The sequence below is a fragment of the Streptomyces sp. S07_1.15 genome, from assembly GCF_020739505.1.
GTDB classification, from domain to species: domain Bacteria; phylum Actinomycetota; class Actinomycetes; order Streptomycetales; family Streptomycetaceae; genus Streptomyces; species Streptomyces xinghaiensis.
On the sequence record NZ_JAJBZK010000001.1, the window covers coordinates 4,707,066 to 5,168,438 of the forward strand.

At 73.0% G+C, this 461,373-nt stretch carries 356 protein-coding genes, 4 tRNA genes, 8 pseudogenes and 2 CRISPR repeat arrays (2 of these 370 running past the window's edge); of the genes and pseudogenes, 188 read left to right on the forward strand and 180 right to left on the reverse strand.

Translation table 11 applies throughout. From position 1 onward, the window contains the following. Together LIX60_RS20285 and LIX60_RS20290 are read left to right on the forward strand one after the other, a co-directional pair. A protein-coding gene (locus tag LIX60_RS20285) for a vanadium-dependent haloperoxidase (protein WP_227959743.1) crosses the window boundary here: on the forward strand, positions 1–374 show its end. The gene continues 1,150 nt to the left of window position 1, outside the view; 374 of the gene's 1,524 nt are visible here — the last part of the coding sequence; the start codon falls outside the window, past its left edge; its stop codon occupies positions 372–374. Positions 375–618: 244 nt separating this feature from the next. Next, a complete protein-coding gene (locus LIX60_RS20290) occupies positions 619–1,230 on the forward strand; it encodes a malonic semialdehyde reductase (RefSeq protein ID WP_227959744.1) in 612 nt (203 codons plus the stop codon). 104 nt (positions 1,231–1,334) lie between these two features. Here the strand turns inward: LIX60_RS20290 and LIX60_RS20295 are convergent, their stop codons facing one another. Next, positions 1,335–2,729, reverse strand: a complete 1,395-nt coding sequence (locus tag LIX60_RS20295) for a GMC family oxidoreductase (protein WP_227959745.1) — start codon at positions 2,727–2,729, stop codon at positions 1,335–1,337. 166 nt (positions 2,730–2,895) lie between these two features. On the opposite strand from LIX60_RS20295, the gene mpaD reads away from it, so the two are divergent. Genes mpaD through LIX60_RS20315 form a run of 4 tightly spaced genes read left to right on the forward strand, consistent with a single transcriptional unit; the run spans position 2,896 to position 8,118 of the window. After that, positions 2,896–4,194 carry a daptide-type RiPP biosynthesis aminotransferase gene (gene mpaD, locus LIX60_RS20300; RefSeq protein WP_227959746.1) on the forward strand — a complete coding sequence of 433 codons (1,299 nt, stop codon included), beginning with the start codon at positions 2,896–2,898 and terminating at the stop codon, positions 4,192–4,194. Next, positions 4,191–6,182, forward strand: a complete 1,992-nt coding sequence (locus tag LIX60_RS20305) for an amino acid adenylation domain-containing protein (protein ID WP_227959747.1) — start codon at positions 4,191–4,193, stop codon at positions 6,180–6,182. Before mpaD ends, LIX60_RS20305 begins: the two co-directional genes overlap by 4 nt. Positions 6,183–6,223: 41 nt before the next feature. Further along, a complete protein-coding gene (locus LIX60_RS20310; protein ID WP_227959748.1) occupies positions 6,224–7,273 on the forward strand; it encodes a ketoacyl-ACP synthase III family protein in 1,050 nt (349 codons plus the stop codon). After that, on the forward strand, positions 7,270–8,118 hold the full coding sequence (locus LIX60_RS20315; protein WP_227959749.1) for a bifunctional 2-polyprenyl-6-hydroxyphenol methylase/3-demethylubiquinol 3-O-methyltransferase UbiG: 849 nt from the start codon (positions 7,270–7,272) through the stop codon (positions 8,116–8,118). Before LIX60_RS20310 ends, LIX60_RS20315 begins: the two co-directional genes overlap by 4 nt. Positions 8,119–8,237: 119 nt before the next feature. Here the strand turns inward: LIX60_RS20315 and LIX60_RS20320 are convergent, their stop codons facing one another. Continuing rightward, a complete protein-coding gene (locus LIX60_RS20320) occupies positions 8,238–9,359 on the reverse strand; it encodes a winged helix DNA-binding domain-containing protein (protein WP_227959750.1) in 1,122 nt (373 codons plus the stop codon). A gap of 16 nt (positions 9,360–9,375) precedes the next feature. Further along, positions 9,376–9,834 carry a nuclear transport factor 2 family protein gene (locus LIX60_RS20325; protein ID WP_227959751.1) on the reverse strand — a complete coding sequence of 153 codons (459 nt, stop codon included), beginning with the start codon at positions 9,832–9,834 and terminating at the stop codon, positions 9,376–9,378. Between the two features lie 140 nt (positions 9,835–9,974). Here LIX60_RS20325 and LIX60_RS20330 point away from each other — a divergent pair, with 140 nt between their 5' ends. The 12 genes and pseudogenes from LIX60_RS20330 to LIX60_RS31775 all read left to right on the forward strand — a co-directional run. Continuing rightward, positions 9,975–11,096: an epoxide hydrolase family protein gene (locus LIX60_RS20330; protein WP_227959752.1), complete on the forward strand. Its 1,122-nt coding sequence runs from the start codon at positions 9,975–9,977 to the stop codon at positions 11,094–11,096. 132 nt (positions 11,097–11,228) lie between these two features. Next, positions 11,229–12,437: a cytochrome P450 gene (locus LIX60_RS20335; protein ID WP_227959753.1), complete on the forward strand. Its 1,209-nt coding sequence runs from the start codon at positions 11,229–11,231 to the stop codon at positions 12,435–12,437. Beyond that, a complete protein-coding gene (locus tag LIX60_RS20340) occupies positions 12,434–13,591 on the forward strand; it encodes a CaiB/BaiF CoA-transferase family protein (protein WP_227959754.1) in 1,158 nt (385 codons plus the stop codon). Before LIX60_RS20335 ends, LIX60_RS20340 begins: the two co-directional genes overlap by 4 nt. Positions 13,592–13,601: 10 nt before the next feature. Further along, positions 13,602–15,218 (forward strand): citramalate synthase, encoded by a 1,617-nt coding sequence (gene cimA / locus LIX60_RS20345; RefSeq protein WP_227959755.1) that lies wholly within the window; start codon positions 13,602–13,604, stop codon positions 15,216–15,218. A 27-nt stretch (positions 15,219–15,245) separates the two neighbouring features. Further along, positions 15,246–16,274 carry a ketoacyl-ACP synthase III family protein gene (locus LIX60_RS20350; protein ID WP_227959756.1) on the forward strand — a complete coding sequence of 343 codons (1,029 nt, stop codon included), beginning with the start codon at positions 15,246–15,248 and terminating at the stop codon, positions 16,272–16,274. A 90-nt stretch (positions 16,275–16,364) separates the two neighbouring features. Then, complete coding sequence (locus LIX60_RS20355; RefSeq protein ID WP_227959757.1) at positions 16,365–17,369, forward strand: aromatase/cyclase; 1,005 nt, start codon at positions 16,365–16,367, stop codon at positions 17,367–17,369. Further along, entirely contained in the window at positions 17,356–17,991 is a 636-nt protein-coding gene (locus LIX60_RS20360) for an antibiotic biosynthesis monooxygenase (RefSeq protein ID WP_227959758.1), read from the forward strand. The genes LIX60_RS20355 and LIX60_RS20360 overlap by 14 nt, the downstream gene beginning before the upstream one ends. A gap of 181 nt (positions 17,992–18,172) precedes the next feature. Next, on the forward strand, positions 18,173–18,367 hold the full coding sequence (locus LIX60_RS20365; RefSeq protein WP_227959759.1) for an acyl-CoA carboxylase subunit epsilon: 195 nt from the start codon (positions 18,173–18,175) through the stop codon (positions 18,365–18,367). Positions 18,368–18,423: 56 nt separating this feature from the next. After that, positions 18,424–20,265 (forward strand): fatty acyl-AMP ligase, encoded by a 1,842-nt coding sequence (locus LIX60_RS20370; protein ID WP_227959760.1) that lies wholly within the window; start codon positions 18,424–18,426, stop codon positions 20,263–20,265. Further along, positions 20,262–22,061, forward strand: coding sequence for an acyl-CoA dehydrogenase (locus LIX60_RS20375; RefSeq protein WP_227959761.1), 1,800 nt, complete (start codon positions 20,262–20,264; stop codon positions 22,059–22,061). The genes LIX60_RS20370 and LIX60_RS20375 overlap by 4 nt, the downstream gene beginning before the upstream one ends. Before the next feature lie 70 nt (positions 22,062–22,131). Then, positions 22,132–23,376: an acyltransferase domain-containing protein gene (locus LIX60_RS20380; protein WP_227959762.1), complete on the forward strand. Its 1,245-nt coding sequence runs from the start codon at positions 22,132–22,134 to the stop codon at positions 23,374–23,376. Positions 23,377–23,800: 424 nt separating this feature from the next. Then, positions 23,801–24,016 (forward strand): annotated as a pseudogene (locus LIX60_RS31775) (4'-phosphopantetheinyl transferase superfamily protein); the annotation flags it as partial. A gap of 249 nt (positions 24,017–24,265) precedes the next feature. On the opposite strand, the gene LIX60_RS20390 reads toward LIX60_RS31775, so the two are convergent. The 4 genes from LIX60_RS20390 to LIX60_RS20405 form a co-directional block, all read right to left on the reverse strand. Beyond that, positions 24,266–24,880, reverse strand: coding sequence for a DNA-binding response regulator (locus tag LIX60_RS20390; protein ID WP_125622816.1), 615 nt, complete (start codon positions 24,878–24,880; stop codon positions 24,266–24,268). A gap of 54 nt (positions 24,881–24,934) precedes the next feature. Continuing rightward, positions 24,935–26,185 (reverse strand): sensor histidine kinase, encoded by a 1,251-nt coding sequence (locus LIX60_RS20395; protein ID WP_227959763.1) that lies wholly within the window; start codon positions 26,183–26,185, stop codon positions 24,935–24,937. A gap of 92 nt (positions 26,186–26,277) precedes the next feature. Beyond that, positions 26,278–28,593, reverse strand: a complete 2,316-nt coding sequence (locus LIX60_RS20400) for a TOMM precursor leader peptide-binding protein (protein WP_227959764.1) — start codon at positions 28,591–28,593, stop codon at positions 26,278–26,280. Then, positions 28,590–28,907, reverse strand: coding sequence for a hypothetical protein (locus LIX60_RS20405; RefSeq protein ID WP_039824057.1), 318 nt, complete (start codon positions 28,905–28,907; stop codon positions 28,590–28,592). Before LIX60_RS20405 ends, LIX60_RS20400 begins: the two co-directional genes overlap by 4 nt. A gap of 237 nt (positions 28,908–29,144) precedes the next feature. Between LIX60_RS20405 and LIX60_RS20410 the strand changes: the two genes are divergently transcribed. The 7 genes from LIX60_RS20410 (at position 29,145) to LIX60_RS20440 (ending at position 37,315) form a co-directional block, all read left to right on the forward strand. Then, complete coding sequence (locus LIX60_RS20410; protein WP_125622818.1) at positions 29,145–29,939, forward strand: AfsR/SARP family transcriptional regulator; 795 nt, start codon at positions 29,145–29,147, stop codon at positions 29,937–29,939. A 130-nt stretch (positions 29,940–30,069) separates the two neighbouring features. Continuing rightward, positions 30,070–31,728 (forward strand): acyl-CoA carboxylase subunit beta, encoded by a 1,659-nt coding sequence (locus LIX60_RS20415; RefSeq protein ID WP_227959765.1) that lies wholly within the window; start codon positions 30,070–30,072, stop codon positions 31,726–31,728. 315 nt (positions 31,729–32,043) lie between these two features. Further along, entirely contained in the window at positions 32,044–33,309 is a 1,266-nt protein-coding gene (locus tag LIX60_RS20420; protein ID WP_227959766.1) for a beta-ketoacyl synthase, read from the forward strand. Further along, on the forward strand, positions 33,306–34,523 hold the full coding sequence (locus LIX60_RS20425; RefSeq protein ID WP_227959767.1) for a ketosynthase chain-length factor: 1,218 nt from the start codon (positions 33,306–33,308) through the stop codon (positions 34,521–34,523). Before LIX60_RS20420 ends, LIX60_RS20425 begins: the two co-directional genes overlap by 4 nt. Positions 34,524–34,656: 133 nt before the next feature. Continuing rightward, positions 34,657–34,944 carry an acyl carrier protein gene (locus LIX60_RS20430; RefSeq protein WP_125626634.1) on the forward strand — a complete coding sequence of 96 codons (288 nt, stop codon included), beginning with the start codon at positions 34,657–34,659 and terminating at the stop codon, positions 34,942–34,944. A 128-nt stretch (positions 34,945–35,072) separates the two neighbouring features. Further along, positions 35,073–37,016 carry an acyltransferase domain-containing protein gene (locus LIX60_RS20435; RefSeq protein WP_227959768.1) on the forward strand — a complete coding sequence of 648 codons (1,944 nt, stop codon included), beginning with the start codon at positions 35,073–35,075 and terminating at the stop codon, positions 37,014–37,016. Between the two features lie 62 nt (positions 37,017–37,078). Then, on the forward strand, positions 37,079–37,315 hold the full coding sequence (locus LIX60_RS20440; protein ID WP_227959769.1) for a DUF6059 family protein: 237 nt from the start codon (positions 37,079–37,081) through the stop codon (positions 37,313–37,315). Positions 37,316–37,730: 415 nt separating this feature from the next. Here LIX60_RS20440 and LIX60_RS20445 read toward each other — a convergent pair whose 3' ends face one another. Beyond that, a complete protein-coding gene (locus LIX60_RS20445) occupies positions 37,731–38,636 on the reverse strand; it encodes a phosphotransferase (protein WP_227959770.1) in 906 nt (301 codons plus the stop codon). A 32-nt stretch (positions 38,637–38,668) separates the two neighbouring features. Continuing rightward, entirely contained in the window at positions 38,669–39,859 is a 1,191-nt protein-coding gene (locus LIX60_RS20450) for an XRE family transcriptional regulator (RefSeq protein ID WP_227959771.1), read from the reverse strand. 475 nt (positions 39,860–40,334) lie between these two features. Here LIX60_RS20450 and LIX60_RS20455 point away from each other — a divergent pair, with 475 nt between their 5' ends. Beyond that, positions 40,335–41,144, forward strand: coding sequence for a hypothetical protein (locus tag LIX60_RS20455; protein ID WP_227959772.1), 810 nt, complete (start codon positions 40,335–40,337; stop codon positions 41,142–41,144). Here the strand turns inward: LIX60_RS20455 and LIX60_RS20460 are convergent. Further along, positions 41,125–41,628, reverse strand: coding sequence for a GNAT family N-acetyltransferase (locus LIX60_RS20460; protein WP_227959773.1), 504 nt, complete (start codon positions 41,626–41,628; stop codon positions 41,125–41,127). The two genes, LIX60_RS20455 and LIX60_RS20460, sit on opposite strands and share 20 nt — an antisense overlap. Before the next feature lie 172 nt (positions 41,629–41,800). Here LIX60_RS20460 and LIX60_RS20465 point away from each other — a divergent pair, with 172 nt between their 5' ends. The 3 genes and pseudogenes from LIX60_RS20465 to LIX60_RS31965 form a co-directional block, all read left to right on the forward strand. Then, positions 41,801–42,457 carry a nucleoside/nucleotide kinase family protein gene (locus tag LIX60_RS20465; RefSeq protein WP_227959774.1) on the forward strand — a complete coding sequence of 219 codons (657 nt, stop codon included), beginning with the start codon at positions 41,801–41,803 and terminating at the stop codon, positions 42,455–42,457. A gap of 376 nt (positions 42,458–42,833) precedes the next feature. Further along, positions 42,834–43,427: a lytic polysaccharide monooxygenase gene (locus LIX60_RS20470; protein ID WP_227959775.1), complete on the forward strand. Its 594-nt coding sequence runs from the start codon at positions 42,834–42,836 to the stop codon at positions 43,425–43,427. Between the two features lie 235 nt (positions 43,428–43,662). Beyond that, positions 43,663–43,731 (forward strand): annotated as a pseudogene (locus tag LIX60_RS31965) (DUF397 domain-containing protein); the annotation flags it as partial. A gap of 66 nt (positions 43,732–43,797) precedes the next feature. Here LIX60_RS31965 and LIX60_RS20480 read toward each other — a convergent pair. The 8 genes from LIX60_RS20480 to ehuB form a co-directional block, all read right to left on the reverse strand. Next, complete coding sequence (locus LIX60_RS20480; RefSeq protein WP_227959776.1) at positions 43,798–45,276, reverse strand: PHB depolymerase family esterase; 1,479 nt, start codon at positions 45,274–45,276, stop codon at positions 43,798–43,800. A gap of 295 nt (positions 45,277–45,571) precedes the next feature. Continuing rightward, positions 45,572–47,002, reverse strand: a complete 1,431-nt coding sequence (locus LIX60_RS20485; RefSeq protein WP_374117886.1) for a tannase/feruloyl esterase family alpha/beta hydrolase — start codon at positions 47,000–47,002, stop codon at positions 45,572–45,574. A 573-nt stretch (positions 47,003–47,575) separates the two neighbouring features. After that, positions 47,576–47,649, reverse strand: a tRNA-Lys gene (locus LIX60_RS20490). A gap of 116 nt (positions 47,650–47,765) precedes the next feature. Beyond that, the gene (locus tag LIX60_RS20495) at positions 47,766–48,521 is read right to left on the reverse strand and encodes an IclR family transcriptional regulator (protein ID WP_227959777.1); all 756 of its coding nucleotides are present in this window, start codon (positions 48,519–48,521) and stop codon (positions 47,766–47,768) included. A 335-nt stretch (positions 48,522–48,856) separates the two neighbouring features. Continuing rightward, entirely contained in the window at positions 48,857–49,669 is an 813-nt protein-coding gene (ehuA, locus tag LIX60_RS20500) for an ectoine/hydroxyectoine ABC transporter ATP-binding protein EhuA (protein WP_043461699.1), read from the reverse strand. Further along, on the reverse strand, positions 49,659–50,309 hold the full coding sequence (gene ehuD / locus LIX60_RS20505; RefSeq protein WP_227959778.1) for an ectoine/hydroxyectoine ABC transporter permease subunit EhuD: 651 nt from the start codon (positions 50,307–50,309) through the stop codon (positions 49,659–49,661). Before ehuD ends, ehuA begins: the two co-directional genes overlap by 11 nt. Then, positions 50,309–51,055, reverse strand: coding sequence for an ectoine/hydroxyectoine ABC transporter permease subunit EhuC (gene ehuC / locus LIX60_RS20510; RefSeq protein WP_227959779.1), 747 nt, complete (start codon positions 51,053–51,055; stop codon positions 50,309–50,311). Before ehuC ends, ehuD begins: the two co-directional genes overlap by 1 nt. Continuing rightward, positions 51,052–51,951: an ectoine/hydroxyectoine ABC transporter substrate-binding protein EhuB gene (ehuB, locus tag LIX60_RS20515; protein ID WP_227959780.1), complete on the reverse strand. Its 900-nt coding sequence runs from the start codon at positions 51,949–51,951 to the stop codon at positions 51,052–51,054. Before ehuB ends, ehuC begins: the two co-directional genes overlap by 4 nt. 166 nt (positions 51,952–52,117) lie before the next feature. Between ehuB and LIX60_RS20520 the strand changes: the two genes are divergently transcribed. Beyond that, entirely contained in the window at positions 52,118–52,642 is a 525-nt protein-coding gene (locus LIX60_RS20520) for a DUF3830 family protein (protein ID WP_227959781.1), read from the forward strand. A gap of 79 nt (positions 52,643–52,721) precedes the next feature. Here LIX60_RS20520 and LIX60_RS20525 read toward each other — a convergent pair whose 3' ends face one another. Beyond that, a complete protein-coding gene (locus LIX60_RS20525; RefSeq protein WP_227959782.1) occupies positions 52,722–54,146 on the reverse strand; it encodes an amidase in 1,425 nt (474 codons plus the stop codon). 183 nt (positions 54,147–54,329) lie between these two features. After that, positions 54,330–55,298, reverse strand: a complete 969-nt coding sequence (locus tag LIX60_RS20530; protein WP_227959783.1) for a D-2-hydroxyacid dehydrogenase — start codon at positions 55,296–55,298, stop codon at positions 54,330–54,332. A 244-nt stretch (positions 55,299–55,542) separates the two neighbouring features. On the opposite strand from LIX60_RS20530, the gene LIX60_RS20535 reads away from it, so the two are divergent. Beyond that, positions 55,543–56,565, forward strand: a complete 1,023-nt coding sequence (locus LIX60_RS20535; RefSeq protein ID WP_227959784.1) for an aspartate/glutamate racemase family protein — start codon at positions 55,543–55,545, stop codon at positions 56,563–56,565. Positions 56,566–56,891: 326 nt separating this feature from the next. Further along, positions 56,892–57,716 carry a decarboxylase gene (locus LIX60_RS20540; protein WP_227962842.1) on the forward strand — a complete coding sequence of 275 codons (825 nt, stop codon included), beginning with the start codon at positions 56,892–56,894 and terminating at the stop codon, positions 57,714–57,716. A 123-nt stretch (positions 57,717–57,839) separates the two neighbouring features. Here the strand turns inward: LIX60_RS20540 and LIX60_RS20545 are convergent, their stop codons facing one another. Continuing rightward, on the reverse strand, positions 57,840–58,451 hold the full coding sequence (locus tag LIX60_RS20545) for a hypothetical protein (protein ID WP_227959785.1): 612 nt from the start codon (positions 58,449–58,451) through the stop codon (positions 57,840–57,842). A gap of 2 nt (positions 58,452–58,453) precedes the next feature. Then, positions 58,454–59,203 carry a hypothetical protein gene (locus LIX60_RS20550; protein WP_227959786.1) on the reverse strand — a complete coding sequence of 250 codons (750 nt, stop codon included), beginning with the start codon at positions 59,201–59,203 and terminating at the stop codon, positions 58,454–58,456. A 308-nt stretch (positions 59,204–59,511) separates the two neighbouring features. Here LIX60_RS20550 and LIX60_RS20555 point away from each other — a divergent pair, with 308 nt between their 5' ends. The 6 genes from LIX60_RS20555 to LIX60_RS20580 all read left to right on the forward strand — a co-directional run bounded on the left by LIX60_RS20555 (position 59,512) and on the right by LIX60_RS20580 (position 67,671). Continuing rightward, complete coding sequence (locus LIX60_RS20555) at positions 59,512–60,618, forward strand: LLM class flavin-dependent oxidoreductase (RefSeq protein ID WP_227959787.1); 1,107 nt, start codon at positions 59,512–59,514, stop codon at positions 60,616–60,618. A gap of 174 nt (positions 60,619–60,792) precedes the next feature. Then, positions 60,793–61,275, forward strand: a complete 483-nt coding sequence (locus tag LIX60_RS20560; RefSeq protein ID WP_227959788.1) for a hypothetical protein — start codon at positions 60,793–60,795, stop codon at positions 61,273–61,275. After that, positions 61,272–61,940 carry a hypothetical protein gene (locus LIX60_RS20565; RefSeq protein ID WP_227959789.1) on the forward strand — a complete coding sequence of 223 codons (669 nt, stop codon included), beginning with the start codon at positions 61,272–61,274 and terminating at the stop codon, positions 61,938–61,940. The genes LIX60_RS20560 and LIX60_RS20565 overlap by 4 nt, the downstream gene beginning before the upstream one ends. Next, complete coding sequence (locus LIX60_RS20570; protein WP_227959790.1) at positions 61,940–66,760, forward strand: putative T7SS-secreted protein; 4,821 nt, start codon at positions 61,940–61,942, stop codon at positions 66,758–66,760. Before LIX60_RS20565 ends, LIX60_RS20570 begins: the two co-directional genes overlap by 1 nt. Next, the gene (locus tag LIX60_RS20575; protein ID WP_227959791.1) at positions 66,753–67,247 is read left to right on the forward strand and encodes an immunity 50 family protein; all 495 of its coding nucleotides are present in this window, start codon (positions 66,753–66,755) and stop codon (positions 67,245–67,247) included. Before LIX60_RS20570 ends, LIX60_RS20575 begins: the two co-directional genes overlap by 8 nt. A 43-nt stretch (positions 67,248–67,290) precedes the next feature. Then, positions 67,291–67,671 (forward strand): Imm50 family immunity protein, encoded by a 381-nt coding sequence (locus tag LIX60_RS20580; protein WP_308101674.1) that lies wholly within the window; start codon positions 67,291–67,293, stop codon positions 67,669–67,671. 159 nt (positions 67,672–67,830) lie between these two features. On the opposite strand, the gene LIX60_RS20585 is transcribed toward LIX60_RS20580, so the two are convergent. Beyond that, complete coding sequence (locus LIX60_RS20585; RefSeq protein WP_227959793.1) at positions 67,831–68,394, reverse strand: dihydrofolate reductase family protein; 564 nt, start codon at positions 68,392–68,394, stop codon at positions 67,831–67,833. A gap of 303 nt (positions 68,395–68,697) precedes the next feature. Here LIX60_RS20585 and LIX60_RS20590 point away from each other — a divergent pair, with 303 nt between their 5' ends. From LIX60_RS20590 to LIX60_RS20600, 3 genes are all read left to right on the forward strand, one after another. Beyond that, the gene (locus tag LIX60_RS20590) at positions 68,698–69,222 is read left to right on the forward strand and encodes an RNA polymerase sigma factor (RefSeq protein WP_227959794.1); all 525 of its coding nucleotides are present in this window, start codon (positions 68,698–68,700) and stop codon (positions 69,220–69,222) included. Then, the gene (locus LIX60_RS20595) at positions 69,215–69,808 is read left to right on the forward strand and encodes a hypothetical protein (protein WP_227959795.1); all 594 of its coding nucleotides are present in this window, start codon (positions 69,215–69,217) and stop codon (positions 69,806–69,808) included. Before LIX60_RS20590 ends, LIX60_RS20595 begins: the two co-directional genes overlap by 8 nt. A gap of 111 nt (positions 69,809–69,919) precedes the next feature. Continuing rightward, positions 69,920–70,507: a hypothetical protein gene (locus tag LIX60_RS20600; protein ID WP_227959796.1), complete on the forward strand. Its 588-nt coding sequence runs from the start codon at positions 69,920–69,922 to the stop codon at positions 70,505–70,507. Positions 70,508–70,612: 105 nt separating this feature from the next. On the opposite strand, the gene LIX60_RS20605 is transcribed toward LIX60_RS20600, so the two are convergent. Continuing rightward, positions 70,613–71,155: a DUF1707 domain-containing protein gene (locus LIX60_RS20605; protein WP_227959797.1), complete on the reverse strand. Its 543-nt coding sequence runs from the start codon at positions 71,153–71,155 to the stop codon at positions 70,613–70,615. Positions 71,156–71,269: 114 nt separating this feature from the next. Here LIX60_RS20605 and LIX60_RS20610 point away from each other — a divergent pair, with 114 nt between their 5' ends. Continuing rightward, complete coding sequence (locus LIX60_RS20610; RefSeq protein WP_227959798.1) at positions 71,270–71,623, forward strand: DUF5655 domain-containing protein; 354 nt, start codon at positions 71,270–71,272, stop codon at positions 71,621–71,623. Positions 71,624–71,679: 56 nt separating this feature from the next. On the opposite strand, the gene LIX60_RS20615 is transcribed toward LIX60_RS20610, so the two are convergent. Next, positions 71,680–72,213, reverse strand: a complete 534-nt coding sequence (locus LIX60_RS20615) for an ATP-binding protein (RefSeq protein ID WP_227959799.1) — start codon at positions 72,211–72,213, stop codon at positions 71,680–71,682. Positions 72,214–72,451: 238 nt separating this feature from the next. On the opposite strand from LIX60_RS20615, the gene LIX60_RS20620 reads away from it, so the two are divergent. Further along, the gene (locus tag LIX60_RS20620; protein ID WP_227959800.1) at positions 72,452–73,303 is read left to right on the forward strand and encodes a helix-turn-helix transcriptional regulator; all 852 of its coding nucleotides are present in this window, start codon (positions 72,452–72,454) and stop codon (positions 73,301–73,303) included. 12 nt (positions 73,304–73,315) lie between these two features. After that, positions 73,316–73,510, forward strand: coding sequence for a DUF397 domain-containing protein (locus LIX60_RS20625; protein WP_227959801.1), 195 nt, complete (start codon positions 73,316–73,318; stop codon positions 73,508–73,510). A gap of 53 nt (positions 73,511–73,563) precedes the next feature. Here the strand turns inward: LIX60_RS20625 and LIX60_RS20630 are convergent, their stop codons facing one another. The 4 genes from LIX60_RS20630 to LIX60_RS20645 form a co-directional block, all read right to left on the reverse strand. Then, positions 73,564–74,061 (reverse strand): GNAT family N-acetyltransferase, encoded by a 498-nt coding sequence (locus tag LIX60_RS20630; RefSeq protein WP_227959802.1) that lies wholly within the window; start codon positions 74,059–74,061, stop codon positions 73,564–73,566. 9 nt (positions 74,062–74,070) lie between these two features. After that, positions 74,071–74,766 (reverse strand): DUF6629 family protein, encoded by a 696-nt coding sequence (locus LIX60_RS20635; protein WP_227959803.1) that lies wholly within the window; start codon positions 74,764–74,766, stop codon positions 74,071–74,073. A gap of 335 nt (positions 74,767–75,101) precedes the next feature. Beyond that, complete coding sequence (locus tag LIX60_RS20640) at positions 75,102–75,767, reverse strand: lytic polysaccharide monooxygenase (protein ID WP_227959804.1); 666 nt, start codon at positions 75,765–75,767, stop codon at positions 75,102–75,104. A gap of 307 nt (positions 75,768–76,074) precedes the next feature. Continuing rightward, entirely contained in the window at positions 76,075–77,799 is a 1,725-nt protein-coding gene (locus tag LIX60_RS20645) for an EAL domain-containing protein (protein ID WP_227959805.1), read from the reverse strand. Positions 77,800–78,761: 962 nt separating this feature from the next. On the opposite strand from LIX60_RS20645, the gene LIX60_RS20650 reads away from it, so the two are divergent. Beyond that, a complete protein-coding gene (locus tag LIX60_RS20650; protein WP_374117887.1) occupies positions 78,762–80,072 on the forward strand; it encodes a M6 family metalloprotease domain-containing protein in 1,311 nt (436 codons plus the stop codon). A gap of 196 nt (positions 80,073–80,268) precedes the next feature. Here LIX60_RS20650 and LIX60_RS20655 read toward each other — a convergent pair. From LIX60_RS20655 to LIX60_RS20685, 7 genes are all read right to left on the reverse strand, one after another. Next, a tRNA-Lys gene (locus LIX60_RS20655) sits at positions 80,269–80,342 on the reverse strand. Positions 80,343–80,404: 62 nt separating this feature from the next. Next, entirely contained in the window at positions 80,405–81,148 is a 744-nt protein-coding gene (locus tag LIX60_RS20660; RefSeq protein ID WP_227959806.1) for a bifunctional DNA primase/polymerase, read from the reverse strand. A gap of 354 nt (positions 81,149–81,502) precedes the next feature. Then, the gene (locus LIX60_RS20665; RefSeq protein ID WP_227959807.1) at positions 81,503–81,877 is read right to left on the reverse strand and encodes a hypothetical protein; all 375 of its coding nucleotides are present in this window, start codon (positions 81,875–81,877) and stop codon (positions 81,503–81,505) included. A 103-nt stretch (positions 81,878–81,980) separates the two neighbouring features. After that, complete coding sequence (locus LIX60_RS20670) at positions 81,981–83,261, reverse strand: AAA domain-containing protein (RefSeq protein ID WP_227962844.1); 1,281 nt, start codon at positions 83,259–83,261, stop codon at positions 81,981–81,983. 316 nt (positions 83,262–83,577) lie between these two features. Further along, positions 83,578–85,272, reverse strand: coding sequence for a hypothetical protein (locus LIX60_RS20675; RefSeq protein WP_227959808.1), 1,695 nt, complete (start codon positions 85,270–85,272; stop codon positions 83,578–83,580). Continuing rightward, on the reverse strand, positions 85,263–86,702 hold the full coding sequence (locus LIX60_RS20680; protein ID WP_227959809.1) for a hypothetical protein: 1,440 nt from the start codon (positions 86,700–86,702) through the stop codon (positions 85,263–85,265). The genes LIX60_RS20675 and LIX60_RS20680 overlap by 10 nt, the downstream gene beginning before the upstream one ends. 608 nt (positions 86,703–87,310) lie before the next feature. Next, positions 87,311–88,756: a hypothetical protein gene (locus LIX60_RS20685; RefSeq protein ID WP_227959810.1), complete on the reverse strand. Its 1,446-nt coding sequence runs from the start codon at positions 88,754–88,756 to the stop codon at positions 87,311–87,313. 277 nt (positions 88,757–89,033) lie between these two features. On the opposite strand from LIX60_RS20685, the gene LIX60_RS20690 reads away from it, so the two are divergent. Together LIX60_RS20690 and LIX60_RS20695 are read left to right on the forward strand one after the other, a co-directional pair. Further along, a complete protein-coding gene (locus LIX60_RS20690; protein WP_227959811.1) occupies positions 89,034–89,546 on the forward strand; it encodes a hypothetical protein in 513 nt (170 codons plus the stop codon). Positions 89,547–89,759: 213 nt separating this feature from the next. Next, on the forward strand, positions 89,760–90,647 hold the full coding sequence (locus tag LIX60_RS20695; RefSeq protein ID WP_227959812.1) for a spermidine synthase: 888 nt from the start codon (positions 89,760–89,762) through the stop codon (positions 90,645–90,647). 88 nt (positions 90,648–90,735) lie between these two features. Here the strand turns inward: LIX60_RS20695 and LIX60_RS20700 are convergent, their stop codons facing one another. Continuing rightward, complete coding sequence (locus tag LIX60_RS20700; protein WP_227959813.1) at positions 90,736–91,311, reverse strand: hypothetical protein; 576 nt, start codon at positions 91,309–91,311, stop codon at positions 90,736–90,738. An 85-nt stretch (positions 91,312–91,396) separates the two neighbouring features. Between LIX60_RS20700 and LIX60_RS20705 the strand changes: the two genes are divergently transcribed. After that, entirely contained in the window at positions 91,397–92,089 is a 693-nt protein-coding gene (locus LIX60_RS20705; protein ID WP_227959814.1) for a response regulator transcription factor, read from the forward strand. A 106-nt stretch (positions 92,090–92,195) separates the two neighbouring features. Beyond that, a complete protein-coding gene (locus tag LIX60_RS20710; protein WP_227959815.1) occupies positions 92,196–93,758 on the forward strand; it encodes a HAMP domain-containing sensor histidine kinase in 1,563 nt (520 codons plus the stop codon). Positions 93,759–94,063: 305 nt separating this feature from the next. On the opposite strand, the gene LIX60_RS20715 is transcribed toward LIX60_RS20710, so the two are convergent. The 4 genes from LIX60_RS20715 to LIX60_RS20730 form a co-directional block, all read right to left on the reverse strand. Beyond that, the gene (locus LIX60_RS20715) at positions 94,064–95,650 is read right to left on the reverse strand and encodes a GH1 family beta-glucosidase (protein ID WP_227959816.1); all 1,587 of its coding nucleotides are present in this window, start codon (positions 95,648–95,650) and stop codon (positions 94,064–94,066) included. Positions 95,651–95,774: 124 nt separating this feature from the next. After that, positions 95,775–96,728 (reverse strand): carbohydrate ABC transporter permease, encoded by a 954-nt coding sequence (locus LIX60_RS20720; protein WP_227959817.1) that lies wholly within the window; start codon positions 96,726–96,728, stop codon positions 95,775–95,777. Further along, a complete protein-coding gene (locus tag LIX60_RS20725; protein ID WP_227959818.1) occupies positions 96,725–97,717 on the reverse strand; it encodes a carbohydrate ABC transporter permease in 993 nt (330 codons plus the stop codon). Before LIX60_RS20725 ends, LIX60_RS20720 begins: the two co-directional genes overlap by 4 nt. Before the next feature lie 83 nt (positions 97,718–97,800). After that, on the reverse strand, positions 97,801–99,129 hold the full coding sequence (locus LIX60_RS20730; RefSeq protein WP_227959819.1) for an extracellular solute-binding protein: 1,329 nt from the start codon (positions 99,127–99,129) through the stop codon (positions 97,801–97,803). A 251-nt stretch (positions 99,130–99,380) separates the two neighbouring features. On the opposite strand from LIX60_RS20730, the gene LIX60_RS20735 reads away from it, so the two are divergent. Continuing rightward, positions 99,381–100,409 carry a LacI family DNA-binding transcriptional regulator gene (locus LIX60_RS20735; protein WP_227959820.1) on the forward strand — a complete coding sequence of 343 codons (1,029 nt, stop codon included), beginning with the start codon at positions 99,381–99,383 and terminating at the stop codon, positions 100,407–100,409. Positions 100,410–100,553: 144 nt separating this feature from the next. Here LIX60_RS20735 and LIX60_RS20740 read toward each other — a convergent pair whose 3' ends face one another. From LIX60_RS20740 to LIX60_RS20755, 4 genes are all read right to left on the reverse strand, one after another. Beyond that, entirely contained in the window at positions 100,554–102,314 is a 1,761-nt protein-coding gene (locus LIX60_RS20740; protein WP_227959821.1) for a glycoside hydrolase family 6 protein, read from the reverse strand. Between the two features lie 725 nt (positions 102,315–103,039). Next, positions 103,040–103,112: transfer RNA gene (locus tag LIX60_RS20745), tRNA-His, on the reverse strand. Positions 103,113–103,219: 107 nt separating this feature from the next. Further along, a complete protein-coding gene (gene orn, locus LIX60_RS20750; RefSeq protein WP_019711436.1) occupies positions 103,220–103,822 on the reverse strand; it encodes an oligoribonuclease in 603 nt (200 codons plus the stop codon). Between the two features lie 5 nt (positions 103,823–103,827). Beyond that, a complete protein-coding gene (locus LIX60_RS20755; protein ID WP_227959822.1) occupies positions 103,828–105,171 on the reverse strand; it encodes a helix-turn-helix domain-containing protein in 1,344 nt (447 codons plus the stop codon). Positions 105,172–106,001: 830 nt separating this feature from the next. On the opposite strand from LIX60_RS20755, the gene LIX60_RS20760 reads away from it, so the two are divergent. Continuing rightward, positions 106,002–106,523: a universal stress protein gene (locus tag LIX60_RS20760; RefSeq protein ID WP_019706644.1), complete on the forward strand. Its 522-nt coding sequence runs from the start codon at positions 106,002–106,004 to the stop codon at positions 106,521–106,523. Between the two features lie 555 nt (positions 106,524–107,078). Here LIX60_RS20760 and LIX60_RS20765 read toward each other — a convergent pair. The 5 genes from LIX60_RS20765 to LIX60_RS20785 all read right to left on the reverse strand — a co-directional run bounded on the left by LIX60_RS20765 (position 107,079) and on the right by LIX60_RS20785 (position 114,254). After that, the gene (locus LIX60_RS20765) at positions 107,079–110,069 is read right to left on the reverse strand and encodes a M56 family metallopeptidase (protein ID WP_227959823.1); all 2,991 of its coding nucleotides are present in this window, start codon (positions 110,067–110,069) and stop codon (positions 107,079–107,081) included. 12 nt (positions 110,070–110,081) lie between these two features. Next, positions 110,082–110,615, reverse strand: a complete 534-nt coding sequence (locus LIX60_RS20770; protein WP_227959824.1) for a hypothetical protein — start codon at positions 110,613–110,615, stop codon at positions 110,082–110,084. 287 nt (positions 110,616–110,902) lie between these two features. Then, positions 110,903–112,753, reverse strand: a complete 1,851-nt coding sequence (gene glmS / locus LIX60_RS20775; protein ID WP_227959825.1) for a glutamine--fructose-6-phosphate transaminase (isomerizing) — start codon at positions 112,751–112,753, stop codon at positions 110,903–110,905. Positions 112,754–112,934: 181 nt separating this feature from the next. Continuing rightward, a complete protein-coding gene (locus tag LIX60_RS20780) occupies positions 112,935–113,210 on the reverse strand; it encodes a hypothetical protein (protein ID WP_043471389.1) in 276 nt (91 codons plus the stop codon). Positions 113,211–113,309: 99 nt separating this feature from the next. Next, positions 113,310–114,254 carry a DUF4429 domain-containing protein gene (locus tag LIX60_RS20785; protein WP_227959826.1) on the reverse strand — a complete coding sequence of 315 codons (945 nt, stop codon included), beginning with the start codon at positions 114,252–114,254 and terminating at the stop codon, positions 113,310–113,312. A gap of 272 nt (positions 114,255–114,526) precedes the next feature. Here LIX60_RS20785 and LIX60_RS20790 point away from each other — a divergent pair, with 272 nt between their 5' ends. Then, a complete protein-coding gene (locus tag LIX60_RS20790; RefSeq protein ID WP_227959827.1) occupies positions 114,527–116,182 on the forward strand; it encodes a beta-N-acetylhexosaminidase in 1,656 nt (551 codons plus the stop codon). A gap of 159 nt (positions 116,183–116,341) precedes the next feature. On the opposite strand, the gene LIX60_RS20795 is transcribed toward LIX60_RS20790, so the two are convergent. After that, positions 116,342–117,082 (reverse strand): SDR family NAD(P)-dependent oxidoreductase, encoded by a 741-nt coding sequence (locus tag LIX60_RS20795; RefSeq protein WP_227959828.1) that lies wholly within the window; start codon positions 117,080–117,082, stop codon positions 116,342–116,344. A gap of 651 nt (positions 117,083–117,733) precedes the next feature. On the opposite strand from LIX60_RS20795, the gene LIX60_RS20800 reads away from it, so the two are divergent. The 8 genes from LIX60_RS20800 (at position 117,734) to LIX60_RS20835 (ending at position 136,130) form a co-directional block, all read left to right on the forward strand. Next, on the forward strand, positions 117,734–118,594 hold the full coding sequence (locus tag LIX60_RS20800; RefSeq protein ID WP_227959829.1) for a hypothetical protein: 861 nt from the start codon (positions 117,734–117,736) through the stop codon (positions 118,592–118,594). Further along, positions 118,591–120,945, forward strand: coding sequence for a hypothetical protein (locus tag LIX60_RS20805; RefSeq protein ID WP_227959830.1), 2,355 nt, complete (start codon positions 118,591–118,593; stop codon positions 120,943–120,945). Before LIX60_RS20800 ends, LIX60_RS20805 begins: the two co-directional genes overlap by 4 nt. Beyond that, positions 120,942–122,327 (forward strand): hypothetical protein, encoded by a 1,386-nt coding sequence (locus LIX60_RS20810; protein WP_227959831.1) that lies wholly within the window; start codon positions 120,942–120,944, stop codon positions 122,325–122,327. The genes LIX60_RS20805 and LIX60_RS20810 overlap by 4 nt, the downstream gene beginning before the upstream one ends. Positions 122,328–122,448: 121 nt before the next feature. Next, complete coding sequence (locus LIX60_RS20815; RefSeq protein WP_227959832.1) at positions 122,449–124,947, forward strand: vWA domain-containing protein; 2,499 nt, start codon at positions 122,449–122,451, stop codon at positions 124,945–124,947. Between the two features lie 44 nt (positions 124,948–124,991). After that, positions 124,992–129,164: a tubulin-like doman-containing protein gene (locus tag LIX60_RS20820; protein WP_227959833.1), complete on the forward strand. Its 4,173-nt coding sequence runs from the start codon at positions 124,992–124,994 to the stop codon at positions 129,162–129,164. Beyond that, the gene (locus tag LIX60_RS20825; RefSeq protein ID WP_227959834.1) at positions 129,161–131,830 is read left to right on the forward strand and encodes a hypothetical protein; all 2,670 of its coding nucleotides are present in this window, start codon (positions 129,161–129,163) and stop codon (positions 131,828–131,830) included. The genes LIX60_RS20820 and LIX60_RS20825 overlap by 4 nt, the downstream gene beginning before the upstream one ends. After that, positions 131,827–133,980: a hypothetical protein gene (locus LIX60_RS20830; protein ID WP_227959835.1), complete on the forward strand. Its 2,154-nt coding sequence runs from the start codon at positions 131,827–131,829 to the stop codon at positions 133,978–133,980. Before LIX60_RS20825 ends, LIX60_RS20830 begins: the two co-directional genes overlap by 4 nt. Continuing rightward, the gene (locus LIX60_RS20835) at positions 133,980–136,130 is read left to right on the forward strand and encodes a hypothetical protein (RefSeq protein ID WP_227959836.1); all 2,151 of its coding nucleotides are present in this window, start codon (positions 133,980–133,982) and stop codon (positions 136,128–136,130) included. The genes LIX60_RS20830 and LIX60_RS20835 overlap by 1 nt, the downstream gene beginning before the upstream one ends. 303 nt (positions 136,131–136,433) lie before the next feature. Here the strand turns inward: LIX60_RS20835 and LIX60_RS20840 are convergent, their stop codons facing one another. The 4 genes from LIX60_RS20840 to LIX60_RS20855 are packed head-to-tail and all read right to left on the reverse strand — an operon-like array spanning position 136,434 to position 142,562. Continuing rightward, on the reverse strand, positions 136,434–137,594 hold the full coding sequence (locus tag LIX60_RS20840; RefSeq protein ID WP_227959837.1) for an acyl-CoA dehydrogenase family protein: 1,161 nt from the start codon (positions 137,592–137,594) through the stop codon (positions 136,434–136,436). 4 nt (positions 137,595–137,598) lie between these two features. Next, complete coding sequence (locus tag LIX60_RS20845; RefSeq protein WP_227959838.1) at positions 137,599–138,567, reverse strand: hydroxymethylglutaryl-CoA lyase; 969 nt, start codon at positions 138,565–138,567, stop codon at positions 137,599–137,601. Next, positions 138,554–140,893 carry a biotin carboxylase N-terminal domain-containing protein gene (locus tag LIX60_RS20850; RefSeq protein ID WP_227962846.1) on the reverse strand — a complete coding sequence of 780 codons (2,340 nt, stop codon included), beginning with the start codon at positions 140,891–140,893 and terminating at the stop codon, positions 138,554–138,556. Before LIX60_RS20850 ends, LIX60_RS20845 begins: the two co-directional genes overlap by 14 nt. Before the next feature lie 37 nt (positions 140,894–140,930). Next, a complete protein-coding gene (locus tag LIX60_RS20855) occupies positions 140,931–142,562 on the reverse strand; it encodes a carboxyl transferase domain-containing protein (RefSeq protein WP_227959839.1) in 1,632 nt (543 codons plus the stop codon). A gap of 247 nt (positions 142,563–142,809) precedes the next feature. Here LIX60_RS20855 and LIX60_RS20860 point away from each other — a divergent pair, with 247 nt between their 5' ends. The 3 genes from LIX60_RS20860 (at position 142,810) to LIX60_RS20870 (ending at position 145,765) form a co-directional block, all read left to right on the forward strand. Beyond that, on the forward strand, positions 142,810–143,418 hold the full coding sequence (locus tag LIX60_RS20860) for a TetR/AcrR family transcriptional regulator (protein ID WP_043467084.1): 609 nt from the start codon (positions 142,810–142,812) through the stop codon (positions 143,416–143,418). Between the two features lie 256 nt (positions 143,419–143,674). Next, entirely contained in the window at positions 143,675–144,832 is a 1,158-nt protein-coding gene (locus LIX60_RS20865; RefSeq protein ID WP_227959840.1) for an acyl-CoA dehydrogenase family protein, read from the forward strand. 45 nt (positions 144,833–144,877) lie between these two features. Further along, entirely contained in the window at positions 144,878–145,765 is an 888-nt protein-coding gene (locus LIX60_RS20870) for an acyl-CoA thioesterase II (protein ID WP_227959841.1), read from the forward strand. Between the two features lie 147 nt (positions 145,766–145,912). On the opposite strand, the gene LIX60_RS20875 is transcribed toward LIX60_RS20870, so the two are convergent. Further along, on the reverse strand, positions 145,913–146,719 hold the full coding sequence (locus LIX60_RS20875) for a phosphatase (RefSeq protein ID WP_227959842.1): 807 nt from the start codon (positions 146,717–146,719) through the stop codon (positions 145,913–145,915). A 153-nt stretch (positions 146,720–146,872) separates the two neighbouring features. Between LIX60_RS20875 and speB the strand changes: the two genes are divergently transcribed. After that, positions 146,873–147,976 (forward strand): agmatinase, encoded by a 1,104-nt coding sequence (speB, locus tag LIX60_RS20880; RefSeq protein WP_227959843.1) that lies wholly within the window; start codon positions 146,873–146,875, stop codon positions 147,974–147,976. 53 nt (positions 147,977–148,029) lie between these two features. On the opposite strand, the gene LIX60_RS20885 is transcribed toward speB, so the two are convergent. Continuing rightward, the gene (locus LIX60_RS20885; RefSeq protein WP_227959844.1) at positions 148,030–148,500 is read right to left on the reverse strand and encodes an ATP-binding protein; all 471 of its coding nucleotides are present in this window, start codon (positions 148,498–148,500) and stop codon (positions 148,030–148,032) included. 256 nt (positions 148,501–148,756) lie between these two features. Here LIX60_RS20885 and LIX60_RS20890 point away from each other — a divergent pair, with 256 nt between their 5' ends. The 3 genes from LIX60_RS20890 to LIX60_RS20900 are packed head-to-tail and all read left to right on the forward strand — an operon-like array spanning position 148,757 to position 150,078. After that, a complete protein-coding gene (locus LIX60_RS20890) occupies positions 148,757–149,611 on the forward strand; it encodes a helix-turn-helix transcriptional regulator (RefSeq protein WP_227959845.1) in 855 nt (284 codons plus the stop codon). A gap of 11 nt (positions 149,612–149,622) precedes the next feature. After that, entirely contained in the window at positions 149,623–149,838 is a 216-nt protein-coding gene (locus tag LIX60_RS20895) for a DUF397 domain-containing protein (RefSeq protein WP_227959846.1), read from the forward strand. A gap of 27 nt (positions 149,839–149,865) precedes the next feature. After that, a complete protein-coding gene (locus tag LIX60_RS20900; protein WP_227959847.1) occupies positions 149,866–150,078 on the forward strand; it encodes a DUF397 domain-containing protein in 213 nt (70 codons plus the stop codon). 85 nt (positions 150,079–150,163) lie between these two features. Here the strand turns inward: LIX60_RS20900 and LIX60_RS20905 are convergent, their stop codons facing one another. Next, a complete protein-coding gene (locus LIX60_RS20905) occupies positions 150,164–150,625 on the reverse strand; it encodes an Lrp/AsnC family transcriptional regulator (protein ID WP_227959848.1) in 462 nt (153 codons plus the stop codon). A gap of 93 nt (positions 150,626–150,718) precedes the next feature. Between LIX60_RS20905 and LIX60_RS20910 the strand changes: the two genes are divergently transcribed. Next, positions 150,719–151,216: a rhodanese-like domain-containing protein gene (locus LIX60_RS20910; RefSeq protein WP_227959849.1), complete on the forward strand. Its 498-nt coding sequence runs from the start codon at positions 150,719–150,721 to the stop codon at positions 151,214–151,216. A gap of 161 nt (positions 151,217–151,377) precedes the next feature. Continuing rightward, positions 151,378–151,770, forward strand: a complete 393-nt coding sequence (locus LIX60_RS20915; protein ID WP_227959850.1) for a helix-turn-helix domain-containing protein — start codon at positions 151,378–151,380, stop codon at positions 151,768–151,770. A gap of 156 nt (positions 151,771–151,926) precedes the next feature. Here the strand turns inward: LIX60_RS20915 and LIX60_RS31780 are convergent, their stop codons facing one another. The 4 genes from LIX60_RS31780 to LIX60_RS20935 are packed head-to-tail and all read right to left on the reverse strand — an operon-like array spanning position 151,927 to position 154,736. Then, positions 151,927–153,234 carry an FAD-dependent oxidoreductase gene (locus tag LIX60_RS31780; protein ID WP_227959851.1) on the reverse strand — a complete coding sequence of 436 codons (1,308 nt, stop codon included), beginning with the start codon at positions 153,232–153,234 and terminating at the stop codon, positions 151,927–151,929. Beyond that, on the reverse strand, positions 153,227–153,400 hold the full coding sequence (locus LIX60_RS20925; protein ID WP_227959852.1) for a rubredoxin: 174 nt from the start codon (positions 153,398–153,400) through the stop codon (positions 153,227–153,229). The genes LIX60_RS31780 and LIX60_RS20925 overlap by 8 nt, the downstream gene beginning before the upstream one ends. After that, a complete protein-coding gene (locus LIX60_RS20930; RefSeq protein ID WP_227959853.1) occupies positions 153,397–153,561 on the reverse strand; it encodes a rubredoxin in 165 nt (54 codons plus the stop codon). Before LIX60_RS20930 ends, LIX60_RS20925 begins: the two co-directional genes overlap by 4 nt. Further along, positions 153,561–154,736: an alkane 1-monooxygenase gene (locus tag LIX60_RS20935; RefSeq protein ID WP_227959854.1), complete on the reverse strand. Its 1,176-nt coding sequence runs from the start codon at positions 154,734–154,736 to the stop codon at positions 153,561–153,563. Before LIX60_RS20935 ends, LIX60_RS20930 begins: the two co-directional genes overlap by 1 nt. Positions 154,737–154,867: 131 nt before the next feature. On the opposite strand from LIX60_RS20935, the gene LIX60_RS20940 reads away from it, so the two are divergent. Continuing rightward, positions 154,868–155,452: a TetR family transcriptional regulator gene (locus LIX60_RS20940; RefSeq protein WP_227959855.1), complete on the forward strand. Its 585-nt coding sequence runs from the start codon at positions 154,868–154,870 to the stop codon at positions 155,450–155,452. Between the two features lie 110 nt (positions 155,453–155,562). Further along, positions 155,563–156,483 carry an aminoglycoside phosphotransferase family protein gene (locus LIX60_RS20945; protein WP_227962847.1) on the forward strand — a complete coding sequence of 307 codons (921 nt, stop codon included), beginning with the start codon at positions 155,563–155,565 and terminating at the stop codon, positions 156,481–156,483. 122 nt (positions 156,484–156,605) lie between these two features. On the opposite strand, the gene LIX60_RS20950 is transcribed toward LIX60_RS20945, so the two are convergent. Further along, positions 156,606–159,395, reverse strand: a complete 2,790-nt coding sequence (locus LIX60_RS20950; RefSeq protein ID WP_227959856.1) for an AAA family ATPase — start codon at positions 159,393–159,395, stop codon at positions 156,606–156,608. 185 nt (positions 159,396–159,580) lie between these two features. Here LIX60_RS20950 and LIX60_RS31785 point away from each other — a divergent pair, with 185 nt between their 5' ends. From LIX60_RS31785 to LIX60_RS21000, 10 genes are all read left to right on the forward strand, one after another. After that, positions 159,581–162,439, forward strand: coding sequence for a LuxR family transcriptional regulator (locus LIX60_RS31785; protein ID WP_227959857.1), 2,859 nt, complete (start codon positions 159,581–159,583; stop codon positions 162,437–162,439). A gap of 193 nt (positions 162,440–162,632) precedes the next feature. After that, positions 162,633–163,622 carry a polyprenyl synthetase family protein gene (locus tag LIX60_RS20960; protein WP_227959858.1) on the forward strand — a complete coding sequence of 330 codons (990 nt, stop codon included), beginning with the start codon at positions 162,633–162,635 and terminating at the stop codon, positions 163,620–163,622. Positions 163,623–163,668: 46 nt separating this feature from the next. Next, positions 163,669–165,717, forward strand: coding sequence for a tryptophan 2,3-dioxygenase family protein (locus LIX60_RS20965; protein WP_227959859.1), 2,049 nt, complete (start codon positions 163,669–163,671; stop codon positions 165,715–165,717). Positions 165,718–165,844: 127 nt separating this feature from the next. Next, positions 165,845–166,870, forward strand: coding sequence for a polyprenyl synthetase family protein (locus LIX60_RS20970; protein ID WP_227959860.1), 1,026 nt, complete (start codon positions 165,845–165,847; stop codon positions 166,868–166,870). Between the two features lie 94 nt (positions 166,871–166,964). Beyond that, a complete protein-coding gene (locus LIX60_RS20975; RefSeq protein WP_227959861.1) occupies positions 166,965–168,134 on the forward strand; it encodes a cytochrome P450 in 1,170 nt (389 codons plus the stop codon). After that, positions 168,131–168,391 (forward strand): ferredoxin, encoded by a 261-nt coding sequence (locus LIX60_RS20980; RefSeq protein WP_308101694.1) that lies wholly within the window; start codon positions 168,131–168,133, stop codon positions 168,389–168,391. Before LIX60_RS20975 ends, LIX60_RS20980 begins: the two co-directional genes overlap by 4 nt. Before the next feature lie 41 nt (positions 168,392–168,432). Continuing rightward, positions 168,433–170,223: an FAD-dependent monooxygenase gene (locus LIX60_RS20985; protein WP_227959862.1), complete on the forward strand. Its 1,791-nt coding sequence runs from the start codon at positions 168,433–168,435 to the stop codon at positions 170,221–170,223. A gap of 4 nt (positions 170,224–170,227) precedes the next feature. Beyond that, positions 170,228–170,617 carry a limonene-1,2-epoxide hydrolase family protein gene (locus LIX60_RS20990; protein ID WP_227959863.1) on the forward strand — a complete coding sequence of 130 codons (390 nt, stop codon included), beginning with the start codon at positions 170,228–170,230 and terminating at the stop codon, positions 170,615–170,617. Between the two features lie 2 nt (positions 170,618–170,619). Then, entirely contained in the window at positions 170,620–171,813 is a 1,194-nt protein-coding gene (locus tag LIX60_RS20995) for a hypothetical protein (RefSeq protein ID WP_227959864.1), read from the forward strand. Positions 171,814–171,899: 86 nt separating this feature from the next. After that, a complete protein-coding gene (locus tag LIX60_RS21000) occupies positions 171,900–172,709 on the forward strand; it encodes a hypothetical protein (RefSeq protein ID WP_227959865.1) in 810 nt (269 codons plus the stop codon). On the opposite strand, the gene LIX60_RS21005 is transcribed toward LIX60_RS21000, so the two are convergent. The 4 genes from LIX60_RS21005 to LIX60_RS21020 form a co-directional block, all read right to left on the reverse strand. Further along, on the reverse strand, positions 172,689–173,330 hold the full coding sequence (locus LIX60_RS21005) for a response regulator transcription factor (RefSeq protein WP_227959866.1): 642 nt from the start codon (positions 173,328–173,330) through the stop codon (positions 172,689–172,691). The genes LIX60_RS21000 and LIX60_RS21005 overlap by 21 nt on opposite strands. A 420-nt stretch (positions 173,331–173,750) precedes the next feature. Continuing rightward, entirely contained in the window at positions 173,751–174,905 is a 1,155-nt protein-coding gene (ispG, locus tag LIX60_RS21010; RefSeq protein WP_227959867.1) for a flavodoxin-dependent (E)-4-hydroxy-3-methylbut-2-enyl-diphosphate synthase, read from the reverse strand. Next, on the reverse strand, positions 174,902–176,722 hold the full coding sequence (locus tag LIX60_RS21015) for a 1-deoxy-D-xylulose-5-phosphate synthase (protein ID WP_227959868.1): 1,821 nt from the start codon (positions 176,720–176,722) through the stop codon (positions 174,902–174,904). Before LIX60_RS21015 ends, ispG begins: the two co-directional genes overlap by 4 nt. Positions 176,723–176,734: 12 nt before the next feature. Further along, positions 176,735–177,736: a 4-hydroxy-3-methylbut-2-enyl diphosphate reductase gene (locus LIX60_RS21020; protein ID WP_227959869.1), complete on the reverse strand. Its 1,002-nt coding sequence runs from the start codon at positions 177,734–177,736 to the stop codon at positions 176,735–176,737. A 353-nt stretch (positions 177,737–178,089) separates the two neighbouring features. On the opposite strand from LIX60_RS21020, the gene LIX60_RS21025 reads away from it, so the two are divergent. Continuing rightward, positions 178,090–178,830 (forward strand): IclR family transcriptional regulator, encoded by a 741-nt coding sequence (locus LIX60_RS21025; protein ID WP_227959870.1) that lies wholly within the window; start codon positions 178,090–178,092, stop codon positions 178,828–178,830. Positions 178,831–178,914: 84 nt separating this feature from the next. Here the strand turns inward: LIX60_RS21025 and LIX60_RS21030 are convergent, their stop codons facing one another. The 3 genes from LIX60_RS21030 to LIX60_RS21040 all read right to left on the reverse strand — a co-directional run bounded on the left by LIX60_RS21030 (position 178,915) and on the right by LIX60_RS21040 (position 181,610). After that, positions 178,915–179,766 carry a PIG-L deacetylase family protein gene (locus LIX60_RS21030; RefSeq protein WP_227959871.1) on the reverse strand — a complete coding sequence of 284 codons (852 nt, stop codon included), beginning with the start codon at positions 179,764–179,766 and terminating at the stop codon, positions 178,915–178,917. Positions 179,767–180,086: 320 nt separating this feature from the next. Next, positions 180,087–180,677, reverse strand: coding sequence for a TetR/AcrR family transcriptional regulator (locus tag LIX60_RS21035; RefSeq protein WP_227959872.1), 591 nt, complete (start codon positions 180,675–180,677; stop codon positions 180,087–180,089). Positions 180,678–180,740: 63 nt separating this feature from the next. After that, the gene (locus LIX60_RS21040; RefSeq protein WP_227959873.1) at positions 180,741–181,610 is read right to left on the reverse strand and encodes an SDR family oxidoreductase; all 870 of its coding nucleotides are present in this window, start codon (positions 181,608–181,610) and stop codon (positions 180,741–180,743) included. A gap of 554 nt (positions 181,611–182,164) precedes the next feature. Between LIX60_RS21040 and LIX60_RS21045 the strand changes: the two genes are divergently transcribed. From LIX60_RS21045 to LIX60_RS21055, 3 genes are all read left to right on the forward strand, one after another. Further along, complete coding sequence (locus LIX60_RS21045) at positions 182,165–186,073, forward strand: ABC transporter ATP-binding protein (protein WP_227962849.1); 3,909 nt, start codon at positions 182,165–182,167, stop codon at positions 186,071–186,073. A 145-nt stretch (positions 186,074–186,218) separates the two neighbouring features. Further along, positions 186,219–187,490: an extracellular solute-binding protein gene (locus LIX60_RS21050; RefSeq protein WP_227959874.1), complete on the forward strand. Its 1,272-nt coding sequence runs from the start codon at positions 186,219–186,221 to the stop codon at positions 187,488–187,490. A gap of 173 nt (positions 187,491–187,663) precedes the next feature. Next, complete coding sequence (locus tag LIX60_RS21055) at positions 187,664–189,184, forward strand: aminopeptidase (RefSeq protein ID WP_227959875.1); 1,521 nt, start codon at positions 187,664–187,666, stop codon at positions 189,182–189,184. A gap of 111 nt (positions 189,185–189,295) precedes the next feature. Here the strand turns inward: LIX60_RS21055 and LIX60_RS21060 are convergent, their stop codons facing one another. From LIX60_RS21060 to LIX60_RS21075, 4 genes are all read right to left on the reverse strand, one after another. Further along, the gene (locus LIX60_RS21060) at positions 189,296–189,964 is read right to left on the reverse strand and encodes a hypothetical protein (protein WP_227959876.1); all 669 of its coding nucleotides are present in this window, start codon (positions 189,962–189,964) and stop codon (positions 189,296–189,298) included. A gap of 113 nt (positions 189,965–190,077) precedes the next feature. Beyond that, the gene (locus LIX60_RS21065) at positions 190,078–191,937 is read right to left on the reverse strand and encodes a glycoside hydrolase family 3 protein (protein ID WP_227959877.1); all 1,860 of its coding nucleotides are present in this window, start codon (positions 191,935–191,937) and stop codon (positions 190,078–190,080) included. 501 nt (positions 191,938–192,438) lie between these two features. Then, on the reverse strand, positions 192,439–193,263 hold the full coding sequence (locus LIX60_RS21070) for a sugar phosphate isomerase/epimerase (RefSeq protein ID WP_227959878.1): 825 nt from the start codon (positions 193,261–193,263) through the stop codon (positions 192,439–192,441). A gap of 338 nt (positions 193,264–193,601) precedes the next feature. Beyond that, positions 193,602–194,657 carry a LacI family DNA-binding transcriptional regulator gene (locus LIX60_RS21075; protein WP_043467162.1) on the reverse strand — a complete coding sequence of 352 codons (1,056 nt, stop codon included), beginning with the start codon at positions 194,655–194,657 and terminating at the stop codon, positions 193,602–193,604. Between the two features lie 230 nt (positions 194,658–194,887). On the opposite strand from LIX60_RS21075, the gene LIX60_RS21080 reads away from it, so the two are divergent. The 5 genes from LIX60_RS21080 to LIX60_RS21100 all read left to right on the forward strand — a co-directional run bounded on the left by LIX60_RS21080 (position 194,888) and on the right by LIX60_RS21100 (position 199,886). Next, positions 194,888–195,823 (forward strand): PmoA family protein, encoded by a 936-nt coding sequence (locus LIX60_RS21080; protein WP_227959879.1) that lies wholly within the window; start codon positions 194,888–194,890, stop codon positions 195,821–195,823. 215 nt (positions 195,824–196,038) lie between these two features. Beyond that, on the forward strand, positions 196,039–197,190 hold the full coding sequence (locus tag LIX60_RS21085; protein ID WP_227959880.1) for a Gfo/Idh/MocA family protein: 1,152 nt from the start codon (positions 196,039–196,041) through the stop codon (positions 197,188–197,190). Next, positions 197,187–198,365: a dihydrodipicolinate synthase family protein gene (locus LIX60_RS21090; RefSeq protein WP_227959881.1), complete on the forward strand. Its 1,179-nt coding sequence runs from the start codon at positions 197,187–197,189 to the stop codon at positions 198,363–198,365. Before LIX60_RS21085 ends, LIX60_RS21090 begins: the two co-directional genes overlap by 4 nt. Further along, a complete protein-coding gene (locus LIX60_RS21095; protein ID WP_227959882.1) occupies positions 198,362–199,192 on the forward strand; it encodes a sugar phosphate isomerase/epimerase in 831 nt (276 codons plus the stop codon). The genes LIX60_RS21090 and LIX60_RS21095 overlap by 4 nt, the downstream gene beginning before the upstream one ends. Before the next feature lie 181 nt (positions 199,193–199,373). After that, entirely contained in the window at positions 199,374–199,886 is a 513-nt protein-coding gene (locus tag LIX60_RS21100; protein WP_227959883.1) for an ATP-binding protein, read from the forward strand. Between the two features lie 17 nt (positions 199,887–199,903). On the opposite strand, the gene LIX60_RS21105 is transcribed toward LIX60_RS21100, so the two are convergent. After that, complete coding sequence (locus LIX60_RS21105; RefSeq protein ID WP_227959884.1) at positions 199,904–200,053, reverse strand: hypothetical protein; 150 nt, start codon at positions 200,051–200,053, stop codon at positions 199,904–199,906. A 534-nt stretch (positions 200,054–200,587) separates the two neighbouring features. Then, complete coding sequence (locus LIX60_RS21110; protein WP_227959885.1) at positions 200,588–201,523, reverse strand: ribokinase; 936 nt, start codon at positions 201,521–201,523, stop codon at positions 200,588–200,590. A gap of 224 nt (positions 201,524–201,747) precedes the next feature. Between LIX60_RS21110 and LIX60_RS21115 the strand changes: the two genes are divergently transcribed. Together LIX60_RS21115 and LIX60_RS21120 are read left to right on the forward strand one after the other, a co-directional pair. Continuing rightward, positions 201,748–203,958: an ATP-dependent RecD-like DNA helicase gene (locus LIX60_RS21115; RefSeq protein ID WP_227959886.1), complete on the forward strand. Its 2,211-nt coding sequence runs from the start codon at positions 201,748–201,750 to the stop codon at positions 203,956–203,958. Positions 203,959–204,137: 179 nt separating this feature from the next. Continuing rightward, a complete protein-coding gene (locus LIX60_RS21120; protein ID WP_030542406.1) occupies positions 204,138–205,427 on the forward strand; it encodes a citrate synthase in 1,290 nt (429 codons plus the stop codon). A 618-nt stretch (positions 205,428–206,045) separates the two neighbouring features. Here the strand turns inward: LIX60_RS21120 and LIX60_RS21125 are convergent. The 7 genes from LIX60_RS21125 to LIX60_RS21155 all read right to left on the reverse strand — a co-directional run bounded on the left by LIX60_RS21125 (position 206,046) and on the right by LIX60_RS21155 (position 213,753). After that, on the reverse strand, positions 206,046–208,436 hold the full coding sequence (locus tag LIX60_RS21125; protein ID WP_227959887.1) for a cation-translocating P-type ATPase: 2,391 nt from the start codon (positions 208,434–208,436) through the stop codon (positions 206,046–206,048). 88 nt (positions 208,437–208,524) lie between these two features. Further along, the gene (locus LIX60_RS21130; protein ID WP_227959888.1) at positions 208,525–208,740 is read right to left on the reverse strand and encodes a heavy-metal-associated domain-containing protein; all 216 of its coding nucleotides are present in this window, start codon (positions 208,738–208,740) and stop codon (positions 208,525–208,527) included. A 198-nt stretch (positions 208,741–208,938) separates the two neighbouring features. After that, a complete protein-coding gene (locus tag LIX60_RS21135) occupies positions 208,939–210,105 on the reverse strand; it encodes a protein-L-isoaspartate(D-aspartate) O-methyltransferase (protein ID WP_227959889.1) in 1,167 nt (388 codons plus the stop codon). A gap of 11 nt (positions 210,106–210,116) precedes the next feature. Then, on the reverse strand, positions 210,117–210,950 hold the full coding sequence (locus LIX60_RS21140) for a radical SAM/SPASM domain-containing protein (protein WP_227959890.1): 834 nt from the start codon (positions 210,948–210,950) through the stop codon (positions 210,117–210,119). 57 nt (positions 210,951–211,007) lie between these two features. Further along, a complete protein-coding gene (locus LIX60_RS21145) occupies positions 211,008–211,496 on the reverse strand; it encodes a roadblock/LC7 domain-containing protein (RefSeq protein ID WP_227959891.1) in 489 nt (162 codons plus the stop codon). Between the two features lie 237 nt (positions 211,497–211,733). After that, complete coding sequence (locus LIX60_RS21150; RefSeq protein WP_227959892.1) at positions 211,734–212,246, reverse strand: ATP-binding protein; 513 nt, start codon at positions 212,244–212,246, stop codon at positions 211,734–211,736. Between the two features lie 313 nt (positions 212,247–212,559). Further along, the gene (locus LIX60_RS21155; protein ID WP_227959893.1) at positions 212,560–213,753 is read right to left on the reverse strand and encodes a helix-turn-helix domain-containing protein; all 1,194 of its coding nucleotides are present in this window, start codon (positions 213,751–213,753) and stop codon (positions 212,560–212,562) included. A gap of 425 nt (positions 213,754–214,178) precedes the next feature. Between LIX60_RS21155 and LIX60_RS21160 the strand changes: the two genes are divergently transcribed. Beyond that, a complete protein-coding gene (locus LIX60_RS21160; RefSeq protein WP_227959894.1) occupies positions 214,179–218,228 on the forward strand; it encodes a restriction endonuclease in 4,050 nt (1,349 codons plus the stop codon). 718 nt (positions 218,229–218,946) lie between these two features. Here the strand turns inward: LIX60_RS21160 and LIX60_RS21165 are convergent. The 3 genes from LIX60_RS21165 to LIX60_RS21175 form a co-directional block, all read right to left on the reverse strand. Then, on the reverse strand, positions 218,947–219,537 hold the full coding sequence (locus tag LIX60_RS21165) for a restriction endonuclease (RefSeq protein WP_227959895.1): 591 nt from the start codon (positions 219,535–219,537) through the stop codon (positions 218,947–218,949). A gap of 170 nt (positions 219,538–219,707) precedes the next feature. Continuing rightward, positions 219,708–219,914 carry a hypothetical protein gene (locus tag LIX60_RS21170; protein ID WP_227959896.1) on the reverse strand — a complete coding sequence of 69 codons (207 nt, stop codon included), beginning with the start codon at positions 219,912–219,914 and terminating at the stop codon, positions 219,708–219,710. Between the two features lie 381 nt (positions 219,915–220,295). After that, complete coding sequence (locus tag LIX60_RS21175) at positions 220,296–221,060, reverse strand: TetR/AcrR family transcriptional regulator (RefSeq protein WP_227959897.1); 765 nt, start codon at positions 221,058–221,060, stop codon at positions 220,296–220,298. A 136-nt stretch (positions 221,061–221,196) separates the two neighbouring features. Here LIX60_RS21175 and LIX60_RS21180 point away from each other — a divergent pair, with 136 nt between their 5' ends. Continuing rightward, on the forward strand, positions 221,197–223,494 hold the full coding sequence (locus tag LIX60_RS21180) for an MMPL family transporter (RefSeq protein WP_227959898.1): 2,298 nt from the start codon (positions 221,197–221,199) through the stop codon (positions 223,492–223,494). Here the strand turns inward: LIX60_RS21180 and LIX60_RS21185 are convergent. After that, on the reverse strand, positions 223,485–224,489 hold the full coding sequence (locus LIX60_RS21185) for a Gfo/Idh/MocA family protein (protein WP_227959899.1): 1,005 nt from the start codon (positions 224,487–224,489) through the stop codon (positions 223,485–223,487). The genes LIX60_RS21180 and LIX60_RS21185 overlap by 10 nt on opposite strands. Positions 224,490–224,595: 106 nt before the next feature. Then, entirely contained in the window at positions 224,596–225,543 is a 948-nt protein-coding gene (locus LIX60_RS21190) for a sugar phosphate isomerase/epimerase (protein ID WP_227959900.1), read from the reverse strand. Positions 225,544–225,804: 261 nt separating this feature from the next. On the opposite strand from LIX60_RS21190, the gene iolC reads away from it, so the two are divergent. The 4 genes from iolC (at position 225,805) to LIX60_RS21210 (ending at position 231,039) form a co-directional block, all read left to right on the forward strand. Further along, a complete protein-coding gene (gene iolC / locus LIX60_RS21195; RefSeq protein WP_227959901.1) occupies positions 225,805–227,001 on the forward strand; it encodes a 5-dehydro-2-deoxygluconokinase in 1,197 nt (398 codons plus the stop codon). Positions 227,002–227,317: 316 nt separating this feature from the next. Then, positions 227,318–228,406 (forward strand): 5-deoxy-glucuronate isomerase, encoded by a 1,089-nt coding sequence (iolB, locus tag LIX60_RS21200; protein WP_227959902.1) that lies wholly within the window; start codon positions 227,318–227,320, stop codon positions 228,404–228,406. Further along, positions 228,403–230,355, forward strand: a complete 1,953-nt coding sequence (gene iolD, locus LIX60_RS21205; RefSeq protein ID WP_227959903.1) for a 3D-(3,5/4)-trihydroxycyclohexane-1,2-dione acylhydrolase (decyclizing) — start codon at positions 228,403–228,405, stop codon at positions 230,353–230,355. The genes iolB and iolD overlap by 4 nt, the downstream gene beginning before the upstream one ends. A gap of 351 nt (positions 230,356–230,706) precedes the next feature. Continuing rightward, the gene (locus tag LIX60_RS21210) at positions 230,707–231,039 is read left to right on the forward strand and encodes a helix-turn-helix transcriptional regulator (protein WP_227959904.1); all 333 of its coding nucleotides are present in this window, start codon (positions 230,707–230,709) and stop codon (positions 231,037–231,039) included. Here the strand turns inward: LIX60_RS21210 and LIX60_RS21215 are convergent. Further along, a complete protein-coding gene (locus LIX60_RS21215) occupies positions 231,001–231,894 on the reverse strand; it encodes a hypothetical protein (RefSeq protein ID WP_227959905.1) in 894 nt (297 codons plus the stop codon). The genes LIX60_RS21210 and LIX60_RS21215 overlap by 39 nt on opposite strands. Before the next feature lie 430 nt (positions 231,895–232,324). Between LIX60_RS21215 and LIX60_RS21220 the strand changes: the two genes are divergently transcribed. Continuing rightward, on the forward strand, positions 232,325–235,228 hold the full coding sequence (locus LIX60_RS21220) for an alpha/beta fold hydrolase (protein ID WP_227959906.1): 2,904 nt from the start codon (positions 232,325–232,327) through the stop codon (positions 235,226–235,228). 293 nt (positions 235,229–235,521) lie between these two features. Beyond that, complete coding sequence (locus LIX60_RS21225) at positions 235,522–236,334, forward strand: ABC transporter permease (RefSeq protein ID WP_227962850.1); 813 nt, start codon at positions 235,522–235,524, stop codon at positions 236,332–236,334. 43 nt (positions 236,335–236,377) lie between these two features. Here the strand turns inward: LIX60_RS21225 and LIX60_RS21230 are convergent. The 3 genes and pseudogenes from LIX60_RS21230 to LIX60_RS21240 all read right to left on the reverse strand — a co-directional run. Continuing rightward, positions 236,378–236,563, reverse strand: a pseudogene (locus LIX60_RS21230) (flavoprotein); the annotation flags it as partial. Positions 236,564–236,616: 53 nt separating this feature from the next. After that, the gene (locus LIX60_RS21235; RefSeq protein ID WP_227959907.1) at positions 236,617–237,129 is read right to left on the reverse strand and encodes a DinB family protein; all 513 of its coding nucleotides are present in this window, start codon (positions 237,127–237,129) and stop codon (positions 236,617–236,619) included. Positions 237,130–237,297: 168 nt separating this feature from the next. After that, positions 237,298–238,410, reverse strand: a complete 1,113-nt coding sequence (locus LIX60_RS21240) for a CdaR family transcriptional regulator (protein WP_227959908.1) — start codon at positions 238,408–238,410, stop codon at positions 237,298–237,300. A 231-nt stretch (positions 238,411–238,641) separates the two neighbouring features. On the opposite strand from LIX60_RS21240, the gene LIX60_RS21245 reads away from it, so the two are divergent. The 3 genes and pseudogenes from LIX60_RS21245 to LIX60_RS21255 form a co-directional block, all read left to right on the forward strand. Beyond that, positions 238,642–239,259, forward strand: a complete 618-nt coding sequence (locus LIX60_RS21245; RefSeq protein ID WP_227959909.1) for a hypothetical protein — start codon at positions 238,642–238,644, stop codon at positions 239,257–239,259. Positions 239,260–239,458: 199 nt separating this feature from the next. Then, entirely contained in the window at positions 239,459–241,528 is a 2,070-nt protein-coding gene (locus tag LIX60_RS21250) for an SPFH domain-containing protein (RefSeq protein WP_095757358.1), read from the forward strand. 693 nt (positions 241,529–242,221) lie between these two features. Then, a pseudogene (locus LIX60_RS21255) lies at positions 242,222–247,372 on the forward strand (DNA repair ATPase); the annotation flags it as partial. 12 nt (positions 247,373–247,384) lie between these two features. Here LIX60_RS21255 and LIX60_RS21260 read toward each other — a convergent pair. After that, positions 247,385–247,657: a GlsB/YeaQ/YmgE family stress response membrane protein gene (locus LIX60_RS21260; protein ID WP_095758124.1), complete on the reverse strand. Its 273-nt coding sequence runs from the start codon at positions 247,655–247,657 to the stop codon at positions 247,385–247,387. Positions 247,658–248,015: 358 nt separating this feature from the next. Here LIX60_RS21260 and LIX60_RS21265 point away from each other — a divergent pair, with 358 nt between their 5' ends. Further along, positions 248,016–248,462 (forward strand): ATP-binding protein, encoded by a 447-nt coding sequence (locus tag LIX60_RS21265; RefSeq protein ID WP_227959910.1) that lies wholly within the window; start codon positions 248,016–248,018, stop codon positions 248,460–248,462. A gap of 164 nt (positions 248,463–248,626) precedes the next feature. Here LIX60_RS21265 and LIX60_RS21270 read toward each other — a convergent pair whose 3' ends face one another. From LIX60_RS21270 to LIX60_RS21330, 13 genes are all read right to left on the reverse strand, one after another. Then, complete coding sequence (locus LIX60_RS21270) at positions 248,627–249,202, reverse strand: TerD family protein (RefSeq protein WP_019706684.1); 576 nt, start codon at positions 249,200–249,202, stop codon at positions 248,627–248,629. 196 nt (positions 249,203–249,398) lie between these two features. Continuing rightward, the gene (locus LIX60_RS21275; protein WP_227959911.1) at positions 249,399–250,343 is read right to left on the reverse strand and encodes a zinc ribbon domain-containing protein; all 945 of its coding nucleotides are present in this window, start codon (positions 250,341–250,343) and stop codon (positions 249,399–249,401) included. 1,004 nt (positions 250,344–251,347) lie between these two features. Beyond that, positions 251,348–252,013 carry a phage tail protein gene (locus LIX60_RS21280; RefSeq protein WP_227959912.1) on the reverse strand — a complete coding sequence of 222 codons (666 nt, stop codon included), beginning with the start codon at positions 252,011–252,013 and terminating at the stop codon, positions 251,348–251,350. A gap of 5 nt (positions 252,014–252,018) precedes the next feature. Beyond that, positions 252,019–253,971 carry a putative baseplate assembly protein gene (locus LIX60_RS21285; protein ID WP_227959913.1) on the reverse strand — a complete coding sequence of 651 codons (1,953 nt, stop codon included), beginning with the start codon at positions 253,969–253,971 and terminating at the stop codon, positions 252,019–252,021. Further along, positions 253,971–254,417 carry a GPW/gp25 family protein gene (locus LIX60_RS21290; protein ID WP_019711342.1) on the reverse strand — a complete coding sequence of 149 codons (447 nt, stop codon included), beginning with the start codon at positions 254,415–254,417 and terminating at the stop codon, positions 253,971–253,973. The genes LIX60_RS21285 and LIX60_RS21290 overlap by 1 nt, the downstream gene beginning before the upstream one ends. A gap of 169 nt (positions 254,418–254,586) precedes the next feature. Continuing rightward, positions 254,587–256,527 (reverse strand): VgrG-related protein, encoded by a 1,941-nt coding sequence (locus LIX60_RS21295; protein WP_227959914.1) that lies wholly within the window; start codon positions 256,525–256,527, stop codon positions 254,587–254,589. A 226-nt stretch (positions 256,528–256,753) separates the two neighbouring features. Beyond that, on the reverse strand, positions 256,754–257,521 hold the full coding sequence (locus tag LIX60_RS21300; protein ID WP_374117888.1) for a LysM peptidoglycan-binding domain-containing protein: 768 nt from the start codon (positions 257,519–257,521) through the stop codon (positions 256,754–256,756). Beyond that, positions 257,521–257,955, reverse strand: a complete 435-nt coding sequence (locus LIX60_RS21305; RefSeq protein WP_227959915.1) for a phage tail protein — start codon at positions 257,953–257,955, stop codon at positions 257,521–257,523. Before LIX60_RS21305 ends, LIX60_RS21300 begins: the two co-directional genes overlap by 1 nt. A gap of 232 nt (positions 257,956–258,187) precedes the next feature. After that, the gene (locus tag LIX60_RS21310) at positions 258,188–258,817 is read right to left on the reverse strand and encodes a hypothetical protein (protein ID WP_227962990.1); all 630 of its coding nucleotides are present in this window, start codon (positions 258,815–258,817) and stop codon (positions 258,188–258,190) included. Between the two features lie 3,537 nt (positions 258,818–262,354). Continuing rightward, the gene (locus tag LIX60_RS21315) at positions 262,355–262,513 is read right to left on the reverse strand and encodes a DUF6760 family protein (RefSeq protein WP_019711337.1); all 159 of its coding nucleotides are present in this window, start codon (positions 262,511–262,513) and stop codon (positions 262,355–262,357) included. After that, the gene (locus LIX60_RS21320; protein WP_227959916.1) at positions 262,510–262,998 is read right to left on the reverse strand and encodes a hypothetical protein; all 489 of its coding nucleotides are present in this window, start codon (positions 262,996–262,998) and stop codon (positions 262,510–262,512) included. The genes LIX60_RS21315 and LIX60_RS21320 overlap by 4 nt, the downstream gene beginning before the upstream one ends. Continuing rightward, the gene (locus LIX60_RS21325) at positions 262,998–263,441 is read right to left on the reverse strand and encodes a phage tail protein (protein ID WP_043472998.1); all 444 of its coding nucleotides are present in this window, start codon (positions 263,439–263,441) and stop codon (positions 262,998–263,000) included. Before LIX60_RS21325 ends, LIX60_RS21320 begins: the two co-directional genes overlap by 1 nt. A 188-nt stretch (positions 263,442–263,629) precedes the next feature. Then, positions 263,630–265,261, reverse strand: a complete 1,632-nt coding sequence (locus LIX60_RS21330) for a phage tail sheath subtilisin-like domain-containing protein (RefSeq protein WP_227959917.1) — start codon at positions 265,259–265,261, stop codon at positions 263,630–263,632. Positions 265,262–265,819: 558 nt separating this feature from the next. Between LIX60_RS21330 and LIX60_RS21335 the strand changes: the two genes are divergently transcribed. Then, positions 265,820–267,184 carry a ricin-type beta-trefoil lectin domain protein gene (locus tag LIX60_RS21335; protein WP_265585630.1) on the forward strand — a complete coding sequence of 455 codons (1,365 nt, stop codon included), beginning with the start codon at positions 265,820–265,822 and terminating at the stop codon, positions 267,182–267,184. 164 nt (positions 267,185–267,348) lie between these two features. Here LIX60_RS21335 and LIX60_RS21340 read toward each other — a convergent pair whose 3' ends face one another. From LIX60_RS21340 to LIX60_RS21350, 3 genes are all read right to left on the reverse strand, one after another. Beyond that, on the reverse strand, positions 267,349–269,718 hold the full coding sequence (locus tag LIX60_RS21340; RefSeq protein ID WP_374117890.1) for an ATP-binding protein: 2,370 nt from the start codon (positions 269,716–269,718) through the stop codon (positions 267,349–267,351). Between the two features lie 26 nt (positions 269,719–269,744). Further along, on the reverse strand, positions 269,745–270,503 hold the full coding sequence (locus LIX60_RS21345; protein ID WP_227959919.1) for a DUF4255 domain-containing protein: 759 nt from the start codon (positions 270,501–270,503) through the stop codon (positions 269,745–269,747). Positions 270,504–270,776: 273 nt separating this feature from the next. After that, positions 270,777–271,490, reverse strand: a complete 714-nt coding sequence (locus tag LIX60_RS21350) for a response regulator transcription factor (protein WP_227959920.1) — start codon at positions 271,488–271,490, stop codon at positions 270,777–270,779. Between the two features lie 371 nt (positions 271,491–271,861). Here LIX60_RS21350 and LIX60_RS21355 point away from each other — a divergent pair, with 371 nt between their 5' ends. The 5 genes from LIX60_RS21355 (at position 271,862) to LIX60_RS21375 (ending at position 282,210) form a co-directional block, all read left to right on the forward strand. Further along, on the forward strand, positions 271,862–274,729 hold the full coding sequence (locus LIX60_RS21355) for an AAA family ATPase (RefSeq protein ID WP_227959921.1): 2,868 nt from the start codon (positions 271,862–271,864) through the stop codon (positions 274,727–274,729). Between the two features lie 303 nt (positions 274,730–275,032). Continuing rightward, on the forward strand, positions 275,033–278,266 hold the full coding sequence (locus LIX60_RS21360; protein WP_227959922.1) for a glycosyl hydrolase 115 family protein: 3,234 nt from the start codon (positions 275,033–275,035) through the stop codon (positions 278,264–278,266). A 622-nt stretch (positions 278,267–278,888) separates the two neighbouring features. Continuing rightward, the gene (locus LIX60_RS21365) at positions 278,889–279,614 is read left to right on the forward strand and encodes a bifunctional 2-polyprenyl-6-hydroxyphenol methylase/3-demethylubiquinol 3-O-methyltransferase UbiG (protein ID WP_227959923.1); all 726 of its coding nucleotides are present in this window, start codon (positions 278,889–278,891) and stop codon (positions 279,612–279,614) included. 128 nt (positions 279,615–279,742) lie between these two features. Further along, positions 279,743–280,492, forward strand: coding sequence for a hypothetical protein (locus tag LIX60_RS21370; protein WP_227959924.1), 750 nt, complete (start codon positions 279,743–279,745; stop codon positions 280,490–280,492). 296 nt (positions 280,493–280,788) lie between these two features. Further along, positions 280,789–282,210 (forward strand): DUF234 domain-containing protein, encoded by a 1,422-nt coding sequence (locus LIX60_RS21375; protein WP_227959925.1) that lies wholly within the window; start codon positions 280,789–280,791, stop codon positions 282,208–282,210. 108 nt (positions 282,211–282,318) lie between these two features. On the opposite strand, the gene LIX60_RS21380 is transcribed toward LIX60_RS21375, so the two are convergent. The 4 genes from LIX60_RS21380 to LIX60_RS21395 form a co-directional block, all read right to left on the reverse strand. Continuing rightward, positions 282,319–282,852, reverse strand: coding sequence for a hypothetical protein (locus LIX60_RS21380; protein WP_227959926.1), 534 nt, complete (start codon positions 282,850–282,852; stop codon positions 282,319–282,321). Further along, on the reverse strand, positions 282,849–284,573 hold the full coding sequence (locus tag LIX60_RS21385) for a PHP domain-containing protein (RefSeq protein ID WP_227959927.1): 1,725 nt from the start codon (positions 284,571–284,573) through the stop codon (positions 282,849–282,851). Before LIX60_RS21385 ends, LIX60_RS21380 begins: the two co-directional genes overlap by 4 nt. Positions 284,574–284,647: 74 nt before the next feature. Beyond that, on the reverse strand, positions 284,648–285,502 hold the full coding sequence (locus tag LIX60_RS21390; protein ID WP_227959928.1) for a helix-turn-helix transcriptional regulator: 855 nt from the start codon (positions 285,500–285,502) through the stop codon (positions 284,648–284,650). A 522-nt stretch (positions 285,503–286,024) separates the two neighbouring features. Beyond that, positions 286,025–286,231 carry a hypothetical protein gene (locus tag LIX60_RS21395; RefSeq protein WP_227959929.1) on the reverse strand — a complete coding sequence of 69 codons (207 nt, stop codon included), beginning with the start codon at positions 286,229–286,231 and terminating at the stop codon, positions 286,025–286,027. A 137-nt stretch (positions 286,232–286,368) separates the two neighbouring features. Here LIX60_RS21395 and LIX60_RS21400 point away from each other — a divergent pair, with 137 nt between their 5' ends. Both LIX60_RS21400 and LIX60_RS21405 read left to right on the forward strand, forming a co-directional pair. Continuing rightward, positions 286,369–287,544, forward strand: a complete 1,176-nt coding sequence (locus tag LIX60_RS21400; RefSeq protein ID WP_227959930.1) for a helix-turn-helix domain-containing protein — start codon at positions 286,369–286,371, stop codon at positions 287,542–287,544. A gap of 34 nt (positions 287,545–287,578) precedes the next feature. Further along, the gene (locus tag LIX60_RS21405) at positions 287,579–288,247 is read left to right on the forward strand and encodes a class I SAM-dependent methyltransferase (RefSeq protein ID WP_227959931.1); all 669 of its coding nucleotides are present in this window, start codon (positions 287,579–287,581) and stop codon (positions 288,245–288,247) included. 128 nt (positions 288,248–288,375) lie between these two features. Here LIX60_RS21405 and LIX60_RS21410 read toward each other — a convergent pair whose 3' ends face one another. Then, positions 288,376–288,696 (reverse strand): hypothetical protein, encoded by a 321-nt coding sequence (locus tag LIX60_RS21410; RefSeq protein ID WP_227962852.1) that lies wholly within the window; start codon positions 288,694–288,696, stop codon positions 288,376–288,378. A gap of 141 nt (positions 288,697–288,837) precedes the next feature. Further along, the gene (locus tag LIX60_RS21415) at positions 288,838–290,430 is read right to left on the reverse strand and encodes a hypothetical protein (protein ID WP_227959932.1); all 1,593 of its coding nucleotides are present in this window, start codon (positions 290,428–290,430) and stop codon (positions 288,838–288,840) included. Positions 290,431–290,570: 140 nt separating this feature from the next. Here LIX60_RS21415 and LIX60_RS21420 point away from each other — a divergent pair, with 140 nt between their 5' ends. Beyond that, a complete protein-coding gene (locus LIX60_RS21420; RefSeq protein WP_227959933.1) occupies positions 290,571–291,761 on the forward strand; it encodes a transposase in 1,191 nt (396 codons plus the stop codon). A gap of 289 nt (positions 291,762–292,050) precedes the next feature. Here the strand turns inward: LIX60_RS21420 and LIX60_RS21425 are convergent, their stop codons facing one another. The 7 genes from LIX60_RS21425 to LIX60_RS21455 form a co-directional block, all read right to left on the reverse strand. Next, the gene (locus tag LIX60_RS21425; RefSeq protein ID WP_227959934.1) at positions 292,051–292,710 is read right to left on the reverse strand and encodes a DUF5825 family protein; all 660 of its coding nucleotides are present in this window, start codon (positions 292,708–292,710) and stop codon (positions 292,051–292,053) included. Positions 292,711–292,734: 24 nt separating this feature from the next. Further along, positions 292,735–294,636, reverse strand: coding sequence for a RiPP maturation radical SAM C-methyltransferase (locus LIX60_RS21430; protein ID WP_227959935.1), 1,902 nt, complete (start codon positions 294,634–294,636; stop codon positions 292,735–292,737). Positions 294,637–294,939: 303 nt separating this feature from the next. Next, positions 294,940–296,775, reverse strand: a complete 1,836-nt coding sequence (locus tag LIX60_RS21435) for a prolyl oligopeptidase family serine peptidase (RefSeq protein WP_227959936.1) — start codon at positions 296,773–296,775, stop codon at positions 294,940–294,942. Next, positions 296,772–298,028: an MFS transporter gene (locus LIX60_RS21440; protein ID WP_227959937.1), complete on the reverse strand. Its 1,257-nt coding sequence runs from the start codon at positions 298,026–298,028 to the stop codon at positions 296,772–296,774. Before LIX60_RS21440 ends, LIX60_RS21435 begins: the two co-directional genes overlap by 4 nt. Before the next feature lie 289 nt (positions 298,029–298,317). Next, entirely contained in the window at positions 298,318–299,211 is an 894-nt protein-coding gene (locus tag LIX60_RS21445; protein ID WP_227959938.1) for a universal stress protein, read from the reverse strand. A 276-nt stretch (positions 299,212–299,487) separates the two neighbouring features. Beyond that, positions 299,488–300,501, reverse strand: a complete 1,014-nt coding sequence (gene gap, locus LIX60_RS21450) for a type I glyceraldehyde-3-phosphate dehydrogenase (RefSeq protein WP_227959939.1) — start codon at positions 300,499–300,501, stop codon at positions 299,488–299,490. A 175-nt stretch (positions 300,502–300,676) separates the two neighbouring features. Next, complete coding sequence (locus LIX60_RS21455; RefSeq protein WP_227959940.1) at positions 300,677–301,288, reverse strand: DoxX family membrane protein; 612 nt, start codon at positions 301,286–301,288, stop codon at positions 300,677–300,679. Positions 301,289–301,716: 428 nt separating this feature from the next. On the opposite strand from LIX60_RS21455, the gene LIX60_RS21460 reads away from it, so the two are divergent. The 4 genes from LIX60_RS21460 to LIX60_RS21475 all read left to right on the forward strand — a co-directional run bounded on the left by LIX60_RS21460 (position 301,717) and on the right by LIX60_RS21475 (position 305,304). Continuing rightward, positions 301,717–302,442 (forward strand): CBS domain-containing protein, encoded by a 726-nt coding sequence (locus LIX60_RS21460; protein WP_227959941.1) that lies wholly within the window; start codon positions 301,717–301,719, stop codon positions 302,440–302,442. 89 nt (positions 302,443–302,531) lie between these two features. Further along, complete coding sequence (locus LIX60_RS21465) at positions 302,532–303,239, forward strand: CBS domain-containing protein (RefSeq protein ID WP_374117891.1); 708 nt, start codon at positions 302,532–302,534, stop codon at positions 303,237–303,239. A gap of 310 nt (positions 303,240–303,549) precedes the next feature. Further along, a complete protein-coding gene (locus LIX60_RS21470) occupies positions 303,550–304,251 on the forward strand; it encodes a response regulator transcription factor (RefSeq protein ID WP_019706220.1) in 702 nt (233 codons plus the stop codon). An 81-nt stretch (positions 304,252–304,332) separates the two neighbouring features. Next, positions 304,333–305,304 (forward strand): hypothetical protein, encoded by a 972-nt coding sequence (locus LIX60_RS21475; protein WP_227959942.1) that lies wholly within the window; start codon positions 304,333–304,335, stop codon positions 305,302–305,304. Positions 305,305–305,572: 268 nt separating this feature from the next. Here LIX60_RS21475 and LIX60_RS21480 read toward each other — a convergent pair whose 3' ends face one another. Beyond that, a complete protein-coding gene (locus LIX60_RS21480; RefSeq protein ID WP_227962854.1) occupies positions 305,573–306,055 on the reverse strand; it encodes an enoyl-CoA hydratase/isomerase family protein in 483 nt (160 codons plus the stop codon). Positions 306,056–306,374: 319 nt separating this feature from the next. Here LIX60_RS21480 and LIX60_RS21485 point away from each other — a divergent pair, with 319 nt between their 5' ends. Continuing rightward, entirely contained in the window at positions 306,375–306,785 is a 411-nt protein-coding gene (locus tag LIX60_RS21485) for a hypothetical protein (RefSeq protein ID WP_227959943.1), read from the forward strand. Then, positions 306,769–306,909 (forward strand): hypothetical protein, encoded by a 141-nt coding sequence (locus LIX60_RS21490; RefSeq protein ID WP_227959944.1) that lies wholly within the window; start codon positions 306,769–306,771, stop codon positions 306,907–306,909. The genes LIX60_RS21485 and LIX60_RS21490 overlap by 17 nt, the downstream gene beginning before the upstream one ends. A gap of 221 nt (positions 306,910–307,130) precedes the next feature. Here LIX60_RS21490 and ppdK read toward each other — a convergent pair whose 3' ends face one another. Then, positions 307,131–309,863: a pyruvate, phosphate dikinase gene (gene ppdK, locus LIX60_RS21495; protein ID WP_227959945.1), complete on the reverse strand. Its 2,733-nt coding sequence runs from the start codon at positions 309,861–309,863 to the stop codon at positions 307,131–307,133. Between the two features lie 335 nt (positions 309,864–310,198). Between ppdK and adhE the strand changes: the two genes are divergently transcribed. Both adhE and LIX60_RS21505 read left to right on the forward strand, forming a co-directional pair. After that, positions 310,199–313,003, forward strand: a complete 2,805-nt coding sequence (gene adhE, locus LIX60_RS21500) for a bifunctional acetaldehyde-CoA/alcohol dehydrogenase (protein WP_227959946.1) — start codon at positions 310,199–310,201, stop codon at positions 313,001–313,003. A 104-nt stretch (positions 313,004–313,107) separates the two neighbouring features. After that, positions 313,108–314,007: a universal stress protein gene (locus LIX60_RS21505; RefSeq protein WP_227959947.1), complete on the forward strand. Its 900-nt coding sequence runs from the start codon at positions 313,108–313,110 to the stop codon at positions 314,005–314,007. A 188-nt stretch (positions 314,008–314,195) separates the two neighbouring features. Here the strand turns inward: LIX60_RS21505 and LIX60_RS21510 are convergent, their stop codons facing one another. Next, positions 314,196–314,522, reverse strand: coding sequence for a hypothetical protein (locus LIX60_RS21510; RefSeq protein ID WP_227959948.1), 327 nt, complete (start codon positions 314,520–314,522; stop codon positions 314,196–314,198). 437 nt (positions 314,523–314,959) lie between these two features. On the opposite strand from LIX60_RS21510, the gene LIX60_RS21515 reads away from it, so the two are divergent. Both LIX60_RS21515 and LIX60_RS21520 read left to right on the forward strand, forming a co-directional pair. Beyond that, a complete protein-coding gene (locus tag LIX60_RS21515; protein WP_227959949.1) occupies positions 314,960–315,397 on the forward strand; it encodes an SPW repeat protein in 438 nt (145 codons plus the stop codon). Positions 315,398–315,692: 295 nt separating this feature from the next. Further along, positions 315,693–316,850 (forward strand): PP2C family protein-serine/threonine phosphatase, encoded by a 1,158-nt coding sequence (locus tag LIX60_RS21520; protein ID WP_227959950.1) that lies wholly within the window; start codon positions 315,693–315,695, stop codon positions 316,848–316,850. 240 nt (positions 316,851–317,090) lie between these two features. Here the strand turns inward: LIX60_RS21520 and LIX60_RS21525 are convergent, their stop codons facing one another. After that, positions 317,091–319,841 (reverse strand): FG-GAP-like repeat-containing protein, encoded by a 2,751-nt coding sequence (locus LIX60_RS21525; RefSeq protein ID WP_227959951.1) that lies wholly within the window; start codon positions 319,839–319,841, stop codon positions 317,091–317,093. Positions 319,842–319,930: 89 nt separating this feature from the next. Then, positions 319,931–321,181, reverse strand: coding sequence for an MFS transporter (locus tag LIX60_RS21530; protein ID WP_227959952.1), 1,251 nt, complete (start codon positions 321,179–321,181; stop codon positions 319,931–319,933). 54 nt (positions 321,182–321,235) lie between these two features. Between LIX60_RS21530 and LIX60_RS21535 the strand changes: the two genes are divergently transcribed. Beyond that, a complete protein-coding gene (locus LIX60_RS21535; protein ID WP_227959953.1) occupies positions 321,236–322,003 on the forward strand; it encodes a helix-turn-helix transcriptional regulator in 768 nt (255 codons plus the stop codon). A 379-nt stretch (positions 322,004–322,382) separates the two neighbouring features. Continuing rightward, positions 322,383–323,499: a CRISPR direct-repeat array (repeat unit 28 nt; unit sequence GGAACATCCCCGCGGGTGCGGGGCCGAC). Positions 323,500–323,600: 101 nt separating this feature from the next. Here LIX60_RS21535 and cas2e read toward each other — a convergent pair. From cas2e to cas3, 8 genes are all read right to left on the reverse strand, one after another. Next, positions 323,601–323,879: a type I-E CRISPR-associated endoribonuclease Cas2e gene (gene cas2e / locus LIX60_RS21540; RefSeq protein ID WP_227959954.1), complete on the reverse strand. Its 279-nt coding sequence runs from the start codon at positions 323,877–323,879 to the stop codon at positions 323,601–323,603. Then, positions 323,876–324,940 (reverse strand): type I-E CRISPR-associated endonuclease Cas1e, encoded by a 1,065-nt coding sequence (gene cas1e / locus LIX60_RS21545; protein WP_227959955.1) that lies wholly within the window; start codon positions 324,938–324,940, stop codon positions 323,876–323,878. The genes cas2e and cas1e overlap by 4 nt, the downstream gene beginning before the upstream one ends. A gap of 3 nt (positions 324,941–324,943) precedes the next feature. Then, positions 324,944–325,747, reverse strand: coding sequence for a type I-E CRISPR-associated protein Cas6/Cse3/CasE (gene cas6e / locus LIX60_RS21550; protein ID WP_227959956.1), 804 nt, complete (start codon positions 325,745–325,747; stop codon positions 324,944–324,946). Positions 325,748–325,752: 5 nt separating this feature from the next. Continuing rightward, a complete protein-coding gene (gene cas5e / locus LIX60_RS21555; protein ID WP_227959957.1) occupies positions 325,753–326,610 on the reverse strand; it encodes a type I-E CRISPR-associated protein Cas5/CasD in 858 nt (285 codons plus the stop codon). Beyond that, positions 326,607–327,755 (reverse strand): type I-E CRISPR-associated protein Cas7/Cse4/CasC, encoded by a 1,149-nt coding sequence (gene cas7e, locus LIX60_RS21560; protein ID WP_227959958.1) that lies wholly within the window; start codon positions 327,753–327,755, stop codon positions 326,607–326,609. Before cas7e ends, cas5e begins: the two co-directional genes overlap by 4 nt. 226 nt (positions 327,756–327,981) lie before the next feature. Beyond that, on the reverse strand, positions 327,982–328,566 hold the full coding sequence (gene casB, locus LIX60_RS21565; RefSeq protein ID WP_227959959.1) for a type I-E CRISPR-associated protein Cse2/CasB: 585 nt from the start codon (positions 328,564–328,566) through the stop codon (positions 327,982–327,984). A 67-nt stretch (positions 328,567–328,633) separates the two neighbouring features. Further along, positions 328,634–330,415 (reverse strand): type I-E CRISPR-associated protein Cse1/CasA, encoded by a 1,782-nt coding sequence (gene casA / locus LIX60_RS21570; RefSeq protein WP_227959960.1) that lies wholly within the window; start codon positions 330,413–330,415, stop codon positions 328,634–328,636. A gap of 246 nt (positions 330,416–330,661) precedes the next feature. Continuing rightward, the gene (gene cas3 / locus LIX60_RS21575; RefSeq protein WP_308101712.1) at positions 330,662–333,595 is read right to left on the reverse strand and encodes a CRISPR-associated helicase Cas3'; all 2,934 of its coding nucleotides are present in this window, start codon (positions 333,593–333,595) and stop codon (positions 330,662–330,664) included. A gap of 177 nt (positions 333,596–333,772) precedes the next feature. Continuing rightward, a CRISPR array of direct repeats spans positions 333,773–334,349; the repeat unit is 28 nt; unit sequence GTCGGCCCCGCACCCGCGGGGATGGTCC. A gap of 491 nt (positions 334,350–334,840) precedes the next feature. Here cas3 and LIX60_RS21580 point away from each other — a divergent pair. The 17 genes from LIX60_RS21580 (at position 334,841) to LIX60_RS21660 (ending at position 351,364) form a co-directional block, all read left to right on the forward strand. After that, the gene (locus LIX60_RS21580; RefSeq protein WP_227962856.1) at positions 334,841–335,323 is read left to right on the forward strand and encodes an ATP-binding protein; all 483 of its coding nucleotides are present in this window, start codon (positions 334,841–334,843) and stop codon (positions 335,321–335,323) included. Positions 335,324–335,594: 271 nt separating this feature from the next. After that, the gene (locus tag LIX60_RS21585; protein WP_227959961.1) at positions 335,595–336,143 is read left to right on the forward strand and encodes a hypothetical protein; all 549 of its coding nucleotides are present in this window, start codon (positions 335,595–335,597) and stop codon (positions 336,141–336,143) included. Between the two features lie 167 nt (positions 336,144–336,310). Then, a complete protein-coding gene (locus LIX60_RS21590; RefSeq protein WP_227959962.1) occupies positions 336,311–336,979 on the forward strand; it encodes a hypothetical protein in 669 nt (222 codons plus the stop codon). A gap of 170 nt (positions 336,980–337,149) precedes the next feature. Next, complete coding sequence (locus tag LIX60_RS21595; RefSeq protein WP_227959963.1) at positions 337,150–337,761, forward strand: SAF domain-containing protein; 612 nt, start codon at positions 337,150–337,152, stop codon at positions 337,759–337,761. A gap of 41 nt (positions 337,762–337,802) precedes the next feature. Further along, on the forward strand, positions 337,803–338,615 hold the full coding sequence (locus LIX60_RS21600) for a hypothetical protein (protein WP_227959964.1): 813 nt from the start codon (positions 337,803–337,805) through the stop codon (positions 338,613–338,615). Continuing rightward, on the forward strand, positions 338,612–339,961 hold the full coding sequence (locus tag LIX60_RS21605; RefSeq protein ID WP_227959965.1) for a CpaF family protein: 1,350 nt from the start codon (positions 338,612–338,614) through the stop codon (positions 339,959–339,961). The genes LIX60_RS21600 and LIX60_RS21605 overlap by 4 nt, the downstream gene beginning before the upstream one ends. Next, complete coding sequence (locus LIX60_RS21610) at positions 339,958–340,872, forward strand: type II secretion system F family protein (protein ID WP_227959966.1); 915 nt, start codon at positions 339,958–339,960, stop codon at positions 340,870–340,872. Before LIX60_RS21605 ends, LIX60_RS21610 begins: the two co-directional genes overlap by 4 nt. After that, on the forward strand, positions 340,869–341,765 hold the full coding sequence (locus LIX60_RS21615; RefSeq protein ID WP_227959967.1) for a type II secretion system F family protein: 897 nt from the start codon (positions 340,869–340,871) through the stop codon (positions 341,763–341,765). The genes LIX60_RS21610 and LIX60_RS21615 overlap by 4 nt, the downstream gene beginning before the upstream one ends. 46 nt (positions 341,766–341,811) lie before the next feature. Further along, on the forward strand, positions 341,812–342,006 hold the full coding sequence (locus LIX60_RS21620) for a hypothetical protein (RefSeq protein ID WP_125623052.1): 195 nt from the start codon (positions 341,812–341,814) through the stop codon (positions 342,004–342,006). 3 nt (positions 342,007–342,009) lie between these two features. Further along, entirely contained in the window at positions 342,010–342,417 is a 408-nt protein-coding gene (locus LIX60_RS21625; RefSeq protein WP_227959968.1) for a TadE/TadG family type IV pilus assembly protein, read from the forward strand. After that, positions 342,414–342,848 carry a TadE/TadG family type IV pilus assembly protein gene (locus tag LIX60_RS21630; RefSeq protein WP_374117892.1) on the forward strand — a complete coding sequence of 145 codons (435 nt, stop codon included), beginning with the start codon at positions 342,414–342,416 and terminating at the stop codon, positions 342,846–342,848. Before LIX60_RS21625 ends, LIX60_RS21630 begins: the two co-directional genes overlap by 4 nt. Further along, complete coding sequence (locus LIX60_RS21635) at positions 342,845–343,294, forward strand: pilus assembly protein TadG-related protein (protein ID WP_227959969.1); 450 nt, start codon at positions 342,845–342,847, stop codon at positions 343,292–343,294. Before LIX60_RS21630 ends, LIX60_RS21635 begins: the two co-directional genes overlap by 4 nt. A gap of 47 nt (positions 343,295–343,341) precedes the next feature. Then, complete coding sequence (locus LIX60_RS21640; RefSeq protein WP_227959970.1) at positions 343,342–346,179, forward strand: BTAD domain-containing putative transcriptional regulator; 2,838 nt, start codon at positions 343,342–343,344, stop codon at positions 346,177–346,179. A gap of 1,227 nt (positions 346,180–347,406) precedes the next feature. Then, positions 347,407–348,426, forward strand: coding sequence for an AAA family ATPase (locus LIX60_RS21645; protein WP_227962858.1), 1,020 nt, complete (start codon positions 347,407–347,409; stop codon positions 348,424–348,426). Between the two features lie 56 nt (positions 348,427–348,482). Continuing rightward, positions 348,483–350,306: a vWA domain-containing protein gene (locus LIX60_RS21650; protein WP_227959971.1), complete on the forward strand. Its 1,824-nt coding sequence runs from the start codon at positions 348,483–348,485 to the stop codon at positions 350,304–350,306. A 73-nt stretch (positions 350,307–350,379) separates the two neighbouring features. Then, entirely contained in the window at positions 350,380–350,856 is a 477-nt protein-coding gene (locus LIX60_RS21655) for a hypothetical protein (RefSeq protein ID WP_227959972.1), read from the forward strand. A 40-nt stretch (positions 350,857–350,896) separates the two neighbouring features. After that, positions 350,897–351,364 carry a hypothetical protein gene (locus LIX60_RS21660; protein ID WP_227959973.1) on the forward strand — a complete coding sequence of 156 codons (468 nt, stop codon included), beginning with the start codon at positions 350,897–350,899 and terminating at the stop codon, positions 351,362–351,364. A gap of 761 nt (positions 351,365–352,125) precedes the next feature. Here LIX60_RS21660 and LIX60_RS21665 read toward each other — a convergent pair. Together LIX60_RS21665 and LIX60_RS21670 are read right to left on the reverse strand one after the other, a co-directional pair. Next, entirely contained in the window at positions 352,126–352,548 is a 423-nt protein-coding gene (locus LIX60_RS21665) for an ImmA/IrrE family metallo-endopeptidase (RefSeq protein WP_308101716.1), read from the reverse strand. A gap of 94 nt (positions 352,549–352,642) precedes the next feature. After that, a complete protein-coding gene (locus LIX60_RS21670; protein WP_227959975.1) occupies positions 352,643–352,951 on the reverse strand; it encodes a helix-turn-helix domain-containing protein in 309 nt (102 codons plus the stop codon). A 123-nt stretch (positions 352,952–353,074) separates the two neighbouring features. Between LIX60_RS21670 and LIX60_RS21675 the strand changes: the two genes are divergently transcribed. Continuing rightward, a complete protein-coding gene (locus tag LIX60_RS21675) occupies positions 353,075–354,100 on the forward strand; it encodes a hypothetical protein (RefSeq protein ID WP_227959976.1) in 1,026 nt (341 codons plus the stop codon). 106 nt (positions 354,101–354,206) lie between these two features. Here the strand turns inward: LIX60_RS21675 and LIX60_RS21680 are convergent, their stop codons facing one another. Then, positions 354,207–354,551, reverse strand: a complete 345-nt coding sequence (locus LIX60_RS21680) for a hypothetical protein (protein WP_227959977.1) — start codon at positions 354,549–354,551, stop codon at positions 354,207–354,209. Positions 354,552–354,571: 20 nt separating this feature from the next. Here LIX60_RS21680 and LIX60_RS21685 point away from each other — a divergent pair, with 20 nt between their 5' ends. Beyond that, positions 354,572–355,078: a hypothetical protein gene (locus LIX60_RS21685; RefSeq protein WP_227959978.1), complete on the forward strand. Its 507-nt coding sequence runs from the start codon at positions 354,572–354,574 to the stop codon at positions 355,076–355,078. Between the two features lie 147 nt (positions 355,079–355,225). Here LIX60_RS21685 and LIX60_RS21690 read toward each other — a convergent pair whose 3' ends face one another. Together LIX60_RS21690 and LIX60_RS21695 are read right to left on the reverse strand one after the other, a co-directional pair. After that, positions 355,226–355,639: an NUDIX hydrolase gene (locus LIX60_RS21690; protein WP_227959979.1), complete on the reverse strand. Its 414-nt coding sequence runs from the start codon at positions 355,637–355,639 to the stop codon at positions 355,226–355,228. After that, positions 355,636–356,295 carry an NUDIX hydrolase gene (locus tag LIX60_RS21695; protein WP_125624164.1) on the reverse strand — a complete coding sequence of 220 codons (660 nt, stop codon included), beginning with the start codon at positions 356,293–356,295 and terminating at the stop codon, positions 355,636–355,638. Before LIX60_RS21695 ends, LIX60_RS21690 begins: the two co-directional genes overlap by 4 nt. A 404-nt stretch (positions 356,296–356,699) precedes the next feature. On the opposite strand from LIX60_RS21695, the gene LIX60_RS21700 reads away from it, so the two are divergent. The 6 genes from LIX60_RS21700 (at position 356,700) to LIX60_RS21725 (ending at position 361,322) form a co-directional block, all read left to right on the forward strand. Continuing rightward, positions 356,700–357,209 carry a nucleoside-diphosphate kinase gene (locus tag LIX60_RS21700; protein WP_227959980.1) on the forward strand — a complete coding sequence of 170 codons (510 nt, stop codon included), beginning with the start codon at positions 356,700–356,702 and terminating at the stop codon, positions 357,207–357,209. 79 nt (positions 357,210–357,288) lie between these two features. Next, entirely contained in the window at positions 357,289–357,588 is a 300-nt protein-coding gene (locus LIX60_RS21705; protein ID WP_125624179.1) for a hypothetical protein, read from the forward strand. Positions 357,589–357,747: 159 nt separating this feature from the next. Continuing rightward, positions 357,748–358,332, forward strand: coding sequence for a hypothetical protein (locus tag LIX60_RS21710; RefSeq protein ID WP_227959981.1), 585 nt, complete (start codon positions 357,748–357,750; stop codon positions 358,330–358,332). Between the two features lie 36 nt (positions 358,333–358,368). Beyond that, positions 358,369–359,130, forward strand: a complete 762-nt coding sequence (locus tag LIX60_RS21715) for a hypothetical protein (RefSeq protein ID WP_227959982.1) — start codon at positions 358,369–358,371, stop codon at positions 359,128–359,130. 2 nt (positions 359,131–359,132) lie between these two features. Further along, on the forward strand, positions 359,133–360,527 hold the full coding sequence (locus tag LIX60_RS21720) for a hypothetical protein (protein WP_227959983.1): 1,395 nt from the start codon (positions 359,133–359,135) through the stop codon (positions 360,525–360,527). 57 nt (positions 360,528–360,584) lie between these two features. Then, positions 360,585–361,322 (forward strand): methyltransferase domain-containing protein, encoded by a 738-nt coding sequence (locus tag LIX60_RS21725; RefSeq protein WP_227959984.1) that lies wholly within the window; start codon positions 360,585–360,587, stop codon positions 361,320–361,322. Between the two features lie 458 nt (positions 361,323–361,780). Here LIX60_RS21725 and LIX60_RS21730 read toward each other — a convergent pair. Continuing rightward, positions 361,781–362,692: pseudogene (locus tag LIX60_RS21730) on the reverse strand (IS5 family transposase). A 36-nt stretch (positions 362,693–362,728) separates the two neighbouring features. On the opposite strand from LIX60_RS21730, the pseudogene LIX60_RS21735 reads away from it, so the two are divergent. Continuing rightward, positions 362,729–362,989 (forward strand): annotated as a pseudogene (locus LIX60_RS21735) (SAM-dependent methyltransferase); the annotation flags it as partial. Here LIX60_RS21735 and LIX60_RS21740 read toward each other — a convergent pair. Beyond that, positions 362,973–363,853 (reverse strand): IS5 family transposase gene (locus LIX60_RS21740; RefSeq protein WP_227959985.1). Its coding sequence is split into 2 segments (ribosomal slippage): positions 362,973–363,493 and positions 363,493–363,853, totalling 882 coding nucleotides; the frame shifts between segments, so codons are not numbered across the junction. The pseudogene LIX60_RS21735 and the gene LIX60_RS21740 overlap by 17 nt on opposite strands. A gap of 53 nt (positions 363,854–363,906) precedes the next feature. Between LIX60_RS21740 and LIX60_RS21745 the strand changes: the two are divergent. Next, positions 363,907–364,311 (forward strand): annotated as a pseudogene (locus LIX60_RS21745) (class I SAM-dependent methyltransferase); the annotation flags it as partial. Positions 364,312–364,416: 105 nt separating this feature from the next. Here LIX60_RS21745 and LIX60_RS21750 read toward each other — a convergent pair. From LIX60_RS21750 to LIX60_RS21795, 10 genes are all read right to left on the reverse strand, one after another. Continuing rightward, entirely contained in the window at positions 364,417–365,355 is a 939-nt protein-coding gene (locus tag LIX60_RS21750; RefSeq protein ID WP_125624170.1) for an STAS domain-containing protein, read from the reverse strand. A gap of 78 nt (positions 365,356–365,433) precedes the next feature. Next, the gene (locus tag LIX60_RS21755; RefSeq protein WP_227959986.1) at positions 365,434–366,699 is read right to left on the reverse strand and encodes a cytochrome P450; all 1,266 of its coding nucleotides are present in this window, start codon (positions 366,697–366,699) and stop codon (positions 365,434–365,436) included. Further along, positions 366,696–367,907 (reverse strand): cytochrome P450, encoded by a 1,212-nt coding sequence (locus tag LIX60_RS21760; RefSeq protein ID WP_227959987.1) that lies wholly within the window; start codon positions 367,905–367,907, stop codon positions 366,696–366,698. The genes LIX60_RS21755 and LIX60_RS21760 overlap by 4 nt, the downstream gene beginning before the upstream one ends. Before the next feature lie 62 nt (positions 367,908–367,969). Beyond that, the gene (locus tag LIX60_RS21765) at positions 367,970–368,566 is read right to left on the reverse strand and encodes an ATP/GTP-binding protein (RefSeq protein ID WP_227959988.1); all 597 of its coding nucleotides are present in this window, start codon (positions 368,564–368,566) and stop codon (positions 367,970–367,972) included. Then, positions 368,544–368,903, reverse strand: a complete 360-nt coding sequence (locus tag LIX60_RS21770; protein ID WP_227959989.1) for a DUF742 domain-containing protein — start codon at positions 368,901–368,903, stop codon at positions 368,544–368,546. Before LIX60_RS21770 ends, LIX60_RS21765 begins: the two co-directional genes overlap by 23 nt. Further along, a complete protein-coding gene (locus LIX60_RS21775) occupies positions 368,900–369,322 on the reverse strand; it encodes a roadblock/LC7 domain-containing protein (RefSeq protein WP_227959990.1) in 423 nt (140 codons plus the stop codon). Before LIX60_RS21775 ends, LIX60_RS21770 begins: the two co-directional genes overlap by 4 nt. Next, positions 369,319–370,662 carry a hypothetical protein gene (locus tag LIX60_RS21780; protein ID WP_227959991.1) on the reverse strand — a complete coding sequence of 448 codons (1,344 nt, stop codon included), beginning with the start codon at positions 370,660–370,662 and terminating at the stop codon, positions 369,319–369,321. Before LIX60_RS21780 ends, LIX60_RS21775 begins: the two co-directional genes overlap by 4 nt. Before the next feature lie 197 nt (positions 370,663–370,859). Further along, on the reverse strand, positions 370,860–371,690 hold the full coding sequence (locus tag LIX60_RS21785) for an SAM-dependent methyltransferase (RefSeq protein ID WP_227959992.1): 831 nt from the start codon (positions 371,688–371,690) through the stop codon (positions 370,860–370,862). Next, complete coding sequence (locus LIX60_RS21790) at positions 371,687–371,908, reverse strand: DUF5999 family protein (RefSeq protein WP_227959993.1); 222 nt, start codon at positions 371,906–371,908, stop codon at positions 371,687–371,689. The genes LIX60_RS21785 and LIX60_RS21790 overlap by 4 nt, the downstream gene beginning before the upstream one ends. 75 nt (positions 371,909–371,983) lie before the next feature. Beyond that, on the reverse strand, positions 371,984–372,310 hold the full coding sequence (locus LIX60_RS21795) for a hypothetical protein (RefSeq protein WP_227959994.1): 327 nt from the start codon (positions 372,308–372,310) through the stop codon (positions 371,984–371,986). Positions 372,311–372,980: 670 nt separating this feature from the next. On the opposite strand from LIX60_RS21795, the gene LIX60_RS21800 reads away from it, so the two are divergent. From LIX60_RS21800 to LIX60_RS21810, 3 genes are all read left to right on the forward strand, one after another. After that, on the forward strand, positions 372,981–374,324 hold the full coding sequence (locus LIX60_RS21800) for a hypothetical protein (RefSeq protein WP_227959995.1): 1,344 nt from the start codon (positions 372,981–372,983) through the stop codon (positions 374,322–374,324). Beyond that, positions 374,321–375,226: an NAD(P)-dependent oxidoreductase gene (locus LIX60_RS21805; protein WP_227959996.1), complete on the forward strand. Its 906-nt coding sequence runs from the start codon at positions 374,321–374,323 to the stop codon at positions 375,224–375,226. Before LIX60_RS21800 ends, LIX60_RS21805 begins: the two co-directional genes overlap by 4 nt. A 222-nt stretch (positions 375,227–375,448) precedes the next feature. After that, complete coding sequence (locus LIX60_RS21810) at positions 375,449–376,048, forward strand: 2'-5' RNA ligase family protein (RefSeq protein WP_227959997.1); 600 nt, start codon at positions 375,449–375,451, stop codon at positions 376,046–376,048. Between the two features lie 842 nt (positions 376,049–376,890). Here the strand turns inward: LIX60_RS21810 and LIX60_RS21815 are convergent. The 11 genes from LIX60_RS21815 to LIX60_RS21865 form a co-directional block, all read right to left on the reverse strand. Next, a complete protein-coding gene (locus tag LIX60_RS21815; protein ID WP_227959998.1) occupies positions 376,891–377,763 on the reverse strand; it encodes a hypothetical protein in 873 nt (290 codons plus the stop codon). 371 nt (positions 377,764–378,134) lie between these two features. Continuing rightward, on the reverse strand, positions 378,135–379,022 hold the full coding sequence (locus tag LIX60_RS21820; protein ID WP_227959999.1) for an extensin: 888 nt from the start codon (positions 379,020–379,022) through the stop codon (positions 378,135–378,137). After that, positions 379,019–379,936, reverse strand: a complete 918-nt coding sequence (locus LIX60_RS21825; protein ID WP_227960000.1) for a bifunctional lytic transglycosylase/C40 family peptidase — start codon at positions 379,934–379,936, stop codon at positions 379,019–379,021. Before LIX60_RS21825 ends, LIX60_RS21820 begins: the two co-directional genes overlap by 4 nt. Continuing rightward, entirely contained in the window at positions 379,933–380,919 is a 987-nt protein-coding gene (locus tag LIX60_RS21830; protein WP_227960001.1) for a replication-relaxation family protein, read from the reverse strand. The genes LIX60_RS21825 and LIX60_RS21830 overlap by 4 nt, the downstream gene beginning before the upstream one ends. 62 nt (positions 380,920–380,981) lie before the next feature. Next, a complete protein-coding gene (locus LIX60_RS21835; protein ID WP_227960002.1) occupies positions 380,982–383,387 on the reverse strand; it encodes a helicase HerA domain-containing protein in 2,406 nt (801 codons plus the stop codon). Then, entirely contained in the window at positions 383,384–385,255 is a 1,872-nt protein-coding gene (locus tag LIX60_RS21840; RefSeq protein ID WP_227960003.1) for a VirB4 family type IV secretion system protein, read from the reverse strand. Before LIX60_RS21840 ends, LIX60_RS21835 begins: the two co-directional genes overlap by 4 nt. After that, positions 385,252–386,202 (reverse strand): PrgI family protein, encoded by a 951-nt coding sequence (locus tag LIX60_RS21845; protein ID WP_227960004.1) that lies wholly within the window; start codon positions 386,200–386,202, stop codon positions 385,252–385,254. The genes LIX60_RS21840 and LIX60_RS21845 overlap by 4 nt, the downstream gene beginning before the upstream one ends. Before the next feature lie 6 nt (positions 386,203–386,208). Continuing rightward, positions 386,209–387,894 (reverse strand): hypothetical protein, encoded by a 1,686-nt coding sequence (locus LIX60_RS21850; protein WP_227960005.1) that lies wholly within the window; start codon positions 387,892–387,894, stop codon positions 386,209–386,211. 302 nt (positions 387,895–388,196) lie between these two features. After that, a complete protein-coding gene (locus LIX60_RS21855) occupies positions 388,197–388,577 on the reverse strand; it encodes a pilin (protein ID WP_227960006.1) in 381 nt (126 codons plus the stop codon). 366 nt (positions 388,578–388,943) lie between these two features. Continuing rightward, on the reverse strand, positions 388,944–389,774 hold the full coding sequence (locus LIX60_RS21860; RefSeq protein ID WP_227960007.1) for a hypothetical protein: 831 nt from the start codon (positions 389,772–389,774) through the stop codon (positions 388,944–388,946). A gap of 700 nt (positions 389,775–390,474) precedes the next feature. Beyond that, entirely contained in the window at positions 390,475–393,588 is a 3,114-nt protein-coding gene (locus tag LIX60_RS21865; protein WP_227960008.1) for a restriction endonuclease, read from the reverse strand. A gap of 504 nt (positions 393,589–394,092) precedes the next feature. Between LIX60_RS21865 and LIX60_RS21870 the strand changes: the two genes are divergently transcribed. From LIX60_RS21870 to LIX60_RS31515, 7 genes and pseudogenes are all read left to right on the forward strand, one after another. Continuing rightward, positions 394,093–395,190: an ABC-three component system protein gene (locus LIX60_RS21870; RefSeq protein WP_125622742.1), complete on the forward strand. Its 1,098-nt coding sequence runs from the start codon at positions 394,093–394,095 to the stop codon at positions 395,188–395,190. Beyond that, positions 395,187–395,648, forward strand: coding sequence for an ABC-three component system middle component 2 (locus LIX60_RS21875; RefSeq protein WP_125622741.1), 462 nt, complete (start codon positions 395,187–395,189; stop codon positions 395,646–395,648). The genes LIX60_RS21870 and LIX60_RS21875 overlap by 4 nt, the downstream gene beginning before the upstream one ends. After that, positions 395,641–397,527 (forward strand): ATP-binding protein, encoded by a 1,887-nt coding sequence (locus tag LIX60_RS21880; RefSeq protein ID WP_125622740.1) that lies wholly within the window; start codon positions 395,641–395,643, stop codon positions 397,525–397,527. Before LIX60_RS21875 ends, LIX60_RS21880 begins: the two co-directional genes overlap by 8 nt. Positions 397,528–397,869: 342 nt before the next feature. Next, positions 397,870–399,195 carry a HEPN/Toprim-associated domain-containing protein gene (locus tag LIX60_RS21885; RefSeq protein ID WP_227960009.1) on the forward strand — a complete coding sequence of 442 codons (1,326 nt, stop codon included), beginning with the start codon at positions 397,870–397,872 and terminating at the stop codon, positions 399,193–399,195. 781 nt (positions 399,196–399,976) lie between these two features. Then, positions 399,977–400,504, forward strand: a complete 528-nt coding sequence (locus tag LIX60_RS21890; RefSeq protein ID WP_227960010.1) for a hypothetical protein — start codon at positions 399,977–399,979, stop codon at positions 400,502–400,504. Between the two features lie 18 nt (positions 400,505–400,522). Further along, positions 400,523–401,404 (forward strand): TRM11 family methyltransferase, encoded by an 882-nt coding sequence (locus tag LIX60_RS21895; RefSeq protein WP_227960011.1) that lies wholly within the window; start codon positions 400,523–400,525, stop codon positions 401,402–401,404. A 1,559-nt stretch (positions 401,405–402,963) separates the two neighbouring features. Further along, positions 402,964–403,179: pseudogene (locus LIX60_RS31515) on the forward strand (recombinase family protein); the annotation flags it as partial. Between the two features lie 944 nt (positions 403,180–404,123). Here LIX60_RS31515 and LIX60_RS21905 read toward each other — a convergent pair. Beyond that, positions 404,124–404,196, reverse strand: a tRNA-Arg gene (locus LIX60_RS21905). Between the two features lie 361 nt (positions 404,197–404,557). Between LIX60_RS21905 and LIX60_RS21910 the strand changes: the two genes are divergently transcribed. Next, entirely contained in the window at positions 404,558–406,210 is a 1,653-nt protein-coding gene (locus LIX60_RS21910; RefSeq protein WP_227962859.1) for a dynamin family protein, read from the forward strand. On the opposite strand, the gene LIX60_RS21915 is transcribed toward LIX60_RS21910, so the two are convergent. After that, a complete protein-coding gene (locus tag LIX60_RS21915; protein ID WP_227960012.1) occupies positions 406,159–406,536 on the reverse strand; it encodes a hypothetical protein in 378 nt (125 codons plus the stop codon). The two genes, LIX60_RS21910 and LIX60_RS21915, sit on opposite strands and share 52 nt — an antisense overlap. Before the next feature lie 99 nt (positions 406,537–406,635). Between LIX60_RS21915 and LIX60_RS21920 the strand changes: the two genes are divergently transcribed. From LIX60_RS21920 to LIX60_RS21955, 8 genes are all read left to right on the forward strand, one after another. Further along, on the forward strand, positions 406,636–408,861 hold the full coding sequence (locus LIX60_RS21920; RefSeq protein WP_308101721.1) for a GTPase: 2,226 nt from the start codon (positions 406,636–406,638) through the stop codon (positions 408,859–408,861). Between the two features lie 211 nt (positions 408,862–409,072). Then, positions 409,073–409,600: a single-stranded DNA-binding protein gene (locus tag LIX60_RS21925; protein WP_227960013.1), complete on the forward strand. Its 528-nt coding sequence runs from the start codon at positions 409,073–409,075 to the stop codon at positions 409,598–409,600. A 286-nt stretch (positions 409,601–409,886) separates the two neighbouring features. Next, on the forward strand, positions 409,887–411,305 hold the full coding sequence (locus LIX60_RS21930) for a Cys-Gln thioester bond-forming surface protein (RefSeq protein WP_227960014.1): 1,419 nt from the start codon (positions 409,887–409,889) through the stop codon (positions 411,303–411,305). Positions 411,306–411,616: 311 nt separating this feature from the next. Then, on the forward strand, positions 411,617–413,281 hold the full coding sequence (ettA, locus tag LIX60_RS21935) for an energy-dependent translational throttle protein EttA (RefSeq protein WP_227960015.1): 1,665 nt from the start codon (positions 411,617–411,619) through the stop codon (positions 413,279–413,281). Between the two features lie 2 nt (positions 413,282–413,283). Further along, a complete protein-coding gene (locus LIX60_RS21940; RefSeq protein ID WP_374117893.1) occupies positions 413,284–413,754 on the forward strand; it encodes an acyl-CoA thioesterase in 471 nt (156 codons plus the stop codon). Then, complete coding sequence (locus LIX60_RS21945) at positions 413,751–414,563, forward strand: hypothetical protein (protein WP_227960016.1); 813 nt, start codon at positions 413,751–413,753, stop codon at positions 414,561–414,563. The genes LIX60_RS21940 and LIX60_RS21945 overlap by 4 nt, the downstream gene beginning before the upstream one ends. A 104-nt stretch (positions 414,564–414,667) precedes the next feature. Beyond that, positions 414,668–416,137, forward strand: a complete 1,470-nt coding sequence (locus LIX60_RS21950; protein WP_227960018.1) for a sensor histidine kinase — start codon at positions 414,668–414,670, stop codon at positions 416,135–416,137. Beyond that, positions 416,089–416,745, forward strand: a complete 657-nt coding sequence (locus tag LIX60_RS21955) for a response regulator transcription factor (protein WP_043459974.1) — start codon at positions 416,089–416,091, stop codon at positions 416,743–416,745. The genes LIX60_RS21950 and LIX60_RS21955 overlap by 49 nt, the downstream gene beginning before the upstream one ends. Positions 416,746–416,869: 124 nt before the next feature. Here LIX60_RS21955 and LIX60_RS21960 read toward each other — a convergent pair whose 3' ends face one another. The 7 genes from LIX60_RS21960 to LIX60_RS21990 all read right to left on the reverse strand — a co-directional run bounded on the left by LIX60_RS21960 (position 416,870) and on the right by LIX60_RS21990 (position 425,617). Further along, entirely contained in the window at positions 416,870–417,280 is a 411-nt protein-coding gene (locus LIX60_RS21960; protein ID WP_227960019.1) for a globin, read from the reverse strand. A 112-nt stretch (positions 417,281–417,392) separates the two neighbouring features. Next, positions 417,393–418,715 (reverse strand): FHA domain-containing protein, encoded by a 1,323-nt coding sequence (locus LIX60_RS21965; protein WP_227960020.1) that lies wholly within the window; start codon positions 418,713–418,715, stop codon positions 417,393–417,395. 377 nt (positions 418,716–419,092) lie between these two features. Beyond that, positions 419,093–420,427 (reverse strand): PP2C family serine/threonine-protein phosphatase, encoded by a 1,335-nt coding sequence (locus tag LIX60_RS21970; protein WP_227960021.1) that lies wholly within the window; start codon positions 420,425–420,427, stop codon positions 419,093–419,095. A 146-nt stretch (positions 420,428–420,573) separates the two neighbouring features. Beyond that, positions 420,574–421,884 carry a hypothetical protein gene (locus tag LIX60_RS21975; RefSeq protein ID WP_227960022.1) on the reverse strand — a complete coding sequence of 437 codons (1,311 nt, stop codon included), beginning with the start codon at positions 421,882–421,884 and terminating at the stop codon, positions 420,574–420,576. Positions 421,885–422,084: 200 nt separating this feature from the next. Beyond that, positions 422,085–423,161: an N-acetylglucosamine kinase gene (locus LIX60_RS21980; protein ID WP_227960023.1), complete on the reverse strand. Its 1,077-nt coding sequence runs from the start codon at positions 423,159–423,161 to the stop codon at positions 422,085–422,087. Further along, entirely contained in the window at positions 423,152–424,456 is a 1,305-nt protein-coding gene (locus tag LIX60_RS21985) for a 6-phospho-beta-glucosidase (RefSeq protein ID WP_227960024.1), read from the reverse strand. Before LIX60_RS21985 ends, LIX60_RS21980 begins: the two co-directional genes overlap by 10 nt. Positions 424,457–424,522: 66 nt before the next feature. Beyond that, positions 424,523–425,617 carry a mechanosensitive ion channel family protein gene (locus LIX60_RS21990; protein WP_227960025.1) on the reverse strand — a complete coding sequence of 365 codons (1,095 nt, stop codon included), beginning with the start codon at positions 425,615–425,617 and terminating at the stop codon, positions 424,523–424,525. Between the two features lie 265 nt (positions 425,618–425,882). Here LIX60_RS21990 and LIX60_RS21995 point away from each other — a divergent pair, with 265 nt between their 5' ends. Next, a complete protein-coding gene (locus LIX60_RS21995; protein WP_019709022.1) occupies positions 425,883–426,419 on the forward strand; it encodes an HNH endonuclease in 537 nt (178 codons plus the stop codon). 127 nt (positions 426,420–426,546) lie between these two features. Here the strand turns inward: LIX60_RS21995 and LIX60_RS22000 are convergent, their stop codons facing one another. Then, a complete protein-coding gene (locus LIX60_RS22000; protein WP_227962862.1) occupies positions 426,547–429,510 on the reverse strand; it encodes a beta-N-acetylglucosaminidase domain-containing protein in 2,964 nt (987 codons plus the stop codon). A gap of 398 nt (positions 429,511–429,908) precedes the next feature. On the opposite strand from LIX60_RS22000, the gene LIX60_RS22005 reads away from it, so the two are divergent. The 4 genes from LIX60_RS22005 to LIX60_RS22020 all read left to right on the forward strand — a co-directional run bounded on the left by LIX60_RS22005 (position 429,909) and on the right by LIX60_RS22020 (position 434,411). Further along, positions 429,909–431,396, forward strand: coding sequence for an amidase (locus LIX60_RS22005; protein WP_227960026.1), 1,488 nt, complete (start codon positions 429,909–429,911; stop codon positions 431,394–431,396). Between the two features lie 263 nt (positions 431,397–431,659). Continuing rightward, positions 431,660–431,935 carry a hypothetical protein gene (locus tag LIX60_RS22010; protein ID WP_185831070.1) on the forward strand — a complete coding sequence of 92 codons (276 nt, stop codon included), beginning with the start codon at positions 431,660–431,662 and terminating at the stop codon, positions 431,933–431,935. Then, on the forward strand, positions 431,936–434,119 hold the full coding sequence (gene malQ / locus LIX60_RS22015; RefSeq protein ID WP_227960027.1) for a 4-alpha-glucanotransferase: 2,184 nt from the start codon (positions 431,936–431,938) through the stop codon (positions 434,117–434,119). 49 nt (positions 434,120–434,168) lie between these two features. Continuing rightward, entirely contained in the window at positions 434,169–434,411 is a 243-nt protein-coding gene (locus tag LIX60_RS22020) for a hypothetical protein (RefSeq protein ID WP_227960028.1), read from the forward strand. A 231-nt stretch (positions 434,412–434,642) separates the two neighbouring features. Here LIX60_RS22020 and pepN (LIX60_RS22025) read toward each other — a convergent pair whose 3' ends face one another. The 3 genes from pepN (LIX60_RS22025) to LIX60_RS22035 form a co-directional block, all read right to left on the reverse strand. Beyond that, positions 434,643–437,255, reverse strand: a complete 2,613-nt coding sequence (gene pepN / locus LIX60_RS22025; protein WP_227962863.1) for an aminopeptidase N — start codon at positions 437,253–437,255, stop codon at positions 434,643–434,645. Between the two features lie 222 nt (positions 437,256–437,477). After that, positions 437,478–438,503, reverse strand: a complete 1,026-nt coding sequence (locus tag LIX60_RS22030) for an aspartate-semialdehyde dehydrogenase (protein ID WP_019709025.1) — start codon at positions 438,501–438,503, stop codon at positions 437,478–437,480. Positions 438,504–438,596: 93 nt separating this feature from the next. Beyond that, positions 438,597–441,905 (reverse strand): S8 family serine peptidase, encoded by a 3,309-nt coding sequence (locus LIX60_RS22035; protein WP_227960029.1) that lies wholly within the window; start codon positions 441,903–441,905, stop codon positions 438,597–438,599. A 556-nt stretch (positions 441,906–442,461) separates the two neighbouring features. On the opposite strand from LIX60_RS22035, the gene LIX60_RS22040 reads away from it, so the two are divergent. Continuing rightward, positions 442,462–444,210 (forward strand): TIGR03767 family metallophosphoesterase, encoded by a 1,749-nt coding sequence (locus LIX60_RS22040; RefSeq protein WP_227960030.1) that lies wholly within the window; start codon positions 442,462–442,464, stop codon positions 444,208–444,210. 187 nt (positions 444,211–444,397) lie between these two features. Then, positions 444,398–445,603: a serine hydrolase gene (locus LIX60_RS22045; RefSeq protein WP_227960031.1), complete on the forward strand. Its 1,206-nt coding sequence runs from the start codon at positions 444,398–444,400 to the stop codon at positions 445,601–445,603. An 85-nt stretch (positions 445,604–445,688) separates the two neighbouring features. On the opposite strand, the gene pepN (LIX60_RS22050) is transcribed toward LIX60_RS22045, so the two are convergent. Further along, a complete protein-coding gene (gene pepN, locus LIX60_RS22050; RefSeq protein WP_227960032.1) occupies positions 445,689–448,289 on the reverse strand; it encodes an aminopeptidase N in 2,601 nt (866 codons plus the stop codon). Between the two features lie 171 nt (positions 448,290–448,460). Between pepN (LIX60_RS22050) and LIX60_RS22055 the strand changes: the two genes are divergently transcribed. Continuing rightward, positions 448,461–449,114, forward strand: a complete 654-nt coding sequence (locus LIX60_RS22055) for a DsbA family protein (protein WP_227960033.1) — start codon at positions 448,461–448,463, stop codon at positions 449,112–449,114. Between the two features lie 83 nt (positions 449,115–449,197). Here LIX60_RS22055 and LIX60_RS22060 read toward each other — a convergent pair whose 3' ends face one another. After that, positions 449,198–450,673 carry an amino acid permease gene (locus tag LIX60_RS22060; RefSeq protein WP_227960034.1) on the reverse strand — a complete coding sequence of 492 codons (1,476 nt, stop codon included), beginning with the start codon at positions 450,671–450,673 and terminating at the stop codon, positions 449,198–449,200. Between the two features lie 457 nt (positions 450,674–451,130). On the opposite strand from LIX60_RS22060, the gene LIX60_RS22065 reads away from it, so the two are divergent. The 3 genes from LIX60_RS22065 (at position 451,131) to LIX60_RS22075 (ending at position 453,323) form a co-directional block, all read left to right on the forward strand. Further along, the gene (locus tag LIX60_RS22065) at positions 451,131–451,727 is read left to right on the forward strand and encodes a biotin transporter BioY (RefSeq protein WP_227960035.1); all 597 of its coding nucleotides are present in this window, start codon (positions 451,131–451,133) and stop codon (positions 451,725–451,727) included. 277 nt (positions 451,728–452,004) lie between these two features. Then, the gene (locus LIX60_RS22070; RefSeq protein WP_227960036.1) at positions 452,005–452,493 is read left to right on the forward strand and encodes a ribose-5-phosphate isomerase; all 489 of its coding nucleotides are present in this window, start codon (positions 452,005–452,007) and stop codon (positions 452,491–452,493) included. Positions 452,494–452,516: 23 nt separating this feature from the next. After that, positions 452,517–453,323 (forward strand): Fpg/Nei family DNA glycosylase, encoded by an 807-nt coding sequence (locus LIX60_RS22075; RefSeq protein ID WP_227960037.1) that lies wholly within the window; start codon positions 452,517–452,519, stop codon positions 453,321–453,323. Between the two features lie 98 nt (positions 453,324–453,421). Here the strand turns inward: LIX60_RS22075 and LIX60_RS22080 are convergent, their stop codons facing one another. After that, entirely contained in the window at positions 453,422–454,651 is a 1,230-nt protein-coding gene (locus tag LIX60_RS22080; protein WP_227960038.1) for a GNAT family N-acetyltransferase, read from the reverse strand. A gap of 150 nt (positions 454,652–454,801) precedes the next feature. On the opposite strand from LIX60_RS22080, the gene LIX60_RS22085 reads away from it, so the two are divergent. From LIX60_RS22085 to LIX60_RS22110, 6 genes are all read left to right on the forward strand, one after another. After that, on the forward strand, positions 454,802–455,941 hold the full coding sequence (locus LIX60_RS22085) for a PP2C family protein-serine/threonine phosphatase (protein WP_227960039.1): 1,140 nt from the start codon (positions 454,802–454,804) through the stop codon (positions 455,939–455,941). A gap of 143 nt (positions 455,942–456,084) precedes the next feature. Next, positions 456,085–456,417 (forward strand): hypothetical protein, encoded by a 333-nt coding sequence (locus LIX60_RS22090; protein ID WP_125621959.1) that lies wholly within the window; start codon positions 456,085–456,087, stop codon positions 456,415–456,417. Between the two features lie 20 nt (positions 456,418–456,437). After that, entirely contained in the window at positions 456,438–456,746 is a 309-nt protein-coding gene (locus LIX60_RS22095) for a pore-forming ESAT-6 family protein (RefSeq protein ID WP_227960040.1), read from the forward strand. A 101-nt stretch (positions 456,747–456,847) separates the two neighbouring features. Continuing rightward, on the forward strand, positions 456,848–457,267 hold the full coding sequence (locus tag LIX60_RS22100) for a DUF6507 family protein (protein WP_227960041.1): 420 nt from the start codon (positions 456,848–456,850) through the stop codon (positions 457,265–457,267). Further along, positions 457,264–459,753: a hypothetical protein gene (locus tag LIX60_RS22105; protein ID WP_227960042.1), complete on the forward strand. Its 2,490-nt coding sequence runs from the start codon at positions 457,264–457,266 to the stop codon at positions 459,751–459,753. The genes LIX60_RS22100 and LIX60_RS22105 overlap by 4 nt, the downstream gene beginning before the upstream one ends. 14 nt (positions 459,754–459,767) lie before the next feature. After that, a complete protein-coding gene (locus LIX60_RS22110) occupies positions 459,768–460,232 on the forward strand; it encodes a hypothetical protein (RefSeq protein WP_227960043.1) in 465 nt (154 codons plus the stop codon). A 44-nt stretch (positions 460,233–460,276) separates the two neighbouring features. On the opposite strand, the gene LIX60_RS22115 is transcribed toward LIX60_RS22110, so the two are convergent. Further along, complete coding sequence (locus tag LIX60_RS22115; protein ID WP_227960044.1) at positions 460,277–460,717, reverse strand: hypothetical protein; 441 nt, start codon at positions 460,715–460,717, stop codon at positions 460,277–460,279. Between the two features lie 597 nt (positions 460,718–461,314). Between LIX60_RS22115 and LIX60_RS22120 the strand changes: the two genes are divergently transcribed. After that, on the forward strand, positions 461,315–461,373 hold the start of the coding sequence (locus LIX60_RS22120) for a hypothetical protein (protein ID WP_227960045.1). The gene runs 343 nt beyond the window's last position; 59 of the gene's 402 nt are visible here — the first part of the coding sequence; its start codon is at positions 461,315–461,317; its stop codon lies off the right edge, out of view.

A 461,373-nucleotide genomic window follows, 5' to 3' on the forward strand; every position in this document is an offset into this window, starting at 1 on the left:
CGGCCGAGGACTGGCAGAGCTACCTCCAGGTGTCCGACCACCCGGAGTACCCCTCGGGCTCCACCGCCTTCTGCGCGGCCCAGGCCGAGGTCGGCAAGCTCGTCGGCGGCGGTGACAAGACGGACATCCGCTACGACGTCGAGAAGGGCGGCTCCTACATCGAGCCCGGGGTGACACCCGCGAAGGACACCTCGATCCGCTGGACCGACTGGAACGAGATGGTCGACGACTGCGCGAAGAGCCGGGTCTGGGGCGGTGTGCACTTCAGGGCCGCCACGGAGGCGAGCAAGGGACTCGGCGCCAAGGTCGGAGAGAGCTCCTACCGGTATGTGCAGAGCCACATCGAGGGCAAGCAGGTCGGCTCCATGCGCTGAGCGCCCGGAGCCGCGCGCCGCGCCGCGCGCACCGGGCGGGACCCGCACCGCCCGCACCGCCCGTACCGCCCGTACCCCGCGTCCCCCCGGCGCGGGGTACGGGCGCGCCCGCCGTCCCGCGCCCGCGGATCTGTGCTCACGGACCCGCGCCGGCGGGCGCCAGCGGCACCCCACCGCCGGTCGAGCGCCCGCTGCGAAGGTGACGCCGACGTGCCACCCCAGGCCCCGAGGAAAGGAAGCCGCCGTGACCACTGCTCTGTCCGCGCCGCTGAAACTCGATGACGAGACCCAGGACCTGCTGTTCCGTGCGGCCAGGACCGCGAGCGAGTTCGCGGACGAACCCGTCGCGGAGGAGACCGTCCGCGCGGTGTACGACCTGGTGAAGTACGGTCCGACCGAGTTCAACTCCACCCCGTTGCGCATCGTCCTGATCCGCTCGGAGGAGGCCCGCGCCCGGCTGCTGCCGTGCATGGTCGACGCCAACCGCGACAAGACGGGCCGGGCCCCGCTGGTGGCCGTGCTCGCCGCGGACATCGACTTCCACGAGGAACTCCCGCGGCTCTTCCCCTTCTTCCCGCAGGCGAAGGACGTCTTCTACGGGGACGTGGCCGTCCGCGACCACTCCGCGAAGCTCAACGCGGGCCTGCAGATCGCCTACTTCATCATCGGCCTGCGCGCCGCCGGCCTGGACGTCGGCCCCATGTCGGGCTTCGACGCCGAGGCGATGGACCGGGAGTTCTTCCCCGGCGGCGCCCACAAGTCCCTGGTGGTCCTCAACATCGGCAAGCCGTCCGGCGAGGCCGGGCACCCCCGGCTGCCGCGGCTGGAGTACGACGAGGTCGTCACGTCGGTGTGACGCCCCGCGCGCCCGGACCCGGCGCGGCGGCCCCCGGACGGGGAGCCGCCGCGCCGTGCCGTGTGCCGCCGTGCGGTGGGCTTCGTGCCGTGGGCCCGCTCCGGTCAGAGCCGGCGGGCGGCGTGCTCGGCGGCGGTCATCACCGGAAGGTTGGTGTTGACCGAAGGGACCTCGGGGAACACCGAGGCGTCCACCACCCGCAGCCCCTCCAGCCCGTGCACCGCGCACCGCTCGTCGACCACGGCGCCCGCCGCCGGGTCCGGGCCCATCGCACAGGTGCCGACGGGATGGTGATAGGTGCCGGTGTTCGCCCGGATCCACCGGTCGAGCACCGCGTCGTCCGCGTCCGGGTGCGGCGTGCCCTCCGGGACCCGCGTCACCAGCCCGGCCAGCGGCCCGGTGCGGATCATGCGGAGCTGCTCGCGCACACCCCGGCGCAGCGCGGGCAGGTCGGCCGGGTCCGAGAGCAGGCCGAGGCCGATCAGCGGCGGGTCGGCGGGGCCGGCCGAGCGCAGCCGCAGCCGGCCCCGCGAACGCGGCCTGAGAAGACCGGTGTTGACGACGAACGGCTCCCGGTCCGGGCCGGGCTCCCCGCGTCCCGGCGCGGGCGGCGGCGCCCCGGCGAGGAAGTGCAGCTCGGGTACGCCGTCCCCCGCGGTGACCAGGGCCTGGAACATCGGTGACGTGATGCCCGCCGGCCCCTCCAGCCACAGGGTCACCAGCGGATGGTCCTGGAGTCCCGCGCCCACCCCGGGCAGCTCCAGCACCGGCTCCACCCCGATCCGGCGCAGCTCCGCCGGGTCCCCCACGCCGCTGCGCAGCAGGACGGCCGGGCTGCCGTACGCGCCGGCCGCCAGCACCGTCACCCCGGCCGTGAACTCCCGCCCGTCGGCCAGCCGCACGCCGCGCGCCCGGCCGCCGGAGACGAGGACCCGGTCCACGGCGGCATCGGTGCGGACGGTGAGGTTGGCCCGGCCGCGGGCGGCCGCCAGATGCGTCACCACCGTGCTCTGCCGCACCCCGCCGGCCTCGTTGAGCGGCACCGGCCCGGCCCCGAGGGCGTCCGGCGCGTTGTGGTCCTCCACCGGCTTGTGCCCCAGGGTCACCGCCGTGTCCAGGAACGCCCGGCTCAGTCCGGACAGTTCGCGCGACTCCGGGCGGCGTACGGGAACGGTCTCCGCCACCGCGCGGCGGGCGGGCGCCAGGTCGGCGTGGGACCAGCCGCGGACCCCCCACCGCTCCGCCCAGGCGTCGTGGTCGGCGGGCCGGCCGTGCAGGGCGATGGCGGCGTTGACCGCGGAGCAGCCGCCGAGGATCCGGCCGCGGGGCAGCGGCCGCCCGTCCTCGCCGGTGTATCCCCACAGATGGGCGGGCCCCCGGAAGACGGGGTCGTCCGGTCCGGCCTCCAGCAGCAGCACCCGGCGGTCCGGGTCCTCGCTCAGCCGGGCCGCCAGCACTCCGCCGGCCGACCCGCCGCCCACGATGATCACGTCGTACATGCGTGTCCCCCTTCCGAACACAGGTGCGCGCAGTGTCCGCCGGGGCCCTGCAGTACCGGTCGAGCCGGACGCGCGGGGGCGGCGGCGCCGGTGCACCGGTCCTCCACCGGAGCTGGAGGCGCGGCCGTCAGCATGCGGCCGTGGCCACCCGACCGAGGAGGACGGCATGACGACCGAGACCCGCTATCCGCTGTGGGAGCAGTTCGGCCCGCCGAGTTCTTTCGCCGACCCCGCCCGCACCGCGATCCGGGCCGAGGGCACCAGGGTCCTCTACGCCGACGGGCGGTGGCGGCTCTGCGGCACCAGCGGCCTCTGGAACGTCAACTTCGGCTACAACAACCCGCGGGTCGCCGACGCCATCGGCGAGGCCCTGCGCACCGCCTCCTACCTGCCCGCCTTCCGGAACAGCCACCGGCGCGCGGTGGACGCCTCCCGCGCCCTGGTCGAGCTCTGCGGCCCGGAGCACTTCGGCCGGGTCATCCACTCGACCTCCGGCAGCGCCGCCAACGACGTCACCATGAAACTCGCCCGCCAGTACGCGGCCCTGCGCGGCGAGCCCGGCCGCCGCCTCGTCGTCGGGCTCAAGGGCAGCTACCACGGCATGACCTACGGCGCCCACGGGCTGACCGGGGAGGATCTCGGGCAGGCCGCCTACTCCGTGGACCGCAGCCTGGTCCGGCACGTCCGCCACGACGACCCGGCCGAACTGGCCGCGCTGCTGGGCGCCGAGGGCGAGCGGGTGGCCGCGGTCGTCGTCGAACCCGTCCTCGGCTCGGGCGCCTTCCCGCTGCCGGAGACGATGCTCACGGCCCTGGCCGCCCTGCGGGAGACCTACGGCTTCCTGCTGGTGGCCGACGAGGTCGCCACCGGATTCGGGCGCACCGGGCGGAACTTCGCCTCCGAGGCCTGGCCGATGCGCCCGGATGTGCTGATCACCTCCAAGGGGCTCACCAACGGCACCTGCGGCGCCGCCGCCGTCCTCGTGAGCCACCGGGTGTGCGAGGAGTTCGAGCGGGCCGACGCGGTGCTGGTGCACGGCGAGACCCAGGCCGCCGCGCCCACCACCTGCGCGGCGATCACCGCGTCCATCGGGGAGCTGGAGCGGCTCGACGGCACCCGGCCGGCCCGCGGGACCGGCGAGCGGCTCACCGGCGTCCTGGCCGGGCTCTCCGGCCACCCGCTGGTCACCGGGCACGGCGGCGCCGGCTGCTTCCAGGCGCTGCGGCTCGGCACCGACGGAGGCCAACTCCCCTTCCCCGGTGTGCTCCTGACGGTCGCCGCGCTGCGCCGCGCCGGGCTGACCGTGCAGCCGGGCCCCGGCTGCGTCCAGCTCATCCCCACCCTCGTCTACGGCGACGAGGACTTCGAGGAGCTGGCGGCCTGCCTGCGCACCGGCCTGGACGAGGCCGCGGAGGCGCTGCTGACGGGACCGCTCGCCGCGGGGCCGGTGGGGGCGGCCCGGTGAACCCGTTCGAGGACACCGGCGGCCGGTACCTGGTCCTGGCCGACGCCGAGGGCCGGCACTCGCTGTGGCCGGAGCCGCTGCCCGTGCCGCCCGGCTGGCGCACGGTGCACGGCCCGGGACCGTACGACTCCTGCGTGGCCCATGCCGAGGAGCACTGGACCGACCAGCGCCCGGCGTCCCTGGCGGCCGGACGGGCCGGACCGGCCGGGTCCACGGGCCCGATGCCGGCCGAGCTGCTGGAGGAGGGGGCCGCCCGTGACCCCGGGGCGGCCGCGGTGGTCTACGAGGACGAGACCCTCACCCACCGCGAACTGCACGCCCGCGCCGACCGCCTCGCCCGCCGGCTGGCCGCCCGCGGCGTCGGCCCGGAGAGCGTGGTGGCGGTCCTGCTGCCCCGCTCGGCCGAGCTGGTCGTCGCCATGGTGGCGGTGCTGAAGGCGGGCGGCGCCTATCTGCCCGTGGAGACCGGCTACCCCCGGGAGCGCATCGCGTTCCTGCTCCGCGACGCCCGCCCCGCCCTCGTCCTCACCCCGGACCACCCGGTGCTGCGCGACGAGCCGGGGGAGCGGGGGGAGTCGGGAGAGCGGGGGGAGCCGGCCGGCGGCGGCCCCGGAGACGGACCCGGCCCCGACCGGAGCGGACTCCTGCCGGACCACCCGGCCTACGTCGTCTACACCTCCGGCTCCACCGGCACCCCCAAGGGCATCGTCATGCCCTGCCGCGGCCTGGCCAACCTGCTCGACTGGCACCGCACCGCCATGCCCGTGCGGCCGGGGAAGCGCACCGCGCAGTTCACCGCGATCGGCTTCGACTTCTCCGTCCAGGAGATCCTGGCCGCCCTCGTCGCCGGGCAGACGGTGGTGATCCCGCCCGACGAGGTGCGCACCGACATGGACGCCATGGCCGAGTGGTGCGACCGGCAGCGGGTGAACGAGCTGTTCGCGCCGACCTCGGTCCTCGACGCGCTCCTCGCCGCCGCCCGCGCCCGGGGCTCCGACCTGCCCGCCCTCACCGACGTCTACCAGGGCGGCGAGGCGCTGACCGTCGACGGCCGCATCCGCGCCTTCGCGGCCGGCCGCCCCGCCGGCCCGCTGCGCGTGCACAACATCTACGGGCCCGCCGAGACCCACGCCGCCACCGCGTACACCCTCGACGGCGACCCCACCGACTGGCCCGCCGCCGCCCCGCTGGGCCCGGCCCTGACCGGAGCCCGCTGCTATGTCCTCGACGAGCGGCTCCGCCCCGCGGACACCGGAGAGCTGTACATCGCGGGCGCCCAGCTCGCCCGCGGCTATCTGGGCCGGCCCGGCCTCACCGCGCGGCGGTTCGTCGCCGATCCGCACGGCGCGCCCGGCGAGCGGATGTACCGCAGCGGGGACCTGGTGCGCCGGGACGCCGCCGGCGAGCTGGTCTTCGCCGGCCGCACCGACGACCAGGTGAAGATCCGCGGCTTCCGGGTGGAGCCCGGGGAGACCGAGGCCGCGCTGCTGCGCCACCCCGGCGTCGGCCGGGCCGCGGTCGTGGCCCGGCGGGACGCCGGCGGTCACCGGCTGGTCGGCTACGTGACCCGCTCCGGCCCGGACCCCGTGGACCCGGCGGCCCTCCGCGCGCACGCGGAGGCGCTGCTCCCCGCCCACCAGGTCCCCGCGGTCCTGGTGGAGCTGGACGACCTGCCGCTGACGGCCAACGGCAAGCTCGACCGCTCCGCCCTGCCCGACCCCGGGGCACCGGGCGAGGGGGAGCCCGCGGCACCGGCCGGCCGCACCCCGACCGAGCGGGCCCTGTGCGCCCTCTTCGGCGAGGTGCTGGGCATCCCGGCGCCCGGCCCCGCCGAGGACTTCTTCCGGCTGGGCGGGCACTCCCTGCTCGCCGCCGAGCTGACCGAGCGGGTGCGCGGCCGGCTGGGCCGGCGCATCTCCGTCCGGGCCGTGTACCGCACCCCCACGCCGACCGGCCTCGCCGGACTGCTGGACACCGCCGCGCGGTGACCCGGCGGCCGGACCGGCCCGCCCACTGGAAGGAGAGCACTGTGCGTTGGCAGGAGATCTACATCGCCGGACTCGGCAGCCGCTTCCCGGACCGCGTCGAAACGGCCGAGGAGGCGATCGCCGCCGGCCGCTACACCGCACGCGACCGGGACACCAGCGGCTTCCGCGCGGTCCGGGTGGCGGACGACGGCGAACCGGGGCCGGTGCTGGCCGCCCGCGCCGGGCGGCTCGCCCTGGAGCGCTCCGGGCTGCGCGGGGAGGAGATCTCCCTGGTGCTGCACGCCTACGCGGCCCACCAGGGACGCGACATCTGGTCCCCGGCCAGCTACGTGGAGATGGCCGTCCTGTCCTCCGGGGCACCCGCCTACGAGATCCGGCAGGGCTGCAACGGCGGCCTCTCCGCCCTGGAACTCGCCGCCTCCCACCTCACCGCCCGCCCGGACGCCCGGGCGGCGCTGATCACCACCGGTGACGCCTTCCACCTCCCCTACCTGGACCGGTGGAACACCGACGACCAGATGGTCTACGGCGACGCGGGCGCGGCGCTGGTGCTCTCCACCCGCCCCGGCCCGCTGCGCCTGCTGGCCACCGCCTCGGTCGGCGACTCCTCGCTGGAGATCCTCGACCGCGGCCCGGGGCCGTGGACCCGGGCCCCGCTGGAGGGCGGCGCCCCGGTCGATCTCGCGGCCCGCAAGCGGGACTACTTCGACGCCGAGGAGAACGAGTTCGCCTTCGAGGAGGTCCTGGCCCGGCTGCGGAAGGGCTCCGAGCAGGCGGTCGGCCGCGCCCTGGCGGACGCCGGGACGGAGCTGTCCGCGATCCGCTGGTGCGTGCACACCACCTTCCCCGGGCCGGTCGCGCAGTCGGCCGTCTACGGGCCGCTCGGCTTCTCCCGGGAGGCGACCACCTACGACTGGGCCCTGGAACACGGCCAGCTCGGGGCCGGGGACCAGATCGCCGGCCTCGACCACCTGGTGCGGTCCGGAAGCCCCCGCCCGGGGGACCTCGTCCTGCTCTACGGGGTGGGCGCCGGGCACGTCTGGACGGTCGCCGTCCTCGAATTCACAGCAGAAGGGCAGACCCAGCCATGACCACCGACATCACCGAAGCCACCGGGACCACCGGCATGACGGAGGCCACCGGGACCACCGGCGCCACCGGCCCGGTGCCCGCGGGAGCCGCCGGCGCCCCCGGCCACGAGCCGCTGCTCGGCGATCCCTTCGGCGCGGTACTCCGGCGCTGCCTGGACGGCGGCGGCACCCGCGACCTGGCCTTCGAAGTCGTCGAACGCGACGACGGGTTCATCATCGCGCAGGACGCGGGCATCTACTTCGCGCCGCCCGGGGAGTGGCCGCCCACCGAGCAGTGGGCCGTGGAGCGGGCCCGGGGCCGGGTGCTGGACGTCGGCTGCGGCGCCGGCCGGCACGGTCTGGCGCTGCGGGAGGCCGGCCTCGACGTCCTGGGGGTGGACTCCTCGCCGGGCGCGGCCGAGGTCGCCCGGGAACGCGGACTGGACGTGCTGGAGGCCCGGTTCACCGAACTGCCCGCCCGGCTCCCGGACGGAGCCGGGCCGTTCGACACCTTCCTGCTGCTCGGCAACGGCACCGGCCTGCTCGGCACCCCGGCGCAGGCCCGGGAGACCCTCGGCGCGCTGGCCGAGGTGGCCGCCCCGGGCGCGGTGATCCTCGGCGACGGGCTGGACGTGCCCGTGCCGCCGGACCGCGCCGCCTACGAGCGGTGGAACGCCGAACGCGGCCGGCCCGAGGGCTTCGTCCGGATCCGGCTCCGCGACCGGCTGCTGGCCGGGGAGTGGTTCGACTACGCCATGATCTCCCCGGACGACCTGGGCCGCGTCCTGGCCGGGACCCGCTGGGAACTGGCGTCCGTCGAGCGGGCCGGCGTCCGCTACCTCGCCACCCTGCGGCTCCGGGACTGAGACCGGCCCGTCGGCGGCCCGGCCCCGGTCCCCCCCGGGGCCGGGCCGCCGCGCGCTCCGGCCGGACGGCCCCGCCGCACGGCCGGGCGCGCGCCAGGGGACCGGCCGCTCCGCCGCCCTCAGGCGCCGGCGGCCACGCCCGTCACCCGGACCTCGTGCCGGGGCGCGTCGGGCGCGGCGAGGGCGAGCAGGGCCGTGGCCTCGTCGTGCACCGCGGCGAGCACGGTGTCGCCGAGCCGCCGGAAGGGCTCGACCTCCACGGCCGTGGACTCTCGGCCGGGGTCGAGCCGCCAGCGCCCGGCGACCCGGCCGTCGACCAGCACGGTGGCGGCCACCATCCCGTTCTTCGTGTTGGTGATCCGCCGGTGCTCGTCGCTTATCACCCGGGTCCGGTCGGCGTACGCGACGAGGAGGTTGTCGTACTCGGGCAGCAGCCGCACCGGCGCGGGCGTGTCCGGGCCGGGGCGCGGGGCGTCCGGCAGGTCGAAGAGCTCGGCGCCGCTGCCGGCGGCGCGGAACACCCGTAACCGCGGCCGGAGTTCCCGGATGGGCGCGGCCAGCCGGGTCAGCCCGGACCACGCCTGGACGTCCTTGACGGAGGCCGGGCCGAACGCGGCGAGGTAGCGCAGGATCATCCGCGAGGGGTCCGTCTCCGCGGGCAGCGGCCGGCCGAACCAGGACTCGACGGTGGTGAGCGGCACGGAGCCGCCGCGGCCCCAGGTGCCGCCCGGCGGCACGTACACGGCGGGCAGCAGGTACTGCACGGAGTACAGGAGCTGCCGCGCGTCCCGGTCCGGCCAGCGCTCCGCCAGCAGGGCCTTCAGCTCGGTCCCGTTGCGCGGCTTCTCGTCCAGCTTCTCCGCCGCGAACGCGGTGAGTTCGGCCAGGTCGAGCCCCTCGGTGGCGCGCCGGAAGAAGCCGCGCTGCGCGCGTTCGAAGACCGGCTGGAGCACCGGCCGCAGGGCGAGGAAGTCCTCGGCCGTGACGACGTGCAGGGTGCCGCGCATCATCCCGCCGCGCACCGCCTCCCGGCGCTCCAGCAGCTCCGTCAGGTCGTCCAGGGAGAACCGGGTGAGCCGGGTCCACAGGCCCAGATAGGGCGGGTTGGGCACCTGCGCCTGGAGTCCCACCAGATGGGTCAGCGCCTCCGGGACCGTCAGGTCGTGGCGGCGCAGCAGGAGCTGGCGCTCCAGCGTGGCGCGGTTGAGCGCGCGGTCGTCGAGTTCGGGCGTGTCGGTCATGGGGCAATCTTTCCCGTCAGGACCGCTCGGCGAGGCGTCCCTCCCAGATCCGGGTGGGATCGGCCGTGTCGTGGCGGATGAAGCGGTACCGGGTGAGCAGTTCGCCGTCCCGCCGGACCAGGACGTCCCGCACCGTGCAGGAGGGTTCGAACGAGACCCGGCCCTCCTCGTCGACCAGGCTCACCATCGCGAGATACCCGCAGTGCACCTCGCCGTCCTCCGCGGCCGTGACGGTGATGCGGTCGTACCAGTGCCGCATCGCCTTCCCCGCGTACCGGGCCACGCCGGTCCGCGTGCCCTCGACGAGCTGCTCCCGGCCCGCCAGGCGCCAGCCCATGGCGTGCTCGAAGACCCCGTCCTCGGTGAAGGTCGCGGCGTACTCCTCGATCCGGCCCTCCTCCATCAGCGGCATCTGCCGGGCGTAGTACTGCACCACCTCGCAGTAGAGGTCGGCGTCGGTCGTGGTGCCGGCCATGGTGGCCCCCTCGGTGATCGGTGATCCGTGCGTGCTCGGTGCTCCGCAGGCTGCCCCACCGGGGTCCAGAGCGGCTGGAGGGCCGCTCAAGCTGCGGATGCGCAGTCTGGGACCGCCGACGACCCGACCGTGGAGGACACATGAGCCGGCCCGTGGAGCCCTACCGCATCGCGATACCCGAGGACGAGCTCACCGAGCTGCGGGACCGGCTCGCGCGCACCCGCTGGCCCGACCCCGGGACGGTGGACGACTGGTCGCAGGGCGTGCCCCTGGACTACGTCCGGGAGCTGGCCGCGTACTGGGCGGACGGCTACGACTGGCGCGCCGCCGAGGCCCGGATGAACGCGTATCCGCAGTTCCGCACCGAGATCGGCGGGCTGGGCGTGCACTTCCTGCACGCGCGCTCCCCGCACCCGGAAGCGCTGCCGCTGCTGCTCCTGCACGGCTGGCCGGGCACCTTCGCCGAGTTCCTCGACGTCGTCGGGCCGCTGACCGATCCGGCCGACCCCGCCGACGCCTTCCACGTGGTCTGCCCCTCGCTGCCCGGCTACGGGTTCGGCGACCGCCCCACCGCCCCCGGCTGGGGCGTCGAGCGGATCGCGGAGACCTTCGCGGAGCTGATGAGCCGGCTCGGCTACGAGCGGTTCGCCGCGCACGGCGGGGACTGGGGCTCGTTCGTCACCGCCCAGCTCGCGCACCACGTCCCCGGCCGGCTCGCGGGCGTGCACGTCACGATGGCGTTCGCCGGACCCCCGCAGGACGCGCCGCCGCTCACCGAGGCGGACCGTGCCGGGCTGGCGCGGCTGGAGGAGTTCCGGCGGACCGGCTCCGCCTACGCGGCCGTCCAGTCCACCCGCCCGCAGACCCTCGGCTACGGGCTCACCGACTCGCCGGCCGGCCAGCTCGCCTGGATCGCCGAGAAGTACGCGGAGTGGACCGACCACGACGGCGACCCGGAGAAGGCCGTGCCGCGCGACCGGCTGCTGGACACCGCGAGCGTGTACTGGTTCACCGCGACGGCCGCCTCCGCCGCCCGGCTCTACTGGGAGAGTTACGCCGACGGCCCCGCGCACCCGGTGCCCGTCCCCTCGGGCGTCACGGTCTTCCCCCGGGACGCCCGGATGCCGCGGGCGTGGGTCGAGAGCCGCTTCACCGATCTGCGCCACTGGTGCGACGCCGGCAGCGGCGGCCACTTCCCGGCGATCGAGCGCCCCGACTTCCTCGTCGACGAACTGCGCGGGTTCTTCCATCCGCTCCGCTGACCGTTCGAGAGCACGTCCAGCCGCACTCCAGGGCCACCGCCAACCGTGGTCCGCACACCGATGGAGCACCGACCGAGCACGCACTGAGCACGCACCCAGCACGCACCGAGCACCGCACAGAGAGGGAACGCGATGACCCAGGCCGCCACCGAACTCCCGGACTTCCCCTGGCACCGCGGCTGCCCCATGGCCGCCCCCAAGGAGTACGCGGAGATCCGATCCAGCGAACCGATCAAGAAGGTCCGGCTCGCGACCGGGCGTGTCGCCTGGGTGGTCACCCGCCACGAGCACGTCAAGGCGCTGCTGACCGACCCCCGCGCCAGCTCCGACCGGGCGCACGAGGGATTCCCGTACTACATCGACGTGCCGCAGCAGTTCCGCACCGAGGGCTCCTTCATCGGCTGGGACCCGCCCAAGCACACCCTGCACCGCCGGATGGCGGCGCTCTCCGGCGACTTCACCAAGCAGCGCGTGCGCCACATGCGCCCGCGGATGCAGGAGATCGTCGACGAGTGCATCGACCGGATGCTGGAGACCGGCCCCCCGGTCGACCTGGTGCACATGCTGGCCCTGCGGGTCCCCATGACCATCGTCTGCGAGATCCTCGGCATCCCCGCCGAGGACCAGGACTATCTGCACTCCTGCACCGACATCCTGTTCGGCGGGCGCAGCACCGCCGAGGAGCGCTCCGCCGCCATCGTCCGGGTCGGGAAGTATCTGGAGGAGCTGGTCGCCCGCAAGGAGGAGCACCCGGAGGAGGACCTGGTCAGCCGGATGATCGCCCGCTACCGGACGCAGGGCAACTACGACCGGCGCGAGATGTGCAACGTGACCCGGCTGCTGCTGAACGGCGGGCACGAGACCAGCGCCGCGATGATCGCGCTCAGCGTCATGTCGCTGCTGGAGAACCCCGAGCAGCTCGCGGCCTACCGGTCCGACCCGGAGCTGGCGCCCAAGGCGATCGAGGAACTGCTGCGCTATCTGTCCCCCGGCGACCTCGCCACCTCCCGGGTCGCGCTCGCCGACATCGAGATCGGCGATGTGGTCATCCGCGAGGGCGAGGGCATGATCCTGCTCGGCATGTCCGCCAACCGGGACCCGGACGTCTTCGACCGCCCCGACGAACTCGACCTGAGCCGGGGCGACCGCACCCACCTCGCCTTCGGGCACGGCGTCCACCACTGCATCGGCGCGGAGATCGCCCGGGTGGAACTGGACGTCGTCCTCAGCACCCTCTTCCGCCGGATACCGGAGCTGCGGCTGGCCAAGCCCTGGCAGGAGCTGTCCTACAAGGACGGCAACGTCATGTACGGCGTCTACGAGATGCCGGTGACCTGGTGACCGAGGCCCTGCCGGGGGCCGTGTCCGGGGCCGGCCCGCTCGCCGGGCTCCGCGTGGTGGAGCTCGCCGGGATCGGGCCGGCCCCGTACGCCTGTCTGCTGCTGGCCGAGATGGGCGCCGCGGTCGTCCGCGTCGACCGCCCCGGCGGCGGCCGCTCCTTCGCGGAGTGGCACCGGCTGCTGGACCGCGGCCGGCACCGCACCCTGGAGCTGGACCTGAAGACCCCGGAGGGCGCGGCCCGGCTGCTGCGGGAGGCGGCGGAGGCCGATGTGCTCGTCGAGGGGTTCCGGCCCGGCACCGCCGAACGCCTCGGTGTCGGCCCCGGCCCCTGCCAGGCGCGCAACCCGGGCCTGGTGTACGCCCGGATGACCGGCTGGGGCCAGGACGGCCCGCTGGCCGGCACGGCCGGACACGACATCAACTACCTGGCGCTGAGCGGCGCGCTGCACGCGGTCGGGGAGGAGGGCGGGCCCCCGGTACCGCCGCTCAACCTCCTCGGCGACTTCGCCGGCGGCAGCATGTTCCTGGTCGCCGGGGTGCTGGCCGCCCTGTACGAACGCCGGCGCACCGGCCGGGGGCGGATCGTCGACGCGGCCGTGGTGGACGGCGCCGGGTCGATGCTGGGCATGCTGGTCGCCATGGCCGGTGCCGGCCAGTGGCGGTACGAGCGGGGCGTCAACCTCCTTGACGGCGGCGCGCCCTTCTACCGCTGCTACGCCTGCGCCGACGGCCGCCACCTCGCCGTCGGCGCGCTGGAGGAGCCGTTCTACCGCGCCCTGCTCGACGGGCTCGGCCTGGACGGGCGGCACCTCCCCGACCGCTGGGACCGGGACAACTGGCCCGCTTTGCGGCAGCGGTTCGCCGCCGCCTTCGCACGCCGGGACCGCGACGCCTGGGCCGCCCGGTTCGCCGGCACCGACGCCTGCGTCACCCCGGTGCTGACCGCCGCCGAGGCCGCGGACCACCCGCACCACCGGGCCCGGCGCAGCGGCCCGGCCACCCCGGCGCCGCGCTTCCGGGACCCGGCCGCCGGACCGGCCGCTCCACCGGCCGGGCCCGTACCGCCGTTCGAGGCCGGATCGAGGACGGCTCCAGCCGGCCGCCCGACCGTGACCGGACGGTCGCGGACGCCGGCGACGACACCACCGAAGTGAGGGAGGGGCGATGACCGCGCAGCGCTTCCAGCTGTACGACACGACCCTGCGGGACGGAACGCAGCAGGAAGGCATGGTGCTGACGGTCGACGACAAGCTCGCCGTCGCCCGCCACCTGGACGCCTTCGGCGTCGGCTTCATCGAGGGCGGCTGGCCGGGCGCCGTACCGAAGGACACCGAGTTCTTCCGGCGCGCCCGCACCGAACTGCGCCTGGGCACCGCGGAGCTGGCGGCCTTCGGCGCGACCCGCAAGCCCGGCGTCCCGGCCGCCGCCGACCCGCAGGTGCGCGCACTGCTGGACGCGGAGACCCCCGTGGTGACCCTGGTGGCCAAGAGCCACCCGCGCCATGTGGAGCTCGCGCTGCGCACCACCCTCGCCGAGAACCTCGCCATGATCGGCGACACCGTCCGGCTGCTGGTCCGGGAGGGCCGGCGGGTGTTCGTGGACGCCGAGCACTACATCGACGGCTACCGGCTCGACCGCGGCCACGCGCTGGACGTGGTCCGCGCCGCCGCCGACGCCGGGGCCGAGGCCGTCGTCCTGTGCGACACCAACGGCGGCTCGCTGCCGGACGCCGTCCGCGCCGTCGTCACCGCCACCGCCGGGGCGACCGGGGTGCCGCTCGGCATCCACTGCCACGACGACTCCGGCTGCGCCGTGGCCAACACCATCGCGGCCGTGGACGCCGGGGTCCGCCACGTCCAGGGCACGGCGCACGGCTACGGCGAACGCTGCGGCAACGCCGACCTGTTCACCGTCGCGGCCAACCTCGTCCTCAAGCGCGGCCTGCCGGTCGTCCCGGCCGCCCGGCTGCGGGGGATGGCGCTCTCGGCGCGGGCCGTCGCGGAGCTCACCGGCGTACCGGGCCGGGCGGCCGCCCCGTACGTCGGCCCCGCCGCCTTCACCCACAAGGCGGGCCTGCACGCCTCCGCGCTCCGCGTCGACCCCGGCCTGTACCAGCACATCGACCCGGCCCTGGTCGGCAACGGGATGCGCACCCTCGTCTCGGACATGGGCGGCCGCTCCTCGGTGGAGCTCAAGGCCCGCGAGCTGGGCTACGAGGTCGACGCCGGCTCGGAGACGGTGGCGCGGGCCGCCGCCCGGATCAAGGACCTGGAGAACCGCGGTCACAGCTTCGAGTCCGCCGACGCCTCCTTCGAGCTGCTGCTCCGCGAGGAACTGGACGGCGCCGGCCGCCCCGCCCGCCCGTTCGAGGTGGTCTCCTGGGACGTCCGGGTGGACGCCGGCCCGGCCGGCCGGGCCCCGACCCGGGCGCGGGTGCGGCTGCGGATCGACGGGGTGCCGCTCGTCGCGGAGGGCGAGGGCAACGGCCCCGTCAACGCGCTCGACCGGGCCCTGCACGCGGCGCTCGACCCGTTCTTCCCGCAGCTCGCCGGGCTGGAACTGACGGACTACCAGGTACGGGTGCTGGGCCGCGGCAGCGAGGCCGCCGCCCGGGTCCTGATCACCTTCGGCGACGGGCGGCGCACCTGGGGCACCGTCGGCGTCGACGAGAACACGGTGGCCGCCTCCTGGCGCGCCCTGCTGGACGCGGTGCACTACGCGCTGCTCGACACGGCGGCACCGGCCGCCGCGGAGCCGTCCCGCTGCGCGGCGGCCGGCTGACCGGGATCACCGACAGGGGGAGTGGCTGTGCGCGTGGAGAACGTCTTCATACGGGGCACCGGGATCCGGCTGCCCGGATCCCTGCGGGTGGCCGACGCCGTGGCCGCCGGGGACTGCCCGGCCCGGCTGGCGTCGGCGACCGGCGTGCTGTCGGTGTCCCACTCGGCGGAGGAGTCGGCGGCCGAGATGGCGGTCGCCGCGGCCCGTTCGGCGCTGCGGCGGGCCGGCTCGTCCCCCGGGGACATCGACCTCATCCTGCACGCCGACACCTACCACCAGGGCCAGGACCTGTGGCCCGTCGCCTCCTACATCCAGCGCGAGACGACCGGCAACTCCTGCCCCGCGATCGAGATCCGGCAGATGTCCAACGGCGGCATGGCCGCCCTCGACCTCGCCACCGCGTATCTCACCGCGGCCCCGCACCGCTGCGACGCTCTGCTCACCACCGCCGACCGGTTCTGCGAACCCGGCATCGACCGCTGGCGCACCGACCCCGGCACCCCGTACGCCGACGGCGGCACCGCGCTGGTCCTCTCCCGGCGCGGCGGCTACGCCCGGCTGGTGTCCCTCGCCGTGCTCGCCGACTCCGAGCTGGAGCCGATGCACCGCGGTGACGACCCGTTCGGGAAGGCGCCGTTCAGCCATCGCATTCCGGTCGACTTCGAGGAGGCCAAACGCGCCTTCACGGCCCGCGCCGGCATGTCGTACGCCATCACCCGGGCCAACGCGGGCCAGCGGAGCGTCGTCAAACAGGCCCTGGCCGACGCCGGCATGGAACTGGCCGACGCCGACTGGGTGGTGCTGCCGCACTTCGGCCGCCGCCGCCTCAGCACCATCTACTACGGGCCGTACGGCATCGATCCGGCCCGCACCACCTGGGAGTGGAGCCGCACCGTGGGGCATCTGGGCGCGGGCGACCAGTTCGCGGGCCTGGACTACCTGGTGGGCTCCGGCTCGGCCGTGCCCGGGGACCGCTGCGTCCTCATCGGGGTCGGCGCGGGCTACAGCTGGGGCTGCGCGGTGGTGGACATCCTCGACCGGCCGGATTGGGCCTGACGGGACGCGCGCTCCACCGGGGCTCCAGCGCCCGCTGGCAGTCTGACAACCTCCGCCGTGCGAACGGCGTGACCGAAGGGAAGGTTCGCCGTGGCGCCGAACGCTACGACCGCTACGACAACGAGGACCACGCCCGCCGCCGGCGGCGGCGCGGCCCACCGCACGGAGCACACCGTCACGGTGGACGCGGCCCCGGCCGCTGTCTTCGCCCTGATCGCGGACGTCTCGGGATGGCCGCAGGTCTTCGGCCCCACCGTGCACGCCGAGGCGGAGGAGGAACCGGACGGCCGTCAGACGCTGCGGATCTGGGCCCTCGCGGGCGACCGGGTCCGGCACTGGACCTCCCGCCGGATCCTCGACGCGAGCGCGCGGACCGTGTCCTTCCGCCAGGTGGTGAGCGCCCACCCGGTGGCCGCCATGGGCGGCGAGTGGCGGGTCGAGCCGGTCGACGGCGGCGGCAGCCGCGTCGTCCTGCTGCACGACTACCGCGCCGTGGACGACGACCCGGCGGCCGTCGGGCTGATCGGGGAGGCCGTGGACCGCAACAGCCGCGCCGAACTGGCGGCCCTGCGGAACGCCGCCGAACTGGGCGCGGCGCGCGACGAACTGGCGCTCACCTTCGAGGACTCGGTGGACATCGCCGGCCGCGCCGAGGACGTGTACGCCTTCCTCGACCGCGCCGACCGCTGGCCCGAACGGCTGCCGCACGTGGCCCGCCTGGAGCTCACCGAGGACGAACCGGGTATCCAGCGCATGGACATGGACACCCGCAGCCCGGACGGCTCGGTGCACAACACCACCTCCGCGCGGGTCTGCTTCCCCGGCCGCCACGTGATCGTCTACAAGCAGCTCCGGGTGCCGGTGGCGATGAGCGTCCACACCGGGCGGTGGGAGATCGTGCCGCACGGCGAGGGGGTGCGGGCGACCTCCCGGCACAGCGTCGTCCTCGATCCGGAGGGCGTGCGGCACGCCCTCGGGCAGCAGGCCACGTACGCCGAGGCCCGCGCCCTCGTCCGCCGGGCCCTGGGGACCAACAGCACCACCACCCTGCGGCACGCCAAGGAGTTCGCGGAGGCCGTACGTGCCCGGACGTGACCTCAGCAGGCCCCTGGCCGTGATCAACCGTTTCACGGTCCGGGGGGATGTGGAGCGTTTCGAACGGGAGTTCAGGGAGCATTCGCAGTATCTGCGCCGCCAGCCGGGCTTCGAGTTCCTGGTGACCGTGCGGCTCGTGGAGCGGCCGGACGTCTATGTGCACCTCGGCCACTGGAACCGGCTCGACAGCTTCCTCGCGGTGGTGCACGACGACGTCTTCCTGTCCCATGTGCGGCGGCTCGGCGCCATGGTGGAGACCGAGGCCGACCAGGCGGTGAGCGTCGCCCGCCGGACCCTGGAGAACGCGGTGGTCGGCGCGGCCAACGTGGTGCTCGTCCATGCCACGGTCGTGGGCGAACACCGCCGGTTCGAGGCGGGCTTCGCGGAGCTGACCGCCTCCTGCGAGCGGCTCGGCGGCTTCGGCGGCAGCGATCTGCTCCGCTCCACCATCGACCCGCGCCGGTACACCGGCCTGCTGTGGTGGCGGGACACCGGCTCCTGCGACCGGGCGCTGAGCGACCCGGGCTTCGCCGACTGGCGCGCGCGGCAGGCCGGGACGGCCGTCCGGCTCGTGGTCGAACGCACCCGGCACGTCGCGTACGAACGGATCGCGACCGACTGATCCCCGGGGGCCCCGGGCCCCTGGGGGCCCCGGGCCCACGGACTCCCCGCGCCCCGCGGGCCTCTTCTCCGCACCCGCACACCGCACCTCCGCTCCCGGGCGAGCCGGGGACCACGCGTCCCCGGCTCGCCCGCGTTCCGCACACAAGTGCGGTTCGAGCGGCCGGGCGCACCCTGCACCCATGGCGAACGAGACGCGACTCACCGTCGTACGGGGTCGGCCGGACGAGGCCGAACTGGCCGCCGTCACCGCCGTGCTGCTGGCACGGCTGCGCGGTGCCCGCGGCCCGGACGCCGAACCGCCACCGCCGCGCGCCGGCTGGGGACCGGGCACGGACCGCTTCCGGCCGCCCGTGACCTGGTCCGCCCGCGCGTGACGGTGTTCGAGCCGCCGCCGGCCGGCGACGGTGTCCGCGACATGTGAGGGGGAGCGTTGTCCGGCTACCGGAACTTCACAGAACTCGTCCAGGCGAGGGCAGCACAGGCACCCGACCGGGAGGCCCTCGTGGTGCTGCCCGACACCGAGGAGCGGGGCCGGGCCGAGACCGTCTCGTACCGGGCGCTCGACGCGGGCGCCCGGCGGCTGGCCGGCTGGCTCCAGGACCGCGGGGCGGCCGGTGAACGGGTGCTGGTGCTGCACGCGGACCGCCGCCTGTTCGCCGTCTCCTTCCTGGCCTGCCTCTACGCCGGTGCCGTCGCCGTCCCGGCACCGCCCCCGGCGGGAGGCCCCGGCCGAGGGAGCCACCACGAGACGCGGATCGCCGGCATCGTCAAGGACGCCGCGCCCTGCGTCGTCCTCACCGACGCCGCCGCGGCCCCGGAGGTCTCCCAGCTGCTCGCCCGCTCCGGCCACGGCGGCGTGCCCTGCCTGGCCGCCGACGTGGTGCCGGGCTCCGCATCCTGGCGCCCGCCGGAACTCGGCCCGGAATCGGTGGCGTTCCTGCAGTACACCTCCGGGTCCACCGCCGAGCCGCGCGGCGTGGTGGTCACCCACGGCAACCTTCTCGCCAACCAGCGGGCGATCTGCCGGGCGCTGGGCACCGTCCCCGCCACCCGGATCGGCGGCTGGCTGCCGTTCCACCACGACATGGGCCTGGCCGGCCAGCTGCTGCACCCGCTGTGGCTCGGCGGCACCTCCGTGGTGCTCTCGCCGGAGGCGTTCGTGCGGCGGCCGGTCCGCTGGCTGGAGGCGATCGCCCGGTACGGCGTCACCGTCAGCGCCGCCCCGGACTTCGCGTACGACCTGTGCGTGCGCAGGATCACCGAGGAGCAGGCCGCGGGTCTCGACCTGTCCGGCTGGGAGACCGCCGTCAGCGGCGGCGAGCCGGTACGGGAGGAGACACGGCGGGCCTTCACCGAGAAGTTCGCCCCGGCCGGGCTGCGGCCCGGCGCCTTCACCCCCTGCTACGGGCTGGCGGAGGCCACCCTGCTGGTGACCGGCGCGGCGGCGGACCGGAGAGACGGGGCCGCGGCCGCCCTCACGGTGGACGCGGCCGCCCTCGAACGGCACGAGATCGCCGAGCCGGTCCCCGGCCGCCCCGCACGGACCCTGCTCTCCTGCGGCCCCGCCGCCGCCGGCACCGAGGTGCGCATCACCGACCCCGACAGCGGGCGGGTCCTCCCGGAGGGCGAGATCGGCGAGATCCTGGTGCGCGGCGCCGGCGTGGCCCGCGGCTACTGGAGACGGCCCGCCGAGAGCGCCCGGACCTTCGGCGCCCGCACACCGGAGGAGCAGCGCGCCGGCGAACCGCCCGCCGCTGCCGGGACGCAGGGTCCGCGGGGGCCGGAGGGGCCGCGGGGGCCGGAGGACACCGCCGGCCACCTCCGCACCGGCGACCTCGGGACGCTCCACCGCGGCGAGCTGTACGTCACCGGCCGCCTCCGCGACATGATCGTGGTGGCCGGGCGCAATCTGTACCCGCAGGACCTGGAACGCACCGTGCAGCGCGTCAGCGCCCTCTTCGGCGCCGGCACCGTCTTCGCGGTCCCCGGCGAACGCGAACGGGTCGTCGTCGTCCAGGAGTTGCGCGCCCGCAGCCGCTACGACGTCGATCTGCCCGGTCTGGCCGCGGCCGTCGAACGCTGCCTGGCCGAGGAGTTCGAGATCAGCGCGGGCGGGGTGCTGCTGGTCCGCTCCGGCACGGTGCGGAGGACGACCAGCGGCAAGGTCGAGCGCGCGGCGATGCGCGGGCTCTTCCTGCGGGGCGAGCTGAAACCGCTGCACCAGCGGCTCGACCCCGAGGTCACCCCGCTGCTGCCGGCGGGTGGACGGTGACGGGGGCGGGAACGGGAACGGGGCCGGGGCCGGAGCGGCCCGAGGAGCGGATCGACCGGCTGGAACGGGCCTTCGGCCCGCTGGAGGAGCCCGGCAACCCGCTGGGCCAGGACGCGCTGCTCGCCGCCGACGCGCGCGGCGAGGTCCCGCCCGGGGCCGAACGCGTGCTGGACGAGCAGGACTTCAACGCCGAGTTCGTCCCCGCGCCGCTCGGCGGCCGGCTCGACCGGCTGGACGTCCTGGGCCGGGTGCTCCGCCCCGTCTTCCGCCGCGACGCGTCCCTCGGCTTCGGCTACGGCCTCAACTGCTTCTTCTCCGCCGTCCCGGTCTGGACGGCGGGCCGTGCCGAGCAGCGGCACCGCGCCGCGCGGCTGCTGCTCGGCGGTGACCGGATCGCGGTCGCCCGGCACGAGGTGGCGCACGGCAACGACTTCGTGCGCGACGAGTTCGCCGCCGTACCCGACGGCGCCGGCGGCTTCCTGCTCAGCGGCCGCAAGTCCGTGATCGCCAACGCCGCCCGCGCCGCCGGGCTCGTCGTCTTCGCCCGGACCTCGGACGCCCCCGGCGGGCTCAGCCACTCCGTCCTCCTCCTCGACCGCCGGGAACTCCCCGCCGGCCGGCTGCGCCACCTCGGCCGGCACACCACCACCGGGATGCGCAGCGCCGAGTTCGGCGGCCTGGAGGCCGTGGACTGCCCCGTACCGGGCGAGGCCCTGATCGGTGGGGCCGGGGACGGCTACGAACTCTCCCTGCGCTCCTCCCTGGTGATCCGCGGCCTCATCCCCTCCATCGTGCTCTCCGGCGCGGACACGGCCCTGCGCACCGTGGCGGGCTTCGCCGCCCGCGGCCGCGCGGACGGGCGGTCCCCGCTCGACGGGCGGCACGTCCGCTCCGTGCTGACCGGCGCCTTCCTCGACCAGCTGCTCAGCGACTGCCTGGCCCTGGTCGCCACCCGCGCCCTGCACGTGCTGCCGCGCAGCATGAGCGCCTACGCGGCCGCGGCCGCCTATGTCGCGCCGAAACTCGTCGCCGAGTCGATGGACGCCCTGTCGGCGGTGCTCGGCGAGGGCACCTTCGCCGAGGACGGCCGGTACGGGATGTTCCGCAAGCATCTGCGCGACCTGCCGGTGACCTCCCTCGGACACGCGGGCAGCGCGGGCCGCCAGGTCAGCATCCTGCCGCAGCTCCCCTTCTTCGCCCGGCACGCCTGGTTCTCCGACCCGGAGCCGCCCCCCGCGCTCTTCCGGCTCCACGGTCCGCTGCCGCCGCTGGACCTGAGCAGCCCCGCCCTGCTCGGCGGCTCGGACCCGCTCGCCGCGACCCTCGTGGAGGGCGCGGCCGGGGAGCCCGCGGACAGCCCGCTGCACGCCCCGCTCACCGCCCTCACCGGCGAACTCCGCGAACTGCGGAAGGAGTTCGCCGCCATCGAGCCGGGCGACCGGGCCGCTCTGGTCAGCTCGTACAGCTTCGGTCTCGCGGACCGCTACGCCCTGCTGCTGACGGCCGCCGCCTGCCTCGGCGTCTGGCGCGCCCAGCTCCACGGCGACGACGGCGACGGGGGCCGTGACGGCGGCGGGCGTGACGGCGGGGGCGACGGGGGCGGCGGCGGGGCCCGCGCGGACGCCTTCCTCGCCGACCCGGCCTGGGTGACCGCCGCGCTGCACCGCCTCTGCCACCGGCTCGGCCTGCAGCTGCCCCCGCCGCCCGAGGAGGCCGGACGCCGGGTCGTCGCCGAGGTGCTCGCCCGGCTGCACGGCCGGCGCAGCTACGACCTGTACGGCACCGCCCTGGCCTGACCGCGGCCGGCCGGCGGAGCCCCCGGCCGGCGGCGGCGGACCACCCGCAACCGATGAGAAGGAGGAGGCCATGTCCCTGCGGCCCCCCAGCGACGCGCGCGAACCGGACTTCCCGGCCTGGCTGGCGGGGCGTCTCGCCGGCTACCTCTGCCGCGACATCCCCGAGGACGCGGACTTCGCCGAGTACGGCCTCGACTCCGTGGCCGCCCTCGGCCTCTACGGCGACATCGAGGAGGAGTTCGGCCCGCTGATCGAGCCGACCGACATCTGGGCGTACCCCACGATCCGGCAGCTCGCCCGCCGCCTGGAGCTGCGCCTGCCGCGTCCGGGCGGCGGCGACTCCGTCCGCGCCGCCTTCGTCTTCACCGGCCAGGGCTCGCAGCACCCCGGCATGACCGCCGGGCTCTACCTCGACTCCGCGGGCTACCGCGGCCGGCTGGACGAGGCGGCCGAGGCGGTGCTCCCGTACACGGGCCGGTCGATGGTGGACCTGATCCTCAGCGGCGACGAACGCGTCCACCAGACGGCGTTCGCGCAGCCGGCGCTGTTCGCCGTCGGGTACGCGCTCGCCCGCACGCTTCAGGAGGCGGGGGTCGAGCCGGTGGCCGTCCTCGGCCACGGCATCGGCGAGTTCGCGGCGGCCGCCGTCGCCGGGGCGCTGACCCTGGCCGACGCGGCGAAGCTCGTCGCCGTGCGCGGCGCCTTCATGCAGTACCTGCCCTCCGGCGGCGGCATGCTGGCCACCTGCGCCACCCCCGGCGAACTGGCGGAACTGACCGCCGCCGAGCCGGACGTGGGCATCGGCGCGGTCAACGCCGCCCGGGCCACCGTCCTCTCCGGCGACCTCGGCGCGCTGGAGCGGCTCCGCGACCGGCTGGAGGCGGACGGCATCGCCTGCCGCCCGCTGCGGGTGACGCACGCCTTCCACTCCCCGCTGATGGAGCCGGTGCTGCCCCGGTTCGAGGCGGTCGCCCGGCGGCTGCCCGGCGGCCCGCCGCGGCTGCCGTACTACTCCACCGTCCACGGCCGGTTCACCGCCGAGCCGCTCTACGCCCCGTACTGGACGGAACAGATCACCGCGCCGGTCCGCTTCGCCGACGCGGCGCGGGCACTGCTGGCGCAGCAGGTGCCCACGCACATCGTCGAGATCGGCCCCCGGGTGGTGCTCACCCCCTTCCTGCGCCGCCTGGGCGGCACGGACGGGCCGGTGTGCCTCCCCGCCTGCCCGGGCCCGCGGAGCGACGCGGTCGACCTGGCCGGGGTCTGCTCGGCCCTGGACGCCTGGCCGCTCGCCGGCTCGTCGGCGGGCGTCTGAGGTGGCGGCGGGATCCGCGGGACGGATACCCGCGCCGGTGGCGGTCCCCGGCCCGGACGGCCCCTGGCCCCGGGTGCGCGGGACGCTCGCCGCGGCCGGCACCGTCCTGCTGTACGGGTACCAAGGGGACTGGCTGGGCTCCGCCGGGGACCCCGGCCGGCTGCGCCCGCTGCTGGGCCGGGACTGGAGCCGCTACGCCTCCCTCACCCACCCGGTGACGCGGCGGCGGTTCGCCGCCTCGCGCCTGGTGCTGCGGCACGCCGTCGCGGCGGTCATCGACACCGCGCCGGATCTGGTGGACCTGGCCTACCAGCCGGGCGGGCGCCCCTTCGTCCGCGGGTGCGACCAGATCGACGTCAGCCTCAGCCACACCGAGGAGGTGATCGTGGTGGGCATCACCCGCCGCGGCCGGCTCGGCGTGGACGTGGAGCGCGCCGACCGGCGGCTGGCCGGGACGGGTTCCGAGCCGCGGACCTGCACCCCGCACGAGTATGCGGCGCTGCGCGCCACGGCGGGCCGGGAGCGCAACGACGCCCTGGTCCGGCTGTGGACGCTCAAGGAGGCGTACAGCAAGGCGGTCGGCCAGGGACTGCGGTTCCGGTTCACGGAGTTCGGCTTCGACCCGGCCGCGCCGGGGGCGGAGCGGGGCGCCCGCCTGGTGCGGCCGGACGGGACGCCCGTGGACGGCGACGAGTGGGCCTTCGCCACCTTCCGGGTGGGCCGCTATGTGCTCAGCGCCGCGGTCTGCGACGCCGGGTTCGGCGGGGGCACGGACCTGTCCGTGCGGACCGCGCTCGACGAGGGGCTGCTGGACACCCTGCTGCTGGGCGGCCCGGGCGGCCCGGGCGGCCAAGGAGCTCCGGGCGGCCATGGCGGTCCGGGCGGCCGGTCAGGGGATCCAGCCCGCCTCCTCGGCGATCCGGATGGCGTGCACCCGGTTGCGGGCGTTCAGCTTGGTGACGATCGCCGTGAGGTAGTTGCGGACCGTTCCCGTGGTCAGGTACAGGCAGCCGGCGATCTCCGCGGCGTCGGCGCCCCGCGCGGCGAGGCGGAGTACCTCGGTCTCCCGCGGGGAGAGCGGGTTCTCCGGGGAGTCCCAGGCGGAGAGGGCGAGTTGGGGGTCGATGACCCGCTGTCCGGCGGCGACGGTCCGTACCGCCTGGGCGAGCCGGTCGGGCGGCGCCTCCTTGAGGAGGAAGCCGGAGACCTGGGCGGTCATCGCCCGGCGGAGGACGCCGGGGCGGCCGAGGCTGGTGAGGATCAGGGTGCGGCAGTCGGGGAGCCGCGTCTGCAGTTCGGCGGCGGCCGTGAGGCCGTCGGTCCCGGGTAGGTCGACGTCGATGACGGCGACGTCGGGCCGCGCCGTCAGGGCGGCCGCCACGATGAGGTCACCGCGGTCGACGGAGGCGACCACCTCGAAGTCCGGCTCCAGTTCCAGCAGGGCGATCAGAGCTCCTCTGATCATGTGCACGTCTTCGGCCAGCAGGATCCTCACGGACAGCATTGGTTCCCCCAAACCAAGGTGTCGCCCTGTGCCGCTGCACGGAGCGGGTGCGCGTCATGCCGCGGTGACCGCCGCGGCCGGGGGGCCGGCGGCGCCGTCCCCGGGGATACCGGTGCCGAGCGGCCGGGCGGGAGCCTCGGCCAGTAATCGGAAACGGCCGTCCTCCTGGACGCCGGCCTCCACCCGGCCGCCGATCGCGGAGAGCCGGGTGTGCAGATTGCCGAGACCGCTGCCGCTGTGGGGGGAACGGTGCCGGGTTCCGGTCACTCCGTCGTTGAGCAGGGTGAGCCGCACGAGGTCGCCGTCCGCCTCGGCGGTGATGGTGCAGTTCTCCACCTTGCTGTGCCGGAGCACGTTGGTCATGCCCTCCCGCAGGGTGGTGGCGAGCACGGTCTCGACCACCGGGTGCAGCCGGCCGGTGGAGATGGAGACCTCCGCGGCGACGTCCGCCGTGGCCAGGATCCTGGCGGCCGAGTCGGCCTCGTCGGCCAGGGACATGTCCCGGTAGCCGCTGGCCACCAGCCGCACGTCGGCCAGGGCCTGCCGGGACACCTCCAGCACCGAGGCGATCTCCTCCCGCGCCCGGTCCGGGCGGCTGGTGATCAGCCGATGTATCAGCTCGCTCTTGAGGGTGATCGCGGAGAGGCTGTAGCCGAGCAGGTCGTGCAGGTCGCGCGCGAAGCGCAGCCGTTCCTGGCTCACCGCCATCCTGGCCAGCTCGCCGCGCGAGGCGTGGACCTCGGTCACCAGGTCGGAGAGCCGGGCGGTGCCGTAGAGGATGACTCCGGCCATCATCGTCGAGGTGGTCAGATACACGACCATGACGATTCCGGAGCCCTCCAGCAGCGACAGCGCCAGCATCCCGGCGGCGATCAGGGCGAAGAGCGGCCAGGCCGCCCGCGGAGGCAGCAGCAGCAACAGGGAGCCGGCCAGGGGACCGGCCATGCTGCCCCACTCCAGCCCGAACACGGCGAGGGGCAGATAGGTCAGGGCGGCCTGCGCGCCGAGGGTGAGACCACGGCGGCGCAGGGGCCACCGCCGGGCGCGGGGCGAGACGTGGAACAGCTGCAGCGCGAAGACCGCGGCCACGCAGACCAGGCAGACGGCGAGCCGGCCTGCGGTGGCCCCGCTCCACAGGACGTTCAGTACGGCGATCCCGCAGTAGTACACCAGCACGCCGACCGTGATCGTCCTGGCCAGCCTCGGCGCGGGAAGAGCCGGGTCCGGGACCGGCCGGTCCCCGGGTGAATCGGGGGGCCGGCCGGAGGGCACGCCGTTCTCGGCACCAACCACGCGGTCGATCACCAGATTTCTCCTCGCCGGAAACCTCGGGTATGGACCGCATATTATGGCCAACGGTTTTCCCGGGCCCATGGTTGAGGAATGGTCATCCGGGTTCAGACGAAGAGCGGAATGGGATTCACGGCACCGTAGGGCGTGCGCCGGCCGAGACGGCCGAGGGCCACCGGTACGTCGAAGAGACGTCCGGGAGCCAGCCGGGCCCAGAAGTGCCGCATCCCCGGCGCCAGTACCTTGACGACCGGTAATCCCACGTCAGGCCGGGTTTGGTCGAGGACCAGCAATTCCATGCCGTGGGCACGCACCAGGGCGTCGGCCGCCTCGATGTCCTGCCGCAGATCCGGGCGCGGCGTGTGGTCCCAACTGCCCTTGCCCCGGGGGGACTCGGCTGGATCCGGGACGAGATATGGCTGATTCCGTATGGTGGCCGAGGACCACCAGGAGACCAGCTCCCGGCCGGCCGGCGGATACTCCCCGTCGTCCCCGGCACCGGCGACCGGGACCAGCAGCTGGCTCATCTCGGTGACCGCCCGGCGCAGCGCGAGCCGGGGGTCGAAGTGCGCCCCGAAGCCGAAACTGATGTCCTCGGCCGCCTTGTCGGTCCGCCGGGAGACCGCCGCCATGACCGGAATGCCGAAGTCCGCGGTCAGGTCCAGCACCCACAGCGCGCGGTTCATCCGCGCGTGAGCGGTCCGTGTGGTCGCCAGCCAGGGCTCGTCGAAGGCGTCGAGGTCCACCGGGGCGTGCCGGGTGCGGTTGTACCACCACAGGGCCACCGCGTCCCGCTCCACCAGTTCCAGGAAACCCTGGACGATGGCGTCCTCCAGGCTGCTGCCGGCCGCGTTGCCGTTGGAGTCCGCGCGCGGCACGCCCTCCTGGTCCGCCCCGTGGCCGAAATACAGCATCGACGTCGGCAGCATCCGGCGCGTCCCCGAGGAGAGCGACCAGACCGGCGTCCAGTCCACCGGGCGGTCCGCGTCGAACGGCGCGCACACCTGCTGGAACAGCGGGTGCGTGGCGTTCCAGCGCTCGCGGTCGCGGAACTGCTCCTCGGCGAAGAGCTGGCAGGCGTTGGGGTGCACGGCCTCCTCCCCGAGGCCGCGCAGGGTGTCCCGCACGGTGGCCTCGTCGCCCTGCCGGGTTGCGGAGAAACGTTCCACCGCCTCGCAGAGCGCGCCGAGTTCGGCCTCCGCCGCCGTCACCCCCTTGCCCCCGCTCAGACTGCGCAGCCCGCCCCGGACCTCGGCCAGCGACCGCGGGCCCAGGGCCAGATTGCGGCCGGACGTACAGCAGTTGAGACCCTCGGGCAGCCGGGGGTCGTGGCGGAGCCCGGTGACGATCCCGGTGACCGGGCTCACCAGATGCCCGTACCGCTCGCGCACCTGCTCCGGGGCGAGGGCACGGTCGTTGGCACCGCCGTACGCCGCCTTCGGCCGCGACGCGACGGTGACCGGCCGGTTCCCCAGCGCCGTGACCAGCCCGGCGTCCCCGCACGCGGGGCACTGCGGCCGGCGCCGCACCCCGTGGTGGGTGGTGCGCAGGCTCAGCGTGTCCAGCGTGCACACCGCCCGCTGCGCCTCGTGCCGGGCCCCGGCCAGCCACTTCGCCGCCTCCAGCACGGCCGTGTGCAGGCCCAGCGACCGACCGGCGGCGAGCGAGGCCGCCGGGCGCCGCACCGGCTCCTCCGTCCCCAGGGCCCGCTGCACCGGGATCTCCGACTGCCGGTGGGCGCGCAGCCGGTGGGCGAGACAGGACCAGCAGGGCCCGTCGCCCGGCCGGAACACCGGCCCCACCCAGGGCTCCGCGCCGCACGGCTTGGCCAGCAGCCAGGGCCGGCCCGCGGCCCGGTGCCGGGCGTCGACCGCCGCCAGCCCCGGCGCCAGGTAGTCGTCACAGAGCACCAGGGAGAACACGGCCTCGCCCGTGCCCGTACCGTCCGGCTCCGGACCGGTGGGCGGACCCGCCACGGCCAGCCCGGACGCCCGGCAGGCCGCGAGGGCCTCCCCGGCGTCCACGCGGCCCACCGTGACCAGCCGTACGGTGGCCCGGGCCAGGGCCGCGGCGGCCCGGCCGGCGTCGAGCCCGGCCAGATCCCAGTAGGCGGCGGCGGAGTCCGGCACCGCGGACGCCGGCTCCGCGGGGTGGTAGCCGACGACACCGGCCCGGGCCAGCTCACCGACCACCCGCCCCGCCTCCGCGACCGGGACCGCGGAACCGGCGTCCCGCAGCAGCCCGGCGAGCGTGCGGGTGCCGTCCAGCAGCGGTGCCAGCGCCTCCACATGCGCGCCGTGCAGGGCCGAGACACCGCGGACGGACAGCAGGTACACCGCCTCGCCCGGCACCACCTCGACCCGGAAGTGGCGCTTGAAACCAACGAAGGGTCGTCCCCCGGCGGCCTCTTCGGATGTCCTCACACGCCCACCGCCCCCGGGCCGGCGGCCGGCAGCGGGGTGGGCTCGGGCCCGGGCACCACGGTGCAGCCGAGCGTGGGTGCGACCAGGGCGAGTCCGTCCGCCCGGTCGAGTTCCTCGACGACGACCGACTGCCCGGTGTAGAGCGGCTCGGCGGCCGACAGGCCGAACTCCTCCAGCAGGGCCGCGGGGTCGTCGGCGCAGCGCCGGGCCAGCTCCGGCTCCAGCCCGGTGCGGGCGGCCAGTTCGGCGAAGCGGAGATCGTCCTGCAGGGTGTACACGGCGTCGGCCGCGGTCTGGGGTGCGATGGTGGCCATGACCATTCCTCCGTTGGATCGACGAGCCTGGGTTCGACGGATCGTGGAGAAATTGTGTGGTGGGAAGCCCTTTCACCGGCAGTGCCGAACTCATCCCCTCGCCATGAGATTTTCATGATTGCGCTCATGAGCCGCTCACTGTCGGCTCAAGGGGCGGAGTGCGAGTCTCGACCGCATGCTCCGAGAAGACCCGCCGGCGGACGGCCGGTGCGGACGGCTCGAAAGGGGAGGAGCACTGTGGACATCAAGGTATTGGGCCCGCTGACGGCGCAGGAGCGCGGAATCTCGGTGGTGCCGACCGCCGCCAAGCCCCGCCAGATCCTCGCACTGCTGGCACTCCAGGCCGACCACGTCGTCACCGTACCCACACTGATGCAGGAGATCTGGGGAGAGGACGTCCCGCGCAGCGCCGCGACCACACTGCAGACGTACATCCTCCAGCTCCGCCGCAAGATCGCGACCGCGCTCGGCGGCGACCCGGCGCGGGACGCCAAGGACGTCCTGGTCACCCAGCACGGCGGCTATCTGCTCCAGGTGCAGCCCGGGCAGGTCGATGTCCAGGAGTTCGAGCAGCTCGCCGCCTCCGGCCGCGCCGCCCACGAGGCCGGCGACCACCGCGCGGCCTCCCGGCTGCTGCGCGCCGCGCTCGACCTCTGGCAGGGCCCGGCCCTGGTGGACGTGCGTGTCGGCAGCGTCCTCGAACTGGAGGTGCTGCGGATGGACGAGGACCGCATGGCCGCCCTGGAGCGCCGCATCGACGCCGATCTGCGGCTGGGACGGCACACCGAACTCGTCCCGGAATTACGGGTGCTGGCCGCCCGGCACCCCATGCACGAGAACTTCTGCGCCCAGCTCATGCTGGCCATGCACCGGGCCGGCGGCGCCTGGCGGGCCCTGGAGGCCTACCAGCGGCTGCGCGGCACCCTCGTCGACGAGCTCGGCATGGAACCCTCGCCGAAGCTCCAGCAGCTCCACCACGCCGTGCTCTCCGGGGACCCGCGCCTCGACCTGACGGTGCCCGCCGCGGGCTGAACCGCCCCGCGCCGGCCCGCCCCGCGCCGGCCCGCCCCGCGCGCAACCGATGCGCGGCGCGCCGCCGCCCGCCCGCCGACCGCCGCGCCTCCTCCAGCCGGACTCCAGGTGTGCTTCCTACGTTCGGCCGATGACGACCCTTGACGACCACCTCACACCGCCCCCGCCACCCCCCGCACCCCGCGCCCCCGGCCGTCCCGTGCCGCCCGCGGCACCCCCGGCACCCGCGCCTCCCGCGCCCGACCTGCGCCGGGCCGCCGCCGAACTGCGGCGCCTCAAGGAGGAAGTGGGCCGCGGCCCCGACCCCGCCGCCACCCGGCGGCAGCACGCCAGGGGCAAACTGACCGCCCACGAGCGGCTGGACGTCCTCTTCGACGAGGGCACCTTCACCGAGATCGAACCCCTGCGCCGGCACCGTGCGAGCGGCTTCGGCCTGGAGGACCGCAGACCGCACGGCGACGGCGTCGTGGCCGGCTGGGGCCTGGTGCACGGGCGCACCGTCTTCGCCTACGCCCACGACTTCCGGGTCTTCGCCGGCGCGCTCGGCGAGGCCCACGCCGAGAAGGTCCACAAGGTGATGGACCTGGCGCTGTCCGCCGGCGCCCCGCTGGTCGGCCTCAACGACGGCGCGGGCGCCCGGATCCAGGAGGGCGTCACCGCCCTCGCGGGCTACGGCGGGATCTTCCGCCGCAACGCCGCCGCCTCCGGTGTGATCCCGCAGATCAGCGTGATCCTCGGGCCGTGCGCGGGAGGCGCGGCCTACTCGCCGGCGCTGACCGACTTCGTGTTCATGGTGCGGGAGACCGCCCAGATGTTCCTCACCGGACCCGACGTGGTCCACGCGGTGACCGGTGAACGCGTCACCCACGACGAGCTGGGCGGCGCGGACGTGCACGCCCGCGTCTCCGGCGTCGCCGGGTTCGCCTACGACGACGAGACCGAGTGCCTGGAGGACGTGCGCTTCCTGCTGTCCATGCTGCCGTCGAACAACCGCGAACTGCCGCCCGCCGCCCACGGCGACGACACCCCGGACCGGCACACCGGCGCCCTCGCCGAGCTGGTGCCCGCCGACCCCGCGCGGGGGTACGACGTCCGTGCGGTCATCGGGGAGATCGCCGACGACGGCGAGTTCCTGGAGGTGCACGAGGGCTGGGCGCCCAACGTGGTCTGCGGGCTGGCCCGCCTCGACGGGCAGGTGGTCGGCATCGTCGCCAGCCAGCCCGCCGCGCTGGCCGGCGTCCTGGACATCCACGCCTCCGAGAAGGCCGCCCGCCACGTCTCCGTGTGCGACGCCTTCAACATCCCGCTGCTCACCCTCGTCGACGTCCCCGGCTTCCTGCCCGGTGTGGACCAGGAGCACGACGGCGTCATCCGGCACGGCGCCAAACTGCTGTACGCCTACTGCAACGCGACCGTGCCCCGCATCTCGCTGGTGCTGCGGAAGGCCTACGGTGGCGCGTACATCGTCATGGACTCCCGCTCCATCGGCGCCGACCTGTCCTTCGCCTGGCCGGTCAACGAGATCGCCGTGATGGGCGCGGAGGGCGCGGCCGGCGTCGTCTTCCGGCGCGAGATCGCCGCCTCCGACGACCCGGAGGCCACCCGCGCCCGGCTGGTGAAGGAGTACCGGGCCGAGCTGATGCACCCCTACTACGCGGCCGAGCGGGGGCTCGTCGACGACGTCATCGAACCCGGCGAGACGCGGCGGGTGCTGATCCGCTCGCTGGCGATGCTGCGCGGCAAGCACGCCGAACTCCCGGCCCGCAAGCACGGGAACGTGCCGTTGTGAACGGGGTCCCGCACCGGTGTTCCATTCCGGCGCGAGCCGCCGTCGAGGACCCGCCCGAACCATGACGGCACCGGTAGCGGCGGCACGTCACAAGCGGGCGGCCGCCCGGACCGGCGCCGGGGCGGAACCGGCAGGACCCCGGACCGCCCCGGCCGCCGAAGCCGCCTCCACAGGGGCGCACCGCTTCCCCAGGCCCCGGACCGCCTCCGGGAGCGCCGATGCGTCACCGACGAAGGGATCGACAGTGGCCCGCACAGTTCAGTCCGCCGGACGTCCGCACGGACATCCGGCCCGGCCGGAGACGAGGTAACGGCGATGCGCAGAGTCGTCATCACCGGGCTGGGCGCCGTGGCCCCCGGCGGGGTGGGCGTCAAGGAGTACTGGGAGCTGCTCACCGCGGGCCGCTCCGCCACCCGCACCATCTCCTTCTACGACGCCTCCCCGTTCCGCTCCCGGGTCGCCGCCGAGTGCGACTTCGACCCGGCCGCCGCCGGGCTCACCCCGCAGGAGATCCGCCGCCTCGACCGCGCCGCCCAGTTCGCCGTGGTCTCCACCCGCGAGGCGGTCGCCGACAGCGGCCTCGACCCCGGCGCGCTGGACCCCGGCCGGACCGGCACCTCGCTCGGCAGCGCCGTCGGCTGCACCACCAGTCTGGAGCGGGAGTACGTCGTCGTCAGCGACGGCGGCCGGCACTGGAACGTCGACCACACCTACGCGGTGCCCGAGCTCTACCGGCACTTCGTGCCCAGCTCCATGGCCGCCGAGGTGGGCCGCGCCGCCGGGGCCGAGGGCCCCGCCGCCGTGGTCTCCACCGGCTGCACCTCGGGCCTGGACTCCATCGGCCACGCCGTGGAACTGATCCGGGAGGGCACCGCCGACGTCATGATCACCGGCGCGACGGAGGCCCCCATCTCGCCGATCACCTCGGCCTGCTTCGACGCCATCCACGCCACCACCCCGCGCAACGACACCCCCGAGAGCGCCTGCCGCCCGTTCGACCGCACCCGCAGCGGGCTCGTCCTCGGCGAGGGCGCCGCCGTGCTCGTCCTGGAGGAGCTGGAGAGCGCCCGGCGGCGCGGCGCCCACATCTACGCGGAGATCGCCGGCTTCGCCGCCCGCTGCAACGCGTACCACATGACCGGCCTCAAGCCCGACGGCCGGGAGATGTCCGAGGCCATCGACGCCGCCCTGACCGAGGCGCGGATCGACGGCGGCGAGATCGGCTACATCAACGCCCACGGCTCCGGCACCAAGATGAACGACCGCCACGAGACCGGCGCCTTCAAGCGCAGCCTCGGCCACCACGCCTACGAGACGCCGATCAGCTCCATCAAGTCCATGATCGGGCACTCCCTCGGCGCCATCGGCTCCCTGGAGATCGCCGCCTGCGCCCTGGCCATGGAGCACGGCGTGCTGCCGCCCACGGCCAACCTGCACGAACCCGACCCCGAACTCGACCTCGACTACATCCCGCTGACCGCCCGCGAGCAGCGCGCCGACGTGGTCCTCAGCGTCGGCAGCGGCTTCGGCGGCTTCCAGAGCGCCATGGTGCTCGCCCGCCCGGAGAGGAGCGTCGCATGACCGCCACCACGGTGGTGACCGGACTCGGGATCGCCGCCCCCAACGGGCTCGGCACCGACGCCTTCTGGAAGGCCACACTCGCCGGCGAGAGCGGCCTGGCGGAGCTCACCCGCTTCGACGCCTCGCAGTACCCGTCGGGCGTCGCGGGCGAGGTCCCCGGCTACACGGCCGAGGAGCACATCCCCAGCCGGCTGCTGCCGCAGACCGACCACATGACCCGGCTCGCGCTCACCGCCGCCGAGTGGGCCGTCGAGGACGCGGGCGTCCGGCCGGACGAGCTGCCGGAGTACGGCATGGGCGTGGTCACCGCGGCCTCCGGCGGCGCCGTCGAGTTCGGCCAGCGCGAACTGCAGAACCTGTGGAGCCAGGGCAAGGAATACGTCAGCGCGTACCAGTCCTTCGCCTGGTTCTACGCCGTCAACACCGGCCAGATCTCCATCCGGCACAAGATGCGCGGCCCCAGCGGCGTCCTCCTCACCGAGCAGGCGGGCGGGATCGACGCCCTCGGCCAGGCCCGCCGCCACATCCGCAAGGGCGTGCCGCTCGTCGTCTCCGGCGGTGTCGACGCCGCCCTGTGCCCCTGGGGCTGGGTCCCGCAGATCGCCTCCGGGCTGATGAGCACCGAGCTCGACCCCGCCCGCGCCTATCTGCCCTTCGCAGCCGCGGCCCGCGGCTACGTCCCCGGCGAGGGCGGCGCCATCCTCGTCACCGAGGACGCGGAGTCCGCCCGCGAACGCGGCGCCCCGCGGATCTACGGCGAGATCGCCGGCTACGCGGCCACCCTGGACCCGGGCGAGGACCCCGGCTCCTGCCGGCTGGCCCGCGCGGCGCGCAACGCCCTCGCCGACGCCCGTGTCGCGCCCGGCGAGGTGGACGCGGTCTTCGCCGACGCCTCCGGGGTCCCGGCCCTCGACCGGGCCGAGGCACGGGCCCTGGAGGACGTCTTCGGCCCGTACGGCGTGCCCGTCACCGCGCCCAAGAGCATGACCGGACGGCTGCTCGCCGGCGGCGCGGCCCTCGACGCCGCCACCGCGCTGCTGTCCCTGCGCGACGGCGTCATCCCGCCCACCGCCAACGTCACCGAGGCGGACCCGGAGCACCGCCTCGACCTCGTCGCCGGGGACCCGCGGGAGGCGGACCTCCGCACGGTACTGGTCCTCGCCCGCGGCCACGGCGGCTTCAACGCGGCCCTCGTCCTGCGCCGGCCCGCCTGACGGGCGGCCGGGCCAACGCGCCGGACCACCCGCCGGCTCACCCGCCGGACCACCCGCCGGACCGGGCGGATCGCCGCTCTCCGGCTCACGGATCACTCACAGATCACCCGCAGATTCGCAGAGAGGACCCACCATGGCGCCGACCACGGCCACGACCACCACCACGACCGAGGTGACCCTCGCCGACCTCACCCGGATGCTCCGCGAGAGCGCCGGTGAGGAGGAGGGCGTCGACCTCGACGGCGACGTCCTGGACACCACCTTCATCGACCTCGGCTACGACTCGCTCGCGCTGCTCCAGGTCATCGGCCAGATCCAGCGCGAGTACGGACGGGAGATACCGGACGACGCGGTCGTCGACGCGGAGACCCCGCGCGCACTGCTCGAACTGGTCAACGCGGGCCGGGACAACGCCTCCTGACCCCGTATCCCCCCAGCGCCGGCGCGGGAACCCCCGCCCGCGCCGGCCCCCGGCCGCCCCGCCGTCACCCGGCGGGGCGGCCACCCCCCGGCACCCGCCGGACAGCGCGCCGAGAAGGAGGGCATCCGATGCCGCCGCTCACCACCCACACCGCCGTGGTCCGCAGGCTCGTGGTCAGTCCCGGAGCCGCGCCCGCCGCGCCCGCCGGAGACCCCGCCCCCGGCCCGCCCCTCGCGGCGACGGCCGCCGCCGTCTCCGCGGTGCTGCGCGCCTTCGGCAGGCCGCCGGAGTCCTTCCCGGCCCGCACCGTCGTCCACATCGGCGCCGACGCCGCCGCCGTCCCCGTGTCCGCCGCCGACCGCCCGGGGCCCGAGCACGAGGGTTTCCCGGTGCGCGCCTCGGCCTCACCGGGCCGCGCCCTGCGCCGCGCCCGGGACGAACTCCGTTCCGGGGAGACCGACTTCGCGCTTGTCGCGGGCTTCGGGGAGCCCGGGCCCGGCGCCATCACCGTCTACGCGCTGCGGCGCGCCGCCGAGGCCGTGGCCGACGGCGACCCCGTCCTCGGCGTCCTCGACCCCGCCGCCCCCGGCGACGACCCCGACGAGCCGCCCGTGCTGCGGCCCCTCAAGCACGGCGGCCCGCTCGCCGACCCGGACGCACCCCGGCTGCTGCTCTGGTCGGGCCGCGACGAGGCAGACGAGGCCGCCGTACGGGCCGTGCTGCGCCCGCTGCTCGACGGACTCCCGCCCGAGGCGTTCCCCGCCCTGCCGGCCGCCGTGCCCTGCGAACGGGCCCCCGGCCCGGTGCGCGCCTCGGCCGTCACCACCGCCGGGGGAGCCCCCGCCGCCGTCGACGGAGCGAAGGCCGTCACCGCGCACCATCCCCGCCCGGTGGCTCTCCTCTTCCCCGGCCAGGGCTCCCAGCACCTCGGGATGGCGGCCGGGCTCTACGGGCGCGAACCCGTGTTCACCGCCGCCGTCGACGCGGTCCTCGCCCTTTTCGGCGAGGACGGCCCGGCGGTCCGCGCCGACTGGCTGGCCGGTGCCGCCGGAAGGGCACCGGCCGTGGACATCGACGACGTGCGCCGCGCGCAGCCGCTGCTCTTCGCCGTCGACTACGCCCTCGGCCGCATGGTCATCGGCTGGGGCGTGCGCCCCGCCGCCCTCCTCGGCCACAGCGCGGGCGAACTGGTGGCCGCCGTCCTCGCCGGAGTCGTCTCGCTGCCCGACGCGGTCACCATGATGCGCGAGCGGGTGCGGCACGCCGTGCGCATCCCCCCGGGCGGCATGCTCGCGGTCGCGGCCTCCGAGGACACCCTCCGCCCCTACCTGCGCGGTGACGTGGCCGTCGCCGCCGTCAACGCCCGGGCGCAGACGATGCTCGCGGGCCCGGACGAGCCGCTGGCCGAAGTCGCCGCCGCCCTGCGCGCCGACGGCCACACCGTGGTGGCCGTCCCCGCCACCAGCCCGTTCCACTGCCCGGCGATGGCCCCCGCCTCCGACGCCGTCGAGGAGGCGTACCGCGGGATCCGTCTCAACGAGCCCCGGCTTCCCCTGTACTCCGGCTACACGGGCGAGCTGATGACCCCGGAGGAGGCCCGCAGCCCGCGCTTCTGGGCCCGGCAGCTCACCGACACCGTCTGGTTCCGGCCCGCCCTGGACCAGTTGCTCGCCGTGGACGACATGCTGCTCGTCGAGGCCGGGCCCCGGCAGACGCTGACCGCCTTCGCCCGCCGCCACCGCGCCGTACGGCTCGGGGCCTCGGCGGCCCTCCCGCTGCTCCCGGCCCGGCCGGGACCGCCCGCGGCCGACCGCTCCTCCGTTCTGGCCGCCGCCGCGCGGATCTGGCAGGAGGGCCACGCCCTCGACCCGGAGGCCCTGTCCCGCCTGTGGACCTGGCAGGCGGCCCCGTACGCCTCGGACGCGCTGGACTCCCCGGAGGGGCCGGACACCTCGGACATCGCGGACGCCCGGGACGCCAACGGCACCCCGGACGCCCGGCCCGGAGCCCGGCCGCAGCCCGCCCCGGCGGCGGGGATCTCCGTGCCCACCGCTTCCGCACCCGGAACATGAGAACCGGGCGGAGGAGGGCCGCGCGGAGGATCGGCCACGCCCTGCGCCGGGCGGCGTCCGCGGTGACCGACGCGGTGATCGGCGCCGGCTGCCTGTGGATGCCGCCGCTGCCGCCACCGGAGGCGGACCGGCGCCATCCGGCAACGGAGACGAGGCAGCCGGCCGCGGGACCGCTGCGGGCAGGCCCGCCGGCCGCCCACCCGGAACGCCTCCGCCCGGACCTCCCACTGACGGCCACCGAACGCGCCCTGGCCCGCCAACTGGCGCCCGGCACCGGCCCGTCGGGCGGCACCCCGTAGCCCGTACCGGCCGCATCCCGGCCGGTGGCCTTCCGGGTCCCGGCCGGAGCGGGCGGCCGGAGCTGAGCCGGGAGGCGGGGCGACGACCGCGAGCACGCGACGGAGCCACCCGGGCGCGGCAGCGGAGAACGTACGACGCCAGGGCCGCGAAAGAACCGGGAAGCGGAGCCCGAGACCGGGGGACACGGCGGAAGAAGGCTCCGAAACACGGGTTCGCCCGGCCCGTCGCCCCCAGCGGCGCCGGACCGGGCACCTCACCCTGCTGAGCGGGTGCCCCCGTTCATCCGATGTAGACCTACCGGATTCGGTGCTTCCCTCCCCGGGCCACTGGAACAGGGATTGCCCGAAGCCGCCGGTGCCGGCGGCCCTCCACGGGCACCTCAGCGGCCCTCGACCGTCCGGACGACTGCACCTCTCACAGGATGTTCCACGGGAGGCTGGTGTCCCCCGCGATCAGGCCCTCGATGCGACGTATGACCTCGGGACGGCTTGCGGGCGCGTGCGCGATCTTCCGGGCGTTCGTAGTGATCATGCGGAGTTCGCGCAGGTCGCGGAGTGTCGAATACCCGTCCCACCCTGTGACGTCGTAGCCGTACGCATTGGCGAAGTCGCGGTAGTGCCCAGCCCCGTAGCCGAAGCGCCTGCAGTGGATCTCGATGGTGACGAGGTCCCATTCCCGGTGCCCCCAGGCGACCGTGTCCCAGTCGCACAGGACGGCGCCGTTGCCATGGTGCAGGGCGTTGCGGTGCTGCGGGTCCCCTTGGATGGCGGCCTTGGGGTACAGGAACTGCACTCCGGAGAGCTCTTCCGCGAGCTTGTCCACTCGTGCGGACAGAGCGTCGATGAGCGGGGCGGGCAGGCTCGTGATCCGGGCGATCGAAGACTTGATGGCGGTGACGTTGTCCCGTTCGAGAAGCTCGACCGGCGGGGTGCCGAGGTTGTGCAGCGCGTGCAGCGGAGCCGCGAGCTGTTCCGCCCGGACGGGGTGCGGCGGCTGGGGCAGGTAGGTCCAGAAGGTGACAGCGTGGCCGTCCACGACCACGGGTTGCTCGGACGCGATCGGGTGAAGCGGGGCCGTCGGGAAGTCCTGTTGCATCAGCCATCGCACGAAGCGCACTGTCCGGAGGGCGTCGGTCCGTGGGCTGCCACGTCGGGCGATCTTCACCACGACCGGTTCTCCGGCGAGGAGAACCACCGCGTTGGTGTGTCCGCGCAGCACACGGGCGTGGACGGCGTCGAGGCCGGCGACGGCGCACGCGCGCCGCAGCACCTCGTCCATGTGCGGTGGTTGGAAGCCGCCGATGGTGTTGACCGATGTCATGGAGTCAGGCTGAAGGACGACCAACGGTTCTGTCACAGGTGGCTGCCGGGGAGTTGGAGCAGTTCGCCCAGTTCCCGCGCCGCCGCGATCCGCCGGCTGGTACCCGGGAGCCGGTCGATCACGTGCCGTGCGCGTGCGCCGAGAATGGCGGTGCGGTGCTCCTCCGGTACCTGGAGGTACGCCGCTGTGGCGAGCTGGCACGCCTCGGTGGCGCTCCGGTCGTGCGCGAGGCAGATCGCGGCTTCCAGGCGCAGCAGTGCCGGGTCGATGCCGGTGCGGGCCGGGTAGAGGGACAGCGCCTCTTCCTGGACTTTTCGGGCTTCCGCCACCTGCCCCAACGCGGTGAACGTGCCGCTGAGGTAGAGCAGGAACCGGCGCAGCGGAAAGGCGAAGGCGTCGTCGTCGCTCCGTGGAGCGAGATGGTCGAAGACGCCACGGGCGTCCTTGACTCGGGCGGCGGCCTCGCTGCGGTTCCCCTGCAGTGCGAGCGCGCGCGCCTCCGCAGCGACCGCGAAGGCGGCGGTGGGAGAGGGCTTGCCGCGCGACATGATGCGAGCCTCCCGGGTCAGAGTGACAGCCGAATGCACAGGGCCGTAGTAGTAGCCGAGCATGGCCGCCTGGGCACGCACCCGGGCCCGCAGCTCCGCGTTGCCGCTCTCATCGGAAGCGTGCCGGGCGGTGGCGTACCAGGCGCGTGCGTCATCGATGGCGCCGAGCTTCATCAGGGCGTCCGCGACCAGTGTGGACGCCACGGCGGTGATCTCCGTGAGCCGCACCGTCACCGAGGTCGGCTGCCGGTCCTCCAGGAGCTCCCTGACCTCCCCCAGGATCCGGAGCAGCTTGTTCACCATCCGGGCGGGCGGCGTGAAGACGTACTCGTACCGGACCAGCAGAAGCTGCTCATCCAGCAGATCCATCTGGCCGGGGGCGACGGTACCCGCTGCCAAGGCGCGGTCGACGGAACGCCGGGTGGCGTCGATGTCGTGGAAGAAGGGCTCGCGCTCCACCGCGGTCCCGGAGAAGGACGAACGTGTCCGCGCCATTCGCCGCTGGGGGTGTGCGTCGTCATCAGCCACGCCGTCGGCGTGCCCGAGCCCGAGCTCGTAGGGCGTCGCCTCGTAGTAGCGGCACAGCAACGCGACGGCCCCGGCACGGGGTGTGCGGGCGCCGGTTTCCCAGAGCCGTAACTGGTCTTCGTCCGCCTTCGGGCCGACCGGACTCATCCGGAGGGCGAGCTCCCGGAGTTCTGTGCCTGCTTGACTCAGCGTGAGGCCCCGGGCGAGACGGTTCGCACGAAGCCCGGACAGACCGCAGTGGTCACGGATGCCTTGGGCAATCTCGTGAACCGTCCATCCCTCCTCGGCCGCTCGCTCCCGCATGGCTCGTGCGCATCCGACACCATGCCGGCCCGTCGTCCGACCCACATCCGTCTCCCTCCGCAGCGGTGTTCACTCCAGTAAGCACCTCCGTTCCCGGGTATCCGACGCTTTCCGTCGGCCTTTCAGCCGGACGAGGCAACACCCGTCGCATAACCGTCGGTTCCGGTATCCGCGTCGGTTGAGTCACGACCCCCTGCCGCGGAAGCTACCGGCCACGTTGAGTCGCGGATCCAGCACGCGACCCCCGACGAACGGACACTTCGATGGCACAGCTGATCGACCGAACCGCAACCCGCACCGTGCCGCCGATGCGCAGCCGGTGCAGGGTGACGACGACTGGAGCAGTCGCGTGATGCGGACCTTCAAGGGCCTGGTCCCGTACATCACCGCCCGAGAAGACGAGGAGCCCGCACCTCTCATCGCGCTGCGCGCCCGGTTCGGGCCCGGGGGGCGGTCGTTGCTCGGCTACTGGGATGAAGTGCCCGAGGACCGTGACACTCGCGGCGTCCTCTGGAGCCGCTGTTCACAGTCGATCGGGCACGACCGGATGCCGGTGGGCCGTCCCCGGTGGCGGATGGTGCACCCGGCCCGGCAGCGCGAGACCATGCTCAGACTCCGCTGCCAGGTGTGCGCCGGGCCGGCCCGGACGCCCGACGGCCGCTATCTGTTTCTGGAGAGCGGAAGGCTGGAGGCGTCGACGCGTCTCGTCTGGACCGCGCAACCACCGGTGTGTGCCGATCACGCTCGCGCGGCGGCTGAGGTGTGCCCCCACTTGAGCCGCAGCGGGCATGTGGCCCTGTTGGTCCGGGCGGCGCCGCTCTTCGGGGTCATCGGCACGCCGTATCAGTGGACTTCCACGGGCATGCGCGCGCTTCCCGCCGACGACGTGCCGGTGCCGTACGGGCACCCGAACCTGGGATGGTTCCTCGCCTCCCAGCTCGTACGCGAGCTGCGGGACGTGGAAACCGTCGGCCTTGACCACCCGATGCTGACCTCCCGCACCAAGCTCGACACCGAGCCGGCCACCACTGTCGCCAAGCCGCCCACACCCCCACCGCCCGAGCACACTCGACCACGCGAGGGCGGAGCCAAGGGGACGCGGCCCCGTGTTACGGCAACGAGCGGGTGAGCCAGACCACTTCACCGTTGTCCTCCGTGGAGACGTGGTCCCGCTCGAATCCGAGCTTCTCCAGGACGCGGAGCGACGGGGTGTTCCACGTGCCGACGGTCGACCAGAGCCGTTTCCGCCCGGTCGCGGCAGCGGCGTCGAGCACCGCGCGCGCCGCCTCTGTGGCGTAGCCCCGTCCGTGCGCGCGCTGGAACAACTCGTAGGCGATCTCGGGCTCCTCCAGGGTGGAGCGGCCGGTGATCAGCCCGCAGTAGCCGATGAAGTCGCCCTCGTCGCGGCGCTGGACGGGGAGCAGCGCGATGCCCGTTGCCGCCGTTTCGGTGAGCAGCTTCGCGATGGCCGTCCGGATGTGCTCGACCGTGGGCGTCCCGTCGCCGCGCTCGGACAGGAGGGCGCAGAACTCTGCGGCGTCCGACTCGGCCCACGGCCGCAGTATCAGCCGCTCGGTCTCAAGATGGAACGGCATCGTCTCGTAGGCAGGCATGGGGACCACGGTGCCCCACGGGTCAGTACGAGGCACAGCCGGAGTGCCGGGGGAGCCCAGCGGGACGACGGGGCGGCCGGCCCGGGCCGGCCGGGCGGTCCCGCGCCCCGGCGGTCGCCGGACTGCCACAAGCGCCTCCTCCGCCTCGGCACGCAGGACGTAGCCTGCCGGTATGGACATCGCGGAGCTGGCGGACGAGGCGTGGGCCCTGGCCGACGGTGGGCGCGCGCGGACCGTGCTCGGGATCGCGGGGCCGCCGGGAGCCGGCAAGTCCACCCTCGCCACGGCGCTGGTCGACCGGATCGAACGGCGGCACGGTGCGGCGGTGGCCGGCTATCTGCCGCTGGACGGCTTCCACCTCTCCAACCGCCAGCTCGAACGCCTCGGACTCACCGCCCGCAAGGGCTCCGCGCCCAGCTTCGACGTCTGGGGTTACGAGGCCCTGCTCCGCCGCGTCCACGAGGACACCGGCCGGGACATCTACGTACCGGACTACGACCGCACCCTCCACGAGCCCGTCGCGGCCCGCCATCTGCTGCGTCCGGACACGCGGTTGGTGGTCACCGAGGGGAACTACCTCGCCTGCGTGGCGCCGGGGTGGTCGGAGGCGCGCCGGCTGATGGCGGAGGTCTGGTACGTCGAGACGCCCGACGCCGTACGGGACGCGCGTCTGGTCGAGCGGCAGCTCGCGGGCGGCCGGGACGCGGCCGGGGCCCGCGCCTGGGTGGACGGCAACGACCACCCCAACGGCGAGTGGGTCAAGGAATCCCGGGCCCAGTGCGACCGGATCATCCCGGAACTCGACCTGACCGGCACCGGCCGGGACTGACAGCAGCCGCCGCGGCCGGGAGAGCGGAAGTCCCCGGCCACCACGGCATCCTCCGGCGACCGGCGACCGGCGACCGGCGACCGGCGACCGGCGACCGGCGACCGGCGACCGGCGACCGGCGACCGGCGCGTGCGCGCCGCCTGTGCCCCCATTCCATCCCGCCTCACAGCGGTCTGCAACAACCCCTGATATTGGTCTAGACATCATCAACGGCCGCCACTACTCTCCCAGTTGGTCTAGACCGCCACCCCGGGGCTGCTCCCCACCCACTCCCCACCCCACCCCCCGCAGCCCCCGCTCCTCACCCGAGCCGAAAGAGCCGGGCCCGTGCCGACCCTGCGGGCCCGGGCCACCCCCACGTCTTCTGGAGCGACTCATGCGCAGAAAGATCTCCACCACCCTGCTCGGCCTCGGCATCGCCGGCGTCTCCCTCTTCGCCACCACCGGCAGTGCCCAGAGCCACGGCTACACCGACTCCCCGATCAGCCGGCAGGCGCTCTGCGCCAACGGCACCGTGCAGAACTGCGGCGGCATCCAGTGGGAGCCGCAGAGCGTCGAGGGCCCCAAGGGCTTCCCGGCCGCCGGCCCCGCCGACGGCGCCATCTGCTCCGGCGGCAACAGCCGGTTCGCGGCACTGGACGACCCGCGCGGCGGCCAGTGGCCGGCCACCGACGTCCGGTCCGGGGAGAGCCGCACCTTCACCTGGCGGCTCACCGCCCGGCACTCCACCACGGACTTCCGGTACTTCATCACCCGGAACGGCTGGAACCCCTCCCAGCCGATCACCCGGTCCGCGCTGGAGTCCCAGCCGTTCCTGACCGTCCCCTACAACGGCCGTCAGCCGGACGCCACGGTGACCCACCAGGGCACCATGCCGGGCGGTAAGTCCGGCCGGCACGTGATCGTCGCCGTCTGGGACGTCGCGGACACCGGCAACGCCTTCTACGCCTGCTCCGACGTGCGGTTCTAGACCTTCCGGACCGCACCTCCGGACCGACCGTCAACGCCACCGCCCGCGAGTGGGAGCATCAGTTGCCGGTTCGTCCGGAGCCTCGGGCAGTACCTCGCCCGCCCCGGGGGCACCAGGCCCTCGGGGCGGGCGACGCCCGTCAACTCGGTCTCCTCGTCGGGAGACACGTAGCGGTGCCCGTCCCGTCCACCACCGAACCGAGCAGGATCTCTTCCGGGACGCCGGTGAACAGCCGGTGCGGGACGGCAGGGTTCCGTTCGGTCCGGTGCTCGTCTTCCCGTCGGGCGGCTGGACTTCGTTCGTAACGGCGGTCAAGGACGGACGCCGACCGCCTGAACCGGGACCCCGGCCCTCGTGCCCCGGCCCCGGGTCAGGGGGAGGGGCAGCCGGAGTCGGCGATCACGAAGTGGCCCGGGGAGGTCTCCTCAAGGGTGTGGGTGACGAAGACGTTGTACAGGCCCATGTTCTGGCCGGAGCCGTTGGCGTAGACGGTCCCGAGGGCCTGGTGCGCCCGTCCGGCGGCCACCTGCTGGTAGTTGTTGTCGGTGAAGCACCGGTGGGCCGAGCCGGCCGTCGTGGCCCGGACGGCGGCCGTGGCCGGGCCGGCGCGGCCCTGGTCGTCGACCGCTGCGACGGTGTAGGCGTAGGTGGTGCCGGGGGACAGCCCCGTGTCGGTGAAGGACGGCGCGGAGGGTGAGCCCTTCTGGGCGCCGTCGCGGTATACGCGGTAGGCAGCGGCGCCGTCCACCGCCTCCCACGACAGCGACACCGTCGTCTCGGTGGTGGCCGTGACGGCCGGCCCGGCGGGCGCGGGCAGCTCGCTGCCGCCCTGAGAGCTGTCCAGCCCCCAGAAGCGGCCGATCCGGTAGGAGGCACAGATCCCCATGTCGGGGAAGTACTGCCCCGCGATGCCGCACTGGGTGGCTCCGCCGCCGGGGTCCGCCGGCTGGCCGTGCTGCATGCCGGTGATGGAGTACGACTCGACGGCGGCGTCTCCCGAGGCGTTCTCGTACACCTGGTGCGGGTAGCCGTCGACGGTGTCGCTGATGTCGGCGACCGTGTCGGTGCCGTGGACGTTCGTCCACTGCTCGACGAGTTCGGTCAGGTTCACCGGCTTGACGGTGCTGTCGTTCGTCCCGTGCCACAGCGACATCACCGGCCGGGGGCCGTCGTAGGAGGGATGCGCGGCACGGACCTTGTCGCCCCACTGCCGCGGGCCGAGGTCGCTGCCCGGGTTCATGCAGGACAGGCCGGCGACGACGGTGCGTGCGCAGTCGTACGGGAGGCCCGCGACGACCGCGGCGCCCGCGAAGACATCCGGGTAGGCCGCGGCCATGACCGAGGTCATCGCCCCGCCCGCGGACAGTCCCGTGACGTACACGCGCGCGGTGTCGGAGCCGAGATCGGCCGCCGTCCGGTCGGCCATCTGCTTGACGGAGAGGGCCTCGCCGGAGCCGCGTGCCATGTCGGAGGGCTCGAACCAGTTGAAGCACGAGTTCATGTTGTTGGCGGACTTCTGTTCCGGCAGGACCAGGGCGAATCCCCATGCGTCGGCCCATCTGGTCCAGCCGGTCTCGTCGTCGAAGCCGGACGCGGACTGGGTGCACCCGTGCAGCGCGACGACGACGGGGCGGCCCGTCGGCAGGCCGTCGGGTACGTACCGGAACATGCGCAGGTTGCCGGGGTTGGAGCCGAAGCCGGTGACTTCCTGCAGGCCCGCCGCTTGGGCCGGGGCGGCGGTGAGACCGCCCAGGACGAGGGCGGCCAGGGACAGGACGAGCGTGAGGGTACGGGCGGTGCGCGTCCGGGCTCCGCGAGCCCGGTGCCGCTCGGGCGGGAAGGGGTGCATCGTGCCTCCTGGCCGGAGCCGGTGAACGAAACGGGGGGAGCCGGAGGTTCGGCAGGCTCTGCGAACGGCCCTGTCCCGCCTCCGGGTTACCCGACGTTACGGGCGCCCGCGCAGGGGCGGTATGGCGATGCGGTCCACCCTGTGCGGGGCAGGACCGTGGCCCGCACCCGTTGCCGGCGAACGGCGCCCCCTGGCACAGCGAGCCGCCCCACAGGCCGGCCGGTGGGGCGGCGTTGTGGGGCGGCGTTGTGGTGCGGCGGGTGCGGCGGTGCGTGCGGCGGGCGGACGGGCGCGGTCAGTGCAGCGAGCACGTGTTGACGAGATCCCCCGTGGCGGGGCGCGGAACCGTCCCGCTCGCCGGCGGCGCTTCGCGGCGCTCGACCCAGTCGGTCAGGACCTCGAACGCGGCGCGGTAACAGGGCAGTACGGGGCGGAGCCGGTCGGGGTGGCTGTCGTACAGGCCGTCGATGTGCGTGCCGCCCTGGACGCTGTACGAGCGGTGCAGCCGGCCGCGGTGACGGTCGGCGATCATCTTCGTGTACACCTCGGAGTCGGTGGCGACGGGCAGCAGCGCGTCCAGGTCTCCTTGCACGGTGATCATCGGTTTGCCGATCTTCCCGGTGAGGGAGACCCGCTGGACCGCCCGCCTGACCGAATCCGGGCGGGAGGCGTAGTCGTAGGCGGCGTCCGAGGCGCACGGTGCGAGGATCTCCGTCACCGTCGTGCCCGCCGTCGGACCGGGGCAGGAGGGGTCGTAGGCCGGGTCGAACTCGGCGCGGTACACCTTCTGCGTGAGGCCGTAGTAGACCTGCTCGTGGTACGGCCACAGGAACTCGGTGCCGGCGGTGAACCCGGCGTCCAGCATGTCCTGGTCGGATGCGCGGCCCAGGGAGTGGGCGACACCGGTGGGCAGATAGGTGAAGAGGTTGGGGCCGTCGGGCGTCCAGAGCGCGCCTTCCCAGTCCAGCCCGGCGTCGTACAGCCCGGGGTGGTTTTCGAGCTGCCAGCGGGTCAGGTAGCCGCCGTTGGAGATGCCCGTCATGTAGGTGCGCCGCGGGGCGCGGCCGTATGCCTGTTTCACCACCGTGCGTGCGGCGCGGGTCAGTTCGGTGGTGCGGTCGTTCCACTCGGCCACCGCGTCGCCGGGGCGGACACCGTCGGTGTAGAAGTCGGGGCCGCTGTTGCCCTTGTCGGTGGACGCGAAGGCGTATCCCCGGTCGATGACCCAGTCCGAGATCAGGGGGTCCAGGGAGTACTGCTTGCGGAGCCCGGGGGCACCGGTGACGACGAGTCCGCCGTTCCAGCGCTCGGGGAGGCGGATGACGAACTGGGCGTCGTGGTCCCAGCCGTGCGTGGTGTTCAGACGGGACGTGTCGGGGAAGTAGCCGTCGATCTGGAGGCCGGCCACGCCGGACGGGTTCCTTGTCCCCTGGGCTGTCAGTGACGACCAGTCGGCGGAATCGGTGTAGCGGGTCCCGGCGAGAGCGGCCGTGGTCATGTCGGGCAGGCAGGCGTGCGTCTGGAACTCCGCACCGGGCACGGCGATCCTGTCACCGTGCCGGCACGGGTCCGGTGCGCCGTTCGGCACCTCGGCGGCAGCGCCGTCCACGGTGCCGAGCGCCAGCAGGGCCGCGGCGAACAGGGCGGCGGCCGTCCGCACTCTTCGCGGACTCCGCCTTCGCGCGCCTGCCGGGCTTCCGGGGCGCGGGACATCTGTGCCCGGCATGGTGATCCTCCTCGTTGACGAGTGGGCGGGGGATGGGATGGGGGCGGTGCCCGGCGGTTCAGCCGGCGCGGCGGACGCGCGGTCCCTGCTCACCGGACGTGCCGGCGTCCGTCCGCGGGATCGCGTCCAGGTCCTCGGCCTGGCCCGGGAAGCCCGCGACGTTGGGTCACCATCGCCATGCCGCACATCGTCAGCGGCCGTCGGCGGTACGGGAAATGGGGCGGATCCACACCGCTCCGGCCCCGCACATGGAGGACCCGCCCACAGTGGGCCGGCAGGAGCGGTCTCCGTGCGCCGGGCGGAGGCTGCCGCCACCCGGCGCACGCGGCTTGTGGAGGTTCACTCCACGGCCGCCTCTTCCCGCTCCACCGTGACCGGCGGCAACGTGATCTCCGCCGTTGTCCCGCCCGGAGCCGGTTCGGTGCTGGTAACCGTGACCCCACCTGAGGGCACCGGCAACGGACACAAGTTCCGGACCGCCCCGGGCCACCGGCGCCCGGCCGCGCGGCGCGCAGGCGCCCAAGAGACGCGAGGGCCCCTCCGCCGGAACGGAGGGGCCTCTCGTATCGCGCGTGCGCCGCCAGGGACTCGAACCCCGGACCCGCTGATTAAGAGTCAGCTGCTCTAACCAACTGAGCTAGCGGCGCGTGCTGACGCCCGGCCATCCTACCGGGTCCGCCGGGGTGCTCCCGGCCGGGTCCCGCCCGGTCATCCGCCCGGGTTCCAGGCCCGGTCTCCGGCCCCCGGGGCCCCGCCGCCGTCCTCAGAAGGTGAGGGACAGCGCCAGCGGCGCCGCCCTGCGGTTGAGCGTCTCGGCCGCCTGGCGCAGCCGGTGGGCGCGCTCGATCGGCAGCGAGAGCGCCAGACAGCCGACGGTCTTGCCGGCGGCGATGGGCACCGCGGCGCAGACCGTGCCCACGGCGTACTCCTGGAGGTCGAGCACGGGAACGGTGGACGGCTGGTGGTCCAGTCTGCTGAAGAGGACCTTCTCGTCGGTGATGGTCCGCGAGGTGAAGCGGGCCGTCTTGTGCCGGGCGAGGTGGTCCTGGCGGCCGTTGTGGTCGAGCTGGGTCAGCAGGCACTTGCCGACCGCGCTGGCGTGCGCCGCCGAGCGGAAGTCCACCCACTCGTTGACCTTGGGGGTGTCCGGCCCGTGGGCGCACTGGGTGATCCGCACCTCGCCGTCGACGTAGCGGCTCAGATAGACCGCGGCGCCCAGGGTGTCGCGCAGCTCCTCCAGATGACGCTGGAGTTTGTCGGCGAGGGCCTTCTCCCGGGCGGCGGAGCCGAGCAGCAGCAGCGTCCGGCCGACGGCGAACACGCCGTCCGCGGCCTCGTCCACATAGCCCTCGCGGCGCAGCATCCGCAGCATGGGCGTGAGCCGCTCCATCGGCAGGTCGGTCTCCCGCGACAGCTCTTCCCCGGTGACGCCGCCGTGGTGGCGGGCGACGCTCTCCAGAACGCGCAGGGCGTGCTGGACCGCGTGGAAGGGAGCGGTCGGCTCGGGCTGCTGCGCCACGGTGTCCCCCTACAGGTGTGACCGTTTGCATCGTCGCCGCGCTCCTGGTTACGGGGAAGTCCGCCCCGGCGGGGCCGTCCTCCGCCGCGGCCACGGGCCGGGCTGCCCCCACGATAGCGGCCAAGAGGCCGCCCGGGTGGCCGAGTTGTGCACACCGGTGGCGCATTTCCCCGTTGCCGGGGAAGTGCGCCACCGTGGCATATGCCGTGGTCACGGACCGGGTGCGGAAGGCTCGGACGGCCGTCCGCAGGGGCTCGGACAGCCGTCCGCAGGAACGGTACGGCGGTGCCGTCCGGCGCCGGGAAACGCCCGCCGCCCGCACCCGCGCCGCGGGGTCAGAGCACGGCGCTCAGGAACTCCCGGGTCCGCTCGTGCTCGGGCTCGGAGAAGATCTTCTCCGGCGGCCCGGACTCGATGACCCGCCCCGCGTCGAACATCAGCACGTCGTCGGAGATGTCCCGCGCGAAGTTCATCTCGTGGGTGACGACGAGCATGGTGATGTCCGTGGTGTGTGCGATGTCCCGCAGCACGTCGAGCACACCGGCCACCAGCTCCGGGTCGAGCGCCGAGGTCACCTCGTCGAGCAGCAGCACCTTCGGCCGCATGGCCAGCGCCCGCGCGATGGCCACCCGCTGCTGCTGGCCGCCGGACAGATGGTTCGGGTAGGCGTCGGCCTTGTCCGACAGCCCCACCAGGTCCAGCAGTTCGCGGCCCCGCTCGGTGGCCTCGTCCTTGCTCATCCCCAGCACGTGGACCGGGGCCTCGGTGATGTTGCGGAGCACCTTCATATTCGGGAAGAGGTTGAACTGCTGGAAGACCATGCCGATCTTCTTGCGCACCTCACGGGTGTGCCGCTCGCCCGCCGGGACGAGCTTGCCGTTCTTCTCCTCGTGGGTGAGGTATTCGCCGTCGACGGAGATGGTGCCCTCGTCCGGCTTCAGCAAGGTCATCAGCAGCCGCAGAATCGTCGTCTTGCCGGAGCCCGAGGGGCCGATCAGCGTGACGTGCTTCCCGGCATCCACGGTGAAGTCCAGGTGGTTCAGCACCGTATTGCTGCCGAACCGCTTGGTCACCCCGTCGAAACGGATCAGCTCACTGCCGGCCGCCGGGGCCGGGGTCGCGTTCGGGGAACTGCTTTCAGCGGACAAGACGACGCTCCAGGGCTCGCATGAGGAGGGAAGCCGGGTAGGCGATGAGAATGAAGGCGATGCCGACGACCGTGATCGGCTCGGTCATGACGAAGGTCTCGGACCCGAACTGGCGGGCCTCGCCGAGCATCTCCAGCACACCGATCGTGGCGATCATCGGGGAGTCCTTCAGCATCGCGATGACGTAGTTGCCGAGTGCGGGCACGACCCGCCGGATCGCCTGCGGCAGGATCACCGCGGACCAGGTGCGCGTCCGCGGCAGGCTCAGCGCGGTGGCCGCCTCCCACTGGCCGGTGGGCACACCCTCGATACCGGCGCGGTACACCTCGGCGGTGTACGTCGAGTAGTGCAGACCGAGGCCGATGACACCGGTGGTCAGCGCGGAGAAGGTGAGACCCCACTCGGGCAGCACGTAGTAGAGGAAGAAGAGCTGCACCAGCAGCGGCGTGTTCCGGATGAACTCCGTGAACACCTGCACCGGCCAGCGCACCGCCCGCAGCGTCGAGCGCTGCGCCAGGGCCCAGAAGAGGCCGAGCGCGAAGGCGATGAGCGAGCCCAGCACCAGTGCCTGGAGGGTGACGAGGAGACCCCGCCAGAAATCCGGCATGAAGTCGGCGACCGCCGACCAGTCCCACTGCATCAGATACCCCCAGCGCCGGCCGCGTCGGCCGAGATGTCGGTGCGCTCACGGAGATTGAGCTTGCTCAGCAACCCGCCGCCCTTCGCGGGCCGCTGCCCGATCCGGGTCTTCGCCTGCCGCTCGACCACCCGCATGCCGCGGGTCAGGACGAAGGCGAGCACGAAGTACATCACCAGGATGATCGTGTAGACGGGGGCGCTCTCCCCGGTCGCGTTGCGGATCAGCGAGGCGCCGAAGGCCATGTCGCCGACACCCATGATCGACACCAGGGCGGTGCCCTTGAGCAGCTCGATCAGCAGGTTGTTGAAGGGCGGCAGCATCTCCGGCCAGGCCTGCGGCAGGATGATCCGCCGCATCCGCTGCATCGGCGTGAAGCTGAGCGCGATGCCCGCCTCCCGCTGCGCCGGCGACACCGCCTGCACGGCGCCGCGCACGACCTCCGAGCCGTACGCCCCGTAGGACAGGCCCAGCGCCAGCGTGGCCGCCCACAGCGGCAGCAGCTGCCAGCCGAAGGCGACCGGCAGGACGAAGAACAGCCAGAACATCAGTACCAGGGCCGAGGTGCCCCGGAAGACCTCCATGTAGAGGCCGGAGAGGAAGCGGACGATCCACAGCCGGTGCGTCCGGGCGATGCCGACCGTGAAGGCGACGAGAGCGCCGAGGGCCGCGCTGTAGACCGTCAGCTGGACGGTGACCCAGAGGCCTTCGAGGAGGAGTTGCCACAAACCCCAGGTGATCTCACTCATGGTGTGCACTTCTCCTCTGCGGTCAGATCCGTCATCTGCTCCTCCGAGAAGCCGAAGGGCCGCATGATCCGCAGAAGTTCACCGCTGTCCTTCATCTTGTGGAGCTCACGGTTGAAGGCGTCCCGAAGATTCGTTTCGGCTTTGCGGAAGGCGAAGGCCCCCGCGTCGACGACGGGCTCGCCGTCCACGACGGGCTGGATCTCCTCGGTCGCCTCCACACGCTTCGACTTGGTCTCCTTGATGACGTTCCGCACGGTCACGGCCGTGCCCGCGAAGACATCGGCCCGTCCCTGCTCCACCGCCAGGAGTCCGGCCAGCTGGTCCGGCAGGGTCATGATGTTCTTGACCCCGGCGTCCTCGGCGTAGCCGATCTCGGCATAGCCGACACCCGTGGCGAGGGTCGCGCCGGCCTCGGCGACGTCCTTGTAGTCGTTGAGGTTCTTGGGATTGCCCTTGCGGACGATGAAGGCGTCGAGCATCTGGTACTCGGGGTCCGCGAAGAGCACCTGCTGGCAGCGTTCGGGATTGATGTACATCCCGGCGGCGACCACATCGAACTGCTGCGAGTTCAGACCGGAGATCAGTGAACCGAACTCCGTCGGGAACGGCTGGACCCTCGGCACCCCGAGCCGTTCGAAGATGCGGGCGGCCACCTCCGGCGCGTAGCCGGTCATCTCGCCGTCCTTGCCGATGTAGCTGTACGGCTGCTCGCCGGCCAGCCCCAGTTTCACGACACCCTGCGCCCGCAGGCGCTCCAGAAGATCTCCCCCGTCCTTGACGTCTGCGGTGGAGACCCGGCTGCAACCGACCGCCCCCAACGCGCTCAAAGCCGCCGCCCCTGCGAGCAGGGAGCGGCGGCCGATCCGGTACGTATCGTTCCCGCGTGGTCGAGCCATGGGCGGCTCGCTACCCGAAGAGCAAGATTTCATGCCGCTCTTTTCCAGCCTTAACCGAGCTGAGACCGCCGCCGGTTCTGTTGTCATTGATCCACTTGCGCCACCATAAGAGCCCCGCGTCCGCACCGGCCGGGACCCGTCCGGGACGACTGACAGGAGCATCCGAATGACCGACTCCGCACCGCGTGACCGCTCCGCCCGGCACATCGAGGTGTCCCTGGCCAAACGCGGTGTGACCTGCACCGCACGGCTCCTCGACGACCGTGCTCCGATCACCTGCGAAGCCGTCTGGAACGCGCTGCCGCTCGGCGGCGACGTCTACCACGCCAAGTACGCGCGCAACGAGATCTACACCCTGCTCCCGCCGTTCGCCCCCGCCGAACCCCCGCTGGAGAACCCGACGATCACCCCGATCCCCGGCGACCTCTGCTACTTCACGTTCACCGACACCCAGCTCGGCACCAAGTCCTACGGCTACGAGGAGAACGCCGGGCACCGGGGCCGGCGGCAGGTCATCGACCTCGCGCTGTTCTACGAGCGGAACAACCTGCTGATCAACGGGGACGCCGGCTGGGTCCCCGGCATCGTCTGGGGCGCGGTCGTCGACGGCCTCGACCGCATGGCCGAGGCCTGCCAGGACCTGTGGCGGGCCGGGGCGCTGGGCGAGAGCCTCACCTTCCGGCGCGCCTGACCGCCGGGCACCCCCGGCCCGGGCCCGGCGCCCTCCCGTGAGGACGCCCCGGGCCCGGGCCGCACCGCGAACGCCCCGGTCAGCCCGCGGCGGGCGGCGGCACCTCGTCCGCGACGCCCGCCTCGTACAGCGCGTGCGCCGCGCGCAGCACCAGACCGTCCGCGTGCCGGGGCCCCACCAACTGCACCCCGATCGGCAGCCCGTCGCCATCCAGCCCGCAGGGCACGGTCGCGGCGGGCTGCTGCGTGAGGTTGAACGGATAGCTGAACGGCGTCCAGCCCGTCCACCGCGTGTACCCGGAGCCCTTGGGCACCTCGGCGCCCGCCTCGAACGCGGTGCCCGGCATCGTCGGCGTCACCAGCAGGTCGTACGTCTCGTGGAAGCGGCCCATCTCCCGGCCCAGCGCCATCCGGACGTCCACCGCCGTCAGATAGTCCAGCGCGCTGTACGCCCCGCCCTGCTCCGCCACCTCGCGCAGCGCCGGCTCCAGCAGCTCCAGCCGTTCCGGGCCGAGCGGCTGCACCACCCGCGCCACCCCGCTGAACCACAGGGTGTGGAACGCCTCCACCGGGTCCTCCGCGAGCGGCGGTTCGGCCTCCTCCACCTGCGCCCCCAGCGAGGACAGCAGATCCACCGCCCGGCGTACCGCGGCCGCCACCCGCGGCTCGACGGCCACCCGCCCGCCGAACGAGGCGCTGTACGCCACCCGCAGCCCCGCCACAGCCTCCGTTCCGCGGTACAGACCCGCCGCGAAGTCGGCCGGCACCCGGTCGGACTGCGACCAGTCCCGCCAGTCGGGGCCCGTGATCACGTCCATCATCAGCGCCGCGTCCCGGGCGTCCCGGGTCATCGGGCCCACATGGGCCAGCGTCCCGAACGGGCTCGCCGGGTAGAGCGGCACCCGGCCGTACGTCGGCTTCAGCGCGAAGATCCCGCAGAAGGAGCCGGGGATGCGGACCGAGCCGCCGCCGTCCGTGCCCAGGCTCAGCGGTCCCGCGCCCACCGCGACCGCCGCCGCGCTCCCGCCGCTCGACCCGCCCGCCGTGCGGCGCGGATCGTACGGATTGACGGTCACCCCGTGCCGCGGACTGTCGGTGACCCCCTTCCAGCCGAACTCGGGGGTCGTCGTCTTGCCGGTGAACACCGCGCCGTGCTCCCGCAGCCGGGCCACCGCCGGGGCGTCCTCCTGCCAGGCGGCCGGATCGCCGGCGTCCACGGTGTGCGAACCCCGCAGGGTGGGCCCGCCGCGCAGCAGCAGCAGATCCTTCACGGACACCGGCACGCCGTCGACCAGCCCGGCCGGCTCACCGCGCAGCCAGCGCCGCTCGGACTCGGCGGCCTGCGCGAGGGCGCTCTCGGCGTCCACCCGCACATGGGCGCCCACCACCGGCTCGGTCCGCTCGATCCGCTCCAGCACGGCGCGGGCCACCTCGACGGGGGAGAAGGCGCGGGTGGCGTAGCCCGCGAGCAGGCGGGTGGCCGTGAGGTCGCAGAGCTCGGTCATCGGGGCCTCCAGGGGATGCGGCGGGGGAGCTGCGGGGGCGGGTGGGTGCGGGGGTGGCTGCGCGGGTGCGGGGCGGACGCCGGAGGGTGCCGGTGGTGCCGCGTCCGGCGCGGGGCGGGGGCGGGCCGGACCGGAACCCGCCGGGAGCGCCGGCCGTGTCCGCGCCGCCCGGGGCACCGGCGCTCAGGGCACCGGTACGTAACCGAGCCGTTTGTCGACCACGTTGACCAGGGGTTCTCCCGCCACCCAGCGGTCGAAGTTGTCCATGAACTGCTCGGCCAGGGCGTCGCGCCAGCCCACCGTGTCCCCGCTCATGTGGGGGGACACCAGCAGCCCCGGGGCGTCCCACAGCGGGCTGTCCGGCGGGAGCGGCTCCTCCTCGAAGACGTCCAGCGCGGCGCCCGCGAGCGAGCCCTTGACCAGCGCCTCCGTCAGATCCCGCTCCACCACCAGCTGTCCCCGCCCGACATTGATGAACCGGGCCGTCGGACGCATGAGCGAAAAAGCTTCCGCGTCGAACATTCCGTGGGTGTCCTCCGTCAGCGGAGCCGCGGCAATCACCCAGTCGGCGGAAGGCAGAAGATCTTTCAGTGCCGCGTTGTCGTACACGCGATGGAATTCCGCGTCATTTTCCCGCGCGGTGCGCCCGACGAGTTCCACGACGACACCCAGTGCCGCGAGCGTACGGCCGATCGCCCGGCCGATCGGGCCGGAGCCGGCCACCACCGCGCGGCTGCCCGCCAGCCGCATCGTTTCCCGGTGCCGCCATTGCCGCCGTTGCTGGAGTTCCCAACTGCCCGGAAAATCCTTGGCCAAGGCGATCACGAGCCCGGCGACGTACTCCGCGATGGGCTGCTCGAAGATCCCCCGGGCGTTGGTCACCACCGCGTCCGAGTCCGTCAGCTCCGGGAAGAGCAGCCGGTCGACCCCCGCGCTGGCCGTGTGCACCCAGCGCGGCCGGCGCCCCTCGCCGGGCCAGGCGCCGCGGAGTACATCGGTGGTGAAGTCCCACACCAGCAGGGCGTCGGCGGAGGGCAGCAGCGCCGCCAGCGACTCCGCGTCGCGGGCGTGCACGACTCGGGCCCGGCCGGAGAGCCGGTCGAGCCGGGGGGCGGGCTCGCCGCCGAGGACGAGCAGGGTGCTGTCGGTCATGGGTGGGAAACCATTTCGAAACGTCTCTCCGCTTCGCTGGAGAGGAGCCGGGAAAAACGGCGGGAGAACTGGGATTGACCACGCTAGGGACCGGAAACTACCTTCGTCAATACGGGTAATGCCGACCCGGCTTACGACGTGTCGGCTTCTGTCCCGGCGCCCCGGCGTGCACGGCTTTCGCTTCTGTGGTACCGCCCTCTTTCCTCGGCTTCGGCCTGCCCTCCGTTCGTATTGGGGCTTCGGAATGGACATCTCTTTTCTGGGTGGCCCGCGCCCGCAACGTGGCGTGGGTGTCGTGGCACCGTTCGATTTCGCGCTGGACCGGGAGCTGTGGCGCTGGGCTCCCGACCAGGTCTCGCTGCATCTGACCCGTACGCCGTTCGTGCCGGTCGAGGTCAGCCTCGACCTGGCCCGGCTGGTCAGTGAGCACGAGACCCTCCGGGAGGCCACGCACACGCTGCGCGCGGTCAGCCCCGAGGTCGTGGCCTACGCCTGCACCTCCGGCAGCTTCGTCGGCGGCCTGGCCGGTGAGCGCGCCATGTGCGCGGCGATGGCCCAGGCGGGTGAGATTCCGGCAGTGACCACCTCCGGTGCCCTGCTGGAGGCGCTGGCGGAGATCGGGGCCCGGCGCATCGCCCTGGTCACGCCGTACACCGCCTCCGTCACCCAGTCCCTGGAGGAGTATCTGGCGGAGGGCGGGGTCACCGTCACCGACCGCGAGTTCCTCGGCCTGACCTGCCACATCTGGAAGGTCTCCTACCGGTCGGTGGTGGAGATGGCCCGGCGGGCGGTCACCCACGGAGCGGACGCGCTCTTCATCAGCTGTACGAACCTGCCGACGTACGACGCCATCCCGCAGCTGGAGGCGGAGCTGCGGATGCCGGTGCTGTCGGCCAATCAGGTGACGATGTGGTCGGCGCTGCGGCGGATCGGGGAGCGGGCGGTGGGGCCGTACCAGGCGCTGCTCGACCCGGTGGCCAGACGCGGTCCGGCGTCGATGACGGCCTCGCCCCCCGCGTCCCCGGCGCCGCCCCCGCAGGGGGTGCCCCCGGCACCGTCCGCCGTGCTGCCGGAGAGCCCAGGGGCGGCGGAGGTGCTCGGCGGCCCGGGCGGGCTCGGCCCCATGGTGCCGTTCGGGGACGGGCGCGGGGAGCCGGAGGCGGCGTTCGCCGGGGCGGCGGGCGGCGCGGGGGCCGAGACCGAGGCGGCGGACGCCCTGGACGCGCCGCTGTACCCGGACGATCCGGCCGGCCCGGCACCGCTCTGAACCCGTACGGCGTGTACGGCGCGTACGGGTTGGCGGGCCGGGCGGGAAGGGAGGGGCGGCGGAGACGGGGGGCGACGACAGGAACGGCGAGACCAACAGGCAGGAGAGCGAGACGCATGGCAGAGCTGACGACCCCGGGCACCCCTTCCGGCACGACGACCGGCACGACGGGTGCCGCGATCGGCACCACGACCGGTACGACGGGCGCGGCGACCGGCACGACCGCCGGCCCGGTGGCGGGAGCGGCGCCGGAGACGGCCGCGGCAAGGGCGGCGGAGACCGGGACGGAGCCGGCGGGCGGCCCCGCCGCGGCAGCCGTCGGCTTCCTGTACCCCGGGTACTCCGCCGAGGACGACTACCCGCGGCTGGAGGCCATGCTGGCCGGGGCGGACCCGGGGGGCGGCGGCGACATGGAGCCGGGGAGCGCGGTGACCGGCGGAGCCGGCGCGGGGGACGGGGGCGGGGTCCTCGGGCTGGCCGGTGCCGTCACCGGCGCCACCCCCGCCGTCCGGCTGCCGCTCGTCCACACCGACATCGGCGAGGACGCCCACCGCGTCGACGCCCTGCTGGAGATGGGGTCGGCCGCCCGCCTGGCGGCCCGGGTCGACGAGCTCCGGGCGCGGGGCGCGCAGGCCGTCGTCTGGGCCTGCACCAGCGCCAGCTTCGTCTTCGGCCGCGAAGGCGCACAGGAACAGGTGCGCGAACTGGCGCAGGTGGCCGGGCTTCCGGCCTCCAGCACCTCCTTCGCCTTCGCCCACGCCATCGGAGACCTGGGCGTCGACCAGGTGGCCGTCGCCGCCACCTATCCGGAGGACGTCGCCGAACTGTTCACCGCCTTTCTGAAGTCCTTCGGCACGGAGGTCGTGGCGATGCGCGGCAGCGGCATCATCACGGCGGCCGAGGTCGGCACCTGGGGCTGGGAGGAGGTACGGGCCCTCGCCCGCGCGGGCGACCACCCCGAGGCGCAGGCCGTGCTGCTGCCGGACACCGCGCTGCACACCGCCGCGTACATCGCCCGGCTGGAGGCGGAGCTCGGCAAGCCCGTGCTCACCGCGAACCAGGTGACCGTCCGCGAAGGGCTGCGGCTGCTCGCGCACCCGGTGCCGCACCGGCCGCGGCTCGGAGCGCTCTTCTCCGCGGCCGCGGCCTGACGGGGACGAGAAGAAGGGGAGGACGACGGACACGGCCCTCCGGAGCGTCGCTCCGGAGGGCCGTGTCCGCGCGCGGCCGGGCGCGGTGCGGAGTCGTGGAGGAGGGCCCCGCGCACCGGCCCGCTACGTCCCCGTGCCGCCCCCGGCCCGGGTCGCGGGCCGGCTTCCCGGCGCGGGGAGGACGGGACGCGTTCCGCCGCCCCGCGGGCACACCCAGGAGGCGGTGCCGTCGACGACCTCGGCCACCGGAGGGTGGCCGTGCCCGCGGACGGGGCACGGGGGAACCGGCGCGCCGCCGGCCGCCTCCAGGACGGCCTCCTGCAACTGCCCGGCGAGGAGAGCCACCGCCTCGGCCTCGCTCAGCCCTTCGCCGAGGAGCACCTCCACGGCGGAGCCGTCGCGGAAGGCCAGCGTGACGGCCACGGGGGAGGCGCCGTGCTCTCCGCCACCCGGCCCGGCGTTCTCCTCGGCGCCGGCTCCGGTGCCGGGGGCGCGCCCGCCGCCCGGGTCCCCGTCGTTCGCCGGTTCCCCGTCGTCCGAACCGCCCCCGTCATCCGTCCGGCTCTCGTCCGGGCGCAGCCGCAGCCGGGAGGTGAAGGCCGCCGGGCCGGGCTCCGGTGCCCCGGGCTCGTCCGGCGCTCCGCCGGTGACCTCCAGGGTGTGACCGGCGGGGTCCCCGAGCTGGCGGAGGATCGCCTCCGCCCAGCTCCGTACGGCGGTGGTGCCGGGGCCCATCGCTACTTCTTCGCCTTGACGGCGGCGGCCCAGGTGAGGGTGCCCACCCCGGGCCGCCCGCCGATCCGCACCGGGAAGGTCATGTAGTCCTGGAACTGCACGACGTCATCATGCCGGACCGGCTTGAGCGTGCCGTGGAACAGGTAGTTCTTCCCCACCACGTGACCGGCGTTCCTCGGCATCGCCTTGCCGTTCCTCCACCACGAGACGCCCCTCTCCCGGACCGGGCCGGTGATCACGGACCGTACCCGCGCGGAGATCCGGAACCCCCAGTTGATCGTGGAGTGGCGGCAGTTGAAGCGGGCGTGGAGTGTGCCGTTGGCGTCGCTCCAGCTCGGGTTCTTGTCGCAGCGCAGGATGGCCGGTCCCCGGCGCTTCACGTCCGGTGCCGCCGCGGGGGTGCGGGCTCCGGCCGGTGGAGCGGAGAGGGCGGCGGCCGAGGGCGTGCCCAGGACGGACCGCAGCTGTTTCCGCTCGGCGCCGGTCAGCGCGGGCGCGGAGCCGTCCGGTGCCGCGTCGAGCGTGATGCGCAGGGTGGACTTCCCGCCGTCCCGGACGGCGGTCGAGGTGAAGGTCCGCTTTCCGGCCGGGGCGTCCGCCGCGGTGCCCGGGTGTGCCGCGGCCGCGGCCGGCTGTCCGGCGTTCCCGGGCACCGGCTTCGCGGGTACCGCGTGCACCGTCCCGGTGGCGGGAGCGGCCAGCGCCAGCGCCACCGCGCTGATCACCGTGGTGTTCCTCACTGTCTTGAGCATGTGAACTCCCCCGTGCCGCCGCGAAGTCGCCGAGGGCACCCTGCCCCCGGGGCGGCGGCGCGCGGGAATCAATCTAGGAGAGACGGGCGGCTGATTGGAGAGGTTCCGGAGCAATTGGCGATATTCCAACCACTCTGTCTCATTCACCCATTTATGTGATGAGCGGTGCGGGGAGGGCGGCGGGAAGCGCCGGGAATAACCGGAGTAGCTCTCCGGTTGTCCGGCCGGCACGCGGAAACGCGCACGCGGACCTCGGCAGGCGCGCCGCGTGAGCGCCCGGACAGAGACCCATCAGGGAGGCAGGCCGCATGGCCACCGAGCACGACACCATCCGCGGCACGGCGCGGGGCACCGCCCCGGTCCCGCTGTCCGTCCTGGACCTCGCCACCGTCGGCAGCGGATCCACCGCCGGGGACGCACTGCGCACCGGCACCGAACTGGCCCGTACCGCCGAACGCCGCGGCTACCACCGTTTCTGGGTGGCCGAGCACCACTCGATGCCCGGTATCGCCAGCTCCTCCCCGGCCGTGATCCTCGCCCACCTCGCCGCGCACACCGAGCGCATCCGGCTCGGCTCCGGCGGCGTGATGCTCCCCAACCACGCCCCGCTGGTCATCGCGGAGCAGTTCGGCACCCTGGAAGCCCTCGCGCCCGGCCGGATCGACCTCGGCCTCGGCCGCGCCCCGGGCACCGACGGCGCCACCGCCGCCGCCCTCCGCCGTACCGACCGCCTGAACGAGGGCGCGGACGACTTCCCGCAGCAACTCCTCGAATTGACCCGCTTCCTGGACGACACCTTCCCCGACGGCCATCCGTACAGCCGCATCCACGCCGTCCCCGGCCCCGTCCAGGCCACCTCGCCCGGCGGGGTGCAGTCCGCCGGGCGGCCGGAGGTCTGGCTGCTCGGCTCCAGCGGATTCAGCGCGCAGCTGGCGGGCTCCCTCGGACTGCCGTTCTCCTTCGCCCACCACTTCTCGGCGGCGAACACCCTTCCGGCGCTGGAGCTGTACCGGGAGTCCTTCCGCCCGTCGGCGGTCCTCGACGAGCCGTACGCCGCGATCGGCGTCGCGGTGCTCGCGGCGGAGGACGAGAAGGAGGCCCGCCGCCAGATCATGACCGGTGCCCTGTCGATGCTCCGCCTGCGCACCGGCCGGCCCGGCCTCGTCCCGACCCCGGAGGAGGCCGAGGCGTACCCGTGGAGCCCGCGGGAGCGCGGCTTCGTCGACAGCTGGGTCGGCAACATCGTCCACGGCACGCCGGACGTGGTCCGCGAGGGCCTGGACGCCCTCGCCAAGCGCACCGGTGCCGACGAGATGATCCTCACCTCGAACGTGCACGGCGCGGATGCCCGCCTCCGCTCGTACGAGCTGATCGCCGACGCCTACGGCATGCCGGACGGCCCCACCGCGGCCTGAGCCCCGGGGTCCGAGGCGGCCCGAGCCACCCGCGCCCCGCGAACACCCCGACGACCCACGGGTGTTCGCGGGGCGCCCCGCTCCCGTGCCCGCCGGGCTGGACGCCCTCCTGTCCGTGCGGCCCGGTACGGTACGGAACGTCACGGGGAGCGACGGGGAGTGCGGGGGGCTGCGATGGACCTGCCGGAGCGCATCGCCGCGGTGCGCGCGGGAAACGGCGAACCGGCCGCGATGGTCGGTGAGTTCCGGCGCACGGCGGTGCTGCCGCTGACCGGCGGCCGCTTCATGACCGGCCACGGGGGAGGCGTCCGCTGGATCTACGCCTTCACCGGCGAGCGGCAGCTCGCCCGGTTCGCGCGGGCGCGCGGGGCGGCGTCGGGCGAGGCGTGGGAGTACGCGGCCGTGCTCGGGGCGCGGGTGCTGGACGTCCTCGTCCCGGAGCTGCCCGGTCCCGCCGGGGTCGCCGTCGACGTGGCGGACGCGAACGGCTCGATGCTGCTGCCGCCGGTGCGCGGCATCGTCCCGGACGAGGCCGCCGAACGCGCCGAGGACACGGCGGAGACGGCGGCGACGGTGGTCGCAGGGGACGCCGGTGTCCCCGCGGGCGCGGACACCGCCGTACCGCGGCAGCGGCCGAGGGGACGGGCGGCCCGGTGAGCGGTGAGGAGGACCTGAGCTTCGGCCGGGAGTCCGTGCACCTGATCACCAAGGGCCTCAACGCGGCGATCGGTGAGCTGAAGGAGATCGGCAGCGCCACCGACGCCGTCATGGGCAGCGGCTTCCAGAACCTGACGCTCTCCGGCATGGAGGCCGGCGGCCCCGAACTGGCCGACGCCTTCGAAGGGTTCTGCGGCCGCTGGGAGTGGGGCGTCCGGGCCCTCGTCCAGGACGCCAACGAACTCGCGGCCCGTCTCGGCCTCGCCGCCGGCCTGCTCCACGAGGAGGACCGCTACTGGGCCGGCACCCTCAAGGTCACCGTCAACTCCGTGGTGGCGACCGGCAATCCGCACGCCACGGAGGAGGAGATCGCCCAGCAGAGCTACCGCGAGATCGTCACACCGGACGCCCCCGACTACAGCGCGGAGTCCTTCCGGCAGGCCGGCGAGGACATGCGGCAGACCTGGCTCGACACCGGCCGCAGTGTCGTCACCGAGGGACAGGGCGGCCAGGCCGCCGCGGGCTTCCGCGAGCTGATCGGCCTGGACGACGACGCCTACGACCGGGGCGTCGACGAGGTCTTCGGCCCCTCCCCGGAGGAGCGCGCGGCCCAGCAGGAGCCCGGCGGGGAACCGGACCGGGAACCGCCCCGGGGTGGGCGCTGATGGCGGGCATCGGGGATTTCATCCCGGACCCGGTCGAGGAGTGGGCCGAGGACCGCGCCGGGGACGTGGGCGAGTTCGTCGAGGGCCTGGGCGACGGTACCGCGGACGCCCTGGAGGGCGTCGGCTGGCAGGGCGGCGCCAACTGGGTCCGCGAGAAGTCCGGTTCGGTGGCCAACGCCATGGGCGCCGATGTGGCCGAGCTGGACCTCGGGCAGAGCGAGGACCCGAAGAAGCTGATCCACGGCAGCCCCGGCAAGCTGCGCTCCACGGCCGGCCATCTCGCCGACTTCCGCAAGGCGTTCGAGAACGTCGGCAACGGCCTCAAGAAGGTGGACGCCGGCGCGCTCAAGGGCGAGGCGGCCCGGGCGTTCGAGGAGAAGGCCGCCGGGGAGCCGAAGCGCTGGTTCGCGGCCGCCGACGCCTGCGAGAAGGCCGCCCAGGCGCTGAACGACTTCGCCGACACCGTGGAATGGGCGCAGGGCCGGGCCCGGCAGGCGATCGACCTGTACCAGCGGGGCAAGCGGGCCTCCGCGCAGGCCCGGGCCGACCACATCGAGCAGCTCGCGGCGTACGGGGCGGCGGTCGAGACGTACGACGCCCTCCCGGCGGAGAAGCGGGAAGCGGCGGACCGCCCCCGCAAGCCCGGCGAGCCGGGCGACGCCGGCACGGCGGAGATGGCGGCCGCGCGGGAACTGCTGGAGGAGGCGCGCCGCCAGCGGGACACGGCGCTGCGCACCGCCGCCGCGTCGGTGGGGGCGGCCCGCGACAAGGCCCCGGCGGCACCGTCCTACGCCGAGCAGGTCGAGGACGGCCTGCTGGGGATGCATCTCGACGGCTCCCACCGGGTCGGCGGGCTCCTGCGGGGCAGCGCGGGCATCCTCAACTTCGCCCATGCCGTCAACCCGCTGCACCCGTACAACCTCACCCACCCCGCCGAGTACGTCACCCAGCTCAACGCCACCACGGCCGGTCTGGTCCAGACGGTCAACGACCCCGGCGCGGCGGCCAAGACCCTGTACGACCAGTACCAGAAGGACCCGGCGGAGGGGCAGGGCCGCCTGCTCCCGGAACTCCTCGGCACCCGCGGCGCGGGAGCGGCGAAGAAGATCGCCGGGGCGGGCCGTCACACCGCGGCAGGCAAGAGCCCCGCCCGCGGGGACCTCGGCAAGGACGGTCCCGAGACCCACAAGACCAGGGACTGCGACCGGACGTGCAAGGGCACGGACCCCGTCGACCTGGCCACCGGCCGGATGTACCTCCCGCAGACCGACGTGGTCGTGCCCGGCGCGCTGCCCCTGGTCTTCACCCGCCGCGTGGAGTCCGGCTACCGCAGCGGCCGCTGGTTCGGCCCGTCCTGGTCGTCCACCGCCGACCAGCGGCTGGAGATCGACGCGGAGGGCGTCGTCCTCGTCACCGAGGACGGCCTGCTGCCGGCCTACCCGCACCCGGCGCCCGGACAGCCGACGCTCCCCGCGATGGGCCCGCGCCACCCCCTGGAGCGCACGCCCGACGGGGACTACACCCTCACGGACCCGGACACCGGCCTGGTCCGCCACTTCACCGGCCCTGAGGGCGCGGAGCCCGGCGGCGACGGCGTGGCCCGGCTGGCGGAGATCAGCGACCGCAACGGCCACCACCTCACCTTCGAGTACGACATCGACGGCACCCCCCTCGGCATCGTCCACGACGCCGGCCACCACCTGAGGTTCACCACCGAGGACGGCCGGATCACCGCCCTCCGCCTCGCGGGAGCCGCCGCCGACGGCACGGACCTGGAGCTGGTCCGCTACGGCTACACCGGCGGCAACCTCACCGAGGTCACCGGCTCCTCCGGCCTCCCGCTCCGCTTCACCTACGACGACGAATGCCGCGTCACCGCCTGGACCGACACCAACGACCGCCGCTACGACTACGCCTACGACGACCGGGACCGCTGCATCGCCGAAGGCGGCACGGACGGCCACCTCGCCCTCACCCTCGACTACGGCACCGCGGACCCGGAGACCGGCCACCGCACCACGACCGTCACCACCGCACAGGGCCACACCAGCCGCTACCTGATCGACCGCCGCTGCAACGTCATCGCGGAGACCGACCCCACCGGCGCCGTCACCCGCACCGCGTACGACAGCCGCGACCGGGTCGTCTCCCGCACCGACCCGCTCGGCCACACCACCGCCTTCCGCCACGACGAGGCCGGCCGCCTCACCGCCGCCGTCCACCCGGACGGCAGCGAATCGACCGCCGTCTACAACGACTTGGGGCTGCCGACAGCCGTCACCCACCCCGGCGGGGCGGTGTGGCGGCAGACCTATGACGAGGCGGGCAACCGCCTGACCCTCACCGACCCGACCGGTGCCACGACCCGCTACACGTACGACGACCGGGGCCACCCGGCCACCGTCACCGACGCCCTCGGCCACACCACCACCGTCCGCTGCGACGAGGCCGGCCGCCTGCTGTCCGTCACCGACCCGCTCGGCGGGGAGACGGCGTACGAGCGCGACGCCCTCGGCCGGATCACCGCCGTCACCGACCCGGCAGGCGGCCGGACCCGTCTGGTTTGGTCGGTGGAGGGCAAGCTGCTGCGCCGCACGGGCCCGGACGGCGCGGAGGAGTCCTGGACCTACGACGGCGAGGGCAACTGCACGACGTACACGGACGCCATCGGCGCCGTCACGCGCTACGAGTACACCCACTTCGACCTGCTCGCGTCCCAGACCGGCCCGGACGGCGTCCGCTACGAGTTCGAGCACGGCCCGGACCTACTGCTCCGCACCGTCACCAACCCCCAGGGACTGACCTGGAGTTACTCCTACGACGCGGCGGGCCGCCTGGTCTCCGAAACGGACTTCGACGGCCGCACCCTCGGCTACGCCTACGACCCGGCGGGCCGCCTGGCCTCCCGCACCAACGCCCTCGGCGAGACCATCCGCTTCGAGCACGACGCGCTCGGCCGCATCACGTCCAAGGACGCGGCGGGCACGGTCACCCACTACACATATGACCGGGCCGGCCGCCTCACGGAGGCGTCGAACCCGGAAGCGACGATCCTCCTGCACCGTGACCGCCTGGGCCGCGTCAAGTCCGAGACCGTCAACGGCCGTACGACGTCGTACCGTTACGACGCCCTGGGCCGCCGCGTCAGCCGTGCGACCCCCATGGGCGCGCAGGCCACCCGCACCTACGACGCGACGGGCCGCACCGCGTCCCTGACGACCTCGGGCCACGCCTTCGCCTACGCCCACGACCCGGCGGGCCGCGAACTGGCCCGCCACTTCGGCGAGCGGGTCACCCTCAACCAGACCTGGGACCCGGCCGGCCGCCTCACCACCCAGTCCCTCCTGGCCCGGCCGGCCGGACCGCGGGGCGCGCGGCCGGAGGCGGCGGCAGCCTGGGGGCCGGGGGCGGCCGTTCCGGGCGCTGTACCGAACGCGGGGGCCGCGGATGCAGCCGTGCCGGGCGCCTGGACGACCGGCTCCGGGGCGGCGGGAGGGGCCGGGACGGCGGACGCCGCCGAGACGCGCCAGCACCGGGCGTACACGTACCGCCCGGACGGCCACCTCACCGCCGTACACGACCAACTGGCGGGCGGCGCACGCCGCTTCGACCTCGATCCCGCCGGCCGGGTGACGGCGGTCCACGCCGCGAACTGGACGGAGCGCTACGCCTACGACCCGGCGGGCAACCAGACCGAAGCCGCCTGGCCCTCCGACCACGCCTCACCCGAGGCGACCGGCCCCAGAACCTACACCGGCACCCGGATCACCCGCGCCGGGGCCGTCCGCTACGAACACGACGCCCAGGGCCGCATCACCCTCCGCCAGAAGAAGCGTCCCTCGCGCAAGCCGGACACCTGGCGCTACGCGTGGGACGCGGAGGACCGCCTGACGGCGGTGGTGACCCCGGACGGCACGCGCTGGCGCTACCTCTACGACCCCCTGGGCCGCCGCACCGCCAAACAACGCCTGGCCGCCGACGGCACGGTCGCCGAGGAAGTGACCTTCACCTGGGACGGCACGACCCTCGCCGAACAGACCACGACCTCCCCGGACCTGCCGAACCCGGTCACGCTCACCTGGGACCACGACGGCCTGCGCCCGATCGCGCAGACCGAACGCATCACGGCGGCCGGCGCCCCGCAGCACGTCATCGACGCCCGCTTCTTCGCCATCGTCACCGACCTGGTCGGCACCCCCACCGAACTGGTCGACGAGTCCGGCACCATCACCTGGCACAACCGCACCACCCTCTGGGGCACCACCACCTGGGCCGCCGGCAGCACGGCGTACACCCCCCTCCGCTTCCCGGGCCAGTACTTCGACCCCGAAACGGGCCTCCACTACAACCACTTCCGCTACTACGACCCCGAAACGGCCCGCTACACCAGCCAGGACCCGCTGGGCTTGGCGCCGTCTCCGAACCCCTCAGCTTATGTCCGCAATCCGCATAAGTGGACCGATCCGCTCGGTCTCGCTCCATGTCCCCGGAGTTTTGCTGACGCCAAGGCACAAGCGCTACGGGACGCAGGCATACCCAAAGACGCCGAGCCGCTCGACGTGAATGACTACGTGCCCGCCACCGGACCTGAGTGGCAGGGATCGAAGCAGCTCATGGACGATAACCATCAGCCCATCTATTATCGGGAAGAGTATTACGAGACGCCAGCCGGAGAGCTCATCACTTTCCAAGATCACTGGTTCGGCCATCAGAAGCCCGGAGAGCCCGGATACCAGCCCCCGCATGTCCATGTGCGACCGTTCGATGATCCGAGGAATGGGCAACTTCCCGGGTGCGAGGAGCATTACTACTATGACTGAATCGTGGAGGGGGCTGCTGCGTAATGGCGACCTGCTCGCTCCCTATTACGCCGAGGTCCCCGATATTTGTCGCGTTACCATTCGTTCCGCATACCTGGATCGTAGAGGCCCGACGCTGGTGTTGCGATTGGACCTTCCTGGGTTTGCGGACATGCCCTCGGGTGAGTGGATTGAGAATGGCTGCGATCGGATCCAATGCCACGTGAAATTTCTCGCGCTGGGTGACGTTCATATTCGGGACCTTCGGTTTCCGGCCGATGCAAGGGTCAGTATCGCTCGCCGGGAGGAAAACAGGATCGGCGTCTTTGTGGCTTCGGAGGTTGGTGAGATGACATTCACCAGCAGCGATTCCCTTACGGTCGGGCATGTCAGCGCGTTCCGGTCGAGTGATGGTTCGGAGGGGCGACACTTCTTCGCGAGCAAACTGGACAGACGGCGGTTCGGGGACTTTCTTCCCGCTGCACATGAGAAGGGCTTTTATGGATAATAGCGGGTGGCTGAGCAGAGTCGGCGGCGATCCAGAGGATCTCGTGGAGCTGTTCGACACGTCTCCAGAGTTGACCGGAGAAGCTCTTTTTTCGGTGCACATTGATGAGAGGGACAGTCGGATCGTTCTGGGCTTCGAGAGTGCTGGCTTGCCGTCGCGCCCTCGCCGGGAGTGGGTGGAGCAAGGGCTCAACGCGTTCGAAATCCACTTGACCTTCTTCGGCGTCCGAGACCTGGTTCTCGAAGGCTGGACCGGATCTCCGGAGCACACGGTTCACTTCGGGTGGTTGGGGGAAAGGAGTACTCTCGCCCAGAATTCCGCGGTGCGGATGGAAATCAGTGGTACTGGAGAGTTGATCTGCTTCACGGCGCAGTCCGTCAAGCTGACAAACGTGAGGGCTTACCGGGCTTCGCAGGCTGTGTGACTTGGCCTCACTGTTTTGACGCTCAGGAAAAGTTGGACTCGGGTGAGGGGGTGGGTGGAGTGCTTGATGTCTACCAAGAAATCGATGCCGTGGTCACGGCAATCCCGGCAGCGGGGCACGCTTCCCCGCGGCTGATGGGTAACGCGGCGGACGAGCCGGCTAACGCGCCACGCGATAGCGGAGGTAGACGACTTTCGAGCTGAAGGTGCGGGTCTCGACGAGTTCCAGATCCACCCGGCGCTCGTGCTGCGGAAAGAAGGGGATGCCGCCGCCCACCAGCACCGGGTAGACCACGGTCCGGTACTCATCGATGAGCCCCAGCGCGGCCGCTTCGGCAGCGAGCGTCGCGCCGCCGATCGCGATGTCGCCCTCGCCCGGCTCGGCCCGCAGCCGCTCGATCTCCTCCGCCAGGCCGCCGGACGCCAGGCGGGCCTGGCCCCGCACCGCCGGCAGCGTGGTGGAGAACACCACCTTCGGCAGCGGCTTCCACAGCGCGGTCCACTCGCGCATGGCGTCGTCGAGCGAGGGGTCCTGGTCGGCGGTCTCCCAGTACAGCATCGTCTCGTACAGCCGCCGTCCCAGCAGGTGGACGCCGACCTCTCGGATCTCGTCGATCCAGAAGCGGAAGACCTCCTCGTCGGGCGCCCCCCAGTCGAAGTCGCCGTCCGGCCCGACGATGTAGCCGTCCAGTGAGACGCTCATCGAGTAGGTCACGCTGCGCATCGGAAGACCTCCTTGGTGACGGGTTCGACAGTACGACCGCCGGACGGCGCAGAACTCATCGCGGCGCGCGGGAAGCCTGGGCCGAGTCACCTCACGAGATCAGTTCATTGGGTCAGCCTCACTGGATCCGAGAAGGCCGTACAGATGTGTCATGCCTCCTCTGGCGCAGTGCTCGTGCGGCCCCGAGGGAGGAGTGCGCCGAGTGCGGCGGTGTGACGGCGGCTCCTTGCACCGCAGGTCGGCTGGGTGACATCGTTCGCACGAACGAACAAAAGTACGACCACCAGGAACCGCAGGCGGGTGATGGACGAGCAAGCGTTCGACGCCTTCTATGCCGGGAGCGTGGGGCGGCTCATCGGTCAGCTGTACGCCATGATCGGTGACCGCACCGAGGCGCAGGACGTCGTCCAGGAAGCCTTCGTCCGGGCCTGGGAGCACCGGGCCCAGCTGGACAAGGACGGTGCCCCCGAGGCATGGGTGCGCACCGTGGCCTGGCGGCTCGCGGTCAGCCGGTGGCGGCGCGTGCGAACCGCGCTCTCCTTCGCACGGCGCCAGGGCCCGCCCCCGAACGTACCGCCGCCGGACACCCATCACGTGCTGCTGGTGCAGGCGCTGCGGCAGATCCCCGCGGCGCAGCGACGGGCCATCGTCCTCCACCATCTGTGCGATCTGGAGGTGAAGCAGGTGGCCGCCGAGACCAACTGCCCCGTCGGTACGGTGAAGGCACAGCTGAGCCGGGGCCGGGCCGCGCTGGCGAGGATTCTGGCCGACACCGAGCTGGACCCGCGGGCGGGCCGAGTTCCGGAGGTGGAGCATGGGCATGGTTGACGAGACCGGCTTGGCCGAGCACCTCGCGGATCTTGCCGCCGAGGGCCGGCGGTCCGCCGTGCCGATGGCCGCGGAGGAGATTCGCCTGCGCGGTGACCGGCGCCGGCGCCGTAAGCGGGCAGCGCAAGTGTCGGGCGGTGTGCTGCTGGCCGCCGCCGTCGCCGTGGGAGGTGCGTCGCTGGTCCTGCCCGGTCCCGGACCGGCGCCGAGCGTCACGGATCCGACACCGTCGCGGAGCGCTCCCGCGTTTGTGCCCCCGACGCCGGCCCCGGGTGAGGAGTACGCCGGCGAGATCGGCTATGTGTACAACGCGACGGTGCTGGCGGACGGGGTCCGGGTCACCGTGCGGCAGCTTCGTACCGAGCGGGGAACGGCCGTGCCCACCGGAGTGGTGCACGAGGTGACCCTGTCGCCGCAGACCCCGGTCGAGGTGGAGCAGGCCGCCGGTGGGAAGCCGGGGGACATGCGGTTGGGGGAGCTGGTGGACCGGCTGCGTGGCGGGCCGCGGTGGGTGTTCGTCCTCGACTACGACGGCGAGGGCCGGGTCCAGTCGCTGCGGGAGGCGTACTGGCTGACCGCCGAGTGAACTTCGGCGGAGACCCCGAAGAAAAGCCGGCCGGGATGCAACCCGGTGGAGGGGGCTCGGCGTAGAGACCGTGCAAGCCCAACCACACCGGTTTCCAGGAGAACGTTGATCATGTCTGCCTCACGCCGCCCAGCCACCATGCGCCTGCTCACCGTTGCCGTCCTCGGCGCCCTTCTCGTGACCGGATGCGGCGAGAACGGCGAGGAGCCCGCGGGCCCCACCGCCTCGGCATCGCCGGCGGACACCGCACAGGCCGGCAATGACCGGACGGCTGCCCCGTCGGACGAGGGCGAGGGCTCGCAGGACACGCAGACGCCGGCCGGCAAGGCCCCGTGGGCGGGGACCAAGCAGTTCGTGACGATCGACAAGGCCTGGACCGAGGAGGGACTGACCCGTCTGTCGGTGCGGCCCGCCCAGAAGAAGGTCAACACCCAGTTCGACACCTGGGAGATCACCCCCGGCACGGGGGCCTTCACCACGGTGACCATGGCCGAGGACGCCCGGGTTCTGCTGACGGCCCCGGTACGGGACGCCGACGCGTCCGGTGGCAGCCGGGCCGAGCCTCTGCCGTTCTCCCAGACCGAGTTCGTCACCCTGCTGAAGCGACTGGACTCCGCGGCCGCCGCGGGCGTCGGGTACGACCTGAGCTTCGACGGAGAGGGGCAGGTGACCAAGCTGCAGTCCGTCTTCAGGCCGTGAGTCCATCGGGGGGACGGGGACGGGGACGGGGATGGGGACGGGGCGGGCGCGGGGACGGGAACGGGGGAGCGCAGGGCAGGTGATCCCGGGAGTCCGGATCAGGCATCAGCGCCGCGCGTGGCGGATCTTCAGCCGTCCGAAGCCCATGGTGCCGGCGATACGGATCTTCGGTCCGCCGGGGCGGGTGCGCTGCCGGGGCTTGTAGAGCCGGTCCTTCCATACGGTCTGGAGATCCTCGGTGTCGACGACCGCGTCGCGGGGCACCGTGATCTTGGCTCTGCCCGTGCCGAGTTGCAGCTCGATGTCCACCACCGGGTGCTCGATGACCGCGCGGGAGAGGTCCAGGTGCACCTTTCCGGAGGCGGACTCGACCTTGAGACGCCGAGGCACCCGCCAGGCGCCGCGCCGCCGGATCCTTCCGCCGAGAGCGGCGACGGTGGACGTGGTGTCCGCTGTGCCCTGGGGGAGGGACGCCAGCGCGGGCACGAGGTCCCCTTGTGTGGTGGCGGTGAGCACCCGATGGAGGCGTTCGGCCATTTCCTCGTGGGAGATGTGCCCCTCGACGTATGCGTCTTGCAGGCGCCGCACGGCGGTATCGCGGTCCTCTTCGCTGAGCGCTAACGGCGGGTCTTCCGGCTGGAGGGTCACCGTTTCACTCTACTGCCGGGGCGAGCAGGGCACGCGTCCTGCGCGGAGCGCGACTTTTCCGGCGCCCGCTGATGACATCGCTGGAGCCGGTGCCCGGCCCCGCATCATGGCCGGGTGAGAGGTGTCGAGGAGTTCTTCGGGAGCGACGGTCTCGGTCTGGCGGTTTTCGAACGAGTGCGCTCCCTGCTGGAAGAGCCGGTCGAGGTCCGGGTGTCGAAGAGCCAGGTCGCATTCCGGCGCCGACGCGGTTTCGCCTATCTCTGGGTGCCCGGCCGGTACCTGCGCGCCGCCGCAGCCGAGGTGGTGCTGTCGATCGCCCTCGGCAGGCACGACCCCTCGCCACGCTTCAAGGAGGTCTCCCACCCCACATCCCGGCACTGGATGCACCATCTGGAGGTGCACTCGCTCGACGAGATTGACGACGAGGTGGCCGGATGGCTCGTCGAGGCCGCCGACCGGGCTACCTGAGCGGGCGTCAACGGCCCGTTGTGCGGGCACCGGCGGGCAGGCGCCGGAGCCGGTTGTCAGACCGCGGTCGTGAAGCGGTCCGGGTCGGGGCAGCCCGGTGGGGCGAGTTCGCACCAGAGGAGCTTGCCGCCGGTGGTGCGGATCGGGTAGCCGCCCCAGTCGTCCGCGCAGAGGCGGATGAGAAGGAGCCCGCGCCCGTCCTCGGCGCAGGCGATGGCCGCACTCTGCGTCGCGGTGATCGCGGCCGCGTGGTCGTGCGCGGTCGGCGGCTTGTCGAAGGGGACAGGGACGACCGGGCTGGTGTCCCGGACGCTGATCCGCAGACGTCCCGACATCCGTTCGGACAGCCGGAGTTCGCACGGGCCGTCGGTGTGGCGGTAGGCGTTGGCCACCATCTCGCCCGCGAGCAGCTCGGCCGTGTCGGCGTGGTGGGTGAGGCCGTGCCGGACCAGTACGGACCGCAGCGTCGTCCTCGCGATCCCGGCGGCGCGGGCGTCATGCGGCAGCCGCAGGCCGTAGGACCACGGTGCGGTGGGGTGATGTTCTCCGGACGGCTCCGGGCACGGGGTCTGCATCGATACGGTGGCCATGGAAGTCTCCCGATGGAGGGCGAAGTTGGGTCCGCAGTGGATTTCTGGCGGCCGGTGTCGGTGCCGCACAGACGCGTGGGGCGGCCGGGCGGTGAGCTTCCGGACCGTGACCCGGGGAAGCGGGTCGCGCTACACACTAGGGTTTGTGTTGATAGGCCTACCAACGCATTCGCGGTATAGCGCTTAGAACCACTCGTGTGAGGGAACGCCCGGCTCGCAGCCCGGCCGAAGGAGAACCATGCCGCCCGCCAACACCCCGACGCTTCGTCAGCGCCGCCTGGGGGCCGAACTGCGCAAGCTGCGCGAACACGCCGGTCTGTCCTCCACCGCTGCCGCCGCCGTGCACGGAATGAATCAGGCCCGCGTCAGCAGTATCGAGGCCGGCCGGTACGCCGTGAGCGCGGAACGCGTGCGCACGTTGGCCCGCAACTACACCTGCGGAGACGAGCGGTTGGTCGAGGCGCTCGCCGGAATGACCGGCGGGCGTACCAAGGGCTGGTGGGACGAGTACCGGGACGTTCTCCCGGCGGGGCTCCATGATCTTGCCGAGCTGGAACACCACGCCACGGCGCTGCGAGTCGCCTCGGTCGTGCACATCCCCGGGCTCCTGCAGACACCTGAGCACGCCCGCGCGGTCTTCCGTGAGGTTGTACCCCCGCTGATTGCCTACGAGGTGGAGCACTGGGTCTCCCACCGGATCAAACGACAGGCCGTGCTCTATGGCGACAAGCCGACGCCGATGACCGCGATCCTGCACGAAGCCGCTCTCCGTATGGGATTCGGGGGCCCCGAGACGACGAAGGCACAGCTACTGCACCTCGTCGACATGAGTGAGCGGCCAAAACTCACCCTTGTGGTCTTGCCGTTCGGCGGAGGAGCCTTTCCGGGCTCGGGACAGCCCATCGTGTACGCCTCGGGATCCGTCCCCCAACTCGACACGGTCCAACTGGACACGGAGCACGGTGTGGAATTTCTCGATGCAGAAGCGCAATTGACGAGATACCGCTCAGTGCTGGACCGGATGGAGTCCTGCGCTCTGTCGCCGGCTGAGTCGCGGGAACTCATTCACGATCTCGTGCGTGAACTCTGAGAAGGAGTCAAGGTGTCCGAGCTTGCATGGCAGAAGTCTTCTTACAGCGGCCAAGGGGCGAACTGCCTGTATCTCGCGATCGCTTCCGATGAGACGGTACGGCTTCGAGAGAGCACTCGGCCCGACGTCGTCCTCGCCGTCAGCCGGGACGCGCTCCGGGCCCTGATACGCGGGGTCAAGGCGGGGGAGTGGGACAACCTGGTCTGATTCCCGTGACCTGGACGGTCTCCGTTACGGTACGCCGGGCCGTGCTTGCTTGATTACGGCCGCAGGTCGCGCAGGTCGCGCACGAAGCGGAGTCCCGGGCGGCCGTCCAGTTCCGTTGCGCCGGTGGTGGTGAAGCCCGTGCGGGCCAGTACGGCCCGGGACCCGGCGTTGTCCAGCGTGGTCGCGGCGTGCAGCGTCGTCAGGCCGTACTCCGTGGCGGCGAGGGCGCACACCTCGCGGACGGCTGCCGTGGCCAGGCCCCGTCCGGTGGCCTTCTCGGCGATGCGGTAGCCGAGCTCCGCCGAACCGTCCGCCGCCGTGTCGACCAGGTTGACGCGGCCCAGTACTTCGCCGCCGTCGTCCACCAGTACGTGGAAGAAGCAGACGCCCGCGGCCTGCTCCTCCAGGAGTGCGCGGTGGCGGGTGTCGAAGTGTGCGAAGTAGTCGTCGCCGCGGTCGGGGACGGAGGCGGCGAAGAAGGCCCGGTTCTCCCGTTCGAACGCGAGGACCGCGGGGGCGTGATCGGGACGGAGAAGCTGGAGCCGCGGCATCCCGTCAGGCTAGGCGACGGGGTGGGGGTGCCGTGGGCGGCGCCCGGCCCCGGTTCCCGTCCGCCGCCACACCCAGAGCAGCATGAGTACGGACGCCACCGCCGCGAACGCGCACCAGGTGGAGATGAACTCCGTCCGCCACAGCGTCCCGCAGACCACCGCGCCGGCCGCCATGACGGCACCGAGCAGCCGCAGCAGGCGGTCGGCGGACAGCAGCAGGGCACCCAGCGTGGCCAGGAAGTACCCGGCGAGGACCAGCGGCAGCAGCGGTACATCGACGGCATAGCCGATGGTGCGGCCGCGCACCTCGGCCGTGACGGTCGCCGTGGCCAGGGAGTACGCGAGGACGGCCGTGGTGGCGCAGCCGGCCGCGACCGGTACGACCCGGAGGACCGGAACAGCGGTGATCCCTCCGGTTGTCCGCCCGGGCCGGAGGCCCGTAACCGCCCTATCGGCGAGCAGCACGCCGAGCGGGAGCCACAGCGGCAGCAGGGGCAGCGCGATCACCGCCCAGGCGAGGGTGAGAGGGCCGGAGCCGCCGCCGTGGCGCCAGAGGAAGGACTCGACGATCTGGTGGGCGCCGAGGAGCAGCGGCAGAGCGGCGAGAGGGAGATCGCCGCGGTGGCGCACTCCCGCCAGCGTGGCCACGCCGACCGCGCAGATGCCCGCGCCCGCCACGAGATTGGCCGTCGCACTCCAGCACATGGCACCACCCGGGGAACGAAAGCCCGTGAACCGGAAGCCGGGACACCGCCGTCCCACGCTAAGTGATCACGGTGGAACCGGCCACCGGAGCCCTGCCGCAGGGATCCCTGCCACTGGGACCCCTGCCACCGGATCCGGGCAGCGGAGAGCCCCGCCGGGCGCGGGAGTGCCGGGCGGGGCTCCGCTTTTGCGGGTGCAGCGGGCGGACGACGCGGTGAACGCGCCGCGCTTCGCTGCTGGGGGGGTGGCCCCGCGCGGGGCCGGTGATGCGGGTGCGCGTCACCGGCCGGCCGCGCGGGCTCCGGGCTTCGTGCTTCGTGCTCCGTGACGTGGGATCAGAAGGTCACATCACTGCACAGGTAGTACGACTGGTCCATGTGCGACGCCTGCCAGATGGTGAAGACGACGTGGTTGCCGGTGCGGCCGGGAGCGCTCACGTCGAACGAGATGTTCTGCGCGGGGGCGTACCGGCCGGTCGTCTTCACCAGTTCCAGGCTGCCCCAGGTCAGCTGCTGCGTGGCCGGGTTGAAGCCCTGCTTGGTGACGTAGACCTGGAAGAAGTCCGCGCCGTGGCTGGCCTGGTCGTACAGGCTCATGGTGAAGTTGTTGCTGATCTTGGTGGTCTTCCACGGGCCCACGGCGTCCATGGAGCGGTAGCGGCCGCTCTCGGCGTGGCCGCCGCTGCAGAGCTGGCCGTCGGGGATCGCGGAGCGGAAGTTGCCGCCGACGCCGTTGCGGTACAGGCCGTTCCAGTTCCACATGGCGTTCGGGTTGTCCTGCCACGCCTGCCAGCACATCGGGTCTTCCTGCTGCATGGCGGGGTTCATGTGGTCGCCGCCCCAGCGCTCGTGGCAGCTGTAGGCGCGGGCACCCGGGTTGACGATCGAGCCGTGCGCCGCCGCCGTGTCGGCCCAGGGGACCAGGCAGAGCAGCGAGGCGAAGAGCAGCGCGAAAGCGCGCAGCGCCCATCTCGGGGATTCAAGGACTCCGTGTAGACGCATGGTGGGGGTCTCCGTTTTTCGGCTGTGGGGGTGTCCGGGTGGTCCGGGGGCGAAGCAGGGGAGTGGGAGCGCTCCCATGTTATGGGCAGCGTTACCCGGAGACACAGAGCAAAAAACGTTCGGCCCTCAACTGGCCTGATTTCAGCGGCATTTCGCTCGTGATTCAGGCCGGGCGCACCGGTTACCGGTGAGCGGGATCCGACGGGCCGTCAGCCCGGTACTCGGTGGCCGGGCCCGGGCCCGGGCCCCGGCGTCCCGCGTTCGCCGGCCGGGCCCCGGCCCGCGGTGCCGGACCCGCCGCCCCGCCTCAGCCGTCCAGCAGTGACGACACCCGCTCCGGGTGCAGCGGCCGGGCGTAGTACCAGCCCTGGCCCGTGTCGCAGCCGAGCCGGCGCAGGTGGTCCGCCTGGTCGGCGTTCTCGACGCACTCGGCGGTGACCGTCAGGCCCAGCCGGTGGGCCAGGCCGACCAGCGCCTCCACGATGGTCTCGTCGGCCGGGTTGGCGTGGGTCTTGTCGCGGAAGCCCCGGACGAACGCGCCGTCCAGCTTCAGGACGGAGGCGGGCAGCCGGCTCAGATAGGCGAGGTTGGAGTAGCCGGTGCCGAAGTCGTCGATGGCGATGCTGACGCCCATGTCGCTCAGCGCCCGCAGCGCCTGGAGGGGGCGCCCGGCGGAGCCCATGACCGCCGATTCGGTCAGCTCCAGCTGGAGCAGGTGCGGCGGCAGGCCCGTCTCGGCGAGGATCGCGGCCACGTCGGCGACCAGGTCGGAGTCCCACACCTGCCGGACGGCCACATTGACGCTGACGAAGATCGGGCTCTCCGGACGCTGGAGCTGCCAGAGCCGGGCCTGGCGGCAGGCGGTGCGGAGCACCCAGCGCCCGAGCTGGACGATGGCGCCCTCCTCCTCCGCCAGCCCGATGAACCGATTCGGCCCCAGGGTGCCGAACTGCGGGTGCCGCCACCGGACCAGCGCCTCGACCCCCTCCAGCGCACCGCCGTCCAGGCTCACCAGCGGCTGGTACTCGAGCGTGAACTCGCCGCGCTCGATGGCGGGCCGCAGGGTGCTGGCCAGCGCCTGCCGGTTGACGCGGTGGGCGTTGCGCTCGGGGTCGAAGAGGGTCCAGCGGGCCTTGCCGTCGGCCTTGGCCCAGTAGAGCGTGGTGTCGGCGGCCTGCATGAGGGCGGTCGTGGTCGTCCCGGCGGCGGCGCGCTCCACGACGCCGATGCTCGCCGACAGCGACAGCCGCTGTCCGGCCAGGTCGAACGGCTGCAGGAGTGTGTGGAGCACGGCGTCGGCCAGTTCGGAGAGCTGTTCGGTACCGGTGGACTCCTCGACGAGTACGGCGAACTCGTCCCCGCCGAGGCGGGCCACCAGGTGAGCGCCGCGCCGGCCGTATCCGGCCCGGTCGGCGCAGTGCGCCAGGCGCTGGCCGACGGCGTGCAGCAGCCGGTCGCCGATGCGGTGCCCGAGGGTGTCGTTGACCGCCTTGAAGCCGTCCAGGTCCAGATAGCAGATGCCGATGCGGCCGCTGCCGCCGCGGTCCTGTCCGGCGGCGTCGAGCGCCGCCGCGAGCCGTTCGAAGAACAGGGCGCGGTTGGGCAGCCGCGTCACGGGGTCGTGCAGGCGCAGATGGTGCAGCCGGGTCTGGAGGTCGCGCCGGTCGCTGATGTCCGCCACCGACAGCAGCGCGCGGGAGAGAGGGCTGCCGGGGCCGTCCTCGGGAAGCGGCGCGACGGTGACCTCCGCCCACAGGGGGCGGCCGTCGGGGTTCTTCAACCGGCGGGTGCAGCGCATCCGTTCGAGGTGGCCGCCCAGTACGTCGCGGTACGCGGCCCAGGTGCGGGCGTCGTGGCTCAGGTCGAGGAGTTCGGCGGCTGGTTCGGCGGTGAGCCGGGCGGGATCGGCTCCGAGCAGGGTGCCGAGGGCCCGGTTGGCGGTGACGACTCTGCCGTCGCCGTCGAGGACGGCCATGGCGAGCCGGGCGGCGTTGAAGGCGGCGCGGTGGTCGCGCGCCTCGGCCGGTGTCACGGAGCGGGCGGCGGGCGGGGCGGGGGGTACCGGGATGAGACCGGTGGGCGGTACGGGGACGGGGCCGGGCCCGGTGCGCCGTACGGCGCCCCGCCCCGGTCCGGGGGCGACGGAGGGCGCAATGCCCGATGCCGTACCGCGTGATGACGATGGCGATGGCGATGGTGGTGACGACGACGTCGACGCCGCCGGCCCGGGCCTCGCCGCGGTGGACGGGCCCGGCGGCCGCGAGGCCGGGCCGCGGCCGGACGGGGCGGGCGCGGGGGCCGGCGTGGGCGCCGGTTCCGGGGCCGCCGGTGCGGGGCCCGGGGCGGAGGAGGGCTCCGCGGCCGGCCGGCCCGAGGGTGCGCGGCGCCAGACGGTCGCGGAGCCCGCGAGCGAGAGGCCGGCGACCGGGTGGCCGGCGATCCGGTGGCCGGTGACTGGACGGCCGGTGGCAGACGGGTCCGTGCGGGACTGGTCCGTGCGGGACGGGCCCGCGGACGAAGGGCCACCGGGCGCCGGAGGCGGCGGCGAAGGCTCGGCCGGGGGCGGCGGGGAGGCCGTCCGGGAGGCCGGGGAGCGGCGGAAGATCTGGCTACTCTCCGTGAAGGTCGGCAGGGTGATTCCGGGTCCCGCACCTGGCCTGTTGGGTGATCCGCTCACCGTTCACTCCCGCTGAGGACTCGACTCGTACGGACCGCGGAGCCGGTCACTCCGGTGCCCCGAGGGCCTCCGGGGGAGGGGTCCGCGCTGGAAATGTGCCGATCATAGAGGTTCGTCTGGACTTGTTCCATCGAACGGCCCACGGGGGGGACGTACGGCAGAGCGACTGTCCGATCGTTTCTGCAGGACGGTGCCCGGACGTGCGATGACCAACGAGCGCGGGTGACGTTGAGTTACGGCCCGTCCTGCCGCCCCGCCTCACCCGACCGGGTCAAGGAAACAGGGTGAGTGTGTAAATATCCCCGCAAAGTGGACGCGTGTCCTGTCCCACGTCCGGGGAGGCCGACGTGTCGCACTCGCTGACGTCCGGGGGACCGGAGGCCCGGCCGGTCCGGTCGCGGCCGCGCCTCCGCCGGGCGGCCGCGGGTGCGATGTCGTTCACGGCGATGCTCGCCACCTCGCTGGTCGCCGGCCCGGCCACGGCCGCCGTGCTCGACGATGCCTGCGCCCTGACCCGCAGCGCGGTCCACCACTCCGAAGGGCTCGACAGCTGGAACGCGGCCTATCCGGAGCCCCGGGACGACATCCGCGCGGTGATGGCCTTCCTCTCCTTCCCGGACGCCGATCCGGTCGTCGCGCCGGACCAACTGGTGTCGGACTACTTTCCGGGGACCGCCGAGTTCTTCGAGCGGGCCTCGTACGGGAAGTTCCGGCTCCATGTCGATCCGGTGCGGAAGTGGCTGGAGATGCCCGCCGCCTCGACGACCTACGGCATAGGGCGGGACTGGGACACCGAGCTGCGGGCGGCCTATCTGGGCGACGCGATGGGCCTGGCCGACCGGGTGGTGGACTTCTCGGGCTACGACATCGTCTACCTGGTCGCCGACCCGGACGCCCCGGGGGTCGACTCGGACGCCACCAAGGTCGTCAACTTCGACGAACCGATGCGTGTCGACGGCACGGAGGTCCGCAGGATCGTCACCGTGTTCGAGCAGCGGCCGCCGGACCGCAATGTGCTCGCCCATGAGACCGGGCATGTGTTCGACCTGCCGGATCTCTACCACCGGCCGAAGCAGGGCAAGGGCGACTGGGACACTCATGTGGGCGACTGGGACCTCATGGGCAGCCAGTTCGGGCTGGCCCCGGACTTCTTCGGCTGGCACAAGTGGAAACTCGGCTGGCTGGACCGGGGAGACGTCACCTGCGTGCGGGGCGAGGGCGGGAGCGCGCACCTGCTCGTGCCCGTCGCGGCCCCGGCCGGGCGCGGAGCGGTCGCCGGGCCCCGGCTGCTGGTGGTCCGTACCGGTGCCTCGACGGTGCTCGCCGTCGAGGCCCGGGCCGCGGTGGGCAACGACCTGACCACCTGCACCGAGGGGGTGCTCGTCTACCGGGTGCACAGCGAGACGGGCTCCGCCGAGGGGCCCGTCAAGGTGCTGGACGGGCATCCGCGCTCGGGCGCCTGCTGGAACGGCTCCGTCCACCCGGCGCTGGCGGACGCCCCGCTGGGGGTGGGGGAGCGGCTGACGGACCCGGAGAGCGGGGTCTCGGTGGAGGTGCTCGGTACGGATACGCGCGGACGCTGGACGGTGCGCGTGGACCGGCCCGCGGAGCCGTCCGGGGTGTTCTGAGGGGGCGGGCGGAGGGGCGGCCGGAGCCCCGGTGGCCGCGGGCCCCGGGAACGGGGCCGGAGGGTGCGGGCCAGGGGGCGTTGTGGGTGCGGGGCGGGTGTGGAGGCCGGACCCAAGGGGTGAGGACCGGGCCCGTGCATGACGAAAGGCTTTCCCGCCGGAGCGGAAAAGCCTTGGTCAACGGTAGAACCGTAAGTGCGCCGCCAGGGACTCGAACCCCGGACCCGCTGATTAAGAGTCAGCTGCTCTAACCAACTGAGCTAGCGGCGCCCGACGGGAAAGACATTAGCATCCGTATCCGGGTCCGCGAAAATCGATAAGCCGGGACGGCCTCAGCAGGCGCCGGTGGGGGCGGCGAGAGCCGGGGCGGGAAGCGGCCGGCCGGCCGCCGCACCGCCCGGAACGGCCCCGGAGCAGGCCCACCGCAGCACCTCGCCGCCGGGCAGCCAGGGGTGCCGGACGTCGGGCGCCGCCAGCCAGCGGGAGAGCGCCGGACGGGCGGTACCGGCGCCGTTCCCCGGCCCGGGGACACCGGTTCCGGCCACGGGGCGGAGGCCGCCGGGGGCGGCCGCGACGGCCGGGGCCGGAGGTCTCGCCGTCGCCGCGAGGGCGGAGGCGGGCAGGCGCAGCGGCGGTACGGTCACCGTGTCGCCCGTCCCGTGGCAGAGCAGCGGCGGGAGGGCCGCGCCCCACTGCGTCCCGGCGAGCAGGGCGGGCAGCCGGCGGGCCGTGCCGGGCTCGGTGAAGAGCAGCAGGCGTCCGCGGTGCACGGCCACCGGTCCGGAGCCGGGGCCCTTCGACCACAGCCGGTCCAGCAGCCGCCGGCCGAACACGCCCGGAGCGCTGATCACGTCGAACGCCGTTCCGCAGGGCAGTACGGCCGGGGCCTCCGGGCGGGCGGCCCAGAGGGCCAGGACGCGCTGCGGGGCCGGGGCGGCCGATGCGAGCCAGGCCGCCCCGGCGGCGGTGACCCGGGCCGGGACGAGGGAGCCGTCGTCCGGCGCGGGAGCCCGGAAGAGGGCGAAGCGGGTGGATCCGTCGGGGTGCTGCCACGGTCGCGGCTGCCAGTCGCTCATGGCGTCCATGTTTATCGGTCGGGCCCCCGCATATCCGGTGCTTGCCGGAATTCGGCGGGGCGAGGCGGGGCGAGGCGGGACGGATGCGCTCCCGCTCGGCGAGGGCCGGGGAGGAAGTGACACGGGTGAGCGCGGGGGTGGACGGGTTCCGCCCCCGGTTGCCGGTTGCCGGTTGCCGGTTGCCGGTTGCCGGTTCCGGGCTCCGGCTTTCCGCGGCCCGGTTTTCCGGGGTCCGGAACGCACCCGCCGGGGAGGGGACGCCGTCCCCCCACCCCGGGAGTGCCCTCCGGGCGGTCACGGGCCTCGCGCCCGCGGGGACCGCCCGCCGGGCCGCCCGCGCGGACCGGGCCGTGCTCAGTCCGCGGTGGGGCCGCCGTCGCGGAGCAGTTCGCGGCCGAAGTCGATCATGCGCCGGGTGTAGTCCTCCGACCACTCCGCGCGCTCGGCGATGGCCGAAACCGGCAGCCGGTCGAACCGCTTCGGGTCGGCCAGCTGCGCCGCCGCGATGGCCTGGAACTCGGTCGCCCGGTCGGCGGCCGCGCGGAACGCCAGCGTCAGCTCCGTGGAACGGGACAGGAGCTGCCGCGGGTCCTCGATCGACTCCAGATCGAAGAAGTGCTCGGGGTCCGCGACCGCCTCGGGCGGCTCGAAGAGCAGCGCCGCCGGTTTGCGGTGGCGCCGCGCCCCGCCGCGGTCGCGGTGATCGGGAGCCGAATGCGGCTCGGTCATGTACGTGCCTCCCGGCTGTTCGGTTCGCTCGGGTCCGCGGACGGGCCTCCCCGCGTCCGCGCACCCCGTCCATTGTCCAGGGACGCGCAAGAGGGCCCGGGGGTCACGGCCTCCAGCGCACCCGGTGCTCCTCCAGTCGCGTCATCACGGCGTGGTTCGCCTCCCAGCCGTCCGGGAACTTCACGGTCACCCCGAGCTGTACCGGTTCCGTGGACGGGTGCCCGTCCAGCAGCTCCCTCACGCCCTCCCGGCACACCACGACGCACGCGTGGCGGTGGCGCGAGGCCAGGACGCACAGCCGGCCCGTCTCCAGATGGAAGGCCGTGGCGTCGGGGCGGCCGGAGAGCGGGTGCAGGACGACCGTCACATCGAATTCCCGGCCCTGCAGCCGGTTGGCCGTGTCCACGGTGACCTCGCCCGCGTCCAGTGCGGCGAGCGCCTCCCGTACGGCCGCGGCCTGGTCGCGGTGGGCCGTGCCGACCGCGATCCGGTCGGCCGTCAGCGGCACCGCGTCCCGGCGCTCGTCGGCCGTCACCCCGCGCCGGTCCAGCAGCCGCCGCACCACCCGCGCCACGGCGCCCACGGCCTCCGGGTCGGTGCGGGGGGTGTGCCGCGCGGGCAGCTCCAGCAGGCCCCAGCCGGACTCGGCGGCCTCGTCCAGCACCCGGTCCGCCGGTGAGCCGTCCGCCGCCGTGCCGAAGGACAGCCGCCGGTCGCCCGGCCCCGTGCCGCTGCGGAACGGGGTGTAGGGGTAGAAGGCGCCGGACACCAGCGGCGCCGCCGACGCCGGCAGCCGCCAGGACACCGGCAGCCGGTGCTGCGGCAGCGCCGGGTTGTGCGCGAGCAGTGTGGACACGGCGCTGGCCGACGGGTCGTACGACAGCCCCGCCCACTGCTCGGCGCCGACCACGCTGAACGGGTCGAGCTGCCCCGGGTCGCCGACGAACAGGGCGCGCTCGAAGAGCCCCGCGACGGCCAGCAGCGCGTCCGAACGCATCTGGTACGCCTCGTCGACGATGGCGTGCCGCCACGGCTCGGCGTTCTTGACGTGGGCCCACTTCGCGGCCGTCGAGATCACGACCTCCATCCCCGCGAGGTCGGCGGCCTTGGCGGAGGTGCGGACGGAAGGGTGCCCGTCCAGCGTCTTGTCGTACGGATCGGGGTCGCTGCTGTGCAGCCGGCCGACGGGGAGCTCCGGGTCGGCGGTCGCCAGCCGGTCGACGAGATCGTCCACCTGCGCGTTCGTCTGCGCGACCACCATCAGGCGGTGCCCGGCGGCGGCCAGCTCGCGCGCGGCCCGGACGACCAGGGTGGACTTGCCCGCGCCGGGCGGGGAGTCCACGACCACACCGCGGTACGGGCTGTGCAGGGTGTCGTGGAGGATCGCCTCGGTCGCGCGGGCGGCCTCCGCACCGGGGTCGAAGGCGGCGCGGCCGGGCGCCCCGGACTCCCGCGGGCCGGGCGCGGAGCCCGGTTCGGGTACGGAGCCGGGTCCGGGCCCGCCTCCGGCGCGGTCCGCCGCCGGGAAACGTGCGGGTGAGGGGAGGCCGGTGCCGGTCACGGGGAATCCTTCCGGGGCATGTGGTGGTGCGGCCCCGCCATGAGGCGGGCGGGCCGGCTCGGGGCCGGTGTGCCCCCGCGCTCCGCCGCCGGGGTCCGGCTGCCGTTCGGGCCGGGCGCGGTCGGTACGGGGACGCGGGTCACAGGAAGTCCTCCGCGGTCGCCGTATCCGGGCCGGTGTCGAGGACGACTGGCCGCCCGCCGGGGGCCGCGGGGACGGCAGGCACGGGCGCGGCCGGTCCGGCGGCACCGGACGGGGCCGGGACACCGCCGTCGCCGCCCGGGACGACCGGCGGACCGCCGTGGGTCCACGGGGTCCGCTCCGGGTCGGGCAGGTCGGGCCCGCCCCGGGGGGCATGCTCGAACAGCGTCCAGCACACGCGGTCGCCCGGCTCCGGCACCGAGCCCTCGTCCGGCACCTTGCCGCGGCCCATGCCGCCGGTCAGCCGGACGACGATGCCCTCCGGCCGCCGCTCCACGCACTCGCCGGGCTGGCTCCGGCCGTCGGCCAGGGCCCGGTACACCTTCGTCCGCTCCGTCAGATGCGGCTGGTCGTCCGTCCGGACCGTGACCAGGGGGCGAGGCATCGGCCGCCGCCCCTCCGAGTACGCCATCTCCACCGCCGCGACCTCGCCCGCGAAGGCTTCACCGGCCAGCCGCCGGGCCGCCATCACCAGCGGATCGTCCAGCGCCTCCTGCGCGTCGAGCTGGGCCTGCGCCGTCTCGCGCGTGGCGAGTTTCTGCGCGGCCGTGACCGCGTCGTCCCGCTTGGGCTGCGGCGGCTCGCCGGCCCGGACGCGGTCCCGGTGCGCGGTGTACGACCAGCGGTCCCGCTTCCAGCGGTCGGCGACGTGGCCGCCCGGCGGCAGGGCCCGCAACAGGTCGACCCCGCGCCACAGGGCGTCCCAGGTGGGCCGCACCTGGCTCTCGACCAGGGCGCGGATCTCCTCCTCGGAGGCCGCCACGTCCCGCCGCGCGCCGCGCAGCCGCCCCGGGGCTCCCGCCTCCGCCGCGGCCGCCGCCTCCGACCGGGACCGGTCGTAGCGGCCCATCGCCGGCGCCAGCCGCTTGTTGTCGAACGCCGGGTCGGTCGCGGGACCGGCGGGCGGGCACACCAGCAGCCCGTCCCCGTCGCGCTCCACCTCCGCGCGGAGCGCCGCCTCGGCGCCCGTCAGACCCTCCGGGGGGTCGATCCAGCCGAGGAGCGCCCCCAGATGCTGGTCCTCGGCGCCGCTCTGGCCCGTCGTCCAGTGCCGGGACAGCAGCCCCGTCATGGGCAGCAGCAGGGAGGAGCCCGGCACCCGGGACCGCTCGCCGTAGTGCGTCAGCCAGCGTCCGAGCAGCGGCACCCGGGGCGGCGCCGGATGCGGCGTCTCCGGATCCTGCTCGGCGGTGCGCCGGAAACGCATGGAGCGGCCCAGCAGCCGGACGAACGAGACACCGGCCGTGCTCGGGACCAGCAACTGCGGTGCGTCCGCGCAGAGTTCGACCTGCACCGGCACCTTCTTGCCGGACTCGGGGTCGGTCTCCTTGCGCTCCTCCAGTTCCACGCCGTCCGCGTAGGCGTCGATGTACGGCAGCAGCACCTCGGCGAGCTCCGCCAGGAAGGCGGACCGCAGATCGCGGTCGCGCGGCTGGGGCACCACCAGCAGCCGGGGCGCGGAGCGGTCGGTGCCGACCAGGGCCCCGAGCGGGGCTCCCGCCTCGCCGGCGGTCGTCAGCGGGACGAAGGCCATCGGCCGGTCCGAGAGGTGACGGTGGAGCACCGTGGCCCCGGGCGCGGCCCGGCCGGCGGCCACGGCCTCCATCCGCGCGAGGGTGGTGATCAGCGACATCCGGGCTCTCCCTTCCGGTGGGCGGCGGGGAGTCCGTCGCGTCCGGCGGCGTCACCCGCGGTGGCCAGGGCCTCCGCGCGCAGGGCCGCCGCCCGGCGGAGGGCGGACACGGCCGGGTCGGCCGGGTCGCCGTGCTCGCCGAAAGCCGCCTCCAGCACGCTCTCCACGGTGGTCAGCCCGCCCAACTCGCCCCGCACACCCCGCCCCAGCGCCTCCACGGCACCGGCCTCGCGGGACCGCGCCCGGCAGTGGAAGGCCAGCTCGCAGGCGGCCAGGCACTCCGGGGCGTAGGCGGCGGGAACCGCGTCGACGGCGGCCGCCAGTTCCTCCGGCGGCCGGGTCGGGGTCCTGTCGTCGTCGGCGAGGCGCAGATCGAAGGTGGTGCCCTCGGGGAGCGCCGCCGCGATGTCCTCGATGCGGGTCAGCCGGTCCAGCTGCCGCCGGGTGACGGCCAGTTGCTTGCGTACGTCGACCGGCTCGGCCGTGGGCAGGTTGGAGAAGTCCTTGGGGCAGACCAGCAGGATCGTGGACCGCACCCGGCCCGCCCCGTGCGGTCCGGCCTCCGGCGCCTCCCCGGCTCCGGGGGCCCCCGCGGACCCTGCGGGACGTTCCCGGGTCACCGCGTCCGCCGCCCGTGCCGGTGCCTGTACCTGCCCCTGCCCCTGTGCCTGTGCCTGTGCCGGGAGGGTGGCGTCCCCGCCGGATGCCGGCTGCCGGTCGATCTCCTCCGCCAGCCCGCGCAGCGCCAGGACGTACACCGCGGCCTGCCGGGCCGCCGCCCCGACCTTCGCGGCGTCCGCCGAACCGTCCACGACGGGGAAGGACTTGACCTCCACGACCGTGCAGCTCCCGTCCGGGTGCACCGCCACGGCGTCCGGTTCCAGAGCGGCCGGTGAACCGGCCACGTCGAGCCGGACCATGGGATGGAACAGCAGCGTCCAGCCCCCGCCGGCGAAGGCTTCCGCCAGCGCCAGCCGGGTGCGCGCCGTGCGGCCCTCCGGTCCGGGGGCGGAGAGGTCGGGCACGTTCACCTCCCCCGGCTCCGGCACGGGCCCGTCGGCACCGAACCGCTCGCGCAGCAGCCGGATCAGCTCGGCGCCGCCGTCGGCCTGCACCCGGGCCTCGAAGACATTGCCCCGGACGAAGGCGAACTCCGAGCGGCCGAAGCCCGCCGGGGACCCGAGGGCCCGGGCGAGGGCGGACTTGTCCACCCCGGCCCCGTCGAGCAGCGCCCGGCGCCGGCAGCCGGGGTTGGCGGCCAGCGCGGCCAGGGCACGGGCGTCCAGCGGGCGGGGCGCGGCGCCCGGTCCGCGCAGCTCGGCGAGGAGCCGCGGGAGCGCCGTCGCCGGCCGGTGCCCGGCCGTCGGCGACGCCGCCGGGCCGGCCGTCGCGTCGCGGCCGTGCTCGCGGTGGTGGAGGGAACCGTTCATCAGCCGCAGTCTCGCATCCCCCACCGACAGCCCCGGCGGACCCCTGCGCCCGGTGCGGCGGGTGGCGTCACGGAGAGGGCCGGGCCGGAGGCGGGTCCCGGCCGCCCCGCGGGCGGTACGAACCGGGTACGACGGTGCCCGGACGGTGCGCCTTGCGGCGGCGGGCGCACGCGGGACAGCGGGACGACGCCGGGTGCGGGACGGGACCCGGGTGCGGGACGAGCCCGTATACACCGGACGAGCCCGGACACGGGACCGGAGGAGCCCGGACACCGGAGATCCCGGACACAGGAGAGTCCCGGCACGTCCCACCAGGGCCCGGCACCCGGAGCGCCGCGCGTCCCGACTCCCGCGCCTCAACTCCCTTGCCGGGCCGACCGGTTGAGGATCACTGCTCCCCGTGCCCCGCGAACTCCCCACACCCGGGGTCGCTTCGGCTCCGGGCCCGCCCGCGCCACGGCACAGCGGGCACGGTGACAGGGCGGGCACGAGCGAGAGGCGGGCGCGGCCGGAGCGCACCGGACCGCTGAGTCCTCGCGCCCGCCGGACAGCCGCGTCCGGCGGGCCCTTCACGCCCGCCGCGCCGACCGCGGTTCCGGGCGTACGGGCTAACCGTGCAGCGCGAGGAAGTCGGCCACCGGCGCCGAACGCCGGTACGGCAGCAGCTCCCGCGCCGTCCGGTCGAGCATCGCCCGGATCCGGGTGGACCGCACCTGCTCCAGCAGGCCGATCACCTCCCGCCCGGCCGTCGCGGCCTCCTCGATCTCGCCGCCCCGTGCCAGGTCGCCCGCGAGCTGGGCCGTGAACAGCGCCCGGTTCCGCACGAAGTGGGGCTGCTGGAGCCGTACCGCGCGCCGCGCGTGCCGGGCGGCGCGCTGCCAGTCGCCCAGGGCCGACCAGCACTGCGACTCCAGCCCCTCCAGCTCCGCCTCGCCGAAGAACGACATCCACTCCGGGTCGGCGTCCGAGGGGCCGCGGGCGAAGAGGATCCGGGCGCGCAGCAGCGCCTGTTCGCAGGCGGCGCGGTCGCGGAGCCCGGCCCAGCCCCCGGCCTCGCGGAGGGCGAGCAGTGACAGCAGCCGGTGGGACGGGAGTTGACGGGCCGCCTGCTGCGCGGCCTGCGCGGCCCGGACGGCCTCGCGCGGCCGGCCCGCGTCCCGGGCGAGGAACGCGGTGTTGCAGAAGGCGTGCGCCTCCAGTCCGGGGTCGCCGGAGACCCGCGCGGTGGCGAGCGCCTCGGCGTAGTGGGAACGGGCGTCGTCGAGCCGCCCGGAGTCGTGGGCCAGCCAGCCCACGGAGATGGCGAGTTCTCCGGCGCCGACGTGCAGCCGGTCGCGGACCGACTGGCGCGGCGCCCCCGCGTCCAGCAGGGCGTAGGCGTCGCGCAGGGGCTGGGTGGCGCGACGGTAGAGGCCGTCTCCGCCGTGCCGGTCGTCCAGCAGGCGGATCTGGCGGACGGATTCCTCGACCGCCTCGGCGTCGGAGGCACCGGCGCGGCGGTGGGGGGAGGCGGCGGACGCCGGTCCCAGGGCGGCGGTCGCCACGGCGGCGGTGCCGCCGGTCATGAACGCGCGACGCAGCACGTCGCTCTCCTCGGGGGTGTCGGCTGATGGACGGGGGATTCCGGCCACGTCCGCGAGCAGTCCCGGCCGCAGGCCCGCGAGCGGTCCCGCGGGCCGGTCCGGGACGGGGCCCGCGGGCGGGACCCGTCCCGGATACGCGCCCGGCGGAGCGCCCGGAGGCCGGCCGGGAACGGCGCGGGCCCCGCGGCCGCGCACCGACTCCCGGGGCTGGAACCCCATGTCCTGGAGCGAGTGCCCCGGGAACATGTGCCGGAACACCCGTTCATACGCATAGTTGGGGCAGCGGATCTCACCGGATTCGACCCGGCCGATGTAGCGCGCGTCACACGACACCTGTTCACCGATCTCGCGCGCGGCGCGGCGCACCGCCGCGGCGAACTCGCCCGGGGAGCGGGCACCGCGCAGCTCCCGGAACGCGGTGTTCGGCCGCGGCGCGGGGCGGTTTCCGGAGGACGATGACGGTGACGCCATGGCTGGCCCTCTCCCTGGCGGTGCGCGGTGCCGGGCCCCGGTCGGGGCGGATTCTGCCGGCGGCGGCCGGGGCCCGGCACCGCCGCCGATGGCAGCAGACCGTACTCCTTGTAGCGGAGTTGTTACACACGGTTTGATGACAAAAGGGATATCCCGCCCGCGATCCGCCATGAACCGCCATCCTTTCCAGCGGTGTGCCGCCGTAGCCGTTGACATCCCCGGGTCGTTGTTCCCGGTGGACACGGAGCGTTCGGCTCCCTTCGGAGGAGGGTTTCCCTTGTTGAAGTCCGGCGTGGACACCAGCGGCTCACGGGCGGCGGCCGGGCACGGTCGCGGAACGGACCGGGGCGGCACCAAGGAGCGCGGCAAGCCCGGCCACGGAAACGCTTCCGCACACGGCTTCGGCCGCTGCGATCTCGTCACCGTGCCGGCCCGGCAGGGGCTGGAGGCGGTGGACATCCTGCGCCGCGGCGGCGGACGGCGGGCGGGGGGCACCGGCGCGGCGGACACCGGCGGCATCGGCCCCGTCCTGCACGACGGCGGCTGCGACACCATCGGCTTCCTGGTCCCGGCGGGCACCGCCGAGCGCTGGGACCTCCCGGGCAGCGCCTGCACCCGCACCGTCGCCCCGGACCCCCGGCCGGCCACGGGAGCCGACGCCCCGCCCGTGGCCGGTTCGGGCTGGCTGGTGCCGCCGGAGGCCGCCGCCGACGTCACCGACCCGGCCGCGCTGCGGGCGGCCCTGGGCGAGGCCGGCCGGCTGATCGAGGCCGTCGACCGCTGCCGCTGAGGCGGCGGCGCCGGCTCGGTGCGCTCCCCGGCCCGGCATCCCCCGCGGCGCCCGGCCGGCCCGCTCCGGCGCACTCCGGCGCACTCCGGCGCGGTGAGCGAACCGCCGCGGTGACCGTCCGGCGGGTGCGCCGGCACTGCGGCCCGGCCACCGTCCGCCCGGCCGGGACCCCGGCCGCGGTGGCGGCGCACCCGCCGACGGATACTGGGTCCCATGGCGAAAGGCAGGGCCAAGGGCCGTACGGACGGCGGTCGCGGGCGGTCGCGGCCGGCCGGACCCGCCGGCGAGCCGGTGGACGGCGGCCTCGCCGAGCTCGTCCCGGACCGCGAGCGGCCGAGGGCCTGGACGCTCACCGTCGACGGAGCGCCGCAGTCCCATGTGGACCTGGACGACCCGCGGTACCTCGACTTCGCCTACCAGCGCCGCCTCGGCCACATCATCGACCTGGCCGCGCCGCCCGGCCGTCCCCTGCGCGTCCTGCACCTCGGCGGCGGCGCCTTCACCCTCGCCCGCTACACGGCGGCGACCCGCCCCCGGTCCACCCAGCAGATCGTCGAACTCGACGCCGGGCTGATCACGTTCGTGCGGCGCGAACTGCCCCTGGACAGCGGATGGCGGATCCGGGTGCGCACCGGGGACGCCCGCGAGGGGCTGGCGAAGATCCCCGACGGCTGGGCCGATCTCGTCATCGCCGACGTGTTCGGCGGCGCCCGGACCCCCGCGCATCTCACCAGCACCGAGTTCACCGCCGAGGTGCGGCGTGCGCTGCGCCCCGGCGGCTGGTACGCCGTGAACGTCACCGACGGCCCGCCGCTCGCGCATCTGCGGGCGCGGATCGCCACCGTCCGCGCCGTCTTCCCCGAGCTGTGCCTCGCCGCCGACCCGGCGGTGCTGCGCGGCAGACGGTTCGGGAACGCCGTACTGCTGGCCGCCGACGGGCCGCTGCCCGTCGCGGAGTTCACCCGCCGGGTGGCCGGCGACCCGCACCCCGGCCGCGTCGAACACGGGCGCGCCCTGGACGACTTCACCGGGGGCGCGGTACCCGTCCCCGACGCGGCGGCCCGGCCCTCACCGGCCCCGCCGCCGGACACCTTCGGCTGACGGCTGCGGGCCGCCCGCTGACCGCCGATCGCCGACCGCTGACCTGAGGCCGGCCGGTGCCCTGAACGGCCGTTCGGCAGTGCCCCGTTCAGCCCTCGACGACCTGCACCGTCGGCGGGTGGCCGTTCCAGGTGCAGAACACGGAGGTCGTCCGCGCGCCCGAGGTGAAGTTCACCCGGATCCACTCGGTCTGCTCCCACACCTGCATCTCCCAGCCCGCGTCCGGGGTCGCGGACACCAGGCTCGCCGAACGCTCACCGAGGTCGAACACGACCCGGCCGCCCGCCACGGGGTAACTCTTCACCTCACCCCCGGCGGTGGGCGGGGAGGACGCGGCCTCCGAGGTCTTCCCCGGCTTCGCGGGCGCCCCGTCCCACGGCTTCGGCCCGCTGCCGGACGGCTCGGGCGACCGCTCGGCCGGCGCGGGGGAGGAGGACCCGGGCGAGGCCGAGGGCCCCGGACCGGAGGTCTCGGCGGCATCGCTCTCCGCGCCGCCCCGCGCCCCGGCCTCACCGCTCGCCGCCGCGCCGGCGTCGATGGGCAGGGCCCGCGGGCGGTCGTAGGCCGTGCCGGTGAGCGCGGTGTGGACGCCCCACCACGACAGGGTGGCGGCGGCTCCCGTGGCCAGGAGCCAGGCCGCGCTCTGCGCCAGTCCTCGTAGCATCGCGCCCATCCTCCCTCACACCGCCGGATGTTGACGACCGGACCACCGTGGGACCGTCCGCTCCGCATGGCGTACGGTGCCGCCCATGGCACGAGTGCTCGTGGTCGAGGACGACCAGTTCGTACGCTCCGCCCTCATCCGGCACCTGTCCGACGCCTCGCACAGCGTACGCAGCGTCGGTACGGCGCTGGAGGCGCTCCGCGAGGTGGCCCAGATCGGCTTCGACGTCGTCATCCTCGATCTGGGGCTGCCGGACCTCGACGGGGCCGAGGCGCTGAAGATGCTGCGCGGGATCACCGACGTGCCGGTCATCATCGCCACCGCGCGCGACGACGAGGCGGAGATCGTCCGGCTCCTCAACGACGGCGCCGACGACTATCTGACGAAACCGTTCTCCGTCGAGCACCTGTCCGCCCGGATGGCGGCCGTGCTGCGCCGCTCCCGGGCGACGGGAACGGCAGGCGAACCGCACGCGCACGTGCTGCGCGTCGGCGGACTGCTCGTCGACCCGCTGCGCCGCCAGGCCGAACTCGACGGCGCCTCCCTCGACCTGACCCGGCGCGAGTTCGATCTGCTGGCCTTCCTCGCCGGGCGGCCCGGGGTGGTGGTGTCCCGGCGGGAGCTGCTGGCCGAGGTGTGGCAGCAGTCCTACGGCGACGACCAGACCATCGACGTCCATCTCTCCTGGCTGCGCCGGAAACTGGGGGAGACGGCGGCCGCGCCCCGCTATCTGCACACGCTGCGCGGGGTGGGCGTCAAGCTGGAGCCGCCCCGGTGAGCGGCGTGCCGAGCGTTCCCCCGCGCATCCCCGTGCACGGCCCCGGGGAGCGCCCGGTGAGTGTTCCCGCCGGCGGCCCGGCGGGGGCGGCTGTGAGGCGGCCGGGATGAGATGGGCCCTGGTCAAGGTCTGCCTGGCGGTCACGGCCATGGTCGTGGTCGCCTTCGCCGTGCCGCTCGGGCTCGTGGTGGGGGAGATGGCGCGGGACCGGGCCTTCGCCAACGCCGAGCGGCAGGCCGCCGCCATCGGGCCGGCCCTGGCCATCACCACCGACCGCGGGGAGCTGGAACGGGCCGTCGCCAGCACGGAGTTCGGGGCGGACGGCCGGATCGCCGTCCATGTGCCGCCCGCCGGGGACAAGGCCGGTGACGCGGAAACGGCCGGGGACGCCGGGGCCGGGGAAGGCGCCGTGGAGATCGGCCGGCGCCGCGCCTCCGCCGGCGACCTGGCCGCCGCGGCCCGGCGCGGCCGGGGCTCCGTCACCGCCGTGCCGGGCGGTTTCGTACTGCTCCAGCCGACCGCCGTCGGCGCCGGGAAGACCGCCGTGGTCGAGGTGTTCGTCCCGGACGAGGAGGTCACGGCCGGGGTGCGCACCGCCTGGCTGGTGCTGGGCGGGGTGGGGCTCGCCCTGGTCCTCGGCTCGGTGGCCGTGGCGGACCGGCTCGGCACCCGGATGGTCCGCCCGGCCGAACAACTCGCCGGAGCCGCGCAGGACCTGGGCGCCGGGCGGCTCGCCACCCGCGTCCCGGTGGCGGGACCGGCCGAACTCCGTTCCGCCGCCGCCGCGTTCAACTCCATGGCCGACGAGGTCGTCCGGCTGCTCGCCAACGAGCGCGAGCTGGCCGCCGACCTCTCGCACCGGCTGCGCACCCCGCTCACGGTGCTCCGCCTCAACGCCGCCTCGCTCGGCGACGGCCCCGCCGCCGAACAGACCCGGGCGGCCGTCGCCCAGCTGGAGACCGAGGTCGACCAGATCATCCGCACCGCCCGCGAACAGCGGCCGCCGGGACGCGCCCCGGAGAGTGCCGAGACGGCGGACGGGGGCGCGGGCTGCGACGCCTCCGAGGTGATCCGGGACCGGATGGCCTTCTGGTCGGCGCTGGCCGAGGACGAGGGCCGCACCGCGGGGCTCGCCGGCGTCGAGCGGGCCGCCCGGGTGCCCGTGGCGCGCCCCGAACTGGCCGCTGCCGTCGACGCGCTCCTCGGCAACGTCTTCCGGCACACCCCCGAGGGCACGGACTTCGCGGTGGACGTCCACCACGCCGACGGGGCGGTGATCGTGCTGGTCTCGGACGCCGGCCCGGGCATCACCGACCCCGAGGCGGCGCTGCGCCGGGGGCACGGCGGCGGCGGGCGCGGCTCGACGGGGCTGGGGCTGGACATCGTGCGCCGGGTGGCCGAGTCCACGGGCGGCGATGTGCGGGTCGGCCGCTCCGTGCTCGGTGGCACGGAGGTGCGGATGTGGCTCGTGCTGGACGGCGGACGGCGGCGTTCCGGCGGGCGCCGCGTGGACCGGCTGATGCGGCGCGGACGGTGGGGACGGAGGCCGGGGAAGCCCGGAGGGCCCGGAGGGCCGGGGGAGACCGGGGGAGGCCGGGAGGGCGGGTACTCCGGTGTGAGCCCCGGCCTCCCGGGGCGGCGGGAGCGCGGTGGCCCGGCCGGAGGTTAAGCGCGGTCGATCCCAGCCTTAAGGCAGCAATAAGTACCGAACTGCCGTACGTAATAAGGGGTTTGCCGGATTCCGGTTGGCTACCGTATGCGATGTACCGGCCTCCGCTCGTCGGCGGAGGCAGGAACGGGACGTGCAGCGCGCGGTGGTGTGGGGCCGACGGCGGGACGAGCCGGAGCCCGGAACCCACCGCCCGTCAGCCGCCACCCCCCACCGGTGCGCCCCGGCCGGCGGCCCCCGCCCCGGCCGGGGCGCAACCGTGTCCGGCCGGGGGCGGCGCGGCCGGCCGGACACGGCCGCAGGGCTTATGCCGCCGGGACGGGCCCGCTGCCCGCGCCCGCGCTCGTACCCGCCGCCGCGTCGGCACCGGCCCCCGGCCCCGGGTCCGGATCCGGCAGCACGCCCGTCCGGGCCAGCCGGGAGTACCAGTGCGCGCTGGTCTTCGGGACGCGGGCCAGCGTCTCGTAGTCGACGCGGACCAGGCCGAAACGTTTGGCATAGCCGAAGGACCACTCGAAGTTGTCCATCAGCGACCAGAGGAAGTAGCCGCGCACATCGGCGCCGTCGGCCATCGCCCGGTGCACGGCGGCGAGGTGGCCGTGCAGATAGGCGATCCGCTCCGGGTCGTGTACCCGGCCGTCCGGGCCTGGCCGGTCCTCGTACGCGGCGCCGTTCTCGGTGACCAGCAGCGGCAGCCCGGGCGCTTCGCGGGTGAAGCGCATGATGAGCTCGTGGAGCCCGGTCGGGTCCACGGACCAGTCCATGGCGGTGAGTTCGCCGGGCGGCTGGTGGAAGGCGACGTCGTCGGCGCCGATCCAGGGGGAGTGGTCGCTCTTGCCGTGGCCGTCCCGGCGAGGACCGCCGTCATCGGTGGCGGCCGACACCACGGTGGGCGAGTAGTAGTTCAGGCCCAGCGCGTCGAGCCGCTGTTTGGCGGTGGCCAGGTCGCCGTCGCGGACGAAGGACCAGTCGGTGATCCCCGCGGTGTCCGCGAACAGGCTCTCCGGATAGGTGCCGTGCAGCATGGGATCGCTGAAGACGCGGGTGGCGAGGATGTCGATCCGCCGCCGGGCGTCGGCGTCGCCCGGGGAACCGGTCAGCGGCCGCACCACCCCCGCGTTGAGGCTGACGGTGACCTTCCCCCGGGCGGGCAGGACGGAGCGCAGCGCCGCGGTGCCCAGACCGTGGGCCAGGTTGAGGTGGTGGGCGGCGCGCAGGGCGGCGGCCGGGTCGGTGCGTCCCGGGGCGTGCACCCCGGAGCCGTAGCCGAGGAAGGCGCTGCACCAGGGTTCGTTGAGGGTGGCCCAGTGCTCGACGCGGTCGCCGAGGGCCTCGCCGACGAGCCGCGCGTACTCGGCGTAGCGGTGGGCGGTGTCGCGCTCGGGCCAGCCGCCCGCGTCCTCCAGCTCCTGCGGGAGGTCCCAGTGGTAGAGGGTCACCATGGGCGTGATGCCGGCCGCCAGCAGTTCGTCCACGAGGGCGCGGTAGAAGTCCAGACCGCGCTGGACGGCGGGGCCGCGGCCGGTGGGCTGGACCCGCGGCCAGGCGACGGAGAAGCGGTAGGCGCCGTAGCCCAGCTCCTTCATCAAGGCCACGTCCTCGCGCCACCGGTGATAGTGGCCGGTGGCGGTGTCCCCGGTGTCGCCGCCGGCGGTCCGGCCGGGGGTGTGGGAGAAGGTGTCCCAGATGGAGGGGGTGCGGCCGTCCTCCCGGACGGCGCCCTCGATCTGGTAGGCGGCGGTGGCGGTGCCCCAGAGGAAGCCGGGCGGGAAACGGAGCTCCCCGGAGGGGCCGGACGCCGGCTGCCCTAAGGCTTCGGGGCGGCCGGCGGGGGGCGTCCGGGGGGTCCCGGAGAGGCCGTTGAGATCGGGGACGTCGGGGACGTCGGTCATGAAATCGCTCCCATCAGAGCCGTTGCGGAGAACATGGGGGGACGGGACAGGTGGGCGTGGTGGGTGGCGGGCGGGCCCGGACCAGGCTCGGAACGGGCCCGGACCGGGCCGGGCCGGGGAGGGTTCAGCCCTTGACGGCCCCCTGCATGATGCCGCCGACGATCTGCTTGCCGAAGAGGGTGAACGCCAGCAGCAGGGGCAGGGTCCCCAGCAGCGCGCCCGCCATGATCACCGACTGGTCGGGGATATAGCCCTGGCCCAGCCCGGTCAGGGCGACCTGCACCGTGGGGTTGTCCTGGGTGAGCGCGATGATCGGCCAGAAGAAGTCGTTCCAGGCCTGGACGAAGGTCAGCATGGCGAGGACGGCCATCGCGGGCCGGGCCGCCGGGAACACCACATGCCAGACCACCCGCACGCTGTTCGCGCCGTCCACCCGCGCCGCCTCGATGATCTCGCTCGGCAGCGCCTCCACGAGGTACTGCCGCATGAAGAACACCCCGAAGGCGCTGACCAGCGTCGGCAGGATGACGGCCTGGAGCTGGTTGGTCCACTCCAGCTCGGCGATGGTCATGAACAGCGGCACCACGCTGAGCTGCGGCGGGATCATCATCGTGCCGATCACCAGCATCAGCAGCACCTCGCGGAAGCGGAACCGCAGCTTGGCGAAGGCGAAGCCCGCGATGGTGCAGAAGAGGACGGTGCCCACCGTGATGGTCCCGGCCACCACGGCCGTGTTGAGCAGCGCCAGCCCCATGTGGGCGTCGGTCCAGGCGGTCTGCAGATTGGGCAGCAGATCGGAGCCGAACCAGAAGGGCGGCGGGGTCTGCGAGAGCCGGGTGTTGTCGCGGGAGGCGGCGACGGCCGTCCACACCAGCGGGAAGAGCGAGCCCGCGGTGAAGAGGATCAGCACGGCGTAGCTGATCCGGCCGCCGTACGACTGGCCGCCGGCCCGGCCGGCCTTCCCCGCCGTGCCGCGGGCCTTCCCGGCGGCGCCGCCCCCGCCGGGTGTCCCGGGCGTGCCGGCCGCGCCGCTCTCCCCGGCCTTGCCGGCCCCGCCGGCCGGTACGAGGGTCTTCATCCGTTTCTCCTCAGCCGTCGGACGACCAGCCAGTTGACCAGGGCGATCAGCAGCAGGATCAGGAACATCGCCCAGGCGATCGCCGAGGCCCGGCCGAGATGGAAGTTGAACCAGCCCTGCTCGTACATGTAGAGCCCGAGGGTCTGGTAGGCGTGGTCCGGCCCGCCCTTCTGCCCGCCCGCGCCGCCGAAGAGCAGCGGCTCACCGAAGAGCTGGGTGGCCCCGATGGTGGAGACGACGATGGTGAAGAGGATCGTCGGCCGCAGCGAGGGGATGGTCACATGGCGGAACTGCTGCCAGCGGGTGGCCCCGTCCAGCGCCGCCGACTCGTACAGATCGCGCGGTACGGCCTGCATGGCCGCCAGATAGATCAGCGTGTTGTATCCGGTCCACCGCCAGATGACGATCGAGGCCACGGCCAGCTGCGAGGTCCAGTGCCCGGTCTGCCAGTTGATGTTCTCGATGCCGAGGAAGCCCAGCGCCCAGTTGATCATTCCGTAGTCGCGCCCGAAGAGCAGCACGAAGACGAGCGTGGCGGCCGCCACGGACGTCGCGTACGGGGCGAGCATCGCGACCCGGAAGAACATCGCGCCGCGCAGCCGGTAGTTGAGGATGTGCGCGAGACCGAGCGCCATCAGCAGCTGCGGCACGGTGGAGATCACACCGATGGTGAAGGTGTTCCGCAGGGCGTTCCAGAAGAACTCGTCCTCCATCAGCCGGGTGTAGTTGTGCAGCCCGGCCCACTCCATGGTGGTCGGTTCGTGCAGCGACACCCGGTGCAGCGAGGCCCAGCCGGTGTAGAGCAGCGGGAAGAGCCCGAAGGCGGTGAAGAAGAGGAAGAAGGGCGAGATGAAGACGTAGGGGCTCCAGCGGACGTCGCGGCGGTAGCGGCGGCTGCGCCGCTCGGCCCTCCGGTCCGCCTTCGGGTCCCTCTTCCGGCCGGCCGTCGCGGCGGTCTTCCGTCCCGCCTCGCCCGCCGTCCGGGGCATCGTACGGAGGGCCGCGTCCCCCGGTCCCCCGGAACCCGAGGCTCCGGGGGACGCGGCCGCAGAGGAGTCCGCAGTCATCCGTCTCACTGGTCCAGCAGGTTGTCGATGTTCTTCAGCGCGGCGTCCCACCCCGCCTCGGGCGACTTGCCCTGCTGCTCGACCTGGAGGATGCCGACGTCCGTGAACGCCGTCTGGATCTGCAGGTCCTTCTCGCCGAGGACGAGGGTGGGCATGTCCTCCGCGGCCCGGCTGAAGATCCCGCCGATGGGCGCGTCACCGAAGTACTCGTGCCGCGCGTCGGCGACCTCCGGCATCTCGTACGTCGTCGGCGAGCTGGGGAAGGAGGCCTGCTTCCGGAAGAGCTTGGCCTGCTGCTCGGGCGCCGTCAGCCAGGCGGCGAGCTTGACCGCCTCCTCCTTGTTCTTCGCGGCCTCCGGCACGGAGAGGAAGGAGCCGCCCCAGTTGGCGGGCTTGGGCGCCGGCGCGATGTCCCACTTGTCCGCCGCCTTGGGGCCGGCCTTCTCCTTGATGTAGCCGAGCATCCAGGCGGGGCAGGCGACGGTGGCGAACCGCCCGTTGGCGTACGCCTGGTCCCACGGCTTGTCGAACTGCTTGAGGCGGGCCGTCATCTTCCCCTCGACGGCGCGCATCGCCAGGTCCCACGAGTCCTTGACGGCCGGGCCGTCCTTGTAGATCAGCTCGCCGTCGCGGTCGTAGTACCGCTCCACGCGGCCGGAGACTGAGGCGTTGAAGAGGCCGATCGCCGTGTCCGTGTAGACGGTGCCGGACGGCGCCTTCTCCATATACTTCTCGCCGGTCTCGACGTACTTCTCCCAGTCGCCGGCCCAGAGCGCGCCGACCTTCTCGCGCTCGGTGGGCAGCCCGGCCTTCTCGAAGAGGTCCTTGCGGTAGCAGATGGCCATGGGTCCGATGTCGGTGCCGAGACCGATGGTCCGGCCGTCCTCGGCGGTGGCCTGGGCCCACTTCCAGTCCAGCCAGTTCTTCTGGTCGACGCCCTTCTCCCGGCCCAGGTCGACGAACTTGTCGGCGTGCCGGGTGACGGTCTCGGCGATGTTGCCGACCTCGATCGCCTGGATGTCCTGGAGCCCGCTGCCGGTCCCGAGGTGGGTGAGGAGCTGCGGGTAGTACTGGTCGGCCCGCTCGATGGACGTCTCCTTGATGACGACGCCGGGGTTCAACTTCTGATACTCGTCGTAGAGCCCGGCCTGTTTGTAGCCGAAGACCCCGAAGACGCCGATGGTGACGGTCTTCTTGCCGTCCGCGCTCTCCCCGGAGCCTCCCCGGTCACTGCCGCCACTGTCGTCCGCGCAACCAGCCAGCAGGCCGGTGAGAAGGGCGGCGGTGGTCGCTAAGGCCGCCGTACGCCGGGACATGTGGGCTGATCTGCGCATGACATCCTCCTGCTCCCTGCGTATCGTCCCCCTGCCGAACTGATTGAACGGAGAAGAAGCCGGTCGGGCATGGCTGAGAGACGTCGAGAGATGTATGGGTTGAGCGCTTGAGAGCGCTCTCATCCGTGACGCCTTGAAGGTTCACGGCTCGCCGGGAGAGTGTCAAGGGCGTAGGACGGAACGTGCCGTCGGGGGAGTGATGTTGAATGGTCCAACAGCCACGGACGCAGGCTGGGAGCGGGAGGCGGACCATGCCGATGACGAAGAGACACGGTGGCAGGCCCACCCTGGAGGAGGTCGCGGCGCGCGCGGGGGTGGGACGCGGCACCGTCTCCCGCGTGATCAACGGATCGCCCAGAGTGAGCGAACGGACCCGGACGGCGGTGGAACACGCCATCGCGGAGCTGGGATATGTGCCCAACCGGGCGGCGCGGGCGCTGGCCGCCAACCGCACCGACGCCGTCGCCCTGGTGATCCCCGAGACCGAGACCCGGCTCTTCGCCGAGCCGTACTTCTCCGACATCATCCGCGGCATCTCCACCGAACTCGCCGAGACCGAGATCCAGCTGTTGCTCACCCTGATCCGCACCCCCAAGGAACGCCACCGGCTCACCCAGTTCCTCGGGGCGCACCGGGTCGACGGCGTCCTGCTCGTCTCCGTCCACGCGGACGACCCGCTGCCCGACCTCCTGGAGGAGATCGAGATGCCCGCGGTCCTCAGCGGCCGCCGGGCCGCCGGGGAGTCCGTGCCGTACGTCGACTCCGACAACGTCGGCGGCGCCGGCGCGGCCGTCGAGCATCTGATCGGCCGCGGCCGCCGCCGCGTCGCGACGATCACCGGGCCGCTCGACATGTACGTCGCCCAGTGCCGCCTCGACGGCTACCACCAGGCCATCGCCGCCGCCGGGCACGAACCGGACGAGGCGCTGGTCGAGCCCGCCGACTTCACCGAGGAGGGCGGCCGCCGCGCCATGCGCCGGCTCCTGGAGCGCCGTCCGGACCTCGACGCGGTCTTCTGCGCCTCCGATGTGATGGCCTCCGGAGCCCGCCAGGTGCTGCGGGAGGCCGGCCGCCGCATCCCGGAGGACGTGGCGCTCGTCGGCTTCGACGACTCGCCGGTCGCCCGCCACATGGACCCGCCGCTGACCAGCGTCCGCCAGCCGATAGAGGAGATGGGCCGGACCATGGCCCGGGTGCTGCTCCAGGAGATCGGGGAGCCCGACTCCGGCAGCCGGCAGGTCGTGCTGCCGACCGAACTGGTGCGCCGCGGCTCGTCCTGAGCGGCGCACCGCTCCGGTCGGGCGGCGGACACGGACAGAGGGAGCCGGCGGGCCGCCGGCTCCCTCCCGGAGAGAACGCGTTGTCACGCTGTCCGCGCTGGTACGGGGGCGGGGCGCCCGGTCACCGGCCGCCCCGCCGGACCGCTACAGCGGCGGGTACGCGTTCGCCAGCAGCTCCTCGAACTGCGCCTGGAACCAGTGGCCGGAGACCGGCGCGTCCGGCAGGGCACCCGACGGGTTGTTCAGGTTGCGCGCGTTCCCCTCGTAGGTGGGGTCGCACATCCGGTCGAAGCCCTTGCCCTCGTCGTTGTCGATGGCCTTGCTGGAGCCGTCCGACTCGCCCGGGGGCTTGATCCACGCGTAGGCGTCGATGCCCGGAGCGGGCGAGGCGGCGGGCCGCTCGCCGAGACCGGCACCGGCCTGGTTGCACCAGTTGCCCTGGTGGATGCGTCGGTCGACGCGGCTGCCGTCCACGTACTCGTCGACGGTGGTCTTCTCCGCCGGTCCGGTGGGCCGGTCGGGGCCGCCCCAGCCGTTGCGGGAGGTGTCGATGATGACACCGACCTCCTCGTTGAAGCCGGCCGAGACCGCCTCCTCGCGGAACGCCTGCGAGAAGGTCTGGATGTCCACGTAGCGGTTCCAGTCCACCCACTTCGACTGGCGCACCATCTGGCCGTTCACGGACTCGTCGATGGAGAAGTGCGGCTCCTCGATGGCACCGTAGTTGGCGACGTTGGCGGCGAAGCCGGCCACGTCGTCGACGGTGGCACCCTCGGTGGTCGCCGCCTCGTGCAGCAGCTCGGCGGTGGCCGTGAAGTTGTCGTCCCAGCCGATCCAGCCGTGGTGGCCGATGTCGATGTAGTTGTAGACGTTCCCGATGTCGCCGAAGGTGGCCAGCGCGTAGCCGACGCCCTTGACGTAGTTGCCGTTCTCCTTCATCACATCGCAGTTCTCGGTGGCCGTGGCGCGGTCGCCGACATTGGTGATGAGGTTGGGCAGCGAGTCGATCTCGATGGTGTTGACGATCCGGATGCCGGCGTACTTCGGGTCCGACAGGATCTCGGCGATCGGGTCGATGAACTCGCTCTTGTAGCGGTCGATCTCCGTCGGGCCGAGTTCGCCCTGGGAGGCCAGCGCCGCGCAGTCCCGGCCGGGCAGGTTGTACGTGACCATCTGCAGCACGTCGGCGTCCTGCTCCAGGGCCGCGTCGAGGTGGTCGCGCAGGCCCATGGTGTTCTCACCCGCGGAGCCCGACTCGATCGCGGCGATGCGGTCCAGCCACACGGCCGTCGGCTGGTCGGCGATCGCCTCGCCGCCGCCCTGGGCGGCCTGGGCGGACCAGTCCGGGTTCACATAGACCTTGGCGCCCTCGTACGGGTTGTCCACGCGGTCGCCGGGCGGGTCACCCGGATCGCCGGGGTCGCCCGGGTCATCCGGGTCGCCGGGGTCGCTGCCGTCGGTCGTGCAGGTGACGCCGTTGAGCGTGATGGTGCCCGGGACGGCGTTCGTCCCGCTGAACGTGGCCTGGAAGCCGAAGGACGCCGTGCCACCGGAGCTCAGGGCGCCGCCCCACGAGGGGCTGGCGGCCGTCACGGCGGAACCGCTCTGGGTGATGTCGGCGTTCCAGCCCTGGGTCACCTTCTGGTTGCCGGCGAACGTCCATCCGACGTTCCACGAGCTCAGGGCGTCACCGGTGTTGGTGACGGTGACGTTGGCGGTGAAGCCCGTGTCCCACTGGTTCTGCACCGCGTAGTCGGCCGTGCACCCCGCGGCGGCCGGGGCCGCCGAGGCGGTGCCGGTCAGCGCGGTGCCGGTGCCGGCGGCGGCCAGCATGAGGGCACAGGCCGTGAGGGCGGTACGTCTCGGGCGCTTGCGGCGGCCCGTCGGTGAGATGGTGCGGCTCATCAGCGATCCTCCTGTAGATCGTGCGATGGTGCGCGATGGCGGGTGCCGGGGCGCCCGCTGTGCCGCCCGGACCACCGTCCGGACCGGGTGGAGTGGTCCGGGCGGGCGCCGTGCGGGCACGCCTCCTCGCCGCACCCGCCGTCTCGCGGGCGGGGTCGGTGAGGAGAGAAACGGAGCCGTCCGTGCGGGTGCGGGACGGCGGATGGCGCTCTTCAGAGGCGGAGCCGGGCAGGGCGCGGGCGGCGGCGGGGGGTGGTGCCCGCTCGCTCGCGGTGCGGCCGGCGGCCGGGGTGGGGGTGTCCGCTTCCGCCGCGGAGGTGGGGGGCATCCGTGGCGGGCGGGACGGGGGCGGGGGTGCCGGGGAGGGCTCCGTGGTCATCGGTCGCGTCGGGTGACGCCCTCCCAAGACTGTGGAAGCGCTCCCATTTACTGAGTCAGACCCTAGACCCGCCCTCCAGGGATCAACAAGAGAACGGACGGATCTTTCCTTTAACTGCCTGTTAAGCGGCGGGTAGTTGGAGGTTGTCCCGGTCCTTGGCGGCCGCTTTGCGTGTGGGAGCGCTCCCAGATTCGGGCCGTTCCGGCTCCGTGACGGCCGTCGGCGGAGGAGTCCGTCCGCGGGAGCGGCGGTCCGGGCGGCCGGAGTGTTTCCCGCCCGCCTCCCCGCGGGCGCGGGCATGACGAAGGCCCGGCCTGCTTCCGCAGACCGGGCCTTGATCATTCAGGGTGAGTAACGGGACTCGAACCCGCGACATCCTGGACCACAACCAGGTGCTCTACCAGCTGAGCTATACCCACCACGACCGGCTGTGCACCGGCCGAGAAAAAGTGTACACGTTCCGCAGGGGCCGTCGCGCCAGGCTTTCCGCGGGAGCCTCCGGCCCCGGTGGCTCCCGCGGACGGGCTCAGCCCGCGGGCAGCCGGTGCTTCGCCGCGATGGCCTTGGCGGTCGGCGAGTCCGGGCCCGGCGAGGGCACGAAGACCGCCTCCCGGTAGTAGCGGAGCTCGGCGATGCTCTCCCGGATGTCCGCCAGCGCCCGGTGGTTGCCGCTCTTCTCCGGGCTGTTGAAGTACGCCCGGGGGAACCAGCGCCGGGCCAGCTCCTTCACCGAGGACACATCCACGATCCGGTAGTGGAGATAGCTCTCCAGGTCCGGCATGTCCCGGGAGAGGAAGCCCCGGTCGGTGCCGACGGAGTTGCCGCACAGCGGGGCCCGGCCGCGCTCCGGTACGTGCTCGCGGACGTAGCGGAGCACCTGCCGCTGGGCCTCTTCCAGGGTCGTCCCGCCGTCGAGCTCGGCGAGCAGGCCGGAGGAGGTGTGCATCTCGCGCACCACCTCCGGCATGGTGGTCAGCGCCTCCGCCGGCGGACGGATCACGATGTCCACCCCCTCGCCCAGCACGTTCAGCTCGGAGTCGGTGACCAGCGCGGCCACCTCGATCAGAGCGTCGTCGGCCAGCGAGAGGCCGGTCATCTCGCAGTCGATCCATACCATGCGGTCGTTCATGCGCCTCACCCTACGGGGCGGTCGCGCTGACCGGGCACGGAGGACCGCCCCACCGCCCGGCCGCCGTGCTCCGCGAACCGCCCGGCGTACGTCTCCGCCTCCGGCAGGGACGGCTCCCCGGCCGGCGCCCCGTGACCGCCGTGCTGCGCGGCGTTCGCGCGGCGCAGGGCCGCCAGCGAGGCGGCGGCGGCCGCGGGGCCGTCCGCACGCGGATCGCCGCCGGCCGGCCGGTCGTGCCGGTCGGGGCGCTCCATCCGCTCCGGGCGGTCGGGTCGGTCCGGGCGCTCCGGGCGCTCGGTCCGGTCGGGGCGCTCCGCCCGCTCGGTGCCGCTCTGGGGCCGGCGGGCCCGGTAGGCCGCCCGGTACGCCGCGGGGGAGGAGCCGAGCTGGCGGCGGAAGTGCCCGCGCAGCGCGACCGGTGAGCGGAAGCCGCACCGGCCCGCCACCTCGTCCACGGAGTAGTCGGAGGTCTCCAGGAGCCGCTGCGCCTGGAGCACCCGCTGCGTGATCAGCCACTGCAGCGGGGCGCTCCCGGTGAGCGACCGGAACCGCCGGTCGAACGTCCGCCGGCTCATGTAGGCGCGCGCGGCGAGGGTCTCCACGTCGAACTGCTCGTGGAGATGCTCCAGCGCCCAGGCGACGACCTCCGCGAGCGGGTCGGCGCCGATCTCCTCGGGTAAAGACCTGTCGAGATAGCGCTCCTGCCCGCCGGTGCGCCGGGGCGGTACCACCAGGCGCCTCGCGAGCGCTCCGGCGGCCTCGGCCCCGTGGTCGGTCCGCACGATGTGCAGACAGAGGTCGATGCCCGCCGCCGTTCCGGCGGAGGTCAGGACGTCGCCGTCGTCGACGAACAGTTCCCGCGGGTCCACATGGACCGACGGATACCGCTTGGCGAGCGTCGGCGCGTACATCCAGTGCGTCGTCGCGGGCCGGCTGTCGAGCAGACCGGCCGCGGCCAGCACGAAGGCGCCCGTGCACAGCCCGACGATCCGGGCGCCCTCCTCATGGGCCCTGCGCAGCGCCTGCAGCGCCTCCTGCGGCGGCGGCGATGTGATGGACCGCCAGGCCGGCACGACGACGGTCCCGGCGCGCGCGAGCGCCTCCAGGCCGTACGGCGCGGTCAGTTCGAGTCCGCCGGTCGTCCGCAGCGGGGCCTCTTCACCGGCGCACACCAGAAGCCGGTAGCGGGGAACGCCGGCGTCCTGGCGGTCGATTCCGAATACGGAAAGCGGGATGGAGCTCTCGAATATGGGGCCGCCGCTGAAGAGCAGCACTGCGACGATCTCCCGGCGGCGGCGGCCGGAAAGCTTCCGGGCGGCCTCCGGTACGGTCGTGGAGTCCTGGCTCATGGAACTAAGCCCCCCTCGGTGGTCGCGGCTCCTCGATAGTGTCGAACCTGCACGTTTCCCCTCGGTCCTGCACGAGTCCCCCGCCGTGAATGGCCAAGATCGAATCTACTGTGTCCCATGTGGTCGGCGAGACAAGTTCACCACCCACCGCTAAGTCGACATGGCAACTTGGCGTAAAGCATTCGATCACGAAGCGTCGCACTCGATGGCTCCGGTGGGAAGTGGGCACTGTGGCCAAGAAGCCGCCCCCGTAGGGAGCGAGAGCCGTTCGCGGCTCTTTCTTCGCAGGTGGGAAGGGGGTTGGGGGCAGGGGTCGGCAAAGGATGTACTGCGGCGCCAAGTTGGCCGAAAAGAAGTGGGATCAACAGTTCGAGTCAGGCTGTTGTACGCAGCGCGCCACCCACGCGCGTGTGCGCCCGCCGTGCGCCCCCTCGCCGTGCGGCGCCGGCCCTCCGCCCGCCGCCCTCCCGGCGTCCCGGCCCCGCGCCGCCCGGAGTCCGCCGCGGAGCCGGCCACCCCGCCCACCGCGCCCGTCCGCCGGGCCGTCCCCGGACCCCGGCCGGCCCCGGGCCGGCAAGCCGGGGCACGCCGCCGACCAGCAGGCATTGCGTTGAGGGCCCCGCTCGGGCATGCTCCCGGAAAGCCGCACCAGCGGCTGCGCCGGTTGCCGGTCCCGGGCCGCCCGGTGGCGGAGCCTGGGCAGGCGGGGGAACTCGCCGTACCCTTGGGGCAAGGGCTTGGGAAGTAGATTCCCGGACTATCCGCCCCCGCGACCGCTCGGCCGCCAACCGCCGTTCCCTCCGCAGAGGACATTCTTCGCCGAGATACCGATGGCCGGTCACGAGATCCCCGAACCCGCCGACCGCAAGCAGGTCGCCGATCCCCTGGCGGACCTGGAAGCGGCGGACGAGACGCGCCAGTCCTGCGATCCCGCCTTCCGGCACGGTGTCGTCGTCGGTTTCGACGGCTCCACCTCCAGCGAGCGGGCCCTGGCCTACGCCATCGGCATGGCCCGGCGCACTGGCAGCGGCCTGATCATCGTCCATGTGGCCAACCGGCTGCCCACCACGGTCTGGGCGGGCTGCGAACCCCCGGTCTTCGTCGATGTGCCGGACCACCGCACCGAGGTGCTCGGACTGGAGCTGGCCTGCGCGGACCATCTCGCCGAGGTGCCGTGGATCCTGGTCGAACGGGGCGGGGACATCTGCCACGAACTGGAGGAGGTCGGCCGGGAGTACGCGGCCGACGCCATCGTCGTGGGCTCCACCCACGGGCTGGCCGGCCGGATCTTCGGCTCGGTCGCCGGACGGCTGACGCGCCGCGCCCGGCGCCCGGTCGTCGCCGTGCCCTGAGCCGCCCCCGAGCCGCCGGGCCGCCGTGCCCCGGGCGGGGGCGCGGACCGGCGCGGAGTACGCCGGTCCGGGGTGGCGCACCGACGGTGCCGGCCCGGACGCGCCGGGCGACGGAGGTGTCCGAAACCCCGCTGCGCCCCTCTGCCTCCCAGCGCCCCTTTCACGCCTCGAGTGCCGCCGTCGCCGCGGCCGGATCGCGTCACCGCCCCCCGGGGCCGCCCGGAGCGGGGGGCCGGCCCTGCGGAACCGCCGGCCCGCGCCGCCGCGCACCGCCCGGACGTGCGGAAACTACTCATGCGTACGGGTGAAACGCGCCCAGGTGGCGGGTACTTGACCTGAGGAGTGGTGCCGCCGTCCGGACGTGACGGTCACCGGCGGACGGCATCCGGGCCGGCGCGCAGGGCAGCGCGGGCCCCCGGGGGAGACCGCCTCCCGCGCGTATGGTGGCACGCGCGGGGGCCGGCCCCCGTCTCCCCGGCGTTCTCCGGGCCCGCGTGGGCCGGACCGCCGGGCGCCCGCCCCGGCCGGCGGGTGGGACGGCTCCGGAGTGGCAGCTCACCGAGCCGGTTCGCGCGCCTTCCGCGTGAATCGCAAGTAGTCCTCGTAACCCGCTTCGCGCAGCACTGCTTCTACCCTCCCCGCCGCCCTTCCGGCGCTGTCCCCGGCCGCGAGCAGTTCCCGCATCGCCTCGACGAACAGGGTGATGTCCTGCTGCCGCAGTGCCTGTTCGCAGTCGGCGCTGCCCTTCTGCGCCCTGAGGCCGAGGGTGTGCCAGGCGGTCTGCGCCTCGCGGTCGGGCGCGCGGAAGTAGGCGCCGTTCACCCAGCCGGCGATCCTGCCGTAGTCGGCGCAGATGGGCCGGAGGCGGGCCAGGTAGGGCAGCCGGACGTTCTCGGTGTCCACGGCCGTGCGCAGGACCGTGCGCAGGTAGTCGTCGTTGGCCTCGGCGTGTTCCAGCAGAAAGCGGCCGCCCAGCCGGTGCCAGGCATGGACCTGCCGTGCCCTGGTGCCGGCGGACACGGCGGGGGCCGCGGCCTGCGTCCATCGCCGGGCGACCTGCTGAGTCGTGGCCGCGTCGGGGACCATGGTGTGGAACGCCGCCAGGGAGACGGGCTCCACCACGGCGACCGCCACCGCCGCCGCCACGGCCGTGGCGGCTGCCAGGCGGCCTCCGAGGCGGCGGGCACCGGCCGCCCGGCCGCCGCGCGGTGCGGGCTCGTCGCCCGCTGCGTCCTCCGCCGGCCGCGTCACTCCCGGCCGCACGCGCCGGAGGAGTGATCCCGCCGCGGCCGCCAGGAGCGCGCTGATCGCGGCGAGCGCGAGGACGCCATTGACCAGCCGGGGCAGCGTCCACGCCATGGTGTCCCAGACCGGACGCCAGGAGCAGTCGCTCGCCAGGGTGTTCAACGGCCCGACGCAGCCGTCCGACGAGACGAGCAGAGCCATTCCCATGAGCCCGAGCAGGGCCGAGGACTCCGCCGCGACCAGGGCGGCGACCAGCCGGCGTCCCCGCCCCGACCGCGTCGCCGCGACGGAAGCGGCCACCGCTGCCGGCACCAACAGGGCGGCGAACAGCCATGCCAGATAGTGTGCTTCGTGCAGGCCGGCCCCGTCCCGCGGACCGGCCGGCCGTGCGGGCAGCAGGGCCTGCGCACCCGCGACGGCGAGCCAGGCCGCGGCCCCGCCGAGCAGCCCGGGTCCCAGGACCCGGCGCAGAGGCGGCAGCGGCTCCCCCGTCGCCACTGGCGGGCTGTCCCCGCCCGGCAGGGCGTTCGTCACCCAGCGGGGGGTGCCCGGGGTCCGGCCGAGCGACCAGGCCGTCAGCGGTACCACCCACAGGGCGGCCAACGCGGCGGGAATCAGCGGATAGGCGACGAAGCCGCCCAGAATCGGCCAGGCGGCCGCCAGGGTGGACACGACGGCCGAACCTGCCGTCTCCGCGCCCCCGGTGGCACCGGCACCGCCGGAACCGGGGAACACGTTCAACACGCCCTGCCGCAGGGCGCTGTCGCTGTACGACGCCCCGGCCGCCCAGGACGTTCCGTGCATGGTCCACCAGGCGAACCACGCGGACAGCACCAGTGCGGCGGCCCCCAGACCGGCCAGCAGCGGCGGCCGGAGGGAGCGACCGCGCCAGGTAGCGGCCCACAGCCGGGCGCACTGGGTGACCCACCCGGCGAACGCGACCCCGGCGCACACGACGAGAAGCAGGACCGCGGGCCGTGGCGGAATCCACTGGGCGTCGCTCACCCCGTATCCGGTGAACAGCCCGCCGGCACCGAGTCCGGCACCGAGCCACAGGCCCGCCCGCACTCCCGAGGGGGGCCGGTCGCCCGTGAGGACCGCGTAGGCCACCGACCGCCACAGCGCGGTCCCGATCACCCCGGCGACCAGGGCGGCCGGGGCCAGGGAGACCAACTGGACCCGCCACAGGCTGTACAGGTTGTAGGCCCACAGATACGTCAGCAGATGGGTGGTGAGCATCGCTGCCGCGGCCCCGGTCAGGAACATCGGCAGGGCGCGGGCCCCGAAGAGCGGCGCCGGATCCGCCAGTGCGCCCCGGCGTTCGTCCCAGCGCGGGTGCGTGCCCCGGAACTCCCGTAGCGGGCCGAGCGCGCTCCGGAGCCGGCCGCCCGCCGCGGTCGGCTCCGGGACGTCCCACTTGTGCGGGTCCGCGCCCCAGCGCACCGCCGCGAGATCCGCGTAGACCTCCCGGCCGCGCAGCACGTCCGACCGCGCGAGGAAGACGAGGGCGGCGGTGAGAGCGGGCAGCAGCAGGCCGCGGGTGAGCGACGGGAGGTCGCTGGGCTCGCCCCACCAGGTGAGGAAGCCGTGGACCCGCCTGCCCGACCAGAGGAGATAGGGCAGGAGGACCAGTGCGAGGAACACGCGCCAGACGGCGACCGTGCCGTAGGTGACGGTGATGTCCCGGTTCGCGATGTGGGCGAACTCGTGCAGCAGGACGGCCCGGAAGCGCTCCGGGTCACGGCGTCGGCAGGCGAGCAGACCACCGGACAGGCACACGGTCGGCCGGCGGTTGCGGCCGAAGACCACGGCCCCCGTGGCCACCGAGGCCCGGTCCACGATCACCCGGGGGACCCGGGCCAGACCGGCGGTCGCCGCCAAGCCGACCAGCAGCGCACGGATGTCACCGTCCGGATCCACCGATTCCAGCGGAACGGCACGCCGGCGCCGGGCCTTCCAAACGGGCAGCAGGACGAACAGCAGCGCGGCGGTGACCAGCAGCAGGACCGGCCAGCCGTAGAGGAGCCACGGCGCGGGCGGTGGCGCGTGCTCCTCCATACAGGCCCGGTGGGCCACGGCCTGGCTCAGGGCGTTGGCCACCGAGGCCATGTCCCCGTTACGGTCCGGATCGATCCCTGCCGCGAGGGTGCAGTCGATCGCATCCGTGTGGCGCAGGGAGTTGACGACGGGCAGCATCATCGCCCCGCCCGCGGCGAGCAGCAGGACCACCAGCAGGGCGAAGCGCACCGTGGTCCCGGCGCCCATCGCCCGTTCGTCGATCCGGGACCGAGCGGCCGTCACGCCCATGGCGTGCTAGCCCTCCGGCGTGGGACCGGCTGCGGCGGGCGAGCCCGGATCGCCCCCGTCCGGGGGAGGCGGGTCGGCGAGGACCAGCCCGGCCACGACCGCATTGGCGATCTCCGAGGCCTGCGGGGCGGTGAGACCGCGCTGCTCGGCGGTCTCCAGCACCTGCCGCTTCACCTCGGTGAGCTGTTCGCGGGTGAGCGGTGGTACCACGACCGCCGGAGGGTTTCTGCGGAACAGCCGGCGCAGCGCACCGGCCGACGCTCTCGACGCGCGCTCCAGGGCGATGTCGCCGATACGCCGGGCCGCCTGGTCCAGGGCCAGCCAGACAACCGGGGTGACCAGCACGGCGATCTCGCCGACGCCGAAGCCCAGCGGCTCCCGCCGCTGCCCGTGACCGCTCAGGCGGCGGACGGCGGCGGCATCGTCCAGTTCCAGGAGCCCTTCCAGTAACGGGAGTTCCTCCGGCGCGAGTTCGGTGATGACCTCGCGGACCAGATCGCGGACCGGGCGTCCTGCGGACGTGTGTGCCTCTGCAGCCATGTGTCCCCCCCAAGGACCCGGTGCTCTCCCTGGCGACCGGGTCGGCCGACGACCACTGTGGCACGTCCGCCGACCGCCTGCCGGTGATTCCCCGGTCTCCGCCGGGCGGCCCTCCGGCCCTGCGGCCCTCCGGCCCTGCGGACCGGCGACTGGCGGGTGGGGCGCCGGCGGCACCCGTCGCGCGAGTGCCGGGCCGCCCCTCTCACCCCCCGGCCCCACGACCGGGGAGGCCAAGCGTCACACGATCCGGCGGAAGGCCCCGGGCGCGGCCCCGGAGCAGGACAACCTCACTCCACCGTCACGGACTTGGCCAGGTTGCGCGGCTTGTCGATGTCCCGGCCCAGGGCCAGCGCCGAGTGGTAGGCTAGCAGCTGGAGTGGGATGCCCATCAGAACGGGGTCCAGCTCGTCCTCGTTCTTCGGCACCACGATCGTGTGGTCGGCCTTCTCCTGCTCCCGGTGCGCCACCGCCAGGATGCGGCCGCTGCGGGCCTTGATCTCCTCCAGCGTGGCGCGGTTCTTCTCCAGCAGGTCGTCGTCCGGGACGACGGCGACGGTCGGCACGGCCGGTTCGATCAGGGCCAGCGGGCCGTGCTTGAGCTCGGACGCCGGGTACGCCTCGGCGTGGACGTAGCTGACCTCCTTGAGCTTCAGGGAGGCCTCGCGGGCCACCGGGAAGCCCCGCACCCGGCCGACGAACATCATGCTCTTCGCGTTCGCGTACTCCGCGGCCAGTTCCGCGATCCGCTCCTCGTCGCGCAGGATCGCGGCGATCTGCTCCGGGAGGCGGCGCAGCCCCGCGATGATTCGCTTGCCGTCGGCGACGGAGAGGTCGCGGATGCGGCCGAGGTGGAGGGCGAGCAGGGCGAAGGCCACGGCGGTGTTGGTGAAGCACTTGGTGGAGACGACGCAGACCTCCGGGCCGGCGTGGACGTAGACGCCGCCGTCCGTCTCCCGGGCGATGGCGCTGCCGACGACGTTGACGACACCGAGCACCCTGGCGCCCTTGCGCTTCAGCTCCTGCACGGCGGCGAGGGTGTCGTAGGTCTCGCCGGACTGGCTGACGGCGATGTAGAGGGTGTCCGGGTCGACCACGGCGTTGCGGTAGCGGAACTCGCTGGCCGGCTCGGCGTCAGCCGGGACGCGGGCCAGCTCCTCGATCATCTGGGCGCCGATCTGCCCCGCGTGGTACGCCGAGCCGCAGCCGAGGATCTTGACCCGGCGGACGGCGCGGGCCTCGCGGGCGTCGAGGTTGAGCCCGCCCAGGTGGACGGTGGAGAAGCGGTCGTCGATCCGGCCGCGCAGCACTCGGTCGACGGCGTCGGCCTGCTCGCAGATCTCCTTGTGCATGTAGGTGTCGTGGCCGCCCATGTCGTACGACTCGGCCTCCCACTCCACGGTGGTCGGGGAGGCGGAGGTGCGGCTGCCCTCGGTGGTGTAGGTGCGGTAGTCGTCGGCCTTGAGGGTGGCCATCTCGCCGTCGTCGAGGGTGACGACCTGGCGGGTGTGGCTGACCAGCGCGGCCACGTCCGAGGAGACGAACATCTCCTTCTCGCCGATGCCGAGGACCACGGGCGAGCCGTTGCGGGCGACGACGATCCGGTCCGGGAAACCGGCGTGCAGCACGGCGATGCCGTAGGTGCCGTCGATCATCCGGAGGGCGCCGCGGACCTTCTCCTCCAGGGTCTCGGAGGCGTCGCGGCCGATGAGGTGGGCGAGGACCTCGGAGTCGGTCTCGGAACGGAACTCGACGCCGTCGGCGAGGAGTTTGGCGCGCAGGTCGGAGGCGTTGTCGATGATGCCGTTGTGGACGACGGCGACCTGGCCGCCGGCATCCAGGTGGGGGTGCGCGTTCTCGTCGTTCGGGGCGCCGTGGGTGGCCCAGCGGGTGTGGGCGATGCCGGTGGTGCCGGCGAAGCGCTTGGGGAGGCGGGCCTCCAGGTCCCGTACCCGGCCCTTGGCCTTGGCGGTCCTCAGCGCGCCGCCCTGCGTGCCCTTCGCGCCCTTCGTGCCCTTTCCGCTCCCGGCGCCGATGGCGATGCCGGCCGAGTCGTAGCCGCGGTACTCCAGCCGCTGCAGCCCTTCCAGCAGCAGCGGGGCGACGTCTCTTCTGCCGATGTACCCGACGATTCCACACATGGCTGTACCCCAGACCCTCGTTCGTTGTCGTGCTCGGTGCGTCTCTGCGTGCTGCTCTGCTCTGCCTCTGCTCGCGGGCTCCGCTGTGCTCCGCCTGCCCCGTCCGCCCCGCTCCGTCCGCCCCGTTCCGCCGGGTTCCGTCGCGCGCGTGCGCCCGGCGGCTCCCGCTCCGGTGGCGCCGTCAGCCGTAGATCATGCGGCGCAGCTGCCTCAGGGAGAGCTCGGGGGGCGCCACCGCGCGGTGCGGCAGTTCCGCCGCGATCCGGTCGTAGATCTCCGCGTTGGCCAGCCCGGCGGACCGCAGTTCGCGGTGGCGGCGGCGGACGAAGTCCTCGACCGTCTCGTCGAAGTACGCCAGTACGTCCAGCACCACCCGGACCGCTTCGCCGCGCTGGAGCGGCGTGGAGCGGACCAGGTGGTCGACCAGGTCGTCGTGGGACGCGGGGCGTTCGAGCATGCGTCTGATAGTGGCGCTGGACGCCCCGGTTGTGCAAGAAATCTGCCCGGAATCGGGCAGGAGTGGAGGGAAGTGGTGGGGAAGCGGTGGGGGTGGCGGCTAGAAGCGGCCGAGTACCGCCTTCTTGGCGGCGGTGAACTCCTCGTCGGTGAGGACTCCCGCCTGGTGCAGCTCGCCCAGCTCGCGCAGGCGCCGCAGCAGCGCGTCGTGGTCCTCGCCGCCCGGGTCCCGGGGGGCCGGGACGGAGCCCGGTGTCTTGGCCAGGGCCACGGAGGGCGGGGTGGAGCCTCCGGCTCCGCCGCCGGTCCCGCCCGGCCCGGCGGCGGGGGCGGCCGGATGGGGCAGCCGGGCGGCGACGGCCGCGGCGACCAGGGCCATCAGGGGGTCCTTGCGGAAGCCGTACAGATCGACGGCGTACGGGTCGTGCTTGGCCGGCATGCGGCTGCCGCCCGCCACGGCGCCCGAGCCCTTCGGCAGGAAGCGGAGGTAGCCGTTCTCGAGCCCGGCCGACGGTGACCACTCCACCGCCTCCACGTCGCGCAGTGCGATCGCCCGGGGCCCGCCGGACTTCTTCGACTCGTCCGTCTTCCAGTTCCACTCCAGCCGGACCTGTTCGCCGTCGAAGGAGGCCGTGCCGTCCCCGGCGCTCGCCGACAGCGGCACGGACGGGCCCGGCAGCAGATACCGGTCGGTGGGGCCGGAGGGCACCTGGTCCAGGAGGAGGGCGTTCCGCACCTCGTCGACGAAGTACCCGGCGAGGTCGGCGCGCCCGGACTCCACGGCCAGCCGGTAGGGGTCGTTGGCGCCGTCCAGCTTGCCGCCGGTGACCTGGAGCAGCGGATCGGCGCCGTGGCGGAGACGCAGTCGCAGCCGGCCGCCCTTGCGCCCCGGTTCGTGGGAGACCCCGGCCACGGCCGCGAGGGGGACGGCCAGTTCGCCGAGGGTCCGGCGCAGAAGGCTCACGCTCTTGTCGTGACCGGGCACGATGCGGACGGTCTCGCCGTCGAAGGTCCAGGTGCCGTCCTGCTGGGTGATTTCCGCCATGGGCGGATTCTGTCAAACGGCGGGCGGGAGGCGGTGGTTCCGCTCGGCGCCGCTCTCCCGGGCCGTTGTCCTCCCGCCCTTCGGGGAGTACGGAGCCCGCGGGGCCGGGACCGCGGCGGCGGGGCCGCGCCGGGGCGGGCCGGGGCCCGGGGGCGGTGAATTGGTCTACACCTAAATTGGTCTACACCCTTGACCCGGCTCAAGTGCGCCGGTCTCATGGGACCCGTCGGTCGCTCCACCCACACGGACAGACACCGTCGAAAGGGATCGTCGTGCGACGAACTGGCGCACCCAGCAAACAACCCCGAAGCATCGCGAGAGTCTTCTGCGCGTTACTGCTCGTCGTCACCGGCGGAGCCGCGGCCTCCGGAACCGCCTCGGCCGCCCCGGAACGCTCCACCGGGGCCGCCCCGGCCGCCGGCTTCGACCGGCTCGTGCCCGCCCCCGCCTCCGTGCGGGCCGGCGGCAAGCCGTACCGGATCGGCCCCAAGACCCTGATCCGCGTGGACCGTTCGCGCGAGGGCCGGCGGATCGGCGAGCAGCTCGCCTCGGTGCTGCGCCCCTCCACCGGCTACAAGCTGCCGGTCACCACCCGCCCCGGCCGCGGCGGTATCCAGCTGCGGCTCGGCTCCGCGGGCGGAGCCGGAAAGCAGGCCCGGGACGGCGCGGAGGAGAAGGGCGCGGCCGCCGAGAGCTACCGGCTGCGCTCCTCGCCCGGCGGCGTCACCATCACCGCCCCGCGCCACGCGGGCCTCTTCCGGGGCGTGCAGACGCTCCGTCAGCTGCTGCCCGAGCGGGTGGAGGCGGACAGCCGCCAGGCCGGCCCGTGGACCGTCCCCGGCGGCACCGTCACCGACGCGCCGCGCTTCGCGTACCGCGGGGCGATGCTGGACGTCTCCCGGCACTTCTTCACCGTCGAGCAGGTCAAGCGCTACATCGACCAGATGGCGCTCTACAAGATCAACAAGCTGCATCTGCACCTCTCCGACGACCAGGGCTGGCGGATCGCGATCGACTCCTGGCCCCGGCTCGCCACGTACGGCGGCACCACGGAGGTCGGCGGCGGCACCGGCGGCTACTACACCAAGGACGACTACCGGGAGATCCTCGCCTACGCGGCCGAGCGCTACCTGGAGGTCGTGCCGGAGATCGACATGCCGGGCCACACCAACGCCGCCCTGGCCTCCTACGCGGAGCTGAACTGCGACGGCGTCGCCCCGCCGCTCTACACCGGCATCGAGGTCGGCTTCAGCTCGCTCTGCGTGGACAAGGAGATCACCTACGACTTCGTCGACGACGTGGTCCGCGAGCTCGCCGAGCTGACGCCCGGCCGCTACCTCCACATCGGCGGCGACGAGGCCCACTCCACCCCGCACGAGGACTACGTGGCCTTCATGGACCGCGCGCAGGAGATCGTCGGCCGCTACGGCAAGACCGTCGTCGGCTGGCACCAGATCACCGGCGCGAAGCCCGTCGAGGGCGCCGTCGCCCAGTACTGGGGCACGACCGGCACCGAGCAGGAGGTCGCGGACGCCGCCAACAACGGCACCCGCATGATCCTCTCGCCCGCCAACCGCGCCTACCTCGACATGAAGTACGACGAGAACACCCCGCTCGGCCTGAGCTGGGCCGGCTACGTCGAGGCGCAGCAGTCCTACGACTGGGACCCGGGCAGCTACCTCCAGGGCGTGGCGGAGGACAAGATCCTGGGCGTCGAGGCGCCGATGTGGTCCGAGACGCTGGAGACCAACGACAACATCGAGTTCATGGCCTTCCCCCGCCTCCCGGGCATCGCGGAGCTGGGCTGGTCCCCGGCCGCCACCCACGACTGGGCGGACTACCGGCAGCGGATCGCCACCCACGGCCCCCGCTGGGACGCCCTGGGCATCGACTACTACCGCTCACCGCAGATCCCCTGGGCGGACTGAACACCTGAACCGTTCGGTGGGCGCCCCGGGTTGGCCCGGGGCGCCCACCGTCGTTCCACGGCCGCGACGGCGGAGGAGCGGCGTGTTCTCGGGGCGCCCGCCCGTCGGTCCGGCCCGCCGGCGCCGCGATGCCCCGGCCCGGCTGCGGAAGCTCGCGGGTCAAGCGGTGAAGCCGCCGTCGACGTGGATCGAGGCTCCGGTGATGTACGCACCGTCCGGACTTGCGAGGTGGGCGACGGTGGCCGCGATCTCGGCCGCTTCCGCGTAGCGGCCCAGAGCGGTGAAGCCGGCGATCGTCCCGGAGTTCGGCCCGTCGGCCGGGTTGGTGTCCGTGTCGGTGGGGCCGGGGTGCACCAGATTGACGGTGATTCCGCGCGGGCCGAGCTCTCGGGCCAGGCCTTTGGTCATCCCGACCAGCGCGGTCTTGCTCATCGAGTACAACGCCAATCCGGGGAAGACCGCGCGGTCGGCGATGTTGCTGCCGATGCTGATGATGCGGCCGCCCCGGTCCATGTGCCGCACCGCCGCCCGGGATGCCGCGAACGGGGCGCGGACGTTCACCGCCAGCGTGCGGTCGATCTCGGCCGCCACCAGTTCCTCCAGCGGGGCAACGAGGAAGACGGCGGCGTTGTTGACCAGGATGTCGAGTCTGCCGAACGTCGCGGCGGCCTCGTCCACCACGGCGGTGAGCGCCTCGGGGACCGCGCTGTCGGCTCGGACGGCGACGGCCCGGCGGCCCACGGCCTTGATCCGCTCCACCACCTCGGCGGCACGTTCCGCGCTGTTCTCGTAGGTCAGTAGGACATCGGCGCCTTCTTCGGCGAGCCGTAGCGCCACAGCGGCACCGATGCCCCGGCTTCCGCCCGTGATCACGGCCGCTTTTCCCTCAAGTCGGTTCATGCCGACGAGCTTTGCCGACCCGGGCGGGTGCCGCTGGCGGGAATGCGACCGGGCGTTCGACCGGCGGAAGGCCGCGGTGTCGGGTGACGGGATCCCACGGGATTGCCGGGGTTCGCCAGGCGCCGCACCTAGCGGCTGGGACGGTCGGAGTTGGGAGTTCTGCCCGGATTTTCACTCCATCGGGTGAGGAATCCTCAACTTCCTTGTTGGGCAACCCGCGTGCTGCTGAGAGTGGCCACACCGCGAGGGCCGTGGCCGTCGGCGGTCGGAAGGTTGCGCACGGGGGGCCGAAAGTGAATGCGTTCGAGCGGATTTATTCATTCCGTTATCCGCCGGTGGTTCCCACCGCGCTCGGCCGGGCCGTGCCGCCTCCCCCGGGGAGCCGCCCCGTCCGGGGCATGAGCGGCGAGGCCGTGCCCCGGGGCGGCGAGGGTGCGATCCGCGTCCCCGTAGCAGGCGCGCCCCGGCCGGGGCCGGCCCGTACGGACCGGCGGCCGCCGTCACCGGCGCACGGCGGGCCGGAGCGGGCGCGGAACGGAGCGCGGCCGGGAGCGCGGCCGGAGTTTTCCGCGCCGACTGTGTAAACGGCTACATCGCCGTGCGCGGTTCACGGCCACGTTGGTACGCGGCACCACAGCACAGGGGGATCGGGTGAACACTGCGGGAGCGGTCAACAGGCTCGTCGTCTTCGGCGACGCCTGCGGCTCGGGCAAGCTCGGGATGCACGCGAAGAGACGGATGCGCGACGGGATGTACGCCGCGTTCGCCGAGGCGTACGCCTCGGTGGACATCGAACCCGGGCGGCTCCACCAGGAGGACCGGGGCGACGGCATCCTCACCGCGCTCGACCCGGCGGTCCCGCCGTCGCTCATGGTCGGGCGCTGGGCGGACACCCTCTACCAGTGCCTGCGCGAGCACAACGCGGGCAGCGCGGAGCGGCTGCGGCTGCGGGTCGGGATGAACGCCGGACCGGTGATGAACGACGGAAGGGGGCTGGTGGGCCGGGCCGTGGACCTCGCCTGCCGGCTCTGCGACAGCCCGGTGGCCAAGGACATCATGGCCGGCACCCCCGGTGCGGATCTGCTGCTGGTCGTCTCCGACTGGCTGTACGAGAACGTGGTGGCCGAGGGCGGACGGTACGTGGAGCCCGAGCACTACCGCAGCGCCCGGGTGCGGTCCAAGGAGACCGACGAGACCGCCTGGTTCCACATCCCGCGGTCGCCCGCGCCCGGGATCCCGCGGCCGCCCGGGCCCCCGCCGCAACCGCCCACCGGGGACGGGCCGGCGCGGGGCGGCGACGAGGCCGGCGGTGGCGGTGGCGGCGACGGCGGCCCGCCGGAGCCCGAGGGCGGCATACCCGGCGGCAGGCGGATCACGGCCCACGGCGATCTCCAGTACTTCGAGAAGAACGTGATCAACGGGGGGTTCACCGGCATCCGCAGGGAAGCCGCCGGGGGCGCGGCCCAGGGCCACGGGACCGACGCCGCGCCGAACCATGGTGACGGCGCATGAGCGACCAGGACGCGGCCCCCGTCCGGGACGCCCCGGCCGGAGACGCCCCGGCCCGGGAGGGCCCCCGCGACGCCCCGCGGGGCACCTCCCGGCCGGAGTCCCCCGGGGAGGCGCCGGAGGAGAACCGGACCCCCGAGGACGGCCCGGAGCGGTCCGAGGACCGGCGCTTCGACCAGGCGGCGCGCGACCCGCTCGGCAGTCCGGGCGGCACCGGCGGCTCCGGTACGGCGCACGCGGCGCGCCGCACCTTCGCGGCCGGGCGGGCGGGCCGGAGCGTCAGCTTCGCCACCGACGGCCAGTACTTCGAGGGCAACTACTTCATCAGCCAGTCGTCCGGCGGCGGCCCGGCCGTACTCCAGGGGCCCGTCCACACCGAGGAGCTGGACCGCCTCGCCGGTGTCTACTGCGAGACCTCCGGCTACCAGCGGATGAAGCGCCGTCTGCGGGAGCGCGCCCTGCTGGTGCTGTGCGGGGAGTGCGGCAGCGGCCGTACGGCCACGGCACTCTCCCTGCTCGCCGAGGTGACCGGCAACCGCGTGATCCGGCTGGACCCCGGCGGCAGGGTCCGCGAGATCGAGGAGGTGACCGGGGGCCACGGCCATCTGCTGGAGATCATGCCGGAGGCCGAGGGCGCCGAGGGAGCCACCCCGGAGCGGGACGGGGCCCGCGGCCCGGGGGCCGGCGCCCGCTCCCGGCCCCCGGGCGCCGTCCTCACCGAACTCCATCTGGACCGCCTCCGGGGCAAGCTCGCCGAGGCGGGCGCCTACGGCATCGTGCTGGTGGAGAGCGGAGACCTGGCGGACCGCATGCTCCGGGGCCGCTACGGCGTGTACTGCCCGCCGCCGCCCGCGGAACAGGTCCTGCTGCGGCACCTGAGGGTCCTGCTGAAGAGCGAGCCCCCGGAGGCCCTCGGCAAGGCCCTGGAGCTGGCCGCCGGGCCGGACGTCAGAGAGGCCCTCGGCCTGGCCGAACTGCGGCCCGCGGAGGCGGCCCGCCTCGCCGACCACCTCGCCCGGTGCCTGCGCGGTGAGCTGACACACCGCCAACTGCTCGACGACTGCGCCACCTTCGTCCGGGCGCAGGCGCGTACCTGGTTCGCCGGGGCGGACAACCCCGGCACGCTGCCCGAGGCCCTGCCCTCCCTCAGCACCGCCGCGTTCCGCATCGCCGTCGCGGTGTTCAACGGTTCCGCCCACAGTCTGACCGCCGAGGCCGGTGAGCGGCTCGCCGCGGAGATGGCGGCCACCCTCGACCCGGAGGCGTCCGGGGGCCGACGGCTGTTCGGCACCCACGCCGAGGTCCGGCCGGCCGCCGCCCGGGCCGTCGTGGAGGACGCCGAACTGGACCTCGGCGACGCCCGGGTACCGGTGCGGGCCATCAGCTTCCAGGGCGACGCCCTGCCCACCGCCGTGCTGCGGGAGGTCTGGCACGGCTACCACAACGCCCGCGGCCCCCTCGTCCGCTGGCTGCGGTCGCTCTGCGGCGACCCCCGCCCCCAGCTGTGGGTGCGGGCCTCCGTCGCGGCGGGCGTGCTCTGCTCCTGGGACTGGGTCCACGGGGCCGGGGAGCTGATCGGCCCCCTGGCGCGCTCCGACGGCGCGGTGCAGCGGATGGCGGCGGCCACGGCGCTGGCCGAGGCGGCCCGGGAGCCCGCCGTGCGGCCCGCCGTCCACGCCCTCCTCAAGGAGTGGGCGGTCTGCGGGGAACCGGAACTGGTGAGCACCACCGCCCTGGCCCACGGCTACGGCATGGCCGCCGGCTCCGTCTCCGCCTCGCTCGACGCCCTGGCCGTCCTGGTGCGCGACGGCGACGACCCGGACCTGACGGCCCTGGCCTCCTTCAGCGTCACCCGGCTGCTGGCCGGGCCCGAGCCGGAGACGGTGGTGCGGCGCCTCGCCGACTGGCTGCTGAGCGGCCGGACGGAGACGGCCGACCTCGTCCTGCTGAGCGTGATCAAGGCGCTCGGGACCCGGGCCACCTTTCTGTGGGGACTCGCGGACACGGCCGAACCGGCGGCCGGGCACGACCGTAAGCCGCTGGTCCTCGCGGTGCCCGCGGCGCACCCGCGGCTGGCGGGCGCCCTCGCCGCCCTGGTGCGGCACACCCTGTCGACAGCCCGCTCCGGCCAGGCGGCACTCGACACCCTCGGCACGCTCCTGCGCCGGTCGGCCGGCGACGCGGAGCAGCGGGAGCTCGCCTGCGATCTGCTGCGCCGCATCGCGGTGGAGCGCAGGGACCGCGACCGGCTGCGCCATCTCCTGGCGCGCCTGGTCCGCGACCGCGACGAACCCCTGGACAAGGACGACGCCCGCCTGATGTGGGACGCGGTGGGAGAAGGAGGCGGGAGATGACGACGGCAGAGCCTGCCGCCGGTGCGGGCGGAGAACAGGGCGAGCGGCTGAAGGGCCGACCGGCGGGCCCGCTGGTGCGGGAGTGCGCGCCGCCCTACACCCGGCGGAGCGGCCAGATCGCCGCCGTGCTGCTGTACGGCAACGGCGGGCACAGCGTGGTGTGGCCGGACCGCCGGGAGGACCGGGACAAGCCCTGGTTCCGGGAGCCGTTCACCGTCTTCGAGGTGCTCCTCGGCCGGAACGTGACGGTGTTCGACCTCCGGCTCCCGGCCGCGGGCGACGCGCAGTTGTTTGAGGCCCGGGCCGAGGTGCACTGGGAGGTCGAGGACCCGTACACGGTCGTCAGCAAGCGCGTCTGGGACCTGCGCGAACTGCTGGAGGGCGAACTGCTGTACGGGCTGCGCCAGGTGTCGCGCCGGTTCCGGCTCACGGAGGCCCAGCGGGCCGACGAGGCGGTCCGGGCGGAACTGGCGGCGGGCCATCCGGACCTCGGCCGCGACCTCGGACTGCGCCTCACGACCCGGGTGTTCGTCGACCTCAGCGACCCCATCCGGCAGCGGCTCGGCGAGCGCGACGAGATCCACTTCGACATGACGACGGAAGAGGCGCAGGCGGAGGCGGAGCGCCGCAGGGAGGCGCACCAGCGCCGGCTCGCCCGGGACCGGGCGGCCGAGCTGGAATCCGTGCTGAAACGGGGCGAAGAGGCCGAAATCATCTACCACATGGCGAGGAACCCCGAGAAGGAGTGGGAGATCCGCCAGGCGATCCGGCAGGAGAAACGGCAGGGCCAGGCCGACTTCATCAATCTCTTCAACCGGCTGATCGACCGGGGAATCCTCGAACGCCACGACATCGACGACGGCATGTACGAGGTGCTCCAGCATCTGCGGGAGAGCACCGGCGGGGTGATCGGCGGGGTCACCGACCGGGTGCTGTCCACCGGCCCGGCACGGCGGGAACTGGAGGACGGCCCGCGCCCCGGGCGCCCGGGCCGGTACCGGGACGAGCGGCCGGACGGCTTCCGGGACGGAGACGGCTTCCGGGGCGGAGACGGCCTCCGGGACGAGGACGAGGGCAACCACGGGAGCGGGGGCCGGCACGGGGCCGGGGACGGCCCCCGGGACCCGGACCGCTACCCCGACGACCGGGACCGGCATCCCGCCCCGTACCGCGACGACCGCGGCCGCCCGCCCGAGCCGGAGCTGCCCCCCTGGGACGAGGAACCCCGGATCCACCGCCCCACGAGCGTCGAGTCCTCCGCCGAACGGGCCCGGGAGGAACGCCGCGCCCGCGACGAGCAGCGCGAACGCGAGGAGCAGCGGGGCGGCACCGGCCGCCGCACCCGGTTCGGCGCCGACTTCGACGACTGGGACGACACATGAGCACCCGGACGAGACCCGCGGCGCCCCCCGACGCGTACCGGCGGCCGCACGGACGCGGCCGCGCTCCGGCGCCCGCCGCGGCGCCGGCCCTTCCCCATGGCTGTGGTGAGAGACGGTTCAGATGAGAAACACGTCAAGGACGAGAACACTGGCCGGGGCCCTGCTGGGCCTGGCCGCCATGGCCGCCACGACGGCCGCCGGCCCGGCCGCCGTACCCGGGGCGTCCGCCCCGCTCGCGGCCTCCGTCCCCGCCGGGGCCCGCGCCGCCGCGGCCGAAGGCGCCGATCCGGTCGACTTCGCCGTGGTGGTCGACCAGTCGAAGAGCCTGTCCGCCGACGACCTGGCCCGGGAGGTCGAGGCCGCCGCGCTGATCGCCCAGGGAGAGATATCCGAACGCTCCCGGGCCACGGTCATCGGCTTCGGCAGCTCCGAGAAGCCCGGCCAGTCCGCGGTGCGCGAGGTCTGCCAGCTCACGGTGGCCGACGCCGTGGGACGGGACCACCTGAGTGACTGCGTCAAGAAACTGTCCCGCCGGGACGAACGGAAAATGGGTCCCGGCACCGACTTCCCCGCCGCCCTGCGGCAGGCACTGGACCGGCTGACGGAGGACGGCGAACCCGCCACCCCGAGGGTGGTCTTCCTGCTCACCGACGGCCGGCTCGACGTCCGCGACAGCCGGGCCTACGGCGACGACCCGAGGAGCCGCACCGAGGAGGCCGAGAAGCAGCTCGCCGAGCAACTCGCCCGGGCCCGCGAGGAGTCCGTGCAGATCTGGCCGCTCGGCTTCGGCGACGTCGACCGGAAGATGCTCACCGCCATGGCCGCCGGCGGCTACCGCAACGGCTGCGCCGACCTGCCCTCGGCCCGGCCCCGGCCGCGCGTGCTCGACGGCTCGGCCGAGATCGGCAAGGTGCTGCAGGAGACCTTCGCCGCCGCGCGCTGCGCCCGGGTCGCCCAGGGCACGGTGGGCAAACCGCCCGCCGATCTGACCGTCACCATCCCCGAGATCGCCACCGACGGCTCCATCACCGTCAGCAAGCACGATCCGAAGGTGACGGCGACCTACTACGACCCGCGCGGCCGCAAGGTCCCCACCCGGGGCACGTTCGACGGCTCCGTCTTCGAGGCCACCGGGCAGAACGGGCCGGTCGAGGCGCTGCGGGTGAAGAACCCCCGCCCCGGCACTTGGCGCGTGCACCTGGAGGCGCCCGAGGGACACCGCGGCCGCGAGGTGACGGTGCGGGCCATCTGGCAGGGCAAGCTGCGCTCCGCCGTCACCCTCGATCCGGCCTCGCCGCGCCCGGGGGAGAAGACCGTCGTCGAGGTCCGGATGCAGACCCGGCGCGGCGTGGTCGTCGACGATCCGCGGCTGCTGAAGGGCATCAAGGTCTCGGCGCAGCTCTCGGGCAGCGGCTTCGACTCCTTCTCCGTCCCCCTCGCCGACGACGGCAAGGGGCCCGACCGGCGCGCCGGGGACGTCCGCTTCACCGGGACGCTGACCGTGCCGGACGGCGCCGACGGCGATCTCGCCCTGCGGGCCGGGATGTCCGCGCCGGGTGTCACCGGCGACCGGCGGCCGCTCAACGCCCGCGTCACCCTGGGCACACCCCCGGTCAAGGCGGCCCTGACCGTGGAGCGGGGCAGCGTCCACCCCGGCGGCGAGGTGCGGGGCCGGCTGGAGGTCCGCAACAGCGACTCCACCGCGCACACCCTGCGGCTGGCCCTCGCCGACCGCCCGCCGGGCGGCGGGGTGCGGATCACCCCCGCGACCGTCGAGGTGCCCGCGGAGGGCCGCAAGAGCGTCCCGCTCACGCTCTCCCTGGACCCGGACGTGGCTCCGGGGGAGATCGGGGGCCGCATCACGGTCGCGGACGCGGACGACGACGGCCGGATTCTCGACAACGGCTTCATCGGCGTCGTCGTCGAACCGGTGCCCACCCTCTGGGACGAGTGGTGGGGCGCCTTCCTCGCCGCCGCCGTCCTGCTGCTCGGGCTGGCCGCCTTCGCGGCCGTGCGGCTGCGGGCGCGGAACCGGCGGCGCGATCTCACCGGCGTCCGGCTGGAGTTGCGGGGCGACGGCATCAGGCCGGACGAGCTGACCGTCCGCCCGGGGCAGAGCTCCGGCGGCGAGTTCCGCTTCACGGTGGACCGGGCCCGGGGCGCGGCCCCCGCCCTGCGGCGCGCCGGGCCGGGAGCGGCCGCCGTGCACCGGCTGCGGCGCTCCGCCTCCGGGCGGTTCCTGTTCCGGCCGGACGGCGGGCGGGACATCCCGCTGTCCCCCGGCGGCTCCGCCTCCCTCGGCGGCGGACTGGAGATCGTCTTCCACGACCGGCGGTCAGCGGCTTCCCGGCGGGACGGCGCCGACGGCCGCCGCGGTGCCCGCACCTCGGGCGGCTCCCGGACCTCCGGGGGCGACGGGAACCGGCGGTGGCGCCGGAACACCGGCCGCCCCGGCCGTGGCAGCCGTATCGGACGACCCGGTGACGAAGCCGGGCGCGTCCCGCCCCCGGCCGGTGCCGGAGACCGCGGCGCGGGCGCCCGGCGCCCGGGCGGCGGCGCGAGTGCCCCGTCCTCCGATGAGCGGACCGCCGGCGCGAGCCGCTTCGACCCGAATTTCTGAGTCACGACGGGCCGCCGTCCCCAGGCGGCCCCATGGGAGACCACATGAAGATCCACCAGCCCATGCTCTTCGTTGGCCTGGGCGGCACCGGGAACCGGATCGGCGCCGAGCTGGAGCGCGGTCTGCGCCGCGAGCTGTGCGGACCCGACGGCACCAAGCTGGCCGTCGAAGACCGCAGGGCGCCGTTCCAGCTGCCGGACTGCCTCCAGTTCGTCTACGCCGACTTCAGCGAGTCCGAACTCGACCGGCTGCCGCACCTCGGTGTCAGGGGCACCGGAGCCGCCGCGTACACCCGCACCTCGCGGGCCATCCATGATCTGCTGCCCACCGGCTACGACAGTTCTCCAGAGGTGACCCGCATGCTGCGGGTCGTCCTCCACGAGGAGACCCGCTCCTGGCTGCCGCCCGAGCAGCGGCAGCCGCGGGTGGCACCGCTGCACAACGGCGCGGGTCAGCTTCCCACGGTGGGCCGGGCCGCGCTCTTCGCGACCCTGCGCAGCGGTCTGGAGCCCGTTCTGCAGCAGCTTCGGAAAGCTGTCAGCGCCATCGGCAACTCGAAGTCCGACCTGCAGGCGGTGGGCGGCCGCCAAGCCCACGCCTGCGACGTGTTCGTGGCGTTCTCCGTGGCCGGCGGCACCGGGGCCGGCATCTTCTACGACTTCATCCATCTCATCGGGCACGCGTTCCGCTCGTACAAAGAGCTCGCGGTGAAGATCTATCCGCTGGTGGTGATGCCCTCCGCCTTCCCTCCGGAGGCGGGCGGCGGACGGGAGGCAGAACTCAACTCCGCCCGGGCCCTGGTGGACCTCTCCCGGCTGGTCGACGACCAGAATGCGCCCGACGCGCAGGCCGACTTCGGCGACGTCGAACCGCGCGCCGGAGCCGGGGTGCGCTACCCGGTGGAGGGCCTGGTGAAGCTGCGTCCCTCGACCGTGCAGACCGCCTTCCTGTTCGGCTGCCCCTCGGTGATCCGGCCGGAGGACCTGCGCCGATCCATCACCGCGATGGTGATGTCGCTCATCGGCACGGAGCAGGGCGAGGGGAACACCCAGGGGCGCGCCGAGGGCGACCACCAGTCGTTCGCCGCCAGTTTCATCAACGGGAGCGTGGAGCGCTCCACGCCCTCCCACTCCGGCATCGGACACCGGGGGCTGTCGACGGGGCTCGCGGCCTCCCTCACCGTCCCGGTCGACGAACTGGCGGAGATCGTGGCGGGCCGGCTGCTGGCCGAGGCCGTGCGAGGAATGGCCGAGGACGCCCGGCGGCCCCGCGACGACGGTACGGACCTGGTCCGGGACATGTTCCTGCGGTCGGGCATCGGCCGGCTGTGGACGAGGGAGACGCCCGGGGTCCCCGCGCCCGACCCACTGCCCAAGGGGAGCAAGCCCATCGCCCAGGCCCTGCGGGACCGGATCGGCGACATGGAGGACGGACTCGCCCGGCTCGACCGCGAACTGGACCGGGACATCTCCCGGCTCGTCGACGACTTCGCCCCGGGCACCGGAGCCCGCGAACTGCTCGGCCGACTGGGGCCGTTCCGGCTGGAACGCCTCCTGAACGGGCTCCCCGGCCACCCGCAGCGGACGGCCGAGGCCGGATTCGCCGGAATGCTGGAGAACCGCAAGAACGACCCGGAGCGGCCGGAGGGCGTCGGCCCGTCCGCCCCGCTGATCCCCCGGATCAAGGGCGGGGCCGGCGGCCTCGTCCCGGCCCGCTGGGGCGACCCCGATGTCCAGGACGCGATCGACGAGCAGGACGCCTGGTGCCGGTGGCGGGCCAACCGGCAGTGGCACCGGGCTTGGAAGGACCACGAGTCCCGCTGGCGGCCCCCGCTGGTGCGGGCCCTGAAGGAGACCGGCGAACTGGTCCGGGCCCTGCGCGCCCACGAGGAGGACGAGCGGAAACACTTCGCCGATCGCCGCAAGGAGCTCTACCGCGACCGCACGGGTGTGTCCTATCTGCTGCCTCCGCAGAACAACCTGCGGGCCTTCTACGAGGACGTCCTCGGCCGGCTGGTCCGGCACGGCGGCCTGCCGGAGAACACCGACGCGGTCACCCTGCTGGCCGAGCTGGTCCAGCCCGAGGACTGGCAGCGGGCCCTGGACGCCGTGCGCCGCTCTCCGCGCGCCGCCGTCAAGGAGATCAAGCAGGTCCTCGAACGCCGCGTCAAAACCCTCTTCGGGGAAACGAGTGCCCTGGACGACCGCCCGCTGCTGCCGTCGCTGGGGGTGCTGCTCCGGGCGGCCGCCGGGGACGAGAACGCGGAGGCGTCCGTCGACAGCCGCTGGCTGGAGCAGTTCCGCTCCCAGCTGGCCGGTCTGCTGCCGGTCGGCTTCACCCCCGACGGCAGCGGTCCGCTGGAGGCCCTCATCGTGCATCCACGCAGCGAGAAGGACGACCGGACCGGGGAATATCTCAAGCAGGAGCTCAACCTGCCCCGCGACATCGTGGGCGAGCCGCGATGCCAGCCAGTGGAGGCGGAGGCCATCACCGTCGTGCTGCACCGCAGCGGGATGAGCCTCACCGACGTCTCCGAGGTGCGGCGCTCGCTGCGGGTCTGGGCCGAAGCGCGCGACGCGGGCGGCGGCGACTTCCTGCACTGGCGGCAGCGGCTGGGATACCGCGACGACTGGCTGGCCAGCACGGAGGACGACCGGCGGCGCATCCTGCACCGCATCCTGTGCGCGGTGTGGAACGGGCAGGTGGACGCTCTGGGCGACCCCGCTTCCCCCGACCGGATCCGGGTCCGGCTTCAGGAGGGCGACTCGGCCACGATGACCCTGCGGCTGGAGTCCTTCGACGAGGGCCTGTCCAGCTGGGCCGGGCTTCTGCGCGCCTACGAGCAGTGGGCCCTGCTGGACGAGGAGGGCCCGATCGTCAAGGACGTCTGCGATCGGCTGATGCGCACCCGGCCCCACGGGCTGACCACCCGGAACGCCGCTCCGTCTCCGCTCTTCCGGAGACTGGTACACGAGGTGGCGCCGCGGCAGCGGGCCCTGCTGGACGAGCTGGCCGGTGAGTTCACTGCGGAGGACGGGGAGTGGCTCGTCCCCCTGCGGGACTTCTGGGAGAAGACCTTCACCGGCGCGCTCGACCTGCGCTTCCCCGGGACGGCGCGGGCCACCCGGCCGAATCTGCGGACACTCGACGAGCGGTACGAGCGGGAGGCGTCGGCCGCCTCCCGGCCGCCGGCGCCGCGCACCGCGCCGGCCGGCCCGCGCACCGCGCCGGCCGGCCCGCGCACCGCGCCGCCGGGGCCGCCCGGCCGGCCCTGGGACGGGGCCGCCGAGCCGCAGCCCGAGCCGGCGGTGCCGCACCGCCGCCACAACGGCTCGCGCCACGAACCGCCCGCACCACCCCGGCCCCCTCGGGAACCGGCGGAGCCGTACCGGACCGAGGAGCGGTACGGGGCGGAGGACCGGTACCGGACGGAGGAGCGGTACGGGACGGAGAGCCCGTACGAGAGCGGGGAACCGCACGGGGGCGGCGGCGAGCCGTACCCGGGGCGCCGGGGCGAACCGGGCGCCGGGCGGGCCGGGGAGCCGTACGGAAGCCGGGGCGAGCGGTACGCCGCAGAGGCGGACGAGCCGTACGCGGGCCGGCCGGACCCGGCAGCCGGAAGCCGGTGGGAGCCGGGCACCGGACGGGCGGAGCCCTCGGCGGCCCGGAGCGAGCCGTACACCGGCCGGCGGCGGGACGGTGCGCCGTACGACGACGGCCCGGACGAGGCGTACACGGACCGGGCCGGGCGGTACCCCGGCCCGTCCGAGCGGAGCACCGGCCGGACGGAGCCGCCCGCCCCGGGCGGGGGCGGGCCGCCCGCGGGGAGCGGCAGGCGCGGGCCGTACGCGGGCGCGGCGGAGCCGGACGGCTGGAGCGAGCCCTACCGGACGGACGATCCGCACCGCGATGAGGGTGCTCCGCGCCGTGCCCCGGAGCCGGCTCCGAAGGAGGAGCCCTGGGACAGCGGCGACTGGGACGATCCGCCCCGGCGGAACGACCCGGCCTCCGGAGACGACTGGGACACGGGAGACGACCGGGCCCGCGGAGGTGACCGGGCCCGCGGGGAAGACCGGGCCCGCGGGGATGACCGGGCCTCCGGAGACGACTGGGACGACGGAGGCGGCCTGCGTCACGGAGGCGGCCCGGCCCCCGATCCGCTCCGCGGGGACGGCCGGGACCGCCGGACCGGCGGGGACGAGGAGACGCGGCTGTGAGCACCGAACGCCGGTCCGCCGCGGAGCCGGTGGTCCGCGTCGACCTGGGCCACCGCGGCGGCCGGCCCCAGACCCCCGTGGCCCTGGCGGCCCGGGTGCGCGAGGCTCTGGCGCGGACGCCGGCCGCCGGGACCCGCTGCTTCCTCGTCCTCGACGACGCACCCGACCTGATGGACCACCAGGTCCACTACGAGCGGCTCTACTCCCACGGCCCCGCCGAAGTGCTCTGTCTGGCGTACGGCGGCGCGGACTCCCGGGAACTGCTCCTCCCGCACGTCCTGCGGACCGCGGGCGTGCTGTGGATCCCCGACGCGTTCGCCGGGGCGGACGGCACGGAGCCGGGTCCCGGGGAAGGCCGTGGCGGGGGCGGAGCCGGCGGGGGAGAGGGCCCCGGCAGCCGCAGCGGCAAACCGGGCCCGGAGGCGGTCGGCGAGGCCCTGCGCCCGATGGTCGAACTCCTCTCCGAACTTTCGGTGTTCCGCGCCGTGCTCGGGGGGATCGCCGAGGTCCCGCAGGGGGTGGCCGTCCCCGCGGCCCGCGTGCTGGAACACGATCTGACGGAGGAGGCCAAGGCCCGCGCCTGGCGCCAGGCGCTGGAGGAACTGACCGGCGCGGACGTGCCCCCTCCCGCCCTGGTCGTCGAGGGTGTGCCGGGCTCGGACGCCACCCCCGCCGACGCCGTCCCCGCCGCACTCGGCCACCTCATCGGCGCCGCGGTCCCCCGCGCGCTGGCCGGCCGCAACTGGCTCGTCCCCGGGGGACGGGCCGAGACGCGGCGGCTGGCCGGCGAGCGGGCGCTGCGGGACGCCGAGGACGGATACGAACAGGTGCGCGGCCCGGCCGGGCTGTTCGGCCGGCGCGGCCGGACCGTCGATCTCCCCGAACGGCTCGCTGACCTCGCCGACGCGCTCGGCGCCTACCGCGGGTGCGTCGCCGAGGCGCTGAGCGAGGGCGGCGGCGACCGCCTCAGCCTGGAGCAGCGCAGCGGCCTCCTGCAGCGCGGCATCGATCTGCCGGAGCTCCCCGAGGCGTCGCGGAGCGCGGTCGGCCCGGGGCTCCGCGCCTACACGGAGCGGCTGATCGCCGCCGGGCTGCCGCTGCGTTCGGTCGCCGCCCGGCTGGGCGCGCTGTCCGACCGTTCCGCCCCGGCGGGCAGCGCGGCCCGGCTGGCCCGGCTGGACGACATCTGTCCCGAGCGGATGCCGGAGGAGCTGGCGTCGCCTCTCCCCTTCGGACCGGACGGTCCGGCATTCGCCCACGCGGCTCCCGTGCTGCTCCTGGCGTTCGCGGCCGGACTGTGGCCGGGCCCCGGCTGGGTGTCCGGGCCGCTGACCGGGCTCGTCCTGGCGCTGCTCACCCTGCTGATGCTGCGGCGCCGGCCCAACCGTTCCCCTGCGGGTCCGCTGGACGGGGGCGGGAGCACGCGTTCGGGACTGCGGCTGGTCGCCGGCCTCGCGGGCGGCGCCGCGGGAGGGCTGGCCGGAACGCTGCTGGCCCTGCCGGCCTGGGCCGGGGCGGCGGCGCTCGGCCTGGCCGTCACCGGTTCGGTGGCCCTGGTCCTGCGGGACTGGACGGCGGCCGTCGACGACTGGTGGGACCGGACGGATGTGCGGTCCGCGGCCCGGAGCCTCCAGGACATCGACGGACTGCTGGCCGAGACAGCCGTGCAGGACTGGCTGTTCGCCGACGCCCGCTACCACTGCTCGGACGGCGCCCGCGCCGTCGCCCTGCTCGTTCGGGGGCTCGCCGACACGGCCGAGGAATGCCTTGCCGCCCAGGACGCAGGGGCGGCCGGCGCACGGCGTTCCGCGGGTGCCAACGGCACGGCCGCTTCCGCCCTCTCCTCCGGAGCCGCCGCCGGTACGGCCGACGACCCGTGGAACTGGGCCGGTTGGGGGGACGGCAACAGCCACGGCGACGGCAACAGCCACGGGGAGGGCTACGGCCACGGGGACGGCAACAGTCGCGGCGTCGGCGATGGCCACCTCGGCGGCCCGCCCCAAGGCGGGGGACCGCCCACCGGTCGCACGGCCCCGTGGGACGGCAGCGCCGCCGCGGAGGCCCCGTCCTCCGGGGCGCCGGCCGACCCGCCCTGGCTGGAGCGGGAACGCGGCGACGGCGGCCCCGCCCTCGTCCCCACGCTGCTCGGGGATCTGGCCGGCGGCGCCACCCGCATCCTCGCCACCCGCTGGGCCGCGGTCGAGCGGGATCCGGCCGAGGCGGGACGGGGCTCGGTGCGGCTGCCGATGACGGAGCTGCTGGAGGAGGAGCGGGCCGGGCTCCGGCGCGACGGTGCCACCTCGCCGCCCGCCTTCTCCGCCGACCCCGGAGAGCGTCCGGGAGCCGCCGAACTGCTGGGGGTCTCCTCCGACCGGGCCGGACAGCTGCTCGGTCCGGACAGCGGCGCGGACGAAGCCGTTCCGCTCTGCCGCGCCGAGCACCGCCGGATGCTCTCCAGGGAGCCGACGGCGGTACGGCGGGTGCGGTTCGCCCCGGAGGCGATGCGCCGGGGCGCGGAACCGGACCTGCCGCGGGACGGCTGGCACGCCGCGGGCGAGGACATCGTCTGGACGCCGGGCGGACGCCACGCGGGCGTGCTGTGTCTCGTACCGCTGCGCGCCGAGATCGTCCGCACCGTCAGGGCGGAGGAGGGGGAACCACGATGAGGACCAACGAGGGCGCGGCGGCCGGCGGCGCTTCCGGTGCCGGTGGTACCGCCGCCGGGGCCGGAGCCGATGGTGAGGGCGGGAGCGCGGAGCTGGAGTTCCTCACCCCCGGCGGCGAGGCGCACCGGACCATGGCCCGCCTCCACGCCGCGGTGCGGATCCCCGGGCGGGAGCCGCTGGCGGCCCGCACCGTGACGCTCGGCGACGGCAGGCGCGTCCTCCAGTACCGGCTGCCCTTCTCCGAGCAGGGCGACAACGCCGCGTACGGGGCGCTGGAGCGCCAGGTCGGCGCCGCGGTCGCGCTCGAACGGCGGTACGGCTCCGAGCGGTTCGGGGAGGTGTTCACCCGGCTGGTCGGCTTCGACCTCGAAGCGGCGGAGCCGTATGTGCTCTACCGCGCCCCGGAGGGGAAGCCCCTCGCGGGCCGGCAGGGCACGCTGACGGTCGCCGAGCAGCAGAGGCTGATCGCGCAACTCGTGCTCGCCGTCCGCCTGCTGGAGGAGGCGGGGCTGGTCCACCGGGAGATCACCCCCGACACCGTCCGCTGGGACGGCACCCACGTCCGCCTCGCCGAGCCCTACGGCGCGCAGCGGATCGGCGAGCCGCGGGAGCCCTTCGGCGCCGCGCCCTGGGCACCGCCCGAACAGCGCGAGGGCACGGGGACCGCCGACACCCGCGACGACCTGTGGGCCGTCGGCCGGCTCGTCTACTTCCTGCTGTCCGGCCGCCCCGGCCCCGCCGCGGAACCGCCCCACGACCTCGGGGAGTTCCGCCGGCTGGCCGCGCCGGCCGACAGCGGCCTGTTCGACCCGCGCGCGGTGAACCGGCCCCGCCCGTCCGACCTGATGCGCCTGCTCCAGGTGCCCGACCCGCTCTCCGCGCCCGCCCCGGCCGACCCGCTCAGTGCCGGACGCGCCGAGTTCGACGCCCAGCGCGCCAAGAAGCGGAAGGAGCTCGGCACCGGGGAGCCGCCGCAGGAGGAGTGCTACGAGTACCCCACACCGCGCCGCTCCTGGCGGTTCTGGCTGCCGCGCGGTTCCGGGTCCGGCGCCGTGCGGGAGCCCGAGGCCCCGCCTCCGCCCCCGCCTCCGGCCGCCCGGCCCACCCTCTGCCCGTACTGTCTGCTGCCGGTGGAGTACGACGAGACACGGCTGGTCACCCTGGACGGCAAGCGGGTCTTCCGGCCGTTGGACCTCAGCCGGGAGCGGCGCCCCATGCACCGGCAGGACGCGCTGCGGCAGGCGTACCAGTCCTGCCCGCACGCCCCGGCGGACGCGCCGCACCACCTGCCCGTCCCGTTCCTCACCAACGGCGAGCCGCTGACCGTCGCGCTGGTGGGCAGCTCCGCGGCCGGCAAGACGCACCTCCTCGCCGCGATGCTGGGCGAGATCGAGCAGGGCGGGCTGGAGCCGTACGGGCTGAAGTGCCTGCCCCTCAACCCGGACGCCCACCGGGAGTTCATCCGGGAGCGCGTCCAGCGCCTGCACCGGGGCAAGATGCTCGAAAGCACCGGCCAGATGTCGTTCGCCCACTTCGCCGACGGGCTGCTCGTCACCGGCGGCGGGGTGACGCGGCCCGTGCTCTTCTTCGACCTCGCCGGCGAGGACCTGGCGCAGAACGGCGAGGTGACCAGCTTCCTGATGGGCGTGGGCGCCTTCATCTTCGTCCTCGACCCGCTGCGGGCCCTGCGGCTCCCGGCCCTGGACCCCGTCCGCTCCCGGACCGGGCTCCACCAGCGGGAACTGGGCGACGAGGCGTTCACCACCGTCCTCAACCGGGTGCCGCGGATCGGCCCCTGCATCGACGCACCGGCGGCGGTCGCGCTGAACAAGAGCGATCTGATCCGGTTCGACCCCTCGGTGGACCGCTGGCTGAGCCGCGCGGCGGGGGACCTGGACGAGGAGGACCTGCTCGCCGAGAGCCGTGACGCCTACGCCTTCGTGGCCCACCACGGCAACGCGTCCTGGCTGAAGCCGTTCGACGACTGCGCCCGGTGCACGCTGCACTTCGTGGCGGCGACCGGAGCCCAGGCCCGCGGTGACGTCTATCCGCACGGCATCAGACCGCGGCGGGTCCTCACCCCGCTGCTGTCGGTCTTCGCCATGAGCGGGCTCCTCCCCGGAGCCCGATGGAAAGAGGTGGGGACCTGATGGTCCGTCATGAGCAATGGGTGGACCAGATCGTCTTCCGCTGGGACGCCGGGAACACCCTGGGGACGACCGGCTTCGGCCCGGTCGCCTGGTCGTGCGACCGGGAGACCGCCGAGGAGTTCTTCCGCCGGGCGGCCGCGCTTCTGCGCAGCACGGCGGCGGAGACGGTCCCGGCCCTGATCAGGCTGGAGCAGGGCGGGCAGGCCATGCTCGTCCACCGGTCCCCCTGGCCCGCCCCGGCAGGGCGGCGGTCGAGCACGGTCTGCCACGCGCTGCTCGGGCCGCCAGAGATCCTCGACGCCGATCTCTGCCTGGGGCTGGGCCGCTGGTCGTGGGCGGGCAGCGGACTCCCGCTCGGCGACGTCCGGGGCGGCCTGGAGGCGGTCCACCAGTCCGCGCTGAGGCCGTCCGCCGAGGACGGGCAGCGGACGCTGCGGGCGGGGCTCCCGGACGTCGCGGAGACCCTGGCGGCCGTGGCGGCCGAGTTCCTGCGGAACCCCGCGCAGGGGTTCACCGTGCTGGACCGGGCGGGCGGGGACAGCGCCCGCCGGGTGCTGTGGGGGCTGCACGGCCTTTTCAGCGGGGTCCGCCCCGGGGGATGGACGTTCGCCACCCACGACACCGCGGAGGACCCGGCGATCCGCTTCCTCTTCGTCCGGAGCTGGCCGGGCACGGTCTCCCAGGGCACCGACCGGATCCGGACGGACCCCCGGGAGCGGCACGGGGACCGGGCCGAGCGGGTGGCGGCCGAACTGGTGGACCACTACCTGCGCCGGGTCGAGGAGGGGGAGGGGTACGAGTACGAGGTGGCGGAGGCGCTGGCGGCCGCCGCCGGAGACCCCGGACCGCGAGGGCCGGCGGGCACCGGGAGCGGCCGCGTTCTGCTCGCCTCCGCGGAGCGGGCCCTGACCGAGCTGAGCCGGCCCCCGGGCGGCGGGCGGCGGCCGGCGGCCGGACCGCGCGACTCGTACGACGCGGGCGCCGGTTTCCTGGCGGGGGACGGGGTCTTCGGCATCGGCGGTCCGCACGGCGGAGACGGCTCGTCCGGCGCGGGCGGCGGGTGCGGCCCCCAGGGCGGGTACGGCGCCGGGGGTGCGCCCGTATCCGGCGGTGCGCACGGGCCGGGCGGTGCGCCGGAAGGCGCGCACGGTCCGGACGGCGCGTGCGGGAGCGAACCACCCGTGCCCGCACCCTCGGCCCGGCCCTCCGAGTCCCGGACGGCCGCCGCCGCGGGCGGTTTCGCCGGGCTGCCGCGCGTCCGCCCCGAGTGGCCGGCCGAGCCCACGCCCGGCCACCTGATCGACCGCCTGACCGACCGCCTCCGGAAACGGAAGCGGACGGTGGGCTACCCGGAACTCCTCACCGCCCTGCGGACGATGGAGGAGTCCCCCACCGGACGGCGGCAGGCCGTGGCCGCCGCCGCGGGCACCGCGGACCGGCACCTGATCACGGCACTGCGGCAGGAGCACATCCCGTACGCGGCCGTCGGCCTGCTGGTGGGGGAGATCGCCCGACGGTACGGCGAGTGGGGGCGCACGCCGCGGCGGGAACTGTGCGACACCGTGCTGGACATGGGGCTGTTCGTGACGAGCCGGCCGCGCCCGTCGGCCGGCCCCCCGCCCGCCGACGAGACCCGGGCCGCCAATGCCGCCGCGCTCTACCACTGGGCCGTCCGGCCGCTGGCGCGGGACGCACGGATCAGCAGCCGGCTGGCCGCGGTGCTGCCCCGGCTGGCCCTCGGCGCGGATCTCGCGGGCCGGGCGGCGGTCGACCGGATCCTGGAGCACCAGCACGGCCCGGGACTCGGGGACACGGTCTGGCTGGCCCTTCTCCGGACGGTCCAGCAGGACCCGGCAGCGGAAACCCCTGGCCCCGGCCCCGGCCCCGTGCCCGTGCCCGGCCCCGCTTGGCCGCCCGCCCCTCCGCCGCCCCACGAGCCCACCCCACGGGGCCGCGGACCCGCCCGGAAGCGCGACCCCGGGCCGCCCACCCCCACGACGCGCACCGTGCTCCCCGGCCCTGAGCTCCGGTACGGCGGGGACGGCTACGGGGCGGCCCAGGACAAGGACGCCCGTGTGGGGGTGGTCATCGCGTTCTCTGTCCTCGCCTCGCTGCTGCTGGTGCTGGTGTGGCTCCTCCTGAGCGGCTGACCGGCCCGGGTCGAAACCGGGAGGTCCCTGGAGTCCGGCCCCCATGGCTTTCGCTGGCGAGGTCTCTGCGACGGGCCGCGAGGTCGAGCCGTTGAACGGGGGCACCTGTTCCCCCGCGATGCGAACTTGCCCGGATGCGCGACGTGCCTGGTTCAGTAAAGTCGCCAATCCGGGCAAGTTTGCCTCAAACAGCTACTTGCCCGAGACGTGCAAGTAGCCGTTTGAGGCAAGTTGCCGAGGCGCCCTGCCCGGGATCGTTCCGGGCCGGGCGCGTTGTGCGGTGGCCGGTGGCCGGTGGCCGGTTCAGGAAGCGAAGCCGAGTTCGCGGGCGATCAGCATGCGCTGGACCTCGCTCGTGCCCTCGCCGATCTCCAGGATCTTGGAGTCGCGCCACATCCGGGCCACCGGGTACTCGTTCATGAAGCCGTAGCCGCCGTGGATCTGGGTGGCTTCCCGGGCGTTGGTGACGGCGATCTCCGAGGAGTACAGCTTGGCCAGGGCCGCCTCCTTCTTGAAGGGCTCGCCGGCCAGCAGCCGGGAGGCCGCGTCGCGCCAGGCCAGGCGGGCGGTGTGGGCGCGCATCTCCATGTCGGCCAGCTTGAACTGGATCGCCTGGTTGTCACCGATCGGCTTCCCGAAGGCCCGGCGCGTCCTGGCGTAGGACACGGACTCGTCCACGCAGCCCTGGGCGAGGCCGGTGGCCAGGGCCGAAATGGCGATGCGCCCCTCGTCGAGGATGCGGAGGAACTGGGCGTAGCCGCGGCCCTCCTCGCCGAGCAGGTTGGCGGCCGGGACCCGGACGTCGGAGAAGGACAGTTCGCGGGTGTCCGAGGCGTTCCAGCCGACCTTGGAGTACGGGGGCGCGACCGTGAAGCCGGGGGTGCCGGAGGGCACGATGATCGAGGAGATCTCGGGGCGGCCGTCCGGCTTGCGGCCGGTGACGGCGGTGACCGTGACGAGGCCGGTGATGTCGGTGCCGGAGTTGGTGATGAAGGACTTGGAGCCGTTGATCACCCACGCGTCGCCGTCGCGGACGGCCGTGGTGCGAGTGCCGCCGGCGTCCGAGCCGCAGTCCGGCTCGGTCAGGCCGAAGGCGCCGAGGATCTCGCCGGAGCACATCCGGGGCAGCCACTCCCGCTTCTGCTCCTCGGTGCCGAAGCGGTACACGGGCATGGCGCCGAGGGAAACCCCGGCTTCGAGGGTGATGGCGATCGAGGAGTCCACCCGGGCCAGCTCCTCCAGGACCAGGCCGAGGGCGAGGTAGTCGCCGCCCATGCCGCCGTACTCCTCGGGGAACGGCAGGCCGAAGAGGCCCATCCGGCCCATCTCGCGGACGATCTCGTAGGGGAACTCGTGGTTCTCGTAGAACTCGCCGATCTTCGGGGCGATGACGTCGTGGGCGAACTCCTCGACGGTGCGCCGGAGTTCCTCGTGCTCGGGGGAGAGGCGGTGGTCGATCGGCATGGCTTCAGTTCTCCTGGTGGGAGGGGGTGCCCGCGAGGGCGCGGACGGTGCGGGACGGGCTGGGTCGGCCCAGGTGGGCGGCCATCCACACGCTGGTGGCGGTGAGACGGCCGAGATCGACCCCGGTCTCGATGCCGAGGCCGTGCAGCATCCAGACCAGGTCCTCGGTGGCGAGGTTCCCGGTGGCGCTCTTGGCGTAGGGGCAGCCGCCGAGGCCGCCCGCGGAGGAATCGACGGTGGTGACGCCCTGCTGGAGGGCGGCGAGGGTGTTGGCGAGGGCCTGGCCGTAGGTGTCGTGGAAGTGGACGGCGAGCCGTCCGGCGGGCACCCCGGCCGCGCCGAGCGCGGTCAGCAGCGCCGCGACATGGCCGGGGGTGGCCACGCCGATGGTGTCGCCGAGGCTCAGTTCGTCGCAGCCCAGGTCGAGGAGCCGCCGGCTGACCCCGGCCACCTGGTCGACCGGAACGGCTCCTTCCCAGGGGTCGCCGAAGCACATGGAGAGATAGCCGCGGACGCGCAGGCCCGCCGCGGCGGCCCTGGCGACCACCGGCTCGAACATGGCGAGCGACTCGTCCACCGTCCGGTTGAGGTTGGCCTTGGCGAAGGACTCGGTGGCGCTGCCGAAGACGGCGACCTCCCGCACCCCGAGCGCCAGCGCCCGTTCCAGCCCCCGGTCGTTGGGGACGAGGACCGGCAGCCGTGTCCCGGCGGGCAGCTCCGGGCCGGCGAGCAGGGGCATCAGCTGCTCGGCGTCGGCCAGTTGGGGCACCCATCGGGGGTGGACGAAGCTGGTGGCCTCGATGGTGTCCAGCCCGGCCGCGGCCAGCCGCTTGATGAACTCGGCCTTGATCTCGACCGGTACGACGGCCTGTTCGTTCTGGAGGCCGTCCCGGGGGCCCACCTCGTGGATACGGACCCGGGCGGGCAGGCCGGGGGCGGGGACGGTCATGGGGAGTCCGTCAGGAAGGGACATCGCTCGCCTCCTCGGTGATCGCGGCGGCCGGGACGGCCGGTCCGCCATCGGCGGTCGCGGCGGTCGCGGCCGGCTCGTGCGGTGCGACGACCGCCAGGACCTGGTCCATGGCGACGGTGCTGCCGGCTGTCACGTCGAGTTCGGTGACGGTGCCGTCGTGCGGTGCGGCGATGACGTGCTCCATCTTCATCGCCTCCACGACCAGCAGACTCTGCCCGGCGGTGACGGCGTCACCGACGGCCGCCTTGACGACGGTGACGGTGCCGGGCATCGGGGCGGTGAGGGCCCCGGCCTGCCCGGCGCCCGCGCCGCCGCGCAGGGCGGCGGCCACGGGGTCGTGGGCGGTGGCGTGCCAGGCGTCGCCGTCCCGGCCCAGCCAGTGCCCTCCGGCACCGTCCGGCGCGTGGTGGAAGACGTGGGTGACGCCCGCGTACTCCAGCAGCAGCCGGGTGCCGGGCGCTGCCGGCCCGTCGCTGCCGGGGACGAGCCGGGCCCGGACCGCTCCGTCCGGCCCCGCTCCCTCCGGCCCCGCGGCGGGCGCGGTCCCGGCGGGTGCGGGCGTGGCCGCCGGGGTGGCGGCCGGTTCCACCATGCGGATCTCCGCGGCGTGCAGCGGGCCCCGGACGTGGACGGTCACCGGCTCGTGGCCGGGGATCCCGACGGGGTGCGGTGTCCAGGCCGGTGTGCCGCCCAGCCGCCAGCCGCTCGGTACGGAGAACGGGTCCGTCCATCCCGGACGGCCCCCGGAGCCCTCCGGGCCACCGGACGCCGCACCGGGCGCCCCCGCCGCGTCACCGGCCGCACCGCCCGGGGCACCGGGCCCGCCGGCTCCCCCGGGGGCGCGTCCCGCGTCCGCGCTCCCGCCCGTGCTCCCGCCCGCGCTCCCGCTCGGGGCCAGGGCCGCGTGGCGGAGCAGTGCCGCCGCCGCGTACACCTCCGCCGGTACGGACGGCCGCAGCAGCGAGGCGGCGTCGCGGTCGACGAGTCCGGTGTCCATCTCGCCCGACACCACCTCCGGGTGGGCCAGCAGCCGGCGCAGGAAGCCGGCGTTGGTGTCCACCCCGAGGACGTCCGTCCCGGCGAGCGCGGCGCGCAGCCGCCGCAGGGCGGTGGCGCGGTCCGGGCCGTGGGCGATCACCTTGGCGAGCATCGGGTCGTACGCCGTCCCGACCTCGGTGCCGGGGGAGAGGCCGGAGTCGACGCGCACGCCCTCGCCCGCCGGTTCGCGGAGCAGGCGGACCGTGCCGGCCGAGGGCAGGAAGTCCACCCGGCCGCCGTCCGCCGCGCGGGCGGTCTCCGCGCAGAGCCGGGCCTCGACCGCGTGCCCGGTGAGCCGTATGTCCTGCTGGCCGAAGCCGAGCGGCTCCCCGGCGGCGGCCCGCAGCTGCCACTCCACCAGGTCCAGGCCGGTGACGAGTTCGGTGACCGGATGCTCGACCTGGAGGCGGGTGTTCATCTCCATGAAGTAGTACGCGGAGGGGTCGTTGCCCGGGACGATGAACTCGACGGTGCCCGCTCCCCGGTAGCCGCAGGAGCGGGCGGCCTGCACGGCGGCCTCGCCCATGGCGGCCCGGGTGGCCTCGTCGAGCAGCGGGCTGGGGGCCTCCTCGACGATCTTCTGATGGCGGCGCTGGAGGGAGCACTCGCGCTCACCGAGGTGGACGACGTTGCCGTGGCCGTCGGCCAGCAGCTGGATCTCGATGTGCCGGGGCCGGTCGATCCACCGCTCCACGAGGAGGGTGTCGTCCCCGAAGGAGCCGCGAGCCTCGCGCCGTGCGGCGGCGATCTCCTCGGCGAGCACCTCCTCGGAGCGGACCAGCCGCATGCCCTTGCCGCCGCCGCCCGCCGAGGGCTTCAGCAGCACGGGCATACCGATCTCCCGGGCCGCCGCTGCCAGTTCGGCGTCGGTGAGCCCGCTGCCGGAGGAGCCGGGGACGACCGGGACCCCGGCGGCCCGGACCGTCTCCTTGGCGCGGATCTTGTCGCCCATCAGCTCGATCGCGCCCGGGGGCGGGCCGATGAAGACCAGGCCGGCCTCCTCGCAGGCGCGGGCGAAGGCGGCGTTCTCGGCGAGGAAGCCGTAGCCGGGGTGGACGGCCTGTGCGCCGCTGCGGGCGGCGGCGCCGAGCAGCCGCTCCACCGACAGATAGCTCTCGGCGGCGGCCGTGGGACCGATCCGGACGGCCGTGTCGGCCTCCCGCACATGGCGGGCCCCCGCGTCGGCGTCGCTGAACACGGCGACCGACCGCACCCCCAGCCGGCGCAGGGTGCGGATCACGCGGACCGCGATCTCGCCCCGGTTGGCGACCAGTACGGACTCGAACATCGTCGTCATCTCCGTTGTCATCTCGTCCGCCGCCCCGTCACATCCGGAAGACGCCGTAGCCGGGTGCGGCCGGGTCCCGCTGCGCCAGCGGCGCGTTGGCGCAGGCGGTGAGGGCGAGGCCCAGGACCTGGCGGGTCTCCAGCGGGTCGATCACGCCGTCGTCCCAGAGCCGGGCGGTGGCGTAGTAGGCGTTGCCCTGGGTGTCGTACTGCTCGCGGATGGGGGCGCGGAACGCCTCCTCGTCCTCCGCGGACCACTCCTCGCCGCGCGCCTCCAGCTGGTCGCGTTTGACGGTGGCCAGCACGGAGGCCGCCTGCTCGCCGCCCATCACGGAGATCTTGGCGTTGGGCCACATCCACAGGAACCGCGGTGAGTAGGCCCGGCCGCACATGGAGTAGTTGCCCGCGCCGTAGGAACCGCCTATCACGACCGTCAGCTTGGGCACCCGGGTGCAGGCGACGGCGGTGACCATCTTGGCGCCGTGCTTGGCGATGCCGCCGGCCTCGTAGTCCCGGCCGACCATGAAGCCGGAGATGTTCTGCAGGAAGAGCAGCGGGATGCCGCGCTGGTCGCACAGCTCGATGAAGTGGGCGCCCTTCTGGGCGGATTCGGAGAACAGGATGCCGTTGTTGGCGACGATGCCGACCGGGTGGCCGTGGATCCGGGCGAAGCCGGTGACGAGGGTCTGGCCGTACTCCGCCTTGAACTCGGCGAAGCGCGAGCCGTCCGTGATCCGGGCGATCACCTCGCGGACGTCGTAGGGGGTGCGGGAGTCGGCGGGGACGGCGCCGTAGAGCCCGGCCGGGTCCACCGCCGGCTCCTCGGCCGGCTCCACGGACCAGGGCAGCGGCCCGCGCTCCGGGAGGGTGGAGACGATGGTGCGGGTGATGCGGAGGGCGTGGGCGTCGTCCTCCGCGAGATGGTCGGTGACCCCGGAGATCCGGGAGTGGACCTCGCCGCCGCCCAGCTCCTCGGCCGTGACGACCTCACCGGTGGCGGCCTTCACCAGCGGCGGGCCGCCGAGGAAGATCGTGCCCTGGCCGCGGACGATGACGGCCTCGTCGCTCATGGCCGGGACGTAGGCCCCGCCGGCCGTGCAGGAGCCCAGCACCGCCGCGATCTGCGGGATGCCGGCACCGGACATCCGGGCCTGGTTGTAGAAGATCCGGCCGAAGTGCTCGCGGTCGGGGAAGACCTCGTCCTGGAGGGGGAGGAAGGCGCCGCCGGAGTCGACCAGATAGAGGCACGGCAGGCGGTTCTCCAGCGCCACCTCCTGGGCCCGGAGGTGCTTCTTCACCGTCATCGGGTAGTACGTGCCGCCCTTGACGGTGGCGTCGTTGGCGACGATCACCACTTCGCGGCCGGAGACCCGCCCGATGCCCGCGATCACCCCGGCCGCCGGGGCCGCGCCGCCGTACAGGCCCTCGGCGGCCAGCGGGGCCAGCTCCAGGAACGGCGAGCCCGGGTCGAGCAGCGCGTCCACCCGGTCCCGGGGGAGCAGCTTGCCGCGGGCGGTGTGGCGGGCGCGGGCCTTCTCGCCGCCGCCCAGCCGGGCCGCGGCCAGCCGCTCCCGCAGCTCCGCCGCCAGCTCGCGGTGCGCCGCCTCGTTGGCCCGCCAGGCCGCGGACGCCGGATCGGCGGCGCTCCTCAGCACGGGTGCCTGCTGCATGGTCGAGCTCCCTTGCTCGGTCAGTGCTCTGTGCTCGTTCGGTGCTCGTTCGGTGCTCGTGCGCGGTGGTGCTGTGGGCGGCCGCCGGTCCGCGTGCGCCCCTGGACGGTCCGCACGGCCCCGCCGGTGCCCGGGCGTGCCCAGGGGTGCGGTGCACGGCCCCGGCCCTCCGGGCAGAGGGGTTAATGAGCGTTAACGTCCGGCTTCAGGTTAACGACCGCTAACCCCCGTTGTCTAGAATGCCTTCATGACTCCCCCCGCTGCCGCCACGGGCGCGGCTCCCACCCGCCGCGAGCAGATCCTCAGGGAGGCCGCGCGCCTCTTCGCCGAGCGCGGCTTCCACGGCGTCGGTGTGGACGAGATAGGGGCGGCCGTCGGTATCAGCGGCCCCGGTCTGTACCGCCACTTCCCGGGCAAGGAGGCGATGCTCGCCGAACTGCTGGTCGGCATCAGCAGCCGGCTGCTGCACGGCGGCCGGCGCCGGGTCGCCGAGACGGCCGGGCCGCCCGGTGCCGTGCTGGACTCGCTCATCGACGGCCACATCGACTTCGCCCTCGACGACCGGGCGCTGATCGTCCTCCACGACCGGGAGCTGGACCGGCTGCGGGAGAGCGACCGCAAGCTGGTCCGCCAGTTCCAGCGGCAGTACGTCGAGCTGTGGGTCGGTGTCGTCCGCGACGCCTATCCGGACATCACCGAGGACGAGGCCCGCGCCTCCGTGCACGCCGTCTTCGGCCTGCTCAACTCCACCCCGCACCTCGGCAGCCCGGGCGCCCTCTCGGGGCGCGAGCCGATGGCGGCCCTGCTGCACCGGCTGGCGCGCGGGGCCTTCGACGCGGCCGTGCCGGCCCTGTGAGCGGCGGGAACCGCCTCCGTTCCCCTGCTGCTCCCGCCTCCGTCCCCCGCCGCTCCCGTCCCCGTTCCCCCTCGGCCGCCGCCTCCGTCCGCGCCCGCTTCTTTCCGCGGACCGTGACGGACGTCTCTGGACAGTGTGGGTAACTGCCGGGTAGCTTTCCCTGAGCAAGCGCTTAGACATGGATGCGGGTGAGCCTTGCCCGGACCGGCACCGGTCCGCCCACCACCGGGGTTCCAGCAGAGGGAGGCGTGCGGAGATGCGTCGCACGGTGTTCAACGAGGACCAGGAAGCGTTCCGGGAGACCATTCGCGATTTCATCGCCGCCGAGGTCGTCCCCGTCTACGACCAGTGGCTGGAGGCCGGCCAGGCTCCGCGCGAGTTCTACTACAAACTCGGTGAGCTGGGCATCTTCGGCATCGAGGTGCCCGAGGAGTTCGGCGGCGCCGGCGAGCACAGCTTCAAGTTCCAGGCGATCATCGCCGAGGAGAGCGCCCGCGCCGGCGTCAGCTTCGGCGGCAGCAGCGTGCACGTCGGGCTCTGCCTGCCGTACCTGCAGGCGTACGCCACCGACGAGCAGAAGAAGCGCTGGCTGCCGAAGTTCGTCACCGGCGAGATGATGTTCGCCATCGCCATGACCGAGCCGGGCACCGGCTCCGACCTGGCCGGCATGAAGACCACCGCCAAGCTCTCCGAGGACGGCAGCCACTACGTCCTCAACGGCGCCAAGACCTTCATCACCGGCGGTGTCCACGCCGACCGCGTGATCGTCTGCGCCCGCACCTCCCCGCTGAACCCGGAGGACCGCCGCGCCGGCATCTCCCTCTTCGTCGTCGACACCAAGTCCGAGGGCTACGCGGTCGGCCGCAAGCTGGAGAAGCTGGGCCTGAAGACCTCCGACACCGCCGAGCTGTCCTTCACGGACGTCAAGGTGCCCGCCGAGGACCTGCTCGGCGAGGAGGGCAAGGGCTTCTCCTACCTCGGCCAGAACCTGCCGCAGGAGCGCCTCGCCATCGCCATGGGCGCCTACGCGCAGGCCGCCGCGGCTGTCAACTTCGCCAAGGAGTACGTCCGGGACCGCACGGTCTTCGGCAAGCCCGTGGCCGCGTTCCAGAACACCAAGTTCGTGCTGGCCGACTGCAAGGCCGACGTGGACGCCATGGAGGCCGTGGTCGACCGCGCCCTCGACGCCCACGACGCCGGTGAGCTGACCGCCGCCGACGCCGCCTCCGCCAAGCTGTTCTGCACCGAGAAGGCCGCCGAGGTCATCGACAAGTGCCTCCAGCTGCACGGCGGTTACGGCTACATGATGGAGTACCCCATCGCCCGCCTCTACGCGGACAACCGCGTCAACCGCATCTACGGCGGCACCAGCGAGGTCATGCGCACCATCGTCGCCAAGTCGATCGGGCTGTGAGGGCGGGGCCCGCCTCCCTCACCCGCAGCTGAGCGCACAGACGACATGAGCGAAGCACTCCGGAGTCTCCTCGATCTGCTCGATCTGGAACGGATCGAGGAGAACATCTTCCGCGGCGCCAGCCGGCCCGCGGTGATCCCCCGCGTCTTCGGCGGCCAGGTGGCCGCCCAGGCGCTGGTCGCCGCGGGCCGCACGGTGGAGCCGGACCGCCCCGCGCACTCGCTGCACGCGTACTTCCTGCGGCCGGGCGACCCCGGGGCGCCGATCGTCTACACCGTCGACCGCATCCGCGACGGCCGCTCCTTCACCACCCGCCGGGTGGTGGCGGTGCAGCACGGCAAGCCGATCTTCCACCTCTCGGCCTCCTTCCAGCTCCACGAGGAGGGGCTGGAGCACCAGGAGCCGATGCCCGCCGCGCCCGACCCGGAGACCCTGCCGACGGCGGCCGAGCTGCTGCCCAAGCACGCGCATCTCTTCAGCGACCCGGGCGTCGTGGACCGGATGCTGGAGGCCCGCTCGGCCGTCGATCTGCGCTACGTCGACGAGCCGCCCTACGCCACCGCCGCGCAGGGTCCGCGCGAGCCCCGCTCCCAGGTATGGTTCCGGACGAACGGCAAGCTGGGCGGGGAGATCGACGCACCGCTGCTCCACGTCTGCCTCGCCACCTATGTCTCCGACATGACGCTGCTCGACTCGGTGCTCCTCGCCCACGGGCGCGGCGGCTGGGCGGTCGGCGACGTGGTCGGCGCGAGCCTGGACCACGCCATGTGGTTCCACCGCCCCTTCCGTGCGGACGAGTGGCTGCTGTATGACCAGAGCAGCCCCTCGTCCTCCGGCGGGCGGGGGCTGGGACAGGCCCGTATCTACACCGCCGACGGCCGCCTCGCGGTGACCGTCATCCAAGAAGGGCTGGTCCGGGTGCCTCGGGTGTGAGGTGTCCCGTGACCGGGTCCGGCGGGGCCGCCGTGGAGACGGACGGCGGCCCCGTCCGGGCCGTACAGGTGCGGGAGGGCCGGTTCCCTGGACCATGGGGCACCGGCCCTCCCGTTCCGTTTCCCGCCCCTCCGGCGCTCTCCCCGGCTAGGGGCCGGACAGGCCCCGGAGGCCGGCCGCGTCCAGCAGATACGCGGTCATCGGGTCGTAGAAGCGCGGGTCGAGGACGTGGTCGTCCAGCGGGACCGTGACGGCGAGGGTGCCCTCCGCCTCGCCCAGGAACAGCGCCGGGTCGTTGCAGTCGGCGAACCCCACCGCCTCGACGCCGCGCTGGCCCGCGCAGCCCGCCCAGCCGTGGTCCGCCACCACCAGATCCGGCAGGGGCCGGCCCGCGCGCTCCAGGGCGTCGAGGATCGCGGCCATCGGCGCGGGGGAGTGGGTGTGCCAGAGGGTGGCACCGCGCTCCAGCACCGCCACGTCGGCGAACTGGACGACGAATCCCTCATCGGCCCGCAGGCCGCCCGGGATCTCCATGACCTCGCAGCCCGCCGCCCGCATCCCGGCCGCGACGGTGCGGTGCACGTCAAGCAGCCCGCCCGGGTGCCCGGTCGCGAAGAGCACCCGGTGGCCCTCCCCGGCGGACTTGCGCAGCACGGCCGCCATCCGGTCCAGCGCGTCCACCGTCAGCCCCGGGTCGATCGTGTCCTGGCCGGCGCGGTGGCCCGGGTCGTCCACGACGCCGCAGCGCTCCGCCATCACCGCCAGCACATCCTGCTCGTCGGTCCACCGGTCGCCGAGCTCCAGCCCGAGCCAGTAGTGGCGGTCGCCGTTGGCGAGCTTGCGGTAGTGGGACAGGTTGTTGTCCCGGGGCGTGGCCACATTGCCCGCGATCCGCGTACGGACGAGGTGGTCGATCAGCTCGGCGCGGCCGGGGGCGGGGCTGGGTATCGGCATAGGGCCATTGTGACCCGTACGGACAGGGGATGGCCGTCCTGTCCAAATAGCGCGCGGGGCCACTCGCAAACGTACATGTGCGGAATCCGGCGTTCTGCTTAGGCTCGGGGGGACCGCAGCCGCACCCGACCGCCGAGAGCAGAGGCCCCGCGCATGACCTCAGCCGACCGCAGCCACCAGGACGAGGCCCAGGGCCGGGACGAGGCCCAGGCCCGGGACGAGGTCCGCGGCCCGGACGGGGCCGGGCGCCCGGACGGCCGGGAGGCCGGAGCCGGCAGCGCCGCCGCCGGTGGGCGCGGCGGACCGCCCCGGGGCCCCGTCGACTCCTCGCGCGTCCCGCGCTACGCCGGGCCCGCCACCTTCGCGCGGCTGCCCCGGATCGACGAGGTCGGCGGCACCGCGGACGTCGCGGTGGTCGGCGTGCCCTTCGACAGCGGCGTCTCCTACCGGCCCGGCGCCCGCTTCGGCGGCAACGCCGTCCGCGAGGCGTCCCGGCTGCTGCGCCCGTACAACCCGGCGCAGGACGCCTCCCCCTTCGCGCTGGCGCAGGTGGCCGACGCCGGCGACATCGCCGCCAACCCGTTCAACATCAACGAGGCCGTCGAGACGATCGAGGCCGCGGCCGACGGCATCCTCTCCACCGGCGCCCGGATGATGACCCTCGGCGGCGACCACACCATCGCCCTGCCGCTGCTGCGCGCGGCCGCCCGCCGGCACGGCCCGGTCGCCCTGCTGCACTTCGACGCCCACCTGGACACCTGGGACACCTACTTCGGCGCCGAGTACACCCACGGCACCCCGTTCCGCCGGGCCGTCGAGGAGGGCATCCTCGACACCTCGGCCCTCTCCCACGTCGGCATCCGCGGCCCGCTGTACGGCCGGAAGGACCTGGACGAGGACGAGAAGATGGGCTTCGGCATCGTCACCTCGGCCGATGTGATGCGGCGCGGCGTGGACGAGATCGCCCAGCAGCTCCGCGAACGCATCGGCGACCGCCCGCTCTACATCTCCATCGACATCGACGTCCTGGACCCGGCCCACGCCCCCGGCACCGGCACCCCGGAGGCCGGCGGCCTGACCTCCCGCGAACTGCTGGAGATCCTGCGCGGCCTGGCCGGCTGCCATCTGGTCTCGGCGGACCTGGTGGAGGTCGCCCCGGCGTACGACCACGCGGAGATCACCTCGGTCGCGGCCTCCCACACGGCGTACGAACTGACCACGATCATGGCCCGCCAGATCGCGGCGGCCCGCGGCTGACCCGGAGACCGGCGGACGGCCCGCCGCGGGCTCCCGGGCCGGTGACCGCCCTGTCACCGCCCGCCCCGGTCGACGAGCTGGAACCACACGCTCTTCCCGGTGGGCGGCCGTCCGCCATGCCACATGGTTCCCCAGTCGTCGGCGCACGCCTGGACGAGCAGCAGCCCGCGCCCGTGCTCCGCCGTCTCGGGCGCGAACTCCGGCGCCATGCCGTCCCCTTGCGCCGCCTGCGGCCGGGGCATGCCGCACGGGTCGTCGTCCCGCACGGAGACCCTCAACCGGTCGGCCTGAACGGTCGCTTCGAGCGTCAGCCGGCTCACCTTCGTGTGCAGATGAACGTTGGAGACCACCTCCGAGACGAGCAGCCGCGCCAGCTCGACGAGCGGCGTGTGCCCGGTGACCGTGAGCAGCCCGGTGAGCATGTCCCGGGCGACCTTGGCGGTCTCGGGGATGTTCGGTGCCTGCATGGAATACGAGCGGACGGGGGCGTCGGCATGGGGGCTGACGAGAACGGGCGTGCTCAACGGGTCCTCCGGTAAAGGGTCTTGGCGAGATGCGGCCACCGGGCGCCCGCCACCGTGGCTCTGCCGGTCCGCAACGCGCGGACCGGCCGCGCTGCGGATTTACCGGCGTGCGTAGCGGTACGAGCACAGACCGTAGGTGCATGTATGTACCGGTACAAGGATTCACTGGACTTTTCACTCGTGTGAGTGGGGGCGTGGTATAGCTACGCGGCACAGGTTCAGCGGACCGGCGAAGCGAGAAAGGGCTCTCCGACGCATGCCACCCAGGGTCACTCCCACAGTCCGGCAGGCCCGGCTCGGGGCCGAGTTGAGGATCCTGCGGGAGCGGGCGGGGCGGACAGCGAGGGAAGCAGGCGCACTGCTCGGAGTGGACCAGGCGCGGATGAGCAACATCGAGGCCGGTCGTATCGGCATCGGCGAGGAGCGCATCCGGCGGCTGGCCGCCTTCTACGCCTGCGGTGACCGGGCGCTGATCGACGCGCTCTGCGCCATCGCCAACGAGCGCCGGGGACAGCACTGGTGGGAGGAGTACCGAGGAGTCCTTCCGCCAGGCTTCCTCGATGTCGCGGAATTGGAACACCACGCCACCTATCTGCGGTCCCTGCAGATCGTTTCCATTCCGGGCATCCTCCAGACCGAGGAGTACGCGCGAACGATCTTCGGCGGTGACGTCCCGGCGCTTCCGGACACCGAACTGGAGGCCCGGGTGGAGCACCGCATGAGACGGCGCCTGATTTTCGAGCGCCCGGATCCGCCCGAACTCACCGCACTCATCCACGAGGCGGCCTTGCGCATGAGGTTCGGCGGCCGACGGGTCGCCGGCGCACAACTTGCCTACGTGCTCGAAGTCTCCGAGGCGCCCTCCGTGACCGTCCGCGTCATCCCTTTCCGCAACGAGGAGTTCTTCGAAGCCACGCAACCTCTGCTGTACGCGGGAGGAGCCGTGCCACAACTCGACACGGTTCAGATGGACACCATCTTCGGCGGGCACTACCTGTACGCCGAGGCTCAGCTCAACAAGTACCGGGCGTTGCTCGACATCGCGGAAGTCGCCTCCCTCGGCATCGAGGACTCCCGGGACCTCATCCAGCGCATCATCCGAGAAAGGTGAGCGGAGATCCTATGAGTACACAGCTGTGTTGGCAGAAGTCCTCTTTCTCCGGAGCCAGTGGCGAAAACTGCCTGGAGATCGCGGGTGTGCCCGGTGGTCTTCTCATACGGGAGAGTGAGTCGCCCCGGGCCGTCTTCATGGCCAGTCGACTGGCGCTTGCCGGGCTTGTGGCGGGCGTCAAGGCGGGCGAGTTCGACACTGTGGCGCAGGAGACGCGCCCGGCGTGATGAGAGACCTCCAGCGGAGGGATGGGTATGCAGATGCCAGTGCACTGGCAGAAGTCCTCGTTCTCCGGGGCGGAGGGGCCGAACTGCCTGGAGATCGCCGGTGTGCCCGGTGCTCTCCTGGTGCGGGAGAGCGACACCCCCGGAAACGTCCTCACGGCCAGTCGCGCGGCGCTCGCCGGGCTCGTCGCGGGCGTCAAGGCGGGCGAGTTCGACCGGCAGGGCGGCTCCGGCAGGCGGTGAGCCGCAGCCTCGGCGGGGACTCCCGGCAGGGTTCTCAGGGCCGGCTCCCGGCCCGGGTTCTCCGGGCCGGAGAACCCGGGCACGGTCAGTTCTCCAGCGCCTCGGCCGTGATCGCCCGGCTCCGCAGCGGGCTGGAGTAGACGACGGTGGTGGTCGTGGAGCCGAGTCCGGCGATCCGGCCGGTGATCCGTTCCAGATGGCGCATCGAGCGGGCGACGACCTTCACGACGAAGCAGTCCTCTCCGGTGACGTGGTGTGCCTCGGTGATCTCCGGCGTCGCGGCGATGAGGTCGTGGAAGGGCTTGTAGTTGTTGGTCGGGTAGCGGAGCCGGACGAAGGCCAGGATGTCCAGGCCGAGTCGTTCGGGGTCGACCACCGCCGCGTAGCCGCTGATCACGCCGCTCTCCTCCAGCCGCCGGACTCGTTCCGCCACGGCGCTGGGGGACATGGAGACGGTGCGGGCCAGTTCGGCGTAGGAGGCGCGTCCGTCGCGCTGGAGGGCTTCCAGGAGACGCAGATCGGTCTCGTCCGTGGAATGAGCGGTCATGACCGGTGAATACCGGGGAACGGGCGGCGGATCAAGGGAATTGCCACTGCTCCATGGTTCCGGGCTCGCGGCCGGAAATCTAGCGTTACGGGCATGACGACCACCGCACCCACCACCACGCACACCAGCCCGGCCCTGCGGGTGCCGCCCGCCGGGCCGTCCGAGGCCGCGGCCTTCTTCGCGGCCCGGCTGGCCTTCCAGGCGGACGTCTCCGATGTCCACGCCTCCCTGGCCTCGGGAGCCCCGGGCTTCGTCCTGGTCGACTCGCGCGGAAGCGCGGGATGGGAGCAGGGGCACATCCCGGGCGCGGTGCACCTGCCGACCGCCGTCATCCCCGCCCGCGCCCCTGAACTGCTGGACCCGGCAGTCCCGGTGATCACCTACTGCTGGGGCCCGGGCTGCGACGGGGCCACCCGGGCGGCACTCGCACTCGCCCGGCTCGGCTACCGCGTCAAGGAGATGATCGGCGGCATCGAGTACTGGATCCGCGAGGGATTCGCAACGGAGACGGCGGCCGGCACCGAGGCCCGTCCGGCCGACCCGCTGACGTGCCCCGCCGGGCCGGACGAGGACGCTGCCTGCGGTTGCTGAGAAGCACTGGCTGGGTGTCGGCTGCCCCAGCATCGGCCCTCGATCCGGTCCAGAAGGCGGTCGGGGAGGCGCTGTCCCCGATCGGGTGAAGAGCAAGGCGAACGGAAATCTGTGGTGTGGGGTGGATATAGCGTCGATGCCATGAAATGGGGAGCGGTCGAATGGGACCGGATGTCGCTTCATGGCCGGCCACGCTCGACGACAAACGCTGGGCCCAAGCCGTGATGCGTCTCGACCTGCTGGAGCAGCGTGATGTCCGAGAACTGCGCGCCGGCCTTGCCGAAGCCCGTCGGGCGCGGATCATCACCCCGGAGATCGAGGAGGAGTACGCCGCCGCCCGGCTGCGGTTCGAGCTCGGGGAGACGGTGCGCGCGCGGAGGACCGACCTGGGCCTGACCCAGGCCGAGCTGGGAGAGCGAGCGGGCATGACACAGTCCGCGGTGGCCAGGTTCGAGGGCGGGGGCACGGTGCCCACCCTGGCTGTTCTGGAACGGCTCGCGCAGGCGCTGGGTCTCGATCTCCGGGTGGAGTTGCGGCCGGCCGAGTCGGCGTGATCCCTTGCGCGCGGTACTTGCGGCCTGGGGCGGTGCCCCGGGGTGGGCGAACCCGCGGTGAAGCGGGCCGCGCGGGCGGGCCCGGACGCCGCCGGGCGGCCCGCGTCCGGGAGGCCCGTGTCCGGGAGGCCCCTGTCAGTAGTCCTGTTGACAGCGTCACCTTGCGGCCGCGTGTGATTCGCCGGTTCCCGGGGCGTCCGGCTCCCCGGACTCCAGCAAGAGGGTGTGGCCCGCCGGCTGCCCGTCCGTGAGGAGTGCGTGGGTGACCGCCGGCGTTCGCGCGGTGGCTCGGGGCGGGCTGTCGTAGGGGTGGCCGAGGGCGGTCCGCAGGGCGCGGAAGTCGTGGGGTCTGCCGGCCGCCGCGGCTCCCACCGGGCGTCCGTTCGCCGTCGCCACGGCGGCGAAGTCGAAACCGGCGAGGTCCCCCTGCACCGTCAGGGTGTCGGCGCCGGCGAAATGACCGGCGATCTGCAGCATCACGCCGTACTGGTCGGTCCATGTCCAGGGCACCGCGGCGAAGGGTGTTCCGGCGCCGAGCATGTTCCTCGCGACGGCGGCGGCCTGCTGCTGGGCGTGGTTCCACTGCTCGACGCGCACCCGCCGGCCGAGGACCGGGTCGGGAAACAGCGCGACGTCCCCTGCCGCGAAGACACGCGGATCGCTGGTCGTCCCGAGGGCGTCGACGCGTATGCCGTCACCCACGTCCAGGCCCGCCCGGGCGGCCAGTTCGACGTCGGGCCGCATGCCGGCGGCGACCAGCACCGTGCGCGCGGGCCAGCTCCTTCCGTCCCGGGCGGTCGCCACGAGCATGCCGTCCCGCCGGGCGAGCCGGGTGAGCGCCACCCCGGTGTGCACCCGGGTCCCGTGGGCGCGGTGGAGCTCCAAGACGGCGCGGCGCAGAGGGCCGGGCAGCACCCGGCGCAGGGGCTCCGCGCCGGCTTCCAGGACGGTGACGTCGAGCCCCGACAGCCGGGCGCTCGCGGCGACTTCCAGGCCGACCAGCCCCGCACCGATGACCAGCAGCGGTCCGCCGGACTCCAGATCGGCGCGGAGAGCGGGTACGTCGCCGAGGCCGCGCAGCGTGTGCACACGGTCGTGGCCGGCGGTGAACGGCAGGGTGCGGGCGCGTCCTCCGGTCGCCAGCAGCAGTCTGTCGTACGGCAGCCGGCTTCCGTCGGAGCATTCCAGGGCGCCGCCGGCGAGGCCCGTGACCTTCGTGCCGGTGCGCAGTTCGATGCCGAGTTCCTGCCAGGCCGCCGGCGGCTTCAGGCGGAGCCGCTCGGGCGTCAGGGCCCGCTTGACGAGGTCCTTGGACAGCGGCGGACGCCGGTACGGCGGGTGGGGTTCCTCACCGACCAGGACGACGCGGCCGTCGAAGCCCTCCTCGCGCAGGGTGAGCGCGGCGGTCGCGCCCGCGATCCCGGTGCCGACCACGGCGATGGTGCGGGGCGCGGCCTCAGGCACGGGACGCCTCGGCCATCTGGAAGTCGGCCTTGGCGGCACCGCAGTCGGGGCAGGACCAGTCGTCCGGGATGTCCTCCCAGCGGGTGCCGGGGGCGATGCCCTCCTCGGGCCAGCCCTGCGCCTCGTCGTAGACGAAACCGCACACCAGGCATTCCCAGACCTTCATGCCAGCTCCTCGAAGTCGATCTTCTCGCGGACCCCGCAGTCCGGGCAGGGCCAGTCGTCGGGCACCTGCGCCCAGGCCGTGCCGGCGGGGAATCCCTCGCGCGGTGCGCCGGCGAGCTCGTCGTACACGTAGCCGCAGACGGGGCACAGGTAGCGGCTCATCAGCGGCTCCCGTGGCGGGCGAGGACCTTGTCCCTGGTGCGGGGGTGGATGTTGGCCCGGGTGACGTCACCCTCGTAGTGGGCGAGGAGCCGGGGATTCATCACCCGCCGCCACAGCGGTGGCACGACGGCGAGCAGGATCATCCCGGCGTAGCCGGTGGGCAGTTGCGGGGACTCCTCGAAGTGGCGCAGGGCCTGGTAGCGGCGGGTCGGGTTGGCGTGGTGGTCGCTGTGCCGCTGCAGGTGGTAGAGGAAGATGTTGGAGGCGATGTCGTCGCTGTTCCAGCTGTGCTGCGGGGTGCAGCGCTCGTAGCGGCCCGAGGGGGTCTTCTGCCGCAGCAGCCCGTAGTGCTCGAGGTAGTTGACGACCTCCAGCAGGCAGAAGCCGATGACCGCCTGGACCGCCAGGTACGGCAGCACGCCCGGCCCGAACGCGGCGGTGAGCACGGCGAAGAGGGCCGCCGACATCGCCCAGGCGCTGAGCACGTCGTTGTGCGGGCTCCACGGGCTCTTGCCGAGCCGGCCGAGCCGCTGCTTCTCCAGGTGCCAGCCCGAGCGGGCGCTGCCGTACACCGAGCGCGGCAGGAAGGCCCAGAAGGACTGGCCCAGGCGGGAGCTCGCGGGGTCCTCGGGGGTGGCGACCCGTACGTGGTGGCCGCGGTTGTGCTCGATGTAGAAGTGCCCGTAGCAGGTCTGGGCGAGGGCGATCCGTGCCAGCACGCGTTCCAGCGCGTCCTTCTTGTGGCCGAGTTCGTGCGCGGTGTTGATGCCGAACCCGGCGACGATGCCGATGGTGACGGTCAGCCCCGCCTTGTCCACGGCCGACAGGCCGCCGCGGGACCACAGCCAGCAGGCCAGCACCAGCCCGGCGTACTGGAGGGGCAGGAACAGGTAGGTGCACCAGCGGTAGTACCGGTCGGATTCCAGCCAGGCGAGGACGCTGTCGGGCGGATTGTCGGAGTCCTTGCCGACGAGCAGGTCCACCAGCGGGATCACGCCGAAGACGACCGGCAGCAGCAGCCACCAGAAGACGCCGTGTCCCGTGGCCGCCGCCAGCCCCCACGCCGCGAACGGGAAGGCGGGCAGCACCAGTCCGAGCAACCACAGGTAGCGCTTGCCGTCTCGCCACGTCACCTGTGACGCCGGCGCTCCGGGCGGATACGAGATCCCCACCATGACCCACCTTCATTGGACGCGCTTCATTGGACACGCTTCATTGGACACTTCGGCCGTGAACTGTCCAGAAACTAGACAGTTCCGCATTGAGCGTCAAGGTGTTGGACAGTGCTCGTTAAGATGGGGGCGAGATGACGCGCTATCGAGAGTCGGTCCGTTCCCTGCTCAAGGAACGGATCCTGGACGCCGCCTACGAGCGGGTCACGGCCGAGGGCTGGGACCGGCTGAAGATGACCCGTATCGCCACCACCGCCGGAGTGAGCCGGCAAACCGTCTACACCGAGTACGGCTCCAAGGCGGCCATCGGCCAGGCACTGGTGATGCGCGAGGTGGAACGCTTTCTCACCGGCATCCAGGACCAGCTCCTCGCCCACCCCGGCGACATGAGGGCCGCCATCACCGCCGCCATCGGGTACACCCTGCGCACGGCGGCCGACAATCCGCTGCTCAAGGCCATCCTGACCAGCAGCCGGGGCGGTGACGAGGATCTGCTCACCCACCTGACGACCCGCTCCGAGCCCCTACTGGACACCGCCATCGGCATGCTCACCGCCTACACGGCGGAGGTCTGGGCCGAGATCGACGCCCACTCGCGGGACCTGGCCGTCGAGGCGGTGGTGCGCCTGACGGTCAGCCACCTCGTCCAGCCGGTCCTGCCGCCCGACCTCTCCGCGGAGCGCATCGCCGAGATCACCATGCGGATCGCACACGCCTGAACGGCGCCGTCCGGGGAGGGCGCTGCGCGCCGTCCGCCGGCGGCACACAACAGGCTCCGGGAGCTGCCTTGACGACCGACGGAAGGACCGGCGAAGGCGGTCCGGCGCCCGTGGAGGTGCCGGAGGCGCTGGCCGCCGCGCAGGTCCGGTACGAGGGCGAGGCCGGGCGGGCGTGGGTGGCCGCGCTGCCCGGGCTCGCCGAGTCGTATCTCGGCCGGTGGCGGCTGCGGCGGGACGGGCCCGTGGCGCACGGCGTCGCCGCGCTCGTCGTCCCCGTGGCCGGCGAGGACGGCACGCCGGCGGTGCTCAAGCTCCAGCCGGTCACCGACGAGACCGCGAGCGAACCCGACGCCCTCCGGGCCTGGAACGGCGACGGCGCCGTGCGGCTGCTCCGGAGCGACCCGGAGACCGGGACGATGCTGCTGGAGCGGCTCGATCCGGCCCGCACCCTCGCCGGGATCAGGGACGACACGGCCGCCCTGTGCATCCTCGCCCAGCTGCTGGCCCGGCTCACCGCGCACCCCGCGCCGCCCGGGATGCGGCGGCTGGGCGATGCCGCCGCCGGGATGCTCCGCCGGCTGCCCGCCGTGCTGCCCGTCCTGGCCGACCCGGCCGAGCGGCGGCTGCTCGACGCCTGCGGCGGCGCCGTACGGGAACTGGCCGGCGAGCCCGGTGACCGGCTGCTCCACTGGGACCTGCACTACGAGAACGTCCTCGCCCCGCTTCCCGGCTCCGGCCGCGGACCCTGGCTGGCCATCGACCCCAAACCCCTCGCGGGCGACCCGGGCTTCGACCTGCTGCCCGCCCTGCGCAACCGCTGGGACGACGTCACGGCCACCGGTGACGTCCCCCGCGCTGTCCGCCGCCGCTTCGACCTGATGACGGACATCCTCGGCCTGGACCGGGCCCGCGCCCGGGGGTGGACGCTGGGCCGGATTCTGCAGACCTCTCTGTGGGAGACCGAGAGCGGCGCGACGGTCCTCGACCCGGCGCAGCGGGCGATCGCGGAGGCGCTGTCCCCGGCCGGGTGAGACCCGCCCGCGCGGAGCCGCGCCGGCCGGGTGGGACCCGCGCCGCGCGGAGCCGCGCGGGCGGGTCCGGGCCCGGCCGGGAGGGGCAGCCTGTGTCAGCCTGTGTCCGGGACTCACCCGTGTCAGCCCGGGTACTCGCCCGTCAGCATCGCCGAGGCCAGTTCGACCCGGGAGCGGTAGCCGGTGCGTTTGAACAGCCTGCCCAGCCGGCTCTCCACGCTCTTCTCGCTGCCGCCCAGCACGACGGCCAGTTCGCGGTTGGTCAGACCCTCGGCGACCAGGGTGGCGAGCAGCCGCTCGTTCTCGGCGGTGGTGCGGCTCTGCCGTTCCATGGTGAGCTTGTGCTCGCGCATCAGGGGCCGCATCTGGGCCCTGCGCAGCAGCGCGTCGAGGTCGCCGTACAGCGCGTACGCCTCGTGCAGCAGCGACGGGTCGGCCAGTCCGTGGCGGACCACCATGGACATCGTGTCGGCCTGCTCCAGCGGCTGTGCGCGCCGGCGGACGAGCCGTACCGCCTCGTCGGCGGCCGCGTGGTCGCGGTGCACCACAGCCTTGGCGAGCAGGTGGCACATCCGGGCCCGGCCGGTGCCGAGGAGTCCGGCGACCCTGCTCACCTCGTCCACGCACCGCTGTGCCGCGGCCTGATCCCCCGCGGCCAGTTCCGACACGGCCTGCATCAGCCACAGTTCCTCCGTGCCGACGATCAGGCCGCGCTCCACGGCCAGGGCGAGCGCGTCCGCGATGACCCGCTCGGACCGCTCGGTCGCGCCCAGGGCCTGGTCCAGGCACCACTCCGGTACGGCCAGAAAGTGGAGCATCACGGGCTGTACGGTCCGGGCTCTCTCGATCACCTCGCGCGCCCGTGCCAGTTGACCGCGCGCACCGAGGATGACGCTCGTCTCCCGGCACAGCTGGGTGTGGGTGGGCAGGTCGCCGACCGAGAGGCCGGTGGCGAGGCCCAGCCGTGCCAGGTCGAGTGCCGGGTCCCAGCGCCCGCTCTGGCTGTCCGCCACCACCCGGTCCGGGACGGGCCGGTAGCCGGAGGGCAGCTCGTGGGCCGCCAGCATCCGTTCGGCCCGGTCCAGCTCGCCGAACGCCATCAGCGCCCGGGCCAGCTGCGACAGGTGCTCGAAGCGGTGGCGCGACGCCTGCGTCCACAGCGGCCACCGGTACGGAGTGGCGACGGCCCGGTAGAACGACTCGGTCCGGCCGAGGAAGGCCGCGATGCAGTCGCTGAAGAGCAGGCCCAGCGCGGCGACGGTGTCGTTGTCCCGGCTCCAGACGTCCCGCTGGGCCGTCAGGTGCTCGTACGCCTCCCGCCAGCGGTCCAGATGGCACAGGGCGACGGCCCGGGTGAGGACGCGATGCCCTTCGCCGCCGGGCAGCGAGCGCCAGCCGCCGTCGCAGATCTCGGTGAGCGCGGCTCTGTCGAAGGTCCCGCCGAGTGAGACGACGTAGATCATCTCCATTTCGAGCAGGGCCTCCGGGGTGACCAGGCCGGCGTGGTCGGACAGCACCGTCCAGGCGCTGTCCAGCGCGTCGGCGTGGCGCAGATGGATGGCGCAGGCGGCGGCGTGCGCGAGCAGGGCCCGGGCGCGCCGGTCCGGCTCGGTGATCAGGTCGATGGCGGCGCGCAGCCAGCGCTCCGCGAAGTACCCGTCCTCCAGCATGGCGGCGGTGCCGGCGGCGAGCAGTTCCGCGGACGCCCGCCGGGAGTCCACGAACGGTCCCGCGGTGACCAGTTGCTCGGCGAGGTACCGGCCGTCCGCGGTGGCGTCGCCCGCCCAGATCGCGGTGACCGCCAGCTGGGCGAGCCTGCGCCGCTCGTACGGCCCGAGGCGGGTGGTCAGCCCGGACGCGAGCAGCGGCACCCGGAACCTCCAGCGGCCCGGTTCGGGCCCCTGCCGCAGGACCCCCTCGGCGCACAGTTCCGCCAGAGCCCCGCGGACCGTGTCCTCGTCCGTCTCCACCGCCTCGGCGATCAGCCCGGTCGCGGCGGGACCCAGCGGATGCAGCACGGCCACCGCCTTGGCCACCCGCCAGACCAGCCCGCCCAGGTGCCGCAGATCCTCGACCGGCGGCAGGCCGGCGGGCAGCGAGGGCGGCCGGTCCGGGGAGGTGAGGTAGGCGTGCCGGTCGAAGACGCACAGCGCGCCGCTCCGCCGGTACCCCGCCACGGCGGCGAGCACGGCGGCGGGCCTGCCCCGGCACTCCCGCCGCAGCGTCGAGAGCAGCGACGAGGACGGCTTGGCCTGTAACCGCCGGGCGACCAGCGCACGGACCTCCGACTCGCGCAGCGGACGCAGCGTCACCACCTCGGCGACTCCGGCGGCCCGCAGCCGGTCCAGCGCCACCCGGTCGGCCTCCGGCGCGGCCTCCGGGGAGGCCGGTGAGGGGCGGAGCGCGCAGACGAACGTGACCCGGCCGCCCGCCGGTGTGCGGAGCACCGGCAGCAGGACCGCGCGCGAACCCGGGTCGGCCCACTGCGCGTCGTCGATGAGGACGACGAGCTTGTCGCACGCCGTGACGGCCGCTCGCAGCTCGGCGGCCAGCTGGCGGCCGGCGTCCGGGCGCGGCACCGGGACGGTGGCCTTCGCCGTGCGCCCGGGGGCGCCGTTCCGGTTCAGGACGGCGAGCTCGGCGGACAGCCGGGCGGCCACGGAGTAGGGGCGGTGGCGCTCGTTGCGCGCCACCCGCAGGGTCAGGGTGGTGAGGCCGCGCGCGGCCAACTCGTCCCGGACGGCGGTCAGTACGGCGCTGCGCCCGATCCCGGCCGGGCCCGTGACCAGGATCAGCGAGGCGGCGTCCGGGGAGGTCGCGGTGTCGACGACCTGCGCGACGGAGGCGTCACGACCGAACAGCGGCGGCACCGGCCCGTCGGGATCGGCCGCACCGTGCCAGGGGGTGATCACCTCACCAGTATGCCCGGACTCGGCCCGGTAGAGCATGTGAGCGATTCGAAGGCGTTAAGGGTTTACCGGGTGGGGAGTTGACTCCGGGACGGGCCGGCCCCGGATCCGTCCGAGGCAGCGGCACGGGACAGGGCGGCAGCCCCGCGGGTCCTCGCCGCCCGGGGTGTCATGAGAGGAGACCGGCAGTGGCCCGAGCGCGTACGGCGGTCCGTGGCAGGGATCAGGAACTGGCGGTGGTGCGCGAAGCGCTGGCAGCCGGCGGCGGACGCCTGATCGTCCTCAGGGGGCAGGCCGGTATCGGCAGAACCGCGCTGCTGGACGAGGCGGAGCGGATGCTGCGCGCGGCCGGGTTACGCGTCCTGCCGGTGCGCCCGGGCACCGGTCCGGACCGCCTCGGTGACGACGCGTTCGCCCTCGCACCGCTGGTGCGCACCGTGCGCGACCGGTTCGAGGAGTTCCAGGAGGCCGGGCCGGCCGACGCGCTCGCCGCGGTGGCCCGGCTGAGTGACGCGGCGGGACGGGACACCGGCGGATGGAGGCCGTCCATCGTCACCGCGCTGGGCGACCTGTTCGACGGGATCGGCCGCCAGGGGCGCACCGCGGTCCTGGCCGACGACGTGCACGCGGTCGCCGAACCCGCCCCCGTGCTCACCGCGGCACGCCGCTCCGGATGCCTGGTGCTCGCCACCTGCGAAACCGGTACGGAGCACACCCCGGGCCTCGCCGAACTGCTGGCCGCCGCCGACCGGGTGGTGACCCTCGGGCCGCTGGCCGACGACGTCGCGGAGTCCCTGGTGCGCCGCGCGCAGGGTGCGCGCCTCGACGAGGCGGTGCCGGGCCTCCTGCGCACCGCTCTGGGACCGTTGTTCGGCAACCCCGGCACCGTGCTGGCCACCCTCGCCGATCTGCGCGCACGGGGCCGGCTGACCGTCTTCCGCGGCCGGCTGTGCCTGCGCGCGCCGTCGGAGCCGATCGAACTGCCCGCCGGCCACCACCTCCTGCGCCGGGCCGCCGCTCTCGGCGACCCCGCGGCGCGGCTGCTGGCGTCGGTCGCCGTGTGGGACGGCGTCAACGTCACCGATCTGCCGCTGCTCGCCGAGGTGATGGGAACCGGCCTCACCGACTGCGGCCGCGTGCTCGACCAGTTGATCGAAGCCGAGGTGCTGGTCGCCGACCCGGCGGGCCGGGTGAGCTGCCGGTGCCCCGCCCTGGCGGCCTCCGCCGCCGGCGGGCCGGGCGTCCGCGGCGGCGCCGCGCTGCACGCGGCGGTCGCCGAACGGCTGCTGGCCCGGCACCGGCGGAGCGGCGGCGTCGACCCCGTGGTGCTCGCCGACCACATCGCGCGCGGCGGGGCGGCGGTCGCGCTCGAAGCGCCCATGGTCACCCGGCTGCTGGAACTGGCGGAGGACGCCGAGCGGGAGCAGCCGGAACGCGCGGCCCTGTGGTGCGCGGCCGCGCTGCGCCGCCTGACCCCGGGCGGGCCGGAACACGCCCGTACGCTCACCCGGCTGCTGGACCTCGTCCTCCGGACGGGCCGGTACGAGCTGCTGCGCGACGTGCTCACCCAGTACGCGGAACAGGGCCCCGGGGAGGCGGAACAGGGCGGGGCCCGGAGCTCGTCGGCGGAGATCCGCCTCGCCGCCGTGCTGGTCGCCCTGCACTCCGGTGAGCCGCCCGCCGAGGAGGCCGTGCGGTCGCTGCTGGACGAGGGCGTCACGGGCCGCGAGCCGATCGGGTTCGCGGAGTGGTGGTTCGGCCGCCCGGCGGGGCCCGGCAGGGTGCCCGGGGCGGGCGGGGCGACCGGCTCGGCAGGACCTGCCGAATCTGCCTGTTCTGACGGACCTGCCGGACCTGCCGGACTGGCAGAACGGGCAGACCCGGCAGAACAGGCAGGCCCGCCGGACCCGGCCGGCAGCCGGGAGCTGTTCCCGGACGACCGGATGCACCTGCTGACGACCGCGCTGTCCGGCGACCCGGCCGCCTGTGAGCGGGCCTGGCGCCGCTCGGGCCGGGCACCGTCCGCCCGGGACGTGGGCCGGCTGCACTGCGCGGCCGCCGTGGGCGACATCGCCTCCGTGGCGGAGCTCGTGCTCGGTGCGGCCCACCGGGTTCCCGCGACCGGTGTGCTCGGCGTGTACCGCCGGGTGGTGCGCGACTATGCCGCTGCCGACTGGTCGCAGGCCATGTCCGCGGTCCGGGAACTGGAACTGTCGTACGCCGGGGACACGCTGGCGCACCAGGCGGCTCGTCTGATCGCCGCCGACATCTGCGCCGCCCGCGGCGAGCCCGGGCAGGCGGCCCAGTGGCTGGACGACGCGGTGCCGGTCCCCGGGCTCGCCGTGATGCGCGCCTGGGTGCGGATCGGCCTGCTGAACCGCACGGGCGGTGACCGGCGGGCCGCGCCGCTGGCCCGGCGGGTCAGCCGCCGGCAGCGCGCGGCCGGACAGCGGGCGGGCCTGCACCTCCTGCTGATGCGGGCGGTGCGGACCGCCGCGTTCGCCGACGACCACGACGGCGCGGCCGGCCTGCTGGAGGAGGTCGAACTCCTGCGCGACGAGACCGGGACGGAAGCGGCGGAGAGCCTCTTCCTGGCGCGCGCCCTGGTGCACCGCGATGTCCACGAGGCCCGGCTGGCCACCGAGCTGACCCGGGAACGGGGAGACCTGCCGTCGCTGATGGACTCGTGCCTCGTCGTCGCGCGGTTCGCCGAGGACCCGCGCCCGTGGCTGCGCGAGGCCCACGGCCTGGCCACCCGGTGCGGTGCGTCGTCGCTGCTGGAACGCGTCCGCGCGGTGACCCGTGAACGCGGGGTTCCCGCGCCGCGGGCCCGCGGCCGGCGGGAGGCCCTGGCCGCCACCGAGCGGCGCATCATCGAACTGATCGGCGAGGGTCTGACCAACCGGCAGATCGCGCTGCGCCTCCAGGTCAGCGAGAAGACCGTGGAGAATCACCTGACCCGCTTGTTCGCCCGCACCGGCTGCCGTTCGCGCGTCGAACTGGCGGCGGCCAGCCTGGGAGGCCGGCTGACGCAGGCGGTCACCTGAGCGCGGCGCCGTCCGTCCGCCGCCGCGGGCCCGGCCGCGGCCCCGGCTGCGGCCCCGGTCGAGGTCCGGGCCGCGGTCCCGGTTGAGGTTCCGGCCCCGGCCGCGGACCGAAGATGCCATTCCCCGGTCCCACTCGGGCCGAGGCGGGCCGGCACCGACGACAGCCCGGTACGGCCTCCCTAACGTCGTCCACATGACCGACGTCGATGTTCCTCAGGTCGCTGATCCGGAAGTGGCAGCCATCGTGCGGGCCGAGGTCGAGACCCGGTGGCCGCACAACGTTTCGGGCCTCGACGAGTTGGTGCGGTACGGGCTGGTGCCGTTCGGGAAGATGATGGGCCCCTGGCTGGTGGTCCGGTCCAGTCTCGCGGTGGGAGGTGACATAGCGACCGTTCTGCCCGCGGCGGTGGGACTGGAATGCGTGCAGGTCGGCGCCATGATGCACGACGACATCATCGACAGCGACGGGGAGCGGCGCAGCAAACCGGCCGCGCACACGGTGTTCGGGGAGCCGGCGGCGATCGTCGGCGGGGACGGGCTGTTCTTCCACGGCTTCGCCGCCCTGGCCGAATGCCGGGAGGCCGGGGCCCCCGCGGCGCGGGTGGCGGAGGCGCTGACGGTCCTGTCCCGGGCCGGACTGCGGATCGGGGACGCGGCCCTCCGGGAGATCCGGATGAGCCGCGGCATCTGCCCCGTCGACGCCTACCTCGACATGATCGCGGACAAGAGCGGCGCCCTGCTGTGGATGGCCTGCGGTGTCGGCGCCACCCTGGGCGGGGCGGACGACACGTCCCTGAAGGCGCTCAGCGAGTACAGCGACCAGCTGGGCATCGCGTACCAGATACGCGACGACCTGATGGCCTACGACGGGACGCGGGCGGGCAAGCCGAACGTCTCCGACGTCCGCAACGGCCGGCCCACCCTGCCGGTGCTGCTCGCCCACGAACGCGCTTCCGGAGAGCGGCAGCGGCGGATCGAGCGCCTGCTCGCGGACACCTCCGTCCCGGTCGGCGCGCGCTACGAGGCCATGGCGGAGCTGGTCCACGCGTACGACGGGATCGCGGCGGCGCGCGAGGTGTCGCACCGTCATGTGCGGATGGCCACGACGGCTCTGGAGGCCCTGCCGCCCGGCGTCCACCGGGACGCGCTGATGGATCTCACCGTGCCCGGTCGCCTGGTGTAGCGCGTGCGGCGCGTACAGCGCGGACTCACCCCGAGGAGCTGGCCCGATGCCCCACCCGACCTATGCCTCGTACCTGCGTCTCGACGAACTGCTCTCGTCGCAGCAGCCGCTCACCCCGCCGGAACAGCGGGACCTGAGCGACAGCGAGCGGCTGTTCATCGTCGTGCACCAGGCGTCCGAGATTCTGCTCAGCCAGGTCCTCGTCGACCTGGGACACCTCGACGCCGGCCGGTGCGGCCGGTCCTGCTTCACCCACCGGGTGGACCGGGCGGTACGGCTGGTGGACGCCCTGACCGGGCAGCTGACGCTGCTGCGCAGCACCCTGCGCCGGGAGGACTTCCTGCGGTTCCGGGACCGGTTCGGCACGGCGAGCGGGCTGGAGTCGGAGCAGTTCAAGGAGCTGTTCCTCCGGGTCAGGCGGCTGACGCGGCACGGTGGCGGAGGCCGCCCGCCGGAGGAGGCCCGGCGCCTCGGGGAGCTGGACGACGCCGTGCGGCGGTGGCGGAGCACGCACCTGGAACTGGTCGGCCACATGCTCGGTGACCTGCCGGGCACGGGCGAGACCTCCGGCGGCCGCTTCCTGGCCGCCCGGCTGGACGACGGGCCCGCCGGCGAGCGGCCGGCCGCGCCGCCGCCGCGATCGGACCGGGACCCCGGCCGGGGCGGCGCCCCCGCCTCCCGGGCGCTGCCCGCACCGGCCGCACCGGCCGCGTCGCCCGCGCCGTCGGTGTCATCCGCGGGTCCCCGGCTGCGGCACGTGGTCGTCGTGGGCGGCAGCGTGGCCGGGCTGCTCACCGCGCACGTCCTCGCGGACCACGCGGAGCGGGTGACCGTACTCGAGCGCGACCACTACGAGGACGCTCCCGGGCCCCGGGCGGGGGTGCCGCAGTCCCGTCACACCCATGTCCTGCTGACCAGCGGGATGAACGCCCTGGACGAGCTGCTGCCCGGGCTGCTGACGGAGCTGACGGAGGCGGGCGCCCCGCGCCTGGCGGTGCCGGGGGACCTCGGCGTGTGGCAGGCGGGGCAGTGGATCTCGCGCCGTAATCCGTCCGCGCCGATCATGACCCCGTCGCGCCCCCTCCTGGAGCACCGCGTCCGCCGGCGGGTCCTGGCCGGCCCCCGTATCGACGTCCGGACGGGGACCGAGGTGACGGGCCTGCTCGGCCGGCCCGGGCACATCACCGGTGTCGTGGTCCGGGACCGCGGCACCGGTCACCACACCCGGCAGGACCTCACGGCCGACCTCGTCGTGGACGCCACCGGGCGGGCCGGCCGCACGCCCCAGTGGCTGGCCGGACTGGGCGGCCGGCCCCCCGCCGAAGAGGTGGTGGACACCGGACGGGCCTACGCCACCTGCGTCTTCCACGCCGACGACCCGGCCGGGGACCTCAGGGGCTTCTACATCGTGCCCGACGCCGGGCAGCCGTTCGGCGCCATCGTCCTGCCCGCCGAGGGCGACCGCTGGCTGGTCACCCTCTCCGGCCCGCGGGACCAGGCCCCGCCCACCGACCCGGAGGGCTTCACCGACTTCGCCGACCGGCTGCCGCACCCCGCCGTCCACAAATGGCTGAGCACGGCACGCCCGGTCACCCGGCCCGTCGGCTACCGGCACACCGCCAACCGGCGCCGCCGCTACGACCGCCTGGGGCGGGACCACACCGGACTGCTCGTCGTCGGGGACGCGCTGTGCGCGCTCAACCCCGTCTACGGCCAGGGCCTGTCCGTGGCGGCGCTGAGCGCCGTCGCCCTCAAGCGGGAACTGGCGGGCGGACGCGTCCCCCCGGCGCACGCCCTCCAGCGCGCGGTGCTGCGCTCCTCCCGCCCGGCGTGGGACGTGGCGACGGGTGCGGACAGCCCCATGCCGGGGGCCACCGGCAACGCGGTGCGCAGCGGCCCCGTCGCCCGGCTGCTGGACCGGTACCTCGCCCGGGTGCGCGACCGCGTGCCGGGCGACCCGGTGGTGTGCACCGCCAACCGCGACGTCCTCTTCCTGCTGACCCCGCCCCGCACCCTGCTCACCTCCCCCCGGGTCCTGCGGCGGGCCCTGCTGACCACCGCCGTGCCGACCCCCCGTGACCTGCCCACGCCGTGACCCTCACGAGCCGACAGCGAAGGTGCACCATGCGACACGCCAGTGCGTTCCCGGACCGTCCGCGCGCGGACCGGTCCCGGACGGCCTCCCGTCTCCCGGTTCCCCGCGCGGACGGCCGGTGGAGCTCATGACGACGACACCGGTCCGGGACCTCTCCCCGGTACTCGACACCGGCCGGACGATGCTCGGCCCCGCCCTGCGCGACGCCGTCCGCTCCCACCTGGGCCCGGAGATGAGCCGGATCGCCCACTACCACTTCGGGTGGTCGGACGCCTCGGGCCGGCCGACCGGCACCTGGGGCGGGAAGATGGTCCGGCCCACCCTCGCGCTGCTGTCCGCGCGGGCCGCGGGCGCGGCGGACGCGGACGGCGTTCCCGCCGCGCTGGCCGTCGAACTGGTGCACAACTTCTCGCTGGTGCACGACGACATCATGGACGGCGACGAGACCCGGCGGGGCCGCCCCACCGCGTGGACGGTCTTCGGCGTCCCGGACGCCATCCTGGCCGGCGACGCGATGGTCACCGCGGCCACGTCCGTGCTGCTGGAGGCGCCCGGCGCGGGGGCCCGCTCCGCCGCCGTGTCGCTGATGACCGCCACCCAGCGGATGATCGACGGCCAGACCGCCGACGTCGCGTTCGAGCGGCGCGACGACGTGACCCTGCCCGAGTGCCTGCGCATGGCCGGCGACAAGACGGGTGCCCTGCTGGGATGCGCCTGCTCGCTCGGCGCCGAACTGGTGGGCGGTGAGCGGGCCGTGGCCGAGCGGCTCCGCGCCTTCGGCGAGCACATCGGGCTCGCCTTCCAGCTCGTCGACGACCTGCTGGGCATCTGGGGCGACCCGGACCGGGCCGGCAAGCAGGTGGGAGCCGACCTGCGCGCCCGCAAGAAGTCCCTGCCCGTGGTGGCGGCGCTGAACGCGCCCGGCTCGGACGAGCTCCGCGCCCTGTACCTGCGTCCCGAACCCCTGACCGAGGGCGCCGTCCAGCGCGTCACCGACCTCGTGGAACGGGCCGGGGGACGCGACTGGGCCCGGGACGAGGCGGCCCGGCAGGTCGCCGCGGCCGGGGAATGCCTCGACGCCGCCCGCATCCCGGACGACGTGCGCGGCGCGTTCCTGGAGGTCGCCGGATTCATCCTGGGCCGGCAGCTCTGATGCGGCGCGTCACCCGGCGGGCTCCCCGGCGGCGTCCCGCGGCCGCGCGGACGCCCCTTTCCCGCCGCCCCCCGACGAACAGAAAGGCGATCTCATGACCGAGTCCGCAGCCATCCCCATCGGGGGACGGGCCGCCGGCTGCCCGTTCACCCCCGCCCCGGAACTGTACGAGGCGCAGCAGGACCCGGAGCTGCGCCGGGCCACGGTGCCCAGCCCGCTGCTGGGGGCCTTCGACGCCGTGGTCGTCACCCGGTACGAGGACGTCAAGAGCGTGCTCGCGGACGACCGGCTGCGCATGGGCGGCTCCATGCCGTACCAGGCGGGCAATCTGCTGAGCTACGACGGACCCGAACACACCCGCCTGCGGCGTATGCTGACCGGGTCGTTCACGACCAAGCGGGCGCGCGAGCTGCGGCCCCGGATCGAGGACGTCGTCGCGTCCGCGCTGGACGCGCTGGAGGAGGCCGGCCCGGGCGCGGACCTCGTCCAGACCTTCTGCGCCCCCATTCCCACGGCGGTCATCTGCGAACTGCTGGGCGTGCCCTACGCGGACCGCGAGGAGTTCCAGCGCCGCACCGCGATCGCGCTGGACTTCACCACCAGCCGCGAGGTGCAGATGGAGAAGGCGGCCGAGATGGAGGCCTACATGGCCGGTCTCGTGGCGCGCCACCGGGAGGACCCGGGCGACAACGTCCTGGGCCGTGTGGTGCGCGACTTCGGCGACCAGCTGACCGACAGCGAACTGGCGGGCATCGGCAACATGCTGCTCATCGCCGGGCACGAGACCATCGCCAGCACCCTCTCCGCCGGCATCGCCCTGCTGCTCCGCCACCCCGACCAGCTCGCGGTGGTGCGCGACGACCCCGAGGCCGTCGACGGTGCCGTCGAGGAGCTGCTGCGGTACTGCGCGCCGGCCGCCATCCTGCCGCGCCAGGCGGCCGGGGACATCCGCGTCCGCGACCAGGAGATCAAGGAGGGCGAACGGGTCGTGGCGTCCGCACTGGCCGCCAACCGGGACCTCGGCGCGGCCCGCGAGGACCTGGACCGCCTGGACGTGCGCCGCCCCCCGCAGCGCCACCTGGCCTTCGGCTTCGGCCCGCACCAGTGCCTCGGCCAGCAACTGGCGCGCATGGAGCTGCGGGTCGCGCTCCCGGCCCTGTTCACCAGGTTCCCCGCCCTGCGTCCGGCCGTCCCGCACGACGAGGTCGACTACCGGACCAACGCCCTGGTCTTCGGCGTGAACAAGCTCCCGGTCACCTGGTGACCCGTCAGGAGGCGGAGACGGCCATGGAGACGGAGACGGCCATGACGGTGGAGACCGACACCGGCCGGTGCATCGCGGTCGGCAACTGTGCCGCGATAGCCCCGGCGGTCTTCGACCAGAGCGACGAGGACGGCACGGTGCTCCTGCTCGACGCGGCTCCGCCGGAGCGCGAGCACGCACCGGTCCGGGAAGCGGCCCTGCGGTGCCCGGCCGCGGTCATCACCCTGCACGAGAACACGCCGGCTTCCGATGAGTGACCCGCTCCGCCGGAAGCCCGCCCGACCCCGGGGGACAACCCATGCTTGACGCAGACGTGCCGGTTCTCGTCGTCGGTGGCGGCGGCTGCGGACTCGCCGCGTCGGTCTTCCTGTCCGACGCGGGCGTGCCCCACCTGCTGGTGGAGCGCCGCGAGTCGACCTCGGTCCTGCCCCGTGCGCACTACCTGAACCAGCGCACCATGGAGATCTTCCGCCAGCACGGCATCGCCGACGACGTCTACCGGATCAGCGCCCCGCTCGCCAACATGAGCGAGATCGCCTGGTATACGTCGCTGGGCGGCGACGGCCCCCTGGACGCCCGGGAACTGCACCGGATGGACGCTTTCGGCGGCGGCGCCACGGCCGGGCCGTACGCGGCCGACAGCCCCGGCCCCTCGACCAACCTCCCGCAGCACCGGCTCGAACCGCTGCTGCGCCGCCACGCGGAGCGGCGGGCTCCGGCCCGCCTGCTCTTCCACCACGAGATGACGGAGTTCACCCAGGACGCGGACGGGGTGACCGCGCGGATCACCGACCGGTCCACCGGCGAGACGGGCACCGTCCGCGCCCGCTACCTGCTCGGCGCCGACGGCGGCAGGAGCATCGGCAGGTCGCTGGACGTACCGATGGACGGGGCCGGCGGCGGCTTCACCATCATCTCGGTGCACTTCAGCGCGGACCTGTCGCGCTGGTGGCCCGGTGACGGGGTGCTGATGACCCACATCATCAGCCCCGACGGCGAGGTGTCCGTGGTCGTCGCCACCGGACCCGGGTGGGGCCTGGCCTCCGACGAATGGGCGCTGCACTTCCGGGTGGCTCCGGGCGCCGAGGTCGACCTCGGCACGGAGGCGATCGCCGCGCGGGTACGGGAGCTGCTGAAGCTGCCGCCGGAGCTGGGCGTGCGGGTCCGCCACGTCAGCGAGTACCGGCCGGAGGCCGTCGTGGCCCGGGCCTTCCGCGCCGGGCGGGTCTTCCTCGCCGGGGACGCGGCGCACCGGCAGCCGCCCGCCGCCGGGGGCGGCCTGAACACGGCGGTGCAGGACGCGCACAACCTCGCGTGGAAGCTCGGCGCCGTGCTCGGCGGCCGGGCCGGCGACGCCCTGCTGGACTCGTACGAGTCGGAGCGGCTGCCCGTCGCCGAGCGCAACGTGACCTGGGCCATGACCTGCCTGCGCAACTACGGGGTCCTCTTCGCGGGCCTCGGCCTGGTGCCCGGGCAGCCGGAGGCCACCCGGGCCGGGTTCCGCGAGCTGCTCTTCGGCACCCCGATCGGGGAGACCCGGCGGACGGTGGTGCGCGAGGTGTTCGCCACCCAGCGGATCGAGTACCAGGCGCACGACATCGAACTCGGCCACTCCTACCCGGCCGGGGCGGTGCTCCCGGACGGCACCCCGCCGCCGCCCCGGGACCCGCTGGGCGCCACCCACCACCCCGTCACCAGGCCGGGCCACCGGCTGCCGCACGCGTGGCTGCGGCGCGGTGACACCCGGGTGTCGACGCTCGACCTCGTCGGCCGCCACGCCGGCTTCGTGCTGATCACCGGGCCGCTGAGCGAGGGCTGGGCGGTCGCGGCCAAGAAGGCCGCGGACACCCACCGGGTGCCGCTCACCGTGGTGTCCATCGGGAGCCGGCCCGACGCGGCGGACCACTGGGACGCCGACGGCGCCTGGGCCGCGGTGCGGGGGATCGAGGACGACGGCGCGCTGCTCGTACGGCCGGACCAGCACGTCGCCTGGCGCGCCGCCCACGCGGGCCCGCACCCCGACCAGGACCTCGGCGCGGCGTTCCACCGCGTCCTCGGCCACTCCGGCGCCACGGCCCCCGGGAGGTGAGCCCGTGCCCACCACCGACGCCGAGCGCGTCGTCCACGCCTTCCTGACCCGGATGGGGCCGGCCCCGGCCGACGTCAGGAGGACCGTGGACGGCTTCCTGACCGACGACTGCGTGTGGGAGAACCCCGGAGCCCCGGTCTGCCGGGGCAAGGAGGAGATCTTCGCGCTCCTGCCCGCCGACTTCGCGCGCCTGGAGGTCCGGTTCCGGCACATGGCCACGGCCGGGGACACCGTCCTGGCCGAGCGGATCGAGAGCATGTTCCGCGCCGACGGCACGCCGATCGCCCTGAACCTGAAGGTGATGGCCGCGTTCGACCTGCGGGACGGGCGGATCGCCGCCTGGCGCGACTACTACGACCACACCCATCTCATCTCCGAGCGCCCGGACTGGTGATCATGACGAACGCACGAACGGACCTGCTGGAACTCCGAGCCGAACTGGTGAGCACCGTGCACAAGTTCGGGCCGGTCCTCGCGGAGGGCGTGGCCGAGGGGGAGCGCGAACGGAAGCTGCCCGACGCCACCGTGCGGGCGATCGACGACGCGCGGCTGAGCAGCCTCTGGACCGCGAGCGCCTACGGCGGACTGGAGACCGACGTCCGCACCATGGGCGAGGTCGCCAAGGCCCTCTCCCACTACTGCCCGTCGACCTCCTGGGTGGTCAACAACATCAACGGGTCGAACCTGCTCGCCGCGAAGTTCCCGCAGGCCGCCCGGGACGAGGTGTTCGGTGCCGACCCCGGCGCCAAGCTGGCCTCCGTCTTCGCGGCCACGGGCACCGCGGTACGCACCGAGGGCGGCTATCTGCTCACCGGGTCCTGGCCGTACGCCTCCGGGATCCTGCACGACGACTGGACGATCCTGGTCGCGCGGGAGACCGACCGGGACGGGGAGCCCGTGGGCGGGCTCTCGCTGCTGGTGCCCACCGCGGACGTGACGATCGAGGACACCTGGCACACCGTCGGCATGCGCGCCACCGGCAGCCACACCGTCGTGCTCCGGGAGGCGTTCGTCCCCGGACACCGGGTGATCTCCGGCGAGCGGCAGCGAGGGCGGGAGAACACCACCGACGTCACGCTGCCACCGCTGCTGCGGACCGCGGCGATCGCCGCCATGGCCGTCGTCTGCGCCTCCGTGGTGGTCGGCATCGGCCAGGCCGCCCGCGCCTTCGTCGTCGACAAGGCGCCGGGACGGGGCGTCGCGCCCAGCCGGTACACGAGCCAGCCCGACTCGCAGACCTTCGTGTCCGCGCTCGGCCGGACGGCCCTGACGATCGACGCGGCCGAACTGCACGTGAACCGGGCCGCCGACGTCCTGGACGAGGCCGCACGCGCGGCCACCGGAATCCCGGAGAGCGAACTCCGCCGTATCCGCGGTGACGTCGGCCAGGCGGTCAACCTGGTCACTCTCGCGCTCGACGAGCTGATGTGGGCGCACGGGGCGGCCGCCTTCGCCGAGTCGAACCCCCTGCAGCAGTACTGGCGGGACGGCAACACGGCGGCCCGCCACGCCCTGCTCAACCCCCGTATCGGCCAGGAGCTGTACGGCGGTTCGTTCTTCGGCCTGGACCTCGTCGTGCCCAGCCTCTGACCCGGCCGGCCGCCGTCCCGCCCGTCCCTCCCGAAGGTCCTCTCCCGCTCGCCCCGTCACCCTCGCCCCGTCCCCGAAGGATTCCCATGGAATGGCTGCCCCCCTTCCTCATCCCGATGTCGCAGCCGGCACCGGTCACGGAGGGGGCGGCCGATGTACCGGACGGGCTCTTCTGGGCCCTCGCCGGGCCGACCGCGGTCGGCTGGCTCCTCACCTATGTGCTGGCCATCCGGCAGGCCGTCCTGGACGGCCGGGTGGGCATCCCCGCCTACATGGTGGCGGTGAACTTCGCGTGGGAGTTCAGCCTGACCTTCGTGCTGGAGCAGACGCCCACGCAGCGGCAGATCAACTTCTTCTGGCTGCTGTTCAACTCCGTCCTGCTGTACCAGGCGCTGCGGCTCGGGCCGCGCGACTACCCCGCTCACTCGCCGCGTGTCCTCCGGTGGACGCTGGCCGGGGTGCTGGTCTGGGCGTCGCTGGTCGTCGTCGCCGGGGCGAACGAGTTCCACGACCGCGACGGGATGTACACCGGCATGATCATCCAGGTGCCGCTGAGCGCCTCGTTCCTGCTGATGCTCAAGCGGCGCGGGTCCAGTGCCGGGCAGTCCCTGCACATCGCCGTCGCCAAGCTGGTGGGGTCCGTCTTCGCCGGACTCACCGCGTTCGTCCTCTACCCGTCCCACCACCTGCTCCAGGTGCTGGTGCCGACCTATGTCGCCCTGGACATCGCCTATGTGGTGCTGCTGCGCCGGACGATGCGCCGGGAGGGACGGCCGCCGTGGGCCCTGCGATGGGCGGCGGCCGTCCCCGGGACTCCGGCGGAGTCCGTCGCGGCGGGAGCCGGGACCGGGCCGGCGCGGGGTGCCGGCGCCCGGTCAGATGACGCCGCTGCGTAGCGCGTACGCCACCGCGTGGGGCCGGTTGCGCAGGTTCAGTCGCCGGGTGACCCCGAAGATGACGCGCTTGACCGCCCGTTCCGACAGGCACATCTTGTCGGCGATCTCGGCGGTGTCCAGGCCCTCCGCCATCAGCCGCAGCACCCCGATCTCCCGGGGCGTCAGCCCGGAGTTGTGCAGGCCGTGCGGCGACAGCACCTCGCGCTGCATCCGCTCGATCTGCCGGAGCAGCTCGCCGAGGAGCTTGGAGGGGAGCACGCCGCCGCCGGCCGCGGCGGTCAGCACCGCCTCCTCGATGCGCTTGCTGGTGGCGGCGGCCCGCGGCAGCACCGCGACCACGTTGCACTCGACCGCCATGAAGAGGTCGGCCCGCTCGATCTCGGAGGGGATCAGCACCACCGGCACCCGGAGGGTGGCCTTGATCTTGCGCAGTAATGACGTCACTTCCACGGTCATCCGCTCCGCGACGACCACGGCGACGTCGGCCGGGTCCGGGCGTTCCTCCGAGACGATCTCGATGTTCGGTGCGGAACCGAGATGACCGCTGACGGCAGATTGCGTCAGCGGATCCGGAGCCCGCACCAGTGCCTTTATCGAACGTGTCACGGTGTTGGCGGTCATGGCGAAACCTCCAGATGGGGCAGCGTGTTCGTCGAGGCATTCCGTCGCAATGCCAGGCGCCGATCGCGGTGATTCCCGAGCTTGTTCACGGCTTGACGAGTAATCGTCCGCTCAGCGCGTCCGGAAAGGGCGAGGCGGCCGGGCGGGCCGGTCGCGGGACGGGCCCGGACGGGGGATCGTGCTGCGCCTTTCTGGGAAAGGGGGCGAGGTTCCGGCGCCGAAACGCCGTCAGCCGTCGCGTCGTTGATGTCTTGTGCATGTCCGGCGGTGGGCCGCACTGTGCCAGCAACGTGAAAACTCCCCGAGAGTGGCCGAATATGGCAGTGACCGTCGGAAAACGATGCAATGAACCATACGGGGGCCGACTTTCGGGGAGCCGGGTGATCGAGTTGTTCTGGTTCCCCCAAGGGGAATCCCTCGCTAGTCGGCGACGACCGTCACGGAGCTTCCTCCGCCGGCCGGTTCCATCGTCTCCGCGAGGACCATGGCCTCCTCGATGAGGGTCTCCACGATGCGGTGCTCGGGAACGGTCTTGACGACCTCTCCCTTGACGAAGATCTGGCCCTTGCCGTTGCCGGACGCCACACCGAGGTCGGCCTCGCGCGCCTCCCCGGGGCCGTTGACCACGCACCCCATCACGGCGACCCGCAACGGCACCTCCATGCCCTCCAGACCCGCGGTGACCTCGTCGGCGAGCTTGTAGACGTCCACCTGGGCCCGGCCGCAGGAGGGGCACGAGACGATCTCCAGCTTGCGGGGGCGCAGGTTCAGCGACCGCAGGATCTCCGTGCCGACCTTGGCCTCCTCCACCGGCGGGGCCGAGAGGGACACCCGGATGGTGTCGCCGATGCCCTGGCGCAGCAGCGCCCCGAACGCGACGGCGGACTTGACGGTGCCCTGGAACGCCGGCCCCGCCTCGGTGACGCCCAGGTGCAAGGGGTAGTCGCACTGCTCGGCGAGGATCTCGTAGGCGCGGATCATCACCACGGGGTCGTTGTGCTTGACGGAGATCTTCAGGTCGTGGAAGCCGTGCTCGGCGAAGAGCGAGGCCTCCCACAGCGCCGACTCGGCCAGTGCCTCCGGGGTGGCCTTGCCGTACTTGCGCATCAGGCGCTGGTCCAGCGAGCCGGCGTTCACCCCGATCCGGATGGGGGTGCCGTGGTCCCGGGCCGCGCGGGCGATGTCGCCCACCTTGTCGTCGAACTTCTTGATGTTGCCCGGGTTGACGCGCACCGCGGCGCACCCGGCCTCGATGGCCGCGAAGACGTACTTCGGCTGGAAGTGGATGTCGGCGATGACCGGGATCTTGGACTTCGCGGCGATCGCGGGCAGCGCCTCGGCGTCGTCGGCGCTCGGGCAGGCGACGCGGACGATGTCGCAGCCGGCGGCGGTGAGTTCGGCGATCTGCTGCAGGGTGGCGTCGACGTCGGCCGTGACGGTCGTGGTCATCGACTGCACCGAGACCGGGTGGTCACTGCCCACCCCGACCGGTCCCACCCGCAACTGGCGGGTGCGCCGGCGTTCGGCGAGGGGGGCGGCCGGCAGTGCGGGCATTCCGAGTGCGACCTGGGTCACCGCGGTGTCCTTTCCCGGATGAGGGGTGCTGCGGGGGTGTGCGCCGCCGGCGCGGCGTCGTGCAGGGCGAGTACGGACTCGGCGATGGACTGCGCGGTGAGGCCGTGCTCGGCGAGGATGGCCGGCCGTTCACCGTGGCTCAGGAACTCCCGGGGCAGGCCCAGGGTGTGCACCGGGGTGCGGACCCGGGCGTCGGAGCAGAGCTGTGCCAGCGCCGAGCCCACGCCCCCGGCGCGCACCCCGTCCTCGACGGAGAGCGCGAGCCGGTGGCGGGACGCCAGATGGGCGAGGGTGGGGTTGACGGGCAGCACCCAGCGCGGGTCGACGACGGTTACCCCGATGCCCGCCTCGGCCAGCAGCTCCGCCGCGTGCAGGGCGGGGGCCGCGAGGACCCCGGTGGAGACCAGCAGGACGTCCAGCGGCCGGGACCGGGTGCGGTGAAGGATGTCCAGCCCCTCCATGCGGGTCAGGGCGGGGATCTCCGGACCGGCGCCGCCCTTGGGGAAGCGCAGCGCGGTGGGACCGTCGGGGGTGTCGAGCGCCTCGCCCAGCAGTTCGGCGAGCCGGACGGTGTCGCGCGGCGACGCGACCCGCATCCGCGGCACCGCGCCCAGCAGCGCGAGATCCCACATGCCGTGGTGGCTGGGCCCGTCGGGACCGGTGATGCCCGCACGGTCCAGGACGAACGTCACCGGCAGACCGTGCAGGGCCACGTCCATCATGATCTGGTCGACGGCGCGGTTGAGGAAGGTGGCGTAGAGGCAGACGACCGGGTGCAGGCCGCCCATGGCCAGCCCCGCGGCGCTGGTGACCGCGTGCTGCTCGGCGATGCCCACGTCGAGGACCCGGTCCGGGAACCGCTGGGAGAACCCGTGCAGGCCGACCGGCTGCCGCATCGCGGCGGTCAGGGCGACGACATCGGGCCGCCCGGCGGCGATCCGCTCCAGTTCCTCGCCGAACGCGCCGGTCCAGCCGCGCGAGGAGCCGGCCCGCGGGCGGCCCGTCCCGGGGTCGATGACGCCGATCCCGTGCATGCGGTCGGCCTTGTCGTTCTCCGCCGGGGCGTAACCGCGGCCCTTCTCGGTGACGCAGTGGACGACGACCGGCTGGTCGAGCCCCGCCGCGAGGCGGCAGGCCAGCTCCACGGCGGCGACGTCGTGCCCGTCCACCGGGCCGAGATAGGCGAAACCGAGGGTCTCGAAGAGGTTCGGGCCCCGGAGCCTGCCGCCGCGCAGCGCGGCCAGATGCCCGGCCACCGCGCCGACCGTGGGGTCGTACGAGCGGCCGTTGTCGTTGAGGACCACCACCACCGGCTGTCCGGCGCGGCCGAGGTTGTTCATGGCCTCCCAGGCCATGCCGCCGGTCAGCGCGCCGTCCCCGATGACCGCGACCACGCGGCGGTGCTCCTCGCCGAGGAGCCGCCCCGCCGTGGCCAGGCCGTCCGCGTAGGACAGTGCCGTGGAGGCGTGCGAGTTCTCCACGAGGTCGTGCGGGGACTCCTCGCGCTGCGGGTAGCCGGCGAGTCCTCCCGCCGTGCGGAGCGCGGAGAAGGCGGACTGCCGGCCGGTGAGGATCTTGTGGACGTAGGACTGGTGTCCGGTGTCGAACACGATGCGGTCCGCCGGCGAGTCGAAGACGCGGTGCAGCGCGATGGTCAGTTCGACCACGCCGAGGTTCGGGCCGAGGTGCCCGCCGGCGGCGCACACCTTGTCGATCAGGAACTCCCTGATCTCGCCCGCCAGCGCGGGCAGTTCCTCCGGACGCAGTTCCTTGAGCTCCTGGGGACCGGTGACCCGGCCGAGCAGCGTTGGTGACACGGTTCTCCTCGCTCAGCTGGAACGGCCGTCCGCCGTCCGCCGCGCGGCACCGCGCAGGGGCGAGGGAAGGTCGAAACTCACGGTCTCGCGGGCGATCTCGCGCTCCTCGACGTGGACCGGACCGAACGCCCCCAGCCTGGTCACGACCTCCGTGACCAGGGCGGGCGGTGCCGAGGCTCCGGCCGTCAGCCCGACGGTGCGCACCCCCGCGAGCCATTCCGGGCGGATGTCGGCGGCCTGGTCGATCAGCTCGGCGCGGGTGCCCTCGCGCTGTGCGAGCTCCACCAGGCGGACCGAGTTGGAGGAGTTCTCCGAGCCGACGACCAGCACGAGGTCGGACTCCCCGACGATCGCCTTCAGCGCGGCCTGCCGGTTGGTGGTGGCGTAGCAGATGTCGTCGGACGGCGGCTCCTGCAGCAGCGGGAACCTCTCCCGCAGCGTGCCGACGACCTCCGCGGTCTCGTCGACCGCGAGCGTGGTCTGGGTGAGGTAGGAGACCTGCCGCCCGAGATCGGGCGGCAGCTCGCGGGCCTCGTCGGGCGTCGAGACCAGCACCATCGACTCCGGCGCCTCCCCGAGCGTGCCCTCGACCTCCTCGTGCCCGGCGTGGCCGACGAGCACCACCGTGTCGCCGCGGGCGGCGAAGCGGCGTGCCTCGGCATGGACCTTGGCGACCAGGGGGCAGGTTCCGTCGATGACCTCCAGGCCGCGCCGGTCCGCCTCCTTCCGCACGGCGGGGGAGACCCCGTGCGCGGAGAACACCACCGTCGCGCCGTCGGGCACCTCGTCCAGCTCCTCGACGAAGACCGCGCCCCGCCCCGCCAGATCGTCCACGACCGTGACGTTGTGCACGATCTGCTTGCGGACGTAGACCGGGGCGCCGCGCTGTTCCAGAGCCCGCTCCACGATCTCGATGGCCCTCTCGACGCCTGCGCAGAAGGAACGGGGGCCGGCCAGCAGGACCCGGCGGGCGACGCCGTCCGCCGCGTTCTGGTACGAGCTCACATCAGCCATGGCCAGGACGGTACGGAGAGCAAGGCCGGCCGAGCTACGGCCGTTTCCACTTTCCGGAACGGTCGTTGCTCCGGTGCCGGACGCGCGGTGCCGGATGTGCGGTGCCGGATGTGCGGTGCCGGACCCGCGCAGGCCCCGGGGCCGGTTCCGTGCCGTCAAAAGGGCCCAACCCCGAGCACCCTCGGGACAGCAACCCCGGACGATCTTGAGTCCGCCGTCCCGGCGCAGGTAGGCATGGAGCCGTTGGTGTGTGCCTCGGTGACGGGAGCATCACGGTGGACGGTGAACGACACCCCCGGGCGCCGCGCCCGGGGGCAGCCGCCGGGACGGCGGTGAGGACGGCCGAGCCCGGAATGCCGGGGGGCCCGCTGCGCAAGGCGCTCGCCGTACTCGAGGCCCTGGCGGAGGCGTCGCGGCCGCTGACCCTGTCGGAGCTGTCGCGTCTGGTGAACCTGCCGAAGTCGACGCTGCACCGTCTGATGCTGTCGCTCACCGACATCGGCCTGGCCGTCCGGCGGGAGTCGAAATCCTATGAACTCGGCACCTATCTGTCCCGGCTGGGGGCCACGAGCGGTCCCGCCGGGGTGCAGCGGCTCAGCTACCCGGTCACCCCGTTCCTGCTCGAACTGTTCCAGCTCACCAACAGGATCGTCAGCCTCGGCACCCTGTCGGGGACGAACGTCCAGCATGTCGGGACCCTGTACGGGCAGGAGCACGCCCGGCTCGCGATGGCGCTGCGGCAGCCGGTCCCGGCGCACGGCTCGGCGGCGGGCAAGCTCCTGCTCGCGCTGTCCCGGCGCGATCCGGCGGACCTCCCCGGCACGGCGGGGGCCGGAGAGGGCGCGACCCGCGGCCGGAGGGACGCGCTGCGGCGCGAGTTCGAGCGCATCCGGCGGACCGGCCTGTCCTACGCCCGCAGCGAGTGCATCCCCGACCTGGTCGAACTGGCCGCCCCGGTCCGGCTCGGAAGGGCCGGCCCGGTGGCCGCGGTCGTGGTGGGGGACACGGTGAACACCAGGGATCTGCGCGGCGTCGCGCGGGCCCTGCTCGACACCGTCGGCGCCATCGAGCAGCAACTGGCCGACGCCTGCTGACGCGTCCGGGACGGGGCCGAGTCCCCGGAGTCCCCGGAGTCCCCGGAGTCCCCGGATTCACCGGAGCCGCCGGAGCCGCCGGAGTCAGGGGCCCGGTGGGCGGAGCCGGCGCAGGTGTTCGCGGTCGCCGAGGAGTTCCAGGCGCCGCCAGAGGACGCTGCCGGGCACGGCCTGGCTGCGGTGGCAGGCGACGGCCTTGAGCTGCGGGGCGCGGTCCACGGTGACGGTGAGGTCGACGGCCTCGGGCGGATGGCCGTCGAAGGCGGCGCCGCACTCCCGGCGGAGCCGGTCCGCCACCGCTTCCGGGACGGTCCAGCCCAGGACGGGCAGGCCGAGGCCGCCGGCCGCGCGGAGGGCGGCGGCCGTGGCGGCGGCGTGGTCGGGGTGCCCGGTGACGCCGGTGGGGTCGAAGACCAGCAGCCCTTCCGCGTCCGTCTCCCGGGCGGCGTCCGTGACCCGGCCGGCGAGTTCACCGGGGTCGGCGGCGGAGAGGTGCCCGTCGGGATAGGACAGCAGCCGGACGTCGCCGATGCCGAGGACACCGGCCGCGGTCGTGAGTTCGTCCGCGCGCAACCGCTCCAGGTCCCCGGCGACGCCGTGCAGCGTGGACGCCTCGCCGTGGGTCAGGCAGAGGACGGAGACCCGGGCGCCGTCCCCGGCGAAGGCGGCGAGGAGGGCGCCGAGGGCGAAGGACTCGTCGTCGGGGTGGGCGACCACGGCCAGGACCGAACGCCAGCGGGGGAGACGGCCGCCCGGGGGCGGTGAGGGGTCCGGGGCTCCGGCATCGCCCGGGAGGTGCGCGCGGTCCGTGGGGTGCGCGCGGTCCGGTCCGGGCTGCGCCGGCAGCCGGGCGGGGACGGTGTCCGCGGGGAGGGCGCGGTCGCGGGTGGCGCCTTCGCGGGCGTCGTCGGCGGGCCGTGGGGTCGGGTCGGGCACGGCGTCTCCTTCGGTGCGTACCCGTCCGGGCTCGCGCCCGGCCGGTGGCCACGGCGGGCCGCCGCCTTCCGCGCCGGTGCCGGAACCAGCGGTACCGCCCTTGTGACCAGGGGAACCCCTGCGCCCATCCCGGCATTCCCGCAGCTCCTGACGGGAGCGCACGCCCCATGCCCCCGGGGCACCGGTGCCCGCGCCGTTTCCCCTCCGGCGGCGAGCGCCGGCCGGTGCTCCGGGACGGTACGGACGCGCTCGGCATCACCGACGGCGAACCGCGCTCCCGCACAGGGGGCAGCACGGGCACGGGCCGCCCCGGCCGGCGTTCAGGGGGCCGGGGTCCTGGGCAGCAGGCCGATCAGCATGTCGATGAGTTCCTCGGCGCCGGCGTTCCATTTCCCGGTGGTGAAATGGCCGCTGAGGTCCAGGTCGCCGAGCCCGTGGGCGGCGGCGAGCAGGAGCCCCCCGTACCGCCGGCCGCCGGCGGGGTCCGCGACGACGCGGGAGACGACCGTCAGGAAGTGGTCCTGTGCGCGCTCCGCCGCCCGGACCGTCTCCGTCGGATCGGCCACCGGGGTGGCGAACATGAGGCGGTACAGATGCGGGCGCGAGCGGGCGAGACCCATCAGGGTGAGCAGAGCCCGGCGCAGGGACTGCTCGGGCGGCGTACCGGTGCCGGAGTCCGCGGCCAGTTTCTCCAGGGTGTCGCCGACTTCCTGCCAGGCATCCTCCGCCAGCCGCATCAACAGGTGTTCCTTGTCGGGAAAATGGCGGTACGGGGCCGACCGCGAGACGCCGGCCCGGGCGCCGACCTCCCGCAGCGTCACCGCGCCGGGACCCCCGCTGTCGAGCAGCGCGCCCGCCGCGTCGAGCAGCGCGCGGCGGGTTTCGGCGGCGGTTTCCGCACGGGTGGCCATAGCCGGTGATCCTAGCGTCGACGCGGCCGCCCGAGGTCCGCGGACCGTGGGGCGCCGGGCGCGCTACGCGGGCCGCGCGCCCGGGCCCGCGAGGCCCAGCTGCCTGGCGATGAGGCCGTCCACCATGCGGTCGCTGAGCAGACCGGTCAGCCTCGCCAGCAGCTTCGCGTCGCGGCCGACGAGATAGCGCGTGCGGGGCCTGCGGGCGGTCGCGGCTGCGACGATGACCCGTGCCGCCCGGTGGGGCCGGACGCCCTGCCCGGCCTGCTGTTCCGACTGCTTCCGGAGGGCGGCGACCAGGTCGTCGTACCGCGCGTGCTGGTCGGCCGTCATGTCGGCGGCGATGGCCTCCATGGTCGCGATGCCCTTGCCCCAGATCGGCGTCGCGACCGTGCCCGGTTCGACGAGGACGACCTTGACGCCGCAGCGGGCCACTTCGCGGCGCAGGGCGTCGCTGTAGCCCTCCAGCCCGAACTTGGCCGCCGCGTAGGCGCCGTAGGTGGGGAAGGCGACGCGCCCGCCGATCGAGGAGACGTTGATCAGCCGGGCGTCCCCGGCGGCGACGAGAGCGGGCAGCAGGGCACGCGTCACCGCGACATGGCCGAACAGGTTGACGTCGAAGTGCCGGCGCCACTCGGCGAGGGGGATGGTCTCGGCCGGAGCGTTGAGGGCCACGCCCGCGTTGTTGACGAGGACGCCGAGAGGGCGTCCGTGCGGGTCGCGGGCGACACGGCCGGCCAGCGCCGCCACCTGCTCCTCCTCGGTGATGTCCACGATCACCGGCTCCACGCCCGGCCCGGCCGCCCGGTCGGCGTCCTCCTGCCGGCGGACGCCGGCCAGGACATGGAATCCGCGCCGCGCCAGTTCCTCCGCGGTCGCCCGGCCGATGCCGGTGGAAGCCCCTGTCACCACGGCCAGTTTGTCGGCAGTCATCGCGCGCCTCTTTCGGTTGACGTTGTCATCTGAAAGTACCGGGTTGGGTTGACGGCGTCAACTGGATCCCGTTGCCCGAATCCGCCGGCGACGGGCCGGGCCGGGCACCGGGTGGGGTGACCGGCGGCGGAGGAGTGCTCCGCCCGGAGGCCCAGGACCTGCGACCGGCCGGATCCCCGGCCAAAGTGGGTACGCGCGAGCGAAACAAAAACGGCCGCCCGAGGTGTTCTCGATCGTGGTGCTGTGGGATGGCCACGGCACCGCACGAGCGGGGACGACGGAGGTCATCGGTGGGCGGCACGGCGACGGAGGCGGCTGACCGGCGCGGGACGGGACCGGAGGCGGGGACCAGGGACGGCGGGCGCGGGACGGCCGGGGAGCCGGGCGGCCCGGGAGAACCCGGCTCCCCGGGGAACTCCGGGGACTCGGGCGGCTCCGGCGGCGAAGGCGGCCCCGGTGGCCCCGGCGGCCCCGGCGGCGAAGGAGCCGGCGGCCGGTCCGGGAAGCCGGACGCCCGGGAGGAGGAGCGGCGGCAGCAGGGCTGGGCCCGGCGGCTGACCGGCTACGCCTGGCGCTACCGGCGGAACGTGCTCCTCGCCCTCGGCTCCTCCCTCGGCGGCATGGCCGTGATGGCGCTGGTGCCGCTCGTCACCAAACTGATCATCGACGACGTGGTGGTCGAGCACAGCCGCCCCATGGCCCCCTGGGCCGCGGCCCTGATCGGCGCCGCCCTCGCCGTCTACGCCTTCACCTACGTCCGCCGCTACTACGGCGGACGGCTCGCCCTCGACGTCCAGCACGACCTGCGGACCGACATGTACCGCTCCCTCGTCCGGCTCGACGGGCGGCGGCAGGGCGAACTCTCCACCGGCCAGGTGGTCGGCCGCGCCACCAGCGACCTCCAGCTGATCCAGGGCCTGCTGTTCATGCTGCCGATGATGATCGGCAACGTCCTGCTGTTCGTCCTCTCGCTCGGCGTGATGCTCTGGCTGTCGCCGCTGCTCACCCTGGTCGCCCTCGCCATGGCGCCCGCGCTCTGGTTCCTGGCCGACCGCAGCCGCAAACGGCTCTTCCCCGCCACCTGGTACGCCCAGGGGCAGGCGGCGGCCGTCGCCGGGATCGTGGACGGCGCCGTCACCGGCGTCCGCGTCGTCAAGGGCTTCGGCCAGGAGGAGCAGGAGACCGGGAAGCTGCGCGAGGTGAGCCGGAAGCTGTTCGCCGGACGGATGCGCACCGTCCGCCTCAACTCCCGCTACACCCCCGCCCTGCAGGCCGTGCCGTCCCTCGCCCAGGTCGCGATGCTCGCGCTCGGCGGCTGGATGGCGACCCGCGGGCAGATCACCCTCGGCACCTTCGTGGCCTTCTCCACCTACCTCGCCCAGCTGGTCGGGCCGGTCCGGATGCTGACCATGGTGCTGACCGTCGGCCAGCAGGCCCGCGCCGGCGTGGAGCGGGTGATGGAGCTGATCGACACCGAGCCGGCCATCGGCGAACGCCCGGACGCGCGGGAGCTGCCCGCCGACGCCCCGGCGACCGTCGAGTTCGACGCGGTGACCTTCGGCTACGACCCCGAGCGCCCGGTTCTGAAGGACTTCTCGCTCTCCCTCGCGCAGGGCGAGACCGTCGCCCTCGTCGGCGCCTCCGGCAGCGGCAAGTCCACCGTCTCCCTGCTGCTGCCCCGCTTCTACGACGTGTCCCGGGGCGCCGTCCGCGTCGGCGGCCACGATGTCCGCGAGCTGACGTTCGAGTCCCTGCGGGCCGCCATCGGCCTCGTACCGGAGGACAGCTTCCTCTTCTCCGACACCGTCCGCGCCAACATCGCCTACGGCCGGCCCGGCGCCACCGACGCGGAGATACGGGCCGCCGCCCGCGCCGCCCAGGCCGCGGGGTTCATCGAACAACTGCCCGACGGTTACGACACCGCGGTCGGCGAGCAGGGCCTCACCCTCTCCGGCGGCCAGCGCCAGCGCATCGCCCTGGCCCGCGCCATCCTCACCGACCCCCGGCTGCTCCTCCTCGACGACGCCACCTCCGCCGTCGACGCCCGTGTGGAGCACGAGATCCACGAGGCGCTGCGCGGGGTGATGGCCGGCCGGACGACCCTGCTGATCGCCCACCGGCGCTCCACCCTCGCCCTCGCCGACCGCATCGCCGTCCTCGACCGCGGCCGGCTGTCGGACGTCGGCACCCACGAGGAGCTGGAGCGGCGCTCCGCGCTCTACCGCCGCCTGCTGACCGACCCGGACGAGCTGGGCGGCGTCGAACGCGACCCCGTGGCCCGGCTCGCGGAGCGGGAGCGCGAGGCGGAGCGCGAACGGACCCGGGAGCGGGACGGGGGCCGGCGGCCGGGACACGGGCGGCGGGACACCGGGCAGCCGGACGGTGACTCCTCCTTCGAGGACTTCGAGGCGGAACTCGACGCCGAGGCCGAGATGGGGGCCGAGCCCGTCAGCTCCCGCCGCCGGGTCGCCGAGCGCGTCACCCCCGAACTGTGGCGCCGGGCCGAGGAGCAGCAGGGCGCGACGGGCTCCGCGGCGGCCTCGTCCGCCTCTTCCGCCGGCCCGGCCGCGGCCGGCGCGGCGGCCGGTCCCGGCATCGCCGGCGCGCTGGCCGGGATGCCCGCCACCCCGGACCTGCTGGCCAAGGTGGCCGCGCTGCCGCCCGCCACCGACGTGCCCGGCATCGACGAGGAGCACGCCGTCCGGCCCGAACAGGACTACGGGCTGCGGCGGTTGCTGCGCGGCTTCGGCCGGCCCCTGCTGCTGGCCATCCTGCTGGTGGCCGTCGACGCGGGAGCCGGGCTGCTGCTCCCCGTCCTCATCCGGCACGGCATCGACGAGGGCGTGCAGCAACTGGCGCTCGGTGCGGTGTGGGCGGCCTCCGGGCTGGCGCTGGTGGTGGTGCTCGCCCAGTGGGCCGCGCAGATCGGCGAGACCCGGATGACCGGCCGCACCGGCGAACGCGTCCTCTACAGCCTGCGCGTGAAGATCTTCGCGCAGCTCCAGCGGCTCGGGCTCGACTACTACGAGCGCGAGCTGACCGGCCGGATCATGACGCGGATGACCACGGACGTGGACGCGCTCTCGACGTTCCTGCAGACCGGGCTCGTCACCGCGCTGGTCTCGCTGCTCACCTTCTCCGGCATCCTGGTCGTCCTGGTCGTCATCGACGTCGAACTGGCACTCGTGGTCTTCAGCACCCTGCCGGTCCTGATCGCGGGCACCTTCTTCTTCCGGCGCCAGAGCGTCAAGGCGTACGAACTGGCGCGCGAGCGGGTCAGTGTCGTCAACGGCGACCTCCAGGAGAGCGTCGCCGGGCTCCGTATCGTCCAGGCGTTCCGCCGCGAGCGGGACGGCATCACCCGCTTCACCGGGCGCAGCGACGGCTACCGGCGGGCGCGGGTGCGCGGACAGTGGCTGATCTCCGTCTACTTCCCGTTCGTGCAGCTTCTCGCGTCGGCCGCCGCGGCGGCCGTGCTGATCGTCGGCGCGGGCCGGGTCTCCGAGGGCACCCTCACGGCCGGGGCGCTCGTCGCCTATCTGCTCTACATCGACCTGTTCTTCGCGCCGGTGCAGCAGCTCTCCCAGGTGTTCGACGGCTACCAGCAGGCGACGGTGTCGCTCCGCCGCATCCAGGAACTGCTGCGCGAGCCGACCACCACGGCGATCGCCGAACACCCGCGCGAGGTGCGGGAACTGCGCGGCGAGATCGCCTTCGACGGCGTCCGGTTCCGCTACCGGCCGGCCGAGGGGGACGGCGCGCCGGAGGAGGCGCTGTCCGGGGTGGACCTGCGGATCCCGGCCGGGCAGACGGTCGCGTTCGTCGGCGAGACCGGCGCGGGCAAGTCCACCCTCGTCAAGCTCGTCGCCCGCTTCTACGACCCGACCGAAGGCGCCGTGCTCGTCGACGGCACCGATCTGCGGGAGCTGGATCTGGCCGGATATCGTCACCGGCTGGGTGTCGTGCCGCAGGAGTCCTACCTCTTCCCCGGCACCGTGCGGGACGCCATCGCCTACGGGCGCCCGGACGCCACCGACGCCGAAGTGGAGGCCGCGGCGCGGGCCGTCGGGGCCCACGAGATGGTCGCCTCGCTCAGTGGCGGCTATCTGCACGAGGTCTCCGAGCGGGGCCGCAATCTCTCCGCCGGGCAGCGGCAGTTGATCGCACTGGCCCGCGCCGAGCTCGTCGACCCGGACATCCTGCTGCTCGACGAGGCGACGGCCGCGCTCGACCTGGCGACGGAATCCCTCGTCAACCAGGCCACGGACCGGCTGGCGGGCCGGCGCACCACCCTGGTCGTCGCCCACCGGCTGACCACGGCCGCCCGCGCCGACCGGGTCGTCGTCATGGACGACGGCCGGGTCGTCGAGGACGGCACCCACGCCGAGCTGCTCGCCGCGGACGGTCACTACGCGCGGCTGTGGCGCACCTTCGCCGGAGAACCGGAAACCGCCGGGGTGTGACACTTCGCGGTTCCTGTTCGATACCGAAGCGATACGCACCGTGGCGTAGACCCGGGATGCTCCGCGATGGAGACTCATAAGTCGCGCCGTGTCCGGTTTTGATCGGTGCGGCGGGTTCGCATCGTGAGCAAAAGGCGGTAGTGCAGTGCAGCGGCGTTTCTTCGGTCCGATAGCGGCGGGTCTCTCGGCCGGTCTGGTCCTGACCCTCTCGGCGTGCGGCGAGAGTGCCACCGCGGAAGGCGGTGACGTCCAGCTCAAGCTGATCGTGACCGAATACGGCGACAGATCCGGCACCAGTTCCAAGAGATACTGGGACCAGCTGATCGGCGAGTTCCAGTTCGAACATCCGGACATAGCGGTCGATGTCGACGTCTATCCCCGCGGAGAGGTCGACCGCAAGGTCGCCGATCTCGTGAAGGCCGGCAAGGCGCCGGACATGGCCCAGATCGCCACCTACGCCGACTACGCGGCCAAGGACAAGCTCTACAGCGCCGACGAGCTCCTCTCCATCCCGGCCCAGGCCGACTTCATCCGGGCCGTCTCCGAAGCGGGCACCGCCAACCGCAAGCAGTACGGCCTGCCCTTCACCGCCAGCACCCGGGTGTTCTTCTACAACAAGAAGCTGCTGAAGCAGGCGGGCATCGACAGCCCGCCGAAGACGTGGGACGAGCTCCGGGCCGATGCGGTCGCGCTCAAGCAGTCCGGTGTCCAGACCCCGTACGGGCTTCCGCTGGGCCCGGAGGAGGCGCAGGCCGAGGCCCTCAACTGGATGCTGAGCGCCGGTGGCGGCTACACCGACAACATCGGCAGCTACACCTTCGACGCCCCCGAGAACATCCGGGCCTTCGAATGGCTGCGCGACGAGATGGTCGCCAAGGGGCTCACCAACGCCTCCCCGGGGAAGACCGACCGCCAGGACGCCTACGACGCCTTCGTCCGCGGCGAGGTGGCCATGCTCAACGGCCACCCCACCCTCATGCAGCGCGCCCAGGAGGGCGGCATCGACTTCGGCATGGCACCGCTGCCCGGCCGGGAGAAGCAGTCCACGGCCACCACCGGCGTCGCCGACTGGATGACGGCGTTCAAGGAGAACGGGAACCGCAAGCAGATCAGCGCCTTCCTCAACTTCGTCTACGACAAGAAGAACGTCCTCAAGTTCGCCGAGCAGTACGATCTGCTGCCGGTGACCAACTCCGCCTTCGACGCGATGCGGGCCGACGAGTCGCACAAGAACGTCTGGGAGTTCCTGGACCAGCTGCGCACCGCCCAGCTCTACCCGGTCGACAAGGTGTCCTGGGCTCCCATGGTCCGCACGCTGCGCGAGCAGATCGGCGGCACGGTGGAGCGGGGCGGCAACCCGGGGAGCGTGCTGCAGGCGATCCAGCGGGAGGCCGAGGCCACGGAGAACGCCACCTGACGGGTGCCGGTGGCGGTGCCGGTGGCGCTGCCGCTGACACCGCCGTTCCGGGCCGGGGTGCCGCCGTTCGCCCCGGTCCGTATGCCCGTTCGGGCAGTCCCGCGCAGGGCGGTCTGGCGGACGGGCAGCCTCCCGGCTAGGTTCGCAGATTCACGCGAACCCAGGGAGGGCGGATGCGCAAGGCGTTGACGTGGCTGCCGGCGCTGGCGGTGTTCTTGGGCACCCTGAGCGCCGGAACGGCGCCGGCCGCCGCGAACACGGCCGCGGAGCCCACCGGCACGGGCACCACGAGCACCGCGGGCCCCGGGAGCGGATCCGGCGGTGCCGGCGGCAGGGAGAGCACCGACAGCAGTGAGGGCACCGGCAGCACCGACATCAAGGACCGGATCCTCGCGATCCCGGGCATGAGCCTGGTCGAGGAGCAGCCGGTCGACGGCTACCGGTTCTTCGTCCTGCAGTACACCCAGCCGGTCGACCACCGCCGCCCGTACCTCGGCACCTTCCGGCAGCGGCTCACCCTGCTGCACAAGGCCACCGACCGGCCGGTGGTCTTCCACACCTCCGGCTACCACGTCTCCACCCGGCCCGGCCGCAGCGAGCCCACCCGGATCGTGGACGGCAACCAGGTCTCCCTGGAGTACCGCTACTTCACGCCCTCCCGGCCCGACCCGGCCGACTGGACCAGGCTGGACATCCGGCAGGGCGCCGACGACCAGCACCGCCTCTTCCGGGCCCTCAAGCGGATCTACCGCGCCAACTGGCTCTCCACCGGCGGCAGCAAGGGCGGCATGACCGCCACCTACTACCGCCGCTTCCACCCGGGCGACATGGACGGCACCATCGCCTACGTCGCGCCCAACGACGTCCGCAACCGCGAGGACTCCGCCTACGACCGGTTCTTCGAACAGGTCTCCACACCGGAGTGCCGGGCCGCGCTCAACGCCGTCCAGCGCGAGGCCCTCGTCCGCCGCGACGAGATCGTCGCCCGCTACGAGACCTGGGCCCGGGAGAACGGGGCCACCTTCACCACCGTGGGCAGCGCCGACAAGGCGTACGAGAACGTCGTCCTCGACCTGGTGTGGGCCTTCTGGCAGTACCAGTCGGAGGCCGACTGCGACGAGGTGCCCGGGCCCACGGCCTCCACCGACACCCTCTACGCGTTCGTCGACGAGGTCTCCGGCTTCTCCTTCTACACCGACCAGGTCCTCGGCGGGTACGCGCCGTACTTCTACCAGGCCGGGACCGAGCTGGGCTGGCCCTCCTTCCGCACCCCGCACCTCGACGGCCTGCTCCGCCACCCGGGCATCTACCAGCCGCGCAGCTACGTCCCCCGCGACATCCCGATGCGCTGGCGCGGCCGGGTGATGGACGACATCGACCGCTGGGTGCGCCACCGCGGCGAGCGGATGCTCTTCGTCTACGGCGAGAACGACCCGTGGGGCGCGGAGCGGTTCCGCCCCGGCAGGGGCTCGCGCGACGCGTACGTCTTCACCGCGCCCGGCGCCAACCACGGGGCGAACATCGCCGGGCTGACGGAGGCGGAGCGGGACAAGGCCACCGCGGAGGTCCTGGAATGGGCGGGGGTGGCCCCCGCCGCCGTCCGCCGCGACGCCTCGAAGGCCGAACCCCTGGCCGAGCGGGACGCGAAGCTCGACCGGAAGCCCGTCGAGCCGCGGAACGCCCTGCGCCCGTAGGCGCGGCGGGCGGAGGGCGCGGAACGGTACGGCACACAGCGGTCGGAGGGCGGGCGCCGTCGCACGGCGGGGCGCCCGCCCGGCCCGGGCACCCGGGCACCCACCCGGGCCTCAGAGGCGGCGGGCGCAGCCGGTCGGTTTGTCGCCGCCCAGCCGGACGTAGAGGTCCGTCGACGCGGGGCAGTCCGAGCGCTTGGCGACCGCCTTGGTCACCTTGAACTCCGGCGCCGGCTCGGCGGACGGGGCGCAGCCGGTCTCCCGGACCTCGTTCTCCCGCGTCAGCCGGACGCAGTCGCCGGCGATCGTGCGCGGGCCGCCACCGCCGCCCGGGTCGCCCGGGTGCGGCGGCTTCAGGTTGCGCATGCAGGCGTAGCCGCGCCGCGCCGTGGAGCCGGTGCCGCCGACGCCGTCCGGGCGCTCGGTGATGTGCAGCAGGAAGTCCGTGCGGGCCGGGCAGACGGGGCCGTCCTCGGTGCCGCCGTGGAAGCGGAGCAGCACCCTGGCCACGGCCCGCCCGTCGGTGCACGGCACCTCGTCGAAGGAACTGCGGCCGCGGGTGCTGCACTCGTCCTCGGCCAGGAAGACCACATTCGGCGCGGACGGGCTCGCGGCGGCCTGGTCCTCGGGGCCGGCGGTGCGGCCGGTGCCGGACGGGCCGGACTGCCCGCAGGCGGCGGTCAGGATGAGCGGAAGGGCGAGCAGGGCGCTCAGCGCGGCAGGTCGCGCCCCTCGCGCGGCCCGTGCCGTCGCCGGTCTCCCGCTCTGTCGTCGTGCGCGCATGGGCTCATCATCCCCCGTCCGCCGGGCGCGGCCCGCGGGGGCGGACGCACGCCCGGCGGCGGCGGGGCTTTTGCGGCGTACCGTCCGGGGATGCGCCCCGGACGTCGTAGGGATCAGTACGACAGGCCGTGGCCGATCGGGTACAGCACCTGCGCCGGGTCGTCCGCGTCGGGGACCGGGACGGGCAGTCGTCCGGTGGGGCCGGCCCGGCCCGCGATCACCCGGGCGGCGGCGCGCATCTCCCCGTCCGTCCAGGAGTAGCTCGCCAGCGAGGCCGCCACCCCGTCGAGCCGGGCGATGTCGTACGGGTTGCGGATCGCCAGATGGACGACGGGCACGCCGGTCGCGACGAGTTCGGAGACCAGGGTGCGCTGCGGGGACGTGGCGCTCACGTTGTAGGTGGCCACCACCACCGCGTCCCGGCCGGTCGCCGCGGTCACGGCCCGGTCGATCAGCTCGCGGGTCGGGGTGATGCCGGTGGACAGCGCGGTGGCGGTGAAGCCCAGCTCGGTGAGGGTCCGGGCGAGGACGGCGGTGGGCGGGCCGCCGGTGGCGGAGGGGGCGGCCGGGTCGGCGCCCACCACCAGCAGGTCGCTCCGCCCGCGGTGGTCGAGGGGGAGCGTACGGCGGCGGCCGCCGGTCCGCCGGTTGAGGAGGAGGGTCGTGGTGCGGTCGGCGATCCGCTGGGCCGCCCGCAGATGGGGCGGGACGCCGACAGTGCGGTCGACGCCCGCGTGCGTCACGTACGGCTCGTCGAAGAGGCCCCGGCGCTGCTTGAGCTCCAGGATGCGCAGCAGTGAGACGTCGATGCGCTCCTCGCTGATCTCGCCGCTCTCCACGGCCGCCAGCACGGCGTTGTAGGCGAGCCGGAAGTCCGGCGGGTTGAGGAGCTGGTCGACGCCGGCCTTGAGGGCGAGCACGGGCACCCGGTCGTCGCCGTACTTCTGCCGGACGCCCGCCATGTCGAGGGCGTCGGTCACCACGACGCCGTCGTAGCCGAGGCGTTCCCGCAGGATGCCGGTGAGGATCGGCCGGGAGAGGGTCGCCGGGTCCTCCGCCGGGTCGAGGGCGGGGACGACCAGATGGGCCGTCATGATCGAGTCGACGCCGGCGGCGATGGCGGCGCGGAACGGCGGCGCGTCGAGCCGCTGCCACTCCTCCTCGCTGTGGGTGATGACGGGGAGGCCGGTGTGACTGTCCGTCTGGGTGTCTCCGTGGCCCGGGAAGTGCTTGGCGGTGGCCGCGACGCGGGCGCTCTGATAGCCCCTCACCTGGGCGGCCACCAGCCGGGCGACGGACTGCGGGTCGGCGCCGAAGGACCGGACGCCGATGACGGGGTTGGCCGGGTTCACGTTGACGTCGGCGACCGGCGCGTAGTCCTGCCGGATGCCCATGGCCGCCAGTTCGGAACCGGAGAGGAACGCGGCCTTCCGGGCGTCCTCCCGCGAACCGTCCGCGCCGAGCGCCATCGCGCCGGGCAGCAGGGTCGCGGGCGCGCCCACGCGGGCCACGAGACCGTGCTCCTGGTCGGTGGAGACGAGCAGCGGGACGGGCGTGGGCTGGGCGAGGCCCGCGCGCTGGATGCCGTTGGAGAGATCGGCGATCTGGTGCGGGTCGCGGACGTTGTGCGCCCAGGCGAAGTAGATGATGCCGCCGACGTGGTACTCGGAGATCAGTTCGGCCGCGGTGGAGACCCCGATCTCCTTGCGGTTGGCGGCGGCGTCGGCGGGGTCCGGGTCGGTCGCGGAGTGCCCGTACACCCGCATGACGAACAACTGGCCGACCTTCTCGCGCAGGCTCATCCCGGAGATGAGCCGGCGGAGTCTCTTCCGGTCGACCGGGTGGTGACCGGGGGAGTGGCCCGGCGGGTGGGCCGGCCCGGCGGCGAAGACCTCGCCGGCGCCGGTGGCGGCGAGCGCCGCCGCTGCGGCGGTGGCGGTGAGCAGGGTGCGGCGGGACGGGGAACGGTGCACGGTGCGCTCCTTCCGTACGGAGGTGGCGGGCGCCGGAACGGCCCGCGGCCGATGGTGCGCCCGCGGACGGCCGGCGTGGGGGCCCGGGCGGGGGAGGGCCGGACCGGAGGGCGGGGCGGCGTGGGGCCGGTGTCCGGAGCGGGATGGCGGGCGGGGACGCGGACGTCCGGCGGTGCGGCGGTCTGACGGTCCGGCAGTCCGGTGGTCTGACGGTCCGGCGGATGAAGGAAACTTCCAGCCGTCAACGGATATCCGGAAAGTTTCCGCCAGTCAATGGCCCGTGCGGGCCGTGGACCCGTACGGGTCGCGGGGCGGCCCGCGGGGCGGTCGGCGGGGCGACCGTCGCGGTACGTGCCGTCAGGCGGCCCGTCCTCGCGTGTGCCGGCGTTCCCGAGCGGTAGCGGTAGCGGCAGCGGTATCGGTGGCCTGGCGTGGGTGGCCGGCGCCGGGGCGGGCGGAAACCGGGTGGGCGGCGCCCGGCCGGCCGGAGCGGCGGGTTCCTCAGGCGGACTGGGTCAGCAGCCCCAGCAGATGATCGCGCGCCGGTGCCAGCAGCCCCGGCAGCTCCGGAGACCGCGGGTACCAGCGCTTCTCGTACTCCCAGCACAGCCAGCCCGCGCCCGCGTCCGGGCGGGTCTCCGTCGCGTCCTGCCGGGTGAGCAGGTCCACGCACTCGGCGAGGGGCAGCGCGCCCGCGCCGAGCGGCAGCGGGTTGGTGTCCTCCACCGACGCGATGTCCTTGACCTGGACGTATCCGAGGTGCGGGGCGAGCACGGCGTAGGTGGTCTCCGGGTCCTCACCGGCCAGCCAGGGGTGCATCACGTCCCAGATCGCGCCGACGGACGCGTGTCCGACCAGGCCGAGCACGCGCGCCGTGTCGGCGCCGCGGCGGTGCGAGTCGTGGGTCTCCAGGAGGAGGGCGACGCCCAGGTCGGCGGCGCGCGGGGCGGCGGCGCCCAGACGGCGGGCGGCGGCCGCGTCGGCCTCCTGTTCGGTCGGCTGGTCCACCCCGCCGGGGAACACCCGTACGTACGGGGCACCCAGGTCGTGGGCGAGGGCGAGCAGCCCGTGCAGTTCGTCGACGACGGTCTCGTCGTCGCCGGGTGCCGCGACACGGGTGTAGCCGGCGGCGCTCAGGATCCGCACCCCGGCGTCCTGGAAGCGGCGCACGGTCTCCTTGCGGACCTCGGCGCCCACCCCGGGGTGCACGGGCTCGTCCGGGTGGACGCGGAGTTCCACGCCGTGGAAGCCGTTGTCCGCGGCGAGCCGCGCCACCTCGGAGATCTCCATCCCGGGGACACCGAGGGTCGAGAAGGCGAGTTGCACGGCGGCTCCTGGGGCGTGTCGGTCGGGCGGGGCGGCAGGGTGGCGGGGACGGGGCGGGCACCGCACGGTGTGCGTCCGTACTGCCACCCGTACTGCCATCCGTACCGCGTTCGTGCGGACATATGACGAGTGCCCGGGGTCGGCGCGGACATGCCGGGCAGGTCCGCACGCCGGTCCGGCGCGGCGGTCCCCGCCGGCGGTTCCGGACGGTGGCCGGGGCGATGAACGCGGTGCGTGCGTGCCGGCCGCGGACGGGCGGGTACGCCACCCTGGGCGCACGCCCCCAGAGGCGCGCCCCACGCGCCCCACGCGCCCCACGCGCCCCACCGGGCGCCCGGTCAGCGCGGCGGGGCGGTCGAGGCGCGGACCATGAGCTCGGCCCGGATGGTGGCCACACCGCCGGGCGGTGCCGTCTCCCGGTCCATCGCCAGCCGCCCCGCGCGGGCCCCGGCGTCCTGGAGCGGCAGCCGCACCGTCGTCAGCGCGGGGACGGCGTCCGCGCTGAAGGGCAGATCGTCGAAGCCGGCCACGGAAACGTCCTCCGGGATGCGCAGCCCCCGGTCGCGGAGGGCGGCGAAGGCGCCGAGGGCGATGGTGTCGTTCGCGGCGACCACCGCCGTCAGCCCGGGCTCCCTGCGCAGCAGTTCGAGGGTGGCGTCGTAGCCGGAGGCCCGGTCGAAGGAGCCGTGCACGGTCAGCCGCTCCGAGCCCTCGGTGAGCCCGGCGGCGGCGAGGGCCGCGCGGTGGCCCTCCAGCCGGTGCCGGGTGGTGGTCCGGTCCGGCGGCCCGGTGACGTAGCCGATGCGGCGGTGGCCCAGGGCGAGCAGGTGTTCGGTCAGCCGCTGGGCGCCGCCCCGGTTGTCGAAGGCCAGGGTGGTGACGGCGGGTTCCCCGTCCCCGCTGTGCGGCAGCGGCGGCCGTCCGCAGAGGACGACGCGGGTGCCCGCGGCCGTCAGCCGGCCGAGCTTGGCCGCCACGGCGGCCGCGTGACCGGCGCCCTCGGCGGCGCCCCCGGTGACGACCACGGCGGCGGCCCGCTGGCGCTGGAGCAGCGTGAGGTAGGTGAGTTCCCGCTCCGGGGAGCCGCCGGTGTTGCAGACCACGGCGAGCTTCCCGCCCCCTCCGGGGAGGCCGGCGATCTCCGACTGCACGGCCCCCGCGATGATCCCGAAGAACGGGTCGGCGATGTCGTTGACGAGAATGCCGACCAGGTCGGAGGTGGCCGCGGCCAGGGCGCTGGCCGGCCCGTTCACCACGTAGTCCAGCTCGTTCACCGCCCGCAGCACCCGCGCCCGGGTGGCCTCGGAGACCGGATAGTTGCCGCTGAGCACTCTGGAGACCGTGGCCGAGGAGACCTTGGCGTGCGCCGCCACATCCGCCAGAGTCACTGCCATCTGTTCCTCCGTGTCGCCGCCGGACGGTGCCCGGGACCACCTGCGGTCCCCCGGGGGCATGCTCTCACCCCCGCGGGGCGCTGAGCACCGGGCCGGTCGATTGCGGGCCGGGTCTTGTCCGGGCCCGCGCGCTCTGCCTAGGGTCCGGGGAAAGCGCTTTCCGCGCTGTCTTCCCCCCTTGCCGTCCCCGTCCTGCCCGCCGCCCCCGGGCATCACCTCCCCGGAGAACGATGAGCGCGCCTCTCACCGTCACCCATGTCCACGGCGACCGGATCTCCGTCGCCTGCGGTGACGTCGAACTGATGGCCTATGTCTACCGCCCCGACCCGGAGCCCTACGAGTCGCGCAAGCCGTACGCCCACCCGCTGCGCACCCTGGCCGGGCACACCGTCACCGGCTACCGCCCCAACGACCACCGCTGGCACAAGGGCCTCCAGCTGACGGCCAGCCACCTCTCCCACCAGAACTTCTGGGGCGGCAACTCCTACATCCACGGCCGGGGGTACCAGCGCGTCCCCGAACGGGTCGGCTCCATGCGGCACGACGGGTTCGACCGGGTCGGGGCCGACGGCGGCCGGACGTCCTTCACCGAGCGGCTGACCTGGGTCGCGCACGGGGGAGAGGAGTGGGTGCGGGAGGCGCGGACCGTCTCGGCGCACTCCGCCGACCCTCAGGCGGGCTGCTGGGCCCTGGACTGGTCGACCCGGCTCACCAACATCCGTGCGGAGCCGCTGGAGTTCGGCTCCCCGACCACGGCCGGCCGCGAGATGGCCGGCTACACCGGCCTGCACTGGCGCGGCCCGCGCGACCTCACCGGCGGTGACGTGCTCGGCCCCGGCGGGCGCGGCGGCCCGGGGGAGGCCGGGGCCGCCGACATGATGGGCACCCGCGCGCCCTGGCTGGCCTTCACCGGGGAGCACGACGCCGTCGACGCGCGGAGCACGGTCGTCTTCGCACACGCGCCCGAGAACGACCGCGCGATCCACGCGTCGCACTGGTTCGTCCGCTCCGAGCCGGCCCCCAGCATCGCCTTCTCCTGGGCGTTCTTCGAGGAGTTCACGCTGGAGCCGGGCGAGAGCTTCGGCTACCGCTACCGGCTGCTGATCGCCGACGGGGCGTGGGACCGGGACCGCATCGAGGGGCGTCTGGCGTCGCTGGACTGGTGACCGCCGGCGGGCCGTTCGGGCGCCGCCGGGGAGGCCCGCCGGTGCGAACGGGCGTCCGGTTGAGGCCGTGCGCTCCGTCGGCCGACTTGTGGGGACCGCGCGGGCCGGTTAGCGTCATGCGTAGAAAGCGCTTGCTGCCGGACCGCGCCCACTGGTGCCGCACGGGGACGGGCCGCGCGGGGCGGTGGTGCAGGGGTGGGAGAGGGGACGGTCGAGTGACACGCACGACGGTACGCATCGCCATGAACGGGGTGACCGGCCGGATGGGCTACCGGCAGCACCTCCTGCGTTCGGTGCTCGCCCTCCGCGAGCAGGGTGGCCTGGAACTGGACGACGGGACGGTCATCTGGCCGGAGCCCGTGCTCGTCGGCCGCCGCGAGCACGCCCTGCGGGCCATCGCCGAGCGGCACGGCCTGGAGCACTGGACCACCGACCTCGACGGCGTCCTCGCCGACCCGGCCACCGACGTCTACTTCGACGCCCAGCTCACCTCGGCCCGCGAGGCGGCCGTGCGGAAGGCGATCGCCGCCGGCAAGCACGTCTACTGCGAGAAGCCGGCCGCCGGGGATCTCAGCGGGGCCCTGGAGCTGGCGCGGCTGGCCCGGGACGCCGGGGTCAAGCACGGCGTCGTCCAGGACAAGATCTTCCTCCCGGGTCTGCGCAAGCTGAAGCGGCTCGTCGACGGCGGCTTCTTCGGCGAGATCCTGTCCGTCCGCGGCGAGTTCGGCTACTGGGTGTTCGAGGGCGACTGGCAGCCCGCGCAGCGCCCCTCCTGGAACTACCGCGCGCAGGACGGCGGCGGAATCGTCATGGACATGTTCCCGCACTGGGAGTACGTGCTGCACGAGCTGTTCGGCCCCGTGCGGAGCGTGCAGGCCGAGGTGGCCACGCACGTCCCGCGCCGCTGGGACGAGCGCGGCAAGCCGTACGAGGCCACGGCCGACGACGCCGCCTACGGCATCTTCCGCCTCGACGGCGGTGCCGTCGCCCAGATCAACTCCTCCTGGGCGGTGCGCGTCCACCGCGACGAGCTGGTCGAGTTCCAGGTCGACGGCACGGAGGGCTCGGCCGTCGCCGGGCTGCGCGGCTGCCGCGCGCAGCACCGCTCGGCCACCCCGAAGCCCGTGTGGAACCCGGACCTGCCGGCGACCGAGTCCTTCCGCGAGCAGTGGCAGGAGGTGCCGGACAACGAGGAGTTCGACAACGGCTTCAAGGCCCAGTGGGAGCTGTTCCTGCGCCATGTGGTGCTGGACGAGCCCTGGAGCTGGGACCTCCTCGCCGGGGCCCGCGGTGTGCAGCTCGCCGAACTCGGCCTGCGGTCGGCCGCCGAGGGCCGCCGCCTCGACGTGCCGGAGCTGTCGCTGTGAGCCTCCGTCTGCCCGCCGCCGGGGGCGCGTTCCGGGCGTACGAGCCGCGCCGCGAGCCCGCGCCGGCCGTGCGCGCGCGGGGCGCGGGGCGCCGGTCGGACGCGCCGCGTTCCCGTACCGTCTACGCCGCCGCCCATGTCGTCGCCGACCCCTTCGCGGACACCGCCCCGGACGGCCCGGCCGCCGTCGACTGGGAGGCCACCCTGGCCTTCCGGCACCACCTCTGGTCGCACGGCCTCGGGGTCGCCGAGGCCATGGACACCGCGCAGCGCGGCATGGGCCTGGACTGGCCGCGCGCCGCCGAGCTGATCCGCCGCTCCGCCGCCGAGGCGCGTGCCGCGGGGGGCCGGATCGTCTGCGGTGCGGGCACCGACCAGCTCACCGGCCCGGACGCCGGCCCGTCCGCCGTCCGGGCCGCGTACGAGGAACAGCTCGCGCTGGTCGAGGAGTCGGGCGCGCGGGCCGTCCTGATGGCCTCCCGCGCCCTGGCCGCCGCCGCGCGCGGCCCCGAGGACTACCTGGAGCTCTACGGGCATCTGCTGCGGCAGGCGCGGGAGCCGGTGATCCTGCACTGGCTCGGCCCCATGTTCGACCCGGCGCTGGAGGGCTACTGGGGCAGCGCGGACCTGGACGCCGCCACGGACACCTTCCTCGACGTGATCGGGGCCCACCCGGGCAAGGTGGACGGGGTGAAGGTGTCCCTGCTCGACGCCGGACGCGAGACCGCCCTGCGCCGGCGGCTGCCGGAGGGCGTCCGCTGCTACACCGGCGACGACTTCCACTACCCCGGACTCATCGCGGGCGACCAACACGGCTTCAGCCACGCGCTGCTGGGCGTCTTCGACCCGATCGGCCCGCTCGCCGCCGAGGCGGTGCGCGCCCTGGACGCCGGTGACACCGCCGGCTTCCACGCCCTGCTCGACCCGACCGTCCCCCTCTCCCGGCACCTCTTCGCCGCCCCGACCCGCTACTACAAGACCGGCGTGGTCCTGCTGGCCTGGCTCGCGGGCCACCAGGACCACTTCACGATGGTCGGCGGCCTCCAGTCGGCGCGCTCGCTGCCCCACCTGGCCCGGGCCTACGAACTGGCCGACGGCCTCGGCCTGTTCCCGGACCCGGAGCTGGCCGAGCACCGGATGCGCACCCTCCTCGCCCTCCACGGAGCCGCCCGGTGAACGGCCTCGAACGGTTCAGCCTCAACCAGGAGACCATCCGCCAGTGGTCGCTCCCCGACCTGGCCGAGGGGTGCGCCTCGGCAGGCGTACGGCGCGTGGGACTGTGGCGCGCGCCGGTGCAGGCGTACGGAGTGGAGCGCGCGGCACGGCTGATGCGCGAGACCGGACTGACGGTCAGCAGCCTCTGCCGGGGCGGTTTCCTCACCGCCACCGACCCGGCGGACCGGGCCGCCGCGCTCGCCGACAACCGCGCCGCCGTGGACGAGGCCGCCGCCCTGGGCGCCGGCACCCTCGTGCTGGTGTGCGGCGGGCTGCCGGAAGGGAGCCGCGACCTGTGCGCGGCACGGGAACGGATCGCCGACGCGCTGGCCGAACTGGTGCCCTACGCGGCCGAACGCGGGGTGCGGCCGGCCATCGAACCCCTGCACCCCATGTTCGCCTCGGACCGGTGCGTGGTCTCCACCCTCGCCCAGGCGCTCGACCTGGCCGAGCGCTTCCCCGCCGACCGGATGGGCGTGGTGGTGGACACCTACCACCTGTGGTGGGACGACACCGTGCCCCAACTGATCGAGCGAGCGGGCGCGTCGGGCCGCATCGCCGCCTTCCAGCTCGCCGACTGGATCACCCCGCTGCCCGAGGGCGTACTGCTGGGCCGGGGCCAGCTCGGCGACGGCTGCGTCGATCTGCGCGGGTTCCGCGAACGGGTGGACGCGGCGGGCTACACCGGGCCGGTGGAGGTGGAGATCTTCAACCCGGCGCTGTGGGCGCGCGACGGCGCGGAGGTGCTGGCGGAGACCACGGAACGCTACCGCCGGCTGGTCGCGTAGCGGCGGGGGCACCGCACCGTACGGGGACGGTGCCGCGCGGCGGGCCGGTCGCGGGTGACGGGCCGTCAACCCGCGCGTGCGGCACCACCGCCGGCCGGAGGGATCTTCCGGGCTTCCGATGGGTACAGCAGGTAGCGGACCGATCGCACAGAGCGACGGTGTTCGGAAAGGTGCCACCTTCATGACGGAGACAAGCGACCGGACCGGCGGCGTAGAGACCCGCTTCCCGCGCCACCCCCGCAGCGTGGGACGCGCCCGCGCGGTCCTGCGGACCCACCTGTCGGCCTGGGGTGTGGAAGGGGACACGGCGGACAGCGCGGAACTGCTGATCTCCGAACTCATGACCAACGCCGTGCGCCACGCGCGGGTTCCGCACGGGCGGGAGATCGAGGCACGCTTCACGCTGACCGGGCGTCTGCTGCGGCTGGAGGTCTCGGACGCGAGCGACCGGCTGCCCGTGCCCGCGCAGGCCGGGACCGAGGCGGAGGGCGGCCGGGGACTGGCCCTGGTGGCGGCGCTGGCCCGCGACTGGGGGGTCCGGCACCGCGAGGGCGTCGGCAAATGCGTCTGGGCGCTGCTCGAACTGACGGGCGCACCCGGGCCGGTGTCCGTCCGGGCGGCCGCTCCGCCTCCCGCCCCGTCGGCGCCTCCCGCTCCCGCCGTGGAGGCCCGTACCGCGAGGCGGTGGTGCTGAGGGTTGTCCGGCGGTTCTCAGTGCCGCTTGCCCCGCCGCTTGGCGAGGGCGGCGGCCGCGATGGGCAGCCCGGTATTGATCGCGCGGTTGACCTTGGAGAGGGGAATGCCGGTCTTCTTGGAGACGGCCCGGGCCAGGGGATCGGTGATCTTCCGGAGAAACATCATGTCCCCAACGGTACGTCCGGGGTTCGGGAAGGGCATATGGGCAGCTCACGGCGGATGCGAGCGGTGCCGGGAAAGAAAAGAAGAATACTTATGAGTAGCCGTGCAACCCTTTCCGGGCCTCGGCTGTCGTACTGGGCGTCGGGCTTCCCGGGGGGAAATCTGGGGGGATTCTCAGGGGGGACCGTCGTGGGGGGACCCGAGGGTGGGGGGGGGGGGGGGGGGGGGGCGGCCCCCCCCCACCCGGCCCCGCCGGGGCGGGGCCCCCCCCCCCCCCCCCCCCCCCCCCCCCCCCCCCCCCCCCCCCCCCCCCCCCCCCCCCCCCCCCCCCCCGCCCCCCCCCCCCCCGCCCCCCCCCCCGCCCCCCCCCCCCGGGGGCCCCGCCGGGGGGGCCCCCGAGGGTGCCCGGTCTGGCGACCGGGCACCCTCGATACCGTTCACCGGCGTTTCCGGCGCCCGCCCCGCGCCCGCCCCCGCGTCCGGATCCGTTCGGGTCCGTTCGGGTCCGGCGGGCGCGTGCCGGACCTCTCCGGACCGTCAGCTCTCCCCCGGAGGCAGGACATCGGGCAGTACGGCCGGGTCCCCGGCCCGGGGGAAGGAGCTCTGCGCCCCGGCGCGGGCGCAGGCGGCCGAGCCGACCCGCACCGCGTACCGCACGGCCGTCTCCAGGCCGTCGCCCGCGCTGAGCCGCCAGGCCAGGGCGCCCGTGAAGGCGTCGCCCGCCCCCGTCGTGTCCACCACCGCCACCCGCGGCGCGGGCACCGTCACCACGCCGTTCCGGTCGGCGGCCAGCGCGCCGGCCGCGCCCAGGGTGATCACCACCGAACGCGGGCCGCGGGAGAGCAGCGCGGAGGCCCAGGCGGCCGGCTCGTCCGCCTCGGCGGCCGGATGGCCGGCGAGCAGGGCCAGCGCCTCGTGCTCATTGACGACGAGCGGGTCGCAGGCCGCGAGGACCTGCGGCGGCAGCTGCGCGGGAGGCGACGCGTTGAGCACCAGCCGGGCGCCGGGCGCGCGCGACCGCACGGCCTCCGCCACCGCCGCCATCGGGATCTCCAGTTGCGCCGAGACGACCCGGGCGGAGGCCAGCAGACTGCCGGCGGCGCGGATGTCCCCGGGCTCCAGCCGGGCGTTGGCGCCGGGGGAGACGACGATGCTGTTGTCACCCGCCGCGTCCACCGTGATGACCGCGACCCCCGTCGGCTCCTCGCCGACGAGCACGCCCACCGTGTCGACCCCCGCCGCGCGCTGCGCGTCGAGCAGCAGCCGCCCGTAGGCGTCGCCGCCGACCCGGGCCAGCAGGGCGGTGCGCGCTCCGAGGCGCGCCGCGGCGACGGCCTGGTTGGCGCCCTTGCCGCCGGGGTGGACGGCCAGGTCGGAGCCGAGCACCGTCTCCCCCGCCCCCGGGCGCCGGTCGACTCCGATCACGAGATCGGCGTTGGCCGAGCCCACGACCAGCAGGTCGTAGCCAAGCATGTGATGTCTCCCCCTCTGCCGGAGGCCGCCCGGGCGGGTGGGACGGCGGTGGTCCGTCGGTCTGTCGGTACGGCCAGCTTGACCCATTCCGGGGGCTGTTGGGGGCAAGTCTCCGTGAACGGGCCCGTCCCGCCCCGTCCCGCCCCGTCCGGGCGTGTCGGCGGGGCGTGCCGGGTTGTCCACAGGCCGCCCGTGGTGTCGGCGGCCGGCGGTACCGTCGCGGCATGGCACAGCTGTCGGTGGTCGAGGGGGTCCTGGAGCGGATCACCTACGCGAACGAGGAGAACGGCTACACGGTCGCCCGGGTCGACACCGGCCGCGGCGCGGGCGATCTGCTGACCGTCGTCGGTTCGCTGCTCGGCGCGCAGCCGGGCGAGTCGCTGCGGATGGAGGGCCGCTGGGGCTCCCACCCGCAGTACGGCAAGCAGTTCACCGTCGAGAACTACACCACCGTGCTCCCCGCCACCGTCCAGGGCATCCGCCGCTATCTCGGCTCCGGGCTGATCAAGGGGATCGGGCCGCGGATCGCCGAGCGGATCGTCGACCACTTCGGGATCGACACCCTCGACGTGATCGAGAAGGGACCGGGGCGTCTGATCGAGGTGCCCGGGCTCGGCCCCAAGCGCACCAAGCTGATCGGGGCGGCCTGGGAGGAGCAGAAGGCGATCAAGGAGGTGATGGTCTTCCTCCAGGGGGTCGGCGTCTCCACCTCCATCGCCGTGCGGATCTACAAGAAGTACGGCGACGCCTCGATCTCCGTGGTGCGCGGCCGGCCCTACCGACTCGCGGCCGATGTCTGGGGCATCGGTTTCCTCACCGCCGACCGCATCGCCCAGGCCGTGGGGATACCGCACGACAGCCCCGACCGGGTCAAGGCCGGGCTCCAGTACGCCCTGTCGCAGTCCTCCGACCAGGGCCACTGCTACCTCCCCGAGGAGCAGCTCATCTCGGACGCGGTGAAGCTCCTCCAGGTCGACACCGGGCTGGTCATCGACTGCCTGGGAGAGCTGGCGGGCGAGGAGGAGGGCGTCGTACGGCAGACCGTGCCGGGCCCGGAGGACGGGCAGCCGGTGTCGGCGGTCTATCTGGTGCCGTTCCACCGGGCCGAGATCTCCCTGGCCGGCCAGGTGCTGCGGCTGCTGCGCACCGGGGAGGACCGGATGCCGGCCTTCCGCGGCGTCGACTGGGAGAATGCGCTGGCCTGGCTGGGGCAGCGGACGGGGGCGCAGCTCGCCCCCGAGCAGGAGCAGGCGGTGCGGCTGGCGCTGACGGAGAAGGTCGCGGTGCTGACCGGCGGCCCCGGCTGCGGCAAGTCCTTCACCGTGCGGTCCGTGGTGGAGCTGGCGCGGGCGAAGCGGGCCAAGGTGGTGCTGGCGGCACCGACGGGCCGGGCGGCGAAGCGGCTCTCGGAGCTGACGGGCGCCGAGGCGTCCACGGTGCACCGGCTGCTGGAGCTGAAACCGGGCGGGGACGCGGCCTACGACCGGGACCGGCCGCTGGACGCCGATCTGGTCGTCGTCGACGAGGCGTCGATGCTGGATCTGCTGCTGGCCAACAAGCTGGTGAAGGCGGTGCCGCCGGGCGCGCACCTGCTGATGGTGGGTGATGTGGACCAGCTGCCCTCGGTGGGGGCGGGGGAGGTGCTGCGGGATCTGCTCGCCCCGGACAGCCCGGTGCCGGCGGTGCGGCTGACGAGGATCTTCCGGCAGGCGCAGCAGTCGGGGGTGGTGACCAACGCCCACCGCATCAACTCCGGTGTCCCGCCGATCACCCAGGGCCTGCCGGACTTCTTCCTCTTCCCCGAGGACGACACGGAGGAGGCGGGCCGGCTCACGGTCGACGTGGTCGCCCGCCGCATCCCCGCGAAGTTCGGCCTGGACCCGCGCCGGGACGTCCAGGTGCTCACCCCCATGCACAGAGGCCCGGCCGGGGCGGGCGCGCTCAACGGCCTGCTCCAGCAAGCCGTCACCCCGGCCCGCCCCGATCTGCCGGAGCGGCGCTTCGGCGGCCGGATCTTCCGGGTCGGCGACAAGGTCACCCAGATCCGCAACAACTACGAGAAGGGGGAGAACGGGGTCTTCAACGGCACGGTGGGCGTGGTCACCTCGCTCAGCCAGGACGACCAGCGGCTCACCGTCCGCACCGACGAGGAGGAGGAAGTCCCCTACGACTTCGACGAGCTGGACGAGCTGGCGCACGCCTACGCCGTGACGATCCACCGCTCCCAGGGCAGCGAGTACCCGGCCGTGGTGATCCCCGTGACGACCAGCGCCTGGATGATGCTCCAGCGCAATCTCCTCTATACGGCGGTCACCCGGGCCAAGAGGCTGGTGGTCCTGGTCGGCTCCCGGCGGGCGCTCGGCCAGGCGGTCCGCACCGTGTCGGCCGGCCGGCGCTGCACGGCACTGGACCACCGGCTCCGTGGCGCGATCTGAATCGTGGACACCGCCTTCCGCGCGCGTGCCGCGAGGAGCAGGATGGGCCCGCACGCGGCACGCCGTGCCATCAATAGGCCTGACGGCCGACCCCGAGTGCACGGCTTCTGGCCATATGGGGGAAGGTAGAGGCAGTCAGGGCACCTCGAAGAAGAGGCACAACGTCGGTGAGGGATGACGTGAGCGACAACTCAGTAGTACTGCGGTACGGGGACGGCGAATACCAGTTCCCCATTGCCGACAGCACTGTCGGCAACAAGGGCTTCGACATCGCGAAGCTCCGCAACCAAACCGGTCTGGTGACCCTGGACAGCGGTTACGGCAACACCGCGGCTTATCAGTCGGCGATCACCTATCTCGACGGTGAGCAGGGCATCCTGCGGTACCGCGGTTACCCGATCGAGCAGCTCGCCGAGCACAGTACCTTCCTCGAAACCGCGTATCTGCTGATCAACGGTGAGCTCCCGACGGGCGACCAGCTCGCCGGTTTCCAGAACGAGGTCACCCAGCACACGCTGCTGCACGAGGACGTCAAACGCTTCTACGACGGCTTCCCGCGCGACGCGCACCCGATGGCGATGCTGTCCTCCGTGGTGAGCGCGCTGTCCACGTTCTACCAGGACAGCCACAACCCCTTCCATCCGGAGCAGCGCCATCTCTCGACGATCCGGCTGCTGGCCAAGCTGCCCACGATCGCCGCGTACGCGTACAAGAAGTCGATCGGCCACCCGGTGGTCTACCCGAGCAACGATCTCGGCTATGTCGAGAACTTCCTGCGGATGACCTTCTCCGTGCCGGCCGCCGAGTACGAGCAGAACCCGGTCATGGTCAGCGCGCTGGAGAAGCTGCTGATCCTGCACGCCGACCACGAGCAGAACTGCTCGACCTCGACGGTGCGTCTCGTCGGCTCCTCGCAGGCCAACATGTTCGCCTCGATCTCGGCCGGCATCTGCGCCCTCTGGGGCCCGCTGCACGGGGGCGCCAACCAGTCGGTGCTGGAGATGCTGGAGGGGATCAAGAACTCCGGCGGCGACGTCGACACCTTCATCCGCAAGGTGAAGAACAAGGAAGACGGTGTGAAGCTCATGGGCTTCGGACACCGTGTCTACAAGAACTTCGACCCCCGGGCGAAGATCATCAAGGCCGCGGCGCACGACGTGCTCGCGTCCCTCGGCAAGTCCGACGAGCTGCTGGACATCGCGCTCAAGCTGGAGGAGCACGCGCTGGCCGACGACTACTTCGTCGAGCGCAAGCTCTACCCCAACGTGGACTTCTACACCGGCCTGATCTACCGGGCCATGGGCTTCCCGACCGAGATGTTCACCGTGCTCTTCGCGCTCGGCCGGCTGCCGGGCTGGATCGCCCAGTGGCACGAGATGATCAAGGAGCCGGGTTCCCGGATCGGCCGCCCGCGCCAGATCTACACGGGTGTCGTCGAGCGGGACTTCGTTCCGCTGGAGAAGCGCTGACCACGCCGCTGACCACCGGCCGCTGACCATCGGCCGCAGGCCCGGGCCCGGGGAATCCCCGGTCGCACCGGTCGCAGGTCCGGGGGGCCGCCCGCCGCCGTCGCGGGGCGGCCCCCCGTCCGTGCGTACGGGCCGTGCCCGGGTGCCCGGCCCGTACGCACGGACGGGCCCCGGAAAAAGGTGGAGAGCGCCCCGCGGTCGATCCCCCCACGGGTCGACCGGCGAAGCGCTCTCCAATCCCGGATCGGATTCCCCCCACGGGATCCGGCCGGGGGTCTGTCCGCCGCGGAATTCCGCGGCCGGAAGCTTCGGCTCGTGCTTGTTCTGTTGTCTTCTGTTGTCCGGCCGGGGCCGGTGCTGTCTGCCGGGACGAGCACGTACGGGAGGGCCGCTCAAAGCTCCCCGGGCACGCGCCCCGGCCACACACGACGGGATCCGTCCCCCAAGACGGGTCCGTCAGGCGGATGCCGCACCCCGCCGGAGGTGTTGCATCGCACGGTTAGACTCACGACCCGCCTCAATGGTTACCCCCGAAGAATGTGATCTGGGTCTCATGCCATAAGGGGCCAATGAGGGCAAGAGCTCCGATAAGGAGATCCTGAGCCCCGGGTGAGGGTCTCATGCAGCTTCTGGTGATGATGTGAAGGAACGCAATCTCAGGCTGTTGGTGACGACGAAGACGGACGAGAAGGCCATCGCGGCCCCCGCGATCATCGGGCTGAGGAGTCCGGCCGCCGCCAGCGGCAGCGCCGCCACGTTGTAGCCGAAGGCCCAGAAGAGATTGCCCTTGATGGTGCGGAGGGTCCGGCGGGCGAGCCGGATCGCGTCCGCCGCCACCCGCGGGTCCCCGCGGACCAGGGTCAGATCGGCGGCCTCGATGGCCGCGTCCGTGCCCGTGCCCATCGCCAGCCCGAGGTCCGCCGCGGCCAGCGCCGCCGCGTCGTTGACCCCGTCGCCGACCATGGCGACCGTGCGGCCCTCCTCCTGGAGCCGCCGGACGACCGCCACCTTGTCCTGCGGCAGCACCCCGGCGATCACCTCGTCGATGCCGACGGCGCGCGCCACGGCCTCGGCCACCGCCCGGTGGTCGCCGGTCAGCAGGACGGGCGTGAGCCCCAGGGCGCGCAGTTCGGTGATGGCCCGCGCGCTGCTGTCCTTGACCGTGTCCGCGACCGTGAGCACCCCCGCCGGCCGGCCGTCCACGGCGACCGTGACGGCCGTGCGGCCCGCCGCCCCGGCGGCGTCCATCGCGGTGGCGAGGGAGGCCGGCAGCGCGCCGTCCCCGTCGCCGTCCCCGCCGTCGCCGGGCAGCGGTTCCCGGCCGACGAGCACGGTGCGGCCGCCGACCCGTCCGCGCACCCCGAGGCCGGGGACGTTCTCGAAGTCCTCCACGGCGGGCAGCGGACCGGTCCGCTCGGTGGCTCCGGAGGCCACGGCCCGCGCGATCGGATGCTCCGAGGCGTTCTCCACCGCGCCCGCCAGGCGCAGCAGTTCCTCCTCGGTCACGCCGTCGGCCGGCACGGCCTCGTGCAGCGTCATCCGCCCGGTGGTGACCGTGCCGGTCTTGTCGAGGACGACGGTGTCCACCCGGCGGGTGGACTCCAGCACCTCGGGTCCCTTGATCAGGATGCCGAGCTGGGCACCGCGTCCCGTACCGACCATGAGGGCCGTCGGGGTGGCCAGGCCCAGGGCGCAGGGGCAGGCGATGATCAGTACGGCGACGGCGGCCGTGAAGGCGGCGGTGGCGCCGCCGCCCGCGAGCAGCCAGCCGCCCAGGGTCCCGAGCGCGATCAGGATGACGATCGGGACGAAGACCCCGGAGACCCGGTCGGCGAGCCGCTGCACCTCGGCCTTGCCGCTCTGCGCCTCCTCGACCAGCGTGGCCATCCGGGCGAGCTGGGTGTCGGCGCCGACGCGGGTGGCCTCGACGACCAGCCGGCCGCCCGCGTTGACGGTCGCGCCGGTCACGGTGTCGCCGGCCGTCACGTCCACCGGGACCGACTCACCGGTCAGCATGGAGGCGTCCACGGCCGAACTGCCCTCCACGACCCGACCGTCGGTGGCGATCTTCTCGCCGGGACGGACCACGAAGCGGGTGCCGACCGTGAGGCGGTCCGCCGGCATCCGCTCCTCGCGGCCGTCCGGGTGGAGCACGGCCACGTCCTTGGCGCCGAGCTCCAGCAGGGCCCGCAGGGCCGCGCCCGCGGTGCGCTTGGAGCGTGCCTCCAGATAGCGGCCGAGCAGGATGAAGGTCGTCACCCCGGCGGCCACTTCGAGATAGATGGCGGAGGAGGCGTCCGCGCGGGAGACGGCGAGGCTGAACTCGTGCCGCATCCCGTGCATCCCGGCGTCGCCCAGGAACAGTGCCCAGAGCGACCAGCCGAAGGCGGCCAGGGTGCCGACCGACACCAGGGTGTCCATGGTGGCGGCACCGTGCCGCAGGTTCGTCCAGGCGGCGCGGTGGAAGGGGAGCGCGCCCCAGACGATGACGGGGGCGGCGAGCGTGAGCGACAGCCACTGCCAGTTGTCGAACTGGAGGGCGGGCACCATCGCCATCAGCACCACCGGCACCGACAGGACCAGGGAGACGAGCAGGCGCTGGCGCAGGGCTTCGAGTTCGGCGCGGTGCCGGTCCGCCGCGCTGCCCGCGGGGGCCGGCCGGCCGCCGGGGGACGGAGCCGCCGGGTGCGCGCCCGCGGCCGGCTGCTGCTCCGGCAGCGGCTGTGCCCGCTGTTCCGGCGCGGGCGGTGGTTCGGGCTTGCGCTCGGCGGTGTAGCCGGTCTTCTCGACGGTGGCGATGAGGTCGTCGACGGCGATGCCGCCGGCGAAGTCGATCCGCGCCTTCTCGGTGGCGAAGTTCACCGAGGCGGAGACGCCGTCCATCCGGTTGAGCTTCTTCTCGACCCGGGCCGCGCAGGACGCGCAGGTCATCCCGCCGATGGAGAGTTCGACCCGCTGTGCGGGCTCCTCGGGGGCTTCCGCCGGGGTCTGGGGTGCCGTACTGGTCATGAGGGTCTCCGGAGGGGAGGGCCGGGCCGTGTGCGGTCCGCGGTGGCGGAGCGCCACGGCCCGGCGCGGGAAGGGCGGCCGGGCCCGGTCAGGCCCTGCCGGCCAGTTCGTAGCCGGCCTCGTCGACGGCGGCGCGGACCGCGGCGTCGTCCAGCGGGGCCTCGGAGACGACGGTGACCAGGCCGGTGGAGGCGACGGCCTTGACGGAGCTGACGCCGTCGAGCGCGGACAGCTCCTCGGTCACCGCACCCTCGCAGTGACCGCAGGTCATTCCGGTCACCCGGTACGTGGTGGTGGCGCTCATGGTCTTCTCCTCGGTAGGGATCTGCGGGGCGGAGACCGGCCCGGGCCATCGCTGCCGAAGCCCGCCGGGCGCTCCACCGGACTCCACTATACCCCTAGGGGGTAAGTGCTCGACGGGGTGGGGCGGGAGGCGTGCGCGGGGCGCGTGCGCGGGGCGCGGACGGCGGTGCCGCCGACGGACGGCCTCTGCCCGCCCCGGCTACGGCACCACCGCGGACCACTTCCCCCGCCGGAGGCGCATCGTGCCGTCCGGCTCGATACGGACTCCGGCCCCGTAGACCGGCAGGGCGCCCTCGGTGTTGAGGCGGGTTCTGATTCGCTCCAGTTCGTCCCACAGCCGCTGGGGTCCGCTCTGGTGTACCTCCGGGGGGTCGGTCCAGGTGGCCGTGGCCCGGGCCCAGGAGCCGTCGGGGTGTGCCATCCAGGCGGTGCGCCGCCGGTCGGGCCCCTCCTGGAAGCGGTGCTCGATGCCGGGTGCGGTCAGCTCCAGCATTGACCACACGTCCCACGCCTCCCGGACGTTGAGGACGGGATAGCGGCCGGTGCCGACGTGCTCGCCCTCTTGGTCGCGGGCCGCGGCGGACTGCTCGCCGAACCCGAGCCTGAGCCCAGGCCCGCGTCCGGGCGGGTGCGGATAGTCGGCGCCGTGGCGGGCGCGCATGAACCCCGCCCGGTCCCATTGCACTTCGCCGTCCGCGCCTCCGTCCTCGTTCTTGTCGGCGGTGACGATGACGGGCATGTTCTCCAGGGTGGTGACGAGCCGCCCGCTCGGGCGCAGCGCCGCCAGCCACGAGGCCGGGACGGGCCGGACGGCGACCATGGAGACGATGCGGTCGTAGCTGCCCGGCAGCGGCCCGGTGGCGTCCAGCTCCCGCACGGCCGGGGCCAGGCCGGTCGACGCCATACGTTCGGTTGCGGCCTTTGCCAGGTAGCCGTCCACGTCGACGCTGGTCACCCGGTCTGCGCCGAGGCGTGCGCAGGCCAGGGCCGTGGAGTAGCCGGATCCGGTGCCCACGATGAGCAGGTCCGCGCCGTCGCTGATCATGCCGTGCCGGAGCATGCGCACCACCAGGGACGGGTGGGTGGAGGAGGAGGTCGGCAGGCCGGTCGGCCGGTCGCCGGGGTGGGCGTGGTCGGCGTGCAGAGGTCCGACCCGGGTCACCAGCGATCCCGCATCGCTGTAGGCGGCCGACGCCCACCGGGCTTCGTCGGCCGGGCCGTCGCGCAGCTCCCAGCCGTCGCCGTCGGGCTGCCACCAGCGGGGGACGAAGAGGTGGCGGGGCGTGGACGCCACGGCGGGCCGCCATCGTGACACCGGGTGCGTCACCGCGGCGGCAAGGCGTTCGGCGTGCCTGCTCCAGTCCATGGCCGGCTCTTTCATTCGTAGGCCGGATCGCAGGCCGGCGTCTCCGCCGGGGAGCAGTCGGAGCCGTCGCTGTTCGGGTTGCATTCGGTTGCCGTCCGGGACTTGGGGATCCGGGCGACCAGATCGGCCATGTCGGCGCCCCCCAGAATGGTCCCGAGTGGTGTGGCCCGGACGTTACCGGCCGGGGGCAGGAAGCGGGAGAGCACGCACGGCCAGACGTCCCCGTGCGGGCCGATGGCGGCACGCCCGATCCCGCACTTGCCGCAGAGTTCGCCGACGGCGGGCGCAGTGGTGGTGGCGGCCCGGCCGATGCCGCGCTGCCGGTCGGTGTGGATGCGCTGGACCCCGAGGGCTTCCAACTCCCCGTGGGCCTGTTCGACGCGCTGCCCGTTGAAGGTGTCGATGATGCCGACCCTGAGTGGGATGCCGAGCCGCACGGCCCTGCGGATGTTGTCGCGGATACGGCGGTGCGAGGCTCGGCGGCCGGTGACCTGGCCGTGCTGGTCGGCGGTGTCGCTGTAGTAGGACGTGGCCAGGGACACCGCCGGGTGCCGGAGGCGCTCCCACAGCGACTGCCGGACGGCCACGAGGTTGGAGAACACCTCGACGCGGAGGCCCTGAGCGAGTGCGTAGTCCAGTAGCTCGGGGAAGTCGGGGTGAAGGGTCGGCTCGCCTCCGATGAACTGGACGTGGGGAACTCCCATGCCGACGGCCTGCCGGAGCACTGATCGCCAATCGTCGGCCGTCATGGTGCCGTGCCCGCCGGAAGGGCCGGAGTCGGCGTAGCAGTGGGCGCATGCGAGCTGGCATTTTCCGGTGATCTCCAGCTCCAGGGTTTTCGTCATGAGTGGGGTCGCCATTGTCATGGTCGGTCTTCCTCTCGGTGTCGGTCCCGGTCTCGGTCAGGTCGGCAGAGCTGTTGCGGTGGTGGTTGCGGTCGGGCGCCGTATCGGCTTGTCGGTCTCGGCTCCGTCCGGTCCTGGTGCGGGGTCCTGGCAGGCCGGGGTGTCCCCATGTGCCCGGATGCTCCTGGCAAGTTGCTGCATCTCGTGGCCGATGACGGCGGGGTCGGCGTCGGTGTCGGCCACCACGACCAGCCGGCTGTCCTTCCCGGCCGAGGAGATGAGGACCAGCCGGGTGTCCAGCTCCGCGGCGATCTGCCGCACCTGGTCGTCGCCGTTCAGAAGCCTCCCGGCCCCGCCGGCCAGGGAGTACATGCCGCAGGCCACGGCCGCGAGATGGGCGGCGGTGTCCCGGTCCGTGCCGGAGAACGTCTTCACCAGCCCGTCCGGGGAGAGAAGCACCGCCGTCAAGGCGCCGGGTACGTGTGCTGCCAAGCCCTCCAGAAGCCACGTCAGGTGGCTGCCGGAAACGTCTGCGTGCAGGGTCATGCGGGGTGTTTCTCCTGTCTGTGGCGGGCGGGTGTGTTCGGCACCCGGCGGGGCGGGCCGCCCGACCGCCCAGGGGAGAAGCGGTCGAGCGGCCCGGGAGCGTCGCAGCGGCCCGGACGGGGGCCGCGGCCCCTGCGAGGCGGCTTTGGGGGGCTGGCGCGATCAGGCCGGACGGCGGGTTGAATCCGCCCTGGGGCGGAGTTGCAAGGGCCCGGGTTGGGGCGGAGGAACGCGGGGTCAGCCGGCGGCTTCACACTCCGGCTCGGCGGCGGGGGTGGCGGCGGCGGTGAGGGTGCACCACACGCGGCTGCCGTCTTCGCTGATGTCCCAGTCGTCGGCGAAAGCCTGGACGAGGAGGAGCCCGCGGCCGTTCTCGTCGTCCTCGACGGGCGAGGGCAGGTTCCCCGGACCCCACACGCGCGGCTGGTCCCCGGCAGCGCCGGTCTCCACGTCGAGACGGACCCCGCCGCTGCGGTAGGTCAGCCGGAGAGTCACTGTGTCGCCGTGGCCGTGGCACACCGCGTTGCTGATCAGCTCGGACACTACAAGTCGCGCGTCATCCACCAGGCCACCCAACTTCCACAACTCCAGTTGCCGAGCCGCCACTTCACGCGCCCGGCCCGGCCACCGGCGGACGTCGCCGTCCACGGCTTGCCGGAAGACCAGGTCCAGGCCATCGCCGCGAAGGGTGAGTGCCCCGTTTGCGGCGGTTTCCGGCGGCGTGTGCCGGGTGGCTCCGGTGAGCGACACGGGGGTCACCCGGTGGCGTCGCGGCCAGCGTCGCCCGGAGGTTCCTGTATGGCGGCTGCGGGGTCGCCGGCTGCATCCAGCGGGAGTGGTTCTGCGTTGCTAAGCCCCCGAGGGGGGTTGCCGGGCAAGGTGTGGGGGAGTCCTTCGGCGGCGGCGTCAGCCAGGGCGCCTCGGCGTGTGCGCGGCTGAGCCGGGGGGTTCGTCGTCATGGTTCAGCTCCATGTCGGAACGGTCAGTGACGACATGGTGACCGGGCGGTTGGACCCCAACTATCACGAGTTGGTGATAGTTGGGGCTATGGCTTCGCTGGGTGTCACTTGGGTGCGGGTCCGAGCCAGGATCCGTACGACAGGAAGGTGTCCGGTAGCCGCCGATGGGCCGCCTCCAGTCCGGCGTAGGTGTCGCGGACCGTCGGGTGGTACTTCGCCTGTTGGGGAGCCGCTTTGCGGGCCATGAGCAGGCTGGCGAACGCGTCGTCGAGCCTGCCGGTCCACAACTGAGCGCGTGCGACTTCGGCGTGGTGGTGGCTGGTGCGCGAGTTCGGCCAGTCCGCAGGGATGTGTGTCCTGTTGGCCTCCTTCACAGCTCGCCCGTACTGGTCGAGTTCCGCGAGGACGGAGACGCGATGCACTTTAACGTTCGTCGGCCCGAATGCGAGCCAGTGCACCGTGACCGATTCCCCGGTCTCGGCGGCGATCCGTTCGGCTTCGTCCAGGTGCTCCGTGGCTCGTGCGGCGTTCTTGGCCCGGCCGGCCATCACCGCCGCACCGAGGTGCAGTTGACCGGTTACGATCCCGCGCTCGCGCGTCTCCTCAGCCTGGGCAAGCGTCGACAGGCCCATGTCCACGAGACGCTGACCGGTGCGGAACTTGCCTTCCCGCAGGTAGGTGAGCGCCCGCAGGTAGTGGAACATGCCTCCGAGGACGGCGCTGGAGGCCCGCTGCGCGGCCCAGTCCAGACGGGCTAGCGAGAGCTGGGCGAGGTCCGCGTAGCCCAGCTTGGCCGCCACGTCGTACGACGTGCGGTAGAGGCTGGCGAGCGTCAGCCATCCTTCTCTGGTCCGGGCGGAGTGCGCCGCGGTGGTCGCTTCCTCGATGAGCCCGGCCACCGCGCCCGCCGCTTTCTTGATCTTGCCTGCGCGGACCGCGGCGCACAGCCCCTCGGCCTCGGCGTGAAGTTCTTCCTGCCGCCGGGGCCGGATCTCGGGGTCGGGCCCCAAGTCGTACACGTCGAGGGCCTCGCGGATCGGCCGGATCAGCACGTCCAGTTCGTCGGCGCGCAGACTGTCCTGGTAGGGCTGCCCGTTGATCGTGGAGACATCGACTCTCAGCGCCTGTGCGACCTTGCCCACGAGGTACGGGCTGGCGGGGATCACACCCTGCTCGGTCTTCGTCAGGGTGCTGTAGGAGATGTCGGCGAGCTCGCAGAGCTGTTTCTGTGTCAGGTGACGCTCGCGACGAAGCCGGGCGATCCGCGAGCCGGTGTGGTCTTGAGACAGAGAGTGCATACAGGCTCCTGTTCTGCATCCACTGGAACAGTACCTGCGGCCGGCCCCGGTTGAGGCTGGAGGACGATTCCTGCGGGCCGGAGGTGCACGGTGGGGCGTGGCCCTTTTGCAACGCGCCTGCGGCTCTGCCCCGGAGCGTGGGACCGAGCAGTTCAGCGCGCTCGCGCCGACCCGCAGGCTGGGCACCAAGAGTCCGCTCGCGATCGGCCAGTGCCCTCGCTTCCTTTCTTGCTCAGGGCGACGCCGTGCTTGGCAGATCGCCAGGTGACTACCGGCATCTCGTCGACGCGCAGCTGCGCCCAGGCATCGGCGCCCGTTTGCAACAATGGCGGACACACCAGCGGCACTTGCAAGAATGTGCCTGTTTGACGTGGCCCCTCGGCGTGGCCACCTGCGGCGCCTTCGGGTGGTTGGGGAAGGGACTGATGGCGAGCGAAGCGGATGGTGAGTGTGAGCCAGGAGCGGCGTTGGGCTGGCTGCTCAGCGACCGTGCACCCGACCTTCTCCCGATTCCGTGGCTCACTGATCGCCGATTCGAGGATTTTGTCGAGCGACTGCTGAAGGCCCAGCCGCTCCTCGGCATGCAAGTGCGGCACGTTGCAAAGGTGGCTCGCTGGGGCGTCCCCGGTGACAAGCAGGACGGCATCGACCTCTACGGCCGGTTCAACGATGGTGTGCCGGTCGCCTGGCAGTGCAAGCACCTCAAGGACCTGACGGCCGCGAAAGTGCGGAAGGCCGTCGATGAGCTGACGTTCGACGGCGCCGAGGAGATCTACCTTGTCTACGCCGATGTAGCGAAGGTTGCTGCTCGCAACGAAATCCAGCAGCATCCTGGTTGGTGGCTGTGGGACCGCCGGGATCTGACCGCGATGCTTCGCAACCTGCCGGCACAGGCCCAACGCGACATACTTGACGAGTTCTGGGACCCCGATATCCGACGACTTTTCGTGGAAGCGCCAGACGATGCGTTTATGTCGTTCGAGTCGTTCACGAGGGTGCGGCTGAATCCGGAGGCCGTGATGAACGACCTCGGTCCCCTCGCTGGTCGTACCGACGAGCTCGCCGCGATGCGATCTTCCACCGACCGTGAGTCGGATGGCTACCGGCCAATCGTGGTTGTTGTCGGTCCAGGCGGACGTGGAAAGTCGCGGCTACTCATTGACTCGCTCCGCGAGCTGCGGGAGCGACAGTCACACGTTCCGATCTTTTGCTTGGCGCCCGGGCGGGTCTTCAGCGACCGAGCTCTTGCTGAACTCCGCATCGGTGCATCCGTGGTTGTGATTGATGACGCCCATGTCGAGCCCGAGGCGCTCGCATCTCTGCTGGCCTTCGCGCGCAGCCGCGACGACGTTCAAGTCATTCTGGCGACGCGACCGAGCGGACTTCGCGCAATCCGTGAGCAGGCCGTTCAGGCGGGCTTCAGGCCCGCGGAGCAGGAGACCGTTTCGGTCGACGAGCTACGAAGAACCGACGCAGAGCGCTTAGTCCAGGGGCTCACCGACGGGGTGGGTCTCCGCTTCGAGCTGCGTGCGTACCTCGCCGGCCAGGCTGAACACAGCCCGCACGTCGCGGTCATTACCATCAACCTCATCAAGCGTGGCGAACTCACGGCATCGCTGGCCGTCGACGCTGGCCTGCGACAGACTGTCCTCAACCGATACCGCGCTGTCCTCGCACCTGACGTGGATGGGTTCAACGGCGCTACCAGTCGAAAGGTCCTGGCGACCTACGCCGCGATAAGCCCCGTTAACAGTGACGATCAGGAACTTCTGCAGCAGATCGCCAACTTCTGTGACCTGACAGTCATCGAGCTTGCCCGGATCATGACCTCTCTGCGGGACCACGGTGTGCTCGTTGCACAGGCCGGACTGATGCGGGTGGTACCCGATGTTGTCGCGGATAGCGTCCTAGAGGAACAGGCCGCCTATGGCGATTTCGACACCAGATTCGCTGTCGCCCTGTGGGAGACATTTGGCGCTGGCGAGCACAAGCACCGACTGGCCACGTCGCTCGGCGAGCTCGACTGGCGGCTCTTGAAACGCGGTGGCCCATCGGTCATGGACCCGATCTGGACGGGAATCCACGAGCGGGTGCTCGCCCTCCCCTGCAGCCAACTGCATGAGGAACTAGACTGTTTCATTCCGCTGGCGACGACACAACCGCGTGCGGTCGTGCACATGCTGGGGAAGCTCCAGGATCGGCTCGATAATGAGGAACGCGGCGGCACGCCGCTGCCTGAAGATGGTGACCAATCGTCTTGGCGAGAGTATCTCGGGCTCCGGCCGATCGGCCCCGATGACGTGCGTCGCAAGCTGCCGGAGCTTTACGCGCGCGCAGCTGTCAGCGAGCCCAGCCTGCTCGAAACCGCCCTGGATGCCCTATGGGGCCTGCGCAAGCGCGACCCTCGCCCGCCGCACGCCACCACGGATCATGCCCAGCGGATGCTCGATGACCACCTCGGCAACCTGGTCAAGCTCCCGGACCCGTCGTTTCCCGCGCGCATCGTCGCTAGGGTCGCTGCCTGGCTCACGGAACCCAGCCAGGGTGAGGATGTCGCTACTCCGCTGTTCGCGCTCAAGCCGCTACTGGTGAAGGAGCGGGTGGAAGCTACGCAATCTGCTCCGATGACGCTTTCGATGCAAGCGCGAAGCATCAGCCCCATGGCAATGCGCACGGTGCGCGACCAGAGTCGCCGTATTCTCTGCGACCAAGCTGCCTCCAACGACCTGCGGCGTGCCGGTGCAGCCGTCGCTTTGCTGGGGCACGCCTTGAAGCAGCCATCGGGATACTTCGGTCAGCCGATCGGTAGCGATGTCATTCTCGCCTGGGAGGACGATGACCTCGCCACCGTCGCCACACTGGCCGTGGTTGGCCGACGTACTGGCATTCCTGCCGTGCGGCGCCTTGTCCGCAACGCATTGGCCTGGTCCGCCGAACACGCAACATCGCCTCGCGTAATGCACGCCGCCCTGACGGTAGTGGCGTCTCTCGACCGCGTCGCCGGGCTTGAGGACGACATCGCGGATGACATCCTCGGCGACCGCTTCGCTCTCGGCAAGGTTGACCCGACCGATGTGCCATCGCTGGAGGAACTGGCTGCTACGCAGTCAACCGAAGGAGGTCGACTGGCAGAGCTGACGAAGGAGAATCGGCAGGCCGAACGCGACGAGCACATACGCAAACGCGTGCAAATTCGGCGCACAAAGCAGGACGTCCAAGACGATGAGTTCGCCGAGCGTCTCCTCGAACTTGGTACGGCCACGGAGATTCTCGATCTCCTGGACAGTACTGCTCGTGACGTGCTCGGCCTCCGACCCCAGCAACACTTCAGCCTGTGGCCGATCTGGCGTCGCATCGCTGAACGCACACCAAACTTTCTTCCGGAACTTGTCTGCGAGATGGCCGACGCTGACCCAGGCCCCCTCGATAGGGAGCTTCCGTATCTGATCGCTTCCTGGCTTCGGCATACGCCGCAGGTCGCGTCATCCTGGCTTTGCGGTGCCGTTCTGAACGGGCGGACCGCGGTCAAGATCGCTATCGCCCGCGCGTTCGACCGAGGCGGTTGGGGCCACGCGAGTCGCCTCGCCGACGTTTGGGCCACCGGCAGCGAAGATCCTGATCCTCAGGTGGCAAATGCCTTCCTCGGCGCCGCCGGCCCTTATCTCCGGGCCACACCGACCGAGGCGGTACCGGTGTTACTTGCGAGAGGCATTAGTGAGCATGCCGCTGCGACCGCCATCGAAGGAGCCAGCGACTACGACGGCGCCGCTTACGGTTCCGGTCTCGGCCGTGAAGATGCCGAGGCAGTCCTTCGACTCGTCGCCCGTGCCAATTACCAGTCCTATCCGGTACAGACAACGGTGGCCGCAATTGTGTCGAACCACCCTGGTCTGGTCCTCGACCACCTTGCCGAGCGGGACGCCGCCGACGTGCGACTGCCCGATGACAATGACGATCTGGGAACCGCCTTCGACCGACGAGCCGACGACCTTGCCGACTGGGTTCTTCAGAGACTTACGTGCGAGGAGGACGAACAACTTCGCCTGGGTCGAGTTCTGGAAGCCGCCGTAAGCGAGTACCTGACCGAGGCCGCAGGGGATGCGTTCGCCGCCCGCATCCCCAATCTGGATAGCGCTGAAATCCGTGGCCTTTGCCGCGTCCTTAGCTGCCTCAACGCCTGGGCCCTGAGCCATCCCGGTCTTGCGACCGCCGTGGTTGAACGTGCCCGTGAGACCGGCTGTTACTCCACGGTTCGTGAGTTGGTACGAGAACGGATGCATCCCAACCGCTGGGGTGGCTGGAACGGTGAGTCCCCCGAGCTCGACGCCGCGCTGATACGAGCCCGGCAGGCAGCAGCGGAGGTGCCCGATGAAGTTCTGAGAGCCGACTATGAGTGGGCTGCGGACTGGGTCCAGGGAACCATCGATGCCGACCGACGACGACACGAAAACGACACAGAAAGCGGTTGGAAGTAGAGGAGCCTTTGGGCCCCACCAAAGGCTTTCACGACTGCAAGTCTGTTAGTTGGCGAACCCTGCAAGGTTCGCCGGGGCATCCAGTCACACCGGCAGCCGTGTGCCGTCGACGCTACGAGCCAGTACCCAATGCAACCGTGGCGCGGCCGCTGACGTGGCCACTGGGCGGTGAACTATGGCGAGTAGAGCCTGCAACGGTGTGGTGCCCAGACTGATGGACTTGGCGTACACACTCCCGTTCGAAGGGAGTTGGCCCGTCAAATCGGTGCACAACCGGTCGATGGCCTGCTGATGGCCCAGCTCGGAGAACGTCGTCCGGCCAGTGTGGTTCGGCACTCGGCGTGATCGCCATGAGGTTATCCCGCGTACGCGGGGAGCGGAGTTCGCGACCTGCGGGTTCGCTGGTGGGGGACGCCGGTTTGCCCATTCTCACCGAAAGTAGCGAAACGGGCATATTGCGCTCTGTTTCTTCATTGGCTCTTCGCCCCTGCAGGCATCTTCCACTCGTTCGCCCAGCGCCAGCCACGGTCTGACGCCGTTCCCGACGTCTGGCCTTCCATCCCTGCCACCCACGAGCCGTGGGGTTCACGCCCTCCGATGTCCGCGCGGGGCCGTTTTGCTGACGGCCAGGACGGACGGTTTCTGCTCGTCGGCAGAGCTTCAGCACGGTACGGGTGACTCCATCCTCGGAGAGGGCTCGATCTTCGTGGCGGCGCGGTCAGGGGACCAGCCGTGCACGCTGAGGCCGCCGCGCCGATTCGTCGGTCCTGCCGCGCCTCGGTGTTCGACCGGGCAGGCGCAGCAACTCATGCAGTGGGAGGCCGTGTTCGGCCCAGCGGTGCAGCCGGTCGCGGTCGATCCAGTGGATGCGGTGCCGGTCGCCCCAGGCCTTGGCGTCGCGAGTGAGGGAACCGTTGGTCACGACGACGGCGTGGTCCGCGCGGTGTACGGGACCGGCCGTTCCCTTGACCTGGTACATCACCTGCACACCCACCTTGCCGCCGACTCTGGTGTGCTTGGCCTGCAGGACGATCCGGCCGCGCTGCCGCTCCTGGCCGATGACGTCGGCGGCCTGGTCGCCCTGCCGGCCGACCTGCCGCGCCTGCCAGCCGTCCCGGATGAGCAGGTCCCGCAGGGCGTGCTCGAATTGCTGGTCGTCCAAGGCGTCGATCTGCGCGAGCGTGAGCCGCAGGGCCGCGAGCCGCGCCGCCCGCTCCCGCCGTGCCCGCAGGGAGCGCGACAGGTGCCGGGTCCCGTAGGCGCAGGCGCCTGCGGCGAGGGCGGCTACGACGGGCCAATGGTCAAGCATCGTGTTCCACACGGCGATTGCCACGTCGGTGAGGACGGCTGCCGCGGCCAGGGCGACCAACCCGGCCGCAGCGTGCTCCCCGGCACCCCGCGGCTTCCGCAGCCCTGGCCACCTCAACAACCGCTGCCGCGGCCCGTGACGTGGCCGGAGGCGGGGGCGGCGCCCGGGCATCAGGGGGCCGCCGGCGCGGAGACCGAGGGCTTCGGCGCGGTCGGCTGGGGAGTCTCGGCCTCACCGAAGCCGAAGACCTGCCCCCACAGGACGATCAGGCCGAATATCCCAGCGATGGTCCAGCCGCTCATCCCCTTGGCCCGAGGCCGCGGGTTGCGCCGTACGTAACTGCGGACACGGTGGTGGCCCGGAGGCACCTTCTCCATCTGCTTCCCCTCTCCTCGCCGGGCCGCCCCACGCGACCCGGCCCCTGGAAAAAGGGGTAGCAACGGGCACTGACAAGATCTGATGGTGCATCGGCAAGATCCGCGCCCGGGCGGGGAGAACCGGCCACGGCAGCCGCCGGCGAACGCCGTGCATGCCGAGCCGCAGCCCCGGACCGGTGACCTCTGGATACGACCCTGGAGTGCGGTAGGCCGAGGCTTGCGGGGGCACCGAGACCCCCGTGGCCCGATGTGCGAATCGGCCTCCACCTGCGACAACACGGCCGGCCGTACCGCCGGACCGGTGACCGCAGTTGACGGGAAATGGCGGCGCGGGGATCCGGCCCCGGTGCGCCGGAGGCGCCCCTCGGGAGGCCGCGAGGCTCAGCGCGTGGCGGGCGCCTCCGTACCGACGACCGGGGCGAGGTAGCGGTGGAGCGCCGCCTTGAGTTCGGCGACGTACGCCTCGCGCTCCGCGCCCTCGTGGCTCATGGCCAGCTCCATCCCCGAGGTGAAGAAGGTGTAGGCCAGCATGGCCACGCGTGCGCACTGCTCCGGGGCCAGGCCGGGGGCGCGCAGGGCGATCAGCTCGGCCGTGCGGGCCCGGAAGACGCTGTCGAGCGCCGCGTGCTCGTCGGCGAGGGCCGCGGGCGCCCCGGGGGCGTGCATGAGGGCGAGCGAGGCGGGGTTGTGGCAGATGAAGCCGGTCAGTGGGTCGACGATCCGGTCCAGGGCCTCCGCCAGCGGCAGCATGGCGTTCTCCGGGGTGAAGACCTGGCCGTGGGTCTCGCGCATCCGGTCCAGCAGGCGCCCGCCGAGCTCGACGGCGATGGCCTCCTTGTTGGGGAAGAACTGGTAGAGGGTGCCCGGGGAGACGCCCGCCTCCCGGGCGATGGCGTTGGTGCTGGCCCCGTCGTAGCCCGAGTCGCCGAAGACCCGGGCGGCCGCTTCCAGGAGCTGCTCGATGCGGCGCTCCCCGCGGGCCTGGCGGCGACGCCGCGGTCGGGCGGCGGCCGGCGGCCCTTCCGCGCCGGGCCCTGACGGGCCGCCGCCGCGCCGCTGCTTCCCGGAGGGTTCCTCGCCGGTGGTCGTCTCTCCGCCGGCCGCCCCCGGCCGCTTCCCCGGTGCCGTCGGCTGCTTCTCGGACACGCGCCTCTTCCCCGGACTCTCCGCCCGCCTGGCGGCGGTTGACAAATGCGAGCGGCTACTCGCATTCTAGGGAACGCGAGCGGTCGCTCGTGTTTGCCAAGTCTATTGGCAATCGGGGGAAGGGGACACCTGCGCCATGTCTGCTGTCAACCGCCGCGCCCGCGGCTGGACCCGGATCGTCACGGCCCGGCCGAGACTGTCCCTGCTGCTCGCTCTCGTCGTCACGGCCCTGGCCGTGTTCGCGGGAAGCGGCGTCGCGGACCGGATGGGCAGCGGCGGCTTCGAGGCGCCGGACGCCGAGTCCACCTTCGCCACCGAGGAGCTCGACCGCCGCTTCCCCGCCTCCGGGCCCAATCTGCTCCTTCTCGTCGACGGCGGCGGTGCCTCCGTGGACGACCCGGCCGTCGTCGCGGAGGGCCGGGAGCTCGCCGAGCGGCTGGAAGGGGAGCGGTCCGTCACCGGCGTCACCTCCTACTGGGCCACCCGGTCACCCGCGCTGCGTGCCGAGGACGGCCGGCAGGCCCTGATCACCGCCCGGATCGAGGGCGACGAGAAGGCCGTGAACCGCACCCTGGAGCGCATCGCCCCCGCACTCCGGGGGGAGCACGGCCCCGTCGAGGTGTCGATCGGCGGCCGGGCCGCCGTCCAGCACGAGCTGCAGACCACCGTCCAGGAGGATCTGCTCCGGGCCGAGCTGATCGCCCTGCCCATCACCCTTGTGCTGCTGATCATCGTCTTCGGCAGCGCCGTCGCCGCCCTGCTGCCGCTGCTCATCGGCGTCGTCGCCATCCTGGGCACCAACGCGGTGCTGCGCGGGCTCACCGAGTTCACCGATGTCTCCGTCTTCGCGCAGAACCTCACCACGGCGCTGGGCCTCGGACTCGCCATCGACTACGCCCTCTTCATCGTCCGGCGGTTCCGCGAGGAGCTGGCCGGCGGCGCCGCGCCGCTGCCCGCCATGGGCACGACCCTGCGCACCGCCGGGCGGACGGTCCTCTTCTCGGCGCTCACCGTCGCCGTCTCGCTGGCCGCGATGCTGGTCTTCCCGCAGTACTTCCTGCGCTCCTTCGCCTACGCCGGCATCGCCGTGGTGCTGCTGGCCGCGCTGGCGGCGCTGTCCGTACTGCCCGCCGCGCTGGTGCTGCTCGGCCCCCGGGTGAACGCCCTGGACCTGCGCAGGCTGCTGCGCCGGGACCGCCCCGCCGGACCGGACACCGGCGAGGGCTGGGCCCGTACCGGCCGGCTGGTGATGCGCCGGGCACCCTTCTTCGCGATCGGCACCACCGCCGTCCTGCTGCTGCTCGGAGCCCCCTTCGCCGGGGCGACGTTCGGCACCGTCGACGACCGGCAGCTGCCCGTCACCGCCGAGTCCCGCGTCGTCCAGGACCAGCTGCGGGAGGGCTTCCCGGGCTCGCCCGGCGGTGCGGTGGAGGTGCTGGCCGAGGGCGGACCGTCGGCCCGGGAGCTGGACGGGTACAGCGCGCGGATATCCCGACTGCCCGATGTGCTGCGGGTGGACGGGCCCACCGGGCAGTACGTCTCAGGGGAGCGGGTCCGCGAGCCCGGCCCGGCCGAGGCCGCCCGCACCGCCGGGGGTGCGGCCCAGATCAGCGTGCTGCCGCGCGGCGAAGCCGTGGACGCCGCCAGCCAGGAGCTGGTGCGCGAGGTCCGCGCCGAGAACGCGGAAGCCCCGTTCGACGCCTCCGTCACCGGAACCGCCGCCGTCCTCGTCGACACCAAGGACGCCATAGCCGACCGGCTGCCCTGGGCGCTGGCGGTCATCGTGCTCACCACGCTGCTGCTGGTCTTCCTCCTCACCGGCAGCGTGCTGATACCGCTGCAGGCCGTGGTCCTCAACGCCCTCAGCCTCACGGCGATGTTCGGTGCCCTGGTGTGGGTCTTCCAGGACGGGCATCTCTCCGGGCTGCTGGACTTCACCGCGACGGGTGACATGGAGACCACGCTCCCCGTGCTGATGTTCTGTGTCGCCTTCGGCCTCTCCATGGACTACGGCGTCTTCCTGCTCTCCCGGATCAAGGAGGAGTACGACCGCAGCGGCGACCATCAGGGCGCGGTGGTCTTCGGCCTCAGCCGCACCGGTGGGCTCATCACGGCGGCGGCGCTGATCCTCGCCGTGGTGATGATCGCCATCGGAGCCTCCCGGGTGACCAACACCAAGATGCTCGGTCTCGGGCTCGCCCTGGCCGTGCTGATGGACGCCATGGTGGTGCGCACGCTGCTGGTCCCGGCGGTCATGCGGCTCACCGGCAAGGCCACCTGGTGGGCTCCGCGCCCGCTGCGCCGGATCCATGCCCGCTTCGGGCTGAGCGAGGGGGAGGGCACGGCCCTCCCGGAGCAGCGGAACGGGGGTGCGGGGGAGGACAGCGCCGGTGGGGCCGAGCCGGAGCGGGCGGACTCGGGGGCTCAGCGGTAGAGGGCCGGCGGCCCGGTGAGGGTGACGGGCACCCGTCCCCCTCCGGACTGGGCCCGCACCCCGGCCTCGCAGACGGCGGCGACCGCGTAGCCGTCCCACACGCTCGGTCCGGTGACCTCGCCCCGGCGGGTCGCGTCCACCCACTGCTGCACCTCGCGGTCGTAGGCGTCCTCGAACCGCACCACGTAGTCCTGGGCGATCTCCCCGCCCCAGCGGCCCGCCGCCTGGGTCACCATGGCGTGCCCGTCGCCGATCCGGGCGCTGCCGGCCTCGCACACGGCCTCGCACTGCACCTGGTAGCCGAAGCCGCAGTTGACGAAGATCTCCACATCGACCACCACCCCGCCGTCCGTCTCGAACAGCACCAGCTGCGGCTCGCGCACCCCGCCGGAGCCGGGACGCAGCACCGTCACCGCCGTGATCTCCTGGCCCAGCAGCCAGCGGGTCGCGTCGATCTCGTGCGCCACCGAGTCGCTGATCATCATCTGCTCGGTGAAGCCGGGCGGGCTGGCGACATTGCGGTGCCGGCAGTGCAGCATCCGCGGCCGGCCGAGTTCGCCCGCGTCGAGCAGGGCCTTGAGCCGGGCGTACTCGGTGTCGTAACGGCGCATGAAGCCGACCTGCACCCGCCGCCGGCCGAGGGCGCTCTCGGCCCGCAGGACCCGGAGCGCGGAGGAGGCGTCCGGGGTGAGCGGCTTCTCGCAGAGCACCGGCAGACCGTGCTCCAGCGCCAGCAGCAGCTGCTCCTCGTGAACCGGCCCCGGGGAGGCGATCAGCACCGCGTCGACGCCCTCGGAGGCCAGTGCCGCGGCCGGATCTGTGTGGGCGGTGCAGCCGTCGATCCCGTCGGCGAGCCGTTTGGCGCGCTCGGCGTCGACATCGGCGACGGCGGCGACCCGGGCGCCGCTGATGGTCCGGTCCAGCCGCCGGATGTGGTCGGCCCCCATGCGTCCCGCGCCGATGACGGCGACGCCGAGTGTTCCCTGGTCGGTCATGGATCTCCTCCGCAGGTCGGGCCGGGTCGGCGCGGTCCGGCCGGTGCGGTCCGGCCGGCGCGGGCTGGGCGTTCGGGTTCTCCGCTGCGGTACCGCGGCCACCGGGCTACGGCGCCCCGCAGCTCCGCAGGAATCTGCGGGTGCGTTCCGCGATCGGGAACGGCCGGTCCGGATCGCAGGGGTACATGTCCTGCTCGACGATGGCGAAGAGGTCGATGCCGAGCCCTTGCGCGGCGTCGAGCACCGGTTCGAGGGCCGGCACGCCGCGGGGCGGCTCGCACATCACGCCCTGCGCCACCGCGGGCCCGAACGGCACGCCCTCCGCGACCACATGGGCGAGGATCTCCGGGTCCACCTGCTTGAGGTGGAGGTAGCCGATCCGCTCCCCGTAGGTCTTGATGAGCTTGACGCTGTCGCCGCCGCAGTAGGCGTAGTGCCCGGTGTCCAGGCAGAGCCGGACCAGACCGGGGTCGGTGGCGTCGAGGAAGCGGGCGACGTTCTCCTCCCCGTCGATGTGGGTGTCGGCGTGCGGATGGACGACGATCTCCAGGCCGTAGCGGTCGCGGACCTCGCGTCCCAGGCGTTCCATGCCGGTGGTGAGGTCCCGCCACTGAGCGGCGTTCAGCTCCCGGTCCTCGATGATCTCGGCGGTCTTGTCGTCCCGCCAGAAGGACGGGATGACCACCAGGTACCCGGCGCCCATGGCCCGGGTCAGTTCGGCGACCCGGGAGACATGCGCCCAGGTGGCGTCCCAGACGGCCGGGCCGCGGTGCAGCGAGGTGAAGACGGTGCCGGCGGAGACCCGCAGGCCGCGGCGCCCGGTCTCGTCCCGCAACCGGGCGGGGTCGGTGGGCAGATAGCCGTAGGGGCCGAGTTCGATCCAGGAGTAGCCGGCGTCCGCCACCTCGTCGAGGAAGCGGTGCCACGGCACCTGCCGGTCGTCCTCGGGGAACCACACGCCCCAGGAGTCGGGGGCGGAGCCGATCCGGAGCCGGTCCAGGGACGCGGGAGAGGAGGGGGAGGGTGCGGGGGATGCGGGAGGTCCTGCGGTCATCTGGCGGGCTCTCCTCTCATCGGTCACCGGTGACCGGAGAAGGCGGTGTCTCCCGTGTCGGCGGGACAGGGGAAGGGCAGGGATGCCCGGTAGCTTCCTGCCCGGCACGGGGGGTGTCAATGCGAGGTCCGGACATACGGACGTATGGTCAATTCCTCGCCGGGCAGGCCAGTATGTCAGGACAAAGAAGGGGCGGTTCGCGGCCGGGACCGAACCCGGGGCGCGGCCGCGACAGACCCGCGCCGAGCGGAGGGGATCACCATGCCGGAACGCACCGAGCCGGAGGCCACCGGCACACCGCCCGGCCCGGGCGGTGCCCCGTATGAGCTGATCACCATGGGGCGCACCGGGGTGGACCTCTATCCCCTGCAGACCGGGGTGGGGCTGGCGGAGGTGGAGACCTTCGGGAAGTTCCTCGGCGGCTCGCCCACCAACGTCGCCGTCGCGGCCGCCCGGCTGGGCCGGCGGACCGCCGTCATCAGCCGTACGGGTGCCGACCCGTTCGGGGAGTACATCCACCGCGCACTGCGGGGATTCGGGGTGGACGACCGGTGGGTGACGGCCGTGCCCCGGCTGCCGACCCCGGTGACCTTCTGTGAGATCTTCCCGCCGGACCACTTCCCGCTCTACTTCTACCGGCAGCCGAAGGCCCCGGATCTGGAGATCACGGCCGCCGAACTGGACCTCGACGCGATCCGGGCCGCACGGGTGTTCTGGGTGACCGGCACGGGGCTGTGCGAGGAGCCGAGCCGCTCGGCGACGCTGACGGCCCTGGCGGCCCGGTCCGGGGCGGTACCTCGCCCGGATCCGGCCGGACACTCCGCCGCCCCGGCCTCGCGCTCCGTGACCCAAGCCGCGCGCCCGGCGGGCCCGGAAGCGGCGCCGGAGGCGGACCGGGACCCGGACGCGGACGCGCGTCCGGAGGCCCCCGGACCGGCCGCCGGCGCGGTCACCGTCTTCGACCTCGACTGGCGCCCGATGTTCTGGCCCGCACCCGGCGCGGACCCCGGTGCGGAGAGCCCGGCCGCGCGGGCGGCCCGCGCGGCCGCCGCGCGCCCCCACTACGCGCGGGCGCTGGAGCACGCCACCGTCGCCGTCGGCAACCTCGACGAGTGCGAGATCGCCACCGGGCTGCGGGAGCCGAAGGACTGCGCCCGCGCGCTGCTCGACGCGGGGGCGGAACTCGCCGTCGTCAAACAGGGGCCGCGCGGTGTGCTCGCGATGCACCGCGACGGCACCACGGCCGAGGTGCCCCCGGTGCCCGTGGAGGTGGTCAACGGCCTCGGCGCGGGCGACGCGTTCGGCGGCTCGCTCTGCCACGGACTGCTCGCCGGCTGGGACCTGGAGCGCACCATCCGCCACGCCAACGCGGCCGGTGCCATCGTCGCCTCCCGGCTGGCCTGCTCCCCGGCGATGCCGACGGCCGCCGAGGTCGAAGCGGCCCTCACCGGCCCATGACGGACCCCGCGCACGGGCCCGCGGGCCACCCCGCGCACCGGCCCGCGACCGGGGCGGCCCTGCCCGCCCGGATGAGCAAGGTGCCCCGGACGTCCCAGGCACCAGGGGCCTCCCCGTGGACGGCCCGCCTCCCGCTGCGGCCGGTGCGCCCTGCGGTCAGGGCGCGGGGCGTGCCGGGCGGTTCCGGGCCGGGGGAACCGGCCCCGGTGCTCCTGGTGCCCCCGGCCGCGCCCGGCGCCTCCGGCCCGTGCGGCGGTGGACCGTCCGTCCGCCAGCCGCCTCCGAACCGACCGTTCCCGTGGGGAGACTCGCATCCATGACGTTCGATCACCCCGATCACCCCGATCACCCCGACCGTCCCGTACCCCCCGACCGCCCCGGGCGGCCGGGCCCGTCCGGCGGCTCCCGCCTCCACCTCCCGGCCGGGACCACGGCCACCGGCCCGTACGCGACCGCCGTCGGACCGGAGCGGGCCGGCTGGCGCTTCGCCGGCCTGCGCGTGCTCGATCTGCCGCCCGGCGGCTCCCACGGTTTTGACGCGGGCGGCAGCGAGTGGATCGTGCTGCCGCTCAGCGGTGGCTGCACCGTCGAGATCCTCACCGTCACCCCTGACGGCGAGAGTTTCGACGAGACGTTCGAACTGCACGGCCGGGACAGCGTGTTCGGCGGTGTCACCGACTTCGCCTATGTGCCCCGTGAGTCCTGGGCGCGCGTCACCACGTCCACCGGCGGCCGCTTCGCGCTGCCCGGCGCCCGCTGCGGACGCCGCCTGCCCGCCCGCTACGGACCGGCCTCCGGCGTCGGCGTCGAACTGCGGGGCAGCGGAAACTGCTCGCGCCAGGTCAACAACTTCGCCGCCGCCGGCGCCTTCGAGGCCGACAGGCTGATCGCCGTGGAGGTGCTCACCCCCGGCGGCAACTGGTCCTCGTATCCGCCGCACAAGCACGACGAACACCTGCCCGGCCGGGAGTCGGAGCTGGAGGAGATCTACTACTACGAGATCGCCGCCGCGCCCGGCGGCACTCCCGGCCTCGGCTACCAGCGGATCAGCCCGTCCGGGCCCGGACGCGACAGCGACCTCCTCGCGGAGGTCCGCGGCGGCGACACCGTGCTCATCCCGGACGGCTGGCACGGTCCGTCCGTCGCCGCCCCGGGCCACGCCATGTACTACCTCAACGTGATGGCCGGGCCGGGCGCCGAACGGGCCTGGCTGATCAGCGACCACCCGGACCACGCCTGGATCCGCACCACCTGGCCGGAACAGCCCGTGGACCCCCGGCTGCCGCTCTACCGGGCGCCCGCGGGCCCGGCCGTGAGCGCCACCGGCACCGGCCTCACGGGCGCCCCCGCCGCCCCGTCACCCGCCCCGTCACCCGCAGAGCCTCCCGAAGGAGACCGCCCATGAGCACCGGCAGCGGCAGCGGCCCGGCCCGCCGCCTCACCGTCGCCCAGGCCCTGATCGCCTTCCTCGCACGCCAGTTCACCGAACGCGACGGCGAGCGGCACCGCCTCGTCCGCGCCTGCTGGGGCATCTTCGGCCACGGCAACGTCGCCGGCCTCGGCCAGGCCCTGCTGGAGACCGGCGCCGATCACATGCCGTACCTCCAGGGCCGCAACGAGCAGGCCATGGTGCACGCCGCCGTGGCCCACGCCCGCCAGACCGCCCGGCTCTCCGCACAGGCCGTCACCACCTCCATCGGCCCCGGCGCCACCAACCTCGTCACCGGCGCCGCCCTCGCCACCGTCAACCGGCTGCCCGTCCTGCTGCTCCCCGGCGACACGTTCGCCACCCGCCCCGCCGATCCGGTGCTCCAGCAGCTCGAAGTGGCGTCCGCCGGCGATGTGTCCGTCAACGACTGCCTGCGGCCGGTGTCCCGGTACTTCGACCGGGTGACGCGGCCCGAGGCGCTGATCCCCGCCGCGCTCCAGGCCATGCGCGTGCTGGCCGACCCGGCCGAGACCGGTGCCGTCACCCTCGCCCTCCCGCAGGACGTGCAGGCCGAGGCGTACGACTGGCCGGAGGAGTTCTTCGCCGAGCGGGTGTGGCGGGTCCGCCGCCCTGCGCCCGACGCCGACGCCCTGGCCGAGGCCGCCGCCGTCCTGCGCGCCGCCCGCCGTCCGCTGATCGTCGCGGGCGGCGGTGTCCACCACAGTGAGGCCGAGCAGGCGCTCGCGGCCCTCGCGGGCGCCACCGGCATCCCGGTCGCCTCCACCCAGGCCGGCAAGGGCTCGCTCCGACACGACCACCCGGCCGATGTCGGCGGCATCGGGCACACCGGCACCGCCACCGCTGACGACCTCGGCCGGACGGCGGACGCGGTGCTGGGCGTCGGCACCCGCTGGAGCGACTTCACCACCGCCTCCGGCACCCTCTTCGCCGCCCCCGGCGTCCGCTTCGTCAACCTCAACATCACCGCGTTCGACGGCCACAAGATGAGCGGCCTGCCCCTGGTGGCCGACGCCCGCGCGGGTCTCGACGCGCTGACGGCCGCCCTCACCGGCCACCGCGTCGAGCACGCGTACGAGGAGGAGTACGGCCGCGCCAAGGCGCGCTGGGAGGAGCGCGTCGACCGCGCCTTTGCGGGGGACGGCGATCCCGCCGCCCGCCCCACGCAGGCCCGGGTCCTCGGTGCGCTCGACGCCCTCGCCGGGGACGAGGACATCCTCATCAACGCGGCCGGCTCCCTCCCCGGCGATCTGCACAAGCTGTGGCGGGCCCGCTCCCCGCGCCAGTACCACGTCGAGTACGGCTACTCCTGCATGGGCTACGAGATCCCGGCCGCCATCGGCGTCGCCCTGGCCGCGCCCGGCCGGCCCGTCTGGGCGCTGGTCGGCGACGGCACGTACCTGATGATGCCGACGGAGATCGTCACCGCCGTCCAGGAGGGCGTCCCGGTCAAGCTGGTGCTGCTCCAGAACCACGGCTACGCCTCCATCGGCGGGCTCTCCGAGGCCACGGGAGCCGAACGCTTCGGCACGGCCTACCGCTTCCGGGCCGCCGACGGCGGCTACACCGGCGACCCGCTGCCCGTCGATCTCGCCGCCAACGCCGCCAGCCTCGGCATGGAGGTGCTGCGCGCCGGGACGGTGGGTGAGCTGAGGGAGGCCCTGGCGGCGGCGCGGGCGTGCGACCGGCCGGTCTGCGTCCATGTGGAGCTCGCGGCGGAGGCGGAGGCGGAGGCGGAGGCGGATACGGGAACGGATACAGGGACGGGAGCGGAGGCGGATGCCGCAGTGCCGGGCGCTCAGGCCTGGTGGGACGTACCGGTGGCCGGAACCGCCACCCGCCCGGCCGCCGTCAGGGCCCGCCAGGAGTACGAGCGCCACGCGGCGGAGCGCCGGCGGTACCTGTGACGCGGACCGCCGCCGCCCCGCGCGGCAGCGGGCGGCGCGCAACCGTACGGATGCCGCGCGGAGCGGTCCGGAGCTGCACGGATGCCACACGGACCCCGTACGGCTGCCGTACGGATGGCGGGCCCGCGCCGGGGTGAATCCCCGGCCCGTGCCGGAAGGTTCGCGCGTCCGTGATCGTCCCAGCTCAGAGGCGGTACGGCGGCTCGGCGCCCGGGGGCGCCGAGCCGGGTGGGCCGTGTGTCGTAACCAGCCGACGCGCCGTTTAGCCTCGGCTAAAGGTGGCATGCTGGCGGCAGAGACCTCGCCGTCCCAAGGACCATGCCGATCTGGGGGGTTGACACCATGCCATTCATGGCGCGTGGCGAGAGCGAGACCGAGGCGGCCGCCGCGAGGCTGGCACGGCAGGCGGCCACCGCTCTGGCCGGCGAGCTGGCGGCCCGTGGGCTCTCCCGTGCGGATCTGGCGAGGCTCATGGGCGTCAGCCCGGGCAGGGTCAGCCAGATCCTCTCCGGTGACGCCAACCTCACCGTCCGGTCCCTGGCGGGGGCCGCCGCCGCGCTGGGGGCCTGTGTCGAGATCCGGTTCACCGAGCCGCCGCGTCCCCGGGACGCCCCGCGCTCGAGCGAGACCGGGGGCGACGGCACGTCAAGCCTGCGCGGTGGCGTCGTCCGGTCGCGGCTCTGACGCCCCCGGCGCCGTGCGCCTGCCCCGGCCGTCCCGGACCCGGGCGAACCACCGCCGGTGGGGGCGCCGCTGGGACGGCAGCGGAGCGTCCCGGCGGCTGCCGGCCGGCGCCGCCCCGTCCAGGAGTTCCAGCAGCCGCCGCCGGTCGGAGCGCCGGCCGAGCAGATAGGCCACCCGCAGCAGCAGCTTGCAGCTGTGCAGCGCTTCACCCCAGGCCCGCAGGCTCTCCACCCGCTCCGCCTCGCCGCGGTCGCGGCGCGGTTCGGGAAGGCCGTCGCGGCCGGGTGCCCGGCAGGCCCCGCCGGTCCGGGCGTCGGTCTCGATGGCCTGCTGGAGTGCCGCTTCCGCCTCGGCGAACCGCTCGTCCGTGAGCTTGCGGCCCGCCTTGTCCTGATGGCGGGCCAGCAGGTGCAGCCGCACCGCGTGGACGAAGATCTGCATCTGGTACGGGTCCCTGATGCCGCTCACCATGTCGTCGCACCAGTCGGCGCAGTCCGTCTCCATCCGGGCCTCCAGCCGCTCCAGGAGGTGCGCGGTCCCCAGGGTGAGGAAGCTCAGGAACGGCTTGGTGGTGTCCGGCTGTACGGCCCGTCCGCGGCGCAGCACCCCGGCGCCGGTGGCCACCCCGACGGCGGCGGCCGGCACCTCGGAGAGCAGCGGGAGCAGGGCGATCACCAGCAGGGCGATGGCGGCCATGGCCCCGACCACGGCGGCCGACAGCAGAACGGACCGCCAGGTTCCCAGCAGCCGCCCCTTGCCGTGGTATTGCCGCACCAGGCAGATCCAGGCCACCAGTCCGCTCAGCCCGGCGGGCAGGGCCCACTGCGGGAGGAACGGTGACGGAAACCAGCTCATGTGCGGCCCCACGGCTCTGCGGAGGACAACGGAACCCGGTACCCCGGGGCCGCTCGGCCGGGGGAACCCCTCGGCCTGCCACCGGGCCGTCTTCCGGCCGGGCCTTCCGGAAGGACGTCCCGGGCCGCTGGGCTGCCGCGGTGTGCCCGGGGGCGGTCTCATCAGCGCACCGGATGACAGTACCGGTTCGTTAAATTCCTCCTATCATGCACCTTTAGATCGCCTTTGGCCGCCCGCGGCCCGCGCGACGCGGCCGCGAGAGGAGCGGGACGACCCTTCCGCCCGAACGGACGTTCCCGTGCGGGTGCCGCGTGTACCGCGTCCGCTGTACGCCGCCGCCGGGATGTACGCCGCTGAGAGGGGATGGGAGGAGACGCGGGTCCTCCCCGGGGCAGGTGTGAAGCCGACGGCGCTGCGTAGGCTCAAGGGCATGGATTCTCGACAGTCCCGGACTCCCGGGCCGCTCAGGCTGCCCCGGCCGCTCCGGCTGCTCCGGTCGCCCCGAGGCCGGGGACGGCTGGCCGCCGGAGCGGTGGCGGTGGCCCTCGTCGCGGGCGCGGGCACCTGGGCCGCCGTCGCCGGCGAACCGGCCGCCGTGCACCGTGCGGACCGGTATCTGACGATGCCCGCCCCCGGCAGCGACGCGGACGGAGACGGCGAGGGCGCCGCGGCCCGCCGCAAGGTGCGGATCGACACCTCCTTCTACACCTCCGGCCCCGCCTCCCAGCGGCGTCCCGCGGTGCTGCTCGGGCACGGCTTCGGCGGCAGCAAGAAGGACCTGCACGAGCAGGCCGAGGGCCTGGCCCGGGACGGTTACGCCGTCCTCACCTGGTCGGCGCGCGGCTTCGGGAAGTCCACCGGCCGGATCGGGCTCAACGACAAGGAGAACGAGGTCGCCGACGTGCGGCGGCTCGTGGACTGGCTGGCGACCCGCCCCGAGGTCCGGCTCGACGCCGACGGCGACCCGCGCGTCGGCATCGCCGGAGCCTCGTACGGCGGCGCGATCTCGCTGCTCGCGGCGGGGTACGACCAGCGCATCGACGCCATCGCCGCCCAGAACACCTACTGGGACCTCTCCGAGGCGCTCTTCCCCGACGGTGTCTTCAAGAAGCTCTGGTCCGGCATCTTCTTCACCACCGGCTCGACCCCCGTCCCCACCGACATGGGCCCGTCCCCCGAGGACGCGCCGGACGGCGGCGGGGCCGGCCAGGGCGCGGGCGGCGCCGGTGACACGGGCGCCACCGGCGGCGGGGGCGGTGGCCGGGCCCCCGAGGCGCCGTTCCAGCCGGAACCCGTCACCGGCGACCGCTCCTGCGGGCGCTTCGAGACGGCGCTGTGCGAGATGTACGAACGGGTCGCCGTCGCCGGGAAGCCGGACGCGGCGGCCGAGAAGCTGCTGCGGGAGCGCAGCCCGGTGACCGTCGGCGACCGCATCAAGGCCCCCACCCTCGTCCTCGGCGGGCAGGCCGACTCCCTCTTCCCGCTGAGCCACGCCGACGCCATGGCCCGGCAGATCAAGGAAAACGGCGCACCCGTCTCCGTCGACTGGATCGCGGGCGGACACGACGGCGGCGACCAGGAGACCGAACGGGTCCGGCAGCGCGTCGGCGCCTGGTTCGACCGGCACCTCAAGGGCGACGAGGAGGCGGACACCGGGGCCGCCTTCCGCGTCAGCCGCACCGGAGGCTTCGACTCCACCAACGGCCGGGTCCAGCTGAGCGGCGCCACCGGCGACCACTACCCCGGCCTCGACGGCGACAGGACCCGCACGGTCCGGCTCACCGGACGCGAACAGACCGCGGCCAACCCGGCCGGCGGTACCCCCGCCGCCGTCTCCTCCGTCCCCGGCCTCTCCGGCGCGGCGGCCCAGCTGACGGCCTTCGGCGCCGGCGTGGCCCTGGACTTCCCCGGCCAGGCCGCGGCGTTCGACTCGGAACCGCTCACCTCCGCCGTCCGCGTCACCGGCGCCCCGGCGGCCCGGGTGCGCGTCGCGTCGGACACGGACGACGCGGTGCTCTTCGCCAAGGTCTACGACGTGGGGCCCGGCGGCAGCCAGCTGCTGCCCTCCCAGCTCGTCGCCCCCGTACGGGTCGAGGGAGCGGGGGAGGACGGCGGCCGCACCGTAGAGCTGCGCCTCCCCGTCATCGACCACAAGTTCGAGGCCGGGCACCGTATGCGGCTCGTCCTCTCCGCCACCGACATGGGCTACGCCTCCCCCCTGGAGCCCGCCGAGTACCGCGTCTCCCTGGCGGACGCCGACCTCACCGTGCCCACCGCCCCGGGCCTGGCCGGCGAGAACAGCGCCCTGCCCGCATGGGTCTGGGGCCTGCCGCTCGTGGGCGCCGCCCTCGGCGCCGTCCTGCTGGTCACGGGCCGCCGCCGCGTCACCACCCCCGCGCCCGACCCGGCGCTCGCCGGCGTACCGCTGGAGATCACCGGACTCGGCAAGCGCTACGCCAAGTCGGCCGACCGGTATGCCGTCCAGGACCTCTCCTTCCGGGTCGAACGCGGCCAGGTGCTCGGCCTCCTCGGCCCCAACGGCGCCGGCAAGACCACCACCCTCCGGATGCTCATGGGGCTCATCACCCCCGACGCGGGCGAGATCCGCGTCTTTGGGCACGCGATCCGGCCCGGCGCGCCCGTGCTCTCCCGGGTGGGCGCGTTCGTCGAGGGCCCCGGCTTCCTGCCGCACCTCTCCGGCCGCGCCAATCTGGAGCTGTACTGGCAGGCCACCGGCCGCCCCGCCGACGAGGCGCACCTGGACGAGGCCCTGGAGATCGCCGGACTGGGCGACGCACTGGAGCGCGCCGTCCGGACGTACTCGCAGGGCATGCGGCAGCGGCTGGCCATCGCCCAGGCCATGCTCGGCCTGCCGGACCTGCTGATCCTCGACGAACCGACCAACGGACTCGACCCGCCACAGATCCGGGAGATGCGGAACGTCATGGTCCGCTACGCGCAGGGCGGCCGCACCGTGATCGTCTCCAGCCACCTCCTGGCCGAGGTCGAGCAGACCTGCACGCATCTGGTCGTCATGGACCGGGGCCGGCTCGTCAGCGCCGGACCGGTCGCGGAGATCACCGGCTCCGGCGACACCCTGCTGGTGGGCGTCGCGGGCGGACCGGTGTCCGACGAGAGCGTGGACGCGGTGGCGGCCCTGAAGGGCGTGGACTCCGTGGTCCGCGCCGAGGAAGGGCTGCTGGTCCGGCTCGACGGCATGACCGCCTCCCAGCTCCTGCCCGAACTCGTACGGCTCGGCATCCCCGTCGACCGGGTCGGCCCGCACCGCCGCCTGGAGGACGCCTTCCTGACCCTGATCGGAGGTGCCGCATGACCGGCCCGACGGAACGACCCGCAGGCGGCGCACCGGACCCGGGAGCCGCGGCCGCGAACGGTGACGGCGGCAAGCCGCACGCCGGAACGGCGAACGGCGCGACGCGCGCCGGGGCCCCGGGCGCCGGGACGGCGAAAGCCGGTGCGACCAACGGCGCGACGGCGAACGGAACCACGGTCACGGCCGCCGGGGCCTCCGCCACCGCCACGGCGGAACGGCAGCCCGCCGCAACCGGCTCCACCGGGACCGGCGCCGCCTCCGAGACGGCCCCCGGCTACCGCCCCCGCCACACCCTGCCCCTCCGCGTGGAGGCGGTACGGCAGCTGCGCCGCCGCCGGACGCTCGTCGTCTACGGCATCCTCGCCGCCCTGCCGTTCATCCTCATCGCGGCTTTCGCCATCGGCGGCGACCCGGACGAGCGCGGGAACAACGGCCGCATCTCCCTCATCGACACGGCCACCGCCTCCGGCCTCAACTTCGCCATGGCGTGCGTCTTCGTCTCGGCGGGCTTCCTGCTGGTGGTGCCGGTGGCGCTGTTCTGCGGGGACACGGTCGCGTCCGAGGCGAGCTGGTCGTCCCTGCGCTATCTGCTGGCGTCACCGGTGCCGCGCTCCCGGCTGCTGCTCAGCAAGCTCACCGTGGCGCTGGCGTTCAGCGCGGCCGCGATGATCCTGCTGCCGCTGGTCGGCCTGCTGGCGGGCACGGCGGTGTACGGCTGGGGCGGCCTGGAGCTGCCGACCGGGGGCTCGCTCGACCCGGGCACGGCGCTGGTGCGCCTGTCGATCGTCGTCGCGTTCGTCTTCGTCAGCCAACTGGTCACCGCGGGCCTGGCGTTCTGGCTCTCCACCGTCACGGACGCCCCGCTGGGCGCGGTCGGCGGCGCGGTCGGCCTGACCATCGTCGGCAACGTCCTCGACGCGGTGACGGCCCTCGGCGACTGGCGCCAGTTCCTGCCCGCGCACTGGCAGTTCGCCTGGGCCGACGCGCTCCAGCCGCAACTGGAGTGGGGCGGCATGGCCCGCGGCGCCGCCGTCTCCACGGCCTACGCCCTGGTCCTCTTCGCCCTGGCCTTCCGCCACTTCCGCGCCAAGGACGTGGTGTCCTGACGGGAGGAGCGGGCCGGGCGGCCCGCTCTCTCCTCCCTCCGTCTCACCCGTGGGCGGATGCCGCGGCAGCCAGCGCGAGGTGCCACGGATAGTTCTCCGGGCGCCCCTCGCCGGGCTGGTCGGGAATGAACCCGTCCTCGCCGTAGAGCACCCGTACGCCCATGGCGCGCAGCGTCGCGACGCTGCAGTCGAACTGCCGGTGCCGGATGAGCGCCGCGTTCGCCCTGGGCGGCAAGGGCCCCGAAGCGTGCCTGCGGCCGGTCCGGGTCAGGCCGACGGTGGTCAGTAGTAGCCCTTGGAGCCGTCCAGGAGTTCGCGGATGATGTCCATGTGGCCTGCGTGGCGGGCGGTTTCCTCGGTCATGTGGAGGAGCATCCAGCGCAGGCTGGCCCGGGCCGAGGTGAAGTCGGGGTGGCGGCCGGTCTCGTCGAGGGCGTGGGCGGCGATGATCTCGTCCGAGATCCGGCACTGCCGGTCGTAGTCGGCGAGGAGCTGTGCCAGGGGTATGCCCTCGGCCATCATGTCGGCGTCCTCCGGGTCCTCGGAGAACTGCGGCCCGTCGGCCGGGCGGCCGAGGAAGAGCACCTCGAACCAGGTCTGCTCGGTCCAGCGCAGATGGGAGACGATGCCGGCCATCGTCATCAGTGGTGAGGCCGGCAGAAGCGAGCGGTGGGCGTCGGCGTCCGACAGCCCCTCGCACTTCATGTGGATGATCGCGCGCTGCATGTCGAACCAGCCGAGAAGCTGGGTCCGTTCGTCCGCCGAGAAGGGAGGGCGCTCACGAGGAGGAGTCATGGGCGTTGACGGTAGCCAGTCAAGCGCTGCGGCGCACTGGCGTTTCGGCAGCGCCGGGACGGGAGCTGCCCGGACCGCGGCGCGGGCAGCGCTGTGGGGGATGTGCCGGGCCCCTCGGCCTGTCCGCCGGTGGAGCCGCCCGGCAGGGAGTGCGTCCGGCCTCCGGGTTCAGAGTTTCTGCGCCGGCCAGTCCAGGAGGCGGGCGCCTATCACCGCCGTCTGGAGGGTGTAGCGGTGCATCGGGTCGGACGGGTCGGAGCCGGTGAGTTCGTGGATGCGGGCCAGGCGGTAGGTGAGGGCGCGGACGCTGAGGGAGAGGCGGCGGGCCGTCTCCGCCGCCACGCAGCCCGCGTCGAAGTACGCGGAGAGGGTGCGCAGCATCGGTTCGGCGCCGCCGCGGGCCTGCTCCAGCGGGCCGAGGGTGGTGCGGACCAGGTCGGCCATGGCCTGCCGGTCGCGGGTCAGCACCGGGTAGACGAGCAGGTCGGCGGCGCGCAGCAGGGGGCCCGGGAGGCCCATGCGGTCGGCCAGTTCGAGAGCGGTGAGCGCCTCCTCGTAGCTGTGGACGACGCCGCCCGGCCCGGGGTGGGAGCGGCCGACGGCCACCCGCTCCGTTCCGCCGCCGCCCATGGCGACGTGGGCCTGCTTGGCGAAGTGGCGGACGACTTCCTCGTGGTTGCCGGGTGCCACCAGGACGATCCGGCCGTCCTTCGTCGTCAGCAGGATGCGCCGGTCCCCGAAGCGGGCGAGCAGCGCCGCCTCCACGCGGCGCGTCACCGAGTGGGTCTCGTCGTAGAGGTCCGGGCCGTCGGCGACGGCGACGGTGTGCTCGTGCGCCAGGCGCAGGCCGAGCCGTTCCGCGCGTTCCGCGAGGCGGCCGAGGTCGCTGCGGCCGTAGAGGAGGTCGTCGATGAACTCCCGGCGCGCCGCCTCCTCCTGGCGGACGGCGAGGCGCTGGGCGCGTTCGTAGCCCTCGGCCACGGCGTCGATGGTCTGGTGGGTGGCGGCCAGGACGCAGTCCACGACGGTGCGCAGCTCCCGGATGCCGTTCGCGGCGGCGGCGCCGGGCAGGGCGGACCAGCCGGTGCGGGTCGCGTCGAGGTGCTCCGCGACCAGCCGGCGCAGGCCGTAGCCCCGTTCGGCGGCGCGTTCGCCGGCCCGCCGCCGGGAGCCGAGTTCGTCGCGCGTGAGGCGGCGGCCGGTGGCGGAGACCTCGGCGAGTATCTCGGCGTACCCGGCCAGGAACTCGTCCCGGCCCGGCTCTTCTTCCTGTGGTGTCACGGGTCCCCCTCAGCTGTGCTCCTGCCGCACCGGGGTTCGCGGAGCGGCGCCTCCCGGCATGGGATCAACCGTAAAGGTTGCCGGATTCCGGCAATGTGCCGGGTCGGGTTCGGCTGCCAGTATGGGTGCCACGGGGAAACGGGGGCTGCCCCGGTGCCGGACTCCGGAAGGGATCCGGCACCGGGGCTGTGCTTCCCCGTTACGGTGCGCGGAGCGAGAGGACGGAACCCGGTGGCTGAATTCCTGGCGGCGGCAGTGGCCTTCCCGACCGTGCTGTTCAGCTCCGCGGTCCTCGTGATCGCCGCCTTCTGGCTGCTGGTGGGGATCGGCACGGCCGAGCACGACATCTTCGACGGGGACGTGGACTCCGGGGCGCTGGGCCTCGGCGGGGTCCCGGTCGCCGTGGCCTTCTCGCTGCTGGTGCCGGTCGCCTGGCTCACCAGCCTCACCGGCACCGTCCTCCTGGACCGCACGGGCCTCGCCGGCCTCGGCCGCGGAGCCGCCTCGGTGGGTCTGCTGGCCGGAGCGCTGCTGCTCTCCTGGTGTGTGACCGCGCTGCTGGCGCGGCCGCTGCGCCGGGTCTTCGCGGCCGGGCCGGAGCCCTCCCGGCAGGACTTCGTCGGGCTCACCTGCACCATCCGCACCGGTTCGGTCGGCCCCGGCTTCGGCCAGGCGGAGGTGGCCGCGCGGGACGGCTCCACCGCCCTCGTACAGGTCCGGCAGAACGGCCGGGACCCCGGGCTCACCGCCGGGTCCACCGCGCTGCTCTACGCCTATGACGAGGAACGGGAGTTCTTCTGGGCCGCGCCGTACGATCCGGCGCTCGATCCCCGGAGTACCGCCGCCTGACGGCCGTACCGCGGCCGCCGGTCCGCCGGTCCCGGGACTCACTCCGGCCCTGAAGCTCCGGTGCGCGGAGCCCGCTCCGCCCTGCCCTCCTCCGCCCGGCCCGGGAGCGCCGTGCCGCCGTGCCGGCCTCCGCCGCACCGGCCGCCCGCCGACCCGCTGTTCTTTCCGCTCAACTCATCTCTGCCGCAAGGGACTTCCGATGGATGCCATCAGTCTGGGCATCGGCGTGTTCATCGCCGTCGTGCTCCTCGTCGTCATCGCGCTCGTCTTCGTCATCAGCCGGCTGTTCCGCAAGGTGGAGCAGGGCAAGGCGCTGATCGTCTCGAAGATGCGCAAGGTCGACGTCACCTTCACCGGGCAGGTCGTGCTGCCCGTGCTGCACCGGGCCGAGATCATGGACATCTCGGTGAAGACCATCGAGATCGGCCGCACCGGCCGCGAGGGGCTGATCTGCCGGGACAACATCCGGGCCGACATCCGGATCTCGTTCTTCGTCCGGGTCAACAAGACCGTGGAGGACGTCATCAAGGTCGCCCAGGCGATCGGAACCGAACGCGCCAGCGACCGCGCGACGCTCCAGGAACTCTTCAACGCCAAGTTCTCCGAGGCGCTCAAGACCGTCGGCAAGCAGCTCGACTTCGCCGACCTCTACACCAAGCGCGACGAGTTCCGGGACCGGATCATCCAGGTCATCGGCACCGACCTCAACGGCTACAGCCTGGAGGACGCGGCCATCGACTACCTGGAGCAGACCCCGCTCCAGCAGCTCGACCCCGCCAACATCCTCGACGCCCAGGGCATTCGCAAGATCACCGAGCTGACCGCCATCGAGCACGTCCGCACCAACGAGTTCCAGCGGCAGGAGGAGAAGGAGATCACCCGCCAGAACGTGGACGCCCGGGAGGCCGTCCTCGAACTGGAGCGCCGGCAGGCGGACGCCGAGATCAAGCAGCGCCGGGAGATCGAGACCGTACGGGCTCGCGAGGAGGCCGAGACCGCGCGCGTCATGGAGGAGGAGCGGCTGCGCTCCCAGGCCGCGTTCCTGCGCACCGAGGAGCAGCTCGGCATCCAGCGGGAGAACCAGCAGCGCGAGGTGGAGGTCGCGGGCAAGAACCGCGAGCGGGTCATCGCCATCGAGTCCGAGCGGATCGAGAAGGACCGGCTGCTGGAGGTCATCGCCCGGGAGCGGGAGACCCAGCTCACCCGGATCGCCGCCGAGAAGGAGGTCGAGGCCGAGAAGCGGGACATCGCCGAGGTGATCCGGGAGCGCGTCGCCGTCGACCGCACCGTCGCCGAGCAGGAGGAGAGCATCAAGCGGCTGCGCGCCGTCGAGGAGGCCGAGCGGGAGCGGCAGGCCCTCGTCATCGCCGCCGAGGCCCAGGCTCAGGAGAGGCTCGTCAAGGACATCAAGGCCGCCGAGGCCGCGGAGCAGGCCGCCGCGCACCGGGCCGCGGAGGAGCTGACGCTCGCCGAGGCCCGCCAGAAGACGGCGGAGATGGACGCCCGCGCCAAGGCGCGCCTCGCCGAGGGCATCCAGGCCGAGGAGGCCGCCGCCGGACTCGCCCGGGTGCAGGTGCGGGAGAAGGAGGCCGAGGCCATCGAGAAGACCGGGCTGGCCGAGGCGCAGGCCACCGAGGCGCGGCTGCGGGCCGAGGCGGAGGGGGCCAGGGCGCGGGCGCTGGCCGAGGCCGAGGCCGTCGGCAGCAAGCTGAAGGCGGAGGCCGAGGGGCTCACCGAGAAGGCTGCGGCCATGGCGGCGCTGGACGCCGCGTCCCGGGAGCACGAGGAGTACCGGCTGCGGCTGGAGGCGGAGAAGGACATCCGGCTGGCCGGCCTGGAGACGCAGCGGCAGGTGGCCGAGGCGCAGGCGACGGTGCTGGCCACCGGCCTGGAAAGCGCGGACATCTCCATCGTCGGCGGCGAGAGCGCCTTCTTCGACCGGATCGCGGGCGCGGTCACGCTCGGCAAGAGCGTCGACGGGTTCGTGGCCAACTCCGGGACGGCGCGGGCGCTGGCCGGGCCGTGGCTGAACGGGGAGGCGTCCTTCACCGAGGACCTCACCCGTGTCCTGGGTTCGGTGGGCGCGGCCGACGTACGGGACCTGACGGTGTCGGCGCTGCTGATGAAGCTCATGAAGGCCGGTGGCGGCGAGGGCGCCCGGGCGGGTGGCCTCCGCGAACTCCTGGACACGGCCGAGCGGCTGGGCCTGGCGGACCTGCCGGTGGCCGGCCCCGCTCTGAACGGGGCGGGGGCGAAGGCCGCCGCGTAGCGCGGCACGGCGCGCGCCCCGGACGGGGGTCGGGGCGCGCGCCCTGCCGCGGGGGACGGGACCGGGCGGCGTCCCGCGGCCGCCGGCACGGGGACGGCGAGCCGCCGTTACGGGGGAGCCGCCCGGTGGCCGGTGCCGGGAGCGGCGCGGCCGGTCAGGACTCCGGCGGCTCTGGTGCCGCCGGGAGGGGGAGGGCACGGCGGAGGACGACGGGGGTGTTGTCCGCCGTGCCGCTCGCCCAACAGGACCGAGGAGACGTGCTGTTGGCCCGCTTCCGGACGGCGGCTGGGCCGGCGGCCGGTGGCCGGTGGCCGGTGGCCGTTCCGGAACGGTGGTGGGCGGGGCGCGACGGGGGTGTGCCCCGCCCACCGCCGGGGCGGCGATCGGCACCAGCCCGGGCCCAGTCCCGGCCGGTGCCCGCACGGGGCCGGTGACGGCGCATCAGCCGGTCGTGGCGCCGGCCCGGTCCATGGGTCGGAGCCCGCCGCCGGTGGCGGGACCACACAGCGGAGCCTCGCACGGATGTGCGGAAAACGGCGGGTGCGGCCCCGCCGTGACGGAAGCAGGACCGGCCGGGACGGACCGGCGGGCGGAACGGGCTGAGAGGTCGATGTGGGCACGGAGCGGGAGCGGCGGCAGACCGGCGCGGGTGGCGCGGGTGGCGCGGGTGGCGCCGGCGGCGCGACGGAAGCGGTGGACGCCGGCACGGAAACGGCCGGCGCCCGTACGGAGGCGGTCGACGCCGGCACCCACGAGGTGCTGCGCGCCCGGCTCGCGGCGCAGGCCCGCGAGCTGGCGCGGCGTGCCGAGGCGCTCAACGAGCGGCGCGCGGCCGTCTTCGGCACCGGCGGGCTGCGGCTCCTCGGCACCGGGACGGTGCGCACCGCGCGGCCCGGGGTGGTCCGGGACGTCGTCGCGGTCGGCGGCCGGCTGCTGGTGGGCGCCAACACCGCCGCCGACGGGGCTGTCCTCACGGCGTACGGGCTCGAAGGGGACGGCGTCCGCGGTGACGGTAGCCACAGCGGCGGCAGCGCTGACGCCGGCGGCGACGGCAGCGGTGACAGCAGCGGTGATGGCCACAGCGGCCCCGGCGGCCACGGCCCCGGCTTCGCCCTCGCCGAGCGGGACGCGGATCCGGTCCTGGACGACTCCGGCTTCGTACGGGAGTTCGCCGAGCTGCGCCGCTACTACCGCGACGCCGAACTGCTGCGGCTGCGCCGGACCGGGGAGAGACTCCTCGCCGTGTTCCGCACCGGCCCCACCGACACCCGGGTGCTGCGCTGGCGGCTGGCGGGCGACGGCACGGCGGAGTTCCTCGACGGGCGCGGCGACCGCGACGACACCGCCGAGCCCGCGCACGACGTCACCTGGACCGAGGCCACCCGCGAGGACCACGTCCTCGGCCGCCACCCGCACGTCCGCACCGTCGGCGGGCTGTACGTGTCGTGCGTCGGCGGCGCCCTGGTGCTCAAGACCGCGGACGACACGGAGACCGCCGAGGGCATCCTGAGCGAGCCCGTCGACGAGCCGCTGCAGTCGCTCGCCGACGCGGACGTCGCGCACGCCCGGGTCGGCCCGCTGGTGCTGCTGCGCGTCCGCCCGTACAAGGAGGAGACCGACCGGTACTACGTCTTCAACAGCACCACGGAGCACGCGGTGCGCCTCGACGGCATCGGCGACGCCTGCCGCCGCCTCCCCGGCGACGAGGGCATCGTCTTCCCCGGCGGCTACTGCCTGGCCACCGGCACGGTTAGGACGTTCGACGCCGCGGACACCTCCGGTCTGGCCTTCGAGCGCACCGTGCGGTCCCCGAACGGGGAGGACGTGCTGTACGCGTTCCGGGACCGGGCGCGGGGCCGCGCGCTGCTGCTGTCGTACAACGTCATCCGCAAGGAGGTCGCCCCTCCGCTCGGCTGCCGGGGCCACGCCCTCTTCGACGACGGCACCCTCGTCGTGCTGCGCGAGCGGGAGGACGAGGAGCCCGCCCGGGTGCACCCGGTGCAGCTCTGGCACACCCCGTACACCTCCGACACCCACGCGGCGGCGCACCCGCCGGCCGCGGGCGGTCCGCTGGCCCGGATCGGCAACGCCGACCTGGTGGGCGGCATCTCCGCCTGCCTGGGCGTGGTGCGCGCCGTGGAGGACACCCCTCCGGCCGCGGCCGTGTACCGCTCCCTGGCCGAGTCCTGCGAGCGGGTCGCCGACCGGTACCACTGGCTGGCCGCCGGGGACTGCGGCGGCCTGCACGAGCCGCTGGCCGCGCTGCGGGACACCGCCCGCCGGGCGCTGGACGAGTTCGAGGCCGTCACCGCGCTCCGGCGGCGGGCCGCCGAGGCGCTGGAGGAGGCGGCGGAGCACACCGCCTCCGTGGTGCGCCGGGTGCGCGGCGAGTCCCCGGCCGGTGCCGGCGAGTGGATCGCCCGGCTGACGGAACTCCGCCACTGCCGCGGCCGGCTCGAAAGCGTGCGCGAACTGCGGTACGCGGACGGGGAGAGGATCACGGAGCTCGCCGCCGGGCTGGAGCACGAACTGGAGTCCGCCGGGCAGCGGGCCGTCGCCTTCCTCGGCCGCGAGGACGCCTTCACCGGGCAGCGTGACGAGACCGGCGAGCTGGCGGACGCCGCCGGCCGGGCCCGGACGGTCGCCGAGGCCGAGCCGCTCGGCGGGCGGCTGGACGCGCTCGCGGCGGACCTGCGCACCGTCACCGAGGTCGTCGGCGGCCTGGACATCGCCGACGCCACCGTGCGCACCGCCATCCTGGAACGGATCGCCGAGACACTCGGCGGGGTCAACCGCGCCCGCGCCGTGCTCGCCGCCCGCCGCCGCGAACTGCTCGACCACGAGGGCCGGGCCGCGTATACCGCCGAGTTCGCGCTTCTCGGCCAGGCCGCCACCGCCGCGCTGGCCGCCGCCTCCACCCCGGAGAGCTGTGAGGAGCAGCTCGCCGGACTGCTGCTGCGGATCGAGCATGCGCAGGCGCGGTTCGCCGCGTTCGAGGACTTCACCGCCGAACTGGACGCCAAGCGGGCCGAGGTGGAGGAGGCGTTCGCCGGCCGCGCCCAGAGCCTGCGGGACGCCCGCGCCCGGCACGCCGGACGGCTGGCGGACTCCGCGGGCCGGATCCTGGACACGGTCCGCCGCCGCGCCGCCGCCCTGGACGGCCCCGACGCCGTGCACACCTTCTTCGCCACCGACCCCATGGCCGCCAAGGTGCGCGCCACCGCGGAGGAGCTGGACGGGCTCGGCGACACCGTACGGGCGGAGGAGCTCCGGGGCCGTCTCAAGGCCGCCCGGGAGGAGGCCGCCCGCGCCCAGCGCGACCGCGCCGACCTGTACGGCGACGGCGGCGGCACCATCCGGCTCGGCCGGCACCGCTTCGCCGTCACCACCCGGCCCGCCGGGCTCGCCCTGCTGCCGTCCGGTGAGGGGATGTCCCTCGTCCTCACCGGCACGGACTACCGGGAGCCGGTCACCGACCCGGAGTTCGCGGCCACCCGGCCGTACTGGGGCCAGTCGCTGCCGTCCGAGACCCCGGAGGTCTACCGCGCGGAGCACCTCGCCGCCACCGTCCTGCACACGGAGGACGAGGACCGGCTGCGGAAGGCGGCCGGGGAGGAGGGCGGGCTGCTCGCACTGGTGCGCGAGGCGGCCCACGCCGCGTACGACGAGGGCCACGAGCGCGGGGTCCACGACCACGACGCGGCCCTGCTGCTGGCCGCCCTGCTGCGGCTGCGCGGTGACGCCGGGCTGCTCCGTTACGGCGGAGAGGTGCGTGCGGCGGCCCAGCTGTTCTGGGCGCACGGCACGACGCCGCGGGCCCGCACGGCCTGGGCGCGGCGGGCCGCGTCCCTGGCGCGTGCCCGGGCGGTGTTCGGAAGCGCGCCGGAGATCGGCGAACTGGTGGCCGAACTGGCCGCCGCCATGGCCGCGTTCGCGGCGGAGAGCGGTGGCGGGGCGGGCGCGGTCGTGAGCGCGGGCGCGGGCGCGGGCGCGGGCGCGAAGACGGGTACGGAGACGGACGATGGCGCGGAGACGGACGCGGCACCGCCCGGCGGCCGGGAGGCCGGCCACCACCGGAGCGCCGCCGCGTACCTGTTCGAGGAACTGGCCGCACAGCCGGACGGGTTCGTCACCGGACCGGGCGCCCGGCGGCTGACCGCCGCGTTCCGGGACTCGGAGGCCGGCCGGGGTTGCGCCGAGGACCTTGCGGCGCTCGACGGCGATCTGCCGGCCCGCCGCCAGCTCGCCGCGGCCTGGCTGGGCTCGTTCGCCCGCGCCTCCGGCGGCGCGGCGGACGGCGACCTCGCCGAGGCCGTCGCCGCGGAGCTCTGCCCGGACCTGCCCCGCTACCCCCGCGACGCCGCCGTGGAGGTCACCGTCGAGGGGCTGCTGGGGGACCACCCGCGGGTCACCGGAGGCTCGCTGCGGCTGCGGCTGGACGAGTTCCTGGAGCGGACGCGGAGGTTCCGCGAGGAGCGGGTGCCGGGCTTCCGCGCCTACCAGCGGCGGCGGACCGCCCTGGTGGCATGCGAGCGGGCCCGGCTGCGGCTGGACGAGTTCCGGCCGCGGCCGCTGACCGGCTTCGTCCGCAGCCGGCTGATCGACGAGGTGTACCTCCCGCTCGTCGGCGACAACCTGGCCGGGCAGATCGGCGCGGCCGGGGACGCCAAGCGCACCGACAGCAGCGGCCTGCTGCTCCTGCTCTCTCCTCCCGGCTACGGCAAGACGACGCTGATGGAATACGTCGCCGACCGGCTCGGGCTGATGTTCGTGAAGATCGACGGCCCCGCGCTCGGCCGCTCCGTCACCTCGCTCGACCCGGAGCGGGCCCCCGACGCGACCGCGCGGCAGGAGGTCGAGAAGATCAACTTCGCGCTGGCGGCGGGCAACAACGTCCTGCTGTACCTGGACGACATCCAGCACACCTCGCCCGAACTGCTGCAGAAGTTCATCCCGCTGTGCGACGCCCAGCGCCGGATCGACGGGGTGCACGGAGGCCGTCCGCGCCGCTACGACCTGCGCGGCAAGCGCTTCGCCGTCTGCATGGCCGGCAACCCGTACACCGAGTCCGGACAGCGCTTCCGGGTGCCGGACATGCTGGCGAACCGCGCCGACGTCTGGAACCTCGGCGACGTGCTCTCCGGCCGGGAGGACGTCTTCGCGCTCAGCTTCGTGGAGAACGCGCTGACCGCCAACCCGGTGCTGGCCCCGCTCGCCGGCCGGGACCGCGCGGACCTCGAACTGCTCGTACGGATGGCCGGCGGGGACGGGAGCGCACGCCCCGACCGGCTCGCACACCCGTACCCGCCCGCCGAGCTGGAGCGGATCACGGCCGTGCTGCGGCTGCTGCTCGCGGCGCGCCGCACCGTCCTGGCCGTCAACGCCGCGTACATCGCCTCGGCGGCACGGTCCGACGCCTCCCGCACCGAACCCCCGTTCCGGCTCCAGGGCTCCTACCGCGACATGAACAAGCTGGCGGAGCGCATCGTCCCCGTGATGAACGACGCGGAGCTGGAGGCGCTGCTCGACGACCACTACGCGGCCGAGGCGCAGACCCTGCACGGCGAGGCCGAGTTCAACCTGCTGAAGCTGGCGGAACTGCGCGGCCGGCTCACCCCGGAACAGGAGGCACGCCACCGGGAGATCGCGGACGGCCACCTCCGGGACCGGGCGCTGGGCGGCGCCGGGCGGGACCCGCTGGCGCGGGCGGTGGGCGCCCTGGGGCTGCTCGCGGACCGGGTGGCGGCCGTCGAGGCGGCCATCACCCGGAGTGCCCGGGCGGGAAGGGCCCCGGCGGGAAGGGCCCCGGCGGCGGGGCACTCCGCACCGCGGGTGTCCTCCGCACCCGCGCCGCCCTCAGCGGCGGTCGCGGGAGTGGCCGAAGAGGATGCGGTAGGCGATCAGCAGGACCAGCGAGCCGGCGACGGCCGCCACCCACAGGGCCGGGTCGTAGAAGTCCTTGTCGATCGGCCGGTCCAGGTACTCGGAGGACAGCCAGCCGCCGATGAAGGCGCCCGCGATGCCGATCAGGGTGGTGCCGAGGAGGCCGCCCGGGTCGCGTCCGGGCAGCAGAACCTTGGCCACCACTCCCGCGATCAGGCCGAGGACGATCCAACTGACGATGCTCATGGGCGAGTTCTCCCCGTGTGATGACGATATACGCGGCTGATCATCTCCGCGATGGCACGCTTGCGGACACTACAACGACGCTTCCGGTCGGCTTACCGGTGCATCCGGTCAAGAGCAGTGGGCAGCGAAGCAATTACGGTTACACGTGGTGTTGGTTGATGACTGCGAGTAGTGTCTGACGGCACTGAAAGTCAGGAGCCCGGTGCCGAACGCCGCGGACGCGGGGCGGCCGTGCCCGTCCCGGCCGCGGAGGCCGGGGGCGTCACCGCCCCGGTCCGGCGTCCGCACCCTTCCCGGACCCGCCGGCCGGCGCGGGAAAGCGGTGGCCGGGGTCGTTGGAGGTCGAGGTGGCGAGACCATGAGCGTGCAGACGGACGGACCACCACGCGAACCCAGCACCCCGGGAAAACCGCTGCTGGAGCTGGCCTTCGGCGTGGAGGACATCCCCGGGCTCCGGCTCCGCGTCGGCGAATGCGCCGCGGAGGCGGGCCTGGCGGAGCCGCGGCGCGGCGACTTCGTCCTCGCCGTCCACGAGGTCGCCTGCAACGCCGTCGAACACGGCGGCGGGACGGGGCAGCTCGTCCTGGAACACGCCGACGGCGCGCTCCACTGCCGGGTGGCCGACGACGGCCCCGGCTTCACCGCGGACCTCGTCCCGGCGGAAGCCCCCGGCGAACTCACCGGCGAGAGCGGCCGGGGCCTGTGGCTCTCCCGGCAGCTGACGGATCGCATGGACATCGCGCGGGGCACGGTCGGCGCGGTCGTCACCCTGGTCATGGGCCTGAGCGGCGGAGCGCCGGACTGACACCGGGAGCGCGCCCCGGGCGCCCCCGCACGGACTCCCGGTGCCGGGGCGCGCGGTTCCGGCGTGCGGCAGGGGCGGGCCGGGAGGAAACCCGGCCCGCCCCTGCGGCGGACTGGCGCGGGTGGGCCCGTGCGCGGGCCGGCCGCGCGGCGGTGCGCCCGTGCTCAGACGTTGACGCCGAAGTCCTGGGCGATGCCGCGCAGACCGGAGGCGTAGCCCTGGCCGACGGCGCGGAACTTCCAGTCCGAGCCGTGCCGGTACAGCTCGCCGAAGACCATGGCGGTCTCCGTCGAGGCGTCCTCGCTGAGGTCGTAGCGGGCCAGCTCGTTGTTGTCGGCCTGGTTCACCACGCGGATGAAGGCGTTCCGCACCTGGCCGAAGCTCTGCTGGCGGGTCTCGGCCTCGTGGATGGAGACCGGGAAGACGATCTTGTCGACCTGGGCCGGGACCGTGGTCAGCGAGACCTTGATCTGCTCGTCGTCGCCCTCGCCCTCGCCCGTGAGGTTGTCGCCGGTGTGCTCGACGGCGCCCTCGGGGCTCTTGAGGTTGTTGAAGAAGACGAAGTGCTGGTCCGAGAGGACCTTGCCGGCGCTGTCGACGAGCAGCGCGCTCGCGTCCAGGTCGAAGTCGGTCCCCGTGGTCGTACGGACGTCCCAGCCCAGCCCGACGGTGACCGCGGTCAGACCCGGTGCCTCCTTGCTCAGTGAGACATTGCCGCCCTTGGAGAGGCTGACACCCATGGAATCCCCTGCTCAATCCGGCGCGGGCCGCGCCCCTTGACGATTTCTTTGCCCGTCTGTGCAACGGGTGCGGGACGGAGACGGTTCCCGCCGCCCGGGTGAATTCCGGGGCGGACGGGGCCGGCGGGACGGCCCGGCGGGCGGCCGGGCCGGCTGACCGTCCCGCCGCCGGCCGGCCCGTCCCGCCGGGCTCCGCTCAGCGGCGGGAGTACGCCCCCGAGGGGCCGAAGAACTCGATCTCGGCGATCGCCACCTGCTTGTCGGCCCCGGCCCCGAACGAGGACACCACCGTGAACCGCACGGAGACCACGTCCCGGGCCCGGAGCGGGCGCTGCTGCCGGGCGTCCTGGTCCAGGGTGAGCGTCCGGGTCTCCTTCTTGCCGTCCGCGGTGGTGATCAGCGCCTCCACACGGCTCGGCCGGGCGCTCTTGGCCAGTTCGTTCGAACGCGCCGAGACCCCGGGGGTGATCAGCACGTCCAGCGTGTCGACGGGCTGGCCGAAGCGCGCCTCGATCCACTCGCCCGCGCCGTCGCCGGTGATGCCCGGGCCCCAGAAGGTGTTGGAAAACTTGTCGAACGCCAGCTCCGGGCCGTTGTCGGCGTAGGAGCGGGAGGCGGCGTAGGTGTCCGGGGAGACGGGCGCCCGCTTGGCGAAGTGGTCCTTCACCGCCTGGATCGCGGCCGGGGCCATGAAGACCGCCGTGATCACGAGCGCCGCCACCAGGCCCCAGCCGATCAGGGGCAGCAGCCAGGCCTGCCCCCGGCGCAGGCGCGGCCGCTCACCGGCCCACCGCACCTCGTTCCGTCCTGCGAACAGCCGCCGCCACCAGGGGCGGCGGCCGCCCGGGCCGTCGGGCTCGTCCGCCAGCGACATGGCACAGCGGCGGCAGAAGTGGCGGTCGGGCCGATTGCCGGTGGAGCACCAGGGGCAGACGGCGCCGGACTCCTCCACTTCGCCGGCCGGCCTGCGCACCTGCGGGCGGGCGGTATTGGGGCGACCCGGAAGGACGGGCGCGACGGGATCCGGCGCGGCGGGGGCCCGCGGCCCCGGCTCCGCCACGGGGACGACCAGGGCGCGGGCCCGGGCCGCGGCGTCGTCGTCCCGCGGCGGGCGTTCCGTGGTGCCGCGCGGGGCGGGCACGGTCGGGCCGCGGCGGGTGGGCGGCTCCGGTGCGCGGTGGCCGTCCCGGGGCGGGGAGGCGGGGGCGTGCCCGGCGGGGCCGGGGGCGCGCTCGGCGGGTGGTGCGCTCCGGGGCCCGCCGGGCTGCCCGCCCCGGTGCGGACCCGGGGCACCCGCGCCACCGCCGTGCGGTACGGCGCCGGGGGCGCCGGCGGGGTGCGCGGGGGCGGGGCGCGGGGCGGCGGGGCCTCCCGCCGTATGCGGGGCGCCGGCCGGGGCGGTGTGCGCGGTGTGCTCGGTGTGCGCGGTGGGCGGCTGGGCCGGGTACGCGGGGGGCTGCGGGGCGTCCGCCCGGACGACGTCGTTGCGGACCGTGGGCTCGTCCTCGGAGGGGCCCTGCGCGGCACCGGCACCGTCTCCGGCACCGGGGTACCCGGCTCCGCCCCCGGTGCCGCCGGACGCGGCTCCGGCGGCGGCCGTGTGCGGTGCGCGGACACCCGTGCCGGCCCCGCCCGGGCTCTCCGGGGACTCCGGGTACTCCGAGGGCTCCGGCGCGTGGCTCGTTCCCCCGGCGGCGGTGACCGCTTCCCGCGCGGCGGGGGTTGGTGGAGGTGCTGCGGGGCGGTGGCCCGGTGCGGCCGGACGGCCCCCGGCGGGGGCGGCACCGCCCCCGGGGCTCCCACCGGGCGGGCCTCCGGAACCCGCGCCCGGGCTCCCGCCCGGACTCCTGCCAGGACTTCCTCCCGGCGGGCCGCTCACGGCTCCGCCGTCCCGGGTCCCGCCGCCCGCGGCCCCGCTCCGCGCCGTACCGCTGCCGGCCGTGCCGCTCGCCGCGGAACCGCTGCCGGCCGTTCCGGCCCGGCCCGTACCGCCCCGGCCCGTACCGCCCGTGCCGCCGCCCGGGCTCCAGTCCAGGACCGCTCCGCATCCCTCGCAGAAGGGCTGTCCCGGTTCCGCCTGCGTACCGCACTCGGCGCAGGCGTCGGGCCGTCCGGTGCCGCGGTCCTCCGTTCGGCTGTCCCTGTTCACGTTCGGGTTGTCCTCTCTGCGACGGTCACCGTGACCGTGTAGGGCATATGGGCGGGGCGGGCCGCCGCGACCAGTTCGTCGAGGCGGGGCTCGGCCCCGGGGTCCGGCTCGGGGAGCCGGATCGACACGTGCAGACGCGGGCGGCGCTCGCCGGGGACGGCGCCCAGGGGGCGCTCCGCCCAGCTCGCCGCGCCGCTCTCGGTGATCTCGGGCTCCACGCCGAACACCAGCCGGACCGCCGTGGCCAGTCCGCGCCGGGTGCCGCGCAGGCGGTGCAGGGTGGCGGCGACGGCCACGGCCTCGCGCAGCCGCGCCTCCGCCGGGCCGTCGAGCGGGGGCTCCGCGGGCACGTCCGCACCGGTGCCCGCACCGGCACCGCGCGCCGGTGCGGGCACCGGTGGCGGCCCGCCGGAGGGGGCGCCGGCGGCGGTGTCCTGCTCCGTCTCCGCGCCCACCCAGCCGCCCAGCCAGGTGGTGAAGTCCAGGGGGGCCAGCGACGGGTCGAAGTACGCCTCCAGGCAGTCCAGGACGTTGAGGAAGGGGGCCAGCACCTCGTCCAGGCCGGCTGTGAAGCGCTGCGCCAGCTCGTCGTCGGCGAAGAGCGCCGGCAGCATCAGGCCCAGCGGCTGTGCGCTGCCCAGTCCGTCGATCGATCCGCGCACCGCGATCAGCCCCCGATCACGCGGACGCGGTGGTCGAACGAGAAGACCAGCGCGGGCCGTTCGAGGTCGATGCGGTCGGTGGCGTCACCGCGCTTGCCGGTCAGCGGGTCGGCCGGGTAGAGCCGCACCTCGTCCACGAGTTCGACCCCGGGGACGCGCTGGAGGACCGCGAAGACCTCTCCGGCCTGTACCGGGTGGCCGAACCGCCAGCCCTTGCCGTGCGCGCCGCCGACCAGCGGGTCCAGATGCCGGTACAGGGCGTCCAGCGCCTGCTGCCGCACCTTGTCGTGGTCGACGCCCCGGAAGGCGTGCAGCGTGGAGACGACCGTGACGCCCTGGTAGTAGGGCGGGCCCACGGCGAGCCGGGTGCCGATGAGGCGCCGCTCGTCCAGATAGCGGGTGATCCGCTCCAGCAGGTCGTCGGCGGGCACCAGTTGCTCAAAACGGAGCCGCCCGCCCCGGTCGGGTACGGCGTCGGGGACGACCAGCACCCGCACCGCGTACGCCCCGTGCTCCTCCGGGTCCGCCTCCAGGCAGGTGATGCGCGCGGTCTCCGGAGCGGCGCGGCGGGCCAGCTGCTCGTAATCCCGCAGGGTGACGGCCCGGTCCTGGGCGCGCAGCGTGACGGGCGCGCGGACCTTGGCCTCCTCGACCGTCTCGCCGTCCACGCCGCCGCTCGCCGCCTCGCGGTTCTCCACCCGCGTGACGTACGGCACCGAGCTGCGCAGCACCTGGATGGTGCCGCGGGCGACGTTGCCGGACCGGCCCCCGCCGGTGCGGTAGCGGCGGGCGCGGATGACGGCGCCCTTGCGCGGCACGGCACCGTACTGGCGCAGGGTGCCGTCGGGTTCGCGGACGGAGGGGCCGAAGGCGATCTCCCCGGTGGCCGGGTCGAGCGTCACATGCCGCTCGTCCGGGCCGGAGGCGGCCAGGTGCGACACGACCTCCCAGTCGGACCAGCCGTCGTCCTCGGCGACCTGGAGACGCAGCGGCGGGTCGTCGGCGACCACCGGCGGGCGGGCCAGCCGCAGCCGCTGCCCGGGCAGGCCGGTGGCCTCGCCGAGCGCCTCGTCCGTGATCACTTCGGCGTGCACGGCGCGGGTGGTGCCGCCGATGGTGAAGGCGTCGGCGGACCGCAGGGTCGGGGAGGTGGTGTAGAAGGGCTGGCCGTCGGCGGGTTCGGTGACCCGGCAGCGCAGCCAGCCCGCCTCGTGCCGGCCGGTGCGGGAGAGGATGTGCCCGCCGGGGATGTGCAGGATCACCTCGCCCGGGCGGTTGAGGCCGCCGGTGGTGTCCTCCTCCGGCTCGCAGGGCGCCCAGCCGTCGGCCGTCCACGCCTCCCAGGCCAGCGGCGGCTGCCGCGGGTCGACGCCGACACCGTCGACACGGCTGCCGAGTTCGAGCACGACCGCGCAGTGCGGCACGGCGGCGCTGAGCCCGAACAGCATGGCGTCGCCGGCGCGCGGCGCGTCCGCGAAGCAGGTGATGTCCTTGCCCTCGGCCACGTCGTGGGTCCGGTCGGTGGCCGTCTCCCCGCCGGGCTGCACCACGACGTGCCGCAGCGAGCAGGGCAGCACGTTGAGGTCGTCCTCGGTGGCGAAGACGACGGCCTCCTCGGTCTCGGTGCGCTCGGTGGCCACCTCCGTGCCGGCGGGCAGCAGAACCGGCTGGGGCTGGGGCGCGGAGAGCCAGAAGGTGATGTCCGCGCGGGCGGCGGAGGGCGGGAAGAGCGTGATGCCGAGGAGGTCGAGGAACGCCAGATAGTTCTTCTCCGGCACCCGGTTGAGCCGGTACACGATCTGGTCGGCCATGTGCGCGACCGTCTCCACCAGCGTCACGCCCGGGTCGGACACGTTGTGGTCGGTCCACTCCGGGGCGCGCTGCTGGATGTAGCGCTTGGCGTCGTCGACGAACTGCTGGAAGCGGCGGTCGTCGAGGTTGGGGGAGGGCAGGGCCATCAGCGGTCGCTTTCGGTGGCCGGTCCGCCGTCCTCGGCGGAGGCGGAGGTCGGCTCGTCGTGGGAGGGGATCACATAGAACGGGAAGACGAGGCTGCGCGGGTTGTTGGTGCCGCGGACGCGGTAGCGGACGTCGATGTAGAGCACGGCCGGCTCGCCCGCCGTCACCTCCACCTCGTCCACCTCGATGCGCGGCTCCCAGCGGTCGAGGCTGGAGCGCACCTCGCTCTGGATGCGGCCCGCCGTCGACTCGTTGACGGGTGCGAAGACGAGGTCGTGGATGGCGCAGCCGTACTCCGGCCGCATGGGCCGCTCACCGGGCGCGGTGGCCAGCACCAGCCGGATGGCCTCCTCGATCTCGCGTTCCCCGCTGACCAGGGCGATGCCCCCGGACGGGCCGATGCGCATCGGGAACGCCCAGCCGGAACCGACGAACTGCTCAGCCATGGCGGGCCGCCCTTCCGGGGCCGGTGCGGTGCTGCGGTGCGGTCGGTGCGGTCGGATGCATGAGCGGGGCTCCAGCGGTCATGGGACGGACGGGGTCGGGGCGGGCGCGGACGGGACGGACGGGTACGGGCAGGGAACGGAGGCGGGCGGAGGCCGGGGACACGGGCGGTCAGAAGGGGAGGGGCTTGTTGTTGACCATGACGACGCCGGTCAGCGGGATCGTGGCGCCCCGGATCGACACCGCGGCGGTGGCCTGGAGGCTGAGCGCCGCGGCCGACACCACGTTCACCGCGCCGGAGACCACGTTCACCAGCGAGGACTTCACATCCAGGGCGGCGCCGCCGATGCTCACCGCCGTCGAGCCGGTGAGGCCGACGGAGGGGGCGGTGGTCTGGACGCGGGTCGCGGCCGTCATGGTGATGGCCGCGCCGCTCCGCATCGAGATCGGCCCGCCCGCCTGGATGCTGAGGGCCCGGCCGGCCTTGATGGTGACGTCGGTGCCCCCGGTGATGGAGACCGCGCCCTTGCTGTCCACGGTGATCTCGGTCTTCGTCCGGTCGAGGTGCACCGTCAGCTTCTCGTCGCCGGTGCTCAGCCGGACGCCGCGCTTGCGGCGCATCGTCGGCTGGTCCAGCAGGTCCAGGCGGTTGTTGGAGCGGTCGGCCAGGGTGCGGCGGACGACCCGGCCCAGCTTGTCGTAGTACTGGACATCGCCGCGGCTGGGCTTGTCCCGGCCGTTGTAGAGGCTGCCGATGACGTACGGATGGTCGAGCGCGCCGCGGTCGAACGCCACCAGCACCTCGTCGTTGACGCTCGGGGTGATCAGCCCGCCGCCCTGGGTGCCGCCGTACTGCACGGTGCGGGTCCAGTCGCTGATGTACTTGTCGTCCAGCCAGGGGAACTTCAGTTTGACCCGGCCCTGGCGCAGCGGGTCCTGCACATCGGTGACCAGAGCGTTGGCGACGCTCGGCAGCCGTCCCCCGTAGCCGTCGCCGCCGCCGGAGGCCAGGCCGTAGAACGAGCGCCACTGGCGGCCGGTGACAGTCACCCAGGTCTCGTAGCCGGAGCCGGCGGCGTAGAGGTGGCGGGCGCCGGTGACGGTGTACTTGCCCTCGAAGGGCTTGCCGACATCGGTGAGCGTGACGGCGACGCCCGGACGCAGCTTGGGCTCGCCGTGCACGCAGACCTCGACCTCGGCGAAGGCACCGGTGACATCGTCCGCGAGCGCCTTCGCGGCCTGGGTCACCTGGCGCTGGTTGTCGAACGGGGTGTCGGTGCGGGCCAGTTCGAACTTCTGGACCGGCTTGAAGCCCGCGAGGGCCCTGCCCGGCGTGGTGCCGATCAGGGCGCCCTTGTTGGCGGCCCCGGCGGGCGACTTGGCGGTGAGGGCGTTCTTGGCCGAGACGTCCCAGCCGCGCACCTCCACCCGCGCCACCTGGTCGGAGGCGGTGACCGTGGAGCGGCACCGCTTCACCTCCTGGCCGCCGCGGAGCTCCAGCGGGTTGTCGGTCGGGGAGAGCGGGGAACTGGCGGCGGGCGCGCCGGAGGCCCGCTTGGCCGGCGCGAACTGGAACTTCCCCTCGGCGTCCACCGACATGACCACGTTGTTCTCGTCCGCGAGCCGGCAGAGGAAGTCCCAGTCGGAGACGCCGGCCTGGGTGATGTACGGGTAGGTGCCCGGCGTCGGGCCGATCTTCCCGGCCGCCACCCCGGCCTCCTGGAGCAACTGCCGCGCGATGAGGGCCGCGCTCATGCCCCGGTAGCCGGCCACCCGCTTCTTCCGCAGCAGCCGGTGGCCCGCGTCGTAGCCGCGCACGATGCTGAAGCTGCCCTGGCCGTCGTAGTCGGTCTCCAGACCGGTGACCTCCCCGGTGAGCAGCTTGGTGCGCTGCGGGCCGGAGACGGCGGTCAGCACCACGGGGGCACCGATCTCGGCGTTGACGAGCTGCAGCGCCTCGCGGTCCTCGTCGCGGAAGGTCAGCTGGAAGGCGCCCGGCACCCCGGCGGCGAAGTCCACCCAGCCCTCGATGAGCAGCAGGGCGTCGTCGCCGCGCAGCACGGCGCCGTTGATGCTGACTTCCAGCACATGGGAGCGGGTTGCCTCTGGCACGTCGGTGACCTTTGTTTCCTTCTCGTCCTGCGGTGTTCTCGCCCTGCGGTGTGCGGTGGTGCGGTGTGCGGTGTTCTCGTACTGCCGTGCTAGGGAGTGCGGGTGTGGGCCCGGGTGCGGATGCCGGTCCGGGCGCGGGCCGCGGGCCGTCCCGTCCCGTTACGGATCCGGCCGCATGGTGCCCGCCCGCTGCCCGGGGCCCCGGTGCGGGGCGCCGCGGTGCCGGTCACGCACCCACCTCCTCGGGCGCCGGGAGCAGCAACTCCCGGCCGGGCGGCAGCCGTGACGGGTCGTCGATGCCGTTGGCCTCCGCGATGAGGCGCCAGACGGTGGCGTCCCCGTACTCGCGGAAGGCCAGCGAGGGAAGCGAGTCGCCGGCCACCACGCGGTGCACGCGCCGGGTGGTCAGCGCGCCGGAGGTCGGATTCTGGCCCGGCTTGCCGCTGGGGATCTCCTCCAGGTGGAGCCGGCAGGTGGCGCGCATCGGCAGCCCGGTGGCGCTGAAGAGCGTGTACTCGACGTCGGCCGAGCTGACGTAGGCGTTGAAGCTGACCGTGGAGAAGCTGCCCCACTGGAACTTCACCCAGGGCGTGGACGGCCGCTTGGCGGCGATGCTGGCCTCCGTCACCTCGCAGCAGGAGAGCAGCAGTTCACAGGCTTTCTGCACATCGTTCGAGCCCGGGTCGTCGGAGCGGTCGAGGAACACCTCCACGTCCAGCGAGCGCGGCTCCGGACCGATGAACTCCGGTGGCGGCGCGTCGCGGACCGCTGCCGCCGCGGTGCTCTTCCAGGTGGAGCGGCGGCTCAGCGACAGCTCGGAGGGGTTGAACTGGAACTCCAGTTCCTTGATCAGCGCACCGGGGGAGTTGCTCTTCCCGGTCGGCGGCTGATGGACGCGCAGGGTGGCCCGGACGAGGCTCTGGCCCGCCCCGCTCATGCCGCCGCCCTTCCCCCCGCTCTTGCCGAGGGCCGGGCCGTTCTTCCGGCCGGCCATCACGCCGCTCCGGCGTCGGTGAAGCCGTGGTGGGCGATCTCCAGGACCTCGGTGGCCACGCTCGGGTTCTCGGGGTCCAGCGTCGGGCCGGTCCAGCTGACCGGCAGCACGTCGACCAGGCCCCAGCGGGCGACGAGCGAGCCGTCCGCACGGAGGGCGGAGATCTGCGCGGTGGGGCGGGTGACACCGGTGGCGACCTCGGAGATCCAGGCGGCGACGCGCGTCGTGTCGGGGGTGAGGGGACGGGTCAGCCGGATGTTCGAGAACACGACCCGGGTGGGGAGCTGCCAGACGAAGTCGTTGTTCCCGCCCTCGTGGCGCTGTTCGACCTCCACGGTGGAGGCGAGCCCTTCGCACCCGTTGAACGAGCCCAGGCTCTGGCCGTCGATGGACAGCGTGAAGTAGAGGCTGGAGCCGGGATCCTCGGTGCTCATGGGTCGACCTTCCGGTTTCTGTCGTCGGGGGCCCGGGGGCCGGGCGGTGGGGTCGCGGTGCGGCGCTGGGCTTCGGTGCGGGCGGTGCTGTGCGGTGCTGGACGGTGGCTGTGCTGGACGGTGGCTGTGCGGGATGGTGCGTGCGGGGCGGTCGGTGCCGTGCGGATTTGCGGCGGGTCCGGCGGTGGGGCGTTCCGTGGCGGCCGGGGCCGTCCGGGGCCGTGGTGCGGGGTCAGCGGCGCACGTCGCGGAGCCTGCCGATCCGCTCGCGCTCCTGGCGGAGTTCGGCACGGAGCAGCCGGGAGAGCGGGCCGAGCAGCACCCGGGCGAGCTCGTCCAGCCGGCTGTTCTCCCTCAGCAGCCGCATGGTCGGGTGGAAGAGCAGACGGGCCAGCGTGTCCTTCTTCTCCTTGTCCTTGCGGAGCCGCCGCAGCAGTGGTGCCAGCAACAGTCCCGCGAGCTGGTCGAGTTGGTCCTTCGTCAATGACTCCGGGGTGAACCCCTGGCCGGGGCCCCGGCCGCCCTGCGGTCCCGCCTTGGCGGGTGACGGCGGTCGTGGTGTCCGGGACGCCGCCGTCGCGGCGGGCGCGCGCTGCACGGTGGTGACGCCCGGCGGCTGCCGCTGCCCCGTCTCCGGACCGGCCGGTGACGGGTCCGGAGCACCGGCGGTGGCGGCGCGCTGGATCGGCAGCGGGACGAGAGGAGCGGCCGCGGCCGCGGTGAGCGGCACACCGGGACGCGGCCCGCCGGCGCCGGGCCCGTCACCGTGCCGTCCGGTTGCGTGCCGTACCGGGCCGGGCGCGAGGGGCGGGCCGCCGGGCACCGTGCGGACCGGCGCGGCGAGCCCCGCGCGCTGCACCACGGGGACACCGGCCCCAGGAGCCGGTCCCGGAACGGTCCGCGCCCCGCCCGGGCCGCGCCGTGCGGAACCGGGGGCCGGAGCCGTGCCGGTACGGGAGGCGGAGCGGGGAAGCGGCCCGCCGAGGCCGGCCACGGGCGTCGCGGCGCCGGCCGTGTCCGGCCGGGAAACGGGGGCGACGAGCCGCTGCACGGGGGCGGCAGTGTCGGGCATCGCGGGGGCGGAGGCGGACGGGGCGGGCCCCGGAGTGCCCGGTGCGTCCGGAGCGGCGGACAGACGCTGGACAGGTGTTCCCGCGGCCGTCGGCGTGGCACCGCTCCGGGTGCCCCGCCCGCCGGGTGTGCCCGGGGACCGGGTTGCCTGCGGCGCAGGCGCGGGCGCGGGGGCCGCGAGGGGCGCGGGCGGCCCGGGCGACGGTGCGCCGCCCGGGCCGCCCGGGGAAGCTCCGGCCGCGTCCGGGGCGGAGATCAGCCGCTGGACGGGGAGCGCCTCCGGTCCCGGCGCGCTCGCGGGGACGGCCGGAGCGGTGAGCGGGGCGTGTGCCCCGCCGGGTGACGGCGAACCGCCAGCGGATGCGGATGCAGGTGCGGATGCGGATGCCGCGTCCGTGCCCGGGGCGGGCACAGGTGTTCCCCCCTGGGCGAACGGACGAGGGGTGGGTCCGGCGACAGCCGTGCGCTGCACCGGCGTCTGCGTCTGTCCGGCAGCCGGAGCGGCGGAGTCACCCGTCCGCCGCCCGGCAGCGGGCGACGGGGCGGCGGCGCGCGGCGCGGCCTCTCCCGCGCCCGGCGCATCCGCACCGGCCGGCCGTGCCGGGCGGACGGACGCCCGGCGCCGCCCACTGCCGTCCCGCTGTCCTGCCGAAAGAGCGTTCGGCGAAGCGGAGTTCGAGGGAGTCGCGCCCTGTGAGGCGTCTCCCCGGGACACCCGCCCTGCGACCGGACGGACGGGGCCATCGCCCGCCTTCGCGCCGGGAGCACCGGGGGAACCGGGCCGCTGCCCGCTCCCCGGAGCGCCGGACCGTCCGGAGCCGGACGCGGTGGCGGACCGCTGGACGGTCGCGGACCCCGCCTCCGCGTGTACCGTGCCCGCCGTCTCCGCCGCCCCCGTCGGCGCGGGCGTCCGCGCGGTGACCGGGCCGCCGCCGGGCTGTGCGGGCCGGGCGGCCCGGTCGCCCGCACGGGAGTGTCCCGTCGTCCCGAGAGGCGTCCCGGGGCCGGGCCGCGGCGCCGGACCCGTCCGCTGCTCCGAGGAGGGGGCGGTCGCGCCCCGCGCGCCAGGGGGCGGCGGCGGGACGCGACCGGGGCCGGGGTCGCCGGCCCGCTCCGAGGGCGCCCGGTGGCCGGGTACGGCGGCCGGGGCGGCGGAAGCGGACCGCCGGGCCCGTTCCGTCGCACCGCGGTCCGCACCGCCCGGCCGCTCCGTGGCGGTCGCGGACGGCGGAGACGTGTGGGCGCGGGGACGGCGCTGCACGGCCGTGGCCGTTCCCGGTGCGGCGCCGGAGGTGCGGGACGGAGCCGCTGCCGGGGAATCCGCCCCACCCGCCGCCGCGCCGCCGCGCCGGCCGAGGGCCTCGCGGAGCCGTGCGCCGACGCCTCGGCTTCCCCGGCGGCCGGGGGAGTCCGGTGCCGGGGTGGCGCCGTCGCCGGTGTCCCCGGCCCGGGATCCGGCTTCCCGCGCCGCCGGAGCGGGACCGGAGGTTCCGGGCGCCGTGGACTGCGCGGACGAGCGCTGGACGGGCAGGCCCGGCCCGACGCCCCCGTGCGGGGCGCCGGTTGTCGTGGTCGCGGCCGGCCCGGCGGGGCCGGGGGTCCGGCCGTCCGGGGACGCGTCCCGTGAGGTCCGGTACGCGGGCGCGGGGTCGAGGCGGCGCATCCGGACGGCCGGTGCCGTGGCGGAACGCTGGACGGCGGGCAGCCCGGCCGGGCCGCCCCCGGCGAGCCGGAGCGGCCGGGCCGTGGCCAGCGGCCGGACCGGAGGCGGCGCCGGGCGGACGGCAGGCGCGGGGCGGGCCGCGGAGGGCGAGGCGGGACCGGAACCCGCCGCGGCGGCGGGGTCGGGCCCGGCCGGTGCGCTACCTGACCCCGGCCTCGATCCCGACCCCGATCCCGACCCCGATCCCGAGCCCGAACTCGGCCCCGGGTTCGCACCGGACCCGTCACCCGTCGCGGGGGAGGAGCCGGCGGCAGGCGCTGTGGTGGCCGCCGGGCCCGTACCGCCGGCCGCGCCGGAGCGCTGTCCGGCCGTGTCCGTGGCGGCCGGGCCGCTGCCGCCCCGGACCGGTCCCGTCGTGGAACCGGGCCGCGTGGCGGGGGAGTCCGGAGCGGCGGCACGCTGCACCGGGGTGCCGTCACCGGTCGCGGGACCGGTCAGCGGCACGGCGCCGGGAGGCGGGCCCGGCACCGGGGCGCCGAGCAGCGGCCGTCCGCGCGCGGCCTCGCCGGAACGGCGGGCGGGCGGCGGCCCGGAGGAGGGCCGGGGCGCGGAAGGCGTGGGAGGGGCGGAAGGGCCGGGAGGAGCGCCGGGGCCGCCCCGCATCCCCTCGCCCGCGGAGCGGTGAACGGTCACCGGGGCGGCGGACGGGAAGGACGAAGCAGCGGAAGGCGCCGAAGCCGGAGAGGCCGCGGTGGAAGGAGAAGTCCCGCCCCTCGCTCGGCTGTTCGGCCCCTGCCGCCCGGATTCCCCCGCGGATTCCCCCGCAGACGCAGAGGCGGACGCAGAGGCGGACGCGGACGCGGAGCCGGACCGGGCAGCCACCGGCAGCGCGCGCAGACCGGTGGCCGGGGCGGCGGCACCGCGTGCGGCGGTCGTCAGCGCGGCCCGGGGCCGGTCCGTGCCGGAGGACGTACGGACCGGGGCCACGGCGGGCCCGGTCGGCCGTGCCGCCGCCACGGCACGCTGAACGGCCCGCCCGGGAGCGGGCGCCACCGTGCCGTCCGTACGCGGTGCTGCGGCCTTCCCGGGCGGGCCCGGAGCGGCCGCGGCGGCAGGCCCGGTGGAGGCGGCCGGTGCGGCCGGTGCGGCCGGGGCGGAGCCGTCCGGCCCGCGGCTGCTGAGCAGGCCGTGGATGATCCCCGTCGGCGCGTCGTCGAGGACGGCGTGCGAGAGGCCCGGCCCGGAGAAGGAGGGGTTCTGCCAGGTCCGCAGGGCGCGGCCGAAGTCCGTGGACGCCACCGGCCCGCCGTGGGCGGTCGTCCGCTGGATCGGTGGCAGCGCGGACCGGTCACCCGGGTGGTGCGCTCCACCGCCCGGATGACCGGCCGGGGCCGCGGCCCCGTGTCCCGGGGTGCCGGAAGCCGTGTCGGGTCCCCCTCCCGGCACCCCGGAAGCCGAAGCCGCCGCCGGACCGGCGGAAGCCGGCAGCGAGGACGGCCCGGCGGGGGAAGACGGCGCGGCGGGAGAAGCGGCGGACGACGCCGGGGCGGACGACGGCGCCCCCGCGCCGGACCCGGCGCCCGCGTCGGCTCCGGCGCCCGCGCGGTCACCGGGACCGCCGGCACCGCGCCCCCGCAGCCGGTCCAGGATTCCCACCGTTCCCCCTCACCCCTCCGCGCCGGCGCGCGTGACGAGTTCCGCGATCCGCCGGGCGTAGGCCCGCCGGTCGCCGTGCTCCAGATCCAGAATGTCGTCCAGCGTCCAGTGGAAGTGGTAGGCGATGTACGCGACCTCCTCATGGATACGGTCGGTCGCGTACGTCACGATTCCCCCAGGCGGCTCCCGCCGAGCTCGACCTCGAACGGCTGCTCGCAGTGCGGGCAGGTCACCCCGGCGCGGGTGTGCCCCTCGGCGTTGACCTGGCGGTAGAAGTCCTGCAGAAAGGCCAGGTCGGAGGCGAACAGCTGCTCCACGATCCCGTCGTGCACCGCCGGCAGCGTGCCCAGCCGGGTGATGACCCGGCTGAGCAGCACCACCGACAGATAGGCCGGGTTCTCCTGGACCCGTACGTCCCGCAGCGGGACCAGCTCGTCGCGGGCGGTCGCCAGCCGCATCACGCCGTGCCGGTGCACCGCGCCCGCGTCGTCCACGTAGCCGCGCGGCAGTTCGAACTCGAACTCGGTCTGCAGCTGACGCCGCTGCTGCCGCGCGGGTGGCGGGGCCGGGCCGGTGCCGATGGCCGCCCGCTCCTCGCTGCTCAGCGCGTCGGGAACCGAGGGCGCGGCCAACCCGCTGACGGAACGGCGCATCAGTCCATGACCAGTTCTTCGTAGGTGATGGTCACGGTCTCGGTGAGCGCGGAGGCCTCGCCGGCCTTGACCGTGCTGGTGTCCACCTTGCGGGCCCACGCCTGGCGCAGGTTGTACCGCTTGACCGGGTTGTTCTCGTAGTCCATCACCACGATCGTGGCGTTCTTGCGGGCCGAGTTCATCGTGCCCGCCATGGAGGTGTCGATCCACTCGCTGAAGACGGACGACTGGGTCGCGCCGCGCACGACCGTGACCTCGCCCGCCTTGGCGACGCCCGGCATCTTCTTTGTGACCGGCTTGCCCTGGTCGGACACCTGCATGTACTCGATGACGTCCTGCTCCCGGGTCAGACCGCTGACCTCCTGGAGGAACTCGACCATGACGCCGTCGATCTGGATGCCGAAATTGTGTGAGGTGAGGGCGTCACCTGGCTGCAGACTCATGGAGCTGTGGTCCTTCTACTCGTTCCGCCGGTACGCGACGCGGCGGACTGCCCGTGAACCCCCCGCTGGCCGGGGAGGCATGACGGCTGATGACTGTTGACTGACGGAGAGCGGGCCGGCGGCCGGCGGGCGACGGCTGACAGACGGTGAGGCCTGTCGGCGCGTGCCGCCCCGGCGCTGGGCGCGGGTCACTCGTCCAGCTGGCCGCCGCCGTCGGAGAACTGCGCCAGCCGGAAGATCACGAACTCGGCCGGCTTCACCGGTGAGACGCCGATCTCGCAGATGACCCGCCCGAGGTCCACCGACTCCGAGGGGTTGGTCTCCTCGTCGCACTTGACGTAGTACGCGTCCTCCGGCCGGGCGCCGAACAGGGCGCCGCTGCGCCACTCGTTGACGAGGAACGCCGAGACGTTCCGCCGGATCCGGGCCCACAGCGCGTGGTCGTTGGGCTCGAACACCACCCACTGGGTGCCGATCAGGATCGACTCCTCCAGGTAGTTGAAGTACCGGCGGACGTTGAGGTAGCGCCAGGCCGGGTCGGAGGAGAGGGTGCGGGCGCCCCAGACGCGGATGCCGCGGCCGGGGAAGGCCCGGATGCAGTTGACGCCGACGGGGTTCAGCAGGTCCTGCTCGCCGCGGGTGATCTGCAGCTCCAGGTCGACGGCGCCGCGCACCACCTCGTTGGCGGGCGCCTTGTGCACGCCGCGCTCGGAGTCGTTGCGGGCCCAGATGCCCGCCACATGGCCGCTCGGCGGAACGAGCCGCGGCTGGCCGGAGGACGGGTCGAAGACCTTGATCCAGGGGTAGTAGAGCGCCGCGTACTTGGAGTCGTAGCCCGCGGTCTCCTGGCGCCAGACCCGGACCTCGCGGGCGTTGAGCCCCGGCGGCGGGTCGATGACGGCGACGCGGTCGCCCATCAGTTCGCAGTGTGCGATGAGCCCGAGCTGGACGGCCTTGACCGCCTCCAGGTCGATGGCGCCGCGCTGGTAGGCCGCCATCAGGTCGGGGACGGCGACCATGGAGATCTCGTCCACGGCCTCCAGACCGCCGAAGCCGGTGCGGTCGGCGGAGTCACCGAGGTACTCGCCCGGTCCGGCCTGGCCGTTGCCCGCCGGAGCCACACCGCCGCGGTCGGCTCCCCGGGGCGCCACGGCGCCGGCCGGGGCGGGCAGCGCCACCGTCTGGTTCTCGGGACGCGCCAGCTGCGCGGCGGGCGCGGCCTCCTCCACGGTGATCAGCCGGGACCGTTCCCGCACCTGGCTGACGACGTAGGTGCGGCCGCTCTTCTTGTTCGCCGTGACGTCGAAGGTCTCGACGGCCCGGTCGCCGTCCTTGACGATCAGCCGGAAGCGCTCGGCGGGCCCCTCGCCCTCCGGGTCGGCGACCTCGACGCTCAGCCCGGCGCCGCTCTCACCGGGGGCGATCGCGGCCACCCTGAACTTGCCGAGCTGGCGCGGCTCACCGGCGGGCAGGGCCGCCGGACCGTCGCCGGCCGCGTCCCTCCCGCTCCCGTTACGGGTGCCGCCCGTGCCGGCCGTACCGGACTCCCCGCCGGGCACTCCGCCGACGCGGACGACATAGGCGGCGCTGCCGCCGTTGTTGAAGAAGCCGTAGACGGAGTGGGCGAGGAAGTACCCGTCGGTGAAGTCACCGAAGGCCGCCACGTACTGCGTCCAGTTGGTCACCAGCGTCGGTTCGTTGAGCGGCCCCTCCGGAGCGAGGCCGACGAAGGCCGCCACGGAGGTGCCCACCCCCTCGATGGGACGAGAGCCACTGGCCACCTCCTCCACGTAGACGCCCGGTGACAGATACGACGGCATGCTGGGCTCTCCTCGGAGTACGCGATGTGACGCCGCCAGCCTCACCGAGCCCGCCCCCGGCGGAAACGGTCACGGGTACCCGGCCGGGGGCACGGCGGCTGCCCGTACGGGCAGGGGGCGCACGCCAACCGGGGGGCCCGCCGCAGCGGGTCCCCGCCGGGGCCGCCGCCCGGCCGGCGGTGCCGCGCCGGTGCCGCCCCCGCCGCGGGTACGGGACAGGCCGCCGTGCGGAGGGCGGGACGCGGGAACCGGCGGACGGACCGGTGCACGCCCGCGGGTCGTCCGTTACACCCCGGCCCGGACAGTCAAGTCATGCCCCCTCCGGGCGGAGGAGAGGCTGTCCGGCAGGCCCTGTCCGAGGGCAGTGTCCCCGGCCCTTCCGTACAGCCCTCCGCCCGCCCGCCGCCCGCCGGTGGCGCCGGCCGGGCCGTCCCCCTCCCGGCCGCGGGCCCGCGCCGTGCCGAAGAGGCAGCCGCGCGGCGCCCGTTGGGGCATCGGTCCTGCCTCGTCTCCTGGTGACCGGCTCCGGCGGGGATGGCTAGCGTCGGGCGCGTGAGTATGTGGACTTCTCTTGAGCCGGCTTCGACGACCGTTGACCCCGGCGGCACCACGACGGTGCGGCTGCGGATCCGGAACACCGGCGACGTGGTGGACGAGTACCGCGTCGTCCCGGTGGGCGACCCGGCCCTGTGGGTGCGCGCCGACCCGGCCGCCCTGAAGGTGTATCCGGGGCAGACGGGGACGGTCGAGCTGCGGTTCTCGCCGCCGCGGTCGCCCGACGCGACCGCCGGACCCAATCCGTACGGTGTGCAGATCGTGCCGACGGAGCATCCGGAGGCGGCCACGGTGGTGGAGGGCAACCTCACCATCACGCCGTTCACGGAGGTGCGGGCCGAACTGGTGCCGCCCGTCACCAAGGGACGCTTCCGCGGACGCCCCGTCCTCGCGGTGGACAACCTGGGCAACACCCGGCTGACCGCGTCGGTCACCGGCGGCGACCCCAGCGACCAGCTCGGCTTCGACATCCACCCGAGCAGTCTGCAGATCGAACCCGGCCGCGCCGCCTGGGTGAAGTCGAGTGTGCGGCCGAAGGAGGTCACCTGGTTCGGGCGGAAGGAGATCCGTCCCTACGCCCTGGCCCTCCAGCGTTCGGGCACCGAGCCGCTGAACGTCGAGGGCACCTACGTCCAGCGCAGCGTCTTCCCGCACTGGGTGATGGCCACCTTCGGTCTGCTGCTCGCGCTGGGCATCGCCTTCGCGATCATCTGGTTCGCCCGCGGCCCGCAGGTCACGACCCTCGCCACCGAGAAGGCCGCGGCCGCCGGGGAGAAGCCCCAGGAACTCGCACCGCCGTCCCCGAGCCCGTCGGCGCCGGCCGGCCCCTCGGTGTCGGCGCCACCGGAGCAGGAGGAGCCGAAGCAGCCCGAGAAGCCCCAGGAGGACGAGGACGGCGGAGACGGCGGCGGTGGTGGTGGCGGTGATGCCGAGTCCGAGGAGAAGGCGCCTGCGAAGAAGAAGGAACCGTCCGCCACCGGCACCTTCGTCAGCGACGACTCCGGCAAGTGCCTGAGCAGCACCGACGGCCTGGACGGCACCCAGCTCGTCATCGAGACCTGCCGGGAGGGCTCCGCGGGGCAGACCTGGAAGGCGGAGAGCGACGGCACGTTCCGCTCCCAGGGGATGTGCATGGACGTGGCCTGGGGCAAGCACGAGGACTTCACCGACATCCAGATCGCCAACTGCAACGGGCAGCCCGCCCAGCGGTTCGAGATGAACGAGCAGCGGGCCCTGCGCGCCGTGGACTCCGGCAAGTGCGTCGACATCTTCGACCACCAGAAGGCCGACGGCAGCGTCGCGGTGCTGTGGCCCTGCAACGGCGCGACCAACCAGCTCTGGAAGTTCAACGGCCGGCTGCCGGCCTGAACCACCGGGACCGGGCGGCCGGCCTCCCTCCGGGCCGGCCGTCCTCCCGGACAGGCGTTCCCCGGACAGCCGTTCACCTTGGGCCGGCCCGTGGCGGCCCGCGCCACGGCGGGACGCGGCCCCGGCCCGGAGGGGTCACCCGCCGTGGCTGCGTGCCCGGCCGGTCACCAGCCCCTGCCGGCCGACGGCACCAGCCGTCCCGCCTTGCGGTACTCGCGCCGCGCCCCGGCCAGCAGGTCCTCCGGGCCCACCGCCCCGCCCCGGGCCGCCGCCGCGTACGCCGCCGTGACCACGGCGCTGCGGATCGCGCCACCCGACAGCTCGAACTCCTCCGCGCAGGGCCTCGCGTCGAGACCCTCCTCGCAGGGCACGGCCGCCAGACTGTTGTGCCACAGCGCGAGGCGCTGCTCCGCGTCCGGGAACGGAAAGTCGATCACCAGGTCGAGCCGGCGGGTGAACGCCTCGTCGATGTTGGCCCGGAGATTGGTGGTCAGCAGCGCGATGCCGTCGAAGGACTCCAGCCGCTGGAGGAGATAGGCGCTCTCCATGTTGGCGTAGCGGTCGTGCGAGTCCTTCACCTCGGAGCGCTTGCCGAACACGGCGTCGGCCTCGTCGAAGAGCAGCACCGCGTCCGTGCGGTCGGCCTCGGTGAAGATGCGTTCGAGGTTCTTCTCGGTCTCGCCGACGTACTTGTCGACAACGGAGGAGAGCTGGACGACATAGAGGTCGAGACCCAGTTCGGCGGCCACGACCTCGGCCGACAGGGTCTTGCCGGTGCCGGACTCGCCCGCGAACAGGCCCAGCACTCCGCGGCCCCGGCCGCCGCCCGCGCTCAGCCGCCACTCGCCCAGCACCCGGTCCCGGAACCGGGACCGCAGGGCCAGTTCGCGCAGTTGTTCCAGCGGGGTCTCGGGGAGGACGAGATCGTCCCAGTCCACGGCGGGCCGGATGCGGCGGGCGTGCCGCTCCAGACCGGAGGCGGACTGCTGGCGCGCGGCCAGCCGGAGGTGGGCGGCGGTGAGCGGGGTGCCGTCGAACGCGGCCAGGCCGTGCGCGGCCCCGGCGGCGCGCCGGATCTGCTCGTCGCCGAGCCGGTAGGCGGCGGTGACCCGGGCCAGATCGAGCCCGCCGTCACTGCCGTCACCGCCGTCGCCCGCGCTCTCGTCCAGGCCCAGCGCCTCGGCCCAGACGGCGGCGGCACCGGCCGTCCGCCGGGGGGCGTCGAGGGCGAGCGGCGCGGAGTGCTCCCCGGACCACTGCGGGTCGTACGGCTGTGCCCCCGTGAGCAGCACCGGTACGTCGCCCACGGAGAGCCCCCGGACCAGCGGGGCCGCCGCCTCGCCGTCCGGCAGCGGAGCCACGACGATCGCGCAGTCGCGCAGCCGGGCCTCGCGCAGCAGTGCGGTGAGCGGCGGCGGATCGGCGGAGTGCGCGGGCGGGTGCGCCGCCGTGTGCTCCGCGGGGTGGTGGCCGTCCGTGTACGCCGTCCCGCCGGCCGGGGGCGGGGTGACCAGCAGCGCTTCCCGGCCCGCCGCCCGCAGCGCGGCGAGAGCGCAGGAGAGCCCGTCGCCGGGACGGTTCTCGCGCAGATGCGCCAGCAGGGGGCCCGCGGCCAGCCGGGCGGCGAGCCGGTCCGTGAAGGTATCGGGTCCCCCGGCCCCTCCGCCCCGTGCGCCGGTACCGGCCGTGTCCGCCGCCGGCAGCAGCCGGGCGTGTCCGGCGAGGGCCGCGTCCGGGGTGTCGTCGCCGAGCAGATGGGCGGTGACGCGGTCGGGGACGCGCAACGAGCGGGAGAGGAACGGGCGTTCGTCCTCCTCGACGAGGAGCAGCCCGCTCGCGCGCAGCGGCGCGGACGGATGGAGCCGGGCCCGGGCGGCGGCCGAGCCCGCGGGCAGGCCGCACAGGTCGAGCACCAGTCCGGTGGTGGCGCGGCGCCGGCCGACGTCGTCGTTGAGATAGCCGTAGAGGGGTTCGAAGGTCCGGTCGACATCGGGGGCGAGCGCGGCCAGCAGGATGCGTACGTCCAGCAGGGCCAGGCCGAAGCGGGCCGCCAGCCGCGGCAGCCGGTCGCCCGGGTGCGCGGGGGCGCCGGGCGGCTGTTCACCACCGCCGACGTCACCGCCGACGTCACCGCCGAGACCACCGCCGACGTCACCGCCCACGTCACCGCCGAGACCACCGCCGACGTCATCGCGCGCGTCGGCACCGGTGCCGCCGTCCTCACCGGCCAGGGGTGTGCCGCCGGCCGTGCGGAGTGCGTGCCGTATCGCGTCGGGGGAGAGGTACAGGCCGCGCAGCGGGTCGTCCGCGGTCGGGTCCCCGGCGCTGCGCAGCTCCACCAGGGCCGCGGCGTGTTCGCGCAGGCGTGTGAGCCGGGCGGTCAGGGCCGCGGCGGAGCCGGTCGCCCGGCCGCCCCGGAGGCCGGTGCGGTCCGTGCCGTCCGCCCGCCCCGCACGGGCTGCGCGGCCGGTACGGTCCGCTGGGTCCGCTGGGTCCGCTGGGTCCGGAAGGTCTGCGGGCTCTGCGGGGTTCATGGGATCCGTGAGGTCGGGGAAGGCTGTCACCGGGGCCGTGCTCCGCCCTTGCGGCGGTCCTCCGCCCCGGCGGCCCCGCGGTCACCGGACGGTGATCCGGGCCCTCCTCCGGACCCGGGTCCGGAGACACCGGCACCGGTACCGGCGCCCCCGGCCAACTGCCGCAGGTGGCGAGTCCGGTGGTGCCGTTCGGGCGAGCCGTCCAGGGTGCCGTCCAGCCCGCGTACCCGGACCCCCGCGCCCTCGGTGACCGGCGGTCCGGCCGCGTACTCCGGCACGGCCGGGAAGGGAGCGGTGACCACCACGTCCAGCGACGGCTTCAGCTCACCGCCCAGCGCCGACCAGATGTCGGCGAGGGAGCGCGACTCGGCCGGCGGCACCCCGATGGTGATCGGCACGGAGAGCCCGAGCTCCGCCAGGGCACCCGTCAGCTCCGAGGGCGTCAGCACCTCGTGCGGGAGCAGTGTGGCCATGACGGCGGAGAGCAGCCGGTGTTCGTCCTCCGGCCGCTTGGTCCAGGCGGTGACCAGATATGACAGCCGGAACCAGCGGGGTGGCTGACGGCGCTTCAGTACGATGCCCTGGGCATCCTTCACGGAGACCGCGCCGCGCTGCCGCCGCTCGGTGTCCTCGCGGATGTCGTACAGATAGGCGTCGATCGTCGGGGTGTTGCGGCGCGCGGCCCAGTCGCGGCTCGGAGCCTCGAAGGAGACCTCCACATCCGTACCGGAGAACACACCACCGCGCAGGAGGCCCTTCAGAACGTGGTCGACCTCATGAATCACCGTGCTGTCCGGCCCTTCCCGTTCCGCTGTCCCGCGCTGCCGCACGGTTCCCCGCGCCATCCTGCCGCCGCCGGGGCCCCTCCGTCCCGTGCCGGGGGGACGGCGCGGGGGCAGTCCCGGCTGCCCGTACGGACCGTGCCGCCGCCCGGGCGGCCGGCGGGCGCGGGACCGCCGGCCCCGTGTCCCGGCCGCCCGGCCGGGAGAGCACACGGCGGCTCCTGCAGGGCGTGGACGGCGTACCAGGCGTATGAGGCGTACCAGGCGTACGAGGGATCAGATGTACCCCTCGCGCAGCGCGTAGGCGACGGCGTGCGCCCGGTTGCGGAGCTGGAGCCGGGTGGTCAGTCCGTGCAGCACGTTCTTCACGGTGCGCTCGGAATAGGACAACTTTCCGGCGATCTCCCGGGTGTCCATGCCCTCGGAGACCAGCCGGAGGATGTCGATCTCGCGCGGCGCGAGTCCGGCGGGGCTGCCGCCGGGCTGCTGCGCGGCGTTCCGCTGGAGCCGTCCGACCTGGTTGATCAGCCGGCCCAGCAGATCGGAGGGCAGATCGCCCTCGCCGCGGGCCGCGGCCACCACGGCCTGCAGCAGCCGCTGGTCGGTGGCCTCGTGGCGCCAGAGGATGGCGCCGACGCCGCACTCGATGACCTGGAGCAGTTCGGCCTCCCGGATGACACCCGTGACCAGGACGGCGTTCAGGCCGTCGGTCCGCACGAGTCTCCGCAGCCGCAGCATCGTGGTCTCGTCCAGCCGGTCCGCGAGCACCACGGCGACGGTGCGGACACCGCTCCGCGCCTCCGCGGGGCGCGCCTCCCCGGCGCGGGCGCCGTTGGTGCGGCTCTCCAAGCCCCGTGTCTCGCCCACGAGTTCGACCTCGGGGCGCTGCCGGAGCTGGCTGACCGCGCCGGCTCTGGTGATCGGGTCGGAGGCGTGGATGACCACGGGTATCCGTTCGACCGTCGTCGTGCTCTTGAACGTCGTACGCACGTCTTCCCCCACTTCCGGAACTCCGGGTCACCGGTTCCGTCTGCTGCTGCTGCTCGGCGGCCGGACGGCGGCGACGGCGCCGGCACCACTGTCCGAGGGACCGCTTGCCGCACGTCTCATACCGTCATTGACGGGATATTGGCGACAAAAGTTCATTCTGTGACGGGATTTGTGTCCGACGCCACCGAGCACAGGTTTCCCCGCAGAGACGTCCCCCTGCAATCGTGGTCAACCACGAGAAGACCACGGACTCAACCATGGGAGCGCTCCCGGCATCTCTTCATCCGACGCGGAGAACGCGATTCCGCCGACCGGCCCCGCCGCGGAGCCACGTTCCGCCGGGGTGTGACGCAGACACCGGAGAGGTCCCCATGAACGGGAGCACGATGACGGGCGCGACCGCGGAGCTATGCGACCTCGCCGGCCTGCGCGAACGCCGCGACGTGCTGGACCGGGTGTCCGCCGACGCCGCCCGCGCCCGGGCCGGCACCGGCCGTGTCGTCCTGGTGTGCGGCCCCACCGGCACCGGCCGGAGCGCACTGCTGGAGGCGGTCGCCGCCCGGGAGCCGCGGCGGGGCATGCGCGTCCTGCGGGCCCGCTGCTCCCCGGAGGACTCACGCGCCGAATTCGCCGCCGTGGCCGAACTCCTGGACGCGGACCTGCGGCCCCCCGCCCCTGACCGGCAGGCCTGGGACGAGCCGGGAACCGGGGAGGACCACTCCCTGCACGGGACCGGACGGGCCGCCCGGCTCTGGCGGCTGCTGCGCTCCCACGCGGCCGCGGGACCACTGCTGCTCCTGGTGGACGACGTGCACCTGGCCGACCCGTCCTCGCGCGGCTGGTTCGTCCGGGCCGCCCGGCTGCTCGACCGCTTACCCGTCCTGCTGGTCCTCACCGAGCGCTCCCAGTACGACCTGGACCCGCCACCGCCGTGCCTGCTGCGTACCCTGCCGTCCACACTGTTCAGCTTCCACACGCTCGCCCCGCTGAGCTTCCGCGCCGCCGCCGAACTGGTCCGCGAGCGGCTGGGCGCGGGGCTCCCGCCCGGCTGGATCGACGGCTGCCTGCGCGCGACCGGCGGCGTGCCGCTGTTCCTCCACGCCCTGCTGACCGACCTGGGGCGGCTGACGGCGGTCACCGGCGGCGCGGGAGCCTTCCCGGACACCGGGGCGCGGCTGTACTCCAGCCACTACACCACCATGATCGCCTGGGCGCTGGAGAGCGCCGGCCCGGCCACCGCCGAACTGGCCCGCACCCTCGCCGAACTGGACACCACCGGCGACACCGCGCTGCTGGCGGACGTCGCCGGGACCGATCCCGGCCGGACCGGGCGCTGGATCGACGCCATGGCGAGCTCCGGACTCGTCGTCCGCGCCGGGCCCGGCGCCCCGCCCCGCGTCGCGCACCCGCTGCTGCGCGACGCGGTCCTCGACGGCTGGCCGCACCGGCGCCGGCAGGAGGTCCACCGCGCGGCGGCCGAACTCCTGTATCAGCGCGGTGAATCCGCCGGTGCGGTGGCCCGCCGGCTGCTGTCCGTGCCGGCCGTCGGCGCCGAGTGGGCGGTCAGCGCGCTGCTGGAGGCGGCGGCCACCGCGGTGCGCGAGGGCCGGACCCGGCCCGCCGGCGACTTCCTGCGCCGCGCCCTCGACGAGCCCCTGTCGCGAGAGCGCCGCGGGCAGGTGCTGACCGAACTCGGCTGCCTGGAGGCCGACGCCGGGCGCCCCGTCGGCGTACGGCACCTCGCCGAGGCCGTGCCGCTGCGGCAGCCCACGGGCTCCGGACGGCTCCGCACCACCGTCGCCCTCGGCACCGCCCTGGCCCGCGGCGGCGATGTACAGGCGGCTCTGGAGATCCTGCGCAACCTCTGCGAGGAACTGCCCGACCGCTCCGCCCAGGCCCGGGCCGCACAGGCCGCCGGCGCGCTGCTCTCCGCGTACGACCGGGCGAGCTGGCTGCGGGTGATGGCCGGGCTGCGCCATGTCGCCGCACACTCGCCGGACCGGCTCGACCAGGCCGAACGGGCCCTCCTGGTCCGCTACGAGGCGACCGCCGGGCTGATCTCCGCCAAGAACGCGGTGGAGCGTCTCTGCGTACTGTCGAGAATCCCCGCCGACCCCGCCCTGGCGCCGTACGTCCTGGCCACCGTCGCGGCCGTCCTCCAGTGGGCCGAACGGTACGAGGAGGTCGACCGCATCATCGGGGAAGGGCTCTCCGCGTACCGGCCGGTGGCGCTCAACCCGGCCCTGCACGCCCTGGCGGACACCCGCGCGGACGCCGCCGCGGCCCGCGGCCGGTACGGCGACCTGCTGTCCGACCCCGCCGTCCGGGCGGTCCTGGAGAACCCCCGGCCCGGCGGCCCGGCCGACGCCTCCGCCCTCCAGGGTTCCGTCAACATCCTCTCCCAGGCCGTACTGGCGCTGCTGGAGACCGGACGCCGGGACGAGGCGTGGCGGCTGGCCGACCGCATCGCCCCGCACGGCCCGCGCGACTCCTGGGAGTGGAACCGCTTCCTCCACGCCCGGGGCGAGCTGCGGGCCGCGGACGGCGACTACTCCTCCGCGCTCGCGGACTTCCGGGAGTGCGGCCGGCGGCAGACGGACCGCGAAGTGCTGAGCCCGGTCGTCACCCCCTGGCGGTCCGGCGCGGCCGAGTGCCTGCGGCGGCTGGGCCGGACGGCCGAGGCGCTGGAACTCGCCGAGGAGGAGTACCGGCTGGCCCTCGTCTGGGGCACCCCCCGGACCGTGGGACGGGCGCTGCGGGTACTGGGCACCGTCACCGGCGGCCGCCGCGGCACGGAGCTGAGCCAGCGGGCCGTGACCGTGCTGCGCACCGCCCCCGAGGGCGTGGAACGCGAACTGGTGCTCGCGCTCATCGCGCTGGGCGACCGGCTGACCGCCGCCGGGGAACGCGGCCGGGCCCGGACGGTGCTGCGCGAGGCGGCGGGCCTGGCCGGGGAGCTGGGCGCCCGGCGGATGGTGGCGGCGGCCGAACGGTCGCTGGTGGACAGCGGGGCGCGGGTGACGCGGGTCCACAGCGGGGTGGCCGCACTGACGGAGAGCGAGCGGCGGATCGCCGGGCTCGCCGCCGAGGGGCGGACGAACGCGGAGATCTGCGAGCTGCTGCACCTGGCCCGGCGGACCGTGGAAACCCACCTGACCAGCGCCTACCGCAAGTTGGGCATCCGGCGGCGCTCGGAGCTGCCGGCGGCGCTCGGCCCCCTCTCCGACGGCGGGGCCTGAGCGCCGGGGCGGGGACGGGCCCGGGGCGGGGCGGACGCGGCCCCGTCGGCCCGTCCTGCGCGAGGGGCGGCGCCGCCCCGCCCCCGCCCCGCCTCCATCCCTCCGCGCTCCGTGCCCGTACCGAAAGCTTTCAGCGTGCATCCGGTAACGGTCGGATGCACGGCCCTTGTCCCGTAAGGCGCCTGTGGCGTGCGGTTCTGAGGGCGCGTCATGACCAGGCTGTCCGATCCATTGTTGTTCCGGAACATCTCCGATAACTTTCGCGGCACCACCTCCTCCACCACCGTTGCGGAGATCGCGCTCATGAGATCCTTCGGAACTTCCCCGGAACCCGCACAGCCGAGCCGTCCGAGCCGGCGCACCCTGCTGGCCGCCGCCGTGGCGACCGCCGCCACCGCCGCCGCGGCCCCCGTCGTCGCCCCCGCCGCGGCGGCGGCCGAACGGGGCTCCGCCTTCGGCCGGGTGACGCCGGGGAAGACCGGCCGGGGCCGCTTCATCGCCTTCGACGCACGCCGGGACGCCTTCCCGCTCGCCGCCCGCGGCAAGGCCGCCCCGATCGCGGTCAGTCCGGACGACCACCCCGGTGTGGTCCGCGTCGTGGACGACCTCCGGGCCGACATCGAGCGCGTCACCGGCGTGAAACCCGCCGTCACCGACGGCGCCCCGTCCGCGAAGGCTGCGAAGTCTCCGCACCGCGACCTCGTCATCGTCGGCACCATCGGCCGCAGCCCGCTGATCGACGGCCTGATCGAGGCGGGCAAGCTGGACGTGCGCGGCATCGAGGGCAGGTGGGAGACCTCCCTCCAGCAAGTGGTGCGCCACCCGATGCCGGGCGTCGACCGGGCCTTCGTCATCGCGGGCAGCGACCAGCGCGGCACCATCTACGGCGCGTACGAGACCTCCCGCCAGATCGGCGTCTCCCCCTGGCACTGGTGGGACGACGTGCCGCCGCGCCGCCGGGACGCGCTGTACGTGCTGCCCGGCCGCCACAGCCAGGGCACCCCCGCCGTGAAGTACCGCGGTTTCTTCATCAACGACGAGAACCCGGCCCTCGGCACCTGGGCGCCGGAGTTCTTCGGCCCCGGCAAGGCCCCGGGCTTCCCCAACGGCTTCAACAGCGCCTTCTTCGCCAAGGTGTTCGAGGTCATGCTGCGGCTGAAGGCCAACTACCTCTGGCCCGCCGTCTGGGGCCGCGCCTTCGCCGAGGACGACCCGGAGAACCACGCCACCGCCAAGCGCTACGGCGTCGTCATGGGCACCTCCCACGAGGCGCCGATGATGCGCGGCATCGAGGAGTGGAACCGCCACGCCACCCCCGCCCGGCGCGACGAGAACGGGAACATCACCGAGCCGGGCGAGGACCCGTACGGCGGCACCGGCGAGTGGAGCTTCCGCCGCAACGGCGACGCCCTCAAGAAGTACTGGGCCGACGGCATCCGCCGCATGGTCGACCAGGACTTCGAGGGCGTCGTCACCCTCGGCATGCGCGGCAACGGCGACGTCAGCCTGCCCGACGGCGACGGCATCGACCTGATGGAGTCGATCATCGCCAGCCAGCGGGAGATCCTCACCGGCTTCTTCGGCGAGGAGAAGCTCACCGAGGTCCCGCAGGTGCAGACCCTCTACAAGGAGGTCCAGCGCTACTGGGACAAGGGCCTGCGCCCGCCCGAGGACGTCACCGTCGTCTTCTGCGACGACAACTGGGGCAACATGCGCAAGCTGCCCGACCAGTCGCTGCCCGCCCGCAAGGGCGGCTACGGCATCTACTACCACTTCGACTACGTGGGCGACGGCCGCAACTACAAGTGGGTCGACACCATCAACCTGGCGAACACCTGGGAGCAGCTCCACCTCTCCCACTCCTACGGCGTGGACCGGCTCTGGGTGGTCAACGTCGGCGACATGAAGGCCGAGGAACTGCCCCTGCAGTTCTTCCTCGACTACGCCTGGGACCCCGAGCGCTGGCCGCTCGACCGCCTGGAGGAATGGGAACGCGCGTACGCCGAGGAGAACTTCGGCCACGGGCAGGCCGAGGCCATCGCGGAAGTGCTGAACACCTACGGCCGCCTCCAGGCCCGCCGCAAGCCCGAACTCCTCAACCGCCGCATCACCCTCGACCCGGCGAAGGACCCGGCCACCGACTCCGACGCCGTCGTCTACGACGACCAGGCCAGTCCTTTCCGGCTCAACCACTACCGGGAGCTGGAGCGCGTCACCGAGGAGTGGCGGGAACTGGCCGAGGAGGCCGGGCGCATCCGCCGCAGGATCCCCCGGGCCTGGCAGGACGCCTACCACCAGCTCGTGTACTACCAGGTGAAGGCCACCGCCAACCTCTACGCGCTCCGCCTGGCCGAGTTCACCAACATCCACTACGCCGGCCAGGGCCGCGCCCTCACCAACGACCTCGCCGACACCACCGACGCCCGGTTCGCCGAGGACCAGGCCATGTCGGACTACTACAACAACCGCCTGGCGGGCGGGAAGTGGAAGGGCTTCCAGACCCAGCCCAAGATCGGCTACGGGGACAAGGAACGCTACGGCCCCGACGCCGGCTGGCAGCAGCCGCAGACCCCGAACCACGTCGCCCTGCCCGACGAGGTGTTCCCGGCGGTCCAGCGGATCGAGCTGCCGGACCGGGCCGAGATGGGCGTCGGCATCGACGGCTCCGACGCCTGGTGGCCGCACGCGGACGAACCGGCGGTCCTCCCCGCCTTCAGCCCGTACCAGACCCGCCCCGACCAGTACATCGAGGTCTTCAACCGCGGCTCACGGCCCTTCGGCTACCTCATCGAGCCGTCCGTGCCGTGGGTCCGGGTCGAGAAGGGCCGGGGCCGGGTCGAGAAGCAGGTGCGGGCGACGGTGCGCGTGGACTGGTCGCGCGCCCCCAAGGGCACCACCGAGGTCCCGATCACCGTCACCGGACCCGGCGGGACCTCCGTGGAGGTCCGCGCGATCGTCGAGAACCCCCGGCTGCCGCGCCGCGCCCGCCGGGGCTTCATCGAGGCGAGCGGCTATGTCTCCCTGGAGGCCGCGCACTTCACCCGGGCCGTCGGCGCCTACGGCGTCCGCTGGGAGGTCGTGCCCGGCATCGGCCGCACGGGCTCCGGCGTCACCCCGTTCCCCGTCACCGCGCCCAGCCGCAAGCCCGGCGGCCGGGGCCCGCACCTGCAGTACGAGCTGACGCTCGTCACGGCGGGCGAGGTGGAAGTGCTGGCGTATCTGTCGCCGCGGAACAACGTCCTGCCGACCGAGGGCCTGCGCTACGCGGTCTCGTTCGACGACGACACCCCGCAGACGGTGGACATCATCGCCGCCACCGGCTCCGACGACACCCGCATGAACCGCCAGTGGGCCCGCAACACCTCGGACAACACCAACCTCACCGTCACCCGCCACACCATCGCCAGGCCGGGCCGGCACCTCCTCAAGCTGTGGATGGTGGACCCGACCGTGGTCGTGCAGAAACTGGTGGTCGACACCGGCGGCCTGGAGCCCAGCTACCTGGGCCCGCCGGAAAGCCTCCGCGAAGGCCGCTGACCGGAAGCCTCCGCGAAGGCCGCTGACCCAACCGGAGAAGGCCGTCCGGGGCAGAGGGACCGCGCCCCGGCCGGCCGCCGGAACCGGGCGCGGGAAGGACCTGAGGGGGGTCCTTCCCCGCCCCACCGCGCTCGCCCGGCACCCGCCCGCCGGGCGAGCGCGGACCCTTTATGCGCCGCCTGCCCGCGCCGTGATCGTGCCGCCACGCCGACGGATCTCCCCCATCCGTAGCGCCAGTCGGACGCCTGTGAATCTCCCCGGCCGCAGCCTCACCAGAGGGGCGCCGCCCGGTGACCCCGCGTCCCGTGAAACTCACAGCCGGGTGTCGTTCGGTTCCACGTCTCACCCTTCTGTCGCCACCCGGCCGGGCGGTCAACCGCAAGGTATGTGGGCCCGGTGACCGCAAGGTATGTGGGCCCGGTGACATCGGCAGTTCCCGCACCGACCCGCGGAACACGACCGTGATCAGGTCAGCAAGCCCGATCTTCCACGGCCGGCGTCAGGAGATGGTGCTGCCACCGGCACCGCCGGATACTGGGGCCTCAGGGGGATCCTCAGCAGATGGCCGAGTCCAGCGAGACTCAGTAGCTCTTCCGGGCCGTCTCTGCGTACGTTCGGCCGCATGGCTGACGACTGCTTCGGGCATCCACGACTCGCCGCGATCTATGATCCGCTCGGCCCCGACCGCAGCGATCTCGATGCCTACCTGCGGATGGCGGGCGAGTTCGGGGCGCGCCAAGTTCTGGACATCGGGTGCGGCACCGGGGTGTTCGCACTTCTCCTGGCCGACCGCGGGGTCGACGTCGTCGGCATCGATCCCGCCCAGGCATCCGTCGACGTGGCCCGGGCCAAGCCGGGCAGTGAGCGAGTGCGCTGGATCTGCGGTGATGCGACAGACCTCCCGCCACTGCAGGCCGACCTCGCGACGATGACGGCAAATGTCGCCCAGGCCATCGTTGATCTGGGCACCTGGCAGAAGACGCTGCGGGGAGCCCATGAAGCGCTGCGGCCCGGCGGGCATCTCGTCTTCGAGACCCGTGATCCGGCCAAGCGCGCCTGGGAAGAGTGGACCCGGAAGAACTCCTACCGCATGACGGAGATCCCGGGTGTCGGTTCCGTCGAGAGCTGGGTCCAACTGATCGAGGTCAGCCTGCCCCTGGTGACTTTCCGCGGGACCTACGTCTTCGCAGCGGACGGACAGGTGCTGACGTCGGACTCGACCCTGCGCTTCCGGGAGCGCGAAGAGGTCGCAACAGACCTGCTCACGGAGGGCTACGTGGTGGAAGACGTTCGTGATGCGCTCGACCGGCCGGGCAAAGAGTTCGTCTTCCTCGCACGACGCGCCTGACCCCTGGTGACCCACGCCACTCAAGCCTCTATCGCACATGCTCAAAAGCCAAAGGCTTGTCCCGAAAAGATCAGGTGCAGCCCCGGTTGCGCTCCGGGCCATCATGTCGGCGGCAGCCTCTTGCTGCGATGACAGAGGTCAGCGGCATGATGAGCGTCGTGACGAACAGCGCAGGCATGCACCCGGACCAGATCCCCGGCTACGACGGCGGCCCTCTGGCCCATCTCCCCGAGCTTCTCGACGAGCCCCTGTTCTGGCTTGGGCACCTCCACTCCTGCGTGCAGAGTGAGGAGGCCGAGGAGCTCCTGTTCGGTGCCGATTACGACGCTGCGGAGGCCTTCCACCGTCGGCTGACCGGACGCGCGGACTGGCCCGCCTTCTCCATCCCGGTGACTGCCGGCCGCCTGTACATCGTCTGCCGCAACCTTGAGGGAGACGCGGGCACCGACTACCTCCTGCACCATCCCGATTGGGACCGTGCGGAACTGCTCGCCAGGGACGACGGCCACTTCATGGGCCCCGGCCTGGCCTGGCCCGAGCTGGCAGCAGCTGCGGACAACGGCTTGGCCGGCGGTTCCACGACCGACCCGGACAGTCGCCTGCTGCTCCTGCTGCCCGCATTCGGAGACACAGCCGTACCCACCGAAGCCGCCGAACGCTTGGTGGCAGCGCTAAGCGCCCGAACCGCCGTCGAAGACCCCGAACAACTTGCGGCGGCTCTGCTGGAAGATCAAGGCCCTTGTGGCCCTGCGCACTGGACCACACAAGGGGACGGCCGGCGGATCAACGACGGCCGCTACTCGTTCCGCAATCCCACCAATGGCTTCGCCCTGTCGGTGGACCGCCTCGCCCGAGTGACAACAGCAATGGCTCCCTGATCCAGGCCGTCCTTGCGACGATCGAGCCGTGGTGGCGTGATCACCACTTCGCAGCCGTTCAAGCTCCGGCAGAGATCCGGCCGGACGTCACGATCGCGGGCAAGTCGAAGAGCCACCGGTACTCCACGAACCGCCAGGAGAGGGGGACAGCCCCGGGACAAGCGCGCCCGTTTACCCCGGGCATGCGGCCGAGCCCTCACCCCAGCCGGAATCCCGCGCTGGACCGGGCGGGATACTCGCATCGATGGAAGTATCATGGATGCGAGTATCCCGCGGCGGGAAGGAGCCAGTCGGCAGTGGACGGATTCATCGGACGGCGCAGCGAGCTGGCCCACCTCGACGGCCTCATGGACAAGGTGCGGTCCGGGAGCCGCACAGGGCGCCCCGGCCGGGCGCTCCTCGTGCGCGGCCGCCGCCGCGTCGGCAAGTCCCGGCTGGTGGAGGAATTCATCGAGCGCTCCCGGCTGCCCCACCTCTTCTTCACGGCCATCGGAGGCTCGAAAGAAGAGGACCTGGCCGGCTTCGGAGCCGAACTCGCGGCGTCCAGCCTTCCGGACGCCACGCGCTTCAGCAGCTTTGGCACCCCTCAGTCCTGGGACGCCGCCTTGAGCATGCTGGCGACCGCACTGCCCTCGGACTCACCCAGCGTCGTCGTCCTCGACGAGATGCCGTACCTGGTCGGCGAGGACCCCAGCTTCGAAGGCGCCCTCCAGAAGGCCTTCGACCGGACCCTCTCCAGGCTCCCCGTCCTGCTGATCCTCGTGGGGTCCGACCTCGCGATGATGGAGAAGCTCAACACCTACGGCCGCCCCTTCTACCAGCGCGGCACGGAGATGGTCGTCCCGCCGCTCAGCCCCGCCGACGTCGCAGCCATGCTCGACCTTCCGGCGGCCGACGCCTTCGACGCCTACCTGATCAGCGGCGGACTGCCGCTCATCCTGGAGGAGTGGCCGCGTGGCGCGGACTTGTGGGAGTACCTGGACACCGCCCTCCGCCACCCCACCTCGGCCCTCCTGGTCAGCGGCGAACGCACCCTGGCCGCGGAGTTCCCCACCGAGGCCCAGGCCCGCACCGTGCTCGGCGCCATCGGCCACGGAGAACGCACGTTCACTCTCATCGGCCGCGCCGCCGGTGACCTCCACCCCAGCTCCCTGACCCGCTCCCTCCAGCTCCTCACGGGCCGCCGCATGGTGGCCGCCGACCTCCCCCTGTCCACCCGTCCCAGCCGCGAGACCCGCTACCGCATCGAGGACCCCTACCTCCGCTTCTGGCTCTCCTTCATCGGCCCCGGGATCGCCACCGTGGAACGCGGCCGCGGTGACCGCGTCCTCGACACCATCCGCGCCCACTGGACGACGTGGCGCGGACGCGCCGTCGAACCCGTGGTCCGCGAAGCCCTCTGGCGCCTCATCGACGAGCACTTCCCCGCGGGCACCCAGACCATCGGCGGCTACTGGACCCGCACCAACGACCCCGAGATCGACATCATCGGCGCGGACCGCTCGCCGATCGCCAAGAGGATCACGGCGGTCGGCTCCATCAAGTGGCTCGAGAACAAGCCCTTCGACCAGCGCGACCTCGCCCGCCTGCACACCCACCGCTCGCAGCTCCCCGGCGCGGACGCCACCACCCCGCTCCTCGCCGTGACCCGCAGCGGCTCCACCGCCTCCGGTGTCACCGCCCTCTCCCCGGACGACCTCATCGAGGCCTGGCGCTGATCCACTCTGTTCGTCCGGTCCGTGCAACGACCGTGCGCACCGCACGCCGCCCCGGCCATTCCGCCAACCTGCCCGGCTCCAGGGGGCCTTCCTCCGGCCGGGCCCCGGTCAGTGGTCCGCGCAGCACGGCGTCGGGTCGGGGTCCTCGAACGGCACCAGGGTGCCGCCCGCGGCGGGCATGGCGGCCAGGACGAGCCGGCCGTTCTGCCACTGCGGGCGGACGTGTTCCCGGGTCACCAGCCGCGTGGACGGGAGCGGTTCGTCCGGTGTGCCCACGACTCTCACCTGCTCGATCGCGGAGCGCGTGAGCACTTCCGCGAGTGTCAGCGTGCCGGTGAGGGCGCCCGCGCCCGGGTAGAGGACGGCGCGGCCGGCCTCGTCCGGGGCGCCGTCGCGGACCTCGTACCCCTGGGCGGCGAGCCGGTCCCGGGCGGTGCGCAGGACCGGCTCCCCTCCGGCGGCGCCGGCCGCGAGAGACAGGGCGACGCGCGGGCGCCCGTCGCGCACCAGGTGCGTGCAGCCGAAGACGCCCTCGGGGAGGGAGAGTCCGGCGGCCAGCGCCTGGAGGAGGTGATCGGCCTCGCGCAGCGTCGCCGCGCCGGTGTCGATGCCGATGGTGTACGGCGCGGAGGGCGGCGTCACGACGGCAGGATCCACACCGGGTTGGAGTAGAACCACAGGTCGCGCCACGGGTCGGCGTCGCCGACGACGTCGATGGCGGGGCCGGCCGGGTCGGTTGTCGCGCCCATCGCGCCGACGGCGGACCGGTTGCCGTCGGTGCCGCGCGTGCGGAGGTAGACGGGGCGGTCGACGCGGCCGAGGTCGTAGGTGAGGCGGACGGTGCCGGTGTCCTTGTTCACCTCGTAGGACTTGACCACCCGGGCCGTCGGCGCGGTGAAGGTGTCCTTGTCGGCGACCGGGCCGGTCACCTCACCCCGGATGACGTCCACGCGGGCCAGCTTCGGGGTGAACCCGGCCCAGTTGGGGCCGCCGGCCAGGGCCACGTCCACCGACAGGGTGACCCGCGTGCCCTTGCGGACGTGCAGGGCGCCGCCGAGCGTGGCCCAGCGGCCGCCGCCGGAGACGCGGACGTCGAGGCCGCTGATGAGCCCGCCGTGGTCGACCCAGATGCGGCCGGCGCGGATGCCGTCCATGACGGCGGCGTAGGTGAAGCCGTCGGAACCGACGTGGGTGCGGCTGTACTGGCCGGGCCAGAAGTCGCCCTGCGTGACGTCGATCCGCCCGGCGTAGACGGGATCGTCGTAGCGGCCGTTGGCGCCGAAGTCGCCGCCTCCGCGGGCTGCGGTGTCGGCGTACACCTGGTGGGAGTCGGAGTTGGCGGTGATCCACCACGGGCGGCCCTCGGCGAGGAGGCTGTCCCACAGGCCACCGACGGTGGCGGTCATCCAGTCGAAGCCGCCCCAGGTGCGGTAGCTCTCCAGCGGGTAGCCGGGGAAGGAGTTGGCGCCCGGGCTGCCGTCGTAGATGCCGCGGGCGCGGCCCATGCCGAGCGGCTTCGGCAGGCCGGCCGCCTGGTGGCCGGGGGCGCCCTCGAAGCCGACGGCGATCCGGTGGCGGCCGGGGGTGGCGTCGCGCCAGGCACGGATCTCGTGCGGGGAGTCGATGCCCTTGCGCGCCGGGTGGTTGGCGAGCATCAGGGCGTCTTTGACCTTCCGCCGCTTCACCTGGTCGGCGAGGAAGGACAGGCCCGCGACGGCGAGGGCCTCGTTGGCGGGCGTGGGGGCGCCGGCGCCCTTGACGCTGCCGTCGTAGTCGGTCTCGAACTGCTTGAGGACCGACACCTCGTTGCGGCCGGGGTGGACGAAGACCGTGCCGTGCTCGGCGGCCGGGATGTTCCACTCCAGGCCCTGGAAGACGAGGGTGTCCTCGTGGGCGGCGCGGGCCTCGCGGATGTCCGGGTTGACCTTCTCCACGCCGATCTTGGCGTGGGCCACGCTGCCGTGGTCGGTGATGACCATCCAGTCCATGCCGTGCCGGGCGCCCTGGCGGACCTGGTCGACGACCCGGTACTTGCCGTCGCTGCTGTACTGGGTGTGGATGTGGTGGTCGCCGGCGAGCCAGAGGAAGCCCTTCCCGCGGCGGCCCCTGCCCGCGGCCCCCGCGGGGGCCGCGGTCGCGGTGGCGGCCGGGGCGAGGACGGTGCCCGCGGCGAGTCCGGCGCCGAGCAGGCCCGCGCGGCGCAGCAGGCCGCGGCGCGACTGCTGTTCAGGGCTCAGGGCCTCGTCGGGGACGCTCGTGTCGAAGGCGGCGGGCAGGGCCTGCGAGGCCTCGTGGTCGTGGTCGTGCGTGTGTGCGTGTCCGTGGTGGTGATGGCCGTGCGCGTGACCGTGTCCGTGCCCCATGAAGATCCTCCTGGATACCGCCGCCCGTGCGCGGCTCCGAGGAGGATCGAGCCAGAAGATGAACGTTTAACGACTCAGGGGTGAGCCCCGCCCGCCGCCCTGCCTGCCCCGGCGTGAAACCTCTGAGCGGAGGACGTCCGCGGGTTCTCCAGGAGCGCCAGGGAGTCCGCCGGGCTGAGGGCCTGGCCGCGCAGGGTGCCGTAGCGCCGCTGCAGCGCGCGGACCTCGGCGGGGCGCGTCACCGTACGGTGACCCGTCCGCGCCACCACGGGCCGGTCCGTGGCGGGCTCCAGTAGAACGAGCGGTCCGTCGGGAGCCGCGTGCTCCGCCGCGTCCAGCGGCATCACCTGGATCTGCACCCGCGGCAGCCGCGCCACCTCCGCCAGGTACGCGATCTGCCCGCGCAGCGCCTCGGGGCCTCCGTACGCGCGGTGCAGGACGGCCTCCTCCAGCACGCAGGTGACCAGCAGGTCCGAATCCCGGTGGAGCACCTCGCGGTGGGCTGCGGACGCGCTGACCTCGGCGTCGAGTTCCGTTGCGCTCGCCGTCGGCCGGAGGGCGCGCAGCACCGCCCGGGCGTAGTCGTCCGTGCGCAGGAGTTCGGGCACGACCGAGGGCGCGTAGGCGTGCCAGGCAGCGATCACCGACGGCGCGGGACAGCTGGCCGAGCCCGCAGCCCGGACGTGCTCGACCAACTCGGCGGCGGCCGTCAGCACACCCCCGGCTTCCAGCGCCTTGTCGGCCCCGTCGAGGAACACGGGGCTCGGCGGCCGGCGCCCCTGCTCGGCCGCCGCGACGGCGTGGCTGCTGTAGCCGATCGTCTCGCCCAGCTCGGCCTGCGTCAGCTGCGCCCGGCCGCGGAGCACCCCGATCTGCCGCCCGACGCAGCGCAGCACTTCCCACCCGTCCACCTGCCCGTACGCCGTCACTGGGTGGCCTCCGGGGAGACGCGGGCGAGTGCGGGGTCGGCCTGAGGGCGGTGAGCCGTGCACCGGGCACAGCCGGGTGGTCCCGATGCCCTGCCCTGGCCGTCAGCGGGGCGGACCGTAGTGCGCGGTGGGGGGATGAGACATCGCCGGGGCCGCCCCGCGGCGTGTGCGTCTGGCGCGGCGTTCACCGTGGGCGTGGCCGGTACCCGGCTCGTGCTCCTGCTCATGGTGCTGTCCTTTCACTGCGTTCCTGTTGCCCGTCCGGCCGGGAGTGGCTGGAGCCCTGCCTCCGCGCAGCGTCTTGCGGCCGCGCAGAGGCTCCCGGCACGTGGCGGCTCGGTGAGAGCGGATGTTCGGGTGGCGCGCTGCCCTCTCTTGTCCTGCACTTGGGGCAGGTGCACGGGGGAAACGCGCAGGGGTTCTCGGCGGGGCCCGGGGCCGGCAGTTCGGTGTAGACCCGCCTGTTCCTGGAAGCCGGTCCGGACAGGCGGCGTTCGGCGGGATCCCTGGCTGTCGCCATGGTCACGCCCGTTCGGCGATCCACTCGGCGATGCGGCTGATCAGGCCCGCCGGCGCCCTGCCGAGGTCCACCATTGCCGCACCGCGAACTGGCTCGTCCGCGTTGATGGCGGGGAGGGTGAAACCGGCGTGTCCGAGCGCCTCGCGCAGCTTGTCAGCCGCCTCGGCTCCGGCGTTCGAGCAGCCCGGGTCTCTGATCACATCCGGCACGGGGACCTCCGTCGGTTCGCTTTCGGTAATCAGTCAACTTCGGGAGATCAAGATCGGTTCACACTGAACTTGCACAACTACCCTTGGCCAACGCTTAGTTGATAGGGTCCTCGGCTCGAACGTGGAACACTGAGTGCATGGAGAGCACACCCGCCCCGGGCGAGAACATCGCCGTGCTGCGGAAGGCGCGGGGTCTCGGGCAACGCAAGCTGGCCGCTACTGCGGGCATCACCGTGTCCTACCTCAGCAAGATCGAGACAGGGCTCCGGCCTGCCACCCCCGCAGTGGTCGCCACGATCGCCAAGGCGCTGCGCGTCCCCACTGCCCGCATTTACGGGCAGCCCTTTCTCGGCCCGTCCGAGCAGGCGGATCTCCTGAACGACCTGCGCAGCGCGGTGCGTCGGCACACCCTGCCCAGGGAAGACGTGCCCGAGCCCGGCGTCCTGGCGGCGAGCCTGTCGAGGGCGGCCGAACTCCGAGCGGAGACGAAGTACCTGGAGTTGCTGAGGGTTCTGCCCGAACTCCTCGGCCGGGCAACCGCCACCGCGCTCGCCTCGGGCGGGGATGCCACTGCCTGGGGCAACCTCGCCGATGTCTACAGTTGCGCGTACTCGGTGGCACACCGGCTCGCACAGCCGGACCTCGCCGACATGATCGTCTCCCGGCAGTCCTGGGCCGCACAGCAGACGTGGAACCCGGAAGCCGAGTCGGGCGCGGCGTGGAACGAAGCCGGCTGCTACCAGAGCGCGGGCCAGTACGACGACGGTCTGGCGATCGTGGAGCGTGCCATCGCCCGCTACGAGGCGGTCAGGGGGCAGGGCGTCGACCACATCGTCCACTTGGGTTCGCTCCACTTGCGGGGCGTTGTTCTCGCCTCCCGGTACAAGGACAAGAACGCCACGTCCGAACATCTGCGAAGGGCGAAGGACCTGGCGGAGCAACTCCCTCAGGACGTCGTGCGGCACACGCTGACCTTCGGCGCGGGCAACACAGCGCTCTACGAGATGGCCGCCCGGATCGAACTCGACCAGCCGGACCAGGCCGTGCGGATGGCGGAGTCGCTGCTGGACAACCCGCCTGCGGGGCTGAAGCCGAACCGCGTCGGCCGGCTGTGCATCGACACGGCCAGGGCACACCTGGCTCTGCGCAACTGGGGGCGAGCAGAGGAAGCGCTGAGGAAGTCGTTCCAGATCGCGCCGCAGATGACGGAGATCCACCCGATGAGCCGCGAGGTGCTCCGAGTTCTGTTCGTCATGCATCAGCGGTCCAAGCCGGAACTGATGACGATGGCCAAGCGGTGCGGACTGACCTGAAGCGCGCGATACCCCGCAGCGCTAGATTCACCTGGTGACCGAGCCCTCATACCTCGCTGCGGTACGGGAGTCGTACGACACCGTCGCCGCCGCTTACGCCGCGTCCGTCAAAGCTCCCTCGGAGCTGGACCCCTTGTCGCGCGCGATGCTGACAGCCTTCGCCGAACTGGTGCAGGCGTCCGGCCGGGGACCGGTCGCGGATCTCGGGTGCGGTCCCGGCAAGGTGACGGCGCACCTGGCGCAACTCGGGGTCCCGGCGTTCGGTATCGACGTCTCGCCGAAGATGGTCGAACTGGCCCGGAGCGCGTATCCACACCTGCGGTTCGCCGTGGGCTCCATGACCGCGCTGGAACTCGCAGACGGTGAACTCGGCGGCATTCTGGCCTACTACTCCACCCACCACACCCCTCCGGAGCTGTTGCCGGTGGTGTTCGGCGAGTTCCACCGCACCCTGGCGCCCGATGGACATCTCATGCTCGTCGGCCACGCGGGAACCGGTGAGCACGTGAGCCCGACACACGCCTATGGCGACCACGCCGTGTCCTACGCGTCCCACTTTCTGCCCCCGGAACGGATCGCCGGACTCCTGGAGGAAGCCGGGCTCCTCGTCACCGCACGTCTGGTGCAGGAACGCGAACCAGGGGCGAAGCGGTGGATTGCCGGCTTCATGGTCCGCAAGCCGATGGACGAAACGGCAGCGTGACGTCTTCCGGCGGCCGAGGACCTCGACCACAGGGGCCTCGCCCACCTGGCCGGTGAAGCCGCTGCAATGCGTGCGTCGCCGGTCCCGTCCGGAACAGCGGGACCGGCGACGCGGGACGATGCCGCGCTCTACGCGGTACCCGGCCCGTCGAGGAGTCCGAGCAGGACGGCGGCCTCCGCGCGGAGCCGGGCGGCACGGTCGGCGTGCGCGGGTGCCGTCAACTGTGCTGCGGCGTCGAGCCGTTCTGCTGCCTCGGCGCGCACGACGTCGATCACATCGCGCTCGCTCAGCTCCTGCCGCGCCGCTTCGGTGGTACCGGCTCCGGCCGGTGACTCCTCCAGGGCCATGCCGCGGAGTCCGGCTTCGCCCACGGGCACCGCCTCGGCGTTGTCCAGCGCGGCCAGTGTCGCGCGCAGGGCGCTCACCGCCGCCTTGTCGCGGGCGCGCATCGCTTCCGGCAGGGCTTGACGCATACGGAGACGCAGAGACATACCGGTGACCCTAGGGACGGACCCCCGGCCCCACAACGCGTTATGCGCGCGGCCCCCGGCCAGACGCCTGCCGGGAGGCCGGGGGCCGCGCGCCCCCGGTCAGGCCGAGGACAGCTGTTCCGCTATCTCCTTGATCCAAGCGGCCGTCTTCGCCGGGTCATTGAGGGAGTCCGCCCACGCGTCGGGGGCCAGCCGGTGGTTGGCGGGGCCGGCCTTGAGGGCGATGAGGAGGGCTCTGGCCGAGTCCCGCATCTCGGCCGCTGTGGCGCCGCTCCCGCGGATGTCGGGACCCGCCGCCAGTCCGTAGATCTTGCGCGCCATGGCCTGGCGTTCGCCGTTCTCCACCTTCTTCCAGAACTTCAGGGCCTCCTTCAGCGCGTCCTCGCGGGAGGCGGGCTCCGCCGGGGTCTCCTCCTCCGCCGCCCAGCGTTCGGGGTGGCGGGCCCCGTCGTAGCGCTTCATGCCCGCGCGGCCCGCCCGGTAGGCGGTGACGCCGAGGATGAGGCCGGCCGCACCCGCGGCGAGGCCCCAGCCGACCGGGTTGCTGGCCAGCCCGGCTCCTCCCGCTGTGGCGGCGACCGCCGTCACGATGCCGCCCGCGGCCTTGGTGGACTCGCCCACGGCGGTGGCCGCCTGCTTGCCCATCTTGTGGCGCTGCTTGCCGAGCGCGTATGTGTGCACCGTGTTCAGCGTGTTCACGTCCTCGGCGCGCCGGAGGTCCCCGGCGGCGTCGCGGGCGTCGCCCATCGCCGCCCACGCCGCGTCGATGGCCTCGGAGACGCGCTCCAGCCGGTCCTCGCCCCCGTGGTCCCACTGCACGTCCAGTGCGACGTAGGCTTCGGCCGCGGCCCATTCGGCCTGCTCCCGCGCCCGGCTGAGCCGGGCCAGTGCCCCCTCCTCGGTGCGGCCGGGCTTGTCCAGCCCTTTCAGGGCACGGTACTTGCGGGCCGTCATCCCGACGCGGCTCGCGGCGCGGGCGCCCTTCACCGCGCCGACGGCACCGGAGGTGATACCGCTCGCCTCGGCCGTGGCCATGGCGTTCGCCGCCTTCTGGGCCTTGGTCAGTTCCTTGGCGATGGCGAGCGCGTAGCTTCCCGAGCCGGCGGCACCGACGACCGCGTCGGTCGTCTTCGAAGTGGATTTCTTGTCCGCTTCGTGGAACGCGGAGCCCTTCTCGTGCTTCTTGGCGCTCTTCCTGGCTTTGGCCGCCTCCATGCCGCTGAGCACGGCGCCGGCGGACTCCGTGGCCAGGTTCTCCGACGCGGCGGCGGTCCCCGAGGAGGCGGCGGAGTGTTTGAGCCCGTCGTTGACCGTGGCGGAGGCCTGCTGGGAGAAGCCCGCGTTGGCGGGGACGTGGACGCCCTTGACGAAGGTGTCGATGAATTCGAGATTCTTCTTGAGCCGGTCGAGGACCGCGGCGATCCGGTCGCGGTAACTCTTTGGTGCGGCGGACGCGTTGCCGTTCTCCGGCGCCTTCCCTTTCGCCGTGCTCGCCGTATGCGCCGCGCCCCTGGCGCGCTGCACCGCCGCGGTCGCGGCGCGGTTGCCGGCGCCGGCCTGGATCTCGCGGAGGGCGCGCTCCGCCGGGTTTCCCGACGGAGGCACTGTCCGGCTGCGGTCCCCGCGCTGCCGGTTCGGTGCCGGGGCGGCCATGGGCTGCCGAGGTGAGGTGCGGTGGACCGGGGTGCTCATTGGTGGCTCCTTGCGTGGATACCCCCGGCTTCAGCCGGGGGAGGAAACGCATCCCGTGCCCGGAGCCGCGCAGCGGTGGAGCGCGTTCCACTGACCCACCAACGCATGTCGCTGACACGGTAGCTGGTAGAATGTGAGGCATGCCGCAGCAGGTCAAGCGGGCCTTCAAATACCGCTTCTACCCCACGGACGAGCAGGCAGCGGAGCTGTCCCGCACGTTCGGCTGTGTCCGTCTCGTGTACAACAGGGCGCTGGAGGAGCGCACTCGGGCTTGGTACGGGGAGCAGCGCCGCGTCTCCTACGTCCAGTCCTCGGCCGCGCTGACGGAGTGGAAGCGCACCGAGGAACTCGCCTTCCTCGCTGAGGTGTCCAGCGTCCCGCTCCAGCAGGCACTGCGCCATCTTCAGACGGCGTTCGGGAACTTCTTCGCCAAGCGCGCCAAGTACCCGCGCTTCAAGAGCCGGAAGAAGTCCCGGCAGTCGGCGGAGTACACCCGCTCCGGGTTCACGTGGCGTGACGGCCGTCTGACGCTGGCGAAGATGGCCGCGCCGCTGGACATCCGTTGGTCGCGTCCGCTGCCGGAAGGCGCCGCACCGACCACGGTGACGGTGTCCCGCGACGCGGCCGGGCGCTGGTTCGTGTCGCTGCTGTGCGACGACGTGATCACCCCGGCCCCGGCCACCACGGCGGCGGTCGGTATCGACGCCGGACTCACCTCGCTCGTGACGCTCTCGACCGGGGAGAAGATCGCCAACCCGAAGCATGAGCGGAAGGACCGCGCCAAACTGGCTCGCGCTCAGCGAGAGCTGTCCCGCAAGGCCAAGGGCTCGAACAACCGGGAGAAGGCCCGCCGCAAGGTCGCCCGCATCCACGCGCGGATCACCGACCGGCGCCGCGACTTCCTCCACAAACTCACTACTCGGCTCGTCCGTGAGAACCAAACGGTCGTGATCGAGGACCTCACCGTCCGCAACCTGGCCAAGAACCACAGCCTGGCGCGCGCCATCTCGGACGCGTCGTGGACCGAGTTGCGGTCGATGCTGGAGTACAAGTGCGCCTGGTACGGGCGCGAACTTGTCGTAGTCGACCGCTGGTTCCCGTCGAGCAAGCTGTGCGGGGCCTGCGGTACCGTCGCGGCGAGCATGCCGCTGAACGTCCGCCAGTGGACGTGCGACTGCGGCACCCTCCATGACCGCGACATCAACGCGGCACGCAACCTCAAGGCGGCCGGGCTGGCCGTCTCGGCCTGTGGAGGCGGTGTAAGACCTCAACGAGAGTCCTCTCGGACGGGGCAACTGCCTTCGAAGCAGGAAGCCCTCACTGCGAAGTGAGGAATCCCCCGCCTTCAGGCGGGTGGAGGAAGTCAAGGACGTGCCTCTCCTGGGCCGGACCGGGCGAGGGGACGGTAGCCGGGCCCGGCCAACAGAAGGGGAGCAGCGGGGAAACGCTTCGTGAGGTCGTCCGGGTGCCGGCGCGGACCCGGGACGGTCCGGTGTGGGGGCAGCCGGCGGGGCGGGTGCCTGCTTCCACGGGCGGGTGGTCGCGCGAGTGCCGGTGAACGGACGGACGGCCCGGCGGATCACCGCCCGCACCGGCGGCTCATCGGGGCGGACGGGGCGGTCAGATCACGAGCGGTGCCGCCGACCAGCGGCGGACCCGGTACGGGGCCCACCACAGATGGTCGCCGAAACGCAGAACGAGCTTCTCACTCATGAGGTCGTCCAGGACCGCCCGCGGGATGGCGTCTGCGCGGGCGCCGTCGGTGAGGGCCTCGATCGCCTCGTGGTACTCCGGTTCGTCGATGGTGAAGCGGCGCAGCTCGCCGTAGCGCCGGTCGCGCACCTGGACGAACCCGGGGCCGTACCGGAAGACGCATTTGCAGATGTAGTAGGTGCTGCGCCACGCGAGTGCCGTCGCGGCCGGGTCGGCGGTGCCGAGGACGGCGGTAGGCGGGTGGAGATGGCCGTAGTCGCGCCAGGCGTCGGGGTCCGGGCCGGTGTGGAGCTGCCAGTCGACCGAGATGGCCATGCTGGACAGAGCACCCACGAAGCCGAGTGCCCGGACCGACCAGGCCGCGTCGGCGGGGTCCGTCACGTCGACCGGGCGGGGGAGGGTGACGTGCCGGGCCCCGGTGGCGAAGAGCCTCCGGGCGGCCTCGCCGCCGGGGCCGTCGATCTCGTAGCGGCCCAGGGACATGCCGGGCAGTGTGCCCACCTCGGGGTCGTAGTCCCGTGCGGCGGTCACGGTGAAGGGTGCGGTGCCGGTGAGTGCTGGAGTCATCGTCGTCCCTCCGTGGGGCGGTCGTCAGGAGCTCGTCGCGGCGAGCTCGGTGTCGCGGGCGGAGGACTGCCGCATGAAGTCGATCCGCAGGTACTCCTCGTTGACCGCGGGCGGCGCGATCTGCACGAAGTGCCCGCTGTCCTCGAAGACCACACCGAGCGCCCGCCACCGCGTCAGCACCTGCCGCAGGGCGTCCTCGTCCACGTGGTGGTCCCGGCGCAGTTTGCGGGCGGCCGCCTTCACCGTGTGCGGCTGGTCGAGCAGCCGGAACAGGGCCAGCTCCAACGGGTCGGTCAGTTCCAGATGCGTCCAGTCGAAGGCACGGCGTCTGCTGACCAGGACGATCCGGTCCTCCAGATCGCAGTGGGTGAGACGGCTGCCGGAGTAGTTCCGTTTCCATTGCGAGATGCCTTCGTCGAGGCGGTCGACGACCTCCTCCCCGATCCCGCGCGGCGGCACGTCGAAGACATACGCCAGGTCGAACATCTCGGCGTCGGGGAGGTCGTAGGTGAGCCGGTACGGTTCGGCGGCGCGCAGTTCGGAGAAGCCGAGTCCGGGGTTGTCGAAGTACGGGCTGAACCGCTCGATCGCGATCCGGGAGGACGGACCCACCGGCGGGTTGAGGTGCTCCAGCGCGGGCAGTTGGGCCACCACGTCGTCGTAGTCCTCGACGTCCTCGCCGGGGAAGCCGTGCAGGTAGTTCCAGGCGACGGAGAGACCGACGGTGGCGGCGTCGCGGAGCATCCGTACGTTCTGGCCGCCGGTCACGCCCTTGTCCATCAGGGTCAGCACCCGGCTGTTGAGGCTCTCGATGCCCGGCTGGACGAAGATCAGGCCCGCGTCGGCGAGGGTTTGGAGCTGCCCCCGCCGCATGTTGGACTTGATCTCGATGTGCATGCGCAGGTCGAACCCGCTTTCGATGATGCGCGGCAGCACCGTGTTCACGTACCCCATGTCCAGGATGTTGTCGACGACGTACATGTCCAGAACCCGGTGCTTGCGGGCCAGTTCGATGATCTCGTCGTAGAACACGTCCGGGCTCTTGCTGCGGAACTGCATGAACGAGCCGTTCAGCCCGCAGAAGGTGCAGTGGTGCTTCTCGCCCCACCAGCAGCCCCGGGCGCCCTCGACCACCAGCTTGGGCTCGACCCAGTGCCGCGCGTGGGAGGAGGCGAGCCGCTCGAAGTACCCGGAGTAGTCGGGCGGCAGGATCGAGGCGGGCGGCAGCGGTGTGGTGCTCATGGCGTTGACCACGGAGGCGCCGTCCGCGTCGCGCCGGCACAGCCCGGGTACCTCGGACAGCGGCTCGCCGGCGTCCAGCGCCCTGAGCAGTGCGGGGAACGAGAGCTCACCCTCGCCGCGCACGACGTGGTCGACGAAGGGGAAGTTGCGGTGGGTGGATTCGCCCTGTTTGCCGTCGCAGTTGGCGCCGCCCATGGCCGTCACGATGTGCGGGGCGAGGCGCTTGACGTACTTGGCGGCCGCCAGGGCGGCGGTGTTCTGCTGGAACGTCGAGGTGAAACCGACCACGTCCGGGGCGAGTTCGACGATGCGCTCGGCGATGTACCGGACGAAATCCGGCGCGGTCGCGTGCAGCGCCTTCGTCATCTCCATCCGGTCCCCGCGTACCCGGTCGCTCATGGCCTCGGTGAACTCGGGAACCCGCCACTGGGGGTCGTCGTAAAGGGCGGAGGAGAACACCCAGTCGCCGCAGCCCAGGAAATAGGAGCCGAGCGCGTAGTAGGAGTAGTCCTCCAGGGAGAATTCGGTGTTCTTGGTGATCCAGTCCACGTATTCGATATTGGCGTGGAGAACGTCCGCCGTTCCGTTCGGGACGCGCTCGTCGACACTGCGCTTGAGAATTCCGAGAGCCAGCGACGGGAGATCGATCGGGGCCCAGGGCATGTTCACCAGGAGTACGCGCATGGCTGGCCTCTTCTCGTGTGATCAGTGCACGGAGTCGGTCATCTGTCCGGCCGGGCCGGGGGAGTCGCAGGCGCCGGACCGGGTGCCGGACCGGGCACCGGGCCGGGAATCCGCCCGGGGACCGGTCCGGTCCGGCCGGGGCCGGTCGCGCACAGGGTGCGGGGCCGGCCCCCTGGTGCTACTTCTCCTCGTCCTCCATCTCTTCCGCGGAGCGGAGGTAGATGACGACGCCGACGCCCGGCTTGCGGCTCTCCGCGTCGCCCTCGAGCGGGTCGCCGTGGATGATGTCCTTCTGCATGATGTTCACCTCCTCTCCGGGTTCGGGGACGGCCCGACCTGCACGGGCGCCGAAGGCAGCCCGCGGCCGAGAAAACTGAGGGACCGCTGGATGACGGCGAGGTGGTCGGCGCCGTCGTAGCCGTCGTGGCCGGAGTCCAGCCACATCAGCTCGTGGGCCACACCGCCCGCGCGCAGCACGGCCAGGTACGCCTCGACCTGTTCCGGCGGGCACTTGGCGTCCCGCCGCGCGGCCACGATCAGCAGCGGGGAACGGATGGCGGCCGCGTACGAGGACGGGGAGGCGTGGGCGTAGGCGTCGGGCACCTGGTCCGGAGTGCCGCCGAACAGCGCGGTGTCCAGCGCCTGGAGGGCGGGCGTGGAGTGCCGGAAGGCCGTGGCGCAGTCGGCGAGCGGTTTGACGGCCACCCCGGCGTTCCACAGGTCCGGACGGGTTCCCATGGCCAGCAGCGTCAGATAGCCGCCCCACGATGTGCCGCACAGGCCCACGGCGCCCTCGCTGCCGATGCCCCGGTCCAGCAGCTCGGCCCGGGCCCGCACCAGGTCGGCGACCTGGGTGTGGCCGACGCCCTCGGAGTGGGCGGAGCGCCAGCGCGGCCCGTAGCCGGTCGATCCCCGGTAGTTGACGCGGGCCACGGCGAAACCCGAGCAGACGAGGGCCTGCACCATGGGGTCGTAGGCGTCCCGGTCGTGGTCGGCCGGGCCGCCGTGGACGAGCAGGACGAGCGGGTACGGCGCGGGCCGGTCGGCGGGTGTGGTGACGAAGGTGTGCACCGGGCCGTCGGGCCCGGGTGTCCACAGGTCCTGGCGGTGGCCGAACCGGGGGAGGCGCCATTGGCTCTGCCCGGGCAGCGGCGCACCCGACAGGGACAGCGCGCGCGGCACGTTCACCGCGTCCGTCCAGATGAAGTGCACGTCACCGTCGGCGGCCGGGGCCGCGTCCAGGATGCTGCCCTCCGGGGTGGGCACCGGGGTCAGCACGCGGCGGTCCAGGTCGGCGGTGAACAGCCGGCTCCGGCCGTGCCGGTCCTGCCGGAGCAGCACTCGCGCGCTGCCCGGGCCGGGGTACCAGCGGGCGGTGGTCTCGGTGTCGAAGGAGCACCAGGGCAGCAGCTCCAGTCCGCGGCCGGGGGCCCAGGTGCCGAGGTGGTAGCGGCCGGCCCGCTCACGCATGACCAGCAGCAGGGTGCGGCCGGGCCCGGGGACCGGCGTGGGACCGGGTGACGGCGCGGGCACGGGCGCGAAACCGAGCGCCCAGGTGCGTCCCCCGGTGCCGGAGAGCACCGCGACGGTGGTCCCGTCCGGGGTCAGCAGCGTCACGGCGCGGGCGGAATGCGCGGGTCCGGACACCGCCAGCAGCCCGCCGTCCGGGGCCAGGTCGCACAGGGTGCCGGAATCCGCCCCGCGCAGGACGGCCGTGCCACGGCCGCCGCGCCGCCCCATGTGGACGCTGAGTCCCCCGGGGCTCCGGATACCGATGGCCACCGTGCCTCCGGCCGTCAGCGCCAGTCCGGCGGGCTGCCCGTGCTCCACCCCGGCCAGCGCCGGACGGTCCGGGCCGCCGTCGAAGTCCTGGGTGCGCCAGCCGCCGCTGCCGTCACGGTCCTCGTCGAACCACCACACGGCCTCGTCGTCGTCGATGGCGCACAGCAGCGTGCCGTGCGGACGGTCCGTCAACTGCCGTTCGGCGCCGGTGGAGCGGTCCCACGCGAAGATCTCGCACCGGCCGTCGGCGTCCCCGGTGTACACCATCCGGTCCGGGTTCCGGGGGCTGGTCACCGGCAGCACCGGCCGGTAGACGCCGTAGGCGCGCGTGGCCGCCTTCGGCCGGGGCCGCGTCACGGCGCCTCCCGGACCACGAGCCCGGCCCTGGCGGTCGCGTACAGCGCCAGCCCGGCGAACGCGCCCGCGCAGCCCAGCGCCACCGCACGGCCCCCGTACGCCGTCACCAGGACCCCCGCCGCCACGGGCGCGAGCACCGCGACGCCCTGGCCGGCGGTGCCCAGCACCGTCCCCATCCGGGCCAGCAGCCGGTCGGGGGTGACCAGCACCGCCCGGGTCTGCAGCACGACCACCACGGACGGCACGATCAACGACACCCCGCTCAACAGCAGTCCGTACGCCCAGGTCCGGGACGCGAACGCAAGCCCGGCCGCCGTCGGCACCATGGCCCATGACGCGCCCGTCACGATCCGGGCGGCCGGAACCCGCCGCACCAGCCACGGCGCGGCAAGCGCGCCCAGCAGCCCGCCGACGCCCGCCAGGGTGAGGATGAGCCCGATCGAGGAGGGGCTGGTGCCCCGGGCGTGGGAGGCGAACACGGCGTGGAAGTACAGCGCGCCGAGCAGCGCGTTGATCCCGGCGGTCCACACCACCACAAAGCGCAGGAAAGGCTCGGCGCACACGAAGCGCAGCCCCTCGGCGAGGTCACGGGTGAACGATGCGGCCGGGCCCTCCCGTCCGGGCGTCAGGTCCGTGCGGATCGCCTTGCTCAACACCGCCACCAGCAGGAACGATGCCGCGTCCGCGAGCAGTGGGACCCACCGCGCCAGTTGGTACAGCACGCCGCCCAGCGTCGGCCCGACGATCTGCACCGCCTGGTCCCGCGCCTGCAGGTACCCGATCGCCCGGGTGTACCCCTCGGGCGGCACCAGCCGCCGGATCGTCCCGGAGGCCGCCGCCCCGTAGGTGGCGCTGGCCGCCTGCTCGACCACGGCCGCGACGAGTATGTGGACGAGGACGACGTGGCCGAGGGCCACGGTCACGAACACCGATCCCATGGCGCCCGCCGCCGTCAGGGCAGCCGCGTACATCATCGGCTTGCGCGGCCACCGGTCGGCGAAAACGCCCGCGACCGGCGAGACCACCAGTCCGCTGACCAGTGCCACCGACGCGACGAGTCCGGCGAGCCCGGCCGGATATCCGGCGCCCAGCAGGATCAGCGGAAGAAAGAGGGAGGACGCACAGGTGCCGAGACCGTCGATGGCGCCCGCCGTCCAGAAAAGCCAGAAATCCCGTCTACGGAACGGCGGCGAGGACGGGGCTTTGGATAAGAGAGGACCGGAGGGTCTTAATCCTTCCTCGGCCTCTTCCATCAAGAATCCTGAGCGGAGGGGATTGCTGAGATAAACGCACCCACAATACCCCCTGCGATAAGCGGACTTATGGCCGTTGCGGTGCACGATCGTAGCGAACGGTGACGCTCGTCACAACACCTCCGTTCGAATGGAATTCTTGATCAAGGAACGCGGTTTCGAGGGTGCCGGGCAATTGATCTACGCGCGTGCGCCTGAGGGGCGCGGGCGGGCCGCGCGGACACGCGGCCCGCCGGCCGGTCCCCGTGATCCGGGACCGGCCGGCGGGCCGTTGCTGTCGCCGCGAGCCTCAGTCGTGCGGGACGACCGCGACCGGGACGGAGCAGTGGTGCAGCACCGCGTGGGCGACGGCGCCGAGGTGGGTGCCGATCGGCGAGCGGCGGATGCGGCGGCCGATGACCACCAGGGAGGCGTCGCAGCCCGACTCCAGCAGGTGGTCGGCCGGCTTGCCGATGACCGCCTGCGCCTCGACCTCGACCCCGGGGAACTTCTGCCGCCAGGTGCGCAGGATGTCGGCGAGCTGTGCGGACCGCCGCTCGCCGAGCTCCGCCTCCAGGTCGGCGGACTGGGGCAGGTCGCCGTGGGGCGCCACGCTCCAGCCGTGCACCACGCGCAGCCGGGTGTCGCGCCGTGCGGCGGCGTCGAAGGCGAACTCCAGCAGTTCGTCGCTGGGCGAGGACAGGTCCAGTCCGAGGACCACGTCCTTGTACGGGGTGGCGGCGGAGGCGCGGCCCGCCGGGTCCGGCCGGTGCTCGTCGCCCGCCTGCTCCCCGGCCCGGACCAGGACGACCGGCCGGCGTGCGTGGGCGGCGGTGGAGAGCCCGACCGAGCCCACCAGGAAGCCGGTCAGCCCCTTGAGACCGCGGGAGCCGAGGACCAGCAGCTCGGACTCGTCCGCGACCAACGGCAGCACCTCCACCGGGTGGCCGCGGAGCTGGTCCCTGGTGATCTCCAGGTCCGGGTGGCGGGCGGCGAGTTCTTCGGTGGCCTCGCGCGGGATGCGCTCGGCCCAGTGGCGCTGGACCTCGGGGCCGCTGCTCGGCGGGAGCGGGTACGGCAGCGGCTCCCAGGCGTGGACGACGCGCAGCGGCAGTCCGCGGAGCTCAGCCTCGCGGGCCGCCCAGTCGGCGGCTGCGATGCTCTCGCGGGAGCCGTCGAGACCGAGGGTGACGGGACGGGACATGGTGGCTACCTCCAGGATTCGAACGCCGCGGTGACGTCCTTGCTTCGCTTACATACTCACAGGTAGGAAACGGCTGTTGGAGGGCCGCAGGTCCCGTATGCGGACCGGCGGTCCCGGAACGCGCCGGGCCCTTCCGCGCCGGGCTGGGGCGGGGAAGGGCGGGTGGGGCGGGCGTGGCCGGTGATCCGTTGATCCGGTGGTGCCGTACGGCCGGGCGGGGCCGGCGGCGCTCGCCGGGTCGGCCCGCACGGGTGCGCCCCGGTGCGGCGCGGCCGGTCAGAGCCGGGCGGCCACGTACTCCGTGAGGTCCAGCAGCCGGTTGCTGTAGCCCCACTCGTTGTCGTACCAGCCGAAGACCTTGACCAGTTCGCCGTGCGCCTGGGTGAGCGGGGCGTCCACGACACAGGAGGCCGGGTCGCCGACGATGTCGCGGGAGACGATCGGCGCGGTGCTCACCCGCAGCACGCCCTTCAGCGCGCCCTCGGCCGCCTCGGCGAAGGCCTCGTTGATCTCCTCGGTGGTGGTCTCGCGGCGCAGCACCAGCGCGAGGTCGGTGAGCGAGCCGTCCTCGACGGGGACGCGGACGGCGATGCCGTCCAGGGCGCCGGCCAGCTCGGGCAGGACCAGGCCGACGGCGCGGGCGGCGCCGGTGGACGTCGGGATGATGCTCACGGCGGCCGTGCGGGCGCGGCGCAGGTCCTTGTGCGGACTGTCCAGCACGGACTGGTCGTTGGTGTAGCCGTGGATGGTCGTCATCAGCCCCTTGACGATGCCGAACCGCTCGTGGAGCACCTTCACCATCGGCACCACGCAGTTGGTGGTGCAGGAGGCGTTGGAGACGATCTCGTGCCGCTCCGGGTCGTAGTCCGTCTCGTTGACGCCCATGACGATCGTGGCGTCCACGTCCTTGCCGGGCGCGGAGAGCAGCACCTTGCGGGCGCCGGCCTTGAGGTGGCGGGCGATCTCCTCGCGGGTGCGGAAGCGGCCGGTGGCCTCGATCACGATGTCCACGCCGTGCTCCGCCCAGGCCAGTTCGGCCGGGTCGCGCTCGGCGGTGACGGCGATCCTGTGGCCGTCCACGGTGATCGAGTCGGCGTCGTGCGAGACGGCGCGGCCGAGCCGCCCGTAGGTGGAGTCGTACTCCAGGAGGTGCGCGAGGGTCGCCGTGGGCGCGATGTCGTTGATCGCCACCACCTCGACCGGTGTGGTGTCGTCCGTGCGCCCCAGGGCGCTGCGCAGATAGTTGCGCCCGATGCGGCCGAATCCGTTGATGCCTACCCGTACGGTCATGTCCGTTCCTCCGGAACGTGTGCTGGCGGATGCGTGGTGACGGCGGTGCGGGCGCCGCGTGCGGGGCCCGGGGCGGGGCGCGGGACCGGGCGCGGGACCGGGCCCGGACATCCGGCCGGGCCGGCGGTGCTGGGCGCCGGCCCGGTCGGGGTTTCCCTGTCGCGGCTCATGGGGTTCAGAGGAGCCAGCGGTTCTTGCGGACGATGGGCAGTTCCGCCCACTTGCGGCCCAGGCCCCAGGTGTTGCCGGCGTAGGCGGCGGCGAGGGCGATCAGGACCAGCGCGTAGATCAGGTGGTAGTCGGCCACGGGGTTGGTCGACATGCTCGGCTCGCCGTTCGACAGGTGTTGTGCCAGTGGCCATTCGGCCGCCCACATCAGCATCATCATCAGGGACCCGGCGGCCGCGGTCAGCCGCAGTGCCACACCGCTGAGGAGCGCCACGCCGATGCCCAGCAGGCCGAGCATGAACAGCCAGTTCGCCCAGCCGGCGCCGGCGATGTCGTGGAAGGTGGACTCCAGCGGTCCGACGGCCACGTGGCTCAGGAAGCCCTCGGTGGGCGATCCGCCGTCGATCCAGCCCTTGCCCGCGGGGGTGGCGTAGCCCCACCCGAAGGTCTTGTCGAGGAAGGCCCAGAGGAAGACGAAGCCGGTCACGATCCGGACGATCGCGAAGGCCTTCGCGCCGGCCGGGGTCATCACCGCGCCGTGCTCCGGGGCGGTCTGGGCCGCACGCTGGGACGGGACCTGCATGCTGCGGTTCAGACGGGGTTCCTGCATGACGGCCATGACGGGCTCCTTCACTCGGGGTGGACCCTTTCGGGTGTCTCCCGTCCGGTGGCTCCCGGTCGGGGTGACGCTTTAACCATGGCGCTTCGGACCGGTGTGCGACCGGTGCCGAAAGACCGCCTCGTACGGGCCCAACGGCCCCCGTTTCCCGGGCCCCTTGGACGCCGGGCGGGCCGGGCCGGGAAAGGTCCCGGGTGAGGCCCGCGCGGGGGCGCCGTACGGCCCGGGCCCCGGTGGGCCGAACGGCCCCGTCACCGGCCCGGGCAGCCCCTGTGAAGTGCGGGGGCCCGGGCGGATCGTGGAATCGCGACCCGTGGCCGCGCCGCCCGTACCGGTACACCGCCGGCAGCGGGCGGGCGGGACGAGCCGGACGAAGGAACCCACGCACCGGACCGGCCCGCACAGGACCGGGGGATGAGGAGATGGCCATGAAGCAGCGGAAGGTCGGCAGCGTGATGACGGACGACGTCGTCCGGGTCGTCCGCACCACCCCGTTCAAGGACATCGCGGCCCTGCTCGACGAGCACCGCATCAGCGGGGTGCCCGTCGTGGACGACGACGAGAAGGTCATCGGCGTGATCTCCGAGACGGACCTCATGGCCCGGCAGACCGAGCAGACGGACCCGGGGGAGCGGCGCCACCGCTTCCGGATCACCCCTGCCGCGTACCGGACCGCCGCCAAGGCCCGCGCGCGGACGGCCGGCGAACTGATGTCCTCCCCGGCGGTCACCGTGCGCGCGGAGAGTTCCATCGCGGAGGCGGCCCGCATCCTGGCCAAGTACCGCGTCGAACGGCTGCCGGTGATCGACGAGGAGGACCGGCTGGTCGGCATCGTCACCCGCCGCGACCTGCTCCAGGTCTTCCTCCGGCCGGACGAGGAGATCCGCGCCGAGGTGATCGACGAGGTGCTGGTCCGCACCCTGTGGCTGGTGCCGCAGGCCGTCAAGGTCACCGTCACCGACGGCGTCGTCACGCTGGAGGGCGAGCTGGAGCGCAGCAGCGAGGTGCCCGTCGCCGTCCGGATGACCGGGCAGATCGACGGCGTCGTCTCCGTGGTGGACCGGCTGACCTCCCGCTACGACGACTCCCGGCTGCGGCCGGCCGAGGCGTCGACCGCGCAGGGCACCGTCGACGACTGGCTGCGCAGCCTCTGATGGCCAGGGCCCTCGGGCTCCCGGAATCCCGGGCTTCCCGCATCCGTAGCCGTCGCACACCCGAGCGCCACACCGACCGAGGAGAAGCCGTGCAGAGCGGAGAGCACATCGTCAATGACGTGATGACGCACACGGTCATCGGCGTCGGCCGGGACGCTCCCTTCAAGGAGATCGTCCGGACCATGCTGGAGTGGGAGATCAGCGCCCTGCCCGTGCTGGCCGAGGACGGCCGGGTCATCGGCGTGGTCTCCGAGGCCGATCTGCTGCCGAAGGAGGAGTTCCGCAGGCTCTGTCCGCCCGGTCTGGACGATCCCGAGCGCCGGCGCGACGTGGTGAAGGCCGAGGCGTACACCGCCGGGGAGCTGATGACGTCCCCCGCCGTCACCGTGCGGGCGGGCGCCACCCTCGCCGAGGCCGCGCGGATCATGGCGCTGCGCAAGGTCAAACGGCTGCCGGTGACCGACCCCGGGGGCATGCTCGCCGGAGTCGTCAGCCGGGGAGACCTGCTGAAGGTCTTCCTCCGCTCCGACGAGGACATCGAGGAGGAGGTGCGCCGCGAGGTGACCGGCCCGCTCTTCGGCGCCTCGGCGGCCGTGGAGGTGCGGGTGCGGGAGGGCATGGTGGTCCTCGCCGGACGCATCCCCGACTGCGCCCTGGTCCCGGTCGCCGCCCGGCTGACCCGCGCGGTGGCCGGTGTGGTGGACGTGGAGTGCGCCTTCGCCGGGCCCGAGCCGTGCCCGCCGGTCCCCCGGCCGGCCATCCCGCCGCTCGCCGTCGGGGGTGTGCCGGAGGCCTGACCCCGGGGCCGCCGGCGCACCGCGCCCGCCGAAGCACCGCGCCCGCCGGCGCCGCGCCCGCCCGGGGCACGTGCGCGGACCGGTCCCCGGCCGGATCCGGGTCAGGAGGATCCGTCCGGGGACCGGCGTGTCCCGGCGGGCCGGCGGGCCGGCGCGGGCCCCGGCGGGGCGCCATCGGGCCGTCCCCCGGGGGTCCCGCCGAGCCGGTGACCAACGGACGGCACCACAGGGACCGTTCGGCCCTAACCGGCAGGTCCCCGGCGGCGTGACGATCGGTGGAGCGACGGTTCACCACTCCCCGAGGGACACCATGGCCGAGGAACGCGAGGCAGCACCGGAGAAGCCCATCAGGGTCTTCCTGCTCGACGACCACGAGGTCGTCCGGCGCGGAGTCCAGGACCTGCTGGAGTCGGAGCCGGACATCAACGTCGTCGGCGAGGCGGTGACCGCCGAGCAGGCGCTCGTCCGCGGCCCCGCGCTCCGGCCCGACGTCGCCGTGCTCGACGTACGCCTGCCCGACGGGAACGGCATCGCCGTCTGCCGCGAGCTGCGCGACCGGATGCCGGACCTGGCCTGCCTGATGCTCACCTCCTTCGACGACGACGAGGCGCTGCTCGACGCCATCATGGCCGGCGCCTCCGGATACGTCCTCAAGCAGATCACCGGCCTCGACCTGGTCTCCGCCGTCCGCACCGTGGCCTCCGGTCAGTCCATGCTCGACCCCGCCACCACCGCCCGGCTGATGACCAGCCTGCGCGGCGAGGACGACGAGGCGGCGGCCCGGGACGAGGTGCTGGCCGACCTGTCCCCGCGGGAACGCGAGATCCTCGGCCTCATCGGCGAGGGACTGACCAACCGCGAGATCGGCCGGCGGCTCTACCTCTCCGAGAAGACCGTCAAGAACCACATCTCCCGGCTGCTCGCCAAGCTCGGCGTGGAACGCCGGATCCAGGCCGCCGTCCTGGCCACCCAGGCGGCCCCGCAGCCGTCCCTGCAACACGGCACCTGCTGAAAACCGGGCCCGGACGGGACCCGGACGGCGCGTTTTCCACGGCGCGGGCATCCCACGCCGGGCACCGGGAGGACTGACGACATGACGACCACCGCCCCGCCGGACACGGCCACCCTGGAGAAGCTGATCTCCGCCTCCGTGGCCGCACCCTCGATGTACAACACCCAGCCCTGGCGCTACCGGCTGGACACCGCCACCGACACCGTGGAGATCCGCGCCGCGGCGGAGCGGGCGCTGCGCCACGCCGACCCGGTCGGCCGCGCGCTGCACGTGTCCGTCGGCGCGGCCCTGTTCAACCTGCGCGTCGCCGCCGCCCACCTCGGCTGGGAACCGGTGGTCCGTCTGCTGCCGCGCCCCGGCGAGCCCGACCTGCTGGCCGCCGTGCGCCTGGCCGGCCAGCCCCTCCGGGGCAGCCACCGCCCGGACCTCTACGAAGCCCTGTGGCACCGGCACAGCAGCCGCTTCCCGTACTCCGCGCACCCCCTGCCGACCCGGCTCCCGGCCGAACTCACCGAGGCCGCGCACGCCGAGGGCGTGCTGCTCTCCTTCCCCGGCCCGAGCGAGACCACCCGGCTGCTGCGCGTCACCGCGGAGGGCGAGCGCCGCAACACCCACGACCAGGTCCGGCGCGCGGAGAGCCGCCGCTGGATACGGGAGGGGGCGGTGGACGGGATGCCCGGTTCCGTCCTGGGCCCGCAGGACGCCACGGGTCAGCTGCCGATGAGGGACTTCGCCGGCCTGCGTCCCGCCAGCGGCCGTCCGACCGCCGTGTTCGAACGGCGCCCGGTCATCGCCGTCCTCTCCACCACCCACGACCGCCGGGCCGACTGGCTGCGCGCCGGGCAGGCCCTCGAACACGTGCTGCTGGTCGCCACCGCCGAGGGCGTCCGGGCGTCCATGCTCCACCAGGGCCTGGAGTACCCGGACCTGCGCTGGGCCCTCGGAGACGGCCGCGGCCGGCCCCGCCACGTCCAGATGCTGATCCGCCTCGGCTACGGCCCCACCGGCCCGGCCACCCCGCGCCGCCCGGTCCGCATGGTCCGCGACCGCTGACGGACGGCCCTGCCGGGCCCTGGACAAGCCGGCCCTCCCACGGCCCCGGATCGCGCCGACAGGCCCGGTCCTCCCCCGAACGGCGGCGGCCCCGGCCGCACCGGGCCGCCGCCCCGCCCGTGCTCCTCCGGCACGGGACCCCGCGCCCCGGACGCCTCCGCCAGTCCGGGGCGCGGGCCGTGGTTCGGGGTGCGGGATCCGGGCGCGTCGGGCCGAACGAGGGCCGGGCTGGCGAAGCCGGACCACGGGGCCGCGCGGGTGCGGGGCGTCACCAGATCCTGCGTGCGCCCGCGTCCGCGATCAGGGAGCGGATCGGGATGAGTTCCTTCGACGCGACGGTGCTCAGCATCTGCTGGGACAGGTGGAAGCCGAAGTCCTCGGCGACAAGCTTCTTCCACGGCCGCGCGAGGATGTTGTGGGTCGCCCAGCGCGCGAAGCGGGGACGCTGCATGATGAACTCGGCCAGCTCCCATGCGCGGTCCAGGAGCTGTTCGCGGGGGAGTACGTCGCTGACGATGCCGAACTCGAGGGCGGTCCTCGCCGGGATCGGCTTGCCTCCGTAGATGTGGTAGGCGGCCCGTTTGGTACCCATGAGCGCCTGCAGGACGAGGGCCTGCCCGTCGCCGGGGGCGCTGCCGGCCAGGAAGTGCGGGTCCATGAAGTCCGCCTCCTCCACGGCGAGTGTGATGTCGCAGAGCAGGGCGAACTCGGTGTGGATACCGGGTCCGTTCACCGCCGCGATGGTGGGGATGTCGAGGTTGCCCGTACAACCTCGCGGCTTTCGCGTTCCTGTGCGTCATTCTGGCCGCCAGCCGGAATGGGACGGCCCTCGGGTTCGGAGACCGGTCGGCCCCCGAGGAACACAGGCCCTCCGCGCGGTTGTCCACCTCCGAGCCGGAGTTGGCACCGGAGCCGCCGGGCGTTGGCCCGGACGCGCCGTACCGGGCCGGCGGCGGCTCCGGGATGCTGGGGTAGAGGTCGCTGGTCGGAGGGTCTGATCTGCGGGCAGGACGATGACGGCGCGGTGGGGTCGGGGCGGTGGGTTCCGGCGTGTCGAGGAAGGGGCATTCGTGTTGAGCGCGGTCGCCGAGTTGGAGGCGGTTCTGCCGGGCCTGCGTCGGCTGCGGCCCGCCCGGCGCAGGGATGTTGACTGGCGGGAGGTCGTCCGCGAGTTGGGTATGGATCTGCCGAGCGACTACAAAGCGCTGAGCGAGGCGTACCCGAGCTTCTCCGTCGGCGACTTCCTGCTCGTGACGGCGGCCGATCCGGGGCAGGAGGCGCAATTCGCGGAGAGCCAGCTGCGGGCCCTGGACGTGTTGGAGGACTTGGCCGAGGCGGGTATGTCGAACGGGTACGTCCCCTTATCCGCAGCCGGGAGGGCTTCTGCACTGTGCGGAGTCGAGTTCGGGCGACATTTTCTACTGGCGCACGGGGGATCCGGACCCGGATGCCTGGCCCGTGGTGGTGAGCACCAGGAATGACGACTGGTGGGAGTACAAGAAGGGCCTCGTCTCCCTGCTGGCCGGGCTGATCTCGGGTGAAGTGCCCCCATGGGGGCTGCCGGACCCGTTCCTCGGCAGTGAGGCCGACGTAAGGCTGGTGTGACGGTGCGGCAGAGCCACCGGTTTGGTTCGTTGCGTGGCGATGTCCGGTGACGGCCTGACAACGGCGACCGCTCCCCCGGCCCCCGCCCACCCATGCCCGTACCCGGCCCCGACATACCGGGTCCGGGCGCGGGGGAGGGCGGCCGACTGCGGGTGGGGCGGTGGGCCGGGCCCGGCTGCCCCGGGGTTCGGGGTTCGGGGTCCGGGCCCGGCCGCCGCTCGTCACTTCGTCGTGTCGGTCCCGTCGTCCGGGATCGCGGCGCGGCCGGCCTCCAGGCGGGCCACCGGGACGCGGAAGGGGGAGCAGGACACGTAGTCCAGTCCGGCGCCGTGGAAGAAGTGGACCGAGTCCGGGTCGCCGCCGTGCTCGCCGCAGACGCCGATCTTCAGGTCCGGGCGGGCGGCGCGGCCCTCGGCGACCGCGATCTCCACCAGCCGGCCCACGCCCTCCCGGTCGAGGGTCTCGAACGGGGAGACCGGGAAGATGCCCTTCTCCAGGTAGGCGGAGAAGAACTCGGCCTCGACGTCGTCCCGGGAGAAGCCCCAGGTGGTCTGGGTCAGGTCGTTCGTCCCGAAGGAGAAGAACTCCGCGGCCTCGGCGATCCGGCCCGCGGTGAGCGCGGCCCGGGGCAGTTCGATCATCGTGCCGATCGGGAGGTCCACGGTCACGCCTGAGGTCTTGGAGACCTCGGCGAGAACGTGCTCGGCCTCCTCGCGGACCAGGCTCAGTTCCTTGACGGTGTCCACGAGCGGCACCATGATCTCCGCGCGCGGGTCGCCGCCGGCCCGCTTCCGTTCCACCACCGCCTCGGCGATGGCCCGCACCTGCATGGCGAAGAGTCCGGGGACGACGAGGCCCAGGCGCACTCCGCGCAGGCCCAGCATCGGGTTCTCCTCGTGCATCCGGTTGACGGCGGCCAGCAGTTCGACGTCGTGCGGCTCCGGGGTCTCCCCGCGCGCCACGGTCGAGGCGACGCGCACCGAGAGCTCCGTGCGGTCGGGCAGGAACTCGTGGAGCGGCGGGTCGAGCAGCCGGATGGTGACCGGCAGGCCGTCCATCGCGGCGAGGATTCCGGTGAAGTCCTCCCGCTGGAGCGGCAGCAGGGCCGCCAGCGCCGCGTCGCGCTCCTCGTCCGTGGTGGCGAGGATCATCGACTCCACCAGCTTGCGGCGGTCGCCGAGGAACATGTGCTCGGTGCGGCAGAGGCCGATGCCCTGGGCGCCGAACCGGCGGGCCCGCTCGGCGTCCTCGGGGGTGTCGGCGTTGGCCCGAACCTGGAGGCGGCGTACGGAGTCCGCGCGCCGGATGATGCGGTCCACGGCCGCGACGACGGGCGCGGAGTCCTCTCCGGCAGCGGTGGCGGCGGCAGCGGTGGCGTCCTCGGCGATCCGTCCGCCGTCCTCGAAGTACCGCATGACGACCGAGTCGATGAGCGGGGCCGCTCCGAGGAGCACCGTGCCGGCCGAGCCGTCCACGGAGATCTCGGTGCCCTCGGTCACCGTGGTGCCGTTGGTGGTGAACCGCCGGGCCTCGACGTCGACCGTCAGCTCCTCGGCGCCGCAGACGCAGACCTTGCCCATGCCGCGGGCGACGACCGCCGCGTGGCTGGTCTTGCCGCCGCGGCTGGTGAGAATGGCCTGCGCGGCGATCATGCCGGGCAGGTCGTCCGGGGTGGTCTCCTGCCGGACGAGGACGACCTTCTCGCCGGCCGCCGCGCGCCGCACCGCCTCGGCGGAGTCGAACACCGCGACGCCGACGGCGGCACCGGGCGAGGCCGGGATGCCGTGCGCGAGCGTGGCGCCGACCGCCTCGGTGTCGAAGCGGGGGAACATCAGCCGGGCGAGCCGGTCGCCGGAGACCCGCGCCAGCGCCTCGTCCTCGCTGACCATCCCCTCGTCGGCCAGCTCGGAGGCGATGGCGAAGGCGGCCTCGGCGGTGCGCTTGCCGACCCGGGTCTGCAGCATCCAGAGCGTGCCGCGCTCGATGGTGAACTCGATGTCGCACAGGTCGCGGTAGTGGTCCTCCAGCGTCTGGAGGTACTCGCGCAGCTGTGCGTACGAGGTGGGGTCGGTCCGCCCCAGGTCCTCCAGGGGGACGGTGTTGCGGATGCCGGCGACGACGTCCTCGCCCTGCGCGTTGGCCAGGTAGTCGCCGTAGATGCCGGGGCGCCCGGTGGCCGGGTCGCGGGTGAAGGCGACACCGCTGCCGGAGTCGGGGCCGAGGTTGCCGAAGACCATCCGCTGTACGTTGACGGCGGTGCCCAGGTCGTCGGAGATGTGCTCGCGCCGGCGGTAGATGCGGGCGCGCTCGCCGTTCCAGGAGTCGAAGACGGCGCGGATCGCCCGCTGCAGCTGCTCCTCCGGCTCCTGCGGGAACTCCTCGCCCGTCTCGCGGCGGATGATCTCCTTGTACGTCCCGGTGAGTCCGGTCAGGTCGGCGGCGTCCAGGTGCAGGTCGTCCGAGGCGCCCCGCCGCTCCTTGAGCTCGGCCAGGGCGGCTTCGAACAGAGCGCTGTCGACGCCCATCACGGTGCTGCCGAACATCTGGATGAGGCGGCGGTAGGAGTCCCAGGCGAAGCGCTCCTGCCCGGAGACCTCCGCGAGCCCCAGCACGGAGCGGTCGTTGAGGCCGATGTCGAGGATGGTCTCCATCATGCCGGGCATGGAGAAGCGGGCCCCGGAGCGCACGGAGAGCAGCAGCGGGTCGTCCGCCTGCCCCAGCCGCCGTCCGGCCGACCGTTCGAGGGCCGCCAGGCTCTCCGCCACCTCGATCCCCAGGCCCTCCGGCTCGGAGCCGGTGGCGAGGAAGGCCCGGCAGGCCTCGGTGGTGACGGTGAAGCCGGGCGGCACGGGCAGGCCCATCCGGGTCATCTCCGCCAGGTTGGCGCCCTTGCCGCCGAGCAGGCCGGCCATGTCGCGGCCGCCCTCGGTGAAGTCGTACACGTAACGGACCATGGTGGGGCCTCTTCCTTGGTGAGGACGTGCCTCCACGGTCGCCCGGAACACCGGCGCCCGACAGGTCCCTGTCGTCCCGCGCGGGGGACCGATCGGCCCAAGGGTCCCGCCGCCCCGGCGGTCCCGGCCGGGACCCGGCCCGGGGTCCCGGTCGTACCCCGGTTTTGGAGCCCCATCGGCCTGCCGCGGCGGGACCTTCGGGACCTGTGGACGGCCCCGTCACTGCGGAAGTCTGATGGACGAGGGGCGGCAACCAGCCCCCGGGACACGGCCCCACCGGACCGAGCCCCGCGATCCGCAACGGTCACGCGACCCCACGACGGAGGCTCACCGCAATGACCCGACACGACGCCGGCACCCGGCCCGCCGCGAAGCCCGCCAAGCCCGCGAAGTCCGCCAAGCCCGCGCAGTCCGACCTTCCCGCCCAGCCGGCCCCCGCCGGCGGCGCGGTCACCGGCCCGGCCTCCCGCGGCGCGGCGGACAGCGGCGCGGCGGCCGGCGGCGCGGCCACCGGCAGCAACGCCTCCGGCGAACGGAACGCCGCCGTCGACCAGTTGGTGACCAACGGCCTCAAGGCCCTCGCCGCGTACGAGCACCTGACCCAGGAACAGATCGACCACATCGTCGCCAAGGCCTCGGTGGCCGCCCTCGACAAGCACACCCAGCTCGCGCGGATGGCCGTCGACGAGACCGGCCGCGGAGTCTTCGAGGACAAGGCCGCGAAGAACATGTTCGCCTGCGAGCACGTCACCCACAGCATGGCCAAGACCAAGACCGTGGGCGTCATCAGCCGCGACGACATCGAGGACATCGTCGAGATCGCCGAGCCCGTGGGCGTGGTCGCCGCCGTCACTCCCGTCACCAACCCGACCTCCACCACCATCTTCAAGGCGCTGCTCGCGCTCAAGACCCGCAACCCGGTGGTCTTCGCCTTCCACCCCAGCGCCCAGCGGTGCAGCGCCGAGGCTGCGCGCGTCGTGCGGGACGCGGCGGTGGCGGCGGGCGCCCCGGAGCACTGCGTGCAGTGGATCGAGAAGCCGTCCATCGAGGGCACCGCCGCGCTGATGCACCACGACGGCGTCGCGATGATCCTGGCCACCGGCGGCAACAGCATGGTCAAGGCGGCCTACTCGGCCGGCAAGCCCGCGCTGGGCGTCGGCGCCGGCAACGTCCCCGCGTATGTGCACCGCAGTGCCGTGCTGCGCCGGGCCGTCAACGACGTCGTCCTCTCCAAGGCGTTCGACAACGGCATGATCTGCGCCTCCGAGCAGGCCGTCATTCTGGACGAGGAGATCTACGAGGCCGCGCTCGCGGAGTTCGCGAAGCTGCACGCCCACCGCGCCACCGCGGACGAGAAGCGGAAGCTGGAGGCGTTCCTCTTCCCCACCGGCGCCGACGGCGGCGAGGGCTGCGAGGCCAAGGTCAACCCGGCCGTCGTGGGCCAGAGCCCGGCGTGGATCGCCGAGCGGGCCGGCTTCACCGTGCCGGCGGAGACCTCCGTCATCCTCGTCGAGGCCGACCACGTCGGTCCGGACGAGCCGCTGACCCGCGAGAAGCTCTGCCCCGTGCTGGCGGTGCTGCGCGCCGGCTCCACCGAACAGGGCTTCGACCTGGCGGCGGCGATGGTCGCCTTCCACGGCCAGGGCCACAGCGCCGTCATCCACGCCGCCGACGAGGAGCTGGCCGAGGCCTACGGCCGCCGGATGAAGACCGTCCGCGTCATCGTCAACGCGCCCTCCTCGCACGGCGCCATCGGCGGCATCTACAACAGCCTGCTGCCGTCGCTGACCCTCGGCTGCGGCTCCTGGGGCTCGACCTCCGTCTCGAACAACGTCTCGGCCGCCAACCTCCTCAACATCAAGCGCATGAGCACCCGTCACAACAACCTGCAGTGGTTCAAGGTGCCGCCGAAGATCTACTTCGAGCCGCAGGCCATCCGCTACCTGGCCTCCATGCCGGACGTCCACCGGATCACCGTCGTCACCGACGCCACCATGACCCGCCTCGGCTACGTCGACCGGATCAACCGCGTGCTGCAGCGCCGCCCGCAGCCGGTCACCGTCCAGGTCATCGACGACGTGGAGCCCGAGCCCAGCATCGACTCCGTGCACCGCGGCGCCGCCCTGATGCGGGACTTCAAGCCGGACACCATCATCGCCCTGGGCGGCGGCTCCCCGATGGACGCGGCCAAGGTGATGTGGCTGCTCTACGAACAGCCGGACATCGACTTCGCCGACATGCGGCAGAAGTTCTCCGACATCCGCAAGCGGGCCTTCCGCTTCCCGGTCCTCGGCGAGCGCGCCCGCCTGGTGTGCGTGCCGACCACCTCCGGGACCGGCGCGGAGGTCACCCCGTTCGCCGTCATCTCCGACCCGGCGACCGGCCGCAAGTACCCGCTGGCCGACTACGCGCTGACCCCCAGCGTCGCCATCGTCGACCCGCTGCTCACCGCCGACCTGCCGCCGGCGCTGGCCGCCGACAGCGGCTTCGACGCCCTCACCCACGCCACCGAGGCCTATGTCTCCGTCTACGCCAACGACTTCACCGACGGCCCCGCCCTGCACGCCATCAAGCTCATCTTCGAGAACCTCGAACAGGCCGTGAACAACCGGGCCGCCAGCCCGGAGGCCCGGGAGCGGGTGCACAACGCGGGCACCATCGCCGGCATGGCGTTCGGCAACGCCTTCCTCGGCATCGTCCACGCCATGGCGCACACCCTGGGCGCCACCTTCCACGTCGCGCACGGCCGCACCAACGCGATCCTGCTGCCGCACGTCATCCGCTACAACGGCACCGTGCCGACCAAGCTCACCAGCTGGCCCAAGTACGAGAGCTACCGGGCACCGGAGCGCTTCCAGGAGATCGCCCGCGCCCTGGGCCTGCCCGCCGCCACCCCCGCCGAGGGTGTCGAGTCCTACGCCACCGCGGTCGAACGGCTGCGCGACGCGGCCGGCATCGAACCGTCCTTCAAGGCCGCCGGCGTCGACGAGACCGCCTTCCTGGAGGCCCTGCCGCAGCAGGCGCTCAACGCCTACGAGGACCAGTGCGCACCGGCCAACCCGCGTATGCCGATGCTCGACGACATGCAGGCCATCATGCGCGCCGCCTACTACGGCGACCGGGTCCCGGCCGCCGGATAGCCCGGGCGGCCCGGCCGGGGACGGCGCCGTCCGCCCCCGGCCGGGACCGGCCCGACCACCACCGCTGCACGGCAGCACCGTATTGATCACTCGGGAGGAATGTCATGACTGCCACCGGCAAGAACGAGGACACCCGCGGCCGTGTCGTGGTCGGCTTCGACGGTTCGGAGCCGTCGTTCCGCGCCCTCGACCGCGCCGCCGAGGAGGCCGTCCGGCGCGGCACCGCGCTGGAGGTCCTGTGCGGCTGGCCGTGGAACCCGCCGCCGCTGCCCGGCGAGACCCCGCACGAGCCGCCGACCCTCGCCGAGGAGACCCAGGCCATGGTGGGCCAGGCGGTGGAGAAGGTCCGCGCGGCCCACCCCGGACTGGAGGTCATACCCGTGACCACCAGCGAGGCGGTCGTGCCGGCCCTGGTGCGGCACAGCGAGACCGCCGCCCTGACGGTGCTCGGCACCCGCGGCCACGGCGGCTTCACCGGGCTGCTGCTCGGCTCGGTCAGCCTCCGCGTCGCCGCGCACTCCGCGAGCCCGCTGATGGTCGTCCGGGGCGAGGCCGCGGACGGTGCCGCCCACGGCAGGGTGCTGGTCGGCGTGGAGTCCGACCAGGACGGCGACGCGGTGCGCTTCGCTTTCGAGGAGGCGTCCCGGCGCGGAGCCCGGCTGCGGGCCCTGCACGCCTGGCTGTACCCCGCGCTGCCGACCGGCGCGTACATGGGCGCCTTCGACGTGCCGCCGAAGGAGGGCGACGAGCGCCGCAAGGAGGCCGAGGCACTGCCCCGCTACGAGGTGGCGCCGTTCCGGAAGGACTTCCCGGACGTGGAGGTCATCCCGGACAACGAGTGCAACGCGGCGGCCCCCGCGCTGGTCGAGGCCAGCCGCACGGCCGACCTGATCGTGCTCGCCACCCACCGCACCCACCGTCACCTCGGTCTGCAGCTCGGCCCGGTCACCCAGGCGGTGCTGCACCACGCGCACTGCCCGGTCGTCCTGGTCCCGACGGACTGAGGCCACACCGGCCGCGACGGCTGGGGCACCGGCGGAACCGCGACCGGAGAAGGGAGCGCATGACGGAAGGGAAGGACGGGCATCCGAACCGCGAGGCGGGCAGCGGTGGTCCTCGTCACCGCGCCCGACCGCGTCCCACGGCCGCCGTGCCCCGCGCACGGCGGCCGCAGCCGTGCCGGTGGCTCAGTTCAGTGCCCGGCCGGCTCCGGCTGTCCGGACTGTTCCGCGCGGTCGAACCAGCCGTCCTCCGCCCCGGCCTCCGGGGTGCCGTCCCCGGCTTCCCGGGCTCCGGCCTCCCGGGCTCCGGAGGCTCCCTCCTCCCGGGCGCCGTCCCCGGGCTGCTCCGCCCGCCCGTGCTCCACGGCGTGGCGGTCCAGGCGCAGATCGCTCCAGTCGAGCGCCGCGCTCGCGGCGCGCCGTGTCTCCCGGGCGGCGTCCCGGGTCGCGGCGAGCACATCACCGTGCTCCTCGACGAGGAGCTGGTAGATCGGGGGGTTCGCGGTTGCCGTGGCCACGGTGGTGTTCCTTCGCTGTCGACGAGGTGCGAGGCGGCCGTGAGGCGCGGACCGTCGGTGGTCCGGCCGCGGTGGGCCGAGAGCGCGCGTACCCGTCACCCGCACGGACATGCCACACCCGGCTCCCCGTACCCCCGCACACCACCGGCCACGCCTCCAACTCGCCCGTGCCGCCGACCGATAGGGCCCCGGGTGAGTCGTGTCACAGGACGGCCGGCCGGACGGGCGGACGGGCGGACGGCCGCGCGTCGCCGCACGGAACGGGGGAGAAGCGGGCGCGCTGCGTGACACCCCGGACACGGCCCCGTCCGAAACCGTTCGCCGGCCCCCCCCGCGGCCCCGCCCCGATCCGGTGGACATGCCGTGTTTGGCCGGGAACCCCACGGTTACGTCGTGAGTAGTAGGCACTTCAGACGAAAGGGAAGGAGGGGTTCCAGGTGACTGCACAGACATCGTCGAGCATCGCCCAGCACCCCGACATCATGGCCCTGCAGGCCCGGTCCGAGCAGGCGGTGGCCTCACCGGTCGCTCAGGCGGTCGAGGCCCTGAGCCTGCTGACCGGTCTCTTCATCGCCGCCTCGCCCTGGATCGTGGGATTCAGCGGCCTGACGGCCCTGACGGTGACCAACCTCATCGCGGGTCTGGCCTTCGTTCTCCTGGCGCGCGGCATGGGCGGTGACGCCTATGACCGCACGCACGGCATGAGCTGGGCCATGGCCGGTATCGGTCTGTGGACCGTTGTCGCACCCTGGGTCATCGCCGGAGACGTGTCGACCTTCAGGACGATCACGACGAACATCATCGCTGGTGGCGTCGCGGCACTCCTGGGCTTCGCCACCGCGGCCATGGCGGGACGCGGCCGGCGGCGCGCGTAACCAACCGGCGGCCTGATCGGCCCCGGGTTCCCGTCCCGGGCCCCTTCCCGATCGACCGGATCGAACATCTCTCGGGGCGTGGCGCTCACGGCGTCACGCCCCTTCACGTGTGCCCGCACCGCGCCGGGCGGGGGCCGATGTCCCCGGGCCGCGACTCGTCCAACTGGTGGCGACCGGCTGGCCGAGGCGCCCGGCGGGCGCGACATTGGAACCCGAGCGCGCGTCGTGGTGCGGCCCGGGACCCGGGAGCCCGGTGGGCACGGACGCCGGAAGGGCGAGAGGGCGGCACGGGCGAATGAACAACGGCAGCGACGAGGACCCCTGGGAGCGCCTCCGCGCCACCGGACGGTTCGGCTGCGCCCCGTGGGCGGTGCCCTACGGACTGATCCTGGCCGGGGTCGCCATCAATCTGCTCGTGCCGCAGGGGACGACGGTATCCGCCACCTACGCCGCCGCACCGCTGGCGGCCGCGGCCTTGTGGACTGTGCGCGGCACGCTGGCCGTGTCGGCCGTCGCGGTGGCGGTGATGTCGCTGAACGCCTTCTGGTGGGACAGGCTGAGCACGAACGAGGCGCTGGTCCGGCTGGCCACGGTCGTCTTCGTGAGTCTGCTGTCCCTGGGGGTGAACAGTGCCCTGCGGCACAGCGTCATACGCCTCTCCTCGGCCCGGCAGATCGCCGAGGCGGCGCAGATCGCCGTGCTGCCGACACCGCCCGGCCGGATCGGCCACCTGTCCGTCGCGGTGCGCTACGAGGCGGCGTACACGGGCGCCCGCATCGGCGGTGACCTGTACGCGGTGCAGCGCACGCCCTACGGGATCCGGATGCTCGTGGGCGACGTCCGCGGCAAGGGGCTGTCGGCCGTGGACGCCGTGACGGTCGTGCTCGGCGCCTTCCGGGAGGCGGCGGAGCGGGAGGCGGACCTGGCGGAGGTCGCGGCCTGGATCGAGAACGCGCTGCACCGGGAGGCGGAGCAGCGGGCCCGGACGGACGAGGAGACCGAGGAGTTCGTCACGGCCGTCCTGGCCGAGGTCCCGGCAGGTGAGCCGGGCCGGCTGCGGATCGTCAACCGCGGTCACCCCCCGCCCCTGCTGTTTCCGGCGGACGGGGCCGTACGGCTGCTGGAGCCGGAAACGTACGCGCTGCCGCTGGGCCTGACGTCCCTGGAGGGGGAGCGGCGGGCCGGCGAGACCGTGGTGGCGTTCCCGCCCGCCGCCACGCTGGTGCTCTACACGGACGGCGTGACGGAGGCCCGCGACTCGGCGGGGGTCTTCTACGACCCCGTGGCGCGGCTGCGGGGCCGTGTTTTCACGGAGCCGGCCGCCCTGCTGGACACACTGCTCGAAGACGTCGAGGCGCACACGGACGGGCGGACGGTCGACGACATGGCCCTCCTGGCCGTCACCCGCGACCGGGACCGACCCCGCGCCGGCTCTCCCGCCCTCCCGGGCTGACGGGGGCTGCGGTCCCCGCCCGCCTCCGAAGCCGTATCCGATCCGGCTCCGGGAGCGGTGACCCGGAATACGGGACCGGTCCCGCCGTCGGGTTCCGGTGCCCTGTCCCGTGCCCCCATGCGGCGGCCCGCCCCGGGCTGCCCGCCGCCCGGCAGGGCGCGGGCCGCCGGTTCCGGTGGCCATGGCATGTGGTGCAGTACGCATGACCGACCGGGCCGGCGGCCCGGACTCGCGACGGCGTTACGGCGTCAGCGTCCGGCCGATCGCGGCGCCGGAGGGGAGCCCCAGCGTGCCGCGGCCGTAGTAGACGCCGCTGGAGGCGGAGACCCCCGAGCTGCCGCTGTCCAGCTGGAGGATCGTCCCGTTGCCGCTGTCCTCGCCCTGGACGCCAATGGCGAGGTCGGCGCGGCCCCAGCCCGACAGGTCCTGGAGGACCACGGAGGAGCCGACCTTGTCGCCGGACTCACTGGCGCCCCTGATCCCCGAGGTGCCCTGGGAGAGGGCGCGGGCCCCGGAGCCGGTCAGGCCGGCGGAGGTGCCGCGCAGCAGCAGTGTCGCGCCCGCGTTCGACCGCCGGGTGCCGCTGCGGGTCAGGTCCTCGTTGGGCAGGCCGGCCAGGACGTCGGCGTAGCCGTCCAGGTCGACGTCGCCCGCCGAGACGGACCAGCCCATGGCGTCGCCGGCCTCGGCGGCGCCCGGGACGCCGGAGGTGTCCTGGTGGACGGTCCGCATACCGGTGGTCGTGAAGCCGGTGGAGGTGCCCGGCACCACGGTCACCTGCCCGCCGGCCTTCGCGCCGGACTCCGCCGTGTACGCCTGCCCGATGACGAGATCGTCGTAGCCGTTGCCGTTGACGTCCCCCGCGGCGACCGAACGGCCGCCCCGCACGGAGAGCGTGCTGACCTTCGCCAGGCCCGAGGAGGAGCCCTTGAACCAGGTGACCCGGCCGGTGCCGCCCGCGTCACGGTAGTTGAGCGCCACGTCCGCGTAGCCGTCGCGGTTGAAGTCGCCGGTGGCGGCGTCCATGAAGGCCACGGCGCCGGTCGCACTGGTGAGCGTGCCGTACCGCGTGCCGCCGTCGGTGTGCCGTGCGTTCCAGTTGCCGCCCTTGCCGGTGCCGGCGGAGAAGACGTCCGCCTTGCCGTCGGCGTTGAAGTCGCCGACCGCGACGGCCGAGCCCAGCCTGGCACCGGACGCCGTGACGCCCGTGGTGGTGTACATGGACCCGGAGTCCAGCTCCGGTCCGTAGAGCACGGTGACCGCGCCCTGGTCCGTCGCGGACAGGTTCTCGCCGGGCGAGCCGACCGCCAGGTCCGCGTGCCCGTCCCCGTTGACGTCGCCCCAGGCGGTGGCGGAACCGAAGGCGTCACCGGACTCGGAGCCACCGGGTACACCGGCGCTGTTCTGCGTCAGTGTGCGCTTGGCCTCGGCCACCGGGCCGTCCGTGCCGCCGGGCACGACGGTCAGTGAGCCGGAGCCGCTGGATGTCTTCGGCGTACCGGCCACCAGATCGTTGATCCCGTCACGGTTGACGTCGGAGCCGGGCACGGCCGAGTTCGCGCCCGGGGAGGCGGCGAAGCGGCGGATCTCGCCGAGTGCGGCATGGAGGGTGGTGCCGGGGCAGGCGGTCGCGAAGGCGTCGCGGTGGCCGGAGATCCGGTTGATCGTGGCCTCCTCGTCCGTCTGCCAGACGCCCGTGTCGGCCTTGGCGGCCAGGGTGACCGTGCCGCTCGGATCGCCGTCGTACTGGCCGAGCTTCCAGGCCGCCACGCGCGCTACGGACTCCAGCGTCGCCCGGGTCGGTTCGCCCGGCGGGATGTCCTGTGCCGGGTCGCCGTGGAAGTCGCCCAGCACGGCGATGCCCGCGGAGTAGCTGTTGAAGCCGTAGGTGTGGGCGCCCGTCACCGGCAGGTCGATCCCGCCGGCACGGCCCTCGAAGATCCGGCCGCACTTGTCGACCAGGAAGTTGTAGCCGAGATCGTTCCAGCCCTCGGACTCGACGTGGTACGCCATGATGCCGCGCACCAGGGCGGGCGACTCGGCGCAGCTGTAGCTGTTCGTGCCGACGGTGTGGTGCACGAACACCGCCTCGACCTTCTCGATGTACGTCGGCGGCTCTTCGACCATCGATTCGTCGGCGCCCCAGGCGGCCCGGCTGATGACGGGCGGCTGTGTGACGGTGGACGGCGGGGCCGTCGGCACGGTCGCGGTGGGCGAGGGGGAGGCGGACGCCGAATCGGTGGGGGAGGCGGTGCCGGTGGGGGAGACGGTGTCGCTCGGCGCGGCGGTGCCCGTGGGCGCCGCGGTGTCGGTGGGCGCCGCGGTGTCGGTCGGGGCGGGTGCCGGGGAGTCACCGGGTGCGGCGGAATCGCTGGGCTCCACGCTCGGCGAGGGGCTCCCCGACGGCGTCCCCTCAGCCGCGTAGGCGACCGGGGCCAGTCCGGACCTGCTGTTCTTCGCCTCGGCCGCGGTGACACCCGGGTCGACCAGGCTGACCTTCATCCCCTTGGGCAGCCCTGCGGCCGAGGCGCCGTCCTCGGCCACGACCCGCACCTCGACCCCGTCCGAGGGACCGACCCACAGCGGTTCGGAACCACCCCGCACCCCGGGCCCGGTCTTCTCCGCCGGGTGCGAGGCGTCGGCGTCCAGGTCCTGCCAGGGCCCCCACTCGCCGCTGTCACTGCTGCGGGCCCGCACCTGCGCGCTGCCGTCGAGCTTCTTCGCGGCGCCGGTCCAGGTGACCCCGAGCAGGGAGAAGGGTTCGGTGTCCGTGCGCGGGAGGCCGCGCTTGCCCTTCCCGGTGTCCTTGAGCACGACGTCGCGCACCGTGACCGGGCGCTTCGCCTTCCCGGCCTCCGCCCGGTCCTCGTTCGGTCCGGCGACGGCGTAGGTGACGACGCCTCCACCCCCGATGACGAGAGCCCCCAGCGTCAGCCAGGCTCTTCGTCTCAGACTCAGCGGTCGATACGCGTGCGTTGTACGCGGGCTCACTGCCCCACCCCTCGCAAAGTTCGTTTCGCGGCCCGCCCGTCACGTGGGGGCCTGCTGTAACCAGCGCCATTACCTGCTGAAACGTCACTTCATCGAGGTGGTTCGACCGGGCCGCGGGTCGCCGGTGCCGTCCCCCCGCGCCCGTCCGCGGGGCTCCCGGTCTCCTTCCCGGCGTCCTGGCCGCGGTACCGCGGCAGCGGCTCCGGGGCAGCCGGTTCGGGCAGGGTGCGGAACAGCAGCCAGCTCAGGGCGGGCATCACGATCAGGGGCGTCAGGGCCGTGCGCAGCGAGGCGGCGTCGGCGATGCGGCCGATGACAGGGCTGGTCAGGCCGCCGACGCCGACCATGAGGCCGAGGGTGATCCCGCCGGCCGTTCCGACGCGCGTGGGCAGATAGTCCTGGGCGAGTGTGACCTGCAGTGAGAACGGGACGTACAGGCCGATCGAGGCCAGCGCCACGAACAGATGGACCGCCGGGCCCGGAACGAACACCACCCCGGCGACGGCCACGACCGTGACCAGGTACGACATGCTCACCACCGTGACCCGGTCCCAGCGGTGGGCCAGACCGCTGCCGACGACCGTGCCGACGGCGCCGCCGAGATAGAGCACGACCAGCGCGGCCGCCCCGGCCGCCGTGCCACTGTCCGTCTGCCCCCGCACATGGAGGGCGACGAACGTGCTCAGCCCGACGAACACGACCGACCGGCACCCCACCGCCAGCGACAGCCGGACGAACGACGCCCAGTCGTCCCGCCCTTCCGCGGCCCCCCTGCCGCAGCCGGCAGACGGCGCCTCGGCCGGCCTCCGCAGGACCGGCAGCGTCAGCACGCCGCCGACCAGCGCGGGAAGGATCAGCAGCGGGGAGAGCCGCAGCCCTCCCGTGGCGATCACGGCAGTGACCAGAAGGGGAGCCACCGCGAAACCGATGTTGCCGCCCAGGGAGAACCACCCCATGGAGCGGTGACTGCCCTTGCTCGCGACCCGGGCGACCCGGGCGGATTCCGGATGGTACGCGGCGACTCCGAGACCGGAGAGCGCCACGAACAGCAGCGTGAGCGCGTACGAGTCGCCGACCCCGCTCAGGGCCACCCCGAGGCCGCCGAGGACCGTGCTCACCGGGAGGAGCCAGGGGACGGGGCGCCGGTCGGTGAGTACGCCGAAGAAGGGCTGTGCGAGGGAGGACATCAGGCCGGCCGCGAGGACGATGCCCGAGGCGGCGGCGTAGGTGTAGGCGCGCTCGGCGACGAAGAACGGGACCAGGGCCGCCACGGCGCCCTGATAGACGTCCACACAGGCGTGTCCGGCCGACAGCAGAACGATCGGCTTGTTCCTTGGCATGGCGTCATGGTGGTGCGTGGGCGCCCTGTCGAACTTCCGATAATCTGCCAAGCAATGACGGAGATCCGCCACGAGCCGGTGGCGCCGACCAACGCCCGCCGCATGGCCCCGGGCACAGGGATCGACGCCCACCGGCACGACGGCCACCAACTCGTCTACGCGGGCCGGGGCGCGCTCGCCGTCACCACGAGCGCCGGCTCGTGGACGGCCCCGGCGACCCGGGCGATCTGGGTGCCGGCCGGCACGGTGCACTCCCACCGGGCACACGGAGATCTCGAACTGCATCTGATCGGTCTCCCCGCGGACACCAACCCCCTTGCCCTCGACCGGCCCACCGTGCTGAGCGTCGGCCCACTGCTGCGGGAACTGATCCTCGCCTGCACTCGGGACCCGGCGGACGACAGCCCGGAACACCGGCGCCTGCGCGCCGTCCTGTGCGACCAACTGCGCGTCTGCCCCCAGCAGCCGCCCCACGTGCCGGCGCCGACCGCACCGCAACTCAAGGCGCTGTGCGAGATCCTGCACGCCGACCCGGCCGACAACCGCACCCTGGCGGCCCTGGGCAGAGAGGTCGGCGCCGGCGACCGCACGCTGTCACGGCTGTTCAGGGCCGATCTCGGCATGACGTTCCCGCAGTGGCGCACGCAACTGCGGCTCTCCCACGCCCTGGTGCTGCTGGCGGAGGACACGCCGGTGACGGTGGTGGCGCACCGCTGCGGCTGGTCCTCGGCGAGCGCGTTCATCGACGTCTTCCGCCGCGCCTTCGGCCACACACCGGGCCGCGCCGCGGACGCGGGACGGAGGGCGGGATGGAAGGGGTAGCGGCCGCCCTTGGCCCCGCCGGCCGGCGGGGCCTCTCCCGTGGAAACCCTCTCCCCGTGGAAACCCGTTCCCGGCCGGTGCCGGCGGAACTCCCGCTCCGGTGGCGCACTGCACTCCGGAAGGCTGGTACATGCGGACTGAGCTGCGGGAATGTGACCCAGTCGACGCTGGGCCGATGGCGCCCCCGGCAGGAGCCGCAAAACATGGGAAGCAGGATCGGCGCTGATGGGGAGCGAGACGCTGATGGTCACGGCGGCCGTCACACTCTGAACCCGACGTACAAGCCGACTCGTCCACCTTCATGGCCCTGACCCCGAGAGGGCTGCGGGTCAGGGCCATTCCTTATTCGCGGCGGTGCCTGAAGATCGGTGAGCAGGAGGGAAGATCCCCGCGGGTGCGGGGCCGACCCACCAGCCCCGCCACGACGGGGGCTTCCGCAGGGACATCCCCGCGGGTGCGGGGCCGACAGCAGGTGGACGTACCGGTCGACGGTGGCGGGCGGAACATCCCCGCGGGTGCGGGGCCGACGTGCCGGAGCATCTGGCGTTCCCCCAGACCATCCCCGCGGGTGCGGTGCCGACACCGTCACCGACGACGGCGCGAGCGGCACCGCCGGAACATCCCCGCGGGTGCGGGGCCGACCCCTCCATCATCGGCGGCCTGGTCACCCACGGCGGAACATCCCCACGGGTGCGGGGGCCGACGTCGGGCCGGGCGTCGAACACGTCGTCGGGCACGGAACATCCCCGCGGGTGCGGGGCCGACGAGCAGAGCGGCCCGCAGAGCGGCCCCGAGCGCGGAACATCCCCGCGGGTGCGGGGCCGACGCCCCCGACCCTTCCCGGGAGTCTGTCGTGGCAGGAACATCCCCGCGGGTGCGGGGCCGACGGTCGTCCTCTCCCCTGATCCACCCGGACCCGGGGAACATCCCCGCGGGTGCGGGGCCGACGCGAGCACGGTCATGGACCTGGTGACCGGCCTGGGAACATCCCCGCGGGTGCGGGGCCGACATCTGGACTCGGGACGACGACGAGCGGGACGCCGGAACATCCCCGCGGGTGCGGGGCCGACCCGAGCACCCGGGAAAACGCGCTCCCGAATGAAGGAACATCCCCGCGGGTGCGGGGCCGACGGCGGGTGCTCGACCGGTGCGGCCGGGCCGGGCGGAACATCCCCGCGGGTGCGGGGCCGACCGTTCCACCCATGTCCTGCACCTGCGCCGCCAGGGAACATCCCCGCGGGTGCGGGGCCGACTGCAGCGACCGGATGGCGCGCACGATCGCGAGCGGAACATCCCCGCGGGTGCGGGGCCGACATAGCGGGCCCGCAGCAGCCGCTGAAGGCCGTCGGAACATCCCCGCGGGCGCGGGCCGACGCCTTGGCCGCATCCGCGACCACGCGGTGCCGGGGAACATCCCCGCGGGTGCGGGCCGACACGTTGATGCCCGCGCGGCGCGCCGCCTCGGCGTGGAACATCCCCGCGGGTGCGGGCCGACGCTTATTGACCTGGGGTTATGTCTCCGCAGAGGCGTGTTTTCCTTTAGTTGGGTTCAAGGGCGGGTGGCGTCGGCCGGTGCTAACCGGACTGGTGCGTGGGATCATCGCCGGTTACGTGCGGAGAGGATGAGGCCGTCGTAGTCGACGGGGCGCCAGCGGTCGCGGCCTGCGGTGCGGACCGCCCAGCCCTGTTCGTTGGCTGACGGTTCGACGAGGACGGCTTGGCCGTCGCCGATGCGGCTGGCCAGGAGTTCCCATAGGCGGTCGCGGACACGGCGGCTGGGGTTGCCGACGAATACGCCGGCATTGACTTCGACCATCCACCGGGTGAGATGGCCGCGTAGTCCTTCGGGGGCTGCAACGAGAACGATGACGGTCATCTGAGTTTATCCGCGGATGGGGACTGATCGAGTTCGGGGCCGATGACCGCGATGTGCTGTTCACCCATGTCAGCCGGTAGGGGAGAGGCATGGCCAGGTTCGCCGTTTGCTTCCATGGGTGTCCGGGACCTTGCGGAGCGGTCGGCCCAGTTGACGCCGGCGGCTACCGTGCCGAGGTGTTCGTCCCAGAGTTCGCTGGTCTCCGGAGTGTCGAATTCGGTGCCCTCGGGGGACATGAGCGCTTTGACATCGCGCACGATGCGGCCCAGGAGCTTCGTCTCGGCGATTTCGTCTCGGAGGCCGATGCGTGCGTCGCGTTCTTCGGTGAGGCCTTGGGCAGCGAGATCGAAGGCCATCGGAATGGTGTACTCCGCCTTGTAGAGGTCGGCGATGTCCAGGACGAAGGAGATGGCGGCGCCGGTGTGGACGAAGCCGAGTCCCGGGCTGGCGCCGAGCCCGACGATGACGGCGTGGCAGATGCCGTAGAGAGCGGAGTTGGCGGCGGAGAGCAGTCGGTTGAGGTCGTCACCGGCGGCGAAGGGATCTCCGGCCTTGTAGACGCGGCCGTCCCAGGGAATGCCAGTGCGGGCGGCGTGGTGCCGATAGAGCTTGCGGAAGCGGGTCCCTTCGCGGCCGCGGAGCTGCTGCATGGTGGCGCTGGAGACGTCTTCGCCTGGGAAGCGCATGCCGTACATGGCGCGTGCGACGTTGAGGCGCTCCTTGGGGCGGGTGACCAGCCAAGCCTGGCGGTGGAGGAGTCCGGCACTGCGGTTGGGCCCCAGTCCTGCGGCGTACATGCGGACGCCCTGTTCGCCGACCCAGCACACGGCAGTGCCGGAGTCGGCGAGGAGGCGGACGGCGCCGTGCGTCACGCGGGTGCCGGGTCCCAGCAGCATGACGGCGATCATGGCGGCCGGGACGCGGACGGTTTCGCGTTTGTTGATGATGACGACGGCGTTCTCGTCGCGGTCCAGGTGGCTTCGCTCCACATAGACGCTTGAGACACGGTCGGTGATGCGGTGCAGGTCGTGCGGGTCGGCTTTCCACCAGATGTCGGCCACGGCTCAGCCTTTCCGCTCCGGGAGAGGAGCGAGGGTGAGCAGGCCGCAGCCGTAGGCCTTGGAGGGGCCGATGCCGCCCAGGAGGCTGTTGGTGAAGGCAGCGGGGTTGGTCACCCGCAGACAGCCTTCGAAAGAGGCGGTGTGGAAGGTGATACGAGGGCCTTTGCCGCCCTTGGTGAAGGAGCGGCGGCGGCGTTCGGTGATGCGGAGATCACGGGCGGGGTTGGGCTCCCAGGGGGGCGCCTTGTCCGGGACGGGATGAGGTGTGGAGGGCACGAGGCCGGGGGCGGGCTGGTCGGTGCGGGAGTCGGGGATGGTGAAGCCCCACTTCTCGGTGCGGGTGAGGAACCAGTGGAGTTGCGCGGCGGCGGTGCGGTGGCCCATCCGCAGGCCACGCGGCCGCTTGTCCGGGGTTTCGGTGGCCAGACGGGCGGTCTGAGCGGGGGTGGGCTTGTTCGGTGCGTGAGTGTTCTGGGTGGGGCTGGCGGTGAGGCGGAAAGCGAACTCACGTCCCGTGGCGATCTGTTGGAGCAAGGGGGTGTAGTCGCGAACAGCGGCGTGATGACCGTCCGCGTCCGGCCATCCGGCACCTTCGACCAGGTGGGTCCAGTCGGGCTTGGACCGGGTGAGGACGTACAGATGGGGGCGGTGGGGGTTATCGGCGTCCAGGCGCCACAGGATGCGCTCGTCCTCGGGCGTGCCGGTGATACCGCCGGTGATGGCGCCGTGCATGGCACGGGGGTTGGCCAGCAGAGTGCGGCTCTGTGCACGCAGAGGGTTGATGCGGATGCGAGACAGGTAGGTCATGGCGGTCACCAGCCCAGGAGGGCGAAGGGGTCGTGTGCTGTGGCGTCGGGCGGAGGGCTGTTTGTGGTGTCGGTTCGGCGGAAGCCGGTGGGGATGCTCAGCCAGTGGTGGCGGACCCGGCGGCTGGTGAAACCGCGCCCGTGCGGGTCGAAGGAGAGGGGGACGTCGTGCACGATGTCGTCACCCTGCGCGTCTTCCACGGTGGCCGAGCGGTCGATGCGGGCCGGATACGCCGGCTTGCCGAGGCCGCGTTCACGGCCCAGGCGACGGGCGTAGCGTTCACGGGTTCGGTCGCGGGCCTGCCACGGTTCGTTGCTCAGTACTTCCTTCAGGTCACCGGTGCGCAGCCCCAGGCTGAGGGGCTGGGTGGGCGGACACGACCGGCGGCCCAGGGCCAGAGGGAAGGCGGGTGCCCTGATGGCCTGGTCCAAGGTGGTCAGCAGGTCGGTTGGTCCGGCGATAGCGGCGACGAAGACCGCGTCCTGGAGGTAGTAGCGAGTGGTGACGTGGGTGTTCTTGGCCGGTGAGGTAGGTCTTTGGACGCCCTTGGCGGACACCCCGGCCTGGGGCAGTGGGCGGCCGCGGTAGTCGCTGACGGTGTGGTAATCCCGCAGTAGGGTGCCGGGCTGGTCGACGCGGACCCCCAGGCGCAGTGGCAGCAGGTCGCCGAGGGAATCCTCGCGGGCGTAGCCGGCTGCGGCGGCCAGGAGGCCCAAGACTCCGGACTTGGTGGGTTCTGGCCGGGTTTCGCGGCGGTTGAAGGTGCTGCGGTCGCCCCAGGACTGCAGCGGACCGGCCAGGCGGAGCAGGAGCGCCGCTTGGCCATCCCGGTTGCCGTCCGGTGGGGCGGGAGTGGCGGTCATCGGGTGGCCTGCTTGACGGCATCGGCCAGGTGGGCCCGCAGGTCGGTCAGAAGTTCGCGGAAGGTGACCGTCTGTCCGAAGGCTTCCTGGAGAAGGCCGGCGGTGTTGCCCGTTTCGGGGGAGAGAGTGTGGCACACGGCGCTGAAGGCGGGGGTGTCTCCCCAGGCGTGGGTGGCGGTGGCGTGTTCGCGGGCCAGGCGGTGGGCGGAGGCGGTAGTGATACCGGAGGAGGCCGTGACCGGCTCTTCGAAGGCGGACACGAGGTTGACGGGTTGGTCGGCGCGGGCCACGACGGCGACGAGGCTGGGCAGGGTGCGGTGGGCGAAGGAGTTGCCGTAGCCCGTGGGGGCCGAGCGGGCGAAGGAGGTGACGAACTCGGTGACGGCGTTGACGGTGGCGTCCTCGTCACCGAGGTTGTCCATCAACTGGTGCAGGCCGACGGTGGCGTAGCGGTAGAGGGTGGCGGAGTTGAAGCCGATGGTGCCGATCATGCCGGCGCCGGTCTCGTTGTCCTTCTTGGTCTCGTCATCGACGGCGGTGAAGTAGTCGAACTCCAGCTCCACCGCGTGGGTGGACAGGGCGTGGGCGACCTGGACGGCGGCGTCGACGTTGAGGGCGGGGATGTCGGCGACCATCCGGCCGAACAGAGCCACGTCCAGAGGATGGCCGACGCTGAACTTCTCCTGCACGGGCAACTGACCGACTTCCTTGGCCAACTCGGCATCGTCCAGGGCGGCAAGCTCGGCCGCGCGGTCGGTGACCAGATCGGCGACCGCCTCGAGCTGGCGGCGACCGTAGAAGAACAGGTAGGCGGTGTCGCCTTCCCTCTTTCCGGCGCTGATCTTCAGGGGGGCAAGCAGTGCACCGGCCAGCCGGGTCGCGGCTTCGTGCTCCAGGCCGGTGTTTGCGGCGATGCGGTCGGTGAGCTTGCCTGCGATCCGGCGGGTACGGGTGGCCAGGTCCTGCTCGGGGACCCGCTCGGCGAAGTGCAGGCGGGTGGCGCGCTTCCACGCCTGGGAGGAGACCCGGGAGCGGCGGGCCCCACCGAAGAAGGCTTCCTTGGGGTTGCCCTGGTCGTCGCGGTTGAGGTTGGCCGGGGGCACGGTCTGCAGAACGTGAACGTCGATGTACAGGCGAGAAGGCATGGTGGTCTCCGGAAAGTGGCGTGGGTAAGTGCGTGGTGGTGGGCAGGCCGACTGGAAGCGGACGCTTCTGCGCAGCGGTGCAGGGAGCGAGGAGCGGCCGGGGTAGTGGTGCACGTCGCGTGCAGGTGCTCACAGCCGCATCTGTCCTCCAAGGAGGAAGCCGAGCCGGATGCCGCGCCTTGCACCGGTGTTCAGCGAGGGAATGTGGTCTGCTGTCCCCGGGGGTTCAGGAGTTCCTCTCCGGTCCCTTTCCTGCTGCTGAGTCCCGGGAGTGATAGGCCAGGCCCCAGGCACGGCGGACTTGCTGGCGGGCCTCGGGGTGGTGCCAGTCTTTGATGTTCCGCAGCAGGAGGGTGTAGTCCAGCGGTTGTCCCACGGTGCGCAGTTGGGTGACCAAAGAACGCAGCCGGTACAGCAGAGCGGGGACAGAGGTGGCGTTTGCCGTGGCGGCTACCCGGCGGTCCACTGCCTCTTCGCTGAAGCGGCCGCTGGTGCGCAGGGCAAGCAATGCTGCCCCAGCCTTGATGCCGGGCCGGTGCATGGGCTGGCGCTGGCCTTGCTGATGGAGGCCGAACAGCGACAGCGCGGCGTGCTCGGCTTCCAGGTCGATGGAGGCTTCTCCGTCGGACCATGTGACGTAGAAGGGCCACAGGGCCGGCACTGTGCCGGCGCCGCGGCCCAGGCCGGAGCGCAGGGCGGCCAGGTCCTGGCCCGGAGGCTCCATGAGCAGCCCGGTTCTCGGATCGGTACGCCAAGCACCCTGTGCGGTTACGCGCTCGGCCCAGTAGTAGCGGGCCGGTGCGGTCGGCACGGTGCCGGGGGCTTGTCCGGTGGTGGGGGTGCTTATGCGACCGGAGACTGGAGTGGCGGGCATGAGGTCACCCTTCAAAGGTGAGGTCGTCGGCCTCACCGTCGGTCGGATCTGGGGAAACGGCGGCGCGGACGGCCTTGCGTTCGGCGGCCCGGCGGGTGAGGACCTCATCGAGGCGGCGCCGGAAGCCGCGCTCGGCGGTGCTGAGCCGGTAGGTGTGCTCCTTGCCGTTGTGCGTGGTGGTTCGCCCGGTGAAGGTGCTGGGTGCCGCGGTGGACAGCACCTGTTCGGCCACCGTCCAGGTTTCGGCAGCGGCTTTGTGTTCCCAGGCCAGCAGACCGCGCTCGGCTGCGTCGAAATCTTCGCCGGCTTTGCGCAGTCCGGTCAGCAGACGGCGCATGAGCGGGTCGAGGGAGTGCAGCAGGGTTTCACCCGGCCGCTGTCCTTTGTCCCACGGGATGGGGTCACTGCCGGCGGCCCGCCGTACGTCCGCGGAGAGGTGGTTGACCGTGGTGGCGAGCTTCTCCGCCTGGTCGGCGGCCTCCAGCACGCAGCCGTAGAGGATGCCGTCGGCATCCAGTGCGGTCAACGGCAGTGGAATCGTGTCGAAGAAGAGATCCTCCACCACAGCGGACTGGTTGCCGTACGTGATGCCGGTCAGCTCCACCTGCAGTGGATAGGTGGCCGGCAGCCGCTCACGGGTCACGCTGAGTTGGCTGAGGAGGACGCTGGTGTGGAATCCGGCGCGGGTCGCAGTCGCGTTGCTTTGCTCCCGGTCCGCAGCCAGCAGCGCTTCCAGACCGCGCCAGGCGGCTTTGCCGGGCTGGTGGCGGCGCGGCCGGGCTACCGCAGCAGTGGCCCGGCCACCACCGGTCTTCTTCGCTCGTGCTCCGGCGGAGTCGATGATCCATGCCGTGTGCGGTTCATGGTCGGGGATGGCGGTCAACCGGTCACCAGCAGCGACGATCACACGGGTCACCCGGGGCCCGTCCGGTGTCTGCTCGGGGACGAGCCGGATCCGGCGGGACTGCCAGGTCCACACATCCAGCAGGCCACGGCTGGCACGGGTCTGCCAGGCCGGCGTCCCACACGACAGCGTGTCTGCGAGCGTGCCGTCTGCGGCCCGGCGACGCCACTGCGGGAGGTCGTCGGACAGCAGCGGCGGGCCGTAGGGGATGTTCAGCAGCAGCGTCTCGAAGACAGTGCGCCCCATGGGCATGGTCACACCCAACTGACCCAGCGGACCGGTCGGATTGCCGGTGGTCTTCCCCTTCTTCATTTGTGGGTCGCCCACCGCGCCGGTTTTGATCGCGGCGGTGTCCCAGCAATGGGTGTGCAGCAGCCACCGCGCCGCCTCGGCCGGGGTGAGCGGGGGTGGGTCGCCTTCCGTACGGGAAGAGAACAGCGGCACGTTGTTGCCGGTGGCCGCTGTGGCGACCAGCAGCGCCGAGCTCTTGGTCTCACCCTTCGCGGTCCGCAATCCGGCCACTTGCGCGAACGGGTCGTCCGGGTCGAACAGGCTGAACCGTGCGTGGTGCTCGTCGAGGTAGGCGGTGAGCTTCTCGCGCTGTCCGGCAGAGAACTTCCCGGCCCGGAACATGGCCGTCCACTCGCCGGCGTCGGCCGGCCGGCCCAGTGCGTCGACGACGACCGGCAGGAGCACCTGCCGGAAGATGGCAGGTTTCTGCGTGGGCAGGCCGATCACCAGATCCAGAAACCGGTGCGAATCCAGGATCAGTTCCCGCACTCCCACCTCAGTGGCTGCCTGACCGTCTCGCGACCCGTCGGCGCCTGTCTCTCCCGCTGGGCTGGCGGCCAGCCACGGATCATCGAGAAGGTGAAATAACACAGCAATCCCTCAAATTTCTGTCCCTAAGGGGTAGTTGCAGTGTGGCAGGTCACTGAGGTGCGGGGAGGAAAAATGCGGGAATCTGTTCCATCCTCTGATCCCGTGGTACAAGACCTCCCGCGCTCGCAGGGCTTCCACCCGCAGGGCGGCGCAGACCACCAGCTATAACGCGCCTCGCCCCCGGCAGAGCCTCTCGGTCCCACCGAGCGGAACAGCCCCCGCGGCGGCCCGCACCCTCACGGAAGATCAAGTCACCGTGTCCTCTTCGACAAGCCCCAGCTCGCCGTCGTAGGACAGGCGCCTATCGGCCAGCACACAGCTCCTCTGCTCGTCCAGGACCAGGGCCGGGCTGAAGCGCAGTCGCGAGTGTCCCAGCCAACCGGGCAGCGGACGCAACTGTTCAGCAACCTGCGCTGTGTAGCGCGGAGGGAGCCGCACCGTCCCACCGAGGACCTCATCGAGCAGAGCCTCGGGAACATCTCCGTTGACTCCCAGAACACGGCCCGACAGCGTCCGGTGCACCTCGCCCTTCCGCACCACGAGGATCACCTCCGTGCTGGGCTCCCCGTCCCGGACCACAGCGTCCAAGTCGGTGTCGCCGCCGGATCCAGGCAGGCTCACATAGTGCAGCCCGGCCAACGTCGCCCCTTCCCGGTCACCGCGCCGTGCCAGTAGGTACCCGGCTGCCCGCTCGGCCCGCTCCTGCTGCTCGGCCTCCCACGCGCGGCAAGCCTCCTCCTCGTCCTCGCGCCACGCTGGTGGTACCACCTCACTCGAGGCGCCGTAGCCGTCGGCGACCAGGGCCGGCACCTGGCCGGGCACCCGCCACCCGCCTTCGAAGGCTGCGCGCCGCACCAGCGCTGCGGCGCGTATCAGCGGCCAGCGCCCGTAGATGAACTCCGACGCCCCCAGAAAACGCGGCCGCGGCCCGTCGAGGGCTGCGGCATCGGTGATACCGCCGGAACCACCTGTGTGTCCGGCCCCGTGGTCCGTGCCGAAGCCGGTGACTACCACCCGCGGTGAGGCGAGTCGCTCGGAGCGGTCCACACCGTTGTGCCGGTGCAGGCGACCGACCCGTTGTAGCAGCAGGTCGATCGGGGCCAGGTCTGTGACCAGCAGGTCGGCATCGACGTCGAACGACTGCTCAGCCAACTGCGTGGCCACCAGCACCAGCCGTGGCGGACGCCCCCCGCCGTTTCCTGCCCGGGCGCCCAGCAGACGCAGGCACTCCTCCGTACGGTCTGCCCGGGGCCCCACAGCAAGACGTCCGTGCAACAGCCGCACCTGGTCACCGAACCGCTCACGCAGTTGCTGGAAAAGACTTTGAGCCCGGCCCACGCTGTTGCGGATGACCAGCGCGCACCCGCCATCGCCCAACTCGCTTTCCAGCAACGCGGCGACATCCCGGTCGGCGGCTTCCTGCGCCGCCCTGCGCTGCTCACGGCTGGCGGACCGACCCGGCACCGACTCGGGCAACAGCTCCACCGCCACCTCAAGATTCGCACGCCAGCCGGCGCACTCGGCGACCGAGAACCGCATGTCACCGGCCTCCGGCGCTACCCAAGCGGCCGTGACCGACGGATATCCCCGCGGCACGGGCAGCTCGTGCGCGGTGTACTCCTCGCGAGACGCGGCCCCCGCCAGATAGGCGGACACCAGGTCACGGCGCTGGTCGGGCGGCAGCGTCGCCGACAGCAACACCACCGGGACCCCGGCTTGACCCAGCCACCGAAGACCTTCCATCAAGAACTGCGACATGTACACGTCTGCGGCGTGCACCTCGTCGAGAATCACGACTTTGCCCGCCAGACCGGCCACCCGCAGCATCACGTGCTTAGTGCGGGTGGCCGCGAACAACAGCTGGTCGATCGTCCCGACCACAAACGGGCACAACAGCCCCCGCTTGGCACCAAGGAACCACTGCGCAGGCCCCAGCGCCGCCGCCCGGCCACCGCTCGCCCCCTGAAGACCGTACGGGTCGTCATCCCAGCAGTCCCCGTATTCATCGACCCCGCCGAACCGGGCCTCGACGTCGTCTGCCGATCCCTCCACCAGCCGACGCCACTCCCTGTTAAACATCCGCTTGCCGTGCAACAGCGCCACCTGCGACGCAAGCCCCTCCTCGACTCTTTCCGCCCACTGCCGCACTTGAGAAAACATCGGATCACTGGTGGCCTGCGTCGGCATTCCCACGAACACCCCATCGGCACCGAACCGCGCGGCCAGTACCTCAGCCGCCAGCAGCGCGGCCTTCGTCTTTCCTTCCCCCATCGGCGCCTCGACCACCAGCAGTCCAGGAGCTGCCATGCTCTGGGCCGTCTCGATCACCATCGTCTGTGACGGACGAGGCACCTGCCCGAAGCGCTCCTCAAACGCGCCAGGTCCGGGCCCGGCCAGCTTTCCCCAGCCGCCACGCAGCCCCAATGCCGCCCAGGCCTGCTCCGACCGCTCACGGGCGCTCTCCAGCTTCACTCGGGCCAACTCGTCCACCCCGGGGAAGTGCCGCTCGTCGCTGGCGATCCAGTCCGCCATCACCACCAGACCACTGAGATGGAGCTGGGCCGCACGCGATGGCGCTTTCGCCGGCGCTACCCCCATCAGGTCAGCAAAACCCAACTCGCGAGTGAAGTACTCCACCACGGCACGCTGCGCTTCCGGCCACCGCCCAACCCCGGACAGCTGTCCCCGAGCCTTCACCGGCGGACGCAACCGGTCCTCGCGCGGAAACAGCCCATGATGCCCGGCTACCAGCGGCCACACCCACGCCACATGTTCATCCGGCCACCCGGCCTCCGTTAAGAGGGACCGCAACAGGTACCCGCCAGCGCAGTCGTGCCGCCACCGATACTTCGATGCCGTCGCCTCATGCCACCCCAGCCCGGCGGTACGAACCACGTCCGCACCTTCGGGCCACAGTCTCTGAAACGCCGGCGTGGCTTTTCCACAATCGTGAATCCCGCACAGCCAGGAGAAGATTTTCCTCCCTCCGCCGTGTCCGCCGGCCACCTCGTCCAGCAGTTCCCGGGTCGATGGCGCCAGGTAGCTATCCCAGAGGCGTTCGGCCACCGCTGCGGTGTCCAGCAGGTGCGACAACAGGAGGTTCTTCTTCCCGCCTGCCTTTTCCGCTGACTTCCCCCACAACACACTCAGCATCCGGACCAGTTCCGGATCCTCCTCCAACTCCCCTTGCCCCACCGCGAACCCCCAGTACTCAATGGACTGGCGAGCTACCCTAAGCGCCATCACTGACAGCGGCCTCGCACCGCCGTGACGCACCCACTGCTGCTCTCAGGAGCTTTGAAATCGAACTGGAATAAGATCGGGCCCCCTCCTGGGTAAACTCCCAGGTCAGCAAGTGTCGGCCCCGCACCCGCGGGGATGGTCCGTGGGGCCCGCGGTTGCGGGAGACCCGCGACGCGTCGGCCCCGCACCCGCGGGGATGGTCCCGGCGGGTTCACCCCCGGCGCGGCCGCGCTGGAGTCGGCCCCGCACCCGCGGGGATGGTCCCGGCCCTTCTCCCACCCGCTCACGGCTCCGCGGGTCGGCCCCGCACCCGCGGGGATGGTCCCCGGTCGAGCCGGGCCGCGAGCGCGGGTGCGTCGTCGGCCCCGCACCCGCGGGGATGGTCCCGTCTCCTCCACGTCCGGGTTCGGCATCGTGGTGTCGGCCCCGCACCCGCGGGGATGGTCCGCGCGTACGGCACTGGGAGTGCCGCCGCTTCCTGTCGGCCCCGCACCCGCGGGGATGGTCCGGAGGCCGCCGCATGAGCCTGCCCGAGAACGGCGTCGGCCCCGCACCCGCGGGGATGGTCCTCGACGTGCAGCGCTGTGCGCACGGGCCCGGAGGTCGGCCCCGCACCCGCGGGGATGGTCCGCGCATCAGTCTGGAGGCGAAGAAGCTCACCGCGTTGGCCCCGCATTGACGGGTGCGGGCCATGAAGGGGTTGGGGAATGGGCAGGGACGGCATGGCACTCGCAAGATGCCCCCGGTGTCGGGCTCGCTGCAAGTACGAGTGCCGTGGGGAGCTTCTGGGTGACTGGGCGGAAGACATGGCTCATGATTGGAAACCAGAAACCCTGGATTCTCTTCCGCTGAATCTGCGTTCCTCGTATCCTGGGATGATTCTGGTGGGTGAGCTCCGCCTCCGGCACTTGGAAGTGCGGCGTCATGGGTTTGTAAGTCCATGAAAAACTTTCCGAGAGTGGTATTCCGCTCTTCATCGATCCACGGTTTGGTGGTCGCGTCGTAGTCGCGATCAGCGAAAGGTTCTACCGTGGTTAATGGCGTTTTTGTGGCCTCGCTCTCGCTACTCTTCCTGAGCGCTATCGGCCCCCTTGTGCTCCTTGGCGCGCGCGCATGTATGGAGCCTGGGCCCGGGCGGCATCGCGCTGTCGGGCGCCGTCGTCCAGTGTGGGGAGGGTGGCGATGACACAGGGCCGTGTTGTGCTTCCGCTTCCGTTTGTGGTGTGGCGCTGGACGGACCAGACCCACAATGCTGCAGTTCAGGCACGTACTGCTCTGGGATGCGCCCTCGATCAGCTCGGCTGTGTTGGTGAGGCAGCTAGTGATGTCGTGTGGGCTGTATCTGAGCTGGTCGCCAATGCGGTCGAGCACGCTGTCGGGCCGTACGAGATGCGTCTTCGTCCCTGTGAGGAGCAGGGAATCGTCTGCGAAGTGGAGGATGGAGATCCTCGAATTCCTCCACTGCCGAATTACTCGAAGGGGAATCCTATTTCACCCTTGGAGGAGAACCGCGGTGGTGGTTCCGATGCCTTGTGGGCAGTGCTGTCTGAACATGGGCGAGGTTTGCGCATCGTGCATTACCTCACCCATGGTCACTGGGGGTTCCAGGGGTGGGAAAGCGGGAAGGTTGCCTGGGTGAGGCTCCCGGATCCCGATCAGCGCTGACCACGGAACGGGAGAGTCCTTGCCCTCTCCCGGGTCGCAGATCTGCCTGACCATTGTGGAGACGTTCCTGCGGCAAAGGACTCTTCGGTCAAATGGCTGAAGAGCCCTTTGTGCGCGGGCTATCCACGCCGTGCGTCTGATCTTCATGCAAGTAAGCGACCCTGGGGTTGCCCCTCTTGAGGGTGATTGACCAGCGTACTGCGCGAATATTCGTGGCCTTCTCCCCTATCTTGGGGCAGCGCCTGTGCTGCACTGGTGATGGGAGACGGGGATGCGGATGGCACGCCATCGGGCCGGAGCGATCCTGGCGTTGGGGAGTGTGGCGTTCTCCGGGGCGCTGCTGGCAGGTTGCTCGAAAGCCTCGTCGGATCCGGAGCCCCCGTCGGAGAGGTTCGGCGAGACGCCGGGCGCCCTCGATGCACGCGCTGTCGAGCACCGGGAAGCCCTTGCGGCCTACCGGGCGATGTGGGATGACGCTCTCGCCGCTGCGGCTACGTCCGACGCGAAGCATCCGAGGCTGCATGCCCACGCGTCTGCCGGGGCGTTGGAGTTGCTTCGCTACATGATGAGAGAGAACCGCAAGAAGGGGCTCGTCGCGAAGGGGCGGCTTCATCTCGATCCCGTGGTGGAGAGGAGCCAGGCGGCGAAGGTGGTGATCCGGGACTGTGCCGATGCGACCGACTGGCTGCGGTACACGGAGGGCGGAGAGCTCGAGAACGATGTGCCCGGCGGGCATCATCGCGTCGATGCGACCGTGCGGCAGCGAAGCGGGATGTGGCGAGTGGAGGATCTGTACCTCCACGAGGCGGGGACATGCTGAGGTCTCGTCCCGTCCTCCCGGTGGCGGCAGCGGCGGTGTGCAGTGCGGCACTGCTTGTTCCCCACGACGCGGTGGCCGATGACGGGCTCAGTACAGGGGCTGGCGTGACGTGTGTCCCCGGGGCATGCACCGCCGAAGCGAGGAGTACCCGGAGGAAGCCCGCTGGCGTGGCGGGGAAGAGCGGCAAGGCGCCTCACCGGAAGACGTCCAAGACCGGTGGCGGTGGAGTGCCGGAGGGGCCGCCGAAGATCGTCGCGGATGGCTGGGAGTTCGATCTGGGCGGCGGCATGGGGATCATGCCTCGCTTTGACGGCGCGGAGCGGAAGAAGCCGGCGCGGGGCGCACAGCGGCAGGTGCCGGTGGAAGTGGTCGTCCAGCGTGCGGTGGAGCGGCTGGAGTTGCCGCAGCCGGTGATCCGTACGAGTCCGGACGAGGACTTGGTGCAGGTGGTCCACGTGCCGACGTGGATGTGGGTGGACCGTTCCGCCTGGGGACCGGTGTCGGTGTCGGCCGCGGTGGACGGCGTCGAGGTGACGGCCACAGCCAAGCCGTGGAAGACCGTGTGGTCCATGGGGGATGGCCGGACGGTGATCTGCCTGGGGCCGGGGACGCCCTACTCGGCGGCACACAGTCCCAAGGCGTCTTCGCCTGACTGTGGTTATACCTACCGGCGGGCTTCGCTGTCCGCCCCGGGTGGGTCGTACACCGTCTCCGTGCAAGTGACCTGGGATGTCGAGTGGCACGGGGCCGGGCAGACCGGGGTCGTGCCCGGGCTGGTGATAACCGCCGAACGTCCGCTGGTGGTGGATGAGGTGCAGGCCGTCGTCACGGGCTGACGACCTCCCGCACCAGCCCGGCCACGGAAGGGCGGGCGAACTCGGTCGACGTCGGAATTCTTCTGTCAGCGAGGTGAGTGGTGGGTACCCCCATGTCTTCTTCGACCCTGAAGGGCGGCGGGTTCAGGGTGCCGGGGACACGCGAACCCGGCCCGGATCAGCAGCCAACCGTGACCGGCAGCCGGCGCCGCAAACTTGGCTGGGTGTGGGCCGGGCTGGGGGCCGTGGTCGTCTCGGCGGTCGGATTCGCGCTCGTCGCGCAGGCGGTGGGGGAGCGGGACCAGGTGCTGGTGCTGGCCCGGGACGTGCCGGTCGGCCACGTGCTGAAGGCGAGCGACGTGCGTGCGGTGCAGGTGGCGGCGGACGCGGGAGTGGTACTGGCCGCGGAGCGGGGTGCGGTGCTGGGGCGGCGGGCCCGGGTACCGCTCGTGGCCGGCTCGCTGTTGGCACCTGGGCAGCTGGGGCCGAAGGCAGCTTTTCCGCCGAAGGGCTTCTCGCAGGTGGCGCTGGCCGTGGAGCCGGGAGGCGCACCGCCGAGCCTGGCTGCCGGGGAACGTGTTGCGGTCCTCCCCGGACCTGCCAGCACTGGCGCCCTGCCGGAGAACGAGGAGAAGAAGGCCGCCGTGGTGGCGGGGACGGTGACCGGGGTGCGGGAGGCCGAGTCGGCGGGCGGGTCGCGGGTGGTGACGGTGCTGGTGGAGACTGCGGCCGCACGGCGGGCGGCACAGCTGGAGCATCCGCGCGTCGTGGTGCTGCCGGCCCAGGGGCGGGAGGCTCCGTGAGACGGCTGGTCGTGCTCGGATCGGTTTCCGGTGCGCCAGGAGTGACGACCACCGCCCTGGCACTGACCGCCGCATGGCCGGTCGAAGTGGACGGCGGGGTGCGGCCGGTCATGGTCGAGGCGGACGGTTCCGGCGGTGACCTGATGATCCGCTTCGGCCTCCCGACGGCACCCTCACTGCTGGACGTGGCGGCCACGGCCCGGCAGCCGTATCCGGGCTCCCTACTGGGAGCGGCGAGCGAGTTGCCCTGTGGCGTGCGGACGGTGGTCGCGGTGCCAGGCCGAGGGCCGTGCGGCCAGGCGGTACGGCTGCTGGCCGGCGAGGCCGGGCTGCGGGTGCTGCGCGGCGAGACCGATGAACGCGGCACGGTACTGCTCGACCTGGGGCGCCTCGGCGAGGACATCCAGCCGCTCATGGACGCCGCGGACCGGGTGGTCCTGGTGACACGGGGCGGGGCGGAACCTCTGACCCATGTGTCCGCCTACGGGCTGGACGCCGACCGCTATGCCGGGCGGCTGATGCTGGCCGTGGTCGGTCCGAGCCCTTACCCGGCGGAGGAAATCGCCACTTCCCTCGGTATCCGGCACGTGGCCTTCCTGCCCTGGGATGCCAGGACCGTGGCGACCCTGAACAGCCTGAATCCGGGCGCGCTGCGCGGTGCCGGGTTCCGCAGACCGCCGCTGATCGCTGCCGCGCGAGCGCTGGCCTGCCGGCTGGCGGAACCGCAAGGCAGCGATACGCAAGCGGGAGCCGTCGAGGTGGATCCCCTGGCCGGGAGCCCTGGGGCCCAGTTGGCCGGGCAGGGCCACAGCGGGCTGGTCCATGCCCCCGGATATGGAGGAAGCGGATCGTGAGCGAGCAACTCATGGCGCCCGGAGCGGCACCCGCGGGCGGTGAGCGGGAGCTGGCCGGGCTGGTGCGGCAGAGGGTGGCCGCCCGGCTGGCCGCGTACGCCGGTGAGCGCGAGCTCGCCGGGCTGCCCGCGGAGGACGAGGCGGCCCGGCGGACCACCGTGGGGCGGCTGCTGGCCGAGGAACTGGGAGCGCAGCGGCGGCTGTTCCTGGCCCAGGGCGGACAGATCCTCGACCCGGCGGTCGAGCAGCGGATCGCCCAGGCCGTTCAGGACGCTCTCTTCGGCACCGGAAGCCTGGAGAGGCTGCTGGCCGACAGCTCGATCGAGAACATCTGCGTCAACGGCTGCGACGTGGTGTGGGTCAAGGACGCGCAGGGCGCCTGGCGCCGCGAGAGTCCGGTGGCCGGCTCGGACGCGGAACTGGTGGAGACGATCCGCGGCTTGGCGGCGCAGGCGGAGGGGGAGGAGCGGCGCTTCGACCGGGCGGTGCCCCGTCTGAATCTGCAGCTTCCGGACGGCTCACGGCTGTTCGCCGTCATGGCGGTGACCGGCCGGGTCTCGCTGACGATCCGCCGGCACCGCTTCCCGGCGGCCTCCATGGCCGAGCTGGTGCGGCTGGGCGTGTGCGATGAGCAGCTCGCGATGTTCCTCAGGGCGCTGGTGCGGGCGCGTAAGAACGTCGTCATCGGCGGGGGCACCAACGTCGGCAAGACCACTGTGCTGCGCGCCTTCGCCCACGAGATCTCGCCGCACGAGCGGCTCGTCACCATCGAGGACACCTTCGAACTCGGTCTGGACGCCGATCCCGTGGCGCACCCGAACGTGGTGGCCATGCAGGCCCGCGAGCCGAACATCGAGGGGGAGGGCGGCATCGACCAGGCCGAACTGGTGCGCTGGGGACTGCGCATGTCCCCGGACCGGGTCATCGTCGGCGAGATCCGCGGGGCCGAGGTCATCCCCATGTGCAATGCCATGAGTCAGGGCAACGACGGCTCGTTGTCCACCATCCACGCCTCCACCTCACGCGGGGTCTTCACCAAGCTCGCCTCCTATGCCGCGCAGTCTCCGGAGCGGCTCTCGCTGGAGGCGACGAACCTGATGGTGGCCTCCGCTGTCCACTTCGTCGTCCACCTGGGCTGGGATGCCGCGGGTCGCAGGGTCATCGACTCGGTGCGCGAGGTCGTCGACGCGGACGGGGCCCAGATCGTCTCCAACGAGGTCTACCGGCCCGGCGCCGATGGACGGGCCGTACCCGCGACGCCCGTGCGTGCGGAGACTCTCAACGACCTGGTCGCAGCGGGGCTGGATGTCCGGGCCACGGTCCACCAGGGCTGGGGGCGGCCATGACGAGCAACGTGTTGAGCCCCGGAAGCCTGACCGGACCTGCGGTGGCGTGCGGGGCGGCGTTCGGCCTCGGGCTGGTGGCCATCGGCTACGGCGCCGTACGGCGCGAGAGGCGGGAGAGCCGCACCGGCCTGTGGCCCGTGGTGGTGGCGCGGCTGCCGGGGGAGTGGACTACGCGCCGCGTGCTCATCGCGGTCGTGGTCGGGGTGGTCGTCGGGGCGCTGACGGCGTGGCCGGTGGCGGCGGTGTTGACCACGGTCGCCGTACTCACCCTCCCCGGACTGCTCGGCCCGGACCGGGCCGCCGCACGGCGCACGGAGCGGATGGAAGCACTGGCCACTTGGACGGAGATGCTGCGCGACACCCTGTCTGCTGCCGCCGGCCTGGAACAGGCGGTGCTGGCAACCGCCGACATCGCTCCCGCCGCGCTGCAGCCCGAGATGCGGAAGCTGACGGCCGCCATTCGCTCCGGCCGGCCGCTGCCCGTCGCTCTGGAAGCGTTCGCCGAGGACGCGGACGATCCCCTGGCCGATCTCGTCGTCGCCGCCCTGACGACGGCGGCCCGTCAGCAGGCCGGCCAACTCGGACATTTGCTGGGGGAACTCGCGGAATCGGTACGCGAGCAGGTGGCCATGCGGCAGCGCATCGACGCTGGGCGCGCGAGCGTGCGCACCGGGGTGCGCGTCACCGTGATCACCACCCTCGGCATGGCGACCGGCCTGGTGATCTTCAACCGCCCCTACCTCGACCCCTTCAACTCACTGACCGGCCAGGCGGTGCTCGCGGCCGTGGGAGTTCTGTTCGCTGCGAGCTTCGCCTACCTGACCGCGGCCGGACGGATCGAGGAACCCGCCCGGCTCATCGGCCCAGCGGGCCCAAAGGCGGCGGGCATCGAAGCGGGAGGTGCCCGGTGATCGTCATGCTGCTGGGTGCCCTCTTCGGAGCCGGAGCGACGGCTCTCGTCTACGGGCTGCGTCCTGCCCGTCCTGCTCTGGCCGATGTCCTCACCGCCCTCAACGCACCCGTACCGGCGACTGCTGCACGACAGGAGACGGAGGAGCCGGAATGGGCCACACGGTTGGGCCGGCGCGCCGTACCGCTGGTGCGCGGTCTCGGCTTCCCCACCCCCTCCCTCCGCGCGGACCTGGCCGTCTGCGGACGAGACGAGGAGCAGCACCTGGCGGGCAAAGCGGTCTGCGCCGCGGCCGGGCTGCTGGCCCCCTGGGCCACCGCGCTGCTGCTGCGCCTGGGAGCGGGCATGGCCCCGGGATGGTGGATGCCGATGGCCGGCTCACTCGCCCTGGCCGCGGTGCTGTTCTTCGCCCCGGACCTCAACATCCGCCACGAGGCCACGCGGCGGCGGAGGGAGATGCGCCACACCCTCAGCCTCGTCCTGGACCTGACCGTGATCGCCCTCGCGGGCGGCGCCGGAGTCCAGCAGGCCCTCGCCCAAGCCGTCGCCGCACCTCAGGGCTGGGCTGCCGCACGCCTGCGGCACACCCTGCACGTCGCGCAGGTCACCCGGAGCAGCCCTTGGCCCCACCTGGGCGACCTCGGGCGCCGGCTGGACGTCCCCGAACTCACCGAACTCGCCTCCACCCTGATCCTGGCCGGAAGCGAAGGCGCCAAGATCCGCAGCTCACTCGCCGCTAAGGCACGGGCGATGCGACGGCGCAGGATCTCCGAAGCCGACGGGGCCGCCCAAGCGGCGACCGAGCGGATGTCGCTGCCCGTGGTGGGACTGTTCGCCGCCTTCCTGCTGCTCATCGGCTATCCGGCCCTCGGCCACGTCATGTCCGTGAGCTGACACCCACCGCACCACACCAGACCAGACCAAGGAAAGAGCATTCGCCATGTTCCCACTGGACACGCTGACCCTCCGGGTGCGCGCACACCTTGCGGACCTCCGCCGGCACCTCCGCGAAGACGACGGCTACACCACCGAGACCGTCGTGGTCACCGCGCTGCTGGCGATCCTGGCCCTGACCGTGGTGGGCATCATCATCGCCAAGGTCACCGCCAAGGCCAACGGCATCGACCTGGGGTAGACCGTGACGGCTTTCCGGCCCAGCCCCGGCGGTGACCGCGGAGCGGCGAGCACGCAGCTGGTGCTCGTCGTCCCGGCGCTGCTGCTGCTCGCCCTGCTGGCGGTGCAGTTCGCCCTGGCCTGGCACGCGCGGCACATCGCCCAGTACGCGGCCCAACGAGCCCTGGCCGCCGCCCGCGTCGAGGACGGCAGCGCGGCGGACGGCCGGACGCAGGCGCGGCGCAGCCTGACCGCGCTGGGCAGCCGCGTGCTGACCGCGCCGTCCGTGACCGTCGACCGCACGACCGCCCGCACCACCGTCCGGGTGGACGGGGCGGTCCTGGCCGTGGTCCCCGGCCTGGACCTGCGGGCATCCGGCACAGCCTCCGGACCCACCGAGAGAATCACCGCCCCGACCGGAGACCGATCGTGACCCGGCAAGCCCGCCAACGGCGCGGGAACGGCGAGCAGGGCTCGGCTGCGGTGGAACTGGTCCTCGTCACACCCCTGTTGGTGCTGCTCCTGCTCGTCGTAGTCGGGCTGGGACGGCTCACCGACGCCCGCCTGATCGTCGCGAACGCCGCCCACCAAGCCGCCCGTGCCGCCTCGCTGGCCCGCACCGAGAACGACGCCCGCGCCCAGGCCCAGCAGGCGGCGAGCGCGGAACTACGCGAGGCGGGATCCTCCTGCACCCGCCCCAGCGTCCGCCTCACCACCGGCGGACTCGCCCCCGGCGCCACCGTCATGACCACGGTTTCCTGCACGGCCGACCTCAGCGATCTCACCGGATCACGGATGCCCGGCCACGTCTCCCTGACCGGTACCGCCTCCTCCGTCGTCGATTCCTTCCGGAGCGCGTCATGAAGCGCCGCATCCCAACGCGTCCGCCGCGCACCTGGAGCCGGTTGCCGGCCGGCGAGGACCGGGGGCAGGTGGCGGTCTTCGTCGTCGGGGTGTTCGCCACACTGTGGCTGTTCGCCGGAATCGTCGTCGACGGCGGGCTGGCCCTGGCCGGCAAGGCCCGCGCCCTGGACGTAGCCCAGGAGGCCGCCCGCACCGGCGCTCAGCAACTCGACCTCGGCCACCTACGGCGTGCCGGAGACATCCGCCTCGTCCGCGACCGCGCCGCCGGGGCAGCCCGCGCCCACGTCGCCGCCACCGGAGACAGCGGGCGGGCACAGGTGAAAGGCAACGCCGTCACGGTGCACGTCACCCATCGCCAGCCCACCCAGATCCTGCAGCTCATCGGTCTGCGCACCCTGACGGTGACCGCGACCGGCACCGCGCACGCCCAACGCACCACCCCGTGACCGGCCGCCCCGCCCACCACATCCCGGCCGAGAAAGCGAAGGCAGTGATGAACCACCCAGTTGCGCTGCGCCAGCGCCTCAGCGCAGCCGCCACGGCAGGCGGCACCCTGGCCATCACGCTCGCCCTGCTGGCCGGCATGCCCTGGGTGCTGTGGCGGGCCACCGGCGTCCCGTGGCCCGAGCGGGTCTACACCTGGCAGGAGTTCACGGACCGAATGGCGCAGCCGGTCAGCGACCCTTTGGCAGTCGACTTGCTCGCGATGGTGGGCTGGATCTGCTGGGCCGTCTTCGCCTGGACAGCGCTCCGCGAGATCTGCTGGTACGCCGCTCACCTGCCGCAGTTGCTCCGGGACCACCGGGTGCACGACGAGCACATCGCCGAGCTCTCCTTCAGAAACTCACTGGCAGCCCTGTGCATCGGCACGCTGATCGTCGCCCTGCTCAGTCTGTGGCGTCCGCCCCCGGCTGGAGCACAACAGACCATCTCCGGCGGAGAAACACGAGCGCAGTTCACCGCGATGGCCCCTCTCATCCCTGCCCTCGACCGGTGGACTGCTTCTCCACGCTCCACGCCCGGGGCCGCTGGCATGCAGACCGCCACAACAGATCAGGAGAAGGAGCGCGGCACACCCCGTGGAAAGACGGGCGCCGTGCGGCACGTCGAGTACATGGTGGCCGAAGGCGACACCTTGTGGGACATCGCGCACTCGCACCTGGGAGACGCCTGCAAATGGCCCCGGATCTACGCCCTGAACAAGGACCGGCTCCAGGGCGACGGAACCCGGCTCAGTGACCCCGACCGCATCCTGCCCGGCTGGCGGCTGACTATCCCCGTCACCCAGACCGCCACCCCACCGACGCCGCCGCGCTCGAATCCTGATGCCGAAGCAAGCGCTCCTGCAGCATCGCAAGCAGAAGAGCCGACTCTGAACGACACTGACACTGCCCCTGGCGGGGACAGAGGGCCCGGCCAGGAGAGGCGGGAACCGAGTACGTCGGTGGCCCCTGCCCAGCAAGATGACGCCGAAGCGCGGGAAGCGGACACCCAACAGGGGCCCGCGGCCATCAGCCTCGGCGAGGCGAGCCTGCTCGGCATCACCGCGGCGGCCGGCCTCCTGGCCGCACGCCGCTACTGGTACTGGCACCGAAGCCGCCTCCGTAAGCCCGGCACGGAGTCGGATCCGCAACCGGAGACGCCCACCCTCAGCCCGCTGGTGGAGAAGGCGGCTCAAGCGGCACACGCCGCCACGCTGCACCGCCAACCGCAGGACCCCGACGCTCTGATCTCCCGTCGTACCCCACCGCAGGAACCTCGTGACACCGACACCGTCACCATCGGCGTCCAGGACAACACCGAGGTGACCCTCGACGAACTGGCCCGCCCCGGAGGATGCACCTGGTCCGGCCCCGGCGCCGAGAACGCCGCCCGAGCCCTGCTCATCGGCATCCTCACCGCCGCGGAACGCCGCCGTCCCCAACCTCCGCGGGTGCAAGCCGTCGTCCCCGAAGACGTGGCCGAGCAACTGCTCCCCGGACTGCCGCCGCAATTCACCGCGCTCACCCAGACCATTGACACCGCACAGGCCATCCAGGACGCCGAACGGCACCTGATCACCCACGCCCGCGCCCAGGACGAACGCGAAGCCTCCGCCGAAGCCACCGGGGCGACGGCAACCGACCCCGGAACCGCTCAGGAGACCGAGCCAGGCACTCTTCTCCTGCTCACCGCTCCCGACGCGGCCCATCTCGGCGAACTGCAGACGCTGGCCGCCCGCAGCAACCCCGACACCCTGGTCGTCCTCACCCTCGCCACCGCACTGCCCGGCGCCGAGTCCTGGCACATCACCGACGACGGAACCACACACCACCCCGGCACGGAGCGGGCACGGGAGTCCGCGGAGCAACTGCGGCTGTACCACCTCACTCCCGAAGCCGGGCGGGACGTCACTGAGGTCCTCCTCACCGCCCACGGCGAACGCCCCCGACTCCGGGTCCTCCCCGCTCCGAGCACACGACCCCGCGAGAAACACTCAGAAGCCACGACCGACCCCGCACCGGAGGACGCCCCGGCCACACCACCCCCGCCCGCCGTCGTGCCACGGCCGGCCCAGGCCAAGCCGGTCAGCCTCCACGTCCTCGGGCCGATCACCCTCTACGCCCGCGGTCATCGCGACCCCATCGGCAGCAACCTCCGGCCCGAGGTCCACGAATTCCTGGCCCTGCTCGCCGCCCACCCCGCGGGCCTCCTCGCCACCGACATCGCCGACAAACTCCAGCTCGAACCGGACAGCATCCAGAACGCACTGAAGAACCTGCGCCGCGCGGTCCGCCGCGCCCTGCGTGCCGCGACGGGTGTCACCGGCCAGGAATTCGTCCTGCTGCAGGGAGAACTTCACAAGCTGCACCCGGAACTCGTGGAAACGGATATCGATCAGTTCAGCAGAAAGATGAAGCATGCTTTGTCAGTGCAGGTGAAGGAAACAGATAGCGAAGCAGTTTCCGCTGTAGGCGAGGCCCTGGCCCATTACCGTGGACCATTCGCCCAGGGGCGCGACTATCTCTGGGCCGACGCGATCCGCGAGCACTTCGCCACCCAGGCCACCGATGCCGTTCTCCGTCTGGCTCGCAAGGCCGAACAGCCCGGCGCTGCCCCCGGTGAGCAGGAGGCGGTCCTGACGATGCTGGAGCAGTTGAGCACCATCCACCTGGACCACGAGCGGCTTGCCCAGCACGCCATCCGCCTCTACCAGGCAGCAGGACGACACGACGCCGCCCGGCACACCTACACCCGCCTCAAGCGGCAACTCGACGACCTCGGAGTCGAACCAGAGCCGGCGACCCGGGCCCTCATCGCGCCCAGGAGCCACACCCGCCAGACCCGGTAGCCACACACGTCCAAGACCCTGCGCTCCATGCCGATCTGAGGCGAGGAACGCAGTGGCATTCCACCCGTCGTATCGGGCGTCGTATCCGGCGTCGCCTGCGTGTACGCGCTTGGACACGACACCCCGACCGCGGGCATAAGCACAGGTCGGAGCCCCTGCGAGCCATCGGCGGGCGAGGCCGACTGTATATCGGTGCAGCAATGCATCCCGATCTACGGATGGTCCGGCCGGCACCGCGGACTCCAACCCAACTGTCTGTCTTCGGACACCGGCCCGCGTCCGTGCTCCCGGTTCCCAGCTCACATTTCCTTCCTCTGGCAAACCCTCATACCCACCTACGCCGGCGTGGCACGACCCCATGCATCTGAGGTGCGGTTGCGGCGGCACCCAGGCGTAGCCGAAGGTGCCGCCGCGCCGGGGACCGCGCCGGGGACCGCGCCGGGGACCGCGCCGGGGACCGCGCCGGGGACCGCGCCGGGGACCGCGCCGGGGACCGCGCCGGGGACCGCGCCGGGGACCGCGCCGGGGCCCGCGCCGGGGACCGCGCCGGGGACCGCGCCGGGGACCGCGCCGGGGACCGCGCCGGGGACCGCGCCGGGGACCGCGCCGGGGACCGCGCCGGGGACCGCGCCGGGGACCGCGCCGGGGACCGCGCCGGGGACCGCGCCACACCGGGCACGCGCGGCGCGCGACACGGCGTCGGCGTGCACCGGTGACCTGGACATCGGTCGTGCACGCCGCCGACCACGACACAAGACGTCGTGTGACCGCGAATTACCCTGAATTCCCGTCGTGAATTCACGAGAATTCCAGCATTTCCGAGCTGGAATCCGACTTCAAGAGGGGTGCGGGGCGAGCTATATTTCAATTGTTCCCGGAAAGGCCGGGAACGAGAAATCCCGCTAAAGGTGTCCGGTTCTAAACGGATGACGGGTGGAGTGCGCCCAAAAAAGGGGATGCGCTTTCAATCCGCATCGCGGATTCCTTTGGCGGCCGGAGAAAAGGAAACGCTCGATGACTGCTGCCGCCGCCCCCTCCTCCGCACCCACCCCGACCACCGCGCAGGCGCCCACCCCGACTCCGGCCACCCCGGTCCCCGGGACCGCCGCCCCGACCTCACCGCCGAGCCCCGGAGGAAAGGCGCGCCCGGGCGAACTGCGCGCGAGGATCGCGCAGGTTCTGGTGGCGAACACGACCGCACAGTTCACCGTGACCGCGCTGGCCCGAATGCTGGGGCATTCCGGCGGGGCCGTCGGTAACGCCTGCGAAACCCTGGTGAACCGGGGCGAGGCGGAACGGGTCGGCTCACAGCCGCGCATGTACCGGGCGACCTCGGCCACGGCCGCCGCCGCGCGCCGCGCGACACGGACGACGCCCAACTCCCACGGCGCGCCAACCCCCAATGCCCAGGCGGCCCCACCGGCGCCCGTCACCCCGCCACCGGGCGGGCGGCCCGAACCCGTTATCCGCCCGAACGGGCAGCCCTACCACCCCCGCGCGCTGGCGGAACTGCCGGACGTAGAGGCCCTGCGCAAGCTACGGGCCGGGCAGGTGCCCGTGTTGCTGTACGGGCCGCCGGGCACGGGCAAGACCTCCCTGATCGAGGCCGCCTTCCCCGACCTCATCACGGTCGCAGGCGACGGCGACACCACGGTCGGCGACCTGATCGGCGAATACACCCAAACGGCCAGCGGCGGTTACGAGTTCATCTACGGGCCCCTGGTCACCGCCATGCAGGAAGGCCGGGCCCTCCTCCTGGACGACGCCACCCTGATCTCCCCGAAGGTGCTGGCAGCCCTGTACCCGGCCATGGACGGACGCAGGCAGATCCAGGTCAAGGCCCACAAAGGCGAGACAGTCACCGCCGCCGACGGGTTCTACGTGATCGCCGGTCACAACCCGGGCGTCCACGGCGCGGTCCTCACCGAGGCCCTGGCCAGCCGGTTCTCGGTGCAGATCCAGGTGGGCTCCGACTACGACCTGGCCGCCTCCTTGAAGATCAACCGGACAGCGGTGCGCATCGCCCGGCACCTCGCCGCCAGCCAGCAGGCAGGCGAGACCGGCTGGGCACCGCAACTGCGCGAACTGATCGCCTTCCAGAAGATCGCCGACGTCCTGGGCACCGAGGCAGCCTTCGCCAACCTGGTCGGCATCGCCCCCCTGGAAGACCGCGACACGGTCGCCGAGGTCGTCACCAAGGCCACCGGCCGCCCCATCACCGCCCTGGCCCTGGGCCGCCAGCTCTGACAACAGGCCCACCCCCTCACCCCACCCCACCGCCTTCCAGGAAGGACCGCCCCGCCATGCCCGCCCACACCCAGGCCCACATCCAGACCGCCCCGCCCGCCATGACCGAGGCCGAACTCGACCTGGCCCGCTGGGAGGACGACGGAGGCCCCGCCTTCGAACCGCCCTGCCACCCGCACGCGGGGGAGTGGCTGCGCATCGCCGCCGCCCTGAGCGAGCGCCTGCCGGAGCTCGCCGGACGCGAGGACGTCCTCGTCACCTGCGAAATCGGCACCCGCTCCGGCGCCCCGGCCGCCTTCTACCCCACCGCAGCCCAACTGGAGATCGACGCCGCCCTCTTCGCCCCGCTGAGCCCGCCCACCATCGACCCCCTGCGCCCCGGGGACGAGGACCGCTACCCGGCCGCCTGGGGCGCCTTCACCCACGAGGCCGCGCACGCCGCGCACAGCCGGTGGATCACCCCGCCCCCGCTGCGCGGCACGGCCCTGGACGCGGCCGGGGCCGTACTGGAGGAATCCCGCGCCGAACGCGCCCACCTCGGCCGCCGCCCCGGCGACCGCCGCTACCTGCGAGCCGCCGTCACCACCCTGGTCCTGAAGGACTTCACCAGCCAGCCCCTCGCCGACCGGTGGCAGGCCGCCATGGCGGCCGGGCTCCTCCTCGCCCGACGGGACGCCGGAATCCTCGACCCGGACGAGACCGCATCCCTGGAGAGCACGGTCACCGGCATCCTCGGCGCCGACCTGCTGGAAACCCTCGCAGCCATCTGGACCGCCTCCCACACCACCGGGGACGAGGACGGACAGACGATGCTGGAGCACGCCCGAGCCTGGTGCACGGCACTCGGCACCGACCCGGCAGGACCGGAACCAGCCCCCGACCCCGACGGCGAGGCATCCACGGAACTGGCCGAGGCGATCGGCAAGACCGTCTCCACGGTGGCCGCGAACGAGGCTATGCAGGCCGCAGCCCAGGCACGTATCGACGCGGCCCGCACCGCCCGGAAGCAGGCGAAGGCCGCCCAGGCCGCCCAAGCGCGGCAGGCGGCACAGACAGCCGAGAAGGTCTTCGGCTCCGGCGGACGCCCCCACACCCCCGGCAAACCCGGCCGAGGCCAGCGCGGCCGCTCCCCGGTGATCGACACCCGCCCGCCCACCGGCGCCGAGAAGGCCGCCGCCGGGCAGCTGGCCAGAGCCCTGCGAGCCGCCGCCTACCGCGAACGCACCACCACCCACGCCGCCTCGACGGTCCCGCCCGGACGCCTCAACATGCGCCAAGCCCTCGCCCGGGACGCACAACGGGCCGCAGGCGCCGTCCCCACCGCGACCCCGTGGACGCGCACCGTCCACCGGTCCGGCCCAACCCCGCCGCTACGGGTGGGCATCGCGGTGGACGTCTCCGGATCCATGGACATCGCCGCAGCACCGATCGCCTCGGCCGCCTGGATCGTCGCCAAGGCCGTCTCCCTCACCGACCCCGACTCGCGCAGCGCGACCGTCGCCTACGACCGGTCGGTCACCGCGATCACCGCACCGGGCCGCACACCCCGAGCCGTCACCCGGTTCGCAGCCGAGGGAATGGGCCACAGCCTCGCCGAAGCCACCGACGCCCTGACAGCCGGAGTCGACCTCACCCAGCCCGGCGCGGGCCGCCTCCTCGTCATCGCCTCGGACGGCTACTACACCACCGGCGAAGCCGCCCGAGCCGCCGAACGCCTCACCGCCCTCCGCGCGGCCGGATGCGCCGTCCTCTGGCTGGCCTTCGACCCCGACCCCCGCCCGCTGCCCGGCGCCACCGTGCTCGAACTCACCCACCCCGCCCAGGCCGCCACCGCGATCGGCAAGGCCGCCACCGCCGCCCTCGCCGCCGCCCAGCCCTGATGACCCGTGCCGCCCCGGGGCCAGCCCGGGGCGGCACCCACCCCCAACCCACCCCCCACCGAAGGGAGCCCTCATGACCTCGATCGCCGAACGGGCGCACGCCGCAGCCGTGTTCCTCCGCTACTCCACCGAGCTCAGCCTGTACGGCCGCCACCGGGGCGAGCAGTACGCCCGGATCACCGTACGGCTGGCCGCCGCCCTCGCACTCCACCCCGACCAGATCACCGTCACCCCGGACTGGCTCCGCCGCCGCACCACCCCCGGCGAGCCCGTCCTGGCAACCGCCACCTGCCCCGACACCGGCGAGCAGTACGCCTTCCTCGCCCGCTCCCCGCTCTACGACGACGAAGCCTTCGAACTCCTCGGCCCCTGCCCCGAATGCTCCGCCCCCGTACCGGTCGCCGAAATCCGGCACCTGGCCGACCTCGGCACCCACCTGGCCCGCCCGCCGCTTCCGCGCGGAGACGCCCTGTGCCTGGCCACGCTGCCGGACACCTTCCCGCGCGACGAAGGCCACGCCACCGCCTGCCCCTACGGCGAAACCTCCTGACCCCTCACACCCCACACAACCTGGAAGGAAACCCACAGCCATGACCGACCCCATCCGCATCCCCCGCCCGGCCACCCCGGCCGACGACAAGGTCGACGCCCACACGGAAACCCCAGCCGTCCCGCCCCACCCGGGCCCGGCCGACCGCCCCGCACCGGGCACCTACGCCCTGCGCGTAGCCCTCGGCGAACACGGCTACCAAGCCCTGAGCCGCCACCGCCAGGCCTACGGCACCGCGCTGGGCGAACTGGCCGACCTGCTCTGGCGCACCGCCCGCGAAGCCGACCGCCTCCACCGCAAACTGCTCCGCCACGCCGCCCACGTGCGCGACCGCCTCGACCACGCCCTCGCCCCCAGCCAGGAGCCGCTCTTCGCACCGGCCACCGGCCTGCTCCAGAACGCGGGCCACACCACCGACCTGCACGCCGCCCGCCTCGCCCAACAGGTGCGCCAGGTCATCGTGGTCCTGGAGAGCTACCAAGCAGTCGTCCGGCGCACCAAGCCCTGACCGCACGCAGCTGACCCAGCGGGGGCCCGGCCACCCGGGCCCCCGCCCCCTTCGAACAGGAGCCGCACCCATGCCTGGCACCAACGCACCACAGCAACGCGCCGAGCACCGGAGCCTCACCGCCGCCCATGCCCAACGGCCTCGGCACTGTCGTGGCGGCCGAAGCACAGCTCGTAACCGAGGCTGGTGAGTTTTTGGTGGGGTCCTGGTCTTCACGCAGGGCGGCTACCTGTCGTGGTTGGAACTCTGGTCATGGAGTGACGACACCGAGGTAACACTGGCTGCCGCGTTTCACAGGCTGCAGCCACGCCCTTGATTCCGAACGGCCACTGCCCAGCAGCTCCCGATCTGCACGACCTTACGGGCCGGCCGACATCACGACCTTATTTCCAGTGGCCGGGCTGCTCGATGTGCATCCCCGCGGCTCCGAGGACGCCCGCGCCCGGATCAAGGCATACGGCGGACAGAACTGGGACGTCGGGTGGACGCAACCTCCGACTTTGCCGACGTACGGAAGGTCGATATCACCGACGCTGCAGGCGCCATATCCAGGCCCGACTGCCTCGGCCAAGAGAGTTATGGATCTTGAGCGAGGCAGCGAAAGTGCATTCTGAACTGGGACACCCAGGCTTCTCCAAGGCTTCTGTCGTTCAGCAGGAAGGCACCTTCTGCGTTGACATGCGGCTCGCGTCCCAGGCCCGTCGCCCGGCCGGCGACCACGGAGTTTCAGCCATGCAGGATCGCGTCTGCCGACCCGTGAATCAGCTCACCAGACCCAGGTTGATCATGCGAAAGCCCATCGCCGAAGTGCTGACGGCGAAGATGTCGGCCAGCCTGGCGGCACAGAGATCAGGATCCTGTCGAACAGTTGCGGGCAGCCGTTGAAGCTCCGATCGCATGAGCTCGGCGGGCATCAGTAAACTTGCCGCGAAGGCGTTCGCTTCGATCTCCTCGCGGTCTGTTGCCATGCTGGAGGTCTTGTCCCGGAGATTGACCCGTACAGGCCGGTCCAGTACGACTTCGCGCCCCGGGTGCAGCAGTAGATGTCCCAGTTCATGAGCAATGGTGAACCGCTGGCGATGAGCTGAGTGGGCGTCGTTGACGCCTACGATCGGAGTGCGGCCGTCCTGACGGAGGAGCATCCCGGACACGTCCCCGTCCTTGAAGGTGCTGCGAGAGATCACTACCCCAAGGTGAACGGCCAGACGCTCCACCTTTACAGGTGGTGAGACCTCGCCTGCCTCCGCAAGGAGGCGACTGGCCGCCTGTTCTGCTCGCCTAGCCACGATCTGTCTCCCTCTGCGCGTTGGCCAGCACACTCTGAGCCCAGCCGCGTGCGTCTTCCGGCAACTCGTCCAAGACGTCCGAGCGGCCGTCTGGCGCAGGCAGCAGGGCCTCGGGCTCCACGCGCAGCGCGGCCGCGAACTCGAAGAGCATGTGCAACGCGATCCTCTGGCGCCCCTTCTCAATGTTGCTGATGGACGTGCGGTTGAGGCCCACGGCGCTCCCCAGCTCCTGCTGGTTCAGCCCTTGGGCGGTGCGCGCCCTGCGCAGACGCTCTCCGAACGCCTCATAGAACTCGTCCATTTGTTCGCATCCTCTCGCACTCGCCAACCTTCTTCCAGTCTCACAAACACTGTTGCTTAAATTGGAATCCATATGGTTTGCTGTATTGGAATCTGGGGGGACTCCAGTGCAGAGAGGTACCCGATGAGTCGAAAGCAGTCCCTTGCTTCGCTTCTCGGCGAAGCCCGCCGCGAGATCCAAGTGACCGACGAGGAACTCAAGGAAGCGAGGCGCCGTCGGCGGCTCCTGGCGACGGCCGTCCGTCGGGTCTTTCCTGGGTCCATCGCCTACTTCAACGGCAGCGTCGCTCACGGCGACGCCAACACTCCCCTGACCGACGTCGACCTGGGTGTCATCCTGACCAAGGGCGACGCGAAACCCTACGGGCCGGGCAGGAGGAGCGCAGTGCCGCTCATGGAGCAGGCGCGCGACTCCATCCACGATGACCTCGACGACGAGTTCCCCAAGCTGACGATCGAGGTGGTCGGTCGCCGCCGCGCTGTTCTGGTGCGCTTCGGCGACCCCGTCACGAAGGGCCAGCGCGACTTCACCGCGGACGTCATGACCGCGATCCCGCACCCGTCAGGCCGCGGTCTATACATCCCGAACACGCAGATCGCAGACCAGTGGGACCGCGCCGACCCGATCACCCACACCCAGATGGTTCTCCAGGCCATCAAGGACACGGAGAAGGCGTTCGCCCGGGCAGTCAGGCTGCTGAAGCACTGGAACAAGACCCACAGCAAACCCATGTGCTCGTGGAACATCAAGGCGCTCGCCCTCGACTGCCTCGACCGCCCCATGCCTCTGATCAACGCACTGCAGGTCTTCTTCACCTACGCCGCGGACGAACTTGATAGGGGACCGACACCGGACCCCGCCCGCGTGGCCGGGCCCATCCCTCTGAACATGCCGCATCGCGAGGTGCACAAGCGGCTGTGCACCGCCCGGGACTACATCGACCTCGCAATCGAGCACGAGGAGGCTGGACGCCCGCTCAGTGCCCAGCACTGTCTTCACCAGGTTCTCCCGGAGATTGTGCCGGACGTGGATGCCACCCACGAGGAGGCCGGTCGCCTGGCCGCGACTGTCCGCTCAGGCGGTACGGCCGCGTCGGGTCTCGGGCTTGCAGTCGGGCTCGTCACGCCGACTCGGGCTTGGGCAATCTGACGCCATGCCGACCTGGTACGGGGCCCAGCCTGCCTGGTGGGCCCCGCTCGAACGAGACGCCCGGCGACGCTTCGGCTCCGCGCTCCGACACTCCTACCACCGCAGCTCACTGACGTACGTACTCTCCGGGCTCGACGTCATAGGCGAGCCTGAGCCGATTGATGTCAGCATCCGCTTCTACGGCAACCCGCCCTACCCGACCTATGGTCAGAAGCCTCAGGATTTCCCGCGCGTGCATGCCAAGCCCGGGATCCCCTCGAAGCACCGCTACTCGGAGGACGGCGCTCTCTGCCTCTGGCACCCGTTTGACCCGGAAGAGCGACGCTGGACGAGTCTTAAGGGCCTTCTGGACCTCATCGAGATAATCCGCACACACTTGTTCCTCGAACACTACTGGCGGCTCACCGGCGGTGAGCAGGGCGGCCAGTGGCTGGTGGAGGATGCGCCTCACGGCATGCTGAGGAGTGATGCGTGGAGGTCGTCGCGGCAGCACAGGCGACGGACGGGGGGTGGACCTGGGCCCAGACGGCCGCGCTGATTGTCCCCTGCATAGCCTTGGCTGGCGCTGTCCTGACGTACGTCCTCAACCAGCGCGCCGCGAGAAGGGAACGACGGGCCAAGACGTTCGCGGAGGCCCTGACTGCGGTCGAGGAATACCTGGAGATGCCGTACCGCGTACGGCGCCGACCTGAATCGTCGGCTGCCGTACGGCAGCAACTCACAGACGAGGTGAGCGGCCTCCTGGCACGCATGGCCTTCCATCAGGCGTGGCTCCAGATCGAAGCGTCATCAGTTGCAGGGCCCTACGCAACTCTCGTTGCGACAGCGCGAGCGGAGGCCGGCGCGCAGATGAGCCTCGCCTGGCAGCAGCCGCCCATCACGACCGACAGTGGCATGAACCTCGGATCTGCCCACCCGAGAGACCGGTCGAACCGGGCCCGGGCCGCCTGCATCGAAGTGATGCGGCGGAAGCTGTGACGGGGCACCCATCTGATGGTGGCAACCGATCTCGCCGAGCGCGGCATGGCCTCCGCTGAAGGGCATGTGTGGCCCGTGAATAGCGCGTCTGTCGTGGTCCGACCTCGGGACGGTGGCCAGGGATAGGGTCCCAGTCCACATGGCAGGTCAGGAGATCAGGGTCCCGTTGAGGTACTCCTGTACCGGTTCGAACAGCCCGTACGGCACGTACTGCGGGATTTCGCCATGGGCGACCCAGGCCAGCTCGGCGAGTTCCTCGGTGTCCGCGACGTGAGCGGTACCGCCCACCACCTTGCAAGCGGTGTACGACATCAGCCGTCCCGTCTTCGGGTGGATGCGCTCGCCGAGCAGCTTCACCGCCGCCACGGTCAGCCCTGTCTCCTCCTGGGTCTCCCGCACGGCGGCGTCCTCGCGGGCCTCGCCGGGCTCGATCTCTCCAGCTGGGAACTGCCAGGAAAGCTGCCCTTCGCTGACCCGGCGGCGCACCATCAGTACACGCCCCTCGTTCACGACGATGGCAGCCGCGATGCCCGGCCGTTCGTCCGTGTTCTGCTGCGTCACGTCTGTTCCTCCAGGACGGCCAGGATGGATGGGAAGATCGTATCGACGGGGATGAAGCGGGTCACCGCGTTTCTGGGGACCCACATGACGTCGATGTTCTCTGCTGTGTCGCTGTTCGTGGCCTCGCCGGCGAGGTATTCGCACAGGAAGTACTCGCACAACACGCCCGTGACGGGATGGAGCCGGTTCCCAAGGTGTTGCCGGACCGCGCAGTGCACACCCGTCTCGTCCAAGGTCTCCCGCACAGTGGTGGTCTCCGCCCTGCCTCCCGGCTTGATGACCCCAGCCGGAAACTGCCATGTGATTCCGGCAGCGGCGTCGTCTCGCCGACACACCAGGAGGACATCGCTGTCGCGGACGACCACCGCGATGGCCACCCGCAGCGCCTGCGCGCCAGGCGGCTTCGGCTCTGCTGAGGGCTGTTCCTTCGCCAGCAGGAGAGCGAAGCGCTGTCGTGCAGTTGGAGGTGCTTGCTCATAGGCGGTGTCGAGAAGCTGTTGCATCTCCCTGCGAGGCACGACGGAGGCGTCAGAGTGCCAGGCGGCCACCGTCCTCACAGCGATGCCCAGGCGGGCGGCGAACTGCTCGTTGCCGAGCCGCAGGGCGGCCTGAAGCAGACAGGCGTACCTGCCGTTCCAACGCTCGACCACGTCCACAAGACCGCCCCCTTGTCGCCGTCTCGGTGCAGGAATCTGCGCGCCGAAAGTGCACTCCCACTGCACTGGCACTTCATGGTCGCGCGAGAAGGACCCCGGAAGAATCAGAGCAATCAGGGGCCACGAAATCACCCGGAGGGCTCAGTCCCTGGGAGGCGAAGGAGAGGCGCGACTGCGCCGGACGACCACGAGAGGATTCTAGGTGTGCACCCCCAGCGGGTCGCGCAAACAGCGAAGTTGACCAGATCGGGCCTCTCTGTCGGCTGATCGGCAGCACCATGGTCGGCGTTCACCCATCCGGGGCATTCCACGTACACCCGAACCACCCTGTCAGCGCCGGTAACCTCAGCGGATGACGGCTGATCGTCCGTCATGTTCGTTGCTCACAAGGCGAAAGGGAGTCAATGGCCGAGGTTCAGGCACACACTGTCGAGCGCACGCTCGTCCTGCTCAAGCCCGATGCGCTGGCGCGTGGCCTGGCGGGAAGGATCATCGCTCGGTTTGAAGACGCCGCGCTGAAGATCGTTGGTACGAAGATGAAGTGGATGGACGAGGAGTTCACCCGCCGGCACTACTTCGACCTGGAGGAACGGCTGGGTTCGGAGGTGTACAAGGTCACGGCGACGTTCATGCAGCAGGGGCCGGTCATCGCCCTGGTACTGGAGGGCTTCGACGCCATCGCCACCGTACGCAAGATCGTAGGCAGCACCTATCCGAACCAGGCTCCGGCCGGCACGGTACGGGGTGACTTCTCGCACTACAGTGCGGCGGCTAGCACCGCTTCGGGGAAGGCGGTCGCGAACCTCGTACACGCCTCCGGCAACGCGGAGGAGGCCAAGCAGGAGGTTGAGCTGTGGTTCGACAAGGACGAGCTGCAGGACTACAAGACGCTGGCCGAGATCTACACGTACTGACAGCGGATCACGACGTCACCGCGGGGGCCCCGGGGCGTTGATCACCACTGGAGCACGATTGTCGATCCGAGAGGGCACCATGACCAACCAGACCCGCCTGGCCTCCACAGACGAGCTGGAGTCGATCTTCCAGCGTGAGCTGGTGGCCGACCGGTGGGCGGCAACTGAGACTGCGTACGCCTTAGCAGTGCGCCACCGCGACCTGGGCGACTGGCCCGCGTCGCGCGAGTGGGCTGAGCAGTGCCTGCGTCTGCTGGAAAGTTTCCCCAGCGAGACGGAGGCACAGGTCGCCACCGGCCGCACGTCGGTGGGGGGCGTCCAGCTGCCGACCTACCTGCACTCGGGCGTCGTCCAGGAGCGCTTCGGCACCCCCGGCTGACACCCACAGATCCACCGGGGTGATGCGGCCGGTACCCCGTATCGGCCGCATCACCCCGCGTTCCACCACCAACCACATAGCGATCGCCCGACCGGACAGGCCCTTCACGGCAGGGTCCGGCTGGCTTCGCCATGCCTGAAACAAGGAGGCGTCAGCCCCATGCCCGTCGAGATCGAGATGCGCGCCCGCTTCACCAAAGAGGTCCACGACCAGCTCGTCGCCCGCCTGAAGACGAGCGGGGAGGACCTGGGCCCCGACGACAAGCACATCTACTTCTACGTTCTCCCCGACCAGCTCCTGAAGGTCACCGACAACACCACCGTCGGCACTGCCAAGATCACGCTCAAGGGAAGCAAGATCGGCCAGGGGGCGGCCTTCGCGGAGACCGAGTTCGCCATCGCCCCTGCTGACGTTCCCGCCGCGGTGAAGGTGTTCAACGCTCTCGGCTTCGAAGCGGCGATGCACGAGGCGTTCAACTTCCGCCACAACTTCCGCTTCGACGATGTCGAGATCGCGGTCAAGTGGAGCGAGGCCTGGGGCTACCACGCCGAATTCGAAGTGCTGCTGGACGACGGCTCCTCGGATGCGGCCCGCGCCGAGGCAGAGGCCAAGATCACGAGCGTCGCCACGGCGCTCGGCGTCACCCTCATGACGGAGCAGGAACTGGCCGACTTCACCGCGGCCTTCGAGGCCGCCGAGAAGGAGCGCAAGGAGCGCGAGCAGCAGGCCACACCCATCCGGTAGGGAACATCACCGCAGAGACCATCAAGGGGGGCGCAAGTGAGCACGACCCCGTTAACAAGTCTGATCGACCTGGCTGCCCAAGGGCAGCTCCCGCTCCACCAGCACATGGATCACGCGACCATCGCGTGGATCAACGACCACAGGCCCGACCTCCCGCCGGCGCGGCAGCCGGCCTTGCGTCCGCAGTCGAGGGAACTGCTAGCGCACGGCGGTCTGCCCACCCCGTGGTGGGCCGACCCACGCCTGTACACCTCCCTCCACGGCGTCCGGCACGCCATGCGAACAGCGGCTCTCGCCGCCGTCCTTGCCGAGGAGAATGGCCTCGACGAGGCGGATATCGCCACGGCAGTCCTCGCAGCCGCCATCCACGACTGCCAGCGGCGCCACGACAAGGACGATCGCGGGCATGGCGCCCGGGCAGCCATCTGGCTCGCTGCGAACGCTGACACCGTCTGGGGCCACTTCAACCTCACTGCCACACCCCGGCGGATCGTGCAGGCAGCCACCGCCATCCGCCTGCATGACATCCCGTATGAGGCGTTCACCGCAGACGACAAGACCGACCACGCCCGGGCCGAGCACATCACAGATCTGGTCAAGGCCGCCGACGCCCTGGACCGCTACCGCCTGCCGAAGCTGAAGTGGTGGCCGGATGCCCGGTACGTCCGCGAGCCCGCGTTCGATCAGCTGCGGGGTCTTGCCTTCGACCTGGTCCTCATCTCGGAGCGGGCCTACCTCGCCGGAGCCAGCGGCACCGTTGCCGTGCGCTACGCGCTCGCGGAGAAAGGCCTGCTCTGACCGTGGACTTCCTTGACGCCTACCACCTGTGGGCGGACGCCCACGCCTTCTTCGACTCAACCCTCATCCCTAGCTCCCCCGACCACCCCGACCCGCTTGCCAGTCAGGCCGTGAGCTGGGACCGGCGTCTCGCCGAGGAAACTCCGAACGGTCACCTGCTCCGGCAGAACGCCCTTTTCGAGGCCCTCAGCGGAAACGGCAAGCTGCACCTGCTGCACGTCACCCATGCTCTGGAGGAGATCAGCCGACAGGGAGTGCTCTACCCGTCAGGTGGCTGCCTCGTCGGGAGCGTCTACTGCGCGCCGCTCACCGCGACCGTCCAGGGGTTCCGCATGCACAACCTGGGTGCCTACGTCCTGGAAAAGGAAGCGCCTGCCTTTCTGACCAAGCTCGGCGTCACCGACCGCGTGCCCACTCCGCTGATCTTCGAAATCGACACCCCGCCACAGGCGTACCAAGGGCTCGCCGGGGTGGATTACCTGCGGCTGGGCCTCATCCACCTGCGGATCTACAGCCACCTCGAATACCTGCTGAGCAAGAACGAACGCCACCAGCTGCGCGAGACCGTGGCCGGCCGCATCAAGAACTCGGCCGCCCTCCTCGCCACCGCTGCCGCCGTCGCCTACCGGGCCACCCAGGTCGACGCCGATCCGTTCCTCAAGCTGCTCGACGAGACCATCCCTCGCCTGCCGATCCTCGGCTATCTGTACTTCGAAGCGGTCGCCGAGTACCTGATGCTCCACTCGACTTCCCACCACACCCGGCGCCTGGCCGAACTCGGCGAGCTGAACAACTGGCTGTACAAGGAGATGCTGTTCGCCTCCTTCCCCGCCATGGCCGGCAAGTTCGACCTGGCGAAATTCCGTCCCCGCCCGAAGCAACTGGCGGCGCTCATCCACCGAGTCGACCCGACCATCGACCCCGTCCACGCGAGCGCGTACCTGGTCGAACGGGTCAGCTATCTCGTCGCCGCCCGCCTCTTCGCACCCGGCGAAGCCCCCGAGGCCTGGCACCACACGCGCTGGGAGTTCGACTCCCTGGCCACCCAACTCGGACCGCTCCTTGGCCACCTCATCCACCGGGAACTGCGCAGCTTCGGCCGCTACCCCGACTTCTATTTCTATTTCGACCAGTACAAGGCGCTGCAAGCCTGGAACTACTGGAATCACATGGACATCGTCGTCCCGTTCAACGGCACGATGCCCAAGGGGGAGATCGGCATCAACCCGGCGTACCCCAATCTCGACTACCGAGTCTGGCGCGCCGAGCGGGACGGCACCGGTCACCTTCATCCGGCCGAAGAGCTTTCACTGACCATCGCCCCGCGGTTGGTGGACATCAAGTACACCCTCATGCGCAACAACCAGTGGACCACCGCCGCGCCCAACGTCGTCTGACCCACCGCCGCCTCTCGCGGCCCACCAAACAGCAACCTCACACGCAGGAGATCCGCGATGAGTCCCTCTGGCACGCCCTCCATCGACCTCCTCGGCGAGCAGATCAACGCCGTCCTCGCCGACCCCGCTACCACCCACGGTCTTGCCCGCTCCCTGCGAGCCGCCGCCAAGGAGATTGAACTCCACGGCCACCACCACGCCAGTCGCCGCGCCTGGCCCAACGGCCGCATCGACGACAAGCCCGCCAAGGTGCAGATCGGTGGTGGAACTCATCGCGTCGATGGCTTCTTCAACATCGACCTTGTGCCGCCGGCCGACCTCCTCTGGGACGTCCGCGAGGGCATCCCCCTTCAGGACGACAGCACCAACGAGATCTTCTCCGAGCACTTCCTGGAGCACATCGACTACCCGCGCTCGGTCAAGCACTACGTCCGTGAGGCCCACCGCGTCCTTGTGCCGGGTGGCCGGATCATCACTGGCGTTCCCGACGCCGCCTTCGCTCTGAACCGGTATCCGAGCCCCTTGGACGCCACCGATGAGATGATCGAGCGCTGGTACGCCAAGCGCGACTGCCGCGGCGACATCAACACGCGGCTGGACCTCGTCAACCTCGTCTTCCGCGACCAGGACGACGACCCCACGTACACCCCGCACCTGTGGGCGTACGACTACGAGAAGCTCGTCCAGCTCTTCACCGAGGCCGGCTTCACCACCGTCGAGCCCTGGACGTTCGATCCCGCCCTGGCCAAACCGAAGCGCAGCTGGGGCAGCGTCTATGTCGTTGCCGCGAAGTAGCCACTCGTACAGCTCGCCAGTACGGGCCGCCTTGTCCATAGCCACCCTGTACTCGCGGGCCTACTCCTACGCCGCGACGCCACGCCGTTCGAAGAGCAGCGGCCACGCGCCGGGAGAAGGAAGGCAGGAGTCTGACAAAACGCCAAACTGACGGGTTCGCGGCGCTAGACTCCCGCGCGAGGGTGGCGAGCAACGGACAATACGGAGGACGTAGATGAGCGCCAGCAGGACCCGCACTTGCTCTTGGTGCGGTGAGGGTGGGCACGACAAGCGGTCGTGCAACGTCCCTCCCAACGCTGGGAAGTGCAGCGTGTGTCACTTCCACGGGCACGACAAGCGCAATTGCCCGAGCAAGTGATCTTCGAGCAGTCGAGCCCCTGCCACATCGTTTGTGGCAGGGGCTCTCCCGTGCGTCATCGGTAGACGCCCACGTGCTGCTACCCGTGGATGTCGACCTACTAGGGCCTGTCTGACAAATGATTACCCCGTGGACTCGCGGAGCCAGAGGATCAAGGAAGCCAGGACAACTCCGGCACGGTAGCGGTCGCCGAGCTTGTCGAACCGGGTCGCGATCGCGCGGAACTGCTTGAGGCGGGCGAAGCATCGTTCGACGACGTTGCGGTCGCGGTAGGTGACCTTGTCGAAGGCCGGCGGCCGGCCGCCGAGGGCTCCGCGTCGGTGGCGGTTCGCCGCCTGGTCGCGGCGCTCGGGGATCGTGGCAGCGATGCCCCGGCGCCTCAGCAGATGGCGGATGGCCCTGCTGGAATACGCCTTGTCACCCAGCACACGGTCCGGTGTCGTGCGCGGGCGGCCCGTGCCGAGGCGCGGGGTGCGGATGCCGTCGAGGATCTGGCCGAACGCCGTCGCGTCGTTGACGTTGCCGGGCGTGAGCACAATCGACAGGGGCAGGCCCCGGCCATCGACGGCGAGATGGACTTTGGTGGTCAGTCCGCCTCGGGAGCGGCCGAGGGCCTGGCGCGCCTGCGAGCGGCCCGGATCTTCCAGTTCGTCCCCGTTCGCATCCCCTTTTTGCGGGCGCCGACTGCGTGCTGGTGGGCTCGGTTGATGGTGGAGTCGACGGAGACGGTCCATTCCATCCGGCCCACCGCGTCATCGCGGACCTGAACGTGCTCCAGCAACCGTGCCCAGGTGCCGTCCGCCTCCCAGCGGGCGAACCGCTCGTAGACGGTCTGCCACGGCCCGAACCGGTCGGGAAGATCCCGCCACGGAGCCCCGGTCCGCAGCCGCCACAGCACCCCGTTGACCACCTGCCGGTGATCGCGCCACGGACGGCCCCGTCCGTCCACCTGAGGCAAAAGGGGCTCTATCCGCCTCCATGCCGCATCCGTCAACTCACCTCGACCTGCCACAAGATCAATTATCAGACCGGCTATAGAGTCCTGCCCGTGGCGAATCATCAGGACGAGACCAGGACGGCCTACGACGGTGTCGTCGAGCTGTACGCATCGCTGTTCGCAAACCGGCTGGAAACACAGCCTTTCTCCCGGGCCATGATCGGCACCTTCGCCGAACTGGTGCGCGCGACGGGCAACCTGCGGACAGCGGACGTCGGGTGCGGGCCCGGACATCTGACAGCCATGCTGCACGAACTCGGCCTGGACGCCTTCGGACTAAGTTCTGTCCGGCGGATCACTGCCGAAGCCAGAGCCGGATCGCTGCGGCGGTGACGGTGCCGTGGAAGACGTAGGCCCGTTTGTCGTAACGAGTAGCGACGGCGCGGGAGTTCTTCAGCCGGTTGATGGTCCGCTCGACTTCGTTGCGGCGCCGGTAGCGGTCGCGGTCGAAGCCGGCGGGCCTGCCGCCTTCTCTGCCTTTGCGTCGCCGGTTGGCCCGTTGGTCCCTCGGTTCCGGGATCGTGTGCCGGATGTGGCGTCTTCGAAGGTAGCGGCGGTTTCGGCGGGAGCTGTATGCCTTGTCGCCGCTGACGTGGTCGGGCCGGGTCCGGGGCCGTCCGCCCAGCGGCCTGGGGACCCGGATCCGATCCAGGACCTCGACCATCTGCGGGGCGTCGCCCCACTGGCCGGGCGTGACCAGAAGGGCCATGGGGCGGCAGCCGCCTTCGCCCGCGAGGTGGATCTTGCAGGTCAGGCCGCCCCGGGACCGTCCGAGTCCCTCGTCGGGGCGGTGGTGCCGGGGCGTCGTCCTTTTTTCGGGACCCGCGGCTTGGCTGTGCGGGCGCCGGCCGCGTGCTGATGGGCCCGGCAGGACGTCGAGTCGACGCCGACCATCGACCAGTCGATCCGGCCCGCGAGGTCGGCGTCGGCCTGGACCGCCTGCAGGATCCGGTCCCAGGCACCGTCCGCCGACCAGCGACGATGCCGCTCATAGACGGTCTTCCACGGCCCGTAGCGTTCCGGCAGGTCACGCCACGGGACACCGGTTCGGATCCGGAACAGGATCCCGTTGATCACGGTGCGGTGGTCGCTCCACCGGCCTCCCCGGCCGCCCGGCGGAGGCAGATGCGGCTCCAGCCGCGACCACTCGTGGTTCGTCAGATCCCCCCGGCCCATGACCCAACCAACGAGCGACCGGTCGGAACGTCACATGATCCGCCGGACAGAACCTAGACCTTGCCCCCGGCATGGTCGACCACGCCCGGCAGGCCCATCCGGCGCTGCGCTTCCAAGAGGCGCGGATGGAATCCCTGCCGATCGAGGACGCCGCGCTCGGCGGCGTACTGGCCCACTACTCAATGATTCACACCCCTCCGGGGGAACTACCGGAGCTGCTCGCCGAACAGGTACGCGTCCTGGCACCGGACGGTCTGCTCCTGGTCTCCTTCTTCGGGACCGACGGACAAGAACCGGTCCGGTTCGACCACAAGGTGGCGCCCGCCTACAGCTGGCCGGTGGATCGCCTCGCCGAACTGCTGGGCGATGCTGGGCTCGATCCCTTCGCCCGGCTGCTCCACGATCCATCCTCTGATCGGGGCTTCCTCGACGCCCATCTACTGGCCCGCCGTTCGTAGCCACTGCCCAGTCCCCCCAGCCGATCGGCGCACCTCCGGATTGCCAGCTCAGCCGAATCTCGCTGATCAGACCGGAATTGTCAGACACCCCCTAGTTGTGAGTCGTCACGACGTGGTCGGCTCAGGGTTCTGCAGGCTGGCCCGGCGCCTCGATGCGCGCCATCCCGGGGCAGGGGAGACGGAGCCGTACACGTTTTCCGGAACAAACGTTGCGGCTCCCGGCGGCGATGGTTGGAGCTCCGGGAGAGTTGTGCTTCCGGTGGCGGACGCCGGGCTGGTGAGGACGGTGCGGAGGGCTGCCGCGTCTGTGCGGACTGCCGTGCCCTGGCTGTGGCCGGGCACGACCCAGGTGGGTGGGCGTCGGTGGGGCCCGCAGTCGGTGGTGTTCTCCGTGATGGCCACGACCGCGGGCAGACTGCGCAGGGCGTCCGCTGTCGCGCTGGGGGCGAGGAGGATCTGTACGAGGTCGTGGTCGTGGCAGATCAGCACCGGGCCGACGTGATGGTTGCGGTCCCGCACGGCGTTGACCGTCGCTGCTCCTTCCTGCATCCGCAGGTGGAGGGAAATGTAGGGACCGGTCGGAGTGAACTCGTGCTGGCCGAGTAGGACGACGTCGGCTGGCCGCAGAAGGCCGTCGACCACTGTGCAATCCGCTGCCCGGAGCGCGTCGTTCAGGCCTTCGTGGACGGGGATGATCTTGGTGAGATTGGTGATGCGGAGGAGTTTGCTGACGCGGCAGCTCGGCACGATGCGCAGCGTCCGGCCCGGCTGTGGTCGCAGCTTCTTCACCGCGCTGACGAGCGCTCCGAGGCAGGTGGAGTCGAGGAAGTCGACGTTCCGCATGTCCAGGACCAAATCTCCAGTCGTCTGCTCGGCCAGAGCCCACAGCGTCTTGCGCAAGGCCGGGGCCGCATAGACGTCCAGGGAGCCGTCGATGGTCACGGTGGTGTGCGGGCCGTCGGGGCGCCAGGTCGTCTCGGCGTGGTCGCCGAGCTCAGCGCGGTTGCCGGTGTCTGTGGGCCGGGCGGGCTCAGGAATGGGCATCGAGATTCCTTCTGCTACTACAGCGGTCGGAGGTGAGGTCAGCGGTATGCGGCGTAACCGCGGGGTGGTCAGGCGGCATCACGTAGCCGGGCGGGTGAGGTGGACGGGGAGCGCGGAGAGGCCGTGGGCGATGAACGAGGGCAGGGGAGTCAGTTCTGCGCGGGGGACCGCCAGCCGCGCGGCGGGGAAGCGGTCGAACAAGGCCGGTAAGGCGACGGCTGCTTCCATGCGGCCGAGGGCCGCGCCGAGGCAGTAGTGGGGGCCGTGGCCGAAGGTCATGTGAGCTTTGGTGGTGCGGGTGATGTCGAAGGCGTCCGGGTTGTGGTGGAGGTCGGGGTCGCGGCCGACCGCGCCGAATCCGGGCAGGATCGGCTCGCCCGCGCGGATCGTCACGTCCGGTTCGCCGTCCTTCTGGCGCGGCAGGTGGATGTCGGTGGTGGCGAACCGCAGGGGCATATGCATGATCGGTGGGTGGAGTCGGAGGACCTCCTCCACAACCGCGTCCCAGGGCACGTCACCGGAGGCGGCCAGGCGGAGTTGGTCGGGGTGGGCCAGGAGTTCGGCGATGCCGTAGGCGATGAGGTTGACGGCGGTCTCGGCTCCGGCGCCGATCATCAGGGCGAGGGTGTCGAGCATCTCCCGCCGGGTCAGCGGCCGGCCGTCGTTGCCGCTGGCGGTGAGGAGGTCGGTAGCCATGTCGTCGCCCGGTTCGGCTTCCTTCTCCCGCAGGAGGGCCTCCATCACCGCGTCCAGGTTCTGGATGGTGTCAGCGGCTTGCTGCGGGGTGGCGGCCGTGGCCAGCACACCGTCCACGGCCCGGAGGGCATCCGGACGTAACCTGCGCGGCACGCCGAACAGGTCGCAAATCAACCGGGTGGGCAGGGGGTGGGCGAGGCGCTCGTACAGGTCAATGGGCTGGTCCGGCAGCGTATCGGCGGCGGCCTCCAGGGCGTCCAAGAGGTCGGTGGTGATGGCCGTGACCCGGGCGCGGAGGGCCTCGATGCGGCGGGGAGCGAACGCCGGGGCGCTGATGGCGCGCAGGCGGCGGTGGTTCTCGCCGTCCTGGGTGAGCATGCTGGTTACGCGGACGAGGGCGGCCAGTGGCCAGCCGTCGGGTACCTGTCCGTCGCGCCAGGCGGGCCAGTGCCGGGGGTCCTTCGATACGCGGGTGTCGTCGGTCAGCAGGGCCCGTATGACCTCGGGGCGGGTGATGGACCAGGCCGGGAAGCCTCCGGGGAGCAGGATGCGGGCGGCCGGGCCCCGGTCCCGCAGGAGGCGGGCTTCGGTGTGCGGGTCGGCCCCGGTGGGGTCCAGGACGATGGGCTCGGTCCGGGCCTGGGTCATCGGTGATCTCCAAACCGTGCGGAGGGCTGGACGGGGTCGAACCTCACGGGCAGCGAGGCGGGGGTGCGGTGGAACGGGCCGGGCCGGTAGGGGACGTCCTCGTCGCGCACGGTCAGCCGCATCCCCGGCACGCGGTCCAAGACGGTTTCGATCGCGGTCTTGGCGATGGCCGTGGCGGGGTCCTGCGCGGGGCAGGCGTGCGGGCCTGCGGACCAGGCGAGGTGGGCCCGGTTGTGCGCGATGGCGTCACCGTGCAGGTGGTGGGTCTGGAGGTTTGCGGAGGCGTGGCTGATCACCAGCGGCACACCGGCTGGGACCGGGGTTCCGGCGACCGTGGTGGGTTCGATGGCGTAGTGGATGGAGAAGTTCGCCATCGGGGCGTTGCGCCACAGCACCTCGTCCAGCGCCACCTGTACGGGAACGGTGCCGCGCTTGAGGCTGCCGGCGAACCGGGGGTCGCCGAGCAGCAGCTTCAGCCCGGAGGCGATCCAGCTGGCGGTCGGCACGGTTCCGGCGCCGACGAGGAGGACGAGCTGGTCGACCATCTCCGGATCGCTCAAAGCGGCGGGGTGCTGAAGCATCCAGGAGGTCAGGTCGTCGCCGGGCCGGTCGCGTTTGAGGGCGACCAACTCCGACAGGCAGGCCGACAAGTCCTGGGAGGCGGCCTGGGCTTCGGCGCCGGTGGCGTCGATCAGCCCGCCGACGCCGCGCACCATGCGGGCGCCGACGTCGTCGGGGCAGCCGAAGAGACGGGCCAGGACCCGGCCGGGCACCTGGAGGGCGAAGTCGGTGACGAGGTCTGCGCGGCCGCGGGGTCCGAACTCCTCGACCGTGGGTTCGCAGCAGGCGATGACGGTGTCGTGCAGTTCGTGGGGGTCGAGCTGGTTCAGGCTGTCGGTGATGGCGGTGTAGAGCCGGGCGTGCTCGGGACCGTCCGTGAACAGGGCGCTGGGCCGCCACGCCATCAGTGCCAGGGCCGGGCTGTCGTGTGGCACGTGGCCGTGGTTCAGCGCCTGCCAGCGGCGGGAGTCCTTGGAGAACCGGCCGGTGTCGCGCAGGACTTCCAGACAGGCGGAGTAGTCGACCACCAGCAGGGCCGGGGTGGCGGGGGCCAGCTCCACCCACGCGACGGGGCCGAGGGCCCGCAGGGCCTGATAGGTGGCCTCCGGACGGGCGGCGAAGTCGGGTCCGTACAGGCGCGCGGCCACGGACTGGCCGGTCCGGGGCGGCGGCGGGGTGTGGGCAGGGCATCCGGGTGGTGGCGGGGAGATCACGCGGGCTCCAGAGACAGCAGGTACTCGGTGAGGGTGATGAGGGCCCGGGTGGACGAGGCTCGGTCGCGGGCGTCGCACAAGGTCAACGGGGTTCGCTCGTCCAGGTCCATGGCGGCGCGCAGCGCGTCTGCCTCGTGGCGGGGAGCGTGGTCGAACTCGTTGACGGCGACGGCGTAGGGGATGCCGTACCGCTCCAGCAGGTCCATGAAGGAGTAGGACTCCTCCAGGCGCCGGGTGTCGGCCAGGACGAGGGCACCGAGCGCGCCGGTCAGCAAGTCTTTCCACACCTGCTCGAAGCGTCCCTGTCCGGGGGCGCCGAACAGGTACAGCACGGTCTGCTCGTCCAGGGTCAGCCGGCCGAAGTCCAGCGCGACGGTGGTGGTGGTCTTCCCCGGGGCGGCAGCCAGGTCGTCGACGCCGACACTGGCGCGGGTCATGACTTCCTCGGTGCGCAGCGGGGGTATCTCGGACAGGGTGCCGACGAAGGTGGTCTTGCCGACCGCGAACGGACCCAGGACCGCGATCTTCAACGCCGTGAACACCCCGCGGGCCAGGTGCGTGCCGGGGTTTCTAAAGCGAGTTGTGGAGTCCACGCAGGAGCCTCTCCAGCAGTGCCCGGTCGGTGTGGGCGGCTTTCGGGATCGGGGCACGGGCGGTGACGTGCCCGCTGTCGGTCAGATCGGCGACGATCATCTTGACCAGGGCTGTCGCCAGGCCTAGGTGAGCGGCGACCTCGGCCAGGGCCAGCGCGCCGGGCCGGCACAGCTCCACCACCCGCTGCTCCTCGGGGGTGAGGCCGGTGGTGTTCCGGTCGCCGGGGCCGGGCATGACCAGCGTCACCAGGTCCAGCGTGTTGCGCGACGGCTTGGTCCGGCCTCCGGTGAGGACGTAACCGCGCACCAGCCCCGGCGGCTGGTCGGGTCCGGTCATGGCCGCCGACCGGCGTCCGGGCGCCGGTCGCTGGACATCGCCGTCCCGAGCTGGCCGGCGGTGTGGTGCATCCGTGCGGTGACCACGTGCATCTCCACGCTCTTGTCGGTGGCCACGGCGAGGAAGCCGTTGGTGCCGGCGGCGATCAGGAAGACGAAGCCGCCGCCGAACTCGGTGACGCCCTGCTGCCAGGAACCCTGGGGCTCGTCGCAGAACTCGGCCATGGTGCGAGCGGCGGCCTGGTAGCTGGAGATGGCCGCGGCCATCCGGTCGGCCGTATCGCGGTGCAGGCTGTCGGAGTGGGTGCGGACCAGGCCGTCGGAGGTGAGCACCAGGGCGTGGCGGACGCCGGGCAGCTTCAGCAGATCGTCCAGGGTCCAGCGGATGTCCTCGGCGGCGTGGTCAGACGGCGGGTTCACGGGTGGTGTCCTTCCTCGGGGGCGGGCGTGCGGCCTTCGCTGGTGCCGCTCCACCACTGGGCGATCCGGCTCGCGGCCGTCTGCGGATCCAGCGGGGGCGAGGCGATGTGGGGGATCTCGTTCAAGCTGGTGATCTGCCGGAGCCGGCGCCGCTGCGGCAGGCCGCCTGCGTCTGCCGCGCCCGGCGCGGGAGCGGCCTCCGGGAGGTGGGCGGAGGGGGACGCCGGTGCGGGAGTCTCCCGGTCGGGCGGTAGTGGGGCGGGCTCCGGGCTGGGCCGGCCGGGCTGTGCGGGAGGCGCCAGGTGGTTGGTCGGGATGCCGAGGACCGCGCGGACGCCTTGGTAGGGGCTGCGGTCCAGGGTTGCCTGGAAGCCGTAGCGGGCGCAGATCACACCGACCAGGGGGAGACCGAAGCGGGGCGGGTTGCCCATGGTGGACAGGTCCACCGGTGTCCGGCCGGAGAGGATCGCGTTGTACTCCCCGCGCAGGTGCGGGTTGAGGCCGATCCCCGCGTCGTCGATCGTGATGACGATGCCGTTGTGGACGTTCTCGAAGTTCACCCGCACCTGCGTGCCCGGGTGGGACAGAGCCACGGCGTTGGCCAGGAGCTCGGCCAGCGCGGCCACGAGCGGTTCGACGTACTGGCCTCGCAGCACTCGCCGGCCCTGGTCGAACTGGACCTGGACCCGCTCGTGGCCCTCGATCCGCGACATCGCACCGCGCACGACGTCGTAGAGCGGGGTGTCCTCGTTGAGCTGCCCGGGCCAGGTGCCGCCGAGCATGGCCAGGCTCTGACAGCGGCGCAACAGCTGGGCGTTGGCATGCTGCACCCGCAGGACCTGCTCCAGGACATCGATGTCGTCACCGAAGCGCTGGGCGAGTGCGTGGGTCTGCTCGTACTGCTGGTTGGCCAGACCCTGCATCAGGCTCGCGGCGGCACTCACGGTGGCCTTGGCCGAGGCGGACACCCGGGCGTGGGTGAGACGGACGGCCTCTCCGAGCAGGCCCACGACCGCCTCATGGTGGGCGGCGACCCCGGTTCCTTCCAACTCAGAGTGGAGAAGGCCGTGCTGACGGCCCATCGTCCGGCTCCGGGCCAGAAGGTCCACCGCCGCCGGCAGCCTGACCTCGGCCAGATGCCGGGTCTCCTCCTCCAGCCGGCGAGCGTGAGCCGCTGCGTTCTCCGCCCACCGGGTGGCTCGTACGGCATCCCGCCGGGCTGTGGCCAGGCCGCGGCGCGCAGCCTGCCGGGAGCGGTACAGGAAGAGCATCACGCCGAGCAACAGCAGGAGGCTGGCACCCAGGATGAGGGCGGCTAAGGACTGCCGTACGTCGAGCATCGGACCTCGTAACAAAGGAACGGTCAGAGGAAGGGGGGAAGGAGGCCGCCGGGCCGGTGCACCGCTACCGCAGCCCACGGGGGAAGGCATACGGGCCCCTTGTGGCACGCCCGACCCGGCGGCCGGTCTGGCGCCGCCCCGGGTGCGGTCGGCGTTCTCCGCAGCCAGAGACGGCCGTTTTCAGGAGGAGGCAGGGGTCAGGGCTTGACCGCAATACCGGACCAGGCGGCGGACACCTCCGGCGGGTGGGTGAAGGCGAGGGCGCCGCGGAGCTGTTCGCTGATCGCGGTGACGCCGGGATCCAGCACTTCCAGCCCGTTGAAGAAGCCGATGACCTCCTGCCGGGACCGCGGCCGCAGCGGCAGGCCGGCCTCCGCGTACAGCGCGGCGACGTGGCAGACGTCCTCGGGACGGACGTCGCCGGTGAGGTGGGAGATCGACAAGCAGCTGCCCACAGGCAGCCAGGCGACCAACACGTCGAGCATGGCGCGCACCGCGTCGTCGTCGGGGCACAGGTCCAGCACGCCGTGCAAGCTCACCGCCACCGGCCGGCCGAGGTCGAACACCTTGGCAGCACAGGACAGAACGCGGTCGATATCCAGCACATCGGCCGGGAGATGCGCGGCCACCACCGGATCGCCCGGGTTCATCAACGCCCTGGCATGCGCGATCACGTGCAGGTCGTGATCGACGTACAGAACACGCACCCTGTCCCGGTAGGTCAGGGCAACCTCGTGCAGGTCAAGACCGAAGGGCCGGGGCAGACCGCACCCCAGGTCGAGGAACTGGCCCACGCCCCGGTCAGCGGCGACGGCCGTCGCGTAACCGGCGAACCGGCAGTTGAGATCCTCGGCCCGCTCCAGCCATGGCGCGACCTGCAAGAGCCTGGCGGCGAGCTGCCGGTCGCTTTCGTAGTGGTCTTTCCCGCCCAGGAGGTAGTTGGACAGGCGGGCGGAGCTGGGCCGGCAGGACGGCTGCACCAGCCCGTACGCGCGGGCAACGGTGGAGGGGGATACGGATGTGCTCATGCCGTGTTCCGGCCGGGGATCTCGGAGACCACGTGGACGGCCTGCTGGGGCCGGTGCGGGTGGATGACCTGACCGCTGGCGAGCAGGAGGCCGGTGTCCTCGAACAACACGGCGCCGTCACTTCGCAGCGCCCAGCCCTGTTCGGGGTGGTGCGCCACAAGGCGGGCGTCCTCCTGGCTGGAGTCCTCAGGCGGGCAGGGATGCTGGTGCTGACACACGGAACTGACCTTTCAAAACTGCGCGGGAAGGCCTACAGGCAGGTGGGGAAGGGACGCGGTCGCCGGACGGCGGGATCAGAAGGTGAGGAGCAGCCGCACCTGGCGGGCCTGCCAGGTGATCTCGGCTCCGTCCCGGTAGACCGTCAGCGAGCAGGGGCGCTGTCGGCATAGACGGGCGAAGTCCTCCAGGGAGCCATAGCCGTGCACCCAGCGGTCGAACACGTGTCGCCGCTGGAGTCGGCCGAGGGTCGGCGTCACCGTTTGCACCGACCTCCGCATCCAGCGGATGGCCGCACGTGGTGACGGGGCCGTGTACGCGTCCCACCGCCGCTCTCCACGCCACCCCGAGCCGGTGTCGTCCTTGATGGCGACGAGCGCCTCGCACCACACCGCTGCGTGCACAAGTGGAGAAGACTCACTGCTTGCCACCTTCCGCAGTGCGTCTGACGTTGTTTCAGGGAGGCCGATGAGGACGGCACCGTCTTCCGCACCACAGACGACGCCCTGCCGAGCGCGCTGTTCGGTGGGTGGAGGGTTAAGGAGGTCAGCGACGGCCAGTGCGAGGCGGGGTGCTGTCGGGCTCACCGGATACCTCCTTCCTGCGTCGGGCTTGGCCGGAAGTGGATACGTTGAGCGATCCGTGCATCACGCGGTGTGGGTATGCCGTCAAGGGCGGTGGTGCCGCTAAACCTGCTAGAGGTCGCTTCGCGAATAGAGGGAGACGGAAGGGTGCCGAGGTCATGGCGGGCTCCTTCTCCGAGCCCAGTCCCAGGCGCTGGTGCAAGCTCTCGCTCACTTTCGCTCCTCCGCGGTTCACACTGAACACCTCCGCCACGGAGAGTGTTCATTCTGTTCGTCTCCGTGGTGGAGCAGCATTGTGGCGAGAGCGGTGACACAGCCAGTGCCGCAACTGCGACATCTGATGACCTTCGGTGTCGCGGAGGTGTCATATCTCCGGGGAGCGGTGATTTCAGGGCTGAGAGCGTCGCCTTGCCGGTGTGATGCTGTCTAGCTTGTTGGGCGTCAGGACACGAGCGCAGGAGCGGCGATGGAACACCCAACGGTCTTTCAGATGCTCATCAAGGAGCGGCGCCTGCAGGACTACCACCGTTTCCGGCAGGCGTACGAGGCCGCGGCCAGGGAGTTGGCGGAGACCCAAGGGCCGGCCTCACTGAGGTCGTGCACGATCGGCAGGCGGCAGTTCGTCCGGTGGGCGCACGGGGACATGCGCGGCGTTCCCAGGTCGGACGCGCGGCGCGTCCTGGAGCGCATGTTCCTGCTGACGGCAGAGCAGTTGTTCAGCCGGGCCGGGACCGGCCCAGCGGACACCGGGGCAGAGCTTCTGTCGGCGGATGCCGCACACTGTGAGACGACCGGACGGTCCGACCTGGTACCCGAGGATGTGGTGATGGCGGCTGCACACGAGTCCGCGCGTTTCGCTGCCGAGGCGGAGCGCAGCAACATCGGTCCGCACACCATGGAACAGCTCGACGCGGACATCCGCCGGATTGTCGGGACCTACCCCAACCGCCCCGTCGGGCCGCTGTTCATGGAGGTCAGGGAGCTGCGCAACCGCGCTTTCGAGCTGCTGGAGGGGCAGCAGCCGCCCCAGTACACAAAGGACCTCTACCTCGCCGCAGGCATCCTGTGCGGCGTCCTGGCCAACGCCAGTTTCGACATGGGGCGTTATGCCGCTGCGGAGACCCAGGCCCGCGCAGGGTTTCTCTGCGCCGAGCTCGCAGGACACAACGGGCTCCGAGCCTGGATCCGTGGGCTCCAGGCCCTGGTCGCGTACTGGGACGGGCGTCCCCGGGACGCCGTACGCCTGGCCGCATCCGGACGCGACTTTCGACCCGAGAGCGGCACTGCCCACATCCGCCTGGCCAGCATCGAGGCCCGCGCCTACGGGCAGCTGAACAGCCCGGGTGACGCCCTCGCAGCGTTGCGTACCGCCGAAACGCTGCGCGAGCAGGCGGTCGGGGAGGACATCCCCGGCGGCATGATGGCGTTCCCGCGTGCCAAGCAGCTCTTCTACGCCAGCAGCACCCACCTGTGGCTGGGAGGGAGCCAGCAGGTGAACGAGGCGGAAGCCCGGGCCGAGGAGGCGGTGGAGTTGTACGAGAGCGATCCACTTGAACGCCGGCGCCTCGGAGAGCTCTCCCTCGCCCGCATGGATCTCGCCCTGGCACGGCTCGGCCGGGGTGACCTCGACGGCACCGCGGGTACGGTGCACACCGTGCTTGGCATGGCGGCTCGGCGTCCCACGGAGAGTGTCACCAAGCGTCTGGAGCAGTTCGGACGCCAGCTCGCCGTACATCCCGTCGCGTCGTCGCCGACGGCTGCGAACTTGCAGGAAGCGATCGCCTCCCACACGGGACGGGAACGCGCTGCCCTACCTCCGGGAAGTGTCCGATGACCACCATGACTCTGCTGCACCCTGGAGCGATGGGTGCCGCCGTCGGCGAGCAGGCCGTACAGGGCGGGGCCAGGGTGTTGTGGCTGCCGGACGGCCGCAGCCAGGCCACCCGGGCTCGGGCGGGGAAGGCGGGTCTGGAGGAGTGCGGTTCGCTGCAGGATGCCTTGGCGGCGAGCGATGTGGTGGTGTCGCTCTGTCCGCCTCAGGCGGCCGAGAACGTGGCCCGGCAGGTCGCCTCTTTGTCCTATGGGGGCGTCTTCGTGGACGCCAACGCCATCAGCCCGCACCGCATGGAGCGGGTCACCGATCTGTTCTCCGAACACGGCACCGCCGTTGTGGACGGGGCCGTCTTCGGGCCCCCGCCGACCGGCGGACGACGGGCAAGCCTGAGCCTGTCCGGCGACCGGCGCGGAACGCAGGCGCTGGTGGATGCTTTCGACGGCACCGCTCTCGGGGTGCGAGTACTGGAGCGCCCGATCGGCGCGGCATCAGCGTTGAAGATGGCCTTCGCCGGCTTCCAGAAGGCGGCCCGTACGCTCGCCGCGGTCTCGCACGCCTTGGCCGAGGCGCACGGAGTGGCCGGCGAACTGGCCGAGCACGCCCGGGCGATGCCCGCCGACATCCTCGCCGATTCCGACTACTTGCCCAGCGTCGCAGCCAGAGCCTGGCGATGGGCCCCAGAAATGCACGAGATCGCAGAGACACTGCGCCAGGCCGGGCTCCCGGACCAGATCGCAGAGGCGACGGCGTCGGTGATGCTCCGCTGGGAGGGAGACAAGGACCGCTTCGACATGCCGCTGCCGGAGGTCTTCGCCCACCTCCGCAAGGAAGACGACTGGAGTTTGAGGGAGGAGGCATCTGGCAACCACGGCACGCGCTGCGGCCGTCATCAGGCGCTGTGAGGATGCCGTTCGCCTGGGGGAAGGCGTGGGCTGGTGCTTCGTCCGTGACGCATCGCCTGCGCGAGCTGGTGACGAGGCTGGGCGTTCCCGGATGTCGACCAGTGTGCCAGCAGCCGCAGTTCCGGGACCGGTGCCTTCTGCCTGGACTCCTCGGCCGGTCGCTTTCTCATCGGTCCCGGCCGCACCTCGATTGGATCCCAGACCATGACTTTCCCTGAAACCATGGCCGACCACTGGTGGTGGCGGCCCGGCTGGAAGCCCGGGCGCCGCTTCTACACCTGGCACTTCACCTTCCAGACAGCTTCGGACGTTCACCGTCTGGCCGAGGCCTACCGACGGGGCTTGGCCAGCGTGCCGGGCCTTGACCTCGTCCCCGACCGGTGGCTGCATCTCACTATGCAGGGCTTGGGCTTCGTGGACGAGGTGGCCGAGGAAGACGCGCTGGCCATCGCCGATGCCGCCGCCCGGCGCCTGACAGCCATCACCCCGTTCGAACTACGACTGCACCGACCGGAGATCACCCCAGAAGCGATCCGCTGGGAGGCGGAACCGAGCGAGCCGCCGACCGCCGTACGATGCGCTATCCGCGCAGCGATCAACGACGTGTGGGGCCAGGTCCCGGCAGCGGAGGGAGGGTTTGCGCCGCATGTGACGATCGCCTACAGCAACAGTGAGGGCCCGGCGGCGCCGGTGGCCCAGGCGCTGGGTGCAGTCGACGCGGAACCTGCGACCGCGCAGATCGACCAGGTCGACCTGATCATTCTGGGCCGGGATCGCCAGATGTACGAATGGGAAGAGTTCGCGGCGCTCCGACTCGGCTGACCGCAGCCTGCGCCACGTGCCTTGGAGGCAGGCTTTCCGCTCCGCTCCGCTGCGTTGCCGCTTTCGGGGCCCTGCTGTGCAGACCCCGAGCCGAGTCCTTGACAGTCGGCGCGCGCTCTCGGAAGTTGACTCATTCATCTGCCAGAGTGATTCGGTCCCCAGAGGCGTATCTCTCCAGCCCGAAGTGAGAGTTGGAGAGGTATGTGGAGAAACAAGGTTCTGGTACCGGTATTGGCCGTACTCCTCGTTGTCTCGACGGCCGAGTCAGCAGCAGCGGACAGTAGTGCGTGCACGCACCATTTCTCCGGGCCGCAGATCTGTATCCGTCTGGAAGGGCGTAACTCTTGGAACACGGTGATCGGGTTCTGGGTCAATCCACCTAAGAAGATGAAGTCCCGTCCCGTCAGTCTCTACTGGAACGGAAAGCATTTCAATACCAGCAGGGCGACCCGTGTGGGTAAGACTCTGAGTCACAAGTGGTCGTCTCTGCAGACAGGAACGAACACCAAGCTATGTGTGAAGTTCAAGGGTAGTCAGCGAATGGCCTGTCAGCACACGCGCTATGTGGGCAACCGTGTGAGTTCCTGATCTTCGTATGGCGCTGCCTGTCGACGTGTGACGGGGGCGGGTGTCGATCCCGGTCTTCTGGCTGTACGAAAGGCTAGGAGGCGCGCCGTAGGAGTTGGTGGATCCGTCGCCCCTCGTTCGATCGAACGAGACTCGTTCGGCGGTCTCATTGCAGAGCGAGGGAGCGTCGCACGGGTGATCGGAAGATGCGGCCCGATACCGGAGTTGCGATTGGGCGGGCCCTCCCGAGAAGGGCCCGCCCAATGGTTGCAGGACTACTTGTCACCCGATGTTGCCAGGCGGTAGGTGCGCGGCTTTTCGCTCACCTGTTCCGCTACGCCCTGTGCGGCGAGCGTGACGAGCGCGTTGGCGATGGCGCCCGAGGACTTCTCGATCTGGCGGCTGATCTTGGTGGCGGTGAATGCCTCGCCGGGATGTGCTGTCAGGTGGTCGATGACCATCTGACGCAGGCCGCCCGGCGCGAGACGCTTCTTTCCATTCGCCGCGTACGGTGTCGCCATTCCCGGCGGTGTCGGCCTCTCCCCGGTGGTTTCGTGCGGAGGCTGCGATTCCTTCTGCTTGGGGCTGTCGCCGTCTTCGTCGCGCGGATTCTCGACGTGGTTGTCCTCGCCATCACTGGCCTCGGCGTCGGGCTGAGGCGCGCCCTGCTGAGAGCTGACCGGGAACACCGTGGAGGCGTTCGAAGCGCTGCTTTCCGGTGCGGAGGGGGTGTTTGCGGCGCTTGCTGCGTCGGGGCCGTTGCTCTCTTCGGGCAGCGCGCCCGGCTGTGGGGCCGGGGCGGACGACGGCTCGGGCTGAGCTTCGACAGGGGCGTCGTTGGTGTCTTCGCCGGGGGCGGCCTCACGCTCGGGCGCGGGGTGCCAGCGGTCGGGGGTGCGGCGAGCGCCCTCATGGCCGCCGGGGGTACGTACGGCCAAGCCGTGCTTCTCCAGGAGGGTGAGCGCCTTTCCGGTGGTGGAGCGGCCTACATCGGCGGAGAGGGCGAGTTCCGTGACCGTGGCACCTTGGGGGTGGCCGACCAGCGCGGTGTAGACGGCTGCGGGCGCACCCGTGAGCCCTGCGAGGGAAGCGGGCTTCGGGGCGGGGTGCTGCGTCTGCTTGGTGCCGTCGGGGGTGGTGTCAGACATGGGGAACCTCGTTTCGTGCAGTGTGATGGGTGAGGTCCCCGGCCGGGGGTGGCCCTCGGTGTGTGGGCCACGGGGCCGCCGGGCGCGTGCGCATCGCGTTTCTCCCGGACGGCATGGCGATGGGGTGTGAGCGGCTTCATGGGTCTTCGCCGATCCGCTCGGTCCGTCGGCCGCGACCATGGACGCTCGCCTCCGGCAGGAAGTCAAGCAAGTGGGTCGGTCAGCAGATCCGTGCTGGTGAGAGAGCGTTACTTCCGCTGGCCATCTGACTTTTGGGGAGCGGTGGACCGATCGGTGAGCGGCGGTCCGGAGCCGGGGGCGTGCGGGCGCCGATCGGGTTCCGGCGCGCGGAGGTGTTCGGCTCCGGCCGGTCAGTCGGCCGGGTCCGGTGGGTGGTGGGCCAGTAGCTGTTCGCGGATCTGTCGGGCGCGTTGTGGTCCGATGCGCAGGTCGGTGCGAAGTCGCCAGATGCTTACGGGTTTTCCGGTGGTGGCGCGGGCTGTGTTGTCCAGTGCTACCGCGAGTGGCCACACGTCGGCTTCTCCGGCCCTGTCATCGGCGGGCTGGGCGTGGGGGGCCAGGTACGGGTTGTCGGCGGCGTGGTCGCCCGTGTGGGGCGGGAGGTTCTTTGTGTCGCTGGTGACCGGGTGGTCGGCTTGGGGCGCGGGGCAGTCGGATCTGCCCGCTCTGTGATCCGTACCCGCCCGATCTGGGTCGGTGGTGTCCGGATCGGTGGGGGCATGGGTCGATCGGTCTGCGGTGGCTGTGGGCGAGGTGGGCGGAGGGGAGGGAGCGGCCGGATCGGGAGAGCCGATCCGGCCGAGGAGGTCGGTGACGGTCCGTCGGTAGGCGGCGATCGTCTCGGTCAGGGCGATCAGGAGCAGAGCTGGGGTCAGATGGAGCAGCACGGCTGCCGGGTCGGCTTGTCGGGGCCAGCCGATCTGGCCGTCCGGCCACAGGCTTTCCCAGGAGTTCATGAGGGCGGCGGTGCATCCGGCGCCCCAGCGCAGTGCGGTCGACCAGGCGGGCGGGCGGATGCCCCAGGAGGCGAGGCGTGCGTCCACGTAGAGGACGCCGGCCAGGGCGGTGCCGATCATGGGGTCGAGGAGGATGGCGATGAGCAGGGGGACGCCGCGGCTGGTGGCGAAGCGGGTGACGTTGACGGTGGTGAAGACCAGGGCCAGGATCGCCACCGCGGACAGCACCCAGGTCATGGACCGCAGCAGGCCGATGGCTTCGCGGGTTGCGAGTTGCTTCATCGGGCATCACCGCCTGCTGCCGCGGGCCTGGTCGCTCCTTGGAAGGTCGGGCTGCTGGTGCGTGCGGGGCCTTCGCGGATGACCGTGCCGGGGCGCGGGGCGTCGATGGCCCGGCCGCTGCCGATGTAGATGGAGACGTGGGTGATGTTGCTCGGGCTGGGGCCGAAGAACAGCAGGTCGCCCGGTGCCGGCCGAGCGCCCTTGGGCAGGCGGGGGCCGTGGTCGTACTGGGCTTGGGCGACGCGGGGGATGGTGATGGCGGCGGCGCGGTAGGCGGCCTGGGTCAGCCCGGAGCAGTCGAAGCCTCCCTCGGCCGGTCCGTCGCCGCCCCATACGTAGGGGGTGCCGAGTTGGGCGCGGGCGAAGGCGATCACCTTGGCGGCGGCGCGGCCCGGGGCGGCGGGTTCAGCTGCCGCGTACCCGTCCGCGATCTTGAGGACTTGCCGTACGTAGGCGTCGCTGTGGTTGTAGTGCCAGATCGCCCGGGGGAGGTTTTTGCCGTGGCGGGCGCCATGGGCGCACAGCAGCCTGGCCGCCGCGTACACGGCGTCGACCGGGTCCCAGGGCGTGGGCGGCTTCTTTCCGCCGGGCGGGACCGGGTGCGCGTACGCGGCGAAGGTGGACGGCAGGAACTGCATCGGGCCGACGGCGCCCGCGGAGGACACCATGGTGGGGTGCCGTCCGTGGTCGGATTCGACCTTTCCGATCGCGGCCAGGACGGTCCAGGACAGGCCCGGGCACTCGGGCTCCGCGCGCCGGTAGAGGGCGAGCATGGCCGAGGGGATATCGGCGAGGGCGCGCTGGCTTGGAGGCGGACCGCCGAGCACTGCGGCAACGGCCACGACGACGAGCAGCGGCAGGGCCACGACCGCGCAGCCGATGCCGCCTGCTGTCTTGGCGAACGCCGAGCTCACGGCCCGATCTCTGGGGTGGACGGCAGTGGGGGCACGGGGAGTGTCAGGGGTGTGTCGGCGTCGCTCGGTTCCAGGCCGCCGGCCGGGGTGAGGCCGGGCCAGTGGGCGGCGAGGCCGGTGAGGGTGGTGCGTTGGCCGCCGGGCTGGAGCGGTGTCCACCAGGGGCCCCAGGGGCTGGTGGTGGTGAAGTCCGCGGAGGAGGTGGCCACGTGCAGGCCCAGTTCGGCGGCGGGGCGTGCCAGGCGGTGGCGCAGGGCTTGGTCGCGGGAGGCCGTGCGGGTGTGGATGAGCAGGGCGGGGCGGCCGCCGGTCGCGGTGGTGAAGGCGGCGTAGCCGGTGAGCTTGGCCTCGACGCGGGGCAGGGCCTGGCTGCCGGTGTCGTATTCGAGGCAGAACGGCAGCAGCAGGCCGTCGTCCTGCCAGTGGGCGTAGGCGTCCGGGCGGATGATGTCGCTCCAGCGGCGGGCGCAGGAGCTTTCCGACAGCCACAGGGGCAGGTCGGCTCCGGGGGTGGTGCGGGCCCGGGCGGCGAGGTGGGAGAGGAGTTCGTTGACGCCCAGGTCGTGGCCGAGGGAGGGCGAGTAGGCGATGCGGCCGGTGTGGGAGGGGCGCCATCCCAGGGCGGTGGTGTCGACTCCGGCGTGGGCGGCGAGGAGGGCTGCTCCGGTGGGGCCGAGGGTGTAGTGCTCGGGGGCCGAGCCGTACTGGGTGAGGGGGCGGAAGGAGTCGAGGACGGCGTGCTGGTGCAGGGTGCGCAGGCGGCGCTGGGCCGAGCGGAGTGAGGTGTAGGCGAGGCGGGCGATCTGGTGGGTGGTGAACACCCGGTGCTCGTGGAGCATCCGGGCGAGCCACAGGTCGCGGTCGGTGAGGCGGCGGGCGAGTGCGGCGACGTCCTCAGGGCGGACGGGGCGGCGGCGGGTGGTGGCGGCGCGGGCGGTGTAGCGGGAGCCGGGGCCGTGGGCGGGGCGGGGCAGTGCGGGCATGGCGGATCACCACCGGGGTGTGAGGGGCAGGTGGCCGAACGGAACTGGATGCCGGAGGGCGTTCAAGGGCTGGTGGCCGGGCGGGGGCCGTTGCGGGCAGCGGCGGCTTCGCGCAGGTCCTGGGCGCGGCCGGGTACGCCGGGCGGCAGGGGGCGGGTGGTGAGGGTGAAGGCGGCTGATTCCGCGCCGCTGGTCAGCAGGTGGGCGGCGGCCTGGAAGGGGCCGAGGTGGGCGAGGTCGTGCGCGGCCAGGGTGGGGAGCGTGTGGCGTTCCAGGGCGTTGGCGTCCTCGGGGGAGGCGTTGAAGAAGATCTTGTTGCGGGCGTTGGCGGAGATGCCTTCGCGCAGGTCGCGGGGGAGTTGGGCGAGGTGTTGGTGGGCCAGGAGCATGGACAGGCGGTAGCCGCGGGCCTCGGCGAGCATGTCCTCCAGGGGGTAGGGGAGGGTGAGGAAGTTGTGGGCCTCGTCGATGCTGAGGGTGGCGTCGATCCGGGAGTGTTCGGGGGTGCGGGCGCGGGCGGAGGCGGCCTGCCAGGTCCCGGCGACGATGAAGGATCCCAGGAGCCGGGCGGTCTCCTCGCCGAGGGCGCCCTTGGGCAGGCGGGCGAGCAGGATGCCGCCGTCGAGGACGTGGGCGAGGTCGAAGGTGGAGGGGCCGGCGGCGATGGCGCGGCGGGCGAAGTCGCGCAGCAGGAAGGCGCGGAGCTTGTTCATCACCGGGCCGACCACGGCCGCGCGGGAGGGTTCGGAGAGGGTCTCGTACCAGGCCCAGAAGCCGCGCAGCACCGGGTCCTTCAGCGCGGGGACGATGCGGAGCCGGTAGGCGCTCTCGCCCAGCAGGCGGGGGACGTCGGCGAGGGTGACCAGCTGGTGGGTGCGGTCGCGGTGCTTGAGGAGGGTCAGGCAGGCAGCGCGCATCACGTCGTCGGTGCGTGGTCCCCAGAAGGCGGTGAAGATGCGGCGGAAGATGCCGGTGATGTTGTCGACGACGACGTCGATGTCCGTCCCGTCCAGCACGTTCAGGCAGGGCGGGACGTGGGGGTCGTCGGGGTCGATGAGGACGAGCCGGTCGGCGCAGGTGTCGGGCAGCCGGTCCAGCAGGTCGGTGACCAGGTCGCCTTTGGGGTCGATGACGATGACGCCGCGGTGGTTGCGCACGTCGTCCAGGGCGAGGTTGGCGATGAGGGTGGACTTGCCGGAGCCGGTGGCGCCCATGACGTGGAGGTGGTGGCGGGCATCGGGCACCGCCAGGCCCACGCCGCGGCGGGCTCCCGCGTCGGAGCGGCCCAGGGGTTTGACGCCGTTGCCCGGGGCGGGTTCGGGGATCGGCGGGGGCGGCAGGACGGAGCGGGCGCCGGCCCGCCGCAGACCGGGGGCGTCCGCGTCGAGGGGGAGATGGGCCAGGGCTGCGAGTTCCGGTACGGACAGCAGCGCGGCGCGTGAGAGCGGGAAGCGCCGGCCGTTCAGGGTCCGTCCGGGGTGGCGGAGGCGGGTGCGGGCGAGGTAGGTGCGGTCGGCGTACAGGCCGAAGGCCGAGGCGATGGCGTGGGCCCGGCCACGCGCCACGTCCTGCGCACGCTCGGTTTTCGGCGCGCAGGTGGCGGCGTAGGCGAGCGCGCACTGCCACTGCGGGCCGGAGAGCTTGACCGCCACCTGCCGTACAGCGGCGCTGTGTTCGGGATCCTGCTTACCCGTCGCGGCGGGCTGGGCCCGGTGCAGGAGGAGCGCGGCCAGCGCGGGCAGCCGGGAGGGTGAGCGACCGCTCTTCAGCCGCCGGGCCTGGCGGCGGGCGCGGCGAAGCGCGGCGCCGATGGCCGGGCGGGCCAGGATCTGTACGCACGCGGACTCGTCCTCGGCCATGCCGGTCGCGGCCTGCAGCAGGGCGCGCAGCGGGTCGCAGGCATGGTCGGTGCGCAGCGGCAGGACGGTACGGCGGGCCGGGCGCAGCCGCCCGGCGGTGACGATGCGCCCGCCGGGGAGCAAGGGCGCGGGTTCGGTGACGCGAGTGTGGGCGCCGGGCCAGGCGGCTTCGACGGCGCGGCGCACCAGGCCCAGCGGCACCGCGCCGGGCGTCCACAGACGGATCCGCAGACCGGTGTGGGACCAGGCGTATTCGAAGGCGAGGTGCGGCTGGCCCGTGGTGGCCCGGCGCCACCACGGGCGGAGGATCCCGGAGAGCTGAGCCCACAGCACTTCGCCGCCCCGGGCGGCGACAGCGGGCGGGGCGAGGATCTCCACACAGCGCGCGCCCTCGGCGAGACGCCGCTCGCGTAGTACGTGCAGCCGGTACCGCAGCGCGTAACCGCCGGTCACGGCCACGGCGGCGCTGGAGGCGAGCAGAGGCGCCTGCGCCCCGAGCCGGCCGAGGCCGTCGCCGATGACGGCCGTCCAGAAGCCGCCGGGATCGGTGAGGAAGTCCACCAGCGGCCCACCCGGTGGTGAGGCGGCGATCTGCGCGAGGGCGGTCATGAATCGACCCCTCCCTCATCGACGTTGAACGGTGGCTCGCACCAGAGGCCGTCGGCCTCGGGCTCCGCATCGTCAGGCTCGTCCGGCTGCTGGGCGGCGAGCTCGCCCGGGTCCGTGGTGATCACCTCGTGCTCTCCTGGTGCCGCAATGCTCATCAGCGCGACCTTGTGACGGCGGTCCCCGGTCAGCAGCAGCGCCTCGCCCCGGGCTGCGATCAGCAGGAACTCCCGCTCGCCGCGGCACAGGTGGAAGTTCTCGCTGATCGTGTCGATGGCCTGCGGGGCCTGGCGGAGCAGGACCTGGGTGGCCGCGTTGGAGACGATGGCCCGCCCGAGCGGAGAGGCCAGCACGTCGTCAGCGTCCTGGGTGACGACGGCCAGGCCGGTCCAGTACTTGCGCGCGGCCTTGGCCATACGGAACAGGAAGCCGGCCCCGGCCCTGTCGCGCATCAGCAGCCACGCCTCGTCGACCACGACCAGATGCCGGCCGGTGCGCGGGCGGTGGGTGACTTGCCGCCAGATCGCATCGAGGGCCAGCAGCATCGCCGGAGCTCTGACCTCTTCCGCCAGGCGGCGGAGTGCGAAGACCACCAAGTGCCCGGATGCGCAGGCGGTGCTCTGCCCGTTGAACAGGTCGGCGTGCGAGCCGGTGGTGTAGGGGGCGAGCTGGTCGGCCAGGGCCGCTGCCGCCTCGCTCTCCTCCTCGGCCAGCACGGCGGTCAGATCGGAGAGCGTGGGCGGGGTGCGCTGCCAGGTGCGGGCGTCCGCGGTGATGCCCGCACGCTCGTAGGCGGCGAGCACGGCCCGGTCCAGTACGGCCTTCTGGGCAGCGGTCAGCTCCGTGCCCAGCAGGACGGCGAGGAAGGTGTGCAGGAACAGCACCCGCCGGGTCAGCACGTCCTCCCCGCCGTCGGCTACAGGGAGATCGAAGGGATTGAGGCGTACGCCGTCGGCGCCGAGCTCGAGCACCTGTCCGCCGACGGTTTCGGCCAGGCGGACGTACTCGTCCTCGGGGTCGATCACCGAGGCCGTCACCCCGGTGAACAGCAGGCGCAGCAGCTCCAGTTTGGCCAGGTAGGACTTGCCGGCACCGGAGCGGGCCAGGGTGATGGAGTTGTAGTTGTCCTGCGCGAACCGATCCCAGAGCACGGGCGCGCCGGAGACCGTGTTCAGCCCGTACAGCACGCCCTGCGGCGCCCCGTCATCGTTGGTGTTGATCGGCAGGTCGGGGCTGGTGAAGGGGAAGCAGGCGGCGAGCGCGGCGGTGTCGAAGGTGCGACGCATCTGGAGCGTGTCGATGCCGAGAGGGAGTGTGGCGAGCCAGCCCGGCAGGGCACGGTAGGTGGTTGGGGCGACCGTCATCAGCAACGACTCAGCCACGGCGCGCACCGCGGCTGCCTGCTCCGCGAGGGTCTCCTCGTCCGGGGCGTGCACGGTGAGATAGAGGGCGACGTGGAAGAGCTTTCCCTCGCCGCGGGCGATGCGGTAGGCGAGCTCGGCGGCATCGGCGGCTGCGGCCTCCACTTCCGGGTCGTCCAGATGCCCTTTGCCGAAACCGGCGCGGCGCCCGGACTCCAGACGGGCGCGCTGCTTCCTCAGCCCGGCCGCGGCCACGGGGGTGGGGATGGGATCGATGTGCAGGGCGATGTCGAGATGACCGGGAAAGCTCAGCAGCGGGGCGAGCCAGCCGGGCGTGACCTCGGCCGGGTAGCCGGTGACCACCAGCGTGGTGGCCAGCTGCGCGCCGACGGCCAGAGCGCGGGCATGGACCTCGATAGCCTCGGGGCTTGCCGCCTCCAGCAACTGGCCGGCATCACACACCTGTGTCTGCGGCGGGGTGCGGCGGCGGTTGAGGAAGAACCGGGTCATGCGGGGCCGCCTTCCGATCCGAGGCCGGGCAGGGTGGGGGAGTCGGGGTTGCAGGCCGCGCTGACCAGGTCAGCGGTCTGCTCGGCGCCCAGGGGAGTGAAGGTGATCTCGGCGGCTGCGAGCGTGCGGGTGGCCTCGTCGAGGCGCTGGAGCACCCGTTCCTCGTTCATCCCGTGCCGCAGACCGTGCGCCGGGCTCTCCTCCCGGGCGACTAGGACGACCTGCCGCCCCAGCAGATTGCCGCCCGCGGCGAGGTCGGCGAGGAAGTCGGCGTGCTCCCGTGCGGCCCGCTCCAGAGCGGGATGGGGCAGTGCGGCGGCCTCCTGCTGGAGGTTGTCGGCGAGCGGGGCGAGATCGATCCGGTGGCAGCGCACCAGCACCTGGGTGGGGCCGGTCAGGGAGTTGAGCCACCGGGCGAACGCGGCCGTCAGGCCCTGCTGCTCGGCTCCCGAGCGCAGCTCGAAGTTGACGGTCGAGCAGGTCGCCAGCCCGGCCACTCCTTCACCGCGCAGGTCGAGCACTCCGGCTGCGGTGATGCCGTCGTACGGCATGCGCAGCGCCGCCGGAGGCGGCCCTGCGGCCTCAGCCCAGTGGCCGGGGACGACGGCGGGCAGCGGCGGCACCCCTTCCGGCGCGTGCACCCGGCGCTTGGGCGCACGGGCGTGAGCGAGGGCGGCGAGGAGGAAGCGGTCCAGGCCGATGCCCTCCCGCCGGCCGAGCGCGAGGGCGGCCACTGCCCCGGCCACGGGGATGACCAGAGCGGCGTAGGCGACTGGTGCCATGAACGGCCGCGCGGCCCAGTACCCGGCATAGAGCACCACCGCTGCGGCGGCGATGACGGCGGTCTGCTGCGCGGTGAAGGGACCGAGAATGCGGTCGGGGCGGGAGATATCGGCGGGGACACGCGTGGCCTGCACCGTGTCCGCCGGGTCGTCGGCTTGGTTCATGCCGGATCACCTCCGGGGTTCGAGAGGCAGCCGCAGCTGCATGGGCCGCGGCGGACGCACCCGCACGCGAGGCGCGGAAATGGGAAGGACGAGCTGACGGCCACGCGATGCCGAGGCAGCGGAGGGCAGAGGCGGGGGAGCGGGCAGACGACGCTCGGAACGGGAGCGCGCGGGAAGGCGTTCGGCACGGATGGGCAGCCACATCTGCGTGGGCCGGGGCGGCCGGGACGGGACACGCTGAGCCGCCACCGGGAGCGCCAGTTGCCGCACACGACGGGCACGGGCGGGATGCATCACGGCGCGGGGACCTCTCGGTGTACGAGCAGGGGGAGGAGGAGCAGGGGCCAGGCCACGAGCCCGGGAACGCCGGCCGGGCAGCGACCGGGCTGCGGCATGAGGAGCACTGGACGCGGCAGGCTCCGGCCTCGTACTGCTGCCGGTCGCTCGGCTGGGGTTCGGACCCGACGGCGTTCCGGCGGCTGGCCGCCCCATGGAGCGCAGGCGGGCAGCGGGGCCTGCTACGGCGTCGCGACCACGGGACAACCACGCACGACCCGCACTGCGCGCCCTCCTCACAGACCCGGCGCCGCGCCCAGGCGGGGCGGGTGTGAAGGGCCGTCCACCGCCACCTCGACCACCACCTCCACCCCGGCCCGGGCTACCTCCACCACCGCCGAGCCCACCGCGCCCCGGGCCCAAGCCGCCGGCACCCCGCCCACCTCCCGGGCGACGCCGCAGCAGCTGCATCCCGGGCAGGTAGTGATCCATGAGCCGGTACATCGCCAGGTGCTTGAGCATCCGCACCCCCGTGGGCGCATGCGGACTGTGCGCCGGCGTCCCGCGCAGCACGACCTGCAGGGTCCAGCCCGGGATCTTGAACAACACCCAGAACAGGGCGGCTCCGGCGAGCATGGTGCCGAGCTGATCGGACTTCGGAATGCCCAAAGCTGTCGCGCCGGGTGCGAAGAACAGCTTCAGAGCCAGGATGAACGTTATCGACTGCGCGACCTGAATGACCAGACAACCGGCCAGCGCCCGCCACCACAGCCGCGCCACCGGATCGGTCAGCGGGTGAGCGTGGCAGGCGAGGGCCAGGGGAGCGGCCACGGCGAGCAGTGCCATGACGGCGACGCGCACGAGGAAGCCGACCAGCACCGCGAGCACCAGGGCGATCATCATCGTTGCCAGGAGCAGCAGGTACAGCTTCAGCCCGGCGGCCCCGAACAGGGCGAAGGGCAGGACCTGTTCCACCATGCCCTGCCCGGCGTCCGACATATCGCTGGCCATCACCGCGTGGGCCAGGGCGTTGGACAGGCCGATCGCCTTGCCCATCACGGTCAGCGAGGTGGCTGCGGCGACCATCCCGAAGAGGAGACGGGGGAGGATCTGCTGGAGGGCGTAGCGGGTCTGGACGGTCTCGTACCCCATGACCGTGACACCGCCCGCGGTCACGAACAGTACATAGATCCCGGCCGTGATCCCCAGCATGGTGGCCCACAGCTTCTTGATGTCGGCGTGCTGGGTGACATCGGGGGTGGCCAGCAAAGTGTCAGCGAGCAGCTCGCGGACCGGCTTCATGATCTGCTCGATCAGCATGCCGAGGAACGAGGTGATCGCGTTCACGACCATGCCGGATACGTCGAAGAGGTCCCCGAGGCCGCCCTCCTGCGGCTCGCAGGAGAAGTCGTCCACCTCGCACGCCGGCGGGGTCGGCCCCGGAGACGGTTCCCGCGGAAGGGACGGTTCGGGTTCGGCGGCGGGAGGATCCGGCGCGGGGGTCGGACCTGGCCCGGGGGCGGGCCTCGGCTCCGGACCCGGCTCCGGGGCGGGAGCGGCAGGACCGGGGGTCGGCTGCGGCTCCGGGGCCGCTGGTGCCAGAGGCGCACGGCCCGCCGCCAGCGCGGAGCCGGACGGAGCGGCCAGGACGACCAGCACCAAGAGCCCCACGGCAGGCAGCAGCAGAAGAAGAGCCCGGCCGGAGCACGGGGCGCGGGTCACTGCCCGCCCCCGCCACCGGCTCCGACGATGCCCTGCAGCACGGTCACGATCACCGGCGCGAGGATGGCCAGCCCGTAGCCGATGGCCGCCGCCCTCAGGGCCCGCTTGGCGGCCTCGACTTCGCCCGGGTCCACGCCGGCCATCAGATACCGCAGCCCGCCGAAGGTCAGGAACAAGGTGGCGAGCCCGGCGAGGATGCCGACGATCCAGTTCCGCAGGTTCGTGATCACGGTGGGGATGTCCGCGACCGCCCACACGAGCGAGGTATCCGCCACCAGCACGACGCCGGCCACAACCGTCGTGAAGCCCACCCGGGCTGCTCGGCGGCCTGCCCGGAGAACAGACAACCGACCCGTCGGACAGAGCCCTCCGAGCATGACGAACCACCTCCAAGAGGCACATCAGGGACGACAGGAGAGAGGAACAGACCAGCGGGAGCCGCAACGGGCCGCGAACAGCGGGCCGTGCGGGGGACGGTGCGAAGGTGAGGTGAGCGCGGAGTTCCCCTGCCCGGGGCCGGCCTCCTCACGGACGACGGCGAAGCAGGGAGCTCGGGTGTCAGCACGAGACGGCCGCGCTCACCTCACCCGACGACAGGCCCGCGGTGGCACAAACCCGGGCCCTCACCGGCGGCTGCCGTCGGGTGCATGGCACGCATCCAACGGCAGCCGCTCACCGGTAATAGAGATCCACAAGCCGCACACTGACACCGACGGCGCGAATCTCCCCGGCCTGGAGCCGCCTTACTGCTCGCGCAACTGCTCCCGGAGATGCGTGCTGAGGTGCTGCTCGGCAGCGGCACGGTGGCGGTAGAGCTGACGCGCACTCACACCCCGCTCTTCCGCCAGCCGCTGCATCGGCTCACGATCCAGCCGGGTCCGCGCGATCAGCCGCGCTTCGGCGACGCCCACGATCCCGGCCCGGACGGCACGAGCCAGCACCGTGTACTCGTCCTCCTGCCGGCCGGCGCCGGCGACCCCGGCTGCATCAGCAGCCTCCTGGCATCCCGGCCGACCTTCGAAGCGGGCCAGCCGCCCCAGACGCACTGCCGCCGACCCGGTCTCACGGGCAGCCTGACGGCGAGCGGCATACGCCAGACGGTGCACGGCCCGGTCAGCCGCCGCGAACAACTCCCGACCCACGTCGGCAGCGTCCACGTCCACCGAGCGCACAGCAACGGCAACCGCAGCCAGCGCCTCCTGCTCGACCTCGGCGCGCTCCAAATGAGCCGGCCGCGCCAGCCGGGCCAGCACCCGGCGCAGCACCGGAACGGCCATCGCAACGGCGACGGTGCCCCAGGGCTCACCGAGCTGCTGAGCCCGGCGAACCACTTCACGCCAGCTCCGCTCACGCTGGGCCGACGACGTGGCGGGGTGGGCGAGACGCGCCCGGAACTGGTCCACGGGCAGCGCCAGCTGCTCCGGCTCGTCGCAGACCAGATGAGCGGGCAACGTGAGCGGGGAGGCTGCCGTCGCCAGCGCGAGAAAGGCCTCCTCCAGAGCCCCCAGGGGCGAACGGCCCGAGGACCGGACACAGGCAACGCGACGGTGGACGGTACGTGCGGTGGGGTGCATGGCACTGCTCCTTGCAGGAGTGGCGGACAACGTCTGCCGCCACTCCTGTCACCGCCCAGCGCCACGGACGGACCGACCGCGAGCCGTCACCGTGCCGCAGGCGATCCAGTGGCACGGTGTGTGCGATAGTCCGCTGGTTGCTCGCCCCGGATAGCCTGCACTGTTACACCCGGTTCAGCCGGGGAATCGAACATGACAAACCTTCGAACCGATCGGCAGCCCTCTCGGAACTTGTTCCGGTCGCTTGCCATGGTTTTCTCGTCGCAGCAGGTGCGTGCCAAGCTGCCGAACAGGCCGTCAAGGCATCAAGGAGATGATCGAGAAGCAGAAGAGGGTGAGAAGGCCCTGGGGAGCGAGTGGAATCCGATGCGCCGCCTGGCCGAGACGCTCATCAGCCTGGCGAAGCCCAAGCCCGAGTAAAGCCTGCAGTCTCCTCGCCGGTCGATCCTCAACCTAGGCCACAATGCGTGTGGCCTGCCTCAGTGGCTGGGCCGGATCCTCCCCACCGTCGACGTCAAGGGCAAGCGCCTACACCAGTAGCTGGCGAAGCGTCCCACGGACCCCGACAAGGACCGCAGACTGGGCAGCGTCTGAGCGCACCGCATCTCGATACTCCGCGCGCACCGTTCCTGTAGCGGAGACGGTCCCCGCACGGCCCGTGACCGCCACGGGGATGGCCAGCGCACGGCACGGCAGCGAACTAACCCTCGCCAGCCGTCCTTTGGTCCTGTGAAACACGACACCGGACAGAGCGGCGTGGGTCTGCCGCCAGCGTCTGCACGAGGCCCGCTTCACCCGCGTACGTCGCCATGTACTGGCGCACCAGCTTATGCCGGTCACCGGCCAGGGCCTGGCCGGTGACCGGGTCAGCGTCCTTGCTGCCGCACCACAGACCCGCTGCCAGGAGACGGATGAGGTGATCGGGGTGAATGGCCAGCAGTGCCGGCCGCAGATCTACATCCGCTGCGGGCAGCTGGAACAGCGCGCGGACGAGCGTGGTCCGACTGGCGTCTGGATCGGAGGTCTGCAGGATTAGGAGAGCATGTGCGGTCACGTCGGCTGCTTGCTCTCCTGTGTCTGCGAGGCATGCTGCAGCCAAAAGACCGTCAGGACGCAGCGACGCCGGGCCCAAGTCAAAGCTGATGCGGTCGAAGGACGTGTGGGGGAGGTCGTCGTCTGCGCTGCCGTCATGGTGGCCTTGAGCGAAATCCATGGCTGTCGTGAAGTGCCTTGCGCGCGTGTCGTGGTCAAGGTGTGGCGCCAAGGCGGCCAAGGCGTGCAGTGCGTCGCGGCGCTGGAAGGCGGCGTCATTGCGGTTGAGGGCGTGAGCGATGAGGCTGTCGGACAAGGCCTGCCGATCAGGCATGTCTACGGCGGCAGCCAGCAAAGCGAGTGTGCTGGGGCTTTTGCGCGGCTGCTCCGCGGCTTCTTCTCCCGGTAGTGGAAGTGGCAGCTGCCTTCGGGCCGTGGGCGTGGCGTCAGCGGTGTGTGTGTTGGTGAGAATGAGTGCCAAGGCCGCGTGGATGTTGCCGTTCTGGGCTGGTGACGTGCACTGCTCGGCGACGATGTCCGGGCACAGGGCCAGGGCATCGACACCGTGATTGAGGATCGACGCCGCGAGGTGATCGGCACGGAGTAGCGCCTGACACATCGAGCGGACCGCCCGCTCGCGCAAGGTCGGATGTGTTTGCGCGATAGTGATCAGGGCCTGCATGTGTTCACGGTCGGTCCTGCGATGGGTGCCAGGGGGACGGTCCAGGCGCGGGCCGCTCAGGGAGAGGAACTGCTCGGCCTGCTCGGTCGTGGAGGCCCGCAGGAGCGCGGCCGCCACGGCGAAGGCCGCGTGCACGGCACTTGCCGTGCGTGGCGGGGCGGGGCGGTCCAGGTCGAGTTCGGCCAGGGCTGCGTCCAGCCATTTCCTGGCCTGGTCGTCGGGCACGAGGTCGGCTGTTGCCGCCGCCGCGCGCAGGGCACTGACCCGGTACCAGTTGGGCATGGTGACTAGATCGGGGTCAGGCTCAAAGGACAGCGGCTCCTCCGGCAGGAGCTCCGCAACACCGGTGAGCTCTTCCACGTCGCCGGCGGCCAGGTGGTGGCGCAGAGCCTGTTCGGGCTGCTGTGCCTTCTGGTGCAGCAGCCCGAGAAGGTGCTCAGCTTCCTGTTCCCCGGACCAGTCGGCAGTAACGGCGGAGCGCGACCGGTACGCGATGAGAGCTTGGGAGGCATCGGCGAGCCGCTTCTTGTGCATGCGGGACAGCGCCCGCTCCCTGAAGCGCACGCCGGTGGGCAGGACGCTGCCGCCGTCACTGGCAGCACGCAGGGTAAGGATGCGGCGATAGCCCTCGTTCATGCTCAAGGGCTGGGTCAGGCCGAAACGAACACGGATGAGACTCTGGGTCTGCAGCCAGTTGACCGCGTCGTCAGTAGCCCCCTCCTCGGTGGCAAGGGCGATCGCGTCGTCGTAGCGGGCAAGAGCAGCAGTGGCCTTCTGGCGCAAGATCAGATTTCGTCCGTGCCGGGCCATGAGCAGGGCGGCGAGTCGGGGCTTCCAGGTGGCGCGGATGGCGTACTGCAAGTCTTCCCAGCCTTCTCTGACACCCGCGTCGGCCAGGCAGGCGCGCAGGCGGGCGTGTTCCTGAGATCCGGGAAGGGCCGACCGACAGGCGGCTTCGAACCGGTCAGCGCGATGGGTGATCAGTTCGAGCCGATTCTCGGCGACCGCGCATTCTGCGAACATCATGAAAGCCGAAGCGAACCCCGAATCCCCGTCCTCGAGAGCGTCGACCGCATCGGCGACATCATCCAGCGTGACGTCGTGATTGTGCTGGTATGCCGCGAGCGCGCCCAGAGCCTGCAGCCCACGAACGAACGTCTCAGGAGCGTCCGTCTTCTCGATCTCCAGGCGATGGGCCATAGAAAGGGCCAGGCCGGGTTCTCCGCTCTCCAACTCTCCAGCCATGATCATTAGGTCCACGGCTACGGCCGCAGAGGTGTCCTGGGCCTCGTGCAGGGCTTCGGACTGGGAACGGCGAACCTGCAGGGCGTGGGCCACGAAGCCAGCTTCTTCCAGAGCCTCGGCCACCCGCTGAAACTCTGCTGCCGCTCGCGCGGGCTGTTCACGGTGCTGCTCGCGCGCTGCTTCCAGAGCGTTGTGCAAGTCGAGGTGCTGGACCGGTCCCCGGACCATCGCGTCGGAGGCGACGGCAGCCGTCTTAGCCACCGGGCTGGGCCGCTGGAGTTCTGGGCACACCAGGCGCGCGGTCTCCTCGCCGAAGAAGCGGGTGACGACGCGTGGGTGCTCCTGGAGCATGTCGGACAGCTCCTGCTTGCCCCACAAGCGGATCGTGAGGTCCGGGTTGGCCGTTCGTAGTGCGTGGAGCTTGTCCTTGATCTTTGTGTCGCTGACGTCGGCCGTCGTCATTACGACGAGATACGTAGAGCCAAAGGGCCTCTTGCCGTCCACGAACGTCTTGACTGCCTTCACCAATTTGGCTACCGAGTAGGTCTTGTAGTGCTTGGCCTGGTAGACCCGGGGCTTCTCACTGTCGAAGAAGCCGGCGACGTCGATTCCGTGCTGTTTCTGCCCACGCCGTCCGTAGACGTGGGCCTCGTAGGCGCCCTCGACCTCTCGTGCGACCGCGGCCACGAGATGCTCGAATGACTCCCATGTCAGGTACTCCGTCGGCAGCGTGAGAGACGCTGTCGCCGGGAGGGTTCTGGCAACCTCGGGCGGCAGGCCGGAGAGCTCGTGACTGGCGTCAAGCAGTTCCCAGCCGGGCTCACCGACACGTACTTCGCGCCCGATCTCGGCCACCTTGGATCTCCTACGGCTCGTCGCTGCTCCGGCCCGGGACCCCATTGTGCAGCCAGTCACTCTGCACGACGGCGCGCTTGGGTGATCGCACCTGGAAGAGGCAGTCGCCGCGCCGGGTAGCGCGGTGATGAGGCGGCATCCCAGTCGCGGCATGCTGCGCAGGTCAACAAGGCTTTGTGGAGTCACAAGTCGGCGCCTGTCGGTGGCGGGCTCTCCGCAGCGCGCCGGTCAGCTGCCGTACGGCGGGTGTCTGGGCTGTGCCGCCTCCTGGCCCAGGCTGCGATCGAGCTCGGGCCTCGCCCAGCCGAGACCTAGAGCTGGCGCACGACGCAGCCGTTCGCGCGGCCATTTTCCGCCATGCACCCTCGCCTCTCGGCCATTCCAGGAGACATGAAAACGGGGGACCGAACGTGTTGTTTGGTGGGTGGGGCCAGGGGTATGAATCGCGTCTGCTCAGGACGGACGGGGTCTTGCTGTCACCTGGAGCAATGGGGGGATAACGGGGTGTCTGATCTGTACAGCGCAGGGTCCGCAGGCGCAGGGCAGCCGCCGCTGACCGTGCTGGCTCATTCGCTGCGCATGGCGCCGATGCCCTCACCCAAGCAGATGGTGTCCTTCTACGATCCCGACCAGTTCGAGGAGTTCGTCAAGGAGTGGGTTCCAGCGCTGGACGTCAAGTACGTCCTGGTCGAACGCCACGGCGGCTCGGGCGACCATGGGGTGGACGTGGCGGGCTACCTGTCCCACCAGAGGCTGGAGGGGCAGTGGCACAACTACCAGTGCAAGCGGTACGCCGCTGCCCTGTCCTGGGGCACGGCGGCCGGAGAGATGCGCAAGATGTTCGTGGCCGCCGCAGCTGGTGAGTTCACCATCCCCACCCGGTACGTCTTCGTCGCCCCGATAATCTCGCGCAGCCTGCCCCGGCAGTTCGCAAAGCCCACCGAGTGCCGGACCAAGTTCCTGCAGGAACTGTCCACAACCCGGGACAAGCTCGTGACCGCACTCACCGATGAGCAGCGGCGGGCCGTCGAGGAGCTGGCGGCGGACACCGACTTCGCCATGTTCGAGTGCGTGGACCTGGACGAGATGCTCGAGCTGCACAAGACGACCACGCACTTTGTGGATCGTTTCCCCTACGCCCCCTTCGAACAGGGGCCTCGGCAGATCATTCCGCCGCCGCAGCACCATGAGGACGAAGCCCGTTACGTCCAGCGTCTCGTGGATGTCTACCGCGAGCGTTTTCCCAGCGCCATCAGCGGTCTGGAGGACGTGCCCACCGTCGAGGAGGCCGACGAGCACCTCAAGCGGCAGCGCGAGGCCTTCTATGCCGCCGAGGCGGTGCGCGTGTTCGCTCGCGATGCCACTCAGCCAGCGTACTTCGAACGGGTGAAGAAGGACGTGTACGACATTGTCGTGGAAGTCGCAGCCCGTTCCTACCCGGACGGCTGGGAGCGGCACGGCGCGGTCATGGCCGTGGCTGGCACCGTCCAGCTGACCCCGACAGTCCTCACCCCCTTCGTGGAGACGAATGCCCGCAAAGGGGTATGTCATCACCTGGCGAACGAGGATCGTCTGACCTGGTGCCGGGAAGGAGAGAAGTGAATCCGCTCAACAGCCCGCTCGAAGTCGGTGTACGCGCGCTCGTCCTTCTGGCCGAGAGCCATCCCGAGCCCATGGACATTGCGCAGCTGGTCGCTCTGGATCATGTAGTGCTTCACAGCGGCGAATTCGACGGTCCGCCCAGCCTTCATCCCAACCTGCCGGCGCGCGGGGGTGAGCTCGGGATGAAACGAGCCGTCCTGGAGGAGGCGTTGCTCGTGCTGATCCGTGCTGGCCTGGTCGGTATCGTCGATGCCAGCGAGGGGCTCATGTACCGGGCCACCGACCGGGGGCCAGTCTTCGTTGATGTGCTGGAGGCGTCCTACGTCGAGTCTCTGCGTGAGCGGGCCGAGTGGGTGGTGCACCACTTCGCGGCGCGGTCGGATGCCCGCGCCGCGACGCAGGAGATCATCGAACGGGCGTCTGCGGAACTCGCCTGGAGCGGAGCTGGCCATGAGTGAGCTGCGTCTGGTCCACCTCACCTACGCGGGCTTGAATAAGCCCACCGCGAGCGTGGACTTCGGCCCGGCCCTCACCGTGATCTACGGGGCGTCCGACACCGGCAAGTCGTTCATCGTCGAATCTATCGAGTACATGCTTGGTGGGAGCCAGGCACCCGAGGTGCCGGAAGCCGACGGATACAGCCAGATCCTATTGGGACTGCGGCTGCCGGACGGTACGCCGCTGACCCTGCTGAGGGCCCCCCACAGCAGCACTATCCACCTCTACCGCAGCGATCACCGCTCCGTGGTGACCACCCCCGCCGACACCCAGGTCACTGCCGCCCACACAGCACGCAGCAAGAACAGCCTGTCGCTGTTCCTCATGAACGAGCTTGCGCTGGCCGATTTGCGGATTCGCAAGAACGAAGCCGGCGCCAGCCGCAGTCTGGCCCTGCGCGATCTCGTCCACCTCTCCGTCATCCCCGAGACGCGGATGGTTGCCCCGCTGTCCCCGGTCCTGCCTTCGGCCGCGGCCAGCGGCAAGACCGCAGCAGCCTCGGTCATGCGGCTGCTGCTGACCGGTGAAAGCGATCCGGAAGTGGACACCGGCCTCAACGCAGGGCAGCGCCGGGTCAACAAAGGCAAGATCACTTTGCTCGATCAGATCATCCTCGATCTGCAGAGCAAACTGACCACGAACGAGAACGTCAGGGATCTTCGGGATCGCCAGGTGCGTCTGCAGGCGTCCATCGACGAGCATTCCACAACCTTACGAGTGATCACTGACCGGCACCTGACTGCGGTCACCACCCGAATGAAGGCAGCCGAAGAACTAGCCACGGTGGAGGCCCGCCTCGGGGAGACCGGCGACCTGGTCTCCCGGTTCCGCCTGCTAGAGGACCAGTACCGCTCCGACCTCGCCCGCCTCGAAATGGTCACCGAAGCCGGTAGCCTGCTGGGCTACTTCCGGGTGGGCACCTGCGTGTTCTGCGGCGCCGAGCCCGAGCACCAACACCCCGGACACAGCGAGCACGAGACGACGCAACTCCACCTCGCCGTCCAGAACGAGACCGCCAAGACCACCAGCCTGCTCGCCGACCTGCTGCCTACGATCGAGGACCTAGTGGGACAGTTCGAAGCGCTGACCCAGCGCCGGGCATCCCTGCTGCACGACACCGTCCTCCTGGACCAGGACATCGCCGCCACTCAGGACCAGCTCGCCCCCCTGCGCGCCCGTATGGAAGAGCATCTCCACGCCCGCTCGGAGATCGAACGGAACCTCGAACTCCACGAGCGGATTGACGAACTGGAACAGCGGCGCTCGCGGCTGGACGGGGAAACGATGGGACGGGCCCAGAGGCCGGCCGACTACGTCCCCAACCGGATCCTGACTTCGTTCGACGAGGCGCTGCGCCGTACGCTGGAAGCATGGAAGGTCCCCTCGGTGGAGTTCGCCGAGTACGACCAGTACGCCATGGACATCCGCGCAGGTGGCCGTGCTCGTCCGAGCCGAGGCAAAGGGGTGCGCTCCGTCCTGCACTCCGCATTTACCACCGCGCTAGCCCAGTTCTGTCTGGAAAACGGCCGACCGCACCCGGGCTTTATCGTTCTCGACTCACCGGTGGTCACCTATCGTGACCCCATCATGGACGACGAACCAGTCGGCGAGGACGTCGACATGACTTCGCACGTGGTCGACCACTTCTACGGAGACATGCTCGACTTCCCCGGTCAGGCCGTCATCATCGAGAACGGCGACCCGCCCCTCAATGTCCTGTCTGAAGCACGCATCTACCGCTTCACCGGAACGGGGCCGGGCAGACACGGCTTCTTCCCCGCAGACCCCCAGGAGGCCGAGGCGGACACGCCGTCCTGGAAGACCGCGCAGTCAAGCTGATCGTGACCAAACGGCGACGGGGAGCCAAGCGCTGGTTCGAGACTCTGACCTGGGAGATCGGCCCGAAAGAACGCCAACTGCGTACGACCGGCGGCCTCTACCTCCTCCTCTTGAGCTGACAGCCCGTAGCCGCGGCTTCGTCGGTTCGTCTGCGGCCGTGTGCCACTGGCGCAACGGTCCCTGTGGCACCAAGGGCAAGGACGAGCACTTCACTCCTTTTAAAGTCGACCTCGGTCACCGCAGCGCGATCGAGATGTCCGCCTGGGCGGCCAGCCGCACGAAGCCGTGCTCGCGGATCTGCAGCCTGTCCCGAAGGCCAGCGTTACGTGATCGGAGAAGTGGATGAGCAGCAGATGGCACCTGTTCCTGGAGGACCTGCAGATATTCGAGGGGAGGTGGGATGCGCCAGCCAGGCTCATGACTGTCTTCCAAGAGGAAGACAAGTACATGCACCGAAACTGGGCAATGATGGTCGACAGGGATAACGCTGGTCTGCCCGACATTGACATCGATGACCCTGAGACATACCGCAACTACCCTGATATCGACCCCGAAGACTACAAGTATGAATCCGTTGACACGTCAGAGCGTTTCGGCTATAAAACAACTGTTGAGACAGCTGTCACGCGGCTCAATCTGATGGGCTTCACCGCAGAGCGATGCCGCCGAGAGATGGCGGCCTGCTTCCGGGACCTGAGAGAATGGGACGGACCGGACGATGCCCACGAGCAGATCGCACCCGGATCGAACCCGGCACGTAACGTCACCGACGACGACATTGCTGAGATTGGCCTTCAGGCATACCTGAAGCGCGGCCCCGCGTGGATGGAGACAAAGCTATCCGAGCTGGAAAAACTCTGCCTGGACAAGCTCGAATTCTTCTTCGAGGGCGACCTCGACCGCCGCTTGCTCATCGTAGGGCTTCTGGAGCACCAGGACCCGCAGGCAACCCTTCGCCTCGATCTTAGCGACCTGCTGTCAGGTGGTGCGTTCAAGAGAACTGATCAGATCTCGACGCAAGCCCTTCAGGACCTACGGGAGGAGACGGCCAGCACGGGCCCAATCATCGTGCTCACGGAAGGCAAGTTTGATTCCCGTGTTCTTCCCCGGGCGCTGAAATTGGTCAGGCCGGATATCGCTGGGTACTTCGAATTTTTGGACTTTGACACCACAAGGCCGCAGGGGGGAACCGACAAAGTCGTTGCAAACCTTAAGAGCTTCGCCGCAGCCGGAGTGATGAACCGGGTGATCGGACTCTTTGACAACGACACCGCCGGCCGGGAGGCGATCAAGCAGATTGCGGGCATCGCGCTCCCGAATCACTATAGCGCCTGCCTACTTCCCGATCTCGAATACGCACGGTCCTATCCCACTTTCGGGCCGTCAGGGGAGGCCGACGACAACATCAACGGCCGGGCATGCTCCCTCGAGTTCTACTTCGGCCTGAACAGTTTGCAAGGTCCGAAGGATGTCCCCGTTCCAGTTCAATGGAAGGCGTATAAAGAGTCGGTCCAGGATTACCAAGGCGAACTCACTAACAAGCAATACGTCCAAGCCAGGATCGACGCTCTCCTGACTGCGGCCGAGGCCGGCGATCCGCTCGACGAGTCGTGGGAACCGATACGACTGATTGCTCAGACCCTGATCGACAGGGCTCAGACGCGCTGAGAAGGACTGAGTAACGATCAGCCACCGCCGCTGCCCTCGGCTGACCCCGCAGCCGAGGGCAGCGGCAGTTCCATATTTACGGCTCGGGCATCGAGCGGGTAGCCGGACGACCTCACAGGCTTTGTCCCGTTGGGCGCCCGCCGTGCCACCTCGGCCCCAGTCCCCGTGAGACCCCTGTCTCCAAGGGGCGCACATCGGTTTGTCCCCAGGGCCCTGCCGACCGGTCGGTGGATGCTGTTTCGGCACGCCCCGAAGGATCAAGATGGCAACACGCTGGAACTTGACATGGAACGGGGCGACAGCATCTACGCCGTCCAGTGGCGCGCGGCGTAACAGCTGTTTCGCTGCCTGTCGGGGGCTCACTTCCGGTGCTCAGGACGAAGGCCGGGCCGAGGACAGGCGGGGTTGCCCGGTAGCTCGCCGGTGGTTCATCGGTGGCTCACCAGTGGCCCGGCAACCGTCTGACCTCGTATGACGTAGATCCCGCGAGGTCTTCGGGACTCGCTGAATGAGTGAACCCCGCACCATGGCAGTGCGGACGCCGCGGGCAGCGACGGCAAGAACCGCATGCTCCGTCCCTATTACTGGGCGTCAGCACCAGACGGATCGCGTTCTCCGGTCCGGGCGCCGCCCGATGATGTTCCACTCCGCACGCCGTACCCCACGCGGCTCCCAGAAGCAGGACTCTGCCGCTCTGCCAACCACCATCTGGCTCCCACGTCCCGAACAGTCACGCGTCGCTCCCGCCCCCGGCGCCGTGTTGCCGGACTGGGCGGTCGAGATGATCCGCACTGAGTTCGGCGAACGCCCAGGCGGCCGGCCCGCATCGCTTCTCAAGGTCTCCATCCAGCAGGACCTCCTGCCAGGGTCGGACGCCTGCATGCCCTGTACCAGCTATGCCGACACCGGAGACGAGACGGCCCCCGGCAGCGCAACGGTGCTGCTCGCCGAACTGCACCCGGACGCCCTGCCGGAGTCCAGCGACGCACTGGGGGTTTCGGAGAGAGGTATGCCAGCGGCCATGGAGAACGGCTGGCCCGGCTTCTTCCACCGCGCCCACCGCCTCCTGCCCGCCGACGGACTGCTCCTGCTCGCCACCCGCCAGCGCCGGGACGCCGGAGTACTCACCGACCCGCTCGGCTCCCTCGTCGCCGCGGCGCGCACGGCGGGTTTCCGCTACCTGCAGCACATCGTCATCCTCTACGCCCGTGCCGCCGACGACGCCCTCGCACCCACCCCGCCCGGCGACGCCGCCCCCGGCGTCATCCATGGCGACCTGCTCGTCCTCTCCGCGATCCACCACGCCTGACCGCCATAGGAGTTGACCGTGCCCGCTCCCTTCTCGGTGTGGAACACCGCACCCACCTCGGCACCCGCTCAGCGCAAGGGCCGCTACGTCCCCGGCTCCACCGCCCACCCCGCCAAGATGCTCCCCGCCATCGCCGCCCACGCCATCCGCACCTACACCAACCCCGGCGACCTCGTCCTGGACCCCATGTGCGGCATCGGCACCACCCTCGTCGAAGCCCTCCACCTCGGCCGCCGTGCCATCGGCGTCGAATACGAACCGCAGTGGGCCGACCTCGCCAGCCACAACACCGCATCCGCCGCACACGAAGGAGGCATGGCCACCGGCACCGTGTACTGCGGCGACGCACGCCGACTCACCCAGTTCCTGCCCGCCACGCTCCGGGGCACAGTGGATCTCGTGATCACCTCACCGCCGTACGGGCCCAGCGTCCACGGACAGGTCCGCTCCACCCGGGACACCGGCGAGCGCGGCGTAGCCAAGAAGAACTACCGCTACAGCCACGACCCGGCCAACCTCGCCCACGTCTCCACCGACCAGCTCCTGGAGGCCTTCACCGAGATCCTCGCCCAGTGCCGCCTCCTGCTCCGCCCCGGCGGCACCGTCGTCGTCACCACCCGACCCTGGCGCACCCGCGGCGAACTGGTCGACCTGCCTTCCGCCGTTCTCGCCGCCGGGCGCGCGGCCGGCCTCGTCCCCGCCGAGCGCTGCGTGGCTCTCCTTGCAGGCATCCGCGACGGCGGGCTCGTTGCCCGCCCTTCGTTCTTCCAGATGAAGAACGTCCGCGACGCCCGCCGCCAAGGAATTCCTCTCGCGTTGGTCCAGCACGAAGACGCGCTCGTCTTCAACCGATCAGCTGACGCAATGGCGCTGATGGACGATGCGTCAGGTAGCGCATAAGCCGTGCTCATTGATTCCTGACGCCTTCTAAAGGCGCGGCCATGCGCCAAGAGCACACCGTCCGGGCTGACGAGGCGCGGCACGCTGCATCGGGCGGCCGCACGGTACCAGCAAAGCCCTGCGAAAGCCTTCTAGCACGTCACTGGAGAAACGCTCGGGCATGCCGTCGAGATGGTCCGTCCAGAGAACGGACCGTCCGCACCGATGCCCCACTCGATTGGGCATTCGGTCCCGCTGACCCGACGATTGCGACTCAAAGAGCAGACAGCGAACTGCTTTGGGACTCGCACCGGCTCATCATCCGTCACGCCACGGCGGGACGGATGCGCCGTGCGTTCAGGTGAACGGTCTCAACCCATGCAGGGCACTACGGACTTTCCCGGTCGCGGCCTGCCCGTGCGTACCGCGGTGCCTGAGACCGACCACCTCTTGCCTGGCCTGGTAGGAAAAAAAGAGAGGCTATCCCGTGGCAACGTCAGACTCATTTCCGTGGGGCCGCGAGGCGAAAGATCGCCCGCTTGACGACGGCCCTGAAATCGAGCGTCCATGGACGCCGGACACCCGTATCCAGTGCCCTCTGCCCGATCAACCGGGCACGGAGACTGAGCTGAAGGTGTCCGTTCAGTACGTCGCTGTCCATGGACCGGACGGGGAGGCGCTTCAGCACCGTCAGGCCGCCGCTATTCGCCGAGTACTCGCCCGTCTGCGCGCCGAGCGCACCGGCGAATTGCCCGGCATAGAAGCGGAGGCATGACGGACCGGCCGGTCCACAAGCCGCAACGGGAGCCGAAATGACGTTGGACACTACAGAGCCAGACTCGCCCTGGGCGACACCGGTCCCAGGGCTTCCCTGGTCGCCGGCATCGCCGCCAGCCGCCGCCGCACCCCCTGTCACCGTGCCGGTGGCGTGGCTGGGCCGCACCTCCGACGAGGACGCCCAGGATCCGACTCTCTCCTTGCCCCGCCAATTGCGCAACGCCCGTGCCGCGCTCCCACCCGGCTGGGTCATCGTCGCCCACTTCTACGACATCGAATCCGGTCGCAAGGAACTCGACCAGCGCGGACGCGGCACTGCCCACGAACGCTTCGCCGTCCCGGTTCCCCGCGACGGTGGTATCGCCGACCTTCTCCAGGAAGCCGGGGAACCGGGCCGCCGCTTCGCCGCGGTCATCTGCGAGTCCATCGAACGCGTGGCCCGGCGCACCTACTTCGGGACAAAGATCGAGTACGAGCTGGAGAAGTGCGGCGTCGCCCTCTGCGCCGCCGACGAGCCGATCCTTACCGATCCCCGGGCCAAGCGCGCAACCCCGACCCTGACCCGTCGCGTCAAGCAGGCCGTCTCCGAGTGGTACGTGCTGCAGATGCTGGAGCTGTCCTGGGACGGCTTCATCGAGCACACCAAGCAGGGCTGGAATGTGGGCAAGCCCCCGTACGGCTATAACGCAAACAAGGTCCCCCACCCGGTCCCGGCGCGCCGTGCCGAGGGGCGTACCAAGCACCGCCTTGTCCCCGACCCTGTCACCGGCCCTGTCGTCACAGAGATCTTCCGGCTCCGCGCGATGGACCAGCTCAGCTACCGGGCGATCGCCGACCGCCTCAACGCCGAGCCACTCCTTTATCCGCCGCCCAAACCCAACCGGGCGGACACCGCCTCCGCGATGTGGAGTGTCGCCGGAGTGCGCAGCATCCTGGAGAACCCCAAGTACACCGGCTACCAGGTGTGGAATCGCAAGGCACGAAAGAAAGGCAACCGGCGCAATCCGCTCGGCGAGTGGGTCTGGTCCCCGCAGCCCACACACGAGCCGCTGGTCACTCGCGAGGTGTTCGCCGCTGCCGCCCCCATCGGCAGGAACCGGCAGGGCTCCCGGCCTGAGCCCGGCCGCAACGCGCATCCTCAGACCAAACGCACCTACGCGTTGCGCTCGTACGTCATCTGTTCGCTGTGCAATCGCCGGATGTACGGCAAGAGCCGCAAAGGGCTGTCCTTCTACGCCTGCGAGATCGATCCGGCCCACCACCGCAATGCACCCTGGTTCCCCGCACACCCCAAGAGCGTGTGGATCGGGGAGAAGGCCCTCCTCGGCGCCGTTCACGACTTCTTCGCTGACCGAATCTTCGGTCATCGCCGCGAACTGCTTGCCACCCAGCTCGCGGAGGCGGGGGAGACGGCTCAGCATGCCGACGCCGACCGCATCGACGCCCTCCGCACCAAGATCATCCAGCTGAAGACCAAGCAGAGCCGCCTGGTGGAGGAACTCGCCAACATCGGCGAGGAGGATCCCGAGACGGCAGTCGCGTACCGCCCGAGAACCATCAGGGAGCGGTTCAACCAAATGGAGCGTGAACGCGTCAAACTTCAAAGCGAGCTCGATGCCCACGACGTGGTCCGGCAGACGGCTGGCAGGGACGCTGAGCTTCTGGGTCTGCTCCCGGAGATCGGGCGCGGACTTGGATCTCTCCCGGCCGAGGCCCAGCGTGACCTCTACGATGCCTTTCAGCTGGAGATCCGCTACGACCGGCCCCGACGCCGTGCCGTACTCAAAGTCACCCTCAGCGGTGCCACCGTCGATGAACTCTCGCGTCGTGTGCAACCGCTTACGGCTTCCACGGCTGCGGGGGCGCAGAAACCGGCCGATCGTACGGCTACGGGCCGTCGGGAGCCCGGTGGCGGGCAGGGAACCACCGGGCCGCGTGCGTCCCGTGCTTCCCATGTTCTGGGCGCCCCCGGCAGGACTCGAACCTGCGGCCAAGTGCTTAGAAGGCACCTGCTCTATCCACTGAGCTACGGGGGCCGGATGGCGGCCTCGGTGGCCTGGAGCCCCGGTGCCAGCGGGTCCGACCGCGCCGCGGGCGGTGGTGCCGGTGCCCGGAGATCGGTGGACCGTGGCCTTGCCGGGACAAGGATAGGGCTCCGTGCACCTCGTCCCGCTTGCTTCACCTCCGTGACACCTTGTGGAGGTTCGGTGAAGCGCATCCGATAATCGCAGGCAGGTGCGAATCCCGCATCGCTTTTCACGCCTCAACCGTCGGGTGTTGTGTACTCGTTATGCCTGGCCCCCGGGGGTCACAGCCGTATCACGATCTTCCGGCGCGCAGGACCGCCATACGCTTCAAAAACCCACTGAAAACGGGCATTCTTCGCATGTGGCGACTTTGGATGCACAGCCCCGACTGCTCGACGCACTGTCCGCCTTGCGCGACCGTGTCGCCGCCCTGCGCTTCCCGCTGGCCCTCCCCGGAGCCGTGCGGGCCCGGCAGAACCGGGCGGAGCTGCTGGCGCAGCTGGACGACTACCTCTTCCCCCGGCTCAGAGCCCCCGAGGCGCCCCTCCTCGCCGTCGTCGGCGGATCGACGGGCGCCGGCAAGTCCACTCTCGTCAACTCCCTGGTGCGACGGCCCGTCAGCCCCGCCGGAGTGCTGCGGCCCACCACCCGCGTCCCCGTGCTCGTCTGCCATCCCGAGGACCACCACTGGTTCGCGGGCCGGCGGGTGCTCCCCGATCTGGTGCGGGCCCGCGCGGTGCGGCAGGAAGCCGTGGAACGGAGCGGGCTTCTGCCCTACGCCCACGACCTGTTCGCCGACGAGCTGGAGGAGATCGACGACGGGGAGTGCGGCGCGGAGACCGCTCTCCGCGTCGAGACCGCGAGCAGCATCCCGCCCGGCCTGGCCCTGCTCGACGCCCCCGACATCGACTCCCTCGTCGTCCGCAACCGCGAACTCGCGGCCCAGCTGATCTGCGCGGCCGACATCTGGGTGCTCGTCACCACCGCCACCCGCTACGCCGACGCGGTGCCCTGGCATCTGCTGCGCTCGGCCAAGGAGTACGACGCGACGCTCGTCACCGTGCTCGACCGGGTGCCGCATCAGGTCGTCGCGGAAGTCTCCCGGCAGTACGGCTCGCTGCTCGACAAGGCCGGGCTCTGCGACGTCCCCCGCTTCACCGTCCCGGAACTCCCCGAGTCGGCCGGTGACGGCGGCGGGCTGCTGCCCGCCAGCGCCGTGGCCGGGCTCCGCGACTGGCTCGCCCAGCGCGCGCAGGACCCCGCCGCCCGGACGGTCGCCGCCACCCGGACGGTGAACGGCGTGCTCGCCTCGCTGGATGTGCGGGTGCCCGCCCTGGCCGCGGCCGCCGCCGCGCAGCACTCCGCCGCCGTCCGGCTGTCCCAGTGCGTCGAACAGGCTTATGACGAGGCCGCGGCGCGGGCGCGGGGTGAGCTGGCCGCCGGCGCGGTTCTCGCCGGTGACGCCCTCGCCCGCTGGCGCGGCTATCCCTGGCACAGCGGCCCCGGGGAACTCCTGGAAGCCTGCTCCGACAGCCTCGCCGCACACCTGTGCTGTGCCGTCATCCAGGCCGACGAACGCATGCGCGAGAACTGGCGGCGCGACCGGTCCGCCGGAGCCGGTCCGCTCCCCGAGATGACCGCCCGCGCGGCCGGTTCCGCCGACCGGATCGGCGTGGCCGTACGGCGCTGGTCCCGCTGCGTCGAGGAACTGGCCGAGGAGGAGGCCGCCCTGGTGGAGCGTCCGGGCACCGCCGACCCCGAGCATGTGGCCGCGCTGCTGGCCGTGGCGCTCCTGGGCGGCGGCCGGTCCCGCACGGCATCGGACCGGCTCGCCCGGATGCTGGGCGACGACGCGGCCCTCCGGCTGCGTGGCCGGGGGGAGCAGCTCCTCACCGAGTGCGGGGAACGCACCCTGCACGGCGAACGCGACCGGCGGCTGGCACCGCTCGACGAACTCCACCTGGCACCCGATCACCAGGCGGGTCTGATCGCCGCGTTGTCCGTACTGCAGAAGGAGAGGTGACCGGCATGGCCTTCGCCGCCGACCGCCCCGAGGACGCCGACCATCCGCTGTCCGGCACGGACACCGCCGAACCCCGCCCCGCGGAGCACGCGCCCCCGCTGCTGCCGACCGCGCGGGCGGAGGAGGCCCGGCGGCCGGGCCCGGCCGCCGGTGAGGACGCCGGCCCGGGCCCGGGACCTCGTCCGGATCCTTGCGCGGCGGCCGGCCGTGAGGAGGGCAGCGAGCCGGACTCGGACACCGGCACGGGTGCGCGTGCGGGTGAAGGCGAGGGTGCGGGTGCGGGTGCGGGTGCGGGTGCGGACGAGGATGCGGATGCGGATGGACATGCGGAGCACCGCAGCGCCGGGCGCGGCGCGGATAACTCGAACACCCGCACGGACGGCGCCGAGAGGGACACGGCCACGGCCCATGGGGACGGAGCCCGCGTGGGAGGCGCCCCGTCCGGTCCGGAGGACGACGCGGCCGGGGCCGCCCCCACGGCGCCGGAACCCGCACCGTCCGCGCCGCCGGGTGAGGAGCACCGGTACGGGACGGAGCCCGGCCCCGCCCGGGAGCGCACCCCGGAACCGCGGGCACTCGAAGACCTGGCCTGGAACGACGGGTTGATCGCCCGCCGCGCACCCTGGGCGCGCGTCACCCGGACCGCCCGTCCGTTCGACATCGAGCGGATCCGCCCGGACGACCGCCCGGAGGACACCGCCGGGGGCAGCGAGGACGCCGCCGGGACCCGGGGCGAGACCGATCCGGCGGCCGGACCCGGGAACCCGGCCCGGGCCGGGAGCGCCGGCCGGAGCGACAGCGCCTCCGCGGCGCAGGGCCCCCCGGCCGCTCCGGTACCGCCGCCTCCGCACGCCGGATTCAGCCGCACCCTGCGCACCCGGCTGGAGGCCCTGCGGGAGCTCGTCGGGCTCTCCGCCGCCCGGCTCGACGCGCACACCCTCGCGGAGGCCGGACATGTGCTCGACGAAGCCGTGGCCCGGCACCGGCTCTCGCTCGACCACACCGTCGTGGCGCTCGCGGGAGCGGGCGGAAGCGGCAAGTCGACCTTGTTCAACGCCCTGGCCGGCGCCCCGGTCTCCGAGGCGGGCATCCGCCGTCCGACGACCACCGCGCCGCTGGCCTGCACCTGGTCGGACGGCGCCGACGGCCTTCTCGACCGGCTCGGCGTACCGTCCGCGCTGCGCCGCCGCGCGCCGCGCCACACCCACGAGCAGTGGCCCGGGCTCGTACCGGGCCCGCAGCCGGGTGACGCGGGCGGCCCCGCCCCCGGCCTGGACGGGCTGGTCCTGCTGGATCTGCCCGACCACGACTCGGCCCTCCCCGGGCACCGCCGCCAGGTGGACCGGCTGCTCGGCCTGGTCGACGCCGTGGTGTGGGTCGTCGACCCGGAGAAATACGCGGACGCGGTGCTGCACGAGCGCTATCTGCGCCCGCTGGCGGGCTACGACGAGGTCACCTTCGTGGTCCTCAACCAGACCGACCGGCTGCCCGGCGACGCGGCACACCGCGTCCTCCACGATCTGCGGCGGCTGCTGGACGAGGACGGCCTGGCCGTCGGCGAGCACGGCGAGCCGGGGGCGGTGGTGCTGGCGCTCTCGGCGCTGACCGGGGAGGGCGTCGGCGAACTGCGGGAACAGCTCGCGCGTTTCGTGGCGGCCCGCACGGCGGCCGAACGCAGACTGGCCGCCGATGTGGACGGTGCCGCGGACCGGCTCGCTCCGGTCTGCCTCGCCGAAGGCTGGACCGGGCTCTCCGCGCCGGGGCGCGAGGAGTTCGAGGACCGGCTGGCCGCCTCGGTCGGCGCCGCGGCCGCCGGACAGGCCGCCGAACGCGCCTGGCTGAGCCGGGCGGAACAGGCGTGCGGAACCCCGTGGACCAGGCTTCGCCACCGGCGCGCGGCCGGGCGGTCACCCGTTCCCCCGGCGGCGGCGATGCCCGCGGCGGACGGCCCGGCAGCCGGTCCCGCGCCCGGAGCGGACGCCGTGTGTCCCGGGCCGGACGCCCCGGTCACCGTCCCGGCGGCCGCCGCGGAAGCCGGCACCGCACCGGACACCGGTACGGGAACGGACACGGGTACGGGAACGGACACGGGTACGGGCAGCGGGGAGCCGGGGGCGCGGGCCGCCCGCGCCGTGGTGGAACAGGCCGTGCGGACCCTGGCCGGTGACGCGACCGCCGGTCTGCCGGAGGCCTGGGCCCGCGCGGTGCTGGACACCGCCGTGAGCGGGACCGAGGGGCTGGCGGAAGCCCTCGACCGGGCGGCCGTCCGGCCGCTGCCCGGTGTCAGGCCGGCCCGGCCGCGCTGGTGGGCGGCGGCCTCGGCCGGCCAGTGGATGCTGCTGGTGCTGCAAGCGGCCGCCGCCGTATGGCTGGTGGCAGTGCTGACGGCCGGTCCGGCCGGCGACTGGCCGCGGCCGGCGCTGCTGCTGGCCGCCGCCTCGCTCTGCGGTCCGCTGCTCGCCCGCGTCTGCCGGCTCGCGGCCCGGGGCCCGGCCCGCCTCCACGGCCGGGACACGGAGCGGTGGCTGCGCGACGCGTCCGCCGCCTGCGGCCGGTCCCGGGTCCTGGAACCGGTGGCCGCGGAACTGCTGCGCTACCGCGAGGCGCGGGCCCAGCACGCCGTCACCGCGGGCAGCCCCGGGCGTTTGTAACGTCCGGTCATCTTCCGCAAGACCCCTCCCGGGTGAGCCCGTTGTCCACAACCGGTGAGTACTCCACAGGTCCGAGCGGACTCCGGCGGAGGCGGCCACGATGACTGCCCTACGGACCGGCTGCCCCACGGAGACCGGTGCCGCAGCGACCGTACGAGTGGGACGGACCGCCAGGAGAGCGGGCCGCGGAGACCAGGGGAGGGCGGATTCGATGAACGAGACCGTGCTGACGGTGACGGGCAACGCGGCGACGCGGGTGGACTGCTGGGAGGCGGCGGACGGGCTGATGGTCGCCCGCTTCCGCCTGGCCGCCACGGCGCGCCGCTGGGACCGGCAGCGTGAGGCCTGGACGGACGGGCACACCAGTTTCTTCACGGTGTGGACGCGCCGGACGCTGGCCGCGAACGTCGCCGCCTCGGTGACCGTGGGCGAACCGCTCATCGTGCGCGGCCGGCTGCGGGTCCGTGAACAGGAACACGAGGGCAGGCAGCGGCTGTCGGCGGACATCGACGCGACGGCGGTGGGCCACGACCTCTCACGGGGCACCTCGGCGTTCCACCGGGTGTCGCGCTCCGTCCCGGAGCTGACGGCCCGTCGCGCCGCCGTGGCGCAGGGGCCGCCGGGCGCTCCACCGGGGCCGGCGGCGGGAGCACCGGCGGGAGTACCGGGAGCGGAGCCGGCGGGCGGTGGCCGGCCGCGGGGGAACTCCTCGGCCCCGCGCTCGGGCACCGCTCCCTGAGTGCCCGGATTGGGGGACTGTCCCAGTCCTTCCGGTGATCTGTTCCGGTCGTGGGGGGTGTGCTCCGAATGCGCCGTGAATGCCCGTGCGAGAGCAAGCAGATTTGTCGATAATCCCAGGTCAGAAACGCGTTCCCGTATAACGATTCCGCTTCGGAACGCTTATCGGATGAACTGGCCGGTCATCCGGTCACACTTCCTTCCTAAGATCCCCTGCGTAGCCACGGGGGCTTACAGGTTTGACCGCGAGGCGCTCCCAAGGCTGCCTCGCTCGGAGGGGAAATTTCATGATCTCTGTACGCAGGCGGGGCTCTGCCCGCCTTGCCGCCGCGGTTCTGGCCTCCGGCCTCGTCGCGGCGGGTGCGATAGCCACCGCCGCACCGGCTGTCGCGGACGACACCGTCCCGTTCGAGGGTGGTGTGACCGCCACCCTCAACGGCCTCGAGGTGTTCGATGACGCCGTCATCACCCACAAGGACGGCAAGAAGCAGAAGGTGGGCGCCGGTCTCTTCGGGATGACCGTCAACGGCGGCGGCAGCCTGCAGACCTACTGCATCGACATCGCCAACCCCACGCAGAAGAAGGCCCAGTACGAGGAGAAGTCCTGGGACCAGACCTCGCTGCACAACAACGCCGACGCGGGCAAGATCCGCTGGATCCTGCAGAACTCCTACCCGCAGGTGAACGACCTCGCCGCGCTGGCCAAGGCCGCCGGTGCCGGCAGCCTCACGGAGAAGACCGCCGCGGCCGGCACCCAGGTCGCCATCTGGCGCTACTCCGACCAGGCGAACGTCGAGGCCAAGAACCCCGAGGCCGAGAAGCTCGCGGACTACCTGGAGAAGTCGGCGCAGAACCTGGAGGAGCCGAAGGCGTCGCTCATCCTGGACCCGCCGGCCGTCTCCGGCAAGCCCGGTGACCGCCTCGGTCCGATCAAGGTGCAGACGAACGCCGAATCGGCCACCGTCGAGCCCGGTGCCGCCGCGGCCGACGTCAAGGTCGTCGACAAGAACGGTCAGCCGGTCACCAGCATCGCCAACGGCGGTGAGCTGTTCTTCGACGTGCCGACCGACACCCCGGCCGGCTCCACCTCGCTGAACGTCAAGGCCACCACCAAGGTCGAGGTCGGCCGCGCCTTCGCCAGCCCGACCAAGAGCCAGACCCAGATCCTGGCCGGCTCCAGCGAGTCCACCGTGACCGCCACCGCCACGGCGGAGTGGGCCAAGACCGGTGCCGTCCCGGCCGTCTCGGCCACGGAGAACTGCACCAAGGGCGGCGTGGACGTGACCGCGTCCAACGAGGGTGACGAGCCGTTCACCTTCGAGCTCGGCGGTCAGAAGCACACCATCGAGGCGGGCAAGTCCGAGACCGTCACCCTTCCGGTGAAGGAGGACCAGGCCTACAAGTTCACCATCACCGGTCCGAACGGCTTCGAGAAGACCTTCGAGGGCGTGCTCGACTGCGAGACCGTTGGCACCGACGACGGTCCCGTGCCGTCCTCGGAGCCGAGCCCGGCCACGGCCGGCGGTTCCGGTGACGAGGCCGGCGACGCCGACTCCGACGCCCCGGCCGGTGAGGGCGACCTCGCCGAGACCGGCAGCAGCAGCGCCACCCCGGTGATCGCGGGCGTCGCGTTCGCCCTGGTGCTGGCCGGTGGAGCCACCGTCTTCCTCCTCCGCAGGAAGAAGGCCGCCACCGCGGGTGAGTGACCCCGGACGCGCCGGCCGCAGGCCGGGCCGGCGCGGTGCGCACCCTCTGCGGTGACCTGTGAAAAACCCGAGTGAAGGGCCGGAATCCCCAGGGATTCCGGCCCTTCGCCATGCCCGGGCCGCTCCGGACCGGGCTCCCGTCCCGCAGCCGTCCGGCCCTCCGGGGCGCGGGAGGTGCCCCGCGGGGCCCGGTCCCGCCACCGCCCCGCCGCCCGGCGCGTCCGCGACGCGGACAACGGGTTTCCGGTCGGGAGCGGCGGTACGGCAAGATGGGTGTACCCACCCACCCATCGATTGCCGGACGGTTTCTCTTGGCTGAGTTCATCTACACCATGCGCAAGACGCGCAAAGCGCACGGCGACAAGGTGATCCTCGACGACGTCACGCTGAGCTTCCTGCCCGGCGCGAAGATCGGCGTCGTCGGCCCGAACGGCGCCGGCAAGTCGACGGTTCTCAAGATCATGGCCGGGCTGGAGCAGCCGTCCAACGGCGACGCCTTCCTCACCCCCGGCTACAGCGTCGGCATGCTCCTCCAGGAGCCCCCGCTGGACGAGACCAAGACCGTGCTGGAGAACGTCCAGGACGGCGTCCGCGAGACCATCGACCAGCTCCAGCGGTTCAACGAGATCGCCGAGCAGATGGCCACCGACTACTCCGACGCGCTGCTCGAGGAGATGGGCAAGCTCCAGGAGAAGCTCGACCACGCGAACGCCTGGGAGCTGGACAGCCAGCTGGAGCAGGCCATGGACGCCCTCGGCTGCCCGCCCGGCGACTGGTCCGTGACCACCCTCTCCGGCGGTGAGCGCCGCCGCGTCGCCCTCTGCAAACTGCTGCTGGAGGCCCCCGACCTGCTGCTGCTCGACGAGCCCACCAACCACCTGGACGCCGAGTCCGTCCAGTGGCTGGAGCAGCACCTCGCCAAGTACAAGGGCACCGTCGTGGCCGTCACCCACGACCGGTACTTCCTGGACAACGTCGCCGAGTGGATCCTGGAGCTCGACCGCGGCCGCGCCATCGCCTACGAGGGCAACTACTCCACCTACCTCGACAAGAAGGCCGCCCGCCTCAAGGTCGAGGGCCAGAAGGACGTCAAGCGCGCCAAGCGCCTCAAGGAGGAGCTGGACTGGGTCCGCTCCAACGCCAAGGGCCGGCAGGCCAAGTCCAAGGCCCGTCTCACCCGTTACGAGGAGATGGCCGCCGAGGCCGAGAAGACCCGGAAGCTGGACTTCGAGGAGATCCAGATCCCGCCGGGCCCGCGGCTGGGCAATGTCGTCGTCGAGGTCGAGAAGCTCAACAAGGCCTTCGGCGACAAGGTCCTCATCGAGGATCTCTCCTTCACCCTGCCGCGCAACGGCATCGTCGGCGTGATCGGCCCCAACGGAGCAGGCAAGACGACCCTGTTCAAGATGATCCAGGGCATCGAGACGCCGGACTCGGGCTCGATCAAGGTCGGCGAGACGGTCAAGATCAGTTACGTCGACCAGAACCGCGCCAACATCGACCCGAAGAAGACCCTCTGGGCCGTCGTTTCCGACGAGCTGGACTACATCAACGTCGGCCAGGTCGAGATGCCCTCCCGGGCCTATGTCTCCGCCTTCGGCTTCAAGGGCCCGGACCAGCAGAAGCCGGCCGGCGTCCTCTCCGGCGGCGAGCGCAACCGCCTCAACCTGGCGCTGACCCTCAAGCAGGGCGGCAACCTGCTGCTCCTCGACGAGCCGACCAACGACCTCGACGTCGAGACCCTCTCCTCGCTGGAGAACGCGCTGCTGGAGTTCCCCGGCTGCGCCGTGGTCGTCTCCCACGACCGCTGGTTCCTCGACCGCGTGGCGACGCACATCCTCGCCTACGAGGGCGACTCCAAGTGGTTCTGGTTCGAGGGCAACTTCGAGTCGTACGAGAAGAACAAGATCGACCGGCTCGGCCCGGAGGCGGCCCGTCCGCACCGTGCCACGCACAAGAAGCTGACCCGGGGCTGAGTGTGCGACACGTCTACTCCTGCCCCCTGCGCTGGTCGGACATGGACGCCTTCGGCCATGTGAACAACGTGGTCTTCCTCCGCTACCTGGAGGAGGCACGGATCGACTTCATGTTCCGGCTGGCGCCGGGGGAGGGCAGCACGTCCTTCACCGGCGGCTCGGTCGTCGCCCGGCACGAGATCGACTATCTGCGGCCCCTGGTCCACCGCCACGAGCCGGTCACCGTCGAGACCTGGGTGACCAAGATCGGGGCGGCCTCGCTGACCGTCGCCTACGAGATCAAGGACCGGGACCAGGTGTACGTCCGGGCCTCGACCATGATCGTTCCGTACAACCTCGCCGAGGGCCGGCCGCGCCGGATCACCGCCGAGGAACGCGCCTTCCTGGAGACGTACACGGACGACGCCGCCGGCGGCCCCGACACCGGGAGCCCGGAGGCCGGCGGGCCCGGCGGGGAGGCCGTCCCGGCATGACGGCTCTGCGCCTCGCGGACACCGGGGAGGCGGCGGACCTCGCCGCCTTCCTGGCCCGGCTGATCCACTACGACCGGGCCGCCGCGGTGCGCCTGCAGACCGGGGGCGGCGTGCTCGCCGTCTTCGGCCGGCCGGCGCCCTTCGAGGTCCTGGCCATCCGGACCGCCCGCCTCGCGGACGGACCCGCGGGCCCGTCCCGGGAGGGCGCCCCGGCGCCCGGCCCGGGCGGGCTCGATCTGACGGTGTCCGCAGGCCGGCTGGCCGACGCCCTGGACGCGGCGTCCGGTGACGCGGCCGGCGGGGCGGACGTCGGCGTGCCCGGCAGTGTCACCGGCCCGCCCTGGGCCGGGGTGCTGCCACCGCGCGGCGGCTGGCGGCAACTGCCGGGACTGCCCGGCCCGGAGGAGATCCGCGCGGCGCTGGCCGCCGCCGTGGCCGAGTTCCGCCGCCGCGACGAGGCGCTCCCGGAACCGCACCGCACCCGCGCCGAGCGCGACCGCATCGGACGCGAGATCTGGTCCCGCACCCTGGACGGCACCGGGCTTCCGCTGCGCGCCGCGCACGCCGCGCAGGCGCTCGGCTTCCTCCGCCCGGCCCCGGGACGGAACGGGCCCGTCCCGGCCGGCCGCGGCGGTCCGGGCCCAGCGGCGGGCGCGACGGCCACGGCCACCGCCGTCGCCCCGCGCACCGTCCCGGAACAGCCCCTGGCGCTGCTCGCCGCCGGTGACTGGCTTCGCCTCCGCACCCCGTACGGCTCGATCGCCGTCCGCGGCACCGCCCGGCCGGGGCTGCCCCTCACACCGGTCTGACCGCCACGGCACCGCCCGTCCGGGCCGGGGGTGGGTCCAGACCCACCCCGGCCGGGGGCCTGCGGGGAGTGCTCACCTCCTCCCGCCGCGCCCAGAATCAGGGCATGGTGAGGAACATGGAACGGGGACGACGGCAGGCCGCCGGGTGGCTGGCCGAGCGATGGCACGCGATGGGGCAGGGGGTGGCCGCGGCGCACCGGGCGGCGGACGCGACGCTGGCCGCCGCCGTGGCGGCCGTCGCCCTGGTGCTCACTTTCGGGCTGGGGCTGATCGTCGCCTGGCCACCCGCCGTCGAGCGTCTGCGCAGGGCGGCCGGCGCCGAAAGGCTCAGGCTCGGCCGGCGGACGGGCTCACCCATCCCGAGCCCGTACGCCCCGCTGCCCGCGGAGGGCGAGGCGGGGGACAGCGGCTGCGGATGGCCCGCGGCCTGGCGCGGCCCGCGGTACCGCAAGGGGGAGCGCACCTTCCGGCGCCACCTCACCGACCCCGCGATCCGGCGCGATCTCGAGGGCAGCGGCTGCGGATGGCCCGCGGCCTGGCACGGCCCGCGGTACCGCAAGCTGGAGCGCACCTTCCAGCGTTACCTCACCGACCCCGCGACCTGGCGCGATCTGCACTGGGCGGTGCTCAGCCCGGCACTCGCGCTGCTGGCCCTGCTGCCCGCGGCGGCCGTGGCCTACGGAGCCCTCGGTCTGCTGCTGCCGGGCGTGCTGGGCGATCCGCACGGTGCCTCGGAGTGGCTCGGCTCGTTCCTCGGCGCCCGGGCTTCCGGCATCGGGTTCGGGCTGCTCTCCGTCGGCCTGGGGCTCTGGGCGGCACCGCCGCTGCTGCGGCTCCACGACCGGGTCTCCGAGGCCCTGCTCCGTCCCACCGGGAAGGCCGTGCTCGCCCTGCGGGTGCGGGAGCTGTCCGAGACCCGCACCGAGGCGGTCGACGCCCAGGCCGCCGAACTGCGGCGCATCGAGCGGGACCTGCACGACGGAGTGCAGGCGCGGCTGATCGCCGTCGGGCTCAACCTCGGGGCCATCGAGCAGCTCACGGAGAGCGACCCGGCCGCCGCCCGGATGATGGCCGCCCAGGCCCGGGAGTCCTCCGAGCGGGCCCTGGCCGAGCTGCGCGGCCTGGTGCGCGGCATCCACCCGCCGGTCCTGGCCGAACGCGGACTGGTCGACGCCGTACGGGCGGTGGCCGTCGACAGCCCGCTCGACGCCGAGGTCACGGCCGACCTGGCGGGCGAGGTGCCGGCCGCGCTGCAGTCCGCCGTCTATTTCGCCGTGTGCGAGCTGCTCGCCAACGCCGCCCGCCATGCCGGTGCCGAACGGGCGTGGATCGACCTCCACACGGCGGAGACGGGAACCCCCCGGGAGGCGCTGCGCGTCTCGGTGACCGACGACGGACACGGCGGCGCCGAACTCACCGACGGGGGCGGGCTGCGCGGCGTCGAACGCCGGCTCGCCGCCTTCGACGGCGTCCTCGCCCTGAGCAGTCCGCACGGCGGACCCACGATGCTGACCCTGGAGATACCGTGCGCGTTGTCCTCGCCGAGGACCTCTACCTCCTCCGAGAAGGCCTGATCCGGCTGCTGGAGGCCCACGGCTTCGAGATCGCGGCGGCCGTGGGCAGCGGCCCCGAGCTGGCCCGGGCGCTGCGCGAGGAACGGCCGGACGTGGCGGTGGTGGACGTCCGGCTGCCGCCGACGCAGACCGACGAAGGGCTGCAGGTCTCCCTGGCGGCCCGCCTCGAACAGCCCGGCCTGCCGGTGCTCGTCCTCTCCCAGCACATCGTGCAGTTGTACGCCCGGGAGCTGCTGGCCGACGGCCGGGGCGGGGTGGGCTATCTGCTGAAGGACCGGGTGTTCAACTCGGCGCAGTTCGTGGACGGGGTGCGCCGGGTGGCGGAGGGCGGTACGGCCATGGACCCGGAGGTGATCGCCAAGCTCCTCGCCAGCAACGCCCGCGACGAACCGCTGGCCCGGCTCACCCCCCGCGAGCAGCAGGTGCTGGAACTGATGGCGGAGGGCCGGTCGAACGCCGCCATCGCCCGGGAACTGGTCCTGAGCGACGGGGCGGTCAGCAAGTACACCACCAGTATCTTCGCCAAGCTCGACCTGGCGCCGTCGGAGGACGACAACCGGCGGGTGCGGGCGGTCCTCGCCTATCTGAGCGGCAAACGGCGGCTCTGAGCCGTCTGAGCCGGGGCCGGGCCCACCCGGCCCGGAGCCCGGCGGGCCCCGGCCCGGAACCCCGGCCCAGCGCCTTCGGGCGGCGGACCGGGGCCCCGGGGGACGGGCTGCGAGAGCCCTGCCCTCATGCCTCGTCGTCGGTGTTGATCAGTGTGGCGGCGGCGTACGTCAGGTAGTTCCAGAACTGCTCCTCGTGCTCCGGGGAGAGTTCCAGGTCCTCCAGCGCCGTGCGCATATGGCGCAGCCAGGCGTCGTGGGCCGCCCGGTTCACGGTGAAGGGTGCGTGCCGCATCCGCAGCCGGGGATGGCCGCGGTTGTCGCTGTACGTGGTGGGGCCGCCCCAGTACTGCATGAGGAAGAGGGCGAGCCGGTCCTCGGCCGGTCCCAGATCCTCCTCCGGGTACATCGGCCGCAGCAGGGGGTCCTCGGCGACCCCTTCGTAGAAGCGGTGCACCAGCCGCCGGAAGGTCGGCTCCCCGCCGATCTGCTCGTAGAAGGTCTGCTCCTGAAGCGTGCCGCGCGGAATCCTTTTCACCCCTCCATGCTCTCAGACGCACCGGACGAAGTCCGGGGACGTAGGTCCGCCCTCCGGGCAGCCCCGGCCGGTCTGCTCGTGGCCCGGCCGGGGCCCGGGGGCGGGCGAGGCGTCAGCCGCGGCGGACCGTGATGGTGGTCCAGGCGCCGACATGGACCCGGTCGCCCTCGCGCAGCGGGACGGGCACATACGGCTGGATCGGCTCCTCGCCGCCGTTGATGGTGGTGCCGTTGGTGGAGTCCTGGTCCACGACCGCCCAGTCGCCCTCGGGCTGCCGCACCAGCATCGCGTGCTGATGGGAGACGCCCGGGTCCTCCGGGGACTGGGAGAGATCGATGTCCGGGGCCTCGCCCGTGCTGTGCCGGCGCCGTCCGATGGTGATCTGGGGGCCGTCCAGCGGAAGGCGCTGCTCGGGCGAGTACGCGGGCAGGTTCAGCTGGGCCGCCTCGGGGCCGCTGCGGGACAGCATCGCCGTGAAGTACTCCCGGTCCGGGGCGATGACGGCGACCCACGCCTCCCCGGCCGCGGGCGGACGGGGCGGCTGGGGCCCGTCCTGCCGCCGGTCCTCGGGCCCGGGCGGCGGGGCGCCGTAGCCGGGGCCGCCTCCGTAGCCGGCGTGGTCACCGAAGGCGGGGTCGTCCCCGAAGGCGGGGGCGGGCTGCTGCGGCGGGTGCTGTCGCTGCGCTGCCGGTCCCGGTGGCGGCAGGGTCCAGTCGTTCTCGGGGAAGCCCTGGCCGGGCGGCGCGGGGGCCGGCGGGGGCGGCGGGAACCCGCCGGGCGGGCCGGCCTCCCGGGGCGGCGCGGGCGGCGCCTGCTGCGGGGCGGACTGCCGGGGGCCCGCGCCGGGGGCCGCGGGTTCGCCGGGCCGGCCGGGCTGTTGGGGCGGCGGGCCGGGGTAACCGGAGTCCTGCGGCGGCCGGCCCGGCTGCGGCGGCTGGTGCTGTTGCTGATGATGCTGGTGTTGGGCCGGCGGCTGCTGGAAGGCCGGCGGGAGCAGGCTCTGGCCCGGCTGCTGCGGAGGCGGCGGGAAGCCGCCCTGCGGCGGGGCGTCGAAGGCGTGGCCGCACTCGGTGCAGAACGACGCCCGCGCCTCGCGGGGCCGGCGGCAGCGCGGGCACTGCTCCGGCTGGGAGCCGGGCGCGCCGGGCGGCATGCCGTACGGGCCGGGGCCCTGGGGCGGCGGCCCGGGCGGCGGTTGCTGGGGAGCGGGGTAGCCGTAGCCGCCGGGGGAGCCCTGCGGCCCCGGGGCGCCGTGCGGTCCGGGACCGCCCTGCCGGTCTCCGGGAGGACCGGGCGGCGGACCGCCCGGTGCGGGAGGCGGCGGGGGCGCGTGCTGTGCGGATCCCGCGGGCGCGCCGGCGCCCGGCATGAGAAGTCCGCAGACCTCGCACCAGTTGTCGGACCCCGACTGGTGACCGTTCGGACAGGTCGGCATGTCGGTGCTTCCCCCTTTCCCCGTGGCCCTTCAGAGCCCTCCGGGTGTGTCACTGCCTGACGCGCGCCGTTCGGGAGGAGCGCGTCTCGGAGCGTCAGCTCGTCGGTTTCCGCGGTGCTTGTCTTCAGTCGCACAGTACCGGTCGTCGCGGACGGCGCGCCCACCACCACGGGGCGGTGTGACGGTCCTCTAGTTCCAGGAGGCGTGCGGTGACCGAACGGTTCGCTCCGCTTCCGGGGAGCCGGCGGCGGGCACGAAACCCGCCCACCGGTGCGCGGGCCGCCGGGAGGCCCGCGCACCGGGTGACCTCCGCGCCCGCACCGTCCGCCCGGGCCGGGGAAGCGGCGCGGAGGCGCGCTGCCCGGCGGCGACCGGGGTCAGGCCGTCGCCTCGCCGGCCGTGTCCGCCCCGCCGGCCGGTTCCGCGGCGCCGGAGGGGGCGCCGGTGAACGGGAGGACGGCCACGGTCACGTTGTCGTGGCCGCCGCCGTCGAGGGCGTAGCCCACCAGAGCTCGCGCCGCGGGCAGCGGACGGGTGCGGGCGTCGGCCGGTACCGCCAGGGCCATCTCCCCGGCGCTCTCGGCGTAGTTCCACAGACCGTCGGTGCACACGATCACGACTCCGGGCCGGTCGGGGAGGAACGTGGCGATGTGCGGGGCGAGTTCGTAGGCGTCGGCGCCCAGCCAGCCGGTGATCGCGTGGGCGCGGGGGTCGGCGTACGCCTCGCGCTCCGTCAGCAGCCCGCCCGCGACCATCTGCGCCGCCCAGGAGTCGTCCTCGGTCAGCCGGGCGGGAGCGGTGCGGTCGTCCGGCACCCAGTACACCCGGCTGTCGCCGATCCAGCCGACGGTGAGCTCGTCGCCGCTGAGGAGAGCGGAGACGATCGTGCAGGCCGGGGCGTTCTGGTGGGGGCGGGGCTCGCCGTAGCGGTAGTCCCTGCCGTCCACGCCGGACAGAGTGGTGACGGCCGTCCCGGCGGCGACCAGCGCGTCGCGCAGTGCCTGCCGGACCGGTGCACCGGAGCGCAGCGCGGCGGGCAGGGACTCCCGGGCCGCCGCCGCGGCGACGGCCGAGGCCTCGTCCGGGCGGGTGGCCGAGGAGACACCGTCGCAGACCACGGCCGCGACGGCCGGTGTGCCGTCCGGCAGCGCGGTCTCGCAGAGCGTGAACGCGTCCTCGTTGCGGTGGTGACGCAGGCCGCGGTCGGTCACCGCGGCGACGGCCCCGGCGAGTTCACTCTCCACGTGGTCGCGTTCCCGGGGCTGCGCGTGGCCGCAGTGTTCGCAGTGACCGTCCCGGCCGACCGTGCCCTTGCGGCAGGCGACGCACGGCGCGCCGGTGGTGCCGCTGCCGCCGGGGGCACCGGCAGCCGGGCCGGCGGTCGCTCCGGTGTCCGCCGCGGCGCCGGCCGTGCCGTCGGCGGCGCCGGCCGTGGCGCCCGTCGTACCGGCGGCCGTGTTCTCCGGGGCCGTGTTCTCCGGGACCGGGGTCTCCGGGGCCGCCGGGGCCGGCGTCTCCTTGGGCCGTGTCGCGGCGGCGTCCGCCGGGTGGTCCGGCTGCTCCGCTCCGTGCGAGCCGTTCGAGCCCTGCGGCCCGGGTGCACCGGTCCCGTGGTCGTCGGCGCCGTGGTGGGCGTCGGGGGTCCAGAGGGCGCGCGGGTCGGCCGCCGGGGCCGAACGCGGTGCCGCGAGCGGGTAGTCGTCCGGTTCCATGGGGCTCCGTACCGAGAGTGCGGGAGGGGGGTCGGCTCCCGGCGGCACCGGCGCGCCGGGAGCGTTGGTGGTGCCGGCCGCGGCGCCCGCCGCTCCGGTGCCGGGGAGACCGTGACCGGCCGCGCGGCCGGGGTGGCGGCGGTCGCTCATTCCTCCGGCCTCCGCCGGCGCGGGATGAGGGCCTCCGCGGCCGCCTCCTGGTAGCGCAGCACCGCGCGTTCGGCCGCCCGCAGGTCGCACGGGGCGCTCCACAGCATGCGGCGGGCGGTGTCGTACCGCTCGGCCAGCAGCGGGTCACCGGCCAGGCCCTGCCGGGTGAGCCGCGCCTTGCAGGCGTCGAGGCGTCCGCGCAGCTCGGCCCGTACGGCCAGCGGGGCCGTCACCGCCGTCAGCGACTCGCGGGCCCGCAACAGCTCGTCCTCGGCGCGCTGTTCGAGGCTGTCGAGCAGCGGGGACAGCCGGTGCCACTGGCCGTGCCGGCGGTACGAGGCGGCGGTGGACAGCTGTTCGTGCAGGGCGGTCGGCGGGCCGCTCACCGCGGGCACCTCCGATGCGGCGATCTTGGCGAGGACCTCGCCGCGGGCCTGCCGGGCCTCGGTGAGCGTGCGGTCCGCGCGGGAGAGCACGTCCCGGAGCCGGTGCAGCCGCTGCTCGGCGTCCTGCCGTACGTCGAGCACGGCCTCGATCTCGCGCCGGACGTCCTCCAGGGCGCGGGCCTCGCGGTCGTAGCGGGCGGTGTCGGGGCGGCCTCCGCCGGGAGCCGAACTGCCGCGTGCGGGCTTCCAGTAGGCGAGCGGGTCGGAGACCACCTCGGCCCGGAGCGCCGTCAGCTCGTCGGTGATGCGCTCCAGGCGGTCGCCCGCGGGGTGCTCGCCGGGGCGGACGCCGACGGAGTGCGCCAGGGAGCGGGTGCGCCGGAGTTCGGCGGAGAGCATGTCGATCCGCGCGGGGAGCGCCGACCAGACGGCCTCGGCGGCCACCACCACCTCCAAGGCCTGCGCGTAGCCGCTGTTCATCCGGCCGATGGCGGTCCGTAGCGTCATCCGCTCGCCGGGCTCCGGTGCGTCACCGGCGAGAGCCGGGTCCCCGGAGGGCGGCAGGACGACGCCGGCCTCCCGCACCAGGGCCGTGAGTTCGGCCAGTTCGCCGTCGGTCGGCCAGCGCCGCCGGGAGCGCAGCTCGCGCGCCCGGTCCAGGGTGGCGGTGCAGGCGTCGAAACAGGTCCAGAGGAAGCCGATGACCTCCTCGGTGGCCGCCCAGCGGCTCTTGGTGACACCGGTCAGCTCGGCGCCCTCCAGCAGGCGGCGGCCCGCGTGGTCCTGGAGGGCGAGCAGCGAGGTCTCGATCGCCTCGTGCTCCGCGCAGAGCCGTGCCAGGGCGCGGTCGGCCTCGTCCACGTCCATGACCGGACCCTGAGGCTCCCCCGTGGCGCCGGGGTTGGATCCCGGGACCCCCATCGATCACCTCTCCTGTGTGCGTGGCGGCCGCCGTGGCGTCGCCGTCCCCGATCACCTTCCGCGGCGCGCTGTCATACTCCCCGGTCTCGTCCGCCTTACGCGCCCCGCCGTGCCGATCCTGCCAGGTGCGCGCCGATTCGCGGTGGTGCGCGCCGTGTTGCGGCCTGTCACCGGACATCGGCGGGGTGGCGGAAGGGGGTTCACCCGGGGGTGGCGCGGTGTCCGTAGTGCTCGCGCAGGCGGGCGCGGGCGCCCGCGGGTGCTCCCGTGCGGTCCAGGCCGAGCAGGGCGGCGCCGAGCACCGGGGGAGCGGTGACCACGCGGGGGACGGCCTTCGGCGCCCGCTCGGCCAGCAGCCGGGTGATCGCGTCGTGCAGGAGGGGGTGGCGGGCGGCGAGCACACCGCCGCCGAGGAGGACGGGGGTCTCCTCGCCGAGCAGGCCGAGCCGCTCCAGCGCCACGCGCGCCAGGGTGACGATCTCCCCGGCCTGGCGGTGGACGACCGACCGCGCCACGGAGTCGCCGGCGGCGGCCACCGCGAAGAGCACGGGTACCAGGTCGTGCAGGCGTCCCGCCCCGATCCGGCCCAGGTGGACGGCCTCGATCAGCTCCGCCATGGTGGTCAGCCCGAAGTGCGCGGGGAGGGCGCGGGCCAGTGCCGTCGGCTCGCCCCGCCCGTCCTCGGCGCGGGCGGCGAACCAGACCGCCTCGTCGGCGAGCCATCTGCCGCCGCCGAGGTCTCCGGAGAGCGGGCCGAGGGCCGCGAAGCGGGCGGTCCGCCCGTCCGGGGTCATCCCGGCGCAGTTGATGCCGGCCCCGCACACCACCGCGACACCCCGGGGTTCGTCCGCCCCGGCGCGCAGCACGGCGAAGGTGTCGTTGGCGACCTCGGTGGCGCGTCCCCACCCGCGTGCCGCCACGGCGTCCCGCAGGGCCCGTTCCTCCACGGGAAGGTCGGCGTTGGCCAGACAGGCCGACACCCGCTCGGCGACCGGCCCGCGGCCGAACGGCAGCCCCGCCGCCTCCGCCGCCCCGGCGGCCGCGCGGGCGAGGACGTCCACGGCCGCGTCGATGCCGGTGGCGGGCGGCCGGAAGCCCCCGGCCCGGCCGGTGCCGAGGACACGGCCGTCGGCGGCGACGAGGGCGGCGTCGGTCTTGCTGTTGCCCGCGTCGAAGGCGAGGACCGCTGCCGGGAGTGGCCCGGCGGGAGAGACGGAGTCCGGCGGGGGCCCGTCGCCGTCCGGGGCCGGTGGCGCGGTGCCGGGGTTCACGCCCATGCCAGGTGGTGCCGGTTGTGTGCGAGCAGGGAGTCGGTCAGCTGTTCGGCACGGTCGATCTGGCCGACGAGGGGGTGGCAGAGCAGCGCTTCGAACACCCGGTCGCGGCCGCCCCTGAGGGCCGCTTCCAGGGCGAGTTGCTCGTACGCCGTCACCTGGGCGACCAGGCCCGCGTACAGCGGCTCCAGGGGGCGCACCGGCAGCGGGCGGGCGCCGTGCGGGCCGACCGCGGCCGGGACCTCGATGACGGCGTCGTCGGGCAGGAACGGCAGGGTGCCGTGGTTGAGGACGTTCACCACCTGCACATCCTCCCCGCCGCCCGGGCCGCCGCCGACCGAAGTGCCGCCGCCCGTGCCCGTACCCTGCCGTCCCAGCAGTGAGGCGGTGAGCGTCACCGCCGCCTCCGAGTAGTAGGCGCCGCCCCGCCGGGACAGCAGCTCCGGCTTCCGGTCGAGCGCCGGGTCGGCGTACATCTCCAGCAACCGCCGTTCGATCCCGGCCACTTCGGCGGCGCGCGAGGTGCCCTCCCGCTGTTCCCGTACGGCCTCGTCGTGCCGGTAGTAGTAGCGCAGGTAGTACGAGGGGACGACGCCGAGCCGTTCGAGGAGCGTGCGCGGCAGGCGCAGGGTGTCCGCCAGGGTGTCGCCGTGCTCGGCGATCAGCTTCGGCAGCACGTCCGTGCCGCCCAGGCGCACCCCGCGCTCCCAGGTCAGGTGGTTCAGGCCGACATGGTCCGGGGAGACGTCGGCGGGGTCGGCGTCCAGCAGCGCGGCGAACCGCCGCTGGAAGCCGATGGCCACGTTGCACAGGCCGACGGCCCGGTGGCCGGCGGTGAGCAGCGCGCGGGTGACGATGCCGACCGGATTCGTGAAGTCGACGATCCAGGCGTGCGGGCTGCGCCGCCGCACCCGCTCGGCGATGTCCAGGACGACGGGGACGGTGCGCAGCGCCTTGGCCAGACCGCCCGCGCCGGTGGTCTCCTGGCCGACGCAGCCGCACTCCAGCGGCCAGGTCTCGTCCTCCCGGCGCGCGTCCTGACCGCCGACGCGGAGCTGGAGCAGGACCGCGTCGGCGCCCTCCACCCCGGCGTCCAGGTCGCCGGTGAGGACGATCCGGCCGGGGTGGCCCTGCCGGGCGAGGATGCGCCGCGCCAGGCCGCCGACGAGCTCCAGCCGGTCCGCCGCGGGATCGACGAGCACCAGTTCGTCCACCGGCAGGACGTCGCGCAGCCGGGCGAAACCGTCGATGAGTTCGGGGGTGTAGGTGGAGCCTCCGCCGACGACCGCGAGCCGCATGGCCTTCCCTTCCCTTCCTCCGGCGGGGCCGGTGACCGGCCCCGGACCGGGCCGCTGTGCGGGCCGTTACTTGGACAGGTGGGGACCGGACGCCGGGGAGGGCGAGGCGGTCTGCGGGCTCTGCGGCAGCGGCGAGGCGTTGACGGACTGCGGTGAGGTGGAGCTGGCCAGCGCCGACGGTGGCGCCACACCCGCCAGCGGGTCCGGCCGCGGGGCCCCGTCCGCCGGCTCGGGCTCGGCGCCGACGATCCGGATGCCCGCCCCGTCGAAAGCCTGTTTGATGCGCCAGCGCAGTTCCCGCTCCACCCCGAGCCGCTTGCCCGGCATGGTCCTGGCCGAGGTGCGGATCACCACGGACTCCAGGGTCATCGACTCCAGGCCCAGCACCTCGACGGGGCCCCACAGCCGCTCGTTCCACGGCTCCTCCGCGGCCATCCGCTCACCGGCCTCCGCGATCGTCCGGCGGGCCTTCTCCAGGTCCTCCTCGGGCCGCAGATGGACGTCCACGGAGGCGGTGGCCCAGCCCTGGCTCTTGTTGCCGATCCGCTTGATCTCGCCGTTGCGGACGTACCAGATCTCGCCCTCGTCGCCGCGCAGCTTGGTCACGCGCAGGCCGACCTCGATCACCTCGCCGCTGGCGACGCCCGCGTCGACCACGTCGCCCACGCCGTACTGGTCCTCCAGGATCATGAAGACGCCGGAGAGGAAGTCGGTGACGAGGTTGCGCGCGCCGAAGCCCAGGGCGATGCCGGCCACGCCGGCGCTGGCGAGGAGCGGCGCCAGATTGATGTTCAGCACGGACAGCACCGTCAGGGCCGCCGTGCCGAGGATGACGAAGGAGGTGACGCTGCGCAGCACCGAGCCGATCGCCTCGGAGCGCTGGCGGCGCCGCTCGGCGTTCACCAGCAGACCGCGCAGCGGAAGGCCTTCGGTGGCCTGGGAGCCGCGGTTCATCCGGGCGATGAACTTGGTGATGGTGCGCCGGACGACGGAGCGCAGGACGAAGGCGACCACCATGATCAGCAGGATGCGCAGCCCCGCGCCCAGCCAGACGGACCAGTTCTCCTCCACCCATCCGGCCGCTTGGCCGGCGTTCTCCTGGGCCTCGCGGAGCGTCGGCGCGGTGGGAGTGGTGGCATCGGCGAGAAACCTGGACAACACAGCGAAACCCTCCGTGAACGACCCGGCCGCCCGGTGGCACCGGACGGTCCGGCCGGCAGACCAACCAGACTAACGGGACGGGGCGGTCCACCTGTTCGTTCCGTTCGAGGGAGAGAGCTCTTCCTGCGGGGGAAGAACCCCGTGTGGTCGAAAACACTCCTGATGCGTTACGCGGACCTGGTGGCGCCATCACCTGGGCTGAGGGGAAACTGTCTGCAGATCGTCCCGGCGCGAGCCACGCGTCGCCGGCGTACAAGGAGGCACCGTGCCGCATGTCCTGGTCCTCAACGCGTCGTACGAGCCGCTCGGCGTCGTACCGCTCCGCCGCGCCCTCGTGCTCGTCCTCAACGGCAAGGCGGTCAGCCTCGAGGACTCCGGCGCCCTGATGCACAGCGCCACCCAGACGGTCCCCGCGCCCAGCGTCGTCCGTCTGAAGCGCTTCGTACGGGTGCCCTACCGCGGGCCCGTCCCGCTCACCCGGCGGGCCCTGTTCGCCCGGGACGGCGGGCGCTGCGCCTACTGCGGCGCCACCGCGACGAGCGTGGACCACGTCATCCCGCGCAGCCGCGGCGGCCAGCACTCCTGGGAGAACGTGGTCGCCGCCTGCCGGCGCTGCAACCACGTCAAGGCGGACCGGCATGTCTCCGAGCTGGGCTGGCGGCTCCGGCACCAGCCCGCGCCACCCTCCGGGCTGGCCTGGCGCATCATCGGCACCGGGCATCGGGACCCACGCTGGCTGCCCTATCTGCAGCCCTACGGCGCCGAGGACGCGATGGCCCGGATCGACGGCATATCCGCCTAGATCCGGGCCCTCTTGCGCCTGCCGGGCCGCCGCGTCCCGCCCCGGGCCGCCGGGGAGGAGCGGGGCGGCCACCGCTCGTGCGCGGGGCGCCGGGGCGGCTGCCGGACGGCGCGGGCGCCGCCGGGGCTCAGCCTCCGACCGCGTACGCCTCCACGGAGAACAGCGAGTAGCCGTACCGGGTGGCGCGCTGCTCGCCCTGGACGCGGATGAACCGGGTGCCGGGCGCGTCCATCCGCACCGACTCCCGGCCGCCCCGGCCGTCCCGCACGGCCGCCGCGTCCCGCCAGACGCGCCCGTCGGCCGAGACCTGGACGCGGTAGCGGGCCGCGTGCGCGTCCTGCCAGTGCAGCACCACCTGGCCGACCCGGGCCGGACGGTCCAGCTCGATCTGGAACCAGGCGTTGTCCTCGGCCGGGGAGGACCAGCGGGTCGCCGGGTCGCCGTCGACGGCCGCCGGGGCCGGGAAGTCGGCGGTCTCGTCGCCCGAGGAGGTGGCCGTGGCGCCGCGCGCCAGATCCGGCCCGCCGGTCTCGGGGAACGCCCGTACGGTCAGAGTCCGCTTCTCGCCCGCGAAATCGAACGGCACCTCGTACGAACCGGCGGGGGTGTCCTCCGGGACGGAGACCGTCACCGGCACCTCGGTCTTCGTGCCCCGCCGCACGGTGACGCCCTGCGGGACCTTCACCTCGATGCCCTCGGGGGACGTGGCGACCAGCCGGCCGCGCACGTCCGCCGGGCGTTCCGCCGTCAGTTCGACCGGGATCTTCTCCTCGCCGCCGATCGTGACGTCCGTCTCCCCGCGCGCCAGGTCCAGCCGGGCGTCCGGCAGGTCGGCGAACCACGGCACCACGCCCCGCACCTCCGGGGACCGGTCGCCGCGCGGCCAGGTCAGCCGTACGGTGTCGGCGCGGACGTCCTCCGCGCCGAGCTGCGTCCAGCCCTCCCCGGACAGCCGGCCCAGGCTCCGCCAGCCCTCGCCGGGCACACGGGCCTCCACGACCGCTTCGGTGTCCCGGTCCGGGGCGGACAGCACGGTCACCGCGGCCAGCGGGCGGGTGCCGCCCAGGTCGACGCGGAGTTCCCCGGGGCGTTCCGTGACCGCTTCACGGGGACGCGCCCGGTCGGCGCCCGTCCAGGCGTCCGCGCGCCCGACGGCCTTCTTCAGGAACGGATCGAGCACGCCCTCGCCGACGGTCGCCGGGGAGTCCGCGATCTCCTTGCGGAGCCGCTGCAGTTCGAGCTGTGCCCGCCAGGCCGCCCCGCCGTTTCCGCGCGCCTGTGCGAGCAGCATCTCCACGGCGCGCTCGCCCGCACGGCCGTACCGCGCGAGCTGCGCCAGCCACGGACCGGCCTCGCGGTCCGCCGCCAGTTCCTCGCCGGCCGGCCCGGAAAGCTGCTCCGGCGCCCGGCGCATGACACGGAAGGCCTCGCTCAGCCGTTCGGCCGCGGTCTCCAGCTCCTCGCGGTCGCCGCGGCTGTGGGCCGTCCACAGCGCGTCGATCAGGGGCCGCAGATACGCCGACTCCTTGCCGCCCAGCCCGGAGGAGGCGCCGTGGGCCGCCAGGACGCCCAGCGCCCGGCGGGACCGGGCGTCCGGGCCCGCGAGGGCGTCGACGGCCGCCTGCCAGGACTCCTGCGGCCGGTAGCCGCGCGGGTTCCAGGAGAAGTCGGCCGCCGTGAAGAGCGGGAGGCGGGAGGCGGTCGGCTGTGCCATGGCGTTGGCCAGCAGGGCGGAGGAGCCGACGGCGACGCCCGGCTCCCGGCCCCGGTACGGGCCGAGGAAGAGCCGGTCCTGCGCGAAGTCGTTGACCGGGTAGTTGTCCACGGTGACGAGGGGGTGGCCGAAGGCCTCGCGGGCGTCCGCCAGCTGACCGCCGGTGATCTTCTTCGGCACGACGCCGACGCCCGTCCAGGCGACCTCCACCTCCCGGCGGAGCGCTCCCGCGAGAGCGCTGCGGTAGGCGGTGGTGCCGTCCTGGTAGTACTCGGTGGGCATCACCGACAGCGGGGCGGCGCCGGGGTGGCGGTCGGCGAGATGCTCCGCGACGGCGTTGGCGACGCGGGCCTGCGCCCCGGCGGCGGCCTCCGGGCCGGAGCCGAACCGCTCGGCGTCCGCGTCGCAGTGCCACTCGCTGTAGCTCACGTCCTGGAACTGGAGCTGGAACGCGCGGACGCCCAGCGCCCACATGGCGTCGATCTTGCGGGTGAGCGCCCTGAGGTCGTCGTCGGAGGAGAAGCAGAGGGCCTGGCCGGGGGAGACCGCCCAGCCGAGCGTCACATGGTTGGCGCGGGCCCGTTCGGCGAGCGCGCGGAACTCGCCGCGCTGCCCGGCCGGGTACGGGTCGCGCCAGCGGCTCTGCCGGTACGGGTCGTCGCCGGCCGCGTAGAGGTAGTGGTTCTGCTTGGTGCGGCCCAGGAAGTCGAGGTGGTCCAGCCGCTGTTCCCGGGTCCAGGGGGTGCCGTAGAAGCTCTCGGTGACGCCGCGCACGGCGGTGCCCGGCCAGTCGCGGACGACGGCACCGGCGAAGGAGCGGCCGGCCCGGTCCGCCGTACCGCTGTCGCTGCCGCCGCGGCTGTCATCGTCACGGTCGCCGGACTCAACGACGAGCTGACGCAGTGTCTGCACGGCGTGGAAGAGACCGTCGCCGCCCCGGCCGGTGAGGGCGACGGTGTCCCGCCCGCCGGTCCGGCCGACGGCCAGCCGGTAGCCGCCGGACGGCAGATCACCGGCCGACGGTGCGCGCAGGGCGCGCAGTGCCTCCGCCGCGCCCGGCGCGTCCGCCCGCACCACCAGGGCGCCGTGCGGCAGTTCGCCGCCGGGGCGGACGTCGAGCACCCTGCGGGCGCCGGCCGAGCGCAGCAGGGCGCGCAGCGCGTCGAGCGCGTACGGGTCCGCGTCGCCGTCGGACACCAGTGCGACCTGCTCGGTCACGTGGACGGGCTTCCCCTGGGCGCGCAGATCCTGCGGACGGGGCCAGACGGACGGTACGGAGGTGTCGCCCTTGCGCTCCTCGGCCGTGGAGGCCGAGTCGCCCGCGGGGGAGGGCGCCGCCGCCGCGGAGGGCGCCGTTCCGACGAGCCCGCCGATCATCGCGGCGGCCAGCGCGGTGGCCCCGGCGACGCGGGGGCGCAGCCCGGCGCTCCGCCGGCCCGGTCCGGCGGGCCCGTCCGCCGGCCGTGAATCGCCCCGTCCGTCGTCTGTGCCGCCCCCGAGCGGGCCGGTGAGCCGGAACTGCACGGTTGTCTCCTCGCCCTGTCCAGACCTGCCGGCCGCCCGCCCCTGCCGGGGCGGAACCCCGGGCAACCGGAACCGAGCCCACCACCGCCCCGGGAGAAGTGTCAACGTTCGGGCCCCGCATGTCCCGATTGGCGAGGTATGGCAGGGGTGTTGGCGGGGGGCGAACGGGTATACGAGGGCTTCCGCCGGGTGGTGTCCGGGAGCCGCCGCCGTGCCGGTCCCGGAGTGCGTGCCGGTCCTAGAGTGGGCGGATGGCGGATCCCCATGAGTTGACGATGCTCGAACAGGCCGCTGCCGTGCGGGACGGAGAGCTGTCCCCGGTCGAACTCGCCGAGCACTACCTGCGCCGCGTCGAACGTCTGGACGCTTCCGTCGGCGCCTACCTCACCGTCACCGCCGACCGAGCCCTGGACGGCGCGCGGCGGGCCGAGCGCCTCCTCGCGCGGCACGCGGCGGGCGGCGGCACCGCGGGCGGCACGCACGGCGGCGGTCCGCGCGGCGATGCCGGGCTGCCGCCGCTGCTGGGGGTGCCGCTGCCGGTCAAGGACCTCGACGCCGTGCCGGGCGTCCGCTGCACCTACGGCTCCGCCGTCTTCGCCGGGCACACCGCCCCGGAAGGCGAGGAACCGCGGCTCGTCGCGCTGCTCCGGGAAGCCGGCACCGTTCTGCTCGGCAAGACCAACACCCCCGAGTTCGGGCTGCCCGCCTACACCGAGGGCCGGGTCGGCCCGCCCGCCCGCTCGCCGCACGACCCGTCGCGGGGCGCGGGGGGCTCCAGCGGGGGCGCCGCGGCCGCCGTGGCCGCCGGGCTGGCGCCCGCCGCGCAGGGCAGCGACGGCGGCGGCTCCATCCGCATCCCCGCGAGCTGCTGCGGCATCGTCGGCGTCAAGCCGAGCCGGGGCCGGGTCAGCCCCGCCCCCGGCGGCGACATCAGCGGACTGGCGACCGCCGGGCCCCTCGCCCGCACCGTCCGGGACGCCGCCGCGCTGCTCGACGTGATGGCGGCCCCGGCGCCCGGGGACCCGGTGCCGCTCGCCGCGCCCGGGACGCCCTTCCTCCGCTGGTGCGACCGGACGCCCGGCCGGCTGCGGATCGGCCGCTGGGCCCGTCCGGACGTGCCCGGCGTCACCGTCGCGCCGGAGGTGCTCGCCGCCTACGAGAGGACCTCCGCGCTCCTGGCCGGACTGGGGCACGAGGTCGTGGACGTGGAGCAGCCGCTGCGGCCGGGCGACCGGGACACCTTCACGCCCGTCTGGGCGGTGATGTCCGCGCTCGCGCCCGTCCCCCCGGAGCGGGAGGAGGAGCTGCTGCCGCTCACGCGCTGGCTGCGGGAGCGCGGCCGGGCCGCCACCGGCCTGGACTACGCGCGGGCCCTGGAGTCCATGCAGCGGGTCGGGCGGCGGCTGGCCGGGGCCGTCGCCCGGTGCGACGCCGTGCTCACCCCCACGCTCGCGCAGCTGCCGGCGCCCGTGGGGGCGCTGCGGAACGACGACGACCCGGCGGCCGATTTCGCCGCCCAGGTGGCGTTCACCCCGTTCACCGGGCCCTGGAACATCGCCGGGCTGCCCGCGGTCTCCCTGCCCGTGGAATGGACGGAGGACGGGCTGCCCGTCGGGATGATGCTCGGCGCCGCGCACGGGGCCGAGGGGCCGCTGCTGGCGCTGGCCGCGCAGGTCGAGGCGGCCGTGGCGCCCCGTCCGGGGCCGTGGGGCTGGGGTCCGCGGCCCCGCGTCTGGTGAGCCCCCCCGGGGGATTCGTCCCGTCGTGTCCCGGTTTTTTCGTTGACTCCGCCACTGCCCCCCTTGTTTCTCTCGCAATAAATCCGCCGCCTTGACTACCCTTTCGGCTTCAAGCCCTGCGCCGGAAGCGCTGTCCGGCCGCGAAATCAACCCACCGGGGAGCGATTGTGACGAGAGCCACGTTCGCCCCGCGTTTGGGTCTGGCCCGGCTCCAGCGGGGTAGGGCTGCTGTGTCGTACCGACCACGATCTACGGAGGCCCAGGTGGCCACATCCGCTCTTCTCCTCTCGACCCTCTCCAAACCCGGCGACCCGGTCGAACCGTTCAATCCGCTGGACCTCGACGGACTGACGGACATCGACTCGGGTCTCGACGGCGCCAGCTCCGGCGAATACTCCGAGCCCCCGCTCACCAGCGAACCACCGCTGCCCGACAGCACCCCCCTCACCAGCGAGCCCGCGCTCGCCACCGAACTTCCGCTGACCAGTGAACCCACGGCCACCGGCATGGGCGCCGGTCTGGAGTGCACGGAGGTCTGAATGGGCCGTGCGCGGCTCGCAGCGCTGCACGGGGTCGCGACGTCGTACGAGCCCTCCCCGGGCCGTACGCTCCGGGTCCCCGAGGACACCGTTGTCGCCGTGCTGGCGGCACTGGGAGTCGACGCCTCGACCCCGCAGTCCGTGCGCGCCGCCCTGGACCGGCGGGAACGGGCCGAGCGTGAACGGCTGCTGCCGCCGTCCGTCGTCGTGACGACGGGCCGGCCGCCGCGGCCCGGAACGCTGCCCGGCCTGCCGGAGGACGCGGCCCTGCGCGTCCGCACCGAGACCGGTCAGACCCTGGACTGGGACCCCGGCCCGGCCGTGACCCTGCCGACCGGCTGCCACACGCTTCACGCGGAGGCACCCGGCGGCCGGTCCGGCCGGGCCGTCCTGATCGTCGCGCCCGAACGGATGCCCGAACCGCCCGGCCGCACCCACGGCTTTCTCGTACAGCTCTACTCCCTGCTCTCGTCCCGCTCCTGGGGCATGGGCGACCTCGGCGACCTGGCCGAACTCGCGGCCTGGTCCGGCCGGGAACTCGGCACCGGGTTCCTCCAGCTCAACCCGCTCCACGCCGCCGTACCCGGCGACCCCACCGACCCTTCGCCGTACCGGCCCTCCTCCCGCCGCTTCCCCGACCCGGTGCATCTACGCGTCGAGGACATCCCCGAGTACGTCCGGCTGCCCGCCCCGGAGCGCGAGCGCGCCGCCGCCGTCGCCGCCCGCGCCGAGGCGCTGCGGGAGGGGGTCCTGCGCCGGGGAGCGCTCATCGACCGCGACGCCGTCTGGCGGCTCAAGCGGGAAGCGCTCGAACTCGTGCGCACGGTGCCGCTCGGTCCCGGCCGCCGCGCCGCCTACTGCGCCTTCCTCGCCGAACAGGGACAGGCCCTCGACGACCACGCCACCTGGTGCGCCCTCGCCGAGATCCACGGCCCCGACTGGCGGCAGTGGCCCGGCGGGCTGAGCGACCCCCGCTCCCCGCAGGCCGCCCGAGCCCGCGGCGAGATCCTGGACCGCGTCGACTTCCACTGCTGGCTCGCCTGGCTCACCGACAGCCAGCTCGGCACCGCGCAGCGCTCCGCCGTCGACGCCGGCATGCCCATCGGACTGGTGCACGACCTCGCGGTCGGCGTCCACCCCTCCGGCGCCGACGTCTGGGCGCGGCAGGACGTCTACGCCACCGGGATGTCCGTCGGCGCGCCCCCCGACGCCTTCAACCCGCACGGGCAGGACTGGGGCCTGCCGCCCTGGCGCCCCGACGCCCTCGCCGCCACCGGCTACGCCCCGTACCGGGGGCTGCTGCGGGGGCTGCTGCGGCACGCGGGCGCGCTCCGCATCGACCACGTCATGGGCCTCTCCCGGCTCTGGTGGGTCCCCGAGGGCCGCCGGCCGACCGAGGGCGCCTATGTCCGCTACGACACCGAGGCCATGCTCGGCGTGCTCGCCCTGGAGGCGCACCGGGCCGGGGCTGCCGTCGTCGGGGAGGACCTGGGCACGGTGGAGCCGGGGATGCGGGACGCCCTCGCGGAGCGCGGGGTGCTCGGCACATCGGTGCTCTGGTTCGAACGCGATTACGAGGAGCGGGACGCCCAGGCGCCCGCCGCCGGTACCGGGGCCTCCCCGGCCCCCGCCGGCACCGCGGCCCCCGACGCCGCCGTCCGGCAGCGGCCGCGACCGCTGCCGCCCGAACGCTGGCGGGCGGGCTGCCTGGCCACCGCCACCACCCACGACCTGCCGAGCACCGCCGCCCGGCTGACCGGCGAGCACGTCGAACTGCGGCACCGGCTGGGCCTGCTGACCCGCCCGCTCGCCGAGGAACAGGCCGAGGACGCGGTGGAGACCGCCGAGTGGCTGGCGGTGCTCAGCGAACTGGGCCTGCTGGCCGGGGGGCGGGGCGACGAGGAGGAGGCGGTCCGCGCCGTCTACCGCTTCCTCTGCCGGACCCCGGCGCGCATGGTCGGCGTCTGGCTGCCGGACTGCGTCGGCGACCGGCGCCCGCAGAACCTGCCCGGGACCTGGGACGCGTACCCCAACTGGCGGCTGCCCGTCGCCGACGCCGCCGGCCGCCCGGTCACCCTGGAACACCTCGCGGCTTCACCGCGCCTGCACGCCCTGATGACCGATCTCGCCGGGCAGCTGGCCGCGTCCCCGGCGGACGGGGCGGGGGCCGCCGGACGGCCGTGAGGGGCACCCCGGCCGCGCGGGTCCGCCGGGCGTTCGCTACGTTGGCACCGTGGACAACAAGAACGTGCTGCGCACCGGTGCCGTCATGGCCGGTTCGACGCTGATGATGCTGCTGATGTCGTCCCCCGCGTTCGCACTGATTCGCGACGCCGGTGACGACCCGGGGCCGGGCCTGAGCGTTGGCGAGACCCTGGGTCTCTACGTCGCCCTCCCGGTCCTCTCCTTCCTCGTCATCGCCGGACTGGTGATGGTGCTGGACAAGTCGCGCAAGCAGGAGAAGCGGCAGGTCTGAGCCGCCGCACTCCGCGCGCCCCGGCGCGCGCCGCCCCCGGAACCGACCCTGGTCCGGGGGCCGCCTTGCGTCCGCAGCCGCAGCCGCAGCCGCAGCCGCGAACGCGGAACGGCGGGCCCGGGCGTACGTCCGTGACGTACGCCCGGGCCCGCCGCTCTTCGTGCCGCGGGAGTGCCCGCCGGGTGCCGGCGGAAGCGCCCTCGGGTGCCGGACGCCGGTTGACCGGCCGGCTCAGACAGCGGCGGCCGCGTCCGCCGCCTGTGCCTTGAGCGCCCGCTCGACCCCGGCCCGGGACTCGGTGACCAGCCGGCGCAGGGCCGGCGAGGGCTCCGCCGACTCCAGCCAGGCGTCCGTGGCGTCCAGCGTCTCCCGGGAGACCTGGAGCGCCGGGTAGAGACCGACCGCGATCTGCTGCGCCATCTCGTGGCTGCGCGACTCCCAGACGTCCTTCACCGCGGCGAAGTACTTGGCCGCGTACGGGGCGAGCAGCTCCTGCTGGTCCGTCTGGACGAAGCCGCCGATGACGGCCTCCTGCTGCGCGTTCGGCAGCTTGTCCGACTCGACCACCGAGGCCCACGCCTCCGCCTTGGCCTCCTCCGCCGGCCGGGCCGCCCGCGCGGCCGCCGCGTGCAGCTCGCCCGCCGAGGTGCGGTCGCGCTCCAGCTCGGCCGCGATCTCCGGCTCGTCCGCCCGGCCGGTGGCCACCAGCCGCCCCAGCAGCGTCCAGCGCAGCTCGGTGTCGACGGCGAGGCCCCCGATCGTCTCCGTTCCGTCGAGCAGCCCCTGCACCAGGTCGAGCTGGGGCTCCGTACGGGCGGTGGCGGCGAAGGCGCGGGCCCAGGCGAGCTGGTGGTCGCTGCCCGGCTCGGCCGCCCGCAGGTGCTCCAGGGCCGCCTCGCTCCAGCGCGCCAGGCCCAGCTCGCGCCAGGACGGCGCCGCGTACAGCGCCAGGGCCAGCTTCACCTGCCGGTGCAGCGACTGGACGACGCCGATGTCCGACTCCTTGCCGATCCCGGAGAGGACCAGTTCCAGGTAGTCGCGGGTGGCCAGCTCGCCGTCCCGGGTCATGTCCCAGGCCGAGGCCCAGCACAGGGCCCGCGGCAGCGACTCGGTGAAGTCGCCGAGGTGCTGGGTGACCGCGGCCAGCGACTCGGGGTCGAGCCGCACCTTGGCGTACGACAGGTCGTCGTCGTTGAGGAGGATCACGGCGGGGCGCTTCTTCCCCGCCAGCTGCGGCACCTCGGTCAGCTCGCCGTCGATGTCCAGTTCGATCCGCTCGGTGCGGACCAGCTTGCCGTCCCGCAGCTCGTAGCAGCCGATGGCGATCCGGTGCGGCCGCAGCGTGCCCAGCGGCGGGCCCGCCTCGCCGGAGACGGAGGCCTTGGCGCCCAGCGGCAGCGCCGGGGCCTCCTGCCGTACGGCGAAGGAGGTGATCGTGGAGCCGTCGCCCGCGATCTCCGGCCGCAGGACGTTGATGCCCGCCGTCTGCAGCCACGCCTGCGACCAGGCCCCCAGATCGCGGCCGGAGGTCTCCTCCAGCGCGCCCAGCAGGTCGGAGAGGCGGGTGTTGCCCCACTCGTGCCGCTTGAAGTACGTCTGCACGCCGCGGAAGAACGCGTCCATGCCGACATAGGCGACGAGCTGCTTGAGCACCGATGCGCCCTTGGCGTACGTGATGCCGTCGAAGTTGACCAGGACGTCGTCGAGGTCCCGGATCTCCGCCATGATCGGGTGGGTGGACGGCAGCTGGTCCTGCCGGTAGGCCCAGGTCTTCATGGAGTTGGCGAAGGTGGTCCAGGAGTGCGGCCACTTCGAGCCGGGGGCGTGCGCCTGGCAGGCGATGGAGGTGTAGGTGGCGAACGACTCGTTCAGCCAGAGGTCGTTCCACCACTCCATGGTGACCAGGTCGCCGAACCACATGTGGGCCAGCTCGTGGAGGATGGTCTCGGCGCGCGTCTCGTACGCCGCGTCGGTCACCTTGGACCGGAAGACGTACTGGTCGCGGATGGTGACGGCGCCGGCGTTCTCCATCGCGCCCGCGTTGAACTCCGGGACGAACAGCTGGTCGTACTTCTCGAACGGGTACGGGTAGTCGAACTTCTCCTGGAACCAGTCGAAGCCCTGCCGGGTGACCGCGAAGATCGCGTCCGCGTCCAGGTGCTCGGCCAGGGAGGGACGGCAGTAGACGCCCAGCGGCACCGAGCGGCCCTCGCCCTCCCAGGTGCTGTGCACGCTGTGGTACGGGCCCGCGATCAGCGCGGTCACGTAGGTGGAGAGCGGCGGGGTCGGGGCGAACCGCCAGACGCCGTCCGCCGGCTTCTCCGCGCCGTCCGCGAGCGGGGCGCCCGAGATGACCGTCCACCCCTCGGGCGCCGTCACGGTGAACGTGAAAGTGCCCTTGAGGTCCGGCTGTTCGAAACAGGCGAAGACCCGCCGGGCGTCCGGCACCTCGAACTGGGTGTAGAGATACGCCTGCTGGTCCACCGGGTCGACGAAGCGGTGCAGGCCCTCACCCGTGTTGGTGTACGCGCAGTCGGCGACCACCCGCAGCTCGTTCGGCCCGGCCGCCAGGGACGGCAGCGCGATCCGCGAGTCGGCGAAGACCTCCGCCGGGTCGAGCGCCGTGCCGTTCAGCACCACCTCGCGCACCGCCGGCGCCACCAGGTCGATGAAGGTGGAGGCCCCCTCCTCGGCCGCGTCGAAGCGGACCGTGGTGACCGACCGGAAGGTGCCCCCCTCCGGCTCCTGCGCGTTGCTCAGGTCCAGCTCGATCTCGTAACCGTGGGTGGTCAGAAGGCGCGCCCGCTGCTGCGCCTCCTCCCGTGTGAGGTTCGTGCCAGGCACGGTAGGCATCTCCCATTCGTCGGACGGAACGGCCATCCTCGCACGGGGGGACCCCATGATCGCAGCAGGTTTTGCGGAGCCGCCGGGCCCGGTTCCGGCGGGTTCCCGGGGCCGGCGCGGAAGGACGGTCCCGGTGCCCGGAACGGACCGGACCGGCACGGAAGAGACCGGTCCCGGCCCATAACGGACCGGGACCGGCTGTCCGGGATCAGCCCGCCGGGATCAGCCCGCCTGGGCGACCACCAGTTCGGCGATCTGGACGGCGTTGAGGGCCGCGCCCTTGCGCAGGTTGTCGCTGGAGCAGAAGAGCGCCAGCCCGTGCTCCACCGTCTCGTCCGCGCGGATGCGGCCGACGAAGGTCGGGTCCTGGCCGGCGGCCTGCAGCGGGGTGGGGATGTCCGACAGGGTCACACCGGGGGCGCCCGCGAGGAGCTCCTTGGCGCGCTCCGGGCTGATCGGGCGTTCGAAGCGGGCGTTGATCTGGAGCGAGTGGCCGGTGAAGACGGGCACCCGGACGCAGGTGCCGGAGACCTTCAGCCCGGGGATCTCCAGGATCTTCCGGCTCTCGTTGCGGAGCTTCTGCTCCTCGTCGGTCTCGGCGGACCCGTCGTCCACGACCGACCCGGCCATCGGCAGCACGTTGAAGGCGATCGGCCGCACGTACTTCTGCGGCTCGGGGAACTTCACGGCCGCACCGTCGTGGGTCAGCGCGGTCGCCGACCCCGCCGCCTCGCGGATCTGCTCGTCCAGCTCCTGGACCCCGCCCAGGCCGCTGCCGGACACCGCCTGGTACGTCGAGACGACGAGGGAGGACAGCCCGGCCTCGGCGTGCAGCGGGCGCAGCACGGGCATGGCCGCCATGGTGGTGCAGTTCGGGTTGGCGATGATCCCCTTGGGGCGCCGCATGGCGGCGTGCGGGTTGACCTCGGCGACGACCAGCGGGACATCGGGGTCCAGCCGCCAGGCGGAGGAGTTGTCGATCACCACGGGGCCGGCGGAGGCGACCTTCTCCGCCAGGGCGCGCGAGGTGGCGCCGCCCGCGGAGAAGAGCACCACGTCCAGACCGGAGTAGTCGGCCGTGGTCGCGTCCTCGACGGTGATCTGCTCGCCCTGCCAGTCCAGGGTCTTCCCGGCCGAGCGGGCCGATGCGAAGAGCCGCAGCCGTTCCACCGGGAACGAGCGTTCGGCCAGCATCTTCCGCATCACGCCGCCGACCTGTCCGGTGGCTCCGACGATTCCGATCCTCATGGGACGCCTTCCTGTGCTGCTGCCTTGGTGCCGTACTGCCGGCGGGGCGGGTGCTCCGAGAGCGCCCGCCCCGCCGTCCAGTGTCTCAGGCCGCTACGGAAGGACCTTTTCGATCTTGACGCTGCCCTTGCCGGTGACCGTGCCGTGGGCGTTCAGCAGGCTGACCTCGCCGAAGAACTCACGGCCCTCCGGAGCCGCGCCGTTCACCACGACCTCGGCTCCCACCTGCGCGGATGCGCCGTTGCCGAGCTTCACGACCGTCGATTCGTCCACGGTCACCTCGCCGAGCGAGGAGGCGTAGAACACATCGAGGTAGTCGTACTCGGTGGTGCCCGCGGGCACCGAGTAGCCGTCCACCACCACGGTGTAGGTGCCGGCCGCGGGCTCGGTCAGCGTCACCGACTCCTCGGAGTCGCCGTCCGCGTCGTAGTCCACGAGCGCGCCGTCCTTGTAGACCGAGAGGTCCAGGTCGGCACCGGTGTCGGAGGGTGAGCCGATGGTCACGTCCAGCCGGGAGACGCCCTCGGGGACCTCGACGGTGGTCTCTTGCGAGGCGCCGTCGCCGATGGACGGGCGCGCGCTCTTGGCCGAGCCCAGCTCGCCGCCCCGCAGCTTGCCGTCGATGGCGCCGAAGCCGTTGGTGACCTTCCAGTCCACCGAGGCCGGGGTGCCGGTCTCGGCCTCCTCGATGGTCCGCACGGCCGGGTCGAAGACGGTGCCGAGCGCCGTCGCCGTCACCGTGTACGGGTTGTACAGCAGCGGCGAGGTGCGCCGCGACTCGACCTCGATCTCCCACACGCCCGGCATCGGGTCGGCGTAGCCGCGCCGCGACGGGTCACAGGTGTTGTTGGGGCTGCTGTAGTCCGGGTAGCAGTAGATCGTGCTGGTCGGGTCGACCGGCACACCGTACGGGTTGATGGCGATCCACCGGGTCTGGCTGCCGTCCTTCAGCCCGTCCATCCGGACCTCGAGGCTCTTGGCGCCCTCCGGCACGGTGACGAAGTACGAGGTGTTCCGGTTCCGCTCGGCCTTGCCGGACTTCTTCACCGCGTACGACGGGGCGGCCAGCTCGTCGGCGACCACGACGCTCGTCATGATCTGCTGGTCGGTGCCCCTGGTGCGCCGGTCGTCGAGCTCCAGGACGGCGCTGTGGAAGCCGGCGCTGCGGGCCTTGGCCCGGACCTTGACGGTGACCGGCTTGTCCAGCGGCAGGTTGACGGTGTCGTAGCCCACGAGGGAGAAGGTGCCGTCGTTGTTCGCCCAGTTCAGCTCGTGCCGGACGGGCCGGTCCGGACCGCTGGTGCGGGTGACGGTCACGTCGTACGTCCGGGACTTGCCGGTCTTGAGGCCGCCCTCGCGGTCGTAGACGCCGGTGCCGCGGTGCGGGGTCTTCAGGTAGCCGGAGAGCACGGTGTCCACCGGGGCGGAGACCGTGTACGTGTGGGCGCTCACGCCGTTGCGGATCGCGGACCAGGCGTCCACCACGTCCATGAGCCCGGCGCCCTGCTCGTACGCCTGGAAGCCCCTGATGCGGTGGGCCGTGCTGGTCAGCGCGGTGCGCAGCTTCGCCGGGGTGAGGTCGATCTTCTTCTGCTTCGCGGCGGAGAGCAGCAGCGCGGAGGCGCCGGCGGCCTGCGGGGAGGCCATCGACGTGCCCTGCAGCATCCCGTAGCCGGGCGGCAGCTCGTAGCCGGCCTCGGCGACCGGCTGGCCGGGCTGCCAGCTCGGGACGGTGTTGATGGAGGCCCCGGGCGCGGCGAGGGTCGGGGTGAAGCCGCCGTCCTCGCGCGGGCCGCGGGAGGAGAACGGCATCATCGAGTAGCGGGTCCGCATGACGGAGCCGTAGTTGGCCGCCCAGGTCTCCCGGGAGGCGGAGGCGCCGACGCTGATCACCTTGTCGGCGAGCGAGGGGTCGCCGATGGTGTTGGCGCCGGGACCGCTGTTGCCGGCGGAGATGACGAGCTGGACGCCGTAGGTGTCGATGAGCCGGGTGTAGAGCTCGGAACGGGCGTTGTTGCCGTCGTTCAGCGGGGGCAGTCCGCCGATGGACATGTTGACGATGTCGACGCCGCGGTTGACGACGAGATCGATCATGCCCTCGGTGAGCGCGACGTTGGTGCAGCCGCCGGACCAGGTGCAGGCGCGCGAGGAGACGAGCTTCGCGCCGGGGGCCGCGCCGTCCATCTTCCCGCCGAAGAGGCCGTTGGCGGCGGTGATGCCCGCGACGTGCGTGCCGTGGGAGCCCTCGACGACGCCGATGTTGACGAAGTCGGCCGTCTTGCCGGTCCAGTCGCCGCCGTACGGGTCCATCGGCACGTCCTTGCGGATCTCCACCACGAAGGGGATCCGCTCGGCGATCGCCGTGTCCGGGTCGTCGGTGCCGAAGTAGCCGACGTGGAAGCCGTCCTTGTACGGCTTCATCGCCTCCTGGTCGCCGAAGTCGCCGTCGTCGTCGAGGTCGACGCGGACGGTGCCGGCGGCCGGGTCGTACAGCAGGCCCCAGGTGTCGGTGGTGTCGCCGTCCCGGTTGAGGTCGCCCGCCATGTCGCCGCCGGTGGTGGCGGACTCGGCGAAGCGGCTGACGCGGTACGAGCCCTCGGGCGCGGTCCAGGTGCGGCCGGCGTAGGTGAAGATCGGCCCGGAGACGTCCTGGACCATGGGGCGCCAGGTGCCGTCGCCGTCCACGATCGGGTCGGTCGCCGTCACCCAGTCGGTGATCTTGCGCTCGCCGGTGGTGGTCTTCTGCAGGGCGGAGTGCCCGAGGTCCACCCCGGAGTCGAGGATGCCGATGGTGATGCCCCGGCCGTCCGCCTTCGGGTTCTTCTTCACGAAGTCGACGGCGCCGGTCTCGTGGGACGGCTGGTACGGGTTCTTCGCCGGGGTGTTCTCGTCCGGGCCGTCGTACGAGCCCGTGGGGCCGGTCCTGGCGCCCTTCGCGCGGTCGCCCTTCGGCGTCGGGTCCGGCAGCTGTATCTCCTGGCGGAGGTCGATGCCGTGCACGGAGGAGAGCTTCGCGGCCTTGGCGATGGCGGCGTCGGCGCGGCCGGTGGGCACGGTGGCCCGCACATAGCCGAGCTTGTCGTAGGTGCTGCCGACGGAGGCGCCCTTGACGGACTCCAGTTCGTCCACGGCCTGCTCGGTCGCGCCGGGGGCGGTGGCGAGCATCATCGTGACGTTCTTGTCGCCGTCGGACTTGGCCTCGGCGAGCAGTTCGGCGTCGGCGGAGCCGAGCTTGTCCCCGGCGGACTTCGCCGGGGCGGGGGAGGAGCCGGGGCCGCCGTCCGCGGCGAAGGCCGGGACGGGGCCGGCCGCGGCGAGCGCGGCCACCAGGCCCGCGGTGATCGCCGCGCGGGCCGCGCGTCTCGGGCCGGACGGCGGCTCGGGTATGGGAGAAGAAGGCATGGCCACCCTTGTTCGGAAATCGGATCCGGATGACCGCACTTATATGTAAGTACGAAGAGTTTGGGGAGGGTTGAGCGCCCGCTGAGCGGACGGTGGCGTATTTCCGCCACTGTTCATTCGGGGGCGAAGCGGGTCCGAAGCCCCAATTCGCCGGTGGCGGAAGTTTGTTGAAAGCCGGGTGAACGCCCTTCGGCGACCGCCCCGGAGGCCGCCGTTCCACGCCGGCCGTCCTTCCGCCGTCCGCCGTACGCCCCCGAGTGCCGCTGCCGGACGCTGCCGCCGGGCGCCGCCGCGGCTTCCCCCGCCGCCCCGCCGTCGTGCTGCCGTCCGCTCCCCGGCACGGGCCGGCCGCCCGGGTGAACGCCGGGTGAGCGGCGGGGAACCCGCGGGCCGGGCCCGGATGACCGCTTCCCGTACCGGTGATCGATGTGCGGCGATGGGCGCCGGACGTTCCGGCCTCGTTCAAACACAGGCCACCCCCGATGCCAAGCATCCGAGGGAGCGGGGGCGCGCCCCCGCTTCCGCCGTGTCCGCGCGCAGCACTCGGGGAGCCCCCATGTCCCGCATCGGAACGACCGACTCCGCAGCCCTCCACCGCCGTGCCCTGCTCGCCACCGTCGGCGCCGTCGGCGTCTCCGCCGGCCTCGGCGCGGCTCTCGGATCCGGGAGCGGACCGGCGGAGGCCGCCACCGCGCCGCCCCGCACCCGCTCCGCCGGGCCCGCCACCGGGCCGTCCACCGCACCGCCGGACCGCGCCCGCACCACCTCCTCCCGGCAGGGCACCACGCTCGACACGGTGGCCACCCCGCGCGGCGCCACGGGCTACCGGCGGCTCGGGGAGGGCCCCGGCTGGCCCCGCCTCATCCGCTCCGAACTGGCGTCCGCCCGGAAGGGCAGAGCGGACCGGCGCACCGCGCTCGCCTGCTTCGTCCAGTTCACGGACCTGCACATCGTCGACGTCCAGCACCCGCTGCGCTACGAGTACCTGCGCGCCTCGACCGCCAGCGCCTGGCGCCCGCAGGAGGCGCTCTCCGTCGCCGGCACCGTCTCGCTGATCGAACGCGTCAACGCGCTGCCCGGCGGCCCCGCCACCGGCAGCCCGCTCGCCTTCGCCATGACCACCGGTGACAACACCGACAACAACTCCCGCGCCGAACTGCAGTGGTTCCTCACCGCCATGAGCGGCGGCCGGATCATCCCCAACACCGGCGACGACCGCCGCTACGAGGGCGTGCAGAACAGCGGCCTGCCGCTCTACTGGCAGCCGGAGGACGCCCTGCGCGACGGCGACAAGCAGCTCGGCTTCCCCCGGATCGACGGCTTCCTCGACGCGGCGATCCGCGAGGTCCGCAGCCCCGGGCTGCGCATGCCCTGGTACTCCACGGTCGGCAACCACGACACCCTGCCCGGCGGCGCCTACGCCCGCGGCGGCTTCTTCGCCGAGTTCGCCGTCGGCGGCCGCAAGCTGGAGAGGCTGTCACCGGCGGAGGGCGCCGCCCTCTGGGCCAACGTCAGGAAGGCCGGCGACCCGGAGGGCCGCCGCTTCGAGGAGCTGCTGCGCTCCCGCACCCGCGCCATGCGCCGGGTCACCCCCGACGAGCGCCGCGCCCCCTTCACGCCGCTCGAATACGTGACCGCGCACCTCGACCCCTGGCACACCGGGCCCGGCCCGCGCGGCCACGGCTACACCAGCGCCAACCTCGCCGAGGAACGCCTGTACTACTCCTTCCGCATCGCCGACGGCGTCCTCGGCATCAGCCTCGACAGCACCGACAACGGCGGCCACTACGAGGGCTCACTCGGCACCGCGCAACTCCGCTGGCTGGAACGGACCCTCACCGAGCACCGCGACGAGCACGTCCTGGTCTTCAGCCACCACACCGGCTCCACCATGCGCAATCTGCGACCCGACCCGGCCCGGCCGGACGAGAAGCGGCACGGCGGCGAGGAACTGCTCGCCCTGCTCGGCCGCCACCGCAACGTCCTGGCCTGGATCAACGGCCACAGCCACAAGAACAACATCACCCCGCGCGAGGGCTTCTGGGAGATCTCCACGGCCTCGCACGTCGACTTCCCCCAACTCGCCCGGGTGATCGAACTGACGGACAACCACGACGGCACGCTCTCCCTCTTCACCACGCTGGTGGAATCGGCCGCTCCGTACCGTGCGGACCACTCCGACCTCTCGCAGACCGGGCTGGCCTCCCTCTACCGCGAGCTGTCCCTCAACACCCCCGGCGCGCGCACCACGCTCTCGGGCGAGCCGGGCGACCGCAACACCGAACTGCTCCTCGCCCGGGGCTGAGGTGCCCCGGGCTCCCGGAGGCCGAGCCCGAAGCCGCACTGGCCGGAACGCGCCGCGGAGCGGCCGGAACCGGCCCCTCCGGCGCCCAGTGCCGCGACGGGATCAACTCCCGGGCCGGCGAAGAAGTCCTTCCCGGCGCGGCACGGCACGGTTCACCGAAGCAGGCAACGGAGGGAACGGGACACTCATGGTGACAGGTTCAGACGGAAGACGGCGCGGCACACTCGTCGCGGCCCTGACGGCAGCCGCCCTGGCGGCCGGCGCGCTGAGCGCCCCGGTCGCGGCCGCGACCGGCCCGGCGGCCGGAGCGGCGGCGAAGGCGGACGCGGGCCGCGGACACGGGCACGGCCACGAGGCGACGCAGAAGGCCCTGGACGCCCAAGTCGAGCTGGGCCTCCCCGGCGTGCTGTTCCAGGCCGCCGACCGCCACGGGGTCTGGAACGGCTCCTCCGGCGTCGCCGACCTGGAGACCGAGCGGCCCCGGCTGCCGAAGGACCGCTTCCGCGTCGGCAGCATCACCAAGACCTTCGTGGCCACCGTCCTCCTCCAACTGGAGTCGGAACGGCGGATCGACCTCGACGACACCGTCGAGGAGTGGCTCCCCGGCGTGGTGCGCGGCAACGGCAACGACGGCCGGAAGATCACCGTCCGGCAGCTGCTCAACCACACCAGCGGCCTCTTCGACTACACCTCCGACGCCGCGTTCGCCGAGAATCTCTTCGGCCCCGGTTTCCTGGAGCACCGCTACGACACCTGGACGCCGGAGCAGCTCGTGAGGGTCGGAACGGCCCACGAGCCGGACTTCGCCCCCGGCACCGACTGGAACTACTCGAACACCAACTACATCCTGGCCGGCATGGTCATCGAGCGGGTGACCGGCGCGGAGTACGCCGAGGAGATCGAGCGCCGCATCCTCCGCCCGCTCCGGCTGCGGGCCACCACGGTGCCCGGTACCGACCCGGACATGCCCCGCCCGCACGGCCGTGCCTACTCCCCGCTCGGCGGCGACCCGGTAGAGAAGATCCACGATGTCACCGAGCTCAACCCCTCCGTCGCCGGAGCGGCCGGGGAGATGATCTCCACCACGGGGGATCTGAACCGCTTCTACCGGGCGCTGGTGCGCGGCAAGCTGCTGCCGGACCGCCAGTTGAAGGCCATGCTGACCACCGTGGAGACCGGCGAAGAGGGCATCGAGCACTACGGTCTGGGCATCTACCCGCAGACCCTCTCCTGCGACGTCACCATCTGGGGACACAGCGGCGGCATCCGCGGCTCGGGGTCCGGGGCCGGTGTCACCCGGACCGGGGACCACGCGGCGGCCTTCAACGTCAACGGCGACTGGACCGGTGACGGACGGGCCGTCGTCGAGGCGGAGTTCTGCGGGAGGTCCTGACCCGGACGCCCGCCACCGCACACGGGCGGGCCGCCCGTCCCCGCACCCGGGGGAGCGGGCGGCCCGCCGTCCTGCCCGGACGTCCTCAGTCCGCGTAGTCCGCCGCCCGGTCGCAGTCCTGGGCCCGCAGGGCGCGCGCCAGATCGGCGTGCGCCTCCAGCACCAGCCGCCGCAGCGCGGGCGGCGCCTGCCGGTGCTCGTCGAGCCACGTCTGCGCGGCGTCCAGCGTCTCCTGGTTGCCCTGCAGCATCGGGAAGAGGCCCCGCACCACCGACATGGCGATCTCGATGGAACGCTTCTCCCACACCTGTTCGATCACGGCGAAGTACCGCGGGACGTACGGCGCCAGCAGTTCCCGCTGACCGGGCTGGTCGAAGCCGGCGATGGTGGCCTCGACCAGGGCGTTCGACAGCGTGTCCGACTCCACCACGTCCGCCCAGGCCCGCTCCTTCACCTCACCGGAGGGCCGGGCGGCGAGGCAGCGCGTCTGGTGGCGCTTGCCGGAGGCGGTGTCGTCGCGCGCCAGTTCGGCGTTGATCTCGGCCGCCCCGGCGGCCCCGTGCGCGGCGAGCGGTTCCAGGAAGGCCCAGCGCAGCTCCTGGTCCACCTCCAGACCGTCGATCTTGGCGGTGCCCGCCAGCAGGCCCTGCAGCAGCTGCAGATCGGCCGCGCTGCCGGCGGTCAGTGCGAAGAACCGCGCCCAGGCCAGCTGGTGGCCGCTGCCCGGCTCGGCCAGCCGCAGCTCGCCGAGCGCCCCCTCGGCCAGCGCCCGGCCGCTCTGCTCGCGCCGGTCGGGGGCGGTGTAGTGGACCAGCGCGGAGTGCGCCCAGGCGTGCAGCATCTGCAGCACGCCGATGTCGCTCTCGCGGCCGGCGAAGCGCAGCACCAGGTCGAGGAAGTCGCGGGCGGGCATCAGCCCGTCCCGGGTGAGACCCCACAGCGCCGACCAGCACAGCGCGCGGGCCAGCGGGTCGGTGATGTCGCCGAGGTGCGCGCGGAGGGTGCCGAGGGAGTGCGCGTCGAAGCGGGTCTTGCAGTAGGTGAGGTCGTCGTCGTTGACGAGGATCAGATCGGGGCGCGCGGCCCCGGCCAGCTCGGTGACGACCGTACGGGGACCGGCGACATCGGTCTCAACGCGGTGGAAGCGGACGATCGCGTCGCCCTCGCGCCGGTAGAGGCCGATGGCCACCCGGTGCGGGCGCAGTTCCGGATGCGAGGGGGCCGCCTCCTGGAGGACGGCGAACTCGGTGATCCGGCCGTCCGCGTCCTGGACGACGTCCGGGGTCAGGGTGTTGACGCCCGCGGTCTGCAGCCAGGCGCGGGACCACTCGGCCATGTCCCGGCCTGAGGTCTCCTCCAGCACCGACAGCAGGTGTTCGAGGCGGGTGTTGCCGTACGCGTGCCGCTGGAAGTAGCGGCGGGCGCCCTCCAGGAAGGCGTCCCGGCCGGCGTAGGCGACGAGCTGCTTGAGCACCGAGGCGCCCTTGGCGTAGGTGATGCCGTCGAAGTTGAGCTTGGCGTCCTGGAGGTCGCGGATGTCGGCGGTGACGGGGTGTGTGGAGGGCAGCTGGTCCGCGCGGTACGCCCACGCCTTGCGGCGGTTGGCGAAGGTGATCCAGCCGTTCTCGAAGCGGGTCGCCTCCACGAGCGAGAAGGCGCCCATGAAGTCGGCGAAGGACTCCTTGAGCCACAGGTCGTCCCACCACTCCATGGTGACGAGGTCGCCGAACCACATGTGCGCCATCTCGTGCAGGATGACGTTGGCCCGGCTCTCGTACGAGGCCTGGGTGACCTTGCCGCGGAAGACGTACTCCTCGCGGAAGGTGACCAGGCCCGGGTTCTCCATGGCGCCGAGGTTGTACTCCGGGACGAAGGCCTGGTCGTACTTGCCGAACGGGTACGGGTAGCCGAAGTGCTCGTGGAAGAAGTCCAGGCCCTGCTTGGTGACGGTGAAGATGTCGTCCGCGTCGAAGTGGCGGGCGAGCCCCTTGCGGCAGAGGGCGCCGAGCGGGATCACCAGTTCGCTGCCGTCGTCCAGCGTGCGCCGGTAGGTGTCGCGGACCATGTGGTACGGCCCGGCGACCACCGCGGTGATGTACGTCGAGATGCTCCGCGTCGGCAGGAAGCGCCAGACGGCGCCGCCGCCCTCCGCTGGGACGGGCTCCCCGTCGGCCGCGCCGTTGTTCAGCACCGTCCAGCCCTCGGGCGCGGTGACGGTGAAGATGAACGGTGCCTTCAGATCGGGCTGTTCGAAGGTGGTGAGGACCCGGCGCGCGTCGGCGGGCTCGTACTGCGTGTAGAGGTAGACCTCGCCGTCCTCAGGGTCGGCGAAGCGGTGCATGCCCTCCCCGGTGCGGCTGTAGGCGCACTGCGCGTCGACGGTGAGGACGTTCTCCTCGCGGAGGTCCTCCAGCGCGATCCGCGTGCCGTCGAACACGGCGGCCGGGTCCAGCGTGCGGCCGTTGAGGACGACCGAGGTGACGGACGGGGCCAGCAGGTCGGCGAAGCTCGACGCGCCGGGCCGGGCGCAGCCGAAGCGGATCGTGGTCACGGAGCGGAAGGTGCGCGGCTCGGGGGCGTCGGGGGCCGTCGCCGACCGCAGGTCCAGCGCCACCTCGTACCCGTGGGCGGTCAGCAGCCCGGCCCGTTCTCGGGCTTCGTCACGGGTCAGGTTCTCACCGGGCACGACGGCTCCTTTGCCTCGTCTGTCACTCACACGAGTTACACACTGCGGGTCTCACAGTGCGAACAGCCGCCATAGTGTCACGCGCTCACCGGCGGGTGGGAATGCGTCACACAGGGCCAGTGGTTGACCGTGGGAACACCCCGAGCACATCACGACGGACCGAGCCCTTCGATGAGGAGAACCCCTGTGACCGCACCCGAGAAGACGCCCGTCGACTTCTGGTTCGACCCGGTCTGCCCGTGGGCCTGGCTGACCTCGCGCTGGATGCTGGAGGTCGAGAAGGTGCGCCCGGTGGAGGTGCGCTGGCATGTGATGAGCCTGGCGGTGCTCAACGAACCGCGGCTGGACGAGCTTCCGGAGGAGTACCGCGAGATGCTGGCGAAGACGGCCTGGGGCCCGGTGCGGGTCGCCGTCGCGGCCGAGCGGGAGCACGGCAGCGATGTCCTGGGGCCGCTCTACACGGCGTTCGGCACCCGCTTCCACAATGGCGGCGAGGGCGTCTCGCGCGAGTCCATGGCCGCGGCGCTCCGGGACGCCGGACTGCCGGCGGAGCTGGTCGACGCAGCGGACACCGACGCCTACGACACGGAGCTGCGCGCCTCGCACAAGCAGGGCATCGAACTGGTCGGCGAGGAGGTGGGCACCCCCGTGATCGCCGTGCCGGGCGCCGACGGCGAGCCCTGTGCCTTCTTCGGACCGGTCGTCACCCCCGCCCCCAAGGGCGAGGCCGCGGCGAAGCTGTGGGACGGCACGCTGATGGTCGCCTCCACCCCGGGCTTCTACGAGATCAAGCGGACCCGCACCCGGGGGCCGGTCTTCGACTGACCCGCCGGCCCGGGCCGTACGACGAGGGCTCCGCGCGCCGGCTGCGCGCGTGGGCCCTCGTCGTGTCCGCCGAGCCGGGGTGCTCAGCGCGGCGCGGGAACGCCGCGTCGGCCCGTCCGCCGCTGCCGCAGGTAGCCCGTACCGGCCAGCAGCAGCGTCAGTCCGCCGGTGAAGAACAGCTGCGTCCGCGTCCCGCCGTCCCGCAGCATCAGCAGCAGGACGGCCGCGATACCCGCCAGCGCGACCCAGGTGAGGTACGGGAACCACCACATGCGCACGGTCAGCCGTTCCGGTGCCTCCCGCTCCAGCCGCCGCCGGCCCCGCAGCTGGGCCGCCGCGATGAAGCCCCACACCACGAGCACCGCGGCGCCCACCATGTTGAGCAGCCAGACGAAGACCGTCTCCGGCCACCAGAAGCTGAACAGCACCGCGAGGAAGCCGAAGGCGGAGGAGGCCAGCACCGCGCGGCGCGGCACCCCGCCGGACACCCGGCCCAGGGCCGCCGGGCCGTTGCCCCGGGCGATCAGCGAGTACGCCATGCGGGAGGCGCCGTAGATGTTGGCGTTCATCGCGGACAGCAGTGCCGCGAGGATCACGGCGTTCATGATCTGGGCGGCGGCCGGCACGTCCAGGAAGTCCAGCACGGCCACATACGGGCCGGGCTTGACGACCGAGGCGTCGTTCCAGGGAACGAGAGTGACGATCACGGCCATGGAGCCGACGTAGAACAGGGCGATCCGCCACATCGCCGTGCGCACGGCGCGGGCGACACCGTGCCGGGGGCGCTCCGACTCCGCGGCCGCGATGGTCACCGTCTCCAGGCCGCCGTATGCGAACACCGAGGCGAGCAGGCCGACCAGGAATCCCTCCGTGCCGTTCGGCAGCCAGCCGCCGTCACCGGTGAGGTGCGCGGTGCCCGGCGCCTCCGTGCCCGGGAGCGCGCCCAGGATCGCCAGCACGCCGAGGACCAGGAAGGCGGCGATGGCGAACACCTTCAGCGCGGCGAACCAGAACTCGAGTTCGCCGAAGTTGCCGACCGCCGCCAGGTTGGTGCCGCAGAACAGTGCCATGAAGACGGCGACCCACATCCAGGACTCGGTCCCGGGCAGCCAACTGGTCATGATCGCCGCCGCGCCGATGGCCTCGGCGGCGACCGCCACGCACAGCAGTGTCCAGAACATCCAGCCCGCGGTGAAGCCCGCCCAGGGGCCGATGGCGCGCTCCGCGTGCACGGAGAAGGAGCCGGAGGCCGGGTGCGCCGCGGACATCTCGCCCAGCATCCGCATCACCAGCAGCACCAGCGCGCCGGAGAGCGCGTAGGCGAGCACGATCGACGGGCCGGCGGCGGCGATACCGGCGCCCGAGCCGACGAACAGGCCCGCGCCGATCACCCCGCCCAGGGCGATCATCGAGAGATGGCGCTGCTTGAGGCCGCCGGGGAGCGGCGTGCCGCGCTCCGTGGCCCCGAGCGCCCCGGCGCGGGCGGGCGCGGAAGCCTGGGCCGTCGGGGATGCCGGGGGCGGCGGGGATGCCGGGGACGTCGGGGACGTCGGATTCATGAGCCGTGGTGTCCAGTACGTGAGGGGGGACGGGCGGCCTCAGTGTCCCGGCGCGTACCGCTCAGAACAACTTTGCCCTTGCCGTGTACCGATATCCGGACGGCCGATTGACCCTCCGTGCTGCCGCCGCGCCGCCCCGGAACCGTCCGGCCTGGCCGCCCCCACCCGGGCGGCAGAGGTCTTTTGGTGGGTCCCCACAGTGCCGGCCCATCTTCCGCCCGACAGCCGCCCCTTGGCGGCCCGCTCCGCGAACCGCTCTCTCCGGCAGGTCCGCGTGACGAGCGTCACGGGTGCGCCCCGCCGCGCCCGCTCACCGGGAGCCCAGCTGCCACCGGGCCGTTATGGGAAACCTACCAAGCCTCCCGCCCCGCCTTTGTCGACGGCTCATGGTGAACGATCGTTGACTCGTCGGCTAGCGTCACCGTGTCCCCCGCCGTCCTCGTTCCGCGGAGCCCACATGAGCACTGCCGCCGTCACCCGCACCCACCGCCCCGGCGCGGTCCTCGCCGACCTGCTGCCCGCGGCCACCGCCACCCGCGCCCGGCTGCGGGACGCGGCCCTCGTCGTGGGCGGCGCCGCGCTCACCGGTGCCGCGGCCCAGCTCGTCGTCCCGGTGCCCGGCTCCCCGGTCCCGGTCACCGGCCAGACCTTCGCCGCGCTGCTCGTCGGCGCCTCGCTCGGCGCCGGCCGCGGCTTCCTCTCGCTCGCCCTCTACACGCTCGTCGGCATGGCCGGTATGCCGTGGTTCGCCGGCGGCGCGGGCTCGGCCACCTTCGGCTACGTCCTGGGCATGCTGCTCGCGGCCACCGTCGTCGGCGCACTGGCCCGGCGCGGCGGCGACCGCCGCCTGCTGCGCACCGCGGGCACCATGGCCCTCGGCTCGCTCATCATCTACGCGGTCGGCGTGCCCTACCTCGCCCTGGCCGCAGACCTCTCCTTCGGCAAGGCCCTCGCCGTCGGCATGGTGCCCTTCCTCATCGGGGACGCCCTGAAGGCCGCCCTCGCCATGGGCGCCCTGCCGGCCGCCTGGAAGCTCGCCGGCCGCCGCGGCTGACCGCGGCCCCTCACGGACACGGGCCGGGCCCGCACCGCCTCGGCGCGGTCGCGGGCCCGGCCCGTCTCCGTGCTGCGCCCGTACTGCCGTGCGCCAGCCGTGTGCTTCCCCCGTGCGGCCCGTCTCCGTACGGCCCTTGTCCGCGTCACCCGTGTCCGTCCCGCGGTTCTCCCGCCGTGGTTCCCGGGCCGCCCGCCGCCCCGTACCCGCGGGAGCCGCCACCCCCTCGGCCCACCCCTCGGCGACGCCCCGGGAGGGCCGTGCCACACTGCTTCCCATGCGCGTGTACCTCGGCTCCGATCATGCCGGTTTCGAACTCAAGAACCACCTCGTGGAGTGGCTCACGGCCAACGGCCACGACCCCGTCGACTGCGGCCCGCACATCTACGACGCCCAGGACGACTACCCGCCGTTCTGCCTCCGCGCCGCCGAGCGGACCGCCGCCGACAGCGAGAGCCTCGGCATCGTCATCGGCGGCTCCGGCAACGGCGAGCAGATGGCCGCCAACAAGGTCAAGGGCGTCCGCGCCGCGCTCGTCTGGAGCGAGCAGATGGCCGAGCTGGCCCGGGAGCACAACAACGCCAACGTCATCAGCGTCGGCGGCCGGATGCACAGCCGCGACGAGGCGGTGAAGTTCGTCGAGACCTTCCTGAGCACCCCGTACTCGGGCGAGGAGCGGCACACCCGCCGCATCGACATGCTCACCGCCTACGAGAACACCGGGAAGCTCCCCGAGATCCCGGCCCACCACCCGCGGCAGGACTGAGCGGGCGGAGGGCCGAGCAGCACATGCCCGAGGGGCACACCATCCACCGGCTGGCCGCCGACCACCTCTCCCGGTTCGGCGGCCGTGCCGTGCGCGCCACCAGCCCGCAGGGCAAGTTCGCCGACGGCGCCGCCCTGGTCGACGGCCAGGTGATGGAGACCGCCGAGGCCCACGGAAAGCATCTCTTCCTGGGCTTCCCCGGCTCCACCTGGATCCACATCCACCTCGGCCTCTTCGGCAAACTCGGCTTCGGCACCGCCCCGGCGCCACTACCCGCCGAGACCGTACGGCTGCGGCTGGCGGACACCGAGGCGTACGCGGACCTGCGCGGCCCCACCACCTGCGCCCTGCTCACCGACGGGGACAAGCGGGCGATACACGCCCGGCTCGGACCGGACCCGCTGCGGGGCGACGACGGGGAGCGCGCCTGGCGGCGCGTCAGCCGCAGCCGCAGCAGTGTCGCCGCCCTGCTGATGGACCAGAAGGTCGTCGCGGGCGTCGGCAACGTCTACCGCGCCGAAGTCCTCTTCCGGCACGGCATTGACCCCTACCGCGCGGGCCGCGATCTCACCCGTGCCGAATGGGACGCGATCTGGGCGGATCTGGTCACGCTGATGCGCGAGGGCGTGCGGAACAACCGGATCGACACCGTCCGCCCCGAGCACACCCCCGAGGCGATGGGCCGCCCGCCCCGCGTCGACGACCACGGCGGCGAGGTGTACGTCTACCGCCGCACCGGGATGCCCTGCCACATCTGCGGCGGCGAGGTCCGCACGGCCGAGCTGGCCGCGCGCAACCTCTTCTGGTGCCCCGGCTGCCAGCCCGGCTGAGCCCGCCCCGGACCGGTCCGGTGGGCCGGAGCCTGCGCCGCCCCGGCCCCGGCACCGCCCGGAGCCGTGCGTACCGGGGCACCCGCCGTGCCCCGGGGTCAGAAGCCGTGCGGCAGCCAGGGCGCGACCTCGCCGAGGAACGCGCGCGCCGTCTGGCCGAGGGTCTCGCGGCGCAGCTCGCGCACCCGCCCGGTGCCCGCCAGCGCGGCCAGCGAGAAGCCGCCCAGATAGGCCGACCCCAGTTCCCGGACGGAGAGCGACAGGTCGGCCGGGTCCGAGGTGCGGGTGCAGGAGGCGCCCTTGGCGTCGCCGCTCAGCCGCCAGCGCCCCTCGTTCCAGGGGCAGAAGGCGTCGGTGATCTCCAGTACGACGTCCACCGGGCAGGCGTAGGTCCGGGCCTCCAGGGCCGCGCCCACGTCCACCACGCGCAGATGCAGCCCGTCGCGGAGCCGCGGCGAGCAGCGCCGGACGTCGGACACCAGATGCAGCAGCGGATCGTCGACCGGCCGGCTCCGCACCCGCAGCCGCGAGGTCAGGTCGATGCCGAAGAGGAAGCGCCAGAGCGCCGCGGACGCCTCCGGGTCCAGGGCCTCCAGATCGCGCAGGACGACCGTGCCGTCCGCCCCCTGCGGGCCCCACTCGGGCTTGAGGGCATAGCGCGCGTAGCCGGCCGTCGCGCCGTCCCGCTCGGCCAGCACGCACTGCAGCGGTGACGCACCCGCCCGGCCGGCCTCGGGGTCGAGCAGCGGCAGCCGCTCCCACCCCGGGGACCGGGCGAGCATCCCGGGCCGGGCGGGCACCCGCCGGGCGTAGACCGCCTCGCACCGGTCCTGGACGTCGCCGGGCGCGGCCAGCCGCAGCGTTACGCCATCCGTGTGGTCCGGTCCCGTCAGTCCGGCCCGTTCCGTGTCGATCTCCAGGGCGAGCTCCTGGGACGCGATGCCGTAGCCGAACCGGCCGTAGATGCCCGGCTCGGACGCGGTGAGTACGGCGAGCGGCTCACCGAGTGCGCGCACGTCGTCCAGCACGCGCCGCATCATGCCCGTGAGAATCCCCCGCCGGCGGTGCGTGGACAGGACGCTCACCATGGTCACCCCGGCCGCCGGCACCGGCGCCCCGCCCGGCACCGTCATCCGGAAACTGAAGGCGCCGGCCGTGCCGACGCAATGGCCGCCCTCCCAGACCCCGATCGAACGGTCGTACTCGGTGAGGCCGTGCCAGAGTTCGCGCTCCTCCGGGGGTTCGGGGACACCGCCGAACGCAAGATCGAGTCGGTCGTACCATTCGTCCCATTCCGCGGGCCGCAGCACCCGCGTCTCTGTGGTCATGAGCCCATGACTACCAGCAGGGTTCCGAACAGGCGACCGGGTTTCGGGTGCGTCGGGAGCGCACGGAGGCGGGCCGGGCGCAAGTATCCGCGGAATCCGACGCGCCGTGAATCGACGCGCCGCCGAACGGGTGGATAAGGTCCCGGTGAAATGGCACACGAGGTGAGAGTGGAGACGTTCACGGCCCGCATGCGCAGAAGGACGCACCGGGTCCGGATCGGGCTGCGCAAGGCCGCCGTGGACTATTTCCGCGGCGACGGCTCCGACTGGATCGCCCTCGTCGCCCTGCTGCTCGCCGTCCCCGCCATCGCGGCCGGGACCATGGCGGCGCCCCTGTGGTGCCCGCCCTCCGCCCTCGTGCTCCCGATCGTCGCCGCCGGACTGCTGCTGCGGCCCTCCAGCGTGCTGCTGATGTACGCGGCGGCGGCCGCGGCCCTCATCGTCGAGGCGTCGGTGATCGAGGAGTACGCGAACGTCCCCGTGGTCACCCCCGGCGACATCCTCGTCGTCGGCGCGGTCGGCTTCTCCGGCCTGATCATCGCCCAGTTCCGCAGCCGGGTCGGAGTCCCCTGGCGACGCGGCGGAACCATGCTCTTCGACCTGCGCGAACGCATCCGCGTCCAGAGCAAGCTGCCCGGCCTGCCGCGCGGCTGGCACCGGGAGATGGCGCTCCGCCCGGCCGGCGGCCAGTCCTTCTCCGGCGACTTCGTCGTCGCGGCCCGCACCAACGGCGGCCGCACCCTGGAGGTCGTCCTCACCGACGTGTCCGGCAAGGGCATGGACGCCGCCTCCCGTGCCCTGCTGCTGTCCGGCGCCTTCGGCGGCCTGCTCGGCTCGCTCCCGCCGCACCAGTTCCTCCCGGCCGCCAACGGCTATCTGCTGCGCCAGGACTGGACCGAGGGCTTCGCCACCTCCATCCACCTCGTCCTCGACCTCGACACCGGCGACTACGAACTCATCTCGGCCGGCCACCCGCCGGGCCTGCAGTTCTCCGCCGGCACGGGACGCTGGGAGCAGAAGGGCGCCGAGGGCCCGCTGCTCGGCGTGTACGACGGGGCGGAGTTCGAGCCGGTGAAGGGCACCCTGTGCGCGGGCGACGTCCTGATGCTCTTCACGGACGGCCTGGTGGAGTCGGCGGAGCGCGAACTCAGCGAGGGCCTCGACCGTCTGACCGGCGAGGCCGACCGCTACGTCGCCTCCGGCTTCCACGGTGCCGCGTGGCACCTCATCGAGGCGGTGGCGAAGGACGTCAACGACGACCGCGCCCTGCTGATGATCTGCCGCGACTGACCGCCCGGTACGCGGCCGTACCCGCCCGGCCGGGGCAGGAGTGACCGTCAGCACAGCGCATCCGGGAACCAGTTGTGCCCGTACGGGCGTGGTAGTACATGTAGACGTAGTCGTGTCGAGTGCCGATCCACGGGGGTGAGCTGGTGAAGTTCGATATGGGCAGTACGGCGCTGTCGTCTCTGGTGTCGAATACTCAGGGGTCTTCGGATGATCTGGGTGGTTTGATCCGGATGTTGATCGCTGCTGCGGAGCCGTTGGAGGGGAAGTTCAACGGTGCGGGGAAGGCGGCGTTCGATCAGTTCAAGGCGAGTTCGGATGAGGTGACGGCGGCGTTGAATTCGTCGTTGCGGGCGATTCTGGGTGGTCAGTCGGGGATGGATCAGTCGTTCGGTACGGGTGATCAGGAGTCGGCGGACAATGCGCGGCAGCAGATGGCGGCGGCGAATTTCGATGCTGCTCGTTTCGGCGGGCGTTGAGCTGAGCGGGGGAGTTGACGGTGGCGAATCAGGATCGTCGGTCGTATGACACGGGTGCGTCGTCGGAGGTGCAGGGCTCGCTGTCCTCGATCGTGGGGCAGCTGGAGCGTGTGCTGGGCGAGCGTGATCGTGCGGTGAAGTCGGCGATGGCGGACTTCCAGGCCGATGGCGTGTCGGATCTGTATCACGACAAGGAAGCGCGGTGGAACGCGGCCGCGAACGAGGTGCGGTCGATCATTCAGCTGGTGCGGTCGACGCTGGAGCAGAACGACGGGACGGCGCAGGCCACGCTGGCGAAGGCGAAGGCCGCCGTCGACAACATCGGCTGACCGGTATCGGTTGATCAACGGCAGGGCCGGCCGGTCCGGGTGCGCCCGGACCGGCCGGAAGCAGGTATTCGCACACATATGACGTGACAACGGGGGTCGTTGTGTCGGGCTGGGATATCGACGTGAGCGGTGTCCAGGGAGTCCTCTCCAAGACGGGTGAGGTGGCGGGGAAGCTGGAGACGCAGGCTTCTTCGTATTCGGATCACATGGAGAGTGCGGCGTCGTCGGCGGGGACGATCGCGGGCGGTGGTGAGGCTCCGGAGATGGGTCTGGTCGGGGCGGCGCTGGCGGAGTTCGCGATGAAGACGCAGGACGATCTGATGTTCGTCGGGGCGCGTGCGGGCAAGTCGATGACGGGCGCGGTGGACGCCGTGAAGGCGTACAACCAGGGTGACCTGGACATGGCCGCGGCCGCGCAGAAGGAGGCGTTGAAGGCTCCGGATCTGGCGGCACTCAAGGCCCAGGCACAGGCCAACGCCGCCGGCGGTGACGGTAGCCACGGCCGGCAGGTGCCGATGTGATCAAGCCTGAGGCGATACCCCAGTTCACCGGTGACCTGGGGCAGTTGGAGAAGGACGCCACCGGCCTGGGCAACGACGCGGACGACATCCGGGAGACGGGCAAGGGCGTCCACACCCAGTTCCAGGGTCTGTCGGCGTTCTATACGGCTCCGGAGGCGGAGGCGTTGTTCGCGTCGACGAAGCCGGTGCAGGACCGGGCGGATGAGTTCGCCGACGATCTGGAGAAGGTCAAGTCGGCGCTGGACGAGTACGCCGCCGAGGTGCGCCCCCTGGTGGCGAAGCTGAAGCAGCTCAAGGCCGATGCCGCCGCGTTCGTCGCCAGTGTGGAGGACGATGACGAGTGGAAGTACGACGGCGACAAGATCGATGAGCACAACGCCCTCCAGTCGGACGTCACCGCGACGGTGGCGGCGTTCTGGGAGGCGGAGCGCACTGCGGCCAACAAGATCACCGCGCTGGTGGGCGGCACCCAGTACCGGGCGAATGACGGTTCCGACGGCAAGAACATGTACGGCTTCTCCGCCGACGACATGAAGGACGCCGAAGTCCCCTGGGGCACGGCGGAGAACGAGAAGTACCACTGGTATGAGGTCCACCAGCACATCAAGAGCTTTGTGTGGGACGGCCTGATCGTCGACGGGGTGTGGGGCACCATCAAGGGCCTGGGCACCCTGGTCGGGTTCGATGGCTGGGATGCGATGAAGGATGCCTGGAAGGGTCTGGGCATGCTGGTGGTCGGTACGGCTCTGTACACCTCCCCGCTCGCCTACGCGATCCCGGATTCGGCGTTGCCGCAGTGGATGAAGGACTCCAAGGAGGTCGCGAAGCAGACGGGGAAGGCGCTGCTGGCGTGGGACACCTGGGGTGAGAACCCGGCCCGCGCGGCGGGTGCGGTGACGTTCAATGTGCTGACGTCGATCACGGGTGCGGGGAACATCGCCAAGGGCGGCACGGTGGCGAAGGTGGCTTCCGTGGCGGGTAAGGCGGGGAAGTTCCTGGACCCGATGACGCACATCTCCTCGGTGGTGGGCAAGGCCGGGCAGGCGATGAAGATCGGCGATGTGCTGGCGGGGCTGAAGAACCTCAGCCTCGGCAAGATCGAGATTCCGGCGATCCCGGACGGTGCGACGCTGCTGCCCGACGGGCGCCTGGAACTGCCCGACGGCACGGTCAAGGTCCCCGACACCCCGCTGCAGCTCGCGGACGGCACCGTCCACGTGCCCGAGGGCACCGCCCCCAGGGTCCCGTCGGAACTGCCCAGTGGCGCGGTCCTCATGCCGGACGGCTCGGTCCTGCACCCCGACGGAAAACTCCAGCTTCCCGACGGCAGCACGAGCACCGCGGACGTTCCCGTGGAGCCGCACAAGGCGGAACTGGCCACCCCGGAGCAGGCGGCCGTGCGCGTACCCGAGCAGGAACTGGTCGGGGCCGGCGCCCGCAGCAACCCGCCCGGCGCCGTCGCCCAGGTCGGGGACGTGGGCAACCCGTCCGCCGTCACCGACAACACCGCCGTCGGCGGTGGCATGGCGAACACGGGCGGCCAGGGTGGACTCGGCGACTCCGTGCCAGGCGCTACCGGACGTGCGGCCGACAACGTCGCCGGGGACGTGCCCGGTGTTTCGCCCGGCCCTGCAATGTCGCTGGGTGACACGCCCGGTGGTGTCGGCACGCTGCCTCCCGTGGGGCGTGAGCTGCCCGAAGGAACGCCCACCGGCTCTCCGTTGCACGACGGGACGAACGGCCTCGGAGACTCAGCTACGCGCCAGAGTGAGACGACCCCGCCGGGCTCCGGTACACCGGACAGCGGCGGGAGTGACCGACCGGGGCCGGACCGTGGCCCGGAATCCTCGGAACTGGATTCGACGGGGCCTGAGGTGGGGGCGGACGAGGCGGCGGAACGGGCTGCAGGGGACGGCGAGAGCACTCCGGAGGAGACACGGGCAACGGATGACCCGCCTTCTCAGCAGCCGCAGCCGGACCTCTCCCGGCCGGCTCTGCCGCCCGGCGACGCCGAGCTGACACTGCGCGAGGTCCGCAATATGCGGGGGGAAGCGCGGTGGCAGGCGGGTGAGGAGTTCCACCGGCAGATGTACGGCGGTGGGCCGGAGCGACACTACCCGGTGCCCACGAGCCAGCATCCTGAGTACCCGGTCACCACCACAGGCGGCAGGAAGGTCGATGTACCCGTTGACCTGCCGGACGGTCGTACGCTGGCCGTCGAGGTGAAGACGTACCAGGAGTACCGGACCATCAAGATGGAAGATGGGCCGAACATGACGGTCCGGAACGAGGTTCCACTCAGCAAGCACATAAGGGAGCAGATACACAAGGACATCGCGTTGCGTGATCTTGACCCCAATTTCGATCCCCGTTGGGCGTTCACGGACGCGCCGCCTTCCGCCGAACTGCGTGCCTACCTGACCAAGGCGAGGATCATCTTCATCGAATACGGTCCTCCGCCGCCCAAGAACTCCGGACCGGGATGAGGAGAACGAACCATATGCACGAGGGCAATCCTGAGGTCTCCGGAGCCGGTCTCACCAGGTGGAGCGAGGAGGCTCACCGCAACGCGGTGGAACTTGCGAAGATGGTCGGGGTGAAGGAGGAGGACTTTGCCCGGGATCCACTGGCGGCTCTCGCGGGTCTCCAGAACTACGTCTCCCGTCTTCCTCTCGACCAGTTCGAGCAGTCCGACTGGTACACCTTGCACGCGGACCTCACGTCCTATCTCGCCGAAGTCCTGATTCGCCGCCGTGGTGCCGAGTGGCGGCACGCCATTGACGAGAGGTCGCCGGCGGGTCGCCGTTACTTCATCGAAGCGACAGGGCTGGACGGAGAGAGGCACCGGATCGAGCCGTACGACGTGGTCATGGAGGAATTCCGGAATCTCCCCGTCGAGATCAGCCGCATGATCGCCAACGCTGAGGTGGCGCTGGGTGTCACACGGCTGAGGCCGGAGGACTGACGCGGGAGGTCCGGGGACATGTGAAGCGGGGCCGGCGGTTGGTATCACCAGCCCAGGTCTTCCAGGAACGGCACTGCCGTGCCCGGGGGCGGGGCGGTCAGAGGGAGGCGGGTCACCTCACCGTCCTCCGTGGGGACAATGAGATCCGGGATGTGGTCCTCCAGGAAGCGGAGTTGGCCGATCGGTCCCGGGGCGCCGGTGTGGGCGGCCAGGCGCTTGAGCAGGAGATGCAGATCCTGGAACTGGTCGGGGTGGATTTCCTGGCGAGCGGTCAGTGACCAGCCCGGCGGGTGCTCGGCGAGTTCGCCGACCAGTACTCCGCTGATGCGGGCGGCCGGCCCCCGGGCGGCGAGCAATGGCCCGTCGTCCGCGGCCCCGTCCGGCCAAGGCTCCAGACCCAGGTGCCGGCGGAGCCGGGTGAGGGTGTTGGCGGGGGTGCTCGCGGTGAGGTCCAGGTGGAGCTGCAGCTCGTACACGTCGCTCATGGGCGGAAGTGTAGGTATGCGGAGAGCCGCCGGTGGCTTCCGGCTTTCCTTTGCGGTGCTGCCGGCACCGTGCCGTGCAACCGGCTTGGGGACGTGCTCCGCCAGTGTGGGGAGATGGTGCGGAATGCGGGGCCGGTGGGAACCGCGGGGCGAGTGGGCCGCGTCTCCATGGCCGTTGGTCGCGGTCCGTTGGTATACGTAGACGCGTTCTGAACTGGCGTTTGTGTGTGATGTGTGATGACGGGTGTGCTGGTGAAGTTCGATATGGGGAGTGCGGCGTTGTTGTCGGCGAAGGCCGCTTTCGACAACATCGGCTGAGCACGGGAGCGTTCGGCCGATTGAGGCCGTCATCGGATCCGTAGGCGGCTCGCGCGGGTCCCGCAGGGCACCCCGGCGGCCTGGGGCGAGCGGGTCCCGGCCTTCGGCTGCGGTGAGCGCGAACTCCTGCTCGCCCGCGGCTCGGTATTCAAGGTGACCAGGGTTTTCTGGGACAATGGCCACTGGCAGGTCTACGGCGGGATCCTGCCGAGGCCGTAGCCGATGAGCAGGCGGGACACCGCACCGGAAACGCGGCCGAAGCGGGAGAAGGGGGCACACATGGGAACGGATCCGCGCGCGGTGCCGCGGTTCACGGAGGACCTGCGGCTGAAGCAGAC

Bases quoted from the DNA above. Each gene is read 5' to 3' on its own strand.
- LIX60_RS20295 (WP_227959745.1), bottom strand. From the start codon at position 2,729: ATGTACGACGTGATCATCGTGGGCGGCGGGTCGGCCGGCGGAGTGCTG.
- mpaD (WP_227959746.1), top strand. From the start codon at position 2,896: ATGACGACCGAGACCCGCTATCCGCTGTGGGAGCAGTTCGGCCCGCCG.
- LIX60_RS20315 (WP_227959749.1), top strand. From the start codon at position 7,270: ATGACCACCGACATCACCGAAGCCACCGGGACCACCGGCATGACGGAG.
- LIX60_RS20320 (WP_227959750.1), bottom strand. From the start codon at position 9,359: ATGACCGACACGCCCGAACTCGACGACCGCGCGCTCAACCGCGCCACG.
- LIX60_RS20325 (WP_227959751.1), bottom strand. From the start codon at position 9,834: ATGGCCGGCACCACGACCGACGCCGACCTCTACTGCGAGGTGGTGCAG.
- LIX60_RS20330 (WP_227959752.1), top strand. From the start codon at position 9,975: ATGAGCCGGCCCGTGGAGCCCTACCGCATCGCGATACCCGAGGACGAG.
- LIX60_RS20335 (WP_227959753.1), top strand. From the start codon at position 11,229: ATGACCCAGGCCGCCACCGAACTCCCGGACTTCCCCTGGCACCGCGGC.
- cimA (WP_227959755.1), top strand. From the start codon at position 13,602: ATGACCGCGCAGCGCTTCCAGCTGTACGACACGACCCTGCGGGACGGA.
- LIX60_RS20365 (WP_227959759.1), top strand. From the start codon at position 18,173: ATGGCGAACGAGACGCGACTCACCGTCGTACGGGGTCGGCCGGACGAG.
- LIX60_RS20380 (WP_227959762.1), top strand. From the start codon at position 22,132: ATGTCCCTGCGGCCCCCCAGCGACGCGCGCGAACCGGACTTCCCGGCC.
- LIX60_RS20390 (WP_125622816.1), bottom strand. From the start codon at position 24,880: ATGCTGTCCGTGAGGATCCTGCTGGCCGAAGACGTGCACATGATCAGA.
- LIX60_RS20405 (WP_039824057.1), bottom strand. From the start codon at position 28,907: ATGGCCACCATCGCACCCCAGACCGCGGCCGACGCCGTGTACACCCTG.
- LIX60_RS20415 (WP_227959765.1), top strand. From the start codon at position 30,070: ATGACGACCCTTGACGACCACCTCACACCGCCCCCGCCACCCCCCGCA.
- LIX60_RS20420 (WP_227959766.1), top strand. From the start codon at position 32,044: ATGCGCAGAGTCGTCATCACCGGGCTGGGCGCCGTGGCCCCCGGCGGG.
- LIX60_RS20425 (WP_227959767.1), top strand. From the start codon at position 33,306: ATGACCGCCACCACGGTGGTGACCGGACTCGGGATCGCCGCCCCCAAC.
- LIX60_RS20430 (WP_125626634.1), top strand. From the start codon at position 34,657: ATGGCGCCGACCACGGCCACGACCACCACCACGACCGAGGTGACCCTC.
- LIX60_RS20435 (WP_227959768.1), top strand. From the start codon at position 35,073: ATGCCGCCGCTCACCACCCACACCGCCGTGGTCCGCAGGCTCGTGGTC.
- LIX60_RS20445 (WP_227959770.1), bottom strand. From the start codon at position 38,636: ATGACATCGGTCAACACCATCGGCGGCTTCCAACCACCGCACATGGAC.
- LIX60_RS20450 (WP_227959771.1), bottom strand. From the start codon at position 39,859: ATGAGTCCGGTCGGCCCGAAGGCGGACGAAGACCAGTTACGGCTCTGG.
- LIX60_RS20460 (WP_227959773.1), bottom strand. From the start codon at position 41,628: ATGCCTGCCTACGAGACGATGCCGTTCCATCTTGAGACCGAGCGGCTG.
- LIX60_RS20465 (WP_227959774.1), top strand. From the start codon at position 41,801: ATGGACATCGCGGAGCTGGCGGACGAGGCGTGGGCCCTGGCCGACGGT.
- LIX60_RS20470 (WP_227959775.1), top strand. From the start codon at position 42,834: ATGCGCAGAAAGATCTCCACCACCCTGCTCGGCCTCGGCATCGCCGGC.
- LIX60_RS20480 (WP_227959776.1), bottom strand. From the start codon at position 45,276: ATGCACCCCTTCCCGCCCGAGCGGCACCGGGCTCGCGGAGCCCGGACG.
- LIX60_RS20485 (WP_374117886.1), bottom strand. From the start codon at position 47,002: ATGCCGGGCACAGATGTCCCGCGCCCCGGAAGCCCGGCAGGCGCGCGA.
- ehuD (WP_227959778.1), bottom strand. From the start codon at position 50,309: ATGCAGTGGGACTGGTCGGCGGTCGCCGACTTCATGCCGGATTTCTGG.
- ehuC (WP_227959779.1), bottom strand. From the start codon at position 51,055: ATGAGTGAGATCACCTGGGGTTTGTGGCAACTCCTCCTCGAAGGCCTC.
- ehuB (WP_227959780.1), bottom strand. From the start codon at position 51,951: ATGGCTCGACCACGCGGGAACGATACGTACCGGATCGGCCGCCGCTCC.
- LIX60_RS20520 (WP_227959781.1), top strand. From the start codon at position 52,118: ATGACCGACTCCGCACCGCGTGACCGCTCCGCCCGGCACATCGAGGTG.
- LIX60_RS20525 (WP_227959782.1), bottom strand. From the start codon at position 54,146: ATGACCGAGCTCTGCGACCTCACGGCCACCCGCCTGCTCGCGGGCTAC.
- LIX60_RS20530 (WP_227959783.1), bottom strand. From the start codon at position 55,298: ATGACCGACAGCACCCTGCTCGTCCTCGGCGGCGAGCCCGCCCCCCGG.
- LIX60_RS20535 (WP_227959784.1), top strand. From the start codon at position 55,543: ATGGACATCTCTTTTCTGGGTGGCCCGCGCCCGCAACGTGGCGTGGGT.
- LIX60_RS20545 (WP_227959785.1), bottom strand. From the start codon at position 58,451: ATGGGCCCCGGCACCACCGCCGTACGGAGCTGGGCGGAGGCGATCCTC.
- LIX60_RS20550 (WP_227959786.1), bottom strand. From the start codon at position 59,203: ATGCTCAAGACAGTGAGGAACACCACGGTGATCAGCGCGGTGGCGCTG.
- LIX60_RS20555 (WP_227959787.1), top strand. From the start codon at position 59,512: ATGGCCACCGAGCACGACACCATCCGCGGCACGGCGCGGGGCACCGCC.
- LIX60_RS20560 (WP_227959788.1), top strand. From the start codon at position 60,793: ATGGACCTGCCGGAGCGCATCGCCGCGGTGCGCGCGGGAAACGGCGAA.
- LIX60_RS20570 (WP_227959790.1), top strand. From the start codon at position 61,940: ATGGCGGGCATCGGGGATTTCATCCCGGACCCGGTCGAGGAGTGGGCC.
- LIX60_RS20575 (WP_227959791.1), top strand. From the start codon at position 66,753: ATGACTGAATCGTGGAGGGGGCTGCTGCGTAATGGCGACCTGCTCGCT.
- LIX60_RS20585 (WP_227959793.1), bottom strand. From the start codon at position 68,394: ATGCGCAGCGTGACCTACTCGATGAGCGTCTCACTGGACGGCTACATC.
- LIX60_RS20590 (WP_227959794.1), top strand. From the start codon at position 68,698: ATGGACGAGCAAGCGTTCGACGCCTTCTATGCCGGGAGCGTGGGGCGG.
- LIX60_RS20595 (WP_227959795.1), top strand. From the start codon at position 69,215: ATGGTTGACGAGACCGGCTTGGCCGAGCACCTCGCGGATCTTGCCGCC.
- LIX60_RS20600 (WP_227959796.1), top strand. From the start codon at position 69,920: ATGTCTGCCTCACGCCGCCCAGCCACCATGCGCCTGCTCACCGTTGCC.
- LIX60_RS20615 (WP_227959799.1), bottom strand. From the start codon at position 72,213: ATGGCCACCGTATCGATGCAGACCCCGTGCCCGGAGCCGTCCGGAGAA.
- LIX60_RS20620 (WP_227959800.1), top strand. From the start codon at position 72,452: ATGCCGCCCGCCAACACCCCGACGCTTCGTCAGCGCCGCCTGGGGGCC.
- LIX60_RS20630 (WP_227959802.1), bottom strand. From the start codon at position 74,061: ATGCCGCGGCTCCAGCTTCTCCGTCCCGATCACGCCCCCGCGGTCCTC.
- LIX60_RS20635 (WP_227959803.1), bottom strand. From the start codon at position 74,766: ATGTGCTGGAGTGCGACGGCCAATCTCGTGGCGGGCGCGGGCATCTGC.
- LIX60_RS20640 (WP_227959804.1), bottom strand. From the start codon at position 75,767: ATGCGTCTACACGGAGTCCTTGAATCCCCGAGATGGGCGCTGCGCGCT.
- LIX60_RS20660 (WP_227959806.1), bottom strand. From the start codon at position 81,148: ATGAGCGACTGGCAGCCGCGACCGTGGCAGCACCCCGACGGATCCACC.
- LIX60_RS20665 (WP_227959807.1), bottom strand. From the start codon at position 81,877: ATGACCGAGCCGCATTCGGCTCCCGATCACCGCGACCGCGGCGGGGCG.
- LIX60_RS20675 (WP_227959808.1), bottom strand. From the start codon at position 85,272: ATGTCGCTGATCACCACCCTCGCGCGGATGGAGGCCGTGGCCGCCGGC.
- LIX60_RS20680 (WP_227959809.1), bottom strand. From the start codon at position 86,702: ATGAACGGTTCCCTCCACCACCGCGAGCACGGCCGCGACGCGACGGCC.
- LIX60_RS20685 (WP_227959810.1), bottom strand. From the start codon at position 88,756: ATGGCGTCACCGTCATCGTCCTCCGGAAACCGCCCCGCGCCGCGGCCG.
- LIX60_RS20695 (WP_227959812.1), top strand. From the start codon at position 89,760: ATGGCGAAAGGCAGGGCCAAGGGCCGTACGGACGGCGGTCGCGGGCGG.
- LIX60_RS20700 (WP_227959813.1), bottom strand. From the start codon at position 91,311: ATGCTACGAGGACTGGCGCAGAGCGCGGCCTGGCTCCTGGCCACGGGA.
- LIX60_RS20705 (WP_227959814.1), top strand. From the start codon at position 91,397: ATGGCACGAGTGCTCGTGGTCGAGGACGACCAGTTCGTACGCTCCGCC.
- LIX60_RS20710 (WP_227959815.1), top strand. From the start codon at position 92,196: ATGAGATGGGCCCTGGTCAAGGTCTGCCTGGCGGTCACGGCCATGGTC.
- LIX60_RS20715 (WP_227959816.1), bottom strand. From the start codon at position 95,650: ATGACCGACGTCCCCGACGTCCCCGATCTCAACGGCCTCTCCGGGACC.
- LIX60_RS20720 (WP_227959817.1), bottom strand. From the start codon at position 96,728: ATGAAGACCCTCGTACCGGCCGGCGGGGCCGGCAAGGCCGGGGAGAGC.
- LIX60_RS20725 (WP_227959818.1), bottom strand. From the start codon at position 97,717: ATGCCCCGGACGGCGGGCGAGGCGGGACGGAAGACCGCCGCGACGGCC.
- LIX60_RS20730 (WP_227959819.1), bottom strand. From the start codon at position 99,129: ATGCGCAGATCAGCCCACATGTCCCGGCGTACGGCGGCCTTAGCGACC.
- LIX60_RS20735 (WP_227959820.1), top strand. From the start codon at position 99,381: ATGCCGATGACGAAGAGACACGGTGGCAGGCCCACCCTGGAGGAGGTC.
- LIX60_RS20740 (WP_227959821.1), bottom strand. From the start codon at position 102,314: ATGAGCCGCACCATCTCACCGACGGGCCGCCGCAAGCGCCCGAGACGT.
- orn (WP_019711436.1), bottom strand. From the start codon at position 103,822: ATGAACGACCGCATGGTATGGATCGACTGCGAGATGACCGGCCTCTCG.
- LIX60_RS20755 (WP_227959822.1), bottom strand. From the start codon at position 105,171: ATGAGCCAGGACTCCACGACCGTACCGGAGGCCGCCCGGAAGCTTTCC.
- LIX60_RS20760 (WP_019706644.1), top strand. From the start codon at position 106,002: ATGGCCGGTCACGAGATCCCCGAACCCGCCGACCGCAAGCAGGTCGCC.
- LIX60_RS20770 (WP_227959824.1), bottom strand. From the start codon at position 110,615: ATGGCTGCAGAGGCACACACGTCCGCAGGACGCCCGGTCCGCGATCTG.
- glmS (WP_227959825.1), bottom strand. From the start codon at position 112,753: ATGTGTGGAATCGTCGGGTACATCGGCAGAAGAGACGTCGCCCCGCTG.
- LIX60_RS20780 (WP_043471389.1), bottom strand. From the start codon at position 113,210: ATGCTCGAACGCCCCGCGTCCCACGACGACCTGGTCGACCACCTGGTC.
- LIX60_RS20785 (WP_227959826.1), bottom strand. From the start codon at position 114,254: ATGGCGGAAATCACCCAGCAGGACGGCACCTGGACCTTCGACGGCGAG.
- LIX60_RS20795 (WP_227959828.1), bottom strand. From the start codon at position 117,082: ATGAACCGACTTGAGGGAAAAGCGGCCGTGATCACGGGCGGAAGCCGG.
- LIX60_RS20805 (WP_227959830.1), top strand. From the start codon at position 118,591: ATGAGCGACCAGGACGCGGCCCCCGTCCGGGACGCCCCGGCCGGAGAC.
- LIX60_RS20810 (WP_227959831.1), top strand. From the start codon at position 120,942: ATGACGACGGCAGAGCCTGCCGCCGGTGCGGGCGGAGAACAGGGCGAG.
- LIX60_RS20815 (WP_227959832.1), top strand. From the start codon at position 122,449: ATGAGAAACACGTCAAGGACGAGAACACTGGCCGGGGCCCTGCTGGGC.
- LIX60_RS20820 (WP_227959833.1), top strand. From the start codon at position 124,992: ATGAAGATCCACCAGCCCATGCTCTTCGTTGGCCTGGGCGGCACCGGG.
- LIX60_RS20830 (WP_227959835.1), top strand. From the start codon at position 131,827: ATGAGGACCAACGAGGGCGCGGCGGCCGGCGGCGCTTCCGGTGCCGGT.
- LIX60_RS20835 (WP_227959836.1), top strand. From the start codon at position 133,980: ATGGTCCGTCATGAGCAATGGGTGGACCAGATCGTCTTCCGCTGGGAC.
- LIX60_RS20840 (WP_227959837.1), bottom strand. From the start codon at position 137,594: ATGCCGATCGACCACCGCCTCTCCCCCGAGCACGAGGAACTCCGGCGC.
- LIX60_RS20845 (WP_227959838.1), bottom strand. From the start codon at position 138,567: ATGTCCCTTCCTGACGGACTCCCCATGACCGTCCCCGCCCCCGGCCTG.
- LIX60_RS20850 (WP_227962846.1), bottom strand. From the start codon at position 140,893: ATGTTCGAGTCCGTACTGGTCGCCAACCGGGGCGAGATCGCGGTCCGC.
- LIX60_RS20855 (WP_227959839.1), bottom strand. From the start codon at position 142,562: ATGCAGCAGGCACCCGTGCTGAGGAGCGCCGCCGATCCGGCGTCCGCG.
- LIX60_RS20860 (WP_043467084.1), top strand. From the start codon at position 142,810: ATGACTCCCCCCGCTGCCGCCACGGGCGCGGCTCCCACCCGCCGCGAG.
- LIX60_RS20865 (WP_227959840.1), top strand. From the start codon at position 143,675: ATGCGTCGCACGGTGTTCAACGAGGACCAGGAAGCGTTCCGGGAGACC.
- LIX60_RS20870 (WP_227959841.1), top strand. From the start codon at position 144,878: ATGAGCGAAGCACTCCGGAGTCTCCTCGATCTGCTCGATCTGGAACGG.
- LIX60_RS20875 (WP_227959842.1), bottom strand. From the start codon at position 146,719: ATGCCGATACCCAGCCCCGCCCCCGGCCGCGCCGAGCTGATCGACCAC.
- speB (WP_227959843.1), top strand. From the start codon at position 146,873: ATGACCTCAGCCGACCGCAGCCACCAGGACGAGGCCCAGGGCCGGGAC.
- LIX60_RS20890 (WP_227959845.1), top strand. From the start codon at position 148,757: ATGCCACCCAGGGTCACTCCCACAGTCCGGCAGGCCCGGCTCGGGGCC.
- LIX60_RS20895 (WP_227959846.1), top strand. From the start codon at position 149,623: ATGAGTACACAGCTGTGTTGGCAGAAGTCCTCTTTCTCCGGAGCCAGT.
- LIX60_RS20900 (WP_227959847.1), top strand. From the start codon at position 149,866: ATGCAGATGCCAGTGCACTGGCAGAAGTCCTCGTTCTCCGGGGCGGAG.
- LIX60_RS20905 (WP_227959848.1), bottom strand. From the start codon at position 150,625: ATGACCGCTCATTCCACGGACGAGACCGATCTGCGTCTCCTGGAAGCC.
- LIX60_RS20910 (WP_227959849.1), top strand. From the start codon at position 150,719: ATGACGACCACCGCACCCACCACCACGCACACCAGCCCGGCCCTGCGG.
- LIX60_RS20915 (WP_227959850.1), top strand. From the start codon at position 151,378: ATGGGACCGGATGTCGCTTCATGGCCGGCCACGCTCGACGACAAACGC.
- LIX60_RS20925 (WP_227959852.1), bottom strand. From the start codon at position 153,400: ATGAAGGTCTGGGAATGCCTGGTGTGCGGTTTCGTCTACGACGAGGCG.
- LIX60_RS20930 (WP_227959853.1), bottom strand. From the start codon at position 153,561: ATGAGCCGCTACCTGTGCCCCGTCTGCGGCTACGTGTACGACGAGCTC.
- LIX60_RS20935 (WP_227959854.1), bottom strand. From the start codon at position 154,736: ATGGTGGGGATCTCGTATCCGCCCGGAGCGCCGGCGTCACAGGTGACG.
- LIX60_RS20940 (WP_227959855.1), top strand. From the start codon at position 154,868: ATGACGCGCTATCGAGAGTCGGTCCGTTCCCTGCTCAAGGAACGGATC.
- LIX60_RS20960 (WP_227959858.1), top strand. From the start codon at position 162,633: ATGACCGACGTCGATGTTCCTCAGGTCGCTGATCCGGAAGTGGCAGCC.
- LIX60_RS20965 (WP_227959859.1), top strand. From the start codon at position 163,669: ATGCCCCACCCGACCTATGCCTCGTACCTGCGTCTCGACGAACTGCTC.
- LIX60_RS20970 (WP_227959860.1), top strand. From the start codon at position 165,845: ATGACGACGACACCGGTCCGGGACCTCTCCCCGGTACTCGACACCGGC.
- LIX60_RS20975 (WP_227959861.1), top strand. From the start codon at position 166,965: ATGACCGAGTCCGCAGCCATCCCCATCGGGGGACGGGCCGCCGGCTGC.
- LIX60_RS20985 (WP_227959862.1), top strand. From the start codon at position 168,433: ATGCTTGACGCAGACGTGCCGGTTCTCGTCGTCGGTGGCGGCGGCTGC.
- LIX60_RS20995 (WP_227959864.1), top strand. From the start codon at position 170,620: ATGACGAACGCACGAACGGACCTGCTGGAACTCCGAGCCGAACTGGTG.
- LIX60_RS21000 (WP_227959865.1), top strand. From the start codon at position 171,900: ATGGAATGGCTGCCCCCCTTCCTCATCCCGATGTCGCAGCCGGCACCG.
- LIX60_RS21005 (WP_227959866.1), bottom strand. From the start codon at position 173,330: ATGACCGCCAACACCGTGACACGTTCGATAAAGGCACTGGTGCGGGCT.
- LIX60_RS21020 (WP_227959869.1), bottom strand. From the start codon at position 177,736: ATGGCTGATGTGAGCTCGTACCAGAACGCGGCGGACGGCGTCGCCCGC.
- LIX60_RS21025 (WP_227959870.1), top strand. From the start codon at position 178,090: ATGCCGGGGGGCCCGCTGCGCAAGGCGCTCGCCGTACTCGAGGCCCTG.
- LIX60_RS21035 (WP_227959872.1), bottom strand. From the start codon at position 180,677: ATGGCCACCCGTGCGGAAACCGCCGCCGAAACCCGCCGCGCGCTGCTC.
- LIX60_RS21040 (WP_227959873.1), bottom strand. From the start codon at position 181,610: ATGACTGCCGACAAACTGGCCGTGGTGACAGGGGCTTCCACCGGCATC.
- LIX60_RS21055 (WP_227959875.1), top strand. From the start codon at position 187,664: ATGCGCAAGGCGTTGACGTGGCTGCCGGCGCTGGCGGTGTTCTTGGGC.
- LIX60_RS21060 (WP_227959876.1), bottom strand. From the start codon at position 189,964: ATGCGCGCACGACGACAGAGCGGGAGACCGGCGACGGCACGGGCCGCG.
- LIX60_RS21075 (WP_043467162.1), bottom strand. From the start codon at position 194,657: ATGGCAGTGACTCTGGCGGATGTGGCGGCGCACGCCAAGGTCTCCTCG.
- LIX60_RS21080 (WP_227959879.1), top strand. From the start codon at position 194,888: ATGAGCGCGCCTCTCACCGTCACCCATGTCCACGGCGACCGGATCTCC.
- LIX60_RS21100 (WP_227959883.1), top strand. From the start codon at position 199,374: ATGACGGAGACAAGCGACCGGACCGGCGGCGTAGAGACCCGCTTCCCG.
- LIX60_RS21105 (WP_227959884.1), bottom strand. From the start codon at position 200,053: ATGATGTTTCTCCGGAAGATCACCGATCCCCTGGCCCGGGCCGTCTCC.
- LIX60_RS21110 (WP_227959885.1), bottom strand. From the start codon at position 201,523: ATGCTTGGCTACGACCTGCTGGTCGTGGGCTCGGCCAACGCCGATCTC.
- LIX60_RS21115 (WP_227959886.1), top strand. From the start codon at position 201,748: ATGGCACAGCTGTCGGTGGTCGAGGGGGTCCTGGAGCGGATCACCTAC.
- LIX60_RS21125 (WP_227959887.1), bottom strand. From the start codon at position 208,436: ATGACCAGTACGGCACCCCAGACCCCGGCGGAAGCCCCCGAGGAGCCC.
- LIX60_RS21130 (WP_227959888.1), bottom strand. From the start codon at position 208,740: ATGAGCGCCACCACCACGTACCGGGTGACCGGAATGACCTGCGGTCAC.
- LIX60_RS21135 (WP_227959889.1), bottom strand. From the start codon at position 210,105: ATGGACTGGAGCAGGCACGCCGAACGCCTTGCCGCCGCGGTGACGCAC.
- LIX60_RS21140 (WP_227959890.1), bottom strand. From the start codon at position 210,950: ATGACGAAAACCCTGGAGCTGGAGATCACCGGAAAATGCCAGCTCGCA.
- LIX60_RS21145 (WP_227959891.1), bottom strand. From the start codon at position 211,496: ATGACCCTGCACGCAGACGTTTCCGGCAGCCACCTGACGTGGCTTCTG.
- LIX60_RS21155 (WP_227959893.1), bottom strand. From the start codon at position 213,753: ATGCACTCTCTGTCTCAAGACCACACCGGCTCGCGGATCGCCCGGCTT.
- LIX60_RS21160 (WP_227959894.1), top strand. From the start codon at position 214,179: ATGGCGAGCGAAGCGGATGGTGAGTGTGAGCCAGGAGCGGCGTTGGGC.
- LIX60_RS21165 (WP_227959895.1), bottom strand. From the start codon at position 219,537: ATGCTTGACCATTGGCCCGTCGTAGCCGCCCTCGCCGCAGGCGCCTGC.
- LIX60_RS21170 (WP_227959896.1), bottom strand. From the start codon at position 219,914: ATGGAGAAGGTGCCTCCGGGCCACCACCGTGTCCGCAGTTACGTACGG.
- LIX60_RS21180 (WP_227959898.1), top strand. From the start codon at position 221,197: ATGTCTGCTGTCAACCGCCGCGCCCGCGGCTGGACCCGGATCGTCACG.
- LIX60_RS21185 (WP_227959899.1), bottom strand. From the start codon at position 224,489: ATGACCGACCAGGGAACACTCGGCGTCGCCGTCATCGGCGCGGGACGC.
- LIX60_RS21190 (WP_227959900.1), bottom strand. From the start codon at position 225,543: ATGACCGCAGGACCTCCCGCATCCCCCGCACCCTCCCCCTCCTCTCCC.
- iolC (WP_227959901.1), top strand. From the start codon at position 225,805: ATGCCGGAACGCACCGAGCCGGAGGCCACCGGCACACCGCCCGGCCCG.
- iolB (WP_227959902.1), top strand. From the start codon at position 227,318: ATGACGTTCGATCACCCCGATCACCCCGATCACCCCGACCGTCCCGTA.
- iolD (WP_227959903.1), top strand. From the start codon at position 228,403: ATGAGCACCGGCAGCGGCAGCGGCCCGGCCCGCCGCCTCACCGTCGCC.
- LIX60_RS21210 (WP_227959904.1), top strand. From the start codon at position 230,707: ATGGCGCGTGGCGAGAGCGAGACCGAGGCGGCCGCCGCGAGGCTGGCA.
- LIX60_RS21215 (WP_227959905.1), bottom strand. From the start codon at position 231,894: ATGAGCTGGTTTCCGTCACCGTTCCTCCCGCAGTGGGCCCTGCCCGCC.
- LIX60_RS21220 (WP_227959906.1), top strand. From the start codon at position 232,325: ATGGATTCTCGACAGTCCCGGACTCCCGGGCCGCTCAGGCTGCCCCGG.
- LIX60_RS21235 (WP_227959907.1), bottom strand. From the start codon at position 237,129: ATGACTCCTCCTCGTGAGCGCCCTCCCTTCTCGGCGGACGAACGGACC.
- LIX60_RS21250 (WP_095757358.1), top strand. From the start codon at position 239,459: ATGGATGCCATCAGTCTGGGCATCGGCGTGTTCATCGCCGTCGTGCTC.
- LIX60_RS21260 (WP_095758124.1), bottom strand. From the start codon at position 247,657: ATGAGCATCGTCAGTTGGATCGTCCTCGGCCTGATCGCGGGAGTGGTG.
- LIX60_RS21265 (WP_227959910.1), top strand. From the start codon at position 248,016: ATGAGCGTGCAGACGGACGGACCACCACGCGAACCCAGCACCCCGGGA.
- LIX60_RS21270 (WP_019706684.1), bottom strand. From the start codon at position 249,202: ATGGGTGTCAGCCTCTCCAAGGGCGGCAATGTCTCACTGAGCAAGGAG.
- LIX60_RS21285 (WP_227959913.1), bottom strand. From the start codon at position 253,971: ATGGCCCTGCCCTCCCCCAACCTCGACGACCGCCGCTTCCAGCAGTTC.
- LIX60_RS21290 (WP_019711342.1), bottom strand. From the start codon at position 254,417: ATGGCTGAGCAGTTCGTCGGTTCCGGCTGGGCGTTCCCGATGCGCATC.
- LIX60_RS21300 (WP_374117888.1), bottom strand. From the start codon at position 257,521: ATGGCCGGCCGGAAGAACGGCCCGGCCCTCGGCAAGAGCGGGGGGAAG.
- LIX60_RS21305 (WP_227959915.1), bottom strand. From the start codon at position 257,955: ATGAGCACCGAGGATCCCGGCTCCAGCCTCTACTTCACGCTGTCCATC.
- LIX60_RS21320 (WP_227959916.1), bottom strand. From the start codon at position 262,998: ATGCGCCGTTCCGTCAGCGGGTTGGCCGCGCCCTCGGTTCCCGACGCG.
- LIX60_RS21325 (WP_043472998.1), bottom strand. From the start codon at position 263,441: ATGAGTCTGCAGCCAGGTGACGCCCTCACCTCACACAATTTCGGCATC.
- LIX60_RS21330 (WP_227959917.1), bottom strand. From the start codon at position 265,261: ATGCCGTCGTATCTGTCACCGGGCGTCTACGTGGAGGAGGTGGCCAGT.
- LIX60_RS21335 (WP_265585630.1), top strand. From the start codon at position 265,820: ATGTGGACTTCTCTTGAGCCGGCTTCGACGACCGTTGACCCCGGCGGC.
- LIX60_RS21340 (WP_374117890.1), bottom strand. From the start codon at position 269,718: ATGAACCCCGCAGAGCCCGCAGACCTTCCGGACCCAGCGGACCCAGCG.
- LIX60_RS21355 (WP_227959921.1), top strand. From the start codon at position 271,862: ATGAACGGGAGCACGATGACGGGCGCGACCGCGGAGCTATGCGACCTC.
- LIX60_RS21360 (WP_227959922.1), top strand. From the start codon at position 275,033: ATGAGATCCTTCGGAACTTCCCCGGAACCCGCACAGCCGAGCCGTCCG.
- LIX60_RS21365 (WP_227959923.1), top strand. From the start codon at position 278,889: ATGGCTGACGACTGCTTCGGGCATCCACGACTCGCCGCGATCTATGAT.
- LIX60_RS21370 (WP_227959924.1), top strand. From the start codon at position 279,743: ATGACAGAGGTCAGCGGCATGATGAGCGTCGTGACGAACAGCGCAGGC.
- LIX60_RS21385 (WP_227959927.1), bottom strand. From the start codon at position 284,573: ATGGGGCACGGACACGGTCACGCGCACGGCCATCACCACCACGGACAC.
- LIX60_RS21400 (WP_227959930.1), top strand. From the start codon at position 286,369: ATGGAGAGCACACCCGCCCCGGGCGAGAACATCGCCGTGCTGCGGAAG.
- LIX60_RS21410 (WP_227962852.1), bottom strand. From the start codon at position 288,696: ATGCGCGCCCGCGACAAGGCGGCGGTGAGCGCCCTGCGCGCGACACTG.
- LIX60_RS21415 (WP_227959932.1), bottom strand. From the start codon at position 290,430: ATGAGCACCCCGGTCCACCGCACCTCACCTCGGCAGCCCATGGCCGCC.
- LIX60_RS21420 (WP_227959933.1), top strand. From the start codon at position 290,571: ATGCCGCAGCAGGTCAAGCGGGCCTTCAAATACCGCTTCTACCCCACG.
- LIX60_RS21425 (WP_227959934.1), bottom strand. From the start codon at position 292,710: ATGACTCCAGCACTCACCGGCACCGCACCCTTCACCGTGACCGCCGCA.
- LIX60_RS21430 (WP_227959935.1), bottom strand. From the start codon at position 294,636: ATGCGCGTACTCCTGGTGAACATGCCCTGGGCCCCGATCGATCTCCCG.
- LIX60_RS21440 (WP_227959937.1), bottom strand. From the start codon at position 298,028: ATGGAAGAGGCCGAGGAAGGATTAAGACCCTCCGGTCCTCTCTTATCC.
- LIX60_RS21445 (WP_227959938.1), bottom strand. From the start codon at position 299,211: ATGTCCCGTCCCGTCACCCTCGGTCTCGACGGCTCCCGCGAGAGCATC.
- gap (WP_227959939.1), bottom strand. From the start codon at position 300,501: ATGACCGTACGGGTAGGCATCAACGGATTCGGCCGCATCGGGCGCAAC.
- LIX60_RS21455 (WP_227959940.1), bottom strand. From the start codon at position 301,288: ATGGCCGTCATGCAGGAACCCCGTCTGAACCGCAGCATGCAGGTCCCG.
- LIX60_RS21460 (WP_227959941.1), top strand. From the start codon at position 301,717: ATGAAGCAGCGGAAGGTCGGCAGCGTGATGACGGACGACGTCGTCCGG.
- LIX60_RS21470 (WP_019706220.1), top strand. From the start codon at position 303,550: ATGGCCGAGGAACGCGAGGCAGCACCGGAGAAGCCCATCAGGGTCTTC.
- LIX60_RS21475 (WP_227959942.1), top strand. From the start codon at position 304,333: ATGACGACCACCGCCCCGCCGGACACGGCCACCCTGGAGAAGCTGATC.
- ppdK (WP_227959945.1), bottom strand. From the start codon at position 309,863: ATGGTCCGTTACGTGTACGACTTCACCGAGGGCGGCCGCGACATGGCC.
- adhE (WP_227959946.1), top strand. From the start codon at position 310,199: ATGACCCGACACGACGCCGGCACCCGGCCCGCCGCGAAGCCCGCCAAG.
- LIX60_RS21505 (WP_227959947.1), top strand. From the start codon at position 313,108: ATGACTGCCACCGGCAAGAACGAGGACACCCGCGGCCGTGTCGTGGTC.
- LIX60_RS21520 (WP_227959950.1), top strand. From the start codon at position 315,693: ATGAACAACGGCAGCGACGAGGACCCCTGGGAGCGCCTCCGCGCCACC.
- LIX60_RS21530 (WP_227959952.1), bottom strand. From the start codon at position 321,181: ATGCCAAGGAACAAGCCGATCGTTCTGCTGTCGGCCGGACACGCCTGT.
- LIX60_RS21535 (WP_227959953.1), top strand. From the start codon at position 321,236: ATGACGGAGATCCGCCACGAGCCGGTGGCGCCGACCAACGCCCGCCGC.
- cas2e (WP_227959954.1), bottom strand. From the start codon at position 323,879: ATGACCGTCATCGTTCTCGTTGCAGCCCCCGAAGGACTACGCGGCCAT.
- cas6e (WP_227959956.1), bottom strand. From the start codon at position 325,747: ATGACCTACCTGTCTCGCATCCGCATCAACCCTCTGCGTGCACAGAGC.
- cas5e (WP_227959957.1), bottom strand. From the start codon at position 326,610: ATGACCGCCACTCCCGCCCCACCGGACGGCAACCGGGATGGCCAAGCG.
- cas7e (WP_227959958.1), bottom strand. From the start codon at position 327,755: ATGCCTTCTCGCCTGTACATCGACGTTCACGTTCTGCAGACCGTGCCC.
- LIX60_RS21580 (WP_227962856.1), top strand. From the start codon at position 334,841: ATGACACAGGGCCGTGTTGTGCTTCCGCTTCCGTTTGTGGTGTGGCGC.
- LIX60_RS21585 (WP_227959961.1), top strand. From the start codon at position 335,595: ATGCGGATGGCACGCCATCGGGCCGGAGCGATCCTGGCGTTGGGGAGT.
- LIX60_RS21610 (WP_227959966.1), top strand. From the start codon at position 339,958: ATGACGAGCAACGTGTTGAGCCCCGGAAGCCTGACCGGACCTGCGGTG.
- LIX60_RS21620 (WP_125623052.1), top strand. From the start codon at position 341,812: ATGTTCCCACTGGACACGCTGACCCTCCGGGTGCGCGCACACCTTGCG.
- LIX60_RS21635 (WP_227959969.1), top strand. From the start codon at position 342,845: ATGAAGCGCCGCATCCCAACGCGTCCGCCGCGCACCTGGAGCCGGTTG.
- LIX60_RS21640 (WP_227959970.1), top strand. From the start codon at position 343,342: ATGAACCACCCAGTTGCGCTGCGCCAGCGCCTCAGCGCAGCCGCCACG.
- LIX60_RS21645 (WP_227962858.1), top strand. From the start codon at position 347,407: ATGCTGGGGCATTCCGGCGGGGCCGTCGGTAACGCCTGCGAAACCCTG.
- LIX60_RS21650 (WP_227959971.1), top strand. From the start codon at position 348,483: ATGCCCGCCCACACCCAGGCCCACATCCAGACCGCCCCGCCCGCCATG.
- LIX60_RS21655 (WP_227959972.1), top strand. From the start codon at position 350,380: ATGACCTCGATCGCCGAACGGGCGCACGCCGCAGCCGTGTTCCTCCGC.
- LIX60_RS21660 (WP_227959973.1), top strand. From the start codon at position 350,897: ATGACCGACCCCATCCGCATCCCCCGCCCGGCCACCCCGGCCGACGAC.
- LIX60_RS21670 (WP_227959975.1), bottom strand. From the start codon at position 352,951: ATGGACGAGTTCTATGAGGCGTTCGGAGAGCGTCTGCGCAGGGCGCGC.
- LIX60_RS21675 (WP_227959976.1), top strand. From the start codon at position 353,075: ATGAGTCGAAAGCAGTCCCTTGCTTCGCTTCTCGGCGAAGCCCGCCGC.
- LIX60_RS21700 (WP_227959980.1), top strand. From the start codon at position 356,700: ATGGCCGAGGTTCAGGCACACACTGTCGAGCGCACGCTCGTCCTGCTC.
- LIX60_RS21705 (WP_125624179.1), top strand. From the start codon at position 357,289: ATGACCAACCAGACCCGCCTGGCCTCCACAGACGAGCTGGAGTCGATC.
- LIX60_RS21710 (WP_227959981.1), top strand. From the start codon at position 357,748: ATGCCCGTCGAGATCGAGATGCGCGCCCGCTTCACCAAAGAGGTCCAC.
- LIX60_RS21725 (WP_227959984.1), top strand. From the start codon at position 360,585: ATGAGTCCCTCTGGCACGCCCTCCATCGACCTCCTCGGCGAGCAGATC.
- LIX60_RS21750 (WP_125624170.1), bottom strand. From the start codon at position 365,355: ATGCCCATTCCTGAGCCCGCCCGGCCCACAGACACCGGCAACCGCGCT.
- LIX60_RS21755 (WP_227959986.1), bottom strand. From the start codon at position 366,699: ATGACCCAGGCCCGGACCGAGCCCATCGTCCTGGACCCCACCGGGGCC.
- LIX60_RS21770 (WP_227959989.1), bottom strand. From the start codon at position 368,903: ATGACCGGACCCGACCAGCCGCCGGGGCTGGTGCGCGGTTACGTCCTC.
- LIX60_RS21780 (WP_227959991.1), bottom strand. From the start codon at position 370,662: ATGCTCGACGTACGGCAGTCCTTAGCCGCCCTCATCCTGGGTGCCAGC.
- LIX60_RS21785 (WP_227959992.1), bottom strand. From the start codon at position 371,690: ATGAGCACATCCGTATCCCCCTCCACCGTTGCCCGCGCGTACGGGCTG.
- LIX60_RS21800 (WP_227959995.1), top strand. From the start codon at position 372,981: ATGCTCATCAAGGAGCGGCGCCTGCAGGACTACCACCGTTTCCGGCAG.
- LIX60_RS21805 (WP_227959996.1), top strand. From the start codon at position 374,321: ATGACCACCATGACTCTGCTGCACCCTGGAGCGATGGGTGCCGCCGTC.
- LIX60_RS21810 (WP_227959997.1), top strand. From the start codon at position 375,449: ATGGCCGACCACTGGTGGTGGCGGCCCGGCTGGAAGCCCGGGCGCCGC.
- LIX60_RS21815 (WP_227959998.1), bottom strand. From the start codon at position 377,763: ATGTCTGACACCACCCCCGACGGCACCAAGCAGACGCAGCACCCCGCC.
- LIX60_RS21820 (WP_227959999.1), bottom strand. From the start codon at position 379,022: ATGAAGCAACTCGCAACCCGCGAAGCCATCGGCCTGCTGCGGTCCATG.
- LIX60_RS21830 (WP_227960001.1), bottom strand. From the start codon at position 380,919: ATGCCCGCACTGCCCCGCCCCGCCCACGGCCCCGGCTCCCGCTACACC.
- LIX60_RS21835 (WP_227960002.1), bottom strand. From the start codon at position 383,387: ATGACCGCCCTCGCGCAGATCGCCGCCTCACCACCGGGTGGGCCGCTG.
- LIX60_RS21840 (WP_227960003.1), bottom strand. From the start codon at position 385,255: ATGACCCGGTTCTTCCTCAACCGCCGCCGCACCCCGCCGCAGACACAG.
- LIX60_RS21845 (WP_227960004.1), bottom strand. From the start codon at position 386,202: ATGAACCAAGCCGACGACCCGGCGGACACGGTGCAGGCCACGCGTGTC.
- LIX60_RS21855 (WP_227960006.1), bottom strand. From the start codon at position 388,577: ATGCTCGGAGGGCTCTGTCCGACGGGTCGGTTGTCTGTTCTCCGGGCA.
- LIX60_RS21860 (WP_227960007.1), bottom strand. From the start codon at position 389,774: ATGCACCCCACCGCACGTACCGTCCACCGTCGCGTTGCCTGTGTCCGG.
- LIX60_RS21880 (WP_125622740.1), top strand. From the start codon at position 395,641: ATGAGTGAGCTGCGTCTGGTCCACCTCACCTACGCGGGCTTGAATAAG.
- LIX60_RS21885 (WP_227960009.1), top strand. From the start codon at position 397,870: ATGAGCAGCAGATGGCACCTGTTCCTGGAGGACCTGCAGATATTCGAG.
- LIX60_RS21890 (WP_227960010.1), top strand. From the start codon at position 399,977: ATGATCCGCACTGAGTTCGGCGAACGCCCAGGCGGCCGGCCCGCATCG.
- LIX60_RS21915 (WP_227960012.1), bottom strand. From the start codon at position 406,536: ATGTCCATCCGCATCCGCATCCTCGTCCGCACCCGCACCCGCACCCGC.
- LIX60_RS21925 (WP_227960013.1), top strand. From the start codon at position 409,073: ATGAACGAGACCGTGCTGACGGTGACGGGCAACGCGGCGACGCGGGTG.
- LIX60_RS21930 (WP_227960014.1), top strand. From the start codon at position 409,887: ATGATCTCTGTACGCAGGCGGGGCTCTGCCCGCCTTGCCGCCGCGGTT.
- LIX60_RS21945 (WP_227960016.1), top strand. From the start codon at position 413,751: ATGACGGCTCTGCGCCTCGCGGACACCGGGGAGGCGGCGGACCTCGCC.
- LIX60_RS21950 (WP_227960018.1), top strand. From the start codon at position 414,668: ATGGTGAGGAACATGGAACGGGGACGACGGCAGGCCGCCGGGTGGCTG.
- LIX60_RS21965 (WP_227960020.1), bottom strand. From the start codon at position 418,715: ATGCCGACCTGTCCGAACGGTCACCAGTCGGGGTCCGACAACTGGTGC.
- LIX60_RS21970 (WP_227960021.1), bottom strand. From the start codon at position 420,427: ATGGAACCGGACGACTACCCGCTCGCGGCACCGCGTTCGGCCCCGGCG.
- LIX60_RS21975 (WP_227960022.1), bottom strand. From the start codon at position 421,884: ATGGGGGTCCCGGGATCCAACCCCGGCGCCACGGGGGAGCCTCAGGGT.
- LIX60_RS21980 (WP_227960023.1), bottom strand. From the start codon at position 423,161: ATGGGCGTGAACCCCGGCACCGCGCCACCGGCCCCGGACGGCGACGGG.
- LIX60_RS21985 (WP_227960024.1), bottom strand. From the start codon at position 424,456: ATGCGGCTCGCGGTCGTCGGCGGAGGCTCCACCTACACCCCCGAACTC.
- LIX60_RS22000 (WP_227962862.1), bottom strand. From the start codon at position 429,510: ATGATCGGCGGGCTCGTCGGAACGGCGCCCTCCGCGGCGGCGGCGCCC.
- LIX60_RS22005 (WP_227960026.1), top strand. From the start codon at position 429,909: ATGGCGGATCCCCATGAGTTGACGATGCTCGAACAGGCCGCTGCCGTG.
- malQ (WP_227960027.1), top strand. From the start codon at position 431,936: ATGGGCCGTGCGCGGCTCGCAGCGCTGCACGGGGTCGCGACGTCGTAC.
- LIX60_RS22030 (WP_019709025.1), bottom strand. From the start codon at position 438,503: ATGAGGATCGGAATCGTCGGAGCCACCGGACAGGTCGGCGGCGTGATG.
- LIX60_RS22035 (WP_227960029.1), bottom strand. From the start codon at position 441,905: ATGCCTTCTTCTCCCATACCCGAGCCGCCGTCCGGCCCGAGACGCGCG.
- LIX60_RS22040 (WP_227960030.1), top strand. From the start codon at position 442,462: ATGTCCCGCATCGGAACGACCGACTCCGCAGCCCTCCACCGCCGTGCC.
- LIX60_RS22045 (WP_227960031.1), top strand. From the start codon at position 444,398: ATGGTGACAGGTTCAGACGGAAGACGGCGCGGCACACTCGTCGCGGCC.
- LIX60_RS22055 (WP_227960033.1), top strand. From the start codon at position 448,461: ATGAGGAGAACCCCTGTGACCGCACCCGAGAAGACGCCCGTCGACTTC.
- LIX60_RS22060 (WP_227960034.1), bottom strand. From the start codon at position 450,673: ATGAATCCGACGTCCCCGACGTCCCCGGCATCCCCGCCGCCCCCGGCA.
- LIX60_RS22065 (WP_227960035.1), top strand. From the start codon at position 451,131: ATGAGCACTGCCGCCGTCACCCGCACCCACCGCCCCGGCGCGGTCCTC.
- LIX60_RS22070 (WP_227960036.1), top strand. From the start codon at position 452,005: ATGCGCGTGTACCTCGGCTCCGATCATGCCGGTTTCGAACTCAAGAAC.
- LIX60_RS22075 (WP_227960037.1), top strand. From the start codon at position 452,517: ATGCCCGAGGGGCACACCATCCACCGGCTGGCCGCCGACCACCTCTCC.
- LIX60_RS22080 (WP_227960038.1), bottom strand. From the start codon at position 454,651: ATGACCACAGAGACGCGGGTGCTGCGGCCCGCGGAATGGGACGAATGG.
- LIX60_RS22085 (WP_227960039.1), top strand. From the start codon at position 454,802: ATGGCACACGAGGTGAGAGTGGAGACGTTCACGGCCCGCATGCGCAGA.
- LIX60_RS22110 (WP_227960043.1), top strand. From the start codon at position 459,768: ATGCACGAGGGCAATCCTGAGGTCTCCGGAGCCGGTCTCACCAGGTGG.
- LIX60_RS22115 (WP_227960044.1), bottom strand. From the start codon at position 460,717: ATGAGCGACGTGTACGAGCTGCAGCTCCACCTGGACCTCACCGCGAGC.